Source organism: Salegentibacter echinorum (assembly GCF_900129445.1).
In the GTDB taxonomy this organism is placed as follows: domain Bacteria; phylum Bacteroidota; class Bacteroidia; order Flavobacteriales; family Flavobacteriaceae; genus Salegentibacter; species Salegentibacter echinorum.
Map to the genome: position 1 here is coordinate 403,232 of NZ_FQVT01000001.1, position 419,264 is coordinate 822,495.

Annotated in this window: 365 protein-coding genes, 3 tRNA genes, 2 other RNA genes, 2 pseudogenes and 2 riboswitches (1 of these 374 cut by a window edge); of the genes and pseudogenes, 146 read left to right on the plus strand and 226 right to left on the minus strand. The window is 36.6% G+C overall.

Going from position 1 to position 419,264, the window contains the following annotated elements:
- The 3 genes from BUA71_RS01865 to BUA71_RS01875 form a co-directional block, all read right to left on the minus strand.
- Nucleotides 1-200, minus strand: partial view of a Cof-type HAD-IIB family hydrolase gene (locus BUA71_RS01865; protein WP_072876134.1) — the 5' portion only. The gene continues 598 nt to the left of window position 1, outside the view; the window shows 200 of its 798 coding nt (coding positions 1-200); its start codon is at nt 198-200; the stop codon falls past the left edge of the window.
- A 288-nt stretch (nt 201-488) separates the two neighbouring features.
- On the minus strand, nt 489-845 hold the full coding sequence (locus BUA71_RS01870) for a phage holin family protein (RefSeq protein WP_072876136.1): 357 nt from the start codon (nt 843-845) through the stop codon (nt 489-491).
- Between the two features lie 71 nt (nt 846-916).
- Nucleotides 917-1,546, minus strand: coding sequence for a SanA/YdcF family protein (locus BUA71_RS01875; RefSeq protein ID WP_072876138.1), 630 nt, complete (start codon nt 1,544-1,546; stop codon nt 917-919).
- A gap of 440 nt (nt 1,547-1,986) precedes the next feature.
- On the opposite strand from BUA71_RS01875, the gene BUA71_RS01880 reads away from it, so the two are divergent.
- From BUA71_RS01880 to BUA71_RS01895, 4 genes are all read left to right on the plus strand, one after another.
- Entirely contained in the window at nt 1,987-2,670 is a 684-nt protein-coding gene (locus BUA71_RS01880; protein WP_072876140.1) for a hypothetical protein, read from the plus strand.
- Between the two features lie 95 nt (nt 2,671-2,765).
- The gene (locus BUA71_RS01885) at nt 2,766-3,371 is read left to right on the plus strand and encodes a hypothetical protein (protein WP_072876142.1); all 606 of its coding nucleotides are present in this window, start codon (nt 2,766-2,768) and stop codon (nt 3,369-3,371) included.
- 2 nt (nt 3,372-3,373) lie between these two features.
- On the plus strand, nt 3,374-5,143 hold the full coding sequence (locus tag BUA71_RS01890; protein ID WP_072876144.1) for a tetratricopeptide repeat-containing sensor histidine kinase: 1,770 nt from the start codon (nt 3,374-3,376) through the stop codon (nt 5,141-5,143).
- On the plus strand, nt 5,140-5,757 hold the full coding sequence (locus BUA71_RS01895; RefSeq protein WP_072876146.1) for a response regulator: 618 nt from the start codon (nt 5,140-5,142) through the stop codon (nt 5,755-5,757). The genes BUA71_RS01890 and BUA71_RS01895 overlap by 4 nt, the downstream gene beginning before the upstream one ends.
- Before the next feature lie 162 nt (nt 5,758-5,919).
- Here the strand turns inward: BUA71_RS01895 and BUA71_RS01900 are convergent, their stop codons facing one another.
- Nucleotides 5,920-6,291 (minus strand): hypothetical protein, encoded by a 372-nt coding sequence (locus tag BUA71_RS01900; protein WP_072876148.1) that lies wholly within the window; start codon nt 6,289-6,291, stop codon nt 5,920-5,922.
- A gap of 136 nt (nt 6,292-6,427) precedes the next feature.
- Between BUA71_RS01900 and BUA71_RS01905 the strand changes: the two genes are divergently transcribed.
- Both BUA71_RS01905 and BUA71_RS01910 read left to right on the plus strand, forming a co-directional pair.
- Entirely contained in the window at nt 6,428-6,739 is a 312-nt protein-coding gene (locus BUA71_RS01905; RefSeq protein WP_072876150.1) for a hypothetical protein, read from the plus strand.
- A gap of 33 nt (nt 6,740-6,772) precedes the next feature.
- A pseudogene (locus BUA71_RS01910) lies at nt 6,773-7,662 on the plus strand (IS1595 family transposase).
- 179 nt (nt 7,663-7,841) lie between these two features.
- Here the strand turns inward: BUA71_RS01910 and ribB are convergent.
- From ribB to BUA71_RS01985, 14 genes are all read right to left on the minus strand, one after another.
- The gene (gene ribB, locus BUA71_RS01915) at nt 7,842-8,993 is read right to left on the minus strand and encodes a 3,4-dihydroxy-2-butanone-4-phosphate synthase (protein ID WP_072876152.1); all 1,152 of its coding nucleotides are present in this window, start codon (nt 8,991-8,993) and stop codon (nt 7,842-7,844) included.
- A gap of 31 nt (nt 8,994-9,024) precedes the next feature.
- The gene (locus BUA71_RS01920) at nt 9,025-10,473 is read right to left on the minus strand and encodes an LptF/LptG family permease (protein ID WP_072876154.1); all 1,449 of its coding nucleotides are present in this window, start codon (nt 10,471-10,473) and stop codon (nt 9,025-9,027) included.
- Nucleotide 10,474: 1 nt separating this feature from the next.
- Entirely contained in the window at nt 10,475-11,119 is a 645-nt protein-coding gene (locus BUA71_RS01925) for an outer membrane lipoprotein periplasmic chaperone LolA1 (protein ID WP_072876156.1), read from the minus strand.
- Between the two features lie 7 nt (nt 11,120-11,126).
- Nucleotides 11,127-13,502, minus strand: coding sequence for a DNA translocase FtsK (locus tag BUA71_RS01930; RefSeq protein ID WP_072876158.1), 2,376 nt, complete (start codon nt 13,500-13,502; stop codon nt 11,127-11,129).
- Between the two features lie 531 nt (nt 13,503-14,033).
- Nucleotides 14,034-14,396 carry a diacylglycerol kinase gene (locus tag BUA71_RS01940; protein WP_072876162.1) on the minus strand — a complete coding sequence of 121 codons (363 nt, stop codon included), beginning with the start codon at nt 14,394-14,396 and terminating at the stop codon, nt 14,034-14,036.
- On the minus strand, nt 14,396-14,896 hold the full coding sequence (tpx, locus tag BUA71_RS01945) for a thiol peroxidase (protein WP_072876164.1): 501 nt from the start codon (nt 14,894-14,896) through the stop codon (nt 14,396-14,398). Before tpx ends, BUA71_RS01940 begins: the two co-directional genes overlap by 1 nt.
- Nucleotides 14,897-15,089: 193 nt before the next feature.
- Nucleotides 15,090-15,338, minus strand: a complete 249-nt coding sequence (locus BUA71_RS01950) for a DUF6952 family protein (protein WP_072876166.1) — start codon at nt 15,336-15,338, stop codon at nt 15,090-15,092.
- Complete coding sequence (locus BUA71_RS01955; RefSeq protein WP_072876168.1) at nt 15,319-15,633, minus strand: thioredoxin family protein; 315 nt, start codon at nt 15,631-15,633, stop codon at nt 15,319-15,321. Before BUA71_RS01955 ends, BUA71_RS01950 begins: the two co-directional genes overlap by 20 nt.
- Before the next feature lie 75 nt (nt 15,634-15,708).
- Nucleotides 15,709-16,347, minus strand: a complete 639-nt coding sequence (locus tag BUA71_RS01960; protein WP_072876170.1) for a peroxiredoxin — start codon at nt 16,345-16,347, stop codon at nt 15,709-15,711.
- Between the two features lie 151 nt (nt 16,348-16,498).
- A complete protein-coding gene (gene nhaC, locus BUA71_RS01965) occupies nt 16,499-17,986 on the minus strand; it encodes a Na+/H+ antiporter NhaC (RefSeq protein ID WP_072876172.1) in 1,488 nt (495 codons plus the stop codon).
- A 223-nt stretch (nt 17,987-18,209) separates the two neighbouring features.
- On the minus strand, nt 18,210-18,791 hold the full coding sequence (locus BUA71_RS01970; protein WP_072876174.1) for an outer membrane beta-barrel protein: 582 nt from the start codon (nt 18,789-18,791) through the stop codon (nt 18,210-18,212).
- A gap of 176 nt (nt 18,792-18,967) precedes the next feature.
- A complete protein-coding gene (gene hemG, locus BUA71_RS01975; protein WP_072876846.1) occupies nt 18,968-19,531 on the minus strand; it encodes a menaquinone-dependent protoporphyrinogen IX dehydrogenase in 564 nt (187 codons plus the stop codon).
- Nucleotides 19,532-19,649: 118 nt separating this feature from the next.
- Nucleotides 19,650-21,695 (minus strand): beta-glucuronidase LacZ4, encoded by a 2,046-nt coding sequence (gene lacZ4, locus BUA71_RS01980; protein WP_072876176.1) that lies wholly within the window; start codon nt 21,693-21,695, stop codon nt 19,650-19,652.
- 51 nt (nt 21,696-21,746) lie between these two features.
- On the minus strand, nt 21,747-23,219 hold the full coding sequence (locus BUA71_RS01985; protein WP_072876178.1) for a sulfatase: 1,473 nt from the start codon (nt 23,217-23,219) through the stop codon (nt 21,747-21,749).
- Nucleotides 23,220-23,479: 260 nt separating this feature from the next.
- Between BUA71_RS01985 and BUA71_RS01990 the strand changes: the two genes are divergently transcribed.
- A complete protein-coding gene (locus tag BUA71_RS01990; protein ID WP_072876180.1) occupies nt 23,480-24,076 on the plus strand; it encodes a hypothetical protein in 597 nt (198 codons plus the stop codon).
- A gap of 326 nt (nt 24,077-24,402) precedes the next feature.
- Here BUA71_RS01990 and BUA71_RS01995 read toward each other — a convergent pair whose 3' ends face one another.
- From BUA71_RS01995 to BUA71_RS02005, 3 genes are all read right to left on the minus strand, one after another.
- Nucleotides 24,403-24,801: a hypothetical protein gene (locus BUA71_RS01995; RefSeq protein WP_072876182.1), complete on the minus strand. Its 399-nt coding sequence runs from the start codon at nt 24,799-24,801 to the stop codon at nt 24,403-24,405.
- A 764-nt stretch (nt 24,802-25,565) separates the two neighbouring features.
- Nucleotides 25,566-25,823: a Txe/YoeB family addiction module toxin gene (locus BUA71_RS02000; protein WP_072876184.1), complete on the minus strand. Its 258-nt coding sequence runs from the start codon at nt 25,821-25,823 to the stop codon at nt 25,566-25,568.
- A gap of 1 nt (nt 25,824) precedes the next feature.
- Nucleotides 25,825-26,079 carry a type II toxin-antitoxin system Phd/YefM family antitoxin gene (locus BUA71_RS02005; protein ID WP_072876186.1) on the minus strand — a complete coding sequence of 85 codons (255 nt, stop codon included), beginning with the start codon at nt 26,077-26,079 and terminating at the stop codon, nt 25,825-25,827.
- 415 nt (nt 26,080-26,494) lie between these two features.
- Here BUA71_RS02005 and BUA71_RS02010 point away from each other — a divergent pair, with 415 nt between their 5' ends.
- Nucleotides 26,495-26,734 (plus strand): hypothetical protein, encoded by a 240-nt coding sequence (locus BUA71_RS02010; protein WP_449415959.1) that lies wholly within the window; start codon nt 26,495-26,497, stop codon nt 26,732-26,734.
- 137 nt (nt 26,735-26,871) lie between these two features.
- Here BUA71_RS02010 and BUA71_RS02015 read toward each other — a convergent pair whose 3' ends face one another.
- Both BUA71_RS02015 and BUA71_RS02020 read right to left on the minus strand, forming a co-directional pair.
- Nucleotides 26,872-27,621, minus strand: coding sequence for a hypothetical protein (locus BUA71_RS02015; protein WP_072876188.1), 750 nt, complete (start codon nt 27,619-27,621; stop codon nt 26,872-26,874).
- A gap of 344 nt (nt 27,622-27,965) precedes the next feature.
- A complete protein-coding gene (locus BUA71_RS02020) occupies nt 27,966-28,634 on the minus strand; it encodes a ZIP family metal transporter (protein WP_072876190.1) in 669 nt (222 codons plus the stop codon).
- A gap of 205 nt (nt 28,635-28,839) precedes the next feature.
- On the opposite strand from BUA71_RS02020, the gene BUA71_RS02025 reads away from it, so the two are divergent.
- On the plus strand, nt 28,840-29,997 hold the full coding sequence (locus BUA71_RS02025; protein WP_072876192.1) for a THUMP domain-containing class I SAM-dependent RNA methyltransferase: 1,158 nt from the start codon (nt 28,840-28,842) through the stop codon (nt 29,995-29,997).
- A gap of 74 nt (nt 29,998-30,071) precedes the next feature.
- On the opposite strand, the gene BUA71_RS02030 is transcribed toward BUA71_RS02025, so the two are convergent.
- The 3 genes from BUA71_RS02030 to BUA71_RS02040 form a co-directional block, all read right to left on the minus strand.
- Nucleotides 30,072-31,469, minus strand: a complete 1,398-nt coding sequence (locus BUA71_RS02030) for a tetratricopeptide repeat protein (protein ID WP_072876194.1) — start codon at nt 31,467-31,469, stop codon at nt 30,072-30,074.
- A gap of 86 nt (nt 31,470-31,555) precedes the next feature.
- Entirely contained in the window at nt 31,556-32,755 is a 1,200-nt protein-coding gene (locus tag BUA71_RS02035; RefSeq protein WP_072876196.1) for an aspartate aminotransferase family protein, read from the minus strand.
- A gap of 74 nt (nt 32,756-32,829) precedes the next feature.
- Nucleotides 32,830-34,578, minus strand: a complete 1,749-nt coding sequence (locus BUA71_RS02040) for an OstA-like protein (RefSeq protein ID WP_072876198.1) — start codon at nt 34,576-34,578, stop codon at nt 32,830-32,832.
- A 262-nt stretch (nt 34,579-34,840) separates the two neighbouring features.
- Between BUA71_RS02040 and BUA71_RS02045 the strand changes: the two genes are divergently transcribed.
- Complete coding sequence (locus BUA71_RS02045) at nt 34,841-35,632, plus strand: ferritin-like domain-containing protein (RefSeq protein ID WP_072876200.1); 792 nt, start codon at nt 34,841-34,843, stop codon at nt 35,630-35,632.
- 36 nt (nt 35,633-35,668) lie between these two features.
- Nucleotides 35,669-36,499: a ferritin-like domain-containing protein gene (locus tag BUA71_RS02050; RefSeq protein WP_072876202.1), complete on the plus strand. Its 831-nt coding sequence runs from the start codon at nt 35,669-35,671 to the stop codon at nt 36,497-36,499.
- Nucleotides 36,500-36,583: 84 nt separating this feature from the next.
- On the opposite strand, the gene BUA71_RS02055 is transcribed toward BUA71_RS02050, so the two are convergent.
- The 9 genes from BUA71_RS02055 to BUA71_RS02095 all read right to left on the minus strand — a co-directional run bounded on the left by BUA71_RS02055 (nt 36,584) and on the right by BUA71_RS02095 (nt 49,488).
- Nucleotides 36,584-37,855 (minus strand): adenylosuccinate synthase, encoded by a 1,272-nt coding sequence (locus tag BUA71_RS02055; RefSeq protein WP_072876204.1) that lies wholly within the window; start codon nt 37,853-37,855, stop codon nt 36,584-36,586.
- A gap of 12 nt (nt 37,856-37,867) precedes the next feature.
- Nucleotides 37,868-38,323 (minus strand): Fur family transcriptional regulator, encoded by a 456-nt coding sequence (locus tag BUA71_RS02060; protein WP_072876206.1) that lies wholly within the window; start codon nt 38,321-38,323, stop codon nt 37,868-37,870.
- Nucleotides 38,324-38,352: 29 nt separating this feature from the next.
- Nucleotides 38,353-40,563 carry a RelA/SpoT family protein gene (locus BUA71_RS02065; RefSeq protein WP_072876208.1) on the minus strand — a complete coding sequence of 737 codons (2,211 nt, stop codon included), beginning with the start codon at nt 40,561-40,563 and terminating at the stop codon, nt 38,353-38,355.
- A 35-nt stretch (nt 40,564-40,598) separates the two neighbouring features.
- Nucleotides 40,599-41,837: a M48 family metallopeptidase gene (locus tag BUA71_RS02070; RefSeq protein WP_072876211.1), complete on the minus strand. Its 1,239-nt coding sequence runs from the start codon at nt 41,835-41,837 to the stop codon at nt 40,599-40,601.
- Nucleotides 41,838-41,916: 79 nt separating this feature from the next.
- Nucleotides 41,917-42,717: a TrmH family RNA methyltransferase gene (locus BUA71_RS02075; RefSeq protein WP_072876212.1), complete on the minus strand. Its 801-nt coding sequence runs from the start codon at nt 42,715-42,717 to the stop codon at nt 41,917-41,919.
- A 341-nt stretch (nt 42,718-43,058) separates the two neighbouring features.
- Nucleotides 43,059-43,526, minus strand: coding sequence for a hypothetical protein (locus BUA71_RS02080; protein ID WP_072876214.1), 468 nt, complete (start codon nt 43,524-43,526; stop codon nt 43,059-43,061).
- A 247-nt stretch (nt 43,527-43,773) separates the two neighbouring features.
- Nucleotides 43,774-45,075 (minus strand): amidohydrolase family protein, encoded by a 1,302-nt coding sequence (locus BUA71_RS02085; protein ID WP_072876216.1) that lies wholly within the window; start codon nt 45,073-45,075, stop codon nt 43,774-43,776.
- 98 nt (nt 45,076-45,173) lie between these two features.
- Entirely contained in the window at nt 45,174-48,167 is a 2,994-nt protein-coding gene (locus tag BUA71_RS02090) for an amidohydrolase family protein (RefSeq protein ID WP_072876218.1), read from the minus strand.
- Between the two features lie 247 nt (nt 48,168-48,414).
- Nucleotides 48,415-49,488 (minus strand): DUF3810 domain-containing protein, encoded by a 1,074-nt coding sequence (locus BUA71_RS02095; protein ID WP_072876220.1) that lies wholly within the window; start codon nt 49,486-49,488, stop codon nt 48,415-48,417.
- A gap of 362 nt (nt 49,489-49,850) precedes the next feature.
- Here BUA71_RS02095 and BUA71_RS02100 point away from each other — a divergent pair, with 362 nt between their 5' ends.
- Nucleotides 49,851-51,311, plus strand: coding sequence for an aminoacyl-histidine dipeptidase (locus BUA71_RS02100; protein ID WP_072876222.1), 1,461 nt, complete (start codon nt 49,851-49,853; stop codon nt 51,309-51,311).
- Between the two features lie 116 nt (nt 51,312-51,427).
- Here BUA71_RS02100 and BUA71_RS02105 read toward each other — a convergent pair whose 3' ends face one another.
- The 3 genes from BUA71_RS02105 to BUA71_RS02115 are packed head-to-tail and all read right to left on the minus strand — an operon-like array spanning nt 51,428 to nt 54,201.
- Nucleotides 51,428-52,585 (minus strand): peptidylprolyl isomerase, encoded by a 1,158-nt coding sequence (locus BUA71_RS02105; protein WP_072876224.1) that lies wholly within the window; start codon nt 52,583-52,585, stop codon nt 51,428-51,430.
- Nucleotides 52,586-52,630: 45 nt separating this feature from the next.
- The gene (gene gldI, locus BUA71_RS02110) at nt 52,631-53,191 is read right to left on the minus strand and encodes a gliding motility-associated peptidyl-prolyl isomerase GldI (protein ID WP_072876226.1); all 561 of its coding nucleotides are present in this window, start codon (nt 53,189-53,191) and stop codon (nt 52,631-52,633) included.
- Nucleotides 53,188-54,201 (minus strand): DHH family phosphoesterase, encoded by a 1,014-nt coding sequence (locus tag BUA71_RS02115; protein ID WP_072876228.1) that lies wholly within the window; start codon nt 54,199-54,201, stop codon nt 53,188-53,190. The genes gldI and BUA71_RS02115 overlap by 4 nt, the downstream gene beginning before the upstream one ends.
- A 462-nt stretch (nt 54,202-54,663) precedes the next feature.
- On the opposite strand from BUA71_RS02115, the gene BUA71_RS02120 reads away from it, so the two are divergent.
- A complete protein-coding gene (locus tag BUA71_RS02120; RefSeq protein WP_072876230.1) occupies nt 54,664-55,083 on the plus strand; it encodes a nucleoside-diphosphate kinase in 420 nt (139 codons plus the stop codon).
- Between the two features lie 672 nt (nt 55,084-55,755).
- On the opposite strand, the gene BUA71_RS02125 is transcribed toward BUA71_RS02120, so the two are convergent.
- Complete coding sequence (locus BUA71_RS02125; protein WP_072876232.1) at nt 55,756-57,906, minus strand: M3 family metallopeptidase; 2,151 nt, start codon at nt 57,904-57,906, stop codon at nt 55,756-55,758.
- Between the two features lie 170 nt (nt 57,907-58,076).
- Here BUA71_RS02125 and azu point away from each other — a divergent pair, with 170 nt between their 5' ends.
- Together azu and serA are read left to right on the plus strand one after the other, a co-directional pair.
- Nucleotides 58,077-58,610, plus strand: coding sequence for an azurin (azu, locus tag BUA71_RS02130; RefSeq protein WP_072876234.1), 534 nt, complete (start codon nt 58,077-58,079; stop codon nt 58,608-58,610).
- A gap of 391 nt (nt 58,611-59,001) precedes the next feature.
- Nucleotides 59,002-60,894, plus strand: a complete 1,893-nt coding sequence (serA, locus tag BUA71_RS02135; protein ID WP_072876236.1) for a phosphoglycerate dehydrogenase — start codon at nt 59,002-59,004, stop codon at nt 60,892-60,894.
- A 217-nt stretch (nt 60,895-61,111) separates the two neighbouring features.
- On the opposite strand, the gene BUA71_RS02140 is transcribed toward serA, so the two are convergent.
- Entirely contained in the window at nt 61,112-61,342 is a 231-nt protein-coding gene (locus tag BUA71_RS02140; RefSeq protein WP_072876238.1) for a hypothetical protein, read from the minus strand.
- Nucleotides 61,343-61,543: 201 nt separating this feature from the next.
- On the opposite strand from BUA71_RS02140, the gene BUA71_RS02145 reads away from it, so the two are divergent.
- Together BUA71_RS02145 and BUA71_RS17905 are read left to right on the plus strand one after the other, a co-directional pair.
- Complete coding sequence (locus BUA71_RS02145; RefSeq protein ID WP_072876240.1) at nt 61,544-62,926, plus strand: MATE family efflux transporter; 1,383 nt, start codon at nt 61,544-61,546, stop codon at nt 62,924-62,926.
- 118 nt (nt 62,927-63,044) lie between these two features.
- The gene (locus BUA71_RS17905; protein WP_262506729.1) at nt 63,045-63,167 is read left to right on the plus strand and encodes a hypothetical protein; all 123 of its coding nucleotides are present in this window, start codon (nt 63,045-63,047) and stop codon (nt 63,165-63,167) included.
- Between the two features lie 24 nt (nt 63,168-63,191).
- Here BUA71_RS17905 and BUA71_RS02150 read toward each other — a convergent pair whose 3' ends face one another.
- The 3 genes from BUA71_RS02150 to BUA71_RS02160 form a co-directional block, all read right to left on the minus strand.
- Complete coding sequence (locus tag BUA71_RS02150) at nt 63,192-63,782, minus strand: hypothetical protein (protein ID WP_072876242.1); 591 nt, start codon at nt 63,780-63,782, stop codon at nt 63,192-63,194.
- Nucleotides 63,783-63,844: 62 nt separating this feature from the next.
- Nucleotides 63,845-66,406, minus strand: a complete 2,562-nt coding sequence (locus BUA71_RS02155; protein WP_072876244.1) for an ABC transporter permease — start codon at nt 66,404-66,406, stop codon at nt 63,845-63,847.
- Nucleotides 66,400-67,083 (minus strand): ABC transporter ATP-binding protein, encoded by a 684-nt coding sequence (locus BUA71_RS02160; protein ID WP_072876246.1) that lies wholly within the window; start codon nt 67,081-67,083, stop codon nt 66,400-66,402. The genes BUA71_RS02155 and BUA71_RS02160 overlap by 7 nt, the downstream gene beginning before the upstream one ends.
- A gap of 61 nt (nt 67,084-67,144) precedes the next feature.
- Here BUA71_RS02160 and BUA71_RS02165 point away from each other — a divergent pair, with 61 nt between their 5' ends.
- A complete protein-coding gene (locus BUA71_RS02165; RefSeq protein ID WP_072876848.1) occupies nt 67,145-67,852 on the plus strand; it encodes an arylesterase in 708 nt (235 codons plus the stop codon).
- Nucleotides 67,853-68,009: 157 nt separating this feature from the next.
- Here the strand turns inward: BUA71_RS02165 and lpdA are convergent, their stop codons facing one another.
- From lpdA to BUA71_RS02190, 5 genes are all read right to left on the minus strand, one after another.
- Nucleotides 68,010-69,401: a dihydrolipoyl dehydrogenase gene (lpdA, locus tag BUA71_RS02170; RefSeq protein ID WP_072876248.1), complete on the minus strand. Its 1,392-nt coding sequence runs from the start codon at nt 69,399-69,401 to the stop codon at nt 68,010-68,012.
- Nucleotides 69,402-69,671: 270 nt separating this feature from the next.
- A complete protein-coding gene (locus BUA71_RS02175) occupies nt 69,672-70,244 on the minus strand; it encodes a DUF2977 domain-containing protein (RefSeq protein ID WP_072876250.1) in 573 nt (190 codons plus the stop codon).
- A 19-nt stretch (nt 70,245-70,263) separates the two neighbouring features.
- Nucleotides 70,264-70,656 (minus strand): peptide-methionine (R)-S-oxide reductase MsrB, encoded by a 393-nt coding sequence (msrB, locus tag BUA71_RS02180; protein ID WP_072876849.1) that lies wholly within the window; start codon nt 70,654-70,656, stop codon nt 70,264-70,266.
- Nucleotides 70,657-70,702: 46 nt separating this feature from the next.
- Nucleotides 70,703-71,194: a peptide-methionine (R)-S-oxide reductase MsrB gene (gene msrB, locus BUA71_RS02185; protein WP_072876252.1), complete on the minus strand. Its 492-nt coding sequence runs from the start codon at nt 71,192-71,194 to the stop codon at nt 70,703-70,705.
- Between the two features lie 94 nt (nt 71,195-71,288).
- Complete coding sequence (locus BUA71_RS02190; protein WP_072876254.1) at nt 71,289-72,158, minus strand: alpha/beta fold hydrolase; 870 nt, start codon at nt 72,156-72,158, stop codon at nt 71,289-71,291.
- A gap of 378 nt (nt 72,159-72,536) precedes the next feature.
- Here BUA71_RS02190 and BUA71_RS02195 point away from each other — a divergent pair, with 378 nt between their 5' ends.
- A complete protein-coding gene (locus BUA71_RS02195) occupies nt 72,537-73,355 on the plus strand; it encodes a M48 family metallopeptidase (protein ID WP_072876256.1) in 819 nt (272 codons plus the stop codon).
- A gap of 123 nt (nt 73,356-73,478) precedes the next feature.
- Nucleotides 73,479-74,816, plus strand: a complete 1,338-nt coding sequence (locus BUA71_RS02200; RefSeq protein ID WP_072876258.1) for an MFS transporter — start codon at nt 73,479-73,481, stop codon at nt 74,814-74,816.
- 556 nt (nt 74,817-75,372) lie between these two features.
- Here the strand turns inward: BUA71_RS02200 and BUA71_RS02205 are convergent.
- Genes BUA71_RS02205 through BUA71_RS02220 form a run of 4 tightly spaced genes read right to left on the minus strand, consistent with a single transcriptional unit; the run spans nt 75,373 to nt 78,296 of the window.
- A complete protein-coding gene (locus BUA71_RS02205) occupies nt 75,373-76,101 on the minus strand; it encodes a head GIN domain-containing protein (protein ID WP_072876260.1) in 729 nt (242 codons plus the stop codon).
- A 21-nt stretch (nt 76,102-76,122) separates the two neighbouring features.
- Nucleotides 76,123-77,208 carry a DUF4097 family beta strand repeat-containing protein gene (locus BUA71_RS02210; protein WP_072876262.1) on the minus strand — a complete coding sequence of 362 codons (1,086 nt, stop codon included), beginning with the start codon at nt 77,206-77,208 and terminating at the stop codon, nt 76,123-76,125.
- Complete coding sequence (locus BUA71_RS02215) at nt 77,192-77,743, minus strand: hypothetical protein (protein WP_072876264.1); 552 nt, start codon at nt 77,741-77,743, stop codon at nt 77,192-77,194. The genes BUA71_RS02210 and BUA71_RS02215 overlap by 17 nt, the downstream gene beginning before the upstream one ends.
- Nucleotides 77,733-78,296 (minus strand): RNA polymerase sigma factor, encoded by a 564-nt coding sequence (locus tag BUA71_RS02220; RefSeq protein WP_083572017.1) that lies wholly within the window; start codon nt 78,294-78,296, stop codon nt 77,733-77,735. The genes BUA71_RS02215 and BUA71_RS02220 overlap by 11 nt, the downstream gene beginning before the upstream one ends.
- A 409-nt stretch (nt 78,297-78,705) precedes the next feature.
- On the opposite strand from BUA71_RS02220, the gene lon reads away from it, so the two are divergent.
- The 4 genes from lon (at nt 78,706) to rpsA (ending at nt 85,799) form a co-directional block, all read left to right on the plus strand.
- Nucleotides 78,706-81,156 (plus strand): endopeptidase La, encoded by a 2,451-nt coding sequence (gene lon / locus BUA71_RS02225; protein WP_072876266.1) that lies wholly within the window; start codon nt 78,706-78,708, stop codon nt 81,154-81,156.
- Between the two features lie 629 nt (nt 81,157-81,785).
- On the plus strand, nt 81,786-82,790 hold the full coding sequence (meaB, locus tag BUA71_RS02230) for a methylmalonyl Co-A mutase-associated GTPase MeaB (RefSeq protein WP_072876268.1): 1,005 nt from the start codon (nt 81,786-81,788) through the stop codon (nt 82,788-82,790).
- 244 nt (nt 82,791-83,034) lie between these two features.
- Nucleotides 83,035-83,727 carry a (d)CMP kinase gene (gene cmk, locus BUA71_RS02235; RefSeq protein ID WP_072876270.1) on the plus strand — a complete coding sequence of 231 codons (693 nt, stop codon included), beginning with the start codon at nt 83,035-83,037 and terminating at the stop codon, nt 83,725-83,727.
- Between the two features lie 221 nt (nt 83,728-83,948).
- Nucleotides 83,949-85,799, plus strand: coding sequence for a 30S ribosomal protein S1 (rpsA, locus tag BUA71_RS02240; RefSeq protein ID WP_072876272.1), 1,851 nt, complete (start codon nt 83,949-83,951; stop codon nt 85,797-85,799).
- A gap of 104 nt (nt 85,800-85,903) precedes the next feature.
- On the opposite strand, the gene BUA71_RS02245 is transcribed toward rpsA, so the two are convergent.
- Complete coding sequence (locus BUA71_RS02245) at nt 85,904-86,866, minus strand: aldo/keto reductase (RefSeq protein WP_072876274.1); 963 nt, start codon at nt 86,864-86,866, stop codon at nt 85,904-85,906.
- A 348-nt stretch (nt 86,867-87,214) separates the two neighbouring features.
- The gene (xerD, locus tag BUA71_RS02250; RefSeq protein WP_072876276.1) at nt 87,215-88,111 is read right to left on the minus strand and encodes a site-specific tyrosine recombinase XerD; all 897 of its coding nucleotides are present in this window, start codon (nt 88,109-88,111) and stop codon (nt 87,215-87,217) included.
- Nucleotides 88,112-88,230: 119 nt separating this feature from the next.
- On the opposite strand from xerD, the gene BUA71_RS02255 reads away from it, so the two are divergent.
- The 3 genes from BUA71_RS02255 (at nt 88,231) to BUA71_RS02265 (ending at nt 90,117) form a co-directional block, all read left to right on the plus strand.
- The gene (locus tag BUA71_RS02255; protein ID WP_072876278.1) at nt 88,231-88,842 is read left to right on the plus strand and encodes a porin family protein; all 612 of its coding nucleotides are present in this window, start codon (nt 88,231-88,233) and stop codon (nt 88,840-88,842) included.
- A 136-nt stretch (nt 88,843-88,978) separates the two neighbouring features.
- Nucleotides 88,979-89,404, plus strand: coding sequence for a type II 3-dehydroquinate dehydratase (gene aroQ, locus BUA71_RS02260; protein ID WP_072876280.1), 426 nt, complete (start codon nt 88,979-88,981; stop codon nt 89,402-89,404).
- Nucleotides 89,401-90,117: a Dph6-related ATP pyrophosphatase gene (locus BUA71_RS02265; protein ID WP_072876282.1), complete on the plus strand. Its 717-nt coding sequence runs from the start codon at nt 89,401-89,403 to the stop codon at nt 90,115-90,117. The genes aroQ and BUA71_RS02265 overlap by 4 nt, the downstream gene beginning before the upstream one ends.
- 70 nt (nt 90,118-90,187) lie before the next feature.
- Here the strand turns inward: BUA71_RS02265 and BUA71_RS02270 are convergent, their stop codons facing one another.
- The 4 genes from BUA71_RS02270 to aroB all read right to left on the minus strand — a co-directional run bounded on the left by BUA71_RS02270 (nt 90,188) and on the right by aroB (nt 93,250).
- A complete protein-coding gene (locus tag BUA71_RS02270; protein WP_072876284.1) occupies nt 90,188-91,114 on the minus strand; it encodes a mechanosensitive ion channel family protein in 927 nt (308 codons plus the stop codon).
- A 156-nt stretch (nt 91,115-91,270) separates the two neighbouring features.
- On the minus strand, nt 91,271-91,687 hold the full coding sequence (locus tag BUA71_RS02275; RefSeq protein WP_072876286.1) for a PepSY-associated TM helix domain-containing protein: 417 nt from the start codon (nt 91,685-91,687) through the stop codon (nt 91,271-91,273).
- A gap of 141 nt (nt 91,688-91,828) precedes the next feature.
- Nucleotides 91,829-92,116: a hypothetical protein gene (locus tag BUA71_RS02280; protein ID WP_072876288.1), complete on the minus strand. Its 288-nt coding sequence runs from the start codon at nt 92,114-92,116 to the stop codon at nt 91,829-91,831.
- A gap of 66 nt (nt 92,117-92,182) precedes the next feature.
- Complete coding sequence (gene aroB / locus BUA71_RS02285; RefSeq protein WP_072876290.1) at nt 92,183-93,250, minus strand: 3-dehydroquinate synthase; 1,068 nt, start codon at nt 93,248-93,250, stop codon at nt 92,183-92,185.
- A 106-nt stretch (nt 93,251-93,356) separates the two neighbouring features.
- Here aroB and BUA71_RS02290 point away from each other — a divergent pair, with 106 nt between their 5' ends.
- Nucleotides 93,357-94,559 (plus strand): proline dehydrogenase family protein, encoded by a 1,203-nt coding sequence (locus tag BUA71_RS02290; RefSeq protein WP_072876292.1) that lies wholly within the window; start codon nt 93,357-93,359, stop codon nt 94,557-94,559.
- A gap of 634 nt (nt 94,560-95,193) precedes the next feature.
- Here BUA71_RS02290 and BUA71_RS02295 read toward each other — a convergent pair.
- The 4 genes from BUA71_RS02295 to gcvT form a co-directional block, all read right to left on the minus strand.
- Nucleotides 95,194-95,910, minus strand: a complete 717-nt coding sequence (locus BUA71_RS02295) for a YebC/PmpR family DNA-binding transcriptional regulator (RefSeq protein WP_072876294.1) — start codon at nt 95,908-95,910, stop codon at nt 95,194-95,196.
- 120 nt (nt 95,911-96,030) lie between these two features.
- Nucleotides 96,031-96,321 (minus strand): 4a-hydroxytetrahydrobiopterin dehydratase, encoded by a 291-nt coding sequence (locus BUA71_RS02300; protein ID WP_072876296.1) that lies wholly within the window; start codon nt 96,319-96,321, stop codon nt 96,031-96,033.
- 242 nt (nt 96,322-96,563) lie between these two features.
- Complete coding sequence (locus tag BUA71_RS02305) at nt 96,564-97,379, minus strand: sugar nucleotide-binding protein (RefSeq protein ID WP_072876298.1); 816 nt, start codon at nt 97,377-97,379, stop codon at nt 96,564-96,566.
- A gap of 5 nt (nt 97,380-97,384) precedes the next feature.
- Complete coding sequence (gene gcvT / locus BUA71_RS02310) at nt 97,385-98,467, minus strand: glycine cleavage system aminomethyltransferase GcvT (protein WP_072876299.1); 1,083 nt, start codon at nt 98,465-98,467, stop codon at nt 97,385-97,387.
- Between the two features lie 224 nt (nt 98,468-98,691).
- On the opposite strand from gcvT, the gene BUA71_RS02315 reads away from it, so the two are divergent.
- Nucleotides 98,692-100,203: a bifunctional ADP-dependent NAD(P)H-hydrate dehydratase/NAD(P)H-hydrate epimerase gene (locus BUA71_RS02315; protein WP_072876301.1), complete on the plus strand. Its 1,512-nt coding sequence runs from the start codon at nt 98,692-98,694 to the stop codon at nt 100,201-100,203.
- A 251-nt stretch (nt 100,204-100,454) separates the two neighbouring features.
- Nucleotides 100,455-101,963, plus strand: a complete 1,509-nt coding sequence (gene hutH / locus BUA71_RS02320; RefSeq protein WP_072876303.1) for a histidine ammonia-lyase — start codon at nt 100,455-100,457, stop codon at nt 101,961-101,963.
- Nucleotides 101,964-102,302: 339 nt separating this feature from the next.
- Here hutH and BUA71_RS02325 read toward each other — a convergent pair whose 3' ends face one another.
- Nucleotides 102,303-102,680: a hypothetical protein gene (locus tag BUA71_RS02325; protein WP_072876305.1), complete on the minus strand. Its 378-nt coding sequence runs from the start codon at nt 102,678-102,680 to the stop codon at nt 102,303-102,305.
- 118 nt (nt 102,681-102,798) lie between these two features.
- Complete coding sequence (locus tag BUA71_RS02330; protein ID WP_072876307.1) at nt 102,799-105,360, minus strand: ATP-dependent Clp protease ATP-binding subunit; 2,562 nt, start codon at nt 105,358-105,360, stop codon at nt 102,799-102,801.
- A 247-nt stretch (nt 105,361-105,607) separates the two neighbouring features.
- On the opposite strand from BUA71_RS02330, the gene gyrA reads away from it, so the two are divergent.
- From gyrA to BUA71_RS02365, 7 genes and pseudogenes are all read left to right on the plus strand, one after another.
- Nucleotides 105,608-108,139: a DNA gyrase subunit A gene (gyrA, locus tag BUA71_RS02335; protein ID WP_072876309.1), complete on the plus strand. Its 2,532-nt coding sequence runs from the start codon at nt 105,608-105,610 to the stop codon at nt 108,137-108,139.
- Between the two features lie 18 nt (nt 108,140-108,157).
- Nucleotides 108,158-109,399, plus strand: coding sequence for a tetratricopeptide repeat protein (locus BUA71_RS02340; protein ID WP_072876311.1), 1,242 nt, complete (start codon nt 108,158-108,160; stop codon nt 109,397-109,399).
- Nucleotides 109,400-109,627: 228 nt separating this feature from the next.
- A riboswitch (cobalamin riboswitch) is annotated at nt 109,628-109,740 on the plus strand.
- Between the two features lie 126 nt (nt 109,741-109,866).
- The gene (locus tag BUA71_RS02345) at nt 109,867-110,838 is read left to right on the plus strand and encodes a ribonucleotide-diphosphate reductase subunit beta (protein WP_072876853.1); all 972 of its coding nucleotides are present in this window, start codon (nt 109,867-109,869) and stop codon (nt 110,836-110,838) included.
- Nucleotides 110,817-112,526, plus strand: a pseudogene (locus tag BUA71_RS02350) (ribonucleoside-diphosphate reductase subunit alpha); the annotation flags it as partial. The gene BUA71_RS02345 and the pseudogene BUA71_RS02350, both read left to right, overlap by 22 nt.
- A 406-nt stretch (nt 112,527-112,932) precedes the next feature.
- A complete protein-coding gene (locus BUA71_RS02355; protein WP_072876315.1) occupies nt 112,933-114,255 on the plus strand; it encodes a histidine kinase in 1,323 nt (440 codons plus the stop codon).
- A gap of 2 nt (nt 114,256-114,257) precedes the next feature.
- Nucleotides 114,258-114,551 (plus strand): 2TM domain-containing protein, encoded by a 294-nt coding sequence (locus BUA71_RS02360; RefSeq protein ID WP_072876317.1) that lies wholly within the window; start codon nt 114,258-114,260, stop codon nt 114,549-114,551.
- Nucleotides 114,552-114,555: 4 nt separating this feature from the next.
- Entirely contained in the window at nt 114,556-115,308 is a 753-nt protein-coding gene (locus BUA71_RS02365; protein ID WP_072876855.1) for a LytR/AlgR family response regulator transcription factor, read from the plus strand.
- 502 nt (nt 115,309-115,810) lie between these two features.
- Here BUA71_RS02365 and BUA71_RS02370 read toward each other — a convergent pair.
- From BUA71_RS02370 to BUA71_RS02390, 5 genes are all read right to left on the minus strand, one after another.
- The gene (locus tag BUA71_RS02370; RefSeq protein ID WP_072876319.1) at nt 115,811-116,611 is read right to left on the minus strand and encodes an anti-sigma factor; all 801 of its coding nucleotides are present in this window, start codon (nt 116,609-116,611) and stop codon (nt 115,811-115,813) included.
- A 4-nt stretch (nt 116,612-116,615) separates the two neighbouring features.
- Complete coding sequence (locus BUA71_RS02375) at nt 116,616-117,146, minus strand: RNA polymerase sigma factor (RefSeq protein WP_072876321.1); 531 nt, start codon at nt 117,144-117,146, stop codon at nt 116,616-116,618.
- 223 nt (nt 117,147-117,369) lie between these two features.
- Entirely contained in the window at nt 117,370-117,966 is a 597-nt protein-coding gene (locus tag BUA71_RS02380; RefSeq protein WP_072876323.1) for a superoxide dismutase family protein, read from the minus strand.
- Nucleotides 117,967-118,066: 100 nt separating this feature from the next.
- A complete protein-coding gene (locus BUA71_RS02385) occupies nt 118,067-119,281 on the minus strand; it encodes a bifunctional alpha/beta hydrolase/OsmC family protein (RefSeq protein ID WP_072876325.1) in 1,215 nt (404 codons plus the stop codon).
- Between the two features lie 274 nt (nt 119,282-119,555).
- Entirely contained in the window at nt 119,556-120,440 is an 885-nt protein-coding gene (locus tag BUA71_RS02390) for a diacylglycerol/lipid kinase family protein (RefSeq protein WP_072876327.1), read from the minus strand.
- 67 nt (nt 120,441-120,507) lie between these two features.
- Between BUA71_RS02390 and BUA71_RS02395 the strand changes: the two genes are divergently transcribed.
- Both BUA71_RS02395 and BUA71_RS02400 read left to right on the plus strand, forming a co-directional pair.
- Entirely contained in the window at nt 120,508-121,473 is a 966-nt protein-coding gene (locus BUA71_RS02395) for an App1 family protein (protein WP_072876329.1), read from the plus strand.
- Nucleotides 121,474-121,566: 93 nt separating this feature from the next.
- Nucleotides 121,567-123,693 (plus strand): Tex family protein, encoded by a 2,127-nt coding sequence (locus BUA71_RS02400; RefSeq protein ID WP_072876331.1) that lies wholly within the window; start codon nt 121,567-121,569, stop codon nt 123,691-123,693.
- A gap of 217 nt (nt 123,694-123,910) precedes the next feature.
- Here BUA71_RS02400 and BUA71_RS02405 read toward each other — a convergent pair whose 3' ends face one another.
- A complete protein-coding gene (locus tag BUA71_RS02405; RefSeq protein WP_072876333.1) occupies nt 123,911-125,260 on the minus strand; it encodes a M28 family metallopeptidase in 1,350 nt (449 codons plus the stop codon).
- A gap of 552 nt (nt 125,261-125,812) precedes the next feature.
- Here BUA71_RS02405 and nirK point away from each other — a divergent pair.
- The 3 genes from nirK to BUA71_RS02420 all read left to right on the plus strand — a co-directional run bounded on the left by nirK (nt 125,813) and on the right by BUA71_RS02420 (nt 128,684).
- Nucleotides 125,813-127,276, plus strand: a complete 1,464-nt coding sequence (gene nirK, locus BUA71_RS02410; protein ID WP_072876336.1) for a copper-containing nitrite reductase — start codon at nt 125,813-125,815, stop codon at nt 127,274-127,276.
- 87 nt (nt 127,277-127,363) lie between these two features.
- The gene (locus tag BUA71_RS02415) at nt 127,364-128,089 is read left to right on the plus strand and encodes a formylglycine-generating enzyme family protein (RefSeq protein WP_083572030.1); all 726 of its coding nucleotides are present in this window, start codon (nt 127,364-127,366) and stop codon (nt 128,087-128,089) included.
- Nucleotides 128,076-128,684 (plus strand): SCO family protein, encoded by a 609-nt coding sequence (locus BUA71_RS02420; RefSeq protein WP_072876340.1) that lies wholly within the window; start codon nt 128,076-128,078, stop codon nt 128,682-128,684. The genes BUA71_RS02415 and BUA71_RS02420 overlap by 14 nt, the downstream gene beginning before the upstream one ends.
- A gap of 74 nt (nt 128,685-128,758) precedes the next feature.
- Here BUA71_RS02420 and BUA71_RS02425 read toward each other — a convergent pair whose 3' ends face one another.
- Together BUA71_RS02425 and BUA71_RS02430 are read right to left on the minus strand one after the other, a co-directional pair.
- On the minus strand, nt 128,759-129,046 hold the full coding sequence (locus BUA71_RS02425) for a YtxH domain-containing protein (RefSeq protein WP_072876342.1): 288 nt from the start codon (nt 129,044-129,046) through the stop codon (nt 128,759-128,761).
- A 139-nt stretch (nt 129,047-129,185) separates the two neighbouring features.
- A complete protein-coding gene (locus BUA71_RS02430) occupies nt 129,186-131,399 on the minus strand; it encodes a bifunctional alpha,alpha-trehalose-phosphate synthase (UDP-forming)/trehalose-phosphatase (protein WP_072876344.1) in 2,214 nt (737 codons plus the stop codon).
- 96 nt (nt 131,400-131,495) lie between these two features.
- Between BUA71_RS02430 and BUA71_RS02435 the strand changes: the two genes are divergently transcribed.
- A complete protein-coding gene (locus BUA71_RS02435; protein WP_072876346.1) occupies nt 131,496-133,295 on the plus strand; it encodes a glycoside hydrolase family 15 protein in 1,800 nt (599 codons plus the stop codon).
- Between the two features lie 88 nt (nt 133,296-133,383).
- Here the strand turns inward: BUA71_RS02435 and BUA71_RS02440 are convergent, their stop codons facing one another.
- The 9 genes from BUA71_RS02440 to BUA71_RS02480 form a co-directional block, all read right to left on the minus strand.
- Nucleotides 133,384-135,201, minus strand: a complete 1,818-nt coding sequence (locus BUA71_RS02440) for an acyl-CoA dehydrogenase family protein (protein ID WP_072876347.1) — start codon at nt 135,199-135,201, stop codon at nt 133,384-133,386.
- A 60-nt stretch (nt 135,202-135,261) separates the two neighbouring features.
- Nucleotides 135,262-135,621 carry a four helix bundle protein gene (locus tag BUA71_RS02445; protein WP_072876349.1) on the minus strand — a complete coding sequence of 120 codons (360 nt, stop codon included), beginning with the start codon at nt 135,619-135,621 and terminating at the stop codon, nt 135,262-135,264.
- Nucleotides 135,622-135,673: 52 nt separating this feature from the next.
- Nucleotides 135,674-136,867, minus strand: a complete 1,194-nt coding sequence (locus tag BUA71_RS02450; protein ID WP_072876351.1) for an acetyl-CoA C-acyltransferase — start codon at nt 136,865-136,867, stop codon at nt 135,674-135,676.
- A gap of 128 nt (nt 136,868-136,995) precedes the next feature.
- Nucleotides 136,996-139,404 (minus strand): 3-hydroxyacyl-CoA dehydrogenase/enoyl-CoA hydratase family protein, encoded by a 2,409-nt coding sequence (locus BUA71_RS02455; RefSeq protein ID WP_072876352.1) that lies wholly within the window; start codon nt 139,402-139,404, stop codon nt 136,996-136,998.
- Between the two features lie 184 nt (nt 139,405-139,588).
- Entirely contained in the window at nt 139,589-140,044 is a 456-nt protein-coding gene (locus BUA71_RS02460; protein ID WP_072876354.1) for a MarR family winged helix-turn-helix transcriptional regulator, read from the minus strand.
- A 314-nt stretch (nt 140,045-140,358) separates the two neighbouring features.
- Nucleotides 140,359-142,140 (minus strand): AMP-dependent synthetase/ligase, encoded by a 1,782-nt coding sequence (locus BUA71_RS02465; RefSeq protein WP_072876356.1) that lies wholly within the window; start codon nt 142,138-142,140, stop codon nt 140,359-140,361.
- Between the two features lie 321 nt (nt 142,141-142,461).
- Nucleotides 142,462-146,157, minus strand: coding sequence for a phosphoribosylformylglycinamidine synthase (gene purL, locus BUA71_RS02470; RefSeq protein ID WP_072876358.1), 3,696 nt, complete (start codon nt 146,155-146,157; stop codon nt 142,462-142,464).
- A 134-nt stretch (nt 146,158-146,291) separates the two neighbouring features.
- A complete protein-coding gene (locus BUA71_RS02475) occupies nt 146,292-146,867 on the minus strand; it encodes a lamin tail domain-containing protein (RefSeq protein ID WP_072876359.1) in 576 nt (191 codons plus the stop codon).
- Nucleotides 146,868-147,150: 283 nt separating this feature from the next.
- Nucleotides 147,151-148,365 carry an RsmB/NOP family class I SAM-dependent RNA methyltransferase gene (locus tag BUA71_RS02480; RefSeq protein ID WP_072876361.1) on the minus strand — a complete coding sequence of 405 codons (1,215 nt, stop codon included), beginning with the start codon at nt 148,363-148,365 and terminating at the stop codon, nt 147,151-147,153.
- A 260-nt stretch (nt 148,366-148,625) separates the two neighbouring features.
- Between BUA71_RS02480 and BUA71_RS02485 the strand changes: the two genes are divergently transcribed.
- Nucleotides 148,626-149,687 (plus strand): WD40/YVTN/BNR-like repeat-containing protein, encoded by a 1,062-nt coding sequence (locus BUA71_RS02485; protein WP_072876363.1) that lies wholly within the window; start codon nt 148,626-148,628, stop codon nt 149,685-149,687.
- A 147-nt stretch (nt 149,688-149,834) separates the two neighbouring features.
- On the opposite strand, the gene BUA71_RS02490 is transcribed toward BUA71_RS02485, so the two are convergent.
- The 7 genes from BUA71_RS02490 to BUA71_RS02520 all read right to left on the minus strand — a co-directional run bounded on the left by BUA71_RS02490 (nt 149,835) and on the right by BUA71_RS02520 (nt 157,313).
- Nucleotides 149,835-150,296: a hypothetical protein gene (locus tag BUA71_RS02490; protein WP_072876365.1), complete on the minus strand. Its 462-nt coding sequence runs from the start codon at nt 150,294-150,296 to the stop codon at nt 149,835-149,837.
- A 1-nt stretch (nt 150,297) separates the two neighbouring features.
- Nucleotides 150,298-150,822, minus strand: coding sequence for a hypothetical protein (locus BUA71_RS02495; protein WP_072876366.1), 525 nt, complete (start codon nt 150,820-150,822; stop codon nt 150,298-150,300).
- Nucleotides 150,823-150,854: 32 nt separating this feature from the next.
- Complete coding sequence (locus tag BUA71_RS02500) at nt 150,855-151,400, minus strand: RNA polymerase sigma factor (protein ID WP_072876368.1); 546 nt, start codon at nt 151,398-151,400, stop codon at nt 150,855-150,857.
- 781 nt (nt 151,401-152,181) lie between these two features.
- On the minus strand, nt 152,182-154,011 hold the full coding sequence (locus BUA71_RS02505) for an ABC transporter ATP-binding protein (RefSeq protein WP_072876370.1): 1,830 nt from the start codon (nt 154,009-154,011) through the stop codon (nt 152,182-152,184).
- A gap of 12 nt (nt 154,012-154,023) precedes the next feature.
- Complete coding sequence (locus tag BUA71_RS02510) at nt 154,024-155,772, minus strand: phospho-sugar mutase (protein WP_072876372.1); 1,749 nt, start codon at nt 155,770-155,772, stop codon at nt 154,024-154,026.
- A 47-nt stretch (nt 155,773-155,819) separates the two neighbouring features.
- Nucleotides 155,820-156,779: a glycosyltransferase family 2 protein gene (locus BUA71_RS02515; RefSeq protein WP_072876375.1), complete on the minus strand. Its 960-nt coding sequence runs from the start codon at nt 156,777-156,779 to the stop codon at nt 155,820-155,822.
- 3 nt (nt 156,780-156,782) lie between these two features.
- Nucleotides 156,783-157,313, minus strand: a complete 531-nt coding sequence (locus BUA71_RS02520; protein ID WP_072876377.1) for a DUF4199 domain-containing protein — start codon at nt 157,311-157,313, stop codon at nt 156,783-156,785.
- A 150-nt stretch (nt 157,314-157,463) separates the two neighbouring features.
- Between BUA71_RS02520 and BUA71_RS02525 the strand changes: the two genes are divergently transcribed.
- The 4 genes from BUA71_RS02525 to mtaB all read left to right on the plus strand — a co-directional run bounded on the left by BUA71_RS02525 (nt 157,464) and on the right by mtaB (nt 162,006).
- Nucleotides 157,464-157,715, plus strand: coding sequence for a type B 50S ribosomal protein L31 (locus tag BUA71_RS02525; RefSeq protein WP_072876379.1), 252 nt, complete (start codon nt 157,464-157,466; stop codon nt 157,713-157,715).
- A 362-nt stretch (nt 157,716-158,077) separates the two neighbouring features.
- Nucleotides 158,078-159,250, plus strand: a complete 1,173-nt coding sequence (locus BUA71_RS02530) for a GlmU family protein (RefSeq protein ID WP_072876381.1) — start codon at nt 158,078-158,080, stop codon at nt 159,248-159,250.
- Nucleotides 159,251-159,437: 187 nt separating this feature from the next.
- Nucleotides 159,438-160,328 (plus strand): GIY-YIG nuclease family protein, encoded by an 891-nt coding sequence (locus BUA71_RS02535; RefSeq protein WP_072876383.1) that lies wholly within the window; start codon nt 159,438-159,440, stop codon nt 160,326-160,328.
- Nucleotides 160,329-160,674: 346 nt separating this feature from the next.
- Entirely contained in the window at nt 160,675-162,006 is a 1,332-nt protein-coding gene (gene mtaB, locus BUA71_RS02540) for a tRNA (N(6)-L-threonylcarbamoyladenosine(37)-C(2))-methylthiotransferase MtaB (RefSeq protein ID WP_072876385.1), read from the plus strand.
- A gap of 147 nt (nt 162,007-162,153) precedes the next feature.
- Here mtaB and BUA71_RS02545 read toward each other — a convergent pair whose 3' ends face one another.
- Complete coding sequence (locus BUA71_RS02545; RefSeq protein WP_072876387.1) at nt 162,154-162,456, minus strand: N-acetyltransferase; 303 nt, start codon at nt 162,454-162,456, stop codon at nt 162,154-162,156.
- A 446-nt stretch (nt 162,457-162,902) separates the two neighbouring features.
- On the opposite strand from BUA71_RS02545, the gene BUA71_RS02550 reads away from it, so the two are divergent.
- From BUA71_RS02550 to cls, 3 genes are read left to right on the plus strand one after another with little or no spacing between them, the layout of a single operon-like run.
- Nucleotides 162,903-163,592, plus strand: coding sequence for an alpha/beta hydrolase (locus BUA71_RS02550; RefSeq protein ID WP_072876389.1), 690 nt, complete (start codon nt 162,903-162,905; stop codon nt 163,590-163,592).
- 12 nt (nt 163,593-163,604) lie between these two features.
- Nucleotides 163,605-164,561 carry a lytic transglycosylase domain-containing protein gene (locus BUA71_RS02555; RefSeq protein ID WP_072876391.1) on the plus strand — a complete coding sequence of 319 codons (957 nt, stop codon included), beginning with the start codon at nt 163,605-163,607 and terminating at the stop codon, nt 164,559-164,561.
- A 1-nt stretch (nt 164,562) separates the two neighbouring features.
- Nucleotides 164,563-166,026 (plus strand): cardiolipin synthase, encoded by a 1,464-nt coding sequence (cls, locus tag BUA71_RS02560; RefSeq protein ID WP_072876393.1) that lies wholly within the window; start codon nt 164,563-164,565, stop codon nt 166,024-166,026.
- Here cls and BUA71_RS02565 read toward each other — a convergent pair.
- The gene (locus BUA71_RS02565; RefSeq protein ID WP_072876395.1) at nt 166,023-166,745 is read right to left on the minus strand and encodes a TlpA family protein disulfide reductase; all 723 of its coding nucleotides are present in this window, start codon (nt 166,743-166,745) and stop codon (nt 166,023-166,025) included. The two genes, cls and BUA71_RS02565, sit on opposite strands and share 4 nt — an antisense overlap.
- 119 nt (nt 166,746-166,864) lie before the next feature.
- Nucleotides 166,865-167,380: a hypothetical protein gene (locus tag BUA71_RS02570; RefSeq protein ID WP_072876396.1), complete on the minus strand. Its 516-nt coding sequence runs from the start codon at nt 167,378-167,380 to the stop codon at nt 166,865-166,867.
- A gap of 153 nt (nt 167,381-167,533) precedes the next feature.
- Between BUA71_RS02570 and rpmH the strand changes: the two genes are divergently transcribed.
- The 3 genes from rpmH (at nt 167,534) to BUA71_RS02585 (ending at nt 171,289) form a co-directional block, all read left to right on the plus strand.
- The gene (gene rpmH, locus BUA71_RS02575) at nt 167,534-167,692 is read left to right on the plus strand and encodes a 50S ribosomal protein L34 (protein WP_072876858.1); all 159 of its coding nucleotides are present in this window, start codon (nt 167,534-167,536) and stop codon (nt 167,690-167,692) included.
- A gap of 113 nt (nt 167,693-167,805) precedes the next feature.
- Nucleotides 167,806-170,658 carry a carbamoyl-phosphate synthase large subunit gene (gene carB, locus BUA71_RS02580; protein ID WP_072876397.1) on the plus strand — a complete coding sequence of 951 codons (2,853 nt, stop codon included), beginning with the start codon at nt 167,806-167,808 and terminating at the stop codon, nt 170,656-170,658.
- A gap of 238 nt (nt 170,659-170,896) precedes the next feature.
- On the plus strand, nt 170,897-171,289 hold the full coding sequence (locus tag BUA71_RS02585; RefSeq protein ID WP_072876399.1) for a DUF423 domain-containing protein: 393 nt from the start codon (nt 170,897-170,899) through the stop codon (nt 171,287-171,289).
- A gap of 133 nt (nt 171,290-171,422) precedes the next feature.
- Here BUA71_RS02585 and BUA71_RS02590 read toward each other — a convergent pair whose 3' ends face one another.
- The 5 genes from BUA71_RS02590 to BUA71_RS02610 form a co-directional block, all read right to left on the minus strand.
- Entirely contained in the window at nt 171,423-172,382 is a 960-nt protein-coding gene (locus BUA71_RS02590; protein ID WP_072876401.1) for a bile acid:sodium symporter family protein, read from the minus strand.
- A gap of 5 nt (nt 172,383-172,387) precedes the next feature.
- Nucleotides 172,388-172,930: an acyl-CoA thioesterase gene (locus tag BUA71_RS02595; protein ID WP_072876403.1), complete on the minus strand. Its 543-nt coding sequence runs from the start codon at nt 172,928-172,930 to the stop codon at nt 172,388-172,390.
- 2 nt (nt 172,931-172,932) lie between these two features.
- Nucleotides 172,933-173,301 (minus strand): 6-phosphogluconate dehydrogenase, encoded by a 369-nt coding sequence (locus BUA71_RS02600; protein WP_072876860.1) that lies wholly within the window; start codon nt 173,299-173,301, stop codon nt 172,933-172,935.
- Between the two features lie 34 nt (nt 173,302-173,335).
- Complete coding sequence (rmuC, locus tag BUA71_RS02605; protein ID WP_317040887.1) at nt 173,336-174,778, minus strand: DNA recombination protein RmuC; 1,443 nt, start codon at nt 174,776-174,778, stop codon at nt 173,336-173,338.
- Between the two features lie 66 nt (nt 174,779-174,844).
- Nucleotides 174,845-175,822, minus strand: coding sequence for an endo alpha-1,4 polygalactosaminidase (locus tag BUA71_RS02610; protein WP_175545927.1), 978 nt, complete (start codon nt 175,820-175,822; stop codon nt 174,845-174,847).
- Nucleotides 175,823-176,116: 294 nt separating this feature from the next.
- Between BUA71_RS02610 and pelF the strand changes: the two genes are divergently transcribed.
- Genes pelF through BUA71_RS02635 form a run of 5 tightly spaced genes read left to right on the plus strand, consistent with a single transcriptional unit; the run spans nt 176,117 to nt 186,033 of the window.
- Entirely contained in the window at nt 176,117-177,649 is a 1,533-nt protein-coding gene (pelF, locus tag BUA71_RS02615; RefSeq protein ID WP_072876407.1) for a GT4 family glycosyltransferase PelF, read from the plus strand.
- A complete protein-coding gene (gene pelG, locus BUA71_RS02620) occupies nt 177,642-179,255 on the plus strand; it encodes an exopolysaccharide Pel transporter PelG (RefSeq protein WP_072876409.1) in 1,614 nt (537 codons plus the stop codon). The genes pelF and pelG overlap by 8 nt, the downstream gene beginning before the upstream one ends.
- A 7-nt stretch (nt 179,256-179,262) precedes the next feature.
- The gene (locus tag BUA71_RS02625) at nt 179,263-180,054 is read left to right on the plus strand and encodes an endo alpha-1,4 polygalactosaminidase (RefSeq protein ID WP_175545928.1); all 792 of its coding nucleotides are present in this window, start codon (nt 179,263-179,265) and stop codon (nt 180,052-180,054) included.
- Nucleotides 180,055-180,064: 10 nt separating this feature from the next.
- Nucleotides 180,065-182,053, plus strand: coding sequence for an LTA synthase family protein (locus BUA71_RS02630; protein WP_072876413.1), 1,989 nt, complete (start codon nt 180,065-180,067; stop codon nt 182,051-182,053).
- Entirely contained in the window at nt 182,053-186,033 is a 3,981-nt protein-coding gene (locus tag BUA71_RS02635; protein ID WP_072876415.1) for a DUF2194 domain-containing protein, read from the plus strand. The genes BUA71_RS02630 and BUA71_RS02635 overlap by 1 nt, the downstream gene beginning before the upstream one ends.
- A gap of 45 nt (nt 186,034-186,078) precedes the next feature.
- On the opposite strand, the gene BUA71_RS02640 is transcribed toward BUA71_RS02635, so the two are convergent.
- Together BUA71_RS02640 and BUA71_RS02645 are read right to left on the minus strand one after the other, a co-directional pair.
- Nucleotides 186,079-186,873 (minus strand): ABC transporter ATP-binding protein, encoded by a 795-nt coding sequence (locus BUA71_RS02640; protein WP_072876417.1) that lies wholly within the window; start codon nt 186,871-186,873, stop codon nt 186,079-186,081.
- A 1-nt stretch (nt 186,874) separates the two neighbouring features.
- A complete protein-coding gene (locus tag BUA71_RS02645) occupies nt 186,875-187,906 on the minus strand; it encodes an iron ABC transporter permease (protein ID WP_072876419.1) in 1,032 nt (343 codons plus the stop codon).
- 238 nt (nt 187,907-188,144) lie between these two features.
- Here BUA71_RS02645 and BUA71_RS02650 point away from each other — a divergent pair, with 238 nt between their 5' ends.
- Nucleotides 188,145-188,639 (plus strand): GreA/GreB family elongation factor, encoded by a 495-nt coding sequence (locus tag BUA71_RS02650; protein ID WP_072876421.1) that lies wholly within the window; start codon nt 188,145-188,147, stop codon nt 188,637-188,639.
- A gap of 189 nt (nt 188,640-188,828) precedes the next feature.
- Here BUA71_RS02650 and BUA71_RS02655 read toward each other — a convergent pair whose 3' ends face one another.
- From BUA71_RS02655 to BUA71_RS02685, 7 genes are all read right to left on the minus strand, one after another.
- Nucleotides 188,829-191,402, minus strand: coding sequence for a hypothetical protein (locus tag BUA71_RS02655; protein WP_072876423.1), 2,574 nt, complete (start codon nt 191,400-191,402; stop codon nt 188,829-188,831).
- Nucleotides 191,403-191,418: 16 nt separating this feature from the next.
- Entirely contained in the window at nt 191,419-191,871 is a 453-nt protein-coding gene (locus tag BUA71_RS02660) for a DUF4402 domain-containing protein (protein ID WP_175545929.1), read from the minus strand.
- Between the two features lie 73 nt (nt 191,872-191,944).
- Nucleotides 191,945-197,038: an SUEL-type lectin domain-containing protein gene (locus BUA71_RS02665; protein ID WP_072876427.1), complete on the minus strand. Its 5,094-nt coding sequence runs from the start codon at nt 197,036-197,038 to the stop codon at nt 191,945-191,947.
- A 15-nt stretch (nt 197,039-197,053) separates the two neighbouring features.
- Nucleotides 197,054-197,872: a fimbrial biogenesis chaperone gene (locus BUA71_RS02670; RefSeq protein WP_072876429.1), complete on the minus strand. Its 819-nt coding sequence runs from the start codon at nt 197,870-197,872 to the stop codon at nt 197,054-197,056.
- An 83-nt stretch (nt 197,873-197,955) separates the two neighbouring features.
- A complete protein-coding gene (locus tag BUA71_RS02675; protein ID WP_072876431.1) occupies nt 197,956-198,450 on the minus strand; it encodes a DUF4402 domain-containing protein in 495 nt (164 codons plus the stop codon).
- An 88-nt stretch (nt 198,451-198,538) separates the two neighbouring features.
- Complete coding sequence (locus BUA71_RS02680) at nt 198,539-199,027, minus strand: DUF4402 domain-containing protein (RefSeq protein WP_072876433.1); 489 nt, start codon at nt 199,025-199,027, stop codon at nt 198,539-198,541.
- 178 nt (nt 199,028-199,205) lie between these two features.
- Nucleotides 199,206-199,706, minus strand: coding sequence for a DUF4402 domain-containing protein (locus tag BUA71_RS02685; protein WP_072876435.1), 501 nt, complete (start codon nt 199,704-199,706; stop codon nt 199,206-199,208).
- 274 nt (nt 199,707-199,980) lie between these two features.
- On the opposite strand from BUA71_RS02685, the gene BUA71_RS02690 reads away from it, so the two are divergent.
- Nucleotides 199,981-200,397, plus strand: coding sequence for a DoxX family protein (locus BUA71_RS02690; RefSeq protein WP_072876437.1), 417 nt, complete (start codon nt 199,981-199,983; stop codon nt 200,395-200,397).
- A 158-nt stretch (nt 200,398-200,555) separates the two neighbouring features.
- On the opposite strand, the gene BUA71_RS02695 is transcribed toward BUA71_RS02690, so the two are convergent.
- Both BUA71_RS02695 and BUA71_RS02700 read right to left on the minus strand, forming a co-directional pair.
- Complete coding sequence (locus BUA71_RS02695; protein ID WP_072876439.1) at nt 200,556-200,852, minus strand: hypothetical protein; 297 nt, start codon at nt 200,850-200,852, stop codon at nt 200,556-200,558.
- A gap of 211 nt (nt 200,853-201,063) precedes the next feature.
- On the minus strand, nt 201,064-201,891 hold the full coding sequence (locus tag BUA71_RS02700) for an OmpA family protein (RefSeq protein ID WP_072876441.1): 828 nt from the start codon (nt 201,889-201,891) through the stop codon (nt 201,064-201,066).
- Between the two features lie 382 nt (nt 201,892-202,273).
- On the opposite strand from BUA71_RS02700, the gene BUA71_RS02705 reads away from it, so the two are divergent.
- The 4 genes from BUA71_RS02705 to BUA71_RS02720 all read left to right on the plus strand — a co-directional run bounded on the left by BUA71_RS02705 (nt 202,274) and on the right by BUA71_RS02720 (nt 211,384).
- Nucleotides 202,274-207,295: a translocation/assembly module TamB domain-containing protein gene (locus tag BUA71_RS02705; RefSeq protein WP_072876443.1), complete on the plus strand. Its 5,022-nt coding sequence runs from the start codon at nt 202,274-202,276 to the stop codon at nt 207,293-207,295.
- A 19-nt stretch (nt 207,296-207,314) separates the two neighbouring features.
- Complete coding sequence (tamL, locus tag BUA71_RS02710; protein WP_072876864.1) at nt 207,315-209,588, plus strand: translocation and assembly module lipoprotein TamL; 2,274 nt, start codon at nt 207,315-207,317, stop codon at nt 209,586-209,588.
- 2 nt (nt 209,589-209,590) lie between these two features.
- Nucleotides 209,591-210,163 (plus strand): Crp/Fnr family transcriptional regulator, encoded by a 573-nt coding sequence (locus BUA71_RS02715; RefSeq protein ID WP_072876445.1) that lies wholly within the window; start codon nt 209,591-209,593, stop codon nt 210,161-210,163.
- A 105-nt stretch (nt 210,164-210,268) separates the two neighbouring features.
- Nucleotides 210,269-211,384, plus strand: a complete 1,116-nt coding sequence (locus tag BUA71_RS02720; protein WP_072876447.1) for an alkene reductase — start codon at nt 210,269-210,271, stop codon at nt 211,382-211,384.
- A 242-nt stretch (nt 211,385-211,626) separates the two neighbouring features.
- On the opposite strand, the gene BUA71_RS02725 is transcribed toward BUA71_RS02720, so the two are convergent.
- From BUA71_RS02725 to BUA71_RS02735, 3 genes are read right to left on the minus strand one after another with little or no spacing between them, the layout of a single operon-like run.
- On the minus strand, nt 211,627-211,959 hold the full coding sequence (locus BUA71_RS02725) for a CCC motif membrane protein (RefSeq protein ID WP_072876449.1): 333 nt from the start codon (nt 211,957-211,959) through the stop codon (nt 211,627-211,629).
- A gap of 11 nt (nt 211,960-211,970) precedes the next feature.
- Entirely contained in the window at nt 211,971-212,264 is a 294-nt protein-coding gene (locus BUA71_RS02730) for a DUF2752 domain-containing protein (RefSeq protein WP_072876451.1), read from the minus strand.
- Between the two features lie 2 nt (nt 212,265-212,266).
- A complete protein-coding gene (locus BUA71_RS02735) occupies nt 212,267-214,012 on the minus strand; it encodes a T9SS type A sorting domain-containing protein (RefSeq protein WP_139277049.1) in 1,746 nt (581 codons plus the stop codon).
- A 76-nt stretch (nt 214,013-214,088) separates the two neighbouring features.
- Between BUA71_RS02735 and BUA71_RS02740 the strand changes: the two genes are divergently transcribed.
- Nucleotides 214,089-214,289, plus strand: coding sequence for a hypothetical protein (locus BUA71_RS02740; protein ID WP_072876455.1), 201 nt, complete (start codon nt 214,089-214,091; stop codon nt 214,287-214,289).
- Complete coding sequence (locus BUA71_RS02745) at nt 214,289-214,831, plus strand: Smr/MutS family protein (protein WP_072876457.1); 543 nt, start codon at nt 214,289-214,291, stop codon at nt 214,829-214,831. Before BUA71_RS02740 ends, BUA71_RS02745 begins: the two co-directional genes overlap by 1 nt.
- Before the next feature lie 141 nt (nt 214,832-214,972).
- Here the strand turns inward: BUA71_RS02745 and BUA71_RS02750 are convergent, their stop codons facing one another.
- On the minus strand, nt 214,973-216,043 hold the full coding sequence (locus BUA71_RS02750; protein ID WP_072876459.1) for a hypothetical protein: 1,071 nt from the start codon (nt 216,041-216,043) through the stop codon (nt 214,973-214,975).
- 192 nt (nt 216,044-216,235) lie between these two features.
- On the opposite strand from BUA71_RS02750, the gene BUA71_RS02755 reads away from it, so the two are divergent.
- Nucleotides 216,236-217,381, plus strand: coding sequence for a cysteine desulfurase family protein (locus BUA71_RS02755; RefSeq protein WP_072876460.1), 1,146 nt, complete (start codon nt 216,236-216,238; stop codon nt 217,379-217,381).
- A gap of 485 nt (nt 217,382-217,866) precedes the next feature.
- Here BUA71_RS02755 and BUA71_RS02760 read toward each other — a convergent pair whose 3' ends face one another.
- Nucleotides 217,867-219,558: a M23 family metallopeptidase gene (locus BUA71_RS02760; protein WP_072876462.1), complete on the minus strand. Its 1,692-nt coding sequence runs from the start codon at nt 219,556-219,558 to the stop codon at nt 217,867-217,869.
- Nucleotides 219,559-219,739: 181 nt separating this feature from the next.
- On the opposite strand from BUA71_RS02760, the gene BUA71_RS02765 reads away from it, so the two are divergent.
- From BUA71_RS02765 to BUA71_RS02790, 6 genes are all read left to right on the plus strand, one after another.
- The gene (locus tag BUA71_RS02765) at nt 219,740-220,030 is read left to right on the plus strand and encodes a hypothetical protein (protein ID WP_072876464.1); all 291 of its coding nucleotides are present in this window, start codon (nt 219,740-219,742) and stop codon (nt 220,028-220,030) included.
- A 5-nt stretch (nt 220,031-220,035) separates the two neighbouring features.
- On the plus strand, nt 220,036-220,329 hold the full coding sequence (locus BUA71_RS02770; protein WP_072876466.1) for a cell division protein ZapA: 294 nt from the start codon (nt 220,036-220,038) through the stop codon (nt 220,327-220,329).
- 52 nt (nt 220,330-220,381) lie between these two features.
- Nucleotides 220,382-220,504, plus strand: a non-coding RNA gene (ssrS, locus tag BUA71_RS02775) — 6S RNA.
- A gap of 48 nt (nt 220,505-220,552) precedes the next feature.
- The gene (gene rny / locus BUA71_RS02780) at nt 220,553-222,115 is read left to right on the plus strand and encodes a ribonuclease Y (protein ID WP_072876468.1); all 1,563 of its coding nucleotides are present in this window, start codon (nt 220,553-220,555) and stop codon (nt 222,113-222,115) included.
- Nucleotides 222,116-222,256: 141 nt separating this feature from the next.
- Nucleotides 222,257-222,331 (plus strand) — tRNA-Pro (locus BUA71_RS02785).
- Between the two features lie 249 nt (nt 222,332-222,580).
- A complete protein-coding gene (locus tag BUA71_RS02790; protein WP_072876470.1) occupies nt 222,581-223,813 on the plus strand; it encodes a site-specific integrase in 1,233 nt (410 codons plus the stop codon).
- A 323-nt stretch (nt 223,814-224,136) separates the two neighbouring features.
- On the opposite strand, the gene BUA71_RS02795 is transcribed toward BUA71_RS02790, so the two are convergent.
- From BUA71_RS02795 to BUA71_RS02840, 10 genes are all read right to left on the minus strand, one after another.
- Complete coding sequence (locus BUA71_RS02795) at nt 224,137-225,498, minus strand: T9SS type A sorting domain-containing protein (RefSeq protein WP_072876472.1); 1,362 nt, start codon at nt 225,496-225,498, stop codon at nt 224,137-224,139.
- Nucleotides 225,499-225,583: 85 nt separating this feature from the next.
- Nucleotides 225,584-227,392 (minus strand): lipase family protein, encoded by a 1,809-nt coding sequence (locus BUA71_RS02800; RefSeq protein ID WP_072876474.1) that lies wholly within the window; start codon nt 227,390-227,392, stop codon nt 225,584-225,586.
- 27 nt (nt 227,393-227,419) lie between these two features.
- Nucleotides 227,420-227,950 (minus strand): Riean_0653 family protein, encoded by a 531-nt coding sequence (locus BUA71_RS02805; RefSeq protein WP_072876476.1) that lies wholly within the window; start codon nt 227,948-227,950, stop codon nt 227,420-227,422.
- Nucleotides 227,951-229,594: 1,644 nt separating this feature from the next.
- Nucleotides 229,595-230,011, minus strand: a complete 417-nt coding sequence (locus tag BUA71_RS02810; RefSeq protein WP_072876478.1) for a porin family protein — start codon at nt 230,009-230,011, stop codon at nt 229,595-229,597.
- Between the two features lie 460 nt (nt 230,012-230,471).
- Complete coding sequence (locus BUA71_RS02815; protein ID WP_072876479.1) at nt 230,472-230,927, minus strand: hypothetical protein; 456 nt, start codon at nt 230,925-230,927, stop codon at nt 230,472-230,474.
- A 71-nt stretch (nt 230,928-230,998) separates the two neighbouring features.
- Nucleotides 230,999-231,511, minus strand: a complete 513-nt coding sequence (locus BUA71_RS02820) for an outer membrane beta-barrel protein (protein ID WP_072876481.1) — start codon at nt 231,509-231,511, stop codon at nt 230,999-231,001.
- 76 nt (nt 231,512-231,587) lie between these two features.
- The gene (locus BUA71_RS02825) at nt 231,588-232,022 is read right to left on the minus strand and encodes a hypothetical protein (RefSeq protein WP_072876483.1); all 435 of its coding nucleotides are present in this window, start codon (nt 232,020-232,022) and stop codon (nt 231,588-231,590) included.
- A 10-nt stretch (nt 232,023-232,032) separates the two neighbouring features.
- Nucleotides 232,033-233,949: a hypothetical protein gene (locus tag BUA71_RS02830; RefSeq protein WP_072876485.1), complete on the minus strand. Its 1,917-nt coding sequence runs from the start codon at nt 233,947-233,949 to the stop codon at nt 232,033-232,035.
- A 717-nt stretch (nt 233,950-234,666) separates the two neighbouring features.
- Nucleotides 234,667-235,053 (minus strand): transposase, encoded by a 387-nt coding sequence (locus tag BUA71_RS02835; RefSeq protein ID WP_072876487.1) that lies wholly within the window; start codon nt 235,051-235,053, stop codon nt 234,667-234,669.
- Nucleotides 235,054-235,185: 132 nt separating this feature from the next.
- Nucleotides 235,186-235,259, minus strand: a tRNA-Arg gene (locus BUA71_RS02840).
- Between the two features lie 280 nt (nt 235,260-235,539).
- Here BUA71_RS02840 and BUA71_RS02845 point away from each other — a divergent pair.
- From BUA71_RS02845 to BUA71_RS02860, 4 genes are all read left to right on the plus strand, one after another.
- Nucleotides 235,540-236,256 carry a glycosyltransferase family 2 protein gene (locus BUA71_RS02845; protein ID WP_072876489.1) on the plus strand — a complete coding sequence of 239 codons (717 nt, stop codon included), beginning with the start codon at nt 235,540-235,542 and terminating at the stop codon, nt 236,254-236,256.
- Nucleotides 236,249-236,878: a lipid-A-disaccharide synthase N-terminal domain-containing protein gene (locus BUA71_RS02850; RefSeq protein WP_072876491.1), complete on the plus strand. Its 630-nt coding sequence runs from the start codon at nt 236,249-236,251 to the stop codon at nt 236,876-236,878. Before BUA71_RS02845 ends, BUA71_RS02850 begins: the two co-directional genes overlap by 8 nt.
- Nucleotides 236,862-238,481 (plus strand): ArnT family glycosyltransferase, encoded by a 1,620-nt coding sequence (locus BUA71_RS02855; RefSeq protein WP_072876493.1) that lies wholly within the window; start codon nt 236,862-236,864, stop codon nt 238,479-238,481. The genes BUA71_RS02850 and BUA71_RS02855 overlap by 17 nt, the downstream gene beginning before the upstream one ends.
- Nucleotides 238,482-238,660: 179 nt before the next feature.
- Nucleotides 238,661-239,632, plus strand: coding sequence for a type I phosphomannose isomerase catalytic subunit (locus tag BUA71_RS02860; protein ID WP_072876495.1), 972 nt, complete (start codon nt 238,661-238,663; stop codon nt 239,630-239,632).
- Nucleotides 239,633-239,750: 118 nt separating this feature from the next.
- On the opposite strand, the gene mgrA is transcribed toward BUA71_RS02860, so the two are convergent.
- The 10 genes from mgrA to BUA71_RS02910 all read right to left on the minus strand — a co-directional run bounded on the left by mgrA (nt 239,751) and on the right by BUA71_RS02910 (nt 248,514).
- Complete coding sequence (gene mgrA, locus BUA71_RS02865; protein WP_072876497.1) at nt 239,751-240,749, minus strand: L-glyceraldehyde 3-phosphate reductase; 999 nt, start codon at nt 240,747-240,749, stop codon at nt 239,751-239,753.
- Between the two features lie 541 nt (nt 240,750-241,290).
- Nucleotides 241,291-241,989 (minus strand): purine-nucleoside phosphorylase, encoded by a 699-nt coding sequence (gene deoD / locus BUA71_RS02870; RefSeq protein ID WP_072876499.1) that lies wholly within the window; start codon nt 241,987-241,989, stop codon nt 241,291-241,293.
- Nucleotide 241,990: 1 nt separating this feature from the next.
- The gene (deoC, locus tag BUA71_RS02875) at nt 241,991-242,641 is read right to left on the minus strand and encodes a deoxyribose-phosphate aldolase (RefSeq protein WP_072876501.1); all 651 of its coding nucleotides are present in this window, start codon (nt 242,639-242,641) and stop codon (nt 241,991-241,993) included.
- 315 nt (nt 242,642-242,956) lie between these two features.
- Nucleotides 242,957-243,430: a hypothetical protein gene (locus tag BUA71_RS02880; protein WP_072876503.1), complete on the minus strand. Its 474-nt coding sequence runs from the start codon at nt 243,428-243,430 to the stop codon at nt 242,957-242,959.
- A gap of 270 nt (nt 243,431-243,700) precedes the next feature.
- On the minus strand, nt 243,701-244,318 hold the full coding sequence (locus tag BUA71_RS02885; RefSeq protein WP_072876866.1) for an alpha/beta hydrolase: 618 nt from the start codon (nt 244,316-244,318) through the stop codon (nt 243,701-243,703).
- Between the two features lie 100 nt (nt 244,319-244,418).
- A complete protein-coding gene (locus BUA71_RS02890; protein WP_072876505.1) occupies nt 244,419-244,658 on the minus strand; it encodes a hypothetical protein in 240 nt (79 codons plus the stop codon).
- A gap of 44 nt (nt 244,659-244,702) precedes the next feature.
- The gene (locus BUA71_RS02895; protein WP_072876507.1) at nt 244,703-245,521 is read right to left on the minus strand and encodes a GIN domain-containing protein; all 819 of its coding nucleotides are present in this window, start codon (nt 245,519-245,521) and stop codon (nt 244,703-244,705) included.
- 377 nt (nt 245,522-245,898) lie between these two features.
- Nucleotides 245,899-247,638 (minus strand): PspC domain-containing protein, encoded by a 1,740-nt coding sequence (locus tag BUA71_RS02900; protein ID WP_072876508.1) that lies wholly within the window; start codon nt 247,636-247,638, stop codon nt 245,899-245,901.
- Nucleotides 247,631-247,975: a PadR family transcriptional regulator gene (locus BUA71_RS02905; RefSeq protein WP_072876510.1), complete on the minus strand. Its 345-nt coding sequence runs from the start codon at nt 247,973-247,975 to the stop codon at nt 247,631-247,633. Before BUA71_RS02905 ends, BUA71_RS02900 begins: the two co-directional genes overlap by 8 nt.
- Nucleotides 247,972-248,514 (minus strand): DUF4870 domain-containing protein, encoded by a 543-nt coding sequence (locus BUA71_RS02910; RefSeq protein ID WP_072876512.1) that lies wholly within the window; start codon nt 248,512-248,514, stop codon nt 247,972-247,974. The genes BUA71_RS02905 and BUA71_RS02910 overlap by 4 nt, the downstream gene beginning before the upstream one ends.
- Before the next feature lie 246 nt (nt 248,515-248,760).
- On the opposite strand from BUA71_RS02910, the gene BUA71_RS02915 reads away from it, so the two are divergent.
- The 3 genes from BUA71_RS02915 (at nt 248,761) to BUA71_RS17775 (ending at nt 250,437) form a co-directional block, all read left to right on the plus strand.
- Nucleotides 248,761-249,216, plus strand: a complete 456-nt coding sequence (locus BUA71_RS02915; RefSeq protein WP_072876514.1) for a DUF4442 domain-containing protein — start codon at nt 248,761-248,763, stop codon at nt 249,214-249,216.
- A 4-nt stretch (nt 249,217-249,220) separates the two neighbouring features.
- A complete protein-coding gene (locus BUA71_RS02920) occupies nt 249,221-250,021 on the plus strand; it encodes a TIGR00266 family protein (RefSeq protein ID WP_072876516.1) in 801 nt (266 codons plus the stop codon).
- Between the two features lie 218 nt (nt 250,022-250,239).
- Nucleotides 250,240-250,437, plus strand: a complete 198-nt coding sequence (locus BUA71_RS17775) for a hypothetical protein (RefSeq protein ID WP_072876518.1) — start codon at nt 250,240-250,242, stop codon at nt 250,435-250,437.
- A gap of 163 nt (nt 250,438-250,600) precedes the next feature.
- On the opposite strand, the gene BUA71_RS02930 is transcribed toward BUA71_RS17775, so the two are convergent.
- The 8 genes from BUA71_RS02930 to BUA71_RS02965 all read right to left on the minus strand — a co-directional run bounded on the left by BUA71_RS02930 (nt 250,601) and on the right by BUA71_RS02965 (nt 259,291).
- Nucleotides 250,601-251,563 (minus strand): hydrogen peroxide-inducible genes activator, encoded by a 963-nt coding sequence (locus tag BUA71_RS02930; protein WP_072876520.1) that lies wholly within the window; start codon nt 251,561-251,563, stop codon nt 250,601-250,603.
- Between the two features lie 696 nt (nt 251,564-252,259).
- A complete protein-coding gene (locus BUA71_RS02935; RefSeq protein WP_072876522.1) occupies nt 252,260-252,679 on the minus strand; it encodes a DUF2141 domain-containing protein in 420 nt (139 codons plus the stop codon).
- Between the two features lie 413 nt (nt 252,680-253,092).
- The gene (locus BUA71_RS02940; protein WP_072876524.1) at nt 253,093-254,424 is read right to left on the minus strand and encodes a DUF58 domain-containing protein; all 1,332 of its coding nucleotides are present in this window, start codon (nt 254,422-254,424) and stop codon (nt 253,093-253,095) included.
- Entirely contained in the window at nt 254,424-255,518 is a 1,095-nt protein-coding gene (locus tag BUA71_RS02945) for an AAA family ATPase (protein WP_083572019.1), read from the minus strand. Before BUA71_RS02945 ends, BUA71_RS02940 begins: the two co-directional genes overlap by 1 nt.
- Complete coding sequence (locus tag BUA71_RS02950; protein ID WP_072876526.1) at nt 255,499-256,716, minus strand: DUF4350 domain-containing protein; 1,218 nt, start codon at nt 256,714-256,716, stop codon at nt 255,499-255,501. Before BUA71_RS02950 ends, BUA71_RS02945 begins: the two co-directional genes overlap by 20 nt.
- A complete protein-coding gene (locus BUA71_RS02955; RefSeq protein ID WP_072876528.1) occupies nt 256,709-257,461 on the minus strand; it encodes a DUF4129 domain-containing protein in 753 nt (250 codons plus the stop codon). The genes BUA71_RS02950 and BUA71_RS02955 overlap by 8 nt, the downstream gene beginning before the upstream one ends.
- 17 nt (nt 257,462-257,478) lie before the next feature.
- Nucleotides 257,479-258,333 (minus strand): hypothetical protein, encoded by an 855-nt coding sequence (locus BUA71_RS02960; RefSeq protein ID WP_072876529.1) that lies wholly within the window; start codon nt 258,331-258,333, stop codon nt 257,479-257,481.
- A complete protein-coding gene (locus BUA71_RS02965; protein ID WP_072876530.1) occupies nt 258,326-259,291 on the minus strand; it encodes a stage II sporulation protein M in 966 nt (321 codons plus the stop codon). Before BUA71_RS02965 ends, BUA71_RS02960 begins: the two co-directional genes overlap by 8 nt.
- Before the next feature lie 35 nt (nt 259,292-259,326).
- Between BUA71_RS02965 and BUA71_RS02970 the strand changes: the two genes are divergently transcribed.
- Nucleotides 259,327-260,043, plus strand: a complete 717-nt coding sequence (locus BUA71_RS02970; RefSeq protein ID WP_072876531.1) for an RDD family protein — start codon at nt 259,327-259,329, stop codon at nt 260,041-260,043.
- A gap of 138 nt (nt 260,044-260,181) precedes the next feature.
- Here BUA71_RS02970 and BUA71_RS02975 read toward each other — a convergent pair whose 3' ends face one another.
- Together BUA71_RS02975 and BUA71_RS02980 are read right to left on the minus strand one after the other, a co-directional pair.
- A complete protein-coding gene (locus BUA71_RS02975) occupies nt 260,182-260,556 on the minus strand; it encodes a membrane lipoprotein lipid attachment site-containing protein (protein WP_072876532.1) in 375 nt (124 codons plus the stop codon).
- Nucleotides 260,557-260,606: 50 nt separating this feature from the next.
- Nucleotides 260,607-261,014 (minus strand): helix-turn-helix domain-containing protein, encoded by a 408-nt coding sequence (locus BUA71_RS02980; protein WP_072876533.1) that lies wholly within the window; start codon nt 261,012-261,014, stop codon nt 260,607-260,609.
- A 278-nt stretch (nt 261,015-261,292) separates the two neighbouring features.
- On the opposite strand from BUA71_RS02980, the gene BUA71_RS02985 reads away from it, so the two are divergent.
- From BUA71_RS02985 to BUA71_RS03010, 6 genes are all read left to right on the plus strand, one after another.
- Nucleotides 261,293-262,453, plus strand: coding sequence for a M14 family zinc carboxypeptidase (locus tag BUA71_RS02985; RefSeq protein ID WP_072876534.1), 1,161 nt, complete (start codon nt 261,293-261,295; stop codon nt 262,451-262,453).
- Nucleotides 262,454-262,528: 75 nt separating this feature from the next.
- Nucleotides 262,529-263,008, plus strand: coding sequence for an Lrp/AsnC family transcriptional regulator (locus BUA71_RS02990; RefSeq protein WP_072876535.1), 480 nt, complete (start codon nt 262,529-262,531; stop codon nt 263,006-263,008).
- A gap of 95 nt (nt 263,009-263,103) precedes the next feature.
- Nucleotides 263,104-265,677, plus strand: a complete 2,574-nt coding sequence (locus BUA71_RS02995) for a phosphoenolpyruvate carboxylase (protein WP_072876536.1) — start codon at nt 263,104-263,106, stop codon at nt 265,675-265,677.
- Nucleotide 265,678: 1 nt separating this feature from the next.
- The gene (locus BUA71_RS03000; protein ID WP_072876870.1) at nt 265,679-266,197 is read left to right on the plus strand and encodes a DinB family protein; all 519 of its coding nucleotides are present in this window, start codon (nt 265,679-265,681) and stop codon (nt 266,195-266,197) included.
- Nucleotides 266,198-266,200: 3 nt separating this feature from the next.
- Nucleotides 266,201-267,220: a YihY/virulence factor BrkB family protein gene (locus BUA71_RS03005; protein WP_072876538.1), complete on the plus strand. Its 1,020-nt coding sequence runs from the start codon at nt 266,201-266,203 to the stop codon at nt 267,218-267,220.
- A gap of 175 nt (nt 267,221-267,395) precedes the next feature.
- Complete coding sequence (locus BUA71_RS03010) at nt 267,396-267,944, plus strand: type 1 glutamine amidotransferase domain-containing protein (protein ID WP_072876540.1); 549 nt, start codon at nt 267,396-267,398, stop codon at nt 267,942-267,944.
- 124 nt (nt 267,945-268,068) lie between these two features.
- On the opposite strand, the gene BUA71_RS03015 is transcribed toward BUA71_RS03010, so the two are convergent.
- The 3 genes from BUA71_RS03015 to BUA71_RS03025 all read right to left on the minus strand — a co-directional run bounded on the left by BUA71_RS03015 (nt 268,069) and on the right by BUA71_RS03025 (nt 270,950).
- A complete protein-coding gene (locus tag BUA71_RS03015) occupies nt 268,069-269,358 on the minus strand; it encodes a dipeptidase (RefSeq protein WP_072876542.1) in 1,290 nt (429 codons plus the stop codon).
- Between the two features lie 575 nt (nt 269,359-269,933).
- Nucleotides 269,934-270,344 carry an OsmC family protein gene (locus BUA71_RS03020; RefSeq protein WP_072876544.1) on the minus strand — a complete coding sequence of 137 codons (411 nt, stop codon included), beginning with the start codon at nt 270,342-270,344 and terminating at the stop codon, nt 269,934-269,936.
- Between the two features lie 174 nt (nt 270,345-270,518).
- Entirely contained in the window at nt 270,519-270,950 is a 432-nt protein-coding gene (locus BUA71_RS03025; protein ID WP_072876546.1) for an FKBP-type peptidyl-prolyl cis-trans isomerase, read from the minus strand.
- A 659-nt stretch (nt 270,951-271,609) separates the two neighbouring features.
- On the opposite strand from BUA71_RS03025, the gene BUA71_RS03030 reads away from it, so the two are divergent.
- The 3 genes from BUA71_RS03030 to BUA71_RS03040 all read left to right on the plus strand — a co-directional run bounded on the left by BUA71_RS03030 (nt 271,610) and on the right by BUA71_RS03040 (nt 274,285).
- Complete coding sequence (locus BUA71_RS03030; protein ID WP_072876548.1) at nt 271,610-272,041, plus strand: 3D domain-containing protein; 432 nt, start codon at nt 271,610-271,612, stop codon at nt 272,039-272,041.
- A 14-nt stretch (nt 272,042-272,055) separates the two neighbouring features.
- The gene (locus BUA71_RS03035; RefSeq protein WP_072876550.1) at nt 272,056-273,129 is read left to right on the plus strand and encodes a transporter substrate-binding domain-containing protein; all 1,074 of its coding nucleotides are present in this window, start codon (nt 272,056-272,058) and stop codon (nt 273,127-273,129) included.
- Between the two features lie 277 nt (nt 273,130-273,406).
- Nucleotides 273,407-274,285, plus strand: a complete 879-nt coding sequence (locus BUA71_RS03040) for an SMP-30/gluconolactonase/LRE family protein (RefSeq protein WP_072876552.1) — start codon at nt 273,407-273,409, stop codon at nt 274,283-274,285.
- Between the two features lie 33 nt (nt 274,286-274,318).
- On the opposite strand, the gene BUA71_RS03045 is transcribed toward BUA71_RS03040, so the two are convergent.
- Nucleotides 274,319-274,963, minus strand: a complete 645-nt coding sequence (locus tag BUA71_RS03045; protein WP_072876554.1) for a hypothetical protein — start codon at nt 274,961-274,963, stop codon at nt 274,319-274,321.
- Nucleotides 274,964-275,233: 270 nt separating this feature from the next.
- On the opposite strand from BUA71_RS03045, the gene BUA71_RS03050 reads away from it, so the two are divergent.
- Nucleotides 275,234-276,565 (plus strand): aspartate kinase, encoded by a 1,332-nt coding sequence (locus tag BUA71_RS03050; protein WP_072876556.1) that lies wholly within the window; start codon nt 275,234-275,236, stop codon nt 276,563-276,565.
- A 163-nt stretch (nt 276,566-276,728) separates the two neighbouring features.
- Here BUA71_RS03050 and BUA71_RS03055 read toward each other — a convergent pair whose 3' ends face one another.
- Complete coding sequence (locus BUA71_RS03055; protein ID WP_072876558.1) at nt 276,729-277,967, minus strand: glycosyltransferase; 1,239 nt, start codon at nt 277,965-277,967, stop codon at nt 276,729-276,731.
- 83 nt (nt 277,968-278,050) lie between these two features.
- The gene (locus BUA71_RS03060) at nt 278,051-279,862 is read right to left on the minus strand and encodes an SLC13 family permease (RefSeq protein WP_072876560.1); all 1,812 of its coding nucleotides are present in this window, start codon (nt 279,860-279,862) and stop codon (nt 278,051-278,053) included.
- A gap of 210 nt (nt 279,863-280,072) precedes the next feature.
- On the opposite strand from BUA71_RS03060, the gene rnpB reads away from it, so the two are divergent.
- Nucleotides 280,073-280,409: RNase P RNA component class A (gene rnpB, locus BUA71_RS03065), an RNA gene on the plus strand.
- Nucleotides 280,410-280,591: 182 nt separating this feature from the next.
- On the opposite strand, the gene BUA71_RS03070 is transcribed toward rnpB, so the two are convergent.
- The 4 genes from BUA71_RS03070 to BUA71_RS03085 all read right to left on the minus strand — a co-directional run bounded on the left by BUA71_RS03070 (nt 280,592) and on the right by BUA71_RS03085 (nt 283,077).
- Entirely contained in the window at nt 280,592-280,963 is a 372-nt protein-coding gene (locus BUA71_RS03070; RefSeq protein ID WP_072876562.1) for a hypothetical protein, read from the minus strand.
- Between the two features lie 116 nt (nt 280,964-281,079).
- Nucleotides 281,080-281,625, minus strand: a complete 546-nt coding sequence (locus tag BUA71_RS03075) for an RsmD family RNA methyltransferase (protein WP_072876564.1) — start codon at nt 281,623-281,625, stop codon at nt 281,080-281,082.
- Nucleotides 281,622-282,440: a DUF3822 family protein gene (locus BUA71_RS03080; RefSeq protein ID WP_072876566.1), complete on the minus strand. Its 819-nt coding sequence runs from the start codon at nt 282,438-282,440 to the stop codon at nt 281,622-281,624. Before BUA71_RS03080 ends, BUA71_RS03075 begins: the two co-directional genes overlap by 4 nt.
- Nucleotides 282,427-283,077 carry a hypothetical protein gene (locus BUA71_RS03085; RefSeq protein WP_072876568.1) on the minus strand — a complete coding sequence of 217 codons (651 nt, stop codon included), beginning with the start codon at nt 283,075-283,077 and terminating at the stop codon, nt 282,427-282,429. Before BUA71_RS03085 ends, BUA71_RS03080 begins: the two co-directional genes overlap by 14 nt.
- Before the next feature lie 117 nt (nt 283,078-283,194).
- On the opposite strand from BUA71_RS03085, the gene BUA71_RS03090 reads away from it, so the two are divergent.
- Nucleotides 283,195-284,628: an ATP-dependent DNA helicase gene (locus BUA71_RS03090; RefSeq protein ID WP_072876570.1), complete on the plus strand. Its 1,434-nt coding sequence runs from the start codon at nt 283,195-283,197 to the stop codon at nt 284,626-284,628.
- 128 nt (nt 284,629-284,756) lie between these two features.
- Entirely contained in the window at nt 284,757-285,473 is a 717-nt protein-coding gene (gene kdsB / locus BUA71_RS03095) for a 3-deoxy-manno-octulosonate cytidylyltransferase (RefSeq protein WP_175545933.1), read from the plus strand.
- A gap of 325 nt (nt 285,474-285,798) precedes the next feature.
- On the opposite strand, the gene BUA71_RS03100 is transcribed toward kdsB, so the two are convergent.
- Genes BUA71_RS03100 through BUA71_RS03110 form a run of 3 tightly spaced genes read right to left on the minus strand, consistent with a single transcriptional unit; the run spans nt 285,799 to nt 288,328 of the window.
- Nucleotides 285,799-287,106 (minus strand): cryptochrome/photolyase family protein, encoded by a 1,308-nt coding sequence (locus BUA71_RS03100; RefSeq protein WP_072876572.1) that lies wholly within the window; start codon nt 287,104-287,106, stop codon nt 285,799-285,801.
- The gene (locus BUA71_RS03105; protein WP_072876574.1) at nt 287,107-287,802 is read right to left on the minus strand and encodes an SDR family NAD(P)-dependent oxidoreductase; all 696 of its coding nucleotides are present in this window, start codon (nt 287,800-287,802) and stop codon (nt 287,107-287,109) included.
- Between the two features lie 16 nt (nt 287,803-287,818).
- Entirely contained in the window at nt 287,819-288,328 is a 510-nt protein-coding gene (locus BUA71_RS03110) for an SRPBCC family protein (RefSeq protein ID WP_072876576.1), read from the minus strand.
- Nucleotides 288,329-288,591: 263 nt separating this feature from the next.
- Here BUA71_RS03110 and BUA71_RS03115 point away from each other — a divergent pair, with 263 nt between their 5' ends.
- Nucleotides 288,592-289,437: a DUF2911 domain-containing protein gene (locus tag BUA71_RS03115; protein ID WP_072876578.1), complete on the plus strand. Its 846-nt coding sequence runs from the start codon at nt 288,592-288,594 to the stop codon at nt 289,435-289,437.
- 268 nt (nt 289,438-289,705) lie between these two features.
- Here BUA71_RS03115 and BUA71_RS03120 read toward each other — a convergent pair whose 3' ends face one another.
- On the minus strand, nt 289,706-290,350 hold the full coding sequence (locus BUA71_RS03120) for a hypothetical protein (protein WP_072876579.1): 645 nt from the start codon (nt 290,348-290,350) through the stop codon (nt 289,706-289,708).
- 3 nt (nt 290,351-290,353) lie between these two features.
- A complete protein-coding gene (locus tag BUA71_RS03125; protein WP_072876581.1) occupies nt 290,354-290,848 on the minus strand; it encodes an RNA polymerase sigma factor in 495 nt (164 codons plus the stop codon).
- Nucleotides 290,849-291,608: 760 nt separating this feature from the next.
- On the opposite strand from BUA71_RS03125, the gene BUA71_RS03130 reads away from it, so the two are divergent.
- Nucleotides 291,609-292,214: a hypothetical protein gene (locus BUA71_RS03130; RefSeq protein WP_072876583.1), complete on the plus strand. Its 606-nt coding sequence runs from the start codon at nt 291,609-291,611 to the stop codon at nt 292,212-292,214.
- A 198-nt stretch (nt 292,215-292,412) separates the two neighbouring features.
- Here the strand turns inward: BUA71_RS03130 and BUA71_RS03135 are convergent, their stop codons facing one another.
- From BUA71_RS03135 to BUA71_RS03175, 9 genes are all read right to left on the minus strand, one after another.
- Nucleotides 292,413-292,979, minus strand: a complete 567-nt coding sequence (locus tag BUA71_RS03135; RefSeq protein ID WP_072876585.1) for a hypothetical protein — start codon at nt 292,977-292,979, stop codon at nt 292,413-292,415.
- Nucleotides 292,980-293,099: 120 nt separating this feature from the next.
- Nucleotides 293,100-293,369, minus strand: coding sequence for a hypothetical protein (locus BUA71_RS17780; protein ID WP_245812535.1), 270 nt, complete (start codon nt 293,367-293,369; stop codon nt 293,100-293,102).
- A gap of 281 nt (nt 293,370-293,650) precedes the next feature.
- Nucleotides 293,651-294,037 carry a hypothetical protein gene (locus tag BUA71_RS03145; protein ID WP_072876587.1) on the minus strand — a complete coding sequence of 129 codons (387 nt, stop codon included), beginning with the start codon at nt 294,035-294,037 and terminating at the stop codon, nt 293,651-293,653.
- Nucleotide 294,038: 1 nt separating this feature from the next.
- On the minus strand, nt 294,039-294,218 hold the full coding sequence (locus tag BUA71_RS03150; protein WP_072876589.1) for a hypothetical protein: 180 nt from the start codon (nt 294,216-294,218) through the stop codon (nt 294,039-294,041).
- Nucleotides 294,219-294,376: 158 nt separating this feature from the next.
- Nucleotides 294,377-295,726, minus strand: coding sequence for a hypothetical protein (locus tag BUA71_RS03155; protein ID WP_072876591.1), 1,350 nt, complete (start codon nt 295,724-295,726; stop codon nt 294,377-294,379).
- Nucleotides 295,727-295,940: 214 nt separating this feature from the next.
- Nucleotides 295,941-296,705, minus strand: coding sequence for a DUF4412 domain-containing protein (locus BUA71_RS03160; RefSeq protein WP_072876593.1), 765 nt, complete (start codon nt 296,703-296,705; stop codon nt 295,941-295,943).
- A gap of 153 nt (nt 296,706-296,858) precedes the next feature.
- Entirely contained in the window at nt 296,859-297,494 is a 636-nt protein-coding gene (locus BUA71_RS03165; RefSeq protein WP_072876595.1) for a hypothetical protein, read from the minus strand.
- Nucleotides 297,495-297,862: 368 nt separating this feature from the next.
- Nucleotides 297,863-298,384 carry an outer membrane protein gene (locus BUA71_RS03170; RefSeq protein WP_072876597.1) on the minus strand — a complete coding sequence of 174 codons (522 nt, stop codon included), beginning with the start codon at nt 298,382-298,384 and terminating at the stop codon, nt 297,863-297,865.
- A gap of 38 nt (nt 298,385-298,422) precedes the next feature.
- A complete protein-coding gene (locus BUA71_RS03175; protein ID WP_317040888.1) occupies nt 298,423-298,809 on the minus strand; it encodes a DUF4870 domain-containing protein in 387 nt (128 codons plus the stop codon).
- Nucleotides 298,810-299,252: 443 nt separating this feature from the next.
- On the opposite strand from BUA71_RS03175, the gene BUA71_RS03180 reads away from it, so the two are divergent.
- Nucleotides 299,253-299,717 (plus strand): hypothetical protein, encoded by a 465-nt coding sequence (locus tag BUA71_RS03180; RefSeq protein WP_072876599.1) that lies wholly within the window; start codon nt 299,253-299,255, stop codon nt 299,715-299,717.
- A gap of 165 nt (nt 299,718-299,882) precedes the next feature.
- Here the strand turns inward: BUA71_RS03180 and BUA71_RS03185 are convergent, their stop codons facing one another.
- The 3 genes from BUA71_RS03185 to BUA71_RS03195 all read right to left on the minus strand — a co-directional run bounded on the left by BUA71_RS03185 (nt 299,883) and on the right by BUA71_RS03195 (nt 301,814).
- Nucleotides 299,883-300,770: an arsenite methyltransferase gene (locus BUA71_RS03185; RefSeq protein WP_072876601.1), complete on the minus strand. Its 888-nt coding sequence runs from the start codon at nt 300,768-300,770 to the stop codon at nt 299,883-299,885.
- Nucleotides 300,771-300,802: 32 nt separating this feature from the next.
- Entirely contained in the window at nt 300,803-301,132 is a 330-nt protein-coding gene (locus BUA71_RS03190; RefSeq protein ID WP_072876603.1) for an ArsR/SmtB family transcription factor, read from the minus strand.
- A gap of 262 nt (nt 301,133-301,394) precedes the next feature.
- Nucleotides 301,395-301,814, minus strand: a complete 420-nt coding sequence (locus BUA71_RS03195) for a hypothetical protein (protein ID WP_072876606.1) — start codon at nt 301,812-301,814, stop codon at nt 301,395-301,397.
- A 1,099-nt stretch (nt 301,815-302,913) separates the two neighbouring features.
- On the opposite strand from BUA71_RS03195, the gene BUA71_RS03200 reads away from it, so the two are divergent.
- Nucleotides 302,914-303,375, plus strand: a complete 462-nt coding sequence (locus BUA71_RS03200; protein ID WP_072876608.1) for a hypothetical protein — start codon at nt 302,914-302,916, stop codon at nt 303,373-303,375.
- Nucleotides 303,376-303,500: 125 nt separating this feature from the next.
- Here the strand turns inward: BUA71_RS03200 and BUA71_RS03205 are convergent, their stop codons facing one another.
- Nucleotides 303,501-305,237 (minus strand): mechanosensitive ion channel family protein, encoded by a 1,737-nt coding sequence (locus tag BUA71_RS03205; protein ID WP_083572021.1) that lies wholly within the window; start codon nt 305,235-305,237, stop codon nt 303,501-303,503.
- Nucleotides 305,238-305,507: 270 nt separating this feature from the next.
- Between BUA71_RS03205 and BUA71_RS03210 the strand changes: the two genes are divergently transcribed.
- Nucleotides 305,508-305,954 (plus strand): ferritin-like domain-containing protein, encoded by a 447-nt coding sequence (locus BUA71_RS03210; protein WP_072876610.1) that lies wholly within the window; start codon nt 305,508-305,510, stop codon nt 305,952-305,954.
- Between the two features lie 204 nt (nt 305,955-306,158).
- Here the strand turns inward: BUA71_RS03210 and BUA71_RS03215 are convergent, their stop codons facing one another.
- Nucleotides 306,159-307,169 (minus strand): helix-turn-helix transcriptional regulator, encoded by a 1,011-nt coding sequence (locus tag BUA71_RS03215; protein WP_072876612.1) that lies wholly within the window; start codon nt 307,167-307,169, stop codon nt 306,159-306,161.
- Between the two features lie 210 nt (nt 307,170-307,379).
- Here BUA71_RS03215 and BUA71_RS03220 point away from each other — a divergent pair, with 210 nt between their 5' ends.
- Entirely contained in the window at nt 307,380-308,588 is a 1,209-nt protein-coding gene (locus BUA71_RS03220; protein WP_072876614.1) for a M24 family metallopeptidase, read from the plus strand.
- A gap of 35 nt (nt 308,589-308,623) precedes the next feature.
- Here BUA71_RS03220 and BUA71_RS03225 read toward each other — a convergent pair whose 3' ends face one another.
- The 4 genes from BUA71_RS03225 to BUA71_RS03240 form a co-directional block, all read right to left on the minus strand.
- Complete coding sequence (locus tag BUA71_RS03225) at nt 308,624-308,836, minus strand: hypothetical protein (RefSeq protein WP_317040889.1); 213 nt, start codon at nt 308,834-308,836, stop codon at nt 308,624-308,626.
- Nucleotides 308,837-308,938: 102 nt separating this feature from the next.
- On the minus strand, nt 308,939-309,781 hold the full coding sequence (locus tag BUA71_RS03230) for a FixH family protein (RefSeq protein ID WP_072876616.1): 843 nt from the start codon (nt 309,779-309,781) through the stop codon (nt 308,939-308,941).
- Between the two features lie 12 nt (nt 309,782-309,793).
- Complete coding sequence (locus BUA71_RS03235; protein WP_072876618.1) at nt 309,794-311,833, minus strand: TonB-dependent receptor domain-containing protein; 2,040 nt, start codon at nt 311,831-311,833, stop codon at nt 309,794-309,796.
- A gap of 103 nt (nt 311,834-311,936) precedes the next feature.
- The gene (locus BUA71_RS03240; protein ID WP_139277052.1) at nt 311,937-312,308 is read right to left on the minus strand and encodes a hypothetical protein; all 372 of its coding nucleotides are present in this window, start codon (nt 312,306-312,308) and stop codon (nt 311,937-311,939) included.
- Between the two features lie 507 nt (nt 312,309-312,815).
- On the opposite strand from BUA71_RS03240, the gene BUA71_RS03245 reads away from it, so the two are divergent.
- From BUA71_RS03245 to BUA71_RS03260, 4 genes are all read left to right on the plus strand, one after another.
- Complete coding sequence (locus BUA71_RS03245; protein ID WP_072876622.1) at nt 312,816-314,117, plus strand: cytochrome ubiquinol oxidase subunit I; 1,302 nt, start codon at nt 312,816-312,818, stop codon at nt 314,115-314,117.
- Nucleotides 314,118-314,119: 2 nt separating this feature from the next.
- The gene (locus tag BUA71_RS03250; RefSeq protein WP_072876624.1) at nt 314,120-315,154 is read left to right on the plus strand and encodes a cytochrome d ubiquinol oxidase subunit II; all 1,035 of its coding nucleotides are present in this window, start codon (nt 314,120-314,122) and stop codon (nt 315,152-315,154) included.
- Nucleotides 315,155-315,160: 6 nt separating this feature from the next.
- A complete protein-coding gene (locus tag BUA71_RS03255; RefSeq protein WP_072876626.1) occupies nt 315,161-315,775 on the plus strand; it encodes a class I SAM-dependent methyltransferase in 615 nt (204 codons plus the stop codon).
- Nucleotides 315,776-316,065: 290 nt separating this feature from the next.
- The gene (locus BUA71_RS03260; protein WP_072876628.1) at nt 316,066-317,019 is read left to right on the plus strand and encodes a Fic family protein; all 954 of its coding nucleotides are present in this window, start codon (nt 316,066-316,068) and stop codon (nt 317,017-317,019) included.
- Between the two features lie 57 nt (nt 317,020-317,076).
- On the opposite strand, the gene BUA71_RS03265 is transcribed toward BUA71_RS03260, so the two are convergent.
- Entirely contained in the window at nt 317,077-318,063 is a 987-nt protein-coding gene (locus tag BUA71_RS03265; protein ID WP_072876630.1) for an aldo/keto reductase, read from the minus strand.
- A gap of 168 nt (nt 318,064-318,231) precedes the next feature.
- On the opposite strand from BUA71_RS03265, the gene BUA71_RS03270 reads away from it, so the two are divergent.
- From BUA71_RS03270 to BUA71_RS03305, 9 genes are all read left to right on the plus strand, one after another.
- Nucleotides 318,232-319,152, plus strand: coding sequence for a sterol desaturase family protein (locus BUA71_RS03270; protein ID WP_072876880.1), 921 nt, complete (start codon nt 318,232-318,234; stop codon nt 319,150-319,152).
- The gene (locus BUA71_RS03275; RefSeq protein WP_072876633.1) at nt 319,133-320,473 is read left to right on the plus strand and encodes an MBL fold metallo-hydrolase; all 1,341 of its coding nucleotides are present in this window, start codon (nt 319,133-319,135) and stop codon (nt 320,471-320,473) included. The genes BUA71_RS03270 and BUA71_RS03275 overlap by 20 nt, the downstream gene beginning before the upstream one ends.
- Nucleotides 320,474-320,836: 363 nt before the next feature.
- Nucleotides 320,837-321,322, plus strand: a complete 486-nt coding sequence (locus tag BUA71_RS03280; RefSeq protein WP_072876635.1) for an acyl-CoA carboxylase biotin carboxyl carrier protein subunit — start codon at nt 320,837-320,839, stop codon at nt 321,320-321,322.
- 139 nt (nt 321,323-321,461) lie between these two features.
- Nucleotides 321,462-322,907, plus strand: coding sequence for an acetyl-CoA carboxylase biotin carboxylase subunit (accC, locus tag BUA71_RS03285; protein ID WP_072876637.1), 1,446 nt, complete (start codon nt 321,462-321,464; stop codon nt 322,905-322,907).
- 128 nt (nt 322,908-323,035) lie between these two features.
- Nucleotides 323,036-324,577, plus strand: a complete 1,542-nt coding sequence (locus BUA71_RS03290) for an acyl-CoA carboxylase subunit beta (RefSeq protein ID WP_072876639.1) — start codon at nt 323,036-323,038, stop codon at nt 324,575-324,577.
- Between the two features lie 95 nt (nt 324,578-324,672).
- Nucleotides 324,673-324,816 carry a hypothetical protein gene (locus BUA71_RS17590; protein WP_175545930.1) on the plus strand — a complete coding sequence of 48 codons (144 nt, stop codon included), beginning with the start codon at nt 324,673-324,675 and terminating at the stop codon, nt 324,814-324,816.
- Nucleotides 324,813-325,715 (plus strand): NAD(P)-dependent oxidoreductase, encoded by a 903-nt coding sequence (locus BUA71_RS03295; protein ID WP_072876641.1) that lies wholly within the window; start codon nt 324,813-324,815, stop codon nt 325,713-325,715. Before BUA71_RS17590 ends, BUA71_RS03295 begins: the two co-directional genes overlap by 4 nt.
- 414 nt (nt 325,716-326,129) lie before the next feature.
- Nucleotides 326,130-326,687 (plus strand): YeeE/YedE family protein, encoded by a 558-nt coding sequence (locus tag BUA71_RS03300; protein ID WP_072876643.1) that lies wholly within the window; start codon nt 326,130-326,132, stop codon nt 326,685-326,687.
- Between the two features lie 9 nt (nt 326,688-326,696).
- Nucleotides 326,697-327,110, plus strand: a complete 414-nt coding sequence (locus tag BUA71_RS03305) for a DUF6691 family protein (RefSeq protein WP_072876645.1) — start codon at nt 326,697-326,699, stop codon at nt 327,108-327,110.
- A 66-nt stretch (nt 327,111-327,176) separates the two neighbouring features.
- On the opposite strand, the gene BUA71_RS03310 is transcribed toward BUA71_RS03305, so the two are convergent.
- Entirely contained in the window at nt 327,177-327,800 is a 624-nt protein-coding gene (locus BUA71_RS03310) for a trimeric intracellular cation channel family protein (RefSeq protein ID WP_072876647.1), read from the minus strand.
- A 315-nt stretch (nt 327,801-328,115) separates the two neighbouring features.
- Between BUA71_RS03310 and trxB the strand changes: the two genes are divergently transcribed.
- Nucleotides 328,116-329,108: a thioredoxin-disulfide reductase gene (gene trxB, locus BUA71_RS03315; RefSeq protein WP_072876649.1), complete on the plus strand. Its 993-nt coding sequence runs from the start codon at nt 328,116-328,118 to the stop codon at nt 329,106-329,108.
- 230 nt (nt 329,109-329,338) lie between these two features.
- Here trxB and BUA71_RS03320 read toward each other — a convergent pair whose 3' ends face one another.
- The 10 genes from BUA71_RS03320 to BUA71_RS03365 form a co-directional block, all read right to left on the minus strand.
- Nucleotides 329,339-330,319: a Gfo/Idh/MocA family protein gene (locus tag BUA71_RS03320; protein WP_072876651.1), complete on the minus strand. Its 981-nt coding sequence runs from the start codon at nt 330,317-330,319 to the stop codon at nt 329,339-329,341.
- A gap of 47 nt (nt 330,320-330,366) precedes the next feature.
- Nucleotides 330,367-332,073, minus strand: a complete 1,707-nt coding sequence (locus BUA71_RS03325) for a sodium:solute symporter family protein (protein ID WP_072876653.1) — start codon at nt 332,071-332,073, stop codon at nt 330,367-330,369.
- Nucleotides 332,074-332,181: 108 nt separating this feature from the next.
- Nucleotides 332,182-334,671, minus strand: coding sequence for a PIG-L family deacetylase (locus BUA71_RS03330; protein WP_317040891.1), 2,490 nt, complete (start codon nt 334,669-334,671; stop codon nt 332,182-332,184).
- 171 nt (nt 334,672-334,842) lie between these two features.
- Complete coding sequence (locus BUA71_RS03335; protein ID WP_072876655.1) at nt 334,843-335,811, minus strand: DUF438 domain-containing protein; 969 nt, start codon at nt 335,809-335,811, stop codon at nt 334,843-334,845.
- 229 nt (nt 335,812-336,040) lie between these two features.
- A complete protein-coding gene (locus tag BUA71_RS03340; RefSeq protein WP_072876657.1) occupies nt 336,041-336,580 on the minus strand; it encodes a mechanosensitive ion channel domain-containing protein in 540 nt (179 codons plus the stop codon).
- Between the two features lie 209 nt (nt 336,581-336,789).
- Nucleotides 336,790-337,374, minus strand: coding sequence for a Maf-like protein (locus BUA71_RS03345; RefSeq protein WP_072876659.1), 585 nt, complete (start codon nt 337,372-337,374; stop codon nt 336,790-336,792).
- Between the two features lie 3 nt (nt 337,375-337,377).
- Nucleotides 337,378-338,289: a geranylgeranylglycerol-phosphate geranylgeranyltransferase gene (locus BUA71_RS03350; protein WP_072876661.1), complete on the minus strand. Its 912-nt coding sequence runs from the start codon at nt 338,287-338,289 to the stop codon at nt 337,378-337,380.
- Between the two features lie 55 nt (nt 338,290-338,344).
- Nucleotides 338,345-338,671: a DMT family transporter gene (locus BUA71_RS03355; protein ID WP_072876662.1), complete on the minus strand. Its 327-nt coding sequence runs from the start codon at nt 338,669-338,671 to the stop codon at nt 338,345-338,347.
- A gap of 123 nt (nt 338,672-338,794) precedes the next feature.
- Entirely contained in the window at nt 338,795-339,304 is a 510-nt protein-coding gene (locus BUA71_RS03360) for a KdsC family phosphatase (RefSeq protein ID WP_072876664.1), read from the minus strand.
- Nucleotides 339,288-340,049, minus strand: a complete 762-nt coding sequence (locus BUA71_RS03365) for a Rossmann-like and DUF2520 domain-containing protein (protein WP_072876666.1) — start codon at nt 340,047-340,049, stop codon at nt 339,288-339,290. Before BUA71_RS03365 ends, BUA71_RS03360 begins: the two co-directional genes overlap by 17 nt.
- A 235-nt stretch (nt 340,050-340,284) precedes the next feature.
- On the opposite strand from BUA71_RS03365, the gene ccsA reads away from it, so the two are divergent.
- Entirely contained in the window at nt 340,285-343,476 is a 3,192-nt protein-coding gene (gene ccsA / locus BUA71_RS03370; RefSeq protein WP_083572022.1) for a cytochrome c biogenesis protein CcsA, read from the plus strand.
- A 65-nt stretch (nt 343,477-343,541) separates the two neighbouring features.
- Here ccsA and fumC read toward each other — a convergent pair whose 3' ends face one another.
- The 5 genes from fumC to prfB all read right to left on the minus strand — a co-directional run bounded on the left by fumC (nt 343,542) and on the right by prfB (nt 350,225).
- Nucleotides 343,542-344,939: a class II fumarate hydratase gene (gene fumC / locus BUA71_RS03375; RefSeq protein ID WP_072876888.1), complete on the minus strand. Its 1,398-nt coding sequence runs from the start codon at nt 344,937-344,939 to the stop codon at nt 343,542-343,544.
- 669 nt (nt 344,940-345,608) lie between these two features.
- Complete coding sequence (locus BUA71_RS03380) at nt 345,609-348,110, minus strand: TonB-dependent receptor (protein WP_072876668.1); 2,502 nt, start codon at nt 348,108-348,110, stop codon at nt 345,609-345,611.
- Nucleotides 348,111-348,341: 231 nt separating this feature from the next.
- Nucleotides 348,342-348,713, minus strand: a complete 372-nt coding sequence (locus BUA71_RS03385; RefSeq protein WP_072876670.1) for a hypothetical protein — start codon at nt 348,711-348,713, stop codon at nt 348,342-348,344.
- A 14-nt stretch (nt 348,714-348,727) separates the two neighbouring features.
- Nucleotides 348,728-349,069 carry an arsenate reductase (glutaredoxin) gene (gene arsC / locus BUA71_RS03390; protein WP_072876672.1) on the minus strand — a complete coding sequence of 114 codons (342 nt, stop codon included), beginning with the start codon at nt 349,067-349,069 and terminating at the stop codon, nt 348,728-348,730.
- Nucleotides 349,070-349,126: 57 nt separating this feature from the next.
- A protein-coding gene (gene prfB / locus BUA71_RS03395) for a peptide chain release factor 2 (protein ID WP_139277053.1) occupies nt 349,127-350,225 on the minus strand; the annotation gives its coding sequence in 2 pieces (ribosomal slippage) (nt 349,127-350,161 and nt 350,163-350,225; 1,098 coding nt in all).
- Between the two features lie 128 nt (nt 350,226-350,353).
- Here prfB and BUA71_RS03400 point away from each other — a divergent pair.
- The 3 genes from BUA71_RS03400 to BUA71_RS03410 all read left to right on the plus strand — a co-directional run bounded on the left by BUA71_RS03400 (nt 350,354) and on the right by BUA71_RS03410 (nt 354,445).
- The gene (locus tag BUA71_RS03400; RefSeq protein WP_072876676.1) at nt 350,354-352,771 is read left to right on the plus strand and encodes a zinc-dependent metalloprotease; all 2,418 of its coding nucleotides are present in this window, start codon (nt 350,354-350,356) and stop codon (nt 352,769-352,771) included.
- Nucleotides 352,772-352,775: 4 nt separating this feature from the next.
- Nucleotides 352,776-353,804: a threonine aldolase family protein gene (locus BUA71_RS03405; RefSeq protein WP_072876678.1), complete on the plus strand. Its 1,029-nt coding sequence runs from the start codon at nt 352,776-352,778 to the stop codon at nt 353,802-353,804.
- A gap of 125 nt (nt 353,805-353,929) precedes the next feature.
- Nucleotides 353,930-354,445, plus strand: coding sequence for a redoxin domain-containing protein (locus BUA71_RS03410; protein ID WP_072876680.1), 516 nt, complete (start codon nt 353,930-353,932; stop codon nt 354,443-354,445).
- A gap of 137 nt (nt 354,446-354,582) precedes the next feature.
- Here BUA71_RS03410 and BUA71_RS03415 read toward each other — a convergent pair whose 3' ends face one another.
- On the minus strand, nt 354,583-354,906 hold the full coding sequence (locus tag BUA71_RS03415; RefSeq protein WP_072876890.1) for a YbaB/EbfC family nucleoid-associated protein: 324 nt from the start codon (nt 354,904-354,906) through the stop codon (nt 354,583-354,585).
- A 339-nt stretch (nt 354,907-355,245) separates the two neighbouring features.
- Here BUA71_RS03415 and BUA71_RS03420 point away from each other — a divergent pair, with 339 nt between their 5' ends.
- From BUA71_RS03420 to BUA71_RS03430, 3 genes are all read left to right on the plus strand, one after another.
- Nucleotides 355,246-357,306: a S9 family peptidase gene (locus tag BUA71_RS03420; RefSeq protein WP_072876682.1), complete on the plus strand. Its 2,061-nt coding sequence runs from the start codon at nt 355,246-355,248 to the stop codon at nt 357,304-357,306.
- Between the two features lie 186 nt (nt 357,307-357,492).
- Nucleotides 357,493-358,530: a cysteate synthase gene (locus tag BUA71_RS03425; RefSeq protein WP_072876684.1), complete on the plus strand. Its 1,038-nt coding sequence runs from the start codon at nt 357,493-357,495 to the stop codon at nt 358,528-358,530.
- Between the two features lie 146 nt (nt 358,531-358,676).
- On the plus strand, nt 358,677-359,942 hold the full coding sequence (locus tag BUA71_RS03430; RefSeq protein ID WP_072876686.1) for a cysteate-C-fatty acyltransferase: 1,266 nt from the start codon (nt 358,677-358,679) through the stop codon (nt 359,940-359,942).
- A 149-nt stretch (nt 359,943-360,091) separates the two neighbouring features.
- On the opposite strand, the gene BUA71_RS03435 is transcribed toward BUA71_RS03430, so the two are convergent.
- Nucleotides 360,092-361,063 (minus strand): transporter, encoded by a 972-nt coding sequence (locus tag BUA71_RS03435; RefSeq protein ID WP_072876688.1) that lies wholly within the window; start codon nt 361,061-361,063, stop codon nt 360,092-360,094.
- 107 nt (nt 361,064-361,170) lie between these two features.
- On the opposite strand from BUA71_RS03435, the gene BUA71_RS03440 reads away from it, so the two are divergent.
- From BUA71_RS03440 to BUA71_RS03455, 4 genes are all read left to right on the plus strand, one after another.
- Nucleotides 361,171-361,446: a DUF4834 family protein gene (locus tag BUA71_RS03440; RefSeq protein WP_072876690.1), complete on the plus strand. Its 276-nt coding sequence runs from the start codon at nt 361,171-361,173 to the stop codon at nt 361,444-361,446.
- 176 nt (nt 361,447-361,622) lie between these two features.
- Nucleotides 361,623-364,067 carry a YfhO family protein gene (locus BUA71_RS03445; RefSeq protein ID WP_072876692.1) on the plus strand — a complete coding sequence of 815 codons (2,445 nt, stop codon included), beginning with the start codon at nt 361,623-361,625 and terminating at the stop codon, nt 364,065-364,067.
- 66 nt (nt 364,068-364,133) lie between these two features.
- Nucleotides 364,134-365,420 carry a glycosyltransferase family protein gene (locus BUA71_RS03450; RefSeq protein WP_072876694.1) on the plus strand — a complete coding sequence of 429 codons (1,287 nt, stop codon included), beginning with the start codon at nt 364,134-364,136 and terminating at the stop codon, nt 365,418-365,420.
- Between the two features lie 3 nt (nt 365,421-365,423).
- Nucleotides 365,424-366,887 carry a lipopolysaccharide biosynthesis protein gene (locus tag BUA71_RS03455; protein ID WP_072876696.1) on the plus strand — a complete coding sequence of 488 codons (1,464 nt, stop codon included), beginning with the start codon at nt 365,424-365,426 and terminating at the stop codon, nt 366,885-366,887.
- Between the two features lie 79 nt (nt 366,888-366,966).
- Here the strand turns inward: BUA71_RS03455 and BUA71_RS03460 are convergent, their stop codons facing one another.
- From BUA71_RS03460 to BUA71_RS03470, 3 genes are all read right to left on the minus strand, one after another.
- Entirely contained in the window at nt 366,967-368,121 is a 1,155-nt protein-coding gene (locus BUA71_RS03460; RefSeq protein ID WP_072876697.1) for a hypothetical protein, read from the minus strand.
- Between the two features lie 349 nt (nt 368,122-368,470).
- The gene (purB, locus tag BUA71_RS03465) at nt 368,471-369,814 is read right to left on the minus strand and encodes an adenylosuccinate lyase (RefSeq protein ID WP_072876699.1); all 1,344 of its coding nucleotides are present in this window, start codon (nt 369,812-369,814) and stop codon (nt 368,471-368,473) included.
- A gap of 76 nt (nt 369,815-369,890) precedes the next feature.
- Complete coding sequence (locus tag BUA71_RS03470; protein ID WP_072876701.1) at nt 369,891-370,589, minus strand: SIR2 family NAD-dependent protein deacylase; 699 nt, start codon at nt 370,587-370,589, stop codon at nt 369,891-369,893.
- A 181-nt stretch (nt 370,590-370,770) separates the two neighbouring features.
- Between BUA71_RS03470 and BUA71_RS03475 the strand changes: the two genes are divergently transcribed.
- From BUA71_RS03475 to BUA71_RS03485, 3 genes are all read left to right on the plus strand, one after another.
- A complete protein-coding gene (locus tag BUA71_RS03475) occupies nt 370,771-371,622 on the plus strand; it encodes a CHRD domain-containing protein (protein ID WP_072876704.1) in 852 nt (283 codons plus the stop codon).
- Nucleotides 371,623-371,685: 63 nt separating this feature from the next.
- Nucleotides 371,686-372,336 carry a TrmH family RNA methyltransferase gene (locus BUA71_RS03480; protein WP_072876706.1) on the plus strand — a complete coding sequence of 217 codons (651 nt, stop codon included), beginning with the start codon at nt 371,686-371,688 and terminating at the stop codon, nt 372,334-372,336.
- Nucleotides 372,337-372,367: 31 nt separating this feature from the next.
- Nucleotides 372,368-372,919, plus strand: coding sequence for an SRPBCC family protein (locus BUA71_RS03485; RefSeq protein ID WP_072876708.1), 552 nt, complete (start codon nt 372,368-372,370; stop codon nt 372,917-372,919).
- An 88-nt stretch (nt 372,920-373,007) separates the two neighbouring features.
- On the opposite strand, the gene BUA71_RS03490 is transcribed toward BUA71_RS03485, so the two are convergent.
- The 6 genes from BUA71_RS03490 to BUA71_RS03505 form a co-directional block, all read right to left on the minus strand.
- Nucleotides 373,008-373,898 (minus strand): CPBP family intramembrane glutamic endopeptidase, encoded by an 891-nt coding sequence (locus BUA71_RS03490; RefSeq protein ID WP_072876710.1) that lies wholly within the window; start codon nt 373,896-373,898, stop codon nt 373,008-373,010.
- Nucleotides 373,899-373,949: 51 nt separating this feature from the next.
- Entirely contained in the window at nt 373,950-374,111 is a 162-nt protein-coding gene (locus BUA71_RS17595) for a hypothetical protein (protein ID WP_175545931.1), read from the minus strand.
- Nucleotides 374,111-374,233: a hypothetical protein gene (locus BUA71_RS17910; RefSeq protein WP_262506731.1), complete on the minus strand. Its 123-nt coding sequence runs from the start codon at nt 374,231-374,233 to the stop codon at nt 374,111-374,113. Before BUA71_RS17910 ends, BUA71_RS17595 begins: the two co-directional genes overlap by 1 nt.
- A 577-nt stretch (nt 374,234-374,810) precedes the next feature.
- The gene (locus BUA71_RS03495) at nt 374,811-375,341 is read right to left on the minus strand and encodes a hypothetical protein (RefSeq protein ID WP_072876712.1); all 531 of its coding nucleotides are present in this window, start codon (nt 375,339-375,341) and stop codon (nt 374,811-374,813) included.
- A gap of 123 nt (nt 375,342-375,464) precedes the next feature.
- Entirely contained in the window at nt 375,465-376,697 is a 1,233-nt protein-coding gene (gene lysA / locus BUA71_RS03500) for a diaminopimelate decarboxylase (protein WP_072876714.1), read from the minus strand.
- Nucleotides 376,698-376,844: 147 nt separating this feature from the next.
- Nucleotides 376,845-378,017, minus strand: a complete 1,173-nt coding sequence (locus BUA71_RS03505; RefSeq protein WP_072876716.1) for an MFS transporter — start codon at nt 378,015-378,017, stop codon at nt 376,845-376,847.
- A 353-nt stretch (nt 378,018-378,370) separates the two neighbouring features.
- Here BUA71_RS03505 and sucC point away from each other — a divergent pair, with 353 nt between their 5' ends.
- Nucleotides 378,371-379,564 (plus strand): ADP-forming succinate--CoA ligase subunit beta, encoded by a 1,194-nt coding sequence (gene sucC, locus BUA71_RS03510; RefSeq protein WP_072876718.1) that lies wholly within the window; start codon nt 378,371-378,373, stop codon nt 379,562-379,564.
- A gap of 103 nt (nt 379,565-379,667) precedes the next feature.
- Here sucC and BUA71_RS03515 read toward each other — a convergent pair whose 3' ends face one another.
- From BUA71_RS03515 to BUA71_RS03555, 9 genes are all read right to left on the minus strand, one after another.
- On the minus strand, nt 379,668-379,988 hold the full coding sequence (locus BUA71_RS03515) for a type II toxin-antitoxin system RelE/ParE family toxin (RefSeq protein WP_072876720.1): 321 nt from the start codon (nt 379,986-379,988) through the stop codon (nt 379,668-379,670).
- 10 nt (nt 379,989-379,998) lie between these two features.
- Nucleotides 379,999-380,232 carry a hypothetical protein gene (locus tag BUA71_RS03520; protein ID WP_072876722.1) on the minus strand — a complete coding sequence of 78 codons (234 nt, stop codon included), beginning with the start codon at nt 380,230-380,232 and terminating at the stop codon, nt 379,999-380,001.
- Between the two features lie 190 nt (nt 380,233-380,422).
- Complete coding sequence (locus BUA71_RS03525; protein WP_072876724.1) at nt 380,423-381,220, minus strand: MBL fold metallo-hydrolase; 798 nt, start codon at nt 381,218-381,220, stop codon at nt 380,423-380,425.
- Between the two features lie 171 nt (nt 381,221-381,391).
- Complete coding sequence (locus BUA71_RS03530; protein ID WP_072876726.1) at nt 381,392-381,850, minus strand: GNAT family N-acetyltransferase; 459 nt, start codon at nt 381,848-381,850, stop codon at nt 381,392-381,394.
- 43 nt (nt 381,851-381,893) lie between these two features.
- Nucleotides 381,894-382,901, minus strand: a complete 1,008-nt coding sequence (locus BUA71_RS03535) for a formimidoylglutamase (RefSeq protein WP_072876728.1) — start codon at nt 382,899-382,901, stop codon at nt 381,894-381,896.
- Entirely contained in the window at nt 382,901-384,139 is a 1,239-nt protein-coding gene (hutI, locus tag BUA71_RS03540; protein ID WP_072876730.1) for an imidazolonepropionase, read from the minus strand. The genes BUA71_RS03535 and hutI overlap by 1 nt, the downstream gene beginning before the upstream one ends.
- 59 nt (nt 384,140-384,198) lie before the next feature.
- A complete protein-coding gene (locus tag BUA71_RS17465; RefSeq protein WP_139277054.1) occupies nt 384,199-384,618 on the minus strand; it encodes a hypothetical protein in 420 nt (139 codons plus the stop codon).
- Between the two features lie 285 nt (nt 384,619-384,903).
- The gene (locus BUA71_RS03550; RefSeq protein ID WP_139277055.1) at nt 384,904-385,092 is read right to left on the minus strand and encodes a hypothetical protein; all 189 of its coding nucleotides are present in this window, start codon (nt 385,090-385,092) and stop codon (nt 384,904-384,906) included.
- Between the two features lie 202 nt (nt 385,093-385,294).
- The gene (locus BUA71_RS03555; protein ID WP_072876735.1) at nt 385,295-386,344 is read right to left on the minus strand and encodes an NAD(P)-dependent alcohol dehydrogenase; all 1,050 of its coding nucleotides are present in this window, start codon (nt 386,342-386,344) and stop codon (nt 385,295-385,297) included.
- Nucleotides 386,345-386,655: 311 nt separating this feature from the next.
- On the opposite strand from BUA71_RS03555, the gene BUA71_RS03560 reads away from it, so the two are divergent.
- From BUA71_RS03560 to mazG, 4 genes are all read left to right on the plus strand, one after another.
- Nucleotides 386,656-387,813, plus strand: coding sequence for a trans-sulfuration enzyme family protein (locus BUA71_RS03560; RefSeq protein WP_072876737.1), 1,158 nt, complete (start codon nt 386,656-386,658; stop codon nt 387,811-387,813).
- A gap of 135 nt (nt 387,814-387,948) precedes the next feature.
- Nucleotides 387,949-388,665 carry a bacillithiol biosynthesis deacetylase BshB1 gene (gene bshB1, locus BUA71_RS03565; protein WP_072876739.1) on the plus strand — a complete coding sequence of 239 codons (717 nt, stop codon included), beginning with the start codon at nt 387,949-387,951 and terminating at the stop codon, nt 388,663-388,665.
- Between the two features lie 139 nt (nt 388,666-388,804).
- Nucleotides 388,805-388,880: transfer RNA gene (locus tag BUA71_RS03570), tRNA-His, on the plus strand.
- Nucleotides 388,881-389,337: 457 nt separating this feature from the next.
- Nucleotides 389,338-390,111 carry a nucleoside triphosphate pyrophosphohydrolase gene (gene mazG, locus BUA71_RS03575; RefSeq protein WP_072876743.1) on the plus strand — a complete coding sequence of 258 codons (774 nt, stop codon included), beginning with the start codon at nt 389,338-389,340 and terminating at the stop codon, nt 390,109-390,111.
- Here mazG and BUA71_RS03580 read toward each other — a convergent pair whose 3' ends face one another.
- From BUA71_RS03580 to rlmD, 8 genes are all read right to left on the minus strand, one after another.
- Entirely contained in the window at nt 390,112-390,738 is a 627-nt protein-coding gene (locus BUA71_RS03580; protein WP_072876745.1) for a class I SAM-dependent methyltransferase, read from the minus strand.
- Nucleotides 390,739-390,746: 8 nt separating this feature from the next.
- Complete coding sequence (locus BUA71_RS03585; RefSeq protein ID WP_072876747.1) at nt 390,747-392,996, minus strand: DUF349 domain-containing protein; 2,250 nt, start codon at nt 392,994-392,996, stop codon at nt 390,747-390,749.
- A gap of 322 nt (nt 392,997-393,318) precedes the next feature.
- A complete protein-coding gene (locus tag BUA71_RS03590; RefSeq protein ID WP_072876749.1) occupies nt 393,319-394,047 on the minus strand; it encodes a shikimate dehydrogenase family protein in 729 nt (242 codons plus the stop codon).
- Nucleotides 394,044-395,069 carry a DUF368 domain-containing protein gene (locus BUA71_RS03595; RefSeq protein WP_072876751.1) on the minus strand — a complete coding sequence of 342 codons (1,026 nt, stop codon included), beginning with the start codon at nt 395,067-395,069 and terminating at the stop codon, nt 394,044-394,046. The genes BUA71_RS03590 and BUA71_RS03595 overlap by 4 nt, the downstream gene beginning before the upstream one ends.
- The gene (locus BUA71_RS03600; protein ID WP_072876753.1) at nt 395,056-395,994 is read right to left on the minus strand and encodes a DUF368 domain-containing protein; all 939 of its coding nucleotides are present in this window, start codon (nt 395,992-395,994) and stop codon (nt 395,056-395,058) included. The genes BUA71_RS03595 and BUA71_RS03600 overlap by 14 nt, the downstream gene beginning before the upstream one ends.
- A gap of 214 nt (nt 395,995-396,208) precedes the next feature.
- A complete protein-coding gene (locus BUA71_RS03605) occupies nt 396,209-396,913 on the minus strand; it encodes a DUF6048 family protein (RefSeq protein ID WP_072876755.1) in 705 nt (234 codons plus the stop codon).
- Nucleotides 396,879-397,406, minus strand: coding sequence for a DUF6452 family protein (locus BUA71_RS03610; RefSeq protein WP_072876757.1), 528 nt, complete (start codon nt 397,404-397,406; stop codon nt 396,879-396,881). Before BUA71_RS03610 ends, BUA71_RS03605 begins: the two co-directional genes overlap by 35 nt.
- Nucleotides 397,407-398,816, minus strand: a complete 1,410-nt coding sequence (gene rlmD, locus BUA71_RS03615) for a 23S rRNA (uracil(1939)-C(5))-methyltransferase RlmD (protein WP_072876759.1) — start codon at nt 398,814-398,816, stop codon at nt 397,407-397,409.
- 186 nt (nt 398,817-399,002) lie between these two features.
- On the opposite strand from rlmD, the gene rocD reads away from it, so the two are divergent.
- On the plus strand, nt 399,003-400,247 hold the full coding sequence (rocD, locus tag BUA71_RS03620; protein WP_072876761.1) for an ornithine--oxo-acid transaminase: 1,245 nt from the start codon (nt 399,003-399,005) through the stop codon (nt 400,245-400,247).
- 149 nt (nt 400,248-400,396) lie between these two features.
- The gene (locus tag BUA71_RS03625) at nt 400,397-400,891 is read left to right on the plus strand and encodes a CAP domain-containing protein (RefSeq protein WP_072876763.1); all 495 of its coding nucleotides are present in this window, start codon (nt 400,397-400,399) and stop codon (nt 400,889-400,891) included.
- Between the two features lie 42 nt (nt 400,892-400,933).
- Here BUA71_RS03625 and BUA71_RS03630 read toward each other — a convergent pair whose 3' ends face one another.
- Nucleotides 400,934-401,407, minus strand: a complete 474-nt coding sequence (locus tag BUA71_RS03630; protein WP_072876765.1) for a hypothetical protein — start codon at nt 401,405-401,407, stop codon at nt 400,934-400,936.
- A 305-nt stretch (nt 401,408-401,712) separates the two neighbouring features.
- Here BUA71_RS03630 and pdxH point away from each other — a divergent pair, with 305 nt between their 5' ends.
- The 4 genes from pdxH to BUA71_RS03650 all read left to right on the plus strand — a co-directional run bounded on the left by pdxH (nt 401,713) and on the right by BUA71_RS03650 (nt 405,939).
- Nucleotides 401,713-402,360 (plus strand): pyridoxamine 5'-phosphate oxidase, encoded by a 648-nt coding sequence (pdxH, locus tag BUA71_RS03635; RefSeq protein ID WP_072876767.1) that lies wholly within the window; start codon nt 401,713-401,715, stop codon nt 402,358-402,360.
- A 94-nt stretch (nt 402,361-402,454) separates the two neighbouring features.
- The gene (locus tag BUA71_RS03640) at nt 402,455-402,940 is read left to right on the plus strand and encodes a SixA phosphatase family protein (RefSeq protein ID WP_072876769.1); all 486 of its coding nucleotides are present in this window, start codon (nt 402,455-402,457) and stop codon (nt 402,938-402,940) included.
- Between the two features lie 3 nt (nt 402,941-402,943).
- Nucleotides 402,944-405,046, plus strand: a complete 2,103-nt coding sequence (ppk1, locus tag BUA71_RS03645) for a polyphosphate kinase 1 (RefSeq protein ID WP_072876771.1) — start codon at nt 402,944-402,946, stop codon at nt 405,044-405,046.
- Nucleotides 405,043-405,939: a Ppx/GppA phosphatase family protein gene (locus tag BUA71_RS03650; RefSeq protein WP_072876773.1), complete on the plus strand. Its 897-nt coding sequence runs from the start codon at nt 405,043-405,045 to the stop codon at nt 405,937-405,939. Before ppk1 ends, BUA71_RS03650 begins: the two co-directional genes overlap by 4 nt.
- A 65-nt stretch (nt 405,940-406,004) precedes the next feature.
- On the opposite strand, the gene miaE is transcribed toward BUA71_RS03650, so the two are convergent.
- From miaE to BUA71_RS03665, 3 genes are all read right to left on the minus strand, one after another.
- A complete protein-coding gene (gene miaE / locus BUA71_RS03655; protein WP_072876776.1) occupies nt 406,005-406,586 on the minus strand; it encodes a MiaE family protein in 582 nt (193 codons plus the stop codon).
- Between the two features lies 1 nt (nt 406,587).
- Entirely contained in the window at nt 406,588-408,525 is a 1,938-nt protein-coding gene (locus BUA71_RS03660) for a DNA polymerase III subunit gamma/tau (RefSeq protein ID WP_072876778.1), read from the minus strand.
- Between the two features lie 616 nt (nt 408,526-409,141).
- The gene (locus tag BUA71_RS03665; RefSeq protein ID WP_072876780.1) at nt 409,142-410,296 is read right to left on the minus strand and encodes an ABC transporter substrate-binding protein; all 1,155 of its coding nucleotides are present in this window, start codon (nt 410,294-410,296) and stop codon (nt 409,142-409,144) included.
- A gap of 204 nt (nt 410,297-410,500) precedes the next feature.
- A riboswitch (cobalamin riboswitch) is annotated at nt 410,501-410,797 on the plus strand.
- A 33-nt stretch (nt 410,798-410,830) separates the two neighbouring features.
- Between BUA71_RS03665 and BUA71_RS03670 the strand changes: the two genes are divergently transcribed.
- Nucleotides 410,831-412,672, plus strand: coding sequence for a TonB-dependent receptor plug domain-containing protein (locus BUA71_RS03670; RefSeq protein WP_072876782.1), 1,842 nt, complete (start codon nt 410,831-410,833; stop codon nt 412,670-412,672).
- Nucleotides 412,673-412,751: 79 nt separating this feature from the next.
- Entirely contained in the window at nt 412,752-413,819 is a 1,068-nt protein-coding gene (locus BUA71_RS03675) for a DUF5074 domain-containing protein (RefSeq protein ID WP_072876785.1), read from the plus strand.
- Between the two features lie 81 nt (nt 413,820-413,900).
- Here BUA71_RS03675 and BUA71_RS03680 read toward each other — a convergent pair whose 3' ends face one another.
- Together BUA71_RS03680 and BUA71_RS03685 are read right to left on the minus strand one after the other, a co-directional pair.
- The gene (locus BUA71_RS03680; RefSeq protein WP_072876787.1) at nt 413,901-414,605 is read right to left on the minus strand and encodes a hypothetical protein; all 705 of its coding nucleotides are present in this window, start codon (nt 414,603-414,605) and stop codon (nt 413,901-413,903) included.
- 695 nt (nt 414,606-415,300) lie between these two features.
- The gene (locus tag BUA71_RS03685) at nt 415,301-416,797 is read right to left on the minus strand and encodes a S41 family peptidase (RefSeq protein ID WP_072876788.1); all 1,497 of its coding nucleotides are present in this window, start codon (nt 416,795-416,797) and stop codon (nt 415,301-415,303) included.
- A gap of 121 nt (nt 416,798-416,918) precedes the next feature.
- On the opposite strand from BUA71_RS03685, the gene BUA71_RS03690 reads away from it, so the two are divergent.
- From BUA71_RS03690 to BUA71_RS03705, 4 genes are all read left to right on the plus strand, one after another.
- Nucleotides 416,919-417,434, plus strand: a complete 516-nt coding sequence (locus BUA71_RS03690; protein WP_072876790.1) for an RNA polymerase sigma factor — start codon at nt 416,919-416,921, stop codon at nt 417,432-417,434.
- A complete protein-coding gene (locus tag BUA71_RS03695; RefSeq protein WP_072876792.1) occupies nt 417,415-417,867 on the plus strand; it encodes a hypothetical protein in 453 nt (150 codons plus the stop codon). Before BUA71_RS03690 ends, BUA71_RS03695 begins: the two co-directional genes overlap by 20 nt.
- A 1-nt stretch (nt 417,868) precedes the next feature.
- Nucleotides 417,869-418,393, plus strand: a complete 525-nt coding sequence (locus BUA71_RS03700) for a DUF4252 domain-containing protein (RefSeq protein ID WP_072876794.1) — start codon at nt 417,869-417,871, stop codon at nt 418,391-418,393.
- 94 nt (nt 418,394-418,487) lie between these two features.
- Nucleotides 418,488-419,030 carry a DUF4252 domain-containing protein gene (locus BUA71_RS03705; RefSeq protein WP_072876796.1) on the plus strand — a complete coding sequence of 181 codons (543 nt, stop codon included), beginning with the start codon at nt 418,488-418,490 and terminating at the stop codon, nt 419,028-419,030.
- Nucleotides 419,031-419,264 lie beyond the last annotated feature (234 nt).

Below are 419,264 nucleotides of genomic sequence, written 5' to 3' on the forward strand. Positions count from 1 at the left end.
CCATTTTCAGCAAAAAAAAGCATACGGTCTTTAATGCGATCAAATTTACTTTCCAGGTTATAAAACTGGCGGCCACTGGCCACAGAAAACATAATTCCCTGATTGGTTAATGACTCTTCAATTTCCCAAAAATCGGGATGGATTTCATGTTGATCGTTCAACAAAGTACCATCCATATCTGTAATAATTAATTTTATCATAGCAAAAAATTAGCTGCAAATATAGGCAAAACCTTTGTATATAGCGGTTTAAAGCATAAACAAAGACTTTATTGCCATAGATTTTTGTTACCGAATGATTTGGCTTTTGTATAAAAAGAAAACTCAAGTCAAATCGAAAGTTAAAATAAACCTCACAGAAATCTAATCCCACATAGCTTTTGGGACTGTGAGTCTCTCATATCAAGGGATCTTTAGGAATGGATTCAAAAAAAATGTTTAAAGATACAGGTACCGAACAGAATAAATTCTAAATAGTATTGCTGTTTACTAAAACAAGATGGCATCTACAATCCCTCCCACAATAGCAAGGATGATTGCCAGCCACAGAGAGGGAAGAAATCCTCGCGTATTGAAATCTGAAGTAAAATGATCGGCAATTTCAATAATAATGGCATACGCGACTACCCTGGTGATAAAGCCAATACCCAGGAAATAGAAAATACCCAGGGTGGCGACATTAAGCAGAAATGTAAGGAGCCAGCTTAATAAAAAGCTTAGTATTCCTATAAGCAAAGCTACAATAATGGCTGTTCTAAATCCCTTTAAAGTTACATCTTTTAAAATGTTTGCAGCGACAAGTAGCACCAGGGCATCTATCACAATATGGACAATCCATTGCAACATGGTCTTAGATATTTATTGATTATGACCTAAAGATATAAAAAATATACTTTTAATTTTTGTAAATATTATGTTTAAAAACGGTCTTTTAGGGTAGCGGGTTTCTGATTAAAGACCACTTCCCATATCGCTTTAAAATTGGCAAGCTGCTCCCGTCTTTTAATTTTTTCTGAAGAGGTGTAAGCGATTGGTTGGGCTTCGAAACCTTTATAATTCAACCCTATGTTATTGGCTATAAAAAGACTTCTTGGCACGTGGAATTTTTGGGTAACAACTATGGCACTTTCCAGGTTAAAAACGGCTTTAGAGCGATACATACTATCATAAGTATCGAAACCAGCGTGATCTAAAACAATATCTTTTGAAGGTACACCTTTTTTTAAAAGGTAATTTTTAATCGCATTCACTTCATCATAATCATCGGTTTTATGATCACCGCTAACAAGAAAATTTTCAACTTTATTTAATTGATATAGCAAATAAGCTGCCTCTACCCGATCTTGCAGAATAGGGGAGAGTTTCCCATTAGCATGTACGCTGGCACCCAGGATAATCGCAGTTTTTGCCGGCGGAATTTCAGTGGCTTCCGAATATATTTGAGAAGCCGTTTCTTTGGCAATATAGGCTTCCAGCCCAAAAATAATGAGCGTGCCTACTATGATAAATAGCGCGAAAGCCAGAATAATTTTCTTTAATATCCTCATAGGGTTGCCTTCAATTATACCCCGAAGATAATGAATTATACTTACCAGAAGTGATGAAAATAATTCTGATTCATTATTGTTTGGTAAAGAAGCAAGATCTCTTTCGCTGCAAGAAAAAAGAGCAGAGACTAAATTGTAAGTAAGCGATAATCTTAATTTTTCATGTTCTTCAACGAACTCTTTTTCATGAAGATTTCAAATAGCAAGGAGGGTTAGGAAAATCTGGGTAAAATAAAACTAAAGCACTTTACCTAAACCTTGTTATGGTGGCAATAGAAGCTATTTTAATTCATTGGTTTAAAAATTAAAAGTTTGAAACAATTTACCCTCAAATGGGTATTTTCTTGTGTCCTTCTACAATCTACTTTTATTCCTGTAAAACTGAATCAAGTATCACATTTTTAATCAGTTACAATTTACTAACCTTTAAAACCAGGATTATGAAAACGATTTTAAAAATTAGTTGGGCACTCTTTTTCTTGTGCTTATCGGCAACGGGATTTTCGCAAGAACAGTTTAATAGCGATAATAAAGAGGAAAATATTAAGATACGTCCTATTAGAATAGGCGTAAAAATGGGTTTTCCCAATTTAATTGGAGGCAATTTGGAGTACGTTACTCCATTATTAAATGACAAACTCGCCGTATTTTTAGATTATTCCAAACTCAATTCAGATTTAATTAAGGAGGCTTTGGCATTAGGATCAGGAAGCGGTGAAGACGATCAACTAGATTTTAGCTATCTGGAAGGAGGCCTGCAGTATTACTTTTTTAAACCGGGTAGGGGTCTATATGCGGGGGTAAGTTATGGTTCAATAAAATTAGAAGCCACGCTAAATGATATAAGTTCTAATGAAGATCCTAATAGAACGGGTACCGGAAAAATAGATTTTAACAATAATTCGTTCAACATAAAATTGGGCGCCAAACTCGGCGGACTTTTCTACTTCCGCCCAGAAATTGGGTATTCATTTACTGCCTTGCCAAATTCTGTTCCCATGAAGGTTGTTTTTGAAGATGGAAGCAGGGAACAGCAAACAGAGCAGCTTATTGATGATGAGTCTCCCCAGAACCTGCTGCTTAAAGGCTATATGATAAACTTAGGAATTGGATTCGCTTTTTAGGCTGAAGAAAATGGGGGATTTAACCCGAAAATCTCCCCAGGCTTTATTGCTATAAGTTGTAAATTGGAGTGTTATTAACCATAAAAACAAAAGTCATGGGAGAAATTTATGATCCAATAGGAACCTTTCGCTGTAAGAAGAAAGCTAGAAAAGTTGAGCTTAACCTGGGCATATATTTTCCAGTTATGCGAAATGAGCAGGGGCAGCCCAATAAGGTAAAGCTTAAGAAACCCAAGCTATTCACGATAAAGTCCAATTTGCTGCCGGCCGTTTTGATTATCATAAGACCAAAAAAGCAAGCTTATAGAAGGGATGAAGAAGAAGATATAAATGAAGATCTTAGACAATTGGAAGATCATAGACAAGTGATGGTGGACGTGATGGCCAGAAAAGGAGAGTCCATACAAGAACCTATCAAGGACATCGAGTCTTTTTCAAAAAATGTATGCAAAAAAGAACTGAGCGATGATTCAGAAATAAAGCATATTGCCGTGATTGTTTTCCACTCCAATCATAGAAAAAAACGGATAAAAAAATGCTTTGAGGGTTTTTGGAAATTGCGGACCAAGGGATTGGAAGAGAATCGCAATACACCGGGTAATGTAGATCTCGATTTTGGTACGTATTATAGTGGTCATTGTGCAAAGGATATTGACGTGCGCCCGGAAACTTCCGGAGGTAGCATTTTAGTAGGCGTATAATTTTGAAAACCAGGATTAGCCATATTATCCTAATTGCAGCAAGTTTCTTGCTTGCTGCTTTTTGCTATTCGCAAAGTGGGCAGCTTAAGCACGTGGATAGTTTGTTGCAGGCTCGGGAAACCGGGCAGGCTTTTGAAATCCTTCAGCTAATAGATACTTTAAAATTAAAAAAAGCCCAAAAAGCTAAATATTATTTCTTGTTGGCCAATGCCCGGGAATTAAATAACCAAACCGATAAAAGTTTTAAAAACTGGTTAATCGCGAAAAAAAAATACCTGGAACTGGATAGTCTCCATAAAGTGGCATTAATCAATCTTCAAATAGCACAATCCCTAAACTCCCTGCGAGATAGCAGCCTAAAGCCACAGCCTTTTATGGACGAATATTTAAAATATGCAGAAAATTATAATGATCCCGCATTGTTGGCTTCGGCTTATATGCAATTGGGGAAAATTTTTATTAATTCAGAACCGCAAAAAACGATTGGATTTTTCAACAAAGCTTTAATAGAAAACCTAAAAACAGACGATGTTCTGCTCAATGCGAAAATCCATCATAACCTGGGGGTATTATATGGAGAACATACCCAGCATAAAGATTCTGCTTTTTATCATTATGAAATTGCGCTGGAAGAATATAAAAAGCAGCAGCTTACAGACTATATTTCTTATATCCATAACAATAAGGCATCTATTCATAAACAGTTAAAACAATACGACTCGGCTGTCTATTATTATAAGCTTGCCGATTCTATTTCGGCAAAAGAATTTGCCAAAGAAAACAAGCGGTTTTTATATCAAAACTTATCTGGTACCTATGAGTTACAAGAAGATTTTGGAAATGCCCTTAAGTATTTAAAACTTCAAAATGCATATCGGGATAGCATCAATCAAGATGAACAGAATAAAGCCATTCTGGAACTTCAGACCAAATATGAAACAGAGAAAAAGGAAAATGAAAACCTAAAACTCCGTCAACATAAAACCAGGCTCTGGGTTGCTTTGGGAGCATTGTTCTTAATACTATTACTGGCGTACCTGGCTTACCGTAACCTTCAGCATAAAAAGAAAATTACCGATAAGGAACACGAAGTACAGCGGGAGAAACTGGAAAGTTCCTTAAAAGAACAAGAGCTTGCTGGTTTGGACGCTATGATTGAGGGACAGGAAAAAGAGCGACAACGTATCGCTAACGATCTCCACGATAACTTGGGCAGCTTATTGGCTACGTTAAAATTACATTTTCAGAATTTAAAGCTTAAAAAAGATCGTTTAAAAGTTGAAGAAGATAAATTATTGCAACAAACCGATGATCTTATTGACGAAGCTTACCAACAGGTACGCAGAATTGCCCATGCAAAAAACGCCGGGGTTAAGGCCAATGAAGGCTTGCTTCCAGCTGTTAAAAATTTTGCAAGCAAAGTTTCGGCTTCCAAAAAACTGGTAATACAAGTAGAAGATCACGGCATGGAAGAACGTCTGGAAAACTCTCTGGAAATTACCATTTTTAGGATTATTCAGGAATTAATAACCAATGTGATTAAGCACGCCAGAGCCAAAGAGGTGATAATCCATATTACCCACCATGGCGATGTTATTAACTTAATGCTAGAGGACGATGGGGAGGGATTTGTCCCAGATAGAATAAAGCTAAGGGAAGGGATGGGCATTCACTCCATCCAAAGACGGGTTGAGCATCTGGGCGGAACGGTAGATATAGAGTCTGTCTTGGGGAAAGGAACAACAGTGATTATTAATATTCCTGTATCATGATTCGATTAGCAATAGCAGAAGACCATTTGGCCCTAATAGACGGCATTAAAATATTCTTTGAATATGAAGAAGATATAGAGTTTGTTGGTTTTGCCCAAAACGGACAGGAGCTTTGTGAGCTGGTTAAACGAAAAAGGCCCAACCTTATTATTACCGATATAAGAATGCCTGTAATGGATGGCATAGAAGCCACTCGAAAAATCTTGAAAAATTATCCCGAAATTAAAATTATTGCTTTTACGATGTTTGACCAGGACGCTGCGGTTTCCCAAATGTTAAAGGCAGGGGCAAAAGGTTATATACTTAAAAACTCAAGTCTTAAAGAATTGCTTTTCGCAATGCGGCAGGTACATAAAGGGGAAACCTATTACGACCCGAATATTACATTGGAATCATCTGGTGAAACCTCTAAAACCAAAGGCGTACTTACCAGAAGACAGCACGAAATATTAAAATTAATTGCTAAGGGAAAAACCAATCAAGAAATAGCCGAACAACTTTTTATTGGAAAAACTACGGTAGAAACTCATAGAAAGAACATGATTAGAAAACTGGACCTTCATGGTGCCGGCGAATTATTGCGATATGCCCTGGAGAAGAAGTATGATTTTTAGAAATTACATACAAAATCTTGTCCTGAATTGTATATCAATTGGATTCAGGACAAGACAGTTTAGCCTGCATTATTCATATTTCTCAATGAATTTCTCTGATCATTTCAACCTTGTCGCAGTAGAGCATTGAACTTAATTCCGCGAATATTCCGGTTTAAGTGATTAATCAATAATAATCCGGATTGTTGAATTTAATACATTACAATGAAAAAAGGCATTGTTTAAATAAAACCGACCTCTGGGGGAAATAATGGTTTGTCCACTATATATTAGTTCTCCACTAAAATAAATCCGGAAACTAATGTTTGTGGTGAAATTAACATTGCTCTTAACTGCGAAATTATTTCTACAGCTGCCAAATCCGTTTATCACGTCGTAGGAAAACACAAAGTCATGCGTGTTTATCCCTGCATTGTTATATACATCGATATGAGCATATTTCCTATCTAAAGCTAAGTCAGCTAAGTTTTCTCGCTCCCCTGGCTCAATTATATATCCACAAAAAATAACAAAAAAAATGGCTAAAGTTTTCATAATAAATTGTTTAAAGATTAATATTCCTGCAACTTAAGGATAGTATCGTATGCAGGAAATACCCGCCTATGGGTATTTTTTTGTGTCTGGTTTTGAGATAGGTTGGGGATAGTGTAAAACCTAAAACCCAGAAATCATGGAAAAGTTATTCATTATCGGTTTGTATTTATTTTTTATGAGTTTGAGTGCTCAAGAAAATTATTTGGAATTTGGCAATAATTACTATTTCAATTCTACCTTGAATGAAAAATTGAGCAAACAAAAAATTAACTTTGAGAATGATTCATCATCCATTAATGAAAACCTAGTAAAACAAGGTTACAAAATAAACGTAGTTGAAATAAAAGAAAATAAGGTGTTTTTCAAATATCTATGCTTTACGAATGATAGCCTAAGAACAATATACAACGGAGATATTGAGAATAAAATTTTAGAGGTCAGTATTTAAATACGTATCTTCATTGCAGTAAAATATGAAAAAATGGATATTTTTAAGGGTCAAAATCTTCTGGAGTTTTCTGTTCGGTTCAAAACCGACCAAGACTGCAAGTAATACCTAGCCTCAATCAAGACCAAAACCAGTTTTAAATGTACAAGATGTAACCACAATGCCTGTCAGGTTCGTAAGGATTTTGTCAGGCAATGCAATATTTGCCACCATATCGAATCTGCTATCGCCAATACGCTTTTTCACAAAGTAAATTTGGTGTACGCAATTTTTTTTATCTGCTTTGAGATGGCCACGACCACCAAAAGTTTATCAGCAAGCTATATGTCCGTGCGCTATGGGGTTACAGAAAAAACGGCGAGGCTATTTATGCTGAAAGTCAGGGAAGCTATGGCCTCGAGTGGGAATAACCCTATGGATGGTGATGTCCACGTGGATGAATTTGTCCTGGGCGGCAGGGACGAGAGAAAAATAGGAAGAAGTTATGATGGTAAGAAAAAGAAAGCGGTCACGGCGGTTCAACTGACTGGAGAAGGCAAAGTAGAGCGAATGTATACTATGAAAATTGATGATTTTTCAGCCCAGTCTCTTCAGTATATTTTTATCAACCATATAAGCCGTAATGCTAAGGTAACCACTGATAAATGGCGAGGATAGACCCATTGGCAAAGCATATGACATTACACAAATAGAGAGCAATAAGGGGTTGAACTTTAAGGCAGTCCATACGATGATACATCATGTAAAATCCTGGATAAGGATCACTTATTCTTGGGTAAGCGATAAAAACCTGAACAGGTATTTTAACGAATTCTGTTTTAGGATCAATCGATCTCAGAGCAAAGCAACTATATTCAATAACCTGATTACAAAAAATGGTTCAGGATAATATCACCTATCAATCGCAAATTATAGGTAACTAACTACTGACCTCTATAGATATAAATAAAAACAGCTCACGGCATCCCCTTGTTTTAGGAACTGTGAGCTCTCAATTTTCTAATGTAATTACCTGATTTTACTCAATAATCGAGATTTATCCCGATAATACCTATCAGGAGCTCCGAGGCTTGCCCCGAGGTAGTTTTATGCCTTAATTAGATCAATAATTAACGTAGCGTGTGATTTCAAGTCCGTAGCCTATCATTCCCACTCGTTTTGTGTGTTCAGAATTGGAGAGTAACTTTATCTTGTGAATTTCCAGGTCGTGTAATATTTGCGCGCCAATTCCAAAATCTTTATTGTCCATATTAATTGGTGGAGCTTTTACTTTGCCCTGTTTTTGGCGTTCTTTAATTTCTGCAAGCCTGGGTAGTAGGTTAAGACTTTGAATGGCTGGATTGATAAAAACAATCGCGCCGCGACCTTCTTCATTAATCACCTTAAACATCTGGTCTAATTTCTTATCGGCATTGTTGGTTAACGTGCCAAGAATATCATTATTTACCAGGGTAGAATTCACCCTAACCGTAACTTCTTCATCGGCTTTCCAACTTCCTTTGGTTAACGCAATATGCACCTGCCCATTGGTAGTTTGGCGATAGGCTCTTAATCTGAAAGTCCCAAAACGGGTTTGAAAATCGAAATCTTCTTTTTTCTCAATTAATGAATCATGCTGCATTCTGTAAGCCACCAAATCTTCAATAGAAACGATTTTTAAATCGAATTTCTTTGCAACTTCAATCAATTGCGGAAGTCGTGCCATGGTACCATCTTCGTTCAAGATCTCTACAATTACGCCTGCTGGTTCAAAGCCGGCCAGCCTGGCGAAATCTATCGCGGCTTCGGTATGACCTGTTCTTCTTAGCACCCCGCCTTCTTTGGCTTTTAACGGAAAAATATGTCCCGGTCTATTTAAATCTATGGCTTTAGTTTCTGGGTCGATTAAAGACTTTACGGTTTTTGCCCGGTCCCCGGCAGAAATTCCGGTAGTAACACCTTTCCCACGTAAATCTACCGAAATGGTAAAACCGGTCTCCATAGGATCGGTATTATTAGTTACCATCATATCCAGTTTTAGGCTTTTACAGCGCTCTTCGGTAAGTGGTGCACATATAAGTCCGCGACCATTAGTAGCCATGAAATTAATCATTTCGGGGGTTACTTTTTCGGCGGCGGCTACAAAATCCCCTTCATTTTCACGATCTTCATCGTCAACTACAATCACCACTTTGCCATCACGAATGTCATCTATGGCTTCCTGAATGCTATCTAACTTTAACCTTTTAGTAGAGGTAGAGGTTTTCTGGTTCATTTTAAGATTTTATTTTGCGCTGCAAAGGTATCTAATCTATTTTGCTTTTAGCTTTAATTAAGCCGGCTTTTTTAAGTAGCTTCCTTATAGGCTCAATAATATTGTCGAATGCGAACAGCCCCTGGTCTGTAGTTGCCCGGTAAGTGAGATAAACTCCCAGCGGCAACATGATAAGTGTGGATAGCCAGGTGGCCCAAAACGGACTAATACTACCGTCTTCGGCGCTGTTTTTTGCAAAAATCCCTATAAAATGATAGGTTAAAAACAAGAGAATTGCGACTACCATGGGCAGTCCCATTCCGCCTTTTCTAATAATAGCACCCAAAGGGGCGCCTACAAAAAAGAGAATAATGCAAGCTACGCCAAGCACGTATTTCTCATGCATGGCAATTTCAAATTTATTAAGCTGTTTATTGGAGTTTTTGAGTTCTGCTTTTTTAATATTTATATGGGAGAGTGAACCGTTTACCGAACCTAAAGCCAGGTTTACTATTTGTTGAGCATCGTAGGTGTTATAATTTTCAAGAACGGTATTTTTTACCGCTTTAATTGTATCTGAAGGTTCTAGGTTTGACTCAATACTTCTAAAGTCGGTGCGATTATACATGTTTTTAGCGAAGCTCTCTCTCTTTAGATTGTAAGAGTTAGAAAAAGAATCTATACTTTCCTGTAATTCTGCAATATTGAGCATCCCCTGGGTGTTGCTGTAACTTTCCTCATCTAAATCTACATCATTAAAATCTGAAAGGTCCAGGTTTATTGTATATTCTTTGAAGTAGCTTTTTGCAAATGGTTTATCACGCCGCTTAGAATAATCGGAAGGCTGAATTTCATCATAATAATTTCCGTTTTCCAGGATAAGCGATAGGATTTCAGAGTTTGTACTTCCTAATAACTCCCCTTTTTCAGCTTTAATTACGGTATAATTCCCCCGCTTGTTTCCTTTTTTATGAATAATTACATCATCAAGATATTTTCCGTTGTCACCACTTTTCTCGGCAACCTTAATATTTATGGTACCAATATCGTTAAAAACACCTTCGGTAATAGCCATGGCCGGTTTTAATTTGGCAATATTCTTCCGAAGGTTTATAGATTTATATTCAGCAGCGGGAATTACATTATTGGCAAAGAAAAAAGCGGTAAAACTTACTAATAGAATAAAAACTGTAAGACTACGCATCGCTCGCTGTAGAGATATTCCCGAGGATTTCATCGCCGCAAACTCATAATTCTCGGCAAAATTACCAAAGGTCATAATGGAAGTAAGCAGGATGGTGAGGGGCAACACCAGGGGTACTAGTTTTGGTGAAAAGTAGAGTAGAAACTTGAGAATCACCTCCACATCCAAATCTTTCCCTGCGAGTTCACCAATGTACAACCAGATGGTTTGCAGTACAAAAATGAACATAAGTATTATAAAAACAGAGAAAAAAGTTTTTAGGTAACTGGTGAGTATGTACCGGTCTAATATCTTCAATTTAGTCTAATCTATTGATGTAGAAATCCTTATAGCGATCTTCTTCAAATTTAAATAAGTTCTTCGCCAAAGGCTGGTCTGGTTTAAAACTCTTAACTGTAATTGTGATCTTTGTACCGTTTTCCTGCGTTTGTATCAAATTATAAATGTGATTCGTCTGGCTGTCTATCCCTAATAATATATTTTTAATCTCGGCATTACTGTCCTTGGGAAGCAATTTAACGTATTGAATATTTCTACCGTTTTGATTTTTAGATTCATCCCAGGCATAAGTGTAGCCTTCTTTATAGAAACTAAACATTTTGGAGGGGGTGATATTATTGTCATTTTCCTCTACGTAGGTAGAAATGTTTATTTCCTGGTCTTCGGGGATAATGGTGTATATTTTTTCACCATCAAACAACTGGGTTGTCCCCATCAAGTTTAACAAGTATTTATTTCCTTTTATGCTTACATCACCCCGGGTTTCCTGGTGTACATTCGCCGCTTTATTTTCCAGGGTATATTTAAAATCTATAACCATATTCTCATAAGCCTGCACCTTGTTGGAAACATCCTGAAGCAGGTTAGCTGCTTTCTCTGAGTTTTGAGCAAGCCCGTAATTAAAGCTTAAAATCGCTACAGCGATTATAATTAAATTCTTCATCTTTTATTTATTCTTCATTTAATAATTCGTCTAAAGCTGCAAAATCGGTCACTAAAACCTGGCGTGCTTTACTACCTTCAAAAGGTCCTACAATTCCGGCCGCTTCCAATTGGTCAATAATCCTACCGGCGCGGTTATAACCTAATTTTAGTTTGCGTTGCAGCAAAGAAGCCGAGCCTTGTTGTGCTGTTACGATTACTTCGGCTGCTTCTCTAAAGAGTTTATCTCTTTCGCTTTTATCTATATCAACACCTGTGCCACTCTCTTCGCCTTCATATTCGGGCAGTAAATGAGCGTCTGGATATGCTTTTTGAGAACCAATGAACTCGGTGATCTTATCCACCTCCGGGGTGTCCACAAAGGCACATTGCAAGCGTTTTATTTCATTACCCTGGGTAAATAACATATCCCCGCGACCAATTAACTGGTCGGCACCCTGGCCGTCTAGAATGGTGCGCGAGTCTATTTTTGAAGTTACCCTAAAAGCAATCCTGGCCGGGAAGTTGGCTTTTATTATCCCGGTAATCACGTTTACAGAAGGTCTTTGTGTAGCGATAATTAAGTGAATGCCAATTGCCCTGGCCAACTGTGCTAAACGTGCAATAGGGGTTTCTACTTCTTTTCCTGCAGTCATAATTAAATCGGCAAACTCATCTACTACCAACACGATATAAGGCAGGAATTTATGGCCATTCTCCGGATTTAATTTCCTGGCTTTAAATTTAATGTTATACTCTTTAATATTTCGGCACAGGGCATCCTTAAGCAGCTCATAACGCTCGTCCATCTCAATACACATGGAATTGAGAGTGTTGATTACTTTCGTATTATCGGTAATAATCGCTTCTTCATTATTAGGCAATTTTGCCAAAAAATGTCTTTCAATTTTATTAAAAAGTGTGAGTTCCACCTTTTTAGGATCTACCAGTACAAACTTTACTTCAGCCGGATGTTTGCTGTAGAGCAGGGAAGTAAGAATCGCATTTAAGCCTACAGATTTCCCCTGTCCCGTGGCCCCGGCCATCAACATATGTGGCATTTTTGCCAAATCTACTACAAAAGTTTCGTTAGAAATTGTTTTTCCCAGCGCCATAGGTAATTCCATTTCGGCATTTTGGAATTTAGGCGATGCGATTACAGAGCGCATAGAAACGATAGTGGAATTTTTATTGGGAACTTCAATTCCAATAGTTCCTTTCCCGGGAATAGGTGCGATTATTCGAATACCCAGGGCCGAAAGTGATAATGCAATATCGTCTTCCAGGTTTTTAATCTTAGAAATCCTTATCCCCGCTTCGGGTACAATTTCATATAAGGTAACAGTAGGACCCACGGTAGCCTTAATCTGGGCGATCTCAATCTTATAGTTTTTAAGGGTTTCTACAATCCGGTTTTTATGTCCTTCCAGCTCTTCCTGATCTACCGTGATGCCACCTCCATATTCCTGGAGTAACTCCAGCGTAGGAAATTTATAGTTGCTCAATTCCAGGGTAGGATCAAATTCGCCAAAATCCTTAACTATCTTGTTGCTAATCTTATTTTCTTCCAGTTCTTCCTCCTTTGCAGTTTCTACCTCCATCTGCACATCTTCGGGATCTTGCTTTTCTGGTTTAGGTTTTGGAGTAGGGGCAGGGGATTCTTCTTTTGGAGGTTTGGTTTCCAGTTTTATTTCTTCGGAAGTTTTTTCGGGTTCGGGTTTTGTAGATGCTGTCATTTTTTCCCGCCAGTCGGTTTCTTCTTCAGTTTCTTTAAATGTTGGTTTTTCCCGCTGAAACTCCTTATCTAAATTCTCCTTTTTGGTTCTTAAGAAACCACCTATCATCTCTGGTGTAAGTTTAAGCCTTAGGCTAAGATAAGCGATAAATAGAAACACCATAAGAAAGACAGTTCCTATAAAACCCAGATAATCCTGTAGGAAATCGTTCATTTCAAAACCTATTCTTCCGCCCATAAGGCTGTTGGTTTCTGCAAAAAAACCAAAGAAAATTGCGAGCCAAATCATCACTAAAATCCCCCAGAACCAGGAATTTAAAAGTTTAGTAGATTTTCTTCCTATAAATAAATTAAAACCACTGTAACTAATAAGGATGGCTAAAATAAAGGCAGCAAAACCAAAGCCTTTATACATAAAGAAATCGCTAATAGCTGCGCCAAACTTGCTCAACCAATTTTTAGTTTCTATTTCCCTGTCACCAAATTGGGTGAGCGTACTTTGATCTGCCTCCCAATTGAGAAGAAAAGAAACAAAAGCCACCATTAAGGCCAGGCCAAATAACATAAAAAAACTACCTAACACTACCTTTTGTTGGCGATTAGGTCTAAGCGAAATTTTTTTAGTTTTTTTGGCGGTGCTTTTTTTAGTCCTGGTTTTCTTTTTGGCCATAGGTATTTTGAAGAATTTGGAGCAAAAATACAAATTAGCCTCTTCTAAAATAAAGAAAATGATCTTCAGTTTTAGAGGAAATTACTTTGCTTTCTTAAACGCTTAAAGCTAAGCATTTATTTTGTGAAGCTTCCGGGTATACAAGTTCGAGGTTCAGGGTTCAAGGTTCAAAGTTCAAGGTCTGTTCCAAACCAGAACCAAAAATACAACTACTAGGGTATAGTCGCAGTGTTCCCTAGGCAAAAACTGAGAAAAAATTCAAGTTTCAAGTTCAATGATTCAGGTTTTCTTAAATCAAACATCAAACATCAAACATCAAACATCAAACACCAAACACCAAACACCAAACAACAAACAACTAGTGGATAGTCACAGCGTTCAGTGGAAAAACAGCAAAATGTTTAATCTTATAAAACAACAAACAAGAGATTGCCGTGCTCCTAGGTCGCTCGCAATGACGACACCAAACAATTAGTTGGCAGTCGCGGTATTCAGTATGCACTGAGAACCGAGAACTGATTTTGAATTTGCCTAAAATATGTAGGGGAAATAAATAATCCCGCCAATAATCACAGCGGTGATTGCTGCGATAAAAACTGCACCGGCAGCGACATCTTTTATATGGCCAATCTTACTGTGAAAATCTGGATGAACAAAATCTGCCATGGCTTCTACAGCAGTATTTAAACCTTCTGCAGTCATAATTAAGCCAATCGCAAGAATTTGAAAAAGCCATTCGGTTTTAGTGATTCCGAAGAAAAAACCCAAACAACACATAATTATGGCCAATGCGAATTGCACCTGGATGCTGGGCTCATGTTTAAGTAAAAGCCAGGCACCTTTTATCGCATAGCCTCCTCCTCTAATTCTTTTTCCGAGGAAACTATCCCGCATTATAATAAAGTTTTTAAAGCCGATAAATAATCAGGCTCCTCTCCAATTTCTGGCACCTGTTGACTGTGAATTACATTACCTTCTTCATCTAATACAATAACTACCCGTGAAAGTAAACCTTCAAAGGGGCCGTCTATAATTTCCAGGCCATAGTCTTTGCCAAAATTGCGATCCCTAAAATCTGATAGGTTCATAATATTATTTAAACCTTCGTCATTTACAAAACGTTTTTGGGCAAAGGGAAGGTCCCGTGATATGCACAAAACAGCGGTGTTTTTTAATTCTGTAGCACGTTCATTGAATTTGCGCACGGAGGTGGCACAAACTCCTGTATCTATACTGGGAAAAATATTGAGGATTACTCTTTTTCCTTTAAAATCATTTAACGTAGCCGTGCTAAGATCAGATTTTATAAGTTCAAAATGTGGAGCGCGTTCCCCTTTCTCGGGAAGACTACCATAGGTGTTTATTTTTTCGCCTTTTAAGGTTATTTGAGACATGATTTTTGGTTTAAGTTGGAAAGCTAAATTTAGTGCTTCTTAGATTGAGAATTACTAAAATTATCATAAAAACAAAGGGTTGCCCATAGATTAGGCAACCCTTTGTTTTAGTTTACAATAAACGGTAAATACCGTAGTAAAAATTTTCGCCTGCATATCTTGTGGTTAAACAAGATAACCTGCATACTGCAATTTAGCGATCTATAGAACCAACCACTTTTTTCATAAAGTTGTTACAGGCATCCCTTTCTGGCGTACCATCTTTAATATCCTGCTTCACTTCTACAGCTCCACATAGATTGGAAATTAATTCTCCAATTACATCCATTTCTTCGTCTGTTACCGAACGATGTTCAGTATAACTTTCAAGAACTTCTATGGTATGCTCAATTTTTTCACTTTCGTTCTCGCGAACTAAATGTTTAATTACTGGTAACTTCATTTACTAAGTCTTTTAGCGGGTCAAACTTATTGGTTTGCACCTGGTTTACGAAATCTCCGTTTTTAAAGGTGGCGAAAGTAGGTAGGTTGTCAACCTTAGCTAATTTTCTGGATTCGGGATACTTCTCTGCATCTACCAGGTAGAATTGAGCGTTCTCATGTTCTCCGGCCAATTTTTTAAACTTAGGCTTCATTAATCTACAATTACCACACCAACCGGCCATATACTGTACGACTACTGTTTCATTATTGGAAACTATTTCGTTTAAATTATCTTTTTCTAATTCCTTTATCATAACAATTTCTTTCCCTTTAAATTGGGCTCGAATAAACGAGCCCTTATTTATTATACAAATGAGTTCATTTGGTGCTTAGTTTGCACTTAAATAAGAAGCAACACCATCTCTGTCTGCATTCATAGCTTCTTTACCTTCTTCCCAGTTTGCAGGGCATACCTCACCTTTTTCCTGTACGTGGGCATAAGCATCTACTAATCTTAGAAATTCAGAAACATTTCTACCTAGTGGCATATCATTTACGCCTTCGTGGAAAATTTTTCCTTCTTCGTCAATTAGGTATGTCGCACGGTAAGTTACGTTATCACCTTCTAAAGTTACATCACCGGTTTCCTCATCATAAGATTCTGCAGAAACATCTAAAATTCCTAGACGAGAACTTAGGTTTCTATTCGAGTCGGCAAGAATTGGGTATTTAACACCTTCAATACCACCATCATCTTTTGCAGTATTTAACCAGGCAAAATGAACTTCAGGAGTATCACAAGAAGCACCAACTACCATTACGTTTCTTTTTTCAAATTCTTCTGCAGCTTTTTGAAAAGCGTGTAGTTCTGTTGGGCAAACAAAGGTGAAATCTTTTGGGTACCAGAATAACAATACTTTCTTTTTGTTTTTCTGAGCTTCTTCCAGGATATTCAATTGGAAAGTATCTCCCATTTCATCCATTGCATTAACACTTAAATTCGGAAATTTTTTACCTACTAAAGACATATTATCTTACTTTTTTGTTGTTTAACTTCGTTTCAAATTCAATGCAAATTTAAGGAATGTTTCCGCTGAAAAAAGTTTTTCAAATCTTAATATCTTATCTAGCAATAAGTTTTGTTTATCGAATATCATAAACGAGATAGGAAACATCTATTTAGGCAGTCTGCGTTTTATGAGACTCGTTTAATTCTTTAATTTTAATGCCCAAAGCAGCAAAAAGTAATGTCATAAACGGGCTCAAATAATTAAAGAAGGCATATCCGGCATAACTAAAAGTAGGAACTCCTAAAACTCCACTATGATACGCTCCACAGGTATTCCAGGGAATTAATACAGAGGTGACCGTACCAGAATCTTCTAAAGCCCTACTAAGATTTTCGGGCGCGAGGCCTTTGTCACGGTAAGCCTTTGCAAACATTTTTCCCGGTACTACAATGGCCAAATATTGATCTGAAGCCGTAGCATTAAGTGCAAGACAGCTAAAAACTGTACTGGCAAAAAGACCAAAAGTGGTGTGGAATAGGTTTAATAGCGCTTTGCTTATCCTGGCAAGTGCGCCAATAGCTTCCATAATCCCGCCAAAAACCATAGCACAGATAATGAGCCAAATAGTGCCGAGCATTCCGGCCATTCCGCTAGATGAAAATAAATCGCTTAAACTTTGCGTATCGGTTTCTACAGCAGAACTTACGGTGATTGCGTTCATTACCCCGCGATAACCGCTTACCAGATTAAGCTCCTTAGCACCAGAGATTTCCAAAACTATCCCCGGTTGAAAAATAAGGGCAGCCAGAGCACCTAAAAGTGTTCCTATGAGTAGCGCGATAAGAGGAGAGGTTTTTTTTACAATGAGAGCAATCACGATGGCCGGTACTAAAAAAAGCCAGGGAGTTATGGTGAATGATCTTTCAATAGATGCGAGAATGGCAGAGGTATCTGTAGTACCCGAGGTATCGAGATTAAGGCCAATAATCGTAAAGATAATTAAGGTAATTATAATGGTAGGCACTGTAGTAATGGTCATATACCTAATGTGCGTAAACAAATCTGTCCCAGCCATAGCGGGAGCGAGGTTTGTGGTATCACTTAAAGGCGATAATTTATCCCCAAAGTAGGCACCCGATAAGATGGCACCGGCGGTCATTCCCACCGAAATTCCTAAAGCTTCAGCAATCCCAATTAACGCAATCCCCACGGTAGCCGAGGTAGTCCAGCTACTTCCCGTAGCAACCGATATCACTGCGCAAATTATTACACAGGCAGACAGGAATATTGTGGGGTTTAAAATTTGAAGTCCGTAGTAGATCATTGTAGGAATTATCCCTGAAATAAGCCAGGTTCCAGCCAGTGCACCTACCATAAGCAAAATGAGAATAGCACCTGCCGTACTTTCAATGTTTCCGGCTACTTCTTGGATCATCTTTTTATATTCCACCTTATTTAGCGAACCAACGATCGCTGCCACTGCGGCACCAAGAAGAAGTACAAACTGATTGGAACCATCTAAAGCCGAATCTCCATAGACAAAAACATTAAAAGCTAACATTGCAATTAAAGCAAAAACCGGGATTAAAGCAGGCCAAATACCAAGTTCTTTGTTAACAGGAATATTTTCATTTTCAGGAGTATTGTTATTTTCCATTCAGGTATTTCAGGTTTAAAAATGTAAGCTGGGCTGTTTAAGTGCGCTTTTATTTAAAATCGCCTGTAATTTTACGATTTTATAGTAAAAGGAGCAAGTTTTCGCTATACGTATTAGTAAGTTGAAGCTTGTAAAATGCAAATTAATGGTTTCCTGAATTGAGTTAAATGAACAGTTGAACTAATATTCTCCGGAAAAAAACTAAATAGCATTCCTTGCAAATTTAAAATTGATAGCCCAATCCTAAATTTACACCAAAAGAAGTAAGTTTTTGATGGTTGTTTTCTTCTTCAAAAGGAATCACCGCATATCTCCTAATATTAGGATTTATAAAAACACTAAAATTGTTAAAGCTGTATTCTCCACCAATTCCAAGGCCAACGCCAATGCCAGATTGGTCATCTATACTGCTATCTGAAGACTGAAAATCCATTACCGGCCCACCGTTTATAAAAAAGTAATCTAGAAAACTAAAATTTGCATAAATAGGAATAGAAGTGATTTGTAATTTTTCTTTACGACTGCTTAAATTGGGACCGGGGTTCATAGGAGGATTAATTTTTACGTCTCCCCTCCAGTAATTTAAACCGGTTTCAATAGCCAGGTTTTGAGTGATTTGTAGTAAATAACGAAGGCCAAATTCATATGTGTTATTTAGATCTAAACTAACGTCACCATCCAGTTTACTATGCCGGCTAATATCGCTGGTTGTTATGCCACCGTAAATCCTTATTTCGTTTTGCTTTTGTGCCAATGCATTAAAGCTTATAAGCAATAAAAAAGCGCTTAGTAATATTTTTTTCAAGATTGATGAAATTTAAGTTTAAAATTGCGATTATGTAAATAAAGAATTCAATTTAAAAAGAATATTTCAATTTCAGAAGCTTTGAAATTTTATTTTTCCTAAAATAAGCATCGATTTCTGCTTTATTTGGGCTACCGTTGCTATTCAGAAAAACTGACCCGGAAATACTGCGATATTTATTCCACTGCAGATTGGTGCTCTTTCTGAATTTTATAATGCTCACAGATTTTTGATGCAAAAGCCGCTACTTTTTCCCAGTCTGTGTATTCTATGGGACCACTGGTTTTAGTTGGTCCTTTGGTTAGTTTCATAATTAATTTTATCATCAAACTATCAAAAAAAGAATAAGATTGGTAATCTAACCGTCCGGCGAAAACCTCTGGGAAATCGGGGCTCCAGTCGATTTGATTTATAAATTTAATGAAATAGGGGTTTGTTTCCGGTGAGCTCTTCTCGGGCTTTCTTGCTACCAGGTTCACCGAAAAAAAAGCGGTTTTTATCCTCTTGAGTTTACCCTTATTATTCTGAATAAAATCCAGGATTTTTTGGTTGTGCTTTCCATAGCGAATGCTGGCACCTATAACAAGTATATCATATTGCAGAAAATCCTTCTTAAAACCTTCGATGGAATAAAGTTCGGTAGTGATATTTTTCTCCTCAAAAGTGTTTTTTAGGGTCTCACAAATCTTTTTGGTGTGCCCATCTACAGATGAATAAATGATTCCGATTTTTGGTGTCATAACATCCAATTAACAGGTTGAAACAAAACAGCTTGTTATTTTTTAAACTTCTGAAATATTGCGTTTTATCCGATCAATCTTTCTGAAAAATGATTGGTTTTTAAAATATAAAAACTTCTTATAATTTAGACTTTTCAATTTTTGTGATAATTATTTCATCACTTAACCCATTTTTAGTTTTGGCGGTTAGCTTATTTTCACCTTTATGAAGCTTTACCTGTTCCCAGATAAACCGGCCATAATTCCCAGATTTTTTACCTAAAGATTTTCCATTGTGAAATAGTTCAATTTTCTTGCTATTGGAATAGACTTTTATGGTTTGAAGTTCATTACTGCGACGTTTTAATCGTTTTTCAGCAATATAAACCATGGGATCTTCCTTATTCCAATTGGCTTTGTAAAAATAATAAGCATCTTTTTTCGTTGATCTGTCAAAAGTTACCAGGCCTTTGTCGTTTTTTCCGGGGATTTCGCCTTCGGTGCGGTGTGCGGCCCCAAAATCAAAAAGGTTCCAAATGAAAGTTCCCCAAAGAAAAGGACGTTGATCTATGGCAATCCAATGTTCTTCGTGAAAATGGGTTTGCCAGTTTTCGGGATGCCAATAACTATTTGCGTTTGGTTTTTTTAATTCTTCCTGTTGATGGTAAATGCTGGCACCGGCGCCATACTCACTTATGCCAATTGGGGTATTTGGGTATTTTTCATGCTTTTTGTCTGCCCAATCCCCAATTGCATCGGGGGTACCGCCATACCAACCAAAATATAGGTTCCAGCTTATAATATCGGTAATTCGGTTAAGGTCCCCCGTTTGGTTACTGGCCGAAGTCGTGATTCGGGAAGGATCCAGCTTTTTGGTAAGTTGCTGTAATTCTTTAACATAATTAATGGGGTTGTCACCGGTTTCTTTTAGTTCATTAAACAAGCCCCAAAACATAATCGACGGGTGGTTGTATTGCTGGTAGATCATCTCCTTGAGCTGTGTGCGACCGTTTTCCTTAAACGAAGCCTGATTTACAAATCCCTTATCGCGATATCCACCGGGTCCCACAAACGGAATTTCACTCCATACCACGAGTCCCGCTTTATTTAAAAGTCCGTACATATAGGGATCTTGCGGATAATGCGAAAGCCGCACCGCATTGGCTCCCATATCTTGCATAATCGCAACATCTTCGCGGTGATGTTGCGGGTGAATGGCATTGCCCAGCTCTGGCCTGTCCTGGTGACGGGAAACCCCTTTTAACTGCAGGTGCTCTCCGTTTAGAAAAAAACCTTTATCCGGATCTACGTGGAAAAAGCGTAAACCTAAGGGAACTTCAGCTTCATCCACAATTTTCCCGTCTTTAAAAACTTTCACCTTTGCACGGTACATAAACGGGTCTTTGGTTCCATCCCATAACCTCGGATTTTTTACCGAAAAAGGAATATTGGCCGTGGCTTTTCCTTCCGCATTTAGTGTTGCCTTTTTATTGGATTTCAGTACTAAATTTTTATCAGAAAATAAACTGATCTCTGTGTTTAATACCGAGCCGGGCTCGCCCAGAAGCTTTACTTCAGCATTAACATCGGCATTTTTATAAGTAACATTTTCTTGTTTCAGATAAATGCCATTAGATCCATAATGAAGTGGGGAAATGCTGTTTTGATTTTCTACCAAAAGTTCCACATCCCTGTAGATGCCTCCATACATATTAAAATCGCCCAGCAAAGGCATTACATCAAGTTGAGGAGCATTGTTGACCCTTACCTGAATTCTATTTTTTTCGCCCGGCTTTAATTTATCGGTAATTTCAAAAGTAAAAGCGGTATAACCGCCGCGGTGTTCGCCTACGTGCTCACCATTTACAAAAACATTGGCTACCGTGTTTGCGCCGTGGAATTTAAGGAACAATCGTTTAGTTGCCCATTCTGAAGGGATTTCCAGCTCTTTCTCATAATTCCCCAGGCCACGGTAATAATTATTTTTGCCAGAAGTGGCGTCTTTATTATTCCAGGTGTGCGGAAGCGAGACAACATCATAAACCCCTTTGCGGACTTCATAGCCATAGGTGAATTTCCAATCCTTGTTGAGATTGATTATTTCGCCACCATAACTTAAAGCCGAAAAGCACATAAACGACAGCGCGAAAATTAAATTTTGAAGTGAAATTTTTCTGAAGGTCATAATAAAAATTAATTGTTAAGAACCAAGCTTATAGTTTGACTTTAGAGAAGTTTAATTATTGCTGAAATCTTTTAAAAGCGCTTCCAACTCCTTTACTTTTTCGGGATTGGATTTTGAAATATCTACCGCTTCGTAGGAATCCTTCCTGTGATCAAACAAACCATATTTAGCTGAACCTTTTTGTTTTGGAAAACGCATTAACCGGTATTCTTTAGTCCGCACGGTAGTACCATTATGCCAAAACCCGTGTGCTGCTTTTTTCACTTCCTTGGAGGCGTCATTGAGCATGGGTTCCAAATTAGTACCATCGAGATTATTGGGTACCGCGATGCCGCTTAATTCACATAGGGTGGGGTAGAGGTCCACACTTTCCACAATCCCTTCGGCTGTTTTATTGGTAGCCTGCGCTCCGGGAGCCTTAATGATAAGGGTGCTTTTTAAGGACCTGTCAAAAAGCGCGTGTTTACCCCAAATGGATTGATCGCCCAGATGCCAGCCGTGATCGCCCCATACCAGAACAATGGTATTTTTATCCAGATCCAGCCGTTTTAGCTCATTTAGAACCATCCCTATTTGAGCATCTATATAACTCACCGCGGCAAAATAAGCATGTCTTAACCTGCGTGCATAAGCATCACTTACCGGATTGTTGGCGGCGGGATGTTCTTCAGCATTTAGATATCCGTGGTTAAATTCATTGCTGTTATTTAGCGCCGCCCGGGTTAGGTTTTCGGGAGCATTTATAACGGGAGCGAGAGGGAGATTTTCCTTCTCGTACATATCCCAATATTTTTTTGGCGCGTTAAAGGGCAGGTGGGGTTTAAAAAATCCGACGCCCATAAAAAACGGCTCTTTTCTTTCTTTAAGCACACTTAATTTTTCAACAGCCAGTTTGGCCGTTAATCCATCGGGATAACCGGTATCTTCAACCTGTGCGTGTTGGTAGGGCTTTACCTTTTTGTTTTGGGATTGGCGACTTTCCCCATCTGCATAAGCAAAAAAGGCTTTCCAACCGGTATCCCAGGCACCACTATTAAAATACAGGGTGTCCCAGCTTTGCGGCAGTTCCCGTTGGTTAGAAACCGCCTCGTTATATCCGTAAACATAACCATCTGCACTATGGCTTATTTTGCCAATTCCGGCGATGTAATAGCCGTTGTTTTTAAAGTGGTGGATAAAAGTTTCAGGAGCCCCAGCTTCCCTGGCATTCGATATTTCATTAACAATGGCGTTGTTCGATAAATGGCCCGGTTTTGTGGGGTATAGTCCAGTGAGCATAGAATACCTGGACGCACCGCAGGTTGGCACCTGGGTGAAATGGTTTTTAAAAAGCGTGCCTTCTCCCGCCAGGTCATCCAGGTGTGGCGTTTTCATATAATCAAGTCCGTAACTACCTAATTGTGGCCTTAGGTCGTCAACACTTATAAAAAGTATATTGGGTTTTTGTGATTTTGGCTTTGAACAGGAAATTAAGCTTAAAGAAACAAGGCTTAAAAACAATAAAAAACGAAGCGGGGATTTCATATTATCGTTGCAATTTACAGGGATAGCATAGGCTTAGTTTCCGCAAATAATTTTGACTGAATTTATCTGGCTTATAAACAGTATTTCTATAAAACTTAAAAGTACATTTAATAGGTTAAGAAATCTAATTTTTTCATTTGAAGTTTAGGAGATTCTTTCACTTTTGGCGTTTGCGTTCTTAGTTAAATTTTAGCTAATATTTATTTTAATGCTTTGAACCGTTAAAATTTGGTATTTTTAGAGCGTAAAATAGAGGTAATATGAAAAATTTTATAAATAAATACCGTGAATTTTATTTTTTGCTATTCCTGTGTATTATTAGTCTTACGCTTCAGGCGCAGCAGGAAAATGAATTTACTTCTTCAGGAAATATAAATTCAGAAGAACAGGCAAAAACTGAAACTTCTTTTATAGAACGCTTTTCCATTAAACAACATAAAGAGGAAGATTTTAATGCTGCGTTGGGGCAGAAGAGGTATTTCCGCAGTTATTTAAACTACGATCATAAAAGAATTCATTTTGAAATGGGTGCGGGGCCTATCACACAGAGTTCCTACCTTAATCCTATGGTCGTTGATCAATTAATTGGTGCAGATGCACGTTTTGAATACGCTTTAAACAAAACATTTTCACTCTACGCTTTTGGAAGGTTTGTTTCCAAGTCTTTAAATAAGAAGGATTTCAAGTCTTTTTACGCAGTAGAGCCATTTTTTTATAACAGCGAAGTAGGTGCGGGAATTAAAGGAAGTTTTAATAATCTTAAAATAGATCTGGGGACAAGAACTGCTTTAGATGCCCCGGTAAATCAAGTGGGACCAAAAACCAGGATTAATTCCTCTTTTTCTTTGGAGTTTTAGTGAGTAATGGAAGATTAAAAGGTGATAGGTTTAGCCACCAAATAAAAATAAAGTAGCCGATCTCTATCTAAAATTTTACAATACAAATAGACAATTCCCCATAGGAACAATCGATGAAGAGCCGGTTTAGTCAATCCCGCAAGAGCAAGACTTTCAAGTTAGGATCCCGAAAAATCGGGACAGGCAGTACCGATCACACAGCCTGCCTCGATTTTTTCGGAAGATCCGTACGCTGACTGGTACCTCGGCTCTACTCCACAGGACTGTCAGGTTTAAATCTCGTCATTTAATGGCGAAACCGTCCACTGGATTGTAGTGTGTTTATATTAATCAATCTGGACAAAAAATTCATCGTAATATTCAAATCCGCCATCATAACGAATCACTAAAGTATCCTGTTTAAACCAATATTCATAATCGTTTTCCCATTCTTCTCCATTTAAGTTTTTTCCAAAAATAGTAATGTTTGAATCTGTAATATTATAGCTAGCTCTGCCTGTCTCAATACCTAAATAATCATAGAGAATTCTCTCTTTATTTTCCGTATATTCTTCAATTCTTTGATTTTCTGAATCAATCAAATAGTCGCCTCCGTTCATAAGACTATTTCCTTTAACTAACTGCCACTTTCCAATAATCTTGTTGATTTCAATATTTTCATTATTACAATTCGCAAGCAATAATAACGCGCAAACTATTAAAAAAACCAATTTGCTATTTTTCATAATTTTTTGTTTTCTGGTTATATTGTATAGATATAATAACTCCGAAATGGTTGCGTTAAAAAATTGCAGTCTGTCATAAAACTACCAATTAATTCTCCTAAATATAATATTTTTCTGATTTTGAATAACCCGTTTCGTATTTTTTTGTTCCCGCCGATATCGTTCCGATGACTTTCAAGATCATCAGACGGTTTTCAAAAATATTACCTGGCTCGATTCTTTCCGGATCCTGCCCAAGGGATTTACCCGGATTAGGCATTATGGTATCCTGAGCAGTTATTACAAAAGAATTATAATTCCAGAATTACAAAAGGTGCTGGGCACGGTAGCACTACCAGAAAGAAAACCCCTGCAAAACCAGGTGTGCCCGGTATGCAAAAAAAGAAAACTTATTACCGTGGCCATATTTACAGCCCGAGGACCACCAAGATACTGGCTTGACAAATTGAAAAACCAAAATTAAATGATAATGAAAAACGATCCTGCAAGACGTAATGGGAGACTACATCCTAAAATTGAAGAAAATGGCAAAAAGTAGCAATAAAATCCGTTCAATGCCCAAAATGGTACAACTTGCTATCTTCTTACCTTAGGTTTTAGCCACCAAATAAAAAGAAAGGTGGGATTCTCTACCTAAAAGCACTCAAGGCAAACAGACCAATCCCCATAGTGGCTAATCGACGAACAGCCGGTTTAGTCAACACGGCATTCATGTTAGGCCGTACCGGCCACACGAATGCTTAGTTATTGTACGCAGTATTTTTTCAGTCGTAATGAAACCTGCATTTCGCAATTAAAATTTCTCCTTCTCTATATTTATAAATCAGTCGGTTTTCACTATCAATTCGTCTTGACCAAAATCCAGCGTATTTATGCTTTAGAGGTTCAGGTTTTCCAATTCCATCAAAAGGATTTCGAGAAATGTCTTTCAGAAGTTCATTTATCTTCTTGAGCTTTTTCTTGTCGGTTTTTTGCCAGTATAAATAATCTTCCCAAGATTCGTCAACGAATATATATTTCATCTTAATCTTCGATTAGGTCTTTATTCATAGTCATTCCGCTTCTTAGTTTTTCAATTGCAGAATCTAATCGTAATTCATTTTTTCGAGAAGATAATTCGTGATTTGTAGCCATTAGCGAATTGTATTCCTGCAAAGACATAACTACAATTCCAGAGTCTTTTCCACGATTTATAATTAAAGTCTCAAAGTTCTTTACAACTCTGTCCAAGTATGTTTTAATATCTCTTCTAAAATCAGATACAGTTGTTATTTGCATAATATTGTATTTAATAAAGTACAAATATATGTACAAAATATGATTTACGCAATTTTTTTCGTATTGCTGGCAACGGCAGTTTGTCTCAAAACTACCAATTAATTCTCTTAAAAATAATATTTTTCTGATTTTGATGAAATTTATCGGTGTACTACCATTTTTTGAAAATTGCTTTTACGTGCTCAAAAACAGTTTAAAATGAGGGACAGTAGCAGTTCTAATTGATCATAGTGTTTTTGATAGTCATAAAGCTGAGTTCATTCTTATTAATTAACTTCAAGATCCTTTTCAAGTTATAAGCCAGTACCATTAGCCCAAAATCTGCATTGGTTGCCTTGATTCCTTTTTTGGTTAGGATATAGGTGAATTAATTCAGACCAGCATCCATTCAAGGAAAGCCTAAAGAGCTGGAAGAATGGTTAAGGAACCGTTTACGGTATTGCGTTTGGTCCCGAATCCTCGGGAGAAAAAACCCGAACGAAAACGGAAAAACCTGATTCGCTTGGGGATTGACTTTGACCACGCCTATGCCTGGAGCCGTACCAGAATGGGCGGTTCGGCAGTAGCCCAAAGTCCTATTTTGCGTACCACCATTATCGTAGAACGCTTAAAAATGAAAGGTTATGTTAGTTTAATCGAATACTATAATCGATAAGTTTCACTATTGAACCGCCGTATATAGCCTGTCCCGATTTTTATCGGGAAGACCCGTATCCCGAGGCCTCGGGAGTGGTGTGAGGGGTACATTCTGTCATTTAATGGCGGAACCGCCCACTCGATTACCTGCTGGCTTTATCCGCCACTTTTGTGAAACTCAAGAGTTTTTGGAACGTTTTCAAAACCACATAAATTATCCAATCGATTAAGAGCGGTACTGAAAGATACGTTGGCTATATATTCTTGTCTAAACTCAATGTTATTATATTCATTTAATTCAAATAAATCAGAAATCCTTTGTCCATCTTTGAATTCCGATAAGTCGTAAAGAAAATTTCTCCACCAACCATAATAAAAGTAGTTTAAATCTCGAATAAAATCTTCATTCCCTCGATACAGACTTAGTACAGTATAAAACCCAACTAAGTCATAGATTGATTGGATATGGTCCGCAGTTATTCCCAATTTTTGGTTTGGTTTTTCAGAGAACATTGCCTTGATAAGCTTCTTCTTAAATTTATTATCTCCCGAACTCCATTTTTGTCTAATATCCCAAGCATTGTTAGTAATATTTCGAAATCTCTCACTTCTTAATTCCTTAAATAGATCTATTGTGGTCTGTTGAAGTTCATTTTTTCTGTCTCTTCGTGATTGTTCTAAAGTAAAGAAGATAGATACAAATGCTGTTAGAGAAGAAGCTAAAACCAGAATGTTTATCAACTCATCTAAATTCTTCGCAAGATTTTCTCTCAAAAAATAATTTTGATTAGTGATTAGACTTATGGATGCCAAAATCAGAGAAAGGAATAAGATAAAACACAGTATTACCAAAAATATTTGGATTCCTCTCTTCAAATTTCCTATTTTATCAAAAAATCGTTGCATTTTAATCTAAACTTGTTTTTTTAGCTTGCAGGTAACGTATTATCTATAAATATACCCAATATCCCTTAGTATTTTTGAGATAATGCGAAATTTTCTTCCAAGTTATCCCTTTTTGTTAAATTTTTGAATCGTGGTGTTCAGCGGGCTATCAACGGCTATTAATCTTTGCGGAAAACGTGGGTATATACCATAGTAATCTCAGGTATGAATACCTCAGAAACCTCCAATTTAAAACTTTCAGTAATTGTTATAAGTAAGCTGGATGAAGCTTTTTTTTCGAAATTGGTTCGTAAATTATGGCGGTTTCAAGGTTGGCGGGTCTCAGTAAAACCTGCCCAAAAACCTTAAATAAAATAAGCGAGTAAAATTCCGCCGATAATTACCGCGAGTTTGGAGAGATTAAACTTATGATTTTTGGAAGCTTCAAATAAAATAGTAGTAGATACATGTAAAAAAATCCCAATAACCATCGCGTTTACATAAACCGATATCTCTTTTAATAAGGCAAATTGCGATTTTAGAAAACTGCCTAATGGTGTCATTAAGGCAAAAATGCCCAGGAATAAAAAGATCCTGGGTTTACTGAGTTTAGAATGTAATAAAAAAACCGCTAAAATAGTGGCTACGGGAATTTTATGGATCACAACTCCGTGTAGAATATGATGGCCTTCATCCATTGGGAAGCCTTCCAAAAGGGCGTGAATGCTTAAGCTAAAAAGTAATAACCCCGGGAACTGCTCAATATTCGCGGGTTGGTGCAAATGCCCGTGTTCCACTCCTTTCGAAATAAACTCCAACACAATTTGTAGGAGTAAACCCAGCATTATAAAAATTCCAACCTGCGGATTTCCGGTGGAATAAACTGCCGGAAAAAGTTCAAAAACCGTTACCGAGAGTAAATAAGCCCCACTAAAACTAAGTAGCAACTTAAAGCCCGTAGAGGAGGAGGGCTTTAAAAAGCTGGCAATAATATACCCAATGAGAACAGAAAGTAGCGGTAAAATATAAATCATTTAGTAATAAAATCCATTAGTAAACTTACAGAAAACGCTTAAGATGTAGTTTCTACAATCCTGAGGTAAAAAAGCAGTAACATATTTTAGCCTTAAAAACTTTCATCTATGTTAAAAACCTGTGGCAAGTTTTCAGTTTACCCAAAGTCGGTCGTACTTTTATTCGACAAAATTACCCTATTTTTGTGGACTGTAAAAAACCGATATGCAAAATAATTTTAAAATGATCGCCAAGACCATGTTTGGTTTTGAGCCTGTGTTGGCAAAAGAACTACTAAAACTTGGCGCGATGGATGTAAAAGAAGGTACCAGGAATGTAAGTTTTGTGGGGGATACCGGCTTTATGTATAAAGCCAATCTCTGCCTGCGAACGGCCATTAAGATCTTAAAACCATACCGAAGTTTTAAAATTTTTTCTGAAGAAGACCTGTATAAGGAAATTTATAATTTGCCCTGGGAGGATTTTATGGATGTAGATGATACCCTAGCCATAGATGCTACCGTGCATTCCGAAACGTTTACGCATTCTAAATACATTTCCCTAAAAACCAAGGACGCGATTGTGGACCGGTTTCGAGATAAATTTGGAAGGCGTCCCAGCGTAGATTTAGATTTTCCTACGCTGCGTATTAATATTCACATTGAAAAGAATTACTGTAATGTCTCGTTCGATTCTTCGGGGCAATCTTTACATAAACGCGGCTATAAATCGGCGACCAATATCGCGCCGATTAACGAGGTTTTAGCGGCGGGGATGTTATTGCTTTCGGGTTGGGAAGGCCAGAGTGATTTTTTAGATCCTATGTGCGGGAGTGGTACTATTTTGATTGAAGCTGCGATGATCGCCTGTAATATTCCGCCAAACTTAAACCGAAAAGAATTCGCTTTTGAACGTTGGAAAGATTGGGACGAAGACCTTTTTGAAAAAATTGAAGCATCGGTTTTAAAGAAAATCAAGGAATTTCATTTTACGATTAAAGGTTATGACACTTCTCCATCTGCGGTGCATAAAACCATAGATAACGTAGAAAATGCCAATCTTTCTGAATTTATAAAAGTACAGCGACAGGATTTCTTTGCTTCGGAAAAAGAAAACGAGCGTCACTTGCATATTGTATTTAATCCGCCTTACGGGGAGCGTCTGGAAATAGATATGCCAAAATTTTATAAAGAAATTGGAGATACCCTAAAGCAAGCATACCCGGGGACAGATGCCTGGTTTATTACGTCAAATTTAGAGAGCATAAAACACGTTGGATTGAGACCTTCAAAAAGATATAAGCTCTTTAATGGTGCGTTAGAATCTAAATTTTTAAAATATCAAATTTACGCAGGATCAAAAAAAGCAAAATATCAGGAATAAGTTTAAACCTCACAGGTCTTGGAGACCTGTGAGGTTTTTAAACAAAACTACTTTTAAGTTGATCGATGAGTTAACTAAGACAAATCAATAAAAGAATTAATAATTTGTCTTACGCTTTTGCGGTTAAAGATCTTCGGGAATAATTCTTCGATCACAATATAATATTCAGCATCAATTTTTAATCCTCTATTGAGGTGAAAATAAGCTTTCTCACCTTCATTAAGACAAAAGTAAAGTCCGGCTAAACGAAATTCTATCTCGGCCGTATGGGGATAAAATTCCAACGCCTGATTTAAATTTTGAACCGCCGTCTCAAACTCTCCCAGGTCAATCAAGATATCACAACGTCGCACCCAGGTCTCTAATTCATAATTTCCCAGGTCCAGGCTTTTTTTATAACCGTGCTCTGCTTCTTCATAAAACTTTAAGCGGTTATTTATTTTGGCATAACGCTGCCAGTAAAGTACGTTTTCTTCGTCTATATTTATCGCTTTATTTATGTAGTAAAGCGCTTTTTGATAGTTTTTCTTTTTAATATAAAAATCTGTAATGGCAATCCAGCCTTTGTCCAAAAGCGGATCTTCGTGCATACAATCTTTATAATGCTTAAGGGCCAATTCATTTAAGCCTATTTTCTCAAAGCATTTTCCAATGCGCAAATAGGCAAAGGAAGTAGGGTCATCTAACTCTAAGGTAAGTCGGTAATTTTCTATGGCTTCGTGGTAACGACCTAACTTCTCCAGCACTTTTCCTTTTTCTAAGTAAGCGCCAATAAAAAGATCGTCACTAATTATGGCAAAATCGAAGGCAGAAAGCGCCTTGTGATATTCTTCCAGGTCAAAATACTGTTTTCCTATTTGGTGCCAGGCTACTTCACAGTAAGGATTTTTGTCCAGGTACATATTTAAGTATTCTATGGCCTGTGGTTTTTGATCCAGAAAATCGAAGCAGTACATAATATTGTACAATGCTGAAAAATCCTCTTCATCGGCTTCCAGGCATTTCATAAAACTGAATTTGGCCTTCTCAAAATTCTCCAAAAACAAATACTCCATGCCAATTAGGGAATACACCTCGGCAGGATCTGGAGTGATATCTAAAGCCAGATTTAAAGCAGCGATTGCCTGGGCATGTTGGTCTCGTTTAGAAAGGATTTGCGCCTTTTGGATATAAACCTCCTCATTAGAAGATTCTAATTCCTGCAACTCGGTAAGCATGGTTTCAGCAGCATCTAGCTTATCTTCAAAAACCAGGATTTCTATCTTAAAAAGTTTAAGATTTACAGAGTCTGGATGCTGGGTAAGTCCTAATTTTACCGCCTTTTTTGCCAGTGCAAATTTTCCATTTTCCAGATAATAATGAATAATATCTTCAAACTCCATCGAATCAAAGAATAAAACATCATTGGTTTTAAGCATAGATTCGAAGCGCGCGAGAGAGAAATTGTTTTCGTCGTTATGGCTTAAATGCATACGTTATGAATTACCGGATTTCTACATTATTAATTTAAAAATCAAAATGAATGAATTTCCGGAAGTTTAAAATTGTTGTTAACAAACTAATCAACAGCTTTTTCTTGCTTTATGATATCGTTTAATACGTCAATAATGATGCCACAGCCCTCTTTTATTTCAGCATTAGAAATAGTTAGGGGAGGGGTAATCCTTACTGCTTTTTGTTCGAATAAAAGCCAGAAAAGAATAAGACCTTTTTCCTTACATTTTAAGATTAATTTATTGGCTATTTCTTCTGAAGAAGCAATAATAGCAAGCATTAAGCCTTTGCCGCGGACTTCAGAAATTAGCGGGTGCACCAGTAATTTTCTAAAGAGTTTTTCTTTCTCAAGACTTTCTGTCATAAGTCCAGAAGTGGTGATTTCTCGTAAAGTTGCCAGAGCTGAAGCAGCAATCACGGGATTTCCCCCAAAGGTCGTAATATGTCCCATTTTTGGCCGGTCTGAAAGGCTGTCCATGATTTTCGATGATGCAGCAAAAGCACCAATGGGCATACCGCCACCCATTCCTTTTCCCAAAGCGACAATGTCTGGAACCACATTAAAATTTTGAAACCCGAAGAGTTTTCCCGTCCTGCCAAATCCCGGCTGAATTTCATCTAAAATCAATAAAGCGCCAACTTCTTCGCAACGTTGTTTTACGGCTTCTAAATAATTATGCTCCGGAAAGATAAATCCTGCGCCTCCCTGGATGCTTTCCAAAACTACCGCGGCAGTATTTTTGGTGATTTTTCGCAGATCTTCCTTTTCGTTGAAGTTAATAAAGGAAATTCCTCCCAGGAGTGGTCTAAATGGTTTTTGACGCTCCTCAAAATCCATTAAACTTAGAGAACCCATGGTGTTGCCGTGATAGGCTTTTCTGGCCGCAATAATTTCGGCCCGGCCGGTGTAGCGCCGTGCCAGTTTTATAGCGCCTTCAATAGCCTCGGTACCAGAATTGGTGAGATAAGTTTTCTCTAAAGGTTTTGGGAAATGTTGCGCGAGTAATTTGGTTAAAGCAACCGCCGGTTCCTGGGCATATTCTCCATAAACCATCACGTGCAGGTATTTCTCTGCTTGTTCCTTTATAGCCTGTACCACTTTGGGATGACAATGCCCAAGACTACAGGCGGAAACGCCGGCTACAAAATCCAGGTGTTTCTTCCCATCGGTGGTATAAATATACGTTCCTTGTGCTCGTTCTACTTCCAGGCCTAAAGGATGAGGTGTGGTTTGTGCCTGGTATTTTATAAAATCTTTCTTCATCAACTTGTCCTTCTTCTGCTTCCGGTTTACTCGATAGTCGATATTTACCCCCATAGGGATTGTCTCCAGGTGGTTTATTTTTCTTCTTCGCTCTTTAGTTTCTGCGGCTCTTTTAGCTGCGGAATACTATCTTTCTCTCTGTTCTTGAGATCATCTGGCTTTAAGCGTGATTTTTCATTCAGCAGCATATCTTCTCCTTCTTCCCGTTCATCAAAGAAATCATTCTGCTCTTCCGGCAGGGGAATACCTTCAATTTTAATTAATTCCGGTTCCGGCTGGCCTTTAAAGAGGTCCTGTTTGGTAAGTATGCGCTCGTCGCCACGCCAATTAAAACCTATTAATTTCCGGGCATTTATAGGGAAATCCTCTTCCGGGGTAAGGTCTCCATCTACATTATTGTAATAATAAATATCATCTATTTGCCGGTCACTAAACAGTATTTTAATAGAACTGGACAGGGTTTTATTAATGCCAATAAGTTCTTTTTCGCTATTCCTACTATAATATAAGGTCTCGGTATTTTTGTTAATATCTACCTGGTAGAGTTCGTTATTTTCAAATAGTCCAACCAAATCCTGACCTTTCACCTGGTTGTAGCCCTTTATACTGTCCTTTTGTATTAAAAACGCATTATTAAAAACCCTTAAGGAATCTAATTGTTCAGTCCTGGTATTGCTTTGCAAATGAATAGTGTCGCCCGTCATTTGACTCAACCCAGACCATAAAACAGGGCTTCGTCGCACTTCTATGGAAGAAACCGGGCCAGAGTTGAGATTGATCATTTGGGTAAGCCCCGTAGCCTGGTTAATATGCACCGAATCACTTTTTCCGCTCATATTGCTTTTATAAAGCCTAACATCATAAAATCCCCTAATAATTCGTTTTTCCGGTTTGCCGGTAATCATAATCGTATCGCTGTGTATAAAAAGCGAATCTTTATCCTGCACGCTGGCAGCCACAGCTTTTTTAGTAATAAATACCGAATCATTTTCTTTAAATACTTCGGCATAATGCCCGGTGACCACACTTTCATTAATTGTATCAATCACCTCAATATTATTGGTTGCCGAAGCAAAATTGGTATTTCGGTTAAAGTACATACTATCACCTTTTACCGTGCGATTGTCATAATCTATCCTGGAGTTTTTTACAAAATATCCCGTATCCCCGCGGGTATCATAAAAGCCCCGTTCGCAATACACGGTGCTGCTTTCGCTTTCTATAGTAGAGGGGCCGTAAAGATAGGCGTGGCCAGTTTCACCATAAAAATCCAGTTGCTCTGAAGTAATTACATACTCGGGATTGGTTAATTTTACTTCAGAAACGAAGGAATATTTATCCTTTTCTAAAAAATACCTTCCAATATTACTGGTAATAACCCCGCCGGTATCTATTACTTTCCCGCCACTCCTGTAGTAAGCCTGTTGTTTTAGTCGGTCAAAAAATAAGGTGTCGGTTTTAAGCGTCGTTTGAGGTCGTTGCATCACTACCTGCCCACTGGCAAAAGCAAATTGGGTATCCCCATTGTATTCGGCATATTTACTTTCCATACTCACGGTGTCTCCCTGTTGCATCCTCACATTGCCATAAGCCTTAAAAAAGTTTTCCTGGTCGTAATGAATGGCCTGGTCACACCAAATTTCGATGCCTTCGTGAATAAAATGAACTTGATTTTGAACTTTACTAAGTACAATTGCACCGGGATACTTCTCTTCGTTTTTTACAGTACGGTCACTGGTATAGTCTATTTTTTTGCCTTCCTGAGAAAAAAGGGAGGCATTGCAAACCAGGTAAAGCAAGATTAAAAGGAGGAGTTTTCTCAAACCGAAAAATTTTATTCAAAAGTAATTAAAATTTAGCTGAATAAAATTGCCAAAATCCAGAGATCATAACTTTGATTTTTATGCAGTTTTTACATTTGTAAATTGATAAAACTGCTTGTTGAATGCTTTAAAAATGCCTTTTGTAGATAAATTCACAAGAATTAAGACAGAAAAAGCTTTTCTTTAGAAAACTTTAACTTCGATTAAAAAACCAGAACGCTTAATGCTGCGTAAGTTTACCAAAGAACTAAAAATTTAAATTATGAAAAAACCAGTTAAGGTAGAGTTTAGTGGGAATTCCACTAAAGACGACAAAAGAAATTCGAGGAGGAGATTTATTAAACTTGGAGGCTTAGCATTCGCAGGCTCCAGTTTTCTAATGTACTCCTGTAGTGATGATGATGATTTGCCAGGCCCAAAACCGCCCGAACCAGGAGATGATGTTTTTGATCTTGGTGCAGGTAATCTTGGTGTTCTTAACTATGCTTACGCTTTAGAACAATTGGAAACCGCATTTTACAAAGAAGTAAGAGAAGGTGGTTACTATGCTGGAGCAGATGATAATGAAAAGCAGATTATGGACGATCTTTATTATCACGAATCTATACATAGTGCTTTCTTTAAAACTGCTATTACAGCCGCAGTTGGAGAAGGAAATGAAGATAAAGTTTTACCAGATGTTGAATTCGATTTTTCAAGCGTAGATTTTGATGATAGAATGGCTGTCCTTTCAACTTCTCTTTTATTGGAAGATACCGGTGTTTCTGCCTTTAATGGTGCCGGGAAATTAATTGATGTAGATGCAGAATTAGGAGGCACTTACTTATTAATTGCAGGAAAAATTGTTTCTGTGGAAGCCAGACATGCTTCGGCAATTGCAGATTTAATGGAACCAAATACCACTGCATTTGCCAGAGATGAAGTACTTGTTGATGTTGGTGGTTCAGGAAAAGCTTATGACAAAGCTACTCCGCCGGCAGATGTACTTTCTGCAGTAGTTAACACAGGATTTGTGAAGACAGAGTTTACTGCAAATGAATTGCCTACCGAGTAATTAATTTTCCATTTACTAATTTCAAAAAAAGACATTATGAGTTTTATAAAATTTCTAGATAAGCTTTCTGATGAGAAAGCATTGAATGCAAAAGGTTCCAGAAGGGAATCGCTTAAACAGTTTAAAGACTTTGGAAAAGGTGCGGCTATTGCTTCCATTCCTTTTGGTCTTGCGGCTACCAGTAATAAAGCTAAAGCAGCAACTTCTTCTATGGCTGCAGCTGCTTTTCAAGCCGACTCTACAGCTGTTTTAAACTTCGCACTAACTTTGGAATATTTAGAGAAAGAGTTCTATAATATTGCCGTAGATACAGATGGGTTAATCCCAGCCGAGACTAAAGATGTGTTTGCGCAAATTTCCAAGCACGAAGATAGTCACGTTGCATTTCTAAAGGCTGCTTTGGGAGATGCTGCAATAGCTAAACCAACTTTCGATTTTACCGGTGGACCCGGTGGATTAAGTTTAGATACTTTTAGTAATTATCAAACTTTCTTAGCTCTTTCACAAGGATTTGAAGATACCGGCGTAAGAGCTTATAAAGGTCAGGCAGGAGCTTTGGCCAATGATAATGCACTTTTAGAATATGCGCTGCAAATTCATTCGGTAGAAGCAAGACATGCTTCTAAAGTAAGAAGGCTAAGAGGAGAAAAAGGATGGATCACAGGTACAGAAAATACGCTACCAGAGCCATTTGCTCCTATTTATGCCGGGGAAGACAATACAGTGCAGGGTGGAGTAGATCTTGCCGGTATGTTCCCAGATCTTGGTGGAAATAATGCCGTTACAGAAGCTTTCGACGAGCCATTAACCATGGACGAGGTAAAAGCTATCGCCGGATTCTTCATCGTTCCTCCGGAAGAAGATTAGTAAAACAAATTTTCTAAGTTTTTGTTACAAAAAAAAGCCGTTTCATTTCGAAACGGCTTTTTGAATTTTATAATATTTATGCTCTTATCGCTGAATAGTTTGTGTTCTATCTGGCCCTACAGAAACTACTTTGATTGGAATTTCCAATTCTTTCTCTAAAAATTCTACATAGTCGTTAAATTCTTTTGGCAGCTCTTCAGCCTTCGTCATACCTGTAAGATCTGCTGCCCAACCTTTAATTTCAGTATAAACCGGACTGATATTTTCTGGTTCAATATTGTAAGGCAGGTGTTTAATTTCTTCTCCTTTATACTTATAGGCGGTACAAACTTTAAGAGTTTTAAAGCCGCTAAGCACATCACCCTTCATCATAATTAACTGTGTGATGCCGTTTACTTCTACCGCATATTTTAAAGCAACGAGGTCTAACCATCCACATCTACGGGCACGGCCGGTTGTAGCGCCAAATTCGTTACCTACGCGGCCCATGGTTTCACCATCTTCGTCAAAGAGCTCGGTAGGGAAGGGGCCACTACCCACGCGGGTTGTGTAGGCCTTAAAGATACCAAAAGCTTCTCCAATTTTGTTTGGGGCAATGCCAAGCCCGGTACAGGCTCCGGCAGCTGTAGTGGTTGAGGAAGTTACAAAAGGATAAGTGCCAAAGTCTATATCGAGCAGTGATCCCTGCGCTCCTTCAGCCAAAACTGTTTTTCCTTCCTTTTGCACTTCATGTAAATAAGCTTCACTATCTATAAAAGTGAGTTCTTTTAAGGTTTCAATGGCATCAAAGAATTCCGTTTCCATTTCAGCCAGATCATATTGAACATCTACATTGTAGAATTTGATCATTTTTTGATGCTTATCGGCTAAAGTTCTGTATTTATCTTTCCAGTTATCCATTTCCAGATCGCCAACCCGAATCCCGTTCCTGCCGGTTTTGTCCATATAAGTTGGGCCAATTCCTTTTAAGGTAGAACCTATTTTGGCTTTTCCTTTAGAAGTTTCAGAAGCGGCATCTAAAAGCCGGTGTGTTGGCAAAATAAGATGGGCTTTACGCGAAATGAGTAACTTAGTTTTATAATCTATATTGTTATTGCTAAGGTTGTCCAGTTCTTTCTTAAAGATCACCGGATCTATTACCACGCCATTTCCTACCAAATTTACGGTGTCGTCGTGAAAAATGCCCGAAGGAATCGTGTGGAGTACGTGTTTTTGTCCGTCAAATTCAAGAGTGTGTCCTGCGTTGGGACCGCCCTGAAATCTCGCAATAATGTCGTAATTAGAGGTGAGTACATCAACAATTTTTCCTTTGCCTTCGTCACCCCATTGGAGACCGAGTAGTAAATCTACCGCCATGAAAATAGTAAGTTAGTTGGTTGTTTTTTTATTGCCGTAAAAATATAACGAATGTTTGTTAATTTCAATATCAAACACTTCTTCTATAGTTTTTTTTATCGATTGAATGCGTGGGTCACAAAACTCGATCACTTCCCCGGTATCGGTTAATATTACATGATCGTGCTGCCTGTCAAAATAAGACTTTTCATATTGTGCCTGGTTTTGCCCAAACTGGTGCTTTCTAACCAATCCGCATTCCAGTAATAATTCAATAGTATTGTATAAAGTAGCCCTGCTTACCCGGTATTTTTTATTCTTCATGTTAATATAAAGCGACTCGATATCAAAATGATCGTCATTATTATAAACCTCCTGAAGAATAGCAAAACGCTCGGGAGTTTTTCTATGTCCTTTTTCCTCCAAATACTTGGTAAAGACGTTTTTAACTACGGCTTGATCGTTTTTATTTACAACTTTTTTGCTCATAATTTAATGTAGCTTACAAAGATATGGGATTATTCACGGCTAACCTTATCGATGCCGTTAATTTTTTTAAGTCGGTTTATCACCCTGGTAAGAATCGCATTGTTTTTAACTCTAAGGGTAATCTGTCCACTAAAAACACCATCTACGCTTTCAAAATTAACTTTTTGCATATTGACATTTAAATTGCTGGAAATCTCTTTTGTGACTTCACTTACCAATCCTAAATTATCAATTCCCTTTAGACTTACCACAGCTTTAAAATCCTGTTGTGAAGAATCTATCCATTTTGCCGGGATGATCCTGTAGGCATAATTACTCTGCAGTTGCAAAGCATTGGGACAGTTTTTCTTATGTACTTTTATCCCGTCGTTAACGGTAACAAAACCAAAAACCTGGTCCCCGGGAATAGGATTACAACAATTGGCTAGCTTATACTCCAGGGTCTCATCTTCATCCCTGCCAAAAACCAGCTGATCATATTTAGAGGTGATTTCATCTTTGTCAATATCTTCGGCAATAACCGGCTTTCTAATCTTACGTTTAATATAACTTACCAGGGCATTGCTACGCGAGGAAGCAAAGTCTTTGAGTAACTTGTTGTCTATTTTTCCAATTCCTACGCGATAAAAAAGATCTAAACTGGTTTTTAGGTTAAAATGAACTACCAGTTCATTGATGGTTTTTTCGTTAAACGGAATTTTTTGTGCTCGCAATTTACGCGTAAGAATAGCTTTCCCTTCTTCGGCAATTTCCCTTTTTTCATCTTTAAGGGATGTTTTTATTTTAGCCCTTGCCCGTGCCGTAGTTGCATAATCCAACCAATTTACGTTGGGTTTTGCATTATCTGAAGTGATTATTTCCACCTGGTCGCCACTTTTAAGTTGATGGCTTAAGGGCACCAGTTTGTTATTCACTTTTGCGCCTCGTGTTTTTAAACCAACCTCGGTGTGAATGCTAAAGGCAAAATCTAAAGGGGTTGCACCTTTAGGTAAAGATTTTAAATCTCCCTGTGGTGTGAAAATAAAAATTTCTTTGGAATAAAGGTTCAGCTTAAATTGTTCTACAAAATCAACCGCATTGGCATCTGGATTTTCCAACGCCTCTTGAAGCCTATTGAGCCATTCTTCAATCCCGCGTTCTTCCTGTACATTTCCCTGCTTGTATTTATAATGGGCAGCGTAACCTTTCTCGGCAATTTCGTTCATGCGGTTACTTCTTATCTGCACTTCTACCCAACGACCTTTTGGTCCCATCACGGTAATATGTAAAGCTTCATAACCCGTAGATTTAGGCGAAGAAATCCAGTCTCTTAAACGCGTTGGGTTTGGTCTAAAGTTATCGGTGACAATGGAATAGATTTTCCAGGCCAGGAATTTTTCATTTTCCTGGTCACTGTCATAAATAATCCTAATGGCAAATTTGTCGTAAACTTCTTCAAAATCAACATTTTGAGCTTCCATCTTGCGATGAATGGAATAAATGGATTTTGTTCTTCCTTTTATATCATATTTAAGGTCTTCCTTGTTAAGGGAATCTTCAATAACTCTTGAAAACTCTTTTATATAGGCATCCTGCTCTTCTTTACTCTCCCTAATTTTGGTATAAATATTATTGAAGATCTCTGGTTCTGTATATTTTAAACTTAGATCTTCCAGCTCGGTCTTAATGTTGTAAAGACCAATTCTATGAGCTAAAGGAGCGTATATATAAAGTGTTTCTGAAGAAATTTTTTCCTGCTTGTCTTTTCGCATGGCCGCCATGGTTTGCATGTTGTGCAAACGGTCGGCGATTTTAATAATTATTACCCTAATATCATCATTAAGGGTGAGTAACATTTTTCTGAAATTCTCGGCCTGTAAGGAAACATCTTTATCCTTTTTTAGACTGGATATTTTTGTGAGGCCGTCAACAATTCTCGCCACGGTTTTCCCAAACATCTCCTCAATATCATCAAGATTATATTTGGTGTCTTCTACCACATCGTGTAGTAAGGCTGCGGTTATCGAGGTTGCGTCCAATCCAATTTCTGAAGCTACAATTTTAGCTACATTAATAGGGTGGAAAATATAGGCTTCCCCAGATTTTCTACGTTGGCCTTTATGCGCTTCTACGGCGGTATCAAAAGCTTTTCGTATTTGCTTTTTGTCGTCTTCACTAAGACTGCGGTAACTTATGCTTAGCAGTTTTTTATACTGCCTGGCAATTTGTTTGTTTTCTTTTTCTATAGCTGCTTCAGTCATATTTTAAATGTACAATTAAGATTGTTAAGAAACAACTATGCATTCTGTTTTAAATTTCTAAATCTTTGTAAAAGCGTGGGATGTGAGTAATGCATAAATACATAGGCTTTATGCGGGGTTAGGTTGCTTAGGCTATTTTTGCTAAGCTTTTTTAAACTGGAAATTAAGGGTTTAGCGGCGTAGGTGTTTTTCGCATAATTATCTGCCTGATATTCAAATTTTCGTGAAATCAAATTCATGATTAATCCCGTTATTTCTGAAATAGGGCTGTATAAAATCCCAAAGGCGATTAATCCAATATGAAAACTGGGTTGTGCTACTCCCAGGGCTTGTGATAAGGCTGCACTTCCTACAAATAATGAAAGTAGCCACAATGTAAAGCCGGTTGTTAAAACTGAAGCTGCTAAATTAAATATAATATGCTTTTTTTTATAATGACCAACCTCGTGGGCAAGTACCGCTACAATCTCTTCATCTTCCAGGTCATTTACCAGCGTATCAAAAAGTGTGATTCTCTTTTCTTTACCAAAGCCCGAAAAGTAAGCATTCGCCTTGGTGCTTCGTTTAGAGCCGTCTATAATAAAAATATTATCCAGCGTGAAACCAACATTTTTGGCATAGGCTTCAATTTTACTGCGAAGGGAACCTTCTTCCAGCGGACTTTGTTTATTAAATAACGGAACGATGAGTTTTGCATAAAACATATTGAGAAAGATGGAAAAAACGGCAACGAGAATCCAGGCGTACCACCAGAAGTTATCTCCGGCAAATTGATAAAACCAAACGATTAAAGCCAGGATGCCTCCACCAATAACCGCCATCATAAGCCAGCCTTTTATTTTATCTAAGAAAAAGGTCTTTTTAGTGGTTTTGTTGAACCCATATTTCTCTTCGATCACAAAAGTGTTATACCAGGAAAAAGGAGTGGTGAGCAAGTCGCTGCCAATCATGATAATTCCAAAGAAAATAAGGGCAACTAATATCTCATTATTCGCAATACTTCGCGCAATTCCATCTACCCAGGCAAAACCGTCAAACAGTACAAAGCCTAAAGTGAGTAAAACCGAAAAAGTAGAAGTGAAGATCCCAAAACGATAGCCCTCTTTTTTGTAGGCTTGCGATTTTTCATATTCCTCTTTCTCATAAACATCATCGAGTTCTGGCGGGACAGAATCGTTAAAATGTTTGGCATTTAAGGTATCAAGGATTGTATCGATAATAAAATCAATACTAATAATACCGATAATTATATAAAATATAGTCTCAGGCTTCATTCTACGGTTCAAGGTTTAATTTAATCACGAAGTGATTTCGCTTCATATTTTTTCACACCGCGAGTTCCCCCATCGGGGGTTAGGGGGCTTTTTTTCTTTGTCTTTTCGCCTCAAAAATAAGAATTCCCGCAGTAACGGAAACGTTCATTGAATCAATTTCACCATTCATGGGAATGATAATATTTTGCGTGGCATTTTCGCGCCAGGCCTGGCTTAATCCCGTGGCCTCGGTGCCAACTACAATGGCTGTTGCGGCAGTAAAGTTTATTTGGTGATAAACTTTGGAAGCCTGCAAAGTAGCGGCATAAATAGAAATATTCTTCTCTTTTAAAAAATTGATTATTTCTGAAGTGCTTCCTGTAGCGATTTGATTGGTAAAAATGCAACCTACGCTAGACCGAATAATGTTTGGGTTATAGAGATCTGTTTTTGGGTTGGCAATAATCACGGCATCTACATTTGCCGCATCTGCCGTTCTTAAAATTGCACCTATATTTCCCGGTTTTTCGGGAGCTTCAGCCACTAAAATTAACGGGTTTTCTGATGTTAAATTTATATTTTGCAAGGCGTTCTTCTTAGCTTTAAATACAGCCAAAACGCCTTCAGTACTGCTTCTATAAGCTAATTTGTCATAAACTTCCTTTGAAATTCTGGTAATTTTTACGGTCTCCGGTAATTGGAGAGCTAATTGTTCCAGGCTTGCTAAATCTGGGCAAAAATAGAGGGATTTTGGTTTAAAACCACCTTTTAATGCCAGTTGAATCTCACGTCTTCCTTCTACTAAAAACGTGTTTTCCTTTCTTCGCATTCTCGATTTCTCCTGAAGCTGTAGAAGTTGTTTTATTTCTTTATTCTGCGGACTACTAATTTCCCTAATCATAGGCGTAAAAATAACTACTTTTAAATTAGGGCAAAGAAAAGAGGTTAATAAAAAAAGCGTTTTCTATTAATTTCTTAAAAAAGCATTTTTGATAAGAAGTATTGGCTAGCAAGCCTTACAGTTGGTTATAGTACTTAATAGCGTTGCGAAAGCGTCGAACTTGAGATTTAAGTTGAGTCAAAACATTATGCTATTGCAATCTAATTACCACAGCATAAATTTCACGGATAAAAAACTAGCTGTGTTATAACAAAAATTATAATTACGGATATAATGAAACGAAATGTCTTTAAGCGAAAAAGAAGAGATTAAAACAACTGGAACTTAACTACAATGCTTTATTATAGTTCTAATGTTTTAGAAATTAATGTCTTATATTCCTGAACATTTCTTTTGTACTTTTTCTGTAATCTAAACCACAAGAATATTCCAATTGCTAAAGTTAAAGCGGCTAATAGAAACATAGATGTATTCCTGCTATTTCCTAAGATTATAGCAATTACAAAACCCAAACCCAAAAACAGGTGCGTAAAAACAACTAATTTCAATAAAAAGTGTTGACTAAAAGAAATATCTATATTGGTCTCATTGTTAGAACCTGTTTTAGATAATTTTCCATTCGCGATAACATTGTTATGATAAAGTATGTACCACGCATAAAGGAGTCGCTTTCGAATTTTAAATGATATAAAGTTGCTGCTATCATTTTTCATTTGAAACACAAATCCGTTAATGGATCCAAGTGAGGATTCTAAATTTTCACTTATCACTTCTGGATTGCTTTTTACTTTAAAACTCCATTTCTCCATAGTATAATTTTGGATAAGCGTTGAACATATACGTTATCTGCTTGCCTCAAATTTGCAAACTCGGTTCAAATTATTTTTAACAATTTGGCAAAATATCCTCGAGTTCTTCCAGACTTAATGTTTTTCCATTTTCATAATCCCGATTCGATTTTTCTGTTTGATTTATTAAATACTGTTCAGTAAATTATTTTGCATTTATGCAGTAAAATGATTAGTAATAATCGTTAACCAACATAATATTTAATCCTTACTTACTCGCACTTTCATATTTTTCCATATAGCGGTGGTAAAGTTCGGTTTGGTGGGTTTCCAGGCTAATTTCCCGTCCCTGGATGAAGGCATGGGTTAAAATATTTCCACGCATATCCAGGGCGTCCCCTTCGCTAATAAATAAAGTCGCTACTTTACCTTTTTCAAGGGTGCCAACTTTATCATCAATTCCTAAAATTTTAGCCGTGTTGGAAGTGATTAATTTTAAAGCTTCTTCTTTGCCTAAGCCATAGGCTCCGGTAGTACCGGCATAGAAAGGCAGGTTCCTGGTATTCATGCGTTCCATACTGCCACTGCTTTCCAGGGCTACTAAAACGCCTTTATTGTGTAGAATTCCGGCTAATTTATAAGGAAAATCGTAATCGTCATCTTCGTTATTTGGTGTGTCGTGGGGACGCTGTACCAATACGGCAATATTGTTGTCTTTTAATTCATCTATAACTTTATGCGCCTCATATCCACCAACTAGCGTAAGGTTTTTTAGGTCTTGCTCTTTTTTAAAATCTACCACATCCAGGATTTCTTTAGCTCCATCTACATGAATATAAACTCTTTTTTCTCCAGAAAATACGGTTTTCATGGCTTCGTAGGCTAAATTTGTCTTTTCCGGTTCACTGGAGAGGTATGCTTTAGCTTCAGTAAAAAATTGAGAAAGCTCTAAAATATCTTTTTCATATTCTTTACTGGCTTTATTTCCGGGATCTTCGCCGGCCCACCAGCGACCTCTTTTAAAACTGCTGGGCCAATTTATATGTAATCCGTCATCTTCTTTAATTACCGCATCTTCCCAATTCCAGGCATCAAACTGAACAATAGATGAGGTGCCAGAAATTCTCCCGCCACGGGGTACAATTTGTCCCATTAGCACTCCATTGGGGCGCATGCTTTCTACAATTTTACTTTCGGTGTTGTAGGCAATTAAACTTCTTATATGCGGTAACATGCTACCAATTTCATCTTCATCATCGGTGGCGCGTACGGCATCGATTTCTACCAGTCCCAGGGTAGCGTTTGGTGCGATAAAGCCGGGATAAACATGTTTACCTTCCGCTTCAATAATTTTGCCCCGATACTGCATTTTTGTAGCGGTGGCGTCCATCACCTGGGTAAGCTTGCCGTCTTCAAAAATAATTAAGCTGTTCTCAATAACTTCGCCATTGCCCAAATGGGCGGTAGCGCCAACAATGGTCACGGCTTCCGTTTGTTTTTTTGCCGGGGTTTGCTGGGCAAAAGAATTTCCTATACAACTAAACAGTGCAAGTATTATTAAGTATTTCATGTGTTTGTCATTTTAATCCCAATGTGGGAATTTGTCACAGGCTATAATCATCTCCCGTGTATCATTTATTTTCTGCGTTTGGCGCAGGCTTGATTTTTTTATTCTAATTCTTCTAAAGTTTCACAATGGAAAACTGTAGTCTCCTTTTTCGTCACTTTTTTTGTTTTCACACCTTTGTTTTTAGCGCTAAGCATTTGACCTATTAGCTGGGAACGCTGTTCTTTAATCTTATTCCGAAGCATTTTATCTTTTTCCAGATCAAAGAAAACTTTTCCCTGGATAAGGGTTTTTTCGGCTTTGGCATAAATAGAAAGTGGGTGGTCTGACCATAGCACCAAATCGGCGTCTTTTCCTTTTTTAATACTTCCCACCCGATCATCAATATGTAATAATTTCGCCGGATTTAAAGTGACGAATTTCCAGGCATCTTCTTCAGAAACACCACCGTATTTTACAGATTTAGCCGCCTCCTGGTTAAGTCTTCTACTCATCTCGGCATCATCACTGTTTATGGCAACCGTGACTCCCTGGCTGTGCATTATGGGCGCATTAAAGGGAATGGCGTCATTAACTTCATATTTGTAAGCCCACCAATCTGAAAAAGTAGAGCCACCGGCGCCATGCTCTTTCATCTTGTCGGCTACTTTATAACCTTCTAAAATATGGGTAAATGTGTTGATTCTAAAATCAAAATTTTCAGCCACTTTCATCAGCATATTTATTTCACTCTGAATGTAGGAGTGGGAAGAAACAAATCGTTCGCTGTTTAAAATTTCCACTAGCGTTTCCATTTCCAAATCCTTTCTAAACGCTTCACCACTGTTCTTTTTCTCTTCATATTCCCTGGCCCGCGTAAAATAATCGGTAAAAACCTGTTCTACGCCCATTCTTGTTTGTGGAAACCTGCTGCGGCTGCCCCAATTAGATTGTTTTACGTTTTCACCCAATGCGAATTTTATAAATTTCGGGGAGTTTTCAAAGATCATATCTTCGGCATCTTCGCCCCATTTTAACCTTAAAATTGCAGAACGTCCCCCAATAGGGTTAGCTGAACCGTGCAATAATTGAATTGTAGTCACTCCACCGGCAAGGTTGCGGTAGATGTTAATATCGCTGGGATTAATCACATCTTCCATAATCACTTCTGCGGTTGAATTATGCCCCGCTTCATTGATTGCTGAAGCTGCAATGTGGGAATGCTCATCTATAATTCCAGAGGTTAGATGTTTGCCGGTTGCATCAATAACTTTAGCATTTCCTGGGTTTAGGTCTTTTCCTATTTTTGAAATCTCTCCGTTTTTAATTAAAACATCGGTGTTTTCTAAAATCCCGTCTGCTTCGTTGGTCCACACGGTGGCATTTTTAAAGAGGATTTTTTCCTGTTTTGGTAATTCGGAAAAACCATAAGCTTTGTTTGGGAAACTTACCGGTAAAACTTCGTGGGTTTCCGGTTCATCGTTTTCCTCATCGTCTTCTTTATCTTCTTCCTTTTCCATTTTTCCTGCTGAAGTTTCTTTGGTCGCAGTAAAACTGGTTTCGGAGCCATCTTCCAGGTAAGCTATACCCTTAATATTATTCGCCTTTTCTGGTGTTTTGGCTACCAATCTTGTGAAAGCTGTTTTAGTAGTATCTGGCGAAGTAAGCAATAAGTTCATCCAATTATTGCTAAAAGTGAGTTTAGCACCTAATTTAGTATCGCCTTGCGTTACATTTGCTTTAGGTTTTTCAGGTTTTCCACTAATTTTAAGCTCATAATTCTCTCCGTCTAAGTTGAGTTGATAAGTACCGGTAATATTGGTGGTGTTTATGGGGTTAATAATTGCTCTTTTTCCCTGCACCCAATTTTCATAGATACTGGTTTCTTTATCAAAATAATCTCCCGAGGTCACTATGAAATTTGCCCAGGCTCCTTCTTTAAGGCTTCCCAATTCATTTTCCTTTCCCATTATTTTAGCGGGGGTGGTGGTTAAAGCGGCAAGGGCAGCTTTTTTACTCAAGCCATAATTCACGGCTTTAATTAAATTTTTTCTAAAATCTTTATCAACTTCCAGGTCGTGAGCGGTTATGGTAAAAGGAATGTTGTTTTCACTTAGCATCTTGAGATTGGCCGGTGCTTGATTCCAGGCTTTCATTTCTGCCAGGCTTACATTTTCTGCCATAAAAGGATCTGCTACATCAAAAGCCTCTGGAAAATTGAGCGGGACGATAAAAGTCTTACCTGATTTTTTTACTTCTTTCAAACGTTCATATTCTTTTCCGTCGCCCAAAATCACATAATCCACATCAAATTCATTACCTATTTTGGCAGCTCTTAAAGCGTCCAGTAAATTATCTGTAGCAAAAATTTGGGTGAGGTTTTTATTTTTGTTCAAAGCTTCTAAAGCGAGATCTTTATTCTTCGCATTCCCTTTTTCATACCAATCGGCATCCATATAAGCCTGGCGAATTAATGCCATCGCGCCCATTGTTGAGGTAGGATAAGTCTGTCTCGATTTTTTACTTTTGTCAAAAGACAAAAATTGTGACGAACGATTTTTAAGAATTCGTTCTCCTTCTGTGCCTTCTGGAGTTAAAGCTACCAGCATCCCGCTTCCTCTTATAATACCGTCTGGCACGTGGGTATTTACAACTCCAAAACCTGCTTTGTGAAGAGCGGAAGCCGTTTTTTTATCATACTTAAAAGATTTTACAGCTTCAGTTTCAGGTCTAATATGATCATTCCAGTAATATCCTTCCCGGTTAGCGTCATACTGCGGTTGCCCATTTCCTTTGCCGGCAGGTGTTGGTTTTTTAATTCCGAAGCTACTGTATAAATCTATAAAAGAAGGGTAAACTTCTTTTCCTTCTAAATCTACGGTTACAGCATTTTTAGGAATATTTACCGATTTCCCTATCGCGGTAATTTTACCATCTTTTACCACAAAACTGCCGTTTTCAATCACATTTCCCGGACTCGTATGAATTCTGGCATTTTTAAATACGCGGTAATTGGTTTGGGGATTTTTAACCCCGTCATTTTTGGGGAAGTATTCCTGGGCTTTGCTCTGCAGGCTTATCAGAAACACAAGACAAAGTAAAAGTCTTACTTTCATAGATCTTAAGTGGTTTAATTTGCGCTAAAGCGGTGTAAATTAAGAAAATTAATGGAAAGTCAATGGTCATTTTTCATGAATCACTATAAATGTTGAACCACGATAGTTAACTACCATATTCTAAGGGAAATTATCCCGTGTTTATTAAACGTCGAGCTTATTTGCCTTCAAGACAGAAGATCACCAAAATGCATCAGGATTTCCTTAGTGTTTTGAAGCATTCGTGGCTTTATTTCAATATCCGGGATTAAAGTCGGTTTTTTTCTTCGGAAAAATAATTTACCAAAAGCGCTACTACATAACTATAACTTTTCATTCCCCCGGCTTGATTGTTTACAATAAGAAAACGGTTGTAAAACATTTTAAAAAGCGGTTCAAACGGATTTTGATGGGCCAACCAAAATTCATCTACTTCCATATAATTGGCGAGTACACCTGGTTTGATTTCCTTCTTTAGGGTTTCAAATTTCTCGGGATCCCTACGGTAAAGCTCGTTAAGGCAATAACGAAGTGCAAAAGTATAGCCAGAATATCGAAAATAAGCATCGGGATGGTTCATGGTATTTAGACAGGCGATAAAATTTGCTTCATTTTCTTTAGCAAAACCCAATTGATGCCCTACTTCGTGACTGGCGGTAGTGGGGATTTTATAAGGCACAATTTGCGTGTTTACCTGGGCTTCTCCGGTCAACGGATTTAAATAACCATTAAAGCCCATATAACTTAACGGGATGCTGAATAAAGAACGTTTTAAAGATTCGCCGCGATAGGTAAGCTCGGGATAAGTCTTGCTTAGATTGGAATAACCGGCTATGGTTTTTTCAAATAACTCATTTTTCGAATAGGGAATGTTAACTTTTGCTGAATCGTTTTCAGCCAGGTTGGTATGTAATTTATTCGAATCAGAAATTAATATTTCAGAAAGTTCATAGAGCTCTTCGGTGGTGTATTCATAACCTATCTCCAGGCTTTGATGCAATGGAAGACGATAATAATTAAAACCCCAAAAAATATGAAAACAGGCGTAAATAATAGATAAAACCGCCAGGGCATCCAGCATCCAGTCTCCGGGTTTTCTAAATTTCTGTTTAAATCTTTTTATGAGCCAACGTATGAGGAAAATCCCGAAGAAAATATATAAAACATCCCCAAGCGAAAATGGAAGAAAGCCGTGACCAAAGCGCATGAGCATAGAAATTTTTGGATAAAAAAACTGACTATACCAGGTTTCTACCAGCTGGGAATAGCCGGCCAAAAACATGATAAAAACAATTTGCAGCGGTAAGAGCACCGCCAGAATTAAGCGTCCTTTTTTCTTCACAATTCAAAAATACGATTATTACTATTTATGACCTTCAAAAGAAATTTATTATTGGTAAAACATAGTTGCTATGTAGCATGGAGATTAATCTCGGGAACATTCGGGTTAATTTACTTAATAATCGAGATTTAAATGCTCCGAGGTTTGCCTCGAAATCAAATTACTACTCCTTTATATGAGAGACCTCACAGGTCTCCGAGACCTGTGAGGTCTGAGTTAATTCGGTTTTTTCGATTTTTATAATGTGACAGGTTTACAAATTTACTAATTGTATTCCGGGTTAAATTAGGCTTAAAAGGACCTTAAATTTTCCTGCTTTGCTAATTACCAATATCTTTGCGAAATATATAAAATATGAGATAATGAATGAAGAAATAAGAGCATTAGAACCTAAAATATTATGGAATAAGTTCGCCGATCTAAACGCGGTGCCACGACCTTCAAAAAAAGAGGAAAGGGTAATCGAGTTTATGAAAAAATTTGGGAATGACCTTAATTTAGAAACGTTGGAAGATAGCGTGGGGAATGTGGTGATTAAAAAACCTGCAACTCCCGGAATGGAAGATAGAAGGCCAATCGTATTGCAGTCGCATTTAGATATGGTGCACCAAAAAAATAACGATACCGATTTTGACTTTGAAACAAGCGGAATCGATATGTACGTAGATGGAGACTGGGTGAGGGCCAAAGGCACCACACTTGGCGCGGATAACGGTCTTGGGGTTGCAAGTATGATGGCAATTTTAGAAAGTGATGAGATTGCACATCCAGCCATTGAGGCTTTATTTACTATAGACGAGGAAACCGGGATGACCGGTGCCAAAGGTTTGGACGAAGATATTCTTAAAGGTGACATTTTGCTAAACCTGGATACCGAAGAGGACGATGAAATAGGGATTGGTTGCGCCGGCGGTGTTGATATCACTGCGCTAAGGGATTATGAAGAAGAGGACACTCCGCAGGATACAGTGGCTTATACCATTAAAGTGAAAGGCTTAAATGGCGGTCATTCTGGAATGGATATTATCAAAGGCCTGGCCAACGCTAATAAAATTATGGCGCGCTTGCTTTATCACGCTCACAATAATTTTGAAATGCAAATAGGCAGCATTGAGGGTGGCGGATTAAGAAATGCTATTCCGCGGGAAAGTGAAGCTTTGGTAGTGGTAAATAAAGAAAATACTGAAAGTTTTAATACTGAAATCCTGAAGTTGAAGCAGGACATTAAAACTGAATTTGCAGCTCTCGAACCTACTTTAGACGTTGTAATTTCTGAAGCTGAAGCACCGGGTAAGGTGATGAAGCGAGAAGACCAGAAAGATGTAGTGTTAGCCATGACAGCTGCCCATAACGGAGTTTACAGAATGAGCCCCGATATAGAAGACCTGGTAGAAGCTTCCAATAATATAGCCAGTGTAAAAGTAGGGGAGGGCAAGGTGAAAATAAACTGTCTTACCAGATCCTCGGTTGAATCTTCTAAAGACGCTTTAGCAAATAGTTTAAAAGCTGCATTCGAACTCGCGAATTTTGAAGTAAAATTATCTGGCGAATATCCCGGTTGGGCGCCAAACCCAAATTCTGATATTCTACAGGTAGTAGATAAGCTTTATGAGGAAATGCACAATGAAAAAGCCGATGTAGCCGCCTGTCACGCCGGTTTGGAGTGCGGAATTATTGGAAATCATTATCCAAAAATGGATATGATTTCTTTTGGTCCTACCATTAGGGGAGCACACTCTCCAGATGAACGTGCCAGTGTTTCTTCAGCTCAAAAATACTGGAAATTTTTATTGGAAGTGTTGAAGAATACTCCGAAGAAATAGAGTGCAGTAGAGAGGAAAGAAAATAGAAAAAAGAGACAAGAAGATAGAATGTTGAATTTTCTTTACTATTAAATAAAAAAGCTGTTTGAAAATTGTTCAAACAGCTTTTTTGTTTTTTAGAAATCTATTGAATGTTCCGGGTTATTTTCTCCCTGAACTCCTACAAGTTCTACTCGAAATACCAAATCTGTATTTGGTGGGATCACGCCACCGCCGGCGCCACGTTCACCGTAGCCTAAATGACTTGGGATATAAAGTAAAGCCTTATCACCAATTTTCATTTGCTGCATTCCTTCTTTAAATCCGGGGATCATAGGAGCGTCTGGACCATAAGCTACTACCATTGGGTTGTCATAACCGCCCTGGGCATCCCTATTTGGGTTAAAAAGTCCCATTTCCTGAGCGAGTTCTTTTTTATTGGTGTCAAAAATATCGCCATCTTCAAAGTAGCCTTCGTACCAAACCTGAACCATTTCACCGGTTTTAGGTTTTTCGCCATCACCTTCTTCTTCAAAATAGATTTTTAATCCGCTGTCTAAAGTTTTAGCTTCGTCTTTGTGGCTTTCAAACTCTTCAGCATTGGCGGTCATAGCCTCTTTGCGTTTTTTGGCTTCGGCTTCTTCTTTATCTTTTAAATCCTGAAGTCCTTTTTCAAACTTTTTGGGAGCATCAAAATTTTCGGCAGCTTTGCCTTTTCTTATGATGTTTACCTCTTCCATAGTTACCGGTTCTTTTGGTTTGTCCCTTTGGCCTGTTTCTACCTTCCCAATGGCATCTACCACATCCTGGCCTTTAATTACTTTTCCAAATACGGAATGTCTTCCGTTAAGATTTGGTGTTGGTGCCAGGGTTATAAAAAACTGACTTCCATTCGTACCTGGACCGGCATTGGCCATAGAGAGGATTCCTTTAGCGTCGTGCTGCAGGCTATCTACAAACTCATCGGGAAATTTATAACCGGGGCCGCCAGAGCCTGTGCCGCTGGGATCTCCTCCCTGGATAACAAATCCGTCTATAATGCGGTGAAAGGTAAGGCCATCGTAGTAATTTTTACCTTTATAAGTGCTATCCACCATTTTATTAGTCCCTTCGGCCAGGGATACAAAACTGGCTACAGTAATAGGAGTTTGGTCAAAATAAAGCTCGGCAATAAAGCTGCCTTTGTTGGTTTTAAATTCTGCATACATCCCGTCCTCAAGATCGGGGTATTGATCATTACAGGAAATCATGGTAATTACCATGGCAAATAATACTAAAAATTTACTGGTTCTCATTGAATATAAAAATTAAAGGCCTTTTTTGCCGGCCCTGGGTTTAACTTAATTTTCTGGTTTTAATTCTTCTCTTTCGGTTACTTTGTTTAAAGTGACTTTGGTCTTGATAGGTAAATTGCGACCTATTTTATTTTTATCTCCATAATAGCCATAAGCTTTATAAGACGGAAATAAAAAAGTTACCGTTTCTCCTTCTTTCATCAGTTTTAATCCCTGGCGTAATCCGCTAAAAAGTTTCTCCTGATCTATCGCATAGGTTCTAGTTTCTTTTTCGCCTTCAGCATAAATTGCCTGATTATCTAAAGTGGAAATGCTATAATCAAACTCTACAATATCGCCAAATTCGGGATTTGGTTTATTGGTAGAATCAGATGTTTTTTTGTTGTAAACATACCAGAACCCATTTTGAGAAGGTTTGTATTCCCTGGTAGAATCCTCCTTTATAATCGCTTCAATCTTAGCTACTTCCTTTTTCAATAACTCCTGGTTTTTAGTTATAGATTCACTAATGTAACTCCCGGAATTTTGGCTCACAGGGTAACGAGCTTCAGGTGATTTACAGGCGCCCAAACTTATCATCGCGATAAAAACGAAAATTCGCTTCATCCTTGTAATTGTTTATATTCTGGCAAAATACTATTAAATTTCTCTAATGTTTCTTCCAGGCTTAAGCTGCTTTTTCCACCGGCCGCGTTATTATGACCACCGCCTTCAAAATGTGCCCTGGCAAATTTATTTACATTAAAATCACCTTTAGATCTAAACGATATTTTAATAATATTTTCCTGCTTGTTTTCTATAAAAATAACCGCAAAAATCACACCTTCAATACTTAAACCATAATTTACGAAACCTTCGGTATCTCCTTTTTGAAAATTATTTTTGTCCAATTCTTCCTGCGATAAACTAATATAAGCGGTTTTATATTCCAGTTTAACCCTTAAATTTTGTAGCGCAGTGCCCAGCAATTGCAATCTATTTTCGCTAAAAGTATCGAAAATATTATTGTGAATTTCATCATTTACCGCCCCTTTGTCCATGAGGTCGGCAATTACACGATGCGTTTCCGCGCTGGTGGCACTAAATCTAAAAGAGCCGGTATCTGTCATAATCCCCGTGTAGAGACAGGTAGCAATTTCAGGAGTTATTTTTTCAACCGCTCGTAGTTTATCTATAAAATGATAGACCATTTCACAGGTAGAACTCATTTCGGCATCACTATAGGTGTAATTTGCAAAATCTGAAGGTTCGCGGTGATGATCTATCATTATAAAAACCGCTTCACAGGCCGTTAATGTTTCCTGCATATCGCCAGATCTCGACAAATGGTTGAAATCTAAGGCAAAGACAATTTCAGCGTCGTTTAATAAAGCTTCGGCCCTGTCTTTTTCTTTTTCATAAATAACTACTTCATCATTTCCAGGCAGCCATTTTAAAAATTTTGGATACTCATTGGGTGAAATTACATTTACATTATGCCCCTTATCTCTTAGAAAATGCATAAGACCAAGGGTGGCACCCATCGCATCCCCATCTGGTCCTTTGTGAGGAACAATTACTATATTTTTGGCTTGAGAAAGCTCTGCGGTAATTTCTAAAATTGCTTGTTCTATCATATCTTAAATAAACTAACCGGGTAATTCTTTATATTTAAAATTACCGTAGGCACATTCAAATCTCACTTTGTGCATAAATATACAATTAATTAAGAGTTGCTCAATACACACTATAAAGCATTTATATTTCCTTCTTTAGGCTATAATTTAATTCTATTTGTTGTGACCTCCATTACAAAAATGCAGATTTATAAAATTGAATATTTATTTTTATGAGAACAAAACAACGAAAATGAAAAATAATATTCCGTTATTTTTCAGGTTTTTTCTCTTTATTTCCTGCGGAAGCAGTACTGCTGATAAATAAAAAACTGTAAACAGCAAGCCTGAAACTTATCACCCCACAAAAACCCAAAAAACTTTGAACCTTAAACCTCGAATTCAATAGCATAAAATGCTTAAAAAGTAACTTGTTTTTGCATGGGAATTAATTATTTTTGCCAAAATTAAAAAAACCATGTAATGGCAGGAAAAAGAACATTCACCATGATTAAGCCAGATGCTGTAGAAGCAGGGCATATTGGTGCGATATTAGAACAAATTACCGCTTCAGGCTTTAAAATTGTAGCGTTAAAAATGACGCAAATGGCCACAGCCGATGCCCAGGAGTTTTATGCAGTGCATAACGAACGTCCGTTTTTTGGAGAATTGGTGGAGTTTATGACCCGTGGACCAATCGTAGCTGCAGTGCTTGAAAAAGAAAATGCAGTAGAAGATTTTAGAGCCTTAATAGGGGCTACAAATCCAGAGGATGCTGCCGATGGAACCATTAGAAAAAAATATGCAAAATCTGTAGGTGAAAATGCCGTTCACGGTAGTGATAGCGATGAGAATGCAAAAATAGAAGCTTCTTTTCACTTTGCAGGAAGAGAAATGTTCTAAACATTTTTTCGAATTATTTTAAAAGCCATTAGGATTATTCTTAATGGCTTTTTTGTGTTTTAAATTTTAATCGCGGAGCGATAGCCAGGGGTTTAATTCCCCGGGTCTTGCCTCGAAATAAAAGAACTTTTTTCGTGAGCATACTTCATATCCTTGGGTAGAGGTTGTTGCTTCGCAATCTGCAAATAAAAGCCACTAATTCACGAATATTTAGAGTCTCAGTGATTTTTTAGTCTTAGAAAAACTGATTTTGATTGATTAAATTTATCTAAATTCTATCAAATATCAACCCTTCCGACTTCTTCCACTTTCGCATAAGAAGCCACCTTCCCTTCGAAGGGAAGGAGCTTTTTTAATTCACCTAACTCACCCGATAGACCTGCTCCCCTCATTTTAAAGGAGGGAACGAATTCAGCTCTGCTGAAGAAGGGTTGGTTGTGTTTTTTTCCTCATCTGATAAACTCTACTTAAATTTAAAAAATTGATACATTTTAAAGTCGCTTGAAAAATTGTTAATCAACGCCGCAAAAACCTCATTGAATACTGGCACGAAGCAACTTATTTCTTCCAGACAGCCCATCTCTATCGCCTCTTATTTTAAATGATAAAAAATCCCGCCTGGAAAAGCAGACGGGATTAATTAAGCCTGAGATTTATATGATTTTTACTGAATTAGTTTTTTTCTTCCGAAACCGGAAAACCCCTATCGCGCATAAGTGCGTTAATTTTAGCATCGCGACCTCTAAATTTCCTGTAAGCTTCAGCAGGATCCATAGCATTTCTAGGTGCAAATAGATACTTAACTAATTTCTCGGCCATATTTTTATCGTAAAATCCGCCGGGCGATTCAGCAAAAGCTTCAGCAGCATCTGCCGTCAGGACATCGGCCCATAAATAACCGTAGTAACCGGTAGCATAACCTTCGCTAGAAAATATATGTCCGAAATGTGGCGAACGGTGCCGCATCACAATTTCGCTGGGCATCCCAAGTGAATCTAAAGTTTCTTTTTCAAATTTACGAGGCTCAATTTTATCGGGATCTGTAGTGTGATACTTCATATCCATTAAAGCAGACGCTAAAAACTCGGTAGTGGCAAACCCCTGGTTAAAAGTAGAGGCTTTTTTAATTTTGGCTACCAATTCATCTGGGATTACCTCGCCTGTTTCGTAATGTTTCAGGAATTTATTGATCACGGCATCAGTAGATAACCATCGTTCTAAAAGCTGCGATTGAAATTCGGTATAATCCCTCACACCACTATTAAGCGTTGGGTATTTAATATCTGCAGATAAAAAGTGCAGGGCGTGACCAAACTCGTGAAAAAATGTTTCGGCATCATCCCAGGAAATCAAAACCGGTTCACCCGGTGCAGGTTTAATAAAATTGGAGTTATTGGAAGCCAAAACAGGTTTTGCACCTTCCAGCTCTGAGTAACTTCTATAAGTTGTGGCCCAGGCTCCAGAGCGTTTTCCTTGCCGGGCATAGGGATCGAGGTACCAAAGGCCTATCAATTCCCCAGAGTCTTTGTCGTTTACTTCCCATACTTTTACATCTTCGTGAAAAACAGGAACACTTCCTTCTTCTACCGGTTCAAAATCAAAATTAAAAAGTTCACCGGCAGTATAAAATAAAGCCTGGGTTAAGTTCCCAAGTTCCAAATATTGTTTTACCTCTTCACTATCAAGATCATATTTCTTTTTCCTAACTTTTTCGGCATAATAACGATAATCCCATGGCTTAATGGTAATATTGGCACCTTCACTTTTGGCCACGGCCTGCATATCTTCAACCTCTTCTTCAACGCGGGCAAGGGCGGCCGGCCATACAGCTTCCATTAACTCCATAGCATTTTCGGGATTTTTGGCCATTCTATTTTGCAAACGCCATTGGGCAAAATTATCATATCCCATTAACTCAACACGCTCGTCCCTTAGCTTTAGAATCTTTTTGATAATTTCATTATTGTCATACTCATCATTATTATCACCGCGCGAGTAGTAATTGTTCCAAACTTTTTCGCGTAAATCCCGCTTATCTGAATAGGTTAAAAAAGGATCCATGGAAGAACGGGTGTTTGTTACCGCATATTTTCCTTTTTTCCCACGAGCTTCAGCCGCACTTGCCGCCGATTTCACATACGATTCCGGAAGTCCATCCAATTGATCTTTATCTAAATACACTACATAATTCTCTTCATCTGCCAGTACATTATTTGAAAATTTTGTGTACAGCTGGGAAAGCTCTTTATTAATTTCAGCATAACGCTTTTTATCCTGTTCGTTTAAATTAGCGCCCTGCATCGCGAATTCTTCATAAACAAGATCTATTACCCGTTGTTCTGGTGCCGGTAAAGGATTTTCTTCAGAAGCTTTATAAACTGTTTTAATTCGTTCAAAGAGTTTCTTGTTTTGAGATATTTTAGAACTATATTCTGAAATTTTAGGAGAAAGCTCTTTTTGTACTTCCCTAAATTCGGGACTGGAAATATTACTGCTAAAAATTCCGTAATAAGTGAATACGCGGCCTAACTGGTCGCCGCTATCTTCCATAGGTTTAATAGTATTCTCGAAAGTAGCCGGCTCTGGATTATTGGCAATTTTATCAATTTCCTTTAAATGGTTTTCCATAGCTTTTAGCATGGCTGGTTTAACCATCTCTACTTTCATTTTTTCGAATTCCGGTACACCACTGTATGGGCCATCCCATTCTTCTAACAAGATATTATCCATCGTTTTTTGATCTTGATTTTGATCCTGGGCATTCACTTGCAAACCGGTAGCGATTACAAAAATACCCAGGCCTTTTATTAATTTCGATTTCATTTAAATTGCTTTTTAATTATAGGCTTTGAAGGTACGGAAAATCATAAATAAAAACGTAGTATTTTTATAATCCTAATTTATTCATAAATAAGTTAAAAACGGGGCTTCTACTAAGGCTTGTTTTAAAAATACCTTATCTTTGTGGGCAACTAACGCAAAAATTAAACGCAATGAAAATGTTAAGTAAATCTCTTCTAGTTTTAAGCACTATAGCAATGATTGCTTGTGGTGATAAGAAAGAGAAAAAAGATCAAATGACTATTGGAAATGGTAGTACCAGCGAAGCTTCTACAGAAAAGTCAAGCGAAAGTACATCTGCTTCAAATGAAGATATGGTAGAAGTTATTATAGAAGGTAACGACCAGATGCGTTTCAACAAAGATGAGATTAAGGTGAAAGCGGGCCAAACCGTTAAATTAACCTTAAAACATGTTGGTGAAATGAGTAAGGAAGCAATGGGACACAACTGGGTACTTTTAACTCAGGGAACCAATATTAATGAATTTGGACAGAAAGCGGTAGATGCAAAAGACAATGATTATATTCCAGAAGGATCAGATCAGGTTATCGCTCACACAAAATTAATTGGTGGAGGAAAAACTACAACTATCGAATTTACAGCTCCAGAAAAGGGAACCTACGATTTTATTTGTAGTTTTCCTGGTCACTATTCTTTGATGAAAGGAAAATTCATCGTAGAGTAATTTAAGACCAAAGTAAATAATTGTAAAATGCCTTTGCAACATTAGAGTTGTAAAGGCATTTTTTTATTTTCAAATTTTAAAGTTTTCAGTAAAAAACTTTCTATCTTTCTATATTTTGATAGTATAACATTTATTAAGTGCTCTTTTTACATATTCATCAAAATAAGAAATCATCATGATTTTAGTTGTTTAATTTTAAGAAAATTAGCTGCTTAGACTGCCTAAAAATGGTAGCTTTAGGCCTCATTTAAAAGCCAGTTGGAAATACGGAGAATTTTAACCTTGCTGTACTAAAATTATCGTTTTTTAACCTGGTATTTATCTAATAGAATGAGTAATTGAAAATAACAATGTTTCCTGGTAAGTTTTACCGCTATTTAGTGTCTTAATTATGAGTGAAAAGAAGAATTTTGTAATCGATTTTGATAGTACTTTTACCCAGGTAGAAGCCCTGGACGTTCTGGGAGAAATTTCCCTGGCTGGAGATCCTGAAAAAGAGCAAAACCTCAAAGCTGTAGAAGAGTTAACCGATAAAGGTATGAAAGGTGAAATGTCTTTTCGGGAATCTTTAGTGGAACGGCTACGCCTTTTAAAGGCCAATAAAAAACATTTACCAGATTTAGTAGCTAATTTAGAGGATAGGGTTTCCTCATCTTTTGTAAGAAATCGCGAATTTTTTGAAGAGCATCACGATAATATTTTTATTGTTTCCAATGGGTTTAAGGAATTTATTGTACCCATAGTAGCTCCTTATGGTATTAAAAAAGAAAATGTTTTTGCTAATACTTTTATATTCGACGAAGACGATAATATTGTAAGCTTTGATAAAGAAAATGTACTTTCTTCCAATAATGGTAAAGTAGAACAATTAAAACAGTTACAATTAAAAGGTGATGTTTTTGTTATTGGTGACGGTTACACCGATTATGAAATAAAAGCAGCCGGGCTTGCCAATAAATTTTATGCCTTTACCGAGAATATCGAACGGGCGAATATTTTAGAAAAAGCAGACCACATCACCCCAAGTTTAGATGAATTTTTATTTGTACACAATATGAACAAAGCAATTTCTTATCCCAAAAACCGAATTAATGTACTACTTCTGGAAAACGTTCACGAAGATGCGGTGAATATTATGAAAGAAGAAGGATATAACGTTACTGTTCACCCTGGAGCGATGGATGAAGATGAGCTTTGCGAACGTATCAAAGATGTTTCTGTAATTGGAATAAGATCTAAAACGCAATTAACTAAAAAGGTATTAGAAAATGCCAATAGGCTAATTGCTGTGGGAGCATTTTGCATAGGAACAAACCAGATAGATTTACAAACTTGCTTAAAACGGGGGGTTGCTGTTTTTAATGCACCATATAGCAATACCCGCTCGGTAGTAGAGCTGGCTATTGGGGAGATAATTTTACTAATGCGAAACCTCCCCGATAAAATACGCTTAATGCACGAGGGTAAATGGGAGAAATCTGCTACCAATAGTTTTGAAACCCGCGGAAAGAAACTCGGAATCATTGGTTATGGAAATATTGGAGCCCAACTTTCTGTAGTGGCAGAATCTGTTGGTTTTGATGTTTATTATTATGATGTGGAAGAGAAATTACCTATGGGTAATGTGACAAAATGCAATTCGCTTAAAGAACTCTTGCAAACGGTAGATATTATTAGTCTGCACGTAGATGGCCGGAAAGAAAATAAAAATCTAATTGGAGAGAAGGAATTCGGCTATATGAAAGAAAAAGTGATTTTTCTTAATTTGAGTAGGGGACACGTGGTAGATATTCACGCTTTGAAGAAAAATATTGAATCGGGGAAGATTGTTGGAGCGGGAATAGATGTTTTTCCTGAAGAACCTAAAACAAACCAGGAGGAATTTATTTCAGAATTAAAGAATTTGCCCAATCTTATTTTGACCCCGCATATTGGCGGAAGCACACTTGAAGCCCAGGAGAATATTGGTAATTTTGTGCCGAATAAAATCATAGAATACATCAATACGGGAAGCACCACTAATTCTGTAAATTTCCCAAATTTGCAGCTTCCGGTGCTCAAAAATGCACACAGGCTTATTCATATTCACGAAAACAGACCGGGTATCCTGGCCGAAATAAACCGAATGCTCGCAAGTCATGATATCAATATTGAAGGCCAGTATTTAAAAACGAATGAAACAATTGGTTATGTGATTACAGATATTGATAAGCGATATGATAAGGCGGTCATCAAAGATTTAAAAGGGTTAAACGGTACCATACGCTTTAGAGTGCTTTATTAGACTATTAGGAAAATATTATCCCGCTATGGAGTTTTTATATAAAAACCATAGCGGGATTTAAGATGTTATTTTCTGATAATGTTGTAACTACCAATTAGCGTAAAATCAAAACCTAATTTAATTGTAGTTAATTGATATTTGGTAGTCTATAATGACCAATTATTCCAGAAATGTATGAAGTTGGTCAAATTTATACTATAAATCAGGCACATTTCGATTAACCTATATTGAGTTCACGCTCACACTGCTCAGCTTTGTGATTGCGAAAATAGTTCACCAGTTCCACAACTTTAAGCGCTGCATTTTCCGTTTCGTAATGAAAAGAAATCTTAGTGCTCTTCTCATTTGGGAAAATATTGGTTATTTCTTTAATTTTAGATAGTTCAGCACTAATGCTGGCAATACAATTTTTGCAATTTAGTTCTTCTAAAAAAATACTCGCTTTCATAATTCACGCTGGTTTTGGATTACTCGATAAATATAACCTAATTAATACCGCGAAAATATGATTGAGATCAGGTTATGGAATAAATTTTAATGAGCATTTTTTAATAGAGCCTTGAGGGCGTGTTAATTTTAATGAATATTTATGTTTAAAAATAAAGCTAAGAATATAATTTTCTTTAATTGGGGTTAAAATTGAATACAATTGCAAAAAAAGAAACAGTCCAAAAATTTTACCGAAGGAAGACTACTTAGTTCCCTGGCAAACTTAGCCTGGCCTATTATACTGGCTAACATTTTACAAACAGCCTATCAATTAATCGATACTTTTTGGCTGGGAAGATTGGGTGCAAATGCAGTTGCAGCAGTAAGTATAAGTTTTCCTATCCTATTTTTAATAGTTTCGCTGGGAGCCGGTTTAACGCTTGCCGGTACTGTTATTGTTTCCCAATATAAAGGTGCCGGAAACGAAAACCAAGTGGATTACAGCTCTTCCCAAACCGTTTTTGTCATTTTTTTTATATCGGTAATCCTGGCGGTGATAGGCTACTTTTCATCGGCACCATTAATGAAATTAATTGGAGCCGGCCCCGAAATATTGGAGGATTCTGTGAGCTATTTTAAAGTTTCTAGCTGGGGATTTATTTTTCTTTTTATGTTCTCTGTTTTTCAATCTTTGATGCGGGGAATAGGCAATGTACTGCTTCCTATGTATATCGTTTTAGCTACGGTCTTTTTAAACCTGGTATTAGATCCATTATTCATCTTCGGATTTGGCCCTATTCCTGGGTATGGGGTTCCCGGTGCCGCGGTAGCCAGTGTGATCACCCAGGGACTGTCTGCACTTATTGGAATGATGATTCTCTTACGCGGAAAAAAAGGAATTAAAATTAACTTTAGCCAGATGAAAGTCGATTTTTCCTGGATGGAGCGTATGTTTAGAATTGGTATTCCATCGAGTTTAGAAATGTCCACCAGGGCGGCGGGAATGACGGTAATGGTTATGCTGGTTACGAGTTTTGGAAGTGAAGTAGTAGCCGCTTATGGGATAGGCAGCCGGGTTTTAAGTTTAATCGTGGTGCCAGCTCTGGGATTTGCCATTGCTACAACGACACTAGTAGGGCAAAATATTGGAGCCGGAAAAATAAAAAGAGCCGAAAGAATTGGAAATTTAAGTACTAAAATTGCTTTTTTCGGACTTACAGCAGTGGGGCTTGTTTTATTTTTTCTGGCCGAGCCAATTACCCGCTTTTTTGTTCCAGATGATCCCGGCGTGATTAGGGATGGTACTTTGTTTATTAAAATTATGTCCCCAAGTTTTGGGGTTTTAGGTGTGCAACAAGTTTTAAACGGTGTTTTTAACGGTGCCGGTTTTACCAAAGCTTCTTTGTTAATTTCAGTTTTCTCACTTTGGATGGTGAAGTTTCCTCTGGCTTTTCTTTTATCCAATAATACTGAGCTGTCTTTTGTGGGGATTTGGTGGGCTTTCCCATTATCTAATTTATTGGCAGCAATAGTTGGATTTATCTACTTTAAGACCGGCCATTGGAAAAGACGAACAATTCGTTATAGACATCGCGAATTTTAGTTTAATCAAACTATTACTGTTGAAATTAGCCGTCATTAAGACGTAGGAGGAATCTTTTTTATCAAAATAAGGATTCTTCACTCCGCAAGCTGGGTTCAGAATGACAAACTAAGGCATTATGAATGTAATGCAAACAGGAGCCAAAGATGTAGGTATTCGCTTTTTGTTACAACCAGATAAAAAAAATCTAGATGAAAAAAAGCATTCCGAATGGTATAAGATTCCAATCGAAATGCTTTAGTTTATTTTTTTAAAATAGTAAAGACTAGTTATCAGCTGGCGTGATCATAATATGGGCACGGTGAGTTCCTGGATCCATTAACCAGGGCATTCCGGGTTTATGTGGTTTGTCTGGCATTCCGGTAGATTCTGTGGTGGCGAAAGGGGTATAAATCACATACCTTATCTTAGAATTTTTAATCTCTCCGGTTTCATGGTTTAGATTTTCTTCTTTTCCGGAAACTACATACAACATACTCGGGGCATCGGGCATTTTTAAACTGCCGTTTTCAACTTCTTTTTTTCTCGTTTCCCGCAAGGTCATCATATCTTTACCTTCGGCTCTCAGCTCTCTTCCCCGCGCCATAAAATCATCTAATTTACTGTTATAGCAACTTACAGAAATTCCTTTACCGTTGGGATTATCGGCAAGGCAGGTAAGGTTATTAGTGCCTTTTCTTAGCAGCACTACATTTCCGTTTTCATCGTAGCCATAGACTGTTACCGCGTCACGATCTTCTTCAGGAGCGGCCTGACTCGCCATTTTTATTTGTAATTCTTCTGAAAGTACTTTGTTCTGGGCTATTCCGCTAAAGCCAAATGCTATTAGCGAGAGACTGTAAATTATTTTCTTCATATTTATATTTTTTATCTTCAGAAATACTTCTGAAGTGGTTGAATTTAAAGTTACACAATTTATCAGACTTCCTTCCTAAGAATTTCTAAAGGTGGTTTTCTTATAATCTCCAGGCTATTGCTAATTCCAATAATTAAAACTAATAAAGTTACCCCTGGAAGTACGACCAGAAAAGGAAATAAGGAAGGGGTAAAAGCAGTTTCGAAAACAAGGGCGGCCAGTAGCTGACTGCTAATTAAGGATAAAAACACACCAGAAAATGCTCCTAAAAGACCCAGAAATAGATATTCTAAAGCGACAATTTTAAAGATTTGATGGTTCTGCGCTCCCAGGGTACGTAAAAGTACATTTTCCCGTATGCGCTGAAATTTACTAATCCTTATAGCACCCAGCAGCACAATTATGCCTGTAAGAATACTAAAAAATGCCATAAAATTGATAATCCAGGATATTTTATCCAATAACTTTTCAATGACACTAAGCACCTGCCTAAGATCAATTATAGAAACATTAGGAAACTCTTTCACCAGGCTTTGTTGCAATTTTGCTGATGCAATTTCATTTGGAACCTTAGTGGTAATCACATGAAATTGTGGTGCTTTTTCTAATATGCCTTTTGGAAAAACAAGGGAGAAGTTTATTTGCATTTGAGACCAATCTACCTGGCGAATGCTTTTTACAACTGTATTCTTCAATAGCCCCTGGATATTAAACACCACTTCATCCCCCAGAGCAACTTTGGCGTCCCTGGCAAAATTGTCACTTATTGAAATAGGAACAGGATCGGCGTCGTTAGCTTCAGCAATAAATTCCCCGCTTACGAGACTTTCAGAATGAGTGAGGGAATCCCTATAGGTCACCCTAAATTCATGATCTAAAATCCAATTGTTAATTTGCGAGCTGCTGTCTTTTTTAATTTCCATATTGGTTTTGCCATTTATGCTGTGCACACGCATGGTCACAATAGGAATGTTATTTAAAACGGGGAGATTAGAGTTTTTTACAGTTTCTGCCACCGCTTGCTTTTGTTCGGTTTGAACATCCAGGAGTATCATATTGGGACTATTCGCCTGGGACTCTACGGAGGTTTGCGCAAGGAGCAAGTCCTTACTAAAATACAGCGTACTTATTAAAAAAGTTCCTACGCCAATAGCAAGAATTAGGGTGATTGTTTGGTTTTGTGGCCTAAAGAGGTTTAGCAAACTTTGCCTGGCTAAAAACCCCCAATTTTTAGGAAAAAAGCGCTTTATGAGTTGCATAAAAAGCTTTGCTATTCCCGCCAGAATTGCAAACGTGATGAGAATGCCCCATACAAAAGCAAGAGAGTATTTCCAATTTTCTAATAGCCATAGAGAGAATAAAAATATAAACAGGAAAATGGCCAAAGAAACGAGAAATATGGCTTTTCTTGATTTTACATTCTCTTTTAATTGCACCCGAAGTGCCTGTAGCGGTGAAATGTAAAGCGTACCGATTAAAGGATATAGGGCAAACAATAGCGACATAAAAATACCAAGTGAGATTCCCATAAAAATCACTTGCCAGGAGATAGTGGGTTGTACATCTACCGGGAGTAAACCTTCTAAGAGCCAGGGGAAAATTTGTTGCAGCACCAGCCCTAAAGCAGTACCAAAAACCCCACCAATCAAGCCCATAATTGCCACCTGGATCAAATAGATTAGAAAAGTCTGTTTTTTGCTGGCGCCAAGGCATTTTAAGACGGCAATCGCACTTTGCTTTTCTTTAATGTAGATGTTTATCGCACTGGCAATCCCTACACAGCCAAGTAAAAGTGCGATAAATGCCACAAGGTTAAGAAATTTACCAAAATTTTGATAGCGTTTGCCCAAACGTTCACTGGTGGAAATATGGGTTCGTAAATTGGCATTTTCGAGATCTAAAACCGGCTTAAGCTCTCTATCCAATCGTTCTAAATCTGTATTGGCATCTTTAAAGTAATATTTATAGCCAATACGACTTCCAGTTTGAATAAGATCGGTTTCTTGAATCGAGGGATACGGTATAAGCACCGGCGGGGCTATAGAACTAAATAACGTGGCGCCACCGGGAACCGCATCTAATTTCCCGATAACCGGGAGTTGGAGCTTACCTATTTTGATACTATCGCCAGTTTCTATTCCCAATTGCAGCATTAGGGTGGCATCTACTAAAGCGCCCTCTTTTTTCCGAAAAGTTTCTGCCGCAGCAGCGGGCCGCGTTTCTAAGGCACCGTAAAAGGGAAAACCACTTTCTATCCCTCTCACTTCTACAAGCCGGGTAGCTTCGGTACTATTAAAAGCGCCCATAGACACAAACTTAATTTCCCGGGAGTCTGCCCCACCCAGGGAATCTATAATTTGTTGCGTTTTCTCGTTTGGAAGTTCGTCTATTTCTATTTTATAATCGGCGCCCATTAGGGCTTTAGACTTAAGCCCAATATTGTCTTTAAGGTTTACACCAAAGGATTGGATGGAGACTACAGCAGCAATTCCCAAAATTATAGAAGCCATAAATAAACCCAGCTTTTTCTTGCTGGCTTTACCATCCCGCCAGGCCATTTTAAAAAGCCAGCCCAAACCTGCCTTAGCACTATGTTTATGAGGTCTTTTATTTTTATTTACCATGTTTTCTCATTTTCCACAATGCGACCTCCTTTTAGACGTAGAATTTGTTGTGTTTTTTTAGCCAATTCAAGATCATGAGTTACAATAATTAGGGTAGTACCGGCTTCTTTGTTAAGTTCAAAAAGTAAGCTGACTACTTTTTCACCCGTTTCGCTGTCTAAATTTCCGGTGGGTTCGTCGGCAAATAAAATTGAAGGCCGGTTGGAGAAAGCCCTTGCTAAAGCCACGCGTTGTTGCTCGCCACCAGAAAGTTGTGAAGGATAATGATGGGCGCGATTACTTAACCCCACTTTTTCTAATAATTCTTTTCCTATTCTTGTCGCTCCTTTGTCTCCCTGAAGCTCTAAAGGAACCGCGATGTTTTCTAATGCGGTAAGACTGGGGAGTAATTGGAAATTCTGAAAGATAAAGCCTACTTTTTGATTTCTTAAAACAGCATTTTCATCTTCGCTAAGTTTCCCCAACTCTTCATTACAAAGATGAATACTACCGGAGTCTGGCCTGTCCAATCCCGCACAGAGTCCCAAAAGAGTAGTCTTTCCACTGCCAGATGGCCCCACGATAGCAAAAGTTTTTTGCGCTTCTACTTCAAAATTAATATCGTATAAAACCTGTAATTTCTTTGTGCCGCTGGTGTAGCTTTTCTCTAAATTGCGAACGTTTAATATCTTTGCCATCTTATGCTGAATTAAATAGAGGCAAAATAAGAAAATGATTTCGATTAAAAACCTGAATGCTATGAGAAACTTATTGCTATCCTGTAGTTTTTTATTTACGGTTTTGTTTTTTTCCTGTAAAGAAAATAATAAGCAGCAAACTAACAGTGAACCGGTAAAAAATAAAACTTCTGAAATACAGAATAACGAAAAAGAAGATGAAAAAAGAACTATTCTTTTCTTCGGAAATAGCCTAACAGCGGGAATGGGTCTGGAATCTCAGGAGGCCTTTCCGGCTTTAATTAAAGAGCGCATAGATTCTTTGGGTTATGACTATAAAGTGGTGAACGCAGGGTTAAGCGGAGAAACGACCGCAGCCGGAAAAAACAGGTTAGATTGGGTATTAACCGATAATGTTGCTGTTTTTGTTTTGGAACTGGGCGCAAATGATGGTTTGCGGGGAATACCGCTTAGTGAAACCAGAAAGAACCTGCAGGAAATGATTACTATGGTGAACGAGAAAAACCCCAATACCAAAATAATCCTGGCGGGGATGCAACTTCCGCCGAATATGGGGGAAGCATATACATCGGGGTTTCGGGATATTTTTCCCGATTTGGCTAAGAAAAACGACCTGGAGTTAATACCGTTTCTATTAGAGGGAGTAGCGGGTAAACCAGAATTAAATCAGGAAGATGGGATTCATCCTACCGCCAAAGGTTATGAGATAGTAGCCGAAAATGTTTGGGATGTTTTAAAGGACGTAATAGAAAAGAAACCGACTTCTTAATTTGAGTAAAATCTTTCCTGATTATTAAGAATAAAAAAGACGGTATTGAGAATACTGCAGCCGTCATTGCGAGGAACGAGGCAATCTGCATTTTGAGATTACTTCACTTCGTTCGTAATGACGTTTACATTCAATACCGTCTTTCTACATATTTACATTAAATATGAATTACTTCGTCGTAGGCTGCGGCTACAGCTTCCATTACCGCTTCACTCATTGTTGGGTGCGGGTGAACTGCTTTTAGCACTTCGTGACCAGTCGTTTCCAGTTTGCGACCCAGTACAGCTTCAGCAATCATATCGGTAACGCCGGCTCCAATCATATGGCAACCTAACCACTCTCCATATTTCGCATCGAAGATTACTTTTACAAATCCGTCAGATTTACCTGCAGCTTTGGCTTTTCCGGAGGCGGAGAATGGGAACTTTCCAATTTTTAAATCATATCCGGCTTCTTTGGCTTGTTTTTCTGTCATTCCTACCGAGGCAATTTCAGGAGTAGCATAAGTACAACCGGGAATATTTCCGTAGTCTAAAGCTTCCACATCCATGCCTTTAATTTTTTCTACGCAAAGAATACCTTCCGCAGAAGCAACGTGGGCAAGGGCAGGACCGTGAACTACATCTCCAATGGCATAAATACCATCAACATTGGTTTTGTAGTAGTCATCTACCACAATCTTATCTTTTTCAGTCTTGATTTTTAAATCTTCAAGTCCAATATTTTCAATATTGGTTTTAATACCTACTGCAGAAAGTACTATATCTGCTTCTAAAGTTTCCTCGCCTTTTTTGGTTTTCACCTTGGCTTTTACCTTTTTTCCAGAAGTATCTACACTTTCTACCGAAGAATTGGTCATTACCTTAATACCGGCTTTTTTGATACTGCGCTCAAATTGCTTAGAAACTTCTTCGTCTTCCAACGGTACTACGTTAGGTAGGTACTCAACCACGGTAACCTCGGTTCCCATCGCATTATAGAAATGGGCAAACTCAACACCAATGGCCCCAGAGCCAACCACGATCATGGATTTTGGTTGTTTATCGAGATTCATTGCTTCACGATATCCAATTATTTTCTTACCATCCTGTTTTAGGTTAGGCAATTCCCTGGAGCGTGCGCCGGTAGCCACAATAATATTATCGGCCTGGTATTCTGTGGTTTTATCCTTATTATCGGTCACTGCGACTTTCTTCCCGGACTTTAATTTTCCGAAGCCTTCAATAACGTCAATTTTATTTTTTTTCATAAGGAATTGCACACCTTTGCTCATCCCACCGGCTACATCACGGCTACGCTTTATTACTTTAGAAAAATCTTTATCGGCTTTTTCCAGGCTTAAACCATAATCTTCGGCGTGTTTTAGATAATCAAATACCTCGGCACTTTTAAGTAAGGCTTTAGTGGGAATACATCCCCAGTTGAGACATACACCGCCTAAATTTTCTTTTTCTACAATGGCGGTTTTAAAGCCTAATTGTGAAGCTCTAATGGCAGTTACATAACCTCCCGGGCCACTACCTAAAATAATGATGTCGTATTTACTCATTTTTGAATATTTTTTACGCTTATTAAATAACCCCGGGACGAACCCACAAGGCGTTTCCCGAACTATCGGGATTGAAAAAATAAAAATATTTCAACGGGTAGTCAAAATATTTTATATGCTCACTAAGTGAATGCGAATTTAAGGAATAAAGAATTAAACTGAAAGTTTTTACAGAACGTATGCTGGGAAAGAAATAAACCGCATAAAAAAAGTCACCACAGTTTTTAACACTGTGGTGGCTGAATAATCCTTCTTTATTCGAATTTGAAATTACTGCTTAAGCGTTTTTACTTTTTGAATATCGCTTTCCTGGATGTTTAGCGATTTCATTACAGAATTTATATCAGAGCTTTTAAAACTTGCATTTTCATAAAAATCGGCTGGAATTATAGCTACTCTAAAAACCTGATCTTGTGTAAAATCGTCGTCAAGAGTGCTTAAATCGTAATTTCCGTCAATAAAAATTTCGGTATCAACAAATGTGTGATTAGAAACATATTGTATTGTTCCATCGTCAGTAAAGAAATTTTGGGGTAGCATACTCCATTCATCTACATCGCTCCCATCATCTAATTGTCCAACTGCATCCAGACGATAAACTACTACAATATCTGTTTCCAGAACTTCAAAATCTGTAAATTCATTAAAAGCTATTAAATCTGTAGTCCATAAGTTTGAATCATTAATGTAGCGGAAGTCAGAATTAATTTCAAAAATAGCGGCCTGGCTACTTCCATCACCCGGAGGTCCTTCTGGGCCCGGAGGTCCTTGTGGCCCGCGATCGCCATCACAGGCGGTGAATAAAAAGGTGGTCATAAATAAAATTGAAAATATCTTTTTCATAATTATAGGTGTTAAGTTATTATTTATTAAAATTAATACTGGCTGAATTAACGCAATAACGTTGCCCGGTTTCGGTAGGGCCATCGTCAAATACATGGCCTAAATGGCCACCGCAATTGGCACATAGAATTTCTGTTCTTATCATTCCAAAGGTTTCGTCTTTTAAGTACTCGATCTTCCCATCTATGGCTTTATCAAAACTTGGCCAGCCGCAGCCGTGATCAAATTTTGCCTCGCTGTCAAACAATTTCTCGCCACAACCAGCGCAAAAATATTCGCCATCTTCAAAATGCATATTATATTTTCCCGTGTTTGGGGCTTCAGTTCCTTTTTGTCTTAAGACACGGTACTGCTCTTCAGAAAGTTGTTCTTTCCATTTGGCTTCCGGTTTTTCTATACTATATTTTTTCATTTTTATATTTTTCATTTTCGCCGAAACGAAAATCCTGATTGTTTAATTATTTTTTGTCGGGAATAAAATCCATCGCAATACCATTCATACAATATCTCTTCCCGGTAGTTTCCCGTGGCCCATCGTCAAAAACATGGCCTAAATGACCACCGCAGCGCGCGCAATAAATTTCATCACGTTGGTAGCCTAATTTATTATCGGTACCCAAACCTACAGCACCTTCAATTGGACGGTCAAAACTTGGCCAGCCGGTACCACTTTTAAATTTATGTTTAGTCTTGTAAACTTCATTCCCACAAGCGGCGCAAACAAAAGTTCCCGGTTCTTCAATATCGTTTAAAGGACTGGAAAATGCCGGTTCTGTTGCTGCTTTACGTAAAACCTTGTATTCGGCATCGCTAAGCTCGGCTTTCCATTCTTTATCGGTTTTATTTATTTCAAATTTTTCTTTTTCGCTTTGTTGTTGGTTTTCTTTCTGTGCATTCCCTTTGCAGCTAAAAATAAAGACTGCGAGTAATATTGGTATTATCTTTTTCATTTGCTATTTTTTCTGACAAGATTTTTGACTTTCCAGTCAAGGCTTGTCATGATTTAGCTCTTTTTTGAGCATTTTTATTTTAAAAGTACAAAGATTATACCGTGATGAACGTTGTGATTTTGTTAATTACCTTTTTATCACCTAAAATACGTCTGTGACCAAGCCCTTCGGTAATAAAAAGTTCGCTGTCTTTTAAAGCTTCCTGAAGTTCATAAGCCGAGGAAACTTCAACATCAACATCATTTTTATCGTGAATTATAAGACAGGGCAGGTTAACTTCCCGGGCAGAAATGGCGCCGGAATAACTATCCATATCCATATTGTACTTTTTATCAAAACGCGCTTTCATTCTATCGGCTACTTCCCGGTTCATATTTAGATTTTTGGTAAACTCCCGTATAATATGAGTGATACCATTGGCCGTACCGATTAATACCATTTTATTGGTTTTTAGACCTTCTTTTACAGCCCTTAGACTTGCCATACCTCCCAGGGAATGCCCGAGTATGGCATGAAAAGGGCCATACTCTTTATTTAAAAAATGGATACTATCAATAAAATCGAGCATCATACTTTTATTACCGGCTGCTTTCCCGTGAGCGGGAGCATCAAAGCTAATGGTACTAAATCCTTTTTCTACTAAATTCTCGGCTATTTTAGCTAGTTGAGTGCCACGACCACTCCAGCCGTGCACTAATAGTACTTTTTTAGTACTCTCTCCAAATTCATAAACAACTATTTCCCGCTGTGTTTTTGGAATCTTAAGTGTGGCTTGCTTCGTGTTGCCATCCATATATTCTTCCCTTTTTGGTAGTTTGTACTTAAAAGGACGCAAGAAAAGTTGAGAAGCAAACCTGGTTGCTAATTTTGGAGAAATAGCCGTGAGGATTTTTGAGGTTTTTAGAATATAACCGGGAAGCATCAATTGCTGAACCGGGATTTTATCTTTTTTTTCTTGCTTCATAAGAATGATTCTAAAACGGATGCAAGTTAAGCAAATAGCGCAATTTTAGTATAGTTTTTCGCGCCTTCTATATCTTAACTAAGGTTTTACGAATTCAAGATTTATTTTGTCCCTAAGACTGGAAACTACCAGGAAGCACAAAGATAGCTTTAGTGGTTTTCCCTGGTTTTAGAGTCTTCGTGGCTTTCTATCGATGGTCTTTAAAGAAAACAGAAAAGTTATTTGCAAGTTGAATCTATGATAGTCTTTAAAGATAAAAAAGAGCTTGTAAATTTTTATGGCATTAAATTTGGTTTTAGGTTAAGTGTTAAATCATGCTTAAAGAATTAAGTAGGATTTAATGGCTTTTGTAATTTTAACAAAACTAAACCAGGAACTATGAAAATAAAAAGAACAATTAGCTTTATAGCTGTTTTATTGCTATTAGTAGCTTGTAAAACTAATCCGTTTACAGGAGAGAAGAATTTAAATTTTGTTTCTAACGATCAACTTTTTCCCTCTTCTTTTCAGCAATATGATCAATTCTTATCTGAACACGAAGTAATTAGAGGAACCAGTGAAGCAAGAATGATAAACAGGGTAGGGGAAAGAATAAAAACCGCTGCCGAAAGATTTCTAAATGCAAATGGCTACCAGGGTTTTTTAAAGGATTTTGAATGGGAATACAACCTGGTAAAAGACGATGCAGTAAATGCTTTTGCCATGCCGGGTGGAAAAATTGTTTTCTTTACCGGTATCTTAGATGTAGCCGAATCTGAAACAGGGATCGCAGTGGTAATGGCTCACGAAATAGCCCACGCCCTGGCAGATCACGGTGCACAGCGAATGAGTGCCGCCCAATTACAACAACTAGGTGCCGTTGCAGGTTCTGTAGCTTTAAGCGGAAAGAGCCAGCAAACACAACAAATTTTTGCCCAGGCTTATGGTTTGGGAAGTCAGGTTGGAGTGATGCTTCCTTTCAGTAGAAGTCACGAATCTGAAGCCGATAGAATTGGGTTAACCCTTATGGCCATTGCCGGCTATGATCCCGATGAAGCTCCAGAACTTTGGAAGCGAATGGCTTCTAAAAATGATGGGCAGGCACCACCAGAATTTTTAAGCACCCACCCTTCTAACCAAACAAGAATTAATAATCTTCAAAAATGGGCTCCAGAAGCAAAAGCGGAAGCCAGAAAATATGGTGTAACAGGATTGTAAATGATAACTTCGAGCTTCTTATAAATAACGTGAGAAATCTTGAAAATCGATTAATAAATCAGGGAAAAGCTGTCAGTTAAGACAGCTTTTTCTATTTTAGGGCACCGATAATAAAAGGATTCAATGAAAAAACTTCCTAAAGGTCATAAGAAACTTTTGCATGCCTGGGCTTTTTATGACTGGGCAAACTCGGTTTATCCGCTGGTTATTTCTTCGGCTATTTTTCCTATATTTTATGGTGCGCTCACTATAGTAAAAAATGAGGATGGTAGTATTTTAGATGATACGGTCAATTTTCTGGGTTTTAATTTTAATAACGATTCTTTAATAAGCTATGTTACCGCAGCCGCTTTTCTGGTAGTTTCTATTTTAAGTCCTTTCCTTTCTGGAATCGCCGATTATGTGGGAAATAAAAAGAATTTTCTCAAATTTTTCTGTTACCTGGGTGCCTTATCCTGTATTGGTCTTTTTTGGTTTGATCTCGCTTATCTGTGGTTTGGCTTGTTGTGTTATTTTTTAGCACTTATAGGGTTTTGGTCCAGTTTGGTTTTTTATAATTCCTACTTGCCAGATATTGCTTTTGAAGATCAACAAGACGCGATTAGTGCCAAAGGTTTTTCCCTGGGATATATTGGCAGTGTAATACTTCTGGTCATCTGCCTGGTAATGATTCTTAATTATGAATTGTTTGGTTTTAAAAGTGAAGCCCTGCCCACCAGATTGTCTTTTGTTCTTACCGGAATTTGGTGGATAGGTTTTAGCCAATATACCTATGCTTATTTACCAAAAGGAAATAAAAAAGCAGCTTTCACTAAAAATATCCTGTTTAACGGTTTTAAAGAATTACGTGGAATCTGGTTAAGCTTAAATCATAATTTACAACTTAAACGCTATTTAGTCGCCTTTTTTGTTTACAGTATGGCGGTGCAAACTATTATGCTTATCGCTACATACTTTGGGATTGAAGAATTAGATTGGGGAGAACAAGACGCTACTACAGGTCTTATTATTAGTATTCTGCTCATACAATTGGTAGCGGTTTTAGGGGCGATGCTAACCTCTAAATTGGCGATGAAATTTGGGAATATTAAGATACTTATTTTTATAAACCTTATCTGGATTGCCATTTGCGGATACGCTTATTTCATTGTGAGCCCGCAGCAGTTTTATGTAGCGGCGGCTTCGGTGGGATTGGTTATGGGGGGAATTCAATCTTTATCGCGATCTACTTACTCTAAAATGTTGCCCGAAACTGCTGTAGATACCGCCAGTTATTTTAGTTTTTATGATGTAGCAGAGAAAATAGGAATAGTGATCGGGATGTTTATATACGGTTTGGTCGCACAAATTACCGGCAGTGTGCGAAATTCGATTTTATTTTTAATTATCTTTTTTATAGGCGGAGTGTTGTTATTGCTAAGGGTACCTATAAAAAATCCTGCTACGAGAAACAGGATTTAGAAACCTAATGAATGCCGTTGGGAAACATAAAAAGGTTGCCACTAATAGGCAAAAAATAGAAAAAAGAAAAAAGAGCAAAGAATCAAGAATTGATAGAAACTAATAGCAAGCTCAAGCTTCGATTTTAAATTTTTGCCCTTAAGATAGGAAATCGCCAATGACTTTTAGTATAAGCTAAAAAATCCGTTTGGTTCAAACCTAAAGGAAGCCTCGGGATTACGGAATTTTCACTTCTCCCGAAACATCGGGATTACGATAAACTTTCGATAGGCCGGCCGAAGAATTCATATTACAAAAACTAACCCGAAAATTATAAAAAGCTGTCGGCACCCAACTATAATAGGTACACACAAAGTATCTTCAAAAACATTAGGACGCTATTGTTAATAAACCTTCTTTTAAAACAAGACTTGAAAGTAATTTCATAGTTATTTTTATAGCTTTTGAAATCTTCAACAAAGGGTTAAGGAAAAAATTATCTCTAAGAATTATAGGTTGTGTTTAGTCTTTTCTCTTGCAGTGAAGCGATCTTGATTCTTTTCCGATCACCAGTGCTTTAATATGACGAAATTGATCCCGAACCAGAGGTTTTAAAATCCTGTTTTTTAGGTTTTCCTTTGTATTTAATATCGCCCGATCCCATAACAGATGCCGTTAAATTTTCGCTTACCGAAATTTGAAGGTCCCCAGATCCCATCACATTGGCTTCTGCTTGCTTAACCTTGAGGTCATAAGCCTTAAAATCGCCACTACCGGTAACTTTGCAAGTTAAATTTTTGGCCTTTCCTGAAACTAAAATATCACCGGAACCGGTAACACCACCCTCTAAATTTTCTACTTCCAGATCTAATTTTATATCGCCAGATCCGGTAACTTTTATTTTAAAATTCTTAGCTTTCAGCTTTACATCGCTCCAAATATCTCCAGATCCTGTAACCTGTACAGCTTCCAGATCTTGATAGGGAACAGTAATTTTAATATCTTTTCTCGTTTTTAAATTAATTCCCTTTTCTACAGAAATCTTTAAAGTTTTCCCATTTACTTCAGTAGTAATATATTCAATAAGATTGCTTTCTGCTTCAATGCGCAGTTTTCCTTCGGTGCCTTGTATAAGTTCCACATCCATAGAACCTACCAGGGAAACTTCATCATAATTTGAAGTATTTCTTGTTTCTGAAGTGATCTTTCCATTACCCTTTATGGTTTCGTTACTGCTCCACCATTGTGCTTGCACGGGCACTGAAGCTATAAAACTTAAGAGTAAAACTAAAGCTGTTTTTTTCATAATTTAAAGTTTAATGATTGATTAATTTTTGTTGAAATTTATATTTCCATAACTGGTATTTATATATATTGTTTTTCCACTGTTGGCATCAAGATGATAACCTTCAAATAACTTGCTGTTATTTTTGTCGTGACGCTTGTTGATTTCAAAATTATCCAGTCCCTTAACACTTCCGTAAGCGGTTTTTATAGTGAAAGTAAAGGCAAACTCGGCATCATAGCCAATTTTAACTCCCGCATAATCGGTGTTAATTTCTACTTTCTTTGTGCTTTTAAGGATTTTATCTATGCTGGCAGAGCCATAATCTAAGTTGAGGTCTAAGGATTCAAAAACCCGACCTATTTTTGTACTTAAATAGTCTCCGTTTCCCACAATCCTTTTGGCTTTTTCAATAGTAATGCTGCCGTAATCTGCATTAAAGTCCAGGTCGGCTACTTTCTTGATTTTGGAGTCGGTATAATCGGCGTTAACGTAGAGCTTTTCGGCTTCTTCAATTTCAAATCCGCTGTAGTCGGCATTTATTTCCGCATTTTTCACGAAGCCAATGTGGCTGTTTCTGGTGTAATCAAAATTTAAAATATTTTCGTTTCCCCATAATTCACCAACGTCAATTTTACCATAATCGCAGCTTATTTTAGTGTTGCCCAATATTTTGTCAATATAAATTCCGCCGTAATCATTTTCGATTTCCAGATTATGCTTTTCGGGAGCTTTTATGGTGTAGTTCACTTCCATATTGACATTGTTGGAACTACCAAAAAGATTATCCCACCAGGATCTATCTTCTCTGGTAAAGCGCGTTTTTGCCATAATTGAATTAGGATTTTGCTCAAATCTTATATTGATCTCATCTAATTTTCGCTGTACTTTTTCCTCGTCGTTGCCATTGGTCTTGATAATCACCTGAATCATTATTTTATTTTGATTCCAGGTAGAAATATCAATATTTCCATAACTATTGTCTATGGTCAAAAGGTCATTGGCAGAAACTTTATAAGACTTAGTTACTTTTTTTTCTTTGGTATAACGGCCTTTGAAATCTCCATTTCCGTGGCTAAGCGCGGGAAGAAGGAAAAAGATTAAAAAGAGTTTATATATAATTTTCATTTCCTGTAGTTTTTAGGGTTTTGGTTTCTTCAATTTGTTTTAATACTTTTTCTAAGAGATCGATACGCTGCTGAAAATTTGAAATCATCGCATAGATCACTCGTTTGTCTTTTCCGCTTTTGCGTAAATCCTGTTCTAATTTAGAATAATCGCTTTCTAATTTTTGAAGTTGGTTTAGGGCATCTTTTACTATTTTCTGTGTTGCTGGAGACTCTTTAGCTTTGAGGTTAGCTAATTCAGTCTTTATCATTTTTGTATAAAACTGCTCTGTTTTTTTCATTTGCGGAGAAACTCCTGCTAATTCTCCAGGTTTCTGATTTTCGCTGAAATATGTTCCAAAAAGCATAAAAGCTATAGCCAGTAACGCAGCAACGGAAACCAGTGGAGCCCAAAGCTTCTTAATTTTTACTCCCGATTTATGGTCTTTGCGCTCGGCTTCTAATTTTTCCATAAACCGATCCCGGTGGCCTGTATGTGGCTCTTTTATATCAAAATTTTGATCCTCAAAAAGCTCTTCTAACTTTTTATCTTCCATCTGCTAACATTTTTTTTCTTAGGCTTTCTTTTGCACGCGATACTGTAGTTCTACAATTCGCATAACTCAAATTTAGAATAGTGCCCATTTCTTCATAATCATATCCCTCTATAAAGTAAAGGCTCAAGGCGATTCGGTAATTGTCTTTAAGGGAATTAAGTGTTTCTAGAAGCTTGTTTACATTTTCTGTCTCCATGTTTTCCTGTTGGTGATGAAATGTAAAATCATAGCTCATTTCATTATTTAATTCGTCTTTATAGACCACTTCCTTTAATTTGGCTTTTTTGTTATGGACGCTTATACTAAGGTTTACCACAATTCTTTTTAACCAGGCACCAAAAGTTGAATTCTCTCTAAAACTATCTATTTTGCTAAAAGCTTTTAAAAATCCTTCCTGCATAATATCTTCTGCTTCGGCGGTATCATTTACAATGCGCAGGGAAGTATTATACATGGCCTTATAGTAAAGGTTGTAAATTTTTATTTGCGCCCGCCGGTCACCTTCGCGACACTGTTTAACTAGTTTATTTATAGATGTGTTTTCTGGTTTCAACTAAAATTATCTGTTTCTACCGGGGTGAACTGCGAAACCCCAAATAAGTTCTAAGTTTTTCATTTCTTTAGCTTCACTCCCATGTTATAGCGCTTATTTTTAATCAAAAAATGGATAAAACTTAATCGCACTATCGTATCGCAGTTAAACTCAGGAGTATTTCAGGTTAAAGCAAAACTCAACAAAATATCGGTTTTAAAATAAGTATGCTGTAACCTAAAGATAGTTTAGAAATTGATTTGTTACAGTTTTCAGAAAAATTATTTTAAAAAGAGGGTGGCACAGGAATTGACTACATCTAATTGAAATTGCATAAAAAAGCCTTAACTATACTAAAAATAGGGAATAAGGGAATCAGAAAAAGATTAAGAACCACAGACTGTTGTGACAGTTTGACTTAAAATAAATTATGCCTAAGACTAAATTAACGAGTTTTGACAGTTTGTCATTGCAAGATATAGATCAGGATGCCGATTTAATCCCATTAATGACTCCGGAAGATGAGGAGGAAATTAACCGGGAACAACTTCCTGAAACATTACCCATATTACCTTTGCGTAATACTGTATTATTTCCCGGGGTGGTAATTCCTATTACCGCAGGAAGGGACACTTCTATTAAATTGATTAATGAAGCCAATAACGATTCTAAAATCATTGGTGTGGTTGCTCAAAAAGATGAGGAAGTAGAAAATCCTGAAGCCAAGGATATTCACGATACAGGTGTAGTTGCGCGAATTTTAAGAGTTTTAAAAATGCCCGATGGTAATACTACCGTGATCATTCAGGGTAAAAAACGTTTTAAAATTGATGAAATTGTTAGCGAAGATCCTTACTTGAAAGCAACGGTTAAGGAAGTGCCCGAAGCAAGACCGGCCAATGAGAATGAGGAATTTCCTGCTATTATCGATTCCATAAAAGAATTAGCGCTGCAAATAATTAAGGGCAGTCCCAATATTCCTAGCGAGGCATCTTTTGCCATTAAAAATATTGAAAGCTCGTCCTTTCTTATAAATTTTGTTTCTTCCAATATGAACCTTGCGGTAGAAGACAAGCAAACCTTATTGGAAACAAACGATCTTAAAGAACGTGCCCTGGCCACCTTAAGGCATATGAATGTGGAGTACCAGAAATTGGAGCTTAAAAATGACATTCAGAGCAAGGTGCAAAGTGATATGAGCCAGCAGCAACGCGAGTATTTTCTACATCAACAAATGAAGACCATTCAGGAAGAACTTGGTGGGGTTTCACACGAAGATGAAATCGAGGAAATGCGTCAACGCGCCAAGAAGAAAGAGTGGGGCGAGAAGGTACAAAAGCATTTTGAGAAAGAAATATCTAAAATGCAACGTATGAATCCGCAGGTGGCCGAGTATTCCATTCAGCGAAACTATTTAGACCTGTTTTTAGACCTTCCGTGGAATGAATTTAGTAAAGATAAATTCGATCTAAAACGAGCTAAAAAAATCTTAGACCGTGACCACTACGGACTTGACGATGTAAAAAAACGAATTATAGAATATCTCGCGGTACTCAAACTGCGTAACGATATGAAGTCTCCCATCCTATGTCTTCACGGACCTCCAGGCGTTGGGAAAACCTCTCTAGGGAAATCTATGGCCGAAGCCCTTGGTCGTGAATACGTAAGAATTTCTCTGGGTGGATTACGTGATGAAGCCGAAATAAGGGGACACCGTAAGACTTATATCGGGGCGATGCCGGGTAGGATTATTCAGTCGCTTAAAAAAGCGGGTACCAGTAATCCAGTGTTTGTTTTAGATGAGATAGATAAATTAAGTATAGGCCACGCCGGGGATCCGTCTTCAGCTTTATTGGAAGTTTTAGATCCCGAGCAAAATAGTGAATTCCATGATAACTTTTTAGAGATGGGCTTCGATCTTTCTAAGGTGATGTTTGTAGCTACTGCAAATACCTTAAATACAATACAACCGGCTCTTAGAGACCGTATGGAAACTATTAACGTGACCGGTTATACTATTGAGGAAAAAGTTGAAATTGCGAAACAACACTTGCTTCCTAAGCAATTAAAAGAACACGGCCTTACCAAAGAACATATTAAAATTGGGAAACCACAACTTGAGAAAATTGTTGAAGGTTATACCCGGGAATCGGGGGTACGTGGTCTTGAAAAGCAAATTGCAAAAATGGTGCGCCATGCGGCTATGAATATTGCGATGGAAGAAGATTACAATATTAAGGTAAGCAATGAAGATGTGATAGAAGTGCTTGGTAGCCCAAGACTGGAGCGCGACAAGTATGAAAATAACGAAGTAGCCGGAGTGGTGACAGGACTTGCCTGGACACAAGTAGGCGGGGATATCCTCTTTATAGAATCTATTCTTTCTAAAGGAAAAGGAAACCTGAATATTACCGGAAACCTGGGGAAAGTGATGAAGGAATCGGCAACGATTGCAATGGAATACATTAAATCCAATGCCGGGGAACTTGGTCTTGATTCTGGAATTTTTGAAAAATACAATGTACACATCCACGTTCCCGAAGGTGCTACCCCAAAAGATGGACCCAGTGCCGGGATTACTATGCTTACTTCGTTAGTTTCTTTATTTACACAGAAAAAAGTGAAGAAAAGTATCGCTATGACCGGGGAGATTACTTTGCGTGGAAAGGTGTTGCCAGTTGGCGGGATAAAGGAGAAAATCCTCGCTGCTAAACGTGCCCGAATAAAAGAGATTATTCTTTGTAAAGAAAATGAACGGGATATCAAGGAGATTAAAGAAGATTATTTAAAAGGTCTTACTTTTCATTACGTTAACGATATGAGTGAAGTGATAGATTTGGCGTTGACCAATCAAAAAGTGAAAAACCCAAAGAAACTTTAATCGCGGGGCGATAGCCAGGGATTTAATTTCCCCGGGCTTGCCTCGAAATAAAAGATTTTTTTTAAAAAGCATACCTCGTACCCCTGGGTCGAGTATGTTGATTAATAATGGCCCCCGGTTTTCGGGGGTTTTTTTTGATTGAAACAGTAAATAAAAAGGAGTATGGAACAGAGAAAAAAAGAGAAAAGATAGTAGAGGATAGGTAATAGAGTAGAGAAACAAGAAAGAAGATCGAAATATTAATTATATATATTCGTAAAAAATGCTGCTAGATGTCCCGTTCGTCTCCTGTAATGTTTTTTTGAATTCGTAAACGCAATTTTTAAAATTATATTTCACTTTTTGAAATGTTGTTATTTCTGTGAGACGTTTTCAGTTACTATTTACCGGACGTTAAAGATGTTCTTGAGGTCAACAAAAGTGTAAATTTATTGCGAAAGGGGCGTTGACGCTATAATATTGCAAAACACCACACGAGACAAACCTTTTATTGAACAGTAAGGGGAGCAGGTTCATTATTAAAAAGTTAGAGATAATATTTCTTCAGAAAAAATAGATTATATTTTTATACTCTTTAACCAACAAGCAATGTAACGAGAATGCAGCGATAAAATTTGTGAATTATAATTATGAAAAAATATAAACCAAGAGGCAGGTTTCCCGCAAAAACCTATGTTGAGGGGATTCTAAATGAAGACAGGATTCTGCTTTCCCGTGCAATAACTATTATTGAAAGCAATTTAGAAAGTGATAAAGTTCTAGCTAAAGATATTATTCAGGGAATTCTTCCTTCCTCCGGGAAATCTATTCGTATTGGAGTCACTGGGGTTCCTGGGGTTGGGAAAAGCACTTTTATCGAATCTTTTGGAAAGCATATTATTGCCCAGGGACATAAAGTAGCCATTCTTTCTATAGATCCCAGTAGCCAGCGTACCAAGGGTAGCATTCTTGGTGATAAAACGAGGATGGAAGAACTTGCCAATATGGAAGAGGCTTTTATTCGTCCGTCCCCAACAGGATCAACCCTGGGGGGAGTGGCCAATAAAACCGGGGAGATACGTTTACTTTGCGAAGCTGCAGGTTATGATGTGGTCCTTATAGAAACCGTTGGAGTAGGGCAGTCTGAAACTGCAGTGCATAATATGACAGATTTCTTCCTGCTACTCATGCTGGCCGGTGCCGGGGATGAGTTACAGGGTATTAAAAAAGGAATCATGGAAATGGCAGATATGGTGGTAATTAATAAGGCCGATGGCGATAATGTGAGAAAAAGCAGACTGGCAAAACGAGAATACCAAAATGCCTTGCAAATTTTTCCCGTAGGTGACTCTGGTTGGAGCCCGGCTACCAGCACAGCTTCCGCTATAGAAAATATAGGGATGGATATCGTTTGGGGTAAAGTAATGGAATATAAAAAACTGGTAGAGAAAAACGGCTATTTTTATAGAAACCGCAACCGGCAGGAAATTCAATGGATGTACAACAATATCAATGAAGGCTTAAAAGATATGTTTTATGCTTCTGAAGAAATTTCTAATCCACTTAAGGAACTGGAAAAAGATATTTCCTCTTCCAAAATTTCTCCGGTTAAAGCTGCTGAACTTATATTAGAAAAATTCAAGAAATCCTGGTGAAAGAAGGATGTAATTAATTATTGTTTCGAAATATAATTTCGAATTTCTAAGTACATTATTTAAGTTTCATATCTAACTAAAGTTCATATTAGAATCATTAATTTTCTCATTTTTTTTAAAGGTGAAAGTGAATAAGAATTTTCCAGATAGCTTTTTAAAATCTTAAGTCGCTATGTTTTTGTTATTAAAACTTCAAATTAGGAAAGCTTTTAACTAGTTTTGCGCTCCTTATTAAAATATAATTATGGAAAATAAAATCACAATTGCCATAGATGGATATTCTTCGACGGGAAAGAGTACAGTAGCCAAACAGCTTGCGGCAGCATTAGGCTATGTGTATGTAGATACCGGTGCGATGTATCGTGCAGTAACTCTTTATCTAATGCGAAAAATGTTGGTTTCTGAAACCAACTTTGATAAAGAAGCCATCTTAAGACAGCTGCCTTTTATTAATATCAGTTTTGTTTTTAATAAGGAACTTGGATATGGCGAGGTGCATTTAAATGGCGAAAATGTGGAGAAAGAAATACGTCGTTTAGAAGTTTCCCAGCAGGTAAGTAAAGTAGCCGCTATTTCTGATGTGCGAAAAATGCTGGTAAAAATTCAGAAGAAAATTGGCGAAAATAAGGCTGTGGTTATGGATGGAAGAGATATAGGAACCGTGGTGTTTCCGCAGGCCGATTTAAAATTATTTATGACTGCTTCTACTGAAAAAAGAGCCCAACGTAGATATGATGAATTAAAAGCCCGAGGCGATGTAATTGCATATGAAGAAGTGTTGGAAAACGTTAAAGAAAGGGACTACCTTGACACTACGAGAGCTGATTCTCCATTAATAAAGGCTGAAGATGCTGTTGAAATAGACAATTCTGAAATGACCCTTGATAATCAGTTTCAGAAAGTCTTAAAATTAGCAAAAGATAAAATTGAAGGGTGAGAATTGGCCTGTTTTGAGTTATCGGTTATTTTGACCGGTAGATTAAAATTTATTAATTCAACCAATATTTGAAAATAGAAAAATTTATTGTAATTTTGCAGCCCTTTTTGGCAAAGAGTCGGAAATTCGAAAAGGGGTGAAAATCAAAAATTTAATCCGCTTCTGTGTTTTATTTGCTTAATTTTTTCCGAAGAATACAGAATACAAATTCTTAATCAGCAATGGCTGAAGAAAACAAAAAACAAGACGTTCAAGACGAAAATTTGGACGTTCAACCGGTAGCCGGAATGGCTACTTCTTCACAACCGGCTCCCAGCGAGCAACAGGAAAATCCTGAAAAATTTCTTGAAGAATTCAACTGGCACAATTATGAAGAGGGCATAGATCCAATTGATGATAAAAAGCTTGAAGAGTTTGAGCAATTGGTTGAAGAAAATTTCGTAGACACTTTAAATGACGAAGTTGTAACAGGAAAAGTAATTAATATTACAGATCGTGATGCAATTATAGACATTAACGCAAAAAGTGAAGGCGTAATCTCATTGAACGAATTTCGTTACAACCCAGATTTAAAAGAGGGAGACGATGTTGAGGTTTTAATAGATGTTCGTGAAGACGCAACAGGACAATTAATCCTTTCTCACCGTAAAGCTCGTGTAATTAAGGCTTGGGAACGTGTTAACCAGGCACACGACGAAGGTCTTATCGTTAATGGTTTTGTGAAATGCAGAACTAAAGGTGGTATGATCGTAGATGTATTTGGAATTGAGGCTTTCTTGCCAGGTTCTCAAATAGATGTGAAGCCTATTCGTGACTACGATGCTTACGTAGGAAAAACAATGGAATTTAAAGTTGTGAAAATTAATCACGAGTTTAAAAACGTTGTAGTTTCTCATAAAGCGCTTATTGAAGCCGATATTGAAGAGCAGAAGAAGGAAATTATCGGGCAGCTTGAAAAAGGTCAGGTACTTGAAGGTACTGTTAAAAACATCACTTCTTACGGAGTATTTGTGGATCTTGGAGGAGTTGACGGACTTGTACACATTACCGACCTTAGCTGGTCTAGAATCAACCATCCAAATGAGATTGTTGAGTTAGATCAAAAACTAAACGTGGTAATTTTAGACTTTGATGAGGCTAAAACAAGAATTCAGCTTGGTCTTAAGCAATTAAGCAAACACCCATGGGAAGCTCTTGACGAAAACCTTAAGGTTGGAGACAAAGTAAAAGGTAAAGTTGTGGTAATCGCAGATTACGGTGCCTTTATTGAAGTTGCTGAAGGTGTTGAAGGTCTTATCCACGTTTCTGAAATGTCATGGAGCACGCACCTGCGTTCAGCTCAGGATTTCGTAAATGTAGGAAATGAGGTTGAAGCTCAAATCTTAACTTTAGATCGTGAAGACCGAAAAATGTCTCTTGGAATTAAGCAATTAACTCCAGATCCATGGACAGATATTACTTCTAAATATCCTGTTGGTTCTAAACACAAAGGAATTGTACGTAACTTCACCAACTTTGGTGTATTCGTAGAATTGGAAGAAGGAATCGACGGACTTATCTATATCTCTGATCTTTCATGGACTAAGAAAATCAAGCATCCATCAGAATTTACTAACGTAGGTGATGAGCTTGAGGTTGTAGTTCTTGAATTAGATGTAGAAGGTCGTAAATTGAGCCTTGGTCACAAACAAGTGGAAGATAACCCTTGGGATAAATACGTATCTGAGTTTGCTGTTGGTACTAAACACACCGCAGAGATCGCAGAGATCGTTGACAAAGGTGCAACTATAGACTTTAACGAAGATATCACTGCATTTGTTCCTACCAGACATCTTGAAAAAGAAGACGGTAACAAATTGACTAAAGGTGAAAGCGCAGAATTTCAAATCATTGAATTCAACAAAGAATTCAAGAGAGTTGTTGCTTCACATATGGTGATTCACAAAGAAGAAGAACAGCAAATCGTTAAGCAAGCCGCTAAGAAAGCAGCTGCTAAAAACGAAGACAAAACCACAATTGGTGATGTTAATGCAGATCTTCAGGCTTTAAAAGATAAAATGGAAGGAAAATAAATTTCGGTTAAACGGAAATTCCTAATTATCATAATAAAACCTCCCTGGTAAAAACCAGGGAGGTTTTTTCTTTTTATAGGTTTTAGGTCTTCTAACCAGAAAGTTTATCGACTATAATTATCGTCATCAAAAATATTGGTATAAGAATTACCCTTGGTATCATAAAACTTACCGTTCACATACCTAAAATGGCGATCTAAATCGGCGATTGCTTTTAGGTCATCTTCATCCAGGTTAACGCCGGTGCTCTCCAGATTTTCTATGATTCTACCTTCATTGGTAGATTTTGGTATTACCGCATTTCCGCGCAATTCACTCCATTTAATAAGTACCTGTCCCGCAGTTGCACCGTGTTTTTTGGCAATTTTCATTATTGTTGAATTTTCCAAAAGCGAAGGTTCGTTATCGGCTTTTAAGGCTTCGGCACGGTCGCCACTTCCTAATGGAGAATACCCGGTAACATGTATGTTATGGGTGCTACAGAATTCCAGTAATTTATTTTGTTGTAAATAAGGATGCAGCTCTATTTGGTTCAATTCGGGATTTTCTTTAGTTTTTTCCATTAAATCCTCCAGCTTAAGACTGCTAAAGTTAGAAACTCCCACGTGTTTCGTTAAACCTTGTTTCTTTGCTTCCAGCATCATTTCCCAGGTTTCAATAATGGGAACTTCTTCCAGGGAAAGAAAGTCATCATCGTTTTCAGGAAAATCCACTTCTGGTTTCCATGCAACCGGCCAGTGAATAAGATAAAGGTCAAGATAATCTAATTGTAGATCTTTTAAGGTATTTTTTAAAGCGGGAATTACATCTTCCTTTTTATGGGCGTTGTTCCAAAGCTTTGAGGTAATCCAAACATCTTCACGCTTTACCTTTCCTTCAGCAAAAACTTCAGCTAAAGCTTCTCCTACTGCTGCCTCATTGCCATAAGTAGCTGCACAGTCTATATGCCTATAACCATTATTTAAAGCAATTTTTACTGCTTTTTTTACTTCTTTATCTTCAGATTTCCAGGTTCCAAGACCTATTGCCGGCAGTTCATCACCGTTTTTAAATTTTAAAGTTTTCATTAGATATTTTTTTAGGGCGCGCTTGTGCCAACAAATTTTAAAAATGGTATCAACGTATTGCTGGGAGTTTAGGTTGCCCGGTTTGTTTTAGTACTGCTGAATTTAATAATATTCCACGGTTAGCTCGAATTTCCCTTAAGGTTTAACCCAATTTTAATACTCTGGAAAAACTGTTTTCACTCAACTTTAAAGCCTCATTATTTTAAAAACAGAGAGCTTTAGGATGATATCTTAGTTTGTCATTCAGAATCTTTATTCAAAGAGAATAGATTCCTCTCTCTAGTGCTCGAGACGGAATGCCAATTCATTCCAATAGTAATAGCTTAATTGAACTACAGCCATTTAGAATTAACGCCTGGGATGAAAATTTTCCATCACTTCCCTTAGGTGTCTGCTGTCCACGTGCATATAAACTTCGGTAGTTGTGATGCTTTCGTGACCTAACATTTGTTGTATCGCTCTTAGATTAGCGCCGTTTTCCAATAAATGGGTCGCGAAAGAATGCCGAAAAGTATGCGGACTTATTTTTTTTGAAAGCCCCGCTTTCTCGGCGAGTCTTCTCACAATGGTGAAGATCATCGCCCGGGTTAGTTGGTTTCCTCTTCGGTTTAAAAATAGAATATCTGAAGCTTCCTTTTTTGGTGACTGATGCGACCTTACTTCATTTTTATAGATATTGATAAACTTTTTCGTGTAGTCTGAAATTGGCACAAATCGCTGCTTGTTTCCTTTTCCGGTTACTTTAATAAAACCTTCATCAAAAAACAAGTCTGAAATTTTAAGGTTGGTAAGCTCGCTAACGCGTAATCCGCAACCATAGAGCGTTTCTAGAATTGCCCTGTTTCGTTCTCCTTCATTGGTACTTAGATCTATAGATGCAATTAGTAGGTCTATTTCTTCCGTTGAAAGGGTATCGGGAAGTTTACGTCCTATTTTTGGAGACTCTATGAGGTCTAAAGGATTGTCTTTTCGGTAATCTTCAAAAACAAAAAAATGGAAAAACCCACGTAAGCCTGAAATTATTCGCGATTGTGAACGGGCGTTTACTTCTTTTGCAATTTCATAAATGAACTTTTGCACGGTTTCTTCAGAAATATCAAGAGGAGAGGCTTCAATATTTTTAACGTCTAAAAACCGTATGAGTTTTACAATATCCAACCTGTAATTGGTAATGGAGTTTTCTGAGAGTCCGCGTTCTATCCTTAAATAATTACAATAGTCCTGTAATGCTGTAGTCCATTTCATACGTTAAAGATATAATTAAATTGGCGCTAATCTTAGTAATACTTTAGGTTTGGCTAACATTTTATTAAGAATGCACTTCCTACATTTGCTCCAGTAACACAAACAAAAGGATATACGTTATGAAAAAGTCGATTTTAATTATCGCGGTAGTATTATTTGGAACCACTACACTTTCTGCACAGGAATACTGGAATTTTGGTGTAAAAGGTGGTTTAAACATTGCTAATTTCACGGGAGATGATTTTAGCTCAGACAAATCTAGAACCAGCTTTAATGTTGGACTATTAGCTGAAATTCCATTGATGGATAAATTCTCTCTTCAACCAGAGGTAATGTACTCAGGCCAGGGGTATGATATCAAAGATATCGATCAGGATAATTTTTTAGATACTGATGATAATATTGAATATCAACTAGATTACATTAATGTACCCGTTCTGGCTAAAATCTACCTTGTAGATGGGTTGAGTTTACAAGCTGGTCCATCTTTTAACTTTGTAGTTAATGATGAGATAGATTATAAACCTCTTGAAGATGGAGGAGATATTGACAACCCAGGTGTTTTGCCAGAACCAAAAGATTTTGAGATAGGCGGAGTTGCCGGACTTGAATACAAGTTCAACAATGCATTCTTTGTACAGGCGCGTTATAACTACGGCTTTACTGATACTTTTGATGACTTAGATGTACACAACTCAGTATGGCAATTTGGTGTAGGTTATATGTTCTAAGAAGAATTGAAATAACACCTATGAAAAAATGCGAAGGAATTTTCCTTCGCATTTTTTTGTTTTTAAGTTTTAATTAGAGTGCCTAAAGTATTTTTTTAACTTTACCATTAATCAATTAAATAAAGCAATTTTCGCTATGAAAATACTTATTATAAACGGTCCCAATTTAAACCTATTAGGAACCAGGGAACCGGAAACTTATGGAGATAAGTCTTTTGAGAATTATTTTTCGCAACTTCAATTTAAATTTAAAAATACCTCACTTTCCTATTTTCAGAGTAATATTGAAGGTGAGTTGATAGATAAATTGCACGAATGCGATCATGAGTTTGATGGAGTAGTGCTCAATGCTGCGGCTTACACACATACTTCCATTGGTTTGGGGGATGCACTTAAAGCGATTAAAACGCCGGTGGTAGAAGTGCACATTTCCAATACACACGCCCGCGAAGATTTTAGGAAAAAATCGTTTCTTTCCGCAAATGCAAAGGGAGTGATTTTTGGTTTTGGGCTTGCCAGTTACGATCTTGCCATTGAAAGTTTTTTGATCGAAAAGCAATGAAAAAAGCCTACTTAAATTGGAGTAGCGGGAAAGATGCCGCATTATCGCTCTATAATTTACGTGATGGAAAGGAGTATTCCGTAGAAAAACTGGTGACTACGGTAAATACAAAGTTCAACCGTATTTCTATGCACGGGGTGCGAGAAGAATTGCTGCAAATGCAAGCCGAAAGTATTGGTTTGCCCTTACATAAGATTGCTTTGCACGGTGAGATTTCTATGGAAGATTATAACGAGATCATGCAAAGTGAAACACAAAAACTACTTAACGAAGGTTTTACCCATAGTGTTTTTGGAGATATTTTACTGGAAGATTTAAAAGCATATCGGGAAAAACAGCTTAATGAAATTGGTCTGGACACTGTGTTTCCATTGTGGCAGGAAAATACGCGCCGGTTGATGGAAGAGTTTATTAGGCTTGGGTTTAAAGCTATTGTGGTATGCGTTAATGCCAATAAATTAGATAAATCTTTCTGCGGAAGAGAACTGGACGCTTCTTTTCTAAAAGATTTGCCTAAAGGTGTGGATCCTTGCGGTGAAAATGGGGAGTTTCATACTTTTGTTTTTAATGGTCCTATTTTTAAAGCACCTATTCCCTTTAAAATTGGTGAAGTAGTGCAAAAATCTTATGAACCATCTAAAGATGAAGATGATTCTTCAGAAAAAACCAGCTGGGATCTTAATTTCTGGTACTGCGATCTAATACCAAATTAGAGGGCGCAATCAAACTCGTTCATTTTTCTCTTTATTCCCTTGCTCATTTACTTCGGAAGAAATAGCAGTATTAGTTTGATTTTTTAGATTTGTCCTGCTTGCTTTTTGATAAATCTTCCAGGCGTACCGGGAAATCTGTTTCTCCACCGTAGAGCTTAATTTCCTGAATATCGGCCGGTAGGTAATAACCACCTTCTTCTAAGGCTTCCTTAACGCTCTTTACTACAAGGCCTTTGGTGATTAGTGCCATCCGTCTAAAATCTGTCGTATCTACCCAAAAGTAGACTTTTAGGTTCACTGTACTGGTATCTAACTTATCTTCAATGACAAAATTTTCATGTTCTTCGTCTTCAATAACATTTTCTTCTTTTTTTAAAGCATCTAGAATAATTTGTTTGGCGCCGGTAATATTATCTTCGTATGCAATACCAATTATAAAATCCCATCTAAAGAAACCATCTTCGGTAAAGTTGGTTACCGGTTTTGTGAGTACGTCGCTATTGGGAATATAAACATCTTTTCCATCAAAAGTTTTGAGTTTGGTATATCGAAATTCCAGGCTTTTTATTTTTCCGAAATTCCCGTCTATATCTACGGTGTCGTTTACATCGTAAGGTCTGCTAAAAGCCAGAATAATTCCAGCTATAAAATTTTCTCCAATATCTTTAAAGGCAAATCCAAGTACGACCGCACTGGCACCGGCTGCAGTGAGAATTCCTGTGGCAATACCACCCAATCCTGCTGCTTTTAAAGCAAGCATTATAGCGATACTAACAAAAGTAAATTTTATGGCCTTGCCTAAAAAACGGCTCATTAGCGGGTCGTGGGTTCTAGCCGATATCCTTTTGGTTGCAAATCTACCAATCCACGTAGCTATAAGTGTACCCAGGATAATGATTAAAATTCCTATCCCAATGCCCGGTAGCTGATCTATAAAGTTATTATAGGTTTTTAATAAAGCTTCAGAAATAGTGGTAGAGGTATTGGGATCTTGCATGAAGTGGAGTTGTATTTATAGCATATAACCTGATAAATATATGTATAATACTTATAAAACCATTTAAAAATCAACTGCTAATTGAGAAATAAATGAAGAATTAACACATAGAATTTCTGTCAATTGGTTAGTTTTTGCCAGAAAAGAATAATCGAATTAAGCCGACTGCAGTTTTCTGTTTTTCTGCTTTTTACTCAATTTTTTCTTGCGTTTTCCTTTTTGTCGCCAAATTAGAAATCCGCTAACCGCGAGGATGCCGGGAGCAATGCCAAAAAATGTATATAAGATTTTTATAGGAATACCACCCCAATCACCAAAGTGTAGGGGATAGGTGATACTTAATAAATGTGTAGAAAAAAGCTGATTCCTAATGAAAAAGCTCGTTGTTTCTTTTCCGGTTTTGGGATTGTAATCTACGTAATTTGAAAATTTATAATGAATAGGCAGGTCGGTATCGGTGTGGCCGTAAAACCTTATTTTATCACCTTCTTTATCTGGCATTTTAATATAAGAAGGATCAAACCCTGGGTAGGTTTCCCGGGCTTTTTTCATAATTCCGTCTAAGGAGCCCATGATTTCGGTCGGATTTGGAATTGGTTCGGAGTGTAGTTGATAATGTAATTAATACATCCAATAGAGAGAAGGAGTGGCATTGCTTTTTTAAGACTGTGGTCTTAGCAAAGCAATGCTAGAATTTTAAAGTCTTAGGATGATTTAATCATCATCTTCTTCCTTTTCCGGGATTTCTATAAGCGGTTCATTGTAGTCATCTTCATCATAATCGTCTTCGTCAAAATTGGCCATGCTGTTCTCTAAGCGTGTACTTACTTTGACTAAATAAATGGTGTCTTCAGTTTTTACTTCTACTGCTTCTATGGTCTCATTTTTTGCATTTTTAAATGAGATCACGTGATCATCATCATAACCGTGAGGGTACTTTTCTACTAAAAGACTTAGTATTTCCGGGGTTAATTTTTTGTAGTCAACAATAGTTCTTTTCATAAGGAATTGAGCTTGTTTGATTCGTTTTAAAGATAAAAAATCTTTTTAAAATATAATTAAATGAAGCTATGCTTCCTCATAATATTTGAAAGCATCCCATATAAGATTAGTGGGAACCTGGCAGTCCAAAACCGGCTCACCTATATCCTTCAATAGTACAAAATTTATATTCCCGTGGGAATTTTTTTTATCGTATTTCATTAAATTTATAATCTGCGGAATGTCTTCCTTATTAAATTCTACTTTCTCATAGATATCAAGTATTTTACCGGTAATACTGGCTAATTTTTCTTCCGGAAAATCCTGAAGTTTACAGGAAAGTTGTGATGCCAAAATCATCCCAACAGCGATAGCTTCCCCGTGTAATAGGGTTGTTTTTTTAGGATGTGTCAAAAAATAGGACTCAATGGCGTGGCCAAGCGTATGCCCATAGTTTAGAGTTTTTCGTAAGCCGTTTTCTCTGGGGTCCTCCAACACGACTTTAGCCTTTATTTCTATAGATTCTTTGATAATATCATCCAGGTCGTCTAAGTTAAGCGCACTCAAGTTAGTTACTTTATTCCAGTATTCTTCACTGCTAATTAAGCCGTGTTTAAGAATTTCTGCCAGGCCGCTGCGCATCTCATTTTGTGGTAGTGTTTTTAAAAAAACAGAATCTACCAAAACCATTTCGGCGTGGTTTATTACACCTATCTGGTTTTTTAAATTTCCCAGATCTACGCCGGTTTTTCCGCCCACAGAGGCGTCAACCATGGCCAAAAGACTGGTGGGAATATTTATATAGCTAATGCCGCGTTTAAAGGTAGAAGCAACAAAGCCACCAAGATCTGTAACAACCCCGCCACCTAAATTGATCATTAGACTTTTTCTATCGGCATCTAACTCAGAAAGGGCATTCCATAAGCCTGTGCAGGTTTCCAAATTTTTATGAATTTCCCCCGCTTCAATTTCTAAGATTTCAAAATCTTTCGCATTCTCAAGCTGCTGGAGAAAGGTTGCTAAACAATCCCTATGTGTATTTTTATCTACCAAAATAAACACTTTTGAAGCGCTACTTTGCTCTAAGTAAGTATTTAGCCGGTTAAACGCTTCTTCTTGAAAGTAAACCGGACCTTTAACTGCCGTATTAGACATGATTTTTGACGTTTTTAAAAGATATAATTTAGCTTCGAAAATAAGCAGAATTATTCATTAAGAAATCAAACTTCAATAATTATATTTGCGAGAATAACAAAAGGCTATGATTAATAGAAAAATTTTTAACGATACCAAAACGGCTTTTAAATTAAAAACCGATTTGGAGTTAGATCGTGCTATCTTTTTATTTAGCATGATGAATAAAAAAAAATTGGTTGATGCTGGTTCCTGGTTAACCAAAATGTCTTTAAAATTGCATTTACCGGTAGAAGGGCTTATAAAGAAAACAATTTTCGAACAATTTTGTGGGGGGGTTACAGAGGAAGATTGTAAGCCGTTAACCAAGAACATGTACCAGGCAAAATTGCACAGTATTTTAGATTATTCTGTAGAAGGTAAAGCTACCGAAGAAGAGTTTGATGCCGCTTTGGAAACAAAGATGGGACTTATAAAATTTGCAGCTAAAAGTGAAGAATTACCATTTTCTTTATTTAAACCAACCGGGATTGGTCGTTTTGAAATTTGGGAAAAGATTTCTGAACGTATTAATTTAAGTGATGATGAGAAGAAAGAATGGAACCGCGTTAAAGAAAGGGTAGATGAACTTTGTAATTGTGCTTACGAGAATAATGTAAGGCTGTATGCCGATGCCGAGCATAGTTGGATGCAGCTTGCCGCCGATGAGTTGATGGAGGACATGATGAAAAAATACAATAAGGAGAAAATCCTTATTTATAATACTTTTCAATGTTACCGTTGGGATCGCCTGGAATACATAAAAAATCTACATCAAAAAGCCAAAGATGAAGGTTTTAAGATTGGTGCTAAAATTGTTCGTGGTGCTTATTTAGAAATAGAAAATGCCCGCGCCAAAAAATATAATTATACCTCACCTATTTGTGAGAATAAAGAGGCGACAGATGTAAACTTTAATAGTGTCATGTCTTATTGTCTTGCCAACTTAAATGATATCCATGTTTTTATTGGGACGCATAACGAGGTGAGTAATTACCTTGCGCTTCAAAGTATGGAAGATAAAGGTTTGGCTTTAGACGATGAACGTATATGGTTTAGTCAGCTTTATGGCATGAGTGACCATATTAGTTATAACCTGGCCAAGAAAGGTTACAATTCGGCAAAACTTTTGCCGTTTGGCCCTGTGCGGGATGTTGTGCCTTACTTATTGCGCAGGGCGCAGGAAAATACCTCTGTTAAAGGACAAACCGGTAGGGAGCTTTCGCTATTGGAAGAAGAAAAGAAACGCCGAAAAGGCCAGCCTACCAAGCATGATAGGGGAGAGCATTAAAAGATGCCAATCTTTAAAAAAACCTGTTTTGATGTTTTTAGAACAGGTTTTTTTATGATTTTTATTTGCTTTTGGAAAGGATTTTGAGCGAAACTATTTCGAAGTTTTTCTTAACTTTAGTTCGGTCTAACTTTATTGAAGGCCAAGCTCGGTAAATTCGAATATTTTCCTCAAATAAATTATGTGTGAAACAGATTTTTAAACTAAATAATATAACAACCTAACTAATTAATATTTACCTGTGATGTTTGAAACGACTTTTTTTCATTTTCTTTGCTCGCCCAAAGAAAACGAAACAAAAGAAAAGGCGCTTTTTCCGAGGTATTTTTCAGCATAGCTGAAAACCAGTTTTGTTTTGCGTTAAGAAATCTTTCCAGGGCTTCAAGATTTCTTAACGCAAAACAAAACTTATACTGCGCAAAAAGATTCCAAAACGCTGCTTTGAAACGTCAATAGTGCCAATTAAAAAGAATTTTGAAAATGATTTGAGACGTTTTCATTAGTCGAACTGACGTTATTACTTAAATTAAGGAAACCCTCTGATGGTTAGACCTCACAGTCTCGATAGCTATGCGGGATTAAAATCTGTAAGATATCTCTTAAAATCGATTCTTTAGGAGAGAACGTGAGTTCCCTATTCCGTTTCCTCCATTGTGTGATATACATTTTGTACATCATCATCTTCTTCCAGTTTTTCTAATAATTTTTCAACGTCGGCAGCTTCTTCAGCATTTAGCGGTTTGGTGACCTGCGGAATTCTTTCAAAACCAGAGGATAAAATCTCGATTTCCCTGCTTTCTAATTCTTTTTGTATTGAACCAAAATATTCAAAAGGAGCATAAATATGAATTCCATCCTCATCTTCAAAGATTTCCTCGGCACCATAATCTATAAATTCCAGTTCCAGCTCTTCGGCATCTAATCCATCGGCATTAACCCGGAAATTACAGGTATGATCAAACATAAATTCTACTGAACCTGAAGTTCCTAAATTGCCGTCGCATTTATTGAAATGAGAACGCACGTTAGCCACAGTGCGGTTGTTATTGTCGGTGGCGGTTTCTACCAAAACTGCAATTCCATGGGGCGCATAGCCTTCAAATAAAACAACTTTATAATCTCCCTGACTTTTATCACTAGCTCTTTTAATAGCACGCTCAATATTGTCTTTGGGCATGTTTACGCTCTTGGCGTTTTGAATAACCGCTCTTAACTTTGCATTGATATCAGGGTCTGGGCCACCTTCTTTAACAGCCATGACAATATCTTTCCCAATACGGGTGAAGGCTTTGGCCATAGCAGACCAACGTTTCATCTTTCGCGCTTTTCTAAATTCAAATGCTCTTCCCATTGTTTTTGTATAAAATATCTGACAAAAATATAAAAAAGCCCTCAATTTTAGTTGAAGGCTTTAAATCTTATTTGTCTATTTTTTTCCCCCCGAAGCTTTAATGGCAAGAGGTTTCTGGTACTATGCAGAAGCTTCCACTATTTCCTCAATAGCTTTGGCTAGTTTAAAATCTTTTTCTGTGACTCCGCCAGCGTCGTGGCTGGAGAGCGTGATTTCCAATTCATTGTAAACATTGCCCCAATTGGGATGGTGTTCTTGCGCTTCTGCTTCAAAAGCGATCCTGGTCATTACCGTAAAGGCATCTTTAAAATTAGCAAATTGAAAGGAAGTGTGAATCGCATCATTAGCGAAAGTCCAGCCTTCAAATTTGTCTAATTTCTTCTGAACTTCATCTTCGCTTAGCTTTTTCATGTCTTTATTTTTTAAGTTAGTTCCTTAAATTTAAACAACTTAAATCCAAATTTTAAATCTGAAGCTTTTTTATTACAAGATTAACATTTGCTTGCTATTTAATAAATAGCCACTAAGGCTCCAGGGCTCGGAGTAAAACATTAGGAGGAAATTTTACTCGATAATCGAGAATAATCTATTAATTATTGGAAGCCGGGTTTTTTGCCTTTCGTCTCTTGTTTCTTTTCTCTTTTCTCTTGGTTCTATTTCTTTACAGAAGCAGTTGCTACTTGTTGTACAGAAATCTGTAAGTTTTTGGGAAGAAGGTTTTCTTTGGGTAAAACTGCCAAAAACCTATCGAAATTGGAATCATAAATATTCTTAAAAACAAGGTTTTTATGTCCTAAAACCTCACAAACATCTTCAATAAAATCTTTTTGATGTACAAGATCGCTACTCCCCAGGTGAAAAACCCCCTTCTTTTTTCGGTTGATAATATAATGCACCTGTTGGGTAAGTTTTTCAATTTCGGTAACATTTATAACCACATTTGGGAAGACCTCGATCGCTTCTTCTAAATGAATTAAATTTTTCAGCTGTTTAACTCTGGGGGAATTATGGCCAAAAACCATAGGAACTCTTAAGATATTATATTTCTCGTTGGGTAAGCGTAGCAGAGCATTTTCAATCTTAATTTTAAATCGGCCGTAGATACTTTGCGATAAGGTCTTGTCGTATTCATAAGAAGGATAGTTGGTGAAAGCATCAAAAACATTTGCCGAAGAGATAAAGAGCAATTTGCAATTGTGGGTAAGAATATAATTAATCACCTCAAAATGCATTAAAATTTGAGCATCAAAATTTCCCCGCGTAGCCGATATTACAACTGTTGGTTGAATGTTTTGAAGTAGGATTTCAATATTTTCAGTTTCCATATCGTATAGATGAAACTGGTGATTCTCTTCAAAACCGGTATTTGCAGTGTGATAGGTGCCGTATGTATCAAAATAGGAGCATAGCTCTTTATATAAGGCGTTGCCTATAAAGCCGCTAGCTCCTAATATAAGTATTCGTTCCAAAAAAATTATCCTTTATAAAAGGGCAATTTCACCTGTACTGCCGGAATGGATTTCTTTCTAATTTTTATAAAGATCTTCTTGCCAAATCCTGCAAATTCGGTAGCTACATAACCTAAACCGATTCCTTTTTCTACCGTTGGTGCCATAGTGCCCGAAGTTACGTGGCCAATAACCCTGCCATTTTCATCTTCAATATCATAACCCTGTCTTGGGATGCCGCGGCCTTCCAGCTCAAATGCTATAAGCTTGCGTTTTGGGCCTTCTTCTTTTTCTTTTTTAAGCGCTTCAGCATTAATAAAATCTTTATTGAATTTTGTGATCCACCCCAGCTTTGCTTCGATGGGAGAAGTGGTTTCATCAATATCATTTCCATAGAGACAAAGGCCCATTTCTAACCTTAAGGTATCCCTGGCAGCCAGACCAATAGGTTTAATGCCAAAATCGGCACCTGCTTCCAATACTCTTTCCCAAATCTGCTCAGCATATTCATTTTTAAAATATATTTCAAATCCGCCACTACCTGTATAGCCCGTAGCTGAAATAATCACTTTTTCTGCACCTGCAAAATCGGCCATTTCAAAAGTATAGAATTTCATTGCCGAGAGATCTATATCGGTGAGGGTTTGCATGGCTTCAACCGCTTTTGGTCCTTGTATAGCAAGTAATGACAATTCTTCAGACATATCGCGAATGGTGGCATCCATGGTATTGTGCTGGGCCAACCAATTCCAGTCTTTGTCTATGTTAGAAGCGTTTACTACCAGTAAATACTTTTCGGCATTCATCCGGTAGATAATTAAATCGTCCACAATGCCGCCTGTTTCGTTGGGCATGCAGGTGTACTGCGCTTTACCGTCAACCAATTTTGAGGCATCATTAGTGGTAACTTTTTGAATGAGTTCTAAAGCTTTGTCCCCGGTAATTAGGAACTCTCCCATATGTGAGACATCAAAAACGCCTAATTTTTCTCTTACCGTTTGGTGTTCAATATTTACACCTTCATAAGAAACCGGCATATTGTACCCTGCAAAAGGTACCATTTTGGCATTTAGGGCTTTATGCTTGGCAGCAAGGGCAACTTCTTTCATTTGTTTAAAATTTGTGCGAATTTATTGATTTCGCTTCGAATATAATATTTAAAAGTGCGTTTTATGAATAATTCTGAAGTTTTTCCCAACTAATTAAAGTTGGGACTTTTTAGTGAAGCTTTAGTATTTTGTAGTCAACTTTAAGTTTAGATTAAAACTTTATCTGAAGTTAATCTACCTGTAATTTGTAATTTTAGAGATAAAATATTTTAGAAAATCCAATTATGAAGATACTTAGTGCCGAACAACTAAATGAAGCCGATAAAATTACCTTAGAAAATGAACATATATCGAGTACCCGTTTAATGGAGCGGGCCGCAAGTCTTGTTTTCAATGAAATTCATACCAGATTGGAGGGCGCCGATATAAAGATTAAGATTTTCTGCGGAATTGGAAATAACGGCGGCGACGGACTTGTAATTGGCAGATTACTGCACAAATACGGCTATAATGTTGAAGTTTTTATTGTTGATTACAGCGATAAAAGATCTGACGATTTTTTGATAAATTACGATCGATATAAGAAGGAAAGTTCATCCTGGCCGGAAGTTATTGAAGAAAATACCGATTTTCCCGAAATTTCTCCCGGTGAATTTGTGGTAGATGCTATTTTTGGTATCGGTCTAAATCGACCGGCCAAAGGTTGGCTGGCTAAATTATTAAAGCACATTAATAATTCTGGTGCATTTACACTTGCTGTAGATATGCCTTCCGGGCTTTTTCCTAATAAAGCACCACAGAAAGACGCGACTATAATTAAGGCGAATTACACTCTTAGTTTTCAGAATCCTAAACTCACATTCTTCTTACCAGAAACGATGAATTTCATTGGGGAATTACAAATACTGGATATAGGTTTGGACCGGGACTTTTTAAAAGAAGTGAAAGCGGTGGCACAATTAATTGGTAAACGCGAGGCCAGACAGCTGTATAGACCCCGAAAAAGAAATTCCCATAAAGGGGATTATGGTCACACGCTTGTAGTTGGGGGAAGCTATGGGAAAATTGGCAGTATAGTTCTTTCAGCAAAAGCAGTATTGAGATCTGGAGCCGGTTTGTGTAGTGTTTATACACCAAAATGCGGCTATCAAATCTTACAAACCGCTTTGCCCGAAGCGATGGTTATTACCGATAAAGCTGAAAAAGAATTAAGTGAAATAAAACCTGGATTGGAACCAGATGTTGTTTGCTTCGGGATGGGTGCGGGAAAATCACAAACTACTGCAAATGCTTTTAAAGCTTTACTTGAGGAAACGGAAAAACCTATGCTCATTGATGCAGATGGATTAAATATGATTTCAGAAAATATGGATTTCCTTAATGCCCTGCCTAAAAACTCTATTTTAACGCCGCATCCCAAAGAACTAGAGCGTTTAATAGGGAGCTGGGAAGATGATTTTGAAAAGATGGAAAAAGTAAAAGATTTTTCAAAAACCAACGATCTTATCCTGGTTTTAAAAGGATCGCATAGCTTCGTTTTTTCTGAAGGTAATATGTATATCAATAATTCGGGGAATCCCGGCATGGCCACTGCCGGAAGTGGCGATGTGCTCTCTGGTATTATCGCGGGCTTGATGTCTCAAAAATATGAACCTTTAGTCGCGGCCATTCTCGGGGTTTATATGCACGGTTTAGCGGGAGATATTTGTGCAGAAGAAATGGGCGTTGAAACCTTAATTTCTGGAGATTTATGTGACTATTTGGGGCAGGCTTTTTTAGCACTCGAAAAAGAATAGCGATAGATGATTACTTTTGTTAATTGTTTAATGTCATTATTGTAAATGTTCTTAATAAATATCCTGTAAATTTGGAATGTTTTAATGGAAATAGGATTTTTGTTTAGTTTAAAAAATTCTGTCTCTCTTAGTTTAAAAAATAGTATTTCTAAAATGTTCTGTTCCGGGAGATATAAAGCAAGGCTTGATTTTGTAAGAAAACATAGGCTTCTCGGGATTTTAGGAAGTGCTAATTAAAAAAAATAAATTTTATGCCCAATCGTCATTATATCAGTTCAGCTATCTTAGATTTAGAAACTATTGAAGATATTTTGGTGAATTCAAGGAAATTGGCGCTTAGCGAAGAGGCAGAATTCAACATTGAAAAATCCCGAAGTTACTTAAACAAAAAAATTACAGAAAGTGATATTCCGGTTTATGGAATAAATACCGGTTTTGGAGCACTTTGTAATGTGAAAATAAGTGCCGGTAAGCTTACAGAACTTCAGGAAAACCTGGTGAAATCACACGCTTGCGGTACCGGGAAAAAAGTAAATAAACGCATCGTTAAATTGATGCTTTTACTAAAAATACAATCGCTTAGTTATGGGAACTCGGGCATTGCTTTAAAATCGGTTTTACGTCTTATAGATCTCTATAATAAAGAGATTTTACCGGTAATTTATGAACAGGGCTCTTTGGGTGCCTCGGGAGATCTTGCACCGCTTGCGCATTTGGCCCTGCCTTTAATTGGCGAGGGTGAAGTGTATTTTGATGATAGGATTATAAGTGGGGAAGAAATGCTGCGTCAACAAGGTTGGGATGCTTTAGAATTACAATCTAAAGAAGGCCTGGCCTTATTAAACGGCACCCAGTTTATGAGCGCCCATGGGGTTTACGCGTTGTTGGAAACCTATAAATTATCTTATTTGGCAGATCTTATTAGTTCTATTTCCATAGATGCTTTTGATTGTAATTTATCGCCCTTTGATGAATTGGTACATTTGGCAAGACCACATAGGGGACAGGTAAAAACTGCCGAAAGAATTAGAACATTCCTGGCCGATAGTGAAATTGCAAAAAGCGAAAAAGATAATGTACAGGATCCTTATTCTTTTAGGTGCATTCCGCAGGTGCACGGTGCCAGTAAGGATACTTTAAGTTTTGTTAGAAAAACTATTAAAACCGAGATTAATTCGGTTACCGATAACCCTAATATTTTTATTGAAGAAGATAAAATTATTTCTGGCGGAAATTTTCACGGCCAACCTTTGGCGCTTGCTTTAGATTACCTGGCCATCGCCCTGGCCGAATGGGCTAATATTTCTGAGAGAAGAACCTTTCAATTGGTCTCTGGCTTGCGGGGATTACCGGCCTTTTTAGTAGAAAACCCCGGATTAAACAGCGGTTTTATGATTCCGCAGTACACCGCCGCCAGTATTGTGAGCCAGAACAAACAACTTGCAGTGCCGGCTTCTGTAGATTCTATTGTTTCTTCAAATGGACAGGAGGATCATGTAAGCATGGGCGCAAATAGTGCAACTAAACTTTTAAAAGTAGTGGAGAACCTAAATAGTGTGCTCGCTATTGAGCTGTTTAACGCTTCCCAGGCGATGCATTTTAGAGAACCCGCATTAACTTCTGAAATTCTAAGAGAAGTAATTTCAGACTTCAGAAAAGAAGTGCCTGTGCTTCATAACGATGTTAATATGGCGCCACACATTAAGAAAGCTAAATATTTTTTGAAGAATTTTCATTTTCCAGATTCGATTTTTGAGTAAGCTGTTAGTTAAAACTGAAATTGAAGAATCTGTCAGTTGAGTGGCTTCTGGGAGTTCACTATGACGCAGAATATAGCTACGAATTCAAGATTATTTATTAGAAAACCAGATTAGTTTCAAGGTAATTAAATTAAATTTTCAAGGCAATTAAATTAAATTTTCAAGGCAATTAAATTAAATGTCAATTTTTCCGACTTCTGTTAGGGCAGAAGAAATCATCTTCCTCATTTGGAAGCAGCTCTTTTAATTTATAGAAATATTTCGATAAGCTCGATTCGTTGAAAAAAGGATGGCTGAGTTCTTTATAAGGGAACTTCCATTGAAAATTTAAAAGTAATTTTATTGCATTTCAAATTTCATCCAATTAATTGCACGGTCTAAATCATCAAAGATTTCAAAAGAATTACTGCTTTTGTAAAACCTTTGTTCTACTTTACTTACGCTTAATTTTACCATATCCCTATTAGTCACAATAGCGATGGCCTTAAGGTTCTCCACTTTTGAAATTTGTCGATAAATTAATGGATCTACAGCATAAGAATATTTGCGATTCGAGATAAGACCATAAGGTTGGCCTTTAAATAGCTCATCGCCCAGGTTAATAAGTTCCTGGTTCTTTTCAGCATTAAAAAGTATGCCTTCTCGAATTACCGAAATGAGAATAGTATCTAAAACATATACCTGGCCAAAGTCCAGGTTTATTTCTTTAGCAAGCATTATATGTAGGGTAGGGTTACGGGCGCAAAAGTAAAATAATTTTATGATTTGTTAAATAAAAAACCTGTCTGAAAAAACTTACAGACAGGTTTTAATAATTTTAGAATTGAAGTGTATTTTAAGACTCCGGCTCTTCTACAGATTTGTCTATTTTAATGGTCAACTCGTTCTTTTCTTCGTCGAGGTCCATAAAAATCTTATCACCTTCTGCCAGGTTGGAAGAAATAATTTCTTCGGCTAAAGCATCTTCAATATATTTTTGGATAGCCCGGTTTAACGGTCTTGCTCCATATTGCTTGTCAAAGCCTTTTTCAGCAATATAGTCTTTCGCTTTATCGCTCAACGTGAGATTGTATCCAAGACTACCAATTCTATCAAATAGTTTCACCAGCTCAATGTCGATGATCTTATGAATATGCTCTCGTTCCAAACTATTGAAGATAACTACATCATCAATTCGGTTTAAGAATTCTGGTGCGAAGGCTTTTTTAAGCGCGTTTTCAATAACACTTCTGGCATTCTCGTCGGCCTGGGAGCGCTGTGATGCGGTACCAAATCCAACACCCTGCCCAAAATCTTTCAACTTTCTTGCTCCAATATTGGAGGTCATGATTATTATGGTGTTTCTAAAATCAATTTTGCGTCCAAGGCTATCGGTTAGATATCCATCATCAAGCACCTGTAAAAGCATATTAAAGACATCGGGATGCGCTTTTTCTACCTCGTCCAGTAAAATTACTGCATAAGGTTTTCTACGCACTTTCTCGGTAAGCTGTCCACCTTCTTCATAACCAACATATCCCGGAGGTGCTCCAATAAGTCTGGAAATTGCAAACTTCTCCATATATTCACTCATATCAATTCGAATAAGTGAATCGTCATTGTCAAAAAGTTCGCGTGCCAGCACTTTAGCTAATTGGGTTTTACCAACCCCGGTTTGTCCTAAAAATATAAAAGAACCAATAGGTTTATTAGGATCCTTAAGACCCGCACGGTTTCTTTGAATAGCTTTTACCACCTTAGCTACCGCGGTATCCTGCCCAATAACTTTTCCTTTAATTTTCTTAGGAAGTTTTACCAGCTTATTGCTTTCTGTCTGGGCGATTCGGTTTACGGGAACACCGGTCATCATGGAAACAACATCTGCAACATTTTCTTCACTTACTGTTTCCTTGTGCTTTTTAGACTCTTCTTCCCATTTTTCCTGGGCTACCTGTAATTCCTTTTCGAGGTTCTTTTCATCATCCCTTAATTTGGCAGCTTCTTCATACTTCTGTTTTTTAACTACAGAATTCTTGTTTTCTCGTACTTCTTCCAGTCTGCGTTCTAAGTCCAGCACCTGTTTTGGTACATCCATATTAGTAATATGTACCCGGGAACCAGCTTCATCTAAAGCATCTATAGCTTTATCTGGCAGAAAACGCTCGGTAAGGTATCGATTGGTTAATTTAACACAGGCTTCAATAGCTTCATCTGTATATATTACATTATGGTGTTCCTCATACTTATCCTTAATATTTTGAAGAATTTCAACGGTTTCCTCCACGCTTGTGGGCTCTACAATAACCTTTTGAAATCTTCTTTCTAAAGCACCATCTTTCTCAATATATTGTCTGTACTCATCTAAGGTAGTAGCACCAATACATTGTATCTCACCTCTCGCTAATGCAGGTTTAAACATATTACTGGCATCTAAACTACCGGTAGCACCACCTGCGCCAACTATGGTGTGTATCTCATCTATAAATAGAATAATATCATCATTCTTTTCGAGCTCGTTCATTACCGCTTTCATGCGCTCTTCAAATTGACCGCGATACTTGGTGCCGGCAACAAGACTGGCAAGATCTAGTGTAACTACCCTTTTGTCGAATAGAATTCGAGATACTTTTCTTTTAATAATTCGTAAGGCCAAACCTTCAGCAATCGCAGATTTCCCAACCCCGGGTTCTCCAATGAGAAGTGGGTTGTTCTTTTTTCTTCGGCTTAAAATTTGCGAAACCCTTTCTATCTCCTTCTCACGGCCCACCACAGGATCCAGTTTGTCGTCCTCGGCCATTGCCGTTAAATCTCTTCCGAAGTTATCTAAAACGGGTGTTTTGGATTTCTTAGAAGTTTTTCCGGGACCGCCTCCGCTGCCACTAAAAGGATTATCTTTTGTAGCATCACCCCGGCTGCTGTCGTCTTCAGAAAAAGACTCGGCAGTAGGACCATCTTGAAAATCATTTTCATCGCTGGCGATCATATATTTAAACTGGTCTTTAACACCATCATAATCTACCTTTAGTCGGTTTAGCAACTTTGTGGTTGGATCATTTTCATTTCTTAATATACAAAGCAATAGATGTGCAGTGTTTATATTTGAACTTTGAAAAAGCTTGGCTTCCAAAAAAGTGGTTTTCAAGGCTCTTTCTGCCTGCCGGGTTAAGTGCAGGTTACGTTTTTCGTTAGAAACTGCACTCGATTCTGGATTTGCAGGACTAAGAATTTCTACTTTTCTTCTTAAGTGTCCCAAATCTATAGAAAGAGCATTCAAAATATCTATAGCCTTCCCATCATTGTCTCGCAGCAATCCAAGCATAAGGTGTTCAGTACCAATATAATCATGGCCTAATCTTAGTGCTTCTTCTTTGCTATATGCAATTACGTCTTTTACTTTTGGTGAAAAATTATCATCCATCTTTATCTTCCTTTCTCTCTAAGTTTTATAGCTACAAAGTTTCAAAAACTGTACCTAATACTATGTTACAAGCTAATTGACAAAATAAGTTTCAATAAACCAAGGTTAAAATAAGGAACTTATTAACGATAGCCCAATAAATTTTTGTTAATAAAATTTGTGTAATCAATAGGTGAAAACGGCGCCAGCAACTGTAAAATGCGTAAATTGGCGCGTTAGATTTTAGAACTAAAATAATTTTTACAATATGGCTGAAGGAGAAAAGTTAATTCCTATCAATATTGAAGATGAAATGAAATCGGCTTACATTGATTACTCAATGTCAGTCATTGTGTCACGTGCGCTGCCCGATGTTCGTGATGGTTTAAAACCCGTGCATCGCCGCGTGTTATATGGAATGTATGAACTGGGTGTGCTTTCTAATAGGTCTTATAAAAAGTCTGCCAGGATTGTGGGAGAGGTGTTAGGTAAATTTCACCCCCACGGCGATTCTTCAGTATATGATACCATGGTAAGAATGGCGCAGGAATGGAGTATGCGTTATATGCTTGTAGATGGCCAGGGTAACTTTGGGTCTGTAGATGGAGATAGTCCCGCAGCCATGCGTTATACCGAGGCGAGAATGCGCAAGATAAGCGAAGATATGCTTGCCGATATCGATAAAGAAACCGTAGATACACAACTAAACTTCGATGATTCTTTAAAAGAACCAGTCGTGCTACCTACCAGGATACCAAATTTATTGGTAAATGGAGCCAGTGGTATTGCGGTGGGAATGGCGACCAATATGGCACCACATAATTTATCTGAAGTTATAGACGGTACCGTTGCTTATATTGATGACCACGATATTGAAGTTGAAGGTCTTATGGAGCACATTAAAGCTCCAGATTTCCCTACCGGAGGTATTATTTATGGATATGATGGGGTGCGCGAGGCTTTTAAAACCGGCCGTGGTCGTATAATGATGCGCGCAAAATCTACGCTGGAAGAAATTAACGGCAAGGAATTCCTCGTGGTTACCGAAATTCCATACCAGGTAAATAAGGCAGATATGATTAAAAAGACTGCCGATTTGGTTAACGAGAAGAAGATTGAGGGAATTAGCCTTATTCGTGATGAGTCAGACCGTAATGGGATGCGTATCGTCTATCAATTGAAAAGGGATGCTATTCCAAATATTGTATTGAATACACTTTACAAGCATACGGCGCTGCAAACTTCTTTTAGTGTAAATAATATTGCACTGGTGAACGGTAGGCCAGAAATGCTCAATTTAAAGGATATTATTATCCATTTTGTGGAACATCGCCATGAAGTAGTGGTGAGGCGTACCGAGTTTGAGCTGAAAAAAGCAGAAGACCGGGCTCATATCCTGGAAGGTTTAATTATTGCTTCCGATAATATTGATGAAGTAATTGCCTTAATCCGTTCGTCCAACAATGCAGAAGAAGCCAGGAATAAATTAATCGAACGTTTTGAACTAAGTGACCTTCAAGCAAAAGCTATTGTAGAGATGCGTTTGCGCCAACTTACCGGACTGGAACAGGATAAACTTAGGGCAGAATATGATGATATTTTAGAGACTATTAAAGATCTTAAAGACATTTTGGCGCGTAAAGAGCGTAGAATGCAGGTTATAAAAGATGAGCTGCTTGAAGTAAAAGAAAAGTATGGAGATCCAAGAAGATCTACCATAGAATACTCTGGAGGAGATCTTAGTATTGAAGATATGATCCCAGATGAACGCGTGGTAATTACCATCTCCCACGCCGGTTATATTAAAAGAACATCGCTTACCGAATATAAAACACAAAATAGGGGTGGGGTAGGCCAGAAAGGTTCAAATACCAGGAATGAAGATTTCCTTGAATATCTGTTTTCTGGAACCAACCACCAATACATGTTGTTCTTTACTCAAAAAGGAAAATGTTTCTGGATGCGGGTATATGAAATTCCAGAAGGAAGTAAAGCTTCTAAGGGAAGGGCTATTCAGAATCTAATTAATATAGATCCAGATGATAAGGTAAAAGCTTTTATCTGTACGCAGGATCTTAAGGATGAAGAATACGTTAATAATCATTTTGTAATTATGGCCACTAAAAAAGGCCAGGTAAAGAAAACATCTTTAGAACAGTATTCGAGACCACGAACCAATGGTATTAATGCGATTACTATTAAAGATGACGACGAACTGCTGGAAGCTAAACTAACAAATGGAGATAGCCAGGTAATGCTCGCTGTGCGAAGTGGAAAAGCCATTAGGTTTGAGGAGAATAAAACCAGGCCTATGGGAAGAAATGCTTCTGGAGTGAGAGGAATTAGACTTGCCGATGATAATGACGAAGTAGTAGGAATGATCGCTGTAGAAAACCTTGAATCTGATATTCTGGTTGTTTCTGAAAATGGCTATGGAAAACGTTCCAGTCTAGAAGATTATCGTATTACCAACCGTGGCGGAAAAGGGGTGAAAACCATTTCTATCACTGAAAAAACCGGAAGCCTGGTAGCGATAAAGAACGTATCAGATCTTGAGGATATTATGATTATTAATAGGTCTGGGATCGTAATACGAATGGAAGTTGCTAACTTACGGGTTATGGGACGTGCCACACAAGGGGTGAAGTTAATTAATCTAAAAGGGAAAGATGCCATTGCAGCGGTTGCAAAAGTGCTACATGATGAAGACGATGTAGAGCTTATGGATGATCCTGAAAAGGCCGATACGACTGATGAAAATCCAAGTGGCACAACTATTGCAGATGATAGCGAAGAATAACTAAAATAAACCAAACAAATGAAAACGAATATTGTTACAGCAGTGACCGTCTCTTTATTATCTATGACGGCTATTGCTCAAAAAAGCGAAATTAAAGACGCCAGGGATGCGGTTGAAGACGGCAATTATGCCGAAGCAAAAACACAACTGCAAAAGGCAGAAACAATGCTTTCTGAAGCAAACGATAAATGGACAGAACGGTTTTATCTTTATAAAGGTCAGGCTTATTTAGGAGATGGAGAAAAAACATCGCTTGAAGATTTAAAAACTGCCGCAGAAGCATACAAGAAAGCTCAGGAAATGGGTAATGATGACGAAGCGGTGCAAGGTTTTGATGCTGTGCGAAATGCTTTAGTACAAAGCGCGGTGAACGACCAAAATACTGAAGAGTATATGAAAGCTTCAGACAAGTTAAAGTATAGCTATGAGTTAAATAACCAGGATACACTATATTTATACTATGCGGCTGCAAATGCGTTAAATGCGCAAGATTATACTAAGGCTTTGGAGTATTATGAAGATCTTAAAGAGCTGGGTTATGACGGTTCTGGTGTGGAATATAGCGCCATTAATGTAGAAAGCGGTGAACGTGAGATCCTTCCCAAGGAACAACGTGATCTTATGATTAAAACCGGTCAATATGAAGATCCTAAGGAGGAAAAGATCCCTTCTAAAAAGGGTGAAATCGCCAAGAATATAGCTTTGATATATATTCAGGAAGGTGAGGATGAAAAAGCAATAACTGCAATTAAGGATGCAAAAAAGGAGAACCCTGACAATATTGCATTAATCCAGGCAGAAGCCGATGTTTACTATAAAATGGGTAATAAGGAGAAGTACAATGAGCTTATGGAAAGCATTCTCGAGAAAAACCCAAATGATCCTAACATTTATTACAATTTAGGAGTTACCGCTGCAGAATTAGGCGATAATGAGAAGGCTATAAATTATTATAAGAAAGCCCTGGAAATTGATCCTGAAATGAACAATGCAAGGATGAATATTGTTGTTGCTATTTTGGCCAAAGAACGTGATCTTATCGATGAGATGAATTCTCTTGGAATGAGCAAAGAGGATAACAAACGATATGAAGAACTGGAAGAAGAGCGTAAGGAAATTTATGCCGAAGCTATTCCTTATCTGGAAGAAGTAGTAGAAATAGATCCAGATAATACAGATGCGATAAGAACACTGTTGAATATCTATAACCAAACCGGGGAAGAAGAAAAAGCAGCTGAGCTTAAATCTAAGCTGGAATAGATAAAAGCTTATTTAAATATTTAAAAACCATCGGCCCGCCCGATGGTTTTTTTATGGGAAACCCTTAACCCTTAACCCTTAACCCTTGAACCTATTGTGAACAACTTTGTAAAGAACTATTTTCTATAAAACAATTATGGTATTTAAATTCCCTTAATTTTACATCGTAATAAATTTTCAATAAAGTTTCATTCAGGCTTAAGCAAAATATTTAGTAACCAAGCTTAATATTTTGGTTTCCAGATAGAAAACAAGGGGAATCACGTGAAAATCGTGAGCTGTTGCGCAACTGTAAGTATGTAAATACAAGCCAGGCTACCTTTCTTTATTGATAGACTTTTACTTTCGCATAAAAAGTAAATGTCCATAGTTTTGTTATGAGTGAATACTATTCCAAACCTCATAATTCTTCCTTGGTACATACTGCTTTTATGCTTTTGAATTTTTTAACTAAAAACAAAAGTATTATGAGTATCTTCAAAAAAAGAACCAACTACAAACCTTTTGAATATCCCGAAATTTTAAAATTTACCGAAGCGATCAATAAATCGTTTTGGGTACATTCTGAAATTGATTTTACTGCCGATGTCCAGGACTTTCATTCGCATCTTAGCAAGAATGAGAAACAGGTCATTAAACGCAGTCTTTTAGCCATTGCCCAAATAGAAGTGAATGTAAAATCCTTTTGGGGCGAATTATATCAACACCTGCCTAAACCCGAATTTAACGGACTTGGAAGTACTTTTGCCGAATGTGAATTTAGACATTCTGAAGCATATTCCCGCCTGCTGGAGGTTTTAGGTTATAACAACGAGTTTGGGGATTTAGTGAACACCCCGGTAATCAAAAAACGTATTGAATACCTTTCTAAAGCTCTCGCTCACACCAAATCTGGTGACGAGAAGAAATATGTACATTCCTTAATTCTCTTTTCTATTCTTATTGAAAACGTTTCCTTATTTAGCCAGTTTGCCATCATTCTATCCTTTTCCAGGTTTAATGGTGTGCTTAAAAATGTGAGTAATATTATCGCGTGGACTTCGGTAGATGAACAGGTACATGCTAATGCCGGAATTTTTATTGTAAACAAAATTAAGGAGGAGTTTCCAGAATTTTTCGATGAAAATTCTAAAGCTGAAATAAGGGAGATAGTAATGAACTCCATAGCGGTAGAAACCGAAATCCTCGATTGGATCTTTGTTGACGGGGAGATTGAGAACCTAAGTAAAAATGAACTGCTCAATTTTATGAAATTTCGCGTGGATGATAGCCTTGTGGAAATTGGTATGGAGCGCATTTTTACGAGGCCCCAGGATGGGAGATCCCTGCAATGGTTTGAAGAGGAAATTTACGCCAATAGTCTGGATGACTTTTTCGCTAAAAGGCCGGTGGAATACACCAAACACGATAAAAGCATCACCGCAAACGATTTGTTTTAAAATTATCAGAAAAAAGAACATTATTAAATTCAGAAAAGATGAAAGAGAGACTTTGGTGGTTAAATGAGGAAAGTCAGCAAATATTAAACCGAGGCTATTTATTAAAAGGAGAAACCACAGAAAAAGCAATAGAACGAATTGCCACGGCAGCTGCCAGAAGGTTGAAAAAGCCCGAAATGGCTTCAGCATTTATAGAAATGATAGAACGCGGTTGGATGAGTTTAAGCTCTCCTATTTGGGCCAATATGGGAACAGAAAGAGGACTTCCAATCTCCTGTTTTAATGTATATGTGCCAGATAATATTGAAGGAATTACTAATAAACTGGGCGAGGTAATTATGCAAACCAAAATAGGAGGAGGCACTTCTGGTTATTTTGGGGAATTGCGGGGCCGTGGTAGCGCAGTGACCGATAATGGAAAAAGTAGCGGTGCCACCAGTTTTATGAAACTTTTTGACACGGCTATGGACACGATTTCTCAAGGCGGGGTGCGACGCGGTGCCTTTGCGGCTTATTTGGATATAGACCATCCAGACATAAAGGAATTCCTGGAGATAAAAAACATTGGAAATCCAATACAAAATTTGTTTCACGGCGTTTGTGTTTCAGATTATTGGATGCAGGAAATGATAGATGGTGATACCGAAAAACGGGAGATTTGGGCGAAAGTGCTTGAGAGCCGGCAACAAAAAGGTTTGCCCTATATCTTTTTTACCGATAATATTAATAGAAATAAACCCCAGGTCTATAAAGACAAAAAACTTAAAATTCACTCCAGTAATCTTTGTTCAGAAATCGCCTTACCTTCCACCAAAGAAGAATCCTTTATTTGCTGCCTTTCCTCTATGAATTTAGAGCTGTATGATGAATGGAAAGATACCGAAGCTGTAAAGCTGGCGGTTTATTTTCTCGATGCCGTGTTGGAAGAATTTATCGAAAAAACCGAAGACAATTATTATCTATCGGCTGCCAATAGGTTTGCCAAAAAACATCGCGCCCTGGGATTGGGGGTGATGGGCTGGCATTCTTACCTGCAAAAGAATATGATTCCTTTTGAAGGTATGCAAGCGAAAAGTCTTACCACCACAATTTTTAAACATTTAGAAGCAAAAGCTTATAAAGCTTCTAGCGAGCTGGCTACTATTTATGGCGAACCCGATTTATTAAAAGGTTATGGACGTAGAAATACAACGCTTATGGCTATTGCTCCCACAACCTCTTCATCGGCGATTCTTGGACAAACTTCCCCGGGGATAGAACCCTTTAGTAGCAACTACTATAAAGCTGGCCTCGCGAAAGGGAATTTTATGCGGAAAAATAAATACTTAAAACTGTTACTGAAAGAAAAAGGAGTTGATACCGAAGATACCTGGAGAAGTATTATGTTTCACCACGGCAGTGTACAACACCTGGAAGTTTTAACGGCAGAAGAAAAGGCTGTCTTTAAAACTTTTAAAGAAGTAAGTCAGTTAGAAATTATTCAACAGGCTTCCATTCGGCAGAAGTTTATCGATCAGGCGCAGAGTTTAAATTTAAATATTCCTTCTAATTTACCGGTAAAAGAAGTAAACCGATTGATGATTGAAGCCTGGGAATTAGGTGTAAAAACGCTGTATTATCAACGAAGTCAGAGTGTTTCCAAAGAATTTATTTCAGAATTGGTAACCTGTTCCAGTTGCGAGGCCTAAAAGACATATTCCTTTTCAAGTTTTAAGGTTAAAAAGCGAAGAATAAATAGCAATTAAATTATAAAAATAAATTCGCCGATTAAACTAATCTGAATTCTATCCTATCAAACCTTTCGGCTTCTTCCACTATCGTAGAAGAAGCCACCTTCTCTTTCAATTAGCACTTTTAATTCATCACTAACCAGATTAGTCTACTTTTCTGTGATGAAGTGGTAACTGCGTTTTTTATGCGTTAACTTCTATAAACGTCAATTTTAAACTTTAAAGCGGCTGCTATTATTTTACAATTGAGTTATTATTTTTAACAGTTCAGTAAATAAAATTACAGATAATAACTAACTTACTGCATCTTAGTGCTGTAAACCTAAAACCCCATCAACGAAATACAGAGACAAAATTATTATAGATGAAACATTTAAAAAGAATATTGAGAATAAGCCTGGTAATTACTGTCGCGATTGTCTTATTGGAGATTATTTTCGCCGGTTCTAAATTTGCTAAGATTTTTGATTTTGAAACCCTGGTGATATTTTTTGGTTACAGCCTGGTGCTAACCATAATAAATGCTTCATACTTTTGGTGGTTTAACAGTAAAATAGACTGGGGAAAAGCCGGCATAAAAAAGATTATTTTAGGAACTACAGGTTCGATTATTTTAACCTTAATCGGTTTTTTTATATGTAGGTTACTGCATCACGTAGTTTATGAGGGAGAAGTATTGGAGAATTTTATAGCCGGAGAAAAGATGTCTTTTTATCTCTTCCCACTTTTAATCACCACTATAATCTCTTTGTTTTTTCATCTTGTTTATTTTTATAAAGCACTACAGGAGAATAAACTAAAAGAGCAAAAGATAATTGCCGGCACAGCCTCTGCAAAATTTGATGCTTTAAAAAATCAATTAGACCCACATTTTCTCTTCAATAGTCTTAATGTTTTAAGTGCCCTTATCGATGAAAATCCTGATTTGGCACAAAAATTTACCAGCCGACTTTCAAAAGTGTATCGTTATGTTTTAGAGCAAAAGAATAAAGAGCTGGTGGATGTTGAACAAGAACTAAAATTTGCAAAAACATATATGGATCTTTTAAAAATGCGTTTTGAAGATGCCATTATTTTTGAAATTCCCAAGGAGTTAAAGAATCCAGAGGCTAAAGTGGTGCCACTTTCGCTTCAGTTATTGTTAGAAAATACTATAAAACACAATATTGTAACTTCAGAAAAACCGCTGCGAATTATTATTTCCGAAGAAGAAAAGTATTTGATTGTAAGAAATAAATGGCAACCTAAAGAGATTTTAAAGCAAGGAAGTGGCGTAGGCTTATCCAATATCAAACAACGCTATCAACTTCTTACCGATCGGGAAATTGAGATCACAAAAAATAATGAATTTTTTAGTGTGAAGCTTCCTTTATTAACCAAAATCCTAAATATGGAAAAAAGAAAGCCAGATTATACCGAGAATGGCGCATGGCTAAGAGCCAGGGAAAGGATGAAAGCTGAAAAAGAATTTTATGCCCATGTTACCTCCTATTTAATAATCATACCTGCCCTGGCTTTATTTAATTATTTGAGCAGTGATTTTCCCTGGGCTATATTTCCTGCGGTAGGTTGGGGAATTGGAGTCTTTTTCCACTGGATATCGATAACTAATAATAATCTATTTTTAGGTAAAAACTGGGAGGAACGTAAAATAAGAGAGTTTATAAACAAAGATAAAATAAAGTAAGTATGAAAAATTCTGAAGATTCTTATGTTAAGGCACGAAAAAGGGTGAAGGAGCTGAAGGAATTCTACAATCATTTGTTTTCCTATATTTTCGTGAATATTTTACTTGCGGGAATTAATTATTATAGTAACGCCTGGGCTTATCCCTGGTTTTTATGGGTTGTTGGAGGATGGGGAATAGGTCTTGCCTTTGATGCGCTAAAAGTTTTTCGCTTAAATCCATTTTTCAGTAAAAATTGGGAAGAGCGAAAAATAGAGGAATATATGAATGAGGAAAAGAAACAACGTTGGGAATAATTTTATGGAGGTAATTATAATTGAAGATGAAAAAGCTGCAGCTCGTTATTTGCAAAGAAAACTCAAGAAACTGGGACTGGAAGCAAATACCTTATTGCACTCTGTAGCCGGCGGGATTACCTGGTTTCAGCAAAATCCTGCGCCCGATTTAATTTTTCTCGATATTCAATTAAGCGACGGAATTTCTTTTGAAATCTTTGAAAAGGTTTCGGTAAATAGTGCGATTATTTTTACTACAGCTTACGATGAGTATGCGTTGCGAGCATTTAAGCTTAATAGTATAGATTATTTGCTAAAACCTATTGATGAGGAGGAACTGGAAGCAGCAATTAAAAAGTTTAAGGAGAATTACCGCAAAGAAATTCCTGAAATAGACCTGCAGGCTTTTAGAAAAATGCTGGATGGTGAACCGGTTAAATACTATAAAAAACGTGTAACTATACAGGTTGGTCAACATTTAAAAATTGTGGAAATGGCCGATGTTACTTGTTTTTATTCAGAAAACAAAGGAACTTATCTTGCTACAAACTCCGGAAAGAATTACCTGCTCGATACCAGCCTGGAAAACCTCGAAAAAGAATTGGATCCCGAGCAATTCTTTAGAATTAACCGTAAGGCTATTGTTAAGTTACAAAGTATAGAAGATATCATAGCATATACAAATAGCCGACTTCAACTAAAATTAAGCAACTTTTCAAAATTTCAACTTGTTGTAAGTAGGGAGCGCGTTAAACAATTTAAAAGTTGGATTTCATAAATAATGGCGGTTAAAAAAACCAAAGCCTCTTTTATTTCGTAAATATTGTAAAGATTCAGAAAAGACGATTAGTCTTACCCCCTGGTTCTCAATTTTTTATTTTTTTGGTTGGTTATGTAAAGGTTTGCCGTAGTCTTATGGCAAACCTTTATTCGTTTAATAGAACAAAGAACAAAGAACAAAGAGTAAAGATAAAAGAACAAAGAATTATTAAGAGGTATGGGAGAATCACATTTAAACAGCGTTAAATGTGTTCAATTTAAAAGCTTCAATTCTAAACTTTTGTCTCGAGTCCCGAATATTCCTTATATTTTTGAAGTCGTGGTTTTTTTTTGAATATTCAATTATTAGTGAGCACTCGACTATTTTATTACCAAGACAGAAAAGCACAAAGAAGTTTGTAGTTTTGGGGTCTTTGTGGCTTTTCTTATTAAAGATATTAATATGTTGTTTTTAAAAAATAGAGGCCACGAATAATAAGTTTTTCAATAATGTTTAGATTTTATGGTGCAGCTACGGTTCCCAGAACATACAGTTGCTCCATAGTAGGCGTTTCGCTTCCACCTTCCGGCTCCAGGGTAATTCCAAATGCTTCAGATTGATTAACATTTTCTAAACTGAATACTTTATTGTCATCTGTCTCAAAATCTTCCAGCAAACCTATGCTGGTAGGAGTGAGAGGTTGCATAGTAAGCGACCAAACCTGGTAAACTTTTCCACGCGGTGGGGTTGGCAGTTCGGCAGCATCGATGTAAGCTTTATTTTCAGTAGCATTCCAATAAACCGAAGCATAGGCATTTGGCGCTACTTCCTGGCCTGCCAGCTGTACCCTGGTCACATTTTTATCTCTAATTACCGCGAGTAGTTCTTTTGCGTTTGTTGCGTCTTCACGAGCATCGGCTATTTGCTGTTCCATTTGAGCGTTTTGGGCTCTGGCACTGCTCAATTGATTTCTTAAATTATTGGTGCGATTAAAGAAAAGAAATAAGCCAATTAATAATAGTAAACTGGCCGCCCAACCAGAGTAAGTAACCCAATTTATTCTTTTTACAGGAATTTTTCTGGTAGGCGTTGGAGAGACATTAGTTAATTTTTCCTTGATTGTAGTAATAAGGTGTTCAGCATTATTTGGCGCCACAGCTTTAGAGAGCATCATTAAGGCTTCTTCAATCTCCTCAACTTCCGCTTTAACCTCAGGATATTTTTTAAGCTCACGAGTCACTTCCCTGCTTTCCTTTTCAGAAAGCGCTCCATAAACATAGAGTTCCAGGATGCCAGAGTTTATGTATTCTTGAATATCCATAAAATTATTTGATTACAATTTTTCTTAATTGCTCAATACACATGCGGTTTCTGGTTTTTACCGTTCCCAGTGGCATATCCAGCTCTTCAGAGGTTTCTTTTTGTGTGTAACCTCTAAAGAAGAGATAATCTATAAGCTTTTTACAAACCGGTTTTAGCTTATCAATATATTTTTTAAGCCCAATACTATCCACACTTTCTGCAAAGCTTGTTTTATCTTCTAATATATTTACGAAGTTATCGGCTTTGAGGTTTTGTTGACTGTTTTTAAAGCCCTTAGACCTAATTTTATCAATCGAAGCATTTCTGGCTATATTTAAAACCCAGGTAAAAAACCTGCCTTTATCTGAATTGTAAGTAGGAGCTTTATCCCATATTTTTAGAAATACATCCTGAAGTACCTCTTCCGCAATCTTTTCATCCTTTATAATACTATAAATAATACCATAAGTGCTTTCTGAATATAATTGATATATACGCTCGAAGGCTCGGGGATTTCCATTTTGTAGTTCTGCAATTAAAGCGTCTTGTTGCATAAAAGTGTGTGGCTAGTTTTATAATGCTGCGGGAAAAACCAACAGTAGGGCAAACTACAAAAGGATTTCAATTAAATTTTGAAATAATTTATTGTTAACCTGCGAAGTAAAAATAGTTAAAACAATTCCCCTGAAAAAATAAAAAGCGGCTTTTCGCCGCTTTTTATTGATAATTCTATTCAGTTTAAAGACTAATACTGTAATATTTATATTCAAATAAAAATTACATTTCAATTACACCACATCCTACACGGGTACCAGCAGCACCAGAAGGTTGTGAAGTGAAATCATCTACACCATCGTGTATAATTATTGCTTTTCCAACAATATTTTTATTGTCGTCTTCACAGTCAATACACCATTCATCTGTAGTCATACTTACCGTTCCTTTTCCATTGGCATCAACTTCAAAGTTACCTATATCTCCTTTGTGATAACCTTCAGCGTCGCCCCACTTACCGTGCTTTTCTTGAGTAGGGTTCCAGTGACCACCGGCAGATTTACCATCGGCTGATGAACAGTCTGCTTTTTGGTGAATATGAATCGCGTGTTTACCTTCTGCCAATCCATTTATTTCGGCATCCATTTTAACTTCACCGTCTTCTTCGGTGAAAGTTACGGTACCACTAAGATCACTGCCACTTTTAGACTCTAAATCTACTGTGATTTCTTTAACTTCCTTTATTTCCGGATCTTGCATTTCTTCAGAATTCATTTCTGTTTGATTTGCATTTTCCGCATCGTTTTGTTTCTTGTTGTCTTTGCATCCTATAACAAATAATGAGGCGCAAAACACTAGTGAAAGACTAATTCTTTTCATAATTATATGATTGGTTTTTAGATTTACTACATCTAAATTAAGTTTATTGAAAATGTTAACCAAAGATTTAAGGTTAGGTTAACATAGGTTTTTTGTGACTTTAAGAAATTAACTTAGTAGTAATTTGAGTTTCAGAAGTTAAACTTTTATGCACCGGGCAACGATCTGCAATTTCTAAAAGCCTTTGCCTTTGCTTTTCATCCAGGGTTCCAAACAACTTTATTTCTCTTTTAAATGTATCAATTTTATTGGTCTTATCCTCACAGTTTTTACAATCCTCATAATGTTCCCTGGAATAATCCACGTGTGTTTCTACATTCTCTAAAGGCCATTTTTTACGTTTGGCATACATTTGAAGAGTCATAGAGGTACAGGCAGCTAAGCCGGAAGATAGAAATTGATAAGGGTTAGGTCCATAATTTTTTCCGCCAAATTTGGTAGGTTCATCGGCCAGGAAGTTGTGATTTCCCGCATTCATAAAGGTAGTGAAACCGTCTTCTTTCTCGAGACCGGCAACTACATCTGCTTGCGTTTCCGGAATTTCTTTCTTTTCAATTTCCAAATACCGCGATGCCCAGGAAGCGATAACTTTTGCTGCATAAATACTATCTTCTTTTTCTGCTAATAAATGTTTAGTGCCATCTAAAGAAACAAAGCTTTTTGGATGCCAGGCCGAGATATATAATTCTTCAGCATTTTTAATATTTACAATCTCATCCTGTGGTGAATGCATAATGAGTAAAGCCTTTTTCAATTTCTTTAAGTAGGTTTTTAAATCATGCTTTTCAATATCATCCAAAAACTGCTTCTTTATATTGAAATCACGCCCACCAATATTTACTTTTGCCTTTCCCTTCTTTTTAATTTCAGAGATGCTATCTTTTATTAAATGCTGTACGTGAGCAGTTGTAGAAGGTGCTGCAATGGTGGTCACCGCTTTTACCGAATCTAATTGACTGGCTGCAAAAAGTACCGCAGCCCCGCCCAGACTATGACCAACTAAAAGTGAAGGAGCCTGGTAATTTTCTTCTAAGTATGCTGCTGCGGCCAGTAAATCCTGAATGTTTCCTGAAAAATTGCTCTCTGAAAATTCTCCCTCGCTTTGTCCCAGCCCCGTGAAATCGAAACGCAAAACCCCATAACCATTATTTGCCAGCGTTCTACTAATGTTTTTTGGTGCGAAGAAATTTTTATTGCAGGTAAAACAATGCGCAAAGAGCACAAAGTTGTGTGGATCCTGGTTGAATGGAAGATCTAAATAGCCGGCGAGCTCTTCGCCATTTTTATTTGTAAAACTTATTTTTTCGGTCTTCATAGTCTTTAGATTTTTATATTTCTGAATATGTCTTGTAAAAATTTAATGCTGCAAGGAATATAAGGAATAAAGGTTAATCCAGAGATTTTATATTATTGTTGCATTATTTAGCAATCTTTTGCAAAAAAGTTAATTACGAATGATTATTTATGAAAAATAAGATTCTCAATGAGTTTAGTCTTTTTTTACCCAGCCAAACAATCCCGATTGGTTGCTATCGAGGTAGTTTCTTTCATCGAACAACAGGAGCTTATTAGCCAAATTGCACTAATTTTTATAAAGGTACAGGACTCATAATTGGTAATTTATGAGGAATTATATTTACATTCACTTCTTTTTTTTCTCCCATATACTCCCCATCTACCTGGCAGGCCACCGGTTTTTTACAAATAACACGGGCTTTTTCTACCTGAATTATCTCTACAAATCCTGCATCTACATTGGTTTCATTTCTAAGCGTATTGAGAATTTGAGGGATATCAAAGTTTTTATATATGAGAATTTCAAAAACTCCATCATCCATTCTCCCTTGCGGATTTACATTCGCGCCAGTTCCATATTTTTTAGCGTTGGCAAAGGCTAAAAGAATTCCTTCTTTATGTAGGGTTTCACTTTCCAGTTGGATCTCAAACTCAAAAGGATATTTACTGTACATTAAAGTAGGTACAGATTGCAATAAATAGCCAAGCTTTCCGCGAACTTTAGAGTTTTGATAATTTTTTATCAGTTCAGCATTAACACCCAGGTCACTTATATGCAAACAAACTTCACCATCAATATTTAGAATATCCATATTAGTAACGTGACCTCCCAAAGCGATCTTTAGTTGAGTTTTTAGGTCTGCGGGAATTCCCAGGTTAGCCGCGAGTCCATTTGCAGATCCCACCGGGATGATTCCCATGGGGACTTTTTTCTCCATTAGTGCTTCGGCAACCAGTTTAATGGTACCATCGCCACCGGCTATAATAATACGGTCAAAATCATTATTATTTACCCGGTTTTTAATAGCTTCCCTATCATTTTTCCCAGTGGTCCTATAGATGTTAAGACTGGCATTTATCTCATAAAGTTTCTGCTGTACAGCGTGAATTATATCTTCTTTATCAATATCTCCAGATACCGGGTTGACAATTAGGAATACTTTTTTAATTTTTTCCATAACAGCTAATAATTCAGCTTAAATTTAACTATTTTGGATCAGGAAAAAATTAATAAAAAGCAAAACTTTGAAATTAGACCTTAAACTATACCGGGGTTATGTAAATGACCACGAGTTGATTGTCTATGGACATTTGTTTAGATCTTGGGCACCAGATAAGTACCGCTTAGATCGCAAAGGGATTAAACACGCGGCCGCGATTATTCATATGTTTCGTATAAGTCCTTTAAAAAATGTGGAGGTTAACCTGCATTTTAAAAATATTAGAGCGACCACCAAAACCCTTGACGATGGGTATTTTAGATTTTCTCTTCCATTTACCGAAGCTTTAGAGAGTGGTTGGCACGAATATAAGGTCACTTGTGATATAGGAAGTTTTGGAATTATAGAAAAAGGCGAACTACTAAAACCTTATGAAAGTAAGTATGGAATAATTTCAGATATTGACGATACGTTTTTAATTTCCCACAGTAACAATATTTTTAAAAAGTTATACGTGATGCTCTCTAAAAATCTGAACAAACGTAAGATTTTTGATGATGTGGTAGCGCATTATCAGCAATTAAGTGTGGCAGGGCAGGATTCTGAGGCAGCTTCTAATTCTTTCTTTTATGTTTCCAGCAGCGAATGGAATTTGTATGAATTCATCAATGAGTTTGCAAAGCTTCATAAGCTGCCAAAGGCCGTAATAAAATTAAAGAAAATAAAAACGGGAATTTCAGATTTTTTATTTACCGGTCGCGGTTCTCACGACCATAAATTTCAAAAAATTAAAGATATTATCTCTTTCTATCCTAATATAACTTATGTATTACTAGGTGATGATTCACAGAAAGATCCTTATTTGTATGAGCGTATTTGTAAAATTTTTCCGCAAAGCTTAAAAGCCGTGTATATAAGACAAACAGGAAGAACGAAAAAAAAGAAGGTGGAGGCGGTTCTACAAAATATTGAAAGCCTGGGGGTTAGTAGTTGCTATTTTAAAAATAGTAATAAAGCCATAGCACATTCTTCCCGGGAGGGGATTATTTGAAATTTGTGACTGTATATTTGTGTTTTTACAGCAACTTATAAAACGTATAGGTCTTCTTTCCTGAAAAAGATAATTAATCTGAAATCATTTCTTTTGAACGTACAAAGTTATATTCAATCCCGGGCCCAATTACCCGCTAAGAGCATCAAAAACACCATAGCCTTGCTTGAAAATGATGCGAGTATTCCATTTATATCTCGCTACAGAAAAGAGGCTACCGGAAATTTAGATGAAATTGCAGTAGAGAAAATTGCTCAATTACTTTCAGAATTTAATGAACTGGAGAAACGAAAAGTAGCGATATTAAAGGCGATCACCGACCAGGATGCTTTAACAAGTGAATTAGCCGGGAAAATTGAGAAAAGTAGTAGCTTAACCGAAATTGAAGATCTTTATCTGCCGTTTAAGAAAAAACGAAAGACAAAAGCCGATACCGCGCGCGAAGCAGGATTAGAACCTTTAGCAAAGATATTAATGGCACAAAACACCAATAATATCAACCGAAGTTGCGAGAGGTTTATTTCAGATAAAATTAAGAGCAAAAAAGATGCTTTTGCCGGCGCGGGCTTTATTATTGCCGAATGGATTAATGAAAATACTTATGTTAGAAATAGTCTTAGGCGATTGTATTCCCAAACTGCTCAACTAAAAACGAAATGGGTTAAAACAGATACCGAGCACCCTGAAGCTACAAAGTTTAAACAATTTGAAGCCTGGCAGGAGCCTCTTAGAAGAATTCCTTCTCATCGGTTTTTAGCAATTCACCGGGCCGCGAATTTAGGGATAATTAGGATCAAGATTGAAGTAGAAACACAGAAGGCCCTCGATATAATTTCCAGGATAATAATTAAAAAAATCGGTTTTTCTGGAGTTTCTTATCTAGAAACAGCTATAGAAGATGCTTACACAAGACTATTAAAAAAGTCTTTCTCTACTGAATTTTTGAATGAAGCAAAAGAAAAAGCCGATGCCGCTGCCATAGAAGTGTTTGCTTCAAATTTAGAGCAACTTTTAATGGAAGCGCCCCTGGGAAGCAAGCGTATTCTTGCTATAGATCCCGGGTTTAAATCGGGATGTAAAGTTGTTTGTTTAGATGCCCAAACCAACCTGTTGCACAACCAGACTATTTTTCCACATCCTCCTCAAAGAAAGATAGAACCTGCTTCAGCCAAAATTAAAAGTCTGGTAAATGCGTATAAAATTGAGGCCATAGCTATAGGAAATGGTACAGCTGCCCGGGAAACCGAGGAATTTATAAAAAAGGTTTACCTACCCAAAGACGTTATGATTTTTACGGTAAATGAAGCGGGAGCCTCGGTATATTCTGCTTCTAAAATTGCCAGGGAAGAGTTCCCTAATTATGATGTAACCGTGCGCGGAGCGGTTTCTATTGGAAGAAGGTTAAGTGATCCCCTGGCAGAATTGGTAAAAATAGATCCCAAAGCAATTGGGGTAGGGCAGTATCAACACGAAGTAGATCAAACTAGATTAAAAGAAAAACTGGATATGGTGGTAATGCGCTGTGTGAATAAAATTGGGGTTAACCTTAATACAGCGAGTAAAGAATTGCTTTCTTATGTATCAGGCATTGGCCCGGGATTAGCCCAGAATATTCTAAATTACCGAAAAGAAAATAGGAGCTTTAAGAGTAGAAAGGAACTATTGAAAGTTAGCATGCTGGGAGCAAAGGCTTTTGAACAGGCCGCCGGATTCCTAAGAATTCGAAATGCTGAAAATCCATTGGATAATTCGGCAGTACATCCCGAAAGTTATTTTATTGTTGAAAAAATGGCCAAAAACAATAATATAGAACCAGTAGATTTAGTGGGCAACTTTAAAATTTTAGAGCAAATAAACCTTGAGAAGTATGTTTCAGAAGAAACCGGATTACTCACTTTACAGGATATTTTAAAAGAGTTAAAGAAGCCGGGGGCAGATCCCAGAAAGAAGAAAAGACCTTTTAGTTTTGATCCTTCTGTAAAAAGTATAAGCGATCTCAAACCGGGGATGAAGTTGCCTGGAATTGTCAACAATATTACCAATTTTGGTTGTTTTGTGGATATTGGTATCAAAGAAAGCGGACTCATACATATTTCAAATTTAGCAGATCAATTTGTGAGTGATGTAAATGTCGTGGTAAAATTAAACCAGGAATTGGAAGTAACGGTATTATCGGTGGATGAGGAAAAGAAACGCGTGCAACTTTCATTGATAGATTGATGTTTTAACCAGATCTCACAGTTTCGTAAACCTAAGAGGTCTCTTGCTGCAAGTCTGTTTCGGTTGCTTTAATTTTAGGCAAAGTGCGTAGATCTCAAGCTTGTATTTCGCAACTGGAACCAGTAGGTAGTCACAGTATGCAGTTGGTAAAACAATAAGTACCAGGAAATTAAAGGTCAAATACCAAACCCACAACTGTTTTAAGATCGCAAAATTTCTAACGAAAAACCCCGGAAGGGAATACGACCACGCTTTCGTGACCATCTTTTCCTACTGCGGCTACCCCAAAAAAGTAATTGTCTATCACGATTCCTTCTAAAGTAAAATGATCTACATTTCCTACAAACCTGGAGTGTTCCCAGGTTGGTGCAGTTGTTTCCCGCCAATAAATTTTATAGCCAGCGATATCAGCTTCAACTTTATCCCATTTTAGTTTGGTGGAAGGTTCTACGATTCCTCCTATTTCCACATTCTTTGGCGCAGGTGGAGCCCAGGCAAGACTGGCCATATTTATAGCATTTACTGCGGTTAACTTTTTAGCGTAATCGAAATTCACCCCTTCAACAACATCTCCATATTCTATTCCGTTTTCAGTTCTAATATCCTGGTGTTGTCTATTGTAATTTTCGTGAGCTTCCATAATTCTAATTCCCGCAAAACCGAGATCATTAAACGGACGATGATGTCCGCCCCGGCCAAACCTATCTAAACGATAAATCATCATAGGATTCATTTCTGGCATATAAGTTTCTGTAGTTTTATGTACATACCTGGCCAATTGACGTGAAATCCCATCTACTTCACCACCGTAAAAACGACGGCTTTTTCTGGCTTGGTCGGTTTCGTTTGCAGGTACAGGTTCAGAAAAAATCCTAAAACTACGATTATCAATAACGCCATCTACACCTTCAATATTACCAATCATATCATTATTAAAAACTCCAATAATTTCCCATTCATTTCTTTTTGCATATTCGGCAAGTCCTTTTCCTCCAAAAAGGCCTTGTTCTTCCCCCGATAGTCCTACATAAACTATACTGCTTTCAAATTCATATTGAGATAATACCCTGGCAGCTTCCATTGTTCCTGCCATTCCGCTGGCATTATCGTTGGCACCAGGCGCATCGGTTTTAAAATCCATAGTATTACTGGCACGCGAATCTATATCACCACTCATTATAATATAGCGGTTTGGATATTTTGTTCCTTTTTGAATGGCTACCACATTAACGATCCAGGCATCGTGTGGAATTCGTTTGCCATCTTTGGTAGTCACAAAGTCTTTTTGGTAAAATACATCAAGACAATTATCACAGCTGATTGATATATGGTCAAATTCAGATTTAATCCATCTTCTGGCAGCACCTATTCCGCGGGTGTTAGAAAGCGTATCGCTAAAAGTATTGCGAGTGCCAAAACCTGCCAGTTTACGAATATCGGCTTCAATGCTATCAGACGAAATGTTTTCTATAATGTCATAAAGACGAGTATCAGTTTGGGCAGACGTTTTTTGAAAAAACAATCCGAAAAATAACAAGAAAAATAAGGTATTTGTAGAACGAAGCATATATTTTTTATTTAAGACTTCTAAAATACTAAAAACATAAAAAACTCATTTCAATTTTTAAATAGAATTAAAATGAATAAGGATTTTAACACGTATTATGTGATTCGTAATCTAATTTAAAAATCAGTCATTTTTATTTGTTTTATGCTTCAGTATTTTTTACAGTATAGCAATGTTTTCTGGTATTCCCTAAACCTGTTTAAATAAATATTTGTCACATAAACCTATTTTAAGGAGCTTTAAAGATAATTTTGTTTCTATTTGTGATTGAAGTCATAGTCCTATAGTAGAAGTAGCTTTAAATTTGATGTAAAATAAAAGCTCCTTAAAAAACGAAAAATATCGAGCTAAATTTTAATGTTTTCATCTAACTATTCTTTTAAAGGATCTTTGTTTAAAGTGGTAAAAACAGCTGAACTTACAGATATAAGCATAGCGAATTATCAAAATAATTTATTTTTTTGGGAAAAGCGCACGTATTCTGATATGTTTGTTACCTAACCTTACTTGAAAACTGTTGTTTGTTTAATTATTAATAATAAAAATCAACCTATGAAATTGGTAAACTTCACACCTGTACGCAAAAATGGATATTTCTTACTTTTACTTTTTTTAAGTTTTGCTTTTTTCTCCTGTAAAAACGAGGAAACCTCAAAAAATGCTGAGGATATTAAAGTGAGCCGCGAAATGAAAGCAGAGCTAACCTCCCCTCCAAATGTGCCTAAACCAACCGGTAAACGAAAAGCAAAAAAGTTGATTGTAGATATGGAAATCCTGGAGGAAGAAGGTGAAATGACAGATGGGGTAAAATACACCTACTGGACTTTTGGAGGCAGTGTACCAGGTAGTTTTATTAGAACTAAAATAGGAGATGAGGTTGAATTTCATTTAAAAAACCATCCCGATAATAAGTTACCCCACAATATTGATCTTCACGCAGTAAATGGTCCCGGGGGAGGGGCAGAGTCTTCTTTCGTTGCTCCGGGACACGAAACTGTATTTTCCTTTAAAGTACTTAATCCAGGGCTTTATGTTTATCACTGTGCTACCGCACCGGTTGGGATGCATATTGCCAATGGGATGTATGGGCTTATTCTTGTAGAACCCGAAGGTGGTCTACCAGAGGTTGATAAAGAATTTTACATTATGCAAGGGGATTTCTACACCAAGGGAGAGTATGGAGAGCCCGGTTTACAAGCTTTTGATATGAAAAAGGCGATTGAGGAAGATGCCGATTATGTAGTTTTTAATGGAAAGGTTGGTGCTATGACCGGTGATAACTCTTTGAATGCTGAAGTTGGCGAAACCGTTAGATTGTACGTAGGAAATGGAGGACCGAACCTGGTATCTTCATTTCACGTGATTGGAGAAATTTTTGATAGGGTTTATGTTGAAGGCGGAAGCCAGGTAAATGAAAATGTACAAACTACGCTAATCCCATCTGGTGGAGCTGCCATCATTGAATTTAAAATTGAAGCTCCCGGTGAGTATATCCTGGTAGATCACTCTATATTTAGAGCTTTTAACAAAGGTGCACTAGCGCAAATTAAAGCTGAAGGAGAAAAGAACGAAAAAGTGTTTTCGGGAAAAATACAGGAAGGAATTTACCTGCCAGAAGGTGGAGCCATCCAGGAAATGCCAATTTCCGAAGAAGAGGTTGCGCGATCTAGACCATCTGAAAACCCTGGATTGGCCGAAAAAATGGAACTTGGTAAAAACGTTTACGGAAGAACTTGTGTGGCTTGCCACCAATCTGCTGGACAAGGGATTGCTTCGGTATTCCCACCACTTGCAGAGTCAGATTACCTAAACGAAGATGTAGATAGAGCAATTGATATTGTATTGCACGGTAAATCTGGTGAAATCACGGTAAATGGTGAAAAATACAATAGTGTAATGACCGCTCAGAATATAAGTGACGAGGAGGTTGCAAATGTGTTAACCTACATTTACAATAATTGGGGTAATAACGGCACAGAAGTGACCAAAGAAATGGTGAAAGCCCAACGTAGGTAATTAAAATTTACTATTTTGAAATCAAAGAATCTATTACTAATACTGCTTTTAATTTTCTCTTTTGGGGCTTTGGCCCAGAAAAATAATATGGAAAAGATTGAAGCAGGAGTTTATATTCCATTGTATGGTACCGATTCCGCTGCAGTTTCAGTAGATGCTTTTAAAATTGACAAATTCCCGGTAACTAACCGGGAATTTTTAGCTTTTGTAAAAGAAAATCCAGAATGGCGCAAGTCTAATGTAAAAGCACTTTTTGCAGAAAAACGATACCTGTCTCATTGGAAAAATGACCTGGAATTGTCCAGTCCCGAATTAGCAAATACCCCGGTAACAAATATCTCCTGGTTTGCGGCTAGAAAATATTGCGCTTGCCAGGGTAAACGTTTACCTACTTTAGATGAGTGGGAATATGTAGCTATGGCAGACAAGTCCAGTCCCGATGCCAGGGAAAAAGATGGCTATAACGAATTTATCCTGGGATGGTATGAAAAACCAAAATCTTTTAAAGACCAGGTAGGCAGCACCTATAAAAACTACTGGGGTGTTTATGATATGCATGGTTTGGTTTGGGAATGGACTAAAGATTTTAATTCGGTAATAATTTCCGGGGAAACCAGGAGAGATGAAAATAACAGTAGTAATCTTTTCTGCGGAAGTGCAGCCATAGGCTCATCAGACCTTATGAATTATGCCGCATTTATGCGATATGCTTTTCGCAGTAGTGTTAAAGCCAATTATACAATTAAAAATCTTGGTTTTAGATGCGCGCAGGATATTAAACCTCAAAAGATAAATGCAAATGAAACTTTATAAAATCGTAATAGTATTGGTGTTTTTTATGGGACTTTCCTGTAAAAATGATACTGAAGAAAAATCTGTTAAGCAGGAGCAGGCAACTCTTGAAAACCAAGAGCTTCCCGAAATGAGTATCTATAACCTACCTTCAACCTGGACCACGCAAGATGGTAAGGATATTGAGTTAAAAGAATTGCGCGGAAAGGTTTTGGTGATGGTTATGATCTATACTTCCTGTAAAGCTTCCTGCCCCCGCTTGGTAGCCGATATGAGGGAAATTCAGAAGAAAGTTCCTGCAGAAAAAAATGAGGATGTAAAATATGTTTTTGTAAGTATTGATCCTGAAGTGGACTCACCGGAGCGTCTAAAGGCTTTTGCGAAAGAAAATCAAATGGATTCGAACCAATGGTTATTCTTGCGAGGAAGTAAAGAAAACACCCAAGAATTTGCTGCTGTATTGGCTTTTAATTATAAGCGTATTTCTCCTATGGATTTTTCACACTCCAATATTATAAGTGTGTTTGATAAAGAAGGGGTATTGGCACATCAAAAAGAAGGCCTTGGGGAAGACGATTCCCAAGTGATAAAAACCATAAACGAACTAGCGGATTAATTGAGGAAAAGTTTAAAACAAAAAATCCCGATACTCAAAGAGCATCGGGATTTTTTCATGAATTACTAGAAAACTTATTTTGACTGCATTTCATGAATTTCGGCTTTAGCTTCGTTTACCTTTTCCTTAGATTTAGAATTGGTTAGATTAGCTTTAGTTTTATTTTTAAGCGCATCGACCTTGTGGCTTAAAGAATCTGTAAACTCATTGTATTTACTTTTAGTATCGTTTAAAGCGCTTTGTCCAGAATCTGTAATTGCTTTTCTCGTATCGGCACCTTTTTTAGGCGCAAATAAAAGACCCAGTGTAGCTCCGGCTGCTGCTCCAGACAATAATCCTAATAATATTTTTCCTGATTTCATTGGTTTTAGTTTTTAGGTTTGTTTTGTTGTTTTTACCAGGTGTAAAGCTAAACTAATGGCAGCTATCGACCATAAAATTCAAGTTAAGTTCAACATAAACTTTGTTTCTAAATGTCAATAAATTTAACACTTTTTGAATTTATAAGTTTTCACTAAATGAAGTTAATATATTTCTCACTTTATCGGTGTTTTTTACGTAGTAACGCGCGTTGGTTTTCTTTATTCCTACCTTAATAGTAATGGCTTCTTCTGGGAGTTCCTTAAACATAAATTCGTCGGTCCAGTCGTCACCAATTGCGAAGATAAAGTCATAATCTTTACCCACCAGTTTTTTATTGGCAGCATTACCTTTATTCACTTCACTATTCTTAATCTCCAATACTTTATTTCCTTCCAGTACACTCAGTCCATGATTGGAAACCATTTCTTTAAGTACGTTAGAAAGCTCGTTTGCCCTTATTTCACCTAACTGTGGGTCTGCTTTTCTATAATGCCAGGCTAAAGAATAGTTTTTATCTTCTAAAAATGTTCCCGGGGTACGATCTACAAAAGTTTCAATTACCGGTCTTATTGTACTCATCCATTCGTTATTTACATTTTCAGATAACTCCCAGTCGCTATTTTTTTGCCGCATCCAAACGCCGTGTTCAGAAATTAATTCTACGGGGATATCCTGCCACCAGGTTCCCAGGGTATCTTTATCGCGACCACTAATTAGCACCACATCGGTATTTTTGGATTGGTTTAAACGATGTACCAGTTCAAGAAGTGTTTTATCTGGTTTCGCGTTTTCAGGCTTGTCGGTAAAGTTAACCAGGGTACCATCATAGTCCAGAAACAGAATTCTGCTCTTTGCACTTTTAAACTTCTCCACGATTTCATTTGAAACTTTGCTGGAAACTTTAGTAGATTTAAAAGAATCCCTATGGGTTCGTGTGTTTTGTAAAGTCTCCATAAAATCATTAGCCCATTTTTCTACACTATATCGCTTTAAGCGTTTTTGCAAAACCTTGTTGCGTTGTTGTTGTTCTTCTACGGGCATTTTAATAGCCTGGATTAAAGCACTGGAAATCTGCTCGAAATTATTAGGGTTAATAATTAAAGCTTCATTCATTTCATGAGCAGCCCCGGCCATTTCACTTAAAATAAGTACCCCGGTTTGCTTGGCCCTTGTCGCGATAAATTCTTTGGCAACCAGGTTCATTCCATCCCTAATTGGTGTGAGTAAAGCAATATCGCAACTGGCATAGAGATCTATAAGGTTTTTAAATGGCATAGAGCGATAAAAATACCATATAGGGGTCCAACTTACTGTAGAGAATTTACCGTTAATCCTTCCTACCAATTCATCTATCTCTCTTTTTAAGCGTTGATATTGCGGCACATTAGATCTTGAGGGTACCGAAAGCATAACCAGTCTTACTTTTTCAATATATTCGGGGTGATGGTCAAGAAAATATTCAAAAGCTCTTATTCTATTGGCAATTCCTTTAGTATAATCCAGTCTATCTATACTGAGTATCAATTTAGCATCTGGTGTTTCTTTGAGGTGGTCATCGAGCCTTCTTTGTAGTTCTGTACTTTGTTCCTCTGTATTCTTAGCGTGCTCTTTCGCAGCATTTTCAAATTTTGTATAATCAATACCCATGGGGAAGGAATCTACTTTTACGATCCTGTCCTGTAAAGTAATCTCATTAAAGTTTACCTGATGTCTTAAAATTCGGCTTACCGAGCTAAGAAAGTGTCTTTCGTAATCGTAGGTGTGAAAGCCAATAAGATCTGCACCCAACACACCTTCCAGTACTTCATTTCGCCAGGGAAGGGTTCTAAATACTTCATAAGAAGGGAATGGAATGTGGTTAAAAAAACCTATAACAGCTTCGGGTGCTACTTCTCTAATCATATTGGGCACTAAGAGCAATTGGTAGTCATGTACCCAAATCTGGTCACCTTCTTCATAATGCTTCAGGATTTCATTGGCATATTTTCTATTTACAGCTTTGTAGGTTTCCCAATCTGCTGTGTTTCCTTCGGTATATTCCATAAAATAATGGAACAATGGCCAGATTGTCCTATTACTAAAGCCGTAGTAAAACCCGTCTATTTCTTCGGTAGTAAGGTTTACCGCAACGCAATCTTCTTTTCGTGCCTTTGCTTTTACGTCTTCCAGTAAATTCTCGGGAATTTCCTCGAGCGTGAGTCCGCTCCAACCAATCCAAATACTATCACCATCTTTATGGAATGATTTTAATCCCGTTGCCAGACCCCCTACGCTTGGGGTAACTTCCAGATTATTATCTTCAATATTAATTTGTAAGGGTAATCTGTTGGATATTATAATTGTTTTACTCATAATTAAATGTGAATGGTGTTGCTACAAATATGAATTTTATTAAATTTCCGAAATTCATATTAGAAAACCATCCTTTTAAAAGAACTTTAAGAATATATGGATAATTTAGACTACGGAATTATTGGAAACTGCAAGAGTGCAGCACTTATCTCTAAAACTGGCTCCTTAGATTGGTGCTGTCTTCCAAATTTTAACTCGGCGGCGATTTTTGCCAAGTTGTTGGATGAAAAAAAAGGTGGGAGCTTCGAATTTCTTGTAGATGATAAATATAAGATCACGCAAGAATATCTTTGGGAAACCAATATTCTCAATACGCTTTTTGACGATGGGGAAAACACTTTCCAGGTTATAGATTTTATGCCCCGATATATGCGGGAAGATGGTTCATTTTATGCTCCGCCAGATATCATACGCTTTATTCGACATATAAAAGGAAAACCTAAATTTAGGGTAAAGTATGATCCTAAGTTAGATTTTGCTATGGAGAAAACTTATAATTCTAACCAGCAAAATTATATAAAAAGCCATACCAAAGAAGGGAAATATGATTCACTTTTTCTTTATTCAAATTATAATTTAGACGATATTTTAGAACAAAACGAAATAGAATTTACCAGCAATGCTTATTTTGTTTTGGGATATAATGAGAAATTGATCCCTCAATCTTTAGATAGGGCCTATCTCAAATTTCAACGTACCAAGACATATTGGATGAATTGGAGTGCTAAAACAACGCATTATAAAAATTATAATGATATTATTATGCGAAGCGCTTTAGTTTTAAAAAGTCTTAGTTATGAGAAATCTGGCGCTGTTTTAGCGGCTGTCACTACTTCTTTACCCGAAACTATTGGAGAAGAACGCAATTGGGATTATCGTTTTTGCTGGATTAGGGATGCCTCCATGGTAATTAAGGTGATGGCGGGCCTTGGACATAAAAATTCGGCTAAAGATTTTCTTCAGTTTATTATTGATATTATTCCCAACAAGGATGAGAAAATTCAAATTATGTATGGGATAAATGGGGAAAAGGAGCTCACCGAGCATATTTTAAGTCATTTAAGCGGTTATGAAAATTCTCATCCTGTTAGAATAGGTAATGCGGCATATATTCAGAAGCAAAATGATATCTATGGAATTTTAATGGAAGTAATCTATCAACAGTTTAATCAATTTGAAACCTCTTTAGAGAACGCTGAAGAACTGTGGACGGTGGTAAGGGGCATTGTGAGAATTGTAGAAGAAAACTGGCAGAAACCAGATAAAGGGATTTGGGAATTACGAACAGAAGATCGCCATTTTGTGTTTTCAAAGCTCCTATGCTGGGTGGCTATAGATCGTGCTATTAAGATAGGAGAAGTGCTTAGAATGGGAATGAACGATTCTCATTGGAGAAGCCTTCGCGCCGAAATCTACACCGATATTTATAATAATGGATGGAATGAAGAGGTACAGGCCTATACCCAATCTTACGGCTCTAAAGATATGGATGCCTCTACTTTATTAATGGAGCAATATGGATTTATAGATGCGGCAGACCCAAGATTTGTGAGTACCGTTCAAGCTACAGAAAAAGAACTTTGTAAAGACGGTTTGATGTATCGCTATAAGAATAAAGACGATTTTGGTGAACCATCTTCTTCTTTTACCATTTGTACCTTTTGGTTAATAGATAGTTTGTATAAAATTGGTGAGAAGAAAAAGGCGAAAAAGATGTTTGATAAATTAATTTCTTATAGCAATCACTTAGGCTTGTTTAGTGAAGACCTGGATTTTAAAACCAAACGTTTATTGGGGAATTTCCCACAGGCGTATTCACATTTAGCGCTCATAGAAACTGCGGCGAATTTTAGTGAAGATGATGAAGATGAGAATGCCTGGCTTCATGAGCTTTAAAAGCAGGTTTTAAATAATATATCTTACAAAATAAAAGAGGCCGATTTTTAAATTGGCCTCTTTTATTAAAACACTAGTTTCTAAAGGTTTAGAAGCAATATTTATTTTCTTCAGTTAGTTTCTCTGCAATACTATTTCTTAAGGCTACGACATTGGGCATACGGTCATATTTAGTAAAGCGTTTTAGCCCCATAAGCATCATACGCTGCTCATCACCTTCAGCAAAGGAAGCGATGCCCTCTTTTGCTTTTTGGTTTACGGTATCAACCGCATGATATAAATATAGTTGAGCCATCTCGATTTGATGTTTCTGAGCATCTTCACCAAAACGTTTTGCATTCTTTTCTGCCCTTAGTACAGCAGATTCGGCCATATAGGTTTCAATTAAAATATCGGCGGCGGCCAATAATAATTGTTGGTGTTCTTCCAGGTCTTCCCCAAACTTTTTAACGGCGCTACCGGCTACCATTAAAAACACTTTTTTAAGTTTTTTGATCATTTCTTTTTCTTCGGAAAGAAGCTCGGAATAATCTGGTTTGTCCATAGAAGGAATTCCTGTGAGTTCCTCACCAACAGCCTGGGCCGGCCCCAGGAGATCTACGTGGCCTTTCATCGCTTTTTTAATAAGCATTCCCACGGCGAGCATTCGGTTAATCTCATTAGTACCTTCATAAATTCTTGCAATTCTCGCATCCCGCCAGGCAGATTCCATAGGCGTATCGGCCGAGAAGCCCATCCCGCCAAGCACCTGGATGCCTTCGTCGCTACAATTCTGAATATCTTCAGAACAGGCTACTTTTAAGATAGAACATTCTATAGCATATTCTTCGAAGGTTTTTAATTCGGCATCGACGTGCGAAGCACCACCTTCAACCCTTAGTTCAATGCGATCTTCAATATTCTTTGCTGCTCTATAGCTGGCTGTTTCACCTACCCAGGCCGAAGTAGCCATTTCTGCCAACTTGTATTTAATCGCGCCAAATTTGGCAATTGGGGTTTTAAATTGTATCCTGTCATTGGCATATTTCACGGCAACATCGGTTACCCGTCTTTGCGCTTCCAGGGAAGCTGCAGCTAATTTAATTCTACCAACATTTAAAGAGTTCATCGCTATTTTAAAGCCATTTCCCCGTTCAGAAAGCATATTTTCTACAGGAACAATAGTGTCATTAAAAAACACCTGGCGGGTAGAGGAGGAGTGGATTCCCAGTTTTTTCTCTTCTTCGCCAAATGTTACTCCATTAGGATTTTCTTTGTCGTATTCTACAATAAATCCAGTGATATACTTATCGTCTTCAATTCTGGCAAAAACGATAAACACATCGGCAAATCCCGCATTGGAGATCCACATTTTCTGTCCGTTTATCTTGTAGTGTTTCCCATCTTCGGTAAGTTCAGCTTTGGTTTTTCCCGAATTGGCATCACTCCCGGCACCGGGTTCAGTTAAGCAGTAAGCGCCAAACCATTCTCCCGTTGCCAATTTAGGAATATATTTTTCGCGTTGTTCTTTATTCCCGTAAAGTAAAATTGGTAAAGTTCCAATCCCTGTGTGCGCTCCAAAAGCGGTCGCGATAGAGCCTGTAGCTCCCGAGATATAATCACAAACCAGCATCGTAGAAACAAAGCCCATTCCCAGGCCTTCATATTCTTCGGGAACTGCTACTCCTAAAAAGCCCAGTTCTCCCGCTTTTTGCATTACCTCTTCGGTAAGCTTGTAATTTTTCTTTTCGAACTCTTCTTTTTTAGGCCATACTTCGCGATCCACAAATTCTTTCACCGAATCCCGCATCATTTTTTGCTCTTCGGTAAAATCTTCTGGTGTAAATACGGCTTCAGCTTTGGTTTCCTTAACCAGGAATTGACCACCTCTTAAAAGTTCGGTTGACTTGTTTAATTTGTTGTTCATTATTAATTTATTTTTGATTCTGTTTTTAGATAAAAGAAAAGAGAGTAGAGAAAAAAGATGCTACAAACCGTTTTGAAATCCCATTGTCATCCTTTGAAATTCTCCAATCTTAATTTCTAGTTTATCTAATTTTTCCTGATTAATATATTTTCGATGTTTAGCTACTAATAATTGAGTGCCAAGTTCAAATGAAGAACCTAAAGAAACGTCTAAAAAATGACTAAATGATTTATTTGTTCTCGCGGAGCCTTCGGCAATATTGCTGGGCATTGAAACTGAACATCTACTTATTTGAGAACTTAAATCATATTTTTCGTGAGCAGGAAAATCGATAAGGACATCGGACACATCATTGGTAATCTCTAAACCCAGCTTCCAGATTTTAAGATTCTTGTAATTATGTCTTTTCCTTTGCCCCATTCCATTATTTCTTCAGTGTCATCTATTTTCTATTCTCCATGATCTTTTCTCTCTAGGAGAGAAACTCATAAACTCCCGCAGCTCCCTGTCCGGTTCCCACGCACATGGTTACCATGGCATACTTGTCTTTTAGGTTTCGCTTGCGCATCTCATCGAAAATTTGCACCGAAAGTTTTGCACCGGTACAACCCAGGGGATGTCCCATAGAGATCGCTCCTCCATTGGGGTTCACGATGTCTTTATTTAAGCCAAGCTCTCTAATCACCGCCAGGGATTGAGAAGCAAATGCTTCGTTTAATTCTATAAGCTCCATGTCTTCCTGCTTAAGTCCCGCTTGTTTTAGAGCTTTAGGGATAGCGTGTACAGGTCCTATTCCCATAATTTTAGGATCTACCCCAACCGGAGTATAACTTACCAAACGGGCAATAGGTTCTAATTTGAGCTCTTTTACCATTTCCTCGCTCATTACCATTACGAAAGCTGCGCCATCGCTGGTTTGCGAAGAATTTCCGGCAGTAACACTTCCGCCTTCTGCAAAAACAGGTCTTAACTTAGATAAAGCTTCTTTGGAAGTATCGGCGCGCGGACCTTCATCTTTGGTCACGGTATAATGCTTAGTTTGTCTTTTACCGTTTTCGTCTATAAAAGTATTTTCTACATCAATAGGAACAATTTGATCCTGAAAGCGGTTTTCTTCCTGTGCTTTCAATGCTTTTTGGTGGGAGTTAAAAGCGAATTCATCCTGGTCTTCCCGCGAAACATTATATTTATTCGCAACAGCTTCGGCAGTAAGGCCCATGCCCCAGTAATAATCTTCATTACCTGCTTTAGCAGCCTTGTAGTTAGGTACAGGCTTGTAGCCTCCCATTGGGATATAACTCATGCTTTCTGCTCCTCCGGCGATAATACAATCGGCCATGCCGCTTTGAATTTTAGCTGAGGCAATAGCAATGGTTTCCAATCCTGAAGCGCAGTATCTATTTACCGTCATCCCCGGAACTTTATCGGTGTCTAAACTCATTAAAGAGATTAAACGGCCAACGTTTAAGCCTTGCTCAGCTTCTGGCATGGCATTTCCCACAATTACATCATCGATCCTGGTTTTGTCAAAATCGGGTAATTCTTTCATCATATAGTCAATGGTCTCTACAGCCAGGTCATCTGGTCGCTTAAACCTGAACACCCCGCGAGAAGCTTTTCCCACGGCCGTTCTGTATGCTTTTACTATGTATGCTGTCTTGTTCATATTTGCCCCCTATCCCCCAAAGGGGGAATTCCTATAAGGGGTGGATAGGTTTTTTAATTCAACAATAAATTTTAAGAACCACTTCTCCGCTTACTCCTCCCCCTGGGGGAGGCTGGGAGGGGCTTTTTTTAATTTCTCAGCGGTTTCCCTTTCTTCAACATATGCTCAAGTCTTTCCAGGGTTTTGCGTTCTCCGGTGAGCGATAAAAAGGCTTCTCGTTCTAAATCCAGAAGGTATTGTTCACTTACCATTTGGGCTTCAGAGAGATCCCCTCCCGCCATTACATAGGCCAATTTGTTGGCTATTTTCTTATCGTGGTCGCTAATGTAATTCCCGGCGTTCATTTGATCTGTACCCACTAAAAACGCACCGAGGGCTTGTTTGCCCAATACTTTTATATCCTGGCGTTTTATAGGTTTGGTGTAACCATTTTCTGCCATTAACAAAGCGTGTTTTTTGGCGATTGTCAATTGGCGCTCTTCATTTACCACTACGATATCTTTTCCTTTCTGAAGTATATTTAAATCGTAAGCTTCGTGAGCCGAGGTAGATACCTTAGCCATTCCTATGGTTAGGAAATGCTCCCGTAATCGGTTTAATTCCACATCATCTTTTTGGAAAGTATCGGCGGCACGTAGGGTCATTTCTTTAGAACCTCCGCCACCGGGGATTACGCCAACACCAAATTCTACCAGGCCTATATAAGTTTCGGCTGCGGCTACAACTTTATCGGCGTGCAATGAAAGTTCGCATCCGCCGCCAAGTGTCATTGCGTGAGGTGCAGAAACGGTTGGAATAGCCGAGTAGCGCATTCGCATCATCGTATCCTGAAAATACTTGATTGCCATATTTAGCTCATCATATTCCTGTTCTACTGCCATCATAAAGATCATTCCAATATTGGCACCTACAGAAAAATTCTTTCCGTTATTGGCGACCACCAGTCCCTGGTAATCTTTTTCGGCCATATCTATGGCTTTATTGATGCCGTCTAAAACATCACCGCCAATAGTGTTCATTTTACTGCGGAATTCAACATTTAAAATTCCATCTCCAAGATCTTCTACGACCACACCGCTATTGCTAAACACTTCTTTAGACTCCCGAATGTTATCGAGAATTATAAAAGCATCCTGCCCGGGTATTTTTACGTGTTCTTTCTTTTGGAGGTCATAATAGTATGTGTTACCATCTTTTACAGTGTAGAATGAATCTGTGCCACTTTCTAACATTTCATTTACCCAGGCTGCAGGTTCTTTCCCTTCAGCCTTCATCATTTCTATACCTTTCTTAACGCCCAGGGCATCCCACATTTGGAAGGGGCCATGTTCCCAGCCGAATCCGGCTTTCATACCGTCATCGAGTTTATAAAGTTCATCAGAAATTTCAGGGATCCTGTGTGAAATATAAGCGAAGAGGGCCGAGAAGTTCTTGCGGTAAAATTTACCGGCTTTTCCTTCGTCATCTACTAACACTTCATAACGATCTTCCAGCTTATCGATGGTCTTGGTTTTTTCCAGAACATCAAATTTCGCACTTTTACGATCGCGATATTCCATTTTATCCAGGTCTAAGGTCTTAATTACGCTGGAGCCGTCTTCTTTTTTCACCTTTTTGTAAAATCCGGTGTTATTGGTTTTACTCCCCAACCACTCATTGTCCATCATAGTTTGAATAAAGTCTGGCAAAGCGAAGAGATCGTGGGCCTCATCGTTAGGAACCCCTTTGTGTAAACCATTCGCAACGTGCACCAGGGTATCTAAACCAACCACATCTACAGTTCTAAAAGTGGCCGATTTTTGCCGTCCTATAACCGGGCCGGTAAGTTTATCTACCTCTTCAATAGTCATATCCATCTCCTTAACCATATGGAATAAACTCATAATGCTAAAAATCCCAATACGGTTTCCTATAAATGCCGGGGTATCTTTTGCAACTACAGATTTCTTACCGAGGTATTTTTCGCCATATTCTTTCAAGAAATTCAGTACTTCCTTAGCCGTATTTGGTCCAGGAATGATCTCAAATAATTTTAAATATCGCGGTGGATTGAAAAAGTGGGTGCCGCAAAAATGCTGCTGAAAGTCTTCACTTCGGCCTTCGTTCATTTGCTGAATAGGAATACCGGAAGTATTTGAAGTAATAAGCGTTCCTTTTTTACGGAATTTCTCCAGCTTTTCAAATACTTGTTGTTTTATGTCCAGGCGCTCTACAACCACTTCTATGATCCAGTCTGCTTCAGATACTTTTTCAATATCATCTTCCATATTGCCGGTCTCAATACGTTTAGAAAAATCTTTATGGTAAATAGGGGAGGGCTTGGATTTTAATGCCGATTGTAATGAACTATTTACCAATCGATCCCTGACTTCCTTATCTTCTAAGGTGAGTCCCTTTTTCTTTTCTTTTTCATTTAGTTCCCGCGGCACAATATCCAGCAGAAGAACTTCTACTCCAATATTGGCAAAGTGACAGGCAATTCCGCTCCCCATAATTCCGGAGCCAATAACTGCCACTTTATTAATTCTTCTTTTCATTTGTTTATAATTTTAATTCCATTGTGGGAATTCTTCATAGGCTTATGATTCTTCCCAGGTGTTACTAATTTTTGTGTCCAGCATCATGCTGGTTTCATAATTATTTTTGGTTTTACGATAAGGTTTTCGTTTTCTGAAAGACCTCACAGGTTTTTGAAACCTGTGAGGTTTGAAGATCTTAATATTATTTTTCTATTTTGATTTCTTCTTTATAAATCTTCTTTTCTGAAATTAGGTCCATTATGGTATTTGCAACTTTAATAAAGCTCTGTAAATCTTCTTTTGGTACTGCTTCGGTCACGGCTTCATCAAACCTAAGCACCACTTTTTTAGAATATTCCCGCATTTCACGACCAAACTCTGTTAAATAAATAAGGACACTACGGCCATCTTTAGGATTTTTCTTCCGAAGAATTAATCCTTTTTCTTCCATAGTTCTTAAAATTCTCGAAAGACTGGTTGCTTCCATTCCCATTTTAGGACCCAACGAGGTAGAAGGAGTACCATTTTCGGGATCTATGCTTAATAAGGCAAAACCGGTAGCCATTGTGCTTCCCGCTTTTCCTGCTTCTTCATTATACATTTTGGAAACTGCTATCCACGTTGCCCGTAATACATAATCTATAGTCTTTTCCTTCATTTTTAATTGTTGATATCCAAAGTTAATAAAAATATATTATGCGTGCATAATAAAATAAAAGAAATGATGTTTTTTAATAAATCAATCTGCATTATTCTTAGTTCTCTATGAGTTTCTTTGATTATACAGGTTTCCCCAGACTTAATTGCATCCATTTTGACTATTAGTTCTAAAAAAATCTGGACGATTAAACTTAATTGCAGTACAATTTAAAATGAATCTATGGAGTAGTCAGTTTTAAATTTTTAAGTTGAAAAATGGTACAAAAAAACCCTTCGTTAAAAGGGTTTATAAAGCTTTATTAGAATAATAGCTTATTTGCGTTGATATATTTTGTTGTAGAGTTTCATATATTTCTCTTTTATATTTCGTCTTTTTAATTTCATGGTAGGAGTAAGAAGACCTTCTTCGATTCCCCATACCTCGGGGGTGAGTTCAAAAACTTTTACCCGCTCCCATTTACCGAATTTCTTATTGTAAAAATCTACTTCCTCACCAATACGTTCTTTTACCATATCATTGTTTGCCACTGCCTTATCGGAATCATCATCCAGCTGGATACTTTTACGTTTTGCCCATTCTCTTAAAAATTCAAAGTTAGGTTGTATTAATGCCGCAGGCATTTTTTCACCGTCACCAATAACCATGATCTGTTCTATAAAACGAGATTGTTTCATGGTGTTTTCAATAATTTGAGGAGCTACATATTTTCCACCAGAAGTCTTGAACATTTCTTTTTTACGATCGGTAATCTTTAAGAAGCCATCTTTATCTAATTCACCAATATCCCCGGTATGAAAAAAACCATCTTCTGTATATACTTCTCGAGTTTTTTCCGGCTCCTTGTAATAGCCTACCATAACATTGGGGCCTTTTACTAGAATTTCTCCATCATGGTCTATTTTAACTTCTACATTATCAATTGGTTTACCCACTGTACCAATTCTAAAATTATGGTTACGCTGGTCGTTTACGGCAATTACGGGAGAGGTTTCAGTTAAACCATAACCTTCCATTACCGGGATATCTGCAGCAGCATAAACCCTGGCCAACCTTGGTTGCAATGCTGCTGAACCAGAAACTATTAACTCTATATTTCCACCCAAACCTTCTTTCCATTTCGAAAAAACAAGTTTACGAGCTAGTTTTAGTTTTGTTTCATACCACCAACCTTTGGCACCGTAAGGTTCATATTGTAGACCCAAATCATCTGCCCAGAAAAAAAGTTTTTCTTTAATTCCTCCAAGCGTAGCACCTTTTGCTATAATCTTGTCGTATACTTTTTCCAGGAGCCTGGGCACTGCGGTAATTACGTGAGGCTTAACCTCTTTAAGGTTGTCGCTAATTTTATCTATAGATTCAGCAAAATGTATGGAAACCGAGTAATATTGATATAAATAAAGGATCATGCGTTCAAAAACATGACACACCGGAAGAAAGCTTAGTGCCACGAAAGCTCCACGTTCAAATGGTACCCGGCCGGCACTATCTAACACATTACTTACAATATTTTTATGGGAAAGCATCACTCCCTTAGGTTTCCCTGTAGTTCCTGAAGTATAAATTAAGGTTGCAACATCATCTGCTTTTACCCCATTTTTTAATTCTTCTACTTCCTGCTGATTTTCCTTGTCTTCGCCTAATTCGAGAACCTCTTTCCAGTTTTTAACTTCAGGAATCTCATCAAAACTGTAAACTTCTTTTAAATTAGTTTCGCTTTTTATCGCGTTCAATTTTTCCAATACCTCGCGGTCTGAAATAAAACAATGAGTAGCTTCACTGTGACTTAACACATATTGATAATCATCTTCAGAAATTGTGGGATAAATAGGAACCGTTTGAGCGCCAATTTGTAAAACGCCAATATCCATGATATTCCATTCGGTGCGATTGCTCGTAGAAATGATTGCTATTTTATCATTTGGTTTTATTCCTAAACGCAACAGCCCACGGCTTATCGTATTGGCCATATCAATATATTCCTGAGTAGAAACTGCTTCCCAACTACCATTGTATTTAGTAACCAGGGCTTTCTCCAGCGCGTGGTTTTCTAATTGAAAATAGGGAAAATCGAAAAGTCTTGTTGGTTTACTCATTAGTGCTAATATTAGAATGTACTCTGCAAAATAGTAATTTTACAAGCTATTTCAAATTGAAATTTTAAAATTAGGTGTCTTCTTTTAAAGAATTTTTAAAAATTTAGAGAATTGAATAGGTTTTATATTTGTGGGAATATCTGGAGTTTTAGGTTTATCAAATTGATAGTCATAAACTTAATGGGTAACATTACAGCGAAACCGAAAGAAAATCTAGTGGGACAATTTTGAAAAAAGAAATTTTAATTATTTGATAAAAAAAGAGCAGGGGTTGATATTCCCTGCTCTGTTTATTTTATTTATTCAAATTATTTATCCCATTTAGAATTTTCTATTTTCACGTTCTTCCAGCCACTTTCTAGCGTTTACAAAAGCCTCCAACCATGGACTTACTTTGTCATCTTTCCTGTCTTTGGGATAGTATGCCCAATTCCAGGGGAAAGTAGAACGTTCTAAGTGTGGCATCATTACCAGGTGACGACCGGTGTTATCTGTTAACATTGCAGTGTTAAAGTTAGATCCATTAGGATTGGCCGGGTATCCCTCATATCCATATTCACCTACAATGTTATAGTGTTCCTTCTGGTAAGGTAAACTAAACTTTCCTTCCCCATGTGCAGCCCAAATTCCCAGTTTGCTACCGGAAAGAGAACCAAGCATCACAGACTTATTTTCTTTAATTTCTACGGAAGTAAAATTACATTCAAACTTGTGGGAAGCATTATGCAACATTTTTGGTTTCTTTTCATGGTCTGGATTTATTAAGCCTAATTCAATAAAAAGCTGGCAACCGTTACAAACGCCCAGGGATAATGTGTCTTCTCTTTTAAAGAAATTATCTAATGCTCGTTTGGCTTTATGGTTATAAAGAAAAGCCCCGGCCCAACCTTTGGCACTGCCCAAAACATCGGAATTTGAGAAGCCGCCAACTGCAGCGATAAAATGTATATCTTCCAGAGTTTCCCGGCCAGAAGTTAAATCTGTCATATGCACATCTTTTACATCAAAACCGGCTAGGTGCATTGCCCGGGCCATTTCGCGTTCAGAATTAGAACCTTTTTCCCTAATAATCGCCGCTTTAATACGTTTTCCAGAGGATTTCTCGACTGCGCTCGAAGTGACTGGGAGTTCGCCTGTGAAATTTTTAGGAAAGTTAAACTCCAGCGGTTGCTTTTTATAATTGTTGAATCGCTCTGTAGCTTTGTCCAATCCGCTTTGTTTTTGGTCTAAGAGAAAAGAGGTTTTGTACCAAACATCGCGTAATTCAGCAACATTAAAATTGAGCTTTTCTTTACCATTGGAGATCTTCAGCTCGTTACCTTCAACCACACGACCAATTTTAAAGAATTCAATGTTATTATCGCGCAATACTTTTTCAGCAAGCTCATCTTTCGCCTGAAAAACAATTCCACAGTTTTCATTAAAAAGTAATTTCAGGCTGTCTTTTTCATTTAGACCACTAAGATCAAATTCAGCTCCCAGGTTATTATCGGCAAAACACATTTCAAGTAAGGTGGTAATAAGTCCGCCAGAAGCCACATCGTGTCCTGCCAGGATTAAATCTTGCTTAATCAAGCCCTGAATATTATAAAAAGCATCGGCAAATTTTTTATCGTCTTTAATAGTAGGAACATCCTTGCCAACTTTATTCAGGATTTGGGCAAATGAGGAACCGCCAAGTTTAAAATTATCCTGGGATAAATTGATATAATAAATATCTCCACCGTTTTTCTGTAAAACAGGTTCTACGGTTTTGGTAATATCGTCACAATGGCCGGCTGCCGAAATAATTACCGTGCCGGGAGAAAGTACTTCGCCGTCTTTGTAACGTTGCTTCATAGAGAGCGAATCTTTTCCTGTTGGCACATTAATGCCCAGCGAAATTGCAAAATCTGAAACTCCTTTTACAGCTTCATATAACCTGGCATCTTCTCCTTCATTATTGCAGGGCCACATCCAATTGGCAGAAAGGGAAACAGATTTTAAGCCTTTTTCCAAAGGTGCCCAAATAATATTGGAAAGCGCTTCGCCAATGGAATTTTTAGAACCGGCCACAGGATCTACCAAAGCCGAAACCGGCGAATGCCCAATAGCAGTGGCAACTCCTTCTTTGCCGTTGTAATCTAAAGCCATTACCCCGCAGTTGTTTAAAGGTAATTGTAAGGGGCCTGTAGTTTGTTGTGTTGCTACACGCCCGGTAACGCAACGATCTACTTTATTGGTAAGCCAATCTTTACAAGCCACGGCTTCCAACTGCAATACCTGTTCTAAATAATCTTTAATATTTTCTGAAGAATACACCACATCCTCATAACTTCGGTTCACGGTAGTATCTTTCATAATTGTTTTTGGAGAGCTTCCAAACATATCTGAAAGTTCCAAATCCATAGGTTTCTCCCCAGATTTTTCTCCTTTAATGGTAAACCTGTTATCGCCGGTCACGATCCCAACCTCATAGATTGGCGTGCGCTCACGGCGCGAAACTTTCTCAAGTATTTTAAAGTTTTTACCATTTATAACCAATCCCATTCGTTCCTGGGATTCGTTTCCTATAAGTTCTTTGGCCGAGAGAGTGTGATCGCCAACGGGTAATTCATCTAAATCTACTTTTCCGCCGGTTTCTTCTACTAATTCGCTCAAACAGTTTAGGTGACCACCAGCTCCGTGATCGTGAATAGAAACAATAGGATTATCTTCGCTTTCTACCATTCCCCGCACCGCATTTGCAGCACGTTTTTGCATTTCGGGGTTAGCTCTTTGAATGGCATTTAATTCGATACCGCTGCCAAATTCACCGGTATCTGCTGAAGAAACTGCGGCACCGCCCATTCCAATACGGTAATTTTCCCCACCAAGGATTACAATTTTATCGTCTTTCTGCGGAATGTCTTTTTGGGCGTGTTTTGCTTTTCCATAGCCAATACCGCCGGCGAGCATAATTGATTTATCATAGCCTAAAGTTCGGTCGTGTTCTCTGTGTTCAAAAGTTAAGACTGAACCCGCAATTAAAGGTTGGCCAAATTTATTTCCAAAATCTGAAGCTCCGTTAGAGGCTTTTATTAAGATATCCATTGGGGTTTGGTACAACCAATCCCGTTCGTTCATTTTTTTCTCCCAATTCCTGTCTTCTTCCAGCCTGGAATAAGAAGTCATATAAACGGCGGTTCCTGCGAGTGGGAGGGAACCTTTTCCTCCGGCCAGTCTATCGCGAATTTCCCCACCGCTTCCCGTAGCAGCACCGTTAAAAGGTTCTACCGTGGTTGGGAAGTTATGTGTTTCAGCCTTTAGGGATATTACAGATTCAAAATCTTTGTTTTCATAATATTCTGGTACATCTGGTAATTTTGGAGCAAATTGTTGTACCCGGGGACCGTTAATAAAAGCTACATTATCTTTATAAGCAGAAACAATCTCATTTGGGTTTACTTCTGAAGTTTTTCTTATAAGTTTAAATAAAGAATCTTTTTTCTCTTTCCCATCTATCACAAAAGTACCGTTAAAGATCTTATGCCGACAATGCTCTGAGTTTACTTGAGAGAATCCAAAAACTTCAGAATCGGTAAGCTTTCTGCCCAAATTTTCGGCGAGTTTCTCAAGGTAGGTTACCTCTTCAGCATTAAGTGCTAAACCTTCTTTTTGGTTGTAAGCTTCAATATCATCAATCTCAATAATTGGATCTGGTTTAATGGGCGTATCAAAAATATCCTGTTTTAAACCGTCGTACTTTTGTGAAAGCATGGGGTCAAAATCGTGAAAATTTTCATCAACTCTTAGAAACTCTTCAATTCTAGGAATTCCTTTAATGCTCATGTTTTGTGTGATTTCTACCGCATTGGTACTCCAGGGAGTGACCATAGCGGCACGCGGACCAACAAAAAAATCTGCCAATGCAGATTTATCTATTTGTTGGGTGTTTCCAAAAAGCCAGTTTAATTTAGTGATATCTTGAGCCGTAAGGTTAGTGTGCGTTTCTACCACAAAAACCTTGGTGGCCTGGTCTCCAAAGAAAAGGATCATACTATGTGATTTTGTGTTGTTTGAGAAAATACAAATTTAGGTTTTTTATAGAGAATAATTTAGAAATATTATCGAAGAAAATCTCATTTGAAAGCTAGCCGACTATTAAGGAACTTTAGAATATGAGTAGGGGATCAATAATTCCCTAATCCTTCAAAATTGTCCAATTCAAATGCTTCCCAATGAGTCGGGGTGTAGGTAGAAGCAGGTTCGGTTTGGTTTTTCTTTCTTCTTAAACCGATATCTTTTGCGAAATCTTCAGCATTATCAAATTTACCAATAATATCAATTAATTTTCCATCTTTAAAAAGTCCAACGGGATCATTACCGTTAAAGTCTAAAGGCGCACCTGCTTTTAATTGATCGGCTTTCTCAATAAGTTCGGTAATAGTAGCAGATTCATTTGTAATAACAATTACTTGTTTATATGCTAATTCTCCCAAAAGCTTTTCTTCTCCCATCCAATCTCCGCTGCCGTTTGTTTGCTTTTTAATACTATAATTTTCAGCTTCAAGATCAATATTTTTTCCGGTAAGATTTACTATTTCCAAAGCTTTATTGAAAGAAGATCCTTCTATGTATTCTGAAAAGAAAATTTCATTAGAAAAGTCAACAGATTCTGGTTCTTCGGTTTCCTGCGCAATGTCGTCGTTGGAACAGGAAAGAAAAATAAGGAAAATTCCAGAAATAAAAAGATGACTGACTTTCATTTGGGAAATATTTCAAGTAAAATACTTTAATTCTACTGAAATATTTTCCTTTAGAATTATTGGGTAAAATCCCTTAGCCATGTCGAGTAAGCAGTCGCAGTAATTAGGGGCGAGTCGTTTTAATAACACATAAGAGATTGCCGCGCTCCTTCGTCGCTCGCAATGAAATCGCGAACCCTATCACCACAAAGAATAATCAAAGAAAGATATCGCCACGCTCTGCGTCCTCGCGATATGATTACCCGAATACCCCAACTGATTTCTCACAACCCACAACCCACAACTAAGAATCTTTCTCCAACAATGCCATATAAAATCCGTCGTAACCGGTTTCTGAAGAAAGGATGGTTTTATCTTTTGAAAGCTTAAAGTCTTTTCCGTTTTCTGAATTTAAAAAGCGATCTACCTGTTCTTTATTTTCTGATGGTAGAACAGAACAGGTGGCATATACCATTTTTCCGCCAGGTTTTAAAATTCTGGAATATTTTTCAAGAATCTCAAATTGGGTATTTCTAAGACTTTCTAAAAATTCGGGCTGAAGTTTCCATTTTGCATCTGGATTACGACTTAGCACTCCGAGTCCGCTACAAGGTGCATCGATTAAAACCCTATCTGCAGTGCCATAGAGCTTTTTAATTACTTTGGTCGAATCTATAGTTCGTGGATCTATATTATGCGCACCGGCACGCCTGGCGCGACGTTTAAGTTCTTTGAGCTTGTTACCATAAATATCAGTAGCTATTATCTGGCCTTTATTTTGCATTAAAGCCGCCAGGTGTAGCGTTTTCCCGCCGGCACCGGCACAGGTATCCACAACACGCATTCCCGGTTCTACTTCTAGAAAATGCGCTACGAGTTGGGAAGAAGCATCCTGTACTTCAAAGAAGCCGTTTTTAAAAGCTTCTGTTCTAAAAATATTACTGCGCTCTACTAATTCTAAAGCTTCAGGGTAATTTTTAATACGTTTGGTCTCAATCTCCTCTTTTTGCAATTTTTGTTGTAATTCGGCAACGGAGATTTTAAGGGTATTTGCTCTAATAACCACCGGAGCCTGCTTGTTTAAGGCAGCAATTTCCTTTTCCCACAATTGCTCCCCAAGCTCTTTTTTGCCTTTTTCATCTAGCCAATCTGGAATTGATTCCCTATATTTTCTAATCTTGCTTAGGCTATCAAACTTTCCCTTAATTCGTCGTGTGGGCGTATTTTCAAATTGTGGCCAATCTGGTAGTTTAATGCCGCGCAAAGTTGCCCAAACCGTAAATAGACGAAATAAGTTCTCACGGGAAAACGGTTCTTTAACTTCGGCAATTTCAGCATAAAGCCTTTTCCACCTCACGATATCATAGGTGGTTTCAGCAATAAAACTGCGATCCCGTGCTCCCCAGCGTTTATCCCGTTTTAGTGTTTTTTCAATCACTTTATCGGCATAAGCCCCTTCATTAAAGATTTCGGCAAGAGCATCAGCGGTGGCAAAGACCAGGTTCCTGTGTAAACGCATAACTAAATTTTAAGGGCGCAAAGGTACATTTTTTTGCCCGATAATTGATTTTTTAAATGCCGTGAGAAGCTTTTTGAAATTGAACGAACCATTTTCCTGATTTTTTTGGAGTAGGAAAACGTCTAAATTACGGTTTTTAAGTAGGACTTTTTAAATACAGGCTATTCCGTCAAAAATCCTTCGGAAAAAATTATCTTTGGCCTGGTGTATTGATATTGTATCACGTTACATCGAATTCTGTTTAACCAAAACTTATCTTGATGAAGAAGTTATTTTTGTTGTGCCTTCTGGCTGTTTTTTCCTGTAAATCTGATACTAAATCTAAAGAGGAAATTAGTAAAACCACGCCTAAAGATTTTACTGAAGTTGAAATCCAGGAGATTTTCACCAATGACTCTTTGAGTATTAGGGCTATTGAAATTATTGGAGAAAATATAGCTTTTGCAGCCAATAAAGGCAGTTTTGGTATGTATAATAGTCAGTCGAAAAAATGGCTCACCAATACTCAAAAATATGACAGCCTAACTCCAGAATTTCGTGCAGTGGCAGCGACCGAAAATGATTTTTTTATGTTGAGTGTTGGCAGTCCGGCATTGCTTTATAAAACCGGGGATTCTGGAAACATGGAATTGGTTTATAAAGAGAAACACGAAAAAGCGTTTTATGACGCTATGGCTTTTTGGAATGACAGCGAAGGAATGGCTATGGGCGACCCTACCGATACCTGTATCTCTATAATTATTACCCGGGATGGCGGAAATACCTGGAAAAAATTAAGCTGTGAGAATTTACCTAAAATTAAAGATGGCGAGGCCGCATTTGCTGCCAGTGATTCTAATATTACTATAAACGGCGACAACACCTGGATCTTAACCGGAGGAAAAACTTCCAGAGTATATTTTTCTCCCGATAAGGGAAAATCGTGGGAAGTCTTTGATACCCCTTTAATTGATGGTAAAGCTACTACCGGTGGTTATAGTATGGATTTTTACGATGAGCAAAAAGGAATAATTGTGGGTGGTGACTATACCAATCCCAGCGGAAAATTGGCAAATAAAGCTATATCTAAAGATGGTGGGAAAACCTGGAACCTCATTGCAGAAGGGGAGGAGCCGGGTTATAAAAGTAGCGTAAACTTTGTTCCGGGTAGTAAAGCTAAGCATATTATCGCTACTGGATTTAACGGTATTTCCTATTCTAAGAACAGCGGTAGATCCTGGGAACAATTATCTGATGAAGGTTTTTATACCTTAAAATTTAAAAATGATTCTGTGGCTTATGCCGCAGGTAAGGGGAGAATTGCTAAGCTGCTGTTTAAATAAATAGAAGTTGAGGTGTAAGCTACCCTGGAACATTTAAATCACGATTATCGATTAAAAAAGAATCCCGGAGGTTTTTTACAAACGACCGGGATACTTACTAACTAACCAAAAAAACTAATCATGAAAAATTAATCATTATTTGCGATTTTATTCCTCGCGTTTTTGTTCTTTTCTTTCTCTTTCTTTTCGCGCCCTGTATTCTTTAATTAACTTCTTGTGAAACTCCCCTTCCAGTTTCTGTAGTTTTATAATTTCCTGTGCAGACATTATTTCCCTAAGATCCTTAAAAAGCTGCTTTTTTAAAATATAATCTTCTTTTTCTATATTTACATACTCTTCCAACATTTCATTGGCATCTCCTTCTGTGATGCATTCCAGGTTTGGCAGGTCTCTATGTTCGCGTTTCCTTAAGTCTCGCTGCTTAGCTTCATATTCATTATAAATAGGCCAAAATTTTTGCGCACCTTCTTTGCTCAAACTCATTTCTTGTGTAAGAAATGCTGTTTTTAATTCTTTAATTTTTTCGCGGTAATCTTCCTTGCCTTGATCTTGTGCCTGCATGGAAAACAGTCCAATGCAAATAGCTAATGTGGCTAATACGTTTTTCATGTTATTTATCTTCTAAAATATAAATGGGATCTTCCATATTCTCATCCAGGTAATCTACCATCGCATTAGTATTTAGATCATTTAAATCTGAATCATCCACAATGTATCCTTCAGAAAAAAGATAATTGGAGATTTCAGAAGTGGAAAAATCAATATTATTATTATCAATATAATCCTCCATCACAGAGAGCTGCACATTGTCCCAGTTAGTGTCGGTTTTGGGATTCAGATAAAAAGTACTGGCCAGGGCAAGCACAATTGCAGCAATACTGGCTGCATATAAAAGAACTTCTTTATTGAATAAAACCCTAACTTTTGGTTTTTTATGCCTGGCTACATCTTCCAATAACTCGTGCTCGAAATCTTCAAAATAAGATTTTGGAGTTACAAAGCCTGCGGTTTTTTGTCCTTCAAGCGTCTCCGTTAAGCTAAGTGTATTGCATACTTCCTGCTCCAAATCTTCAAAATAGTTTGGAGGAGTTTTAAAACCCGAAGGCTGTTTATATGCTGTTTTCTTTGCTTTCATTTGATATTATGACTATAAAAATCAATAATGGTTTAATGCGATTTTATAAATTCCTCTATTTTTTTGGATGCGTGATGATAAGAAGCTTTTAAAGCACCTTCACTTGTTTGCAAAATTTCAGCCATTTCCCGGTATTTTAATTCCTGAAAATATTTCATATTAAAAACCTGTTGTTGTTTCGCGGGCAAACTGGCAATAGCTTTTTGAAGCTTTAATTGGATTTCATCCCCTTCAAAATAAACATCACTTTCTAAATTAGTAATAAGTCGCTGCTGAAGATCTTCGGAAGATATTTGTAATTGTTTGGCTTTTTTATTTAAAAAATTTATGGCTTCATTGGTCGCAATTCTATACATCCACGAGTATAATTTGCTGTCTCCCTTAAATTTTTTAATGTTTTTAAAAACTTTAATAAAAGTATTTTGTAAAACATCATGGGCGTCTTCATGGTTTTTCACCATGTTCCTAATGTGCCAGTACAAACGCTCTTTATATAAAGAAACCACTTCTTTAAATGCGACAGAAGAAGTTTCTTCGTTTTGTAAACGTTGAATAAGTTGATTTTCGGACGGTTCCAAGGGAATGTAAGTTCTAATTTTTAATCAATCCCGATTAACGGAAATCAAAGGTAATTAAAACTTTAATCACCATAAAGCAGTAAGATAAAGAATAATACTTCTTAAATAAATGTGAGTAAACGTTATATTATCGATAAAGTGCAAATAAAGCAGATAAAGTGCAATTTTTCTTTGGTTAACCGGTTTATCTGAATTATATTTACCTTGTTAAAATGAATGAATTAAATTTTTGTCTAGAAAAATTTGAATTAAAGCTTTATTCCATCTGCCCCAAGATGCGAATAATTTTAAGAAAGGATGGAGTTCGCTTCATCCTTTTTTTATTTTTTACAGTTCAAGGTTCAAGGTTCAAGGTTCAAGGTTCAAGTAAAACAGTAGGCAGTCGCAGTGTGCAGTGAGCAGAACTGCTAAGCACTAAACTACCAACAACAACCGAGAGATTGCTGCACTCCTGCGTGGTTCACAATGAAAAGACTGAAGGCCAGTTGACAGGTGCAGTATTCAGTGAGCAGGTGCAGTTTGCAGTAAGGCAGTAAGAAAAATGATGAGATGTGATGATATGATAATGCGGCTATTTGTAAATTCGGAATCGTAAAAGAATTAATATAGTACAATATCCTTCTTAAAGTTTACAAAATACGAAGCTATTGGTATTAGTAAACACTAACCAGTCGTAGTGTTTAAACACCAAACAACAAACCAAGTTATCGCTTCAAATTATTTGATTGTCAAACCTTTAACCTGAAATCCAAAACCGACCGAGAACTGATAACCGATTTCCCTACTCAAAAGATTGCATTTCTACCAGTTTTTGATAAGTGCCTTTTTGTGCGAGTAACTCCAAGTGTTTTCCCTGTTCTACAATTTCACCTCTGTGCAAAACGATAATCTTATCGGCGTTTTGAATGGTGGAAAGTCGGTGGGCGATGACTATAGAGGTTCTGTTCTTCATCATATTCTCCAGGGCATTCTGTACCAATTTTTCACTTTGGGTATCCAGGGCAGAGGTAGCTTCGTCCAGGATCATAATTGGCGGATTTTTAAGTACGGCACGAGCGATGGAAAGCCGCTGTTTTTGTCCGCCACTTAACTTGTTCCCGCTATCCCCAATATTGGTGTCCAGGCCATCTGGAAGTTCGCTTACAAATTCCCAGGCATTGGCTACTTTTAGAGCGTCTATAATCTCGGCTTCAGTAGCATTGTCTTTTCCTAAAGCGATATTGTTTCTTACCGTATCATTAAAAAGAATAGAATCTTGCGTTACTAATCCCATTAAATTCCGAAGGGACTTTTTGGAAATTTTCTTAATGTTGGTGCCGTCTAAGCTTATAGTGCCTTCATTTACATCATAGAAACGGGTAATAAGATTGGCAATAGTCGATTTCCCGCTGCCCGATTGTCCTACAAGAGCTACCATTTGGCCTTTTTCTACTTTCATGGAAAACTGCTTTAACACATTTTCCTTTTCATATCTAAAATTAATATCCTTTACTGTAATATTATTATCAAAGCTTTCTTTCTGAAGGGCATTTTTATCATCTTTAATAGTAGATTCGGTTTCGATGATTTCTAAAATACGCTCGGCGCTGGCATTACCTTTCTGGATGGAATAGGTTGCTTTGGAAATGGCTTTTGCAGGCGTTAAAATATTATAGGTAAGTACCAGGAAGCCTATAAAAGTTGAAGCATCCATACTATTGTCCAACAACACCATTCTACCGCCAAACCACAAAACAATAGTAATCACGACCACGCCTAAAAACTCACTCATTGGAGATGCCAGGTTTTGACGATGCAATAAAGAATTCAAAATTTGGTTTAATCGGCTGGTACTTTCATAAAACTTTTTGCGAAATTTCCCTTCAGCATTAAAACCTTTTATAATTTTTAAACTGGATAAAGATTCTTCTACAATAGTAAGGAAATTGGCATTTTCCTGTTGTGCTTTAGTGGATTTAGACTTTAGTTTTTTTCCAATGGATGATATTATTAATCCTGAGATTGGTAGAAAAACAAGCACAAATAAAGTCAGCTTAGGACTCAAAGTGAGCATTGCCGCTAAAGTGAAAATAAGGGTGAGGGGTTCTTTTACAAACATCTCCAGCATGCTTAAGAAGGAGGTTTGGATTTCCTGAACATCGCTCGTAATCCTCGATATAAAGTCACCTTTTCGTTTTTCAGAAAAAAAAGAAACCGGTAACTCTACAATCTTATCGTAGATACGGTTTCTTATATCCTTTAGTATTCCGTTTCTAAGGTTTGCAATGAAATAGAGCGCTAAATAATTAAAAAAGTTTTTCAGAAAAAAAAGTGTGACCACGGTAATGCATATCGTCACCAATGCCGCAATTTCTCCATATTGCTCTACTTGTTGGTTTAAAAAGAAATTGGAATAATCGTTAAAATAATCTTTTAAAGCACCAAACTCGCCGTTCCATTCGGGTTTTATTTTTACCGCTTCTTCTTCGCCAAAAAGAACCCTAAGCATTGGAATAAATGAAATAAAAGCCAGGGTGCTAAATAAGGCATAAAAAATATTACTAATAACATTTAGGATCGCAAAACGCTTATAAGGTTTTGCGAAAAGCAGTATCTTTTTTAAATAGGTCATAAAAGCGGGTGTTTAACCCAGTTGTAGTTCATTTTTAATACGTTCTATTTTTTCGGCGAGCTTGGCATTGTCAGCATCGTAATCTTCCACCTTATCCAGCGTAGTGTTTACGCTAATGTAGAACTTGATCTTTGGTTCGGTTCCACTTGGTCTTGCAGCAATTTTTGTCCCATTTTCGGTATAATAAATAAGAACGTTAGATTTTGGTATATCCAGAGACTTTTCGGTACGTTCTAAAAGGTTTTTAGCCGTAGATGCCTGGTAGTCTTCTACCAACACTACTTTCTCACCGTCAATTTCTTTCCAGGGGTTTTCCCTAAGATCGATGAGCATTTGTTTAATTTCTGCTTCTCCTTCAATACCTTTTTTAACCAGGGCAATAAGCTCTTCCCTAAATAAGCCGTATTCGGTATAAAGTTCCAGTAACTGTTCGTAAAAAGAACTTCCCTGCGCCTTCATTTGAGCAGCGATTTCACAGGCGAGCAGGGTAGCGGTAGCCGCATCTTTGTCACGCACAAAATCGCCTACCATAAAACCAAAACTTTCTTCGCCACCACCAACAAAATCTAACTGCGGATTGTCTTTAATAAGTTTTGCAATCCATTTAAAGCCGGTTAGCACTTCGTGATATTGTGTTCCATAAGCTTCAGTAATAATTTGAACCAAGGGCGTAGAAACAATAGTGGAAGCAACAAAAGAATCTTTATTTAACCTTCCCTGTTTTTTATGTTGTTCTAATAAGAACCAGGTCATCATAAGCATGGTCTGGTTGCCATTTAACAAAATCATTTCGCCATTTAAATCTCGCACGGCGACACCCAATCGGTCGCCATCTGGATCGGTGCCAATAACAATATCGGCATCTTTTTCTTCAGCTAAATCCAAAGCCATTTTAAGCGCTTCGGGTTCCTCCGGATTTGGAGATTCTACCGTAGGGAAATTACCATCTGGTTCTTTTTGCTCTTCCACCAAAAATACATTCTTATAACCTGCTTTTTCCAATATCTGCGGATTGGTTTTGCAAGCAGTTCCATGCAGCGAAGTGAAAACAACTTTTAGGTTGTCTTTTGCTAAAGAACTTGTGTCAAAACTTCCATTCTCTACGGACGCCTTTTGGAAAGCTTCATCTACTTCCTTATCTATTTTATGTATATAATCTGGCTTTGCGTTTAGATTAATTTCATCGTAATCCATATTGTTGATTACCTCAATTAATTTGGCGTCGTAAGGCGTAATAAGTTGCCCACCGTCCTGCCAGTAAACCTTGTAACCGTTATATTCTGGTGGATTATGACTTGCCGTAAGTACAATCCCAGCATGACAATTTAGGTGTTTAAGGGCAAAGGAAAGCTCTGGGGTAGGGCGAAGCTCAGAAAATAGGTACACTTCAATTTCGTTAGCCGAAAATACTTCAGCCACCATTTGCACCAATTCTTTAGAATTATTACGACAATCGTAGGCAATTGCTACTTTTAGCTTCTCTCCCTTAAATTCTTTTTTTAGCAGGTTAGACAATCCCTGGGTATTTTTCCCGAGGGTATATTTATTTATGCGATTGGTTCCCACACCCATAATTCCGCGCATTCCCCCAGTTCCAAATGAAGCATTCTTATAAAAAGACTCTTCTAGTTCTTTTGGATCATTTGCAATGAGATCATTAATTTGATCCTGGGTGTTTTTATCGAAGTTATCGTTAAGCCAGGCTTGTGCTTTAGCCAGGATCTCGGGTTTATGTTTATCGGTTGATTGTTCTTTAGCCATAATTCTAAAAATATTTAAAACAAAAATAGGAATTAATGCTTTAAGGATTATAAATTTGAGGTGGTTTTGTTGATAAGGTAGCGTCCCTTTTCTCTTTTAGAACGCAATATGAGTTCTCCCAGGAAACCTGCCAGAAATAATTGAGAACCTATAATCATTACAGCCAGGGCGATATAAAACCAGGGGTTTGAAGTAACGAGAACATTGGGCAGGCCGTGATAAAGCTTGTAAAGTTTTGAAATGCCAATCCAGCCGGCAGAAAGAAACCCAAAGACAAACATTAATACACCCAGCGCACCAAAGAGGTGCATGGGCCGCCTGCCAAATTTAGATAGAAACCAAATACTAATAAGATCCAGAAAGCCATTTATAAAACGCTCGGCCCCAAATTTGGTACTGCCATATTTACGCGCCTGGTGCTGCACTTCTTTTTCGGTAATCTTATTGAACCCGGCGTTTTTGGAAAGCACAGGAATATAGCGGTGCATTTCGCCATATACATCTATATTTTTAATCACTTCTTTTCGGTAAGCCTTAAGGCCACAATTAAAATCGTGCAACTTCACTCCAGAAGTTTTCCTGGCGGCAGCATTAAATATTTTTGAAGGGATGTTTTTGGCTATTACTGAATCGTAGCGTTTTTTCTTCCAGCCAGAAACAAGATCGTAGCCTTGTGCGGTGATCATTTCATAAAGTTCTGGGATTTCTTCGGGGTTATCCTGAAGATCGGCATCCATGGTAATTACCACATCACCTTGTGCTTTAAGGAAGCCAGCGTGCAAAGCCTGGGATTTTCCATAATTTCTATTGAATTTTATCCCTTTAACAGCCGCGTCATTTTCTGCCAGGGCTTCAATAGTTTTCCAGGAGTTGTCTGTGCTGCCGTCATCAATAAAAATAATCTCATGCGAAAAGGAATTGGACCGCATAACTTTTGCGATCCAATCGTATAATTCAGCCAGGGATTGTTCTTCGTTTAGAAGAGGGATAACAACAGAAATTTGCATGGATTAAGCGTTAGGATTTTTTTCTCTAAATACTAATGCTACGAGTAAGCCGATAGCAGAGAAAAATGCAAGTTGAAAAATATAGCTTTTTAATTGATTTAATAAAGAAAATTGATTCGAATTTTTTATTTCAGCTACAGCATTTTCAATATCTGCTTCTGGCACGTTAAACCTCTCCATCATATTTCTTGTGGTATCGGCAGTTAAATCATTAATAATTTTAGAAGCTTCAGGATCTATTGCATTAAAAATAATTATACTGACTACCGTGGCAATTAATAAACCTAGAGCAGCAGTTATAAAATAAGCTGTAAAAGCCTCTTTAAAAGAAAAATAATTTTTAGTTTTAAACTTTTTACAAGCTCTAACTGCTAAAATTGCGATGACCAATAAAAGTAGAAGATTAGCTACTCCAAGCCACCATTTTGTGAAAAGTTCTAGATTAAAAACATAGGCTAAAACGGTAATTAAACTTAAAGCTATACCGGCATAAACACCGTATGGAGTGGCAATAGATTTCAATGATTTTTCCATAATTTAAGGATTGATTAGTTATACCCGGTTAGTAAGCAAATATAATAAAACGTTACATTGCGGGAGTGTTTTAAAAATTTTTAAGGAAGTACTTGTTTATATAATTGAAATACGTAAATTTGCACTTCGAAAATTAAAAGAACTAAAGCGATGAAGCAGGGAATCCATCCAGAGAATTATAGATTGGTAGCATTTAAAGATATGTCTAATGAAGATGTATTCATCACTAAATCTACCGCTAATACTAAAGAAACTATAGAAGTTGAAGGTACAGAATATCCATTGGTTAAATTGGAGATTTCAAGAACTTCGCATCCATATTACACCGGTCAAACCAAATTGGTAGATAGCGCCGGGCGTATTGATAAGTTTAAAAACAAATACAAGAAATTTAAGAAATAAGTTTTTTGTTGAATATATATGGGAAAGTCGGCTTTTACAGCCGACTTTTTTATTTGTCTAAATTTAGCTTTTTAGTTTGGTATTTGTAAAATATTATCTACTGAAAAAACACACCTACCTTTTTTTCTTTGGTGGTTTCGTGACTTGGTGGCAAAATGGGAATAAATGCCAATACTAAATATCCAGGAATTCGTGGCAAGCTTTTTTTACGCTAGCAAATAGATTCAAAAAATTTGTGACCAGCTGCTTCAAGTAAATTATTCCAAATTTTCCATAAAATATTTAAAATTATTCAATTTATTTACCGCAAACTTGCCTCAAAACAGTTTATTCGTATTTTTGAAGTCTAAATTTTTGTGCGGATGAATTATATATTATTTGACGGTTCCACCAGGGAGCGTCTATTGCCATTTACCTATACACGGCCAGTAGCCGATATTAGAATAGGAATTTTGAAAATTCGGGAAAAGTGGGAGTATCTTTTAAAAACCACAACTTCTACAGTTACCGAAGATTATCTATCTGAAAAATGGCCCCTTGTAGAATTGGAAGAAAATGTGATGATAAACGCTTCCTTTCTTCCAAATGCAGAGTTTTTTGAACAAGTAGAAATGCTTAAACCTAATCAGGCGATATTTCATAAAGAAGATATCGTGGCTTTTCATACATATAAAGACCAGGAAGTAGTCTTAGATGATTATGAGCATTTGGAATTGGCGGGAAAGGTAGTGCAGCTTGTAGATGCCTGGGACATATTCTCGAAAAACGATTATGCTCTTAAAGCAGATTTTGAAATGCTTACGCGAGATAAGGAATCCCAGCCCATTCACGAGTCTAACTACGTGAAAAATCCCGAAAATATTTTTATAGAACCCGGTGCCGAAGTAGAAAACTGTTCTCTAAACGCTTCCGATGGGCCTATTTACATCGGAAAAAATGCAAAACTTCTGGAAGGTAGCCTTATAAAAGGGTCCTTTGCGGCTTGTGAAGGTGCGTTAATTAAAATGGGAGCTAAAATTTATGGTCCAACTACAATAGGTCCCGGCTCGAGGGCCGGTGGTGAAATTAAGAATGTTGTATTTTTTGCCAATTCTAATAAAGGTCATGACGGTTATTTAGGAAATTCAGTTTTGGGGGAATGGTGCAATCTTGGCGCCGATACCAATAGCTCTAACCTTAAAAATAATTATGCCGAAATTAGGGTTTGGGATTACGAAACCGAAAGTTTTGCTAAAACGGGACTTCAGTTTTGCGGACTTTTGATGGGTGATCACAGCAAATGTAGTATTAATACCATGTTTAATACGGGAACTTTGGTAGGAGTAAGTGCTAATATTTTTGGCGCAGGATTTCCAAGAAATTTTATTCCTAGTTTTAGTTGGGGTGGTAGTGCCGGAATGAGCACCTATAAAACAGAAAAAGCCTTTGAAGTTGCAGAAATCGTTATGAAACGCCGTGGATTCCCTTTTTCTGCGGAAGAAAAAAAGATTCTGGAACACGTGTTTGAAGAAACCAGTAAATATAGAAGAGGATAGATTGATTGAAGATTTGATAATTTGAAAATTTGGAGATTTGACAGGTTAATTTGAAGATTTGACAGGTTAATTTGAAGATTTGAAAATGAGATGATTTGATAATGAGACCGCCAATTCACGGATTTGTTTATTTTTCGTGAGTTGGTGGTTTTTATTTGTTAAGTTGGTTTTAAATATTAAAATAAAAATGGGTAAAAAATTAACTGTATATATGATTGATGGGACTGCTTACGGTCCACGATTGAGTGAAATTGGAAATTGGGTTGGAAAAGCTATATATAGTCCAAGAGCTACCGTAAATAAAATTATGAATCGCAGCGAATTTGATAACCCGGGAATTTATTGTTTGAAGGACGATCCAACAGATAAGGCTTTTGACGAAAAGATTTATATTGGAGAAGCCGAAAATATTAAAGCAAGGTTAAAGACTCATTTAAGCGATCCTAAAAAAGATTTTAAAGAAGTCATATTCTTCGTCAGTAAAGATGAACTTCTGACTAAAACACAAATTCGTTATTTGGAATCACGATTAGTTCAATTGGCATTTGAAGCTAAAACAGCACAAATTGACAATGCAAACTCTCCAAATATACCAACTCTTCACGAAGCGGATATTTCAGATATGGAATATTTTCTAGAACGAATAAAATTAATTCTACCAGTGATGGGCTTTAAATTTCTGGTTCAATCTACTGTTGATCATAAAGCTATAAAGAATGATGATAAAGATAAGTTCACACACGAAGAATATTCCATAAAAACTAATTCTTTTAATGCTTTTATGAAAGAGACAGATCAAGGATATATTGTGTTAAAAGGTAGTGAAGCTAAAAAGAACCTTTCTAAATCCTGTACGGAAACTTACAGGAATATGCGCAGAAAGCTATTAGAAACTGAAATTATGATAGAGGAAGATACGGGCCATTTAGTTTTTATTGAAGATACTGTTTTTAACAGTCCAAGTGCGGCTTCCAATATGATTTTAGGTAGAAATTCTAACGGTTTTACTGAATGGGTTAATAAAGATGGATGTACATTTAGGGAAGTTCAGGAGATTACTAACGCTAGGACTGACTGATTCATTAATCTATTTTCAAATCTTCAAATCATCAAATTTTCAAAATTACCTAGTCATCACACATCACACATCACACATCACACATCACCACATCACCACATCACCGCATCATCGAATTAACGAATCAACATCACTCGGTCAGCCTCATTTTCAAATTTTCAAATCTCCAAATCATCAAATTTTCAAATTACCTAGCCATCACATCATCACATCATCACATCATCACATCATCACATCATCAAATCAGCAAATCAGCAAATCAACGAATCACCCTATCATCAACTTATTTTCAAATTAATATTTTACCTTTGCAGCCCAAAGAATTGTCAAGTAGAATAGAAGGATTATGGAGAATAAGAAGGTAGCATTTTATACATTGGGTTGTAAGCTCAATTTTTCTGAAACTTCCACCATTGCGCGATCTTTTAAAGATGAAGGTTTTCAGCGCGTAGATTTTTCAGAAAAAGCAGATATTTATGTGATTAATACCTGCTCTGTTACCGAGAATGCCGATAAGCGTTTTAAAACAATCGTAAAACAGACGCAAAAAGTTAACGAAGATGCTTTCGTGATTGCAGTAGGCTGCTATGCACAATTAAAACCAGAAGAATTAGCCGATGTTAACGGTGTTGACCTGGTGCTTGGCGCTACCGAAAAGTTTAAAATCACCCATTACCTTAACGATCTTACCAAGAATGAGATGGGCGAAGTGCACTCTTGTGAAATAGATGAAGCCGATTTCTATGTAGGGGCTTATTCTATTGGCGATCGAACAAGGGCTTTCTTAAAAGTTCAGGATGGCTGTGATTATAAATGTACTTACTGCACCATTCCTTTGGCTCGCGGAATTTCAAGAAGCGACAAGCTGGAAAATGTCTTGACCAATGCTGCAGAAATTTCAGCAAAAGGAATTAAGGAAATCGTACTCACCGGGGTAAACATTGGCGATTATGGGAAAGGTGAATTTGGTAATAAAAAACATGAGCATACTTTTTTAGACCTGGTAAAGGCTTTAGATGAAGTAGAAGGTATTGAGCGGTTAAGGATTTCTTCCATAGAACCCAATTTATTGAAAAATGAAACGATAAATTTTGTGGCCCAAAGCAATACTTTTGTGCCTCATTTTCACATTCCGTTGCAAAGTGGAAGTAACGATTTATTAAAATTAATGAAGCGGCGTTATATGCGCGAGCTTTATACCGATAGGGTGACTACAATAAAAGAGGTTATGCCAAACGCCTGTATTGGGGTAGATGTAATCGTTGGTTTTCCCGGGGAAACCGAAGAGCGCTTCCTGGAAACTTACAACTATCTAAACGAAATGGATATTTCTTACCTGCACGTATTTACGTATTCTGAAAGGGATAATACCCCGGCAGCCGAAATGCATGGAGTTGTTCCTGTCAAAGTACGTAAAAAACGCAGTAAGATGTTACGCGGACTTTCAGCTAAAAAACGTCGTGCTTTTTACGAAAGTCAGTTAGGAAATGTTTGTAGCGTGCTGTTTGAAGGTGAAAACAAAGAGGGGTATATTCACGGTTTTACAGAAAACTATGTAAAGGTGAAGACGCCCTGGGATCCTGCTTTAGTAAATACTATCCATCAAATACAACTCAGTGAAATTGCCGAAGACGGCCTGGTTCGTTTTGAATTTGTGGAAAGCGAAATCGCGGTATAACACAAAACGTTCGTTAGATTAAGCGTAAGTACTTATGTTAAACATCATTGTTGTTTGGTGAAAACAAAGATAACAGCGAAACTCATCTTTGTTCTTACAGCGATCTTGTTTCTTTAAATGAAAGTAGTGATTGTAAACAATTTAGTTTTAAATATTTATTCCTACCGGTAATAAATCCTTGTACTTTCTTCTATTTTTTCTAATGAATTTGGCAACCTCCGGGCTGGTGGGCATCACGCGGGAATTACCTTCTTTTATAGATTCTAAAACCGCTTCTATAAAAAGATCTAAATAGCCTTTTTCTTTTAGAGCTTCAGGCATGAGTACTTTGGTGAGGAATATCTTTCGTTCCTGCTGGGCGTATTCTATAGTAACTAATTGGTTTTCTATAGTAGTTTCAAACTGTCTGGAAAATTCGTTGTTTGTAATAGTCAATTCTTCCGCATTCATCATTTCTCTAGTTTAAATTTTGAAAAATTTTCAAATTCAGCATAAAAATTATTATTGAATAATAAAATACAAAGGTAGATAAATAATGCCGTTAAGACTGAAAAATTGATAAGCTTAATAAAAGGTAAGCTTTTAAGAAGTGTCTTGTTATTTTTAAACTTTGCATTGTGAAAGCCAAATAAATAGCAGTAATTTTGAATATTAAATTTACTTAGTAATCGAGTTCTATCCCGGTTATTATAGGAGCCAGAGGTTGGCCAGGAAATTGAAATGGTTTGCTTATATCAAACGGCTTGCCGGGGGTGTAGTTATTTGATTTGTGAGACTTAATTAAAAAGGCAGGATATAGATTTTAATGAAAGTAAATATTAGTTTCAGTTAACGGATTTATTAAAATAAACTTGAAATAATTTTAGACTTATAGGAGTTTTTACTCATCTGATGATATGGAGAAGGAAAAAGACTTGATTCACGTATATTTTATGCCGGGAATGGCTGCAAATTCTTCTATTTTTGAATTTATAGATTTACCTAAAGATACATTCAAAATGCACTTTCTAAAGTGGTTGATTCCAAAAAAGGAGGAAAGTCTTAAAAGTTATACCGACCGGATGAACCGCTACATAAAACATGAAAACGCAGTGTTAGTTGGGGTTTCCTTTGGTGGGATTATTGTTCAGGAGATGGCAAAAAGCCTTAAATTGAAGCGTTTAATAATTATCTCCAGTGTAAAATGTAGGGCAGAGTTACCTTCGCGTATGCGTTTTGCTGCCAACACCGGGCTTTATAAAATAATCCCGACAAGTTTATTGGATTATGTAGATCATTTTGAAAAAATTGCCGTAGGAGATTTCATAAAGAAAAGGGCAAAATTATACAAACAATACCTTTCGGTACGAAATCAACGTTATCTAAATTGGGCTATTAAAAATATGGTGCTTTGGGAGTGTGATGAAGTGAATAAAGAATTAATCCATATACACGGTGATAAGGACGAGATATTTCCCATTAAAAATATTTCAAACTGCATTACCGTAAAAGACGGAACCCATATTATGATTTTAAATCGTTTCCGTTGGTTTAATAAATATCTACCCGAATTAATACTTTCGGGAAAAATGAAAAACGAAAATTAAAAAATTGTAAAAATGAAAATTATAAAATCTGCTTTAATTATAATAGGTGTATTTGCCGTAGTTTTTGTGAGTATAAACGCTACGCAAAACTATCATCCCAATGAGGCGCCAAACGTGAATAACGAGCAATCTCAAAACAAAAACAGACCGGTAAAAGATTATAATATCTATGCCCTGCCAATGCCAGAAAATATAAATTTTGCTGGAGAACCGGCGCCAATGGACGATCCCGATATTTATGAAAGAATGGACAGGGAGCTATTGGTGAACACTTACTGGCAATCTAATGCGCTTTTGTTAATTAAAAGGGCCAATAAATATTTTTCGATTATTGAACCTATTTTAAAGGAGGAAGGGGTGCCAGATGATTTTAAGTATTTGGCTGTGATTGAAAGCGGCTTGACCCAGGCAGTTTCTCCTGCCGGAGCTCGTGGGATTTGGCAAATTATGAAGGGAACAGGCCGGGACTACGGTTTGGAAATAAACGGAAATGTGGATGAGCGCTACCATATTGAGAAATCAACGCGGGTGGCCGCCAATTATTTAAAGAAAGCGAAGCAAAAGTTTGGGAGCTGGACTTTGGCAGCCGCAGCATACAATGCCGGTAACAGAGGAATTCAGCGGCAATTAGATCGGCAAAAAGTAGATGATTATTACGAGTTACTTTTAGGCCAGGAAACAGGGCGTTATATGTTTAGGATCCTGGCACTAAAAGAGATCTTGAGTCATCCCAAAAAATATGGTTTCAACTTTGAAGAAGATCAATTGTATCAACCTATTCAAACCAGAACAGTAAAAGTAGATACGGTAGTTTCAGACTTTGCTGATTTTGCCAAAAGCTTTGATATCAATTATAAAATATTAAAAATTCATAATCCCTGGTTACGGGAAGCCCATTTAAATAATGCTTCCAGAAGGGAGTATGAAATTAAAATTCCGGAGAAAAATACTTATACGGCAGTGAAATAAAATGAATTATTTGCTGGATAACTTTTGGTGGTTTCTATTGGCGCTAAATTACCTGTTGGTTTTTATAACCGCGGGGTATGAGCTTATGCATTTTAGGGAACCGGTAAAAAGTATATCCTTAATTTTTGCGCTTTTTGTGTTGCCGGGAATAGGACTGGCCGTTTATTATTTCTTTGCCCAGGAATTTCGAAAAAGTAAACTTTTTAATCGCAAAAAACTCTACGACCAGGAAATTATAAAACACTGGGATAAAAAATTAATTTTAGCTGAAAAAGACCTGCTTAACTATAAGAATGAATGTGTTGAAAAGAAGATAAAGCTGGTTCATTTACTTCAAAACAATCAATCTAAACCGGTTACTTTTAAAAACAAGGTGAAAATCCTGCTCAATGGGGAAAAGAAGTTTGCTTCCTTGTTTGAGGATTTAAAGAATGCAAAAGATCACATTCATCTGGAATACTATATTTTTAATAGTGGTCTATTGGGCAATAGGTTAATTGTTCATTTATGCGAAAAGGCCGATGAAGGTGTGAAAGTAAGGGTGAGTTATGATTATGTGGTAAGTAATCTATCATCGGCAGCTATAAAAAAGATGAAGGCGCACGGGATTGAAATTTATCCTTTTATGCCGGTTTGGTTCCCTAATTTAACGAGAAAATTAAACTATAGGAACCATCGCAAAATGGTGATTATAGATGGTAATATTGGTTATGTGGGCGGTATAAATATTTGTGATGAATATGTGAATTTTGAGGAAAACCCAAAAGATAAGATGTTTTGGCGTGACACTCATCTAAGGTTAGAAGGTCATGCCGTAAAATCATTGCAGGTTCAATTTATTCTAAATTTTAATTTTATTAGTGGAAAAGAATTAAAAATTGAAGACACATTTTTCCCAAAAATAGCACCGACTAAAAAAATTGGGGTACAAATTGCCGCCAGCGGTCCCGATACCGATTGGCAGAATATTATGGAAGCTATTTTTACAGCCATAAATACGGCTGAAAAATCTATTTATATCACCACGCCTTATTTTATCCCGAATAACCAAATTTTAACCGCACTTTGTACAGCCAGCAGAATAGGGATAGAGGTAAAGATGATTATTCCAGAGATTGGAGATTCTAAAATCGCTAGGTATGCGACAAATTCTTACATTGAACAACTTTTAGAATCTGGCGTGCAGGTGTATCAATATCAAAAGGGCATGGTGCATGCAAAAACGATGGTGGTAGATGGGATGTTGAGTAGTATAGGTTCCTGCAACCTGGATAACCGTAGCTTCGATATTAATTTTGAAATTAATGCCATTATCTACGATAGCGAGATAGCTTTAGAAATGACTAAGATCTACAAAGATGACTTAAAGCATTGCCGCGAATTAACGTTGGAAGAATGGCTGCAAAGACCGGCGGCAGAAAAGGTGAGAGAGGCTCTTGCCAGGCTTTGGGCACCTTTGCTTTAATCTGGTGCCGAAGCATCTTCGAGGTTGTCAAATTTTATTTCGGAAGATTTTCTTTCAGAAATAATTTCAGAAATTGCGGCTTCTATAGCCTCATAATTCATTTTGAAAGATTTCTCTTCACTAATATGGTAAGGATGAAAAACGCTTCTTCTAACATCTATAATTTGGCGATTGCCGGCAATTAAATAACAAGTGGGAAGGCCTAAGGAATGTTTTAGCTTTCGCAAGACAAAATCATGTTTATTTTGCGTTTCATCCACATACAACACTTGAATGGACTTTTGAAATTGTTCTGAAAGCTGTTTTGCAGTATCTCGTGTATCCCAAAAGACCACTACAAAATCGATGCTGTCCTTATATTTATAGGCCAATTCATTAAGTGCCGGAATTTCCCCTTTTCCCGGGACACACCAGGAAGCATAAGTCAATAAATAAACGGGTTTTTTAAAGCTGTAAAGAGAAACTTCTCTGTTCTTAAGGTTAAGAAATTTAAAGTTATCTATATAAGTTCCTTTTAGATATTGATCAACAAAGTTCTCAAAAAGACTTGTGGCTTGCCGGTAGTCCTTATCCCAATAAGCCAATTTTGCTTTTTCATCATATTCGGGTAAATGCATGGCAAGTGCGGTGGAAAAGTAAATTTTAGTATTTTCCTCCATTTGGGCTTGCAGTTTGATAGCTGCAATACATAAAAAGAAAAGGAGTAAAGTTCTCTTCATACACTTTTCTGTAGCATTTATACAAAGATAGCATAGAAGAGCTCTCAACTAAAATATTATCGTTAAAGCACCAATATTCCTGCTAAAATAGTGGAAGTAGTAAATAAAAACTGATAAACTTAGATTTTCTTCATCTGTTGCTTCATCATTTTTATTTGATCTTTAAGCATTCCATGTTTATCTAATTTTTTAGCTTCTGCCAATAAATTAGTGGCTTCCCTCTTTCTTCGCTTGGTCATAGCAATACCGGCAAGGTTTAATTTAGCCATCGCCAGGTCCTGATCCATAGATAGGCCTAATTTTATAGCACGTTTAAAGAACTTTTCGGCTTTGGTAATATTGGTCTGGGAAAGCATAAGTCCGTGTAGGTACCAATAGTAGCCTTGTTGCTTTTTAGTTAAAGCAGCTTCGGGATTTTTAATTTTATCGAGCCATTTTTTAGCACCGTCAAAATCCTGTTTTCTAAGCCTTAAAAAAGCCAATAAAATCATCTCGTTTTTAAAGTAAAGGAAAATAAAGATGAGTGATAAGAGGATATACATAATACCGTTACCAATATTACCTTCTACAAACTGCCATATGGCTAAACCAATTACCGCTGCAGCTAAAATTAATTTGAGATTCTTATTAAACATAAATGCTTTCAATTTTGAAGCCGCAAAGGTAAGAAAAACAATTAAAAAAAAATTTTATTTACCTCTTGTTATACTTAAAAAGCTTTGTATATTTGCGCGCAGTTTTACACAAACTATAAAAACGATTTATCAGAAGATTTAAAGATATTTAAAATGAAAAGAACGTTTCAACCATCCAGAAAGAAAAGAAAGAATAAGCACGGCTTTAGAGAAAGAATGGCCAGCACTAATGGAAGGAAGGTCCTTGCCAGAAGAAGGGCAAAAGGAAGAAAGAAATTATCTGTATCTTCTGAAACCAGACATAAGCACTAATGATAATTAGTTTTTTAAATATATAAAGGTGTTACTTTTTTTAGTAACGCCTTTTTTTATATCTAAACGCTTCATAATTTTATCGCAAATAATATCTCATAATAATCATTAATATGCCTAAAAACAACCAGCTTAAAAGTATTTTAATAATAGGCTCTGGTCCAATTGTAATTGGCCAGGCCTGTGAGTTTGACTATTCAGGAACCCAATCTTTGCGCTCGCTTAGAGAAGATGGTATTGAGACCATTCTTATTAATTCCAACCCGGCCACAATTATGACAGATCCTTCCATGGCCGATCATGTTTACTTAAAACCGCTTACCACAAAATCTATTGTGGAAATTTTAAAAGAACATCCACAAATAGACGCAGTTTTACCAACTATGGGAGGGCAAACCGCGCTAAACCTGTGTATAGAAGCCGACGAAAAAGGAATTTGGGGAGATTTTGATGTCAAATTAATAGGGGTAGATATAGACGCTATTAATATTACTGAAGATAGAGAGCAATTTAAACAACTTATGGGAAGAATAGGCATCCCGGTTGCTCCTGCAAAAACGGTAACTTCTTTCTTACAGGGAAAAGAGGTTGCCCAGGAGTTTGGTTTTCCTTTAGTGATTAGGGCATCTTTTACCCTTGGCGGTAGCGGGGCTTCTTTTGTTCACAATGCCGAAGAATTTGAAGAAATGCTTACACGTGGCCTGGAGGCTTCTCCTATTCACGAAGTACTTATAGATAAAGCACTTTTAGGCTGGAAGGAGTATGAATTGGAATTGTTGAGGGATAAAAATGATAATGTTGTAATTATATGTTCCATAGAAAATATGGATCCTATGGGTATTCATACCGGGGATTCCATAACCGTAGCGCCTGCAATGACCTTAAGCGATACTACCTTTCAACGTATGCGTGATATGGCCATTAAAATGATGCGAAGCATTGGTGATTTTGCAGGAGGTTGTAACGTGCAGTTTGCGGTGAGCCCAGATGAAAAAGAAGATATTATCGCGGTAGAGATCAATCCCAGGGTTTCCAGGTCTTCTGCGCTGGCCTCTAAAGCCACCGGTTATCCTATTGCTAAAATTGCTACAAAATTAGCAATTGGTTATAATTTAGATGAGTTAGAAAACCAGATTACCAAATCCACTTCAGCATTATTTGAGCCTACTTTAGATTATGTGATTGTAAAAATCCCACGTTGGAATTTCGATAAATTTGAAGGTTCAGACCGTACTTTGGGGCTGCAAATGAAGTCGGTAGGTGAAGTGATGGGAATAGGACGTTCCTTTCAGGAAGCTTTGCACAAAGCAACCCAATCCCTGGAAATTGAAAGAAATGGTTTAGGAGCCGATGGTAAGGGTTCTACCAAGTATGATGAAATTATTGAAAAACTCACTTATGCCAGTTGGGATAGGGTTTTTGTAATTTATGATGCGATCCAGGCCGGGATTCCATTAAGCCGAATCCACGAGATTACGAAGATTGATATGTGGTTCCTGCGCCAGTATGAAGAATTATATGCGCTGGAAGTAGAAATTTCAAAATATGATAAAGATTCCCTGCCTAAAGATCTTTTATTGGAAGCCAAACAAAAAGGTTTTGCCGACAGGCAAATAGCCCATATGCTGGAATGTTTAGAAAGTGAAGTGCATAAGAAACGGGAAGAGCTTAATATTAACCGGGTGTACAAGTTGGTAGATACCTGTGCTGCGGAATTTAAAGCAGAAACCCCTTACTACTACTCAACTTTTGAAGCCGAAATAGAAACTCCGGAAGGAAAGCGTTATGTGGCCAACGAAAGTAAGGTAAGCGATAGAAAGAAGATTGTGGTGCTGGGCTCTGGACCCAATAGAATTGGCCAGGGAATAGAATTTGATTACAGTTGTGTGCACGGTGTGCTTGCGGCTTCAGAATGTGGTTATGAAACCATAATGATTAATTGTAACCCGGAGACTGTTTCTACCGATTTCGATATTGCCGATAAACTTTATTTTGAACCGGTATTCTGGGAGCATATTTACGATATCATTGAACACGAAAAACCCGAAGGGGTGATTGTACAGCTGGGCGGCCAAACGGCACTTAAACTGGCTGAAAAACTAGAACGCTACGGGGTAAAAATAGTTGGGACCAGCTTTGAAGCTTTAGATCTCGCTGAAGATCGCGGTAGTTTCTCTACTTTACTGCAGGAAAATAATATTCCTTACCCAGAATTTGGAACTGCTGAAACTGCAGATGAAGCCTTAAAACTCGCCGATAAATTAGATTTTCCAATATTGGTAAGGCCTTCTTACGTACTTGGCGGCCAGGGAATGAAGATTGTAATCAATAAAGATGAGCTGGAAGAGACCGTAGTGGACCTGCTTAGAAAAATTCCAAATAATAAATTGTTATTAGACCATTATCTCGATGGTGCCATAGAAGCAGAAGCTGATGCGATTTGCGACGGGGAAGATGTGTATATTATAGGAATTATGGAGCATATTGAGCCTTGCGGAGTGCACTCTGGGGATTCTAATGCATTGCTTCCTCAATTCACACTTGGTAATTTGGTGATGGAGCAAATTAAGGATCATACCAAAAAGATTGCATTGGCTCTAAATACGGTAGGTTTAATTAATATTCAATTTGCCATAAAGGACGATAAAGTTTTTATTATTGAGGCCAATCCGCGTGCTTCCAGAACTGTTCCTTTTATCGCAAAAGCTTATAAGGAGCCTTATGTGAACTATGCGACCAAAGTGATGCTTGGGGCTAAGAAAATCAAAGATTTTGACTTTAAGCCACAAATTAATGGTTATGCGATAAAACAACCCGTGTTTTCATTTAATAAATTCCATAATGTCAATAAGCAATTGGGGCCAGAGATGAAAAGTACCGGAGAAAGTATTCTCTTTATAGATAGTTTAAGAGATGATGCTTTCTATGAACTATATAGCAGGAGAAAAATGTATTTGAGCCAGTAAAAGAGCGTCCAAAAAAGAGTGAAGCTGATTCATTTTTTGATTAAATACTGGAAGTGAAAATTTAAGCCACGATTCCTAATAAAAAAATATTAGGAATTCGTGGTTAAATTAATTTTATGCTTCAATTACATTAATAGAATTGTTTTGCGAAGGTTTTTGAACATTTGTTTCAACGAATTCTAGCTCTTTTATGATAACCGTATTTATATCTTTGTGATTATATAATTTTAGAATAAGAATGAAAGAACTGGTATTAGTAATAGGTGGAGTTTACGGAACACTCGCTGTTGTTTTTGGCGCTTTTGGAGCGCATGCTTTAAAAAAGCGTTTTACTGAAGAACAGCTTAAAAGTTTTGAAACGGGGGTTAAATACCAAATGTATCACGCTATTATACTGGTGATTTCGGGTATCGTGTTTCCGTTTATTGGGATTACCCAACAACTCATTGCTTACTTTTTCATAATAGGTATTTTTCTTTTCTCTTTTAGTATTTACGGATTATGTTTAAGTGCTTCAGCCGGAAAAAAGATTAAAGTTTTAGGTCCAATTACGCCTCTTGGCGGACTTTTACTTATTTTAGGATGGATTCTTTTTACCGTGGAAATTTCCAGGATTGCAGCTTATCTTTAAAATTTCTTCGGAATAGTTTCTACTGAAACTAATTAGTTTGAACGCGAAATTCATCTATAAATAGCCGATAACCAGATTTTTAAAAAAGACTACACGCAAGGACCGCTAAGCCAGTCGCAAAAGACGTAAAGACTTAAACTTCAGTAGCAATATTTCGTTTCCGATATTTTTCAGCAAAATAAGCGATAAGTAATAATTGCAGGGAATGGAAAAGCATTATTGGTAAAAGCAATAATCCTGTATTAGCAGAATTTCCAAAAATCACTTTAACCATCACCGAACCGTGTACCAGGGATTTTTTGGTTCCGCAGAATTGGACTGTGATTTTATCTTCCGTTTTTAATCCCAATAGGTTACAGGTAAAACCTAAACCAAAATAAACAATAAAGAATAACAGGAATACGCATAAAAACATTTTCATCAAGTCACCTAAATCTACAGTTGTGAAAATGCCAGATGTAAAAGAAGTACTAAAACTGGAATAAACGATCAAAATGATAGTCCCCTTATCTAAATAGCCTAACTTTCTGGAATGTCTCCGCGCAAAATCTCCCAGGAATTTCTGAAAAATAAGTCCCAAAGTTAGTGGTAAAACAATTTGCCATCCCAGCTTAATCAAGACATCCAGAAATTCAAAATTAGCGCTTTTACTTAAAAAAAAGCTTAGCCATATTGGTGTGGCAAATATCCCAATTAATCCCGAGAGACTGGCATTAAAAATAGCGGTGGGCAAATTGCCTTTCGCCAATGAAACCATAACAATAGACGAAGAAACGGTAGAGGGTAGGGTGGTGAAAAAGAAAAGTGCAACCCAGATATCTGAACTTTTCCCCGCTTCAAAAAAAGGAATAAATAGTAGTCCTAAAATTGGGAAAATCACAAAAGTGGTGAGCTGTACAATGAGGTGAACTTTATAATTTAATAAGCCTAGTTTAAATTCGGCCGGGGATAATTTGAGACCGTAGAAAAAGAAAATGAGCCCAATCCCAACATCGGTAATGCTTTTTAAAGGAAGTATTTCTGTGCCTTGCGGAAGAAACCACGCAAGGATAATCGCCATAAGAATGGCAGCTATAAATCCGTTAAATTTCAAAATAACTAGCGTTCAATTTTCACGTTGTATTTATCTAAAAAATCTATATATTCTTCCGAAGAAAAATCGGTTTCCATAAATTCTTTTTTGCGATTTTGCTTCATTTTAATACGTTTGGTACTTTTGGCAAAACGTCTAATGTCATTATCATTGGTTAAAATTAAGCCGGGAACTTTAACGCTTTTTCCGCTTTCATCTTTGGCAACCATGGTAAAATAGGAAGAATTACAATGTTTCTTTTCACCGGTCCTAATATTTTCGGCCTCTACGCGAATGCCTATTACCATGGAGCTATTACCCACATAGTTTACCGATGCCTTCATCGTGACCAACTCGCCAATCTCTATAGGGCTTAGAAAATCTACGGTATCTACACTCGCAGTCACACAATAAGCGCCAGAGTGTTTGGAGGCGCAAGCAAATGCGATGCGGTCCATTAGGGAAAGAACGTAACCTCCATGAATTTTCCCATTAAAATTGGAATACGACGGCAGCATTAATTCTGAAATATCTACCTGTGATGCTGTAACTTTTTTAAACTTAGTCATAATTATCTATCTCTAAAATGTGGGGATTCTGCTTCTTCTACACCGGTAATAAAATATTTACTGTCACCCCAAAAGCTAAAGGTGCCATATCGTTCAATATAGGTGAGTTTTACATAATTTCCATCATTATCCTGCAAATCTTTTATCACCTGTTCTTTATTATCTAAGACCGAAAACTTAAAAATTTGAGCGCCACTAATTCCCTGACTTATCTCTCCTTCCCAGGTTTTAAACACGGCGCCTTTATAACTAAATTTAATTAGTTCCCCGCTACGTGTTCCTTTGCTGTAGGGAACAAAATATATAAATGCAAACCACGCAAGGAAAAGCAATATAATGACTCCCAGTATGCTAAAAAGTATTTTTTTCATAATTCTAGATGCTTGTTTACTTGCTTTATTGTTTTTATGTTTCCCCGGTGCCGGGATAAACTGTCTCATCTTCTATTTCTAAATCTTCTGCTTTAAGCAGTTTTGGGTCAATTTGTTTACTTGCTTTGGCGCCCAAAACTTTTAATTTCTCCACACGCTTTAATAAATTACGTTTCCCGGTGAGCTTTTTCATAGCGAGATCATAGGAATTTTGTACAGTGCCCAGTTGTCTTCCAATTTTAGTGAGTTCTTCGGTTAAATTGGTAAATGAATCATACAAAGCACCGGCCTGGGTGGCAATAGCAATAGCATTTTGTTTTTGCTTTTCATTTTGCCACATACTATCTATGGTTTTTAAAACAGCGAGCAGGGTAGTGGGCGTGACAATAATTATATTTTTATCGAAAGCCTCTGCATACAATCCCGGGTATTCATTTGCTGCTACTGCAAAGGCCGCTTCTATAGGGATAAAGAGCAGGACAAAATCTGGGCTTTCCATTTCATAAAGTTGGTGATAATTCTTTTTACTCAACTCACTAACCCGATTCTTAATAGCCGTAATATGGGATTTTAAATGTTGATTTTTTTCAGAATTCTCAGTATCGTTGCTGTAACGTTCGTAAGCATTAAGAGAAACCTTAGAATCTACGATCATTTTTTTGTCTCCCGGTAAATTAATCACCACATCTGGAAGTACACGTTTTCCCTGGGCATTGGTAAAACTTTGTTGCACTTCATATTCACTTCCTTTTTGCAAGCCGCTGCGTTCTAAAACCCGTTCCAGGATCATTTCACCCCAATTTCCCTGGGTTTTAGTATCGCCTTTTAGGGCATTGGTAAGATTAGTCGCCTCGCGGCTCATTTGTTCATTGAGCTCCTTTAAACCTATAATTTGCTGCCGCAACATTGCATGCCGGTCTATACTTTCTTTATTTCCTTCTTCAATACGCTTCTCGAAATGCTGAATTTTCTCTTGTAAAGGATTTAAAATATGCTGTATGTTTTCCTTATTCTGAAGCGTAAACTTTTCCGATTTTTGTTCTAAAATTTTATTGGCCAGGTTTTCAAATTCCTTTTCAAATTTCTGCTGAAGCTTTTCTACCGCTAATTTTTCTTCCCGGTATTTAAGTTCCAGGTTTTTATATTCGGCATTTTGCCGTGTGAGTTCTGTGCTTAAAAAATCTTTTTCCCTGCGAATTGTTTCACGCTCCTTTTCTAACTTTTCAATTTGCAGTTGATGATTTTTTTCGATCTCAGAGATACTTTTTTTATATTCTGTTAAATTTTTCTCTATCAGTTTTTTGTGATCCTCTACCTGAAATATTAATTGACTGTTCTTTTCTGCCAGGATTTCCTGTTTCCCTTGGTTTTTTACTTTGGTAATAAGCCACCCAAAGAGAAGACCTAAGCACAGTGCGCCTGCAAAAATTAAAATGAGGTTTATGGAATTGGTCATTGCAAAAAGCGATTTTCCCAAAGATACTTATTTAGCTCAATTATGCTAATCTTCCAGACACACTAGCACAGGCTTTCATAATAGTTATTATTCCTTATTTTCAAAATATTGAAAAGCATCGATAATATCTAAGTAAACGCCGTCAAAACCGGCATCTATTATACGATTTAAATAAGAAGGTTCTGTTCCTAAAATAATGTCTTGCCAGGTTTTATTCCAGTATCTTACTTTATAATTTCCTTCCCAGTTAGGGTTTTCTTCTTCCAGCCAAACCGGTCTGTTTTCTTCCCATTCTTTCTGCCAGTAAAACCTGTAATCTTCAGCTTCACCAATAGACATATAGGCGATTAACAAACGTTTACCGCCATTAGCTTTTTGTTTGAGTGCATTTATATCTTCCCTAGAAAAAGCTCTATCTCCAAAAAACAAATCGAGAATAAGAACATCGTAGTTGGTTGCGTTTAATTCGGCTAAGAGATCTTTCTTATCACTGTATTCGCTGTAATTCAAAAGGTATAAAAAGTTTTTGGCATCGTTAAGCGCTGCGATATGCTCATTGTTTTCATTTTCAATGCTTCTAAAGGGAATTTTATTGAGTTCCCGCTCTGCGGCAAATGAAATAAACCCCTGGCTTTTATTTAGAGAATTGGAGAGTTTTATTTGGGAATAGGATTTGGTATAGTCAATCCCCAAAACAGCCTTGTTCCGGTTTTGTGCTATTTTTAAATACCGAAGAAAATAATTGGTTTCCCTTGTTGGAGTGGGTTTACCATCGTCCTCATAACCAAAAAAAAGATCTTCCTGGGCGAGACCATCTATGGCTCCCAAATAGGATTTTGCTTTTTTTAATTTCTTAGATTTCTGTTTTAGTATGAGTTCTATCCCATTCTGCGGTATTACAATAAAATTTTCCTGCCTGCTTTCAGCTTGTTTTTTTATAGCAATTACAAACTCCCTCATCTCATCTCTCAACCTATAACTTTCCATAGTTGTTTGAGCTATAATCATTTGAGAAAAAAATAAAAAAAGGATAAAATGTACTGTTCTTAATCTAATTTGGGGCATATAGATATATTTAAAGGCAAAGATACGTGCTTATAATTTTAGATATTTTAAAAATTTTAGATAATTCCCTCCATAATCGAGATTTAAATGCTTCGCGTCTTATCACAAAGTCAAATTATTACTCTTTTATAATGCCTCTTGAGGTAGTTTCTTATGCATCTTTTTTCATTAAATATATTGGATGAAATCGAATTTAAAAACCTATAAATTATAATGAAACCTATAACAAGTAGAATTTTACTGGGGGAAATGCCCCATTATTTAAATTTACCACTATTTTTGTAAAAAAACCTTATGTCCCGAACATCGGTTTTATTGATTTTAGAGGGAACCTATCCTTTTAATGGCGGCGGTGTGTCCACCTGGGCACATACCTTGTGTAATAAGGTAGAAGATGTAGATTTTAAATTATATTCCATAAATGCCTCTTTCGAAACGGAGTCCCGCTATAAATTAAGTGATAATATTAGCGAGTTGATCCAGGTGCCATTGTGGACGCCAGATGAACCGCAGGATTATGTGAGTTATGGTGATGAGTATTATAAAACCGTTGCCAAAAAAGAATGGACTACAGATAAAGTAGTTAAAGAAAATTTTATTCCTCTTTTTAAAGAACTACTTGAAATTATTTATAGCGAGGAGCAGGATGTTGTTAAACTAGACGAGCTGTTTTATAAACTTTGGCTGTATTTTGACGATTATGATTACAAAGAAACTATAAGGAATAAAGAAGTTTGGTTAACCTACCGGGACACGATTTCAAAATTAATAGTGGGAGAACGAAACCCAGATGCTTTTTTAATTGACCTCACCATTGGTTTGCGATGGATCTACCGATTTTTAATTCCGCTCTCCCTGGTAGATATTCCCAAAGTAGATGTCGCACATTTAACACTAAGCGGTTTTCCGGTAATTCCTGCACTTATTGCCAATTACAAATATGGTACTAAAATCATGTTGACTGAACACGGTGTTTTTATTAGGGAACGCCTGCTGGCAATTAACAATTCAGAATATCCCTTCTTTTTAAAAGATCTATTAATTCGTTTTTCTGAAGCGATTGCCAGGTTGGTATATTATAAATCTGAAGTGATTATTTCTGTAAATAAGTTCAATCAAAAGTGGGAAAAGTGGTATGGTGCAGATCCTGAAAAATTTAAGATTATATACAACGGGATTGATCCTGAAATTTTTAAACCGGGTTCCAAGCCAAAGCATTTAGAGGGAATACCTACCGTGGTAGCTTTAGCCAGAATCTTTGAGCTAAAAGATATTTTAACGATGATTAGGTCTTGTGCAGTTGTAAAGAGCTCTTTACCTAATATTCAGTATTTAGTATATGGAGATAAGGATGCAGATCCAGAATATACCCAAACCTGCCAGGACCTCATAGAGAAAATGAATCTGCAGGATAATTTTAAGTTAATGGGCCCAAGGAGCAATCCGCAGGAAATATTCTTAGAAGGTGATATTTCTATATTAACTTCTATTTCTGAAGGTTTTCCTTATACCGTAATTGAATCTATGAGCTGTGGGATCCCCGTGGTTTCCACAGATGTGGGCGGGGTAAAAGAAGCACTGGATGAGGATTGTGGTTTTACCTGCAAACCAAAAGATGCTGAAGAAATTGGTAAAAAGGTGCTTCGCTTATTAAAAGATGAGCAATTAAGAAAGGAAATGGCGAGAAATTCCCGGGAGAAAGTTTTAAATAACTTTACTTTAGATAAGTTTATTGGTGATTATGAAACAGTTTATAAAGATATAAGCCCGGGAGATTTTAAGAAGAATAAATCTAAAACTGCAAAGACTTACTTAGCGTATGACTAAAGACCAGATAAAGGCTATAGCACAGCTTGTGGTTGCTGTAAAAGAACGCAATGGAAAACCGGTAAATGTTTATGTGGTCGCCGCTACTATAGAATCGTTTGGTATTCGGGAAGTAGATGTGAAAGAAGACTATGGCTTCGATTCTATCATGCACCTGGCCAAATATGTATTTAAAGCTTATAATGCGGTTACCCTGGCCAATTTAAAGAACAATAATCAACGTATTGCGGAAGCTAAAAGGCATAAAAAATTAGCTTTAAGCGGCTATATTACCGTGAAAAATACGAAACGTTTTATTTCAGATTATGCTTCAGGAATAATCCATTTATTTCCAATTGCGCTTCAGGTCTTTTCTATTATTCTCTTTGGCTTTTCACTCTGGACTTATTCAGAATTTAATAATCTGCAATCTACTGCAGTGGTACTGGGTGTTATTTTTGGTTTTGTGCTTAGTGCCGGTTTTGTTCAGGTAATGGGGAAACAGGTTTCTTTTTACTGGTACAATGAAGATTACCACATGGCGCGGGATTCTACCTTAAGAATTATTAAAAATGGAGCTTTGCTCATCTTTGGATTTTTTCTATTATCAATTATCATCAATTTTTTCATTCCTTTTTATCCTACTTTATTTGTGGTGATTACGTTTTCTTATGCATTTTTAATTGGTTTACTACTTCTGGTATTGGCTCCTCTTTATGCGTTAAAACAACGTTGGATGATCTCTCTTAGTATTTTGCTAGGTACTATAGTTGCACTTAGCTTACATTGGACAACGGGGCTTCATCCATACCCGGTACATGCCATAGGTATAATAACAGCCATTCTCATTGTAGTGGGATATCTCTACTTTTTCTTTAGATATTATTTAAAACAAAATTTAAACGTAAAGAAAAAGCCTAAAAAAATGCTTTCTGTTTATAGAAATTTCAATTATTTCTTTTACGGCACATTTATTTTTATGTTCGTCTTTCTTGATAGGATTGTGGCCTGGTCTTCAACTTTAAACCGGGATATTCCTTTCCTTATTTACTATGAAAAAGATTATGAAATTGGTATGGACCTGGCGATCATTATCTTTTTTCTATTAGGTGGCGTTATGGAATATGCAATTCATTCTTATATAAGACGTATGGATTTTTACCAATTACAAACTAAATATTTTGAATTTAATGATTTTAATGATAGGATGAAACGAATGTACTTTAGGCATCTAAGGATATTCGCCGTTAGTACAGTGGCAATTATTATTTTTATTTACCTGTTAATTACCCAGCCCTGGGGATACAGCTCTGGTTTTGATGAGGCTTTAACACCATTGAGTATTAAAGTTTGTATTCTTGGTAGTATTGGCTATCTATTTTTATCCCTGGGAATGCTTAATGTTCTTTATCAATATACTTTAGGACATCACCGCCCGGCATTACTGGCAATTATAGTAGCATTTGTAGTGAACATGGTAGTTGGAATACTATTAAGCCGTTGGGTATCCTATGAATATAGTGTGATTGGAATGCTGGCCGGAGCTTTTGTTTTTATGTTGCTCACCACAAGGGAAACCTCTCGCTTCTTTAAGAATTTAGACTATTACTACTATGCGTCTTATTAAGTTTTTTATGTTATTAACTGGTTTAAACCTTTTTTCGGGAGCCTGTGCAGCTCAAAGCTTAAATAGTACCTCGAAAATACTTTTTACTTATGGAGATTTTTATCCTGAAAAAATTTCGGGCTATGATATCATTGTTTTAGAAGGTGCGCATTTTGATAGTGGAGACATTTCAACTTTAAAATTAAATAACGAAACAGTACTTGGCTATATTAGCATGGGAGAAGTAAACGAAGCTGTGGCTCATTTTGCAGAGCTTAAAGATAAAACCCTAGGTAAAAACCACCTGTGGAACAGTCATATTTTAGACCTGGAAGATACTAAAACAAGGGCTGCTTTAATGTCAATTATAGCACATAACGTGGAAAAAGGTCTGGATGGAATGTTTCTGGACAATATTGATAATTATACTAAATATGGTCCAACTCCAAATAAGACCAGGTTTCTAGTTTCATTTTTACAGGAAGTAAAGCTCAAGTATCCTGAAATTGTACTTATGCAGAATGCAGGGATCTCCGTTTTAAACGACACTGCTCCTTATATTGATCATATTGCTAAAGAAAGCATCGCTACCAATTATAATTTTGCAAGAAATAAATATCAATTAAGAAAAGAAGAAGTTTTTCAAGAATTGCTAAGAGAGCTTCAAGATGCACAAAAGGAGTATCATATCCCAATAATATTAATAGAATATGCAGATAGTAAGAAAATGAAAAAGAAGATAAAAACCAGAATAGAAGGACTTAACTGGCCGGTTTTTATTGGTAAGATAGATTTGCAAACAATTCCAGCTTTAGATTGATTAAGTTAATATGTTTTTAGAACCTTTTTTACTTGGCGGTCCCTTAAGGATTATTTTAATCTTCGTGTTGTTGCTTATTCTTTATCGCGTGGTAACGCGAAAGGTACCGGCTCAAACAGCACTTAATTTTCTTATTCCCAGTCTTAGTCTAATACTTTCCTGCGTTGTGGTAGGCGGATTTTTTCTAATTTTAATTGGTTTGTTTGATCTTTTTGTTCTTTTAAGTGTGATCTACGCAATTATAATTTTGATCTTTATGAATATAAATTTCAAAAAGCCTTTAAAAGGGCAATTGCAAAAAATCTATACCAGAAGTATTCTTTATACTGTGATTAAAATTGAAAAAAGAGAGCAATTTATTAATCGCGATAACTGGGAGAAACCAACCTTTAAAAACGATCCTAAAGACTTAACGAGCTTTCATAGAAACTGGCAGGTGCTTATTGGAATTAGCCTGCCAATTATCACTTATTTGTCGCGAGCGTCCCTTTTTCAATTTGATACTTTTACCCTTTCTCAAGCCTGGTTCAAAAAACTTAGTTTGGTAAGGGATATTTCTCTTGAAAATTGGTTTTTCAATCCGGGAGAAATGATGGGTGATTATTTTTTAATTCATCTTTACGCTCAAATTACGAACATTTCAAATGCAGTTGCTTTGCAATCCTTTGGTTTGTTAGAATCTTCCTTTCTGGCTATAATAATTTACTGGTTTGTATATAAAATTACACGAAGACACGCTACGGGGATCTTTTCGGGTTTAAGTTTTGCTTTGTTATATGCATTTTTACCGTTAAGCATAGACCTTCTTGCCGAACATAAATCTGTATTTTCTGCTTTAATTATCGCCCTGCCAGCTATGCTTTATAGTATGTACCCACAAACATTTAGATTTAAATATAGAACCACCGGTATATTTTTAATAATTTTATTTCTGGCTATTCTATTTATAGACATTTTTGTAGGTCTTCTTGTTCTTTTACCTTTTTTAATAATTATTTCTATTTTTCGCTTTTGGCAGAATAAACAACGGGTGGTGCTGGTCCTATCCAGTTATTTTATTGCAGTAGCTATACTGTGCTCCTTTTATATTGGAGTGGCCTGGTGGTTTGAGGAAAGTTTGCTAGGATTTATAAATGCAAACCTATTTTCTTTTGATGCTTATACTTATAATCCTAAACTAATTCTGCCTTTGGATGATTTGGTGAAAGTTTATTTAATTATTGGGGTTATATTTCTTGCAATCACTATTTTTAAATTTCAAAAAAGAACTAAAAAGTACCAAACCAGCTTAATTTTCTTAATATTTATTAATTTTCTTTTTACAATTCATCAATTTACAGCAACCTTAGTAGATATTGATATTTTAAATGTCGTGCTAAGCGTATTTATACCTATTTTCTTCGGGTTAGTTCTAAACATCATCTTTAATCTCCTATCATCTATAAAAGTTCAGGGTCGCCGTGCCCTAAACATTGAAGTAGGCAGCGGCATAGTTTTAGTTATAGCCCTCTTTTTATTTACTTTTCCTTCGGAAGCCAAACTATCTTTAGACAGGCACAATATGGAGTCACATGTCTTTAGGATTTATTCTAAAATTCAGGGAGATCACCTTCCTTATTCATACGCGGTAATCAATACTCCACAAAATTCAAGCTTTAGTAAGGACAGTCATTATTTTTATAGTTATGATTACTTCAACAATAAATATATAGCTAGAGATCGAACTTTTCAACGCTATAAAGAAAATAAAAGTTATTTACTGGCCCATCCCAATTTGTTTTTACCAGAAGCCCTTTTTGTATTCGTTTATAAAAACGAGGCAGATAATTTTTCAAAAAACAAGATTAGTAAACTGCAGCAAGAAGGAGTTAAAAAACGGCTTAATTTATTGCGAGCAAAAGGTAGAGAGATAAATACCTACTACGATAGTGAGTTTTTTAGTGTCTATCAAGTAATAAATAAAGCCAAATCAAGTAATATCCAGGAATTATTATTTTAATGAAACGAAACTACGCTTCAATACTTATTAAAGTTTTTATTTTTTGCGCTTTTATGTTGAATCTCAGCTGTGTGCAAGATAATGAAAATGATACCGGCGATGAGGAAATTTTAGCATCCAAAGCTGAAAGAACAGGATCTGAAGTTCTGGTTAATTACCTTTATGACAGCAAAAATGAGTTGAGTATTAGGAACCGCGATCACGTAGATAAAACCCTGGAATATGCAAAAATTCCTTTCCAGCAAACCAGCGTTGCAAATTTTAATAAAAAACCAAAATTAGCCGGGGGATTAAAAGTTGTGGTGCTTCACGATCTTGTAAGATTAAATGAAATGGCGATGCAGGAGTTAATTAGGTTTGTAAGTGAAGGTGGACATATTGTGATTACTTCTGTAGGAATTGATAAGAAATACGCATTTTTTGCCGGAATAAATGCCGATGCTAATTTTGACATTGATACCAAAGCGACGGGATTCCGTTTTACATCAAATATTCTTCCTGTTTTAAAAGGAAAACAATATCGAACCAATACAACCCATTATGGCCTGAAAGGCAAAAATTTCTCTAAAGATGCTGAAATATTGGCTACCTCAATGTCCAATGATGACTTTCCTACTATCATTAAGAATAAAATAGGAACGGGTTCTGCAATAGTTTTTAATACCGAACAGTTTTCTGAAAAACAGGACCGGGGATTATTCTTTGCTGCAATTTTAGAAGGTTTAGAAGGTATCCCATATCCTATCGCTAATGTCTCCAGTATTTTTTTAGATGATTTCCCTGCTCCTTTATACGAAGTTAAAATGGAGCCGGTAGCTCACGAATTGGATATTACTCAATTTAAATATTACTCTAAAGTATGGTGGCGAGATATGTTAAAACTAGCCGAAGAAGAAAACCTTGCCTACAGTGCTTATGTATGTTTTGACTACTCCAACACCACTTACCCGCCTTTCAATTTTCCCGAATGGCAAAATTCCACGAAAAAAGAAAAAAATATAGCCGATTCTTTGATGTTGGATATTAAAAATTCCCGGCACGAATTAGCGCTTCACGGGTATAATCATGTTTCTCTAACCAAAGAAGAATGGCCTAGTATAAATTATATGGGATTAAGCCTGCAGGCGGTTAAAAAACGTTGGGCTGCAAAATCATTTGGGAAATTACCGGTTACTTATGTACCGCCTTCTAACATCATAGATAGTACTGGCTTTGCAGCTTTAGAGCGCTATATGCCAAGTATTAAATACAATGCGAGTATTTACCTGGGATATTTTGACGAAGGTGGAAAACGGGAGTTTGATCCTGAGCCTTATAATGATCATATTTTTAATTTTCCCAGGATTACCAGTGGTTATGCAATGACGCACACCAAAGAATTTTTGCAGCAATCGTTATATGTTTACACAGGAATTTGGAGTCATTTTATACACCCAGACGATATTTATCAAATTCCCGGGGAAGATTCCAATGCCAGTGCAGGAGATTATTCCTTGCGTAATAAAAATGCTTATGGATGGTATAAATCTAAAGATGGTTCTCCCGGGCTTTTGCCAAGATTTCGGGATTATATTAAACAAGTAAAAGAAACCTTTCCTTTAAGTAGATTTTTAAAGGTATCTGAAGCTGCAAAAATTACCGAGAAATGGCGTAATAGAGATTATAATATCAGGATTGAAAAAGAAGAGGTAGTCGCAAAAGCGATAAAAGGAAAGCGTCAAAAGAAAAATTTCTGGTTTGTATATGCTTCAGAAGAAAATAATAAAAAACTGGAGACATTTTTAAAAAAGAACGATATCACTTTTACTAAAACCTCTATTCTTGAAGGTTATCTTTTTAATATTGAAACAAAATCTGAGGAGATTAGGCTTCCTAAGTTTTCCGAAGAAAATAAAGCTTTCAATAGTCAAAAAATATTAGCTCAATTTGAAGCTTATAAAAAGGTAAAACCTAATCAAAATACAATAAATGTTTCTGAGGAGATTGAACTCTTAACTTCAAAAATAAAAACTTCAGAAGCATTTAATCGCAAAGATTGGCTGGAGCTATTCACCTATTTAGGATGGGAAAGCAAGCAGCATCAAATATGGCCACTTTTAGAAACACAATATGCTAAAAATAAACATCAACAATATATAAAGCTTTCAGAATATTTTGCGGGACAGAGCGATTATCCTAACCTGAAAACCAGGAAACGATGGATGTTGCGCCAATTAACTTTACAACCAGAAAATGTACAACTAAAGAAAGATTTTATTGCTTATTTTGGTAGTAAAGCCGGGGTGAGTTTAAGTGAGGAGCAAATTCTAAAGGAGCTGGAAAAACCTAATAAAACCGATTCCCGGTCTTTTTATCTAGGTCTTTTGAATGAAAACTATCCCAAAGCATCTTTAGCATTCGTTAAGCAACTTGATCCCTGCGATGAAAGTTTTAGCGCTTCGGCCTCTACAATCGCCTGGACGCTTGCGAATGCCGGGGATTATAATAGAGCGCTGCAATGGTCTAAATGCGGTGCAGATTTAACTGAGGATGCTATAGACAACTGGAGGTTGCAAACCGGGGAATATGAATTTTTAAAAGATAAGAATTACCGGCTTTACATGGAATATCTTATTGGCGATAATGGTAAAAAAGCAGCGCAGGAATTATTGGAAGTTGAGGTGTGCCGGGAAGACCTTAAGCCAATTGCTGCAACTATCGCCTACACTTTTTCTGGGCAGGGGAGTTATAGAAAGGCCCTGGAGTGGTCTTCCTGTGCAAAGGACTTTCCCAAAGTAGAGCGTTTATATTGGCTTAATGCCTTAAATAATGACGCAGCCATTGAGCAGTTTTATAAAAATTATACTGAAGGAAATGATAGAACAGAAGCTGTAAAAATAAAAACGTTTATGGCCGAGTTTTATATGGGTAGGGGAGCGCTTGTTAAAGCCTGGAAGCTAGTAGAAGAATTGCCAGAATCCCAGGATAAGGAGCGTCTAAGATTGCAATTAAATAAAGATGTTGTGTATCTGTCACCTAAGGAGCAACAACTTTTGCTTCTGGAAAATGCCTCTTTATTTTATCCCGAAGTAGCTGCAAAAATAAAACATGAACTAAGAATTAAAGAAGGCGATTTTTTAGATTTAAATAGCAAAATAATAACCGACCGGCTTGATGTCACCTCTTTTGGTAATGAATTGCTTTATGGAGTACACGATAAAAATAAGCACAGCCATAGCTTTGGGTTGAGTCAATATAAAGCTTATGCCAGAGATCTTGATACCGTTATTGCAAACAACCGGGATCACGACATATATGGCGTGGTATATAAATTTAATTCTAAACAAAGGATTGAGAAATTAAATTACAGTTTTGGTTCCCGACTTGAATTTAATAATGATGGGAAAGCTTTTTTACATCTTAGCGCGGGGATATCCCTCTCTAAAGATAGCTTGTTTAGTTCGCTGCAACTTTCCAGGAAACCTGCTATTACCGGCCCCGCTTATAGTTTAGATATTTACAGGAGTCAATTGAGTATTTATGAGGAACTTAGGTTTAAAGACAGGTTTCAAGCCGTTTTTTATGTAGAGGGAAATCATTATGACGATGATGATGTGCTAGATGTACAGGCAAATACCAGTCTAACAATGGATTTCCAGGTTGGGGAAATGGCTAAGTTAAAACCCTATTCAGAAATATCTGGGATGTTGGGAAATACAAAAAGAACCAGCGGATTTCCATATTGGACCCTCGATGAAAGACTTTATGGTGGTTTGGGTTTAGGCTATGAATATAAAAACCCTAACAATTCCTGGCTGCTAAGCGTGGATGCCGGGTATTTTCTAGATACTTTTTCCGATGAATTTCAGCGGTATCGTGGCCGGCTTTTAATGCCATTAACGCCTTATCTGCATTTTAATGCTAATGCCGAATTTTATACCCTAAAGAATTTTTATTCCAATAACTTTAGCTTCGGATTAAAATATTATTTCGAGGATTAAAAGGAACTTTACAGGTTTTCAAAGCTTGTTTAACAAGCTCTTTGTTTAGCTTTTAATTTTAAATGAAGCAGAGGCTTTATCAAAAATGATCAAATCCTTTGGGAAAACCTTAGAAAATGCTCCAGACTCCAGTAATTCTTGTGGGGTTCCCGTTATAATTGCCTCATCTTGCATAAGAATGATCCGGTCACATAGTTGAATAGCCAGGTTAATTTCGTGGGAAGCGAATACAATAGCTTTTTTGGTTTTCCTGGTAAGTTTTTTCAATAATTTTAAAACATAAGCTTTGTGATAAAGGTCCAGGTGCGTGGTAGGTTCATCTAAAATAATGAGGGGAGTGTTTTGTGCGATGGCACGGGCTATGAGTACTTTTTGCATTTGCCCGTCGCTTAATTCATAACATTTTTTATGCTGAAGTTCTTCAATACTTACCAGCATAAGGGCTTTTTTAATTTGCCTTAAATCGTTTTTACTTAAGCTGCCAATCCAATTTGTGTAAGGCTGTCTGCCTAACGCAACTAATTCAAAAACACTTAAGTTTTTTGAAATAGGCTGATTGGTCAATACCAAACTAATTAACGCCGCGAGATCTGGGGCATTAATATCTTCCAGGGTTCTATTATTAACCAAAACTTTTCCTGCCAGGCTGTTCTGTACGCCACTTATGGTTCTTAGAAATGTAGATTTTCCAATCCCGTTCACTCCTATGACTGCGACCAATTCGGCTTCCCGAACTTCAATATCAATATTCTTTGCGATAAGCGTTTCAGCTTGTTTGCTACGATAACCAATACTAAGATTATTGGTCTTAAGAATATGATGTGCTTGCGGCTGTTTCACTTCAGAATAAAAATTTACGTTTTCTCACCAGCAACCAAATTACCACCGGTGCTCCAATTAGTGAGGTAATTGCATTTATGGGCAAGGTGAATTCCTGTCCCGGCAATTGTGCGGCGATATCGCAAATAAGCATTAGTGCAGCACCGCCCAATAATACTGCAGGAACCAAAATACTATGGTTGTTAACCGGAATTATCTGTCTTATTAAATGTGGCACAGCCAGGCCTACAAAGGCAATAGGCCCCGCAAAAGCAGTGATACTTCCCGCCAATAAACTCGTGGCGATGATGATAATTAATCGGTTTTTCTGAATACTTACTCCCAGGCTTTTAGCATATTGTTCACCCAGCAAAAGGGTATTCAGGTTTTTAATACAGGAAATAGCGAGAATAATCCCCACAATCCAAAAAATAGCCAAAATACCAACTTCATTCCAGGCTAAATCTCCAAGGCTTCCAAAAGACCAGAAGACATATTGTTGTAATTGAGCCGCCGGACTAAAATAGGAGAGTACACTAACTACCGCGGCAGTTAGACTGGCAAACATTAACCCAATGATTAAAATTGCCATGGTATCGCGCAGTCGCAACGAAGCCAGCATAACCGCCATTAAAACCAGTAAGCTACCCAGGCTGGAAGCGATTACCAAACTCCACTTAGATAACAAAATTCCGGCGAAAGCGCCACCAAAAACAGAAGCTCCCATAATAACAATAGCAACGCCTAAACTGGCACCGCTGCTTAAGCCTAGCACATAAGGCCCGGCCAGGGGATTGCGAAATAAGGTTTGCATAAGTAAACCGCTAATTGCCAATCCAGAGCCGGTAATTATTGCCGTTAATGCCTTGGGAAGGCGATATTCTACAACAATATACTGCCAGGTATCTTTAGAAACTTCCAGGTTAAATATAGAAGCAAAAACTTCTTTTACCGGAATGCTCACAGATCCCAAACTAATATTAAGAAAAGTAAGTAAAAGCACACCTAGCAAGAGAAGTGTAAGTGTAAAAAAGTATTTTTGGGATTGCAGCAAGGGCCGTAATTTAATTGAATGTAAATATCTTAAATTATATGCTATGATAAAACTAAAGCTAAATGATATTATTTAAATTGTTCTCAGTTCTCAGTTCTCAGTTCTCAGTTCTCAGTTCTCGGTTGTGAGTTTGAAATAGTAAAAAGTAAACAAGTGACATTTGAATTAGACAGAATTTTTGATGTAATTTCAGGAATTTCAACTATATTATAAAATTATTCCAAAAAGAAATATTGTTATGAGTCGAGGTTTTGTAAAAGAAGATGATCAGGAAGAGGCCCCTATAATTCCGCCGCGGGCTGCTCTACCTGCCGGAACAACAAATTACGTTACGCCAAAGGGTTTACAAGAATTAAAACAGGAAGAACAGGAACTTGTTGACGAACGTTCCCAACTGGAAATAAAGGATGAAACCGAATTAAGGAGGGCGCAGGCAGTAATAGATGGAAAGCTAAAATTACTGCGAGAGCGAATAAACACTGCAAGACTATTGGACCCCAAAGATCAACCTAAAGATGAAGTACGTTTTGGAGCTTTAGTGAGCTTAAAGCAAAATGGCAACAAACAAAAATTCCAAATTGTTGGTGTGGATGAAGCCGATGTTAAAAAACAAAAAATTGCCTTTGTTGCTCCTATTGCGAGAGCTGTAACCGGTAAAAAAGTAGGTGCCACTGCCAATTTTAAATTGGGCGAGGAAACCAGAAAGTTGGAAATCTTAGAGATTAGTTATTAGTGGAATTGGAGTATTACTAAACTATTGATATATCGTTTTCATTCATAAAATCAAGGGACCTTTATTGACTCAGACCTCACAGGTTTCAATCCCGTATAGCTATCGGGACTGTGAGGTTTCTCCTTTTAGTAATAGAGGCAGAATAGAATGAATTGTATAAGCGATATTATTGCTAACGAATAATCAGTGCTATTCATTAGCCTTTTCTAAAACAAACTCAACGCCATCAACGATATCACCATATTCATCAACTTTAATTTCAAATTCTATTGCTTCAGAAGCTTTATAATTAAGGTTTTCTAATTGTTGCTGGTCGATTTTGGCGGTATAACTGCCCGGTTTTAATCCGAGATACGTAAAATAGCCGTCAACTTCAGAAAGAATTTTTGCTGCTTTTTTACCATTTTCGTCAATAATATTCACGATAATCCTACCCTGTCCTTTAAGCGTATTATCCTCCTTAAAATAAACCATCCCGGCAATTTCTCCCAACACTTCTATGGGAACCTGTATTTCCTGAAATTGATTGGGAATAGTATGTACCTTAATTTTCTCGTTTTTTACCCTCCAGGCAATATTATCTAAACTATTGGGGTCTATTTCCAGCAAAATGTCAACGTAGGGCTGGAGTTCGGTAATCTTTAAAGTAGTTCTGTCTTCGTTATAAGTGAGTTTTCCAAAGGTATTCTTAACCTCCAAATCTTTTACCGCGGGTTCCATAGGGTCTTTAATCCCATTGCTATTATAATCTAAAAATGGAACGATATTAAGCGCGGCTTTAGACATTGTGGTGCGGTTACTGGCCATCACGTAGCCGGTTTGGTCATCTAAAATTAATCCGCCCCGGGCCGATTGTACAAAATTGCTATTTTGATTGCTAATTCTGGAGGTCAATGAGGTTTGCGCAAAATTTAGATTATACCGAAATCCAATCTCAAAAATATGCGCATTCCGAAGTAGGTTATTTTCATAAGCGAGGTTTAAGAAACCTTTGTCAAAAACCGGTCGCTCAATTTCCAGAATAATGTTATTAAACTGTTCCCGACTAAAGTCATATTGTACCTGTGGAGAAAATAAAAATTGATAAGGCAGTCTGTAATTTTGGGATAAAGAGGTATAAACTGTAGGCTTTTTTACCCGGTCATTATAAATCCCGTAAGTGGTTAAATTAGTGCTTATTCCCATAATTGCTCCCGAAAGCAGAAGCTGTGCCGTGGTAAACTCGGTGGTGGGCATTACAATTTGGTTGAGACTAAACCTACTGTACATCGAAAAATTTTTCGCTCGAATGGGCGTGGAAATACTTATTTTCCGCTCTTCCAGGTAATTGAAATTAATGGCTGTTTGATCTTTATCATAATCAATATAATTAAGATCTATTTGGAGGTTTTTTGGCGTTCTATAAGAAAGTAAACCTTCGGCCTTTACTCCATACATATACTCCCCTGAAAACAGGAAATTAGATGCAAATCTAATAGAGGAGCTTACAAAAGGCATCACTTCACCATTAGTAACTCCCTGTAAATACTCGGCACCACCACCAATGGTGACCGCATTGCTAAGTCCGTAGTTAATATTTAAACGCGAAAACTTACTTAAACTATCGTTTTCTACAATTCCCCCGCTTAAGGTATATTCCATTTCATTTTTCGGCACGAAGTTATACGGAATATTAATCTGTCGTATTTCAGTTCTTTCTTCCCCATACGGCCCGTAGAATTTTAAACTTACGGCAGTATTTCCATACATTAAGGGAACATCAAAACTATAAAATCCTGAAGCATCGGCTTCCACAAAATCTACCAGGACATTATTAACGTATAGCTCTACCGTCCAGCGCGGGTCGGTATAATCGCTTAGGGTATAAGTACCAAACGAGCGTCGGTTTCTAAAAGGACTGTTACTCACCTGAATACCGCTCACCGGCGCAAATAGGGAAGAGGTAGCCCGGGTAAAAATACGTCCCGCGGTTACCTGTTTAAAAAACCGACTTTCATTGTCAACAAAACGCCATTGGTAAAATTGGTTCCTGGAATTAAATGGGACTTTGGTAGAATAATTAAACAATAAGTTGGTTTCCCCACCCAGGATCATTGTTCCCAAACCTAAACTTAACCTATTATCGTTTTCAAATTCACTTTGCTGGGTAGTCACTACGCCCCAATCTAAAGTCCCCGCCCTAAAAAACGGATAATTCCTGGTAATACTGGTATCTGGTTCTACGATACCCTTTACCTGGTTCAAATTTTCGCGTACTTTTCTAAGCCGCATTTCTTTAAGGACCGGCAAATCTTTGTCGGTCTTTAATTTAACTGAAAGGCTTCTAAACGAGAAACCGGTGTGCAAGCCGAAGACTTTTCCGAAGAAATTAGATTTTAAATAAAAAGTGGTTGGCGATTGAATATAATCACTGTCTTTTAGTTCAAAATTTTGCTCTTTATAGACGATCTTATTTGCTGCAGGATTTATTTGATAGGTAGAATCTGGATGAATAATAAAGCCCTTGAATACTCCGTTATTTCTTTCATTTTTAATTTTTAGAAAGTCGAAGAGTTCTTTTACAGACAAATATGCATCCTGGTCTTTTATAGCGATAGGGATTTCTACGTTCCCGTAATCTGGAACATTCATTTCTACCGTTAACTCATCATAAGCCGGGAAATCTTCCTGGGCTGTTGCTGAAAAGGTAAAAAGCATCAGAAATATAAAGAGCACACGGTGAAGGTAGGCTTCAGAAAGGAAAGTCCGGGTTTTTAATCGCATGGATACGGGAATACTTCTATTGATGAATAAAATTTAGCCTAAAAGTTCCCTGATATCTTCCCGGGAGCGTGCCAGAGTTATCACTGGGAATTCTTAAGGTTCCACCTACAAAGACTTCATTGGGGATCTGGGTGCTAGGAGACTGGGTCACAAAAGTGCGCTGGCCGGTATTAAAACTGTCTAAAGTGAGGTAAATGGTACCGCCATTCCCATTGGTTAATTCGGTCTCGCCATAAGCCTGAATTTGAATAATGGTGCCTGGATTAGCATAGACGTCAAACAACGCCGCCGAAACGGGCTGTCCAAAATTAAGCTCTACAATATCCCCGTTTATAGTGCGCTGGTCATCCCAACTCACACTCACGTTTCCGCCAGAAGTACCCGCGGTAAATGAGCCAAAATTAAGGTTTCTTGAGGTCCTGACTTCCACTTGAATGGGCACGGGAGGATTTTCCTGTGCTTCAGCCATAAGAGTGAAAAGTATAAAAAACAGGAACCAAAACCTTGTTTTTTTTAATTTGAAATGAAACCACATGTGTTTGCTAATTTTTAATGAGTACCTTTTTGGCATATTGAGCCTTGCCAACTAAAAGGTTAATAATATACACCCCGTCACTGGTTATTCCTTTAAAGGTTACTTCTTCCTTTCCTTTTGCATTTTTCACCTGTAAAATTTGACCGGTTATTGTGCTTGCCTGTAAAACTCCTTCCTGGTTTTTCTCTAAATTTAACTTTACGATAATATCATTTCCTCGAGCTTCTACGTGAAAAGCTTCGTTAAAAGCAACGGCGGGATTGGTCACATTTTCTTCAGAAAACATTAATTCAAAACGTGAATTATGCGTACCTGCATTTACATTAAATTGATAAACAGGATTTTTACTAAGGTTTTGCCCAATACTTTTCTTATGATCTATGAGATAAATATTAAAATTGGGACTAAGATTTTCTAAAGCATTAAGTTCAATGATCATCGCGCCACTTTTTTCAGCTTTTAAACCCACTGGAATTTTTTTGTAACTGCCGGAAGAAGGAAACGGGATTGCATTAATGGCCAATTCCTTTTTATCTTCGGTCAAATTGTAAAAATTGGGGGTTTCAGGATCGGTATTCATCAATTTATGCGCGTCCATTTTTTTCTCGAAATTAGTAGAAGCATAAGGTGAAAAATAAATAACCATGGCATCTTCCTTATTTTCAGCTTTAAATTTAGCGTTAAGCCTAATAAGTGGTTTTAAGTCTCTAAGCCCCGACCTAAAAAACTGCTGATTAAAATCTGTAACCCGCACCTCATTGTTCATTCCTAAAGTTCCCGTGACTATTTTTTCATTTTCTGAATCACTAACCTTTACGAAAAACCCTTGCATGGAAGGAATAATATTTGGGCTTGGGTTTGCCCCGATATTATTTGTAGAAACATCATTTACATAGGAGGTATAACTGCCGGTGTATTGATCGTTTTCACTGGCATTAAAAAAATAAATGGCATCATCTATATTGCTTCGTGTCCAACCTGTCGCAGCATTCCAGTCTATAGGGGAAGGGTAGGGGTTGCCAATAAGATGAAACCCTTTGGTATAAGTGCCATGATGATTTAGTAGATTTTTTTCTGTAATCCCGTTGTTCACCTCTCCTGTTATTTCTATAGTAACCGGGTTTGCGCTTGTTCCAAAATTAAGCGCGTAACCTTCGGCAATATTTAGTGGGTTATTGGTGTTGGTATAAGAAGTCCAACCGGTAGCGTCCTTAATAACACCGTCAATTTCTATATTTCTATTTTCATTATACCTGTAGAAATGTGGGAAACTGGTATTGGCATCATTTAAATCTAAATACGGACTAAAATCACCAACAGTACTGTTTTTGAATGGCGAACTAAAATATTTGTAACCAAAAGCTTTATCTAAATAGCGTTGCATACTTACCAGGCCATTGACCTCGCCATTACCCGCACCATCTATTAATGCGGTTTGATTTTCATTTGAGATTAAAGTCAGTTCATTTCCGGTATCGAAGTTTCCGGTTTCAACTTTTAAAGTCCCGGTAAGTTCTATGATTGCTTCAGAAGTTACTCCCGCAGCGTTATCTATCCTTAAATTCCTGATGCGATTATTAGCAAAAGCATTATTTGGGATTACCTGCGCTGTATTACTTTCAAAAGAAACACTTCCGGCAATAGCATTTAAGATTCCAGAATTTTTTAAGATTCCAGAAATCCTTAACCAATTATTTTTAACTTTTAAACTTGCATTATTTTCAATCTTAAGATTTTTTGCCAGAGCATTAGCCCCCGAATTAATAACCGGATAATTACCGGAAGAAAGGTTTTCTGGAATTAAAACATTGGTTTTCAAAGTAGGCAGGGAATTACAACTCCAATTGGCGGTATTGTTCCAGTTTACATCTGCTGTACCGGTCCATACATTTTCTTTAACTACAGGAATAAGCAATACGGGAGATTCACTAATGCAAGTTCCAGAAGTAGCTTTACGTTTAAACCAGGTTGTTTGTTCCAGCGCACCGGGATTGTAATTTTGTGAAGAATTATTCCCCGGGGCAGGGCTAAAACCGGCGTTTGGTCCCTGGAAACTCATTTCCCATAAATAGGTGATATTATCGCCCATATTGGATCCTTGAATTTGAGGGGACTGCGCTCCAATACATAAAGGTTCTGCGTAGGAAGCTTTAACGTAAAGACGTTTTAAAGTACCCACACACGGATCTGTGAAGACAGCGTTTTCAGCTGGAATTACTGCAGAATTTTCTCCCAAAAGATAATCTTCGGTAATATTCTGGCTGGTGGTTGCGTGGCAGCTGCTTTTTACATATTTACCGTTTTCAATATTTGGAGTACCATAACTGGCAAAATTTACACTGGTAAAAACCGTGTTGGCGGGTGCTGAAATATTTAGATCATGATGTTCATCGGCTGTACGGCTTATAGTCCCTGAATTTCTATTGGAAAAAGAAATATGGTTATTGTTTAAGTTGTTGCCAACGGTAATTTTTATAACATTAGAAAAATCTTTTTCACAATTTTCTACCTCTACTTTCCGGCGGTACCAGGTGGTTTCAGTAAGAGTCTCAGGTTGGTAAGTAGCCTGGTTACTTGTTCCAGAGGCCGTAACAAAGCCGGAACTGCTTCCCGAGGTACTTTTCTCCCATGTGTATTTATAGCCCACTCCAAGCTCGTTTCCTTCCAGTAAAGCAGGTTTAATACTGCCACATCCTTGCTGGTTTCCGGTAATATTATTTTCGCCTATACCACTTATTACGTTTATGTCAAGACTGGCTACAGGGGAGTTATTGATACAGTTCTTACCATCTGTAATGCTTAAAATTTTAATACTGGTATTTTGCTGAATATTCAATGGATAATCGAAATTATCTGTAGGAATTTGAAGATTCTGTACCTGTCCGTTTACTTCAGCTTTTATGGTATATGGCGCCGTGCCTGTAAAGTTTCCTGTAATATTAATTTCACCGGCACAAATAGTAGTAGGGGCAGAAAGTGACACTGTTGGCTTATTGCAATCATCTAAATTCTCCCTTAAATAAGCTACTTTAGAGGTAGCTTCACATCCATTTTCATTAATAACTACTAACCTATATTTAGAGCCATACTTTGGATAATAACCAACTGTTTTAAGCCGTAAACGAGTAGTATTTACACCTCCATAATGCTCACCGTTATCTATATCATACCAGTTGCTGCTATAGGTTTGCCATTGGTAACTTAGATTGTTCCCCGTCACTCCGGCTTTCACAAAAGCGTCTTCTCCAAAAGGAGCTGTGGTGTCTTCCGGTTGCTGCACGATAGGATCTGCATAAACAGTCAATTTAGCAGAGTCTGAATACACTGCACAAGAAGTATTAAACACTTTTATGCGGTAAAGATTATCGTTGAAACTAGCCGGAGCATCTAAAATGTTTAATCTTTCTGAAGTAACATCTGGATAATATTGACTGGTGCTAAGATCACTCCAGGTTGTGCCGTTATCTTCACTAACCTGCCATCTTCTCTCATCGTTAGAAGTGTAGGTTTGAAAGGAAACATCAAAAGCTTCGCAAACAATTTGATCGGATGGGTGGGTATCGATTCCTCTAGGACTTTCATTCACGTACAACTTAGCAGGATTTGAATAAACTGAATTTCCATTAGAATCTTTTACTTCTACGCGAAAACTAATCCCATTCATCCAGGTTTTGGCACTAACTTGTAGATTAGGTGTTTTAGTATTTATATAACTATTACTTTCATCTACATCATAAAACCCACCATTTCCACCAGAATTTCTTTGCCATTGATACGTTAGATTTTCGCCTTTTGCATTTACTTCAAAATTGGCCACATTATCAGAGCATATAGCTAAATCTTGAGGATGATTTATAATTTCTAAAGGTTCCTGAACCTTAACTGTTGCGGGATTTGAACTTATACTTGTTTCAAAAGGATTTCCCAGACCGTTATTGTTACTTTTTAATTTTGCTATCCTATAGATGTAATAAACACCTTTTTTATTAAAAGGCCTCTGGTTTTTATTTGGGGTGAAATCTGCTTGTTTAGCATTTGGAATAATTGTAGTTGCACCTCCTTTGGTTTCGCTATAAACCCATTGATAGCCAGTGTCAACTTTACTAATACCAGAAGGTAAATTTGTAAACTCGTCTCCTCCTATGGTTTTGGGGGTATTTCCTGCTGAAATAGTTTGCGAAGTATTTGAATTTAATTCATTTTTAATAAGCAATTGCGGTTGGGCGACCTTAATACGATTTAAACCGCTATTTTCGTAATACTCCAAAACTAAATTGCTATTTCCAGAAAGATTTATCAAGATGTTTTCTTCCCGATAAGCGTGGTCGTTCCAGTCATTATAAACCCATTCTTCGTCTATCATTAATCGGGAGCCATCGTCTGATCCTATATTTATTGTATAAAGTCCTTTAAAAGAACTTTGCATTTTATATCGAACTGAAAATGTTTCAGTATAAATAGAAGGGGAGCAATTGTTATTACCAATTTGAAAATTATTTTCTCCTCCTCCAAACTCCTGGTTGAAAATGAGAGTTTCTTCATAACCACCCATATAATCATTAAAGTCTTTTCCGTCATAAAAGTGCCCAACCCAGGAATTGGTACCGGTTTCAGTTTCTGTGTAAATCTGATTGTTATTAGCTATAATTTGGAAAGTTTGAGGAGAAATTCCTTCTGGTCTTGCCGGAATTTGAGGATTGGAGGCTGTTATTAATAGCTGATAATTATCCCTTGAAGAGATATCACTTTCTAAGGAAATAGAATGATTAATAATTCTTTCTTCAAATGCTCGCTTAGGAGGGCCTTGTTTATTTGTAAAAATGAAAGAAGAAACCGGAGTGTAATACATTGTATTATTTTGCCGAAAAGTATAAACAACTTCGACCTTATATACTGTTTCAGTATCGAAACCGTATGTCCCACCCCCACCGTTTTTTACACCAAATTGAAAATCTAAAACTTCCCCCGTACATATTGAGGTCAAATTATGCTCAACATCAAAAATTCTCTGGGCATTTGCATAGAAACCAAAAAACAAAAAAACCACCAGGAATAAACCTGATTTAAAAAACTTAGAGGAAAATAAGTAATTCTTTTCCATAGGCTGGGGGGAATCCTATAATTTTACTTCAGCAACATCTAGAGTTTTACCTTTCTCTTCAGCATAGCTTACTTTTAATTTGCCGGAGTTTAGATCTACATTTTCGGCATTTCTTAACTGAAATGTAAAAGTTCTCTTAGCATTTGGCGTATAAACCGAAATCCCTTTTACCAGGCCAACTTCTGTTTTTGTACCATTTGGAGCGATATGTTCTGCAGTAAGGTTCCCGTAAACCGACATATTACCAGAGCGGTTAATGTTAAGCGATAATTTTGGGGTTTCCTCTTCCAGTTTTAGCGAAAGATCTGATAATTCAATTTCTGTTGTATTTTTCCCTTCTCTAATAATAATAGGTATGCTTATTCCAAAAACAGTTTTTATATTTATGGAAATTCCGTCGTTTTCTTCAGCTTCTTCTGCTCCCAGGGCAGTTTGTGCTTCCTGTGCCCTAAAATACATATGGGAACGATATTCGCCCTGTTCTAAATTTCCTGTTCTGGTAAGTTGTACCCTTATGGTTTGTGCCTCATTAGGCGCCAGGGAAACTCTCCTGGGAAAATATCTTAAAAATTTTGTAGCAAACCGCTGACCTTTCTCGGGGGTTTCGACCTGCTCAAAATCACCGTTGGTAGTCATTTTATAATTCACGAAGGAAATAGCATATACAGCTGTATCTGCGCCGGTATTGGCCAAATTAATTTCTTGTGAACGTTGTGAACCATCGAAGACCAGGCGTTTTGGCATAACCATAAGATCACCTTGTGCGTAGGAATTTAGTCCGAAAAAAGCAAAACTTATTAATAGAAATAGGGGTGTAGGTAGTTTTTTTATCATATCCGAGGGGGCTGGATTTTAAATTATTTTAAGGAAATCAAAGTTAATAATAATCGTAGGATTACGTTAATAAAAACTAAAAATTAATTATAGGAAACCGTTACGTTAAATCCGGAAGAGTTAGTGTAAAAGCCCGATACCTGGTTGGCTTCCAGGTTTAAGGTGCCGCCAATTTTTATCACATCGCTATTGTTACCCTTCAGCGGAGTTACCTTAAATTCATTAATTATTAACACCTGGTTTGGATTTTCCTGGTTATACAGAGTAAACCGTTCCGGTAAAGTTATTGCGTAATTATTGCTCCCGTGGGTTACTACCGCTTCAGCAGGATTTACATTTCCGGGTAGGGAATTAGAAATCTGAACTCCAAAAGCAGTTCTGGTACCATCTGGCGATAAAATTACCCGGCCGGGATTATAGGCACTAATTACATTTCCAAAATCCAGGTCTAAGGTTTTATCAATTTTAATAGGATCAATTACGGTAGCCCGACTGCTTATAGTTGCAGTGGCAGAGTTTTGAGCGTTAGCGATAGAAAAGCTTAGACAGAGAAGAATTATAAAAGTATAATTGCGCATTGGTGTTTCTAATGACAGTGAAAAGAATATTAAAGTAAAAACGCCGCCACAGAGGACGGCGTTTTTTATATTTTAAGAAAGGCTTTACTTATTCGTAAGTCACGGTTACATCAAACTTACCTTTGTAATTTCCTGTGGCTTGCTCGGCAGCAACGTTTAAGGTAGCACCTACACCAATAGTCTGGGTAGAACCAGTACCTTGAGAACTAGCTCCAGCATCGTGGTTAAAATTGTCTACGGTAATTTTTTCTGTACCGTTAGAAAGAGTAACCGAACTTGGTAAAGCAATGGTATAATTGAATCCATTCGCTGCAGTAGCGTTAAAAGAAGCTGCTGCTGGAGAAGTAGATCCTATTTGTGAAAGTGTAGAAGCGCTAATAGTTCCATCTGTAGCAACTACTACAGTTCCTGCAGTATTATTAGCCACTTTACCAAAATTCAAATCCTGTTGAGCAGAAATTCCAATGGGACTTACAATATCAGCTGCAGCATTAGCGGTTGCAGTAGCTTTAGCTTCATCTTGTGCGAAAGTAGTTCCAGCGATAAGAGCGAATAAAATAAAAGTAAATTTTTTCATTTTGATTGTGTTTTAAAAGTTTTTGATTTGGGTTCTTTTTTTTAACACTGCAAATATGGGGGTAAACCCTTATACAAATGAAATTTATTCGATAAGCTAGATGAAATACTCGTTGAAATGCATTTTATTGAGAAATCTTTAAAAACTACATCGTTGTAGCAGATATTTTGAAGAAAATTTAATTATAATTTACTGTGACCTGTAAATCATTAAGGGTTTTATAGTCGCCCGGTTTTTGATTTGGATTTACGATAAGACTGGCACCTACTCTTATAGTATTGCCGTTTTCCGCCAATCCGTCGCCAGTATAATTGGTCGTAAAGTCCTGCACTCGCATACTTTCACTGCCATTTACCAGTTGATGACTTCCTTTAGGTAGGCTAATATCGAACGCATAGCCACTTTGTCCGGTTACTTTAAAAGCAGCGGCAGAAACGTGACCGCCATCGGTGAGTTCTATATCACCGTTGGCCGTTCTGGTATTCTCCGGACTAAGAATTACGGCTCCTCCAGATTTTGCATCAATATTGGCAAAACTCATATTAGCGGTAGTATTTATACCTATAGGTTGGATAATCGTTGCCGATGCTGTAAAATTTGCGGTAGCTGATGCCTGTGAGAATAGAGAGCCTACTCCAGTAAAAAAGAAAAGACTTAGGATTAGTAGTTTTTTTGTCATCAGTAGGCAGCTTTAGATTCGGAAGTATAAAAATAACAAAAAATAATCGATGAAAAGCATAAAAAACAGATAAAGTGCATTTATTTTTAAAAAACACTAATTTTTGATGCTATTCATTATAAAATTTAAGTTCTTCTATTAAACATTAAATTTTATTGAAGAATTTCTATGGTCTAAATTTTAATTTCTCATTTTGCGCGGAGTTTTTAAGTGTATATTCTGTGATTATTTTAAATTAGCCACTTACAATCCTCTAAAAATATTCATTTTTGTTATGAAAAATTCTTACTCAACAATTTTAAGCCTGGAAAGAACAGATTTTGGATTACTCTTTTTTAGACTTGCTATTTCGGGATTAATGCTTAGCCACGGTATTCCGAAATTAATTACTTTTTTTGATGCTGAAGAAATTGTATTTGTAGATCCCATGGGAATTGGTATGGTGCTAACTTTTGGGCTGGCCGTTTTTGCAGAATTTGTTTCTTCAATTTTGGTGATTTTAGGCTTGGCTACCCGGTTAGCCGTAATACCGCTTATCGCTACCATGGCAATAGCCGCTTTTATTGTGCATTGGACAGACCCTTTTGTTAAGCAGGAATTACCTTTATTATATATGAGTGGTTATTTGCTGCTCTATTTTACCGGAGCCGGGAAATTTTCATTAGATCAATATTTTCTCAGGAAGAAATAAGCTACCTGTGAATAAGCCAGAGAAGATTATCTAAAAAATTTATTCTGATTTAGAGATGCGCTCGGTATAAAACTCACTTATGAAGTAAGAAATAGAAAAGCGGTATCAAAACCAACAAAACGTTTGATACCGCTATTTTATCTGCTTATTTTTACAGTTTAATTCTCTGTGGTGTCGGGATCTGGAAAATCGTCCATATCTTTTTTATTTTTTTTGACTCCTTTCTTATTGAAACGATAATTTTCCTCATCTACCAGGTTATTGGTTTTGCTGGGATTGCTGTCGCGACTACCGGGGATGTCCAATTCTTCTGCAGTAAAATCTACCTGTTCTTTATCGTCTAAATCTTTATCCTGGCCTTTATTCATACTCCTGCCTTTTTTGTTTAAAGCTTGTTTGTCTTCCGCAGTAATATCTGAATTGTAGGTCTCTTCATTTTTATCTTTCTTGCTCATAATTTTTTGTTTTAATCTCAATTTAAAGATTATTCCAAATCTTAACCAATTAACGTGGTTAAAATCTGGTTAAAATAAATCAAGGTTCTTAGTTTTCGTGGCGTAATTAAAGAGAGGGTGTAAGGTTAAGGTGGTACAAAAAAAGGCTGCCTAAAAGTAAACGTACTTTTTAGACAGCCTAATTATAAACAATTGGTTAGTTGGTTTTTTCTTACTCTGCTTCTAGCATAGCAAAGAATTTATCTAAATTAGGAATAATTACAATTCTTGTTCTTCTGTTTTTAGCCCTATTCTCGTTATTTGAGTTGTCCACCAATGGCTGGTAACTACTTCTTCCGGCTGCGATTAATTTTTCAGGGGAAACATCATATTTATCCTGAAGAATTCTAACGATAGAGGTCGCTCTTCTCACACTTAAGTCCCAGTTATCCTGAATGTAAGATTCTTCTACTAAAGTTCTATCATCGGTATGGCCTTCTATCATAACTTCCATAGCTGGTTCAGATTTAATTACTTCGGCCAGTTTCTTTAAAAGAGGTTGTGCTTTGTTACTTACTCTAAAGCTTCCGCTTCCAAACAACAATTTATCTGAAACATTAATCATTACAACCGTCTTATCTACGCTAATGTCGATATCTTCATCATCGGAACCTTCAGAAATAGAATTTTTTAAATTATGGGAAACGGCAAGGTTAATGGAATCTTCTAAAGTTTTGGCTTCTGCCACTTTAGTCTGGTCCATTTTAGCAATGGTTTCCCGCATTTTTTCTTTATTGTTTTTAGACATAACCGTTAAATCGTTCATCTCCATCTTTGAATCATTCTCATCACGTAAGGAGTTGATCTTCGCATTATAATCTGCAACGCGCGCTTCAATACGAGCGTATTTTTCTTCAATTTCTTCTTTCTCTACCTGAGTTTTCTGTAAGGTACTTTTCGTATCATCTAATTGATTTTCTAAAGAGACGTACTTCTTCTTAGAAACACAGGAGCCTAACATTCCGGCTGCTAAAACAGTTACTGCAATAGTTCTTTTCATATTTCGGATTTTTTCAATTAATTAGCCCATTAACATTTTTACATGGCTAAGCCATTTAGGTGCGAGAACAATGCCGAATTGCTAACGGCTCTGTAATTCGGCAAAGTTAAAACGCTTGTTTAAGCCTTATTCTGGTTCATAATGAGTGTCTTAAGGTGTTTGGCTTGTAATCTGATAATTATTTTTGGCCGCTTATCTAATGTAATATGAGATTTTAAAAACTGTGGAAAAAAGGATAAAAGTGTGTAAAAATGCCACAGTATAAAAATTATTTTGTCCTGAACTGCGATAAACACAAAGATAATTAACTAAATATTAGGTATATAAAGTTAGTTAAAAACATACCTTACTATAAATTTGTAACCCATTTACAATTTACGCATTGGAAGAGAAAAAGGAAAAAGAAAAAAAGAAGAGTAAAAAAGGTACTCGAATTTTAAAGATCATCGCAAAAATTTTTGCGGGACTTTTTATTTTAATACTTCTCATATTATTATTTATTAGAAGTCCCTGGGGACAGGACATAATAAAGGAACAGGTAGTAAAGAATATTTCCGGTAAAACCAATACAGAAATCTCATTAGACAGACTTTTTATAACTTTCGCCGGGAATATTCAAATTGATGGTTTATACCTTGAAGACAAAAAAGGCGATACTCTGGTATATTCAAAAATGCTGGAAGCCGATATCCCTATTTGGCCAATCATACAAGGTGGCGCAATCTCTGTAGATCAATTGGATTGGGAAGGTTTAAAAGCCAATGTTATTAGAAAGGATTCTGTAAATGGCTTTAACTATGAATTTTTGATGGAAGCCTTCGCTTCAGATTCTACACAAACTCCCCAGGATACCACCTCTTCTCAGCCTATGGAAATAAATATAGGAGAAGTGAATTTTAAAGATTTTGACCTTAAATTTAAAGATGATGTTCTTGGTATTGATGCCAAACTAAACTTAGGAGAATTAGGTGTTGCCATGGATAAAACTTCCCTTCCGGAAATGGATTTTCGCGTAGAAGAAGCGGTATTAAACAATACTCAGGTAACCTATTTTCAATCCAAACCTTTTCCGCCTTCCGAAGAAGAGGAAGAGCCGGCGCCTTCGCCATATCTGGTCATAAATTCTTTTAAGATCAATGATGTTAGCGTAAATTATCAATCTATCCCAGATGGTTTAAATGCCCAAATTGGTATAAAAGATTTTTTAGCTGAAATTCCGCTCGTAGATTTAAAAAAGCAAGAAGTTGAAGTTGGTAGAATAGCTCTTTCTAAATCTGCTGTTGCAGTAAATATGAATTCCGCCAAAGATTCTATCGCCAATACGGCTGAAAATAAAGAAAATCTTGCAGCTAAGGATGAAGAAGAAGTTGAAACAGGCTTTTCCTGGCCGGAGTGGCGGGTAGATGTTAAAGAAATTTCCCTTGAAGAAAATAGAATTGCTTACTCCCGGGATAGCATAATGCCTAAATCTGGTGTTTTTGATGCAAACGCAATTTTTCTGGAAGATTTTAATTTTAAGGCAGAAGATTTAGTTTTACAGGAGAAATCTGCCGAAGCTAAGATCGCTGCCCTTAATTTTCAGGAAGCATCCGGAATTAATCTGAAGAAATTTAATTTCAGCTTAAACCTAAGCGATGAAAACCTGGAGGTTTCGAACCTGGACCTTGCCTTAAACGAAAACGAGTTACAGGGACAAACCAAAATAAGCTATAATTCTTTAGAAGATTTTATTGAGAATTATGAAAATGCAAGTTTGGCGATAGATTGGCCAAAATTTAACCTGGATTTAAAGGATATATTTTTATTTCAGCCCGACCTTAAAAAGAATACTTATTTAAAAGAAATAAGTAAAAATAAGATTTCGGGAGCGCTTAAAGCCGATGGAAAATTAACGGCATTAACTATTCCTACAGCCAAATTCAATTGGAAAAATACAAATATTACTGCCAGAGGTAAGGTTTTTAATGCTACCGACCCGGATAATATCCGGTTTGATTTCCCTCGTTTTGTCTTAAACTCAAATAAAGCCGATTTGGCAACTTTTGTAGATGAAAAGAAAATGGGCGTCGATATTCCGAAGCAAATAAACTTAACCGGAAATTTTAGCGGCACCCCCGAAGATCTTAAAGCCCAGGCTAATTTAAATACTACCGATGGAGGGATAAAATTAGATGCAAGTTTCCAAAATACAGAAGATATCGCTTTCAACGCCGAGATGGAAACCGAAAGCGTACAACTGGGTAAAATACTTAAAAATCCGCAACTGGGCGCCCTTAACCTTCGCTTAACCGCAAATGGGCAGGGAAGTAATTTGAATGTTTTAGATGCAAAATTCAATATTACCATAGATTCTTTTGCCTATAATGAATACAAAATTCGTGACCTGGCTGTCCTGGGGGATATTGAAAACGGAAGGGGAACAGTTACTTCAGATTACAAGGATGAAAATATAGATTTAGCCTTAAACTCAAACGTGGTTTTAGATTCTGTAAGTCCCGAGGCCGATCTTAATTTAGATTTAAAAGGAATTAAACTTCAGGCGTTTGGTATTGCATCCCGTGATATTAGAATGGCCTTTAATCTCGATGCCGGTTTTAAGGGAAATGCAGATGAATTTAAAGCCAATGCCAATTTTACCGAAAACACCGTGGTTTTTGATGAAGACACTTATCTACCCGGAGACCTAAGTGTAAACGCCTTTGTAAGACCAGACACGACTGCAGTTAGTGTGAGTAATAAAATTATTTCGTTAGATCTGGAATCTAACGCAAATCCTACAGATTTTAGTAATGCTTTGTTTAGGCATTATAGGTCTTATATTTCTGAAGAAGTAAAAACCGATACCGTCGCCAATCCCGTGAATTTGAAACTAAGGGGAAAACTGGCTGATGCACCGGTGTTGCACGAGGTTTTCCTACCGGGATTGAAACAATTGGATACCGTAAATATTACTGCAGATTTTAGGGAAAAAGAACGAATTTTAAAAGCAGGGGTAAGTTTACCTTTTATTAATTATGCCGATAGTGAGATAGATAGTCTGGGTATTACGGTAGATACAGATAAAGATAACTTTGATTTCAACCTTGGCTTCAACGCAATAAATTCGGGACCAATTGCAATTCATAAAACCGATTTTAATGGTAGGTTGGGAAATAAAAAGATCTTTTTAAATTTTACCAGCATGCAAGATGAGGAACATTTGTTCCATGTAAATTCAGAAGTTTCGCAGGTAGGAGATAGTCTTAGGTTTCACTTGCAGCCAGAAGAATTGATCCTGAATAAAAACGAATGGGATATTGCAGCTAATAATGAGTTATTGATCCTGGATAAAAGTATCACCGCGAGGGATTTTAGATTACATAGAAATAATCAGGAAATGATTATAAGCAGTGATCTGGCGATTTCAGAAAAGAAGCATTTAGGCCTTAGGTTTAATAATTTTAACCTCGCCTCATTTTTAGCCTATTTTAATCCTGATGAGAAACTGGCATCGGGGGATCTAAATGGCGATATTGCTTTTGAAGATCCTATGGGCAAATTTGGTATTTTGGCCGGGTTGGAGATCAATCAACTTAAAATGATGGATGTAGATCTGGGGACACTTAGCCTCGATGCAACTCCCAGAGGTGGCTTTAATTATGACGTAGGGCTCGCATTAAAAGGAGAGAACGCCGATTTGGATTTAGAAGGTTCTTTAGTAGCGAAAGATTCTACCACCGCAATTTCCATGAACCTCGATATCAATGAATTTAAAATGAAAGCAGTAGAGGCTTTCTCCCTGGGAACGATTAAAGACGGTACCGGTAGCTTTTCCGGAAATATGAGTTTAGAAGGTTCTACAACAGAGCCTCAATATAAAGGGGAGTTCAACTTTAATGAAGCTGGCTTCAAATTAACCTTGCTCGATGCGCAATTTACTTTACCTTCAGAAAAACTTAGATTGGATAATGAAGGCATCTATTTCGATAATTTTAGGGTAGAAGATGTAGATAATAATGCTTTTACGGTAAACGGGGAAGTGCTTACCGAAGATTTTTTAAATCCGGAATTCGATTTGCAGTTTAAAGCAAATAATTTTCAGGTTTTAAATTCTGATGAAGAGGACAATGAACTGTTTTATGGTACCGCCAGTTTTGATGCAGATGCCCAACTAACCGGGGACCTCAATATGCCAAAGTTGAATCTGGATCTAACAATTGGTCCCGATACCGATTTTACTTATGTGCTTCCCAAAGAAGAGATGGCTATTGAAGAGCGCGGTGGAGTGGTGATTTTTGTAAATAGGGAAAATCCGGATAATATTTTAACACAAACAGATGAGGAAGAATCGGCAACTTTATCTGGTTACGATATAAAAGCTCGCATTAGAGTTGATAAATCGGCAGTTTTCAATATTATTTTAGACCCACAAACGGGAGACAATTTACAGGTAAAAGGTGAAGGAGATTTAGACCTCGCAATTACGCCTAACGGGCGTATGAACCTCTCCGGACGCTATACCTTGAGCGACGGCCATTATGAAATGAGTCTTTACAATTTAGTAAAAAGAAGGTTTGATATCGCCGAAGGCAGTCGTGTTAGTTGGGCGGGAGATCCGTTTGATGCCAGTCTGGACGTTAGTGCTATTTATAAGGTAGATGCCTCGCCGGCTTCCATAATGGGAGACAGAAATGGAAATCCTAATGAATTTAGACGTGATTTACCGTTTTTGGTTTATTTAAATGTAGATGGAGAGCTCCTAAAACCGAAACTTTCTTTTGGTCTACGTATGCCAGAAGACTCTCAGGGCGCTTCCGGGGGGCAGGTTTATAGCAGGATACAGCAACTAAACAACCAGGAATCTGAATTAAACAAACAGGTATTTTCACTGCTGGTGCTTAATCGTTTTTATCCTACCGCAGGTAGCGATGGTAGTAGTGGAGGAACCATGACAATTGCCAGGGATAACCTTAACCAGGCTCTTTCGGACCAGTTGAATATTTTTTCAGATAAATTATTGGGCGACACCGGAGTAGAGCTCAATTTTGGCGTAGATAGTTATACCGATGCTTCTGCGGAAGAAAGGACAGAGGTTGACATAAGCGCCCAAAAGAAATTATTTAACGACAGGATTATTGTGAGCGTGGGTAGCCAGGTAGATGTGCAGGGAAGTGATAGAGGAAATGAAGAAGGGCCCAACCCCATAATTGGCGATGTGAGCGTACAGTATTTAATAAATAAAGGAGGTCAATTTAGGTTAAAAGGCTTCCGCGAGAATAAGTTTGCCAATGTAATTGACGGACAAATCATTATAAGTGGTATCGCTTTTATTTTTAATAGGGAATTTAACGAATTTCAGGAATTATGGGATAACTTTTTTCTGAAACAACGGGACGAAGACGAAGAGAATAATGAAAAAGAATAGGCACAGGAAATTGAAAATAATGAAATCAAGTCATAAGGTAAGCTTTGGTTTATTCGGCGTTTTAATATTAATGCTGAATTCCTGCAATGTAAAAAAGTTTGTGCCCGAAGGAAAATTTCTTTATACCGGTGCCGAAATTGAGATCGATGCCGATTCTACCGTAGAAAACGTTTCTGCTTTAAAAACCGAACTGGAAGCAGCCTTGCCAGAACCAAATAGTAAAATTTTGGGTATGCAGCCCGGTCTCTATTTTTATTATAAAGCGCAGCGTGAAAAGCCCGGATTTATCAATAAATTTTTAAACAAAAAAATAGGAAAAGAACCTATTTACGGCAGTGATATAGATCCACTGGGGACCGAAGAAGTTTTAGAGAACAGATTAGAAAATCGAGGTTTCTTCTACAGTAACGTAAACTCTAGCGTAAATGAAGATAAAGAGGAAAAAGAGATGCACGTTTCTTACAAGGCAGAAGTACCCAGCCCATATCGCCTTGTCAACTATAAAATAGATACTAAAGCCGATTCGCTTTATGTTTATAACGAGATTAGCAGGATACTCCCCGATACACCTATCGAGAAAGATATGCGCTTTGATCTTTCTGCCCTAAAATATGAAAGAGAAAGAATAGATAAAGGTTTAAAGAACAAAGGTTATTATAATTTTAACTCCGGTTTCTTAATTTTTGAAGCAGATACCAATCAATATGATAATAAGAAATTCGATTTGTTTCTACGCTTAAAAAAGGATGTACCCGAAAAAAGTATAATTCCGTATGAAATTGGTAAAGTAAATATTTATCCGAATTACAAAGTAGGAGAGGAGAAAGTATATAATGATACCACAGTTTATAAGAATAAAAATTTTATGCAGGAAGAGCTTTTCTTTAAGCCTAAGCACTTAGAGCCTAATGTACTTATAGATGAAGGAGAATTATATAATCCCGAGACTTCCAGTAGTACCGCCAGAAGACTTGGGAATATAGGTGTTTATAAATTTATAAACATTAATTACAAAGAAATAGATAGCTTATCGACCGACAGTTTGGGGGTTTTAGAAACCAATATTTACCTGGCACCTCTAAATAAGAGGGCACTTAGGGCCGAGGTCCAGGCAACTACCAAATCTAATGGTTTCACCGGTCCCAGCCTGGCACTTAGTTACACCGATAGGAATATCTTTAACGGTGGGGAGATTTTTAAATTGACCGGGGATTTTGGTTATGAAGTGCAATCTGGCGGTGGGTCTAAGTCTGGATTAAATTCTATAAATATCGGTTTAACCGGGGATATTATTTTTCCGCGCCTAATTTCTCCTATAAGTTTTGATAAAAATGCGTTTTCTTATTCCATACCAAAAACCAAGGCTAGTTTAGGGTTTAATTATCTTAAGAGAAGTAAATTGTTTAGCCTTGGGTCGGTTACAGCTCGTTTCGGTTATTTATGGAATGCCAATAGGTACGTTACCCACGAACTCTATCCGGTTTCTGTAAATTATGTAAACCTGGCAAATACTACTCCAGAGTTTCAGGAAATCTTAGATGCTAATCCGTTTTTGGAAAGTAGTTTTAAACAGGAATTTATTTCCAATCTCACCTATTCCTTTACTTATAATGGACTCCTAGATGCTAAAAAACATCAGTTTTTTGTAAACTCCACAGTTGACGTGGCGGGGAATTTAGTCGATTTAATTAGCGGTCATTCAGATGAGGAGCTCCAAACCTTCTTAGGTTTAAGATATGCACAATATGCTAAAGCCGATGTTGATTTTAGGTATCATTTTAACTTTAATAAAGAATCTAAAATTGCAACCAGGCTTTTTGCCGGTTGGGGAATTCCTTATGGAAATTCTGATGTTTTACCTTTTACCAAGCAATATTTTGCAGGTGGTCCTTATAGCGTGAGAGCCTTTAACACGCGTTCTTTAGGCCCGGGAACTTACCATCCGCCCAACGAGGATGATTCTTACTTTGACCAGGCAGGAAACTTAAGATTAGAAGCGAATATCGAATACCGCTTTCCATTGTTTCCCTATTTGTACGGTGCAGTTTTTGCCGATGCCGGTAACGTTTGGAACACAGGGAAAAATAATCTTCCCGGCGGGAAATTTAGTAAAGACTTTATCAACGAACTGGGAATTGGTACCGGGGTAGGACTTCGGGTAGATATTCAAAGTTTTGTGATTCGTTTTGACCTTGCCGCTCCATTGCATGACCCTGCCGAGGACGAGGGGCCTAAATGGGATTTCGATTATAAAAATCCTGTGTTTAATTTTGCTATTGGATATCCGTTTTAAAAATGTATCAGCAAATTTTAGATCACCTTGCCGCTGTTATATCCCTAACCCGTGAAGAAGAACAGGAATTTACCGGAATCCTTTCTGAAAAAAGACTTGCTAAAAAAGAATTTTTAATTAAGCCGGGGCAATCTGTAAATAGTGAATATTACGTGGTTTCAGGATGTATGGAGGCTTACTATTTAAGTGAAGCCGGGGACAAGCACATTATTCAATTTGCTTTAGAAGATTGGTGGATTAGTGATTTTGAAGCTTTCTTCGGAAGTAAAGAAGCGCAATTGTACGTTGAAGCTGTTGAAAACTCGATACTGCTGGGTATTGATCGTGATAATTTGGAAACGCTGTACGAGAGAATTCCAAAATTTGAGCGTTTTTTCCGGATTAAAACAACCAATGCCTTTGTTGCACTTCGCAGCAGGATACTTTCTTCTCTGCAAAAAAATAGCAAGCTTCGTTATATGGAATTCTGTGAAAATCACCCCGAGCTGGAACGTAGAATACCTAATGCGCATATTGCAAATTACCTGGGCATAAAACCTGAAAGCCTTAGCCGACTGCGAAAAGAGCTTTCTTAGTTAACATCTTTTAACAGCGCTACCTAACCTATGTCAAGTAGATTTTTGGATCTTTCCATTAATTTTGCATTTCCAAATTGTCGAAAAATATTACGAAATAGACTTATGAGCAAAGAACAAAATTTACTGAAATCATATGATTTAAATGGATTAAAACTCCCAAATAGGGTGGTGATGGCGCCAATGACAAGAAGTAGGGCTACAAATTCGGAAAATACACCTATTGAAGGTTTACACGATGTTTACTATGAACAACGAGCTTCTGCCGGACTTATTATTACCGAAGGTTCCCAGGTTTCCAAGGAAGCGGTTGGATATGTGAACACGCCGGGAATTTATAGCAAAGCGCAGGTTGAAGGTTGGAAAATGGTAAATGAAAAAGTGCACAAAGCCAATGGCAGAATTTTTATTCAGCTTTGGCACGTAGGCAGAATGTCTCACCCCGATTTTCATAATGGCGATTTGCCGGTGTCTGCTTCAGCCATAAACCCTGAATCGCAATCTTATACCCCCAATGGTTTTAAAGATACGGTAACGCCTAAAGAAATGACTATTGAAGATATAAAGAGAACCATTGGTGATTTTAAAAATGCAGCTAAAAATGCAATGGAAGCCGATTTTGACGGAATAGAAATCCATTCTTCCAACGGTTATTTATTTCACCAATTTTTTAATGGAACTTCCAATAAAAGAAATGATGAATACGGCGGAAGCATAGAAAATCGCGCCAGGATTTTATTTGAAACTATTGATGCGATCAAAGAAGTAATGCCCGAGCAAAAAATTGGATTAAGGTTAAACCCTTCCCTTCACGGTATTTTTGGAATGACGATGGATGAAGAAACCATCCCAACTTTCGATTATATTATTGAAAAACTGAATGATTATGATCTTGCATATTTGCATTTATCAGAACCTTTCAATGATGTTTCTGAAGTACCCTACGCGGAAACTGAAATCGCAAAAAGATATCGCCCAATGTATCAGGGAACGCTTATGATTAATGCAGGTTTTGATCAGGAATCCGGGAACAAAGTTATTGAAGAGGGGAATGCCGATTTGGTAGCTTTTGGCAAACCTTATGTTTCCAACCCCGATTTAGTAGAACGATTTGCAGAGAATATCCCGCTTACAGATTGGGATACAGATACTTTTTATACGCCGGGAAAAGAAGGTTATATCGATTATAAGAAAGCTAAATCGCATGAGCAAAACGTTTAAAATTTGGTCATGCGTAAATGCGTTAATATGACAATGCGGTGATGTGAAGATATGTTGGTTTGTCAACTTGATTTCGTAGAAAATTTAATTGAAAAAAGGAATAAAGCTGTTTTAAAAGCGTTGTACTTTGTCATAGTGCGAAACGAAGCAATCTCCAACTAATAATTTAGAGATTGCTTCACTCTTTCGTATTGATATTATGATTTCACTTTTAAGACAGCCTATTTTATTTCAATAGAGACTTATTGATTTTCCTGAATTTCTCTTAGTATTTCCTCCTGCATTTCCTGCATGCCTTCAATACCGCCATACATAATAAAGCTGGCAATGGTTCCTATTAAGCTTAAAATACTCAAGACCAAACCGATAATAGCCAGGATTTTCCCGGTTTTTACATTATTATAGCCGGTATAAAGCTCTGGGTTGGCGTTGTAAATAGCAGTTGCTCGTTTAGCCATGACTAGTGCGATGATCCCAAAAATGATCCCAACCAGACCATAACAGCAACAGCCGATGATAGAGAGGATCCCGAAAATTAGAATTAAGGTTGAATTGGGTAATTGTTGTTTTTGCATAAAAAATTTGATTATTGGGTTAGTTGTAAATAATGATTCATTTTAGCGAGATAGCTTATCATCATTACCGCACCGCAAAAGATAATAAGGCCTATTTTTAGTTGAAAATCGTATTTAAATTTTTTAAATAGGTTGAAAACCAGGAATACCAGCAAAAGCAACATGGGATAGATTGCAGGAAACATATAGAATGCCTGGCCAAACTCGCCCTGCAAGACTAAAGATAGCGCCCTTTGGTCACCACAACCAAAACATTCAACTCCAAATAGGCTTTTGTTTAGACAGGGTAACATGAATTCTTCCATAGCTAATTTCTAATAGTTATTTTACTGGTGAAGACTTCTCCGCTTTCACAGAGCATTTTAATGATATACACCGAATTTTGTAATCCCAAAGTGTTAAAATTATATACCGGGCTTTTAGTTTTGACTTCTTGAGAAACAATCATTTTTCCATTTAAATCGAACAAAATAATTTTCTTGAGCACTTTTTGCTTCATTTTAATACTAAGAAAAGTCTGTTCCGTACCTTGTACTATGGCAAATTCCGATGAATTTGGTTCTATTAATTCACTTTCTAAATCTATAGGAAATGACACCTCTTCATTTTCTTCCATAAAACTAATAAAAAACCTATCATTATAGAAGCCTTTTGTTAAATTTTGTAAGAATGAAGCTTTTTTAACATCGTAATATTCATTCTTTTCAGCATCAAAAACAAAAACGGGTGTACTGGAATTGCTGCTTTTTAGTTTAATATCAATTTTAGTGTCCTCTTCCAAATGAAGTAATAATGGGATTTTATCATTCTTCCTAAATGGGCGTACCTGAATATTATAGGCCGCTTCTTCTATATTCCAGCCGGCATCATTGTTTAGAAAACCATAAATTTGAGCATCCATAGCCCAATCTGCTGCTACAGAAGCATCTTCGGCAAAAGTGAGTAGAAGTGGACGCACATATAAGTCATTAAAATTTATATGAAAATAGAAAAGGGAAGGATCGGCTTTGGGCTGTGATTTAAATTGAGAATTTTGTACGTTTTCCTTCTGAAACCTTCTTTGTGAATTCTTAAAATAAATATAGCCATTGCTTTTTCCTTCTAACATAAATCCCTGTGCAATGGGGCTGTACTCCCGTGCAATATTGGCGCCGCTTGCTCCTGTATCCCCATTTTCCTCTCCCGCACCTGTATAGGTTTTAAAAACTGCCGGAACATAAGCATTAGCTCCCGGGGAATATGAACCGTAGCCGCCTTCATAATCTTTTAAATTATGAGAATTTCCCTGACTTTTAGAATCCCAAAAATAAGCAATTCCCGTACTGGCGGGATTTTCCAATAGAAAACTACGCAAGTGCAAAGCAGAAGGGTAAGGATTTCCTACCAGGATATTTTCCTCTTTTTTAATAGGTAATCTTATTTCTCCATCATTTGGTAGCCCTCTAAAATCATATCGTTGTTTATTGCCGGGGTTGTTTTCAACTCCATTTATACTATTTGAGTTGGTACCATTTACGCCTTTCATCGAAAAACCTTCCCCGGGAGAAAGATCAAAGATTTTCCCAACGTGTTGCCAGGCATTATAACCCAGGCCAGAATATTTATAAATCCACCGACTGGATATTTCTAAAGGATTGGCACTGCCTTCTAAATTACTGGTAATCTGGGCAGTTTTGCTTTTAGTAACTGTTTCTGGTTCAAAAATAACGGCACCAAAAGATTGGTTAGTGCTTATATTATCTAAAACAGGCATTGCCCAGTAATTGTAATCGAAGGCATTGGAAGTACCTTCCTGAAAAACAGAAAGCCAACCGTTACCAGAATTTAAGTTGGAGTTTTTATCGCCTTGCAGTAACTGGGAACCTTTTCTAAGGTAAATACTGGCTTCGGTGTTTCCGGGGTTATTCTTTTTTAGTTCTATGGCGCCTTCAATATATAAAAATCTGTCGTTTAAGTAAATAAATGAATCCTGGGTGGAAGTAGGAGCGATATACATTTGTGCGTTTAACGTATAGACCTGGAAAATAAAAAAGATGCAGTAGATTTGCCTCATAATTAATTTAACTTTGCAGCCTATACAAGAACCGTTATTTTTAATACATTCCAAATAAGGGATAACAGGTAAAAAAATGAAAAATACTCAGCTTATAAATACAATTTTAATTGTGGTGGGTGGTGCACTTTTGTTGTATGCAATTTCTGCAGAAGAGGCCCATCCTTACTTTAAAATAGGAGGCTTAATCATTATTATGTTCGGACTTTACAGGGCTACTAACTTTTGGGTGGCTACCAAGGATGATCACAAAGAAGATGAAAACAAAGATTCGTAATGTTTGAGAAAGGAGATAAAATTGAAGTGTTAGATGATGCGCTGGAAGGGGAGGTGCTTAAAACTGAAGGCAAAACTGTCTATATTACCACCACAGATGGTTTTGAAATGGAATTTCTGGAACACGAACTTGTAAAGATAGAAACTCCTATCGAAGCTTTGCAGGAAGATATCGATATTGAGGAAGTTTTAAAGGAAAAAAAAGCCTCCAAGAAGCCAAAATCCAAAAAGGTAAAACCCAAGGAAAGGAACCTGCCACCAATGGAAGTAGATCTTCATATAGAAAAGCTCACTACTTCCTCCCGCGGAATGAGCAACTTTGATATGCTTAACCTGCAAATGGATACAGCCAAAAGGCAGTTGGAATTTGCGATGAAAAAACGCATTCAAAAGATTGTGTTTATTCATGGGGTAGGCGAGGGCGTGCTAAAGGCCGAACTGGATTTTCTATTGGGCCGTTATGATAATTTAAAGTTTTATGATGCTAATTATCAAAAATATGGACTTGGTGCTACAGAGGTTTATTTTTTTCAAAACCCTTAATGCTCTAAGGAAATACTGTTTTTAAAAATGTGAAATAAGTTTTATTTAAGACAAAACCATTTAGTTTTTTATCAAAATGAAAGCTTAAGCTAGCTTTGCCTTAAAAGCATCACAGCTACTGGAACATCAAAACTTCAAAAATCAAGAAGAAGTTTCTTCGTCACTCTCTTCATCCTCGTCCGCATCTTCATCTTCCTCGTTGTCCTGGGCTTCCTGTTGTCTTTTAGTAAGTTGCTCAAAGAAGATTCCCCCGGTTTCGTACCTCCCCAGGTTGTAGGTAGTCTGGAAGCTAATGTCTTCGCCGCTTCCGTCCTGGCGAATTAAGTTAAAGTTTATTATTTGTACGTTAGATCGGTATGTTCGGGTGATATGATGATCTAACTGTAGCTCATGTTCATAAGAAACTTCGTTAAGTTCTGGAACAAGATAATTTGCACGCCCATCTGCCGATTGGCTTAATAATTTTGGTGACAGTAAATCATTGTTGTTTTCTTCAATAGCTCTTTTCACATTTTCTTCTCTAACTTCATGCCTGGTTAAAACTCCATCGCCATCATCATCTGGATCCAAATAATCTGGGATTCCGTCTTCATCGGTATCTAAATAATCGCCTACTTTGGGGTCATTAGGTTCAGCGGTTCTTTCTGCTTTCGTTTCCACGTTGTCGTTATCATCATCTATATCTAAGTGATCTGGGATGCCGTCTCCATCGGTATCTAAATGATTATCCCCATTTAAGTCCATTCCTTCATCGGCATTACTAATTCCGTCTCCATCGGCATCAGCATCTGGAGCTAAATCATTATAGACGGTGGTGATTTTTACGGTTCCCCCGGCAGAGATGTATTCTTCTTTTACCCGCGGCGAAGCAGGCGGCACGGCGTTGCAAAAATAATTGGAAGGAACTTCGCCATCGTAAATGCGGTAAACCAGTCTATTATTTTCATTCAGCGCGATCTCAATAGGCTCACTAACATCTGTGGTTAAAATTTTATCGTCCAATTTATCCCTTAAAGCTTCATCCTTTAATTCTAAAGACATGGATTCATATACATCCTGATTCTTCACAACATAAATAACTTTTTTATCGCCAATTTCACAGAGCTGCAAATTGCTGTCTTCAAAATCGAAACTGGTAACGGTAATATCGCCGTCATCGCAAGAGTGCAATACAAAGGTAAATAGTAAAGCTGCAAATATCTTTTTCATCATTTCGTATTCTATTAAGCTTAACGAATAATTACAGGATTAATTATTATCGTTCTGTTTTCGTCCATTTTTGCGTTCAGCATTAAGTTGATTTTATAGGGATAAGCTAAAATTTGAATTGCTACAAAAATAGCGGAAATAAGGATTTTTAGGGTAGCTTCTTTCAAATAATTTTATTTCGTTTAATTTTGCGTTATGGAAAAAGTTTATCTCGATTCTGCCGCTACCACGCAAATGCGCGAAGAAGTTATTGAACGTATGACAAGCGTTATGAAAGAAGTTTATGGAAACCCCTCATCTACGCATTCTTATGGCCGGTCTGCTAAATCTTTAATCGAGCAGGCGCGCAAAACGGTAGCGGGATATTTAAACGTGCAGCCTTCAGAAATTATTTTTACTTCAGGTGGCACCGAGGCAGATAATCTCGCGCTAAATTCTGCAGTGCGCGATCTTGGCGTGAAGCGCATTATTACTTCAAAAATAGAACATCACGCGGTTTTACATAGCGTAGAACAACTTGAAAATTGCCACGATATAGAGGTGCAATACGTTAATTTAGATTCCCTCGGAAATATAAAAACTGAACATTTAGAACAACTCCTGAAAGCTTCAAGTGTAAAGTCGTTGGTTAGTCTTATGCACGTAAACAACGAGATTGGCAATAAATTGAACCTTAAAAGAGTCGCCGGACTTTGCAAGGCAGAAGGTGCTTTGTTTCATTCAGACTGTGTACAGTCTATTGGGCATTACGATTTAGATTTTAACGAGATCCCGGTAGATTTTAGCGCTGCCAGTGCGCATAAATTCCATGGTCCTAAAGGTGTTGGCTTTGCTTTTATTAGAAAAAATTCTGGATTAAAACCTCTTATTTTTGGTGGAGAGCAGGAGCGCGGCCACAGGGCAGGGACTGAGGGCGTGCATAATATTGTAGGGCTGGAAGAAGCTTTAAAGCTCGTTATGGATAATTTAAAGGAGGAGCAGGAATATATTCAGGGTTTAAAAACTCATTTTATCCAAAAACTGAAGTCGGCAATTCCCGGGGTCAAATTTAATGGCGCTTGTGAAGATCCTAAAAACAGTACTTATACTTTAGTAAATATTTGCCTTCCTGTTTCAGCAGAAAAGGCTTTAATGCTTTTATTTCAGCTAGATCTAAAAGGAATCTCCTGTTCTAAAGGGAGTGCCTGTCAAAGCGGGAGTGACGAAGGTTCTCATGTTTTAAATGCTTTTTTAGCCGAAGAAGACCTGCAAAAACCTTCCTTGCGCTTCTCTTTCTCCCGATTTAATACCAAAGAAGAATTAGATTATGTGATTGATTGTTTAAAGGAGTATGTTGGATGATGTGGTGATTTGCTGATTTGCTGATGTGTTAATGTAATGATGTGCTGATTCGTTAATTCGAGTTTTAAGGTAAATAACAATATAGTTAGTAGTCGCAGTTTGAAGTAGGCAAAACGAGCAACACTAAATTTGTGACAATAACAGATTGCCGCGCTCCTGCGTCGCTCGCAATGACCAGTAGCTAGTTGGCAGTCACAGTATTCAGTAACGACAGTAATAAAACAACTAAAACTAATCTTAAACCTTAAAGTATCGAAAATCAGAGACCAAAAGCTACTCCCATTTTTTCTATGGGAGGTGGGTTTTCTGCTTTTTTAGCAAAAATTGCGGAGAGGTTTTTTGTCAATTGATTAATATTATGACAACCGACAATTTACAACTGATATTAAACATCAAATAAAATCCCAACCATTAGCAGTCCTTAAATGACCTGTCGAATCAGCCTAACCGATAACCCGCAACTCATAACTCATAACTGAAAAATCCTATTTTTTTCTAAAGAATTTAGCTTCAAACGTGTTGCTATTCCCTACGTTATCGGTTACGATGATTTTTAAGTTGTTTTCGGTTTCGGTGACTTTTCCGTCACTAAAATTATGGGTTAAGGTGTTGTTTTTATACTCATATTCCATCAAAATAAACTTTCCATTTACCGTAGCACGATAACTCTTTATGCCCGATAAATCATCACTAATTTTCACTTTAAGTGTGCTGTTATTTGAAATCCATTGGCCGTCTTTAAAGTTTACCGGTCTTATTTTTGGCGGGGTAACATCAGATGCCAGGGTGTATTCCCCAAAAGTTCTTGTACCGGTGGTAAACCGATTTTTCTTTTTGTAGGTAGAAGAATAAATGGGGCGGTTATTATAGCCCAATCGTGCAATAAACATTTTTTCCTTTTCTTCAGCTGAATAGTCGCTTACATCAAATCCAACAGTGATGTTCTTGTGTAAGGGTGTACTTTCATTATGCACTTTTACCAGGTCTTCTTTAAAATCTATATCCAGAAACACATCTTTGTAAAGACTCCCTTTAGGGATATAAATATCCATTCCGTTGGCCTCGGTAGCAAATGCCTGGTTGGCCGCTGCAAAATAATCGGTTTTTTCTATTTGTTTGGCAGGAATATTATCCTGATGGGTTCCTTGAATAGGAACACGAATTATCCGTTCATTACCGGCAAAATCCTTAACCTTAATAACGTAATTATAATTTAAGCTATCCTGAATATTCAATTCTCCCTTATTTACTACATCCCGATATAAACTTAAAGGGTTACTGTCTTCTACAAATAGTTTTTGAATACGTTTTTTGTTTTCCTTATAATAAGCATAATCGATGAGTTGGTTGAGGTGCCTGGTTTCAGAGAAAGAAAAACGCTCAAAAGGAAGGTCAAAAACCTTATCTCCGTTTAATCGGGCTTCAATATTATAAACGCCGTTTCGGTTTGGAGCGCCGTCTTGTTGATCTACGGTAGAAACCCCAAAACCAATATTACCGCAGGCGTCAATTTCATTGGCAATATAACTACCATCGGCGATAGGGGTGAGGCTTATTTTTTGTCGCTCCCGGGAATTATTCACGTGAGCTTCATCGTCTAAAGGATAGGCGAAAAGTCCGTCTATAATTGGAGGGCGGGAATCTTTAATTTTAATTCCGAAGAGTTTTGCATTCATTGGTCTTTGGCTACCGTCGCGAATTTCAAAATGCAGGTGTGGGCCACCACTTCCACCGGTGTTTCCGCTAAAAGCCACTAATTCTCCCTGATTTACAGGAATTTCCCCCGCTTTAGGAAAAAGTTCAATTTCATATGTTTCTTTGGCATACTGTCGCTTTTTGATGTAGGCCTCAATTTCCGGAGAAAACTTTTTTAAATGTCCGTAAACGGTAGTATAGCCATTGGGATGCTGAATGTACAGCGCTTTTCCGTAGCCATAATGCTGAATATTAATTCGGCTTACATATCCCTTTGCAGAAGCCAGCACATTTAAGCCCTGCCTTTGTTGTGTTTTAATGTCTAGCCCGCTGTGAAAATGATTGGACCGCAATTCTCCAAAAGTACCAGAAAGTACTAAAGGGATGTCCAATGGATTATCAAAATAGTTCTGAGGAAGCTCGGTTTGTGCTAAAACTGGATTGAAAAATAAAAGAATAACACAAAATTTAATTAATTTCATTGCTGTAATTTAGGAGTATAACAGAAGGCCAAAGTTAATTAAAGTTTAGTTAAAAATTAAAGTCCTAACACCTAGAAACTTAGCTTTAATGTGATGTTATTTTGAAAATAGATAAAAAAACTATTGGCATATTAAAGCGCGAATGTTAACTTTGTAAGGGTAAGCATTACATTAGGCTTTTATGAGTGAATTTGTAGAAAACGTTGATAGCCTTGAGAGTAAGATTGGCAAACTGCTTAAAAAGTATGAGGATTTAAAGCAGAAACATACTGCAATGGAGATTGAAATGACCAGGATTCGCGAAGAAAATATTAATTTGGCGCAAAAACTGGAAAGTACCAATCTCAATAATCAAAACCTTAAAGCCGCAAATGCAATGCTTGGCAGTACCGAATTTAAAACAGAGACAAAGCTTAAATTAAATAGCTTGATACGAGAAATTGATCAATGCATTGTTCAATTATCTGAATAATAAATATGGCTGAAAAATTAAAAATTAAAGTTTCTATTGCAGATAGGGTGTACCCTTTAACTATAAATCCAGACCAGGAAGAAGGTTTACGCAAAGCTGCAAAGAAAATTGAAGCTATGATTAAGCAATTTCAAAAAAGTTATGCCGTGAGGGATAAGCAGGATGTTTTGGCGATGTGCGCCTTGCAATTTGCCGCCCAAACCGAGCAAAAAGATATAGATAAAGCGAGTGAAATGCTTAAAGCAGAAGATAAGATAAAAACATTGAATAATCTGCTTAATAAGCACTTAGCATCTTAAAGTTCTTTAAATAAAATAAAGGTTACTGCCTGTATTAGCGATATTTTGATAAACTCAACAGAGATTCTTTAAAAAGGGTGAGTCTAAGTTGTAAAAGCGCGCCGCTCCCAATGTATTTTGGGATGAGCGGATTCTTGATCAGCTTGTTAGCCCTAAACTTGTTTTTAGGGAGTTTTATGCAAATCACGTCTAATACAGGCTTTTTTTTACATAAATTTTAAATATGGAGATATTATTAAGTATAGTTATTGGGGTTGTTGGTATTGCGATTGGATTTGCCATCGCCAAACAATTGGAGCGAAAAAAGGCTTCACAAACTATTAAAAATGCCAAAAAATCGGCAGCAAATATTATAAAAGAGGCCAGGACAGAAGGGGAGAGTATAAAAAAAGATAAAATCCTTCAGGCTAAAGAAAAGTTTATCGAATTAAAATCGGAACATGAAAAAGTAATCATGAGCCGCGATAAAAAGATGAACGATGCCGAAAAACGTACAAGAGATAAGGAGTCTCAGGTTTCAGGAGAAATTGCAAAGAACAAGAAGCTTAACAAAGCGCTTGAGGCACAACTTAAAGATTATGATAATCGTGTTGAATATTTAGAGAAAAAACAGGAAGAGATTGATAAGCTTAGAAACAGCCAAATTCAGCAATTGGAAGTCATTTCGGGATTATCGGCAGAAGAAGCTAAGGCTCAGCTTTCAGAAACATTAAAAGACAGTGCTAAAGCAGATGCCATGGCATTGATTCAGGATACTGTAGAAGAAGCGAAATTAACCGCACAACAAGAGGCTAAAAAGATTATTATAAACACTATACAGCGTATTGGTACCGAAGAGGCTATAGATAATTGTGTCTCTGTGTTTAACCTGGAAAGTGATGATGTAAAAGGTAGGATAATTGGTCGTGAGGGTAGGAATATTAGGGCGATAGAAGCGGCTACCGGGGTGGAGATTATTGTAGATGATACACCCGAAGCTATTATTTTATCCTGTTTTGATTCGGTGAGACGGGAAGTTGCCAGGCTTTCATTACATAAACTGGTGACTGATGGTAGAATTCACCCGGCCAGAATTGAAGAGGTTGTAAAGAAAACACGCAAACAAATTGATGAGGAAATTATTGATATAGGAAAACGTACCGTTATTGATCTTGGTATTCACGGGTTAAATCCTGAATTAATCAAGTTAGTAGGACGTATGAAATATCGTTCTTCTTATGGGCAAAACTTACTGCAACATTCCAGGGAAGTTGCTAAACTTTGCGGTGTGATGGCTTCTGAATTGGGGCTTAACCCTAAACTAGCCAAAAGAGCCGGATTATTGCACGATATAGGTAAAGTGCCGGAAACAGAAACGGAAACCCCGCACGCTATTCTGGGAATGCAATGGGCTGAAAAACACGGTGAAAAAGCTGAGGTTTGTAATGCTATTGGAGCGCATCACGATGAAATAGAAATGAATTCCTTATTGTCTCCAATTGTTCAGGTTTGTGACGCTATAAGCGGAGCAAGACCAGGCGCAAGACGACAGGTGTTAGATTCGTATATTCAACGATTAAAAGATCTTGAAGACATTGCCTTTGGTTTTGGCGGAGTTAAAAAAGCCTATGCGATCCAGGCCGGTAGAGAACTACGTGTAATTGTAGAGAGCGAAAGGGTAAACGATGAAAAAGCGACCAATCTTTCGTTTGAAATTTCGCAGAAAATTCAAACCGATATGACCTATCCAGGGCAGGTAAAAGTGACGGTAATAAGGGAAACCAGAGCAGTAAACATCGCTAAATAATAATTGCAATAGAGGGACGTAGCTTAGAGTTTAAAAAATATTACTCTTGTTATTGTAAATTGAGAAGTTTTCTTATATTTGCAGCCGCTTAGCAGTAGTATAAAGCTTTATTGAAGTCTTTAATAATTGCGCAAGCAGTTTCGGGGTGTAGCGTAGCCCGGTTATCGCGCCTGCTTTGGGAGCAGGAGGCCGCAGGTTCGAATCCTGCCACCCCGACTTTAACAAGTTATATTTTAACATAATTAAAGGGTAATTATATGGTTTTCATATAGTTACCCTTTCTTTTTGCACTCAAAATTTAACAAATAGTGTTAAATTTAATGTGAGTTCACCGTGAGTTCACTGTGAATTTGTGAGTTTATCGTGAGCTATTTTTTTGTATTTTTAGCTTACCGATACGCCATTATTATGTATTGGTAGTTTGACTTTCGCCTTAATTAATTGTTTCATTTAAACAACAAAGCTATGCGTACCAGTCAAACCTTTTCCATTTCTTTTATTACCCGAAAAAAGAAAAAGCAACCAGACTTAGCCCTCCTTTATGCCCGAATTACCGTTAACGGTAAATCCTTAGAAATTAGTTTAAAACGCACTATTCCGGTGGACAAGTGGAATCAAGCCGCCAGTAAACTTAGCGGTAGCAGTTCTGAAAGTCGGCAGATCAATAAAAAAATTGATGAAACCAAGGCACAACTCTATAAAACCTACGATGGCCTTTTAAAAGAAGGACTGCTGGTAACCACACAGACAGTTAAGGCTAGATTTTTAGGTAGTGACCAACAACACTATACACTTGCTTATTTGATTAATTATCACAAAGAAAAAATGGGTAAGGTTTTAAAGTATGGTACTATGAAAAACTATACGACCACAGAAAACTATCTGAAAGGTTATTTAAAAGCACAGTATCATACTTCAGATGTTTATCTAAAACAAATTGATTACCAATTCATCCTGGGATTTGAAAGCTATTTAAGAACCTTGCCCAGTCTTCAAAATAACGGGGTGATGAAACATATGGAACGCTTTAAAAAACTGATGCGCCTGGCCGAACATTTAGATTGGATTGAAAAGAACCCAACCAAAAGGTTTAAACTCCGCTTTGACCAGGTGGATATGGTTTACTTAAACAAACCAGAGCTTGAAAAGATCAAAAATGAAATATTTGAAAAACCTGTATTAACTATTAATAGGGATATTTTTGTTTTCGCCTGCTATACTGGCCTGGCCTATGCCGATGCAAAAGCTTTGAATAATAATCATTTGCAAATTGGCATTGATGGCAATAAATGGATTTATACCCGAAGGAGCAAAACCAATACCGCGGTACGGATTCCTATATTAAAAGAAGCTCAGAAAATTCTAGATCAGTATAGAAATCATCCGAAAATAGATGGCACGGAAAACCTTTTACCAGTTTATTCGAACCAGAAAACCAACCAGTATTTAAAGGAAATTGCTAAAGTGCTGAAAATAAATAAGAAACTTAGCTTTCATACTGCGCGGCATACTTTTGCTACAACGGTTACTTTAGCCAATGGCGTTCCCATAGAAACGGTATCTAAGCTTTTGGGGCATACTAAATTATCGACTACCCAGATTTATGCCCGGGTGATTGATTCGAAAATATCCTCTGATATCGATGTACTTCGAGAAAAATTAAACCTTCTCCAAGCAAAAGAGAATTCAATTGATTAAAAATGGTAAACTTAAGTTTACCATTCTCTTACTTAACGCAAAAAATCCATTTGTGGAGATTCATCCAAAAAAAACTTGGACATAATTTGCCTGTACTTTATATTACAAAAGGATATTTCAGTAATAGAGGTCAGTAGTTAAATACTATGTATCTATTTAATGACCTCTCTACAGTTAAACACTAAACCGTAATTTGACTTTTTTCGGTTTGAGTCTGCTGGCATTTGAACCCATTTAATGGTTTGAAAACTAATTTCCTGTTCGCCCTTATCAATTGATAAAAAATAAGGAGTTTGAATTGAAACGGTTATAGTTTTACATTTTTACTTTTTAGCTATTTTCTTTGTTATTTCATTTCCGTTCCAGATCGCCTTAATTATGTAGATACCTTTTTTTAGGTCTTTCAAATCAATACTTTGGGTATCAGTTTCAAGTATTAACGCACCACTCATATTAAAAACCTTAATGGAAAAGGTATCACGGGTAGTATTAGCCGATATTGTACCATTAGATATTCCTGCAAGAGTTGCAGTTCCCAAATTGCTGCCACAAGGATCATCTATAGGAGGGCGTAACGCGTAAATATTCTGTGCTGTAGATGATAGAACATAGGTACATCCTCCAGATGCAGCTGGCGGGGTTATTCGGTTATCACTTGTTGAAGTGCCACAACTGCTTTTTACGGTAATCCTTACCCATTTATCCCAATTATTGGTAGAACCCCTGCCCCACAAGGTATAGCTGCCGTTGTAATTGTTTCGCATACTCAATGTAGCATAGCCCGAGCCAGATAAAACTGTATAGGTTGGTGTTGTGGTAATACCATGACCGGTAATATGAAGTTTGGCTTCGGTGCTTCGAACATCTGGCAACAACCTCATCTTGACAGAAGAGCCCAAAGCAATGGTTTTAAAAATTGTTATCGCTGGACCACAATCAGATTTCGGAATATCTGCCCTAAGTTTTACTGTGCCATTAGTCTTTCGAGTCACAGCTACTGTATTTCCATTAGGTACAATAGACGCCTGAGAAGAATTTGATATAGACCAGGTTATATTTGAAGCCGGAAAAGAGTATATTTTTGTACCATTGCAAATAACTGAGGGACCCACAATTTCAGAGACATTACATAAATAGGTGCATCCGGCAATTGGGAAATTGTTTTTTAATTCATCGGCCAACCAATTAGCATTTCGCACTTCAAAGGAAATATGTTGTTGATTGGCATTCAAATTCAAATTAGTATTAAATGCCGTGATAAAATTATCAAACGGGGTTTGCCTTGGGCTTGAGGGTGGAGTTACTCCAGAGTATGCCCTTAAATAATCTTGCTCGTCTAAGTTGAGGTTGCCCTCTCCAATATCTAAAGAACTCGTTACAGGTATAAAGTTAAAATTCTCTATATGTGTAATTCTGTCCCCAATAAATGAAGGCAAAGAATCTAAATCTATTTGAGACTTTACATTATAGTATCCCCCCGGATAGGTTTCTATTGGCAAGGAACCTGCTGGAGCATTAAGATTTTTATTCATAACAACCACATCGATGGGAAATAAAAAGAGTAATTTTTTAGTGTAAACTATTCTGCCTTTATATACTTGCTGGTTCGATGAGGTGGGAACAGTTTTTGCCCAAATATCATAATTATACTTACTGCTTCCAGGCAAAATACCGGTAAAAAACAATTCGGAATTATTTAAAAGTAGGCCTGCCAAAGGATCGGTAACTATCCTTAAAAGGCTATTAAAAAAGGCAGGCGAAGACTTGCCGTTAAAAACGAAACAAATAATCTCCCGAGTCTAAATCCTGGGTTTGGCCACACTCCGAGCCATTACTTATAGCCACGTTCCTTATTCCATATTCTTGCGGGTAGCCTACATTTTCCAATTCATCCTGCCAGTTGTTATGTACTGTATTATCAAGATTATAGTCGCTTTTTACAAAATTTATTAAAAGTTGTCGCGACGCGGGCATATCGGCAAGACTAAGGACTGCATAGGGGGAAGGAAAAGAAATGTTCGGGGGATTTTCGAAGCCTGTAACGAAATCCTCTAATTGCAATTGTGAGAACCACGCCGCCCCATTTATTATCGTTGGCAATAGTGCCTCCACCCCGTTAAGCAATATCGGAGCCTTTACATATTCGTTTCTGGCATGTCTAGCCATATATTGCAGGCCATAGGGAACGTTGGCACCTTGGTGTGGTGCATCGTGGCTCACATATAAACGGGTTTCATGATCAGTGTTTTCTATTTCCATTTCCCTTAGGGCATAGCGGGCTATCACGCCACCCATGCTTTGGCCCAACACTACGTTTTCCTCGCTGCTGCCATTAGCCGCTTTTTCCTCGTTTACCCACTCAATTATCGTTTTAAGCAGTTTGGCGTTACGGCGCATGTCATCTACCCCGTTAAGCCAATCTACATAGATGATGTCATACTCCTGTGAAGAATCTACTGTCAATAAATCCCTTAAATCACTATTAAGTATTTGATCTATCGGATCAATAAAATCATCTATATCGCTAAGGCCAAAAATATTTTCAGGGGTTACTATAATCCCGGGATCGTAACCCTCTGCCACTATAAGAGGTTTTTTAATTTTGGTATTTCCGGCAGCATAGTTGATGCTTACAATACCGGTAGCGGTTTTACCATTAAAATTTTCTTCGCTTTCTATTACGTAAAATTTATCTGAGTTAATTATTTCTGCCTGTTTACCTATGGGCGGGGGATTCTGTAGGCCCTGTTTTTGAGGATCGCCAAATTTAATACGGGTACGGCTCTTCAGCCTTTGTCCATTGTTTAGGGTGATTTTAAAAACAATATCACGAATACCTTCTTTGGTTAAGCTGGTATAGGTTACCCTGGTTTTTTGGTCAAGGTTAAGTTGTCTAAATCCCGCACCATCATCTGCGTCCATCTCTATTTTATTCACAGCCTGAAGGTTGTTGCTCATTGTAATCTCAGTGGGCAATAAAAAATCAACTACGCTGCCCTCTATGTCCTGTATGGGGGAGGCAACGGCAAAGACTTGCTTATTTTCATAGGGGTTTTGCCACTGGCCGTTTACAAAGGCGTCGCGGTACTGGTTGTTTTGTACTGCTATATCGCCCTGGCTCAAAGCATTGTTCCTTATTTTGGAATATTTATAATACAGGGCGCTCAATACTATGGTTGGGACGGCGTTTTCAATATCGCCCGGGCTATTTAGATCAAAATCATTATTGTCCCTACGGTATCCTTCCCAGGTGTTTGCAAATTCTTGGGGCAGCATAAAGCCGGCACTTACATCCCGTACCCTACTCATGAGCATGGTATGGTATAAATTTGTATAGGTCATCCTATCCAGGTTGGTGGAATCTGAAAGTTGCCCGTTAAAGGCTTCGGCATCAGTAAAATCCATGGCAAAATCCAGGAGCAGCCCGTGCGGTACCCGGTTTTTGTTCAGGCCTGCAAAGGTCTGGGTAACTTCATTACTGTAGGATTCGTTCACCTCCTGCTGGGCCTGCAGGAAAAAGCCCAAGAGCAAAAACAAGAATAAGGTGGATTTTTTGAGGGAATGGTAAAATTTTTTCATAAGTAGGTATTTGGTTAGTATTTGTGTTTAATTGTAATTCATATCAAAACGGCCTTCCCTTATTTCGACTACCTCCCCATTTTCATTTACCGCATCAAACCAAAAGGTTCCGGAAACAATTCCATTTACATCATCGAATTTTATAAATCCAATCTCTCCTACATGAATCTGATTTGTTTCATAACTGTCAATAAAATTATATTGAGCCTTATTTGTTTGAAATTGATTTGATCCTAAAATGTAAGTTTGCCCTTGAATTATCTCTTCATTAATTATGGATAGTCCAATGGATTTATTTAAATCTTTATTTCTTGCAATCAATGAAAAATATAATTCACCTTCCAAAGTTGTATTATAATTAGCCTGTTGTGTAGGCCCACCCCACTGGCTGCCCCCTGGTTTAAATACCTGGCCATCTATCAAACAGCCAATGGTACCTTCACCTGTAGTGGTTAATGGCGGCAGACAATCTACAGGGTTATCGCAATCGTCTTTTTTAGAGCAGGAATTAATACCTACTATCAATAGAAAAATTAAAAAGGGGGCAAAGTTTTTCATTTTATTGGAATTTTAAATTATAATTTCAAAAAACATTATTCTCTATCATTGAGATCATTAAATTTTGTAAAATAAATATACACTTCTCTTAAAAAGAATTTGAAATATAATTTTGTTCACATATTTGAATATGCTTCGTGAATTTTATTATATAATAGTTAAATATATATAAATTTTTATATTAAAATGTTAAATACTTCATTTTATCGATGAAATACACTAAGTGCATTTTTTATATAAACATACCTTACTGATAACTAAAGTGTTAAAATTTTATTCTAACCCCAGTTTAAAATCATAGAAACGGTAAAGAAGGATTTAACAATCAATTTGATTATCCGCTCGAGTTTCTAACCTATTTAATTTGAGAATTAATACGCCGAGCTATAATTTTCATTTACATATTTAACTCAAGTCATTATTTTTAAACAGAAAGGATACTCTGCTTGGAAGTAAATGGTAGCACAAGTGGTGGGATGTATTTTCTAATTAATAAGTTTGGCAATTTCACAATTCTAAGAGAAAACAAATCAAAAATTTAAGAGATAGTGTTATGGGATGTGTACGAGAAAAAACTTCTATTTTTGATTTATACTTTTCTTTGTACTTCTTCACCAATTGAAAACGCTCAAGATAAAGGTGTACATGGATTCTATTTTGGGTAATTATAATGAGAATTCTCGATCTTAATTCACACTATAAAAGCTACCATTTTAAGTAGCAAAGCGGATAAAAATGAGTAGCAAGAGGGTAACGGGCAGAGCCACGTTACATATTTTTAATTCACTCATTTTCAGTTACTTATATACTTTTTAAAATTATATATTTAGTAGATTTGCGACAAATGCCCTGATAGCCCCTTTAAATAGGCTCAAATTTGCGACAAATCTTGAAAAATTGAGGAGAGATATAGGATTTTCACTAAGTTGAAAAATAAATCTGAATCCAGCTGAGAGAAACTTTTTTCACTTTTGAGCCATTCACCACATTCCCTTTCTCTTCGCAAAAGCTTCGTTTCAGGAAAAGAGGTTCATAACAAAACATCTTGGACACGAGCCAAAAAGCTTTAATCCCCAAAACTAAAAAAGAAAAATATCAGAAAGCTTTTTGTCTCAAGTCCGCCCGACCCTAACTAAAATTGACCAATCAGGATTTCAGTTATCATTCAGAAATCTTCTTGCATCACCTTACCTTTTGCTGTATAAAAAACAATCTTTAAAATTAACCGGAGCGCATAAACCGCTTTGCTATTTATAGCTCCTCTATAATTTTAAAGCTTGAAAATGATAAAGCATCAAAAGGTAATGCGATGGCGCTGGAAGAAGTAAATGAAAATAACGGAATAAACCCAATTCATCCTGATCTACACTATTTTTCTTTTCGCCGGCAAAAGGAAAATGCTCCAGATGAAAAAAGTAAATGGTTTTAGAACTCTTTTTATAGAATAACCCTCTCCAATATCAGTCAGGAGTAAAGTTATGATTAGATATGTAACATCTATTTTTTAATGCTAAAATTAGTAAGTAATAAAAGTCTTGCTTACTTTATAGATAAAAGGCTACCTCTAACAGTGGCCTTCTTAATCATTAAAATATTGTCTGATTTAAATTCCCATTAAATGAGTCTAAACTAAAAAATGGTCACTTAAAAAGTATAACCAAGCCCAATATGCAACCAGTTCAACTTAGATGTCCCATCGAAGCCCTGCTTATTTCTGTTTGTGAGTTCAAAGGCGTAACGTGCCTGAATATTAAAGTGTTTAAAAATATCCACTCCCGCGCCCAGGCCAAAATCTATCCCTGCCTTATTTATTGAACCAAATTGTTCAAAAAGGTAACTCACTTGCGGACCGGCCTGTACAAAAAGCAAAGGGATGATGTTGTACTTTGCTCTTACCGACAAAAAGCCGAAGCTGGAGCCATTAATATTTGCATAATCCATCTCTGGTATTAAGCTTATTTTTTCTGAAATTGGTATATCTGCATAAACCCCCAGGTAGGGACCTTCATCTGAGCCTGTAATTTCATAGCCAGAAAACTCTTCTTTGGCATTGGCAATCATTAGCCGGCAGTTACAACAAAACGTGTAGATTGTGCGTTAACTGTTGCGAGCCCTATAAAAAAGAACGTTATAGATAGTATTTTTTTGTAATTCATATTAAATCAAATTCGTGTGGGTTAGTAATTTATTTTATTGAGTTATGCACTTAACTTCCGTCTTTCTGAATTGTGATTCCGACTACCTGCAAGTTCTGTCAGACCTGGTAAGTATATGCTTAATTTTACACCTACAAGGTTTTTTAAACCTTGCAAGAGCGTTCATTGGGTAGTTCTTTCAAGAAGTATACTTTATTATTCCAATATTTTGATTAAAAGTCTTGTGAAAAGGTCCTAAATCAACGGTTCTTATATGTATAGCTCAATTATTTTATATCGTAGCATATTAAAGTTGATGAAACTTTTTCTATTATTTAAATAAAAGGCTGTCTTTTACAACAGCCTTTTTATTCCTCATTTATTTCTTAATTGCAATCCTCAGCATCTGTGAATTGTTCATTTGTGAATTCATATTCCAATTCAAAATAATTGTTTTTAATTTCAGTTGATTTATAATTAGTTATATTATTTACTCCCATATCAGCCAGCACAAATTTATTGCATTTTAATTCGTCATAAATGACCACTGTGGAATCTGAGAATAAAGCCGGCTGTTTTATTTCAGTTACTTCTAAATTTCTAGGTCCTTCAGTATTGACGTTTATATATAATGTATCATTACTGTTAATTTTGTAATTTTTGAGTAGATTAAATCCATTTTGATCTATTTCAAAAGTCTTGATTTCAATAGAAGCAGTGCTATTATTAATATAGTAGTAGTCTAAGTTTACCACGTAGTCAACTTCCCCTTTGTCACAACTGATCGCAAATACCCCAGTAAGGATACTAATTCCAATAATTAAACAGCGCATCCAATTCATTTTCTGTTGTGTTATAATATTTGTTTTGTAAGCACTCCAATAATTTGAACTTAATATGCCTTATTCATCAATTAAAAAGTGTAACCAACTCCAATATGCAACCAGTTCAACTTATATGTTCCATCAAATTCTTGTTTATATCTATTTGTAAGTTCAAAGGCATAACGTGCCTGGATATTGAAGTGTTTAGAGATATCAACTCCAGCTCCCAGGCCTAAATCTATCCCTGCTTTATTTAGTGCTCCAAATTGTTCAAAAAGGTAACTCACCTGTGGGCCTGCCTGGACAAAAAGCAGCGGGATTATGTTGTACTTCGCCCTTACCGACAAAAAGCCAAAGCTGGAGCCGTTAATATTTGCATAATCTACTTCTGGCACTACACTTATTTTTTCTGAAACTGGTATATCTGCATAAATCCCCAAATAAGGGCCTTCATCGGAAACGGAAGCCTCGTTGCCAGAAAATTCTGCTTTTTCGCTGGCAATCATCAAGCCGGCAGTTACACCAAACTGGTAAGATTGGGCGCTTATATTCGCAGACCCAATTAAAAAAAGTGTTATTAAAAATAGTTTGTTGAAATTCATATTAAATAATTTTCTATTTTTTTTAAATTAAAAGGCTGCTTTTTACAACAGCCCTTCTCAATTCTAATGTATTGGTTTAATTACAATCCCCATCGCAGGGTGTTGCATTTTCAAAATCTTCTTCAGTAAAAGTAAATGTTTCCTGTTGTTCGTCATAAATACATATGTTTAAAGGATTTCTTTCATTTCCGTTACAATTTGTTTCTATAACGAAAATTTGTTGTTTCTCGTTACCGTAATTAATAACTATGGAATCTCCTTGAAAAAAGCTTATGTAAGAGTAATATTCCTGTATAGGTGGGGCTGGACTATTAAATTGCTTAGTAATTTCCTCCCCATTTCGCAAAGCAATAATTTCTGTGTCTTCTTCGGAGGAAAAAAATGAATCTATTCTAATATCATATCCGCTCGAATTCACTAAGGTGAAGATATAGTTTTTACCTTCCCCTTGATCTGTGCCGCAGCCATTTAAGAGTGTTAGAAGGAAAATAAAGGTTAATAAGTTTTTCATATTTATTTTTTTAGTTCGGCCAATTATTGAAAAGCTCATCTAAATGAATCTCTGTTGAATTACTATATTTAGATTTAATATTATCCCTCCATTGGTGCCAGGATTTGGCACCCACCAAAGCGTCTTCTAATTGTTTTAAAGTATAATTTTCTACTCTATCTATTGGATAAGAAGAAGAACTATATTCAGCTCTTTGGTTGAAATCATCAATCATATCATACCCCCCAGAAGTGTAATGATTTTCGTCAGTTATCCTTACTCTTTGATAATTATTCAAATTGAATCCATTATCTTGAGTAAAATATGCATAAGCCGGATTACCTGCATCATCTCTATAACGTTTAAGAGCAAATATAATTTCAACCGTCTTAGCCCAAGTTTCCAAAAGCCTTCTGTTATTATTTTTTACTGCTCCACCTTGCCAAGGTATAATATATGCATCTCTTACAATATTATCATAAGAACCCCTATCGACTATAGAGTGTGCTGCATGTGCCAATTCATGTACAGTTGTACCATAAATCCTATCAGAGGATCTGCTCCAGGCTTTAATATGAATTTGGGCGGCAATTCCAAGTGAAAGATCATTTTTGATATGTGAATAAGATGAACCTGTGCTACCCCCATTAATTTCCCTTGCAGCGATCTTCATTTGTCTTCCGGTAAAAAAATTAGTAGGAGGCGAGGTTAGCCCAAAGCGATTCCCATAATAATAATCATAAGCTCCAAGATGAATCATTCCATGATATTCATCATCACCGCCTTTAATATCGTGATCCCAACGGCTGTTTCTTTTTGGACCCCGGGTTTCTGCTTGAAAAAGGGAGCCGTTCCTTATACTGTATTCATAACGTTCCCATTGAATTATATAACGTTTTTTTCCCCTTAGCCTGTCAAAACTAAAATAACCATCACTATTGGTAATCTCATTGCCAATGGTAAAGGTGTCACGAAGTAATACCTGTGCACCCTCTAAAGGTACATAACTGCCCTGCGTTTTTGTTTCCTTATACTTCCAAATAGGTCTTGTGCAAGGTTCGCCATCCAAGGGAATTAAACCGGCAGTATTGTCGTCGCCTCCATATAATGTGCCGCCTCGGTTTCCACAAGGATAAGTTTCGTAACCTATAAGGATTTTGGTTGTTTTGGTAGTAGAACCAATATGATCATCCCAAATACGTAAAGTACCTTCTGGATGCCATTTTGAGCCTATGCCTACGCCCAAAAGTTTGCTTTCAGATTGTGTTTCCCCTTCTTTCTTAAGAATGCCCAAACCATCCAGGCCTTCGTTGCCGGTTTGCTTAAATGCCTGGTTTAAGAGGACATCTACCAAATCGCCAATTTCGTTATTGGAATTACGGTATAAACTGCGGCGTCCTTCCAAACTTTTGTCTTCCTGCGGCAAGTACATTTCTGCCAGTACTTTATGGGGAACACCTTTGGGCAATTTCCTGTCTATAGCTACACTTGTGTAATAGGTTGGGATTTCGCCTTCTTTTAATTTTGCCCTGTTTTTAAACCAGGCTTCCTGGTATTCATAACCCAGGGGATAATCTATTAAAGCCAGGGTACTGTCTTGTTTGAGTAGCCCTTCCTGTTCAAGGGTTTTTGGGGTGAATTGAATATAAAGCATATTAGGGCTTATACTTTTCGTTTTTAGGGCAGCCGCTTTTTTCCCGGCAGCACTTTGCAATTTTCCGCCCTTAACGCGTTTGGTGATACTGTCTAATGCCGTTTGCATATTGGAAATTGTATAAGGGTTTTCTACTTTTCGCCTAAAATTTGAAAAGTTTTCCTCATTTTGAATTTCTTCTGCCGAGGGATCAATAAAATCAAGCTCGTCTTTCTCACAGGAATATAATAGTAAGAATACTAAGCAAAATGTAAAAAGCTTAATAATATTCAAAAATAGGTAATTTTTTCTCATGATTAAGTAGTTTGGGTTAATAAATATTAATTTCCGGAAATTACAAAATAAATGTTAATACATTACAAAAATTGTTAAATTTTAAAAAAAAACATTTTTACCGTAAAAATTGTCGCTTTTACCGCAGGATCGTTGGGATTTAATAAATTTTGAAAATATTGATTCAAAAGTTTAAAGTTTTGGATATAAGACTTTAAAATAAAACTTACTTACGGGAAGAATAAAAAACGTAACGCCACCCTTTACCAGCAAAGCTGTATTCTTCCCCTCCTTTCTCCAAATATGAGAGCCTCGTTTAAAGTCGTAAGTTAAATTTGGATAAAGTTAGCAGCGCGAATCAGCTTGTTGTCTAAACCTGAAAATTTCCTTTTTGTTAAATCATATTTTGCAATAACGTAGCGTAGGAAATTGTTCTAATTGGACTATAATTTATATCTTTATGCTGTACAGAATATCAAACTGCACCAATACGTTCTATTTAAATTGTGAGTTAATCGTGAGTTCAAAAAAATGGAGTTGTGTGAAACCATATAAATACTGGGGGTTTCAGCGTTTTAAATGCGTTCTGCCACCCCGACTTTAACAAGTTATATTTTAACATAATTAAAGGGTAATTATATGGTTTTCATATAGTTACCCTTTTTTTTGCACTCAAAGTTTAACAAATAGTGTTAGATTGGATCAAGAACATTTTTGGATCAAGCCTAAATGTTGTGTTTAAGCAAAAATTGTAGTTAATCTATATAGGAAGAATTCTGCATTTTTGACTCCCCCGATCTGAGCCCTAAAAACTTTTATTTTTGCATTGAAAGATTCTGCTGATGCGTTTGTACTTCTATTTATAAAGTAATTGAGAATGGATCTGTAGTTAATTGTTATGGTGTTGGCGATGGTGTTAAACGCCTTAAACCCTGTATCTTCCACATCTTTGTGCCAATGGGCGAGTTTTGTATAAGTCACTTCTTTTGATTTTGCTTTGTTGAATATATCTCTAAGCCTTTGCGTAAGGTTGAAGGCTAGCTTAATATCTGGATATTGCTCGAAGAATATTTTGCTTCGCTGGTATTGATTCTCTGTCCAATTAGAAGGGGTTTTATAGAGCAGGTAGCGGCTACGAGCTAGTAATGTTTTTTGGTATCTCTATTGGAAAAGATTTCTAGACTTGATCCGCAACGCTTCCGTTTTTCTAAAAATAAAAAAACCACGCTTAAAAAAAGCGTGGTTTCCTAACTGTCGTGATCGCGCCAGGATTCGAACCTGGGACCGCCTGCTTAGAAGGCAGGTGCTCTATCCAGCTGAGCTACGCGACCGTTTTTGCGGTTGCAAATATAAACCTCTTTTGAAATAAAACAATCTTTTTTTTATCTAAAAAAAAATATTTTTTAAATTTTATTGATTTTCAGTAATTTACATTTTTAACATATTTGGAATTTTAAAAGATATTCTCAATTATATCCTTAATTTTGTGCCGCGAAATTTTAATACATTGCACGTAAAAAATTTAAGCTGCCTCCATTTGTACACATGAATTATAAATAGCAAAGTCAACTTAAAAAAACTAAGGCAATTTACTACAGGATCTAACTGTTTATGGAATATAAATTCACCATTATCGTTCCGGTTTATAATGAGATTGAAAGTTTACCAAGACTTTTTAAATATCTTGGAGATTATTTGAAAAAAGCATCAAAAAAAAGCTGTGTTTTGCTGGTTGACGATGGCTCAAGTGATGGTAGTGCTAATGAAATTGAAAAATTTTGCCTGGATACGCCCGATTTTAAATGCCTTATTTTCGATAAAAACTACGGAAAAGGCGCAGCTTTAAAAGCCGCTTTCGATCACACTGAAACTCCACTTTTAGGCTATTTGGATGCCGATTTGCAAACCCATCCGGAAGATTTTGAACTTCTTTTTCCTTACATTCAGGAATTTGGATTGGTGACTGGATGGAGAAAAAACAGGAAAGATACCCTGGTAAAAAGAATATCTTCTAAAACCGGGAATGCAGTGCGGATATTTTTTACAAAGGATAATATTCACGATACCGGCTGTCCACTTAAAATATTATATACAGAAGACGCCAAAAGGATACCGTTATTTAAAGGTTTGCAACGTTTTTTGCCGGCTATGATCCTGCTGCAGGATAAACCTATTAAAGAAGTGGTCATAAACCACTATCCCCGCGAAGCTGGGACTTCAAAATATAACTTTAAGAATAGGTTTTTAGGCCCCCTGGTAGATTGTTTTGCCTATGTTTGGATTAAAAAATCTTATATCGATTATAATCTAAAAGCAAAGCATGGATAACGACTGGATAATTTATGTGATTGGGTTTGCCGCGCAAATCCTGTTCTCATCACGAATGATTATGCAGTGGGTGTTATCTGAAAAGCAAAAAAAGGTGCTTACGCCGGTATTGTTCTGGGAACTTAGTTTGCTTGCTTCCATCCTGCTATTTATTTATGGTTACTTTAGAAATGATTTTGCCATAATGCTGGGGCAAAGTCTAACCTATTTTATTTATATTAGAAATCTTTATTTTCAAGGTCAATGGCAAAAAATATCTGGTTTTTTTAGGGCTATCCTCCTGGCTTTTCCCGTTTTGATCGTGGTGTACAGCAATTTTGATAACGTATCTAATTTACAACAGATATTTGATAACGAAGATATTCCCTTATGGCTAATGGTATTGGGAAGTATCGCTCAACTGGTATTTACCTTACGTTTTGTTTACCAGTGGCTATATTCAGAAAAAAGAAAAAAATCTTCCCTGCCACTTGGGTTTTGGTGGCTAAGTCTTGCCGGGGCTTGCCTGGTTTTAATATATGCAATTTTTAGAAGAGACCCGGTTTTGCTAATAGGGCATTTGTTCGGCGCATTAATGTACAGTAGAAATATTATAATTCATTTAAATGAAAACAGAGAATAAATACCTGGCTATTTTAATTTTGGTTGCGCTCGCCGTTTTCTTTGTAAATCTCGATGCCATTTTTATCAATATTATGGAAGCTCGTAATTTTATTACCGCGCGTGAAATGATTACCGATAACAATTGGATCTTTACCACCATGAATGCCGAACCGCGCTACGAAAAACCGCCTTTACCAACCTGGCTCACGGCAATTTCTATGATGATTTTTGGAATGGAAAGCCTCTTTGGATTAAGGTTGCCATCTGCAATAATGGCGCTAATCTTGGTGGTTTTTACTTTTAAATTCCTGCTGAAGATTAGTAAAAATCTACAACTTTCTTTCCTTGCCGGTCTTATTGCCACGACTTCGTTCTATATACTTTTTTCCGGTAGGGACGGGCAGTGGGATATTTATACACATAGTTTTATGATGCTGGCAATTTATTGTCTGTATCAACTGTTTAATCAAAAATCAAATTGGTACCTGTATGCTAGTCTTTCGGGGTTTTTTATGGCTTGTTCTTTCTTGAGTAAGGGGCCGGTTTCACTTTATGCCTTGTTTTTGCCGTTTTTAATTGCTTATGGTGTTATCTATAAATTTAAAGGAACGGGATCCCGCTGGAAGGCAATAGCACTAATTCTATTAATAGCAGTGGTTGGTGGGGGCTGGTGGAACCTATATGTTTATTTGTTCGATACCCACGCGGTAACCGAAATAACCACACAGGAGACGGGTCGCTGGTTAAATTATAATGTACGTCCATTTTATTATTACTGGAGCTTTTTTGTGCAAAGTGGTTTGTGGACTATTCCATCTTTTGTCGCCTTGCTTTATCCCTATTTAAAAGATCGCGTGAGCAATAAAAAAGCCTATAAATTTACGATTTTATGGACGCTGGCTTCGGTGTTATTGCTCTCTGTAATCCCTGAAAAAAAATCTCGGTACCTATTACCCGTGCTTATTCCTATGGCTATGAACACCGCTTTTTATATAGAATATCTCTTTATTTATTTTAAAAGCTTGAAGCTGAAGGAAAGTGTTATCGTATATTTTAATTTCGGACTTATCGCTTTTATTGGCTGTGTTTTTCCTATTGCCGGCTATTTTTACTTTAAAGATATGCTGAATGATATTTTGATTTGGTACATCCTGTCTTCGATTTCTCTTTTTGGTATAGGTTTTCTGATGTTTAGAAACTTAAAATTGAAAAGAATTAGAGTAGTTTTTTATTTAAGTATTGCGTTTTTGGTGAGCGTTATCTGGTTTGGTCTGCCTATGGCCAAAAAGATAAATGTAAACCCTAACTATAGTAGTATTGTGAAGGTAGATCAATACCTAAAGAAATATGATGCACCGCTTTTTGAATTCCAGGCTTTTACACCAGAAATGATCTGGGAGTATGGTAAGCCAATTCCCGTATTGGCACCTAATGAAAAGCTTAAAAAACCAGGTTTAGACCAATTTTTGTTATTAAGCGATAAACCTTATGCCGATAGTTTACAGAACAGTTTTAATACGTATAAAATTAAAAAAATAGACAGTGTGAATATGAATCCCGTAGGAACAAAACATAAAGACCGATTATACAGGGATCTTTATTTACTCGATAAAAAGGATTAAAAACAGCTATCGGGATGCATCGACAACAAAATTAACTTCTAGGATAACACCTGGATGACTTGGCCAGGGACAGTTTGTTTTTTCAAATTATACTTGAAAAAATGTGATTTTTCAAAGTTGTTTATTTTTTAAAAGCGCTAAAGTTTGAGTAACTTTATAACCTCTTAAAACCAATCAAAATGTTAGATTATCCAATAAAGTTTAGCCCTATTTTAAAGGAAAAAATATGGGGAGGAAATAAACTAAAAACTGTACTTAATAAAAATACCAATAGGGAAGGACTTGGCGAAAGCTGGGAGATTTCTGGAGTAAAAGATGATATTTCTTCAGTAGCGAATGGTGCTTTAAAAGGTTTCAGTTTAAAAGAACTCATCGAAGAATATAAAGGAGAATTTGTAGGAAAAAAGATCTTTGAACAATTTGGCTTAGAATTTCCTTTACTTATTAAATTCATTGATGCCAATACCGAGCTTTCGGTGCAGTTGCATCCCAATGATGAACTGGCCCGCCAGCGACATAATTCTTTTGGAAAAACCGAAATGTGGTATGTTATGCAAGCCGATAAGGGTGCTAAACTCAATATTGGTTTTAAGGAGAGTATCTCTAAGGACGATTATCTCACACATTTAGAGGAAGGCAAAATTACAGAGCTTTTAAATTTTGAAGAAGTAAAGAAAGGAGATAGCTTTTTTATTCATACTGGAAAAGTTCACGCTATTTGCGCCGGGGTACTTTTAGCAGAAATTCAGCAAACTTCAGATATAACCTATAGGATCTACGATTGGGACCGTACCGATTCAGAAGGGAATTCCAGGGAATTACATACAGCACTTGCTATAGATGCTATAGATTTTGAGAAGAAAGACGATTTTAAACTGAATTATGATAAGGTAGCGAACCAGGCTTCCGAAATTGCCAGTTGCCAGTATTTTACCACTAATTTTTTACCATTAAAAGGAGAACTTTCCCGAGACTACAGTGAAATTGATTCTTTTGTGATTTACATGTGTGTAAGTGGAAAAGCTGAAATTAGCGTAAACGGAAATACAGAAAGTATCGAGCAGGGGCAGAGCATTCTCATTCCTGCTAAAAATAATGAAGTAAAGCTTTCTGCTGAAAAATGTGAATTATTAGAGGTTTACATTAAATAAAGAACAAGTGATATCAACAAGGTCTTTTTATTGACCTTGTTGATTATATTTTACGGGATTTGTGTTTTAAAAAAGAAATCTTTTCACTGGTAACCTAAATTGACATAGTTTCAAAAAATTAAGCCTTAATTAGAATAGCTTCTATCTCCTTCAACTCCTGCTGATTGAAGTCTAGGCTCTCAAGACTATTTAAGTTTTCTTCCAGTTGTTCCACCCTACTAATTCCCAGCAATACAGAAGTGATGCGCTGGTCTTTTAGCAACCAGGCTACCGCCATTTGAGCCAAACTTTGACCTCGTGAACCGGCGATCTCATTCAATTGTTGAACTTTCCCAATTTTTTCTGAAGTAATTTGCGCTTCGTCTAAATAACTACTTTCCTTCGAGGCCCTACTATCTTTTGGAATGCCCTGTAAGTATTTATCGGTTAAAATTCCCTGTTCCAAAGGCGAGAATGCAATACTTCCTATACCTTCACGTTCCAGAGTGTTTAACAATCCTTTTTCCACCCAGCGGTCTAACATATTATAGCGAGGTTGATGGATTAGAAATGGCGTTCTTTGTTGCTTTAAAATTTCAGCGGCTTGTGCGGTTTCCTTAGATGAGTACTGGGAAATCCCAACATAAAGAGCTTTTCCCTGTCTTACAATTTGGTCTAAAGCTCCCATGGTTTCTTCTAAAGGAGTGTCGGGATCTGGGCGGTGATGGTAAAAAATATCAACATATTCCAGTCCCATTCTTTGAAGCGATTGGTCTAAACTGGAAATAAGGTATTTTCTGGAACCAAAATTTCCATAGGGGCCAGGCCACATATCCCAACCGGCTTTAGTAGAAATAATCAATTCGTCCCTGTATTTCTTAAAATCTTCAGCAAAAATTTTACCGAAATTCGATTCGGCGGCGCCATAGGGAGGTCCGTAATTATTGGCCAGATCAAAATGTGTAATTCCGCTATCGAATGCTGTGCGCAAAATTTTCCTACCTGTCTCTAAATCGTCGTGATCACCAAAGTTGTGCCACAAACCAAGAGAGAGTAGGGGTAGTTTAATTCCGCTTTTTCCGCACCGGCGGTATTTCATTTTTTCATAGCGATTTTCAGCAGCTGTATAAGGTTTCATGATATTTCTTTTTGTGATGTAGTATTAGAAAATTTAATCGCGGGACGATAGCCAGGAGTATGATTACCAATGGATTGTCCCGAAATAAAAGGATTTTATAGGAATCATGCCTCGTACCCTTGGGTCGAGGTTGTTGTTTTTAACCTGTATTATTCATAGATTTCAATGATTTTAACTTAACAAAGCAGTAGTACAGTAAGTTCAATGATTTAATTCACGCCGGGTTAAGTTAATAAAATCATTTAAACGAACAACTTAAGTAATGGCTCAATTCGATAAATTTTATTCAATATTCATATAAGAAGATTGAGTTATGCACTTAACTTATGTTTTTCTGAAATGTGATTTCGGTTACCTAAAAGGTCTGCCAGATCTGGTAGGTATATGCTTGTTTTTAAACCTACAAGGTTTTCTAAACCTTGCAGGAGCGTTCGATAGTTCAATAAAAAGAAAACTTCAAGCTCTTGCTTAGCGTTGCTATAAGATGCTTGAAGTTTAAAAATAGTTTATTCCGTCTGTCGTCTGCCTTAAAGCCTCTAATTTAAAGTGCTCCCAGGGCAATTTCGATCATTCTGCTAAAACTTTGTTCCCTATCCTTAGAAGGTAGTTTTTCGCCGGTAACAAGTGAATCTGATATGGTAAGTATAGATAGTGCTTGCACCTCGTGTTTAGCCGCCACAGTATATAAGCCCGCCGATTCCATTTCTACACATAACACGCCATAATTGGCCCATTTTTTATAGGTATGCTCATCTTCTTCATAAAATACATCGGAAGAAAGTACATTTCCGGCTGTAAACTGAATATTGTTTTCTTCAGCAAACCTTACGGCCTTCATAAACAATTCAAAACTTGCGGTAGGAGCGTAATCGGCATGAAGAAAATTTGCCTTGTTAAATCCTGAATTTGAAGAAGCAGCCATCGCCAGTACAACTTCATTAATTCCCAAGTCCTTACGATAAGAACCGGCAGATCCTACGCGAATCAATTTTTTTGCGCCATAATCGGTAATCAATTCTGTGCAATAAATTAGGGCAGAAGGAATGCCCATTCCCGTAGCCTGCACCGATACTTTTTTCCCTTTATAGGTGCCGGTATATCCCAGCATACCGCGAACTTCATTATAGCAAACTGCATTATCAAGAAAATTTTCAGCTATCCATTTGGCTCTCACCGGGTCTCCCGGGAGTAAAACATTTTCAGCTATCTCTCCCTTTTTGGCTCCTATGTGTACACTCATCTTATTCTTTGTCTCTATTTATTAAGTTTATTCCAGAGGAAGTTCCCAAACGAGAAACGCCTAAATCTATGTATTGCATTGCAGTTTCACGATCTTTTATTCCGCCGGAAGCTTTTATTTTCATTTGCTCGCCCGCAATTTCTTTCATTAATTTTACGTCTCTAAATGTAGCGCCACCGGTACCAAAACCTGTAGAAGTTTTAATAAAATCGGCTTTTGCGTTTAGTGCAGCTTTTGCGGCAATTTGCGTTTCATCATCGCTTAGAAAACAGGTTTCTAAAATAACCTTTAGAACCTTATCACCTATAGCTTTTTTAATGGCTTCAATTTCTCGCGTAACATAAGCCACTTCCCCGGCTTTTAACATACCAATATTGATCACCATATCAATTTCATCGGCTCCTTTTTTTATGGCGTCTTTTGCTTCAAGTACTTTAGCGTCGGTTGTCATTGCTCCCAGGGGAAAACCAATAACAACTGCTGTTTTTACCACAGTGTTTTTTAAAAAGTCTTTCGCCAGTTCCAAATAACAAGGGTGCACACAAACAGCCGCAAAGTTGTACTCTTTGGCTTCTTTACAAAGAGTCTCGATATCGGCAGGTGTAGCCGTTGGTTTTAATAAAGTATGGTCTATATATTTATTTAATTGCATAGTTGTTTTATGTTTTAAATCCTAATTCAATTATTTAATGAATTATGCAGTTTAAAAAACACGAACTTTTCAATCGTTGCTGTCTTTTAGAGACAAAATTTTCCAACATACAAAAATATGGTTTTTCTTTCTATCTTATTAATGATTAATATCAGCTTTTATTTAATTATTGCGCTAAAATTGCAAGCAGCAAAATATCAAATGATTTTTTAGAAAAAAATAGAGCCTGAAAGATAATTCTAACGGTCTATAGATTTGAATAGTTGATATGTGTGATAGTTATGTCTAAAGTTTTTGGTAAAACAGAATAAGATCTTATTCTACCTTTTTATAGAAGAGTCCGGGGCCATCGCAGGCCCACCAATTGCTTAGCAAAAGGTTTTCGTCATTTTTATAATACAAATATTCTAAAGGTTCATTAGAACAGCTGCCAATAATTGAACTCTCTTTATCGAACGTGAGTTTTAATGATTTTTGTGCTGTGGTATTTTTATATTCGGTTCCAATAACAAAGGTCCCCGTGGCGGTCAATTTCTTTCCGTTTCGTAATCTTGTTTTAGTAAATGTGCTATCACTTTTAAAAATATAGCTTTCTTGCCAACCCATATCATCCCCTGTGGTTTCCGAGCCGCTAAAACTTCCGGTCATCTTAACTAGTTTCCATTCTTGTGGCAATTCTTTTAGCACCAAATCCAGGTTCATATCTTTTTCTTGTGGTTCATTTTCATCATCGGATGAGCAGGAAAGAACAATAAACGACAATAGGAAAAGCAAGCCTAATTTTTTCATAATATTAAATTTATTAAAGAGTTTATCTACCTAATAGATGTAATTTGTTCAAAAAGGTTGCGTAGTCTTTTTGTATTTCCCTTAATTTTCGTCAAATTATTAATTGAGATTCAAAATTTTTCATTTAATGAAACAATCCTTCGAATAATGCTGAGGTCTTCTTATTAAAAAAAGATAGAGAATAAAGCGAAAAGAAATAAGAATTAAGAAAACTGAAAATCCGGCTTTTTTATAGTTAATATTTATCAAAGAACAGTTTTCTTAAAGGTTTTAGCTGAAAATAACCTGATTGGCAAATTCTATTTCTTCTGCTGAAATATTATGCGGTTTATTTTTATAGCGTTTATATTGCACAGAAGCATTCATTTTCTCTAAGATCTCTACAGAGTTTTCAATTCGTTTAGTAGGAATATGTGCATCTGGATCGCCGGAGGTTATCATAATGGGAGTTCCTTGAAAATCTCCGGAATATTTATTGAAATCAAGTTCTTCTCCAATTAGTCCACCGGTAAAAGCAATTACTCCTCCAAATTTTTGTGCGTTTCTTGCCACAAATTCCAGGCTTAAACAAGCACCTTGTGAGAAGCCCGCGAAATAAATATTTTCTGTGGCTACCCCGCTTTCAATAATATCTTCGAGTAATTCTTTTAGAAGTGCTAAGGCCGAAGCAAGTTCTGGTTCATTTTGTTGAACTGGGGTGAGGAATGAATTTGGATACCAGGTAAAGTCAGTAGCCTGCGGAGCGAGGATTGCAAAATCCTGGGTATTTAAATCATTGGCAAGCGATAAGAACTCTTTCGCGCTCCCGCCGCGACCGTGTAGTAAAACCAATACTTTTTTAGCTTCTCTAAGTTCTTTTCCCGCCGTGTGAATTTCTCTTTTATGCATATAGTATGTTAATTCGGTTTTAATTTTTACCTGATTAATAAAGTTCAAAAAAGTCCCGAAAACGGGACTTTTTATTTAGTTAATTTAAATGTTGAATGAATTAGTTATCATCATTATCAACTTTTACTTTTTTCTTTACATCTCCATCAGCATCTTCTTTGATCTTAATCTTTTTGTCGTCGGTTTTTACTTTAACCTTGTCATCTTTAACCTTAACCTTTGCATCATCTTCTTCAGATAATTTTTCAATTTCAGATTTTTTGTCTTCCTCATTGCGACAGGACGCCAAACTAAGACTTAGCGTTAAAAGTATTAAAATTGATTTTAAAGCAATTTTCATAATTCAATTTATTTAGTGTTAGTGGTTAAATGTAGTAAAAAATCTTAATTTTTCTTAGCTAACACTGCTTTTTCCGAAAATTCTACCAAATCTATTTTTGGGGTACCATAAAGCTTAATTTCCGCGCGGTTTTTAGCAGTGAGGCTAAGCTGTTTTAAAACTTCAACTTCTATTTTTGTTTTTCCTTCTGCAACCACTACGGCTTCATTGGCGGTTAGTCTTTTACCCTTAAAATCACTGGAATGCTCGGCTCTTAATTGAAAATTATTTGTTTCACCTTCAATTCTCGCCGAAGCTTTTTCATACATATCTACATTAAAAGATGGGGAATTCACCAGGGCTTTGATTCCACTGGATTTATTGAGTTGAAAATAGGCATTCTCGGCCGTTAGGTTAAGCTCTACAATAGATTTTCCGTTGCTAAAGAGATCAAACCTGGTGGCGGTAATGGTGAGGTACGCCTTAGCTCTATCAGCAAGTTCTACTTTTAGTTCTTCGGTATAAAGTTCGCCTTCAGTTTCCAATTCCACATTTTCGTTTAATATGATCTTTTGGAGATCTTGGGGATAGGTGATTTCAATTTCTTGAGATTTACTGCGACCAATTCTCTTAGTGGGCTTTATATATAGAACCTGGTTTACCACTTCGCCCTGAATGATTCTATGAAGATTATCGTCTGCCTTAACTTTCATTAATGCGGTACTACCTTTTTTGAGTTCAACATCAAAATCTCCCGAAATTTCAATACTATTAAAATCCAGAAGCCTGGTTTTTTCCGTAGTAACTATTCTGCTGCCATTTACTTTTTGTGAACCACAACTAAAAGCCAGGCATATTCCTAAAAGAAGTAATATTTTTTTCATAGTTTCTATTTTTCCATAACAAATATACTAAAAAAGCCTCCGTATGGAGGCCTTGTAAAAAGTTCGCTATTCTTTGATCGACGTAATTCAAAATTTAGCCCTAAATCGTGTTCTGGCGGTTAACCCTCCCTCTCTGGTTATCAAGATGGTTTAACTTTTTTCCTGTACCCTATAATTAAAGCTTGTAAAACCTGGTTTCTAACAAAATATCTAGCATGGGGTACATAAGGCGAGTTAGCATTGATAGATATTCTTTGTACACTTTTTTACATAAAAAGGCTCAGAACATTCTATAAATTCCCTTACCAAAATTTCCGTCTTTTTTATAGGAGGGCCAGGATTAAAAACTACCATAAAGATGTATAAGATTAATTGTATCATAATTCCTGGCTTTTATTATTAAGTGTATCTACTTTTTTGGTTTTAGACTTTTTATCTACGGTGATACCATTCCGGTTTATTTTTATGCTTACATTTTCGTCCCCAGAATTAATATTCGCATTAAAGTCATCTTCTTCGTCCCATTCATCTTCAGTTTCCTCGTCCCAGGTTTCTTCCGCACAGTCTTCACAAATTGCCGAATCTTCAGAAATATTCAGGAATTTTTCGGTATCACCACGGTTTAAAATATTTCCCATATAATTTCCTCGTTGAAAAGTACCGGTGTTTTCCGCAGCAAAAAGAGTAGTTCCTTCCGGTAGGAATAAAGACACTTTCACTTCCTGGTCGCGATATTTATATTTAGCGTTTGAGGTGAAATATGAATCAAGAAATAACTCATTATTGTTTATTTCTGTAGTGTAAAGAATGTTTTTCGCCCTTTCTTTGGCTTCTTTGTAATCTTTACCTTCAGCAGATTTGATTATTTCTATACGGGCCAGGGAGTCTTTGGTTGATTTCACGACTAAATTGATGTCTGTCCCATAAATAATTCGATCTCCATTTTTATTATATTTAATCTTAAAATTACCGCTGCGATAAATGCTGCTGGAATATTCGGGATTATTTCTCATTTTAAGATACAGGGTGTCCTGTGGTTGTACCGGTAGTTTTTGGTTTACAATGTGTTCCCCGTCAAAAGCGCGGTGCGTGGCTTGTTGCACACCAACTATGGCTCCTCCAATTAGGGCGAGCAACCAAAGTCCCACTAAAACCAAAATTAACGGTGTTCCTATAGACTTTAAACGTCCTACAAGAATTTTTAAGCCTAATATAAACAGGAAGAAAAAGGGGATTCCTAGCAATAAGAAAGCGAGCAGCCATAATAGCCACAAAGGGGCACCACTCACCGCCATTTCTACATAATCACTCCAGGGTGCATCTATAATTCCAAAAGTTCCTACGGTAAAAAGACCTATAAAAATGCTAATTAAGGCAGAACCGGCAACTAAGATCAAGAAAATCCCAATTAATTTTACAAAGATTTTTAAGATAAAACTAATTACATCTCCAATGGCAGAGGCGGCTGAACTAGCACCAGATTTTGCCCGGTAACCATATTTTTGATAATCTACATCTTTTACCTTTCCGGTTACATTATCAAAACCTTCCCGAATCTTTTTTTCAATATTACTAATGGTCACTTCTTCCCCTCGCATCGCCAATTTATCTGCTGTGGTTTTAGCTTCCGGGACAAATAACCACAGGGCGATATAAATGAGAATGAAGGCACCACTTGAAAAAATGGTGAGCAAAATCCATAAAATTCGTATCCAAATAAAATCTATTCCCAGGTAATGACCAAGGCCAGAGGAAACTCCGCCAACGTAAGAATGCTCGGTATCTCTAAAAAGTTGTTTTCCTGTGGTTTTACCGGTTTTTTCCTGGGTAGGTTCGTCTTCAAACATTTCTTCATCTACCACATAATCCTCGGGTTGCCCCATAATGGCGATTACTTCTTCAACTTGAAGCATGCCAATAACCTGGCGATCGTCTTTTCTCTTTTCATTAAAAAGTTCAGCGATACGTGCTTCAATATCTGCTATAATTTCTTCTTTTCCCTGCGTATTGGTAAAGGAGCGTTTTATGGCTTCCAGGTAATGTTGAAGCTTAACATAAGCGTCCTCATCTATATGAAAGAATATCCCGGCAAGGTTTATATTTACGGTTTTATTCATGATCGTTCTTTTTTTGATTGGTTACAATATTTACAGCGGTTTGGAGCTCACTCCAGGTTGCGGTAAGTTCTTTTAGAAAGAGCTGCCCGGTATCGGTAAGACCATAATATTTTCTGGGTGGTCCGCTGTTAGACTCTTCCCAGCGATAACTTAAAAGTCCTGCGTTTTTCAACCTGGTAAGTAGCGGGTAGATGGTACCTTCTACTACCAGTAACTTAGCATCTTTAAGTGTTTCAAGGATCTCTGCCACGTAGGCATCTTTATCTCTTAATACCGAAAGAATACAGTACTCCAGTACCCCTTTTCGCATTTGGGCCTTGGTGTTTTCTATCTTCATAGTGTTTGGTTTTGAGGATTGTTAAACTGTTCATTTTTTGATTGATGTTGATGGTTTGAATAATTAGATTTTGATGATTGTTCTCCTATAAAATTGATGCTTAATGGAAAATTGTAATCCTCTCCATTATTGGCTTTAATAGCTGCAGTAATCACTGCAAAAATCTCCAGAATAAATAAAACTAAAAGTAGAAGTGCGAAAACCCCCAGGGTAATCATTATAGAAATTGCATGTTGCCATTCCTGAAATTCAAAAGTGTTTGGGCCAAATGTAAAAGAAGCATCTTCGCCCAATCTAAAGGCTTGAAAAACAATTAGTGCAAAGCCTGTGGCCAGTATAAAAATACTGTATAAAAATAAACTTATTTGGAAGTTTATCGCTTTCCTACCATGGTTATCTATAAAAGCTTTCTCTCGCTTAGTTAGCCAAAGAATTAAAGGAAAAATAAAATTTCCTAAAGGTATAATATACTTGGTAAAAACCGAGAGGTGCAAGATTGTTGCCAGTGTTTTTTCTTCTTTATTTATTTCTGAATTCATCGCTCTAAAATTTTTCTAACTATTCTACAATGCAAATATATGTCTAAAAGAAGGTATTTTGCAAAGCATAGTACTAAGATTTAACATATTTTTATGAAATTAAAATTCAGAAACTATTGATAATTTTGAATACATTTATTACGAAACATCCTGGTACATTACAATTTTGAGGGATTTTCACTTGTAGAATTAAAAATTAGTGAGAAATTGTGTATTTTCTGAAACTTTATAAAAAATAATCCAGCTATGACAATAACTACAAACAAATTGAATAAATATTTAATGCTTAAAATTCCCAGTGCCTGGTTATGTGGGGTGAGAGCAGAAGCCATAGATGAAGATACCTGTAAGGTTTCGGTTAAGCATAAATGGATTAACCAAAATCCTTTTAAAAGTATGTATTTTGCGGTACAGGCGATGGCTGCCGAGCTAAGCACCGGCGCTATAATAATGGGAAAAATACAGAAAACCAATAGAAGCATTTCTATGTTAGTAGCTCAAAATAAAGCACAATTCACCAAAAAAGCGACCGGTAAAATAAGTTTTTATTGTTACGACGGACATTTGATAGATAAAGTTATACAAAAAACCATAGCCACCGGGGAGGGGCAAACTTTTTGGATGAAAGCAACCGGAATAAATAATACCGGCGAACAGGTATCTGTTTTTGAATTTGAATGGACAATTAAATTAAAACCATAAGATTATGAATGCACATGAAATAGATTACCAGATTCTGGGGGAAGAAATGCAATATGTAGAATTAGAATTAGATCCGCAGGAAGCTGTGATTGCTGAAGCCGGCAATTTTATGATGATGGATAATGGAATTAAAATGGACACTATTTTTGGGGACGGTTCTAAAGAAAAGGAAGGGTTTCTGGGAAAAGTACTGGGAGCGGGTAAACGCTTGCTTACCGGAGAAAGTTTGTTTATGACCATTTTCACCAATGAAATTCAGGGGAAAAAACATATTAGTTTCGCCTCGCCCTATCCCGGCAAGATTATACCTATAGATCTCACGAGATACAACAATAAATTTATTTGCCAGAAAGATGCTTTTTTATGTGCTGCAAAAGGCGTTGCCGTAGGTATTGAATTTAGCCGAAAAATGGGTCGGGGATTCTTTGGAGGTGAAGGCTTTATCATGCAAAAACTAGAAGGTGATGGGATGGCTTTTGTTCATGCCGGTGGCACTATGGCGCGTAAAGAATTGGCACCCGGCGAGGTTTTAAAAGTCGATACCGGTTGTATTATAGGTTTTACACAAGATATAAATTACGATATTGAATTTGTAGGCGGTATTAAGAATACTGTTTTTGGTGGAGAAGGGCTCTTTTTTGCCACGCTAACCGGCCCAGGTACCGTATATGTGCAATCGTTACCCTTTAGTAGATTAGCTAATCGAATTTTACAAGCAGCGCCCCAGGGTGGAGGAAAAGACAAAGGTGAAGGCAGCATTCTAGGAGGTATAGGTGATGTTATAGGCGGGGATAGAGGTTTTTAAACAATAAGTTCAAAGTTTCAGGTTCAAGGTTCAAAGTCAGTTAGCTAAAAAACAAATAATAAACACCAAACCAAAAACACATCCAATTGTTAAACAAAGTAAAATAAATTGAAAATCATTAATTTATGGTTATCTTTATGGAAGTATAGAAATAATTGATGCCTATAACATACTTCTACTTATTATTAACCTAACTTTTAATTTAATATTTTCAAATTATGGCGAGAGCGATGTTTGATTACACCAAAACTATACTTAACAAAGTTAGTTTTGATTCAAATCTATTTTGCAGAGAAGTGAAGAAAGCCCTAGAACGGCTTTTGCCTCACGAAATTGAGGAACTTAAGATTTGGGTAATGACGTTAACCCGTCAAAACCCCGAACTTAACCAATGTTTAATCTATTTAAAAACATAAATAAAAGCGGCTTTCGAGCCGCTTTTTTAAGTTTATATCGTTAAAATTTACATTAGTATTAAAAAATCTTGAATGTTTAAATGCTAATTCTTTGCCAGGGTGCGTAGTCTTTAAATTTATATGATGAGATATTGCGAACTGGGAAATTTTTAGTTCTTAATCTTCAATCAGAGTGAGATTCTTTTTTACTTTTATTCAACGGACTTATAATATTCACATTGTGAAAAGTAATGGCGCCTTTAACCACTCCGGCAATTGTTTTGCGTAAAGCTTCAATAATTTGCATTTTCAATTCGCTGCGGTTGTAAATAAGACTAACTTCGCGGGCGGGTACCGGTTCTTTAAACATTTTTAAATTCTTTTTTTCCTCTTCTTTAACGTCCCGGGTATGTAAATAGGGAAGAAGCGTCATTCCCAAACCTTCATTGGCAAGTTTAATTAAGGTTTCAAAACTCCCGCTTTCCAATTGAAAATGGTCGTCGTCATAATCGCGGGAAGACTTACATAAATTGATAATCCCATCTTTAAAACAATGGCCGTCTTCCAATAATAACATGTCATCTATAGAAAGATCATTTACCTCAATTTTGTTTTCATGAAATAAACGGTGGGAATCTGGGATATAGCCTACAAAAGGTTCATAATACAGCACATTTTCTTTAACACCCGGTAGCTCCAATGGGGTGGCGGCAATTGCGGCATCTAAATGTCCTTCCTTTAAACGTTCAATAATCTCATCGGTGTTCAGTTCTTCAATCTTTAGCTTTACCTTGGGATATTTTTTAATAAAATCACTAATAAACATAGGTAATAAAGTAGGCATTACCGTGGGAATTACGCCCAGTTTGAAAATTCCGCCAACATATCCTTTTTGTTGATCTACAATATCCTGAATGCGGTCGCTCTCATTAACAATATTTCTGGCCTGCTGTACAATTTTTTGTCCCGTTTCAGTAAGTTGAATAGGTTTCTTTGTACGGTCAAAGATTTGTACATCAAGCTCTTCTTCCAGCTTTTGAATTTGCATACTAAGTGTAGGCTGGGTTACAAAAACTTTTTGGGCTGCCTTGGTAAAATTCTTGTGTTCGGCAACCGCCAACACATAATGCAGTTGTGTAATCGTCATAAGGTGCAAAGATTATGGTTACTACAAATGTATTGGTTTTTTCTATACTAAATCAATAAAAATATGTTTTAGTCTATTTGGAAGCGCTATTGTCCGGTAAAGAAACAAGATCGCTCGCGCTTCAAGAAAAAAGAGAAAAGACTCAATTTTAACTAACTGAGAATCCTGATTTTTCATAGGTAATATTTTCTTTAGCTAGCTTTTTTTATGAAGTTTTCCAATTATAAGGAGGATAAATATGAAATCTCTTTTAGCGATTACTATAAGACATGCTAATCAGTTAAATTTTTATCAGATATCAATTATTTGTAATTTTGGTGTTTTTCGATAAGTTGGGAATTGCTTCGAGCTATAATTACCTGAGTTTGCAAGTTGTTTTAAGTTTTGTTGATTAAAAATAAACCTCAAAGACGCTAAGACTCAAAGAAAAATACGAAAGGCATTCTTTACATTTCTTTATGATTTTTTGTTTAAAAAAAATAAAGCTAAGGTTTAGCAAACTTGAATTTTTAGGATGAGAAAGCCACAAACTCACTAAAAATTATTCGTGAATTCGCGGCTGTTTTTACACTTTCATTTGAATCTATCACTTAAATACTCTTGTTTTATCTCAGATAGTTAGATTCAAAATTTAGTAGCGGATCTGATAATGTCGAAATAAATTACATTAGGCACGCTCGTGCACTGAACATCCTTTTAAAAAATGAGTTCCAGTTTTTTCGCTCCACCATCAAATTTAAATTTTGCTTCATCCCAAATTGGCGGGCCATATAAATTCATGGCATTGTTGGAAACACCGTAATCTTCGGTAGGTATTCCGTTCTCATCAAAGTCCAATCTTTTATTTCCGTTTTTGTCGTGATAACTGCTTATGGCATAAGTGCCGGCAGGAACATCTTTAAAAGTCACTTTAGCTATACCATCTTTAATTTCACTTACTTCTCCTTTTAAAGGAGCGCTCTTAATAAAATTTTCTTCGGTGTAAAGTCCAAAATAGACTTTTCCTTCATCCTTGGTAAAATTTTTTGCCTGTACGGTAATGTCTCCTGTTTCTGTTTCCTGGGCTAAAATAACCTGGCTAACAAACAAGCTAAAAATAATTGCGATAATTTTCATAATACATAGTTTTATAGATTAATATGCTCAAAACTATATAAGAAGCCTGTTTTTAAATAATATAAGTAACCGAGTTGTAGATTTTTATTGCTGAATTGATAATTGCGGAAAATCTTATTTTGCCACCAGCATACAATATAACGAAGCTGCACAAAGGAAAAACGCAGAAAACGTAAAGCAAAGAACGACTGCGTAATGTCAAATAAACAGCTCAAGACAGGCTTTGCTTTCGAAGTGAAGAATCTTTGTTCTAAAAAAAGATATCTCTCCCGAATTTTCGGAGCGCTTATAAACCAGACCTCACAGGTCTCAAAGACCTGTGAGGTCTTTGTTGTCCGTTGCTTTAAACTTTTAAGATAGCTAAAAGATATGCAGATATGTAATACAATTAGGTATAATCTTACACCTAATTTTTACAAAATACCGCGTGCTTTTATTTCCAAATATTTATTGATGCTATTTACGCTCAATTCTTCCGGCTTTGTGAGTAGGGTATTGATGCCGTGAGCTCTTAATTCGGCTGCCATTAATTTTTTCTGCTGAACAAAATTTTCAGCCATTACCTGGTGGGCCATGGCGGTGGTATTTTCGGGCTGGGAAGCAATGATTTTATCCATTTCTGTATTTTCAAAGAAAATAACTACTAAGACATGCTTTTTGTTAATCGCCTTTAAATAAGGGAGTTGTCGTTTTAGCGCCGAAATATGTTCAAAATTAGTGTAAAGCATTAGTAAACTGCGCTGGGTAACTTTTTTTCGCAAATTAGTATAAAGCATATTAAAATCGGAGTCTGGGAACTGCGTTTTGATATTATATAAACGCTCCATGATTTGCTGTAACTGGCTTAAGCGCGAATTGGCTTTTAATAGCCCGTCAATTTTGGAAGAAAAGGAGAGCAAACCTACTTTGTCCTTCTTTTTTAAAGCAATATTAGAAAATGCCAAACTACTATTAATCGCGTAATCTAATAAACTAAGGCCTTTAAAGGGCATCTTCATCACCCGGCCCGTATCGATCACAGAATAAACCGGTTGGGCTTTTTCATCCTGAAATTGATTAACCATTAACTCTCCCTGCTTGGCGGTGGCTTTCCAGTTAATGGTTCTAATATCGTCCCCGGGCACATATTCTTTAATTTGCTCAAACTCCATAGTATGCCCAATGCGTCTTATTTTTTTTAATCCCGGTTGGGACAAACGCCTGTCTATAGCCAGAAAATCCAGTTTTTTCATCTGAATAAAAGATGGATAAACTTTCAGCATTTGTTGATCGCCAAATATTGTTCGGCGTTTAGCAAGTCCTATCTTAGTGCGCGTATAGACATTTAATTTGCCGAAGAAATATTCGCCGCGTTCTACAGGTCTTAAAGAATAATTGAATTGTTCAATTTCCCCTGCAGATACTTTAAGCTGTTTTAAAAAATCCCGTTTTTGAAACTGAATGGGAATTTCATCAATAAGTTCACAAGAGACCCCAAAACTATATTTATTCTCCACCTGAATAATCACTTCATTATCATCGGAATTTGAAAATTTCTGCGGAAGGATTCTTTCGGCTTGTACACCTTTATTTTTATAAAGACCTACAAGTTCCCCCAAAAGCAGGAAAAATAAAATAATACTTAGCACCCAGGTTGGCGCGTATAAAAACTCAAACCAAAAAGAGCATAGAAATAGTATTGCGATTGCAAAAATCGCGTAAAAGAATCGGCTGTTCAGGTACAAAGATTTTAAAAATTTAAGCACTAGCGCGGAATTTCAACTGAATTAGAAATCATCTCAATTACCTCTTTCGCAGTAATTCCTTCCATTTCCCTATCTGGGCTAATAATTAAACGATGTGCCAGGACGGGATTTAGGGCTTTTTTAATATCCTCGGGCGTTACAAAATCGCGCCCGTTAATCGCGGCAAAAGCTTTAGAAGCATTCATCACAGCGATAGATGCCCGTGGAGAAGCGCCAAGGTAAACGTGGGAATGATTCCTGGTTTTGCTCACTATATTTGCGATATAATGCATTAATTTTTCCTCTACAATAATCTCCCGGATCTGGCTCTTTAAGTCGGCAAGGTTTTTAGGGTCCAACACGGTTTCAATTTCATTAATTGGAAGCTTGCCTTTGCGCTCGTGATGGGTTTTAAGAATATTGATCTCGTCTTCTACATCAGGATAATTCACCTCAATTTTAAATAAAAACCGGTCTAATTGCGCTTCGGGTAGGGCGTAAGTTCCTTCCTGCTCAATGGGGTTTTGCGTGGCGAGAACCATAAATGGTGCTTTTAAATCGTGTTGCTTCCCATCTATAGTGATTTGTCGTTCTTCCATCACCTCAAATAAAGCGGCCTGGGTTTTAGCGGGAGCCCGGTTTATCTCGTCAATTAGCACAATATTTGAAAATATAGGGCCAGGTTTAAATTCAAATTCGCTTTCCCTTGAGTTTAAAATAGAAGTTCCCAAAACATCACTTGGCATTAAATCTGGAGTGAACTGTATTCGGCTAAAATTAGTATCCAGGCTCCTGGCAAAAAGTTTTGCGGTTAAAGTTTTGGCAACGCCGGGCACTCCTTCTATTAATACGTGCCCATTAGAGAGTAAGCCCGCGATTAAAAGCTCCACAAAGTCCTGTTGGCCCACAATTACTTTTCCCAGTTGCGCTTTTAATTTTGAAACTGCATTTTTTAGATCGTCTAAAGGAATACGACTATCAAAATCTATAGCTTTTGTTTCTTGTTTTGCAGCATAAGAATCTTCGGCTCGCGGTGATTCCTGCTTTTTAGTATAATCTTCTATATTTTCGTTTACAGACGCTTTTCCTGTATTATTATTTTCCTGATGTTCCATTTTTTGGATTTTTATAATTATTTATCGCTTCGGAAAGTTCAAAAAACTCCGATTTCTCAGCTGCAGTATTTTTAGACAGCTCTTCCATTTTCTCAAACAACTTTTTACCTTCAGCCTTACTTTTACCACTTTTTGAGGCCAGTAAATTATAGAATTCTTCGTCCCTAGTTTTGGTAGAAAGTTTATAATTGCTTCTTACATATTCTAAAAACAATTCAATTTTTTTCTGAATTAAGTCTTTATAGGCTTTTTCTTCCAAATATAGGTCACCTACGGTTTTTGCATATTCGTAGCTTTGGTTTTTTAATGGCTTTACCACGGGAATGGCGCGTTGTTTACGTTTTCCTTCAAAAATAATAAACAGCACACAACCCAGCAGCAAAAAATAATAAGCCCATTTAAGGTGTTTATTGCTTAGCAATACATAAAGTGGGGACCCAAAAGAGGTTTTTCCGGCTTTATAATATTCATCTAAATATAAAGGTGCTTCTTTATTAAGGTGGGCGAGTACTTTTTCTGAATAGCGATAGTTCTCTTTAGTGAGTAAAAAATAATTCCCAAAAGCTTCCGGTGTGCTGTGCAGAAAAATTTTACCGGCGCCAAAAGCTGCGCTTATAAAATTTGGTTTTTTAGTTGCTTCTTCAGTTTTATCAATACGAACATCGCCAAGCACATTTATTGTTGCACTATCTTTTTCCTTAAAATAAATGCCGGGGAATTCATTTTTAAACTGAAAATCTTTAGCAGTCTTTTGCCTGGAATTTGTAAAGTTGAGTTTAGGTTTAGAACTGAGGTCGCCTTTTGGGGTTAAAACATTGGTTTCTAAATGTAGGGTGTCCAGCAGGCGGGCGCTAAATCCCCGGGCGGCTATAAATAATTGGTTTCCCCGGCTAACCCAGTTTAAGATCTTATCTAACTCATCGGGGTCAAAATTCACCGAATTATTTAAAAAGAAATAGCTGCCATTTTCCAAACTATCGCTAAATTTCTCGAAAGGTGGAATGCCCACTTCGTTTATCTGGCGAGTTTCAGCCTGCATCCAACTTTTGTAAAATACAAAGCTCCCTAACGGGATTTTATCTGTAGCGGTATAACTGGGCGTCCAGTTTACTGGCTCTGGCTCTGTGGCCTCCAGGTAAGTTAATAGTAGGATTAACAACAGAAAACCACCGAATATGATTTTGGATGTCCTAGTCATTTTGGTTGCTATTTATGCTGTTTTCCATTTTTATGAATTCTGCCCGGGCCGTTTCAAACCGCTCTTTAGAAAGCTGAAAAGCGCCATACCATATAAAGTCATAAAGCCTGGTAATCCTGGTAAATTGATCGTTAACTTTAGGCTGTTTTATCTCGTTAATATAATCTTTGTTGGTTTTTTGAAATTTATAAGAAATAAATTCATTTTGATCTAATTTCCTTAAACTCTTTAAATAAAGGTAACGCACCGCCAATCTATAATCTTCGTTGACAATAGCTTCTTTAATTAATGCTGAAATATCTGCCGATTGTACCAGTTCTTCTTCCTTTTGTAGATTTACCCGGGCTTTCATAGGTTCTTCCATCACAGCATTTGCGGGATTCAATCTTATAAAAAGCCAGAAAATGAGGGCTACCAGCCCAAATAATAATAAATAGGGTAAAATCTTTAAAACAAAAAGCCAAAATCCGCTGGGTTCATACTCGCCGAATAGCCAATTCATAAAAGAGCTATATTTGAGTTGAAGCCAACGTTTAAATCGGGTCCACCAGGAATCTTCTTCAATGCGATTTAGGTAATCAAATTCTTTTTCGGTTTTATAAGTTTCAATCTCTTCAGCATCAAAATCAATCTCTCTAAGAACTACACTTTGCGAGGCGGTAGCAACTGAAGCGGTGTCCCGGGTAGCCTGTGGATAGAGGTTTCCGAAGAAAAGTAAATTCAGGATTAATAAAAATTTAGTCATGCCCCGCATTAATGCAATTATTCGTTTTTTCCCAGGTTATCTATACTTTCGTAGGCCCCGGTTGCATATTTTTTCTCATTGAGGTGATAGTAAACAAAAGCAACACCCACCGGAGTAATGGCATATAATATATATTGCACGGCTGAAGCTGCCACGGTTAAAATTAGATAAACACCGTCAAAAACTTCTGAAATATTGGTTTGGTCTGGACCGTCCATCACCGTAACCATTTTGATAATGCTATAAATTAAGAGTGGAAGTTGAAAAACCAGGCTAATCACATAAACGATAAGCCAAATAAGAAAAAGGCTTATAAAACTGGACCACCAATTATCTTTAACCAGGTAAAAACCTTCTGAAATACTGCCGCCAACACTTTCATTTTTAAACACCAATGCGGCTGCGGCAATGGCCAATGGGATACTAAGATATATTCCGGGAAGGACAAAAATCATAGTTCCGGCAATAACTAGAATTCCAGATACAGCTTGTAACCCCAGCATTTTACCCAAATCTTTTTTTACACCATCTTTAATTTCCTGGTGAATAATCCCGCCCTTGTTTTTCATATAAGACTTTATGAAATTAAAGGCAGCTACATTTAAAACGGTATAATAAATGAGAAGTGCAAGGATAAGTAAACCAAAACCTATAAAGAAAGTACCGCGCTGGCCATCCATGAATAAGCTACTACCAATGGTTGAATAGCTATAAAAACTAACCGCTGCAACTAAAAGTAAAAAAGCAGGCCAAATAATTTTGATCATGCTCTTAAAATAGGATTTATAATTTTCCCTTATAAATTTAAAGGTTGCACTTATAATGTCACCCAGCTCTCGCTGTTCTTTAAAGTTAATAGGCTCTTTATTCATGAATTAATTGTTTTTTGTGTAGGTAAATAGGGTAAAAGACATAGTAAAATAAAATAAGCGTTAGCGAAAGCCCAATGATTATAATAGCTAACCAATCTGGCATTTGGGTTTGTCTGGTTACAAATCCTTCCAAAAATCCTGCAATGATAAAGAAAGGAACCGTACTTATCACGATTTTTAATCCATTTTTCACCCCTTTTGTAAAGGAAGTCAATCTTTTATATGTGCCGGGGAAAAGCATACTTCTTCCTACTACTAATCCCGCGCAACCGGCAATAATTATAACAGAGATTTCTATGGTACCGTGAATCCAAATTGTCCTGGCCGATTCCCAGAGCAGACCTTTGTCGTAAAAAAAGTATTGAAAGGAGCCCAGCATCACTGCATTTTGCATAAGGACAAAAACAGTGCCCAGGCCTGCCAGTAATCCCAGGCTAAATGCGATAAGCGCTACCCGAATGTTATTTATGGTGATGCCCAGGAACATATCTGTTTCGGCCATTTTTTTATAAACCGCCATGGGGTCACCTTCTGCGATATTTTGCAAGGTCATGTTAACGTAGGCATCGCCAAGTATGCTGCGCACAAAAGTATGGTCTGATGCGGCAGAGAAGGCACCGGCAGCAGAAAATAGCGCAAAAATAAGAAAGGCCAGTAATAGTTGTTTCTGAAATTTATAAAAAAACAGTGGGAATTCTTTAGTGTAGAAAGTGATAACCCTGTTTTTAGATTCTTTTTTATTTCTATAAATTCTTTGGTGTGCTGAAGCTGCTAATTGATTTAGATAAACTGTGGTGTTGCTTTTGGGGTAGAAAGTCTTCGAGTAGCTAAGATGATCGCTAATTTCAATATAAATGTCTGACAGCTTTTGGGGCTGCAGCTTATTTTTATTTTGAAGCAGGCTTTCAAACTTCAGCCATTTATTCTTATTTTGCTTCACAAACGCAGCCTCACGCATATTTTTAAATATTAAGTCTCAAAGAAACAGATTAAATGGATAATTTTCAAATTGAAACCGCTCAAAATATTAGTATTTTTCAAAATGTAGCGAGCGTGGGAGATCGTGTCCTGGCTTTTATTGTAGATGGTTTCATAATAGGGCTTTATGTAGTAATTAGTAGTATGGCCCTGGCCGGAACCGGACTGGATGGAGGAGGGCAGTGGGTTTACTACCTGGTAATGGGGTTGCCATCGCTCTTGTACTTCGTTTTATGGGAAAGTTTGTACAATGGACAAACCCCAGGTAAAGCAGCACTACAAATAAGAGTGGTAAAGCTTAATGGTTCCCGGCCAGGGTTTGCCGAGTACCTAATTAGATGGTTGCTTCGGTTTATTGATATTACCATAAGTAGCGGTTCTATTGCGGTAGTAACTATTTTACTGAACGGCAAAGGACAACGTTTAGGCGATCTTGCAGCAAAAACCACGGTTATTTCAGAAAAGCCACGAACAAATATTCATAGAAGCCTGGCAGTAGATGTACCAGAAGACCATCAGCCTAAATACCCCCAAGTAAGTGTATTAAAAGACGCCGATGTTCAAAATATTAAAAACCTTTATCAAAAGGGAAAGCGGGAAAACAATGAACAACTAATTTATAGTCTTTCTCAAAAAGTATCCGAATTATTAGAAATAAAACCGGATGAATCTCCAATACATTTTATACAACAGGTGATTACAGACTATAATTATTACACGCAGAGAGGGTGAAATTTAAAAAGAGACATGAGATAAGAAACAAGAAAATAGATTATACAGAAAAGAAACAAGAGTCAAGAATCAAGACTGTGTACGTCCCTAATTTTTATCCAATTATACTATCTAATATAGCAAAAAGCGTGACTAAGTTTATTTTACTTTAGTTACCGAACCACGTTGTTTTTTAGGGTCTCCAACTACACCATATTCAAACGTATAACCATCTTTATTGGTAGTTAAAATTTTCATGTGAATAGCCTTTTCTTCAGCCATACTTTTGGGATTTATATTTCTTAGGATATACTCGCAATCATTAATCCATCTCACTGAAGAGGTATCTGTATTTCCCTGAAATTTATCTATTTCAATAGAATCATTTCTAATAAAGGTAGAGGTAGCCATTTCACCGTTTATATAGGTTTTATACTCAAATTTTCCAACCCTGTAATCGGCGCAATTTCGTTCGGGTTCAAAACAACCGGTAAGCAAAAATAGCAGGGAACAGGCGATAAGTATTTTCTTCATAACTGGAGGGTTTTTAGATTGTGCAAAATAAGCCTATTTTCTCCAGATTTTCAATTTTGAAAGGCCTCAAAAGTGCCATCTTCATAAAAAATAACAATTTTACGAATAGGTTTTTGTTTTGTATTTGAAAAAGCAGGAGCAGATTCATTTTCCTCTTTTGCTGCAGCCATATTTTGAGATGGTGAAGCGGTAACAGGTTTTGCTAAATCAGGTTGTTCTTTTGGTTTTTCCGAAGCCGGAAAATTTCCCTTGCCATTCAGTAGCCAATACAATTCCACTTCGGGAAAAGTCTTTACAATCTTCATCACAAAATCTAAACTGGGTTTATTTCTTCCCGAAAGAATATGAGAAATAGAGGAACGGCCTACTTCAATTTTATCTGCAAAAGCAGCCGCCGATAATTCATAGAAATCTAAAATTTTATGCAGGCGTTTTGAGAATTCCTCGGTGTTTACCATTGTGAATTTACAGTGTGAATTTATCCATTTACAAATGTAACTAAACCATTTATAGCGTGCAAATTACAATTGTAATATTAAAATAAACATTAAACTAAAAGTTAATATTGTGACAGTTAAATATCTAAAATAAAACAAAATACATATTAATTTTTTAGTAGTAGGAGATATTCCAATTGTGAAAGAACCAAGAAAGCAAAGATGTTTACAGTTGTAATCCACATTTTTAAATTCTGCTGTTTACAATTGTGAAATATTGATTGTTTACTTTTGTAAACATGGAAAAGACACACTTATTTCGACAGCTTTTAGAAGATTATTCGAAGCTTAAAGAGGAGCGATTATCTGGTAGATATACTCAACAAAAAGATATAGAACCCTTGCTTAAGGATTTAAGAACCACTTTTAAAATAAAGCAGATTGGAAGCTCGGTTCTGGGAAAACCAATTCATAGCATCACCCTGGGAAAAGGTACTGTTAAAATTCTTGCCTGGTCCCAAATGCACGGAAATGAATCTACAACTACCAAAGCAGTTTTTGATTTCCTGAAGTATTTTCAGGAAAACTCAGAAGATATTTTGATAAAAAAAATATTAGAAAAATGTGAGCTTTGTATTATTCCTATGCTCAATCCCGATGGTGCCAGTGCTTACACCCGTGTAAACGCCAACAAGGTAGATTTAAATAGGGATGCAAAAGAATTAAAAGAGATAGAAAGCAGGATTTTGCGTGAGAATTTTAAAGATTTTAAACCAGATTTTTGTTTAAACCTGCACGATCAACGTACAATTTTTAGTGCGGGCGAGCAAAAAGAACCCGCTGTTTTGTCATTTCTAACTCCATCAATGGATGAAAATCGGGAAATTTATCCTTCCAGGGTAACCAGTATGCAGCTTATTGCCGGGATCGCTAAAGATCTCAATGAACTGCTGTCAAATAGAATAGGTAGGTATGATGATGCATTTAATATTAATTGCACGGGAGATAGTTTTCAAAGCACTAAAACCCCAACAATCCTCTTTGAAGCCGGGCATTTTCCAAATGATTATGAGCGTGAGGAGACCAGGAAATATGTTTTTTTAGCCTTGTTGTCTGTTTTAAGAGGTGTAGCTTGTAAAAACTACAATAACTTAGATTATAAGGCTTACTTTGAAATTCCTGAGAACAAGAAGTTATTTTATGATGTTGTTTATAGGAATGCTAAAACTGAAGATGGGATTAGGGATGTTGCCATTCAGTTTCAGGAAAAAATAGTTGCAGAGAAATTTGTTTTGGTTCCAAAAATTGAAAAAATAGCTCCAGAAATTAAAGAATTTGGTCATAAAGAAATTGAGTGTGGTGAAAAGAAAGTTGAGATAAACGGAAAGCCTGATTTAACCGAAAACGTTATAGTTAATAAAATAACGTTAAATTCGAAATTATTAGCCTTAATATCATAATAATAGTTCAAATGATTAGTAAATATTCAAAGAATTTGTACTAATTTTGAATTTCAAATAAAAAAGAAATTAAAAATGGCCAAGTTTAAGTTAGACGAGACAGATCATCAAATTCTCGATATGTTAATTGAGAATACCAGAACTCCATTTACTGATATTGCTAAAAAATTATTGATTTCGGCAGGAACGGTTCATGTTAGAGTAAAGAAAATGGAAGAAGCAGGAATTATAAAAGGTTCTTCATTAACCCTTGATTATAAAAAATTGGGTTATGCTTTTATTGCTTATGTTGGCGTTTTCCTAAAAAACACCTCTCAAACAAAATTTGTATTAGAGCGAATAAATGAAATTCCTTTTGTAACAGTGGCTCACGTGACTACAGGCAAATTTAATGTATTTTGCAAAGTAAGAGCCCGCAATACACAGCACGCCAAAGAAATTATTTTCCAGTTGGATGATATTGAAGGAGTGTACAGAACCGAAACCATGATTTCCCTTGAGGAAAGTTTAAATGATAAAAAACGTTTAATGCATTCTATCTTTCAGGATATGTAAGCGGTATTAAATTTATTATAAAAACCCTTTAAGCTTACATGTTTAAAGGGTTTTTTTATAACTTCAAAATTAACACAATCAACTAAATTTTATTTATGCACAGAGAACCAAAATTAGAACGATTCAACGAAAGCGTGTTGTCTAAGTATCAGGTATATAATAGTATATTCCTAACTTTACCTTTTGATGATATTAGTAAAACGGGATCCCTGCTGCCACTTTTTCAGGAAATATGTGAAGCAGGCTTTAAAGAGAATAAAAACCCTTCAGAAATAATTCAGGATTTCTTTAATAAATACCAGGAAAATCCTTCCGAAGACCATCAAATAAGCTTACTTTTTAGATTTATTCAGTATATTGAAAGACAGGTAGTGCTATTTGATGCTATAGAAGATGCGTCTTTTCCTGTAGTAAATAATATGGAAGGCCGTGGTACCCTTAGAAATATAAAGGAGGAAGCCGAGGCTAAAAATAAAGAACCAGAACTTAAGGAATACCTGAAACGATTTAAGGTGCGACCTACTTTAACTGCACATCCTACACAATTTTATCCCGGTGCTGTCCTGGGAATAATTACAGATTTGGATAAAGCTATACAGGTAAATGATATTACCAGTATTAAGAAATTATTGGCGCAGCTGGGGAAAACTCCATTTTTTAAGAAAGAGAAACCAACACCCTATGATGAAGCTGTAAACCTCATTTGGTATTTTGAAAATGTTTTCTATCAAAGTATCAGTAAAATGTACAATTATATTCAGGAGAATATTTTTGATGGGGATGATATTGGTAACCAGGTGATTAACTTAGGGTTTTGGCCTGGTGGTGACCGCGATGGTAATCCATTTGTAACTACAGAAATTACGCTAAAAGTAGCAAAGCGTTTACGTAGTACGATTCTCCTCAACTATTACAGGGACATAAGAACGTTAAAAAGACGCATTACTTTTAGCGAAGTAGATGTTATTATTTCTGAAATTGAATCGGCATTGTACCAAAGCGCAATTTCTAAATCTGGAAAGATTAAAATGCCGCTTACTGAACTGACTTCAAAGCTTGAAAAAATTAAGAGTATCGTTGAAGCAAAGCACCAGGGCTTGTTTATCGAAGAAATAAACGATCTTTTAAACAAAGTGAAAATATTTGGTTATCACTTTGCAACTTTAGATATACGCCAGGACTCTGGGAAACACGCCGAGGTGTTGGATACCATTTTAGAACAACAACCCGGTTTACTTCCTAAAAATTACAGAGAACTATCTACTGAAGATCAAATTGAAGCTTTAACTAAAGCAGAAGGTAAAATAGACCCTGATGCTTTTGAAGAGGGGATTACAAAATCTACGCTTTCTTCTATCTATGCTATGCAGGAAATCCAGGAGAAAAATGGAGAGCCCGGGGCTAATCGTTATATTATAAGCCACAGTGAGGTGCCGCAAAGTATTTTGGAACCTTTTGCATTCTTAAAACTATGTGGATGGGAAAAACCAACGGTAGATGTTATTCCACTTTTTGAAACGGTGCCAGATTTAAAAGCTTCGCCAGATGTGATGGATACACTGTATAACAATCCAGTTTATCGCGAACACATAAAAGCTCGAGGTGATAAACAAACCATCATGTTAGGTTTTAGTGATGGTACTAAAGATGGTGGTTATTTAATGGCAAACTGGAGTATCTATAAAGCTAAAGAGGCTTTAACCGAAGTTTCCAGAAAACACGGTATAAAAGTCGTGTTCTTTGATGGTAGAGGAGGACCACCGGCACGTGGTGGTGGAAAAACTCACCAATTTTACGCTTCTCTGGGCGAAAATATAGAAAATGAGGAAATACAATTAACCGTGCAAGGACAAACTATTAGCTCCAATTTTGGAACACAGGACTCCTGTAGGTATAACCTGGAACAATTATTAAGTTCTGGGGTTTCAAATGAGATTTTTAGCGACGATAAAAATAAATTATCGGCTGAGGACAGAGAAACCATGAATAAATTAGCCGAAGTAAGTTATAAAACCTATACTAACTTTAAAGAGCACGAGAAATTTATTCCTTATTTAGAAAAAATGAGTACTTTAAAGTATTATTCTAAAACAAATATTGGAAGCAGACCTTCAAAAAGAAATAAATCTGCATCATTAGATTTTTCTGCTTTAAGGGCAATTCCGTTTGTGGGGAGCTGGAGCCAGCTAAAACAGAATGTTCCCGGGTTTTACGGTGTGGGTACTGCATTGGAGCAATTTGAAAAAGAAGGGGAGTTTGATAAAGTGAAACATCTCTATAATAACTCTGTCTTTTTTAAGACCTTATTGGAAAATTCCATGATGAGTCTTACGAAATCTTTCTTTGCGCTTACCGCATATATGAAAAATGATGAGGAATTTGGAGAATTTTGGGAAATTATTCATACCGAATATGAGCGTACCCATGCGATGTTGCTCAAAGTGACCGGTTATAATGAAATGATGGAAAATCAACCGGCTGGAAGAGCATCTATTCAGGTTAGAGAGCATATTGTGTTGCCTTTGTTAACCATACAACAGCACGCATTAAGAAAAGTACAGGAACTACAGGAACAAGGTGAAAGTGCCGCGGATATGCTTAAAGTTTACGAAAAAATGGTAACCCGTTCTTTATATGGTAATATTAATGCCAGTAGAAACTCAGCATAATATGACAGCGAATAATTTAACTTCTGCCGAATACAAAGAATTTTATGGCAGGTATATTAAAAAAATCCCCGGCAATTTACGGCTGGGGATTTTACTTGAGGAAAACAGGGATGAATTTTTAAAATTTCTGGAAAGGATAGCTCCTGAAAATTTGGATTACGCATATGCACAGGGGAAATGGAGTATTGCAGAAGTACTTCAGCATATAATAGATGTAGAACGAATTTTTCAATACAGGGCATTATGTATAGCTAGGGAACCGGGAATTGTGCTCCCTGGTTATGATCATGAAGCTTATGCATCTACCAGTAAGGCTAACAGAAGAACGCTACATAGTTTAAAAGATGAATTTACTGCAGTAAGGAATTCTGGTATTGTTATGTATGAGAGTTTTTCTAACGAAATGTTACTCAATCTAGGGTCGGTTAGCGGTGGAAATACCAGTTGCCGGGCAACGGGCTTTATTGTAGCAGGTCATACACTGCATCATATGGAGATTATAAAAGAGTATTACCTTTAAGCTATGAAATTTTTAAAAACCTTCTGGACTCTTCTTAAAGACAGCTATGCAAGTTGGAACCGTAATGAGCCATACGCAATGAGCGCCACAATCGCTTATTATGCTTTGTTCTCTTTACCTTCTTTGCTTATTATCGTGGTAAGTATCGCGGGTTATTTTTTTAAGAAGAGTGACGTTCAGGGAAGGTTAACCAATGAGATTGCCGATTTTATTGGTAGGGATTCAGCTATGGCAGTAGAGGAAATGATTACGAACGTAGCCTTATCGGAAGATTCTACTTTAGCCATTATTTTTGGAGCAGTTATGTTGCTTTTTGCCGCCACAGGATTGTTTTTTCAGCTTAAAAGAGCAATGAACAATATTTGGAATGTAGCAGCTAAGAAAACCGATATCCTTCAAATGCTTTTGGATCGATTAATTTCTTTTGGAATGATTGTAGCCATTGGATTATTACTTTTAATGTCTCTCGTTATCTCTGCTTTAATTAGCTTTTTAAAGGAAGAAATAGAGCAATTTGCTCCCCAAATCACAGCCTTTACGGTAGAAATAGTAAACTTTGCAATTTCCTTTATAATTTTAACGACACTTTTTGCAGCTATATTTAAACTTTTACCCGATATAAAATTACGATGGAAAATCACTTATGTGGGAGCGGCACTTACTACGGTTTTATTTCTAGCAGGAGAAGCTCTTTTAGGTTACTATTTTGGGCAAAGTGAACCGGCATCGGTCTATGGCGGGGCTTCATCTGTTGTGCTTATTTTGCTTTGGGTGTATTACACCTGTTTAATCCTCTTCTTTGGTGCAGAATTTACTGTGCAGTATGCGTTATTAAAAAATGAACGGGTAGTTCCCAATAGATTTGGTGAGCCAGCTATTTACCAGGAAATGGAAAAATTAAAACGACGCCGCACCCAATTAAAAGAAGAGAAGAAAATAATGGATACTTTAAGAAGTAATATGCATTGGGAAGAAGAGCAGGAGAAGCAAGAGAAGCAAGAAAAAGATTCAAATGGGAGTTAATCTCAACATCCCTTAAAAATTACTTCTTAATGACGGGAAATATGCAAAATAATTTCAATAAATTTTAAGAGAATTAATATAGTTTAACGCTTACAACCATTTCTTTTATAATCCTATTAGTACAGAAAACCTTAGTTGTAAATTATCTTTGTAGTGAACCAAAAAAGAATGAATTATGGATAAGAAGATTGCAATATTAGCGACTAATGGATTTGAAAAGAGTGAACTTTTCTCTCCAAAAGAAGCTATGGAAAAAGAAGGTTTTAAAGTAGATATCATAAGTCCTGAGAAAGGTAAAATAAAAGGTTGGGAGGGCACCGACTGGTCTGGAGAAATAGATGTGGATCACGCTCTTAAAGATGTGAGTGCTAAAGATTATCATGCTTTGGTACTTCCAGGTGGAGTTATAAACCCAGATCAACTAAGGGTAAATGAAGACGCTCTTGTTTTTGTGAGAGATTTCTTTAAACAAAGTAAGCCTGTAGGAGCAATTTGCCACGCAGCCTGGACGTTGATTAATGCTGAGGTTGTGGAAGGCCGTACCATGACTTCCTATAAATCTATCAAAAAAGACCTGGAGAATGCAGGTGCACTTTGGGTAGATAAAGAAGTAGTGGTAGATGAAGCTTTTGTTACTTCAAGATCACCAGAAGATCTTCCGGCTTTTAATGATAAAGTTATTGAAGAAATTAAAGAAGGTAAGCACGATTTACAGCATGCCTAGATTTTAAAACTTACTAAAAAAAAAGGAGCATTTTTGCTCCTTTTTTTATACTATAAATTATACCTCTAAGAATTTCAAACCCTAATTACCCCAATAAGCTCTGGTGCTTCTAAGTTTTTCATAATTATTTCTCCTGAATTTCCTTTGCTACTGCTGCAACCTCGTCCATTACGCGTAATAAATTTTCACCCCATAATTTAGCGATTTCTTCTTCAGAATAACCTCTTTTTACCAATTCTTTAGTAACATTTAAAGTTTCTGAAGCGTCTTCCCAGCCGTCAATTCCGCCGCCGCCGTCAAAGTCACTGCTTATTCCTACGTGATCAATCCCAATAAGATCTACCATATAATCTATATGATCTACAAAATCTGAAACATTTACCTGTTCAATTTCGTCTTTTAAAGCTGCAATTTCCTGTGCTGCAGCCGATTTTATTTTTTGAGCGTCGGCATAATAGGCATCCCTGGCTTCATTACTTAAGCTTTTTAAACTGTCCTTATCCAATTCTTTAAAATTCATTTCTTTAGCTTTTCTTCTGTAAACCTGCGAGCTTCGATCTGCAAAAGCTTTATTTTTTTCCAAATCAACATAAGAACTAAAAGCTACCGTTTGTACCACCCCGCCGTGTTTTTTAAAAAGCATTAAAAGCTCATCGTCAAGGTTGCGGCTATGATTGGAAAGATTTCTGGCAGAAGAATGCGAAGCAATTAGTGGCGCCTTAGAAAGCTTAAACATTTGCTTAATGGCTTCTTTAGAAGGGTGGGAAACATCTATCATCATTCCCAGTCGGTTCATTTCTACAATTACTTCTTTACCAAGATCGCTAAGTCCGTTGTGTAACCACTCATCGTCTTCCTCACCAGTATTGGAATCACTAAGCTGGCTGTGGCCCTGGTGAGCTAAAGACATATACCTCGCTCCCAGATCGTAAAATTTCTCAACATTAGTGATATCATTACCAATAGGGTAGCCATTTTCAACTCCAATCATCGCGACCTTTTTTCCTTCAGAAATTAATTCCCGTACTTCTTGAGAATTTGTAGCCAATCCTATTTTATTTGGAGCATATTCTTCGACTAACCTATGAATGGCATTAAATTTACTCATCGCATTTTCCTGGGCTTTTTGGTAACCCTCTTCATTGAGCTCTCCCTGCCCGGTATAAACGATAAGCCAGGCGACATCTAATCCGCCGGCTTCCATTTTAGGCAAAGTAACCTGGTTTTCCAGGTTCATGGTATAGTTCCTTTCTTTGGTAAAGTTATTGACGTTAAAATCGGCGTGAGTATCTATGGTAATCACGTTTTCGTGAATCTTTTTAGCTTTTTCTATTAGACTGGAATCATCTTGTTGTTGTGCAATTAAGCTAAAGGAGCTTAAAATAAGCGCTAAATTTAGAAGTTTGAATTTCATTAATGCTGAATTTAATTTTTCTTGAAGCGCTGAAATTACTAATTAATTTTAAGAAACTAATTCGATAAAAGCTTCAAATTAATCTTATATCAAGATTTCTTAATCAATTTGGATTGAAATACCCATAAAAACAATTCGAATTTATTTCCGGAAAAGTTGGATATTTTTAAAATTTAAAACTGGATTATGATTTTATAATTTTTTTTAGTTAATAAATAAATTTTAAAATTAAAAGTGACATTTTACGGAAAACATTATGTTGTAATGCATTTATATACAGTATAAAACATTATATTATTTAAATAATATGTTTAATGTAATTAAATTTGAAGCAACAGCTTTTTTAATTGAATTTTTGAATTAAAAACAGAAATTTTTGTTTCTGAAATTATTTTTAGGAAGAATTTTTTCTCGAAATAAATATCGCTTAGAGGAGATGAAAGACAGTTTTGAATAAATTTCATTTTTCATACGCTATAGAATAATATGAAATTTATGCTTTAAAGGGGTGCTGTTAATGGGTATAAAAAAACCCGTACAAGACGGGTTCAAATTTATTTAAATACTTTTAGTCCTTATAGGAGTTTAGCATCTAAAGTAATTTTAGTATCAAGTAACCTTGAGATAGGGCAGTTTTCTTTTGCCTCGTTTGCAATTTCTTCAAATTTTGAACGCTCAATTCCGGGTACTTTTGCAGTTAGGATTAAGTTAGATTGTGACACTTTTCCATCTTCAAAAGTAATTTCGGCTTGGGTTTCCAGATTTTCTGGTTCAAAACCTGCTTCACTTAAATTAGCAGAGAGCTGCATAGTGAAACAACCGGCGTGAGCTGCGCCAATTAATTCTTCAGGGTTTGAGCCGTTTCCGTTTTCGAAGCGGGTATTATAGGAATATTGAGTTTTGCTTAAAACCTTGCTTTCGGTACTTAAATTGCCTTCTCCTTCTTTAAGATTGCCTTTCCACTCGGCACTTGCTTTTCTAATCATGATATAAGTTTTTTTAGTTCTAATGTAATTTACAAACCAATTGTTTACCTGGAAAATTTTTAGAAAAACCTTAACCCTTTAAAAAGTCTTGAGTATTTTATTAATACAGTAATTCGGCAATAAAAAAAGTCCGAAGTTTTCACTCCGGACTTTTCAGAAATTATATTGTTCTTTTTACTTAATCTCTACTACTTCAAGATCAAATACCAGGTCTTTTCCTGCAAGTGGGTGGTTACCATCTACAACAATAGTATCTTCCTTCACATCTTTAACAACAAGATTCATTTCCTGTCCATCTGGACTTTTAGAAACAAGACCCATACCTACTTCTGGCTTGATTTCTTCTGGAAGTTGACTTTTTTGTACTTCCTGGATCAATTCTTCTCTTGGCTCACCGTAAGCTTCTTTTTTGGAAATATTTACAGTTTTCTTCTCATTCACCTTCATATCGATAAGGCCTTTTTCAAAACCAGGAATAAGTTGACCCTGTCCCATAGTAAACTCTATAGGCTCGCCTCTTTCTACAGAGCTGTCAAAAACCTGTCCATCTGCCAGTTTTCCTGTATAATGTACCTTTACCGTGTCATTCTCTTTTACTTGACTCATAATTTTGTTTTTCAAATTTAAAAATGGACTGTAGTTTTTAAGGCTCAGCCCTTTAAAGGCTGCAAATGTACAGTTATTAAATGCCCTGCCAAACAATACTCGTCACAATCCCAAAATCTTAAATAAAAATTAACATTTTTAAAATACTTTTTTATTCTTAATAAGATATTGATAACCACAGGCTTAATTATTTAAATTGTAGAAATTATTCTAATAACTGGTACTATTAACGTAAATTTTAGAGAATTTAATTAATAAAACCGCAATTTGAAATACCACGGAAATAATGGATTAAATTTTAATTCCAGGAAAAATTAGCAATTTTTTCATTTGAATACTTTGCTGACTTTATAGCACCGCTATATAAGAATAAAAAATGTGCATAAACAAAAAACGTTTAATCCATGTTTAAATGAGTTCCAGGATCTGGAGAAAAAGGTTTTAGGTTAAATACCTCAGTATAATATTTTCTTTTAGGATTTGTTTTGTAGTTAAATTATGGGTTTATGCTATGTGTATTAAACTACATAATATCATTATAATAGATGATGTTTATATTTTAATTGAAAAATTAATAGAACGATAAATAACGTTTAACTCTATATTTCAAACCTAACCTTGTGCACGAAGAATAAATTTGAAAATAAAAAAACGATTTCATGCGATCTTCTAGTATTCTTTTAATCCTCATTATATTTTTCTCCTCCTGTAATTTCAATAAGGATCGGGAAGCACCTAAAATAGATTGGGATACTTTAAATGTAGAAGTTTCGGCATACAATTCTGTAAAATGGCAAACGGGTGCGGGTGGCGCCAATATTACCGCCTGGGGTGATACGTTAAAACCGGGTATGAAAGCGATAGCTGTTTCCAGAGATTTAATTCCCAAAGGGCTTGAGCACAATACCTTGGTAAAGATTGAAGGTTTTGATAGTATATTTAAGGTAAAAGATAAAATGCATTATCGCTGGACGAATAAAATAGATATTTATATGGGACAGGATGTAGAGCGGGCAAGAGAATTTGGTAGAAAGCAATTAGAAATATATTTTGCAAAGTCTAAAGATTCAATTTCTAAAATAAAACAATAAAAACACATTTTAAAATGATGAAGAAATACGTATTACTTATAACTATATTACTTAGCAGTTTTACTTTTATTGGCCAGGAGAGTGTAGATAGCCTCAATTTACCCAATAAGGTAGTTATTGGTGTGACACCAACACCTCCTTTTATTATTTCTGCAAATGACGGCTATAGGGGGTTGAGTGTAGATTCCTGGGAATTGGTAAATGATGAGCTAGACCTGGAATATGATTATAAGGAATATGAAACTTTGGGTGCTTTGCTTAAAGGGGTGGAAAACAACGAAGTAGATTTTAGCATAAACCCTGTAACGGTGACTAATAATCGTATGGTACGTATGACATTTTCCCAACCGTACTATATTTCTGATACTTCCCTGGCCAAGAAAACGGGGTCTCAAATTTTGGGCTATATTAAGAACATTGTGAGCTGGAAGTTTATATCGGCTATACTGGTTTTAATGGCTGTAATTTTAGTTTTTGGATTTTTGGTTTGGATCTTTGAGCGCAAAAAGAACCCAGAAGAATTTGGTGGTGGTAAACGCGGAATCCTGGAAGGGTTTTGGTGGAGTGCTGTGACCATGACTACCGTGGGATATGGAGATAAATCCCCCCAAACTACCGGTGGAAGAATTATTGGTTTTATTTGGATGTTTATGGCCATTATCATTATTTCCAGTTTAACGGCCGGGATCGCTTCTTCTTTAACCGTGCAAACTATGAATGACGAAATAGGCGGCATTCAGGATCTTTCTAATTTTAAAGTGACTTCTGTAAAAAGTAGTAGTGCTGAAGAATTACTGGACCTCTATAATATTAAGCATAATGTAGTAGAGAATGAAAAAGAGGGAATCGCTCTAGTGGAAAATGAACAAACCGATGTTTTTGTTTATGACGAGCCAATTCTAAATTTCGAAATAGAGCGCAGGGGACTGGAAGATGAAATTGGGGTCTCTACACGAAGTCTAAAAAAAGACTATTTCGCATACAGTTTTCCTAAAAAATCAGAATTAGTAGATAAAATTAATCCCGTGCTTATAAGTGTGCTAAAAACAATGGAATGGAATAATGTTGTGAAAGACAGTGAAAAGTAAGTAAGTAGATTATTTTTTTACCAAATAGGTATGGGGAACTAAAACTCTAATTTTGCATATATTTTCAAAAAGCTTAATTCGCTAATAATAGAAGGATTAAGCTTTTTTGTTTTTCAAACAAGTTTTTCGAGGTTATAAACAACTATGTTTTAAGTAACGGAATCATTTTTTTAGACCAAAAATTTAAAATATTATCGAAGGTAATCTCTTAAAAAGATAGGAGGAGAAGGTAACTTAGTTTTTTTGTATCTTTAGAAGAATCAACACGTAAAAAATCATGAAAACTTTTTCCTTCAGAATATTTATTTTCTTTTTATTAATAAGCGCAGGCAGCTTTGCACAACGCAACCCGGCAACGCTAATCAAAAAAATAAGCGGATTTAGCCATCCTGAATCTGTGATTTATCACAAAGCTAATGATGTTTATTTTGTTACTAATATGGCGGAGGATAGTGACGGCGATGGGTTTATTTCAAAAGTTTCCAAAGAAGGTGAAATTATTAAGCTCAAATGGATTACGGGCTTAAAAGATCCCAAAGGTATGCTCATTAAAGAGGACACGCTGTATGTTACAAATAATACCGAGTTGATTAGAATAGCTATTGGCGATGCCAGGATTATAGAAAGAATAGCCGTAGAAGGAGCAGTGTCTCTAAATGATATCACCATAGACGAGGATGGTAATATTTTTATCTCCGATTCTGGTAGAAGTGCGATTTATATGATTTCTTCACCTGCTACTGAAATGATGGTGCCAGAGGAGCAGGAGACGGAAATTGTGGAATATTTAGATAGTAAAAGACTGCAATATCCCAATGGTCTCTTTGCTCGAAACAAAGATTTATATGTCGCGGCCTGGGGTGAAAATGGTAAAGGAAGCCTTTTAAAGGTCGCAATTGAATTCCGCGAGATCACGAAGATATCTAAAAAAGGCATTGGAAATTTAGACGGTATCCAGCCCGTAGGTAAAGAAGCCTTTTATATTTCAGACTGGGCTACCGGTACAATTTATCTCGCTGGGAAGAATGGTGACTTGCAGGAAGTACTGACTTCAGAAAAAAGTGCGGGTGATATTTTATTCCTTCCAGATAGCAACCAGCTTATTTTACCTATGAACCACCAAAATGAGCTTTGGTGGTATCAATTGCAAAAATAATCGGTTATTAATTATTCAATTAAACCTAAAACACTATTTTTTTATTTCATTAATTAACAAAAATGCCTGGTTCACATATTGTTTTTCCAGAAACAAAGCGAAATAGTTGGAAGTAGAAATCATCTCAAAAACAGGAATTCCCTCGTAAGCCAGTAACTTAAAGATGTAAAAATACAATCCCACAAATTGAGAACTGTCTTTGGGAAGTGCTATAGTAATTGAAGATAATTCTTCCTTGATGGTTACACGTCGCTCACTTCTAAAACAGTCTTCCACTAAATCTGTTAAACTGGAAGAAACTAAAATATTACTTTCCTGGTAATTACTTGAGTAATTGAGATAAACACCGGTCTGTTCTTTTACAGCTTCCAATAGCTTGGCTTTACTGGCAATAATAGTATTAGAATTTAAAAAAGTATATTCTGTAATTCCAGAACGCACCACAATATCTCCCAATTCCCTAAGATCCCGCATATTTATTTTAGTTCGCTTTGGTGCATATCTGCGCAATGCCATAATAATGGAACCTTGTTTTACCGGTTTACGCATTTCCTCTTCTACTTGCGGTTGAATATCGGCCGCCAGACCGCTAAAGTTCACAATATCACGCGCAATAGCGTCATCTAAAAAAGGTTGATGTTTTATAATATCGTGAACACAAGTTGTAATCGTCTTCATTGTTAATTATTATACATTTTGTGCAAATGTATATAAAATAGCAGATAATTTTTGTAACAAGAAGCTTAAATTCTAAATATGCATAGGTAAAATTATTGGCGATTCAGTTTTAAGTAAAGCAATCAATTTTTTCCTGGATTTCATTAAGTAAGAAAAACACCTCGGTGCAGGGCCACGAGGTTTTATATTAATAATATTTTGGTTTCGCGGCATCTCGATAGCTATCGGGACAAAGCTTTTAAATTTCGAGTATCGAGTAAATAGTTAAGGATGAAAGTATTAAAATTTGGAGGAACATCTGTAGGATCTGTAGCAAGCATTGTAAATGTAAAAAATATTTTAAAGGCCAAAACAGGGAAAAAAGTATTGGTACTTTCGGCGATGGCCGGGGTAACCAATAAACTGGTAGAACTTACAAAAATGATTGAAGCAAAAAATAATACAGAAATTGCTGAAATTATTGCTGAATTAAAATACAAACATGATTCAACTATAGACGCATTAATCCAGGACGAAGCGCTGAATGTAAGTACTAAAGAATTGGTTCAAAATATTCTCAACGAATTAAGGGAAATAAGTAAGCGCAATTACTCTGAAACGGTGTATGCCAAGGTGGTTACTACCGGAGAACGTATGTTAACCACTGTTTTTTCTGGTTTTTTAACATCTTGCGATATGGAAAACAAGCTTTTAGATGCCAAAGATTTTATGCACGTCGCAAACTTAGAAAATCCGGATACTGGCTTGGTAGGAAAGAAATTTAGAGAAAGTACAGCAGGCTTACAACAACCCGACATATATATCACCCAGGGTTTTGTAAGAATTGACGGCAACGGTAGCGTAAGTACCCTAAATAGAGGTGGCAGTGATTATAGTGCCACGATTTTAGCTGCGGCTTTAGAAGCTTCAGAAGCGCAAATTTGGACCGATATTGATGGTTTTCATAATAACGATCCGCGTTATGTAGAAAACACGCACGCCCTGGCAGAATTAAGTTTTGAAGAGGCAGCCGAGCTGGCTTATTTTGGTGCGAAAATTTTACATCCGCAAACAATCTCTCCGGTTATTAAGAAGCAGATTCCATTATTCCTAAAAAATACTTTTACGCCAGAACTTCCCGGAACGAAAATTTCTTCGGAAATCCATTCTCGCGGCCTAAAAGCAATATCGGCTAAAGATGGAATTACCGCCATAAAGATTAAGTCTAACCGAATGTTGATGGCACATGGATTTCTAAAGAAAATATTCGAGGTTTTCGATACTTATGAAACTGCTATTGATATGATCACTACTTCAGAAATTGCTATCTCATTAACTATAGATAATACTAAGAATTTAGATAAAATACTGGCAGAACTAAACGTGTGTGGCGAAATAACGGTAGAAAAAGATCATAGTATAATTTGTATAGTAGGCGAGGGGCTTATTGAAGACAAAGATACCAGCCGGTTATTCGAATTACTCAATGATATCCCGGTGCGCATGATTTCTTATGGTGGCAGCGCTAACAACATTTCCCTTTTGGTAGCCACCGAAAATAAAATACAAACCTTGCAGGCTTTAAATAGAAAGCTTTTTGAAAAGGAGTATGAATTTGTTTGATTTCTGTTTGTGAACAGGTAACTGTTCTTTTTGTGTAGTGAACCGTCAACAATGTTTTTGTTGGCGGTTTTTTCTCGATAATAGAGATTTAAAGACTCCGTGCCGATGGCTCTTCAACAGTAAACCTCCTTTATAATACCTCGTTGCCCTGAGGTTGTTTGTTTTAAAGCTTTTTCCGCTCTTTTTCTTCAATAAATTTTGCCATAAAATAGGTGCTGCGATGCTGGTGGTGTTGCAGTATTTTTCCAATAAAATTTTGTTGTCTTCTTTCGGTAAGATTAGCGATAAGCGTGTTTATTTTATCTGAAAAAGTTGCTGAATGACTGTTTTTGTTAAATCTAGAGTTAATTATTTTATATCCATTTTTATTGGCTTCATTCCAGCTGTCTTTATCAGTGTATAATTTCACTGCGGCCATTGCAAAATCTTCCGGGGTATTGCAAATACTTCCGTTCCAGTCTAATTTTCCGGCGATACCTTCGCTTCCTACTGTAGAAGTGATAGAAGGTGTACCGAATTGCATTGCCTGGATAAGTTTTCCTTTTAATCCCGCCCCAAATTGAATAGGAGCAAGGCAAAGCCTGGTTTGCTGCATCAATTTTTCAGCATCCCCGGCGCGACCTTTTACAATAAATCCATCTTTTTCGTTGTGCAGGTTCCATACTTTTTGAGAAGGATAAGCACCATAAATATGTAATTGAGTTGAAGACAACTTTTCTCTAATTAAAGGCCAAATATTTTCTTTTAGCTGCAAAACTGCATTCCAGTTGGGCTCGTGCAGAAAATTACCAATACTTATAAAGTTTTTCCGTTCTTCAAATTGCGGTAGCTCAGCTATTTTATCTTCGGAAATAGGATCTAAAAGAAAAGGCAGGTAATGGAGCAATTGACCGGGAATATTAAAGGAATCTTGTAACAATTCCATTTCAACTTCAGAAATAATCAAACTTAGGTCACAGCGGTAAATACTGGCAATCTCTCTTTTGGTAACATCGGAATCGAAATATAAGTTTTTGGCAGGTATATTTTTTTTATAAGCTTCAGTGCGTGTTTTTCGCAAAAAGTGGAGGTCTTCGGTATCTAAAATTTTAACGGCTTCCGGGGCAAACTTATCTACCCGCCATCCAAATTGTTCCTCGGTCATAAACCGATCAAAAAGCACGAGTCTGGGTTGTTGGTTTTTTAGGAATTCATCAAAGGAAGGATGGTTCAGTTTTACCACTTCCGAAGCAATATTTAATTTAGCTAAATCAATGGCAAATTCACTGCGAGCAGCGGCACTTACAAAAGTAATCTCATAATTTTCGGCTTTAAAAAACTGTAGTAATTGAAACATTCGGCTGCCTGCAGCAGAAGAATTAGGCTCTGGCCAAACACAACCGATAACGAGTAGACGCGACATCTTTTTTTTCAAAAATACCTGAAATTAAACTGCATTCCTAATACTCAAAACTTTGCCTTAAGAAAGTGAACATACTCTAGAAATTAGAAACTACCCGAGAGCAGGAGGGAAGCGGTTACCCAAAGGACCAGGGAAACGATGCCACCAATAACAAAAAAGTGCTTAAAGCGATAAATCCCCATTCCATAGATTATGGTATTAGTTTGGTAGCCTACCGGGGTAAAAAAACTAAAATTTGAAGCAAATAGCACCGATAAAATAAAGGGTTTGGCGTCCATTTGCATACTTGCGGCAATACTTATAGCGATGGGAGCAATAATGATAGCGGTGGCATTATTTGAGATAAAACCGCTTAAAATCATGGTCACCAGAAATAGAATTCCTATAATAATCACTTGATGCTGATTTTCAAATAGTTTAAGCAATTGTTCTGAAATCCATAAATCTGCTCCTGTATTATTCATGGCTACTCCCAGCGGAATCATCCCGGCCAATAAAAATATTATTTGCCAGTTTACCTGTGCATAAATCTTCCCGAGATCAATGCATTTTGTAAAGAGCATAAGAAAACAACCAATTAAGGCACTTTTTAAAATAGGAAAAATTGAAAATGCCGAAAGTCCTATAACCAGCAGTAAAATACCAAGCGAGAGGTATTTCTTTAACGGCGTGCTTATCTCTACTTTTTGATGTTGCCTTAAGATAGTGATATTTTCTATTTTTTGAAGCTCTGCCAAACTGCTTTCGGTTACTTCAACCAACAATCTATCCCCAACCCGAAGTTCTATTTCATCATTTTCTTTGTTGAAAATACGTCTGCCGGGGTTTCTTAAGTTTCGGCGTTTTCTTATCGCCAGGGGCATAGCACCGTGTAGATCATACCATCCAACAGTCTTGATGCTTTTACCTATTAAAGGTGAATTGGGAAGCATTAAAATCTCAACCAGTTGTACGTTTTTCTCCAACTCATCGGCATCGGTTATAGGCTCGGTTAATTTTTTGTTATCTTCACCTTTAATCACGATAAAACCTTTAGCTTCCCTTAATTTAATTAGGTTTTTAAGGTTGGAGCGAAGCAATAGTTGGTCGTTTTCCTGTAAGCCGGTAAATTGTCCCGGGTGGTCGTTAATGATGCCATTGCGCTTTAATTTTAAAACCTCCAGCTCCTCATTTTTATTCAAAAAAGTTTCTCCAATACTTTTACCAATAACCTCACTGTCTTTATTGATAATTACCTTAGTAATGAATTCGTCTAAATTATAATCCTCGCTAATTTCATTTTTATTTTTGTTGGGCAAAAAGCGGTATAAAAGACTTACCACTGCGATTGTTATAAAGAGGAAGATCACTCCATACCAGGTAAATTCAAAAAAGGTAAAACGTTCTATTCCTCTTTCTACTGCAACTGCATTTACAATAAGGTTGGTAGAAGTTCCCATAAGTGTACAGCTACCACCAATGATCCCGGCGAAAGAAATGGGTAGCAATAATTTTGAATTGGGAATATCATATTTTGAAGAAAGTTCATTGATTATTTTAATAAAAACAATGACCACTGCCGTGGTGTTTATAAATGCAGAAATGCTGCCCGCAATAAACATAAAGACAGGAATCATTAAGTAAACAGGTAGGTTTTTTAATTTTTTTAGTCCGCCGGTAAGCCAATCTATTACCCCGTTTGCTTCCAATCCCAGGGCAAGGATCATAAGGGCTAAAACGGTAATAGTAGCGGGGCTGGAAAAACCAGAAATGGCTTCCTCTGGACTTACCAGGTTTGTAAGTAATAAGGCAGCCAGGATAAAAAATGCTATTTTATCTACCGGAAACACTTCCAGGGCAAAAAGCACAATGACTACAACCAGAATGCAAAAGAGTATAGCAATTTCGAAAGTCATGCTTTAAATCTGTAATTTGTAAATCTTTTAAAAGATGCATAGATTATACATGCAAGATACGAGAATAAAATTTTGATTGGGGAATTAGTTTTAAATCTTCAGCATCATTATGTGATTGTCCCATGATGGTTATAATTCGCTTTCCATAAAATATTGTATAAAATGCAAAAAGTTTTAATAAAATCGCGTTCTAAAAACTTATCTTTGTCTTAAGCAGGCCGCCTTATCGCTGCTAATGCAAATTAGTAGAGGAAAGTCCGGACACCAAAGGGCGACATAGTGGGTAACGCCCACCGTTTCCCGTTCCGACAATTAAGGGGATGGGATTAGGACCAGTGCAACAGAAAGAATGTACAGGTAATGCTGTAGTGAAATCAGGTAAACTCTATGTGGTGCAATGTCACGTAAACCGGTGCCTGCAAACTGCCCGTTTGCTACCGGAGGGTAGGCAGCTAAAGGTTTTTGGTAACAAAAACTTCAGATAAATGATAGGGGCTTTCTAAGAAATTAGAAAGAACAGAATCCGGCTTACAGGCCTGCTTTTTATTTTTTATTCTAGAATCGAGAATCGACCTGAAACTTGGGCGTTCCAAGGCTTGGGTAACCAGGTATTTTGCTTTCGGAAATCTTTAACGCATAGATTAATCTATAAATTGAAAAATCTTCAAATTACCTCATTTTTCAATTACCACATCAACATATCACCTCATCAGCAAATCAACATAAGGTTTACAACACACTTTTCGCCCAGGTTGCTGCTTGTTCCATATCGGTAAAAATTTTAAAGGGTACCGGTGAAAACTGTTTTTCAAAATTTGCTATTTTTAAAGCTTCAAATCGTTGACTCACTATTGCAATTCCAGCAAGGTTTTTAACATGGATGAGGTCAAAATACATTACAGGATTTACGTTGTAATTGTTTTTTCTATCAGAAATATAAACAAAGCGTTCTCCTTTAAAAACCTGTTTACAAATCTCCACTACCTCATCTACTTTAGAGCCGTCAAAAACTACATCTTCTAAAATTTCACCAACAACATAGTAATCGTGAAATTTTAAAATAATATGATTGAGCTCGACTGTTTTTATATGCGCCGTCATCCTATTTCCTTTTAACCTGCGAAAAGTGTTTATACAATTCCCAGTAGATTATTCTGCATCCATAAATTCTTTAGAATGTAGAAGTTTTAATGCCGACTCTAAACTAAACTTATTATTTAATCTTCAGAAGTTTCAAAAAAGCTAAATACAGCGTTTCCATACCTGCGACATGATATAAAGTTAGTGAAATTTGATAAATCTGTATGTTTGGAATGTTCAATAATTAATTGACCTCCAGTATTTAACAATTGTCTATCAAAAACCAGCTCACTTATTTCTTTAAAATATTTTAATTCAAAATTATAAGGCGGATCGGCAAAAACAATATCTGCTTTTAGAGAGGTTTTCTCTAAAAATTTAAAAACATCGCTTTTAATTGTATTAATATCCAGGTCTAATTCCCTGGAAATCTTTTTTATATATTTTACGCAATCGTAATGGGCGTCTATAGCCGTGAGCTGTTTACTGCCCCGGGAAGCAAATTCGTAGGAGATGTTTCCTGTACCGGCAAAAAGATCTATTACACTTAGTTGAGGAAAATTATGGGTGTTATTTAGAATATTGAATAAAGCCTCCTTGGCCATATCAGTCGTAGGGCGAACCGGTAATTTTTTTGGTGCTAACAATCTTTTTCCTTTGTGTGTTCCCGAAATTATTCTCATTCAAATGATTTTAGTAGTATGAATTCTTCCAAAAAATTTATTTTTTCGCTTTCCTTCTTTCTTTTAAAGCTAAAATTAGTTTTTAGAAAGTCAATATTTCTAATATAGGTATAAGCGATCTTGTAAAGGGGGGATGAATCGTCAATTGCACCAAGTAAATATAACTGAAAATTTTGCGGGTCTAAATTTAATTGTTCCGCAGTGAACAAAAGATAATATAAAAAATCTTCCTTTTCGTTAAATTGAAAAGTATTACACAATAGTACTTTTTCGCTTTCTAAAACCAGTAAGTCAAATTCCTTATCTTTTACGTGGGCATACACCTGAGGTTCTGTATTTGTTGTATATGATAACAATGTTTTGGTAAGAATACTCGTAAGGTGCTGATATTCGAACTCCCCAAATTTTTCAAAAAAGAAATTAATAATATTGGTATAGGGAATATAAATATTCACGATGCCGGTATTGCCTATTTCCTCATTGGCAATAAAATCGGTTTGCAGTATTTTAGTATTGAACTTTAAATAATCTGAAGCGTTTTCTTCCTTAAAAAGCGTTTTTGGAACGAAGCTGTATAAAGAATGGTCGAAAATGAGCTTTAAATGGTTAACCTGTTGAAATACTGTTTCCTTTTCAAAAATTGCTTCAATTTCCTCCAGAAGCTTTATGGGGTCGAGCTGTTGCTCAAATTTAATTTTATGATAATGAGTTAACGCATTCTCCTTTGGATTACGAGTACAAAAAGAAAGTCCATCCAGGCTAACCTGAATGGACAATTCTAAATCTTTCTCTACTTTAGTCTTACTCGTCACCATATTGGGTTGGCCAGTTTCCTTTAGTATTTACTTCTTCCATAGAACCAACATATATATAACGGCCATTTATATCATCTACAGATTGTACTTCATTTTGCTGTAAGATTAAGTCTTTGCTTAGGCCTTGCAATACCACACTCTTTGGTACTCGAGCTCTAAACACGGGAATATCACTATTTCCTTTTCTAACCGTACCCGCTTGTAAATCGAATTTAGCATCAACTTCATCGATAGGTACCTGAATCATATTTTCATAAATCTTACGATTTCCCTGAAATAAAGAATCTTTAACAGGAACGAAGCCTAGTGTATCTACAATTACCTTTTCAATATATTCATCTACACCATACTGCTTTTTGTATTCTTCATCCAATACTGTAGTGTCTCTACGCTCGGTGATTGCAAATTCTGCAGTGTCAATAAAACCAACAAGCTTATCGAAATCATCCTCAAACTTTCCAATAATCTCTTTGTGGGCGAGTTCTGCTTTACGAATATGCTTTAAATTTTCAACTACCTTCGCATAACGCTTTTCTTTAACTTTGTTAAACTGAATAGGTTCATAAACGGCATTAAAAGTAAGGTAGGCTAAAAAAATAATCACTACCCAAAGAAGTAATTGAATGGCAAGTCTCATGCTTTCTAAGTTTTATTTTAAAATTACTGTGTTCACGACAAATCTACAATTTTTTTTTATTCGGAAAAGTTTCTACCCTAAAAATCCCTCCCTATATTTGATTTTTCAATCACTTTTATGGAAAAACTTGACGCTTCGGGCTTTTATAGACTGCTTTTAAACGATTTAGGCTTTCCGGCAAAAGTAGGCCAGGACCTTGCCTTGCAACAATTATCCCGGTTTGTATTAAATAATAGTAATGAGGAACTATTTGTACTAAAAGGTTTTGCAGGTACAGGTAAAACTACGATTATTAGTACGCTAGTCAAAAATTTATGGAAAATTAAAAAATCTGGTGTTTTAATGGCTCCTACCGGTCGCGCTGCCAAAGTGATTTCTAATTATTCTAAAAAAGAAGCTTTTACCATTCACAAAAAAATTTATTTTCCAAAGAAAAGTGGGGGTAGTGGTGTTCAATTTGTACTACAACCCAATAAACATAAGAACAGTATTTTTATTGTAGATGAGGCCTCAATGATTTCAGATACTCCCACCAATTCTAAATTAATGGAAAACGGAAGTCTGCTAGATGACCTTATAGATTACGTTTATTCTGGCCGTAATTGCCAATTGATCCTTATCGGGGATACCGCGCAGTTGCCACCGGTAAAAATGGAAATGAGCCCGGCTCTGGAAGCAGATAAACTGCAGTTTTCTTATAATAAAGATGTGCAACATCTAGAACTGGATGAAGTGGTAAGACAGGCAGAGGAAAGCGACATTTTATTAAATGCCACCAGGATTAGGGAAAGTTTACAGGAAGGTTTTTATGAAAGCTTTCAGTTTCAAATTACACCAAAGGCAGATGTGGTGCGATTGCGTGATGGTTATGAAATTATGAACGCCATAGAAGACGCCTACAGTAATATTGGCAATGAAGACACCAGTATTATCGTCCGCTCCAATAAAAGGGCCAATTTATATAATCAACAAATTCGCTCGCGCATTTTATTTCAGGAAGAAGAAATTTCAGCGGGGGATTATTTAATGGTAGTCAAAAATAATTATTTCTGGGTAAAACCTAGTTCAGAAGCCGGTTTTATTGCCAATGGGGATATCATAAAAGTTTTGGAAATCTTCGGAATAAAAGAACTTTACGGTTTCCGTTTTGCAGAAGTGCAGGTTCAAATGGTAGATTATCCTAAAATGAAACCTTTTGAGACGGTGGTGATGTTGGATACGCTTACCTCAAATACCCCATCGCTTTCTTATGAAGAATCCAATGAGTTATACCAGGAAGTGATGAAAGATTATGCCGATGAAACTTCTAAGTATAAGAAGTTTATGAAGGTTAAGAACAACAAGTTCTTTAATGCCTTGCAAATTAAATTCTCTTATGCGATGACCTGTCATAAATCACAGGGTGGCCAATGGAATACAGTTTTTATAGAGCAACCATACCTGCCCGAAGGAGTGGGCAAAGAATACCTACGCTGGTTATACACCGCGGTAACACGGGCAACCCATAAGCTTTATCTTATTGGGTTTAAAGATGAATTCTTTTTAGAATAATACTTTAAAGTAATTTTTTAAACCTAAATTTGAAATTGAACTTACTCACAGCAATTGCCGCTTTATAAGTTATTTAATTAATAAAATACACTAATATTTTGAATAAAGACCAGTTGAAAATTATCGCCATGATTCCCGCCCGTTACGAAGCCAGCCGTTTTCCAGGGAAATTAATGAAAGATTTAAACGGAAAATCGGTTATTTTAAGGACTTATGAAGCTGCGAAAAACACTGCTCTTTTTGATGAGGTTTATGTGGTGACCGATGATGATAGGATTTTTTCTGAAATCACCAAACACGGTGGCCAGGCAATAAAAAGTAAAACTGAACACGAGTGCGGCAGTGACCGTATTGCTGAAGCTGTTCAGGACATGGATGTAGATATCGTGGTAAATGTGCAGGGAGATGAACCATTTATAGATAAAGATAGCTTAGCAAAACTATTACTGGTCTTTCGGGAAGATGATGCTGCCAGCATAGATTTAGCTTCTTTAAAAAGCCCTATGTTGCAAAGTGAGGAAATTACCAATGACAATAATGTGAAGGTAATTACCAATAAAAATAATTTTGCGATGTATTTTTCGAGGTTTCCCGTTCCTTATCCCAGGAATACCGATGCCAAAATCACATATTATAAGCACATAGGGATTTATGCCTTTAGAAAACAAGCCTTAACCGATTTTTACAACCTTCCAATGCTTTCTTTAGAAGCTGCTGAAAAAATTGAAGCGATTAGGTTTTTGGAGTACGGAAAAAATATTAAAATGGTAGAGACAGAGATGCAAACCATTGGTATAGATAGCCCGGAAGACCTGGAAAAAGCAAAGAAAATCCTTAAGGATTAAACTTTTATCTTTTTTAAAATGTTTGCGGAAATCCTATTCGTAAAAACTTGGCATTTTAACTTGAAACCAGAGGTCTATTGAATTATAAACATATTTTTAAGACAAAAAATCACACAGAAATACCAGGATAATTATCGTGTTTTTCTTAGAGTTTTGGAGTCTTTGTGGCTTTTTCAGCGTTTAAACGATAGGCTCTAACGCGCGATATTTCATTGGTCTTAAAAAAATAGATTTAATGAAATATCCCAAGCTCGTAGGGGAAGCTCAGGATACACTCAATCTAAAATTACATATTTTTAAGCACAAAATTTCTAAAAACTGTTATTTAACTTCCAACAGCCTCTTTATAAACTTTTAAAGCGCGTTCACGGGCTTCTTTGTGATCTACCATTTTTTCTGGATAATCATCGGTTCCATATTCTTCTACCCATTCTTTAATATATTTTTTATCCTTATCGAATTTATCAATTTGGGTGGTAGGATTAAAAATTCTAAAATAAGGAACTGCATCTACGCCACTACCGGCAACCCATTGCCAGTTTCCAACATTGGAAGACATTTCATAATCCAATAATTTCTCGGCAAAATAAGCCTCACCCCAGCGCCAATCTATCAATAGGTGTTTACAAAGAAAACTGCCTACCAACATACGCACGCGGTTGTGCATAAAACCAGATTTATTTAATTGCCGCATGCCGGCATCTACTAAAGGATAACCAGTTTTACCAGATTTCCACTTTTCAAATTCCTTTTCATTATTTCGCCAGGGAATTCGGTCGTATTTTGGTTTAAAAGCATCTGTTACCGTATCGGGGTTGTGATAAAGTACCTGCATAAAAAATTCCCGCCATATCAATTCCTCCAGGAAAGTTTTGTTTTTTTCAGCATTCGCCTTTTTTACCATTTTACGAACACTTACAGTTCCAAACCTTAAATGCGCTCCCAGGCGGGAGGTACCTTCTTTTGCCGGGATATTTCGGGTATTTTCATATTCCCTAATCAGGGTAGGGGTCACATCGTAATCTGGTACTTTTATCGAAGCCGATTTAAAGCCCATATCTGAAAGGCTTAAATTGGGAAGCCTGGAATGTTGAATAAGGTTTTTTAAATAATCATTTGTATAGTGTATTTTGAGATCTAAAGATTTAAATTGATCCATCCAAACCCGCATATATGGTGTGTAAACAATATAAGGATCACCGTCTTTTTTTACTACTTCGCCCTTTTCAAAAATAACCTGATCTTTAAAAGTATGGAAAGCTATATCTTCATTAGCAAGTAATTTCTTGATTTCTTTATCCCGTTTAATCGCATAAGGCTCATAATCCCGATTGGTGTAAACCTCAGCAATTTTATAATCTTTCAATAATTGCTGAAACATTTTTTTTGGCTTTCCGTGATAAAACGCAATAGAACTATCGTGTTTCTCCTGAAGTTCCTGTCGCATTTTTTGCAACTCATCAAAAATAAAATTAACACGGGCATCATCCTCTGGTAAACTATCCAGAATTTCAGAATCAAAAATAAAAATAGGTAGAACTGGATTATCGCTTTTTAAGGCTTCAAGAAAACCTACGTTATCATCTAATCTTAGATCACGTCTAAACCAAAATATATTAACCTTTTCGCTCATTTATGAAATATTTAAAGTGGAAAGTCCGCCATCTACGCCAATTACCTGCCCGGTGACCCAACTGTTTTCTTCACTGAGTAAAAATACAGCAGCATTTGCAATATCCTTCGCGTTACCCACTCGTTTTAATGGATGTCTTTCGCTCATTTTTTCTTTCTTAGAATCACTGGAAAGTAATTTATCGGCCAGGGGAGTATCGGTTAGGGAAGGTGCAATAACGTTTACTCTTAGGGTGGGTGCGTATTCGGCCGCCAGGGATTTTGCAAATCCTTCTATAGCTCCTTTCGCAGCAGCTACACTGGTATGAAAAGACATTCCTACTTTTACTGCAACTGTGCTAAAGAAAACCATACTGCCTTCGCCACTGTTTTTAAGCTTCGGTATCAGGGCTTTTACTACTTTTACCAAACTTAAAAAATTAAGGTTCATTTCCTTTTCAAAATCTTCAGTTTTCAACATCTTGAAAGGCTTAAGATTGATACTTCCGGGACAATAAACCAGACCGTGTAATTCTTCCGGCAGGTCTAAATCTTCAGCATTATCCTTTAAAACATCAAATTCAAGATGCTTAATATTATCGCCTAAATCTCCTTTGCTTCGAGAAGCGGTAATAACGTTGTGTTCTTTTGAAAGTTTATTGGCGATTTCCAAACCAATTCCGCTGGAACCACCTATTAATAGAATATTCTTTTTCATAGTGTAATAATTATAATTAGGCTAAAATATCTTGTTTTAAAGTTGCAGCGGGGGTGGAGTCTCCCTTAAATTCTCCAAAAAGTTCGATTAGTTTCTCACGCCTATAGTCGAAAATCTCGTTTAATTTGGGAGCCACTAAAAACGGATGCACCATTTGTCCCAAAAATCCCATTGGTAATTTATAATCAACAATATCTTCCATTTCCACGCCACCATCAATTTCCTTTATAAAATGTTTGTGGTGCCATAGGGAATAGGGACCAAAACGCTGTTCATCTACAAAATACTCTTTGTCTTTAACGTGCGTGATTTCGGTTACCCATTTGGTTTTTATCCCGGCAATTGGGGTCACAATATATTGAATGATTTGCCCGGGAAACATGGATCTATCTCCTCCAGATAGAATATCAAAACTCATATAATCTGGCGTGATGGTCTTTAGATTTTCGGGACTGGAAAGAAAATCCCAGGCTTCTTGCAGGGAAATAGGTAACTTTTGAATTGACCTTTTAGTATAAATTTTCATCGCGTTAATTTGAAATAAAATTAAGTGAAGTTTTGTTTAGGTTAAAATATATTAAGTTAAACAAAATATAAATAAACTAACAGTTTTAATCAAACAGCGATTAATAGAGCTCAAACCGAAATTTAGCTAAATATAAAAAAACCGCTTTCTTTCTAAGTTAATATTTATTGTTGGAATGTGATTTTTACACTAATTCTTAAACACTGCAAAGTAAATTTAATGATTTAGCATTATATTTAAACATTCTAAAAACAAACTACATTATGAAAAGACTAATTTTACTTTTATCCTTTGCCGGTTTAATCGCTACCGGAAACGCACAAGTACAAACACCACAGCCCAGCCCATTTACAAAAGTGGAACAAAAGGTGGGGCTTACCGATGTTACTTTAGCCTATTCGAGACCGGCCACTCGCGAACGTGAAATTTTTGGGGAATTGGTTCCTTTTGGAAAAGTATGGCGCACCGGGGCGAATGAAAATACTAAAATTACCTTCAGCGATGCAGTGACGATAGAAGGTAAAACCCTGGAGGCGGGAACTTATGCTATTTATACAATTCCGCAGGAAAATCAATGGGAAGTGATTTTTTATACTGATGCTTCTAATTGGGGGAATCCGCAGGAATGGGATGAATCTAAAGTTGCGGTAAAAGCTACTGCTGAAGTTGAGCAGCTGCCTTTTAAAATGAATACCTTTACCATTCTAATTAATGATCTTAAAATGGATGCTGCCACACTTAGTTTCGTTTGGGATCAAACGGTAGCCAGTTTAGACTTTCAAGTTCCTACCGGGAAAAAGGCTATGGCCAGTATCGATAAAATAATGAACGGGCCGGGTGCACAAGATTATTATGCGGCGGCAAGTTATTATCACGATGCCGATAAAGACCTCGAAAAAGCTTATGCCTGGGTTAATAAAGCTATCGAAATGGGCAATCCAGACACTTATTGGATGTTGCGGAAAAAGTCATTAATCGCTGCCGATTTAGGTAAAAAGGAAGAAGCTATTGCCGCCGCTAAAAAATCTTTAGCCGCCGCTGAAAAAGCCGGAAACCAGGATTATGTAAAAATGAACAAAGACTCTTTAAAGGAGTGGGGGGCAAATTAGAAATTCTAGTTCATGATTCAAAGTTCGAGATTCAAGGTTTTGCGAATGTAAACCGATTTCTACAGCGCGGCCTTGAATCATTTTTTATAAATCTACTACATTAGCGTTCTATCTTTATCGCACTGTTTTGTAGTGCAAGCTGGTTGAGGATTAATATGCTTAAGCATCTGTCTAAAAATAACTGCCTATAATTTAGGTGTTTTCTTTCCAGACAGCGTGAGGAGGGTTTAACCACCAGGACAGGATATTTGCGCTAATTTGTGAACGCTTAAACCTCTAATTTTTTCAGTTCTTTATAATTTTTATTAAGACGGCGCAGTAAGATCCCATAAATTAATCTGTAAAAAAGCCATAGTAAACCAAGAAAAATTCCAAGTCCGCCAATGGTCATTCCTATAAGAATAAGCCAGCGAGTGGTATCAAATTCATAAGTTTCAGGATTTTCTATTACCGTGTTAGCCACGTGATAAGTAATAGTTTTATATAAGGTAAATAAAATTAAAACCGCGTTGGAGATTAGCACAAAACCAATATAACGTTTTACGGTTTTTCGTGTTTTTAAAATATTTTTAATCAATAATTTAATATTATCGGTAACAGAAATTCGTTTATAGTTTTTGTAAAAACAAAAAATAAAATAGAAAGTGATCAAATAAGAAATAACCGAAAATACAATAACCTCGGTGGTCATATTTAGCGCTTCTATTTGCTCCCATTGATGCTTGTCTGATAAGATAATGCTAAGCGCTGCCCAGAATAGAAACTCTGCGATACTTATGATAAAGATCCATTTTACAATAGAAGAGGAACGCTTCCAAAGCAATTTATAAATTTCATTATAAGAAAAGTGGGGCAGACTGCCTTCCCGCTTTTTCCAATCCTTTTTTAATAAATCCAATCCGTCATCTACCATCTACTAAGGATTTAAAATATTTTTTAATTTTGTTTTGAGCCTGTTCATTTTTACTCTTGCATTTACTTCGGTAATCCCCAGGGTGTCCGAAATTTCTCTGTAGTTCTTATCTTCCAGGTATAAAAAAACCAGGGCTTTTTCAATATCGTTTAATTGCTGGATAGCAGAATACATGACTTTTAGTTGTTCTTCTGTTTCTCCATCGTATTCTTCAGCTTTAATTTTAAAATCTACACTGTCAAAATCTTGCGTTCTTATACTTCTTTTCTTTTTTCGGTATAAGGTAATCGCAGTATTTAATGCTACCCGGTACATCCAGGTACTAAACTTGGCTTCGCCTCTAAATTTTGGGTATGCCTTCCACAACTGTATAGTTATTTCCTGAAAAAGATCGTTGTGGGAATCTTTGTCATTAGTATAAATGCGACATATTTTATGTGCAATATTCTGGTGTTTTTCCAGATTGGTTACAAATTGATGTTCTAATTCCTTATTCAAAATTATTGGTTGGCAATTATAAGTAGTGAACTTGACGAAAATGTTACAAGAATGTATAAAATGGGATTAAGTTTTAAAAAAATTTCTGGCAGCGATTGAGAAAAGGTACCTTTGAAGAAGTTGAAGTAAAATTCGCCCATTGAAAAAGGGTTTTAAATTATTGCTGAAATATAAAGAAATTTCTTTGTAAAAAGTTTTAAAAATTAAACACATTAATTCATAAAATAAAATCTTATGAGTATTCCAGGAGCAAACTTAGCAAGGCTTGTAATTATTAGTGGTGGTATGCCGACATGGCCCTGGTGAGAAAACTTATTGATAAAAACGTGCAAACGATGATCTTAGGTTGCTATAACTACTATGCATCAACCTTTGCTTTACCAGGTTTTTACTTTTGTTTTAGGGCCCGAGTAAACTTTGATTTTTTATCTTTATTGACTGTCGTAAAATATTATTTTTCGTTCGAAAGGTTCTATAAGGACCAGAAATACACAAATGGCAATTTTTGTTTTCTCTATGGTTCTAATAATAGGAATATAAAATACATACTTTTAATAAATCTTATTGCACGCTTGGTATTTCAGTAGTTTTTTGAATCATTAGAAATTATTCCTATCTTTAATAAAGTGCGTAGTTTCCACCTGCTTGCTAAAAAAAAACTAATAAACTCGGGTCACTTCCCATCAACCGATTGTCAAGAGCATATTATTTGATCCTGGCATGCAATCATACATATTTGTGAAACAAAAATTATCGGTTTATGAATTCTATTTTATGCAAAATGCTGATAGTGTTTTTCGCTGCTAATTCCTGGGTTTCAGTAACAACACCTAAAATTCAGAATAAAACAATTAGTGAGTGTTTATTACAGAAGAGCTGCGTAATCGTTGTACAGGAAGTTCCGCTCACCGAAGATAAAATACTAAAATTTATGAAATCCAGAATGGCAACATTTGAACTAAAGCGTAGGATGAAGTCGCAAGCCAATAAATATGAAAATCTTATCCAGGAGTTTTATAAAAAGCGCAAAGGATTGCTGCAAAATCATGGCTGGGATGTAGATGATTTTGAAGACACAGAAAGCAGGATTTATGCTGCGATAAATGCAATGGAAACAAAAGCCTCACTTAAAAGTGAAGCCGATTTTAAAAAGGAAATTGCTGAGGTTGAGGCTAATAGTTACCTTTCGCAGAAACAAAAAGCAGAAACCATAAAATTATTAAAACTTGATAGAAATAATATTAAGGAAACTTTTATAAATCCTTCCAGGACAGATTGGCCTGCTGTAAAAATCTATAAAAATAAATTAGAACATCTCACGAACTATATTAATGGGAATCGTCCCGATGCACCGGTAATAGAGTAAAGGGGGGGCGCTTCTCCTGGGTGTTTTTAGGTTTGTTTTCACCTGGTATGATTATTATCGAATGGGAAATAAAAAATCTAACCATCGGTGGCCACCCACAAATATCTGTCATTAGGGTCACTCCAAAAGCAATATACCCACTCCAGCAACTGGATTACCCGTGTCGTTTGGTAATTGCCCTGCAAGAACGAATAATTACTATTTTTGCCTTTCAATTATAAACTCCCCTTCAATAGTTGCTTTTCGATGACTTTTTGAATATAAGGTTCCAGAGAACGTACCTTCTGCGCGAGTATTATTGATGGTCGTAAAGGTGATTTTTGCTTCGCCTCGTTTTCCATCTTTATTAGTATTGTTAGAGCCAAAACTTTCCTTTAGCGGAATTTCACTTTTCATGTTTGAAATGGACAAATAGGCACCTTTCTCGTAAATTTTATTTTGTAAAGGTTCTGAATCCTTCACTTCAATCATGACTATTAGCTTATAATCTGTAATATTTGCCTCAAATTTACTGGGTAAACTCAAAATCCCTTGTTTGCTTCTAGCTACCATTTCGATGGTACGTCCATCATCAAAATTAATAGTTGCATAAGTACCAGTCTTTTTTCTAGTTTTGGAAGTGGACGCACTATCATTGATGCCATTTTTAGTTTTGGAAGATGACGTATTATCAACGTCATTTTCATTTTTTGAAATGTCTTTACAACCTACGAGAATTATTCCGAAGATTGCCAAGAGCATTACTAAGTATCTTGCTTTAGACATAATTGGTTGTTTTAATTACTTTTAATTCTTTAAATAGCTTATAAACAGACCGGAAAGAACCAATTCACGGTTGGTATTCCCAGAACAATAAACCATTTAAAATTTTATAAAAAACAGGACTCAATCCAGTTTCATAAAAACAAAAACGAAAGGTTCAAATCCTGGTTTTGCTCTGTCCCGACGGCTTCTAGTGCCTTGAGGAATTTCCTCTAACTTTAAAGTGGTTTCGTTAATCTGCATAATCCTAAATTTTGTGATAGGCGGAAAAGGACGATCCTGATAGCGACGGAGTTTTGATAATTCAATATTCAGAATCTTACCGTCTACGTGATACCTACCAATAAGATATTCATGAATTACACAACTTTCATCATACCATCGCAATTTCATTTTACCATCTGATGAAAAACGCAGGCGGTCGCCCTCTCTGCGGCATATATTTTGGTAATCTTCAAGCTGACTGTTTGATTGTTTGTTTAAAAACCCTGTTTTTTCGAAGGTCTAACTACCCCAAAGACTACCGGGAAGTGGCTGTTGCAACGTGACGCAGCTCGACATCATAAAGCAAACAAACAGTACTGAAAAGATATTACGTGATATTAAGGTATTCATCAGTATTTTGTTTTAGCGAGTTTATAAAATTGAAATTTTAATATGTTAATTTCTGGAGGTTACATTCTTTCAATCACTTTTTTGGCCAAGGTGGACGTTTTATCAATCATTTCTTGGGTATCGTCGAGTTTTTCACCCCGTATTACTCTTGCAGAATAAGACACATAAAAGATATATCCATTGGCGGCCACTCGCAACTGGCCACCACCGAGGTCGCTCCACGAAGCCCGGTCGCCAACGTCGGATACCTCTTTGGGTTGCCATTTTTTATAGACCCCGTTATTTTGGCCTTTCCAAGCCGCATCAATTTGGCTATTTGTCCGTTTCTTTCCACGGGCAAAATTAAGGCTGACGGTATAAAAAACTGTTTGATCTTTCGATGTCCACTCATAACTACAAATGGACCCCCGGCTTTCTTTTTGGATCAACTCAACGTCATCGTTCAAGTTAAAGACCTCTTGGATGTCCTTTTTGGGTCAACAGCTGGCAGATGTCGGTACGTTTGCTTGAACCGGCAAAGCTCTCATCATTTTCTAATTGATCCATTTGATCATTTAGGTTTTCTTTACTTTCCTCTCTTTTTTGGTCTTTACAGGAGGTTCCTATACTGAGTATAAAAACAATCAAAAAAAGTTCGGGATATTAGATAAGTTGAATATTATGTTCATTTTTTTTCAGTGTTTAAAAATTAAAAAAATGGTCTTTTAGAACTACTATGTGATCTATTCGTGTCTTTTTAGATAACGTTTATAGTTGCTGTTCCTGGGTTTTCAATTCAACCGTTCTTATGGATTTTCGAGGTCGGTAAGTTCTTTTCCACCCCAATCAGAAAATAGTTTTTCGGTATCATCCAGGGTTAAATTGGCATATTCCAGATGAGACTTTGGTGCAGATCTAAGGCTTAGTCCATATTCAAAACACCTGGTAAAGACCACATCGTGAATTTTTAGAAACTTTGAACGTTCAAGTCTTACTACTCCATTGGGAGATCCTGTGGTAGAGCCTCCATTTCTAAAATTTACGTGGGAAATTTCATTTAGAGGGCTACTTGAATCTATAGTAAATCCAATCCAAAATCCGGGAACATCGTGTTCGCCACGAATAATAATGGGATCTTCTTCGGTACCTACCATGACCAAAGAGGCTTTGTTGGATAGGTGCATCCAGTTTTGTGCAGACATTATAATTTCTGTACCAGGTTCTACGGTAAGCACACCATCGCTGAACCTAAAATTATCCTGAAGAAAATAGGGGACATCTAAACGAGCCCAGGTAACATCTCCTTTTAACCGCTCACGATCAATATGGATGTAGTCCTTTTCATTTCCAGAAAAACTATTACTGCCATTGAACATGCGTAAACGGGTTACATTGGCTTTTACAGGAATGTTATTTTTTGTGAACGTGCAGTTGTTCATTTGTATGTTATGCACGTCTTTCCCTACATTATCACTAGCTAACATCCCCGCAGTTTTACTATTTGAAAAAGTACAGTTGTCAAGACTTAAATTGGTTTTTTCCCGGTAGATTTCTAAAGCTGCTTTTGAACCCCCGGCATAATCTACGGTAACATAGCTCAACTTATTATTTGCATTGGGGCTCTCTGTATGAATACCACGCCAATAGCCTTTTGTTTCTTCTCTTCCTATTAGAATAATTGGTTTTTCTGCAGTACCTTCCATTTTAAAGGAAGATTTAGTAGTGAAATTCAATCCTGCGTCTTGTTCAAAAGCGATAACAACACCAGGCTCGATGTTTAATTTGCCATCAATTCTCGTCATACAGGGAATAATATAATCTACCTGAGCTTCCGGATTATTTTTCAAAACGGTATTGGGGTTCTCCCTAAAATAATTACAGTCCAACTCTATTGGTGCGGAATTTCCTTCCGGGGAGTCGGGGCTGGTGATGCCGGCATCTTCTTCTGCAATATGCGAGTTATTGCCTCCCGATCGATCTGGGCTTGTGAATTCTTTATCTTTTGTTTCTGATTGGCTCTCGATTTGCTCTAACTTATTAACGTCACCATCTGAATTTTTCTCTTTGTCCTTCTTGTCCTCACCACAACCGGTAAAGATGAAGCCGATCAATAACAGAAATAATACGGTTTTAATTTTGAGTTGAATTGTCTTCATTTTTACAAGGTTTTTGAAAGGTTTATAGTTTATTTCTTTTTGGCTCTAGTGTAACACTACGTTAAAAATATCTTAGTCTGTCATTCAGAATCTTTCGTCTTTATCTTTGCGCAATAAAGAGTCTTTATTCAAAGAGAATAGATTCCTCCTACTTAGGAATGACTGCTCATTTTAGCTTGATTGAACTAGAGTCTTCTTTTATAGTTACAAGTGATTATTCTTTTATGGTGTATCCAGGTGGGATTTCAAATAAATCCTTATCCCGGTTTTGTTCTTTGGCTTCTGTTAATTCCATAACCATATTAATCGCATCTCCTTCTTTTGAAACCATTTTAACGGGAATACCGTATTCATAGATTTCAGAATTCATTCCGCGCATCATTTTTGGTTGGGATTTGGCCCAGGAATCAAACATAGAACTACCTGGAATTTCTTTGCTTACCCAATATTCTTCCACAGAAGAATCCTGGCCTACAATCTGCTTGATACTCTCGGGAACGTTTGCGGTAGTTATAATTTTTAAATGTGTGCACTCATATCCATTCATTTTTTCTTTTCCAACTACGCTTATGGAATCATTGCTCATTTCTTTCATCTTTTCTGCCATTTCTCCACCCAGTTTAAGATCATCGGGATTGAAAATGCTGTAGGTTTTACTTTTATCGTGAAGCATAATCACTTTATTGGGTTCATCAGCTTTTACAAGCATGACCATATCTGTTTTTTGACCCATTACTTCCAATTTGGTTTCAGAACGTAGCGCCTTTTCAGATAAATACATTTCAGAAGATCCCGATGAAACGAGATCATCGCTTCCCGGTTGGTTCATTTTAAAAGAATAACTATAGTGATAGCTGTCGGCCTGTTCATTTGTACTAACTTCAGCAATTTTTTTCCTGTCCTCTTTATCAGACTTACAGGCAGTACCGGTAATTACTAAAAGGGCGGCAAAAAATAATATTTTTATTTCATTTATCATTTTTAATGGTATATCTTAATTAAGAATCTGTTTTTGGCCCATAATGCTTTTTTCTACTAAAGCCGGGGGAATGCCTAGATTAATAAACATTTAAATTCTTCGGAAGTTTCTTTTCCTGGTATCATCTACCGGGAAAAGAATTGACAAAAAAACCTAATCTAAATCTAAGTCTCCCAGGTCACCTTCGTCAATTTCTTTTATTGGTAAATCAAACTTCCCTTCGGTGATTGTTAATTCTTTGGCATCTTCATTATTTGGGTCATAACTATTATATAAGGTCATTTTAAAGGTTCCCTTAATATTATCCTTGGACACGGAGGTTATTTGAAACAAGCCTTCACTTTGAAGAGCTATCTCATCTCCCTGTTGATATGATCCCATGCTATAAACCTTGCTGTCATCTAAAACTACATCGGTGGTGAAAAAGTAATCATTTCCAAAACCAACTTTACTCAAGTCATAATCTATGGGAGAATTTGGGGCGGGAAGGGCTTGTGAAATTATCGCTACTTCCGAGTCTTTATCTACCATAACTATAACTAATTGGTCAATCTCTTCTTCGCCCATTTTAGTTTTCATTACACCGGCAAAATTATCTTCAGATTTAGATGAAAATTGTATTGTTTCGTTATCTACAGTGATTTCGGCACTTGCTAAACCTTCAACTAGATCTCCATCATTATCATTGTCATCAATTATAGTGTCATCATCGCTACTGCAAGCCGCCAAACTGCTGAACGCAAATAGTAGAAAAAAGAAAGTTTTAATTTGATATTTTATAGTTTTCATAAGTTCTGTATTTAAAATTATAGGTGTGTTTAGATTATTATTTGTTTTTAGGTAGATAAGCTTTTGCTATATATGCAATTCCGCAAAATCGGTATTTTATGATTTATAGGAATATATGTTTTGGTAATTGGTCTTATTTTTTCTTCCTGGTAAGTAGGAATTAAAAAAATTGAAGTAAGGTAGGGGTGGATTCAATTATTTTATCTAAAGTATTAAAATACAATCGTTTAAAACAGGGGAAATTCCCCCTAATTGAATATATTTTAAATTGTCTATTCTAAAAATTAAGAATGACATATTAAATATACTCTGGGAATCAATGTAATGAAATTGATTCCCAGGAAATTTTTAAATAGATATAATTTAACTTATATCCTAAATCTTACACCAGCTGCTAATACCAGTTGGCCATCGTCAATAATCACGTATTTAAGTTCGGCGAACGGAGTAATATTACCCTCCAGGTTTAAATTGGCTCCGGCTCCAAGGTTTAATCCAAAACGACCATCGCTTCCACTAAAGTTGTATCCATAGTCACCGGTAGGACCATCATATTTCACCTTTACATTGGTGTAATTCAAACCTGCAAGTCCATAAAGCTGAAATCCTTCATCTTGGAGTAAATAATAATTGGCATTCCCATTAATCTCAAACCAGTTAACCTTAATAGGTCCCTCACTTTTTGGAAAATAATAGATAAAACTGGGCGAAATGCTTAGTCTATCCATTACACCAAATTCAGCATTAGCTCCAATTCCCACGTTTTCAATCTCGGTACCGTAGGCAAGCATAGCTCCAATTCTAGTGTCTATTTCCTGCGCTTCTGCAGATTTTGTAAATAACCCAATAGACATTATGCTTAGTGTAAAAATAAATAGTTGTTTTTTCATGATTGGTTGTTTTAAATTTATGTTTGTACTTGAAAATTTTAAATATTCTTAAACCATTCTTCGTATTTTCTTCCTAACCAGGGAACAGGTTTTTGATGTTCATTAATCGCATTCATCAATCCTTTAATCCATAAGAAAAGAAGTGCAAAAATTCCCAGGAAAGAAACGATCCAACCCAGGATTGGTACCATCCCTACAATCCCCAGCGCAAGGCCGGTAAGACCTAAACCTAATGCCTGTTTAATATGATAGGAAGGAAATTCTGCTTTCTTCTCATTGTTCATCACAAAAGCGATAATCAGACCTATGAGGGTGATATATGAAATGATAGCAATATTCTTATCCTGGGATGTAACCCCTTCACTATGTGAATGCTCTCCCGATGGTATCGATTGATCCCTTTCCATTTTTTCTTCAACTTCCATATGTAGTATATTTTGATTTAGAATGCGTATTTATGAGCTTTTCATAAACCTGTCCGTTAATAATTCTTGGCATTTAAACATTTGAAAGTGAAAATAGTAAGAAAGAAGCCAGCCAGCAATATGCAATGTTTGGGAGCTTCATCTTATTGAGGGAATAAGTGTTATCAATGAGTAAAGCTTCTTAGATTTCTGAAGATCACAACGTGGAAAGCAAAAAAGGCGTAGTTCTTCCAGGATATCAGTAAGGCTGAATTAGAAGTTTATAACTCATTTGAGAAATATAAACAGGCAGGTATCTAATTTTACCCTAATGGTAATTCACATATCTCCATAAAAACTATGAGGAACGACTGAAACATTTTTTTGAAAATAATTGTGCAGTATGGTACTTTTCCATTAATTTATAGGAAAGACCTAAAACTTTAAATTTTATATCAATCTTTATGTCGCAGCCTTTAAAATTCCATAAATCATTAGAACCGGTAAGTGACGAACATTATGATATTTTGTTTTTTGGATGGAAAATAAGTGAAGGCCTGCGTAATGAGGTTGATATTGATAGGATTAAGGGGTATGCCGATTGGTTTAAGAAAGTATATATAGATCCTCATTTTAAAATTGAAAAAGAATTTGTATTTCCAATTTTGGGATTGCAAAATGTGCGGGTAAAAAGGGCTATGGCGAACCATAGAAGACTAGTACGTTTGCTAAATGATACCAAAGATGTGAAAAGATCGCTAAACAGAGTTGAAGAAGAAATAGGACGATATATACGTTTTGAAGAGCGAATTTTATATAAGGAAATTGAGAAAATTGCTACACCCCGGCAACTTCAAAGAATAGAAGAGCATCACAAAAGTTTAGAACTTCCTCAAGAAACCTGGGAAGATGAGTTTTGGAAGAATTAAAATCTAAAAAACAATAACTTAGTAAGCATCATTTTTGGTTAAAAAGTCAGCCTACTAAACAGGACTGGGAAAAAGCAAAGAACGCAAAGCTTTATATGCGGTAATTTTAGGTCATGCCGTCATTTGCGGGCTTCGCGATTCTCTGCGTGAAAAAACTTAAAAAAACTAACAACAACCTGTGTTTGGAGCGCAAGTGTTGGAAGACGATTTTTCAATTATCTCAGAAGTTTTATGATCTTGTTTTTTGCCCGGCTTTTCAGCATAAACAGTAATGCTAAATATTCCTACTCCATTTTTATTAAAGGCAGCGATTTCTTTTTCAGAAAGATACTTTTCCAGGATGTCTTTTGGAATAGCAATAGGTTTTTCTTTTTGAATGGTAATATTTTCAAAGTTCTGTTCTTCAATCAATTCTAGATAATCTGATTTTTGAATAGCTCCGGCTACACAACCCGCATACATTTCGGCATCTTCGCGTAAGGCTTTTGGAAGTTCTCCTGTTAAGACGATATCAGAAATACTAAAATGACCTCCTGGCTTAAGAGTTCTAAAAATTTCAGCAATGACCTTTTTCTTATTGGGAACCAAGTTTAAAACACAGTTGCTCACAATTACATCGGCAACATCATTGTTCACAGGCATCGCATCAATATCGCCTTCTCTAAATTCTACATTATTATAGCCTAATTTTTCAGCATTTTCACGAGCTTTATTTATCATTACCGGAGTGAAATCTATGCCAATTACTTTTCCAGAGTTGCCTGTTTCGTAGCGCGCCACAAAACAATCATTGCCTGCTCCAGAACCAAGGTCTATCACAGTGTCACCTTCCTTAATTTTGGCAAACTCTGTGGGAAGTCCGCAACCTAAACCTAAATCGGCATCGGCATTATAGCCACTGGTTTTTGAGTAATCATCCATCATAATATTGTAAACTTTGTTTGATGGAGTAGTGGCGCCGCAGCAAGAAGCAGCATTATCGGTTTTCTCCTGCTCGGCAATTTTGGTATAGCGATCTTTTACAAGGTCTTTTAATTTATTTTCTTTTTCCATGTTAATTATTTTTATGAGTGCTAATTTTTAAACTAACAGCAATCTGGGTTTGGAATATCCTGGTCCAAAAAATCTTTCATTATACTTTTCATATTTTTCCAGTTTTCTGGGTCTATGCAATAACAAACCCTGGTTCCTTCAATATTTCCCTTAATTAATCCCAGATGCTTTAGTTCTTTTAAATGTTGGGAAATTGTAGGTTGTGCGAGACCAATCTCGTTCACCAAATCTCCACAAACACAACGTTCAATTTTAAAAAGATATTGTAAAATAGCCACTCTGGCGGGATGTCCAAAGGCTTTTGCAATTAAGGCCAGTTCATTTTGTTCTTTAGTATATAATGCTGTTTTTGCCAATCCCATTACTCATTGTTTTATTGCAATATTACGATAAATGCTATTTTCTACAATATTCTTTCTGTTATTTCTAAAGAAAAATAGTTGACCTGAAGCTATGAATTTACCAACTAATAATGAAAGTTAAAACCTTTATAACGCATCTCGAGGATTAGTTTCTTAAATTTCTTTTTCGGGTTGTTTTCAAAGCAATAATAAAAATAACCTTAAACAGATGAAGTTTGCTATTTAACGATGTTTTGTCGGGTATCAATGGTTGAAAATTCTGTTAGATCCATTTTCTAATGGAAGCACCTACGGCATATCCAAATATACTATGACCCAGGGTCCAGTAAATCCAGGCCATAAAATCATTTGCTTCTGGCGGTTTGTTTGAAAGTGCGGTAAGAAAAAACAACGCACCTCCACCAATAGTATAAACCAGGATGTAGGGCAAAATCTTGCTCTGTAATGACTTGGCTTTTAGAATATAAAAAAGAGCAATAACACTAATTATACAGGTGACAAAATGAAAGATATAGCCAAAGAGCCAAATTGGCTTTAAATCTTTAATTAACGGAATATATTCAAAGTTAAAGAGCAGTATATAGGCAGTGTTACCAGTAAGCACACGTACAATTTTTAATATAATTATTAGAATGGTGCCGGCGAATAAACCAATGCCGGTAAGTTTTAAAAAATCTTTCATTTTGATATGCTGTTGGTTAGATAAAAATATTGAAATTCTTTTATAGTAAATTGCAAAGAATTCCTAAAACTTCATTCGTCAAATAAAACTCTTTTCATAAAAAACGGATTTTTTTACGAAAATCTTTAAAATCCAATCTATATTTTATAATTAGTCGGGACTAATTTATCATCTTTTCTCTAGAAATTAATTCTCTGATTTAACAATTCTTGTTTATACCATATTATTTCAAAATCACTATTTTTTGTTTCTTTCGGGTTATTTTGCATTGACCTGTTTTTATAATTTAGTAATCAATGGAATTTAAATCATTAAGATGATAAAATAGATGAATGATTTTAAAGAATTTTTTATCGTAGGGTTGAAGTAATTCTTTGAGATTAAATTCACGATTGTTTAAACCTTCTGATGGTGCCCATTAAATGTTGAACTTAAGGAAATGTTTATACCAACCAACCAATCCTTCATTGCATACGTTATAACCGACAAGTTTCTTGTCGGTTTTTTTATGAGGAGGGGCAATAATAATATTTTTAATAATTGTGAATATGATTTGTTATAAAATAAAAAATCATTTATTTCATAAATTTTAAGTTAAATTTTGGTTGAATAGAGCAAATGGATTTAGACATAGTTTGGTAAATTAGACGAGTGATAACCAATTTTTGTTCTGTTAATGCAAGAGTATAAATTTTATCCTTAAGTTAAATACTATTTAGAATTTACAATTCCAGTAATAAGATAATAGTATCTATACTTAACCTTCATTACTGGAAAATCTAAATAGCCGAATGAATTATAAACAGGTTTTGATGTGATTCGGTTTTGTAGATTGTTATAGCTATCTTGTGTATAAGATAAGCGGTTACCCAAAAAAGTTTTTAAATACTTTATAAATCTCATTTTTAGATTTAAGAAAACTCTTTCAAACAGAATTTATAGAAAAGAGTAGAAGCACAGCTCAAAAATGTTGATTTGATCTTAAAATACACCTGTAAGTTATTTTAATGCCAATAACCAATACTTAAAAATAGTTTCGTCAATTAAATTTTAGCAATGATAAGTTATCGTTTTATAGATTATTAAAAATCAAATAATTATGGAAACCAGAACGCAAGATATGGATTTGCAGATATTAAAGAAACTTTACTTTTCCAATTGTGAGGATGCTGCTTTTTATAAAAATTCATCTACGTTTATAAGAAGAATTTTTTTTAAACGATTTTTTCAACGATTAAGAAATCAAAAGCAATCATTTAAAAAGACTTTAAAAGTATTAATACTGGAAAAAATACAGGAACCATCCGAAATAATTGATTACAGAATCAAGAAAAATAATAAGTCTTCATCATGTTTTCATTATTTTAACTATCCCAGGAATAAGAACAGGGTAATAAAAGAGTGCCATAGAAAAGAGTTAAAAGCCCTTGCCGCTTACCAAATGGCTATAAATAAACTTAAAGACAAGAAATTAAAAGCAGCGCTGGAAGAACATTTGCAGGAAATTAAATTGGTTGTAAGAGAGATGAATGTAATGGGAGTTATTAGATTTTTTGTTTAGGAATTTGTTTTTTGAGATCATAAAAATTAACTCTTAATTGGGGGACTTTAACCAAGGTTTTAATTCTCCTGGGCTAGACCCGAAATAAAAGAGATTTTTTATCTCGCATCCTTGTTCTAGTTTGTTCATTTTTCGAGCGTTTTATCGAGAGTGTTTCTGGTTTTCGCGAGATATAACCCATCTTCTAATTCTCCTATATAAGCTATCAACTTCTCTCTTAGTTCACATTGAAGATCCCACGCGGTTAATGGGTCTTTAGCACTGCAATAAGCACTTAGTTTCATAGTTTTTTCAGTAATCTCAACAACCTGTACCGTCGGTGCTTTCTTCTTATCCCAGGTGTTAGAATTCCTTAAAAGGTCTTCAAATTTATCACGAACTTTTTGCACTTCAATTCTATAATCGGCATATAAATAGATTGGTCTTACCTGCCGGGAATTAATCATGGACCAGTTTTCAAAAGTTTCAGAAATAACTCTTTTTAAGGGCACTACCAACCTTCGTTGATCCCAGGTGCGTACAATCATATATACAAAACCTATATCTTCTACATAACCCCAATTATCGTTCATAATCACATTGTCTCCTATTTGCACAGGTTTGGTAACCGCTATTTGTATGCCGGCAATAATATTACCCAAAGTACTTTGGGCGGCAATTCCAATTATAATGGTTGCGACTCCCGCAGAGGCGAAAAGTGAGATGCCCACCTGCACAAAACTTTCAAATTGAGAGAGAATTATGGCAATTCCAATAACAAAAATAAGGAAGATGAAAACCCTCCTAGCAACCGATAAATGGGTTAATCTTCGTCTTGATTTTAGACTATTTTCCCCAGCTATATTTCCTGTGCGATGTTTTACAAGATATCTCATAAAAGAATCTATAAATCGCATAATAAACCAGGTAGTAGCACCTACAGAAGCTATGAGCAATATGGTGTGAAATGAATTCGCGAAAAAACCATTAAAGGAAATATAATTCACAAGAAGGAAATAGAAACATAAAATTCCTACGGCTAATCCTGCGGGAAAAGCAAGTCTAAATGAAATGCCAGATATCCATTTGTGCCGTGAGTTGCTAAATACCCGGCGCAAAAGAAAAAGAATTAACCAGCCTAAGAGAAAAGAAATTATAAAACTCACTAAGCTTCCAATAGCTTTCCATATTGGTATTTCAAAAATAGTACTTTGCCACCCCCAATTTGGAATAATCTCGCCTATATTGCTAGGTCCATATACAGCATATAACGCATCAATATTTTCAACTGTATTAGCTGAAATAAGCCAGTATGGGGATTCATTTCCATACTTTACCCTTTGCAATCTCAAACTTATATCCCTATCTTTAATCTCCAGTTTTCCAAACTCCAGGCTGCGTCTTGATTTACCGATAAGAGCCTTGTTTCCCTGCATAGCTTCATCGGTTTGCCCATCCGGTCTATCTGATAATTCATCCCAATTCAAATTAATATTCTGATTAATAACCATAAATAATTTTCGGGCGAGTTTTTCTACCTGTTTTTTGGATACACTGCTGGGAAGTAGATTTAGATTAAGGGAATAAGCAGCTTTGTTAAATTCTTTATTGCGGGAATTTAAAATAAAATTTTCGAGAGTGGCTTGTGGTGTTTGCAAGTTAACCTCACTGGGTGTCTCCCCCAAAGCTCTATTGACATGACGAAGCTTATAATAATTTTCATCATAGACGCCAATATTACCTTTAATAGAAGGGGAATGTGAGGAAATTGTACTATCTCTGGATGGACGCTCATAATTTATGGTGTCCTGGCCCAGACCTTCAAAACTTATTAAAGCTATACAGATACTGAATAATTGTGGTAGAAAAAATCTTTTATTCATTATAAAATCTTAAGTTTAAGCCTCATTATTTTGAAGTTACTTCGTTTGTTTAAACCTAAATATATAACAATCAAATTAGTAAATCAGCTTTGTCTATAAAATATATGAGCAAAAATGCTAGGAATGGGGTGTCTTCATTAACGCTAACGAATATCTCTTTAATGCTATTAAACGTATCATTAATAAAATTGTAATAGGATTAATAGTAATGGTATAAGCAGCAAGATAAAAGGGATACTTTTAATAATATAGCGTAAAAATTAAATATATATGAAAATTTCATCCGCATTAGTTAAAGCCATCGATGATTTGATTGAAAAAAATAATGATGCATACAATGGTTTTCTAAAAGCCAAAGAAAAAGCTAAAAGTATGGATCTTCGAACTTACTTAAGAAGCCAGGCAGATAGAAGAAAAGATTTTGCTGCTAAACTTGCGGCAGAACAGAAGGAAATGGATTCTGACGAGCAGTCTTTTGAAGAAGGTAGTGTGAAAGGAAAAATTCACAGGAGCTGGATAAGTTTTCGAAGTAATTTTGACGATGATAAAGCCATACTGGAAGAATGTATTAGGGGGGATAAAGCGTGCATAAAGGAGTATAAGAATGTTTGGAAAGAACATCGGGATATGCCACCTAATTTAACCGCTGTTTTAAGTAAACAAGTAGCTGAAATTGAGCAAACCCAGAATACTATTAAAACCCTGGAAGACCTGTAAGTCTCTAAAATTGTTTGGGTAAATCCCCCCAGACGTTCCTCGAAAATCCCTTTAGAGTATTGGGATAAATAACAATTATTGAATAAATTAAGATTTATTACAGAATATTTGAGGTCTGAAAGCAAAAACTTAAATTACTTTGTGTTTTTTAAGTTTTTGTTTTACCTTATTGAAAACAACTTGAGGTTTTTAGCACTAATTTTTCTAATCAGTTTTACGAATTGCCGAGGGTAAAATATTGTACCGGTTTTTAAAGGTCTTAGAAAAATAACTGCGACTGGAAAGCCCAATAGCATAGCAAATTTCGCTAATAGATTTCTCTGTATTCTTAAGATACTGCATAGCTAAAGTCATACGGTAGTCGTTGAGATACTCATTTATGGAAGATTTATAGAGATATTTAAAACCTTCCTGCAATTTATTTGGATTAAGACCTACTTTTCTGGACAACATTTTAATGGTGATGGGGTCCTTTATATTTTCGTGAATAAAACTAGTCGCTTTTTTTATTGCTTCTATTTCGCTTTTTCTAAGAATGGTTTTATCGGCATCAGCTTTAATATCGTCTTCAAAATCTAATATTTGGTTTACAAAAATTTCTGAAGCTTTGCCTTCTAAAAACATCTTGCGAACAAGCCTTTTTTCTTCAAATTTGTCTAAGGCCTCAAATAACTCCTGGAACCGCAAACTATAATGACCCGCGTGATAAAACTTTTTGCTTGCTTCAACATCTAAAAAAAGATCTTTTAGCTGAGCATTCAAATTACTCATTTCACAAAGCATCCTTTCTTTAAAAACCTTTCTGTCGATTTCTAAACTAACAATTGTCGTTTTTTGATTGGCTTTAAAATTTAAGATATGCCCGTGGTGCTCACTACTGGCTACAATTGCAGATTTATAGGTTTCAATTTTATGACTATTGGTTTCCCTTTCAAAAGAATGATTTACTTCACCTTCTAAAGCATAGATATACTTTAATGGATGAACTTTATCTACGCTAAAACAAATCTCAAAATCTAGAGAAAAGGTGCAATCATAGATGAGAATACCAAGCCCCGTATCGAAGTTAATGCCTTTTATAGAACCTTCTCCAATATTTTTGGGCAACTCTAAACTAAACTCGCTACAAGATTCAGAAACCGAAATTTCCAATGCTTCAGCTATATCATTTAGTACATCCTTAAAGGGTAGCGAACTCACCTTAATTTTTTTCATTTCGTAGATTTTGCTATGTTAGATCAAAAGTAAACAAATAAATAAAAATTCTACAGGGTAGGGTTAACGTTGCTCTACCTGATTTAATTTGTTAAATTAAATCTTAAAAGTTTTAAACCCGCCACTCACAATTTTTAAAAACCATAATTTTATAAAAGTACAACAATTTAATGCTGATGAAGTTTCAGTACTAAGTAAAAATTGATTTTAATGAACAGTAATAGATCATACGGAATAGGTGGAAGCACGCCGGAAGAAGAGCTTTCTAAACTACAAGAACCAGCTGCCAAACCAAAACCTATAAAAAACAAAGAATTTGAAGCACGCTTAAAAAAAGCCAGTACTGCTTTAAAAGCAAATAACCTGGATGCACTTTATATCGATGCAGGAACTAACCTCTATTATTTCACTAATACGCAATGGAGTCCATCTGAACGCCTTGTGGGTGCAATTTTATTTGTAGATGGCAGCCTTCATTATGTGGTGCCCGAGTTTGAGATAGGTACTTTTAATGATTTTAAAGGCCTGCAGGGGGAGATAATTCCCTGGTTGGAGCACGAATCTCCAGTAGAGAAAATAGCGGAGGTTGTAACTGAGGGTACTCGTTTGGCCATAGACGATTCCACACCATTTAATTTAGTTTCTCGTTTTCAGGCGCATAAAAAGTTTGAAGTTAGTTCTGCCGAAGATTTAATAAAAGATCTTAGAATGCTAAAAAGTGAAGCTGAAATTGAGCATATCCAGTATGGGATGGATCTTACGATGCAGGTGCATAAAGCAGCAGCCAGAATTCTAAAACCCCGAATTACTACTGCCGAAGTAGAGCATTTTATTCATTTAGCCCATCAAAAATTGGGAATTGCCAGTGGATCCTATTTTTGTATTGTACTTTTTGGTAAAGATTCCAGCTTCCCCCATGGTGTAAAGTCTCCTAAAACCTTAGAAGACAACGATATGGTTTTGGTAGATACTGGTTGCCAGTACAAGGGGTATATTTCAGACATTACAAGAACTTTTAGCTATGGCACACCTACGGAAAAAGAAAAGGAAATTTGGAATAACGAAAAAGCAGCACAGTTAGCTGCATTCGATGCCGCCCAGCTCGAAAAACCCTGCGGATATATTGATGATATGGTTCACGTTCAACTGGAAAAAGATGGCCTGGGACCAGATTACGAATTACCGGGATTGCCACATAGAACCGGTCACGGAATAGGTCTTGAAATTCATGAGCATCCTTTTATTTTAAAAGGAAATGATATTAAAATACAGCCGGGGATGACCTTTAGCATTGAACCCATGATCGTAGTACCGCAAGAATTTGGTGTGCGTTTAGAAGACCATGTTTATATGACCAAAGAAGGTCCGCGATGGTTTACAGAACCCGCTCATAGCATCGAAAATCCTTTTGGAAATTAGTCTAATATTCAATTAAAAAAATACTGCCGAAAAAACTATTGGTTGGTAGAATGATCTTCATACCAATCCTTAAAAGTCTTTTCGGTAGTATAATTATCGGTGAGCACTTTATAAACTGCTATGGCCAACAAAACCTGACCTACACAAGTGAGATAAAATACAATTGGAAATCCGGCATTAAAAAACACCAGGATTGTTACTAATACCAATACCGCTGTAGTTATTATTAAGTATGTTATCGGACTCATTTTCATCATAGCCTTAAGATAGTCAGGACTTTGCTTAATTCATCTTAAAGCTATGATAAATATTTCCAAAAAATTATTGCTATTTTTTTCTGAAGGTAAAATTTAAAACTCCAATTCAAAATAAAGACTGCTTTCAGGATTTTCTTTAGTAACGTTTTCTCCCTTAATCACATTCCCTTCAGAATTTAACATTTTCAAATTAATTCTCCAGTAACCAGTCATAGTAAGTGATAATTTGCCTTCATATAGTTTTGTAGCACTATTATAGGTTAAAGCTTTATTATTTGGGCTACTGTGGTTATCCATTCCAGGCATTCTAGGATCTACTTCAATATTGAAATCTTTTACCGGCTGAAAGCTCATCATACTTTCCATCTTATATAATGCTGCTTGAAAATCGTTAGTAGCTACTTTAGGGTTTTTTGGGTTTACATAAGCCAAAACATACTTTTCACCATCCTTTCCTTGAAACACCTGAACTTTTTTTAGATCATTTGACGCCGATTTTACCGAGATTTGATAGGTATTCTCCCGGTGCTCTCCATCCAGATTATATGTGAGTATAAGTTCCCAGGTTTCCGTTTCATTTTCGGGCATTTGAAAAACGATGTTTCCTTTATAAATTTCAGGATTTTCTGTATTGTTCAACTTAGTGTGTGGTGCCGAATGTTTCATATTCTCCATATTCATCACCGGCATCCAGGTGGGTTTTACGTCGCTTAAGTAAGCGTCGTCTTTTTTAAATCGAATATAGATTTCATTAAATCCTACCTGTAGTTTTTCTTTTTCTGAATAAATTTCAATGTCGTGATCGGCTTCAGAAAATTCATATAATTTGTTTAGATCTTCCAGGGCATCTGGCAGAACTTCAGTATCATCTGAAGAACAACCAATGAATACAGTAGAAAGAATAAGTAACGTAAAAATATAGTGTAAGGTTTTCATAAGTTTTATTTTTTAATTGAGGTTATAAGAAATTGTAAGATGAAAATTCCTTCCCATTCTTGGGATGTTGTTCCAATCGTTATAAGTAGAGTAGTAAGTGTCAAAGATATTTTCTACTCCGGCTTTTAAATAGAGATCATTATTATTAATCAAAAACCGATGTCCAAAACCGGCCGAGACAATGGCATAATCTTCAGTTTTAGTTTCGCCATAATTGGGATTATAATTTGTTTGGGTGGCGGCACCTTTTAAAGCAATGGAAGCGGTAGTTTTATTGTTTGTAAAACTAAGTCCGGCTTTATAAGTAACCGGACTAATTAGCGGTAAATCTTCATCTTCATCATCTAAGCCGCGATGATAAGCAATGCTTCCATTAACGTTAAAGCTTTTAGATAAGTTGTATTTTCCCGAAATACTCGTATTAAAAAGCCTGGCATAATCCAGGTTGGTATAGACTTTAACACCATCGGCCCCCATGGTCATTGTACTTAAAGAAGGCTCTGGCATTCCAATTATATAATTATAAATGTGGAAATATTTAGCTTCAGCAGTGATTTCGTAGGCCGGTTTCCTATAAGTTACTGTAAGATTTGCTTCGGCAGATCTTTCTGTATTTAAATTAGGATTACCAATATAATCGTGGTTATCAAAACTATTGAAGAGGTAAAACCCGTACCCCTCTGAAACCGATGGTGCGCGTTCCCCATAAGATAAGCCACCGCTAAAACTAAGATCAGAAAAGCGTTTTAAATAAGTTGCCGAAAAACTTTTTAGCAGTCGGGTGTTGGTTTTCTCCATTTCAGGATAGAAAATTTTTAAGCTGTTCAATCCAAAATTGTCAGCAACAGTATTGCTGTGATAGGCCAACCGTGTAGAAAGTTTTAAGGATGCAGTATTAAAGTAAATAAAATCTTCTCCATAAATTCCTAAATTGGCAGTTCTCACATCGGGCCAGGTAAGCATAAACATAGCCGGTTGTTCACTATCATTGGGGTACATGGTCATCTCGGCCAGCGATTTATTGTAAAAACCGTCAACCTTAAATAAAAACTTTTGGTTTGTCTTATTTAAGTTTGCTTTAGAGTAAAAACCAAAAGTCTCACTCCAACCCGGCATATCCATATGCATAGCGACATCTGGCCGTTTCGTGTCATCCATCACATGTTTAATATCATTATAATATACTTTAGATTCCCAATTGGAAAAAACGGCTCCCAGGGTATCCTGGTTATAACTTAAGGATGCAATCACGGCGCGTGCCAGAGAAACATCCATACTTAGGGCAGGATAACCCACATCATTTGCCCGGTCGTAAATTAACGTGGCATTAAGCGATTGGTTATTAGATAACTTATAACCAGTATTTAGAGAGAAGTTATATTTTTCAAACTGTGAATAATTAACTTCTTTATTATCACCGGCTTTATAATTATTGGCTTTTCGATAAATGGCGTCAAAATTAAAATAGAATTGATCATTAGAATAATTCGCTTCTCCACCGAAAACGCGCAGATTATTATTGGTTTCAAAAGACGATTCTATAGCACTGGTCCATCCCGTAGGCCTAAAATTACTTTTGTCTAGCTTTAAATCAATACTACCACCAATTGTATTTCCAAAAGCATTGCCTTTTTGTCCAGATTCCACGCTGGCTTCGGCAAGATTGGAAACATCTACATAAGAGGTGATGGGGTCCATTTTATCTGTACAGGCGCCAAAAATTTGCATTCCATCTATAGTTACTACAAGTCTTTCTGAAGACATGTTGTTCATATTCGGCTCCCAGGCATAGGCGCCACGCTTTACCATATTAATATTCTGGGATGATTCTAAAAATTCATCCAGACTGGATAAAGGTTTTTGTTGTTTATTATGATTTAATTTTTTATTCGCTGAAATTAATACAACTTCATTAAGTTTTACAAAATCCAGGCTATCGGCCGGCTTTTCCTGGGCTTTGAGTTGAGGGGTAAATATGCAGGCCAAAAACACATAGCAAAAGCACCCCGTAAGTATTTCTTTAAAAGAAAATACAGGTTTAATTGTTTTCATTTATTCCATTTAGATAATTATAAAAAGCTTTATTCCTGAAAAAATAAGCACACAGCTTTCCATCAGCAAGCGCTGATGTTTTCCAGAAGCAATTATTTTAAAATTATCCCAATTGGGGCGGATGAAAGATTTTTGAAGTAAACTGAAATGCTTTTAAGTTTGGTTTATAACCAATTACTTTTTTTAATGTGAAATTAGTTTTGGGATAAAAATTGAATTTCGCAATTTCTTCAGCAATAATAAACTGTGGAATTTCAATCTTCTTTATATCCTGAAAAGGATTGTTTTCTACACTTTCTGTCTGTTTTGCCAGCTGTTTACTTAGATAGCATTTCCCATCACATTCCATTTCGGGCTTATCCTTATTTTCGCAGAGTACTTCTACGATATAATTATAATTCACCACATACTCAATCACCGGCCATAGGGGCCTGGTAAGCATAATAAGAGCGATTATAAGAATGGTGTTTTTCACGTGGTAAATTTAAGAACATTTTAAGTAGTGCAAAATGATTTGAATCATAAACAAATTTGGTTTGATGCTTTTAAGCTTCGATTGCTGCAAAGGGAAAAATGATCCTATTAAAAAATGGATGATTTCTGCAAAAGTTGAACTTTAGCTTAACTTTAATCAAACTTGAAATACTAAGAGCATTTCAAGTTTGATCGTTAATTGCAGGGCGATAGCCAAGGGTTTAATTCCCCGAGGCTTGACTCGAAATAAAAGAATTCTTTCGGAAGCATACCTCGCATCCTTGGGTCGAAGTTGTTTATTTGCTATAAAAATGGTAAGAATCTCAAGTATGATTTTAAATTTTAAAAGAATTTCCGGGTAATTATATAAGGTTAAAGATTATGTCTAATGCATCCAGAATATACATAGACTCCATAGAAAATAGCTTTATTTTTTCTAAATTTAGACAGATAAAACTGTTTAAAAATAAGAGCTTTAGCTCCCTGTGATTCAATTAATTATAATTTAATGGAGAATTTAGATTATGCCCGCTTGCAAATGGCGTTTACCTTAGGCTTTCATATTATTTTTGCCTGTATAGGAATGGTTATGCCTTTTTTTATGGTGGTGGCACACCGCAAATGGTTAAACACCCGTAATCCTATTTATAAAAAACTTTGTAAAGCCTGGCTAAAAGGTGTTGCTATCTTCTTTGTTACCGGAGCAGTTTCTGGTACAGCGCTTTCTTTTGAGTTGGGAATGTTATGGCCAGAATTTATGAAACACGCCGGTCCTATCATTGGAATGCCATTTTCTCTGGAAGGAGCAGCATTCTTTATAGAAGCTATAGCCCTGGGCTTTTATCTTTACGGCTGGAATAAATTTCCCGAAAACTTCCACTGGTTTACCGGTATTATTGTGGGCATATCTGGTGTAGCTTCCGGGATTTTGGTGGTTTCGGCAAATGGTTGGATGAATGCGCCTTCCGGGTTCGATTATGTAAACGGGGAGTTTACAAATATAGACCCTGTGCAAGCGCTGCTCAATCCTGCCTGGTTTACACAAGCTTTGCACATGACGCTGGCAGCCTTTATAGCGACTAGTTTTGCAGTCGCGGGAATTCACGCGTTTCAAATTTTGAAGAAAAGAAATGTAGAGTTGCATAAAAAAGCTTTTAAAATTGCAATCGTTTTTGGTGCGATAGCGGCTTTTTTGCAACCGCTTAGTGGTGATCGCTCTGCAAAAGATATAGCTGAACGTCAACCTGTAAAATTAGCCGCTATGGAAGCTCATTATGAAACCGAAAATGGCGCTCCTTTGCTTATTGGCGGTATAGTAGATGAGGAAACCAGGGAAGTTTCATATAAAATAGAAATACCCAAAGCGCTTTCTTTCCTGGCTTTTGGCGATTTTGATGCTGAAGTAAAAGGATTAAACGATTTTCCAGATGATGAATTACCACCGGTGGCGATTGTTCATTATGCATTTCAAATTATGGTAGGAATTGGAGGTTTACTTATGCTTGCAGGGCTTATCTATTTTATTAGCCTAAAAAAGAAAAAGTGGATGAACAACAAATATTATTGGCTGTTTTTTATCCTATTAGCACCAATGGGCTTTATTGCCCTAGAAGCCGGTTGGGTGGTGACCGAGGTAGGTAGGCAACCCTGGATTATTCATCAAATAATGCGAACCAAAGATGCGGTAACGCCAATGCCAGGTATGAAATATAGCTTTTTCTTTTACTTATTTTTATACACCGTGCTCGCAATTACAGTAACCTGGCTCATGATTCGTCAAATTAAAGCGCTTAATAAAACTGAAGATTAATTATGCTATATGTAGTTCTATTTTTTTTGCTATTTTCTTTATTGCTTTATGTGCTATTGGGTGGAGCCGATTTTGGTGCAGGGATTTTAGAGTTTTTCTCTTCAAAAGAAAATAAAGAACACACCCGGGATACTATTTACAGGGTGATGGGTCCAATTTGGGAAGCCAACCATATTTGGCTCATAATTCTGTTGGTTATCTTATGGGTGGCATTTCCGGGGTATTTTAATGTGATGATTATTTACCTGCATATTCCTTTAACCTTAGTGCTTTTGGGAATTACCTTGCGCGGAGTAGCCTTTATCTTTAGACACTACGATGCAGTAGTAGATAGATCACAGCACTGGTACAATTGGTTATTTTGGATGGGAAGTCTTATGACTCCTATTTTCCTGGGGATGTCTTTTGCAGCTCTTGTTGGAGGAAGAATAATTATTACTGAAGATTATGAAAACTTTGGTTTTTACGATCTCTTTATGGAAGGCTGGCTCAATATTTTCAGTTTTCTCGTAGGCTTATTTTATGCGGCACTTTGTGCCTTCTTCTCGGCAACACTTCTCATTGGTGAGGCCGATGGGAAAGCGCGGAAACATTATAGCCGAAGTTCAGCATTTTTCACTGTTGTTTTGGTAGTGCTTGGTTTTGTGCTTTTAACTTATGGATATTTTAATGAGGTACAATTTGTAAAAGACTTTTTACACAACCCTGTTTCCCTTATTTGTATCGCTATATCTGGAGTTTTATTAATTCCGCTTTGGAAATCTATTAGAAAGGAACATCGCATAACCAGTAGGTATATGGCCGGTTTACAATTGGTATTAGTCATGTTTGCAGCAATTTATGCACATTTTCCTTATATTATAATTACAAAAAATAAAGAATTAAGTCTGCTGGATAATCTTGCACCGGCATCTACAATAAGCAATTTGGGAATAATGCTATTAATTGGTGGATTTTTAGTTTTGCCGGCTTTATTTTACCTTATGAAATCATTTAATATGATTAAAGTTCTAGAAAAAACTAATAATAAAAACTAATCACGAATGAAAGACGCTAAAGCCCACTGGGAAAATATTTATCAAACTAAAAAGTTTTCTGAAGTTAGTTGGTATCAGGATAAACCAGAGGCTTCCTTAAAATTTATTCAAGACCTTAATTTACCAAAATCGGCTAAAATTATAGATGTTGGGGGAGGAGATTCCCATTTGGTAGATTATTTATTAAAAGCCGGTTATGAAAATATTAGCGTACTCGATATTTCTGCTAAAGCTTTGCAAAAAGCAAAGAAGCGACTTGGTTTAAAAGGAAAGGAAGTAAATTGGATCGCAGCAGACATTACCAGGTTTGAAGCTGAAGAAAAATATGATCTATGGCACGATCGTGCTGCATTTCACTTTTTAACTGAACCCCCAAAAATTGAAAATTATAAAGAAATTCTCAAGGAAAGTCTTCAGGATAAAGGCAAAGCCATTATAGCTACTTTTTCGAATGAAGGACCTACAAAGTGCAGCGGACAAGTAATTAAGCAATATTCAGCAGAAGAATTATCAAATTTCTTTGCTGAAGATTTCGATAAAATATCCTGTGAGAATTTAGATCATCAAACCCCATCGGGAAGTACTCAAAATTTCACATTCTGTAGTTTTCAGAAGAAATAATAGTGCCTGCAATTTATAGTTGACTACATTTTATTTTAAAGGTGAGCAACTTATTATGCCGCAAGAACTCTACATTTTCTAATGAGTTTAATCCCTGGACGATGGCCAGGAGTTTATTTCTTCGGAGCTTGCTTCGAACTAAAATTTTTTGTCGGAATCATTCCTCGTACCCTCAGGTCGAGATTCTTGACAGATATGTGAAATAGTTCAAGCCTAACAAATCTTCGAAATTATCTAATATCGGATAGATTAGTTATTAACTTAACCGATAATAGTGTATCTTTGTGATTATGTGGGATGTAGGGGTGACATATAGAAAAAAACTGCAAACAAGTTTTGATAGATTGTTTGAGAAAAAGGCCTTGCTGCAAAAAGCCAGACCTTTGCCTGCGGTGGCTTTGCGTAAAATGAGGGAAGTTCTCGCTATAGAATGGACCTACAATTCCAATAGCATTGAGGGAAATACTTTAAGTTTACGGGAAACCCAAATGGTTTTACAGGAAGGTATTACCATAAAAGGTAAATCACTACGAGAACATTTTGAGGCCAAAAATCATGAAAAGGCATTAGAGCATCTTTATCACTTACTCAAACCTGGTTATGAGCTAAACGCAAGAGACATTTTAAAACTGCATGAGCTTGTTTTGCGTAGTATAGAAGACGATTATGCCGGGAGGTTAAGAAATGCCGGAGTTCGCATTGCCGGTGCCAATTTCGTGCCACCAAATGCACAAAATGTATCGGGTCTTTTTGATGATCTAATTAATTTTGTGCATACCAATAAGCAAAATTTAAATGTGATAGAGCTTGCAACGGTATTTCATCATAAATTTGTATGGATTCATCCCTTTTTCGATGGTAATGGCCGTACGGTTAGACTAGCCATGAATTTAATTTTAATGCAAGCAGGTTTTCCACCGGCTATTATATTGAGAAACGACCGTAAGAAATATTATGAAGCTTTAAACTTAGCAAACAAAGGAAACTATTTCAAATTATGCTTGTTAATGTGCCAGGCTTTAGAGCGCAGTCTAAATATTTATATTCAAGCTTTACCAGATAACGATGCCAATTATAGAGAAATTTCTAATTTGGTAGAGGAGGAGCAATTGGTTTATGGCCAGGAATATATTAGTTTATTGGCAAGACAGGGAAAAATAGACGCTTACAAAGAAGGTAGAAATTGGCTCACCACAAAAGCAGCTATAGAGGATTATATGCAAAATAGGAAACGAAAAAGATAAGTATATGTAAGTAAGCTACGAATGCAATCGTATTACATTCGTAGCTTTAATTTTGAATTAGCCTGGGATTGGGGCATTAGCTTCAATAAGATCTTTATCTTTTAGATCTGTCCAAAATTTTGCAGGGATTTTAACTTCAAGTGCATTTTTATTCTCTTCTACCTGTCTTGGCTCACTTGCACCCGCTAAAACATTGCCCACACACGTTGGGGCCAGGGAAAATTGAAGTGAAGCTGCAGTAAGGTTAACCTTATGTTTCGCTGCTATTTCCTTTATCTTTTTTAATCGGGTTTTTATTTCATCAGGAACATCATCTGCATAATTATATCTTTCACTTCCTGTTAATAATCCCGAATTAAATGGTGCTGCTATTATTAATTCGGCATTATTCTCTTCTATTGCAGGAAAAAGGTTATTTAGTGCATCCTTATGATCTAATAGCGAATATTGAATTGCAGCCAAAAACACATCGGGTTTAGAAACTTCCAGGCTTTTTAAAATTGGCGGACGTGTATTTACTCCCAGTCCCCATGCTTCAATGAGTCCTTCTTCTTTCATTTTCTCGAGTTCTGGCATTGCACCGTTTTGTGCTACCTTAAAATGATCTTCCCAGGTGGTTCCGTTTTTATAATCATTATCGTGATCTGGCGATAAATCATGTATAAATACAAAATCTAAACTCTCAACGCCCAATCGCTGCAAACTATCTTCAACAGAACGCCTCGTTGCTTCGGCTGAATAATCATAACGGTAATCAAAAGGCGAAGGATTATGCCACATTGTTTTTGGAAGATTTTTAGTCGCAGTTAGAATGCGCCCTATCTTTGTAGAAAGCTGGTATTCTTCCCGGTTTTTATTATGCAAAAAGTGACCAAAACGTCTTTCACTTAAACCAAGTCCATACCAGGGGGAAGTATCATAATATCTTACTCCCGCATTCCAGGCAGCTTCTAAGGTTTTTTGTGCTTGCTCATCGCTTATTTCTTTAAATCCATTTCCAATGGCCACACCACCAAGACCGTAATTGTGTTTTAAATGTTTCATAGTAATTCTAGAATGTTTTTCGTATTAGAATATTATAAATTTAAAATAGTTTTTTCGAATTATCGTGGTCTTTAACGTATCATAAGCTAAGGATGTTAAGAACTGTAACAAAAGTTACTGTCTTAAATGTAAGATTATTATATTTTTGTAGCACAAATTAGAATGCTCTTGAAAAAGTACCTAAACATAGTCGCAGATTCTTTTACAGGATACTTTAATTACCTGGTTGAGGAAATAAACAATCCTTCCTGGACCAATTATTTTTATTGGCTTTTAGGATTATCTCTTCTTGTATGGATTTTAGAAATTTTAACTCCGTGGCGAAAGGAGCAGAAGATTTTTAGAAAGGATTTCTGGTTAGATTCTTTCTATATTTTATTTAACTTTTTTCTGTTTTCCCTTATTGGTTATAATGCACTTTCCAATGTTGGTGTTGCTCTGTTTAATGACTTTTTAGGACTCTTCGGAATTAAAAATATTATCGCTATTGAAGTACAAGAGCTATCTATGGTAAGCCAGTTGCTTATTATGTTTATCATCGCCGACTTTATTCAGTGGAACGTACACAGGCAATTACATAAACAGCCCTGGCTGTGGGAGTTTCATAAGGTGCATCACAGCATTAAAGAAATGGGGTTTGCAGCTCAGTTTAGGTTTCACTTTATGGAAACCATTGTATATAAATCGGTGCAATACATTCCGCTGGCGATGATTGGCTTTGGCATCGAACAATTTTTTGTAGTACACATGTTTGCTGTATTTATTGGTCATTTAAATCATGCTAATCTGGGTTGGAATTATGGCATTTTCGGTTATATTTTTAACAACCCCAAAATGCATATTTGGCACCATTCTAAAGAGCTTCCTAGCGACAGGCCACACGGAATGAACTTTGGACTTAGTTTAAGTATATGGGATTATATATTTGGAACTGCTTATATCCCAGAAGAAGGAAAGGACATAGAATTAGGTTTTGAAGGTGACGAAGAATTTCCGGAGGGATTTAAAAATCAAACTTTTTTTCCCTTCAGAAAAGAAAATAAAATTATTCAACGCAAAAATTTAAAAAATGAAAATAAAGCAATTTAAAGATGATCCGTTAGCACATTATTCTTATGCTCTGGTGAGTGAAGGAGAAATGGCATTGGTAGATCCCGCGCGTAATCCTATGCAATATTATAAATATGCCGAGGAAAACAACGCGAAAATTGTAGCCGTTTTTGAAACGCATCCACACGCCGATTTTGTAAGCGGACATTTACAAATTCACGAAGAAACAGGTGCCAAAATTTATATTAGCGAAAAAGTGGGGGTGAATTATCCACATACTAAATTTGATGAAGGCCAAAGCTTAAAAGTAGGGAAGGTAACTATAACCCCGCTACATACGCCCGGGCACTCACCAGATAGTTTAACTTTTATTGCAAAAGAAAAGGAAGAGACCGTGATGTTTAGCGGGGATACTCTTTTTATTGGAAACGTGGGAAGGCCAGATCTGCGTGAAAAAGCTGGAAATATGAAAGCTAAACGGTTGGAGCTGGCAAAACAAATGTATCATACGATGCAGACAAAATTTAATGACCTGCCAGATAATACGGTAGTTTATCCCGCTCACGGTGCCGGTTCATTATGTGGAAAAAATATGAGTGACGCTTCTTCCAGTACATTGGGCAATGAACGCCAGGGGAATTGGGCTTTTAAGGATCAAACCGAAGAGGAGTTTGTAGAAGAGATTTTAAAAGATCAACCTTTTATCCCGGCGTATTTTGGATTTAATGTAGATTTAAACCGCGATGGAGCCTTAAATGTGCAAAAGGCTAAATATGAAGTACCCATTCAACTTTGCGTTACCGAAGTTGAAGAAGGCGTGAAAGTTGTGGATTCCCGGTCTAGTGAAACCTATAAAAATGGACATTTAGCTAATAGTATTAATGTTATGGCAAGGTCTAACAGTGATAAATTTGAAACCTGGTTGGGTGCCATCATTGAGCCTAAAGAGGAGTTTTACCTTGTTGTTGAAAGTATAGAAGATTTAGATGAATTACTGGAGAGAATTGCAAAAATAGGCTACGAAAAACAGCTAAAAGGAGTAGTTACTTTATCTGAAAAAGTTTCAAATTCTTCGGAAGCCTTTAAGTTAGAAGAGTTTAAAACTAAACCAGATGATTATACTATTTTGGATATAAGAAATGCAAGCGAAGTTTCTGAAGGAAAGATTTTTTCTAAGACTAAAACAATTCCTTTAAATGAACTTAGGAATAGAGCTGATGAACTGCCTACAGATAAACCTATTGTGGTTCACTGTGCCGGTGGGTACCGTTCTGCAGCCGGAAGTAGCATTTTAGAAAATAAGTTAAAAGATGTTGTTGTTTATGATATGAGTGATGCTATTAAAGAATTTTCTTCATAAAAGTATTGCCAAAAAATATCGATTTTTTAAAAACCCCGTTTCGGGGTTTTTTTATGACCTCAATTTAATTTTTTGAATATAGCTAAAATTAGACTTTTTTAAGGTCGATAAATCCCTGCTAAGGTATATTGAATATCATATAAATTCACAGCATTCAATCAACCAGGTGGCCAAGGGGAAAACTTCATCACAATAAGACTTTTAAGAGAAATCTATTACTCGATAGTGGATAACATGTATATTCAACTAAAGTAAATTAAGCATCAAGAAAACACAGGATTCTTAATACTTCATAATTATTTGCTTTAAACTTTTTCTATATTTACAGAATATGCTTCAAATTTGATTTGAAAATAAAGAATTATGGAAAAATTGTACAGGGTTAAAGTGAATAATGAATTTGAATTCGAATTCACTCATGACCAGATTAATGATTTAGATACTCAAAAAATTTCAGAAGAAAAATATCATTTACTTCACGAAGACCGAAGTTTTAAAGCTGAAATGACTAACGCAAGCTTTCTTACACGTCAATATAACGTAAAGATAAATGCTAATAGCTATAAGGTCGCAATTTCCAATGAATTAGATTTACTCATTGAAGAGATGGGACTTTCTCTTGGGAATGCACAACTACTAAACGATATAAAAGCCCCAATGCCGGGACTTATATTGGAGGTAAATGTAGCAGAAGGTTCAGAGGTTAAAGAAGGCGATTACCTGGTAGTGCTGGAAGCCATGAAAATGGAAAACACCTTAGCGGCTCCCCGGGATGGCGTTGTAAAAGCCATTTCAGTAGGAAAAGGAGATACGGTAGAGAAGAATCAACTGTTAATAGAAATGGAATAAGTCAGTTGGCAGTAAGCGGTTGTCAGCAAACTAGCTCTGGCAACAACATTGGGTATTATTTATGAATATTGTTCAATTTCGAGTCTCATCTGGGAGTATTTAATCTCGATTATCAAGCAAATTAAAATTTAAAAAATTGATGAAGAAAATATTAGTCGCCAATAGAGGCGAAATCGCTTTAAGGGTAATGAAGACCATTCAAAAAATGGGAATTAAAACCGTAGCTATTTTCTCTACTATAGATAGGAATGCTCCGCACGTAAAATTTGCCGATGAAGCGGTTTGCGTTGGCGAAGCGCCGTCTAATGAATCTTACCTTAAAGGCGATAAAATTATTGAAATCGCTAAAAAACTTAAGGTAGATGGTATTCATCCCGGTTATGGATTTCTTAGTGAAAATGCAGCATTTGCAGAGCAAGTAGAGAAAAACGGAATTACCTGGATAGGTCCCGGCTCTAAAGCTATAAAAATTATGGGGAGTAAACTTGCCGCAAAAGATGCGGTAAAGGCTTATGATATTCCCCTGGTTCCCGGTATTGATGAAGCAATTACCGACCCGGAAAAAGCTAAAAAGATTGCCAAAGAAATTGGTTTTCCTATCCTCATAAAAGCATCTGCCGGGGGCGGTGGTAAAGGAATGCGCGTGGTAGAACAGGAGAAAGATTTAGAAGACCAAATGAAACGGGCTATAAGTGAGGCTGAATCAGCTTTTGGCGATGGTGCTGTTTTTATAGAAAAATATGTTGCTTCGCCCAGACATATTGAAATTCAGGTTTTGGCAGATACATACGGAAATTACATTCATCTTTTTGAGCGGGAATGCAGCATACAAAGAAGGCATCAAAAAGTAGTGGAAGAAGCTCCTTCGGTAGTTTTAGATAGTAAATTGCGCAAACAAATGGGAAAAGCGGCTATAAAAGTAGCTAAAGCCTGTGACTATGTAGGGGCGGGAACGGTAGAGTTTTTATTCGATGAAAATAAAGATTTCTACTTTTTAGAAATGAATACCCGCCTACAGGTAGAACATCCCGTGACCGAGTACATTACCGGTGTTGACCTGGTAGCTGAGCAAATTAAAATAGCGAGAGGAGAAAAACTAAAATTCTCACAAGAAGATCTTATTATAAAGGGACACGCTTTAGAGCTTAGGGTGTATGCTGAAGATCCTATGGATAACTTTCTTCCCAGCGTTGGTAAATTAGAGAAATACAAAATCCCGGATGGCCCTAATATTAGGGTTGACAACGGATTTGAAGAAGGAATGGAAATTCCTATTTATTATGATCCAATGTTGGCAAAATTAGTAAGCTATGGAAAAAATAGGGAGGAAGCAATACAATTAATGCTGAAAGCTATTGCAGGTTATGAGGTTGAAGGTGTTATGACGACACTTCCATTTGGAAAGTTTGTGTTTGAACATGAAGCATTTAGAACAGGGAATTTTGACACTCATTTTGTAAGGAAATATTATTCAGCAGAGAAACTGGAAAATGAAATTAAAGAGGAAGCACGGCTTGCCGCTCTCGTCGCTTTAAAACAATACTTAAAAGACCAGCAAGAATTGCGTTTGCCGATAAATAAATGATTAGAAAGAGCGTAATTTAAGAATGAAATATTCCCTGATTTTATACAATAGCTCCTTTTAGATTTTATACTGATAAAATTTAGGGCGGGAATTATAAAATTTCACTTAGTGAGTAAAAAACAAAATTGATGAGTAAAAATATAGAAGCTTTAAACGATAAAATTAAACAAGCCCATTTGGGCGGTGGTGAAAAACGAATCGCCCAGCAGCATAAGAAAAAGAAACTCACTGCCCGTGAGCGTATTGATTATTTGCTGGATGAAACTTCCTTTGAAGAGATTGGGATTTTGGTAACGCATAGAACTACCGGTTTTGGTATGGAAGATCAAAAAGTTTATGGCGATGGGGTTATAACCGGATACGGCACCATTAACGGGAAACTCGTATATGTTTTTGCGCAGGATTTTACCGTATTTGGAGGCTCTCTTTCTGAAACTCACGCCGAAAAGATTTGTAAAATTATGGATCTGGCGGTAAAAGTTGGGGCGCCGCTTATTGGTTTAAACGATTCCGGTGGTGCCAGGATTCAGGAAGGGGTTAAATCGCTTGGTGGATATGCCGATATTTTTCATCGAAATGTGAAAGCATCTGGCGTAATTCCGCAAATTTCAGCAATTATGGGGCCTTGTGCCGGGGGCGCGGTTTACTCTCCCGCTATGACAGATTTCACGCTAATGGTGCAGGATACCAGCTATATGTTTGTTACCGGGCCTAATGTGGTGAAAACTGTAACCAATGAAGAAGTTACTTCCGAAGAACTTGGTGGAGCTTTAACTCACGCCACAAAATCTGGCGTGACTCACGTGACTTCTTTCAATGATATTACCTGCCTGGAAGATATTAAAAAACTGGTTAGCTATATGCCCCAAAACAATAAGAAAACACCCGAAAAACTTCCGTATAAAATTGGGAAGGAAACCAGGGAAGCATTGGATAGTATTGTGCCAAATAGCTCTAATAAACCTTATGATATGCACGAGGTTATTGGGGGGATAATCGATGAGGATTCTTTTTATGAAATCCATAAAGATTATGCCGATAATATCATTGTAGGCTTTGCAAGGTTGGGAGGTAGAAGTATAGGTATCGTTGCCAATCAACCAATGAGCCTTGCGGGAGTTTTAGACGTGGATTCTTCCAAAAAGGCTGCGCGGTTTACAAGATTTTGCGATTCTTTTAATATTCCGTTATTAGTGCTGGTAGATGTTCCCGGTTTCCTACCCGGCACCGACCAGGAATGGAACGGAATTATTTTAAACGGAGCTAAATTATTATATGCACTAAGCGAAGCTACTGTCCCAAAAGTAACGGTAATTACCAGGAAAGCCTATGGTGGAGCCTATGATGTAATGAATTCCAAACATATTGGAGCCGATTTAAATTTTGCCTGGCCTACCGCTGAAATTGCCGTAATGGGCGCTAAAGGTGCCAGTGAAATTATATTTAGAAAGGAAATTAAAGAAGCTGAAGATAGTGAAGCGAAATTGGCTGAGAAAGAAGCAGAATATGCCGAAAGGTTTGCCAATCCTTTTGAAGCTGCTCACCGTGGCTTTATAGATGAGGTGATTATGCCCCGGGAAACCCGAAGAAAACTGTTGAAAGGCTTTAGTATGCTAGAAAATAAAGAAGTTTTAAGACCAGATAGAAAACACGGGAATATTCCTTTATAACTCTTTTTAAAATGAACTTAAGGAGTTGGGTTTTGTCAGCCTGTTTTTAATTAGTATTTTTCTAAATTAAACTAAACTAATCAAAGCTTAAACTAATGATGAAAACCGGAAGTTCAAATTTAGAACTCGAATTAATGGGAATTGAATTGGAACTTAAAAAAAACAGAAGATTTAAAGAAGAAGAAGACGTGTTTCTAGACCAAATGGATGATGACATCATATTACCTGAATGGGAATGAGTAGTAAATTCAATAAAATTGTTTGTGTAGATTACACGAAGATGGAAGATTGGGCTATAGACGAGTTGCAAAACTTTAGTAAAGCCCAGGTAGAAACCTATGATGAGGTTGCAGCTTCTGAGGTAGAACTCATAGAACGAATTGGCGATGCCGAGGTTGTCTTTGTATCCTGGAAAACGCAAATTCCCGAAAAGGTAATAAAACAATGCCCTAATTTAAAGTATATTGGAATGGCTTGCAGCCTGTATGATCCAGAGTCTTCCAATGTAGCCGTAGATTATGCAAGGGAGAACGGGATCGAAGTAACCGGTATTTTCGATTATGGCGATCCCGGTGTGATAGAATTTGTGCTTTCAGAATTAATTAGATTGATTCACGGTTTTGGCGAACACCAATGGCGGGAAACTGCTACAGAACTCACCGATAAAAAAATTGGAATTATAGGATTGGGAACCACAGGCCAAATGTTGGCCGAATCACTAATGCCACTTGGCGCCGACCTTTATTACTATAGTAGAACACGCAAAGAAAATTGGGAGAAAAAAGGAATTACTTATTTGCCATTAAACGAATTGCTGGTAACCACGGAGATTATTTCTTTACATTTACCTAAAAAAGCGTGTTTATTATCGGCAGATGAATTTGAACTTTTTGGAAATGGCAAAATTCTAATTAATACTTCCCTGGGAGGACCATTTGAAGAAAAAGCCTTTGTCAATTGGGTACAAAGGGAGGGCAACTTCGGAATATTTGATGGGGATGCCGGTTCAGCCCTTTCAGCAGAAACTAAAAAAATAAAAAGTGTAATTGTCAATAAAAAAAGTGCCGGTTGGAGTGCTGAAACACAAAGACGATTATCTGAAAAAGTACTTGATAACTTTAAGTCTTTTATGAAGTAGGTGTTAAGCTCGTCAGGATAGAAAACGACTGTAATATTGATGTACTTGTTTCAGGCTTAAAACGTAAAAAAAGTGGCCACGAATGCACGAATATTTTTTATATAATAGTGGTTTTTATCATGAATATCCGGGTATCGAAAATATGAGAATCATATTGGCACTAAGACAGAAAGTCACCAGGATACGCTAAGAAACTATTGGTGCTTTTTTGGAATTTTGGAGTCATTGTGGCTTTTGTATTTTTAATCCATAAGGTTATATTTTCCGAAGCTTATTTTGATTTTTCTTTCACCTCGTGAGTTTGACCCAAGAGGATTCTCATTAAATATCCTGAGTTAAGACCTTGCTGTAACAAATGTTACTGTAGGAATTTGTAAATTCTGCTTATTTTGCAGCTTATAAAAAATACTCACTATGGAATGGATTTTTGAACCCTGGCCCTGGTATGTTTCGGGACCATTAATTGCCGTAACCTTATTTTTACTCATTTTTATGGGTAAACAATTTGGAATGTCTTCAAATCTTAGAACGATGTGCACCCTTTGTGGCGCAGATGCTAAAGCCGATTTCTTTAAATTCAACTGGAAAGCACAACGCTGGAACTTAACTGTAGTGCTGGGTGCTGTAATTGGCGGATTTATCGCTGCTAATTTTTTAAGTAATGATTTGGCGGTTGCTATTAACCCTAAAACCATCAATATTTTAAACGAACTTGGTTTTTCAAGTGCAGGGACTAACTATTTACCAACCGAGCTTTATAGTTGGGAAGCTGTGGGTGGTATAAAAGCTTTAATCATCCTATTAGTTGGGGGAGTTTTAATAGGCTTTGGTGCCCGTTATGCAGGAGGATGCACTTCCGGACACGCAATTTCGGGGCTTAGTAACCTTCAAAAACCTTCATTAATTGCTGTGATAGGATTTTTTATTGGTGGGTTGGTTATGGTTCATTTATTATTTCCATTAATATTCTAAAAAATAGACATGAGAATTATAAGCTATTTATTTATCGGAATTTTCTTCGGAATTGTAATGTTTAAATCTGAAGCTGCATCCTGGTTTCGCATTTATGAAATGTTTCAGTTTCAATCCTTTCATATGTATGGGATCATGGGCTCTGCTTTGATTCTGGGAATAATTGGTATTCAAATAATCAAAAGAAAAAACTTAAAATCATTTTTTGGAAAACCAATTGAATTTACCCCAAAAGACAAAAGTTTTAGCCGATATATGTATGGCGGGATTTTATTTGGTCTTGGTTGGGCGCTGGCAGGTGCATGTCCCGGTCCAATTTTTACTTTGGTTGGCGCAGGATTTTTACCTATTCTAATTGTGTTTGTTGGAGCGCTTCTGGGAACATTCCTTTATGGGTTACTTCGGAAGAAATTACCACATTAATCTTTTTTGAGAGCTTAGTTCCCCGAGGTTTTTGATGGCTTGAAAGCGAAACGGTAATTTTTGGTGTTAGTTCTTTTGTTTAATATAAAAATAAGGAAGTGATATTTCATATTTTACAACCACTATACGAATAGCGATAACGATAATGGAGGTGGTAATATAAATAAGATCCTGATCTATACCAAGACTGTGCATGGCCACGAAAACCAATCCGCCAAAAATACAGGCCGTGGCATAAATCTCTTTATGAAAGATAACGGGAATTTCGTTACAAAGAATATCGCGAATCACACCTCCAAAGGTACCCGTCATAGCGCCCAGTGCAACTGAAATTATTGGGTCTAATTCATTTCTAATACCAATTTCTACCCCAATAATGGTAAAAATTCCCAACCCTATAGTATCAAAAAGAAAAAGAGATCTTTTAAGGTAATTAATTTTATTTCTAAAAATGATGGTAAGTAAAATAACTCCACCAATAAGATATACAAAAACAGTGTTTTCCATCCAACCTACCGGAGTGCTTCCTATTAAAGTATCACGTAGGGTACCGCCACCAATGGCAGTAACAAAACCAATAATAAAAATACCAAAAATATCCAGTCTTCTATCCATGGCAGCAAGGGCTCCCGAAATAGCAAAGGCTACAGTTCCCAGAATATTCAGTATATTGAAAAGTGAAAGTTCCATTTGGGATGCAAAGGTATATTTTAATATAGAATGACAACTATTTTTAATAGTCGAAAACACTATAATATTATCTATCTTTTTTATAATTTACAAAGTTTATAGAGTAGCAAAACAAAAATAAAAATATAGGATATTGGTGGTTTTGCTTTGGTGCAATGGTTTGAAAGGGTTTAATATTATAGTGTTATTAGTGAATAGGAAATCTTAATTAGTATTCCCTTAGTTTTGAATTGAAAGTTGCTATTTTTGCAGGGTTATTCAATATTACTTCGATTCAGGGAATAAGTTTAATTGATTAAAATAAAAATAGAGAACATGAGTGAAAATATAGAAAGAATCAAATGCTTAATTATTGGGTCTGGCCCAGCCGGTTATTCTGCGGCGATTTATGCTTCCAGAGCAGATCTTAAACCTATTATGTACACAGGTCTTGAGCCAGGCGGGCAATTAACAACCACTACCGAGGTAGATAATTTCCCTGGTTATCCTGAAGGAGTGGATGGACCAAAAATGATGATGGATTTGCAAAAGCAAGCCGAACGTTTTGGTACCGAGGTACGTATGGGAATGGTTACTGAAGTAGAATTTAATGATAAGACCGGTGGCTATCATAAGGCTCAAATTGATAATGATAAATGGATTGAAGCTCAATCAATTATAATCTCTACCGGAGCAACTGCTAAATATTTAGGTTTACCAAGTGAGCAACGTTTACGTGGCGGTGGTGTTTCTGCCTGTGCTGTTTGTGACGGATTTTTCTATAAAGGTCAGGATGTTGCAATTGTTGGTGGTGGAGATACCGCAGCCGAAGAAGCAACTTATTTGGCTAATATCTGTACTAAGGTTACCATGTTGGTTCGTGGCGAACAAATGCGCGCTTCTAAAGCGATGCAACACCGGGTTACCAATGCCAAAAACATAGACCTTAGGTATAACACAGAAATAGATGAAGTAGTTGGGGACCAGGTGGTAGAAGGTTTAAAAATGATAAACAATAAAACCGGTGAGAAAGAACAAATTGATATTACAGGTTTATTTATAGCCATTGGACATAAGCCAAACACCGACATTTTTAAAGGAAAATTGGAAATGGACGATACCGGGTATTTAATTACCGAAAACAAATCGACCAAGACCAATATGCCTGGTGTTTTTGCTTCAGGAGATGTGCAAGATAAAATCTATCGTCAGGCAGTGACTGCTGCCGGTACAGGTTGTATGGCCGCCTTAGATGCCGAACGTTATTTAGCAGTGGTAGAAAGTGAAGAAGATGAAAAAGTGAAAACTACCAAAAGGGTAGAGGCTTAATAATTTAGCAGTAATTTGATTAGTCGTAATAAGTAAATTCATTTCGACGTTAAAAAAGCTAAGTGGCTGTCTCAAAAGTAAAATTCAGCGTCATTACGAACGAAGTGAAGTAATCTCCTTATTGATTTTCAATAAGTTGGAGATTGCTTGGTTCCTCGCAATGACAAACCAAAGTACTTTCTAGACAGTCACTTTTACTCTGTGTTGCTTACTTTAACTGGTTAGATTTTTCACTGAACTAATTCATAATCTAAACCTATTTCTTCCCTTACTTTATCCAGTAGTTCGATTAATTGCAAACTCTTTTCAAACGTCATTTCTGTACTTTCCGTTTTGCCCTCCCAAAGCATTCTTTGTACGTGCTCGGCTTCAAAATTATAGCCTTTTGTATGCACGCCAAATTCTTTGGTTTCTTCTCCTTCGTTGGTTGTAATCACAAAACTCGTAGGCGCGTGAAATTGATAATTCAATTTTAAAGTTGCTTTTTCCAGCGTTATAATTGCGGTTGTTGATGTATCCTCAATAATACTACTCTGCAAAGTTGCTTTTACATTATTGGCATACTCAAAAACAACATCGGCTTGTTGATCTATTCCGGTTTCATAAAACTTACCCTTAGCTTTAATATTTTCGGGCATTCCTAAAGCACTTAATGCCATAAAGATTGGGTAAATACCTATGTCTAGCAAACTACCCCCGCCCAAAGATTTATTGTATAGGCGCTTTTCTAAATCTATTGCAGCATCAAAACCAAAGTTTGCTTCCAGGCTCTTAATAGCTCCATATTTTTTGGATTCAATAATTTCCATTACTGCTTTAAAATGTGGCAAAAATTGTGTCCAGAGTGCTTCCATCAAAAACACATTTTCATCTTTGGCTTTAGCGATCATTTCTTCCACTTGCTGGCGATTCATAGCAAAAGGTTTCTCACATAAAACTGCTTTTTTATATTCCAGGCAAATTAATGCCTGTGCATGATGAAAAACATGAGGTGTTGCGATATATACCACATCTAAGTTTTCATCTTTTAACATAGCTTCATAATTGCTATAAAAGTTCGTCGCCCCGTGTTTCTGTGCAAAATCTTTGGCTTTTAACTGGGACCGGCTGGCAACAGCATAGAGTTCGGCGTGTTCTACTTCTTTTAAATCGGTTGCAAATTTTCCAGCTATTTTTCCAAGGCCAATAATGCCCCATTTTATTTTTTTCATGTTATTTAAAGTTTATGAGTACCAGTTAAAACTTCAGTCTAAACCGGTTAAGTGCTTTTCTTTATTTTATGGGTCGGTGTTTTAATAAATAATTCCAATAATAACGCAAGTGCGATTACCAGGAAGCAGCCCACGAGGTTGAGCCATAAATAAGGCAAAACATCCATTTTATAAATAATAATTATAATAATTTGTGTAATTATGGCAGCAATAAAAACGGAATTGCTATTTACTATTTTTATAAAAAATGCGAGCAAGAATATGCCCAGGACATTTCCGTAGAAAATAGAGCCAATAATATTTACCAGTTGAATAAGGTTATCAAATAAACTTGCGACACTCGCAAAAGCTATCGCGATAGCTCCCCATAATAAGGTAAACCATTTGGAGGCTTTTACATAGTGTTCATCAGATTTTTCGGTCTTTTGACTTCTTTTGTACAGATCTATAGAGGTTGTGGAAGAAAGCGCATTAAGCTCTGACGCCGTAGAAGACATCGCCGCCGAGAGGATCACTGCCAGCAGTAAACCAATTAAGCCACGTGGTAAATTATTCAGGATAAAATGTATGAATACATAATCTTTATCGTTGCTTTCGGCATCTTCATCAGAAGCATCTATCAGTTCGCGTGCTGCTTTACGGGTTTGCGTTTCTGAAGCATTTAATTTCTCTATTTCCTGCTGAAAATTTGTAATTTCAGCTGAAGAAAAATTGGTATTACCGGCAAACTTCAGATTTAAATTTTGTTTTTTCTGCTGAATTTCGTCGTGCTGGACCATAAGGTCTTCATACTGCCGGCCATATTCCGAATTTAAAACTGTTTCGGTAGCGGCAGGATTAAAGTTTAGCGGAGCATCATTAAATTGATAAAAGACAAAAACCATTACCCCAACCAGTAAAATAAAAAATTGAAGCGGCACTTTTAGCATCCCGTTCATAATCATACCCATTCTGCTTTCTTTCACAGATCTTCCGCCTAAATAACGTTGTACCTGGCTTTGATCTGTACCAAAATAGGAGAGGGCTAAAAATCCACCACCAATAATACCACTCCAAAAAGTATAACGATTTTCAAAATCGAAAGAGAAATCAAGAATTTCCATTTTTCCGCTGGCACCGGCAATTTCTAAAGCATTATTAAAATTAATATTCTCGGGTAAATAACTTAATATGATAAAAAAGGCGGCAAACATCCCGGTTAAAATTACTGCCATTTGTTGTTTGTGGGTAACGCTCACGGCTTCCGTTCCACCAGAAACGGTATAAATTATAACCAAAGAACCAATTAAAACGGTGAGGCCGGTTAAGTGCCACCCTAAAACAGCCGAAAGGATGATAGCCGGGGCAAAAATGGTAAGTCCCGCCGCCAGCCCACGCTGAATTAAAAATAGGATAGCCGTTAAAGTTCTGGTTTTTCTGTCAAACCTGGATTCCAGATATTCGTAGGCGGTGTACACATTTAATTTGCGATAAATTGGAATAAAAAACAAGCAAATAACCACCATGGCTATGGGAAGACCTAAATAAAATTGCACAAAGCCCATCCCGTCGTGAAAAGCCTGTCCCGGGGTAGAAAGAAACGTAATTGCACTTGCCTGGGTCGCCATGGTAGATAGGCCAATAGTCCACCATCGCGTTTTATTTCCCCCTCCAATATAATCTCTGGCGGTGCTGTTATTTCGCGTTTTATAAACGCCGTAGGCCACAATAAAAGTGAGCGTACCAAGGAGAATAATCCAATCTATTAATTGCATATTAGGAGAATAGGGTCATTATAATATAAAACAAAATAATATAAGCGGCATTGGCTAAGAGCACCAGGCTATAGGATTTCTTCCAAACAAATTTTTCGTGTTTTTCCATTATTTTCCTATTGAAATCATATTGGCAAAAAGCCGGTACGCGCCGGGTACTCCCGCGGGAAACTGTCTAAAGAAACTTATCCCGGTATAAATAAAATATCCTTGGCCATAATTTGCGACAAGTAAACTTCCATTTTTTGGGGATTCACCGGCATCGTGCATGGATAAAACCGGTGTAAATGCTTCTCCCCAGGAATCTGGAAAGTAAAGTCCGCGTTCCTGCACCCAGTTTTCAAAATCCTTTTTGGTAATTTTATTGGGCGTGTTTAGAATTGGATTTTCCGGTGCCAGGAATTTAATTTCTGCGTTTTCATCGGTAACGCGATCTCGTGATATTTTAAGCGGCAATGGTGCAATATTCTCGGTAACCAGGCCGCGATTGGTATTGTACTGTGTTATGAGGTTTCCGCCGTTCTTTACATAATCGAAAAGTACTTGATGTTTATATTTTAAAGCATTCACCGTGTTGTAAGCTCTAATTCCCAAAACCACAGCATCATATTTTTTGAGCGAAGCTTCAGTAATACTGTTTGCATCTAGCTTCGTTACTTGATATCCAATTTGTTCAAGGCTTTCTGGTACTACATCGCCGGCACCTTCAATATAACCAATTAGTTTTCCTTTCTTTTCAATTTCAAGCCTGGCAACTTTTAACTTCGCCGGTTTTACCAAATTTTGCTTCGGAATATGTTTATAGTCAATGGATATTAATTCTTCTGAAAATTTTTCGCCGTTCACCCTGGCAATTGGAGTAATATAAGTTTCCTGTTGTTCTTGCGGCGGACTTACTTTAAAATTTAATTTTACGGAGCTTCCTTTTTCCTGAAGCTGAAAATTATGAGTTTCCGGAGTGATTTCCCATCCATTTTTAGCTGAAAGGCTTAATTGTCCCTGCACATTTGCTTTCCCTGAAGTGACTTTAACTGAAACATTTTTTGAGGCTGAATCTTCAAAAATGATCATTTTATTATCGAAAGCCAGGGAAACAGCCGGTATAATTTCAAATGGCTGATAGGTCTCACCGTAAACAGGATTATTGAATTTGTAAACGATTGGTTTTTTAAACGTTACAGCGGTTCCATCGAAATCGAGATAAAAGGTAGCAATGCTGGTTAGGGGTGTTTCTGGCAGGCCAATAAGTTTTTGGTTTTCTACTTTATACATTCCGTTGCTGGCTTCTTCCCTTAACCAATATGGAGAAGTAAAATTAGTGTTTTTTGGAATTGTGAAACTCATTTCTTCCTGCCAATCCTTGTTATTAACAAGATTGACAGCTGGAAGGATTTCAGCATTATTCGGGCTTAGGCTTACTTTAGCTAATTTTATGGGAAATTCACTACGGTTTATCGCTTCCAGAGAGACTTTTAAATTCTCTGATGGTGCAACAGATGGTTGGGCAGCAGTAGCTTCTAAAAACAAACCGGCACTGGCATAGATAATTTCCTTGATTTGTTTGGTTTTGATATTTCGCCAATTTTCATTGGGTAATTCCCTTATTAAATTATAAGCGTTGATTAACTGCGGAAGGCTGGCAGCGGGATTTTGAAAGTCATAATTTCTTTCAACCTCATTAAGAATTTCACCAATTTTGGCGCCGTTTTCTGTGCGGTTCCAGGTGGTATCAATACCTGCAAAGAGATTTTTAGCATCTGTAAACGCTCCTTTAATAGGCTCTATGTATTCCAATTCTTTCCCACGAGATCCCGTGCTACCAAATCCCTGGGATTGATGCTGACTTCTACTTATTGATGAAATTTCTGGATTTGAGAGTCCGCGAAGTGGAAAGTAAACGCCGCTGTCAAAACTTATAAATTGTGATTTATCGGCTTTTTCAAAATTTTCCTGGCTTCCGTAGAACCAGTAAGAAGTATTAAAGTAAAGCCGTTTTGGTTGAAAGGTATCTACAAGTTTTAATTGATCTGAAAATCGGTTTTTATTAGCTGCGGCATCAAAAGCTTCCATACTTAGCATTGCAGATGCAGTATGATGACCGTGCGTGCTACCGGGCGTTCTATGATCAAACCGGTTAATAATCACATCGGGTTTAAAATTTCTAACAATCCAAACCACATCACTTAAAACTTTTTCTTTATCCCAAATTTCTAATGTTTCCTTCGGGTTTTTTGAATAACCAAAATCATTAGCGCGAGTAAAAAATTGCTCTCCGCCATCTACTTCTCTTGCTGCAAGTAGCTCCTGCGTTCTAATCATTCCCAATTGTTCCCTTAATTGTGGGCCAATTAGATTTTGCCCCCCGTCGCCGCGAGTGAGGGAAAGATAAGCCGTTCTCGCGTGTACCTCATTTGAAAAATAGGAGATAAGTTGGGTGTTTTCGTCATCTGGATGGGCACCAACATATAAAACGCTACCAAGGAAGTTAAGTTTTTTTATTTCCTGAAATATTTCAGCAGAATTTAATTTTTTCGGCGCCTGGGCATAAGAATTCAGAAGAAAAAAACAGAAAAATAAACTACATAGTTTGCGCATCATCGTTAAGTCATATTTAAATAAGAACTTGTTTAAACTGACTCCTTTTAAATTCCCATGGATAGTGGAAATGTCTGGAAAACCTGATTGGTAAATAATAAACAAACTCTCTGGAAACCAAATATAAAAACTTAACCTGTCTTATTCATAATTCTCAATGAATTTATCTGATTATTATTCCCAATCCAGTAACCGGTTTTCTCCTTCTATTTTTTTAATATCGGTGATATCCTGCGACATTTCTATAACTCCTCTGTATTTCTTTTCGGCATCCCTTACAGCAAAATAACGTATATAAATAAGCCGATCTTTAAAGTTGATCCAGAATGAAGCCTCATTTTTAGTACCCTTTCTGAATTCTTCCAGGATTTTTAGTACCGTTCCCACACTTTTTGGCGGATGACAAAACTTTACCTCTCGGCCAATAATACCTGCACTTCGGGGGAAAACTCTTTCCTCTCCCCGGTTGTAGAAGATTACTTTATCATTCTCATCAACATAAGTTATGTCTAAAGGCATGGTTTTTAAAAGCAGGTTTACCTGTTCTACGCTCATGTAACCTTCATCATAATGTGAAGTGTTTTCCAGACTAAAGCTAAGATCCCTTTTGGTAGTATCCTGGCTCGGATGAATGTATTCCTCCTCCTTTGGAAAAGCAGCGGGAGTTTCAGTTAGCATCCATCCAATTTCCTCTTCTCCTTTACGTACCTCTATCCAGTCTTTTTCTGAAAGTATTTCCAGGGCTTTGGGAAATAGTACATCTTCTTCTATCAGGAGCAAACGATAAATCCCGCTGGTTAAGAATTTGGCATCAGCCGTAACTTCTTTAAATTCCTCCTTTGATATCTTTTTCCGAAGTAATTTAAATTGCTCCCTTAGATTATCGTGAAAAGACCACATACCCTGGCTGGGTCCATTCCATCCCTTTTGCTCCAGAAACGGGAATAATTGGTTCTCTTTTCGTTCAAAACGCCTTTCAATGCTTTGTAATTGGTTGAAAATATTGTAATATTTCTGGGTTTCCTCAACCGGATTGGTTTCTTCCAGTTCACCCAGCAGTAGTTGAATAAGTTCTTTCTCTTTAAAGTAAATTTTTACCGGATGTCCTTCCGGAAGGGTCCTAATATCTATACTTGCATTCATCTTCTTTATTTTTGACAAAGTAAAGACAGAGAAAGGCACTAAGTTATGACTCTAATCACAATTTGGAAATGAGGTTTTTACTTTTTTTGTAGTGTTTTTGCAGGAAAATATTTACTGATTAAACGCTTTTGTGACAGTTGCAGATTAAATGTCACATCGAGCGGAGTCGAAATGTTTTTGTTAATCTTTCGACTCCGCCCAAGGAGACAAAAACTCAAATTTTAATATTTTAAAGACTGCTTTTACCTTCATCCAAACGAGCGTCTTTTTCTACAAGGGAAACTGCTTTTTGAAGGATAAGGTTATTCGGATAAGTAATTAACTCTCCGTCTAAAGTCCTTAAATGTAGGTGGAAAGCCTTTATATCTTCAATAATAGCTTCAATAGGGATATCTTTGTCGTGAATCTTAATTTTATCGCCAATTTTATATGGAAAAGAAAAGAATAAAATAATCCCCGAGGTAATATTGCTCAAAATAGACCAGATGGCAAAAAGTGCCACTCCAATTACCGCAAATACAGAAGAAAAAATAAGGGAAATATCAGTAAGATCCATTCCCCACGCCAGGGAAAGGGAAAAGAATGCAAGGATTAAAATAAGAATATTAATATACTTAAAAATTAAACGAGTACGTGTAAAATTAATTTCGCTACGTTTTCCCACGCGATGGGCAGCTTTTTTAAGTAAAAACTGTATTACTAATAATGCGAAAACCGTAATTACCGTATAGGAAATTTCGGTTTTATATAGTGAAAAAACTTCGTACATTTTTTGAAATAATATTTTTGCAAAGGTACTTTTTAAACAAACTAGGTTTCAAAAATTAATATATTAATTTTAATCGAAGGGCGTTAATCAAAGATTTAATTCCCCGGGATCTCGTAATAAAAGATTTTTTTTCGGAAGCATACCTCGCAATCTTAGGTTTAGGTTATTGTTTGTTCTTAGATTGCTTTTTCCAGATATATTTTAATAATTTATGCGATCTTAATTAGCGTTTTGTACACCAACTGGGTAGGTAATCCCACCACATTAAAATAACTTCCTTCAATTTTTGTAATTCCAATTAAACCAATCCACTCCTGTATGGCATAACCACCGGCTTTGTCCAAAGGCTTAAAATTTTCTACATAGTAATCAATTTCAGCCTGGTTAAGTTCTTTAAAAGTAACCTTAGTTTCATCATTTACTGTTGTTTGCTGATTATTTGTAGTGAAACAAACCGAGGTGAAAACACTATGCGATTGTCCCGAAAGGGAAGCTAACATAGCCTTAGCTTCAGCTTTAGACTTTGGTTTTCCCAGGGCCTTTTCATTATGGTAAACAATGGTATCACTGGTAATTAGGATTTGATTCTTTTTTAGTTCATCCTGAAATGCTTCTGCCTTTAGCTTCGCAAGAAAATCTGTAATTCCTTCCTTTTTTAAATCTTTTGGATATGCTTCCTTTACAGAGCGCACGTCTATTTTAAAAGCTATATCCAGGTCTTTAAAAAATTGATGACGTCTTGGAGAACCGGAGGCTAAAATAATCTCTTTGTCTTTTAGAAGGTCTTTCAGCATAATTTATAGAATGTATTGATAGAATCCTATGGATATTAATCCGAAAAATAGGATGATTTTAAGAATAAAACTTAAATGTGAATAGTCTTTTTTTCTTTTAGCTTCCCAAATTTTAACCTGAAAATAGAGTAGGGGAGCTAAAATAAAAAGCAAGGTGTAAATTACTAAAAATGTATTTTGAAAGATATAAGTATAGATATAATAAACTATGGCAATAATTGGAACTACGCCAATCATAAAAATAATTTTATTGGTAAGCTTATGTCCAAGTAAAATTGGTAGGGTTTTAATATTAGCGTTATAATCTCCATTCACATCTTCTTGATCTTTAACCATTTCCCGTAGAAAAGTAATTAGGAAAGCAAAAATCGCATAATCTTTTAAAATGGAAAAAAGTAGGGCCTGCAAGTCTTTGTTTTGTCTTGTTATAGCCGGATACAGGTCAAATATTGCCGGTAATAGAATAACCAGGGCTACCAGGAAACTAATTAGTATATTACCTAAAATTGGAATTTGTTTTAAGTAACTCGCATAAAGGTACAAGATAGCCGAGGAAAAAATAAACACTGATACAAATACCGGTTTACCAAGAATATTGGCAAGATAAAATCCCAATCCTACCCCAATGATATTTAAAATAATAAATGAATTGTAAGCTCTTTTTTCTGAAATGTAATGTCCTATTATAAGCTTGTTGGGTTTGTTGATCTTATCGGACGCTACATCATAAATATCATTAATAACATAACCAGATGCTGCAATACAAACGGTTGCTAAAATAAGCAGACTATAGCCGAAAGTATTAAGGCTTATAAAAGCTTCAAATTTTTCAAAGAATGAAAATTTTATTAAAACAAGGCTTAAAATTATAAATGCCAGGTTAGGCCATCTTACTAATTTTAAAAATGATATCATATTCTTTTAGGTTGAGAAGCTGCAAAATGAATGCGGATAGTTGTATTATAAAGCATTATTCAGAAACAAATTTTAAACCGATTATAGAGATTATAAGCGTACTTAAAAAAAAGATGCGCCAAAAGTGAACCGGTTCTTTAAAAATAAAAATCCCCAATAATACCGTTCCAACCGCTCCTATTCCCGTCCAAACTGCATAAGCTGTTCCAATGGGTAGTGTTTGGGTTGCTTTGTAGAGTAAAAACATGCTTATACTTAACGATATTAAAAATCCTGCCAACCACATCGCTGTCGTATTACCAGAAGAGACTTTTGCCTTTCCCAAACAAAAAGCAAAACCTACTTCAAAAAGTCCTCCTAAAATGAGTAAAAACCAGTTCATTATTTATTTTTAGAATTAAAAAATACCTCCGGGCACCCCCGCGAGGTATTGTGAAAATACTTTTAGAGGTTCAGATTGTTATTTCAGGAAGCATTTAACTTACTAAAATCTGCAACTGCCAACTTATTTTTCAATCCATTTTCCCTGCACTTTCATTACTTGCTCGATAATATCCCTAACACAGCCTTTTCCGCCTTTTTTATGAGAAACATATTTAGATATTTCCTTAACTTCGGCTACGGCGTCCTGGGGACAGCAAGGTAAACCCACTAATTTCATAGGATAATAGTCTGGAATATCGTCTCCCATATATAGAACCTCATTAGCTTTGATTTCATAAATATCAAAAAATTCGTCCATTTGGGTAACTTTATCCTGAATGCCCAGGTATATATCATTAATTCCCAGGTCCCGAAGTCGTTTTCTAACACCTTCATTATTTCCGCCAGAAATTATGCACACTGTGTACCCCGCATCTTTAGCAGCTTTTAACGCGTAGCCGTCCTTAATATTCATTGTGCGCAGTAATTGACCATCTGTGCTAATTTGAATAGTACCATCGGTAAGCACGCCGTCCACATCAAATACAAAAGTATTGATTTGGTTGAGTTCTTCTTTAAAGTTTTTTTCCATGTAATTTCTGAATTGAGTCGCTTAGAAGCGTGTATATTTTCTTTTTATGTCCTGTTAAAAGTTCCAAATGTGAATGCATTGTAGCCGTATCTGCGCGCACTGATGGACCGGTTTGAGCTTCTCTAGGAGACAAAGTTTCAACTTTAGAGGCCGTTTCTTTAATTAGAGCTTGCAAAATGCTAAAATCAACCTGATGTTCCCGGCAAATTTCATCTCCAAGGTCATATAAATGATTGCTAAAGTTATTCACAAACACCGCGGCAAGATGCAAAGCTTTACGCTGGGTAGAATCAATTTCCCGAACGTCTTGAGATAATTTTAAAGCAAAATCTTTAATTTGATCTAAATTTTCTTCGGAATTTGCTTCAATACAAATTGGGATTTCGGTAAAATTGACCGCTTTTTCTTTAGAAAAGGTTTGCAAAGGATAAAATACCCCAAAATTTTCGTTTTTATCTAAGGCGTTTATATGCATGGCTCCCGAAGTATGTAGCACTATACCACTTTTAGTATTGATTTTTTTTGCTATTCCTGGGATAATATCATCCTTTAAAGCCAGAATATAAAAGTTGGCGGTTTTAAGGTCGTTGAGATTTGTAGTAACTTCGGTAAACTCTTCAAATGCTTTAAGGCTTTGATTATGATGATTATAAACCTGAACGACTGTTATGTTTTTAGCCGTTTTACAAGCTTTAAACAAGTTTGTCGCGAGGTTTCCCGTGCCTAAAATTACAACTTTTACCATGCCGCTAAATTATTAATTTTTTCCGGCCTTTAAAATTAACGTTTTGGTAATATAAAGAAGCGTTTTTAAGCCTCCCAGATCGTTAATTTTCCTTAAATTTGCCGCCGTAAATTAACCTCATTTTAAAAGAGGAGAAGTGTTAAATAATAAGCAAAGTGCTTTGTTTAAATTTCAGCTCTCGAGAATTAAATTCAAAGGGATTTATCTTTAAAATGGGCACAAAAGTTTTACTTCAATGCAAAATAAAATAGCTTCTGTCATATTTTCTACCCGTATCATGGCAGTTTTGTTTATAGTATTCGCCATTGCCATGGCATTTGGAACATTCATAGAAAGTTGGTATAGTATAGAAACGGCAAGAGTTCTCATTTATGAAGCCTGGTGGTTTGAGGCAATCATGGTGTTTTTTGTGATTAATTTTTTAGGAAATATTAAAAGATATAATCTACATAAACGCGAAAAATGGTCTTCACTTTTACTTCACCTCTCTTTTATTCTTATTCTAGTAGGCGCTTTTATTACCCGTTATATTAGTTATGAAGGAGCAATGCCTATTAGGGAGGGAGAGACTACAAATGTTATGCTATCCCAAAAAACATTTGTAACCGTTTTTATTGATGGAGAAATTGAGGGTGAGCCGCGCAGGAGAGTGTTACAGGAGCCTGTATTGTTTGCGACGGAAACTGAGAATGACTACGAGTTGAACACCGATTATAATGGACAGCCTGTAAAAATTGAAGCCACCAATTTCATCTATGGTGCGAAAGAAGAATTAGTACCAGCCGAAGATGGTGAAAATCACCTTAAGCTGGTAGAAGCAGGTGGGGGAGACCGTCATGATCATTACATAAAAGAAGGCGAAGTTCAAAATATTCATAACGTTTTATTTGCATTAAATAAGCCTACAGAAGGCGCCATTAATATTAATTATGATGAAGCCAGTGGTGAATACACGATAAATTCTCCTTTTGAAGGAGATTATATGCGAATGGCCGACCAGAAAAAAGGAGCGTTGGTACAGGATTCTACCCAAAATCTAATGTTGCGTTCACTTTATAATATTGGGGAGATGCAGTTTGTATTCCCAGAGCCCATCGTTAAAGGAAAATATGACGTAATAAAAACGCCAGAAAAAGCAGATGGACAAAGCGATGCTTTAACCTTAAAAGTTTCTTCGGAAGGGGAGTCTAAAACCATCACCCTAATGGGGGGACAGGGAATTGATAGCCAGCCGCAAAAATTAGAACTGGCAGGATTGGAATTTTACTTAAACTACGGAAGCAAAAAAATAGAATTGCCCTTCGCCCTAAAATTAAATGATTTTATCGCCGATAAGTATCCCGGGACAGAAAATAGTTACTCCTCATTTAAGAGTAAAGTAGAAATTGTAGAAGAAGGAAAGGAGAACGTGCCTTATGAAATTTATATGAATCACGTTTTAGACCATAAGGGCTTTAGGTTTTTCCAGGCCAGCTTTATGCCAGATGAAAAAGGAACCATACTTTCTGTAAACCACGATTTTTGGGGAACCTGGATTACATATATTGGTTATACTTTACTTTACCTGGGGCTCATGTTAATTTTATTTGATAAAGGTTCACGTTTTGGAGATCTTAAGAGAAGGTTGGAGAAAGTGAAGGATAAAAAGAAAAAATTAAGTATGGTACTGGTCTTCTTTATGGCAGCCGGTTCTATGTTCGCTCAAACGCCAGATGAATCTCATCAACATGCTGCTTCAGCTAAAAAACAGGTAGATTCTATAATTAAAAGTAATGCCATAAGCAAGGAACACGCAGCTAAATTTGGTAAGCTGGTAATTCAAGATGCTAGTGGGCGAATGAAGCCTGCAAATACGTATTCGTCAGAATTATTGAGAAAAATAAGTAAATCTGATACTTATGAAGGTTTAAGTTCAGATCAAATATTGGTTTCTTTAACTCAAAACCCTATGATTTGGTACAACGTACCTATTATTAAGGTAGAGAAACACAATGATAGTTTACACCATATTTTAAATGTTAACGAAGGGGAGAAATATCTTACTTTAGCCAGTTTTTTTGATAAAAAAGGTAATTATAAGCTCTCTCCATATCTTGAAAAAGCCTATCAGGCCGCGGTACCCAATCAATTTCAGAAAGATTTTATCAATACCGATAAAAAGGTAAATCTTATGTATCGTGCTTTAGAAGGCAAAATACTTCGAATCTTTCCAATTCCCGGGGACGATAATAATAAGTGGTTGTCTTTTCCAGAATTAGATGAAGGGAATTTTAAGGGTATGGACTCGGTGTACACCAAACAGATATTGCCGTTGTACATGAGTTCGCTTCAGGAAGCCAATAAAACCGGTGATTATGCCCGGGCCAATGAATTTCTGGAAAGTATAAAAGGTTTTCAGAAGAAATTTGGAGAAGAAGTGATGCCTTCCGAAGAAAAAATTAATGCAGAAATCACTTATAATAAATACGACGTTTTCCGAAACCTGTTTTGGATGTATATGGTTGCAGGCCTGGGAATGTTGGTATTTGTGATTGTAAGGATTTTTAAAGAAAATAAGCTCACAAAATGGCTTGTAAATATAAGTGGTATCATAGTACTGGTACTTTTTGTGGTGCATACCCTGGGCTTAATCGCCCGGTGGTATATCTCTGGTCATGCCCCCTGGAGTGATGCTTATGAGTCCATGATTTATGTGGCCTGGGCTACGATGTTTTTTGGTCTTGCATTTGGTAGAAAGAGTAGTTTAACAATCGCTTCTACGGCTTTTGTAACTTCTATGATCCTGATGATTGCGCATTGGAACTGGATGGATCCTGCCATTGCCAACTTACAACCGGTGCTGGACTCTTATTGGTTAATGATTCACGTTTCGGTAATTGTAGGTAGCTACGGGCCATTTACCCTGGGAATGATTTTGGGGGTTGTTGCTTTGTTATTAATGATTTTTACAACAAAAGCTAACAAGAAGAAAATGGATCTCAATATAAAAGAGATTACTATTATTACAGAAATGGCGCTTACGGTTGGCCTGGTGATGCTTACTATTGGAAACTTTTTGGGTGGCCAATGGGCAAATGAGAGCTGGGGACGCTATTGGGGATGGGACCCTAAAGAAACCTGGGCGTTAATTAGTATTATGGTTTATGCTTTTGTGATTCATATGAGATTAGTACCCGGTTTGCGAGGCCGTTGGTTCTTTAACTTAATGGCTATTGTTTCTTTTGCGAGTATCGTGATGACTTATTTTGGGGTTAATTTCTACCTGGCCGGCTTACATTCTTACGCGAGTGGAGAAAAGGTGATTACACCTACATTTGTGTACTACTCGGTTGTAGCTGTTGCAATTCTAGGAGCAATTTCTTACTGGCGTTATAAAAAGTTTTATATGAAGCCAAAGAAGAAAAAGATAAAAAATAGAAAGTCCTAAGTTTTAAAATAGAAAAGGCTGCATTTTTAAGTGCAGCCTTTTTATTTTTATACTAATTAAGAAGATTATTGAATCTCGCCGACCATCTCTTTAGGCTGTACCCATTCGTCAAATTGATCTTCTGTGAGGTGTCCTAATTTAACGGCAGCTTCTTTAAGTGTAGTACCATTCTTATGCGCTTCATTCGCGATTTCGGCAGCTTTGTAATAACCAATTTTGGTGTTTAAAGCGGTTACCAACATAAGGGAATTATTTACCAGCTCTTTAATACGTTGAGTGTTTGGTTCAATTCCGCGGGCGCAATTTTCATCAAATGAATCACAGGCGTCGCCAAGAAGCTGGGCGCTTTGCAATAAATTTGCTGCCATAACCGGCTTAAATACATTTAGCTCAAATTGTCCCTGCATTCCACCAACGCCAATAGCTACATCATTACCCATAACCTGGGCACAAACCATAGTTAGTGCTTCACATTGAGTAGGGTTCACTTTCCCGGGCATAATAGAAGAACCTGGCTCATTTGCCGGAATATTGATCTCTCCAATACCACTTCTTGGTCCTGAAGATAGCATCCTAATATCATTTCCAATTTTGTTTAAAGCTACAGCCAGCTGTTTTAAAGCTCCGTGAGTTTCTACAAATGCGTCGTGAGCAGCTAAAGCCTCAAATTTATTTTTGGCCGAAATAAATGGTAAGTCGGTGAATTTAGCAATGTAACCTGCTACTTTTTCGGCATAACCTTTTGGAGTGTTAAGCCCGGTTCCTACGGCGGTACCACCAAGCGCTAGTTCGGCAAGATGTGGTAGTGTGTTTTCCAGCGCTTTTATCCCGTGGTTTAATTGTGCGACATACCCACTAAATTCCTGTCCCAGGGTTAGAGGAGTCGCATCCATAAAGTGCGTTCGTCCTATCTTTACTACTTCCTTAAATTCCTCTGATTTGTCCTGTAATGTATCTCGTAATTTTTTTATGCCGGGAAGTGTTACTTCCGTAATTTTTTGATAAGCCGCAATATGCATTCCGGTAGGGAAGGTGTCATTTGAGGATTGTGACTTGTTGACATCGTCGTTGGGTTGCAGGGTTTTTTCTCCTTCTCCCAGTTTTTTTCCAGCCAACTGATGTGCTCTATTGGCGATTACCTCATTCACATTCATATTGCTTTGGGTACCGCTTCCCGTTTGCCAAATTACCAGTGGAAACTCGGCATCGTGCTTTCCTTCCAAAATTTCGTCACAAACTTTTGCAATTTGATCCCGTTTTTCTTCTGAAAGAACTTCCAGCTCACAGTTGGTGTAAGCTGCAGCTTTCTTGAGATAAGCAAAGCCATAAACGATTTCTAAGGGCATACTGGCCGCAGGCCCTATTTTAAAATTGTTCCGTGAACGTTCGGTTTGTGCTCCCCACAATTTATCTGCAGGAACCTTTACATCTCCAATCGTATCTTTTTCGATTCTATAGTCCATAAAATATAAGATTAGTTGAATCACAAATTTACAAGTAAGTTGCTTCTTTAATGCATTGTTTAGCCTAAATTTAATTCCAATAGGACTCTGGCTTCTCATAATAATATTTTTTTAAAATTAATTGTGAAAAGCCGCCCAGACTTTATATCTTTGAAGTATTCTAAAAATTTCTGAAAGTTATGTTCGAATTCGACCAATATCTCGGTTTTTTAGCTTTCCTGTTTATTCTTACAATGGGATTCTGGCTAATGATTTTCTTATTTGCCTTATTGCCCTATTGGATTGGAGGTTCTCTAAAAGAATTTTTCCAGGAAAAGAAGGAAGAGCGAAAGAAGAAAAAATTATAGAAAAAGGGACAGTTAATGTCCCTTTTTTTATGCCTTGCTTTTTGTATTTGGAATGCAGATGAAACCTATCTAGATTGCTTTACCTTGTAATAAATATTCATCCCGGTGATCATCTGTATATCTGAAAATATAAATAATATTTTTTTATAAAATCTCGTGGATATCTCCCTGGTTTGTTTATTTCCATCTCTTTATGCATAAAAACAATAAGACCTCACAATTTCGTATAACTCCCGGTAATTAATGGGACGAAACTATAAGGTCTTAAAGCAACTCTTGTAAGAGATTTAGGCTCGGTTAAATTATATGAATGTTTAGCAGATTATCCTTCAAAACCTTCTCCATCCATATCGTCACCTTCTCTACTTTTGCGTTGTTCATGTTTTTGTTGATTGAATCGATAGATGAGGGAAATATTAAAATTTTGTCCTTTTCTCCATTGAAATTCGGTAAAACGTTCGTAAGTATTTGTTGTAGTTAAAGATTCTCTTTTTCTGGAATCCAATACATCTCTCACGTTTACTGAAATTGTAGCATTGTCATTAAATATATCTTTACTCAAAGCCAGGTCTAAAGAAAGATAACCTTCTCTGTCGCCTTGCACGCCTTCTGCTGCACCTCTATAAAATGCGTTGGTTTGCCAATCTATCTTTGCGGGTAAGCTTACTTTAGAACTAAAGCGGGCAAACCAGCTGGTACTTTCTGCATCGTAGCTTTTCTCATTAAAATCCCCTTCTGTTTTAAATTGAAAGAAATTCACGCTGGTATTCAATCTAAGCCAATCTGTTGGATTATAAAGTACGCCAAGTTCGGCTCCTGTTCTTTTATTTTCGGCCAGGTTTACCGGTAAAGTTCTAATTACACTAGAGCCTTCCACACTTTCCTCTATACGCTCAAATGAATCTGTTTCGTGCTGGTAATATACCGAAGATGTTAAGGTTAATGTTTTCCAGCGTTTTAAATAACCAATGTCAAAAGCATTGGAATAAGCGGGTTTTAAATTAGGGTTTCCCTGAAATACGTTATTATTACTACTTCTGGAAGGAAAAGGATTTATAAACCAGCTTCGAGGCCTATTGATCCTACGGTTGTACCCCAGGGTGATATTTTCTTTTTCACCAAGCTCAAAAGTAAGATTCACAGTAGGGAAGAGACCTAAGTAATCATCGTCAAAATTAGTTTCAATAGGAAAACCAAAAGCTTCTTCTAATTCTGCATCGGTAAGTTCACTATCTATATCACCTTTTAGATTTGTATTTTCTAATCTTAAACCAAGTAAAAAAGAAAACATTCCGAATTTACTTCCATATTGTGAATAAAGTGCGTGTACATTTTCAGTATAATCAAAAACATTGGTAAGCTGCGTGTTTAACTCCAGGTCACCGGTTTCAACATTCTCTTGAAAAAGTTCATAATCGGTAAATTTATTTTCGAAATTTCCGCGATATCCGGCTTCAAATTGCGAGCTTTCACCAATTGGTAACACGTAATCGGCCTGGATTAAATATTCTTTCTGGTCTTCAGTAGTATTAATTAACTCACCAAATAATGGATACTCAAAATCCTCATCTGCAATATTATTAAAATCGATTTCCTCATTAATATTGGTTATTTTGGTTTCTTTATCGGTTTCAAATTGAAAGTCGGCAGTAAGTTTATGACCTTCATCATTAAAATTGTTAATGTAATTTAATGCGAATTGCCAGCTGTTGTCATTTTCCTTTTCTTTTTCCCTACGTGTTGTTCCCAGGGCTTCTTCATCACCTAAATAATTGGTGGTTTTATTGGTGGTTAGATCTTCATCTTCCCCAGTACGATAGAAAATAGTACCGGTAATGGAAGATTGTTCAGTAAGAAAATATTCCATTCCCAGGTTAGTATTAAAATTTCTATTAACTCGGTCTATATCTCTGTCTTCATAAATACGGTCAAACTGCACACCACTATTTTCAAAATATTTAGTGTCGAAATATCCACCACCGGGGGCATCAAAATACCTGAAACTTGTAGTATTAAACAGGTTGAATTTTTCGGTTCTATAATTCACGTTTGCCGAAACACCGGCATTTGCGGGGGTTCCGCCGTTTAAGGTTAAAGAACCATTAAAACCGAGCGTTTCTTTTTGTCGCAAAATAATATTAAGGATACCCGCAGTACCTTCGGCATCATACCTGGCCGAAGGAGAGGTGATTACCTCAACCCTTTCAATAGCATCGGCAGGAAGTTGATTTAGCACATTGGTATCTCCAAATCCTGCCATTGCAGACGGTTTTCCGTTGATAAGGATTCTTACATTTTCATTACCGCGCAAGCTTATAGCACCATCTATATCTACATTTACAGACGGTACATTACTAAGCGCATCACTTACAGTCCCTCCGGCTGTGGTTAGATCCTTTCCAATATTATATACTTTTTTATCCAGCTGAATACTAACCTGGGTAGTCTCGGCGGTTACAATTACCTCATCCAGGTTATCTGAACTTAAACCTAATTCTATGGTGCCTAAGTTTAAATCTGAACTAATCGTGCGATTATTGAATTTCTTAGATTCATAAGATATAAACTCCACTACAATATTGTAGGTGCCGGGAGAAACGTTAATTTTAAAAATACCTTTTCCGTTGGTTACACCACCGGTAACATCCTGAGGATTATTGGTGTTTACTATAGAAACGGTGGCATACTCTAATGGAACCTCAAGTTCATCGTCCATTACTTTCCCCGAGATCTCAAAAGTTTCATTTGCCGATTGTGGATAAACCAGCAGGTTAATTAAAAGAAAAAACGCTAATATAAGCGGCTTGTAAATTTTGGTGGTCATAAGAATTTTTATTCTTTGACCGTCAATTTTTAAAATGGTTTAATTAAAAATAGCTAAAACATGCGTAAAATGTGAGTTTTCTCGATATTCATCATTTTATTGCCTGATTTTCAGAAGATAAGTATTTTTAAATTAATAACCTCAATTCAAGGATACGAGTTATGATTTTGAAAAAATCTCTTATTTTAAGGCAAGACCCGGGGAACAAAATCCTGGGTAATCACCCCGGGATTAAACCTCTTGAGATATCTTTTTATTCAATTCTAAATACTTTACAAATTGAGGTTCACTCATAAAGCTCTTAAGTTTTTTATGTTCTGCTTTCTGAATAGACTTTAACCTGTAAATGATTTCATCTTCACTTAAAGTCTTAGAGTTGATGATAGCGTTTTTCTTTAGTGTAAATTCGATGATTAAATCTTCCATTTTGGAGGTTTGGTACAAATCTAATTCAAGTCTATTTTTCCATAGAAGTGCTAATTCCTCTGCGATTTCAAGCAGTTCTTCTCTACTATTTTTGTTGATATATATTTTAGAAAATACAAAACCTGCTACTAAAAAGCTCGCAGCACCGATTATTGCAATTTTTTGTTGAGTTTTCATTGTTCGCTGGTTTACTATAATAGTTCTTCAATTTTACTTTCTGGCCTGCCTACCACTGCTTTGTCTTTAGTTGCTACAATGGGTCTTTCAATTAATTTTGGGTTGCTTTGCATCACACTCACCAATTCCTTATCACTAAGGTCTTTGTTCTTGTATTCATCTTTCCAAAGTTTTTCTTTAGTACGAACTAATTGAATAGGAGCAAAGCTTAATTTTTCAAGAATCTCTTCCAATTCAGTTTCAGAAAGAGGGTCTTTCAAATATTCTCTAACTTTATATTCTTTTCCTGAATTTTTTACTAATTCTAAACCTTCTCGAGATTTTTTGCATCTGGCGTTGTGATAAACAGTAATCATTGTTTTTTGGTTTTTAGCAGTATAAAATACAAAATTAAAATGGAAATCCTAATAGCATTAGTCTTCCTGTTTTTGTCCCATCATCATTAAAAATGATTTTAAAAATACATCAATATCCCCGTCCATAACCGAATCTACATTCCCGGTTTCTTCGCCGGTCCTTACATCTTTCACTAATTTATAAGGATGCATCACATAATTGCGTATTTGCGAGCCCCACTCAATCTTCATTTTTGAGTCTTCAATCTCCCGGCGTTGCTCTTGTTGCTTCTGAAGTTCAATTTCATACAACTGACTTTTTAAAAGTTGCATCGCCTTGGTTTTGTTCTCCAATTGAGACCGGGTTTCAGAATTCTCTACAACGATACCGGTAGGAGCGTGGCGCAAGCGAACCGCGGTTTCAACCTTATTTACATTTTGACCTCCCGCACCCGAAGAACGCATCGTTTCCCAGGAAATATCTGAAGGATCAATATCAATTTCAATTGACTCATCGGCCAGCGGATAAACATAAACCGAAACGAATGAGGTATGTCTTTTTGCATTACTGTCAAAAGGCGAAATACGTACTAATCTATGCACGCCATTTTCACCTTTTAACCAGCCAAAAGCATATTCTCCTTCAATCTCAAGGGTCACTGTTTTAACACCTGCAACATCACCAGATTGGTAATTGAGTTCCTTAATTTTGAAATTACGTTTTTCTGCCCACATTAAGTACATTCGCATAAGCATTTCTGCCCAGTCGCAACTTTCTGTACCACCGGCCCCTGCCGTAATTTGCAATACTGCACTTAATTTGTCCCCTTCTTCAGAAAGCATGTTTTTGAACTCCAAATCCTCTATAAGCTGAAGCGGCTGCACCATCTTTTCTTTTACTTCGGCTTCGGTGGCTTCTCCTTCTTTATAGAACTCCTGAAGCACCTCCAGGTCTTCTACCAGAGTTTCAGCTTTTTCAAATTCGCTTACCCATTGCTTTTCGGCATTTAGATCGCGCATAATGACTTCGGCCTTTTTTGGATCATCCCAAAAATTTGGAGCAAAAGTTTTTTCTTCTTGATTGGCTATTTCTATTTTCTTGGAATCAATGTCAAAGATACCCCCTTAACGCACCAAGGCGCTCTCTAAGATCTTTGATATATTCTGATGTGATCATATTTTCATTTTTTTTTGAATTGGCAGATACTGCCTTCATTTTAAAGAGTAAAAATAGAATTTAAGACCGCGCCAGGAAAGTATTTAACTATATTTTTATAGTTTTAAACTTTCAAAAAAATGACTTCAATGAATCGATTTTTACTTATTCTCCTGTTTGTCAGTTTCTCAGTTCCAACAACCGCACAATTTCTTTCAGAAAAAGAAAATCTTAAAGAATATAAAGGTTTTTTCAATTTTCATTATAATGAAGAAAAAGATGAAATTTACCTGGAAGTTGATAAGTTAGATACTGAATTTTTATATGTACATTTCTTAACCAGTGGACTTGGGTCTAACGATATTGGTTTGGATCGTGGCCAGCTTGGGAATGAAGCTGTCGTAAAATTTCAAAAAGCGGGGAATAAATTATTATTGGTGCAGCCCAACCAAAAATACAGGGCCGAAACCGACAATATATTGGAAAAACAAAGTGTACGACAGGCTTTTGCTAAATCGGTTATTTATGGTTTTGAAATCAAGGAAGAAAAAGATTCGGTTTATGTAATAGATTTCACGCCATTTTTAATGGAAGATGCCCACGATGTTGCCGGGCGGCTCAAAAAAGGCAGTTACGGAACTTATAAACTCGATAAATCCAAAAGCGCTTTAGCTTTAGAGCGTACCAAAGCTTTTCCTGAAAATGTAGAATTTGAGGCTTTACTCACTTTTGAAGGGGAGCCTAATGGCAGGGCTTTGTACAGCGTGGCGCCCAATGCCAAGAAACTAAGTGTAATTCAGCATCATTCTTTTGTAAAATTACCCGATGATAATTACGGAAAACGGCTATTTGACCCTCGCAGTGGCGCAATTTCTATTTCCTACTTAGATTATTCTACACCGGTTTATGAACCTATAGAAAAGAAGTTTGCCATTCGCCACCGCTTAAAAAAGAAGAATCCGGATGCCGAAATTAGCGCGGCCGAAGAACCAATTATTTATTATCTGGACCCCGGAACCCCAGAGCCGGTAAAGTCAGCTTTGTTGGAAGGTGCCCGCTGGTGGGATGAAGCTTTTGAAGAAATAGGTTATAAAAATGCGTTTCAGGTAAAAATGTTGCCGGAAGACGCCGATCCTTTAGATACGCGGTACAATATGATACAATGGGTACACCGTTCTACCCGCGGTTGGAGTTATGGTGCCAGCGTAGTAGATCCCAGAACCGGCGAAATTATTAAAGGCCACGTAAGTTTGGGAAGTTTAAGGATTCGTCAGGATTTTATGATTGCCCAGTCTTTAATGAATAAACCATTTGCCGAAAATGATAAAAACCACCGGGAAATGATGGAAATGGCGGTTGCCAGGATTCGTCAGCTTTCGGCTCACGAAGTTGGGCATACCATAGGTTTTGCCCATAATTTTGCCGCCAGTGTAAATGATAATGCCTCGGTTATGGATTATCCGCACCCACAATTCAACTTAGAAAATGATGAAATAAGTATTGAAAATGCCTACGATACTGGGATTGGCGATTGGGATAAAGTAACCGTGAAATATTCTTATGCCGATATTCCCAAAAATACTTCGGAAAGGGAATTCCTGAATTCGGTATTAGAAGATGCGCAGGAGGCCGGACTTCAATTTATTTCAGATAGCGATGCGCGGGCACAAGGTGGCGCCCATATTAATGCGCATTTATGGGATAACGGGGAAAATGCTACTGAAGAATTGGAAAAAATATTGAAAATCAGAAAAATTGGAATCGATAATTTTTCTAAAGATAATATTCGCACAAATGAGGCTTATTCTGTTTTAGAAGACGTTTTTGTGCCCCTTTATTTCTTACACCGCTACCAGGTAGAAGCCGCGGTAAAAATTATTGGCGGACTCGATTATAACTATGCCGTTAAAGGCGGAAATAATAAGCTTTGGGAGCGAGCCGATGCAAAAATGCAGGAAAATGCGCTAAATTCAATTCTAAAAACTTTAGATGCTGAAGAAATAGCTATTCCGAAGGAAAAGTTAGCACTGTTTCCACCACGGGCTTTTGGCTTTAACCGAAGCCGGGAATCTTTTAAAAGTAATACCGGCGTGGCGTTCGATGCTTTGAGCGCACCAGTAACTTCTGCAAATTTATCCTTGTCCTTATTATTACACCCCCAAAGAATGGCCAGGTTGGTGCAGCAAAAAGCACTGGATAAAAAACAATTGGGGGCTGAAGAAGTTTTGGATGAATTAATTAACGAAACCATTAAAAAATCGCAGCGTGACACTTATGTAGATGAAGTGCAACAAGCGGTGAATTATCAGGTTTTGTTACAACTGATAGAACTGGCCGAAACCGAATCGGCGACCGCAAAAGTGAAGGCGGTAACAAACTTTAAAATCGATGAGTTAAGAGATTGGTTAAGCAATAAAGACGGGGCAATGCACCAGCAAATGTTTAGGGAAATTGAAAATTACAGGAAAAACCCCGAAGAATATAAAACCAAATTAAACGTCCCAAAAATCCCCGATGGCAGCCCTATTGGGAGTTTTAGGTGTCAAGGGATGAATATGACAAAATAATTTTATGAAAGAAATAGATTTAAGAAGCGATACGGTAACCCGCCCAACCAGCGGCATGTTAAAAGCGATAATGAGCGCCGAAGTTGGCGACGATGTATATAAAGAAGATCCTACCGTAAATGCTTTGGAAGAAAAACTGGCAAAGATGTTCGGGATGGACGAAGCATTATTTTTTCCTACCGGAAGTATGGCCAACCAGGCAGCGATTAAATTGCATACCCAACCGGGGGAACAGCTTATTTGCGATAAATGGGCGCATGTTTTTAATTATGAAGGTGGCGGCGTTTCTTTTAATAGCGGGGTTTCCTGCAAGTTGGTAGATGGCGACCGCGGAATGATCACCGCAGCGCAGGTGGAAGAAAATATCAATCCACCTGATTTTTACCACAGTCCGTTAACTACTTTGGTATGTTTGGAAAATACCACCAATAAAGGAGGTGGCGCCTGTTACGATTTAGAAGAAATAAAGAAAGTAAGGAATGTTTGCAACACCAATAATTTAGGTTTGCATTTGGATGGAGCCAGACTTTTTAATGCGTTGGTGGCTAAAAATGAAGACCCAAAAGATTACGGAAAGTTGTTTGACACTATTTCAGTTTGTCTTTCTAAAGGTTTGGGGACCCCAATGGGCTCGGTGCTTATTGGCGAAAAAAAATTAATGAAAAACGCCATTAGAATTCGTAAAGTTTTGGGCGGCGGAATGCGACAAATTGGTTTTATGGCCGCTGCGGGAATTTATGCATTGGACAATCAATTCGATCGTTTGGCCGAAGACCATAAAAGAGCAAAAGAAATTGCCGAAACCTTAGCTTCAGCCACCTATGTGGATAAAGTAGAACCCGTAGAAACCAATATTGCTATTTTTTATCTGAAAAATGCTTCAAATGAAGCTGCATTTATGAAAAAGCTGCAAAAGGAGAATATCAGGATTAGTAATATGGGGCAGGGAAAATTGAGAATAGTTACCCATTTAGATTATTCCGAAGAAATGCATCAGAAGTTTTTAAAGCTGCTTAAGGAAATTAAATTGTAATGGATTTGTAATATGTGAAATTATAAATTTGTATTACAAGAAAATTTTAACCATAGCTTATCATAGTTTTAATAAGATTGGATGACATAAATTGTAATTTTCAACAATAGAAAAAATGAATTATTATGAAAAATGTCTTACCACGAAAAGAAGTGCCAAATTTACGAGTAGAAACCACTAGTGGAATGAAATGGGATTTGCGGGAGCAAAATTCAGAAAATTTTACAATGGTTGTGTTTTATCGAGGTTTGCACTGTCCTGTTTGTAAATCTTATTTGCAGGAATTGAATGAAAAAGTGGAAAAATTTGAGGAGAAAGGTGTAAACATAATTTGCATTAGTGCAAATAATAAAGAACTAGCCGAAAAAACGGTAGAAGAGTGGAATGTGGATAATTTAACCATAGGATATGGTCTGGAAACCGCCGATTCCAGAAAATGGGATTTATATGTTTCTGAAGGAATAAATGATAATGAACCTGAGGTGTTTTTTGAACCCGCTTTGTTCTTAATAAAGCCAGACAATATGCTTTACGCCGCATCTATTCAAACTATGCCCTTTGCCAGGCCAAAATTTGATGAGTTGCTAAAAGCTATAGATTTTGTTTTGGAAAAAGATTATCCGGCTAGGGGAGAGGCTTAAGGAAAGCCTACAAATAGTAATGTAGCTTGCAAAAAAAATTCCGTCCTAAATCGGTTACAAGCGTCCTCAATAAAAGAGACCTCACAGTCCCGAACTATCGGGACTGTGAGGTCTAATTGTTTTACAAAGATTTGCAGCTATTTCAACTGGTCCAAACCGGGAATATCGGGCATTCCATCTTTGGCAACTGCTGCGAGTTCAGCTTCGTTAATTTCAGATGCTTTGTTTATAGCTTTGTTCAAGGTTAAAACCAGGTAATCTTCCAGTTGTTCCTTATCTTCAAGCAGTTCATCGGCAACGCTTATATTTTTAATTTCCCGGGTTGCAGTAATGGTAACTTTAAGTAAATCGTCACTGGATTTCTCTTCTAAGGTAACGGTTTTTAAACGTTCTTTTGTCGCTTCAACTTTTTCCTGGGTTTCCTTTATTTTATTCATCATACCCATCATATCTCCAAACATAGTCTCTTTTTTTAAAATTGTAAATACAAATTTACTAAAATTAACATCAGGATTAATATCGTCCTCAATAATTATTGAACTAAAACAATTCATTGAAAGACTTCTCGACTGCGCTCAAAGTGGGATTGTAATTTATTAAAAAACAATGCTTTATCTTAGTTCGGGCGCAGTAGAAACCTCCCTGATTTAAAAATTGGTAATTTCAGCTGAATCAAAAATTAATTCCTTATTATATACCTTAAAAAGCACAGTGAAGGCCATCATATTTCTAATAGTAGGTTGAGTATTATGTATTTTACAATTAAAACTTAACTTTGTGCGCGTTAAAAAACTGCAGATTTGAAAAAAGAAATTTTACCCCCAAAGGCAAAGAAAATACCGAAAAAACTGGAAGCTCATGGCGATTTAAGGATCGATGATTATTATTGGATGAACGAAAAGGAAAATCCTGAAGTAATTGCCTATCTAAATGAGGAGAATGCTTACAATGATAAGATGACTGCTCATACGAAAGATTTCCAGGCGCGATTGTTTGATGAAATGAAAGGGAGAATTAAAGAGGCAGATCAATCGGTTCCCTATAAACTAAACGGGTATTGGTATCTTACTCGGTTTGAAGAGGGCAAAGATTATCCTATATATTCTAGAAAAAAAGGTGATTTAGAAGCTCCGGAAGAATTGCTTTTTGATGTAAATGAAATGGCTAAAGATTTTGAATACTATAGCCTTGGCGGATTAAATATAAGTCCAGATAATAAGATGGTGGCTTTTGGTGTAGATAATGTAAGCCGTCGAAAATATACCATTCAGATAAAAAACCTGGAAACGGGAAAAATCTATAGCGATAAAATAGAAAATACAACCGGTGGTTCTACCTGGGCTAATGATAATAAAACACTTTTTTACACTAAGAAGGACGAAAAAACGCTTAGGTCATATCGAATTTACAAACATATTCTAGGTACCAATTCTACTGAAGATGAACTGGTTTTTGAAGAAAAAGACGAGACGTTTAATACTTCCGTGTATAAGTCTAAATCTAAAGAATATATCATAATTGGGAGTCATAGCACCCTCACAACAGAGTATCAAATTTTAAACGCCAGCGATCCAAACGGAGAATTTAAGGTTTTTCAAGCGCGGGAACGTGGTTTGGAATATGCCATAGCTCATTTTGAAGACCACTTTTACGTGTTAACCAATAAGGATAAAGCTACCAACTTTAAACTTATGAAAACGCCGGTAGAAAAAACTCAAAAAGAAAATTGGGTTGATGTGGTACCACACCGCAAGGACTATCTATTGGAAGATATTGATATCTTTAAAGAGTATCTGGTAGTAAGTGAACGTCACGAAGGCTTAAATAAAATAAAAGTAATGCGCTGGGATGAATCTGAAACCTATCATATCCCATTTGACAATGAAACCTATACGGTTTTCACTTCCATAAACCCAGATTTTGATACCGAAGTTCTGAGGTTCGCTTATAATGATCTAAGCACGCCAACTTCGGTAATAGATTTTAATATGAAAACCCGTGATAAAACCATTCTGAAAGAACAGGAGGTTTTAGGCGGTGAATTTGATAAAGATAACTATACCTCAGAGCGTATTTGGGCAACTGCGAAAGACGGCACCAAAATTCCAGTTAGTTTGGTTTATAAAAAGGGAATAGAAAAAAATGGAAATAATCCTTTGCTACAATATGCCTACGGTTCTTATGGCGCAACTATAGATCCCTATTTTTCTAGTGTACGCTTAAGTTTGTTAGATAGAGGCTTTATTTATGCGATAGCCCATATACGTGGGGGAGAGTACCTGGGACGGGATTGGTATGAAAACGGAAAACTTTTTAAGAAAATAAATACGTTTACCGATTATATAGATGTTTCAGAAGCATTAATAGCAAAAAAATATACTTCTGCGGCACATTTATATGCAATGGGAGGTTCTGCCGGTGGATTATTGATGGGTGCCGTGATTAATATGGCGCCACAACTTTATAATGGAGCTATTGCGGCAGTTCCTTTTGTAGATGTCTTGACGACGATGTTAGATGATAGTATTCCACTAACTACCGGGGAATATGACGAATGGGGAAATCCCAATGAAAAGGATTATTACGAATATATTAAGAAATATTCCCCTTATGATAATGTTGTTGCTCAAAGTTACCCTAATTTGCTTGTAACTACAGGTTTACATGATTCGCAAGTGCAGTATTGGGAACCGGCAAAATGGGTAGCTAAATTAAGAGAGTTGAAAACAGATAAAAATTTACTTTTATTCCATATTAATATGGATGCCGGTCACGGCGGAGCTTCCGGGCGATTTGAAGCTTTAAAAGAGGTAGCCGAAGAGTATGCTTTTTTACTGGATTTAGAAGGAATTCAAGGCTAATTCAAAAAAATGCCTTAAATTTGAATGGTTTTATGATTTCTTTTTTTGGTAAAAGTGAACCTTAATAAGGTTCCAAAAGCTACAAACTTGCAAATTATAAAACTTTCACTGCTCAATTGAGCCATATTTTCTTCACTTAAAAGAGAATGTGTTGTTAAACTCAAATTTTGTAAAGAACTTCGATTTATGAAAGAAGATTTGCAAGTATATGACAACGTATTACAATTAATTGGTAATACCCCATTGATTCACTTAAATAAAATAACCCGAAACTTTAAAGGCACTTTTTTCGCTAAGGTAGAAGCTTTTAATCCCGGGCATTCTGCAAAAGACCGTATCGCTCTTTATATTATTGAAGAAGCCGAAAGAAAAGGTATTCTTAAACCCGGCAGTACAATTATAGAAACTACCTCGGGTAATACCGGGTTTAGTATTGCTATGGTGAGTGTGATAAAAGGTTATGATTGTATTTTGGCCGTGAGCTCTAAAGCGTCTAAGGATAAAATAGACATGCTTAAAACCATGGGAGCTAAAGTTTATGTGTGCCCAGCTCACGTTGCTGCAGATGATCCCAGGTCTTATTATGAAGTAGCCAAAAGATTGCACGGGGAAACTAAAAATTCAGTATATATCAATCAATATTTCAACGAGTTGAATATTGATGCTCATTTTAATTCTACCGGTCCTGAAATTTGGAAACAAACCGAAGGTAAATTAACCCACTTAATCGCTTGTAGCGGTACCGGAGGTACAATTTCTGGAACAGCAAGATATTTAAAGGCTCAAAACCCCAATTTAAAAGTTATTGGAATAGATGCTTTTGGTTCGGTGTTAAAAAAATATCACGAAACAAAAGAATTTGATGCCAATGAGATTTATCCTTATAGAATTGAAGGATTGGGCAAAAACCTAATTCCTTCGGCCACAGATTTTGAAATTATAGATCGTTTTGTAAAAGTAAGTGACGAGGATAGTGCCCACACGGCCAGGGAACTTGCTAAAGTAGAGGGGCTTTTTGTAGGTTACACCAGTGGTGCCGCTACCCAGGGTCTTAAACAGCTGGCTGCAGAAGGAGAATTCGACGAAAATAGCAATGTGGTAGCAATTTTCCCAGATCACGGTTCCCGATATATGGGAAAAGTCTTTAGTGATGACTGGATGGAGGAACAGGGCTTTTTTGATACTGAAAACGTAGAGGCAGAGCCTATAGAAACTATAAAATAAACATATTTTGAATTTTTTCAGTAGAAAAATATTAAAAGCATCCTCATCAACGTGGATGCTTTGTTCTATTTGCTGTTACTGAAGAAATAACATTGTAAAATTGAGCCAAATTTAACTACTTTTGCAGCTCGAAAAAATTTTGATGGATGAAGGATTTATTTGATAAAATATATAAGGATAAGGGGCCCCTGGGAAAATGGGCAGACCAGGCTGAAGGATATTTTGTATTTCCAAAACTGGAAGGTCCAATTTCTAATCGTATGAAATTTAGGGGAAAGGAAGTAGTTACCTGGAGTATCAATGATTACCTGGGATTGGCGAATCATCCCGAGGTGAGAAAGGTAGATGCTGAAGCCGCTGCCGAGTATGGTTCAGCCTATCCTATGGGGGCCAGAATGATGAGTGGCCATACCCAAATGCACGAAAAACTACAGGATGAGCTGGCTTCTTTTGTTCACAAACAATCGGCATATTTGCTTAATTTTGGATACCAGGGAATGGTTTCTACCATAGATGCTTTGGTTTCCAAAAAAGATGTTATTGTTTACGATGTAGATGCCCATGCCTGTATTATCGACGGGGTTCGTTTACATCTTGGCCAGCGCTTTACTTATAAACACAATGATCTTGATAGTATTGAAAAGAACCTGGAACGCGCCACTAAGATAGCTGAGCAAACCGGAGGAGGAATTTTACTTATTTCTGAAGGGGTATTTGGTATGCGTGGAGAACAGGGAAGACTCAAAGAAATTGTTGAGCTTAAAAAGAAATATAATTTCAGGTTTTTTGTTGATGATGCCCACGGTTTTGGAACACTTGGCAAAACTGGAGCAGGTGCAGGTGAAGAACAGGGCGTGCAGGATGAAATTGATGTTTATTTTGCCACTTTCGCCAAGTCTCTCGCCAGTACAGGAGCCTTTATCGCCGCCGATAAAGAAATTATTGATTATTTAAAATATAATTTACGTTCCCAAATGTTTGCAAAATCCTTGCAGATGCAATTGGTGATTGGTGCTTTAAAACGCCTGGAAATGCTTAGGTCTATGCCAGAGCTTAAAGAAAAGCTATGGGAAAATGTAAATGCTTTGCAAAATGGTCTTAAAGAGAACGGTTTTGATATAGGAACTACGCAAAGCTGTGTGACCCCGGTTTACTTAAAAGGAAGTATTCCAGAAGCTATGGCACTGGTAAAAGACCTTAGGGAGAAACACGGGATTTTCTGCTCCATTGTAGTATATCCGGTAATTCCTAAAGGACTTATCTTATTGAGAATGATTCCTACCGCTTCGCATACGCTAAAAGATGTAGAAGAAACTATTACAGCATTTTCTGCTATAAGAGAGCGCCTGGAAAATGGAACTTATAAACGCCTATCTGCATCGGTAACCGCTGCTATGGCAGGAAAAATGTAGCATAAGATTATTTCAAAAATTATAAAACCGTTTAAGATCTTTAAACGGTTTTTTCTTTGGAATAAATCTTTGGGCGAACAAACAAAATGAAAAAAGGTATTTAAAAATTAAATAACAGTTAGTTAGGTTCTCATCTACAGCAATCCCAATTAATTTTCGTTTTTATTTCTTTCATTTTGTTTATAGTAGCCTTTTTCTTCCAATTCCTGACCTCTTTGATCCCTGTTTCCTTCATAAGTATCTTCAATATATTCATTATCGTCGTGAAAGTCGAAACGATAAGAAACTCCGGCTGCTACTTGCCAGCGGGAAGGTGTATCTTTAAAGTTTACCAGCCCTGAAACATCTACCTGGAAATCTTTGGAAAATAAATAAGCTGCACCACCGCGTACAATGTCATCGGCATAAAGATCACTTATATAGGTTTGAAATTCGCCAAAAATCGCAAACTCGGGGGTAATGGCGTGAGTGAGTGTAAATATACCGCCATAAGAAGGATATTCTTCTGTAAATTTATCGGCTATAAAATTCATAACTAACACCGAATTTCCCCAATTATGTTGGGTGATAAGCGCAGCTTTAGGACTTATCACAGATTCTCCTTGAAATTTATAAGGATTATCCCACCATAAAAGATTAGCGCCACCATAAACAGCAACTGCGGGGATTAGCGTTCGCCAGTTAAAACGTTGATTGGCTTTCCAGCTATATAAATTTACTTTTCTTTCCGGTACATGTATTTCGGGATCAAATAGAAGAAATTTAGCTCCCAAAATATTAGACCTAAAGTTGGTGATGTCTGTTTCCTTCATAATTCCGGCTACTGGTTGATTGGTAAGCTGGTTTTGAAATGAACCTGAAAAATGAAGCTCCAGTATTTCGGTGAGTAAACCATAACGTACCTCGTAACGAGCACCAAAGATATCGGTGTCACTTCTTAAGAGATCGTGATTCTGGCTGTCATAATACCCCCCGGCTTCCAGTTGTAATACATTTTTCCCCACCGCATAGGCTCCCTGGGATTCTCCCGGACGGTTAGAATTAATAGTTTCTGTATATTGCGCATTGGCAGAGAAAATTCCGAAGAAAATAAAAGCGAGGCTGGCTTTTAAATAATGCATAGTAAGAGGTTTTTGTGGTTTCAAAGATAGTAGATTTATTATTTTTTTAGCAGGCTAATACTACGTTTCTCCCGGCTTATTTTTATTTTTGCAAAAAGATTTAAGAAATGTTAGAAGCTTCTTTTTCCGATGTATTAGAAACGATTCTAATCATTCTATTAGTATATTTTGGCTTTAAATTGCTAATAAAATGGTTTGGTCCACTGCTTTTAAAATATTTTCTAAGGAAAATGGGAAAACGCTTTGAACAACAGTTTAAAAAACAACAAAGACCTTCTTCGCAGGAAGAAGAAGGTAAGGTTAGCATTGATAAAAAGCCTAAAAACCGCCGATCTTCCAATAAAGATGTTGGGGAATATATAGATTACGAGGAAATTGATTAATTTCGATTTCTAAATCCTTTAAAGTATAAAAACGTTCAATAGATTATTGAAATCCGAAAGCAAATACCTCACAGGTCTCGAAGACCTGTGAGGTATTTAGGTCAAACATTCGACCTTAATGGAATATTCATAGATGTTTTATTCTTCTAAAGAAAAAGTGATCTAAAAAATTATAGATGGCCAATTTTAAAAAAATCCTACCGCATCTACGTGTTTTGGTAGGCTTCGTAATTATTTCCTTATTTTATTTTAGTCCCGTGCTGCAGGGTAAAAAGATTTTTCAGAGCGATATTGTGCAATATATCGGGATGGCTAAGCAGCAAAATGATTTTAGGGATCAAACCGGTGAAGAACCTTATTGGACAGATTCAGCTTTTGGTGGGATGCCTACTTTTCAACTCGGCGCATATTATCCACATAATTATGTGAAAAAGCTGGATACTGTCTTACGGTTTTTACCACGTCCTGCCGATTATCTTTTTCTGTATTTTATTGGGTTTTATATTCTGTTATTGTGTTTAAAATTAGGTTTTAGGCTTGCTTTCCTGGGAGCTTTAGCTTTTGGTTTTTCTACTTATCTCATTATCATTTTAGGAGTAGGGCATAATGCCAAGGCTCACGCTATTGCTTATATGCCATTGGTTTTAGGCGGTATAATCCTCACATTTAGACAAAAATACCTGTGGGGTTTTCTGGTATTGGCTTTGGGAATGGCGCTGCAAATTGGTGCTAATCACTTTCAAATGACTTATTACTTATTATTGTTGGTAATAACACTGGGAATCGCTTATCTTGTGGATGCCTTTAGAAAGAACAAGCTTCCGCAATATTTTAAATCCCTGGGAATAATGGTGGTTGCAGTGATATTAGCCATAGGAGCCAATGCTACAAATTTATTGGCTACGCAAGAATATACAGCCCATAGTACTCGTGGGGATACTGGTTTAACGATTAAACCCAATGATGCAGATAAACCTGCCGCGGGATTAACTTTCGATTATATCACCGAATACAGCTACGGAATCGTGGAATCTTTAAATCTGTTTATTCCCAGGTTTATGGGTGGTTCTAACGCCGAAAATATAGGTAAAGATGCTGAAATTTATGATGCTCTAATTAAGCTTGGAGCCTCGCCTGTGCAGGCAGCAGACTTAGCAGAAAACGCACCTACTTATTGGGGAGATCAACCTTTTGTGGGTGCTCCGGCCTATATTGGTGCTACCGTTTTATTTCTTTTTGTTTTTGCACTTTACCTCGTTAGAGGCCGATTAAAATGGTGGATTGTTGGCGGTAGTTTACTGGCTTTACTTCTTTCATGGGGAAAGAATTTTGGTTTCCTTACTGAGTTTTTTATTGATTATGTGCCGTTATATAATAAATTTAGGGCTGTTTCTTCCATACAGGTAATTATAGAATTATGTGTGCCGGTTTTAGCGGTTTTTGGACTTTATAAACTTTTTGATCCCAAACAGCAAAAAGAAACTAAACTATATGCTCTTAAATGGAGTGGAATAATTGTAGGTGGCCTTGGTTTAGTCCTGTTGCTATTTGGCGCTGCATTATTCGATTACAGTGGCGCAGGGGATGCCGCCTTAATTCAGCAATTGGGAGCCGATTTTGTACGGGCGCTTAAAGAGGATAGAAAGGCAATTTATACTGAAGATATACTTAGGTCACTGCTCTTTTCAGGCCTAACAATTGCGGTTATCTGGCTTTATATTCAGCAGAAAATTAAACAAAACTGGGTAGTACCAGCACTTGCACTTTTGATTTTGGTAGATCTTATTCCTGTAGATAAACGCTATGTAAATAATGATGACTTTGTGATCGCCAGTAAAATGGATAAACCATTTTCACCAACGCAAGCCGATAAAAATATCTTGCAGGATAAAGGACACTACCGGGTTTTTGACGTTTCCGGAAGTCCCTTTAATACCGGCCGAACTTCATATTTTCATAAAAGTATAGGAGGTTACCATGCAGCCAAACCGGGCCGTATACAAGATCTTTTCGATTTTTATATCTCGCAAAACAATATGGCGGTTTTAAATATGTTGAACGCCAAATATTTTATTGTTCCTTCGGAAAACGGAACGCCACAAGCCCAACAAAACCCAAATGCATTTGGCAATGCCTGGTTTGTAAATGATATAAAATGGGTAGATTCGGCTAATGAGGAAATACTGAGTTTAAAAGAAACAAACCTTAAAAACACAGCAATTATTAATAAAGAATTTCAGGATCAAATTTCTAAAGATTTTAATGCGGGTGAAACTGCTGCAATTAGTCTGGAAAGCTATCAACCTAATGAATTAATTTATAAAACAAGTTCTAACTCCTCGCAATTTGTTGTTTTTTCTGAAATGTACTATCAACCGGGCTGGCAAGCTTACATAGACAACAAGCCTGTAACTCACGTAAGAGCAAATTATGTGTTGCGGGCTATGAATATTCCTGCGGGAGAACATACGGTGACTTTTAGGTTTGAGCCCCAGGTAGTGAACACCGGGAGCAACATTGCCCTGGCAAGTTCTATAGTTTTGGTGTTAATTATTTTAGGTGGATTTTATTACAAATCCCGTAAAAGCAAATCTCAAATAGGACCGAAAGCTACAGAATAGGAGGGAAGGAATCGTAAAAAAGACAGGAATATACTTAATTGTCCTGTTTTAAATCTATTATATTAGATGAGAAAAGTACTTATCATAACTTATTACTGGCCTCCGGCCGGTGGTCCCGGCGTGCAACGTTGGCTTAAGTTTGTAAAGTATTTAAGAGATTTTGATTTTGAACCGGTTGTTTATATTCCTGAAAATCCTACTTATCCCATGCGCGATATTTCTTTTGAAAAAGAGGTGCCAAATGGAATTGAAATTTTAAAACAACCTATTTTTGAACCCTACGCGTTAGCGGGCATCTTTTCTAAGAAGCAATCGAAAACTATTAGCAAAGGAATAATCGCTGCGGAAGAAAATCAGTCTTTTCTCCAAAAATCCATGCTTTTTATAAGAGGTAATTTATTTATTCCCGATGCCCGGAAATTCTGGATAAAACCATCAGTTAAATTTTTAAAAGATTATTTAGAAAAAACAACGATAGACCAAATTATTACTACCGGGCCGCCACATAGCCTGCATCTTATTGGCTTAAAGTTAAAAAAAGAGTTAAAGCTAAAGTGGACCGCCGATTTTAGGGATCCCTGGACGCAAATTGGCTATCACAAGAAATTAAAGCTTACAAAAAAGAATCGGCAGAAACATAAAGTTTTGGAGCTGGAAGTTTTAAATACCGCCGATGAAATAATCACCACTAGCTTTACCACAAAGAGAGAATTTTCAGCAAAAACAAACAAACCTATTACAGTAATTACCAACGGCTTTGAAGAAGAGAATGATGTAGATGAAAAAGTAGGTTTAGACGATCGATTTAGTATCGCCCATATTGGCTCTTTACTTTCTGAACGGAATCCTATAAATCTTTGGAAATCGATTGCTGAAATTTGCAGGGAGAGTTCAACTTTTTCGAAAGACTTGCAGTTAAACCTGGCAGGCACCGTTAGTGAAGAAGTGGTCGCCTCGATAAAAGCTGTGGGCTTAGAAGATCACCTAAATTTACCGGGGTATTTAAGCCATAATCAAGCTTTAAAAATGCAAAAAGAAAGTCGGTTGCTACTATTAATCGAGATCAATAGTCTGGAAACCCGCGGAATTATTCCGGGGAAGCTTTTTGAGTATTTAAATTCCCGGCGCCCCATTTTAGCGGTGGGGCCAGATAAATGGGATGTGGAGCAAATTCTAAAAGAAACCGGCGCAGGAAAAACTTTTGCCTATAATGATAATAAGAAACTTAAAGACACGATATTAAAACAATACAAGGCTTTTAAAGCAAAAGAACCTAATTTCACTAATGGAAACATCGCACAATACAGCCGCAAAAACCTGACTGCAAAATTGGTTTCAGTCTTAAAAAAATAGGGAATGGGCGTTATTATCAAGCAGTCTTTTAAGAACATGGTTACCACTTATTTTGGTTTTGGTATTGGGGCCATTAATACCCTTTTTTTATATACTTATTTTTTAGAGCAGGAATATTATGGGCTGGTGACCTTTTTACTTTCAGCAGCCAATTTAGTATGGCCTTTTATGGCTTTTGGCGTTCCTAATACATTGGTGAAATTTTTTACTTTTTACAGAAAAAAAGAAGAAAAAGACAAGCTCTTAAACCTGGTATTAATTTTACCGATTGTGGTTAGTTTGGTTTTGGGCTTACTGGCTTACGTAGCTTATGATTTTCTAATTGGCTATTTCACTAAAGGAAATAGCCTGGTAAGACCTTATATATGGCTCATATTTGTAATTGCTTTTGCCTCAACTTATTTCGAAATATTCTTTGCCTGGTCTAAACTCTTTTATAAAAGCGTTTTTGGGAATTTTATGAAAGAAGTTTTTCAAAGGTTTTGTATTAGTCTTCTACTCGTGGCGGTATATTTAAACTGGCTTAGTGTACACCAATTTATTTATTGCATCGCCGGGGTGTTTGTTTTGCGTTTACTGGCCATGGGTATCTATGCCTTTTCTTTGTATGTTCCTCAGTTTAGTTTTAAATTTCCGAAGCAACTATCGCCGGTTTTAAAATATACGGCCTTAATTTTAATAGCGGCTTCTATCGCTACTGCTTTATTGGATTTGGACAAAGTAATGATCGAGTATTTCCTTCCTATAGAAAATGTGGCGATTTATGGAATTGCCGTTTATATAGCCACAGTAATCTCGGTACCGCAAAAAGCAATGCATCAAATCACGCATCCTTTAACTGCTGAATATTTGAATAATAGGCATAAAGACAAGCTGGAAGAACTCTATAAAAAAAGCTCACTCAACTTACTTATTATAAGCGGACTAATCTTTATCCTTATTCTTAGCAACGTGAAACAATTATACGAATTAATTCCAGATGAATATGAGTTAAGTGTATTGGTGGTTTTACTCATTTCATTAGTTAAGCTTTATGATAATTTGTTGGGCAACAATAATAGCATATTATTTAATTCAGATTATTATCGAATAGTGCTGGTAATTGGTTTAAGCCTGGTGGTATTAGCTGTAGTTTTAAACATTATCTTTATTCCAAGGCTGGGAATTGATGGCGCTGCAATAGCCACTTTTATTGCTTTTTTTCTATATAATTCGGCTAAAATCTTGTTGGTGTACCGCAAGTTCAGATTTCTACCGTTTACTTCAAAAACCTGGCTTATACTTTTGCTGGGAACGCTATTAAGCTTATGTTTTTATTTTTGGGATTTTACTTTTCATCCTTTGCTGAATATAGGGTTTAAGTCTATTCTAATTAGTTTAAGTTATTTGGGGCTAGCTTATTTCTTAAATTTTTCTTCGGAAGTAAAAAGAATTATCAATCAGGTCTTTGGGATAAAAAAAGGTTAAAAAACGGGAAACCCCTGAAACGTTTTCACATTTCGAGGGGTTTCCAACTAACCAACCAAAAAATTAACTTATGAATTTCTTATCTACTACTACTCATATTCCGTGCCGAACTTCTCCCTGAGCCTGAAGATTTTCTACTGCTACTTCTACTACTTCTGGAAGCGCGAGAACTTCTCGATCCAGAGCTTTTATTTGCTCTACTTCTACTGCGGGTAGGAGCGGTGGCCCTGGAATTACTAGAACTACGGGAAGTACTTCTAGCACGATTACTTCTTCCAGAATTATTACTTCGCGCTCTCGAAGAACTACTGCGTGTTGCTCTTGTATTGCTTCTGCTGCTGTTTCTGCTTTTTGTTGCGCTTGTGTTTCTTCTCGACCTGGAAGTTCTGCTTGCCCTTTCGTTAGAGCTATTCGCTGTTTTTCGGGAAGCATTGGTGGTTCTTCTTCGGGTTGTTTTCGCTGAGCTTCTACTGGAATTCTTATTACTTCTTACATTTTTAGAGGAAACATACCTATTTTCCCTAATAGCAAGTCCGTCTAAATCTCTTTTTGAAGAGGTCCTTCTACCTTTGTTATAAGATTTTACCTTTTGGTTTGGACGGTAAAAATTATAATTGGGTTTTGAAGAAGAATAATGATTGTTGTAATAATTTACGTGCTGCACATAAGTTACTCTATTTGGGCGGTAATAAGCACGATAAGGCTGTCCAAAAACGATACTTACATTGGCCCTCGGCCTTGAATAATATTGATGCCAGGGCCTGTATGTATAACTTCGGTTGTAATTATTGATGTATCCAGAATAATTGGTAACCCGGTTAAACCTGTTATAGTTTATTCGAAGTCCCCCCAGCCTGCTTATACGACCGTGCCGGTTATAATCGATGTAGATTCCCCCGGCACGAATTATTCTTCCGTAGTAATCGTAATAAACAGGAACGCTTTCAATTTGAATTACCGCACCATAATCGTCATATTGAATATAAGGCTCGTAATTATAGCCAGAGTTATAACTAATATTCACATTGGGCGCCGAAATATTTACCACGTTGGTAGTTTGAAATTCGGGATTGTAATAAAAATCGAACTCCCCATTTGGATAAATGGCAAACTCAACTCCGCCTTCTATAAATATGATTGCGTCTTTATAGTAATTTCTAGAGTTTATATTAGAAGCTTTTACCAGGTTTGAACCAAGTAATAAAAAGCTAAAAAGAAGTATAAGTTTTTTCATAATATTTTCTTTGAGTGAATTCCAGAAAATCCAGATTCATTGTATAAAATACAAAGCGCGTGCCAAAAAAATTAAGGCTTATTTTATAAGGTTAAAATGGTAGTAGAGTAGAAGAATTTAGAAGGATAGTAGCATGCCATCAATATAATTCTATAAATAGTCAAATTTAATGTCTGTAAGAGTACCTCTTAAAATTATGTTTCAAACAAAATCTGTTAGAATAAGTTCTTATATATGAGACCTCACAGCTTTTTAAAACTGTGAGGTTTTACTTCAAAAAATTCTTTGAATATTCCGTAAACATTGTGACTGATAGGTGAAAAACACAATATCTTCAGGTTTTTCTTACTTAAATCCCAGTATAATTCTGCGGAGTTATTTTTTTCAATTCCTCTTTAACTGCTTCAGAAACAGCTAAAGTTTCAATAAAATTAGCAATGCTTTCTTTATTAATTCTTTCGTTGGTGCGCGTTAAACCTTTTAAAGCCTCATACGGATTTTTAAAACCTTCCCTGCGCAGTATGGTTTGGATTGCCTCGGCAACCACAGCCCAGTTGGCTTCCAGGTCTTCATTTAATTTATCTTTATTCAGCAATAATTTATCCAGTCCTTTTAATGTACTTTTAAAAGCAATGCTGGTATGTCCCAGGGGTACCCCAATATTTCTAAGCACGGTACTGTCGGTTAAATCCCGTTGTAAACGACTAATGGGTAATTTAGCCGATAAATGTTCAAAAATAGCATTGGCAATTCCCAGGTTTCCTTCACTGTTTTCAAAATCTATAGGGTTTACTTTATGCGGCATTGCCGAAGAACCAATCTCTCCTTTTTTAATTTTCTGCTTAAAATAATCCATCGAAACGTAAGTCCAAATATCCCTGTCCAGATCAATTAAAATAGTATTAATGCGTTTCAAGCCATCAAATAAAGCGGCTAGTTGATCATAGTGTTCAATTTGGGTGGTGGGAAAAGAGTGGTGCAATCCCAATTGTTCCTGGACAAACCGGGTTCCAAAATCTTTCCAATCTATGTTTGGGTAAGCAATTTTATGCGCGTTAAAATTCCCGGTAGCACCACCAAATTTGGCGGCATGAGGTACTTTATTCAGCAAATCCAATTGTGATTCTAACCTGGTAATAAAGACTTCTATCTCTTTACCTAATCGGGTAGGGGAAGCCGGTTGGCCGTGTGTTCTTGCCAATAATGGAACATTGGCCCAATCTTGCGAAAGCTGGGTTAATTTAGCGATTATTGCTTCTATCTCGGGGATATATTCAGTATTAACCGCGTCTTTTAAACTTAAAGGAACTGCCGTGTTGTTGATATCCTGGGAGGTGAGGCCAAAATGAATAAATTCTTTATGAGCTTCCAGGCCTAAAGCATCAAATTTTTCTTTTAAAAAATACTCCACCGCTTTTACATCGTGATTGGTGGTCTTTTCTATTTCCTTAACCGCTTGTGCATCTATCCCGGTAAAATTTTTATAAATGTCTCGTAAAGCTTCAAAATTAGAAGCATCAACCTTTTTTAGTTGGGGCAATGGCAGTTCACATAGGGCAATAAAATACTCTACTTCAACCTTAACCCGGTATTTTATAAGTGCTTCTTCACTAAAGTATTTTGAAAGCTGTTTTGTTTTGGAATGATATCTTCCATCAATAGGGGAAATGGCAGTTAAGGGTGTCATGGACATGGTTTTGAAAATTAAAAGTCGTAAAGATACTGCTTCAAACTAATCTTTAAAACTCAAAACCTAATTCTTTTACAAGCTATTTTAGGTTAGTTTTTTTATTCTCTAACAATTCTTTTACCAGTTTTGGTACTCCTTTAACCGCCTTTTCAGCAATGATATGTAGATTGTCTTTTTCTGAAATATTTGGTTTGGGATCAATAAAATAAACCGGAATTCCACGAGGAGCAAAATCTAAAAGTCCGGCGGCGGGATAAACCTGCATGGAAGTTCCTACTATTAGCAAAAAATCTGCATTAGAAACGATTTCTAAAGCTTCTTCGAACATGGGAACTGCTTCGCCAAACCAAACCACGTGTGGCCTTAGTTGATAATTGAATTCACAAAAATCTCCTTTGTTAAGGTCCTCTTTCCAGTCTAATACCAGATTTTCATCGAAAGTGCTTCTCGCTTTTAACAATTCCCCGTGTAGATGCGTTACATTCTTACTACCGGCCCTTTCGTGTAAGTCGTCTACATTTTGAGTGACAATTTCTACTTGAAAGCCTTCTTGTAAATCGGCCAGGGCTTTATGGGCGGCATTAGGTTGAACTGTGAGCAATTGCCTGCGTCTTTTATTATAGAAATCTAAAACCAGTTCCTGGTTTTTTTCCCAACCTTCGGGTGAGGCCACTTCCATCACATCGTGTCCTTCCCAGAGGCCATTGGCATCCCTAAAAGTTTTAATTCCACTTTCTGCGCTAATTCCGGCGCCTGTTAGTACTACAACCTTCTTCATTTAACTATTTGATTTTTTTAAAATATAATATATTGTTAAACTTATTTTTCCTCAATCTGATTCTCAGCAACCTACAAAAAAAAGAAGTTAAAATATAGAAAAACCCCATAATAATACGCAACCTTTTACTGTTATTGCCATCTCTAGAGAGAATTAATTAATAATCTAAAATTTTATTTAAATGAAAAAAATTGTATTAGGATTAGCAGTTGTAGCCGGATTGGCAAGTTGTAGTGACGACGACGATGTAACAACTCCACCACCATTTGAAGGTGAATCTAAAGAGTACACTCTTAATGAATTGGGAGATTCTGGCGTAACAGGTACCGTTACTTTTAATGAAAATGAAGACGGAACCACAACCGTAGATTTTGATCTTGATGGGACTGAAGAAGGAAGTGTACATCCAGCACATATTCATATGGGTAATGCTGCCGAAGGTGGTGACATTGTAGTTACTTTTAATCCAATTACTGATGGGGTTAGCACTACAGATGTAACTGCATTAGATGGTGAAGATGGTGAAACTATCACTTACGAAGAGCTAGTGACCTATGATGGTTATATTAATGTACATTTAAGCTCAGATGAACTTGAAACAGTTGTTGCGCAAACCGATATTGGTGCGAACGAATTGACCGGGGAATCGGTAGCTTATGATCTTGCTTCGATAGGAGAATCAGGAGTAAGCGGAACTGCAACTTTCCAGGAACGTGAAAACGGGGAAACGTTAGTAACTCTTGCTTTAGAAGGAACGGAAGATGGAGATGAACACCCAGCTCATATTCATATGGGAGCTGTAGCAGATGCTCCAGGAGCAATAGCAGTTACCTTATCTTCTGTAGATGGTGCAACCGGTGTAAGTATGACCAATGTTGCCAAATTAGATGATACCGAAGAGGAAGAAGGTGCGGCGATTAACTATGAAGAATTAACTGACTTTGATGGTTATATTAATGTACATGAAAGTGCAGATAATCTTGAAACTCTTGAAGCACAAGGAAATATTGGTATAAACGCTTCTGAAGAATAATATTTTTTAAATATTTTCTAATTAAAAGCCCAGCATTTTGTTGGGCTTTTTTATTTTTAGCCCATGCAGGAAAAGGAAATTATTGCCCATTTAGAAAGCTTTTTAACTCCACATAGAAGGTCACTATTTAAAGAGGTGCTTGCCCAGCGCACTAACCACTTAACCATAGCCACGCAAGACGTCTATCAATTGCACAACACCAGTGCGGTTATGCGTAGTTGTGAGGTTTTTGGAATTCAAAACCTGCACGTAATTGAGGAGCGAAAACCCAAAAATATTCAAAGGGAAATCGCTATGGGGTCGCAAAAATGGACCACTATAAACTCCTATAAATCTTCTGAAGATTGTTTAGCTTCTCTAAGAAATAAAGGCTACCAGATTGTGGCAACCACACCCGGGACGGCAAGTACAGCGCTCTCAGATTTTGCTATAGAAAAACCTTCAGCTATATTCTTTGGAACCGAAAAAGAAGGTTTAAGTGATAATATTATTAGTGAAGCAGATGTACAGTTAAAAATCCCGATGTTTGGTTTTACTGAAAGTCTAAATATATCGGTGGCTGCTGCCATAATCATTCAATCGCTTACTTCCAGGCTTCGCAACAGTAAAATCGATTGGAAATTAGATGAAAAAGAAGCGAAATCCATTTATTTTAACTGGTTACAAAAATCTGTTAAAAATTCTGAAAGTATAATCGCACAATACAAGCAATAATTTTCTTAAATTAGGCTGCTAATTTACTCCCATGACCCTAATTTTTTACCTGCTTATAGCTTTTATTACATTTATTGCATTTCTCCATGCCTGGGCTAAGAAGAGCTATGACGTGAGTCGAACTATAGTTATAAATGCACCCAAAGAACTTATTTTTAGTTATGTAAGACAATTAAAAAAACAACCAATATGGATTGAATGGTTTAAAAAAACTGCTCAAGCCGTACTAAAGTTTAAGGGAGAAGACGGAAAAATGGGCGCTACGTTTTATTGGAAAGGTGATAACAGAACAGTAGGTGAGGGCACACAAAAAATTACAAAAGTTAAGCCGCCCAACCTTATGGAAACCAGGATATTATTTGTGAGTCCTATTAAATTACGCATACGTACTTATTTTGCGGTTAAAGAATTGGAGCCCGGAAAATCTAAAGTAGTTTGTGGAGCCAGGGGAAATTTGCCTTTTCCACTATCGGTAATGAGTATTTTCTACAGCCCGGAAAAGTTATGCGCTGCAGACTTTGAAAATGCTCTGAATAAATTAAAAAGAAACTTAGAAGTGAAAGTTAGCAAAGTAAAAGTTTAACTTTTAAAACTTTGCTTGCGAGCAATCTTAACCTGGAATTGAAGTAATTCACTCCTCATTTTATCCCCTGTTATTTCCCAAAATATGATTAATTCTGAATAGGTTTCGCTAATGATTTTATTTTAGACTTTTTAAAAGAACGAATATTTTGCTTTTTATAATAGAAAAAAATAGTTAGAATAAGAATTAGCTGAAGAAGTAAGGAAAGAATAGAAGCTTCAAAACCAAAATCGCCTCCATTAATGATATTATTATCTGCAATTTGAAATTCAATAATAGAATAAAACTCCTGTCCGCTAACGTTGAACCCAAAATAAGTTTGAAAGAGATTCCAACTAAAATGCAGAGCGATGGGAAACCATAGGTTTTTGGTAAAGAGATAGGAAATACCTAACAATATCCCAGCAAAAAAAATGCCGGTAAACGCAATCCAGCTAAAGTTGGGATTAAATCCATGTGCCAGGGCGAAAAGAGCGGCTGAAATTAAAAGTGCTATATAATCATTAAAGCTATACATTAAATTACGCTGAATATAGCCTCTAAATAATAATTCTTCGCCAATACTTACTGCAATAAAAACCAGGCTTGAGAATAGGATACTTTTTGCGTTAAAATTAAAAGCTAAAAACTGAAGCTCGTTTAAAAACAACAAAATAAAAAATGCAACAGCCATTATTAAAAAACCTACCAGAATTCCGATTAAGATATCCTTTATGCGGCCTGTAAGACTCAAGCCTAAGTCTAGAAATTCTCTCTTTTCTACGCTTTTTATAAAAAAATGTAAGACCGATAAAGTACCTAACAAGGTTGCAATACTTATAACTGTTTGATCTGCTAAACTTCTAGGGATATTTGTTCCATTTGGAGTATAACCGATAATGATATAAGCTACAAACTGAAAAACACCTACAATGGTAAGATAGGGTAGAAAGATTAGTAAAACCCTAATCCATCCCATCTTTTTATCGTCTTTTTCCATTACTTCTACCGGGGGTAAATTTGATTATAATTTTAGCTGAGGAAATAATAATTATGTTTTCACTTTCATTTTACCAACTACAAGCATAATAAATCCAAAACCTATAACAGCTGCCGAATAAAAGCCTGATTGTTTCTTATCAACATAAATATTTATAAAAATTCCGCTTAAAAATAAAAATAAACCTATTAATCTGATTTTATTTATTTTCATTACAAAAGCCCCAGGTTTAAAGTTTTTACCGCTGCTGTAAGACTGAAATCTATCAATATTACAAGAATTACGGCCGATATTATTATACCCGCTAATTTTAGAAAATTTATTTGATCTTTCATTTTAAAAATTTTTAATGTCAGAAAAATTCTCGATTACTTCTAAATTTCATTTTAAGAAATAAGAGTAATGCACAAAGGGATTTATACTTTGAATAAGTATAAAACAAGGCTATTTCTATAGCTTAAAAAAACTGTATTTTTCTGAAAAGAATTTTTGATATAGTTGTAAAAGTATAGAATTTTTATGTTTTACACCAAATTTTTCGGAATAAATGCTCTTAATTGCGTGAAATTCAAGTCTTATTCTGGCTAAATTATTGAAGTAAATTCAATGATCCTGGAACGATATCCGAATTCGATTTTCACACATTTGCTTCAGCATATTGAGTGCTTTTAGGCAAAATTCCCGAAGAAATAAAACTCCTTATTTTATAGAAAAATAGCTAACGGTTTTGACTATGTTTCAAATTATCCAGAAATCAACAACCTCACACCCAAAGGTGCAAGGTATGCTTCCGAAAAAAACTTTTTTATTCTGAAGCAAGCTTGGGGAGAAATTAAACCCATGACTATCGTCCCGCTATTAAAAGTTCCCGGCTTGTAAAAGTTTATCCTAAAACGGTTTAATTCCGAGAAATCAGTCGGTGGTAAGTAGGTATTCCACATCAAGCAAGGTAACCGATTGAGCCTGGCTAAGCTCTAATGACTCCTCTTTGCCGAAACTTAGGATGCAACTGGAATTTGCAGCAAGCTCATAGCAGGGGGAAGAAGCTTCAGAAGAATAACTACCGGAAACTTTTATATCATCAACCTGCATCGTTAAAATTGGCGCACCAGAGACTGTATAATCATTATTATTCATTAATTTAATTTCAAATTGTAAGCGGGAAGTGTCATTACCGGTATCTGGAGTATAATTGAAAGATAATACTTCATAAGAAAAATTCTCAAGTTTCGCACTTTCAGTAATTTCTCCCTGATTTTCTGGATCGGGAGTACTGCAAGGAACTTCCTGGGTTACTTCTGGCAGGTAGGTGGAGCCGGTTGGTGTTTGTATTACATGTTCATATTGAACAATAATTGTTTTGGTACAGTCATCGTCTGATGAGCAGCTGGAAATTAAAAAAACAAGAAGTAAAAGAAGAATATATAGGGGGCGTGTTTTCATGGTAGTTATTTAATGCCGTTATTAATTTAAGCAACTATTTATTTTGTAATTTTTTGATTGTGAATATTCATAAGTCATTCTAAATTTTCTTCAAGCTATAATTGAAAATCAATCTTAGAAAAATTATTCCTCTACGTGAGCAGGATTAGCTTCTAAATCTACTATTTTTTGATGTCTTATGAGATCCTCAAAACTTTCCCTTTCCCTAATTAAATGTGCTTTCCCGTTGTGCCATAAGACTTCGGCAGGACGATAGCGGGAATTAAAATTGCTGGCCATAGAAAAGGAATAGGCGCCTGCATTGCTAAAAGCGAGGATGTCGCCTTCGGTTATTTCGGGAATTCGCCTGTTATTGGCAAAAGTATCGGTTTCACAAATATAACCTACTACCGAGTAAAACCTGAATTTCCCATCTGGATTGGAAATATTTTTGATATCGTGATGCGACCCGTAAAACATAGGGCGTATTAAATGATTAAAACCGGTATCTACTCCTGCAAAAACGGTAGAAGTGGTTTGTTTAATAACATTTACTTTAGTTAAAAATTTACCGGCTTCACTAACCAAAAATTTACCCGGCTCAAAAATAAGGGTAAGTTCGCGTCCATATTCTTTACAGAAATTCTTAAAGCGATGGGTAAGTTTCTCTCCCAGTTCTTCAATATCTGTTTCAATATCATTTTCCCGGTATGGTACTTTAAATCCGCTGCCAAAATCCAAAAACTCAAGATTATCGAAGTTTTTTGCCGCATCGAAAAGAATTTCAGAAGCACGTAAAAATACTTCAATATCTAGAATATCACTACCGGTGTGCATATGGATTCCATTAATATTCATACCGGTATTTTCTACAATTCTAATTAATAAAGGCATTTGATGAATGGAAATTCCAAATTTTGAGTCAACGTGGCCTACCGATATTTTTGAATTTCCGCCTGCCAAAATATGCGGATTGATTCGAATACAAACCGGAACTTCAGGATGCCGGGCGCCAAATTGTTCTAAAATAGAAAGGTTATCGATATTAATTTGAGCTCCCAGGGCGACTACCTCTTCAATTTCCTCTAGAGAAACCCCGTTGGGGGTGTAGATAATATCTTCAGGGGCTACACCGGCTTTTAGAGCCAATCTCACCTCCTGTACAGAAACGGTATCCATTCCGCTGCCCAAAGAATTCAGAAATTTTAAAATAGATATGTTAGAAAGTGCTTTTACCGCATAATGAATGCGTACATCCTTAATTTTTGAAAAAGCAGCTTGAAGCCTTTGATATTGCTCAGCAATTTTTGCGGCATCATACACGTATAACGGACTGCCAAATTCGTTGGCAACCTGGAGTAAATCTTGATTGGTCATAATTCAGTAAAAATTAAGTGGCTAAAATACAGGAGAAAATAACAATCCTACAAGCCGTGGCTTCAAAAATAACGAATTCCCTTAAATTGTTAATATTTTATAAAGCGGGAATTTATCTTTATCCCAAATTAAGTCTTTTAAAAAGTTTTAGGAAGCCGTAACTGCCCGTTTGTCTTTTTTCTTTCTAATAAAAATGATAGAAATTGCAATTAAAACTCCACTAGCGGCCATTGCCGATCCCACCAAAGAAGCCGAGGTAAAATCATATCCAAAAGCAATGGGTAATCCCGCTAAATAGGCGCCAGAAGCATTGCCCATATTAAATGCACTTTGGTTCATTGAAGAGCCTAAACTCTCAGAACCTTTGGCAGAATTGATCATAACCATTTGGATAGGTGTGGAAAGGGAAAAAGCAATAAAAGCAACCAGAAAAGTCATAAAGAATATCGCCAGCTGGTCATGGGCTACATAAGCATTGGTAATAAGCGCTAAAACCATGCAGATCATACTAATCATAACGGCATAAATAGGTGAAAATTTTTCGGCTAGTTTTGCGCCAAATAAATTACCAACTACCATGCCCAGCCCCGCAAGAATCATTATATAGCTCACCATAGTTTCGGGATGCCCCGCGACTTTAGTAACCAAAGGTGCAATATAGCTATACCAGGCAAAAAAGCCCCCGGTGCCAATGGTGGTAAGTAAGATCACCATCCATAATTCGCCACGTTTTAATACGTTTAGATCTTTTCTTATTCCTTCCGAAGATGATTTTTCCAGTTTTGGCATCCAGAATTTAATACTGGTAATAGCGAGGATACCAACAATCCCAACCAGCATAAACGACACATTCCAGCTATAATGATGCCCTAAATAGGTGCCCAATGGCACACCCAAAACATTGGCAAGGGTAAGCCCCGTAAACATAGTAGCGATTGCCTGGGCAGATTTGCCCGGTTTGGCAAGTTTTCCTGCAACAACAGCACCTATTCCAAAGAAAGCCCCATGCGGTAAACCAGATAAAAACCGGGAAACCATTAATAATTCATAGGAGTTGGCAAAGGCTGAAAGCGAATTAAAAACGGTAAACCACAGCATCAAGACAAGTAGCGTTTTATGTGCGGGCCATTTTCCACCAAATGCGGTAAGCAGGGGAGCGCCTATAACTACACCCAAAGCATAGGCCGAAATAAAATGGCCGGCTTGTGGAATACTTATATCTAAAGCTAAAGCTACATCTGGAAGGATTCCCATCATAACAAATTCGGTCATACCAATTCCAAATCCTCCAATGGCCAGTGCAATTAGTGCTTTTTTCATTTATATCGAGTTAATAAAAGCTGCAAAAATACTTTAGAAAATTGGGTTCCCATAAGTTTAAGAGAAAAACCTACGATAAGCTTATAGTTAAAAGATTAGTGAAATAAACTAATTTTCGGTATTTATCAAACTTAAAGAAATGCTAATTCTTAGTTACGCTTTACTTGATCATCATTATGTGAAAGTTTTGAAGCTTGCCAGAAAATCATACAAATCTTCAATTATAAAACCTCAAGAACTTGCCAGATATAGTTTATTTATAATAGTACTGGGAGAAGCTGTAAAAATATTGGTACAATAGTATTACATTTGTTACTTTTGTTTCCCTATTAATACAGAAGAAATAGCTGACTATGAATATACACGAATACCAAGGAAAAGAAATATTAAGCAGTTTTGGCGTGCGCATTCAGCGTGGAAAAGTTGCTCACAATTCTAAAGAAGCTGTAGATGCAGCAAAAGAACTAACCCAGGAAACCGGAACCGGATGGCACGTAATTAAGGCGCAGGTACACGCCGGTGGCCGTGGTAAAGGTGGTGGTGTAAAACTCGCAAAAAACCTTAAAGAAGTAGAAGAGGTTGCAGGTGAAATTATAGGAATGAACCTGGTAACCCCACAAACTACTGCCGAAGGTAAGAAAGTAAATCAGGTTTTAGTTGCTGAAGATGTGTATTATCCCGGGGATAATGAACCTGAAGAATATTATATGTCTGTGCTGTTAAATCGTGCAACAGGTCGCAATATGATTATGTATTCTACTGAAGGTGGTGTGGATATTGAAACCGTAGCAGAGGAAACTCCAGATTTGATCTTTACCGAAGAGATTAATCCGGCAACAGGACTTCTTGCATTTCAGGCGCGTAGAATTGCGTTTAACCTGGGACTTAGCGGAACGGCTTTTAAAGAAATGACCAAGTTTGTAACTGCTCTTTATACTGCTTTTGAAAAATCTGATTCTTCTCTTTTTGAGATCAATCCGGTTTTAAAAACAAGCGATGATAAGATTCTTGCTGTAGATGCTAAGGTTACTTTAGACGACAACGCACTTTATCGTCATAAAGATTATGCTGAAATGCGCGACACCCGTGAAGAAAACCCAACCGAAGTTGAAGCAGGGGAAGTTGGACTTAACTATGTTGACCTGGATGGTAACGTGGGTTGTATGGTAAATGGCGCCGGACTTGCAATGGCAACGATGGACCTTATTAAGCAAGCTGGAGGCGAACCTGCAAACTTCCTTGATGTTGGTGGTACTGCCGATGCAAAAAGGGTAGAAGAGGCTTTTCGTCTTATTTTAAAGGATGATAAAGTTGAAGCTATTCTGGTGAATATCTTTGGAGGTATTGTAAGATGTGACCGTGTAGCGCAAGGTATTGTAGATGCTTATAAAAATATGGGTGATGCGATTAACGTACCAATTATTGTACGTTTACAGGGAACAAACGCCGATATCGCAAAAGATCTAATTGACGAAAGCGGATTTAAAATCCATTCAGCTGTACAATTTCAAGAAGCAGCAGATAAAGTACAGGAAGTACTTAAATAAGAGGAATTTTTATATTATATAATTCAAAACCCGGTGTATAACCGGGTTTTTTTATTTGACGTGTTTTTGGGAATTTATTGAGATAATCTTTTTGAAGATTGAATTATTTACCATTGTATCTTTTTTGATCAATCATTTTATCTGGATTTTGTCTTACATCAAAAACATCATTTATAAATATTTTATCCTCTTTAACCCTATAGATAATCTTATAGTTTCCGCTAAGTAAATATCTATAACTTTGATTGAATTTATCTAAATAGGATTCGATTTGACCAGATTCTGGATTAGAGCTAAGTTGCTTTGTTGATTGGAGAATTTGCCAGCGAATTTTGTGGGCAATTCTTCGGGTAACTTTTACTTTGTAATATTCAAAAATACTTTTCAAACTGGCAATGGCAAATTCTGACCAAACTATTTTCATAATTCTGAACTTACCATTTTTCGGATAATTTTTCTAATTCAGCTTGAGTTTTGAATTTACAATTTTCAAAATCCTTCTCCGATTTTCGAATTCTATTTTCAAATTCCTCCCTGGAAAAAGGCTTAAAATCAGATACATCGTTCTTTGTTTCTAAGATATAATTCTCAATTTTATCCAGAACCTCTTCATCCTGAATCTGAACAAGATAAGTAATTAAATCTAATTTTCGGGTTTGTAAATCCATAATAAATATAGTTTATCCAAATATACCAAAATGCTTTTTTGATTAATCCCTATTTTAAAGAAAGATTTTTTACTACACAACTGTCTTATAATCAGAAAAATGTCTCTTTTTTTCTTGTCCTAAACACTTTTGCTTCTGGCACAACAATCATTAAATAATCATTTCTGATTTTTCCTGAGTATCTCTTCAATTACTCTTCTTTATCCGGATACCAGTTTAACAAGCGCACTTCAATATCTTTATTTCCCTGGTTTACCAGGCTTTTAAACTTATCAACATCGGCAAAACCATCTTTTCCCCTGTAGTGGTAAGGAATCACAACTTTAGGATTAAATGCCAGGACACCCTCAGCAGCAGCTTCTACTGTCATGGTATAAGGCAGGTTCATTGGGATAAGTGCCAGCTCTATGTTTTTTAAATTTCGCATTTCGGGGATATCTTCAGTATCTCCGGCTATATATAAACGCTGTCCGTCTTTTTCAACTACATAGCCATTGCCACGTCCTTTTACATGAAAAGCATCTTCTTTTTCCGGTAAATTATACATTGGAATCGCTGTAATTTTAAAGTCAAGGATATTTAAAGATCCGCCATTATCTAAAACCTGAAGCTTTGCAGACATTTCCCCGGGAAGTTTTTCTTTCACTGTCTGCGGAACAATGATATCAATATTCTGCAAGTCTAAACCTTGAAGTGTTTCAACGCTTAAATGATCTCCGTGAATATCTGTGATTAAGATAAAATCTGGATTTGCTTTTCCTTCAAAAGCTTCTGCACCACCAACGGGATCAATGTAAAAAGTAACATCTTTCCAGTTAATTGCCGCCGTGGCATGCGAAATAGGCTCAATTTCTATTTTAGCGGTATCTTCTTGATGCTCAGTATTTTCTAAAACTCCTGCTGAAGAAGCTTCAGCCTGCTCTTTTTTATTATTCTTACAACCGGTCACAACTAAGCTGGCCAGAAGAAAAGTGTATATAAATTTCATAACTAAAAGATTAAATTGCTCCCGAAACTTTTAAATCCTGAAGCCGGTTTTTATTAAAAGTAAATAATTTATAACAAAATGTAGGTCTAGCTTGTCGAAGACGTTATTTAAAACGCTTCGACAAGCTCAGCGGGACAATTTAATTCATTATGCGTTAACTTACATAAAATTTTATAGAAGCGCTAACCGCATTTTTATATCTCCGCGGCTATAGGGATTGTTTTCTTCAATAGGAATCTCTTTAAAACCATATTTCTTATAGATATAAATCGCATTTTCTAATTTCCGGTTAGAATATATAATCAATTCATCCCAGTTTTGCTTTTTAGCAAACTCTATACTGTATTTCATTAACTTTTGACCAATTTTTCTACCCTGATGTTTGGGAGTAATTGCCATTTTTGTCAATTCAAAAACCCTATCTTCAATTTTCATTAATGCCACGCAGCCTATAATTTCTTCCTGTTCTTCCACAAGAAAAATTTTTCCGCCGGGTTTTATAATGAATTTTTCCGGTTGGCCTAATACTTCCTTGTCGTGAGGTTCTACATAGAAATATTTTTCTAACCAGGCAATATTTAAAGCTTTAAAATCTTCGGCATAAACCGATTCAAAAGGAATTATTTTCATTTAATTTTTATCTAAAAACTCCCAGGAAATGCTGGGAGTAAAGTTAATCTGCAACCTTGCTCATAAAATCTGTAATAAAATACGCCAGGGCTTTTCCAACCTGATCTTTATTTTGCTCGTTAGGAGCTGCTTCACAAAAATGAATGTATTTACAGTTTTTTTCCTCGGAAGCAATCTTTATGAAATTACGCATCATATTTAGCTCAAATCCTGAAGGGGATTTTGCGCTACTTGGGAAATTCACGATGGCGTCACAATCTACCTCCAAACCAAACTCCTGATTTTTTAGAAATTCCAAATGTGAGTAATATGCAGCCAGGTGTTCCTTTTTACTCAACAAATTTAATTCTTCAAAAAGCTGAAATTTAAACTCAGAATTTGATTTTATTTCTTCAAAAATATATTGTGGGGTATAATTTTTATGAAGTCCAAATATTGTATATTTTGCCAAATAATCATGATGTTTTGCATAGCTAAATCCGTTGCCACTATGTCGATGCTCCAGTTGTCTTAAATCTGTGTGCGCATCGATATTCAAAATATTTACAGGCTTATTGATTGCTTTAGAGGCACCTTTAATATTTGCAAAGGCATTATTATGTCCGCCACCAATAATGATTGGTATTTTTCCTGCGGAAACAATTTTTTCTATCAGCCGGCTTACTTTATCATCGATTTCTTCCACAAGATCGCCAAGTTTTGCATAATAATTAGGATCGCTGCTATCAATATTTCCTGCTTTTTCCATTTCAGGTTTACAATCTACTTCCCCAAGTAAAATAAGCGTATCCGGAAAAGTAAATTCATTATGCTGAATATTAAGCAAAGATTTTAAACAGGCACTCCAGGCTTTTGCAGCACCCGGTTTACCGTGATTAGCTCGAATCCCAATATCCTCTGGAATACCAAAAAGCACATATTTAGCTTTTGAATTTTCAAGATTTTCAAAAGCATCAAGAAAGTTTATTTTTTCTCCAAAACGAGTTTCTCCGTCACGTTTTGTTATCAATTTTTCTATACTTCGCAGATTATAAAGGTTTAAACTCTCCATTACTCTACTAATTTTCCATTTATATAAACTGCTTCAATGGAGTTTGTTCCAAAAGCATAGGGAAGAAAAGTATAGGACGGAATTTCTTTGGTAAGTATAAAATTCGCGTTTTTTCCTTTAGTAATAGATCCATGGGTTTCGCTAAGCTCCATGGCGTAGGCGCCGTTAATAGTGGCTGCGTTGATAGCTTCTTCCGGAGTCATTTTCATTTTAATACACGCCAGCGAAACTACCAGGTTCATATTTCCGCTGGGCGTACTGCCCGGATTAAAATCAGTCGCTAGTGCCAATGGTAACCCTGCGTTTAACATTTCACGTGCGGGGGAATAAGGAATACTCAAAAATAGCGAGCAGGAGGGAAGCGCCACCGGCATGGTGCTAGTGCCTTTTAACGTTTCAATATCTTCTTGAGTCATCACTTCCAGGTGATCTACACTAAGCGCATTATGTTCGATTCCTGCTTTAATGCCGCCAATAGCATTAAACTGGTTCACGTGAATTTTGGGTTTTAATCCATATTTTTTAGCTGCCGAAAGTAACTTATGTGTATCATCTACACTAAAATAGCCTTTTTCACAAAAGATATCGATGTATTCTGCGAGGTTCTGCTCGGCAACTTTTGGTAATATTTCTTCGATTACCAGTTTCATATAAGCATCGGGATCTTTTTTATATTCCTTCGGAATAGCGTGAGCTCCCAGGAAAGTAGCTTTAATTGGAAGCTCATAATTTTTCTGCAACTTTTTAATTACCCGAAGCATTTTTAATTCCCCTTCTTCGGTAAGTCCGTAGCCCGATTTTATCTCTACAGCGCCGGTGCCTAGTTTTATAACTTCTTCCAACCGTTTCGCCGATTGTTGGTAAATATCTTCTTCGGAAGTTTCTGCCAAGGTTTTCGCCGAGTTTAAAATCCCGCCACCACGGTTGGCAATTTCTTCGTATGAAAGTCCGTTGATCCTATCGGCAAATTCCTGCTCTCGGTTTCCGGCATAAACGATATGTGTATGCGAATCACACCAACTGGGTAGGATTATTTTACCTGTAGCATCTATGGTTTTATCGGCATCAATTTCGGATAGGGCATTCATTTCACCGTAATCGGCAATTTTATGATCTTTAACTAAAAGCCAGGCATTTTTAATACCCGGTAACTCTTTCATCTCTTTACCAGAGAGCTTTTCTACCGGTTTTTCCCTTACCTGAATTAATTCTTTAATATTGATAAATAACTGTTTCATTGTGTGGTTGGTTTTGTGTTAATTGGCGTTGGAAGCACTGGTTTAATCGTAATTAGTGATTATTCGTTGAATATCTCGTAAATATCCTGGTCAAATATTCCTGCAGTTAAAATTTCATCTTGTTTTACAATGGTATCCATTTCAAATGTTTTGTGTTTTTCAAGATTTTTATTGTAGTAGTTTAAAGCGCCAAAATACTCAGTAGTAAATACAATTTCTTTCGAAATAGGTTTTCTATATCCGCTCATCAGTGGGATGATTTTTAAATAATTGCTTTCTTTTGGAGGAGGGATTTTATCTGTAAAATCTACATAGACTTTATTGTTCTTTAAAGTTATTTGTATTGGAAGACCATCTGTTGCAGACTGTTTAAAGAGTTGTTCAATTTCGTCTCCATATTCATCAACGGCTCTTTCTACTGGTTTTCTCCAATTAAAATATTTCTTCTTACGATAAATGAAATTCAGTGTTTTTACCATTAGTATGGTAAATAAAAAAGTTAAAATGGAGGTCCATAAGAAATCATATTTTCTAATGGGTAATTGATAGAGAAAATTATAGAAAACAGGTACTAACTTTGGAACGGTTAGATCAATTATTAGACGAATTATATAAAAGAAAAAGAATATTACAATTCCATACAATATAGAATGAAATATTAATCTTTGGGATTCTAATCTCTGATATTTATATTTAAAATAATCATATTTTGTGATTACAAAATAACCGCTAATAAGAGGTAATATCCAAAGACTATAAGGCATTTACTCATTTTTCTTATTAAATCTTATACGCTTAACTAGTTTAGAAGTGGCAAGTCTGTCAACTTTTTTTAAAACATCTGGATTAGAGAAGAAAATTTTATGGTTTATATATAAAGCCCCCCTGTTATTCTCCCTAACTCCGGTATCCTCGCCCTTAGCGTTTGTTATAACTCTTTCGTAGTTGCTCATATCCATAGATTATATATCAAATATAGTTATAATTAATTTGGCATAATAATTAACTTTAAAACAACCTCCAAGCGAGTGTCTAAATTGTAAAGACCGACAACAGGATTTACCAGATTTTAAGAGTTCAGAGTAAACTAAAGTCTAAGATTGTTTTCAAAATGAACCTGATTATCGGTCTTTATAAACAGATATAAATTTAATTCTAATTCTTCAAAGATTTCATATCAATTACAAAACGATATTTTACATCAGATTTTACCACGCGCTCAAAAGCTTCATTGATATTCTGCATATCGATCATTTCAATATCTGAAACAATATTGTGCTCGCCACAAAAGTCCAGCATTTCCTGGGTTTCTTTAATACCGCCTATCACCGAGCCGGCAATACTTTTACGTCCGCCAATTAAGCCGCCACCGTGTACAGGATCCAAAGGTTCTATTGCGCCCACTAAAACCATAGTAGCGTCGCGTTTTAATAAGGCAACATAAGGGTTTACATCGTGACCCACAGGTACGGTATTTAGAAGAAAATCGAAAGTACCCGCCTGTTTCTTCATGGCGTCTTCATCCTTAGAAACCAGTACTTCATCGGCTCCAAGTTCTTTCGCATCATCTGCTTTAGAAGGAGAGGTGGTAATCATCACTACGTGTGCACCAAGAGCGTGAGCAAATTTAACCCCCATATGACCAAGGCCGCCAAGACCAATTACGCCGACTTTATCGCCTTTTTTTACATTCCAGTGTCTAAGCGGAGACCAGGTGGTAATTCCTGCACAAAGTAGAGGGGCAGCACCTCGCGCATCAATATTTTCAGGGACTTTAAGTACAAAATCTTTATCGACAATTACCTGTTCAGAATAACCGCCAAAAGTATGACCTCCCAGGTGCTTATCTTTACTATTGTAGGTAAGGGTAGCACCTTTCTCACAAAATTGTTCTAAATCATCTTTACAAGAGTCACATTCCTGGCAGGAATCTACCATACAGCCCACGCCCACGAGATCACCTTGTTTAAAATTCTTTACATTTTCACCAACTTCGGTAACTTTTCCAATAATCTCATGTCCAGGTACCACTGGGTAATTTGAATTCTTCCAATCATTTCTTACCTGGTGAATATCACTGTGGCAAACCCCACAGTAAGTAATTTCAATCTTTACATCATTTGCGGTAATATCCCTGCGCTCTATATCCAGAGCTTCTAAATTAGCGTCACTCGCCTGTGCGCCGTAAGCTTTTACTTTACTCATAACATTTATTTTTCTTAAAATAAAGACTATTATTTTTAATGACTATGGCTTTAACTTTTTTAACTTCAGTTTGATAACAGTATTTTTCTGAATTCGCAGATTAAGGATGGTTTATTAAGAAAAAAGTTTTTTATAATTCAAAATATTCAGTTTTTACTATTTCTTTATTCTGAAATTAAACGCTGTAAGATCAAGCGGATATTTAGGATTTTTATTTTTACATTAGGGCTTTTTAAAAATAAATTTTAAGGAACTTCTAGTTTTTTTGTGTGTAAAGATCATCGAAACTGAAGGCTAAAAAATAACAGGAAATGAAAAAACAACGCGGATTAAATACTATTTGTACGCATAGTGGGGAATTGGAAGACAAACAGCATAAAGGTGCAGTTTCGCCCTTGTATATGTCAACCTCTTATGCCTTTGAAGGAGTGGAGGAGAAGCGTTACCCAAGATATTTTAACACGCCAAATCAGGTAGGTTTGGCTAAGAAAATGGCCGCCCTGGAGCATGGGGAAGCTGCGATTATTTTTGGAAGTGGAATGGCTGCAATAAGCACATCACTCTTCGCTTTCGTTAAACAAGGAGATCACGTAGTGTTTCAGAATACATTATATGGGGGCACCAGCAATTTAATTACTGAAGAATTCGATAAATTCGGCATAGGTTACTCTTTTACAAAAAATTCTAAACCGGCATCTTTTGAAGAAGAAATAAAGGAAAATACCAAAGTGGTTTATATTGAAACTCCTTCAAATCCTTTACTTACTGTCACCGATATTAAGGCGATTGCTGAAATTTCGAAAAAACACGGCTTGGTGAGTATGATAGATAATACTTTTGCATCTCCGGTAAATCAAAACCCCATAGATTTTGGAATTGATGTGGTTTTACACTCGGCGACAAAATATATGGGCGGACATAGCGATATCCTTGCAGGAACTGCGATTGCTACTGAAGCTCACCTGGATAAAATATTTCAGAAGGCTAAAAATTTTGGCGGAAGTTTAAGTGATTTTACCGTTTGGATGTTAGAACGCAGTTTAAAAACACTTGGTCTTCGGGTAAAAGCTCAAAACGAAAATGCATTGGCCCTGGCAGAATTTTTGCAAAATGAAGAAAATGTGGCTAAAGTGTATTATCCCGGATTAAGTTCTCATCCCGATCACGAATTGGCAAAATCACAAATGAAAGGTTTTGGCGGCATGCTTTCTTTTGAATTAAAAGAAGGTTTAGACCCCGATCTTTTTCAACAGAAATTAAAACTGATAAAATCTTCCATGAGTTTGGCGGGCGTAGAATCTACTATGCTTTCACCTGCAAAAACATCTCACGCGTTATTAGCTCCTGAAGAAAGAAAAGCGCAGGGAATTAATGATGGTTTGATACGTTTTTCAGTAGGCATAGAAGAAAAAGAAGACCTAATGGACGATTTAAAACAAGCGCTGGAGGAAGTAAAGGTTAAAGTTTAGAAATTAAAGAGTAGAAAGTAAGAAATGTGTTTCTTAATGTTAGGACAGGAAGTTTTTTTCGAACTAAGAAAGTGATTATTGCAGAAAAATAATTTCTGAATATGTGTTGTTCGATTAGAAGTGAAAAATAAAAGCATGAAATTAGATATATTGGCGATTGGGGCTCATCCCGATGATGTGGAGCTAAGTTGCTCTGGTACTATCGCAAAAGAAGTGGATAGAGGAAAAAAGGTAGGAATTTTAGACCTTACCCGCGGGGAATTAGGTACTCGCGGTACTGCCGAAACAAGAGAAGAAGAAGCAAAAAACGCAGCAGAGATATTAGGGGTTTCGATGCGGGAAAACCTGGAATTTAGCGACGGATTCTTCGAAAACAATGCAGCTCATCAATTAGAAATCATTAAGGTATTAAGAAAATATCAACCTGAGATTATACTTTGCAATGCTATTGAAGACCGGCATATAGATCACGGAAAAGGAGCTAAATTGGTTTATGATGCCTGCTTTTTAAGCGGACTTCGAAGAATTGAGACTATAAAAGACGGTGAAAGTCAGTCAGAATGGCGACCTAAACAGGTATATCACTATATACAATGGAAAAACTTAAAACCAGATGTAGTGGTAGATATTTCCGGTTATATGGACAAGAAAATAGCTTCCGTTCTGGCCTATAAAACCCAGTTTTACGATCAAAATTCTAAAGAACCCGAAACCCCAATTTCCAGCAGTAATTTCTTTGAAAGTATAACCTATAGGGCAAAGGATCTTGGTAGGTTAATAAATAAAGAGCATGCCGAGGGCTACACCGTACAAAGATTACCGGCGGTAGATTCAATTTTCGATTTAATTTAAAAATAATTATTAGCTAGCTAATTGATTAAAAGAACCTTAAGCATAGGCTGGAGTAAAACTTTAAAATAGCACGAGTTTATTGACTTATTTTCTTTGTGAAATTGCTAAAATAGCCTACATTTGCATTCGAAATTTAAATGGTGGTTGTAGCTCAGCTGGTTAGAGCGCCGGATTGTGGTTCCGGAGGTCGCCGGTTCGAACCCGGTCTTCCACCCTTATAGACCCTTCAGTTCGCTGGAGGGTTTTTTTATTGAAAAAGGTTGTCAGTAACGGTTATTTTGACCGGATGAGAAGCCTGTGCTGAGCGTAGCCGAAGTGAAACCGGTCTTCCAACCTTATAAACCCTTCGGGTTACCTGGAACTTAAGCTTATAATTAAATAAAGCTATTGTCATAAGAATGAACTGTCATTCCGACGTAGGAGGAATCTTTTCTTTAGAACTTGAGTTTTTCGACTACTGCCTAAGGTAAGATAAAGAAGAAAGGTTCTCAATAACAATCCGGAATAGTAAGAATGCAGCGCTAAACTAAAGCCAAAGTTTTTAAGCTACTGCTCACTGAATATTGTTCACTGGAAGCTGTCTACTGAGACTGCTCACTGCCAACTAATTTCCTCCCTATATTCTAAAAACCCAACTTCTATTCCTATTTTTGCTAAAAATATAGGCCTGTTATGAATTCCAGAGAAAACCAATTAAAAGCATTCGATAGATTGTTAACCATTATGGATGAGTTAAGGGAGCAATGTCCCTGGGATCGCAAACAAACTATGGAATCCCTACGGCACTTAACCATAGAAGAAACTTATGAGCTGGGAGATGCTATATTGGATAATAATTTGGAGGAAGTTCGCAAAGAATTGGGTGATTTGTTGTTACACCTGGTTTTTTATGCAAAAATAGGGAGCGAAACTAAAGATTTTGATATTGCAGATGTTGCCAATGGAATTTGCGAAAAACTAATTAGCCGGCATCCCCATATTTATGGAGATGTAAAGGTAACCGATGAAGAAGAGGTGAAAAAGAATTGGGAGAACTTAAAACTAAAGGAAGGTAAAAAAAGTGTGTTAGAAGGAGTGCCACGTTCATTACCGGCAGTAGTAAAAGCCAGCAGAATTCAGGAGAAAGTAGCGGGAGTTGGTTTCGACTGGGAAAAACCACCCCAGGTTTTTGAGAAACTTCAGGAAGAGTTACGGGAATTTCAACACGAAGTTGCCAGCGATAATAAGGATAAAATGGAAGCTGAATTTGGCGATGTGTTGTTCTCTATGATTAATTATGCACGCTTTCTTCGGATAAACCCTGAAAATGCGCTGGAACGTACCAACAAGAAATTTATTAGTAGGTTTCAATATTTGGAAAAGAAAGCGGCAGGTCAAAACAAGGCCTTAAAAGATATGACTTTAGCTGAAATGGATATTTTATGGACAGAAGCTAAAGGTCTTTAGTTATTTCGTAAATACAATTAGATTAGGATGTATTTCCAACCTACTAAATTTTGAATGATTTTTAATCCATTGTAAACTTTTTTCAGTATAAAAAAATACGTGGGTGGGATCATCTTTATAATACCATTTTTTGAAATTTATTGCAGGTGAATAAAGCGAAGTTTTGCAATATAATTTTCCGCCCGGATTCAATTTTTCTGCCAGGTTATTAAATTCCTGTGCGGGAAGAAAAAAATGCTCCATCACTTCGCAGCAAATAATAAAATCGTAAGTTTTGTTCAGCACTGTGGTATACGGATGAAAAAATGGATCATATAAGGCAACCTCAAATCCTCTTTTTTCTAATTCTGTAGCGGCAACCGGTCCGGTACCGCAACCGTAATCCAAACCCTTGTTTTTTGTTGAGAAATCCTTCAAAATTCGAGAGGTGATAGGAAGAACAAATTTTTGGTATCGGGGATCTTTTACATCGTTATTATGAGTGAGGTAGCGCGCTTTTTCTGCATTGGGTTTTATATAAAAATCGGGAGTAAGTTGAATGCCTCCACAATTATGGCACTCAACATACTCCCGTGAATTAATACTATAAAATGCTTTGGTAGGAGCCGTGCAAAGAATACAATGCATGACTCAAATTAATAAAGCGTTTTTATTTTACGCAGTTTCTCCTGCCATACCTCTAATTGCGCCTTATGATCCTCTATGTTCTTATGTACTTTTTGCACCATAGGATTATCTTGATCTGCATTAGAGAAGAACTGCAAGTTATTCTCTAACTGGCGAATTTCAGCTTTAGTTTCTTCTATTTTCTTGGTTAGGAAATAATGTTCGTTACGCAGTTTTTTATCATCATCGACATCGTTAATGGCTTGTACTTTATTTTCATATTTAAGCATTTCTGCCCTGGTATGATCTACATCTAATTTATTAAAAAGTTGATCTAAAACTTTATTGAATTTCCCTTCAATAAACCGCTTGTTATACGGCACCCTGCCAATATTTTTCCAATCCTCTATAAATTGCTTGATCTTTGGAAGATCTTCTTTTTTATCTCCGCTATGCTCAAACGATCGAATTTTATCCAGAAGGGCTTTTTTCTTATCAAAAGCTTCAAACTCCTCTTTGTTCTCATCATTTCTATTTTCGTGTAACCTATCGAAATAATGGTTGCAGGCGGCTTTAAACTGTTTCCAAACTTTGTCGCTATCCTTTCTGGGAACGTGTCCAATTTTTTTCCAGTCAGCCTGGATTTTTTTCATTAAAGGGGTCACGGTTTTAAAATCCTCACTGTCTTTATTGTCTTCAGCAATTTGTATCAATGCTTTTTTGGCCTCCAGGTTATCATACTGCTCCTTTTTAAGATTTTTATAAAAAGCATTTTTGTTACGGTTAAACTTGCGAACAGATTGTTTAAAATCTGTCCAGGTTGCTTCGTTTTTACTTCGCGGTACTTTCCCCGCTTTAAAGAAAGCTTCACGAAGTGCCTCAATCTCCTTTATTTTTTGCTGCCATTTGTTATGGCTCTTATAATCCTGGTCTGCAATCTCACGAATCTTTGCGATTATTACCTGCTTGGCTTTCCAATTTTCTTCGTATCGCTCATCTAAGGTATTAAAATATTCCTGGCGTTTATCGTGAATTTGCTTTGTAGCATTGCTAAACCTATCCCAAATATCCTCCCTAAATTCTTTGGCTACCGGTCCTAATTCTTCTTTCCACATTTTATGAAGCATTTGAAGCTCCCTAAATGCACGGTTAATATCAGATTCCTGCACCAATTCTTCAGCACGGTCTATAACCTTTAATTTCTGCTCCAGGTTGTGTTTAAAATCCAGATCTCTAAACTCCCTGTTTAAGTGGAGAAAATCATAGAAATTTTCTACGTGGTGATGATAGGTATTCCAAACATTATTATATTTTTCCCTTGGAATTGGCCCGGCAACGCGCCAGCGATCCTGCAGGTCTTTAAAATGTTTATAAGTGGTATTTATATTCTCTTCAACATCAATAAGTCCCTTTAATTCTTCAATGATTTCCAGACGCCTTTCCAGGTTTTTATTCAGGTCTTGCTTAAGTTGTTTATAGTATTTGTTGCGTTTTTCCTTATAATCGAAATACAGGGAATTAAAGCGTTTTTTTAATGGGGTAGAGTAGTGGAAGTCAATTATATTTCCTCCATCTGCAAGAAATTCTTCTTTTTTCTCTTCTTCTTCCTCATTGAATTTTGCCGTAAATTCGGTTCTTATTTCAATAACGTGCTCTTTGATTGCCTGCACTTTTTCCTTCTTAAGCAACCTTTCAAACTCATCTACCAATTGCTCTTTGTCCATTGCATGATAATCTTTCTGCGGAATATCATGACGTTCTTTGGTCGTTTCATCTTCACTGTCTTCAGCTACTGAATCTTCCAATTCCTCCTGATGGCTTTTTTTGGTATTTTTCTTTTCTGAAGCTTCTTCTTCAGCTACTTCGCTTTCTTCGTCCTTCTGCTTTTCGTCTTTTGCGGCTTCAGTTTCTGCTGAGATTTTATCGCTATCTGGCCGGGTTTGCTTTCTACTTTCTTCCAGCATTGCATCCCCATCATCATCTTCCTCGCTTACCGCTTTATTTTCTTCCGAAGTATTTTTTTTATCTCCTGCTTCAGCAACTATGGCATCTTCCAGGTTATCTTCTTTAGATCTTACTTCATTTGCTCGTTCAGCAGGCGTTATAACTGCTTCTTCTCCCTTTGGAGCATCTTCTTTAGAAAATGAATTTTCCGTAGCATTTTCCTCTTTCTTTTCGTTTTCATCAGATGTTTTTTCTGCGAGCTTTTTCTCTTCCGGCTTGTTCAATTCATCTTTGGAAAACGCTTCTTTCTCTTTATCATTTTCTTGCTGAGACATATCTTTCAATGTTAAGGTTCTTAAAAATTCTAATTATCCTGAAAGATAGTAACTCCACTAAAATTGGGCAAACAATTCTGTTTTTTTGTACTATTTAGAATTCGTCTATTTCAGTATAAATGAGATTAAAAATTCTTGAAAATATCGTAAAATTTTTCAGTGTTGAAAGAATTTAGGGCACTGACTAAATAACCTAAAAATTCTGTATTATTTTAAGTGTTTAGCTGAAGAAAAAATGGAAATAAAAATAGAATGATGTAAATGAATCAAAATTAAAAACCTCTGGGATTTCAAGATTTATTTATCTGGAAGCGATTTAATTTTATTGATTCCAAATCTCCCAGGCACTCTCGGCTTGTAATTCTAACATTTTTAATCCATTTGTAGTTGTGGCACCTAGTTCGGCTGCTTGTTTTAGAAGTGCGGTGGTAGCGGGATTATAAATAAGATCGTAAACCAGATGTTTTTTATTTAAAAATTGAAACGGGATCTCGGGGTGATCCATGACCTCTGGGAAAGTTCCCAGGGGTGTGGTATTAACAATAATGGTGTATTCCTGAAGTATTTCTTTGGAAAGTTCCTGATAACTAATTTTATTTTTGCCAGAGTTTCTCGAAACAAATTTAGTCTCAATATTTAATTTTTGGAAAGCATATTCCACTGCTTTTGAAGCTCCTCCCGTTCCCAGGATAAGTGCTTTTTTATGTTCCGGTCTTAAAAAGGGTTTAATAGATTTAGAAAAACCAATATAATCTGTATTGTGGCCTATAAGCTTGTTTCCCTTAACTTCAATCGTATTTACCGCGCCAATTTCTTTTGCTTCCGGAGACATTTCATCCAAAAAAGTGATAATTTCCTGCTTATAGGGAATCGTAACATTAAGTCCCGATAAATTTAGGCTTTCCTTTATCACATCACGAAACTCTTTAATATCCCTCAAATCGAAGTTGAGATATTCTGCGTCAATTTTCTCTTTTTCGAATTTTGTTGAAAAATAAGATTTAGAGAATGAGTAATCTATATTCTTTCCAATAAGGCCAAATGTTCTCATTTCAAAACAGGTTTATTGTTTTTTTTCTCATACCAGGCTAGTCCCAATACGATGAATATACCTACAAAGATAAAGAAAATTGCGAGCCAGGTTTCAAAAGAATTAAAAGCAGGGAAATATCTATCGTAATAATCTATAACCCCGTTTCCCTGACTGTCCAATAACATATCCCCATTCTCCTTCATTTTAAAAATCTTTTCTTTCCAGGGCCAAACAACACCCAACGAACCAGCAATAAACCCAATTATTGCTGCAAAAGTATCGTTTTTATAATTTTTAAGTACAAAGCCCAGTAAATGAGAAAGACTCACCAGACCGGCCAGAGAACCTGCAGCAAAAACCAACATAACCTGAAGAAGGCGCATTCTTGCCTCATTTTCCAAAAAGCTAAAGTCCAATACCAATAAGTTTGCAATGGTATCATATAAAGCATTTACCGAGTCAACCAACAATAAGACATAATTTCCCAGTAATATTAAAATAAACGAGCCCGAAAGTCCCGGTAAAGTCATCCCTGAAACCCCAACTATTCCGCAGAAAAATACAAACCAAAGATTATCATTTTCTTTGGCTGGCTCTAAAAAACTAATTGCTACTCCCGTGATAATTCCCAGAAAAATAAAGACCAGTGAGCGTTTGGTCCATTCATCAAAATCTTTACTAATATAATATATGGAGCCAATGATCATCCCAAAGAAAGCGGCCCAAACATAGAGTTCATAATGCAATATCAAATAGTCCAGTAACTTGGAAACACTAAAATAACTAATGAGCATTCCAAGAATAAGCAAGCCTAAAAACCTACCGTTCACATAATGAAAAAGGCTTTTAAATCGACCATTAATGAGTAAAATAAATGCGCGGTAATTAAACCTTTGCAGAGAAAAAATAAATTCTTCATAAAAACCGGCAACAAAAGCAACGACACCTCCAGATACGCCGGGAACTTTATTTGCCGCTCCCATGGCCAAACCTTTTAATACTAAAAGGACACGATCTGTAAAGGATCTAATCTGTTGCATTTGTATGTTCCTGATTCTTTGAGGCGAAAGACTCCAGTCCAATAATAAGAAAGAATCCTGCCAACATTAAAATAATGGCAAAAGCGGTATGTGCATCACCATTAAAATTCCACGGTAATACCGAAGCTTCTTTAAGCACCACTTCTTTATCTCCATACATTTCGGTTTCTAAAACGTGTTTCCACGGCCAAATTTTATTTAAAGATCCGGCGATGAATCCTGTTAAAACGGCCAGGGTTATACTGCTGTAATGTACAAAAAGCCATTTAAGAATTTTAGAAAAACTAAGTAAACCAATGACAGCGCCAACTGCAAAAATTCCTAAAGTTTTAAAATCAAAATCGTGGGCGGCTTCGGTAATTCTTTTGTACGCTCCCAGTAAGACTAAAATAAACGCTCCTGATATTCCCGGTAAAATCATTGCGCAAATAGCAATGGCACCAGAAAAGAATATAAACAAATAACTGTTGTTTGCAGCCATAGGAGGGAGGGAAACAATATAAAAAGCCACGGCTGCACCGGCCAGTAATGCCAAAGTTATTTTAAAATCCCATTTTGGTATTTGCTTGCCAACGTACCAAATACTGGCAACTACAAGGCCAAAGAAAAAGGACCAAATAAGAATAGGGTGATTTTCCAATAGGTAATTTGCTAATCGCATTACCGTAAAAACACTAATTAGAATTCCGGCAAATAAAGCGATAATAAAAGACCCGTTAAGCTGTTGCCACATTGCTTTAAAGCCTTTCTCTTTCCAGGTAGTAATGAGCGAAAGATTAACCCCGCTTATGGTAGATATTAATTCTTCATAAATGCCCGAAATAAAAGCGATGGTACCGCCAGAAACTCCGGGTACCACATCGGCTGCCCCCATGGCCATCCCTTTAAGGACAATTCTCACATGGTCTAAAAGGCTTCTTTGCATATTTAATGGGTATAGAATTAGGGCTCAAAGTTAGTAAAATAACTTACCTATAATACCTGAATTTAATGCAAATAATCACTATTATCCGGTAAAAGAATCAATCAATGGAACATTCGGAACGCTTTGCTGCAAGAGAAGAGACTACAGCAATGATAACTAATAAGCTATTATTCTCCTGAACACAACATAAATCAAGCTATTTTCTTCAGAAGAATTAATTTTTATAAAATGGGATTAAATAACTTATCCCATAACCATAGCCCACGCCAAAGTTGCTATCGTCGTAGGTTCGGTTAAACCCTGGTATCACGAGATTGTCAAAATTATCTGGCGTAGATTGAAAAAGACGTTGTTTAAGTTGCACATTTGCCGAAAGGAACAAATTATTGAACAACTCTACTTTTATCCCTAAAATCAACTCAGCCCAACTGGCTGTAAGTCCGCTATTCTCAATGGTTTCTGTACGAATATCTGGTCCAAAAAACTGATTGTTGGTGTAGATTTTATATTCTTCGGTCTCCTGGGTAAAGGTCGAGAAACCATAACGCACACCCACAAAAATCATATTTTGCATACCGGTCCAGTTTTCATAGGCATTGTATTCGGCGCCAATTTTAGCGTAGCTTCCCCGAGAAGTTACCTTAAGATTATCTTCCTCGTAGCCAATACTTTCATTTCCCAGTTCGGCAGCAGCATAATAATCTTTATACACCCTATAGTCTCCCATAACTTCAAAACCTGTATAATCGTCTTGCAGAATAGTTCTTGCCAGTTTGCTAAGATCTGTACCTACCCGCAAGCCAAACTTATCATTTTTTGCAAGCGTGTCCTGAACAGAAGCCTCCTGAGCAACTGTATCAAAGCCGGTCAATAAGAAAATTAAGCTAAAAAAATATGCTAATGTGTGCTTGTGTTTCATCTTCAATATTGGGTTCTTCAATAATATAAGAATCTATCCAGGATCCATCTTCGCCACCACTAAGCGTTAATTTCATACTGTTGTAAATTACCTTGTAAGCACAGGCCCGGTTAATATAAATTTGTTCCCGGCCGTAAGTAAAGCTAAGACTATCTGTTTTGGCAATAAGGTCTGGATCTTCCTCCTCTTCATCTGCATTGTCAAAAAGGGTGAATGCATAAGTAGTTAGGTTCCTATCGGTGCGTAATGGAATAGCGAAACTATCACGATTTATGGTTTTGTAGAGTGCTGTGTCTTTTCCCGCTACGGTGGCTCTAATACTTAAATTAGTTGGAGTTTTGGGGCTGTCCCTGTCTTCGGCATCATAAAACCGCAAGACAAGCATAGGCGTGGTTTGCGTAGTTTCGGGACAAATATCGTCTCTTTGGCAACTCATAACCAGTAGCAGTAAACCAATACTTCCCAATAATCTATTTAAACTTTTTTTATTCATCTACCTTCTTTCTAAACAAACAACATTCTCTACGTGGTGAGTTTGTGGAAACATATCTACCGGTTGTACTTTGGTTACCTTATAATGCTCATCTAATAAAGCCAGGTCTCTGGCCTGTGTGGCCGAATTGCAACTTACATAAACAATGCGTTGTGGCAAGATACCAATAATTTGCGCAATCACATCTTTGTGCATCCCGTCCCTGGGCGGATCGGTAATTATAACATCTGGTGCACCGTTATTACTAATAAATTCTTTAGAAAAAACCTTTTTCATATCGCCTACAAAAAAATCGGTATTCTCTATTTGGTTTCGTTTAGCGTTTTCTTTAGCATCGTGAATAGCCTCTGGAACTACTTCTACGCCAATTACCTTTTTTGCTTTTTTGGCAACAAATTGGGCTATAGTACCGGTACCGGTATATAGGTCGTACACCAATTCATCTCCATTTAAACTAGCAAAATCGCGGGTAATTTTATAGAGTTCGTAAGCTTGCGCCGAATTGGTTTGATAAAAAGACTTCGCGTTAATTTTAAACTGTAGTCCTTCCATTTGTTCAAAAATATGATCGCGCCCTTTAAAACAAACCACTTCCTGATCGTAAATAGTATCATTACCTTTTTCATTAATCACATATTGAAGTGAGGTGATCTCCGGGAACATTTCAGCTACTGCATTTAGCAATAATTCACGTTTTTCTTTATCTTCATAGAAAAACTGGATAAGCAACATAATTTCCCCGGTAGAGGAGGTTCTAATCATTAAAGTGCGAAGCATGCCTTCCTGTTTACGGGCATTAAAGAAACTTAGGTCATTCTCTTTCGCAAATTTCTTCACAAAATTTCTAATGGCGTTGCTGGGGTCTTCCTGTAAATGACATTTTTTAATGTCTAGAATTTTGTCCCACATCCCGGGAATATGAAAACCCAGGGCTTCCTTGTCTTCAATTTCTACTCCGCTATTTATTTCTTCGGCGGTAAGCCATCGACTATCGCTAAAGGAAAATTCCATTTTATTTCTGTAGAAATAGATCTCCTTGCTACCCAGGATAGGAGTGATCTCTGGCAATTCTATTTTACCAACCCTACGTAAATTATTTACTACCTCATCTTCTTTGTATTCCAGTTGGTATTGATAATCCATATTTTGCCATTTGCAACCACCACAGGTGCCAAAATGCTGACAAACAGGTTCGACCCTTTTTTCAGAAAGCTTATGAAAATTTATAGCAGTTCCCTGGTAATAAGCTTTTCGCTTTTTTAGCGTTTGGATATCGGCCACGTCTCCCGGTACCACGTTATCAATAAAAATCACCCTGCCATCTGGTGATTTGCCAATTCCTTTACCTTTCCCGCCTGCGCCGGTAATTTCTACGGCTTCAAAAATTTTCTTTTTATTTCTTCGTCCCATAGCCGCAAAAATAGGATAATTGCCAAGATTTATTCCTTGTCTCCTTGAAAATTTCGCTAAACATTTAGTAATTTGCGAAAACTCAAAATATTGGATGATTTCTCTCCTTAGTAGCCCGGAGTCTTATAAAATAAAAGAGGCAAAAGAAGGAATTATATATTTATATATTTTAAAAAACAATTGAATATGTCTTTACCAAAAATTACATCTTCAAAAGAAGCTATTGAATTAGAAGATCAACACGGCGCCCATAACTATCACCCGCTGCCGGTAGTGCTTAGTCGCGGTGAGGGTGTACACGTATGGGATGTGGAAGGAAAAAAATATTATGATTTTCTTTCAGCTTATTCGGCTGTAAACCAGGGTCACTGTCATCCAAAAATTATAGATGCTTTATCTAAACAAGCTTCTACTTTAACTTTAACTTCCAGGGCTTTCCATAATGACATGTTGGGGCCTTATGAGAAATTTGCTACAGAATATTTTAATTTCGATAAGCTTTTGCCAATGAATACCGGGGCAGAAGCGGTGGAAACTGCTATTAAGATCGCCAGGAAATGGGCTTATGAGAAAAAAGGAGTAAAAGAAACCGATGCGCAAATTATAGTATGTGAAAATAATTTCCACGGAAGAACTACTACCATTATCTCCTTTTCCAATGATGAAGGAGCCCGTAAGAATTTTGGACCATATACTCCCGGATTTATTAAAATTCCTTACGACGATGTAGATGCTTTAGAAAAAGTGCTTAAGGAAAATGATAATATCGCAGGATTTTTAGTAGAACCTATACAGGGGGAAGCCGGTGTTTACGTGCCTTCTGATGGATTTCTAAAAAGAGCCAAGGAACTTTGTAGTGAAAACAATGCGTTATTTATCGCCGATGAGGTTCAAACCGGAATTGCCAGGACAGGAAAGTTACTTGCCGTAGATCATGAGGAGGTAAAACCCGATATGTTAATTTTAGGAAAAGCTATTTCTGGTGGTGTTTATCCCGTTTCTGCTGTTCTTGCAGATAATGAAGTGATGGACGTTATAAAACCGGGACAACACGGTTCTACTTTTGGTGGTAATCCTCTTGCAGGTGCGGTTGCTCACGCAGCTCTAGAAGTAATTCAGGAGGAGAATCTAGCGGAAAACGCTGAAAAACTCGGCGGACTTTTCCGAAGGTTAATGAATGACTTTATACGTGAATCTAATATCGTAGAATTAGTTAGAGGGAAAGGATTGCTTAATGCTATTGTGATCAATGATTCTGAAGATAGCTCTACAGCCTGGGATATTTGTATGGCACTTAAAGAAAATGGATTACTCGCCAAACCAACCCACGGTAATATAATTCGTTTTGCACCTCCATTGGTAATGAACGAAGAGCAGCTTAAAGACTGTGTGAATATAATCACTACCACCTTAAAGCAATTTGAAAAATAAGAGTTTTTCGCATTGTTACTTTTAAAGAAAGCCTGTTGATTTTGACAGGCTTTTTTTATAGACAATTCTTACGCGAAATTTAAAAAGGAACATGAAAAGCGTCGATAAATGATAAAAAGTGTATTTTTGGCCGGAAATTATAGAAAATTATGTTAAGAAAAATCATTAAAATACACTTTATCTTCCTTGCAGTCCTTCCAATTTCCTCCTGTACTTCTGAAGATAATACTTCGACTCCTGTAGAAATTGTAGCGGAAAAATCTTTTGATTATTCTAAAATTGAAAAAGAGATTTTAAAGCTAGTAAATGATTATAGAACTACATTAGAACTCAACTCTCTTTATCCCAAAGCAGAAATTTCCTTAGAAGCAAGAGTACATAATTTTTATATGATTGAAAAAGGAGAAACCAGTCATGATAATTTTGCTGCCCGTTCCAATAGTTTAAAAAAGGTTTTAAATGCAAAAGCTATTGGTGAGAACGTGGCTTATGGTTATCGCACGGCAAATGCAGTTGTAGATGCCTGGATAGAAAGTGAGGGACATAGAGAAAATTTAGAAGGTAATTTTACACATTTTGGTATTTCTGTAGAAAGAGATGAAGCGGGAAGATACTACTTTACCAATATTTTTTTAAGACAATAAGTGTGCTAAATAAGGAGCAAGCTTACGAAACATTTTAAAAAACTATTTAAATTCATACATAAGGATGCGATGCTCCTCTTTATCAATCAAAGGATATTCGCCAAGATCTACTTCATAAATATAACCTTCTTCAATTGTATTAAAAATATCATATTCACTTTCTGCTTTATAACCCAAATTTTTCCGGGCATAATCTAACCAGGTTTGATAAAGAGGTAAATCCATTTTATTTTTAGAGATTACGGTTAAATGATCGCTTGTTATGTTAATTGAATAACGTTCATCTTCATTATTAGCAACCTTTTTAACATCAACCCATTTACCCTCGTTCATTTTCGATATTTTGAAATGACTTAAATCTGTTGGTTTAAAATCTACAGCATAGACCACATGATTTCTACTGTAATTATCAGGATTGGTGATGCCGCCCAGAGTGCAGCTTCCGAAGAATAAAGGAAAACAAAATAGTGCGAGAAGGAATAAAGTTGATTTTTTTAGATTAAAGTGTCGAAGCATACCTATTATAATTATTCAGAATGAATTTTATAAGTAGCTATCATAAATGTGAGAGGCATTTCAAAAATAACTAATAAGAAGTTTGTTTCCGGCGATTTAAGTGATTATTAGTCGAAGTGCAGGTTTTATAGATGAACTGACAATCTATTGGTTTAATTGTGGTTTTCCGTAATTTTGAAATAACTTTTAGTGACTGAAGCGGCTTATTTTTAGTTTAAATCAATTAATTCAAAAAAACAGAACAAGTATTTATTTTCCTTCCGGCTTCAGTCTAAAACTTGTAAATTGCAGGAAAGTAAAACGCTATGGAAAAAAACCTTAAAGATTACCGAAAAAGCTACGGAAAAGATGAACTGTTGGAAAGTCAAATTCCAAATTTTCCACTAGAACTTTTTGAAGCCTGGTTTGAAAAGGCAGAAGCACATCCTAAAATTGATGAAGTAAATGCAATGAACCTGGCTACCTGTGGAATTGAAGGTTTTCCTAAAAGCAGGATTGTATTACTTAAATCTTTTGGCACAGATGGTTTTAGCTTTTACACCAATTATAATTCAGAAAAAGCGAAAGATATTGAAGAGAACCCCAGGGTTTGTCTTTCGTTTTTTTGGCCGGCATTAGAAAGACAGGTAATCATTACTGGCGTTGCTATGAAAATTTCAGAAGAAGAATCTAAATCCTATTTCGCTTCCAGGCCTCGCGGAAGTCAATTAGGTGCCTGGGCTTCCAATCAAAGTCATGTAATTTCTTCCAGAGAGGAACTTCAGGAACAATTAAAAGAAGTAGAAGGGAAATTTGAAAATCAGAAAGTTGAAAAACCGGCACATTGGGGCGGATATCTCGTTACCCCAAGAAATTTTGAGTTTTGGCAGGGACGTAACAATAGATTACACGATCGCATAATTTATGAGTTTATTGAGAATGATACCTGGGAAAGAAAACGATTGGCTCCTTAAATTAAAGATGATTAATTAGATTAAAAAAATAGTACCAGGCAATTAAGTTAATTGCACTGCATAAAATAATTAGGAATACTTAAAAACTATAACGATGAAAAGGTTGATACTTATTAGGCACGGAAAGTCTTCGCGGGAACATAATGTAACCGATAAAAAAAGACCATTAAAAGAACGAGCTTATAATGATGCTGCTTTAGTACTTGAAGTTTTTAAGCAATTTCAGGAAGAGAAACCTTTTATTTGGAGTAGCCCTGCAACCCGGGCGCAAAGTACCGCAAAGATCTTTAAAGATGAGCTGAACATAGACGATAATAACTTTGAGATTATAGAACCGCTTTATACTTTTGAAGAAAAGGAGTTGTTAAATACCATTAAAACCTGCCCCAATGAAATTGACACCTTAATGGTTTTTGGCCATAATCCCGCGATGACCGAGGTAGTAAACACTTTGGGAGATAAAGAGTTTGAAAATGTTCCAACCACCGGCCTTAACGTTATAGATTTTGAAGTGCACAAATGGCCAGAACTTGATAAGGGTAAAAACATATTACATTTGTTCCCAAAAAACCTACGTTAATTTATGCCGAATAAGAAATATTTAAACAGGGAACTTAGTTGGTTACAATTTAACGCCAGGGTGCTGCAAGAGGCCGAAGATGAAAGTGTTCCACTCATTGAACGTTTGCGGTTTTTAGGGATTTTTTCCAATAATTTAGATGAATTTTTTAAAGTTCGTTACGCCACGGTGAAAAGGATAGATCTGGCGGGAAAAGCGGGCAAAAGTGTGCTTGGTGGTATAAAAGCCAGCGAGTTGCTGGAAGAAATTACCAAAATAGTAATTAAACATCAGGCCGATAGTCTTAGGATTTTAGCCGATATACAGCACCGTCTTAAAGATCACAATATTCATATTATCAATGAAAAGCAGGTTTCTTTTTCCCAGGCTAAATTTATCAAGGAGTTTTTTCTTTCAAAAGTGAGTCCGGCGCTCGTGACGATTATATTAAATGACCTTACCGAAATCCCTTCCCTAAAAGATAACGGGGCATACCTGGCCGTAAAAATGGTCATGAAAGAAGACAAAACCCAGGAAGGAATTTCTAAACTCCTGAATACTTCTGAAAAAGAAATTAGATATGTTCTTATTGAGATCCCTCGTAGTATAGAACGTTTTGTTGTATTACCCGAGGAGGATGATAAGCAGTACGTGATTTTATTAGACGATCTAATAAGACATAATTTGGGGTCTATTTTCAATATTTTCGAATATGATAACCTTTCAGCACACATGATTAAGATTACCCGGGATGCTGAGTTGGATATAGATAGCGATTTAAGCAAAAGTTTTATAGAAAAAATTTCCAGCAGTGTAAAAGATCGTATTAAAGGGGAGCCGGTTAGATTTGTCTATGATATGAATATTGCCGATGATACCCTGGCTTATCTTATGAATAAAATGGGTATAGATTCTACCGATAGTATTATCCCCGGGGGCCGTTATCACAATAGACGGGATTATATGAATTTTCCCAGTCTAGGAAGAGAAGAACTGCTATACAAACCTATTGAACCCCTTCCTATTCCCGGGTTAATTTTGCAAACCAGCTTGCTCGCCAGTATCGCCAAAAAAGATTATTTACTTTATACACCTTATCAAACTTTTGCCTATACCGTAAAATTCCTTCGGGAAGCAGCTTTAGACCCTAAAGTAAAAACTATAAAAATCACCATTTATAGACTGGCGAAAATATCACATATCGCCAGTTCATTAATCAATGCTGTAAAAAATGGTAAGAAGGTGATTGTACAAATTGAACTTAGGGCCAGGTTTGACGAAGTGGCAAATATTAAATATGCTGAACAAATGCAGGCCGAAGGAGTTCAGTTAATTTTTGGGGTTCCAGGCTTAAAAGTACACTGTAAAACCTGTGTAATTGAACGTAAAGAACACGGGAAAATTAAACGGTATGGCTTCATTAGTACGGGGAATTTAAATGAATCTACCTCACGTATTTATACAGATTATACACTTTTTACATCCCATCCCGAAATCTTGAAAGATATCGATAAGGTTTTTAATTTCTTTGAAATCAATTATAAAGTAAATAAATACAAACACCTTATCGTTTCGCCCCATTACAGTCGGCAGGTTTTTGCCAATTTAATTCAAACTGAAATTGATAATGCAACTAACGGTAAACCAGCGGGGATTGCTCTAAAGATGAACAGCCTTTCCGATAATATGATGATCGATAAACTTTACGGGGCAAGCGAGGCCGGGGTGGAAGTGAAACTCATTGTAAGAGGTATTTGTTGTTTAATTCCGGGAGTTCCGGGAATGAGTGAAAACATTAAAGTAATTAGCATTTTAGATAAATTCCTGGAACATCCCAGGGTGTTTATCTTTAAAAATGCCGGAGACCAACGTGTTTTTATTTCCTCGGCAGATTGGATGACGAGAAATTTAGACCATAGGGTAGAAGTTTCCTGTCCTATTTATGATGAAGATATAAAACAGGAAATTATTGACACATTTGATATTAGCTGGCGTGATAACGTTAAAGCGAGGGTGATTTCTCCAACGCAAGATAATGCCTATAAGAATGACAATGCCGCTGCGCACCGGTCACAATTCGAACTGTACAATTATTATTTAAATAAAATAGAAAACCAAAAATTTTGATTACACAGAAAAATTTTGCCGCGATAGATATTGGTTCTAATGCTGTTAGATTATTAATTTCTACAATTACCGAGAGTACCGATAGGGAAGATGTAGATTTTAAGAAAACTTCCCTGGTTCGCGTTCCCATAAGATTGGGAGCCGATGTTTTTGAAGACCAGTTAATTTCTGAAAATAATATTGAACGAATGATAGATACTATGCAGGCGTTTCAATTATTGATGAAATCCCACGGAATAGAAAAATACAAAGCTTGTGCAACTTCGGCAATGCGGGAAGCAGAAAATGGTGCCATAGTAGCAAAAAAAATAAGGGAAAGAACAGGTGTAGAAATTGAAATTATAGATGGGAACCACGAAGCCGCTATTATTGCTGCGACAGATTTAAATGAACTTATTCAAAATGACTGTAATTACCTTTATGTAGATGTGGGCGGCGGTAGCACAGAATTTACCCTTTATAGTGGAGGCAAAACTGTGGCATCTAAATCTTTTAAGGTAGGAACAGTAAGATTACTCAATAACCTGGTAGAGGATAATGCCTGGGAGGAAATGGCCAGTTGGGTAAAGGAAACCACGAAGCCTTATGAAGAGGTAGACCTTATTGGTTCTGGGGGAAATATTAATAATATCTTTAAAACCAGCGGAAAAAAGGAAGGGAAGCCGCTAAGTTTATCCTATATTAAAAAGTATAATGATTTGCTTAATTCTTTAAGTTATGAAGAAAGAATTATGGATCTGAATCTAAAGAGCGATAGGGCAGATGTAATTATACCGGCCTCAAAAATCTACCTGGAAGCTATGAAATGGGCTGGAGCCGATAAAATTTATGTTCCTAAAATAGGGCTGGCAGACGGCATCATAAAATCCCTGTATAAAGCTGACAAGGAATAACACTATTATAGTCTTTGTTCTGTAGAACTTTTAAACGCTACAGAACAAAGGCTAAATTCAATATTTTATCCATGTACGGTTTTATCTTTGCTTAAGTCTTTCATAATTTCGGCTTCAAACTCAAGCAACTCATTCCATTTTTTATCTACTTCACTTCTTTCACCATATTTCCTGGCATATTTAAGGAACATCGTATAATGATTTGCTTCACTAATCATTAATTTATGATAAAAATCTGCGAGCTCTTTATCCTTTAATTCTTCTGAAAGTAACCTAAAACGCTCGCAACTTCTTGCTTCTATAAGCCCGGCGATTAAAAGACGATGTACTAATTGCGTCGTCCTGCTGCCACCTTTTGGGAAGAATTCACGTAATTTATTCACATAAACATCTTTTCTATCCCGGCCAAGAAGGTGACCTCTTTTGCGAAGTTGCTCGTGCACCATTTTAAAATGTCCCATTTCCTCGCGCGCAAGTGCGGTCATCTCATCTACTAATTCGGGATGCTCGGGAAAGGTAACAATAATAGAGATCGCGGTAGAAGCGGCTTTTTGCTCACAATAGGCGTGATCTATTAAAATGTCTTCAATATTCTTTTCGGCAATATTTACCCATCTTGGGTCTGTGGGAAGTTTTAATCCTAACATATTAAACGTCTAAATCAAAAGTGGTTCTTAATTTTTCTAATAAAGGGTTTTTCTCTTTTAGCTTATTGTATTTTTCAATAGGCGTAAAAGCATATTTTTTAGCAGATTGTTCATTTATTTCAATAACCAGGCGAAGATGCGTGTTTTCCAGCTTTTGTTTTAAAAAGCCCATAAGCTTGTTTTGCTCCCGTTCCAGGTTAATTTTCATCGTGTCATTGGGCAGTTCTATAACAATTTGATGCTCTCCTCGCAGCCTGGGTAAATCGGTTTCCAAAATTGAAGCCAGGATTTTTGAGCCTTGATTTTTGAGCTTTTTTACATAATCATTCCAGATCATCTGTAAATGGGTCTCAGTAAATTTCCCGTTTAATTCAACCGCTTTAGTTGGTTGAGCGGCCTGCTGCCGGGCTTCCAGTTCCTTTTTCTTTTTGATACTCTTTAAAGATAAACCTGATACTTTTTCTTTTTTAATCCCGGCATCTTTTACCGGCGTTGCTTTAGGTTTGTCTTCTACTTGTTTTGAAGGATCCCGTTGCGGTTGCTGCGGAAGTTCTGCTATATCACTGGGTTTTTCTTTGGATTTTTCTTCAGAATATCCTTCCGGTTTCTTTTCAGGCTTTTCTTCAACTTCTTTCTCAACTCTATCTTGAGTAGGGACTATACTTTTTTTAGAGTGATAATCGTCGTTTTTATCATCTTTACAATAACTATTGGCGATTTCATTTTCCCCGGAAGGCAACTGGGATTCTTTTGGTGCTTCAGCGTGGGTTTCGGTATGTTCATTATCCCGCACTAATTTTTTTTCTTCCGAGGAAAGGGGAGTGGGGTGTTTTTCAAAAGCCTGAGCCGGAACTATTGACGCTTCAGGCTTTTTTTTTTCTTCACCAAAATTAATGGAAGCCAGTTGCATTAAACAAAGCTCTACCAGCAAACGTTGGTTCTGGCTCGCTTTATACTTTAAATCGCAATCGTTGGCCAGGTCTATGGCTTTTATTAGAAATTGATGATTTGTACTGGAAGCCTGTTTAAAATACCTCGCTTTAGTTTGTTCTCCTACTTCCAGTAAATCTATGGTTTTTTGATCTTTGCAAACCAAAAGATCCCTAAAATGTGAAGCCAGCCCACTTATAAAATGATGGCCGTCAAATCCGTGCGATAAAATATCATTGTAAGTGACCAGCAACTGCGGAATGTTATTTTCTAAAATTAAGCTAGTCATATTTATATAGGTGTCATAATCCAGCACATTCAAGTTTTCGGTAACTGCCTTTCGGGTAAGGTTTTTACCACTAAAACTAACTACGCGGTCATAGATGGAAAGTGCATCCCGCATTGCGCCATCGGCTTTTTGTGCGATGATATTTAGCGCATCTTCATCGGCATTAACATCTTCCTGTGCTGCAATATGTTTTAAATATTCTTTGGCGTCTTTTACCGTGATTCTTTTAAAATCGAAAATTTGACAGCGGGAGAGGATGGTGGGGATTATTTTGTGCTTTTCTGTAGTTGCCAAAATAAAAATAGCGTGCTGTGGTGGTTCTTCCAGCGTTTTTAAAAAGGCATTGAATGCCGATTGAGAAAGCATGTGAACCTCATCTATAATATAAACTTTGTAATTCCCTACCTGTGGAGGTATGCGCACCTGGTCTATTAGGTTCCTAATATCATCTACCGAGTTGTTAGAAGCGGCATCCAGTTCAAAAATATTAAAGGCAAAATCTTCATCGGGACTTTGGGTACCGTCCTGATTTATCATTTTTGCCAAAATCCTGGCGCAGGTTGTTTTTCCAACACCTCGAGGACCCGTAAAGAGTAAAGCCTGGGCCAGGTGATTGTTATCAATGGCATTTTTTAAGGTATTGGTAATGGCTTGCTGGCCAACCACATCTTTAAAGGTTTGCGGACGGTATTTACGGGCTGATACTATAAAATGTTCCATTGATGTTTTTTCCTAATTGGGAACTAACTTAGCGCTCTTTTCCCTGTAATTTTTAAATATGTAATAACTAAAATTCGAAGCTTGTTTCACGTGCTTTTCACGGAACACAAATATAGAAATAGCAGCCTTAATTTCTATGATAATACGGTATATTTATAAACAGCATTCTCCTGGATAAAGAAACAAGATCGCTTTCGCTGCAAGAAAAAAGAAGAAAGACCAAACTATAATGAATTGAGAATCCAGCTTTCTCATAAGTAATATTTTTCAACTAAGCCTTTTTGTAAAGATCTTCAAATACTCTGGGCTTATTAATTATGTTTTTATCGAACATCATTCAGTCAACTACGAAAAAGCATTTGTTATTGATTTTTCAGTTCATTTACCCTGAACCCTAAAGAGATTTCGTGAAAACGAAAGGAGTAAAAAAGTCCCTTTAGGAGGGGAGGGCGCTTTTTCTTTTCGGAGCATACTCATCATTGATCAATAAACAACCTGTTTTAGAGATGAATGAAAAGCTATAAGAAAAAAATCGCGACATTTCTTAACAAGACATCTTAAAGAAGAGACTTCACAGGTTTTGGAGATCGGTGAGGTCTGGTAACCACTAAAATTCCTACTTATTCAAAGCCTTAAAAAATATTCTTTTATAATTTGGCAATAACTCCGGATGAAAAATTGAAACCAGGTCTTTTAATATAAGATCTGGTCTTTGCGGTCCCTGCTCAAAATAGAGCACGCCACCGGTTTCCCCTTTTGCCAGGCTCACGCTGTAAACCTCTTTATTTTGTACTGCTTTAAACTGCTTGTAATGTTGGGATTCATTATAAAGTTGTGAATAAGAAGTATATTGTCCCACACTAATCCAGAAATCGGCGTCGGCGGCCTTTTCCAAAACACTTTCAAAAGAAAGGGACATACTACCATTTCCTTCGGTGTCGGCGTATATATAATTGGCATTGGCATCTTTAATAAATTGTGCCTGCCAGGAATTACCATAAGGCAAATACCACTGGTCTTTATACATTGCACCGCTAAGTACCCATGGTGTGCTCTTACTCGATTTTGCTAATTTTTTTACTTCAGAATAAGAACTTTCTATGTCACTAAAAACGGCTTCTGCTTTTGCCAGTTTATCGTAAAATAATCCAAAGAATTTTATCCACTCTGCTTTCCCAAGGGGTGTTTTTTCGGTCCAATCTCCGTTATAAATTACAGGAATTCCTGTTTTCTGAATTGTTTCCAAGCTTTTATTACTGGCATCCATTGCAAAACCAATTACTGCATCGGGTTGCAGTTCGATTAAAGTTTCGGTATTGATATTTTCATTTTTCCCCAGTTCTTTAATTTCTTCGGAAGCAATTAAATCACGTGTTTTTTGAGAGGAAATATAATCGAGTCCCGGGAACCCAATAAGTGTTTTTTCTTCCTGAAGCGCTTCCAAAGCCGGAATATGTGTAGTAGAAGTTACTACAATATTTTCTACCGGTATTTGCACTTTTTGATCGTATTCAAGGTCTTTAGGGATAACTGCGTTTTCTCGAAAAAGAACGTAGGTAAAACCTTTTTCTGCCCCCGGCCACGGTTTTTTTACCTCTAATAAATAAAAATCATTATAAGTCTTAATATTGAAGTTGTTAGCGTGGTTTAATTCAACTTCTTGTTTAATTGATTTATCGGTATTTTTTTCTTCGGATTCATTGTTTTTACATCCGCTGAAAAGTAGAAGAGTCAGTAAAAGTTGAAATAGATTTGCAGTTTTAAAAAGCATAGTAATCGTTTAGCTGGATCGTATTTTAAAAGGATAAAAGTAGTAAAAAATTATTGTCACTAATTATTCACTAATGTCCTATGGAGTTTACCGACTGTTTGCGGGGAAGTTCTCACAGGTTTCAAAAACCTGTTAGAGTCGTTGCCTTAATGAAACAACAGGTTTTTATTCAGGATTTAATGAGGTGAACCCAATTAATTGTTTAATTTCGCACAAAATTTTGGTTCGGAAGTGAAGTTTTTCACACCGATTAAAAGGGAATCAGGAAACAATAAAGTACGAAGTTAGAAATTGGAAGTACGAACTTAGAAGTACGAAGTGAAATACTTCTAACTTTAAATCTCTAACCTCTAACTTTAAAAAAAGGCCTGAGCTGTTCCCGCAACTGTAAGCTATAAAGTTTGTTGTAAATACTTCAAAACCACTATCTTAATTACCATGGGATGGGAAGGTAAACAGCAAGACGCGAGCCAGGAGACCTGCCAAATGACAACTAATAATTCTTAGACTTTCGGGATAAAAGTTAGAAGGCACATGAAAACATTTATACGTTACATTCTTATACTTAGCTACTTTACAGCTGTTCCGGTATTTGGACAAGCCGATTCTATTACCATACTGGATGAAGTTTTTTTAACCGACACCAAGTTAAAAGATTTCTCTACAGGACAGGAAGTAACTATTTTAAACGATTCGGTTTTAAAGAAAAATGGTGCCCTGCTTACTTCAGCCCTGAATTTTAATACGAATATTTACTTTAAAGAAAACGGTCTCGGTATGGTTTCGTCTCCATCTTTTAGGGGAACGAGCGCTTCACAAACTGCGGTTTTATGGAATGGGATTAACATTAATTCGCAATTTAATGGGCAAACCGATTTTAATACTATAAATGCCGGGGGTTATGATAATATTAGTATTCGCGGTGGTGGGGGTAGCGTGGTGTATGGTACGGGCGCTGTTGGTGGAACCGTGCATTTAAACACCCAACTCGATTTTAGCAAAGAAACCCAGAATGATTTCTTTTTGCAATATGGCAGTTTTAATTCGTTGGATGCGCGTTATAAATTAAAAACTTCAACAGAAAAATGGAGCCTTAGTATTGCCCTGGCTAGAAATTCATCTGATAATGACTATGAGTGGCCGGGTAGGTATAGAAAAAATGAAAACGGAGAATTCTATAATAATAATCTTAATGTTGCGATAGCTTATCTCTTAAACGAGAACAATACAGTAAAATTCTACAGCGAAGTGTTCGACGGGGAACGGCATTTTGCGCTTATTAGACCTTCAGAAACTAAAACCAAATACCAGGATTTTAATAATCGCAGTTTATTGGAATGGGTGAGTGAATTTGGTGATTTTATTTCAGTAGCTAAAATGGCCTATCTTGATGAAAATTATAAGTATTTCGATAATATTGCCAGAGAAAATTATTCGTCTGGAAATGCCAATACTTTTATAGGAAAATATGATTTAAAATTTTTAGTTTCAGAAGAATTACAATTCAATACCGTGCTTAGCAACACCTATACCGATGGAGATGGCAGCGGAATTGAAAAGAATACCCGAAATATTTTTTCCGCAGCACTTCTAATGAAACATAGACCGGTTGAAAAATTGGATTATGAGCTGGGAATTAGAAAAGAAATAACAGGGAATTATGAAAGTCCGTTGTTGTTTTCGGCTGCTGCAGCCTACAATTTCACCTCTTATTATAGTCTGAAATTAAATGTTTCCAGGGATTTTAGAATTCCCACCTATAACGATTTGTATTGGAGAGACGCCGGTAATCAAAACTTATCACCAGAAACTTCCAACCAGGTAGAACTGGGAAATCAATTTAATTATCGCAATTTCAGCCTAAACTTAACCGGTTATTATATGCAAATTGACGATATGATAAGATGGTTGCCAGCAGAAAACGGAGTTTGGCGTCCTAAAAATGAGGAAAGCGTAGAAATCTACGGCTTGGAAAGCAAGCTGCAGTGGGAAAATAAAATTTTTAACAATCACTATTTAAACCTAACAGGAACTTACGCCTACACGGTTTCAGAGAACAAAAATACCGGCAGGCAGCTTATTTACGTGCCTTTCCACAAGGCTACAGCGGCTGTGAATTATGTTTTTAATGATTTTAGTATAGATTATCAATTTCTCTATAATGGTGATGTCTTTACCAGATCTGATAACAACGAAAAATTTAAAATTGATGCTTATATGATCTCCAATCTGGGAATATCCTATGATTTTGGAAAGGAAAATACATTTACAATAGGAGCCAGGATACTCAACATTTTTAATGAGGAATACCAAAATGTAGAAGATCGCTTTATGCCCGGTAGAAATTTTAATATGTATATAAACTTTAATCCTTAACCAGCAAGAGGCTGAACGAAAAATAGTAAAACAAAACTATGACACTATTTGTTCAGGTTATTGCTAAATTTTAAAACCAATGAAAAGAATCAGTAAACTTTTAACTATGGCCATATTAAGTGGCTTATTTTTGAATTCGTGTAGTAGTGACGACGACATTAATGAACCTGTGAAGCCACAGCCGGAAAACAGCTATAATGATGGTTTTTTTGTGTTGAATGAAGGTTCTCAAACAGCTGGAACGGTAACTTATATTAGCGACGATTTACAAACTTCAGCTCAAAATATTTATGAAGTTGTAAACGAAGACGATGATTTGGGAGAATTTATTCAGTCCATTGTCTTTGAAGATGATCTTGCTTATATTATTTCTAATGGATCAAACCTTATTACAATTGTAAATCGCTATACTTTTGAGTTAGTTGAGAAGATAGATAGTGGTTTACTATCCCCAAGATATGGCGTGATTGAAAACGGCAAACTTTACGTAACTAACCAGGGATCTTATGAAGAACCGGGAGCAACAGAATTTGACGATTTTATAGCAATAATTGACCTGGAGAGTTTAACGGTTGAAAAGACTATAGAAAACAATACTCCTCTTGAATTTATAGAAGAAGAAAATGGTTTAATTTATGTGCAAAATGCCGCTTTTAATAATGGGAATGGTATTACGGTAATTGACGCTACTTCCAATGAAATTATCAATACCATTAATACCCTGGAAAATCTTAATTCTTTTGAAATTGAAAACGGAGTGCTTTATGCATTGAATACTTCAAGTTTAGAGAAAATTGATTTAGCTTTAGGAGAGGTGCTTTCAAAAATTATGATAGCTTCTGAAGTTGGAACACCAACCAACTTAGTTTTGGAAGATGGAATGATTTATTATACCATAGGCAATTCGGTATTTACGATGTCCGAAAATGCTGAAGAAGCACCAGATGAAGCGTTGTTTTCATATACTACAGACTCTGGTCAATATGGAAAAATGTATGGTTTTGAAGTGGAAGATGATAGGATCTATATAGCCGATGGCGGAGATTTTTCTTCTAACAGCTTTGTTGAAATTTATACGACCAGTGGTGAGTTACTGGAAAACATAACGGTTGGAGTAGGACCTAATGGTTTTTACTTTAACGACTAGGTTTGTTTTTCTTTAGACCTACAACCAAAAAATCCCCGTTTTATCTAAAGCGGGGATTTTATTTTTTAGAATTAGCTTCTCTTAATTTTGTTGTGTAATTATGCTATTATTGTGACCTCCGTTTTGAAAAACTGAAGCATTATGATTGGCACCGTCCTGGTCTGACCAAGCACTATTATTTCCAGCCCCTACCTGATGATGGGTAAGTACATTACCATCACCGTTTTGATAAGTGTAAGAATCATTTTCACCAGCAACATATTGTGAAGTCGTTACTATGTTTAAAGTTCCATCTTGCTCTTGATAAGAGTAGTTTCCATAACCTTTCTGTTCTGTATCAGCAAGGTTACCATCCCCTTCCTGGTAAGTGTAAGCATCATTGTGGGAATTGAACTGATAGGTTGTAGCTTTGTTACCATTACCTGAACCATCTTGTTCAATATAAGCATAATTTGCAGGACCGCCACTATACTGTATGATATCGGCTTCATTTGATGTTCCAGATTGCACAACATAAGCCTCACCTGTATGACCATGTAGTTGTACAGATGCATCCTGTAAGGTTCCGCTTTGTTCAATGTCTGCTAGATTATCGTATTTTCTTTGGCTCACGTATGCCGTGTTATCACTACCAATTTGATCTACATAAGCTTCATTATTAGCTCCTGTTTGAATAATGTTTGACTCATGGTCTGTCCCTGTTTGATTGACTGCTGAGCCATTACCTTGAGCAAAAATCATCGCCCCACACATTAGCGCCGCTGCGCTTAATACAACTTTTTTCATAATAAAATATTTAAAATGGTTAATAGATTCAAAAATTGCAGACAAAATAAAATTAGATGAAACTATATTTTAATTCCTTTTTGGGGATAGGATAATTTTGTCAAAAGAATGAATTGTTGTAGGTAGCTTTTCAATCTCAATCTTAGGGCTAATTTAAATGAAATAAGTAGTTCCAAAATATTAATTTTCGAAATACTCGTTGAAATGCAACTGCGGGTTTTCCATTACTTTAATAGTTTAGATTAGGCCAGACCTGATGTTTCTCGAAATGGTAAACTTTCAAGATCCTGAAGAATTATATTCTGGTGTCTTCTTATTCCTACAAAAATCAATCTTAACGAAAATGGGTCCGAAAAAATAAATCACAAAAATGGTGTATTTAAGTAGAATGCGAGTACGAAATTCGTGTTTAAAGCTATTTAAGTTAGAAGGTTATGTATGTTCTGTAAAAACAAGATTATGAGCAAACTTTCAGCTATAGTTAGATCTCAAAGCTATTTGGAAACTTAAAAAAAAGAGTTAGTTGAGAAATATTAATTCTGAAATAGAAAGATTTTTAGTTAGTTAAAGTTTAATATTCTCCATTTTTTCCTTGCAGCGAAGCGATCTTAATTTTTCGTACAATAGATATAGATTATAATAAAAATCCCCGTTTTATCTAAAGCGGGGATTTTATTTTTTAGAATTAGCTTCTCTTAATTCTTGAACGCAGAAGCTTTCTTTTTAAAAACTTCAGGAAGCTTATCAATATACATTTCCTGATAAAGCGGCTTGCCGGCACTAGATTCTTTAAATTCATTATACCAGGAAGCCGGTTGGCTATGCGGCCTTTTAGTCATTTTACCGGTAATTTTTGCAATAGCTGCAGCCAGGAGCGGATCTGAAGTTTCTCCCAGTTCCCCAAGGTTCTCAATATCCTCTACAATTTCCACATCGGGGGTTAATCCATCGTAAGGAACTCCAACATCGTTAGCATTTACAGATTCATAAACCAGCGGTTGAATAGCATATTTATGCTTTGGGTTAGCGCCGTCTTTCCCAAAGTCTTCAGAATCATATAGCGTAACTGAAGCTTGTGATTTTCCAACAGACTCATCGCCAATGGTAACCACATTTATATAAGGATCTAAACCATTAATTACCAACTCACTGGCAGATGCTGTACCCGAAGACATAATCACATATAAATTTTCGAGTTTTAAACTATTAATATCAGCATCGCCAATTTTATCTGTAAACCTATTGTATAGTCTATCTGGATCCTGTTCTAGAAAGAATTCCTGATAACTATCATTCCACTGCTGCTTGGCAAAAACATCTCCTTTAAACTGGCCACTAATCATACTGGCCAGCCTGGTTGCTGTTCTTACGCTCCCACCGCCATTATACCTAAGGTCTAGGATTAAATTGCTTATATTTTCACTTTTAAATTCAGCAAATTTCGCATTCAGTTCATCATCAAAATCACTTACAAAACTATTGTACATTAAGTAACCAATCTTTTCTCCTTCTATATCCAGAGTTTTGCTAATTAAAATGGGACTTTCGGTTAGCGTTTGTGAGGAAATTGTGATGCTGTTATCACTATCTATTACCGTATTGTCTTCAATAGTCGCCAGTCCAAAAGTGATGGAGCCATTTTGAAGCAAATCCTGATAATTATCTATGGTAAGCACTTCGTCGTTTATCCTGGTAAAGAGATCACCTCTTTTAACGCCTGTACCTTCTGCATTACTTCCGGGTACAATATATCTAATCACTCCAAAAATATTATCCCCGCTGGAAAATCTGTATAGACGGTAGATTACGCCGGTAGTTTCTGCAATTCCGGCGAAACTATTTTCCAGGGCAACATAATCGTCGGTGATAAAACTAAAACGATCTTCAGTAATGGTTAGTCCGTCACTAAAAAGTGTTTCGGGGCTATCCCAATCTTCAAGAAAATCATATAAATCATCCTGATCTGTAAATTTATCGTCGGCTAAATTAGGTACCTCACTTTTATAAACATAGATATTGTTCATTCCCTTCCAAACAAAATCTTTAATCTCCAGATCCAGGCTAACTTCGGTTGAATCGCCACCTGCAATTGGAGGGGTGACCGGTGGGGCAACATCGTCTTCGTCTTTAGAGCAAGAACTTAAAGTACCGATGCTTAGAAATAATAATAAAATTAGTTTGTTAATCTTCATAAATGTTAAGTTTGTTTTAGATTGTTAAAAGTACCCAGAATAAATTAATATCAAAATCCCATTGTAACAAAACTTACCCCAAATCGTTTAAAAGATAAGAAGGTTAGTAAACCAACTCAATATGAAACAACAGGTCTTCCTGGAAAAAATAAACCCGGTGAAAGATAAAATGTACCGACTTGCCGTGCGGTTACTCGTCTCTAAAGAGGCAGCCGAAGATGCAACCCAGGAGGTAATCCTTAAATTATGGCAACGTAAAAAAAAGATCAAGGATTATACCAATATTGAGTCTTTTGCAATGACTGCTACTAAAAATTATTGCTTTGATGAATTAAAATCAAAAAAGAATAATAATTTAAGGATTGTTCATCAAAATTATGAAAACAAAACTGTGTCTGTTCATCGGGATTTGGAGTTAAAAGATGAATTGAGCTGGATTGAGAAAATTGTGAATGATTTACCGGAGCAGCAACGACTTGTTTTTCAGCTTCGGGATGTAGAGCAAATGGATTTTGAAGAAATTGGTGAGATTACAAAAATGAAAAATACGGCGATGAGAGTAGCCCTTTCGCGCGCCAGGAAAAAAATAAGGGAGAGCTTAACAAAAAAGCACGACTATGGAATTAAAGGAAATTAAAATTTTACTTGAGAAATACGAAACCGGTGAGAGCAGCCTGGCCGAAGAAAAAATGCTTCGGAAGTATTTTAGGAACCATCAGGTGCCGGAAGAATTAAAAGCTTATCAGGGAATTTTCGCATTTTCCGAAGTAGAAAAAGAAAAGAAAAGCACTGTTAATGGGACGTTGCCAGAACCTGTTAAAAGTTATAAACATTTATGGACGGGTATTGCTGCGAGTATTATCTTGCTCGTTGGTATTTTCCTGTTTCAGGATGACTCCAGTGAAATGCAGGATTCTGAATTAGGTACGATTCAGAATGAAGAAGAGGCTTTACAGAAAAGTATGGAAGCTTTAAAAATGGTTTCAAAACTGATGAATGAGAGCAAACAAGACCTTATTTATCTTAAAGAATTCAACAAAACAAAAGACAAATTTTTAAAAACCGAATAGTATGAAAAAATTGGCAATAATTTTAATCCTGGGATTGTTTCCTATGGTCTCGCAGGCACAAGCCTTTAGTAAGTATGAGAATATGAAGGATGTAGATGCGATGGTGATGACCAGCAAAATGTTTAAGATGCTCGCTAAAGTGGATCTTAGTGACGATCATCCCGAAACCAGGCAATACCTTAAACTCATTGAAAATCTTGATGAAATTAAGATGTTTACCAGTTCCACAACTTCGGTAAGACAACAAATGGAAAAAGATGTAGAAAGTTATTTAAGTTCCAATGCTTTAGATCAATTAATGCGTGTAAAAGAAGATGGTAAAAATATTCGTTTCTATTCAAAAAGCGGAAGAAACGATAGTGTGGTAAGTGAGTTATTTATGTTTATGGAAGGACAGGAAAAAGGCAAGCCCATTTCTATAATCCTTAGTATTACAGGAGATATAGACCTTTCTCAGCTCTCGCGGCTTACTTCAGACTTAAAAATACCCGGAGCCGAAGAGCTTAAAAACGTAAAGAAGAACTAATTGAATTTATAGCATAACCTTAGCGGAAATTTATTCAAAAATACTATTGAAGTAGATCTATACCCTTAAATGTATTAGTTAAAAAATTAGAAAAATGAAAACAATAAAAACAAGCCTGGTATTCTTTTTCGCTATTATTCTGGTTTCCTGTTCTAACGAACAAAGTTTACAGGAATATAATGTAGAAAATCAGCAGAATAATAATTTTATGGCTTTAGATATACCTACCAGTATGTTTGCTAATGCTGAAAATCTTAGTGTAGAGCAAAAGGAAACCCTGCAGAGCGTTAAAAAAGTAAATTTATTGGGATTATCTATTGAAAATGGCCGGGAGGATTATGAAACCGAGAAAGAAAATCTTGAGAATATCCTGAAACACGAAAAGTATCAACTGCTTATGAAATACGGTTCCAATAGCCGAAAAGCAGAGATTTTCTTTACCGGGGATGAAGAAGCTATAGACGAACTCATTGTTTATGGATATGATGATACCAAAGGAGTAGGGGTGGCCCGTGTATTGGGCAAAAACATGAACCCCACAGCCTTGCTCGATCTCATGAAATCTTTAGATAAAGGTGATATTAATATTGATGGTTTAAAGAAAGTCACCGGTATTTTTAAAGATGAAATGGAATGATTGCTGATGCGGTGATTCGATGATGTGTTAATGTGGTGATGTGTAGTGTTTTGATTTCAAGCAATGACATTCATTAAATAGTTGAAGTTTGCAATAGAAAATTTTAATAAATCACAACAGATCGCCACCTCCTTCGTCCTATCATTGACGTATTTATGTAACCAACTGTTTTTCAGAAAGTTCATATCCGAGTTTTCTTGCTATTTTCAAGATATTTCGTTGTTTTTGTTCGAC

Coding starts and splice junctions, on each gene's coding strand:
- BUA71_RS17775 (WP_072876518.1), top strand. CDS start 250,240: ATGGCGAGAGCGATGTTTGATTACACCAAAACTATACTTAACAAAGTT.
- BUA71_RS03260 (WP_072876628.1), top strand. CDS start 316,066: ATGTGGGATGTAGGGGTGACATATAGAAAAAAACTGCAAACAAGTTTT.
- BUA71_RS03325 (WP_072876653.1), bottom strand. CDS start 332,073: ATGCAATTAATAGATTGGATTATTCTCCTTGGTACGCTCACTTTTATT.
- hutI (WP_072876730.1), bottom strand. CDS start 384,139: ATGAAACAGTTATTTATCAATATTAAAGAATTAATTCAGGTAAGGGAA.
- arsC (WP_072876672.1), bottom strand. CDS start 349,069: ATGATTACTGTTTATCACAACGCCAGATGCAAAAAATCTCGAGAAGGT.
- BUA71_RS02585 (WP_072876399.1), top strand. CDS start 170,897: ATGAAAGAACTGGTATTAGTAATAGGTGGAGTTTACGGAACACTCGCT.
- kdsB (WP_175545933.1), top strand. CDS start 284,757: ATGATTCCCGCCCGTTACGAAGCCAGCCGTTTTCCAGGGAAATTAATG.
- BUA71_RS02000 (WP_072876184.1), bottom strand. CDS start 25,823: ATGAAATATATATTCGTTGACGAATCTTGGGAAGATTATTTATACTGG.
- BUA71_RS02030 (WP_072876194.1), bottom strand. CDS start 31,469: ATGCATTTAAGCCATAACGACGAAAACAATTTCTCTCTCGCGCGCTTC.
- BUA71_RS03610 (WP_072876757.1), bottom strand. CDS start 397,406: ATGAATAAAAAAAGTTTAAATAGATTATTGGGAAGTATTGGTTTACTG.
- ppk1 (WP_072876771.1), top strand. CDS start 402,944: ATGCCGAATAAGAAATATTTAAACAGGGAACTTAGTTGGTTACAATTT.
- BUA71_RS03670 (WP_072876782.1), top strand. CDS start 410,831: ATGAAAACATTTATACGTTACATTCTTATACTTAGCTACTTTACAGCT.
- BUA71_RS02660 (WP_175545929.1), bottom strand. CDS start 191,871: ATGGCTGAAGCACAGGAAAATCCTCCCGTGCCCATTCAAGTGGAAGTC.
- BUA71_RS02525 (WP_072876379.1), top strand. CDS start 157,464: ATGAAGCAGGGAATCCATCCAGAGAATTATAGATTGGTAGCATTTAAA.
- BUA71_RS03590 (WP_072876749.1), bottom strand. CDS start 394,047: ATGAGAACATTTGGCCTTATTGGAAAGAATATAGATTACTCATTCTCT.
- BUA71_RS17465 (WP_139277054.1), bottom strand. CDS start 384,618: ATGGTAAAAACACTGAATTTCATTTATCGTAAGAAGAAATATTTTAAT.
- purB (WP_072876699.1), bottom strand. CDS start 369,814: ATGTCCATGACACCCTTAACTGCCATTTCCCCTATTGATGGAAGATAT.
- BUA71_RS02080 (WP_072876214.1), bottom strand. CDS start 43,526: ATGGAGAAATGGAGTTTTAAAGTAAAAAGCAATCCAGAAGTGATAAGT.
- BUA71_RS02455 (WP_072876352.1), bottom strand. CDS start 139,404: ATGAAAAGAAGAATTAATAAAGTGGCAGTTATTGGCTCCGGAATTATG.
- nirK (WP_072876336.1), top strand. CDS start 125,813: ATGAAATTGGTAAACTTCACACCTGTACGCAAAAATGGATATTTCTTA.
- BUA71_RS02345 (WP_072876853.1), top strand. CDS start 109,867: ATGAGTATCTTCAAAAAAAGAACCAACTACAAACCTTTTGAATATCCC.
- BUA71_RS02190 (WP_072876254.1), bottom strand. CDS start 72,158: ATGAAGCAAGAAAAAAAAGATAAAATCCCGGTTCAGCAATTGATGCTT.
- BUA71_RS03010 (WP_072876540.1), top strand. CDS start 267,396: ATGGATAAGAAGATTGCAATATTAGCGACTAATGGATTTGAAAAGAGT.
- BUA71_RS03520 (WP_072876722.1), bottom strand. CDS start 380,232: ATGGATTTACAAACCCGAAAATTAGATTTAATTACTTATCTTGTTCAG.
- BUA71_RS02150 (WP_072876242.1), bottom strand. CDS start 63,782: ATGAAGAAAATAATTTACAGTCTCTCGCTAATAGCATTTGGCTTTAGC.
- BUA71_RS02665 (WP_072876427.1), bottom strand. CDS start 197,038: ATGGAAAAGAATTACTTATTTTCCTCTAAGTTTTTTAAATCAGGTTTA.
- BUA71_RS02695 (WP_072876439.1), bottom strand. CDS start 200,852: ATGAGCAAGAAAGATAAAAATGAAGAGACCTACAATTCAGATATTACT.
- BUA71_RS02750 (WP_072876459.1), bottom strand. CDS start 216,043: ATGATGAAAAAGATATTTGCAGCTTTACTATTTACCTTTGTATTGCAC.
- BUA71_RS02650 (WP_072876421.1), top strand. CDS start 188,145: ATGAGTCGAGGTTTTGTAAAAGAAGATGATCAGGAAGAGGCCCCTATA.
- msrB (WP_072876252.1), bottom strand. CDS start 71,194: ATGAAAAAGATAATACCAATATTACTCGCAGTCTTTATTTTTAGCTGC.
- BUA71_RS02920 (WP_072876516.1), top strand. CDS start 249,221: ATGAATGCACATGAAATAGATTACCAGATTCTGGGGGAAGAAATGCAA.
- BUA71_RS02890 (WP_072876505.1), bottom strand. CDS start 244,658: ATGAAAATTGCTTTAAAATCAATTTTAATACTTTTAACGCTAAGTCTT.
- BUA71_RS03345 (WP_072876659.1), bottom strand. CDS start 337,374: ATGCTGAAAGACCTTCTAAAAGACAAAGAGATTATTTTAGCCTCCGGT.
- BUA71_RS02340 (WP_072876311.1), top strand. CDS start 108,158: ATGAAAACGAATATTGTTACAGCAGTGACCGTCTCTTTATTATCTATG.
- BUA71_RS02910 (WP_072876512.1), bottom strand. CDS start 248,514: ATGAATTCAGAAATAAATAAAGAAGAAAAAACACTGGCAACAATCTTG.
- BUA71_RS02120 (WP_072876230.1), top strand. CDS start 54,664: ATGGCAGGAAAAAGAACATTCACCATGATTAAGCCAGATGCTGTAGAA.
- BUA71_RS03400 (WP_072876676.1), top strand. CDS start 350,354: ATGAATCGATTTTTACTTATTCTCCTGTTTGTCAGTTTCTCAGTTCCA.
- lon (WP_072876266.1), top strand. CDS start 78,706: ATGCCTAAGACTAAATTAACGAGTTTTGACAGTTTGTCATTGCAAGAT.
- BUA71_RS02035 (WP_072876196.1), bottom strand. CDS start 32,755: ATGAAGAAAGATTTTATAAAATACCAGGCACAAACCACACCTCATCCT.
- rpsA (WP_072876272.1), top strand. CDS start 83,949: ATGGCTGAAGAAAACAAAAAACAAGACGTTCAAGACGAAAATTTGGAC.
- BUA71_RS02680 (WP_072876433.1), bottom strand. CDS start 199,027: ATGAAAAAATTTACTTTTATTTTATTCGCTCTTATCGCTGGAACTACT.
- BUA71_RS03460 (WP_072876697.1), bottom strand. CDS start 368,121: ATGAAAAAACTTATACTTCTTTTTAGCTTTTTATTACTTGGTTCAAAC.
- BUA71_RS03470 (WP_072876701.1), bottom strand. CDS start 370,589: ATGAAGAAGGTTGTAGTACTAACAGGCGCCGGAATTAGCGCAGAAAGT.
- BUA71_RS03180 (WP_072876599.1), top strand. CDS start 299,253: ATGTCGCAGCCTTTAAAATTCCATAAATCATTAGAACCGGTAAGTGAC.
- BUA71_RS03330 (WP_317040891.1), bottom strand. CDS start 334,671: ATGATGCGCAAACTATGTAGTTTATTTTTCTGTTTTTTTCTTCTGAAT.
- BUA71_RS02385 (WP_072876325.1), bottom strand. CDS start 119,281: ATGAAGACCGAAAAAATAAGTTTTACAAATAAAAATGGCGAAGAGCTC.
- BUA71_RS02905 (WP_072876510.1), bottom strand. CDS start 247,975: ATGAAGATAGAAAACACCAAGGCCCAAATGCGAAAAGGGGTACTGGAG.
- BUA71_RS03385 (WP_072876670.1), bottom strand. CDS start 348,713: ATGAAAACTCAACAAAAAATTGCAATAATCGGTGCTGCGAGCTTTTTA.
- BUA71_RS02515 (WP_072876375.1), bottom strand. CDS start 156,779: ATGCAAATTTCTGTTGTTATCCCTCTTCTAAACGAAGAACAATCCCTG.
- BUA71_RS03220 (WP_072876614.1), top strand. CDS start 307,380: ATGAACAGTAATAGATCATACGGAATAGGTGGAAGCACGCCGGAAGAA.
- BUA71_RS01880 (WP_072876140.1), top strand. CDS start 1,987: ATGAAAACGATTTTAAAAATTAGTTGGGCACTCTTTTTCTTGTGCTTA.
- rny (WP_072876468.1), top strand. CDS start 220,553: ATGGAGATATTATTAAGTATAGTTATTGGGGTTGTTGGTATTGCGATT.
- BUA71_RS02800 (WP_072876474.1), bottom strand. CDS start 227,392: ATGAAAAAATTTTACCATTCCCTCAAAAAATCCACCTTATTCTTGTTT.
- BUA71_RS03300 (WP_072876643.1), top strand. CDS start 326,130: ATGGAATGGATTTTTGAACCCTGGCCCTGGTATGTTTCGGGACCATTA.
- BUA71_RS02090 (WP_072876218.1), bottom strand. CDS start 48,167: ATGAAAGTAAGACTTTTACTTTGTCTTGTGTTTCTGATAAGCCTGCAG.
- BUA71_RS02480 (WP_072876361.1), bottom strand. CDS start 148,365: ATGCGTTTACACAGGAACCTGGTCTTTGCCACCGCTGATGCTCTTGCC.
- BUA71_RS02885 (WP_072876866.1), bottom strand. CDS start 244,318: ATGCATAAAAGAGAAATTCACACGGCGGGAAAAGAACTTAGAGAAGCT.
- mazG (WP_072876743.1), top strand. CDS start 389,338: ATGAATTCCAGAGAAAACCAATTAAAAGCATTCGATAGATTGTTAACC.
- BUA71_RS02200 (WP_072876258.1), top strand. CDS start 73,479: ATGAAAAAACTTCCTAAAGGTCATAAGAAACTTTTGCATGCCTGGGCT.
- BUA71_RS03625 (WP_072876763.1), top strand. CDS start 400,397: ATGTTAAGAAAAATCATTAAAATACACTTTATCTTCCTTGCAGTCCTT.
- BUA71_RS03485 (WP_072876708.1), top strand. CDS start 372,368: ATGACCCTAATTTTTTACCTGCTTATAGCTTTTATTACATTTATTGCA.
- ccsA (WP_083572022.1), top strand. CDS start 340,285: ATGCAAAATAAAATAGCTTCTGTCATATTTTCTACCCGTATCATGGCA.
- BUA71_RS03205 (WP_083572021.1), bottom strand. CDS start 305,237: ATGAATAAAAGATTTTTTCTACCACAATTATTCAGTATCTGTATAGCT.
- BUA71_RS03075 (WP_072876564.1), bottom strand. CDS start 281,625: ATGAGAATAATTTCGGGAACACACAAAGGAAAAAGATTGTTAGCACCA.
- BUA71_RS02165 (WP_072876848.1), top strand. CDS start 67,145: ATGAGAAACTTATTGCTATCCTGTAGTTTTTTATTTACGGTTTTGTTT.
- BUA71_RS02085 (WP_072876216.1), bottom strand. CDS start 45,075: ATGAAATACTTAATAATACTTGCACTGTTTAGTTGTATAGGAAATTCT.
- BUA71_RS02970 (WP_072876531.1), top strand. CDS start 259,327: ATGGATAATTTTCAAATTGAAACCGCTCAAAATATTAGTATTTTTCAA.
- aroQ (WP_072876280.1), top strand. CDS start 88,979: ATGAAAATACTTATTATAAACGGTCCCAATTTAAACCTATTAGGAACC.
- BUA71_RS02155 (WP_072876244.1), bottom strand. CDS start 66,406: ATGGTAAATAAAAATAAAAGACCTCATAAACATAGTGCTAAGGCAGGT.
- BUA71_RS03130 (WP_072876583.1), top strand. CDS start 291,609: ATGAATTCTATTTTATGCAAAATGCTGATAGTGTTTTTCGCTGCTAAT.
- BUA71_RS02485 (WP_072876363.1), top strand. CDS start 148,626: ATGAAGAAGTTATTTTTGTTGTGCCTTCTGGCTGTTTTTTCCTGTAAA.
- pelF (WP_072876407.1), top strand. CDS start 176,117: ATGTCCCGAACATCGGTTTTATTGATTTTAGAGGGAACCTATCCTTTT.
- BUA71_RS03365 (WP_072876666.1), bottom strand. CDS start 340,049: ATGGTAAAAGTTGTAATTTTAGGCACGGGAAACCTCGCGACAAACTTG.
- BUA71_RS02545 (WP_072876387.1), bottom strand. CDS start 162,456: ATGAATGCGGAAGAATTGACTATTACAAACAACGAATTTTCCAGACAG.
- BUA71_RS02955 (WP_072876528.1), bottom strand. CDS start 257,461: ATGACTAAATTTTTATTAATCCTGAATTTACTTTTCTTCGGAAACCTC.
- BUA71_RS01925 (WP_072876156.1), bottom strand. CDS start 11,119: ATGAAGAATTTAATTATAATCGCTGTAGCGATTTTAAGCTTTAATTAC.
- BUA71_RS03660 (WP_072876778.1), bottom strand. CDS start 408,525: ATGGAACATTTTATAGTATCAGCCCGTAAATACCGTCCGCAAACCTTT.
- BUA71_RS02295 (WP_072876294.1), bottom strand. CDS start 95,910: ATGGGAAGAGCATTTGAATTTAGAAAAGCGCGAAAGATGAAACGTTGG.
- BUA71_RS02300 (WP_072876296.1), bottom strand. CDS start 96,321: ATGAAAAAGCTAAGCGAAGATGAAGTTCAGAAGAAATTAGACAAATTT.
- BUA71_RS03185 (WP_072876601.1), bottom strand. CDS start 300,770: ATGGAAAAAGAAAATAAATTAAAAGACCTTGTAAAAGATCGCTATACC.
- BUA71_RS02445 (WP_072876349.1), bottom strand. CDS start 135,621: ATGGGGCAAAGGAAAAGACATAATTACAAGAATCTTAAAATCTGGAAG.
- tamL (WP_072876864.1), top strand. CDS start 207,315: ATGAAATCAAGTCATAAGGTAAGCTTTGGTTTATTCGGCGTTTTAATA.
- BUA71_RS03435 (WP_072876688.1), bottom strand. CDS start 361,063: ATGCATTATTTAAAAGCCAGCCTCGCTTTTATTTTCTTCGGAATTTTC.
- BUA71_RS02745 (WP_072876457.1), top strand. CDS start 214,289: ATGTTTGAGAAAGGAGATAAAATTGAAGTGTTAGATGATGCGCTGGAA.
- BUA71_RS02460 (WP_072876354.1), bottom strand. CDS start 140,044: ATGAAGGAAAAGACTATAGATTATGTATTACGGGCAACGTGGATAGCA.
- serA (WP_072876236.1), top strand. CDS start 59,002: ATGAGTGAAAAGAAGAATTTTGTAATCGATTTTGATAGTACTTTTACC.
- BUA71_RS02005 (WP_072876186.1), bottom strand. CDS start 26,079: ATGCAAATAACAACTGTATCTGATTTTAGAAGAGATATTAAAACATAC.
- BUA71_RS01895 (WP_072876146.1), top strand. CDS start 5,140: ATGATTCGATTAGCAATAGCAGAAGACCATTTGGCCCTAATAGACGGC.
- BUA71_RS03055 (WP_072876558.1), bottom strand. CDS start 277,967: ATGTCGCGTCTACTCGTTATCGGTTGTGTTTGGCCAGAGCCTAATTCT.
- gldI (WP_072876226.1), bottom strand. CDS start 53,191: ATGAAGCGAATTTTCGTTTTTATCGCGATGATAAGTTTGGGCGCCTGT.
- BUA71_RS03035 (WP_072876550.1), top strand. CDS start 272,056: ATGATGAAGAAATACGTATTACTTATAACTATATTACTTAGCAGTTTT.
- BUA71_RS03595 (WP_072876751.1), bottom strand. CDS start 395,069: ATGCAACAGATTAGATCCTTTACAGATCGTGTCCTTTTAGTATTAAAA.
- BUA71_RS03250 (WP_072876624.1), top strand. CDS start 314,120: ATGCTATATGTAGTTCTATTTTTTTTGCTATTTTCTTTATTGCTTTAT.
- gcvT (WP_072876299.1), bottom strand. CDS start 98,467: ATGAAAGAAGTTGCCCTTGCTGCCAAGCATAAAGCCCTAAATGCCAAA.
- BUA71_RS02555 (WP_072876391.1), top strand. CDS start 163,605: ATGAAAATTATAAAATCTGCTTTAATTATAATAGGTGTATTTGCCGTA.
- BUA71_RS02215 (WP_072876264.1), bottom strand. CDS start 77,743: ATGGAAGATAAAAAGTTAGAAGAGCTTTTTGAGGATCAAAATTTTGAT.
- gyrA (WP_072876309.1), top strand. CDS start 105,608: ATGGCTGAAGGAGAAAAGTTAATTCCTATCAATATTGAAGATGAAATG.
- BUA71_RS02740 (WP_072876455.1), top strand. CDS start 214,089: ATGAAAAATACTCAGCTTATAAATACAATTTTAATTGTGGTGGGTGGT.
- BUA71_RS03685 (WP_072876788.1), bottom strand. CDS start 416,797: ATGAAGATTAACAAACTAATTTTATTATTATTTCTAAGCATCGGTACT.
- BUA71_RS03275 (WP_072876633.1), top strand. CDS start 319,133: ATGAAAATAAAGCAATTTAAAGATGATCCGTTAGCACATTATTCTTAT.
- hutH (WP_072876303.1), top strand. CDS start 100,455: ATGCCCAATCGTCATTATATCAGTTCAGCTATCTTAGATTTAGAAACT.
- BUA71_RS02210 (WP_072876262.1), bottom strand. CDS start 77,208: ATGAAAATTATATATAAACTCTTTTTAATCTTTTTCCTTCTTCCCGCG.
- BUA71_RS03120 (WP_072876579.1), bottom strand. CDS start 290,350: ATGGTAGATGACGGATTGGATTTATTAAAAAAGGATTGGAAAAAGCGG.
- BUA71_RS02930 (WP_072876520.1), bottom strand. CDS start 251,563: ATGACGATTACACAACTGCATTATGTGTTGGCGGTTGCCGAACACAAG.
- rocD (WP_072876761.1), top strand. CDS start 399,003: ATGTCTTTACCAAAAATTACATCTTCAAAAGAAGCTATTGAATTAGAA.
- BUA71_RS02995 (WP_072876536.1), top strand. CDS start 263,104: ATGCACAGAGAACCAAAATTAGAACGATTCAACGAAAGCGTGTTGTCT.
- BUA71_RS03515 (WP_072876720.1), bottom strand. CDS start 379,988: ATGAAAATAGTTTGGTCAGAATTTGCCATTGCCAGTTTGAAAAGTATT.
- BUA71_RS03405 (WP_072876678.1), top strand. CDS start 352,776: ATGAAAGAAATAGATTTAAGAAGCGATACGGTAACCCGCCCAACCAGC.
- cls (WP_072876393.1), top strand. CDS start 164,563: ATGAATTATTTGCTGGATAACTTTTGGTGGTTTCTATTGGCGCTAAAT.
- BUA71_RS02805 (WP_072876476.1), bottom strand. CDS start 227,950: ATGAAAAACTTTGCCCCCTTTTTAATTTTTCTATTGATAGTAGGTATT.
- BUA71_RS02025 (WP_072876192.1), top strand. CDS start 28,840: ATGCAAAATAATTTTAAAATGATCGCCAAGACCATGTTTGGTTTTGAG.
- BUA71_RS03195 (WP_072876606.1), bottom strand. CDS start 301,814: ATGAAAGATTTTTTAAAACTTACCGGCATTGGTTTATTCGCCGGCACC.
- BUA71_RS02475 (WP_072876359.1), bottom strand. CDS start 146,867: ATGAAAGTCAGTCATCTTTTTATTTCTGGAATTTTCCTTATTTTTCTT.
- BUA71_RS02770 (WP_072876466.1), top strand. CDS start 220,036: ATGGCTGAAAAATTAAAAATTAAAGTTTCTATTGCAGATAGGGTGTAC.
- BUA71_RS02990 (WP_072876535.1), top strand. CDS start 262,529: ATGGCCAAGTTTAAGTTAGACGAGACAGATCATCAAATTCTCGATATG.
- nhaC (WP_072876172.1), bottom strand. CDS start 17,986: ATGGAAAATAACAATACTCCTGAAAATGAAAATATTCCTGTTAACAAA.
- BUA71_RS02935 (WP_072876522.1), bottom strand. CDS start 252,679: ATGAAAATTATCGCAATTATTTTTAGCTTGTTTGTTAGCCAGGTTATT.
- BUA71_RS02270 (WP_072876284.1), bottom strand. CDS start 91,114: ATGCAAGATCCCAATACCTCTACCACTATTTCTGAAGCTTTATTAAAA.
- BUA71_RS02565 (WP_072876395.1), bottom strand. CDS start 166,745: ATGAAGAGAACTTTACTCCTTTTCTTTTTATGTATTGCAGCTATCAAA.
- BUA71_RS02425 (WP_072876342.1), bottom strand. CDS start 129,046: ATGAAATCAGGAAAAATATTATTAGGATTATTGTCTGGAGCAGCAGCC.
- BUA71_RS02060 (WP_072876206.1), bottom strand. CDS start 38,323: ATGAGCAAAAAAGTTGTAAATAAAAACGATCAAGCCGTAGTTAAAAAC.
- BUA71_RS03080 (WP_072876566.1), bottom strand. CDS start 282,440: ATGGTGACGAGTAAGACTAAAGTAGAGAAAGATTTAGAATTGTCCATT.
- BUA71_RS02325 (WP_072876305.1), bottom strand. CDS start 102,680: ATGCTTGCTAAAGAAATAAACCTGGACTTTGGCCAGGTATATGTTTTA.
- BUA71_RS02730 (WP_072876451.1), bottom strand. CDS start 212,264: ATGGAAGAATTCATGTTACCCTGTCTAAACAAAAGCCTATTTGGAGTT.
- BUA71_RS01985 (WP_072876178.1), bottom strand. CDS start 23,219: ATGAAATCCCCGCTTCGTTTTTTATTGTTTTTAAGCCTTGTTTCTTTA.
- BUA71_RS02205 (WP_072876260.1), bottom strand. CDS start 76,101: ATGAAAAAAACAGCTTTAGTTTTACTCTTAAGTTTTATAGCTTCAGTG.
- BUA71_RS03490 (WP_072876710.1), bottom strand. CDS start 373,898: ATGGAAAAAGACGATAAAAAGATGGGATGGATTAGGGTTTTACTAATC.
- BUA71_RS02360 (WP_072876317.1), top strand. CDS start 114,258: ATGAAAAATTCTGAAGATTCTTATGTTAAGGCACGAAAAAGGGTGAAG.
- BUA71_RS03190 (WP_072876603.1), bottom strand. CDS start 301,132: ATGGGATTGGCAAAAACAGCATTATATACTAAAGAACAAAATGAACTG.
- BUA71_RS03495 (WP_072876712.1), bottom strand. CDS start 375,341: ATGAAAACACGCCCCCTATATATTCTTCTTTTACTTCTTGTTTTTTTA.
- BUA71_RS03030 (WP_072876548.1), top strand. CDS start 271,610: ATGCGATCTTCTAGTATTCTTTTAATCCTCATTATATTTTTCTCCTCC.
- BUA71_RS03165 (WP_072876595.1), bottom strand. CDS start 297,494: ATGAAAACTATAAAATATCAAATTAAAACTTTCTTTTTTCTACTATTT.
- miaE (WP_072876776.1), bottom strand. CDS start 406,586: ATGTTAGGATTAAAACTTCCCACAGACCCAAGATGGGTAAATATTGCC.
- BUA71_RS02115 (WP_072876228.1), bottom strand. CDS start 54,201: ATGATAGAACAAGCAATTTTAGAAATTACCGCAGAGCTTTCTCAAGCC.
- BUA71_RS02390 (WP_072876327.1), bottom strand. CDS start 120,440: ATGGAAAAAATTAAAAAAGTATTCCTAATTGTCAACCCGGTATCTGGA.
- BUA71_RS03455 (WP_072876696.1), top strand. CDS start 365,424: ATGGGCGTTATTATCAAGCAGTCTTTTAAGAACATGGTTACCACTTAT.
- BUA71_RS02070 (WP_072876211.1), bottom strand. CDS start 41,837: ATGAAGCCTGAGACTATATTTTATATAATTATCGGTATTATTAGTATT.
- BUA71_RS03560 (WP_072876737.1), top strand. CDS start 386,656: ATGAAAAAACAACGCGGATTAAATACTATTTGTACGCATAGTGGGGAA.
- BUA71_RS02505 (WP_072876370.1), bottom strand. CDS start 154,011: ATGACCTATTTAAAAAAGATACTGCTTTTCGCAAAACCTTATAAGCGT.
- BUA71_RS02810 (WP_072876478.1), bottom strand. CDS start 230,011: ATGATTGCCAATGCCAAAGAAGAGTTTTCTGGCTATGAAATTACAGGC.
- rlmD (WP_072876759.1), bottom strand. CDS start 398,816: ATGGGACGAAGAAATAAAAAGAAAATTTTTGAAGCCGTAGAAATTACC.
- BUA71_RS03295 (WP_072876641.1), top strand. CDS start 324,813: ATGAGTAGTAAATTCAATAAAATTGTTTGTGTAGATTACACGAAGATG.
- BUA71_RS02125 (WP_072876232.1), bottom strand. CDS start 57,906: ATGAAATCGAAATTAATAAAAGGCCTGGGTATTTTTGTAATCGCTACC.
- BUA71_RS02275 (WP_072876286.1), bottom strand. CDS start 91,687: ATGGGCTCCTTAGACGGAATTATGAAAAAAGCCCGGGAAACCTACCCA.
- pelG (WP_072876409.1), top strand. CDS start 177,642: ATGACTAAAGACCAGATAAAGGCTATAGCACAGCTTGTGGTTGCTGTA.
- BUA71_RS02820 (WP_072876481.1), bottom strand. CDS start 231,511: ATGAATTTCAACAAACTATTTTTAATAACACTTTTTTTAATTGGGTCT.
- BUA71_RS03040 (WP_072876552.1), top strand. CDS start 273,407: ATGAAAACTTTTTCCTTCAGAATATTTATTTTCTTTTTATTAATAAGC.
- azu (WP_072876234.1), top strand. CDS start 58,077: ATGAAAATGTTAAGTAAATCTCTTCTAGTTTTAAGCACTATAGCAATG.
- BUA71_RS02630 (WP_072876413.1), top strand. CDS start 180,065: ATGTTTTTAGAACCTTTTTTACTTGGCGGTCCCTTAAGGATTATTTTA.
- BUA71_RS01930 (WP_072876158.1), bottom strand. CDS start 13,502: ATGGCCAAAAAGAAAACCAGGACTAAAAAAAGCACCGCCAAAAAAACT.
- BUA71_RS02755 (WP_072876460.1), top strand. CDS start 216,236: ATGGAAAAAGTTTATCTCGATTCTGCCGCTACCACGCAAATGCGCGAA.
- BUA71_RS03155 (WP_072876591.1), bottom strand. CDS start 295,726: ATGAAGACAATTCAACTCAAAATTAAAACCGTATTATTTCTGTTATTG.
- BUA71_RS01875 (WP_072876138.1), bottom strand. CDS start 1,546: ATGAGGATATTAAAGAAAATTATTCTGGCTTTCGCGCTATTTATCATA.
- BUA71_RS02685 (WP_072876435.1), bottom strand. CDS start 199,706: ATGACAAAAAAACTACTAATCCTAAGTCTTTTCTTTTTTACTGGAGTA.
- BUA71_RS01870 (WP_072876136.1), bottom strand. CDS start 845: ATGTTGCAATGGATTGTCCATATTGTGATAGATGCCCTGGTGCTACTT.
- BUA71_RS01940 (WP_072876162.1), bottom strand. CDS start 14,396: ATGCGGGATAGTTTCCTCGGAAAAAGAATTAGAGGAGGAGGCTATGCG.
- BUA71_RS02055 (WP_072876204.1), bottom strand. CDS start 37,855: ATGGCGGTAGATTTACTACTCGGTCTCCAATGGGGTGACGAAGGCAAA.
- BUA71_RS03115 (WP_072876578.1), top strand. CDS start 288,592: ATGAAAAGACTAATTTTACTTTTATCCTTTGCCGGTTTAATCGCTACC.
- lpdA (WP_072876248.1), bottom strand. CDS start 69,401: ATGAGTAAATACGACATCATTATTTTAGGTAGTGGCCCGGGAGGTTAT.
- BUA71_RS02370 (WP_072876319.1), bottom strand. CDS start 116,611: ATGGATATTCAAGAATACATAAACTCTGGCATCCTGGAACTCTATGTT.
- BUA71_RS02895 (WP_072876507.1), bottom strand. CDS start 245,521: ATGAAAAAAATATTACTTCTTTTAGGAATATGCCTGGCTTTTAGTTGT.
- BUA71_RS03340 (WP_072876657.1), bottom strand. CDS start 336,580: ATGTACGAAGTTTTTTCACTATATAAAACCGAAATTTCCTATACGGTA.
- BUA71_RS03305 (WP_072876645.1), top strand. CDS start 326,697: ATGAGAATTATAAGCTATTTATTTATCGGAATTTTCTTCGGAATTGTA.
- BUA71_RS03360 (WP_072876664.1), bottom strand. CDS start 339,304: ATGGAAAAAAACTTTAAAGAAGAACTCAACCAAATCAATACTTTTGTA.
- BUA71_RS03210 (WP_072876610.1), top strand. CDS start 305,508: ATGAAAATTTCATCCGCATTAGTTAAAGCCATCGATGATTTGATTGAA.
- fumC (WP_072876888.1), bottom strand. CDS start 344,939: ATGGACTATAGAATCGAAAAAGATACGATTGGAGATGTAAAGGTTCCT.
- BUA71_RS02830 (WP_072876485.1), bottom strand. CDS start 233,949: ATGAGAAAAAATTACCTATTTTTGAATATTATTAAGCTTTTTACATTT.
- meaB (WP_072876268.1), top strand. CDS start 81,786: ATGAAAAAATATAAACCAAGAGGCAGGTTTCCCGCAAAAACCTATGTT.
- BUA71_RS03605 (WP_072876755.1), bottom strand. CDS start 396,913: ATGAAACACAAGCACACATTAGCATATTTTTTTAGCTTAATTTTCTTA.
- BUA71_RS02550 (WP_072876389.1), top strand. CDS start 162,903: ATGGAGAAGGAAAAAGACTTGATTCACGTATATTTTATGCCGGGAATG.
- BUA71_RS03700 (WP_072876794.1), top strand. CDS start 417,869: ATGAAAAAATTGGCAATAATTTTAATCCTGGGATTGTTTCCTATGGTC.
- BUA71_RS03215 (WP_072876612.1), bottom strand. CDS start 307,169: ATGAAAAAAATTAAGGTGAGTTCGCTACCCTTTAAGGATGTACTAAAT.
- purL (WP_072876358.1), bottom strand. CDS start 146,157: ATGATCCTTTTCTTTGGAGACCAGGCCACCAAGGTTTTTGTGGTAGAA.
- BUA71_RS02725 (WP_072876449.1), bottom strand. CDS start 211,959: ATGCAAAAACAACAATTACCCAATTCAACCTTAATTCTAATTTTCGGG.
- carB (WP_072876397.1), top strand. CDS start 167,806: ATGCCTAAAAACAACCAGCTTAAAAGTATTTTAATAATAGGCTCTGGT.
- BUA71_RS03680 (WP_072876787.1), bottom strand. CDS start 414,605: ATGAAAAAAGTTGTATTAAGCGCAGCGGCGCTAATGTGTGGGGCGATG.
- BUA71_RS02520 (WP_072876377.1), bottom strand. CDS start 157,313: ATGGAAAAATCATTGAAATCTATTGCCACTCCATACGGTGTTTATGCC.
- BUA71_RS02655 (WP_072876423.1), bottom strand. CDS start 191,402: ATGCGATTAAAAACCCGGACTTTCCTTTCTGAAGCCTACCTTCACCGT.
- BUA71_RS02530 (WP_072876381.1), top strand. CDS start 158,078: ATGAATTATATATTATTTGACGGTTCCACCAGGGAGCGTCTATTGCCA.
- BUA71_RS02845 (WP_072876489.1), top strand. CDS start 235,540: ATGGAATATAAATTCACCATTATCGTTCCGGTTTATAATGAGATTGAA.
- BUA71_RS02965 (WP_072876530.1), bottom strand. CDS start 259,291: ATGCGTGAGGCTGCGTTTGTGAAGCAAAATAAGAATAAATGGCTGAAG.
- BUA71_RS03170 (WP_072876597.1), bottom strand. CDS start 298,384: ATGAAAAAACAACTATTTATTTTTACACTAAGCATAATGTCTATTGGG.
- BUA71_RS01900 (WP_072876148.1), bottom strand. CDS start 6,291: ATGAAAACTTTAGCCATTTTTTTTGTTATTTTTTGTGGATATATAATT.
- BUA71_RS02915 (WP_072876514.1), top strand. CDS start 248,761: ATGACAATAACTACAAACAAATTGAATAAATATTTAATGCTTAAAATT.
- BUA71_RS02020 (WP_072876190.1), bottom strand. CDS start 28,634: ATGATTTATATTTTACCGCTACTTTCTGTTCTCATTGGGTATATTATT.
- BUA71_RS03555 (WP_072876735.1), bottom strand. CDS start 386,344: ATGAGTAAAGTAAAAGCTTACGGCGCACAGGCGAGTGACGCTAATTTA.
- BUA71_RS02045 (WP_072876200.1), top strand. CDS start 34,841: ATGAAAAAACCAGTTAAGGTAGAGTTTAGTGGGAATTCCACTAAAGAC.
- BUA71_RS02160 (WP_072876246.1), bottom strand. CDS start 67,083: ATGGCAAAGATATTAAACGTTCGCAATTTAGAGAAAAGCTACACCAGC.
- BUA71_RS03225 (WP_317040889.1), bottom strand. CDS start 308,836: ATGAGTCCGATAACATACTTAATAATAACTACAGCGGTATTGGTATTA.
- sucC (WP_072876718.1), top strand. CDS start 378,371: ATGAATATACACGAATACCAAGGAAAAGAAATATTAAGCAGTTTTGGC.
- BUA71_RS02465 (WP_072876356.1), bottom strand. CDS start 142,140: ATGAGTAAACCAACAAGACTTTTCGATTTTCCCTATTTTCAATTAGAA.
- BUA71_RS03530 (WP_072876726.1), bottom strand. CDS start 381,850: ATGAAAATAATTCCTTTTGAATCGGTTTATGCCGAAGATTTTAAAGCT.
- BUA71_RS02010 (WP_449415959.1), top strand. CDS start 26,495: ATGGTTAAGGAACCGTTTACGGTATTGCGTTTGGTCCCGAATCCTCGG.
- BUA71_RS03580 (WP_072876745.1), bottom strand. CDS start 390,738: ATGCATTGTATTCTTTGCACGGCTCCTACCAAAGCATTTTATAGTATT.
- BUA71_RS03505 (WP_072876716.1), bottom strand. CDS start 378,017: ATGAAAAAAGCACTAATTGCACTGGCCATTGGAGGATTTGGAATTGGT.
- BUA71_RS03005 (WP_072876538.1), top strand. CDS start 266,201: ATGAAATTTTTAAAAACCTTCTGGACTCTTCTTAAAGACAGCTATGCA.
- BUA71_RS03090 (WP_072876570.1), top strand. CDS start 283,195: ATGGAAAAACTTGACGCTTCGGGCTTTTATAGACTGCTTTTAAACGAT.
- BUA71_RS03445 (WP_072876692.1), top strand. CDS start 361,623: ATGGCCAATTTTAAAAAAATCCTACCGCATCTACGTGTTTTGGTAGGC.
- BUA71_RS01995 (WP_072876182.1), bottom strand. CDS start 24,801: ATGAAAAATAGCAAATTGGTTTTTTTAATAGTTTGCGCGTTATTATTG.
- BUA71_RS02100 (WP_072876222.1), top strand. CDS start 49,851: ATGAATGAAGAAATAAGAGCATTAGAACCTAAAATATTATGGAATAAG.
- BUA71_RS02855 (WP_072876493.1), top strand. CDS start 236,862: ATGAAAACAGAGAATAAATACCTGGCTATTTTAATTTTGGTTGCGCTC.
- ribB (WP_072876152.1), bottom strand. CDS start 8,993: ATGAACCAGAAAACCTCTACCTCTACTAAAAGGTTAAAGTTAGATAGC.
- BUA71_RS03350 (WP_072876661.1), bottom strand. CDS start 338,289: ATGATATCATTTTTAAAATTAGTAAGATGGCCTAACCTGGCATTTATA.
- BUA71_RS03265 (WP_072876630.1), bottom strand. CDS start 318,063: ATGAAACATTTAAAACACAATTACGGTCTTGGTGGTGTGGCCATTGGA.
- BUA71_RS03675 (WP_072876785.1), top strand. CDS start 412,752: ATGAAAAGAATCAGTAAACTTTTAACTATGGCCATATTAAGTGGCTTA.
- BUA71_RS02290 (WP_072876292.1), top strand. CDS start 93,357: ATGATTAATAGAAAAATTTTTAACGATACCAAAACGGCTTTTAAATTA.
- BUA71_RS03255 (WP_072876626.1), top strand. CDS start 315,161: ATGAAAGACGCTAAAGCCCACTGGGAAAATATTTATCAAACTAAAAAG.
- BUA71_RS03640 (WP_072876769.1), top strand. CDS start 402,455: ATGAAAAGGTTGATACTTATTAGGCACGGAAAGTCTTCGCGGGAACAT.
- BUA71_RS03135 (WP_072876585.1), bottom strand. CDS start 292,979: ATGTCTAAAGCAAGATACTTAGTAATGCTCTTGGCAATCTTCGGAATA.
- BUA71_RS02880 (WP_072876503.1), bottom strand. CDS start 243,430: ATGAAAAAATTAGGCTTGCTTTTCCTATTGTCGTTTATTGTTCTTTCC.
- BUA71_RS03425 (WP_072876684.1), top strand. CDS start 357,493: ATGAAAGAAGATTTGCAAGTATATGACAACGTATTACAATTAATTGGT.
- msrB (WP_072876849.1), bottom strand. CDS start 70,656: ATGAAAAAATATAGTATAGAAAAACCGGAAGCCAAATGGAAAGAACAA.
- BUA71_RS03245 (WP_072876622.1), top strand. CDS start 312,816: ATGGAGAATTTAGATTATGCCCGCTTGCAAATGGCGTTTACCTTAGGC.
- rpmH (WP_072876858.1), top strand. CDS start 167,534: ATGAAAAGAACGTTTCAACCATCCAGAAAGAAAAGAAAGAATAAGCAC.
- BUA71_RS17905 (WP_262506729.1), top strand. CDS start 63,045: ATGAATGTAATGCAAACAGGAGCCAAAGATGTAGGTATTCGCTTTTTG.
- BUA71_RS02815 (WP_072876479.1), bottom strand. CDS start 230,927: ATGAATTGGATGCGCTGTTTAATTATTGGAATTAGTATCCTTACTGGG.
- BUA71_RS01955 (WP_072876168.1), bottom strand. CDS start 15,633: ATGATAAAGGAATTAGAAAAAGATAATTTAAACGAAATAGTTTCCAAT.
- BUA71_RS02945 (WP_083572019.1), bottom strand. CDS start 255,518: ATGGAACATCAGGAAAATAATAATACAGGAAAAGCGTCTGTAAACGAA.
- BUA71_RS17910 (WP_262506731.1), bottom strand. CDS start 374,233: ATGAAAGATCAAATAAATTTTCTAAAATTAGCGGGTATAATAATATCG.
- BUA71_RS02075 (WP_072876212.1), bottom strand. CDS start 42,717: ATGATTAGGGAAATTAGTAGTCCGCAGAATAAAGAAATAAAACAACTT.
- BUA71_RS03665 (WP_072876780.1), bottom strand. CDS start 410,296: ATGCTTTTTAAAACTGCAAATCTATTTCAACTTTTACTGACTCTTCTA.
- BUA71_RS03410 (WP_072876680.1), top strand. CDS start 353,930: ATGAAAAATGTCTTACCACGAAAAGAAGTGCCAAATTTACGAGTAGAA.
- BUA71_RS02355 (WP_072876315.1), top strand. CDS start 112,933: ATGAAACATTTAAAAAGAATATTGAGAATAAGCCTGGTAATTACTGTC.
- BUA71_RS03550 (WP_139277055.1), bottom strand. CDS start 385,092: ATGAGCAACTACGAAAGAGTTATAACAAACGCTAAGGGCGAGGATACC.
- BUA71_RS02430 (WP_072876344.1), bottom strand. CDS start 131,399: ATGAGTAAAACAATTATAATATCCAACAGATTACCCTTACAAATTAAT.
- BUA71_RS01990 (WP_072876180.1), top strand. CDS start 23,480: ATGAAAAATTTTATAAATAAATACCGTGAATTTTATTTTTTGCTATTC.
- BUA71_RS03355 (WP_072876662.1), bottom strand. CDS start 338,671: ATGAACTGGTTTTTACTCATTTTAGGAGGACTTTTTGAAGTAGGTTTT.
- BUA71_RS03160 (WP_072876593.1), bottom strand. CDS start 296,705: ATGATAAATGAAATAAAAATATTATTTTTTGCCGCCCTTTTAGTAATT.
- BUA71_RS03695 (WP_072876792.1), top strand. CDS start 417,415: ATGGAATTAAAGGAAATTAAAATTTTACTTGAGAAATACGAAACCGGT.
- BUA71_RS02315 (WP_072876301.1), top strand. CDS start 98,692: ATGAAGATACTTAGTGCCGAACAACTAAATGAAGCCGATAAAATTACC.
- BUA71_RS01960 (WP_072876170.1), bottom strand. CDS start 16,347: ATGTCTTTAGTAGGTAAAAAATTTCCGAATTTAAGTGTTAATGCAATG.
- trxB (WP_072876649.1), top strand. CDS start 328,116: ATGAGTGAAAATATAGAAAGAATCAAATGCTTAATTATTGGGTCTGGC.
- hemG (WP_072876846.1), bottom strand. CDS start 19,531: ATGACACCAAAAATCGGAATCATTTATTCATCTGTAGATGGGCACACC.
- BUA71_RS02860 (WP_072876495.1), top strand. CDS start 238,661: ATGTTAGATTATCCAATAAAGTTTAGCCCTATTTTAAAGGAAAAAATA.
- pdxH (WP_072876767.1), top strand. CDS start 401,713: ATGGAAAAAAACCTTAAAGATTACCGAAAAAGCTACGGAAAAGATGAA.
- BUA71_RS02790 (WP_072876470.1), top strand. CDS start 222,581: ATGCGTACCAGTCAAACCTTTTCCATTTCTTTTATTACCCGAAAAAAG.
- BUA71_RS02420 (WP_072876340.1), top strand. CDS start 128,076: ATGAAACTTTATAAAATCGTAATAGTATTGGTGTTTTTTATGGGACTT.
- lacZ4 (WP_072876176.1), bottom strand. CDS start 21,695: ATGACCTTCAGAAAAATTTCACTTCAAAATTTAATTTTCGCGCTGTCG.
- BUA71_RS03015 (WP_072876542.1), bottom strand. CDS start 269,358: ATGAAATTCAAACTTCTAAATTTAGCGCTTATTTTAAGCTCCTTTAGC.
- BUA71_RS02635 (WP_072876415.1), top strand. CDS start 182,053: ATGAAACGAAACTACGCTTCAATACTTATTAAAGTTTTTATTTTTTGC.
- BUA71_RS02175 (WP_072876250.1), bottom strand. CDS start 70,244: ATGAAAAAGATATTTTCAATTTTATTTATGACCACCTTTTTATTCACC.
- BUA71_RS02065 (WP_072876208.1), bottom strand. CDS start 40,563: ATGACTGAAGCAGCTATAGAAAAAGAAAACAAACAAATTGCCAGGCAG.
- BUA71_RS03380 (WP_072876668.1), bottom strand. CDS start 348,110: ATGACCACCAAAATTTACAAGCCGCTTATATTAGCGTTTTTTCTTTTA.
- BUA71_RS02280 (WP_072876288.1), bottom strand. CDS start 92,116: ATGAAAAGAACTATTGTTGACTACAAAAAATTAACCCCGGAAATACTA.
- BUA71_RS02365 (WP_072876855.1), top strand. CDS start 114,556: ATGGAGGTAATTATAATTGAAGATGAAAAAGCTGCAGCTCGTTATTTG.
- BUA71_RS02330 (WP_072876307.1), bottom strand. CDS start 105,360: ATGGATGATAATTTTTCACCAAAAGTAAAAGACGTAATTGCATATAGC.
- BUA71_RS02050 (WP_072876202.1), top strand. CDS start 35,669: ATGAGTTTTATAAAATTTCTAGATAAGCTTTCTGATGAGAAAGCATTG.
- BUA71_RS02760 (WP_072876462.1), bottom strand. CDS start 219,558: ATGAAATTAATTAAATTTTGTGTTATTCTTTTATTTTTCAATCCAGTT.
- BUA71_RS02675 (WP_072876431.1), bottom strand. CDS start 198,450: ATGCGCAATTATACTTTTATAATTCTTCTCTGTCTAAGCTTTTCTATC.
- BUA71_RS03060 (WP_072876560.1), bottom strand. CDS start 279,862: ATGACTTTCGAAATTGCTATACTCTTTTGCATTCTGGTTGTAGTCATT.
- BUA71_RS03705 (WP_072876796.1), top strand. CDS start 418,488: ATGAAAACAATAAAAACAAGCCTGGTATTCTTTTTCGCTATTATTCTG.
- BUA71_RS03235 (WP_072876618.1), bottom strand. CDS start 311,833: ATGAAAACAATTAAACCTGTATTTTCTTTTAAAGAAATACTTACGGGG.
- BUA71_RS03000 (WP_072876870.1), top strand. CDS start 265,679: ATGACAGCGAATAATTTAACTTCTGCCGAATACAAAGAATTTTATGGC.
- BUA71_RS03585 (WP_072876747.1), bottom strand. CDS start 392,996: ATGTCTCAGCAAGAAAATGATAAAGAGAAAGAAGCGTTTTCCAAAGAT.
- BUA71_RS02375 (WP_072876321.1), bottom strand. CDS start 117,146: ATGCAACAAGACGCTTTAATTGCAGAACTACAAAATGGAAATCCCCGA.
- BUA71_RS03480 (WP_072876706.1), top strand. CDS start 371,686: ATGCAGGAAAAGGAAATTATTGCCCATTTAGAAAGCTTTTTAACTCCA.
- BUA71_RS03320 (WP_072876651.1), bottom strand. CDS start 330,319: ATGAAAAAAATAAAATGGGGCATTATTGGCCTTGGAAAAATAGCTGGA.
- BUA71_RS01885 (WP_072876142.1), top strand. CDS start 2,766: ATGGGAGAAATTTATGATCCAATAGGAACCTTTCGCTGTAAGAAGAAA.
- BUA71_RS03230 (WP_072876616.1), bottom strand. CDS start 309,781: ATGAAAACCTTACACTATATTTTTACGTTACTTATTCTTTCTACTGTA.
- BUA71_RS02450 (WP_072876351.1), bottom strand. CDS start 136,867: ATGAACAAGACAGCATACATAGTAAAAGCATACAGAACGGCCGTGGGA.
- BUA71_RS02715 (WP_072876445.1), top strand. CDS start 209,591: ATGTATCAGCAAATTTTAGATCACCTTGCCGCTGTTATATCCCTAACC.
- BUA71_RS03070 (WP_072876562.1), bottom strand. CDS start 280,963: ATGACGGCGCATATAAAAACAGTCGAGCTCAATCATATTATTTTAAAA.
- BUA71_RS03100 (WP_072876572.1), bottom strand. CDS start 287,106: ATGAGCGAAAAGGTTAATATATTTTGGTTTAGACGTGATCTAAGATTA.
- BUA71_RS02380 (WP_072876323.1), bottom strand. CDS start 117,966: ATGAAAAGAATTAGTCTTTCACTAGTGTTTTGCGCCTCATTATTTGTT.
- BUA71_RS02960 (WP_072876529.1), bottom strand. CDS start 258,333: ATGAATAAAGAGCCTATTAACTTTAAAGAACAGCGAGAGCTGGGTGAC.
- BUA71_RS02015 (WP_072876188.1), bottom strand. CDS start 27,621: ATGCAACGATTTTTTGATAAAATAGGAAATTTGAAGAGAGGAATCCAA.
- BUA71_RS02975 (WP_072876532.1), bottom strand. CDS start 260,556: ATGAAGAAAATACTTATCGCCTGTTCCCTGCTATTTTTGCTTACCGGT.
- aroB (WP_072876290.1), bottom strand. CDS start 93,250: ATGTCTAATACGGCAGTTAAAGGTCCGGTTTACTTTCAAGAAGAAGCG.
- mtaB (WP_072876385.1), top strand. CDS start 160,675: ATGGAGAATAAGAAGGTAGCATTTTATACATTGGGTTGTAAGCTCAAT.
- BUA71_RS17590 (WP_175545930.1), top strand. CDS start 324,673: ATGATGAAAACCGGAAGTTCAAATTTAGAACTCGAATTAATGGGAATT.
- BUA71_RS02440 (WP_072876347.1), bottom strand. CDS start 135,201: ATGAACAACAAATTAAACAAGTCAACCGAACTTTTAAGAGGTGGTCAA.
- BUA71_RS02140 (WP_072876238.1), bottom strand. CDS start 61,342: ATGAAAGCGAGTATTTTTTTAGAAGAACTAAATTGCAAAAATTGTATT.
- BUA71_RS02245 (WP_072876274.1), bottom strand. CDS start 86,866: ATGAAAACTTTAAAATTTAAAAACGGTGATGAACTGCCGGCAATAGGT.
- BUA71_RS03020 (WP_072876544.1), bottom strand. CDS start 270,344: ATGATTAGAAAAGCAAGTGCCGAGTGGAAAGGCAATCTTAAAGAAGGA.
- BUA71_RS02535 (WP_072876383.1), top strand. CDS start 159,438: ATGGGTAAAAAATTAACTGTATATATGATTGATGGGACTGCTTACGGT.
- BUA71_RS02900 (WP_072876508.1), bottom strand. CDS start 247,638: ATGAATAAAACCGTAAATATAAACCTTGCCGGGATATTCTTTCATATA.
- BUA71_RS03525 (WP_072876724.1), bottom strand. CDS start 381,220: ATGAAATTTATATACACTTTTCTTCTGGCCAGCTTAGTTGTGACCGGT.
- BUA71_RS02415 (WP_083572030.1), top strand. CDS start 127,364: ATGGAAAAGATTGAAGCAGGAGTTTATATTCCATTGTATGGTACCGAT.
- BUA71_RS02405 (WP_072876333.1), bottom strand. CDS start 125,260: ATGCTTCGTTCTACAAATACCTTATTTTTCTTGTTATTTTTCGGATTG.
- BUA71_RS02985 (WP_072876534.1), top strand. CDS start 261,293: ATGGAAAAGACACACTTATTTCGACAGCTTTTAGAAGATTATTCGAAG.
- BUA71_RS03430 (WP_072876686.1), top strand. CDS start 358,677: ATGAAGGATTTATTTGATAAAATATATAAGGATAAGGGGCCCCTGGGA.
- BUA71_RS02700 (WP_072876441.1), bottom strand. CDS start 201,891: ATGAAAAGAACTATTGCAGTAACTGTTTTAGCAGCCGGAATGTTAGGC.
- BUA71_RS02255 (WP_072876278.1), top strand. CDS start 88,231: ATGAAAAAGTCGATTTTAATTATCGCGGTAGTATTATTTGGAACCACT.
- BUA71_RS02570 (WP_072876396.1), bottom strand. CDS start 167,380: ATGTTTAATAAGAATCTCAAATTAATTTTAGCTGCAGCGGTAATTGGT.
- BUA71_RS02595 (WP_072876403.1), bottom strand. CDS start 172,930: ATGACTAAGTTTAAAAAAGTTACAGCATCACAGGTAGATATTTCAGAA.
- BUA71_RS02435 (WP_072876346.1), top strand. CDS start 131,496: ATGGATAATTTAGACTACGGAATTATTGGAAACTGCAAGAGTGCAGCA.
- BUA71_RS03025 (WP_072876546.1), bottom strand. CDS start 270,950: ATGAGTCAAGTAAAAGAGAATGACACGGTAAAGGTACATTATACAGGA.
- BUA71_RS02195 (WP_072876256.1), top strand. CDS start 72,537: ATGAAAATAAAAAGAACAATTAGCTTTATAGCTGTTTTATTGCTATTA.
- BUA71_RS03415 (WP_072876890.1), bottom strand. CDS start 354,906: ATGTTTGGAGATATGATGGGTATGATGAATAAAATAAAGGAAACCCAG.
- BUA71_RS03200 (WP_072876608.1), top strand. CDS start 302,914: ATGGAAACCAGAACGCAAGATATGGATTTGCAGATATTAAAGAAACTT.
- BUA71_RS02825 (WP_072876483.1), bottom strand. CDS start 232,022: ATGAAAAACTTATTAACCTTTATTTTCCTTCTAACACTCTTAAATGGC.
- BUA71_RS03050 (WP_072876556.1), top strand. CDS start 275,234: ATGAAAGTATTAAAATTTGGAGGAACATCTGTAGGATCTGTAGCAAGC.
- BUA71_RS03335 (WP_072876655.1), bottom strand. CDS start 335,811: ATGAATGCAAGTATAGATATTAGGACCCTTCCGGAAGGACATCCGGTA.
- BUA71_RS03110 (WP_072876576.1), bottom strand. CDS start 288,328: ATGAAAATTTATACTAAAAGGTCAATTCAAAAGTTACCTATTTCCCTG.
- xerD (WP_072876276.1), bottom strand. CDS start 88,111: ATGAAATGGACTACAGCATTACAGGACTATTGTAATTATTTAAGGATA.
- BUA71_RS02765 (WP_072876464.1), top strand. CDS start 219,740: ATGAGTGAATTTGTAGAAAACGTTGATAGCCTTGAGAGTAAGATTGGC.
- lysA (WP_072876714.1), bottom strand. CDS start 376,697: ATGACCAATCAAGATTTACTCCAGGTTGCCAACGAATTTGGCAGTCCG.
- BUA71_RS02850 (WP_072876491.1), top strand. CDS start 236,249: ATGGATAACGACTGGATAATTTATGTGATTGGGTTTGCCGCGCAAATC.
- BUA71_RS02610 (WP_175545927.1), bottom strand. CDS start 175,822: ATGCCCCAAATTAGATTAAGAACAGTACATTTTATCCTTTTTTTATTT.
- BUA71_RS03600 (WP_072876753.1), bottom strand. CDS start 395,994: ATGCAAAGAAGCCTTTTAGACCATGTGAGAATTGTCCTTAAAGGGATG.
- BUA71_RS02600 (WP_072876860.1), bottom strand. CDS start 173,301: ATGAAAAAAATACTTTTTAGCATACTGGGAGTCATTATATTGCTTTTC.
- BUA71_RS01950 (WP_072876166.1), bottom strand. CDS start 15,338: ATGAAGTTACCAGTAATTAAACATTTAGTTCGCGAGAACGAAAGTGAA.
- BUA71_RS02690 (WP_072876437.1), top strand. CDS start 199,981: ATGAAAAATTCTTACTCAACAATTTTAAGCCTGGAAAGAACAGATTTT.
- BUA71_RS03085 (WP_072876568.1), bottom strand. CDS start 283,077: ATGAGACTTGCCATTCAATTACTTCTTTGGGTAGTGATTATTTTTTTA.
- deoD (WP_072876499.1), bottom strand. CDS start 241,989: ATGAGTGTACACATAGGAGCCAAAAAGGGAGAGATAGCTGAAAATGTT.
- BUA71_RS02490 (WP_072876365.1), bottom strand. CDS start 150,296: ATGAAAAACGTATTAGCCACATTAGCTATTTGCATTGGACTGTTTTCC.
- BUA71_RS03475 (WP_072876704.1), top strand. CDS start 370,771: ATGAAAAAAATTGTATTAGGATTAGCAGTTGTAGCCGGATTGGCAAGT.
- BUA71_RS17780 (WP_245812535.1), bottom strand. CDS start 293,369: ATGAAATTGCGATGGTATGATGAAAGTTGTGTAATTCATGAATATCTT.
- BUA71_RS03045 (WP_072876554.1), bottom strand. CDS start 274,963: ATGAAGACGATTACAACTTGTGTTCACGATATTATAAAACATCAACCT.
- BUA71_RS17595 (WP_175545931.1), bottom strand. CDS start 374,111: ATGAAAATAAATAAAATCAGATTAATAGGTTTATTTTTATTTTTAAGC.
- BUA71_RS02735 (WP_139277049.1), bottom strand. CDS start 214,012: ATGAGGCAAATCTACTGCATCTTTTTTATTTTCCAGGTCTATACGTTA.
- BUA71_RS02950 (WP_072876526.1), bottom strand. CDS start 256,716: ATGACTAGGACATCCAAAATCATATTCGGTGGTTTTCTGTTGTTAATC.
- BUA71_RS02625 (WP_175545928.1), top strand. CDS start 179,263: ATGTTATTAACTGGTTTAAACCTTTTTTCGGGAGCCTGTGCAGCTCAA.
- cmk (WP_072876270.1), top strand. CDS start 83,035: ATGGAAAATAAAATCACAATTGCCATAGATGGATATTCTTCGACGGGA.
- BUA71_RS02980 (WP_072876533.1), bottom strand. CDS start 261,014: ATGGTAAACACCGAGGAATTCTCAAAACGCCTGCATAAAATTTTAGAT.
- BUA71_RS02265 (WP_072876282.1), top strand. CDS start 89,401: ATGAAAAAAGCCTACTTAAATTGGAGTAGCGGGAAAGATGCCGCATTA.
- BUA71_RS03690 (WP_072876790.1), top strand. CDS start 416,919: ATGAAACAACAGGTCTTCCTGGAAAAAATAAACCCGGTGAAAGATAAA.
- BUA71_RS01905 (WP_072876150.1), top strand. CDS start 6,428: ATGGAAAAGTTATTCATTATCGGTTTGTATTTATTTTTTATGAGTTTG.
- BUA71_RS03290 (WP_072876639.1), top strand. CDS start 323,036: ATGAGTAAAAATATAGAAGCTTTAAACGATAAAATTAAACAAGCCCAT.
- BUA71_RS03175 (WP_317040888.1), bottom strand. CDS start 298,809: ATGGAAGTTGAAGAAAAAATGGAAAGGGATCAATCGATACCATCGGGA.
- bshB1 (WP_072876739.1), top strand. CDS start 387,949: ATGAAATTAGATATATTGGCGATTGGGGCTCATCCCGATGATGTGGAG.
- BUA71_RS02510 (WP_072876372.1), bottom strand. CDS start 155,772: ATGGCTAAAGAACAATCAACCGATAAACATAAACCCGAGATCCTGGCT.
- BUA71_RS02105 (WP_072876224.1), bottom strand. CDS start 52,585: ATGAGAACCAGTAAATTTTTAGTATTATTTGCCATGGTAATTACCATG.
- BUA71_RS03440 (WP_072876690.1), top strand. CDS start 361,171: ATGTTAGAAGCTTCTTTTTCCGATGTATTAGAAACGATTCTAATCATT.
- BUA71_RS03310 (WP_072876647.1), bottom strand. CDS start 327,800: ATGGAACTTTCACTTTTCAATATACTGAATATTCTGGGAACTGTAGCC.
- BUA71_RS03535 (WP_072876728.1), bottom strand. CDS start 382,901: ATGGAGAGTTTAAACCTTTATAATCTGCGAAGTATAGAAAAATTGATA.
- BUA71_RS03105 (WP_072876574.1), bottom strand. CDS start 287,802: ATGAAAAAGAATATTCTATTAATAGGTGGTTCCAGCGGAATTGGTTTG.
- BUA71_RS02670 (WP_072876429.1), bottom strand. CDS start 197,872: ATGATAAAAAAACTACCTACACCCCTATTTCTATTAATAAGTTTTGCT.
- BUA71_RS03630 (WP_072876765.1), bottom strand. CDS start 401,407: ATGCTTCGACACTTTAATCTAAAAAAATCAACTTTATTCCTTCTCGCA.
- BUA71_RS03280 (WP_072876635.1), top strand. CDS start 320,837: ATGGAAAAATTGTACAGGGTTAAAGTGAATAATGAATTTGAATTCGAA.
- tpx (WP_072876164.1), bottom strand. CDS start 14,896: ATGTCTCAAATAACCTTAAAAGGCGAAAAAATAAACACCTATGGTAGT.
- BUA71_RS03450 (WP_072876694.1), top strand. CDS start 364,134: ATGAGAAAAGTACTTATCATAACTTATTACTGGCCTCCGGCCGGTGGT.
- accC (WP_072876637.1), top strand. CDS start 321,462: ATGAAGAAAATATTAGTCGCCAATAGAGGCGAAATCGCTTTAAGGGTA.
- BUA71_RS02495 (WP_072876366.1), bottom strand. CDS start 150,822: ATGAAAGCAAAGAAAACAGCATATAAACAGCCTTCGGGTTTTAAAACT.
- deoC (WP_072876501.1), bottom strand. CDS start 242,641: ATGCAATTAAATAAATATATAGACCATACTTTATTAAAACCAACGGCT.
- mgrA (WP_072876497.1), bottom strand. CDS start 240,749: ATGAAACCTTATACAGCTGCTGAAAATCGCTATGAAAAAATGAAATAC.
- BUA71_RS02720 (WP_072876447.1), top strand. CDS start 210,269: ATGAGCAAAGAACAAAATTTACTGAAATCATATGATTTAAATGGATTA.